This window comes from Clostridium chromiireducens, assembly GCF_003575225.1.
Classification (GTDB): domain Bacteria; phylum Bacillota; class Clostridia; order Clostridiales; family Clostridiaceae; genus Clostridium; species Clostridium chromiireducens.
The window spans coordinates 230,687-692,059 of the sequence record NZ_QXDJ01000002.1 but is presented as its reverse complement, the minus strand read 5'-3'; the positions used below and the strand labels follow the sequence as shown (position 1 = coordinate 692,059).

Here is a 461,373-nt window from a genome sequence, read left to right as displayed (position 1 = left end):
GAAACGTTTCTTTCTCTAACCTATATGAAAATATTGGCGAATTTAAAAACTTCAAAAATTCTTCTGTTAACTCCATAATCTCTTCCTCTGGGACTTTATAAACTTCTCTGAGGATATCGAAGAAACTGCCACCTTGATGCTGCTTTAGCCTTATTTCAGCAGTATATATTACGCTTGATAGTTTATCTCCGCCGAATACCTCTACCTGTTCTTGTATTGATCCATACCCTTTTTTCAACATATCAATATATTCATTTATAATTGCCTCTTTAGAGTTTCCTATATTTTTTCTTGCAATTATATTCTTTAAAACCTCATATGACTTTTCTTCTGATATCCAAAACGCTTGCTCAAGCACATCTGTCATTTTATAAAAGGTTTTCCCTTTTATATTTGCTCTTGCACGATCTTCTATATATTTTAATAATTTCTCTTCAGTAATTGTTAACATTTATCCTCACCTCTACCCCTAAAGCTTAATTATTTCCTTTAGCTTATTAATATCAATATTCTTTTCAAATAACTTTGATAACTTGTCGTATTCATTATCTTTATACTCATTAACTTTTTCAACAATTGTTTCTTCTGATATTTTTATATTACTATTTTCCTTAAGAGAAGCTATAAATGAACTTATAAACTCTTCCGATTCAAAAATCCCATGAAGATATGTTCCTGCAACCATTTTCTCGTTATCACATACCCCCACAATATTTCCATCCAAATCTTTCATAAACGGAAGTGACTTTTTGCCCACCTTACTTATTCCATTATGAATTTCATAACCAGTTATTGTACTGCCTTCTATAGATCTTATTAATTTAAGGTCACATAATATACTGGCTTTTGTCTGCTTTGTAATTTTTGATTCATTGAATCTTGTTTTTATATCTAAAAATCCAAAACCATCTTCCTGAGAAATATTTCCTTCTACACCCAATTTATCAAGAACTAAAGTACCAAGCATCTGGTATCCACCACATATACCGAACACTAGAGTACCCTTTTCTTTCAGTTCTATTATTTTATCAAATAATTTATTTTCCTTTATATATCTTAAATCTTCAATTGTATTTTTAGTACCTGGGATAATTATCAAATTCGGATTTTTTAACTCACTACGTTTTGAAACATATCTAACCGTTACACCTGGAATTCGTTCTAGAACATTAAAATCTGTGAAATTAGACATATGTAATAGTCTAATTACAGCAATATCAAGAGTTCCTTCTTCCTCTTCGTTTCTAATTCTCTCAGTTACACTATCTTCATCTTCTATATCAAATTTTTCATAAGGCATTACTCCAAGAACAGGTATATTTATAATTTCCTCTAACTGCTTTATAGCCGGTTTAAACAAGTCTATATTGCCTCTAAATTTATTTATTATTACACCTTTTATTCTCTCACGCTCTTCTTGCGATAACAATTGAATAGTCCCAACAATTGATGCAAAAACTCCACCTCTATCTATATCTGAGACCAAAATTACAGGCGCATTTGCTAATTCAGCCATAGCCATATTAGAAATATCACTATCTTTTAAATTTATCTCCGCACAACTTCCTGAACCTTCTAATACAATTACATCGTGTCCTTCACTTAATTTAGAGTATGCATCTTTTACTTGTACTTTTAAATTTTCATTTAATTCCCTATATTTATAAGGCTCAATTTTGCAATAAACTTTCCCATTTACTATTACTTGTGTATAATCGCCGCTAGGTTTTAATAATACTGGATTCATTAAAGCTTCTGGCTCTATTTTACATGCCTCTGCTTGTACAACTTGTGCTCTTCCCATCTCCAACCCATCTTTTGTCACATAGGAATTCAATGAAATATTTAATGCCTTAAAAGGAGCTACATCTAAACCCTGATTTTTCAAATATCTACATAGGGCTGTGGCTAAAGTACTTTTTCCAACAGAAGATGCTGTACCTAAAAACATTATACTTTTTTTATCCATTTATTTACCCCTCTCAAATTCATTTATAATACTTAATTGTCAATATTCAAATTTTAGTCTCCAATGTTTACTTGTGAAAATCAAATTCTAAATTATCGAGGCTAATTGTTCTCTAGTCTTTAAATTTTTATTGTTAAATATCCAAAGTCTCCAACTATTTCTTTATTAACTTTATCGAATTTGATACCATGTTTAAATATTGGACCATCAAACACTAATGTGTGATATTCTCCATTTTCTCCACTTGGATCACATCCTAATTTTTTTATTTCATTAACAACTTCTTTAGTTAGCTCTTCCCCAAGAAATTCTATTCCTAAGGCATTTAAATTTACTTTTTTAATCACGGCTTTGAAGCCATAATCTATAAATTCATTTGTTAAATTTTCTCTATTTTCTTGCCATAAAGGAAATACGCCATTTATTTCTGCCGCATTACACCTGTCTAAACACCATTTTTTATGTGCTTCTATATCGATATCTCCAAATACACAAACTTCTGCGCCTTTATCTTTTGAAACTTTTAATGCTTTTTCAAATTCTTCTTCATAATTCTTATTACCACTACAATCTATTACTGTAAGTGGAATTTCTAATTCTTTAGAAGCTTTCTCTAAAATATCCCTAGGTATTTTATGAAAGCAAGAATCATTTTGATTATCAAATGTAACTAATAATTCAATTACTTCATAGCCATTTTTAATCATTCTATATAAAGATAATATACTATCTTTACCACCGCTAAATGATATTACAACTTTCCCTTTATTCATATTACTTACCTCTTTTTTTAATATTATTTAAGTTCAAATTCTCCACCTGATATTAATATTACTCTTTATTTACATACGCTTCAAATATATTCTTTAAATTCTGTATTAGCATTATATTTTCCGCACAATTTCTTACTGCGACTCTATAAAAGTTATTATTCAATCCTTTGTAATTATGACAACTTCTAATTAATATATTATTCTTTAATAATTCATTTTTCAAATCCATATTTCTTAGATTTTTCAATAATATGAAGTTAACACTTGGTTTAAATACTTTTAATTCCTTTATCTGCCTTAATTCATTAAATAAATATTCCTTTTCATTTTTTATGAATTTTATCGATTCTGTAATATAATTATCATCTTTAACTGCAACTTTTGTAGCTATTTCAGCCAAAATATTAATATTCCAAGCAGGAGATATCATTTCGACCTTTTCCTTTAATAAGCTGTTACATATTGCATATCCAATTCTTATTCCGGGAAGCGCAAAGAATTTAGTGAGAGATTTTATTATGACTAAATTTTCATATTTATTTATGTACGAAATCATTGATAAATCTTCTTCCATAAAATCTAAAAAGGATTCATCTATTAATAATATAACATTATTTTCTTGTGCTTTTATTAAGATTTTTTCCAATAAATCTTTTGAAGTTATAACTCCTGTTGGATTATTCGGATTGCATATAAACATTAAATCTATTTTGTCATCTATATACTCTAAAATGTCTTCTTGTATGCAAAAGTTGTTTTCTTCTTTTAATCCATAGTAAATAATATCTCCATTTACCGCTCGTACAGCTTCCTCATATTCAGAAAAAGTTGGAGCAAGAATCAATGATTTTTTTGGATTAATCCCTTTAACTATATTAAATAAAACTTCTGCTGCACCATTTCCTAATATAATATTATCTATATTTATATTTTCATATTCCCCAATAGAGTTTTTAAGTTCAAAATAAGTTATATCAGGATACTTTTCAATTTCATCCAAACCATCAATAATAGCCTTTTTCACACTATTCGGTGCACCTAAAGGATTTATGTTAGCTGAAAAATCTATTATTTTTTCATATTGAAGTTTATTTTCTCTGCTTATTACTTTTGCATTTCCACCATGACCAAAACTTGCCATAAATATCCCCCATTGTTTATTATATAATGTTTATATATACATTAATACTATTGTTCTAACAGATATTGCAATCAAAAATCCTATAACAGCTGATAAGTAAAGAACCTTTGCTGTTTTATTAACATCATTAATTTCTATTTCCTTAAGCTTATCTCCTATTTTAGGCTTTTCTACTAATTTTCCAAAATAATAATTTGCTCCTCCAAGCTCTACTCCTAATGCTCCAGCTATTGCTGCTTCAGGGTGGGCACTATTAGGGCTTGTATGGTTATATCTGTCTCTCTTATATATTTTGAAACTATTTTTATAGTTATATCCTAATATTCCAGCTGAAATTACTATTAATATCCCTGTTATTCTTGCTGGTATATAATTAAAAATATCATCTAATTTGGCTGAAAAAAATCCAAAATCCATATATTTATCGTTCTTATATCCAAACATTGAATCTAATGTATTTACTGCTTTATAAGCAAAAGCTAAAGGCGCTCCAAAAATTGCCGCATAAAATAAAGGTGCAATAATCCCATCTGCCATATTTTCTGCAATGGTTTCAACAACAGCCTTTATTATGCCTTCTTTATTAAGACTAGCTGTATCACGTCCTACAATAAATGATAACTGCTTTCTTGCGCCCTCTATATCATCTTTTAACAAGAATGTAATTACCTTATATCCTTCAACTACCAACCCTTTGGATGCTATACAGAAATATATTAATACGCCCTCTACAATAATTCCAAAATAAAGGTTGATACTTTTACATGCATTTACAATCCCAAAGGTTATAATAAATGTTACAGCAATTGTTAAGATCCAAGTTATTAAGCCTGCTGCTTTTAAATAGTTCTTGAAAAGTCTCCTAAATATTGTTTCAAATCTTTTAGCCAAACATCCTATTCCTCTAACTGGATGATATGGATTATTAGGATCCCCAATTATTAAATCTAAAAGAAATCCTATTGTTAATTCAATCATGGAATCCCCCTTTTTGAATTACTTTATCTATTGTAAATTCATTATTTTCATCTATATTTATTATTAATTCATATCCCACACCATTTTTAGGCTGCCATTCATAAAATTTCTTACTATTATCATATAACATTTCTAGTATCATGCCTATACTTCCGCCATGAATTACTCCAAATGCTGCTTTTATATTTTTACTAACTAAATATTCAATTAAGTTTATGAAAGCTTCTTTAATTCTATTTCTAAATTCCGTTTTACTTTCTCCATTTGGACACTTTATATATCCTTCTTCATCATCTATCCAAGTGGTATATTCCTTTAAATGTTTCAAATCATCATAACCTTTTAATTCGAAATCTCCAAAATTATATTCAAAGAAATTTTCCCAAATATCATATTTAACATTTGGACAAAGAATTTCCAAAGTTTGATTTGCCCTCTTAGCTCCACTTGTGAAATAATAATCACAGCTTCTGTATTCAGTTTTCTTTAAATTTTCTTTTAATTCAACAATTCCATTTTCGCTTAAATCAACATCGCTTTTCCCGCAATATAATTGCTTTTCATTACAGTATGTTTTTCCGTGTCTAATTAAAAATAATGTAATCTCTTTCATATACTATTTTAGTGATGACTCATCACTAATCCTACTTTCCTTCTCATTTATATTCTTTTTTAACTCGTCTGAAAGTCCAAAAAAGACTCTATACACAAAACAAGAATTATTTGCTAAAAATTGTAATGCACGCCCTGTTTCTTCTCTCCATGCTCTATCTAATTTTTCAATCGGTACAATTCCTGATGTTATTTCATCACAAATAATTATCTTGTCCTTTAATGCATTAAGATTGTTCTTTAAAATTTCTAAGGAATCAAGATCCTTTAAAATACATTCCTTTGTAAATACATGCAGACCACATATAACCTTTTTATTATATTCAAGATTATGGCCACTACAAAAATAGATCTCATCATCACTTATATTATATTTGTCTTTCACAAACCTAAGTTTTCCATTATAGGCTCCACCAAAAACTAACTTCATTATGTACCACCTCAAAGATTATAATACTATTCCTAACGTTAATATTCCTATAACTTCACCAACAACTAAAGCAAACCCAGCCACATCTCCTGATATGCCTCCAAATTCTTTTCTACACTTTTCTACTGACCACGTAACCCCAATTATTATTAATCCAGTCATTAATAATCCATAAATATTAAGGACAAAGAATGATATCACAAGCATTATAATCACTGATATAACCATAATAATTCTATCTATTTTATTAGTTCCTTTTTTAAAGTACGTTCCAAGAGTACTTTCTTTTATGGTAACTCTGCTTAAAAGAAAATATGCCACGCTGCTTCTACTAACTATTGGAATTAATATTAATATATAAAATTGTACATTCTTTTCTAAAATAGAGTGCATGCCTCCAAATTGTAAAAAAAATAGCATTACTAATGATATTACAGAAAATGCTCCTGTCCTCGAATCTTTTAAAATTCTAAGTTTTTCTTCCCTATCTCGTCTAGAAAGAATTGCATCACAAACATCCATAAATCCATCTAAATGCAGCATTCCTGTTACAATAAATGGCACCATCATCACAACTATACTTTTTAAAATAATTGAAACATTAGAAATGTCCATTAAGTAATATATAATGCTCCATATAGCTCCAACTATTAGCCCTACTACAGGATAAAACTTCATCATATTTTTTACCCCTTCATCATCCCATTCAACGTACGGTGTTGGAAGTACAGTAAACATACTTAAAGACATGATAAACCCCTTATAAAATTTCCTCATTTTATATAATTTTCTCCTTACACTTATGGTATCTTATATTTCCAAAACTACATTCTATAACATTGTCGCAAAGTCCTGCCAATTCTATATTTATAGTCGCTAACTCCCTTTTAAAATCTTCAGTAATTCCATCATATTCTATTGCATCATTAAATATGTAATCACTAACAATTACAATATTTTTTACTTTACTAATTATTTGATTTAATCCCATTAGAATATTTATTGATGGATTTTTAATAATGTCACTTTCAATAAACATTTCATTTGTCAAAAGAGATGTTATGCTGTCTATCAATACAGTATCATCATCTTTAATTTCATTAATTAATTCATGTAGATTACTTTGCTTTTCTAAAGTAAAAAAATTAAAACCTGCTCTATTTTCTATATGTTTTTTTATTCTTTCTTCATCTTCTTTGTCATAAGGCTTCATAGTGGCAACATAAACAACTTTATTTTTGTTTAAAGATAGGGCTATTTTTTCTCCTACTTCCGATTTACCACTTTTAGAGCCTCCAATTATCAAATAATTCATCTCTAAAATTCCAATCCAACAAATTTTAATTACTATATTTATATAAATATAACCATATAACTTAGTACGTATCTATTTCTCTATTCCAACTCTTGAAGTTATTCCTTTTTCATAGGGGTGCTTTATTGCCTTAATTTCAGAAACATAATCAGCAAGTTCAACCAATTTTTCATTTGGATTTCTTCCTGTTAATACAACCTCCAAGCCTTTGGGTTTATTTTTCAGAAACTCAACTATCTTATCTAGAGATATTAATTCCAAGTTCGTTGAAGCAATTATTTCATCTAGTATTAATAAATCATAATTTTCATCTATAGATTTTTGAGTTACTTTTTTAAACCTTTTTTCATGTTCATTTTTAGTATGAATTTGTTCATCTTCACTCATAAATTTAAAGAACTTTCTTACTGGCTCACCTTTTACAACACAGAAATTCTCTCCAAGTTTCTCTATTGATATTAATTCCCCTGTATCATAATCTTTTAAAAATTGAGTTAATAAAACTTTTTTATCTCTGCCTGCTGCCCTAATACCAAGCCCCATGGCAGCTGTAGTTTTCCCTTTTCCATCTCCGCAATAAATATGAATTAGTCCTATTTCCATAAAATCTCCTCCTTCTGCATCTTTACACAATTGCGAAATCATAAGTGCTATTATTCGAATCACTAAACTGGTTATAAATAACTATGGTATCTATAAATCACCTAGTTACTATTTCTTAAATTTAAAATTCTATAAATTATTTTAGTAAATAAACTAGATATTATTCAGAATTTTAAGTTCATCTAAATAGCTATCATTAATCTCTGCTTCTTCAAATGTTGCCATGTTATTCATAACTGCACATGCCGAATCTACTATTGAAAATGCCAGCGGGCATCCACTTCCCTCGCCAAGACCCATATCTAAATTTAGTAATGGGCTTAATCCTAACTCGTTAATTGCAACCTTAAATCCCACTTCCTTTGAATCATGAGAAGTAAACATGTAGTCCTTTGTTTTTGAATTTAGTCTAAAAGCTATAATGGCTGCAACAGCAGATATAAATCCATCTATAATAACAGGAACTTTATAATAAGCAGCTCCTATAAATACTCCTGCCATAGCAGCAATATCGAAACCTCCAACTTTAGAAACTACATCTATTGGATCAGTTTTATCAGGCTTATTTACCTCAATAGCCTGGATTACAACTTTTTTCTTTTTCTCAAAAGCTTCATCTGTGATGCCAGCTCCTCTTCCTACAACATCTTGAACTTTTGTATCTGTTAATGCTGATAATACTGCACTGCTTGTTGACGTATTGCCTATACCCATTTCTCCTACTCCAAGAATTTCATACCCTAATTCCTTTGCATTCTTAACACATTCAATTCCTATAAGCATAGCTTTTATCGCCTCATCATAACTCATGGCAGATTCTTTGGCTATATTATTAGTAGACTTTCTTATTTTTTTATTAATAACATTTGGATGATTAAAATCACAATTTATTCCCACGTCTACAACCATAAGGTCGGTATTATTTGCCTTTGCAAGAACCGCAACCCCAGTTAGTCCTTTTGTAAAATTTATTGTTTGAGACAAAGTTACTGATTGAGGGGCTGATGCGACACCTTCTTCAACAACCCCATTATCTGAACACATTATAATTACCATTTTTTTATTTATATTATTCTTTATCTTTCCTGTAATCCCAGAAAGCTTTATCGCTATTTCTTCTAGTTTTCCTAGACTCTTTAATGGTTTTGCAAGTGATGTCATCCTCTTATCTGCTTGTATTAATATTTCCTCATTTACATCTCTTATACCATTAATAATATCACTTAATTGCTTAATATTAGTATTCATTTTATATCCCCCACGTAATTCCTATCTATTCTTTGTTAAATATAACATAAATCCCTAAGTAATGCCTATAAAAAATTATTTATTATCCTTAAAGTAACTCATCTCGCACTCATAGTCTAAAAGCTGAAGATTTTGCTCCTGAATTAGGTCTATTAATAACTTTGAATATATTGGCTCACCTTTGTCATTCTCCACAGTACTATATCCTGCTTTTTCTATTGCTTTAGCTTGCTCTAAGTAATGTGTTGTGTTAAAAACTCCACTCTGCTTATACCGTTTATTATTTTTTAGAAATTCTCCATAATCTTTTATTGAATCCTCAGTACTATTATATACTCTAAAATAGTCTTCAATTTTTTTACTATAGTATTCTGAAGTATCCATTTTAATCTTTTTCCCAGTCCATCTATTATCTGCTTTTATTCCAAATAAATTGTTTGCCTTAGTACTTAGCTCAGATTTTCCCCATCCACTTTCTAATATTGCCTGGGAAATAGTTATAGATGGAAGAACTCCATATTTATTATATATTTCAATTGCCTGGGGATACATTCTATTGATAAATTCTACTTTAAAATCATCCTTTAAATTATTCTTTTGGTATCCTGTATATTTTAGGTCATCTATGTAATCATGGACTTTTTCTTTTTGCTCTTTATCAAAAGATAATTCATCCAATACTATATCTAGGTCTACAAGTCTGTAATCACTACTTTTAACCTTGATGCCTGTACTATTTTTTTCTACAAACATATTCGCTAACTCCCTAGCACTATTTTCAGTAACTTGAGAAAAATCATTTTTATATCTAACACCATCAATTGCAGCCATGTACTTCCAATTAATTTGAAGTTTATCTTTACTAACATTATCCGCTTCTTCTATATAGATCTTTGTATCTAAATCTTTTAAGTTAATATTTTTATATTTTTCAATAATGAATAAATTATAAATTTGAAAACCAATAACTCCAATAATAATCAATACTATCATATTCTTAATTTTTTTTCTTAACCCCTTTTTTCTTTTTCTCGTGTTCATCCTAGAACTCCTTCATTTAATATAATTTACGTATAATTAATATCTATATAATAAATTATATAATGTATAACTAAATTTCAAATACATATTTTTATTAAACTTTTATTATTTTTGTGTAATATTTATAACATTATTTACCTCCATTTAAACAAATATCTTCTTCTCAATTCATTTTAGATATTTTAATTATTTAAGGTTAATCACATCATCTTATAGATATCCAAACTACGAATTTGATTTATGCTTTGAAATACTTTCCACATCAGAAAGAGAAAGTACTCTTTTTCGTAGTGTTGCAATGAAAAAAAGGATACCCTTTTACAAAATGATGCACCTAAAATACTATGATAAAATTTCTATTTATTAGAAATCTATCTCCGTATTCTCTAGCAGCATTTGCGACAGAGTGTCCTTTTTTAAATTGCTACAACATATGTATTATTTTTATTATTTTTATTACTTTGCTGGTTCCCACTTACAACGAACTGGTGATACAATTGCACTTTCCTTTTTCAATTCTTTAAATGCATTATCAATTTCTTTACGATCTAAACCAGATAATTTTTCAACTTCTCCTGCACTTACTGGTTTCCCAGCCTCTCTCATAACTTCTAATACTTTCTCTTTAACGCTCATTACTTTTAACTCCCTTCAAAAAGAATTATTTTCTTTATTTCGATTATATTTCATTAATATTATTTAATCAATAATAATTTTCTTATAAAATCAATTATTAATTCTAGATACTTCTTTTCATGAATACAAAATTCTTCTATACTCAAAATAAGCCTTTCATTATGACCTTTCCATTTAACTCTTTTAAGTTATTAAACTAATTTTTTCATGCAAATACTATTATCGTCATTAACATAAGGGCCATAGTTTTCTATTAGTGTATAACCCATTTTCTTATATAAATTTATAGCCGCATTCTGCTTACTTCCTGTTTGTAAAATAAGTGTTTTAATTTTACGTTCAATAGCTAATTTTTCAATTTCTCTTACTACGATTTCTGATAAACCTTTTCCTCTATTATTTTGACATACAAATACTCTTTTCACTTCTGCTAGATCAGTATCAAGAATTTTTAAACACCCACAAGCCACAGGATTATTATCTTCATACACTATTATTGTTTGTAAATCACTTACTGTATTATGCGATGAATAAATATTTTGCATTTCTCCATATATTTGATATAATTCATCGTCAAGTTTTTGTTCCAATATCTTAAAATCACTGCTTCCCGTTGTAGTTCTTTCAATTTTATAACTCATAGAAAGTTGCTTTAATTTATATTCTTTTACTAAATACTGCGATAATTTATCCACATCATTGAATTCAAAATCATATTTAAGTTTTGGTTTTTCTATGACAATCAATTTAATCTTACTCTCACGAACAGCCTTAAGTTTTTCTAAAACTCCACCTTCTTCACCACTGTCCTTTGTTAAAATCCCTTTAATAGAATATTGATTAATAAAAGCTTTTTCTAGTTCATAAGATATTGGTCCTTGAAGCGCTATAATATCCTTAATACTAACTCCTGCTTCAACTATTTTGTTTAACACTTTAGGCATTGGTAAAATTCTATGTATCACTCTATATTTAAAATTTAAATCTAAAAACTTAGAGACATTATTTCCACCAGTCGTATTTAAAATATTTCCCTCTATACTTTTAATTATATCAATAGCTTCATCATAATTTTCAACTCTTATTATCTCTTCACCTTGATTATTTTCTAATGCTCCCTTTCGTTCATATCTTATATACTTAACTTTAAGCTCCTTTGTGCACTCTAAAGCAGTTTTGGTAACTTCCTGTGCATAAGGATGTGAAGCATCAATTAATACATGAATATCGTTTAGTTTCATCCAACTTAACATTTCTTCTCTATTTAAAGGTTTGGTATTCAAAACCTTTATGTTAAATTCCTTAAGAAGCTCTCCACCGTAGCTTGTTGCTGTAGATACAGCAACATCATTAGTATATTTACATATTGATGATAATATTTTTCTTCCTTCAGACGTTCCTAAAATAAATCCAATCATATCTACCTCTTATTTTCATATCCTCTTGGTGTTATAAACTTGCCATCTTTATAAAAGCTCTTTGAATTTCCCACTATTACAATTGACATCATATCAACAATTTCAGCATCAAAATCCCCAATAGTAAATAAATTATAACTTTGCCCTTCCCTAAGAGCATGCCTTACTACTGCTACTGGTGTTGAATCCTTTCTAAACTCTCTTATTATATCAATACATTCTCTTAGGTAATCTGGCCTTCCTTTACTCTTAGGATTATATAGTGATATAACAAAGTCACCTTCTGCCGCAAGCCTTACTCTCTTTTTTATATCTTCATAAGGTGTCATAAGATCACTTAGACTAATATTGCAGTTATCATGCATTAGTGGTGCTCCAACGACAGATCCAGCTGCACTGCTGGCAGTTATACCTGGAATTATTTCAACCTCTTCATCTTTCTTAAGCTCAAGTATCAGTCCAGCCATACCATAAATTCCTGCATCACCAGTACTTATTAATGCAACATTCTTATCTTTACATAAAGCTAATGCTTCTTTACATCTAGCTTCTTCACCTTTCATACCTGTTGAATATAATTCTTTATCTTTAACTAACTCTTTTATCATATCTATATATTTATTGTATCCAACAATAACATCACTATCTTCAATCGCCTTTAAAGCTCTTATACTCATATTTTCAATACTTCCAGGTCCTATACCTATAACTCTTAATTTTCCCATTTTAAATCAACCTCTTTTTCATTTTATTTCTTATCTTTCGAATAGCGCAAAATATTCTTATTAGTATCGTATTCCATGCATGTAATATTCTAAAATTAACATGCTTTTAAAAATATTAGCTTATCTAATTTTATATTATACCATTTCAACATAGTAAAGGTATAGATATCAAAGTTTCCATTCAATGTTTAAGGCACAATCAAAAAAATAATAAATTTATGTATCAAAAGTAAGTCTTACCTATTCGCTAACGAAGTCAAGACCTGTATTTAAAATTATAATGAAATAGGGCTTTGATATTAAATTAATTTTGTATCAAAGCTCTTTAACATGATAATAAATATGTTTATATAACAAATATGTATGATAATACAGTAATTGCTATAGATAACTCAAAAAACAAAGTAATCGCCATCATTTCTGTCGGAAGAACTCCAAATGGCATAACTTATAAAAATTAGAAATGAAAACAAAAAAGATATAGGCACTAATGTACCTATATCTTTTTGTGATTGTGCCTTATATTTAACTAACCTTCCAATTACTAAAATAAGCTTTATTTTTATCTAAATAATTTTTATCAATTGTTATTTTATTGCCATCATCAACTTTGTTCGTATCTGATATAGGCACTGGGTTACATCCACCCTTAGTTTTTCCTACCATATTTGATGCAAATCTATTACCACAGTTTTGGCATACTAATTCATCGCCTTCTTGTACATAATATCCTTTTCCTGAAGCATAACACACCTGACAAGTATTTAATGCAGTTCTTATTGTACCATCTTTAGCCTTTAATGCTAAAACCTCCATTTTAATACCATTTGATTCATATGGATAAAACTTTACTGTATTAGAAATATCTGTTTTGTTAATTTCTATTCCTGGAACTATATCAGCTTTAGTTACTTTAGACTCTTCACTTTTGCTTTCTTTATTACTACTACTTGAGTCACTGCTCTTGCTTGAATTACCACTGCTACTAGCTTCATTATTAGTGTTTGCTGCACTTTCCTTGCTTGAAGATGAACATCCTACCATAGCTAATATACTAATTAAGGCTATTCCTATAATAATTAACTTTTTGTAATTATTAACCAGCCTTTTTCCTGAAGCTTTTTGCTCGTTTACTAGATCACTTTTTCCCATCTAAATTCCTCCTGATATTTGCATTTATTACTATAACTATAAACATAAATTATGTAGATAATATGTAGAAAACTTTTTCTATGATTAACTCCTACAATAATTTCTATCTATAGTCTTAAAATATTATTCATTTTATAATTATTTTGAAAACCCACATCATTATTTGCTAAAATACTGTTCTCTAACTTTTTCTAAATCTATAACGTTTATGTCATCTACTACTTGGATGACCGTCAATACATTAGTTGAATTTACTATTGCAAATTTCCCATTCTTATTGAACTTTACATCCATACTAACTATTCCCTTTGTACCATTCACTGAAGCTATACTTTCCTTAGTATCACTATTTATCACTTCAAATTTTTCATCATAAGTATCAAAAGCCTTCAAATCTAATGATATCTTAGTATTCATCCCTTGATTTGCTACTACAATAAGTGGCTCAAATTCATATCCAATTCCTCTTATATTAACAGTCTGGGTATTATCTGAAACAACAGTCTTTTTAATCAATCTGTCAGTTGAAACTTGATTTAAATCATCACCAAAAATACTGGGAACTCGTTCTTCTTGAGTTGACTGATTCTTTGAGGTGTCCACTGTATCTAAATTATCTGTCACCTTAATTGAACCTTTGATCATTCCCATCCAACAGCTAAAATTTATATCCTTATCATTTGGAGTAAATTCCACTATATTCTCTCCAGATTTTATAGTATACTCCTGACTTAAAGCAGGAATAGCAATAGCATTATTACACGGATTTATTGCATCACCTTTTATTATCCACCTTACTGGCATATCCTTCTTAACATAAAATTGATTTGGAGTGAATCCGCTGCCATCTACCGTCATAGTTATTTCCTGAATTCCATCTTTCAAAATAGCTTTACCCATGTCAGATTCAGATGAAGAACTTGCAACTGAGTTACTCCTAATATTCATAAAATTAGGTACTCCTACTCCTGCTAAAGCAAGCCCTCTATTCCCCATAATAACTCCAAGAATTATTACTAGAAATCCACTCATTTTCAATATCTTTTTAGTATAACCTTTACTTAAAAGTCCTGATAATGCACCTAAAGTAAGCATTAATGGAACTGTCCCGAGTGCGAACAAAAACATTGATAGAGCACCTTTCGTTGCACTACCAGTACCTAGTGCATATAATTGCATTGTTTGAAGAGGTCCGCATGGCATTAATCCATTTAAAAGACCTACTAGGAATGGTGCTTTAAACTTCTTTTTCATTGTACATGTAGACCAAGGTAATCTTAGATTCATCCTTCTAAACATGCTAAACCCAGCCATATTCAATCCTAAAATAATCATAAATACACCTGCAAATATCTGCATAGCTGATTTTGCATCTAATGATAGAGATAGTACTGAACCTAATGCCCCTACTAGTCCCCCTATAACTGTATAAGCGGTTACTCTACCAACATTATATAAAATAGCAGGGCGAACAACTTGAAGTTTACTTGCCTCATTCTTAGACATGCTTTGTGAAAGCATAATTCCTCCGCACATACCAACACAGTGAATCGATGTAAGCATACCTATTATAAACAAAACAATATATGAGGCTCCATTAAGCTTTGCATTCATATCAAATCCACCAGTAGTGCTTCCTAAGAATATAATTGCTACTGCAACAATGGATATTCCAATAAACTTATACTTATCGGAACTCTCAATACTATAACCTGCAGATTTTATACTTTCTTTTATCTTATGAATGTCGCAAAGTTCAATATCATATTCAACTATGACTTGCTCTTTGCTATAGCTAGCTTTAGCGCTAACTACTCCTTCTAACTTCATTAATGTTCTTTCCACTCTATTCTCGCATGAATTACAAGTCATATCATAGACTTTTATTTTTTCTTTATTTATCTTCACTTTTACCTCCTTACCATATTAATTTATTACCCATTAATCTTTCTATATAGTAAATATTTAGTTTAATCCTTGGAAAATAATAATCTTTAAGGTTAAATTATCCTTACATCATCTTCTTATATTACAACTTACTTATGTAGATTTTATGAAGTTTTTCATTCACATTAAATTATTTTTATGTATCGGAAATTTTTTAATTATTCCTATTCTATAAAAGCAAAAATATCGCAATAAATGCGATATTTTTAATATGTGCTATTTATAAGGTATGCATTCTAATCTTACTATTTTACTCTTCTAGCAGTTATATAATCAGTTCTCGTCATTGGTGATATTTTCAATACATCACCAGTTCTTGGTGAATGAATATATGTATTATTACCAATGTATATTCCCATATGAGTTGGGTCTCCACCTTTACCAAAGAACACTAAGTCTCCAGCTTGAAGTTCATCTCTTGAAACTCCATATCCATCATTAATTTGATCATATGTTGTTCTTCCTAGACTAATTCCAAAATGAGCATATACATACTGTGTAAATCCAGAGCAGTCAAATCCTGTAGAAGGACTTGTCCCTCCCCATAAATAAGGGGTTCCCAAGAAATTTGAAGCATATGCTATTACATTATTTCCAGAAGCAGAGGCAGATGTTGTTCCTCTTGAAGCATTAACTCTTGGCGCTTCACTTCTTATTTTATTTACTTGATTCATAGTTGTATTTACTAGTGCTTGAGATTCATCTACCTTCGATGCATATAATCTTTCTTGATCTTTAGCCTCAACTATTAGTTTCTTCTGATCAGCTATATTAGTATTTAAATTTGTTAGCTTATCTTCATTTTCACTCTTTAATGCAAGTAAATCATTAAACTTAACTTCAAGAGATGCTTTTTTACTTTCCACTACTGACTTCTTATCATTCAAGTCGCTTATTATTTTTTTATCAATACCAATTATCTTTCTAACTGCTTCAACTCTTGTTATTAAATCACTAAAGTTTTCTGAATCTAATAAAATTTTGAGATAACTAGATTGTCCATTTATATACATGGCTCTCACTCTTTGGTCTAATACATCTTGCTGATTTTTCACTTCTTCTTCAACTTGAGTAATTTGTTTTTTAGTAGTTTTGATATCGTTTTCTGTAGAATTTATGCTCTTCTTATTTTCTTCGATTTTCATCATATAATCTTCAATTTGATTGTCTAGATTTTCAATGCTCGCTTCAAGTTCTTCTCTTTTATCTTGCACTTCTTTCAATGAATTTTTATTTTGCTCTAATTGGCTTTGTTGTGTTTGATTAGATATTGGTGCAGCAACTACTGATATTTGTGTTACTAACGCTAATGCAACTGCAAACATAACTGTCCTTGATGTTTTTTTCATTTGTTTCGCTCCTTCTCTCTAGAGTAACACTTGTTCCTCTTTTGTAAAGTTACTCCAATAATACACTAAAATTGTGTAGAAATTATGAAGATTCACTAACAGGAATATATTACCAGTTACAATCACACAATTTCTTCATAAAAATAAGTTATAATACTACCAGAATAATTAACTAAATTAACAATGAATATAAATCCATAAAATTTAGTACATGTTAATTGGAGGAGAACTAATGATAAAATTTGTAGATGTTACTAAAGTATATGATGCTAATAAAAATGGTACAACAATTCTTATGGCTACTCATGCTAGAGACATTGTTGATACAATGAAAAAACGAGTAATTGCTGTTGAAAGCGGAACTATAATCAGGGACGAAATTAGGGGGACTTACAATTATGAAAATTAATACTTTTAAATATTATATTATTGATGCATTTAAAAGCTTAAATAGAAATAAAACTATTAGTTTAGCTTCGGTAATTACAGTAACCGCAACTTTATTTTTAATGGGTGTGTTCATCTTATTATCGCAAAATATACAAATTGGAATGAAGAATGTTGAATCGCAATTACAAATACAAGTATTTTTAAAAGACGGAATTAGCATTACAGATCAGGAAAATATAAATCAAAAGTTAAGTAGTATACCTGGTATCAGTGACGTTGAATATGAAGATAAATCTGAAGCTTTAGATAAATTTAATAAAGAAGTGTCTGAAAATGATAATTCCTTATTAAGTAATTATGATTCTTCAAATAACCCGCTACCCAATTCATATATAGTAAAATTAGAAAAACCAGAAGTATCTGAGCAAGTAATAAGTTCAATAGAAAACATGCCCGGGATAGAGTCAATTAATAATGACCAAAAATTTACTAATAAAATAATCTCCATTTCTAACAGTCTTAAATGGATTAGCATTGTTTTATTTATATTAATGATAGCTACTTCAATATTTTTAATTAGTAATACTATTAAACTAACAATCTTTTCAAGACGTAAAGAAATTGGAATAATGAAATATGTTGGTGCAACTGATTGGTTTATACGATGGCCATTTGTCATTGAGGGAGCTGTTATAGGCTTGATTGGTGCAATTGCTTCTACTGTTTTATTATATAGTCTTTATAAGATAGCTTTTATAAAGATAAATGAAAGTTTGCTTTTGATAAACTTATTGTCGCCATCTTATATTACACAAACTCTTCAATGGCAATTTGTATTAACTGGCATTCTTATTGGAGCCATTGGAAGCTCGTGGTCCTTATTCAAATTTTTAAAAGTTTAAATACATAAAAATTAAATATTTAAAGGGTATGCAATTATATACTGCATACCCTTAATATTTTTAGAAATCATATTATTTATATATTAATCATCTTATTCTTTTTATAAAAAACAGTTATTTCAAATTGTTATTCTATTTTATTTTGATTCTCATTTACCTCTTTCTTTCCACTACAGCAGCTTCTATTCTTACTACCTTTAAACATCATCCCCATCATAAGTACCATCATTATAGGGCATATAAAAGGCGCAATTCCAGCTATCGCTGTTTTTAATCCCCCTTGAAGGTTTATAAAAGGGAGTATTGATACAACTATGAATGGTAATCCACAACAAAGTACCATCATTAGCATATGCTTTATTGGATTGTGCTTTTTATTTTCGCTATTCTTATTATTTCCATGACAATTCATAATAAATTCCTCCTCTTATTTTCATTACATTTATTAGGCATCTATGACAAAGCATATTCTTTTCTTTAAAACTTAAATTATTACTTTTCAATTTGATCCCTCCTTATGTATATATTTTAAATAAATAGTATGAAGATTAGATGAAGATATTCTACCTATTTCAAAAAAGGCTGTGACACAATCTTTTAATAATTGTGCCACAGCCTTAAATATCATTATTTAATTTCACTCTCTTTACTCATGCATACAGTAAATATAGTTACTTTACTCTCTTTACTATCTACATCAATAGTTGCTGAATGCAGTGTTAATATTTTCTTTACTAAAGTAAGCCCAATTCCACTACCTTCAATTTTATGCCTGCTTTTATCCCCACGGTACATTCGTTCAAAAACATAAGGTAAATCTTCTTTTTTAATTCCAATTCCATTATCTTTGATTTCGATAATAACCTTATCCGATTCACTACTAATATTAATCCATACAGTTCCATTAATATTAGTAAATTTAATTCCATTTGATATAAGATTTATAAATACTTGTTTTAATTTATCATAATCCCCTAAAACTATGTAATCTCTATCTTCTTCATTCATGATTAGATTTATGTTTTTCTCACTAGCTGCAATGGAAAAATCACTAATTACAGTAGAAAGAAGTTCTCTTATACTAACTCTCCCCAATTTAAGCACAATTTCATTAGATTCAATTTCCTTTAATGCATTTAGATTATTTAAAAGCTTACCAAATCTTATTACTTCGTCATTTAAATTATTAAGTTTTTCGGTTGATATAGGCATTATCCCATCTATCATGGCCTCTAAATTGTTTTGAAGTACATTAAGAGGGGTTCTTATTTCATGAGATATATCTGAAATAAGTCTTTTTCGTAACAAATCTTGACTATTTAACTTATCCCCTAATGAATTTATACTTTCAGTTAAATTTCTAATTTCTTCAATATCACTTTTTATATTTGATTTCGAATCATAATTTCCTCGTGATAGACTCACAGACGTTTTCGAGACTTCTTTTATAGGTTCTGAAAATTGTTTTGATAAAATCAAGCTTATGATAGACACTATCAATAATGTTAATACTCCACTAAATACAATGCTCTTATTAATTTGAGTCTTAAAACTTATATCTTCTTGTGAAAGCATAACAGGTGCGTATTGACCTACTGTAATATAGCCTACAGTCTTATCATTTACATTTATATCAAAAGTGCTTGTAGTATAGACTCCTGTTTCTTCTGAACCATTTATTGTGATATGATTTTTATATTTTATATCTTCATGATTCATTGCCCAAACTACTTTTTTATTTTCATCATAAAGTGTCAGACAATAATTGCTCATATATGCTTCGTGCATCATTTCTTCGCCAGAAGTTGGCTGCCATCCACCATCACTTTTATAAACTTGTTGAAAATATTCTACTAATCTAGTATTCCTTTGAGTTTGTATGTTTTCCATATACTTAGTAAATGTGTTAGTTATAGTTATATTTACTAGTAAAGCGGATAGAAGTACTGCGACTACAGAACAAGATATTATAATTATGCTTAAACGCTTTCTAATACTTTGCTTCATATATCATCACCAAACTTATACCCAATTTTTGTAACAGTAAGTATATACTTTGGTGACCTACTATCTTCCTCAATTTTCTTACGTAAATTTTTTATATGAACATCTATAATCCTATCTGAACCATCAAAATCAATCCCAAAAGTCCTCTCAATAATTGCTTCTCTTGTAAATGCCTTTCCTTTATTTGAAGCTAAGACATACAGTATATCAAATTCGTTTGGAGTTAAACTTATTTCTTCTCCATCTAACTTAACTAACCGCCTATCCATATCAATTGTTAATTTGCCTTTATCAAGTGAAATAATATTTTCTTTATTTCCACCTATCCTTCTAAATAGCGCATTTACACGCGCAGTAAGTTCCCTTGGACTTAAAGGTTTTGTTAAGTATTCATCTGCTCCAATATTTAGACCTTCAATTTTATCACTTAATGCACTCTTAGCCGTAAGCATAAAAATGTATACATCAGATATTCTTCTTAGAACTTTGCATACTTCTTCACCTTCAATATCTGGAAGCATCAAATCTAAAATTACTAAATCTATTTTTTCTTTTCTGAAAACTTCAATTCCATCGAGTCCATTTTCAGTGGAATAAACGCCATACCCTTCTTTTTCTAGATATGCCTTTAATACTTCTGATACACTTTTTTCATCTTCAATTATTAGGATATTATTCATAATATTTACCTCATGCAATTTTATATTAATATAATACTTTCATATTCTAGTATTTTAACATAAATTTATGAATATTATATGTAGATCCATTTATATTATCTCTTTTCTTAATTGCCTCTAGGTTACAATGATGAACTCTATTTTTCTATTTGTATCACTTTTTTAATTGCACTATAGGCATTAATCATCCCATATCCAGATTGTTGATCTTTACCTTTAGACATTATATCCTTAGCAGTACTATCTAATATGCTTTCTATTTGACTTGGTGTTAAATTCGGGTCTTCTGCTTTAATCATCGCTGCAATTCCTGTTACCACTGGTGCTGCCATACTAGTGCCATCCCATGCTTCGTATCCTCCTGGAACTGTACTTAGTATTTGTACCCCTGGAGCAGAGACCCTAATGCAGTTTCCATAATCTGAGAAATAAGCTTTATTATAATTATAATCCATCGCTGCTACAGCAAATGCCCCATCACTAGCCGGACTAACATTATCACTACTTTCCCCATCATTTCCAGCAGCCGCTACAACAAATACCCCTTTACTCTTTGCATAATTTATTGCATCAGCAATTGATTTGCTTTTAGAATTTGTTCCAAGGCTTAGATTAATTACATCTGCCCCCTTATCAGCAGCGTACTTTATTCCCCTAACTATATTATTTGTTTCCCCATTACCACTACTATCAAGTACTTTAATTGGAATTATCTTTACATCTAAAGTTCCTGTAATTCCTGAAATCCCAACATTATTATTAGCGCTTGCTGCAATTATTCCCGATACGTGAGTTCCATGACCATTATCATCCATTATCTCAGCATTATCATCTACAAAATTATATCCGCTATTCTTCAATACTCTATTTTTCAAATCAGGATGTGTATAGTCTACCCCTGTATCTAAAACTGCTACTTTTATTTCTCTCTTTTGTTTTACTAATGCCCAAGCTTTATCTGCTTCTGTATAACTTATATCCCATTCATACTTATAACCTGGATCATTTACAATGAGATTAGTATTTTCCTTTATCGCTCCTAACTGAAAATCCTTCTTTACTGGAGTTTTTTGTATTGGCTTTATTATTTCAATTATTTTCGGCTCTTCAACTACTTTAATATCTTTTATATTATGAATATTGTCTAAAATATATTGTTTCAATTCATTAGGATATATTGTATTGTTCTCTTCATTATTCCTTGGAACAATAATAATACTCTTTAACGTACTTCGAAGGTTATTCAAATCAGCATTTCTTAGCAATTTTACAAAACGGCTTACATTACTTAACTCTCTATCTATAATTCGCTCCCCAGATGAGTGCGTCGAAATAAAATTTAATGTAAATATCATTAAAATTACCGCTGTAATTTTAGTAAAGTTTCTCATCATAAAAACCTCCTTCTTAAATAAACGTTCTATCATTGGTTAGTATTTCCACATCCATACTTTATCAAACTAAGCATAAGATTATGATATAAAAAAATTATGTAGATTTTGTGTCAATCTTCTATTTAATAATATTATATTACCTAAAACACTCTATTTTGTTCTTTATACAACAAAATAAACTTAATAAGCCGTTATCATACTATGTGTAATAACGGCTTTTTATTTATTCGTTAATAAACTTTTTACGAACTTCTTCTAAATTCACATTTTTTAATGAGTCAGTGACTTCAATTCCAGCCAAAATTTGATTATTTTTAATGATCAAATATGTTCCACTGTTTTTTATGCTAAAATCAACATTTACTTTATCCTTTTTACCTTGGAAGTTAGTCACTATATCATCATTATCACCATTTAATATTACATAATTACCATCAGCATCATCATATGAACTAAGATCTATACTTAAGTTTGTCTTTATACCTTTTTCTAAAACTATTACAAGTGGATCAAATTCATACCCTATGCCCTTCATCTTAATACTTTGTGTATCTCCAGATATATTTGCTTTTTTAATTAATCTATCTGTTGAGACTTTTTTAAAATCATCTCCATATATGCTAGGAGCCTTTGGTACAGTGCTTGCTGACCCTCCACCCGTACAACAACTCATTCCACTGCTTGGCGCTGGAATTGATGAATCTGCCTTAGAGGTATCTACAGAGTCAAGATTATCTGTAACTTTGATTACTCCTCTAATCATTCCCATCCAGCAGCTAAAATTTATATCTCCATCTTGTGGAGTAAATTCTATTTCATTTTCACCAGATTTTAAAGTTTTTTGAATATTTAATGATGGCACAACAATTGCATTATTACAAGAATTGATTTGCTTTCCTGAAATTATCCACTTAACAGGTACACCTTTTTGAACATAGAAAGCATTAGGTGTATATCCATTATTATCTGCAGTCATTCTTATTACTTGAACTCCATTTTCCATGGTTGCCTTACCTATATTAGTCTGAGATGCATTGGCTTCAGTTCCTGAAAGACTTTGAGCTAATGTAGTGGCATTTGGAATTCCAACACCTGCAAGTGCCAGCCCTCTATTTCCCATTATTAAGCCAAGTACCACTACTAAAATTCCACTTAATTTTAAAATCTGTTTTGTGTAACCTTTACTTAATAATCCTGATATTGCTCCAAATACCAACATCAATGGAACTGTTCCTAAAGAAAATAGAAACATTGATATGGCTCCGGCTGCCGCACTACCTGTTCCTAATGCATAAAGCTGCATTGTCTGTAATGGTCCACAAGGCATCAATCCATTTAACACACCAACTAAAAAAGGAGCCTTGGGTTTATTTTTTATCTTGCATGATGACCATGGTAGTTTAATATTAAACTTTCTGAATACTGAAAAACCAGCCATATTTAATCCCATTATTATCATAAATATTCCTGCAACTATTTGTAGGCCAGCTTTTACATTAAGTGATAATGATAATACTGAACCTAAAGCTCCAACAATTCCACCAATAATAGTATACGACGTTACTCTTCCAGCATTATATAAAATTGAAGGCATTAAATTCTTAAACTTACTCTGTTTTTCATCTATTATACTGTTTTTAGATAGACTTTGAGTAAGCATTATTCCACCGCACATACCTACACAGTGTATAGATGTAAACACACCAACAATAAATAATACTGCATATGATGCATTATTTAACTTAGCACTCATGTCAAAACCTGCAGTAGAATTTCCAATTAACAATATAGCTGCAGCTATAACAAAAAAGCCTACGTATTTAAAATTATTTGACGTTTCAGTACTATAACCTGCTGCTTTAATTGCACTTTTTAACTGCTCTTTAGTACAAAGTGAGCTATCATATTCCACAACCACTTCCTCTGCACTATAGCTGGCCTTTGCATTAATAACTCCATCAACTTTTTTTAGAGCTCTTTCTACTCTATTTTCACATGAATTGCATGTCATATCATATACTTTTATAATATCCCTTTTAACACTCATAATTTCCTCCTCAAAATCGCTTTTATGATAAAGCCAAACTTTATATCCTTATATAAATTTATTTAGATTCGCTGATAATTTTGCAATTATTAATAAAGAGCATTATGTGACTAACCTCTAAATAAATCTAGCATCAGTACATACATAGTTAAAATTAAGTAAAAATTCAATTACTATTACGTTATCATAATTATAATAAAAAGTTATGAAGATTTTATGATGATTAAATATAAATAATAAGAATACCCTATAAAATAGCTTTTATTATTCTATCTTATAAGGCATTCTTATTATCTATATATATTTTATTAAAATTATTCAACAGTAAAATTTTCGGACTTAAAGTTACTATAAAACCTCCCAGATTGTGCAGTAAATTTTAAAACACAATAATCTGGATCTGTTACTCCTAATGGATAATATAAAGTATCACCATCACGCCAAATCAATTCTTTAGTTTCGCAACTACTATAAATCTGTGTTCGAAACTTTCTATATAGCCTTTCTTTATTAATTCATCTTGCAATTCACAAAGCTCATTAAAGTTTGTTTCAACAGTGAACCCTGGAAATTCCCATTGTATTATTTTAGCAAAATACACCACTGCTCCTATATCATAAAATCTTAGAGATGGATAATATTCATTTTCATAAATTAATTCAAAATCATTTTCCTCAAATTGTTTTGATGTATTCTCTAAAGTAAATTTTTTATATGGTGACTCATATTTTTTAATTAATTTATTGGAAAGCATCTCATTATTTTTTCCACCAACTTGTTGAGTTACAAATACACCATCTGCTCTTAAGATACGCTTTATTTCCTTTATATCAAATGATGCATGACGATTAATTACGATATCAAACGAATTATCTTTAAACGGCATTCTATTATCTTCATAAACTTGCCTTACATCAATTCCTAATGGTTTTAGCCTTTCCATGCATAAATTCACATTTGGTTCATAGGCTTCTGTGACTGAGGTGTTTGCATATGGGTGGCATAAAGTTAATAGAAATTCTCCTCCTCCAGTGCCAATATCAAGCAACTTCAAATGCGGTTTAAGATATTCTTTCACAATATAACTATAATCCCACGGTAACATATCACTTTCCCATCTGTTTTCAAGATAAGAAAAATCCCATCCTTTAAAGCTCATTTGTTCTTCTCTTTGCCATATTCTCTTTAATTTTTTGTAATCCATAACTTTACTCCTTTTCTTTTCATTATTTATAAATAACTCTGAAAAGCGGTACAGTTAACTGATAACAAGTTAATTTATCTTGGTACAATCTGCCATCAGATTATCTTAACTGTACCAAGTATTTAATTCGCTTTAATCTCATAAGAATTCACACCCTTTTAATACTAAAAATTATTTTGATTTTATTTATCCGCTAAGCTATCTTATCAAAATTTCATGTAAAACTACGCAATTGTTAATTTACTTAGTACTATACTGTGGCTTGAAAGCACAAAAATCCATTACTAAATCCTTTTAGTATATTTTCTTCTCTTAAAATATACACAGGATTATCTCCATATACAGGATGAATGTATTTGATTTCTATTTCATTTACCTTTGTTGTGTTACAAAGTTCTTTTAATATAAATAGCCCTTGAACAACTGGATTGTCAGTTAAATGTATTGAATTTGTATCTCCTGTAGTATGACTAAACTCAGCAATCTCTTCCTTTGAAAAACTGCGCCACAAAACTCCTTGTATTTCGGACGTGTCTGATTTCATTGGTTCTTTTGCGCCTATATTCATCATCAAATATACTGTCAATTTTTCTATAATTTCTGTGTCATTATATCCTATACACTCAATTATACAAAGCTTTTTGTTATTCTTTATAATTTCATTTTTAAAGCTCTCACTATTTGTTGTTTCATTAAATCTTTGATATTTTACTTTTGCAATAAATGCTCCTTCATAAAAAAAATCTTCTCCTGTCGCAAAAGCTGTAAATAAACTTATCATATTATCTCTCCTTAAAATCCACAAGATGTTATAATTTATCTGTTCCATAAATTAATTTCTTGTTATTGATCTTTCTTATGATAGTATAACATATTTTCCCATGAACCTAATATAACTATGTCTATCAATACTAATATTTATCTATATAATTAACTTTGTAGCGTAAAATAGTCTTCAACTTCGATGGCTCTACCCTTCTGACATCAGAAATATATATTTCTCTATGTACCTTTGATACTCTTTCAAGATTATTTAAATCACAAAATTCTTCCATCTTTTCAAAGCTCTTTGGTTCATCGTCATAAGAGCCATTATGCAGTATCTGAACACATACCCCGTCCTCTATACTATCAAATATAATACGCTCTAATAGAGGATGTGGCTTTTTCCTTTTAACAATTTCTAATGCTTTCATAGCAATTTCTTCCGTTACAAAATCTGGCTGTCTAATCATAATCGTATAAATCAATTCATTCTTGTCTAAATTGTTTTTTCCTCTTCCTTCTTCACTAATATCCCATATACCTTCCAAAGGAAAAACTGTATAATCAAAATATCCTTCGGGTACAATTCCGCTTTTGGGCATCATCTTCACTGCATAAGAAAGAGAATATAGAACTCCTATCTCTTCAGAAAAACGTTCATTGTTTGGATTTCCTTTTCCTTTAATCATAAAGAATTTAAAATTTGGTATTGTTATTAATTCAACTTTGCTCTTAGGCATGTAATATTCTTTTGCTTGCTTCTTCCACTCATATTTCATTAATATCTCCCTCCAATCATATTCAAAATATATCATATTGAATATGACAACAGTGGGTCATATTAAACCTCTATATTTCACTCTTATCTCTTATTTCTACTTCAGTACCTTCAGGTGCTTTTATCTTAAATAGACAGCTATCTTCAACTTGATAAATAATTTCATTGTTTTTAAGCTTGAAATTATCGTAACCTAAACTTTTAATTCTATTGAATTCTTCATTCACATTATCTACTAAAAAGCACATATGTACTATTCCTTCATTTAACTTATTCCATTTAATCAAAGTATCTTCTTTTTTACTAGTTTGAAGTTCAATCATAAATTCACCAAGCTTTAACCAAGTATTAAAATCTCTTCCATGAAAATCTTTAGTTTCTTGAACAATTTCAAATTCTAAAATTTTCGTATAAAACTCAAGGGATTCTTTATAATTACTAGTTTGAATACAAACATGATGCATACTCTTAATTCCCATTAATTTTCCTCCGTAAAATTCTTACTTATATTCTTCACCATCAACAATTATTTCTACTTATCTATTTAAATGCCACATATTGTCCTTCATATTCAGCAAAGATTGTTTTATCATCCTTTATAGAAACTTTAAGATTCAATCTACTCTTTTTATGCCTATTATATGTTTCTAAAAAATCCTTTCTACTTTCTTCATTAGACAATTCACATTCTGCAATAAAGTCTTCACGTATAGGTGCTAAGTAATTAACACTGCTTTTTTTAATTACTATATGAACCTCTGGATCTATTTCCTTAATATTTATAAATACCATCGCCCAACCACAAATAGTCATTAGAGTATTAATACTTCCTCCAAATGCTGTTCCTTTATGATTTATATTAGGTTCTAATTTAGCTGATACTCGAACCTTTGATGGCGTAAATTCTACAACCTTTAGCCCCATTGCCTTTGTTATTGGTATCTTTTTATTTAAAAATTCCTCAAATTCCTGTTTATTCATTATCGTGTCCTCCCAACTCTACCTTTTTCAAACCCATTAAAATATCAGTTTTTTTATAAATGTACTCTCTATTACTTTATAGAGTATCATCGTTACAATTAGTGTAAATATTCCTACTATAAAAGATTCAAATACAGAATAATAAATACCAACTGATTTAAAAAAATACGATATATCTGTACAAAAGATTGGTTCATGCAATAAAAATATGTAAAAAGAATACTTACCTAAATATTGTAGTATTTTATTTTCTTTTATTCTTATAACAAAAAAATAATATGCCATTACGGATAATGGCCATAATATAAATTTCTTTAAAGGGCCAGCTACGTAATCAATAGTGTTAAATGTTATTGCTAGTGTTATTACTATATATGCAGCTATTATTATGGTATCAAACTTCATAAACTTATTTTTTACATCATACTTACAAAAAATTAATCCCATATGAAAATATAAAAGATAATATACAAAATCAAATGGATGACTAGCTAATAAATCAATGAACCATGATAGAGAGTATTGGGTTATTACTATTCCTAAAATAAACAAACTCCTAATTCTTTCATCTTTAATCATCTTATATAATATTGGATATACAAGCAATATTACAATATATAATGGTATATACCACAATTGATATGCAGCATTATAGCCAATAAATATTCTTAAAAAACTTTTACACAAATTTATTATATTTATGTGCTCAGCATTAGTTATAATATCCTTAGTGAAAAAGGTTATACTAATTACTAAAAATGGTTTTATAACTTTATTTACTCTTCTCTTAATAAATTCCTTATAAGGCTTATTTGAATCATTTAAAGCATATTTATATCCAGCTATAAATATGAACATCGGTACAGCACCATGAATAAGGTTGTCCACTAATCTAGTTGAATAATCTACTTTCTCAAAAGAGTCCATATGTAAAACACTTAAAAGATAGTATGATGTAGCATGTATGAGAACTACAAATATAATAGAAAGTCCACTTAAACTCTGCAATTCAGGAACCCATTTTTTTACTTTATCCATAATTTCCTCAATTCTTTCATTAATATATTATTTTTTTATTGTGCCTTATAGTTTAGTAAAATCCTTAATATTCATTTTCTATCATAAATTATTAAACATAAGATTCATAAAATTACTCACTTCTCTTTTTGCACATAAAGCTCGTACTATCTTTTTCAAACCCAAACTTTTCATATAATTTGTGTGCATCTTCTGTAATTAAAAGCCCTAATAAGGATTTCGAGCTGTTATCATCACAAATTTCCTTTATAAGCTTTTTGCCTACTCCTTTTCTTTGAAACTTCTCATCAATAATAACATCACAAATATAAAAATTCGTAGCATAATCTGTTATAACCCTTGCAAAACCAACTTGTACATCATCATAATATGCACCATAGCAAACTGAATTTTCCATAGATTTCAAGATAGTTTCCTTGTCCCTCTTACTTGCCCAGTAAGTCATTTTTAATAATTCACATATTCTATCTATTTGTAATAGATTTTTATCTTTACTTATTAAGCACTCATTTAAATTCATAGCATGTCCCCCTTAGTTTGAATGTTAGTATTCAATTCTCTACTAAATATCATAATTTTATTGATAAAATGAATGATATTTAATATATTATAGGCCAATTACCATAAGAATACAAATGATAATATCTTTACATATTCGTACAAATTCTTTAAACTGGATATTGTTATTTATTAGGCACAACCAAAAAAATTTCATGTGCCTTAAAACTATCTTAAAGGAGACATCATGAAGAATTTTAAACACTATTTATTTGTATCATTTATTTTATTTTTTTTATCATTTGTAATGTTCCTTATTCATTATTTAATGTTTGGTCAATTAGAAAACACTGAATATTATTCTTTAATGAACCTATGTTTTATTCCAATAAACATACTTGCAGTTACACTTGTATTTGAAAAACTTGTTGAAAGACGTGCGAGGCTTGAGCGTTTAAGTAAGTTAAATATGTTAGTTGGACTATTTTTTAGTGATATTGGTTTTACGCTTTTAGAGATAATTGCTGCTGGTGATGAAAAAATTAAATTGCTAGATTTAGACTTTACTGATCTAAAAACCTCTAATTTGAAATTTAAAAATCATAGTCACGAGATTAATTTCGAAAAAATAGATTATAGTAGGCTTGAAAAACTCGTTGTGGAAAGTAGAGATATTTTATCCAATCTAATAAGTAATGAAAATGTCTTAGAACATGAAACTTTTTCGAATTTACTTATGCCTCTAATGCACTTAAGAGATGAGATTATTTTCTTACAGCATAAAGAATTAACTAGAGATGATATTCTTCATATCAATAATGATATCTGTAGAGTTTATAAGGCTTTAACATCACAATGGATATGTTATCTTTCTCATTTAAAAGAATTTTATCCTTACCAATATAGTGGAGCTATTAAATTCAACCCATTTTCACTTAATAAATAATAATGCATCAAATAGATAAACATACTAAAACTTAGTTTTGTGATAACTTACCGAAATAAGTGACATATTGTGTTTCGGTTTCTAGGCATTTCGATGGATGATTCTACGACTAGAAGTTGTACCCACAATGCTTGCCTCAACGAGAAACGTTGAACAAGCATTGTGGAAATTTTAAAGGAAACTCGACTCACTACGTTCACTGAGTAAGTTCAATTTACCAAATCATAGATTTGGAATTTCACTTAACAATCATTACCATCAAAATTCCAATGAAACACTGCAAACAATATGTCACTTATTTCTATTAACGTTATACAATCAAACTTAATAAGTATGGATAGTTAGTCTAATTCTTAAATTAAAAATCTATCGAATGATTTTATAAAATCATTTTTATCCCTTAATATATTGAAAATCAAATATCTAATCTATATAGTTATGATGGTTTTGCATGCGTGAAATTCTGATTAATTACATCTTCCTATATATAGATGGCCAAAGCATGAATTTGGCTTATACTTTGTAATACTTTCCATATCAGAAAGAGAAGGTGCTCTTTTTCGTAGTGTTGCATTGAAAAAATGACTGTAGGTATTTCTTCAGTAAAAGTTGTTCCAGTTCTGCTTGTCATTAGCTCGCCTAAGGAACAAGCAGGACTGGTGCAACTTTGACTGATAGAAATCCACAGTTATTTTTTTTAGCAACCGAGAAACAGAGCAACTTCTCTTTCGGTTGTTTATTGCATAAGTATAAGTTATAGTTTATTTAGACTATTATATTGATTTCTTCACCACAATTTTCACATTTATTACCTCTTATAAATACTTCTGTAGAATATCCTGTTCTTTTAATAAGCAGCTTATTGCAATTATCACAATAAGTGTTATTGTCTACACCTTGAACATTTCCAACATAAACATGCTTTAGATATTTTTCAGCTTCATTTTGTGCATTAGTTATTTTTTCTACATTGGTAGCGGCATTCTCCATTTTATATCTTGGAAAATATCTACTCAAGTGAAGAGGTATGTTTTCGTTAACGCTAGCGATAAACTCAGCAATTTGTCTGGCCTCTTCTAAAGAATCATTCTCTTCACTAACAAGTAATGTTGTTATTTCTATATGACACTGATTATTACACCTTTTTATAGTTTCCAAAACTGGTTCTAACTTTGCTCCGCAAATATTGCTATAGTACCTATTTGTATACCCTTTTAAATCTATATTCATTGCATCAACATAAGGAAGAAGTTTCTTAAGCGGTTCTTCATTAATGTAACCATTAGTCACAACTACAACACTTGTATCAGGATTGTTTTCTTTTATTTTCTTAGCGGAATCATACATATATTCATACCACATAAAAGGCTCATTATAAGTAAACGCAACTCCAACATTGTTCTCAACTGATGGAATAATTTCAATTAGCTTTTCTATACTTATATATTGAGTTTGCGGTTTTCCTTGAGATATTTCATGATTTTGACAGAAACTGCAAGTCATATTACACCCGAAACTTCCAATAGATAGAATATTCTTTGAAGGCCTAAAATGATATAATGGCTTTTTTTCTATTGGATCAATGCCTATAGATGTAACTTCTCCATAGTTAATAGCTGTAGGTACACTATCTTTTATAGTTCTAACTCTACATATTCCAAATTTATCTTCATCTATTATGCAGTTATGAGGACATATTCTACATCTAATCTTATCTTTATATTCTTCATAAAATGGTATCTTTGCATTCATATTGTTCACCTTCTTTAATTATATAATCTATAGTTTGTTCCTTTACACTAATTAATATTTATAACATACTATGTCATCTTGCATATAATATATCAAGTGAATCTTAGTTGAACTTATACCCCGTCCAGGAGCGTGCAGCCGTTATCTCCCAGTTAAGCAGATAAGTAAAAGTCCAAATCTATGATTTGATGATAGTCGCTTACTCTGTGAGTGCCCCTATGTTTCATATATTTGGAGTGTTACGGATGCTAGCTATCGGATAAAAAGCATAGTATTGCATTCTCAAAAGCAATAAGTTGACTTACTCCCCTCAAATTTCTTTTTTAGAGATTATTCTACTTAAGGCATATTCAAAAAGATAACAAGTCAAATTGCCTGAATTATTTAAGGGGGTGAAAACTATGCAACTAATATATTTATTCGTTATAGCAATTCTTAATAGTATCGACAATATTGGAGTAGGAGTAGCGTATAGTGTAGCTGGTATAAAAGTTAATCTGGCTAAGAATTTGATAATATCATTTCTTGCTTTTTTAGTCTCATTCTTAGCTTCTTTATTTGGTCAATTTATATCCAATTATTTTAATGATACCGAATGTTCTATCATAAGTATGTTACTTTTAGTTGTAATGGGTATAAGAATGATATACACATCGATTCATAGTAAAAAAAGTTTTGATTTAGACAATACTCATGTCAGGGAATTAGGATATAAGGAAGCCTTATCTGTAGGTATTGCCCTTGCATTAGACGATATAAGCAGTTCAGTCAGCTCTGCATTAATTGGATATAATGCATTTATGGTGTCTTTCCCTTATTTTATAATTAGCTTAGCTATATTCTTTTCTGGTAACTTTGCATTAAAATTCATTACAAAATTAAATATAGGGAATAAACCAACTATATTTGCTGGTATATTAATGATTATAATAGGTATATCTCAATTTTTTGATTAAGATTATATTATTTATAAATATTAATTTGGATTTTTTCAATTATGTCCAAAATAGAGGTTTAACTGATTTCAAAAACTAATTTCAGTTAAACCTCATTTTAATTAACATGTACTATCATAAATAAAAAGGAGCATCCTTTTAGATACTCCTTCTTAATCAATTAATATAAAATCTTATCTAACTAATAGTTCTATTTATTTTTATAGAACTATTTAGATTTGGTTTAAATTAAAAGTTTCTTGTGCAAAATTCGGATTAAAAACATGTTCTGCTTTTGGTAATGATATACCTAAAGTCTCTTTAAGAACATCCTCAACTGTCTCTACAGCTAGAATAGTTAACTGATTTTTAACTTCTTCTGGAACATCTTTTAAGTCGATCAAGTTATCCTTAGGAATTAAAACCTTTGTTATTCCAGCTCTTTGTGCTGCTAATAATTTTTCTTTTAATCCTCCAATAGGAAGAACTGCTCCTCTTAAGGTAATCTCTCCTGTCATAGCAAGTTTAGAATCTACTTTTATACCTGTAACAAGCGATGCAAGTGCAGTAAATAATGTTATTCCAGCTGATGGACCGTCTTTTGGAGTTGATCCTGATGGAACATGGATATGAAGATCTTTTTCTTTGAAGTTTACAGCATTCATTGGTAATCTTGATTTTAGTAAACTTAATGAAATCTTCGCTGATTCCTTCATTACATCTCCCAATTGACCAGTTAAAGTAACTTGTCCATTTCCTGGCATATCAGTGGCTTCAATGAAAAGTATTTCTCCGCCTACAGGTGTCCATGCGAGTCCTGTTACAACTCCTGGTGAATTATCTTGTTGTGCTTTATCATGACTAGAAACCTTTCTTCCAAGTATTTCTTCTAAATCATCTGCAGTAACCTTAAATGGTAACTCCACTTTATTTGATACAATTTTTTCAGATGCAACTCTTGCAAGGGTCGCTAATTGCTTTTTAAGCCCTCTCACACCAGCTTCTAGTGTATATTCGCTTATAATTCTTTCTAAAGCTTCATCTTCCACAACTAACTGAGTATTATTTAATCCATGTTCTTCAAGAACGGCTGGAATTAAATGATTCTTTCCAATATGGAACTTCTCATTCATAGTGTAACTAGAAATTTGAATTACTTCCATTCTATCTAATAGAGGTCTAGGAATTGTATCTAAAGAATTCGCTGTTGCTATAAAGAACACATCTGATAAATCATATGGTAAGTCTAAATAGTGATCTGTAAAAGTATTATTTTGCTCTGGATCTAAAACCTCTAATAAAGCGCTAGCTGGATCTCCATTATAACTTGCCATTAACTTGTCTACTTCATCTAAAATCATAACCGGGTTTGTTTCCCCTGCTTTCTTAATTGTTTGAATAATTCTTCCTGGCATTGCTCCAACATAAGTTCTTCTGTGTCCTCTAATTTCTGCTTCATCACGTACACCACCAAGACTTAATCTTATATACTTTCTATCAAGGGCTTCAGCAACACTTCTACCTAAACTTGTTTTTCCTGTTCCCGGAGGTCCAACTAATAATAAAATAGAACCTTTCTTATCTTTTTTAAGCTGCATTACTGCTAAATGTTGAATTATTCTATCTTTTACCTTTTCAAGACCATAGTGCTCATCATTTAAGATACGTCTTGCTTCCTCTAAATCAATAAGTTTCGGTTCACTCTTTTTCCAAGGAAGTTGAACTAATAAATCCAAGTAGTTTCTTATAACATTATATTCTGAACTGTTTGGACTTTGACTTTCTAACTTGTTCAATTCTTCCAAAGCTGCGTCCTTTATCTCATCTGGCATTTGAGCTTCCTGAATTCTATTAAAATAATCCTTGTCCTTTTTAGTCCCTTGGCTTTTTCCTTCATTCAATTCACTCTGGATAGCCTTAAGTTGCTCTCTTAATACTGATTCTCTATAATTCTTATTTGCTTTTTCAGTAAATTTTTGTGCTAATTCAAATTGTAATTTTAATGCTTCTTTTTGTTTTAATAGATAATCCATAAATTTAAGTCCTCTATTTTTTAGAGATTGAGTTTCTATTAATTCATATTTTTCTTCGTTTGAAAGAGGCATAAAATGTGTTAAATATCCCATAAGTTTATTCAAATCTCTTAGGTTTTCTATTGTCTTCATGAAATCTCCTGAACCTTTGAAATTTTCACTAATTTCATTAGTAACTTTCTTAATATATTCTACCATTTCCTCTTGGCTCTTATCTGAAATATCAATAACATCAGGTGCAAACTCGAATTCTACATTGATAGAATCTTCCTCAATATCAAAGGATTTAATTTCAACTCTATCTAAAACTTTAATTTTTATTTGATATCCTCTTTCTGTTTTTTCAATTTCATTTACTTGAAATGAAACTCCAACTTTATGAAAATCATCTTCCTTTAACTTACTTTGACCAAAGCTTTGTTTTAAAGGTAATGCAATATTAACTTGTTCTTCTTCAGCTAAATTTCCAATTTCTTTTTCGCTAAATCTATTTAATTTTAATGTGTGAATCATGCCTGGTAATAGCACTATGTCATAAATTGGAATTACTATCCCTTTATTATTTGTATTAATCATATTAATCATCCTCTCCTTAATCAAATCTTATAAACGAATGCTCATTTAAATATTTGTTCAATATTAGCGAGATACTTTTTGCAATTTTTTGCTTACAAACTTCTCTCGCTTTAATTCTTTTGATTACAGTTTACATTAACAAAGCATTCTGTATAATTTTAATCAATTCTTTAAGTAACTCATCTTTCTCATTTTCTTCAATGCATTGATTAATTGCAATTGATTTTGCTGGATAAAAAAGTAGTGCTCTTAAATTATCGTTTTGAAAGTTTTTGAATACTTTTTTTTCCTTCATTCCATCCAAGAAATCATTAAGATTATTTATTCCTTTTCTTGTTAAACATTGATTAGATAAAGCTGGACAGTTTGAAAATTGATCTACGAAATGAAAAATCTCACTGTGCTCTCTAATATATATATAGTATTCTTTAACAAGCACTTCTATTAATTGTGGTCCATCCATGTAATCACCGAGCTTATTAAGAACATAATTAAAAATTTCTTCACTATACTCCAGGTATATATCCTGTAACATTACCTCTTTATTTTCATAATAAATATAAACTGTTGCTGGAGAAACTCCTGCTTCCTTTGCAATTTTTGAAATGGAAGTACCATGGAAACCTTCTTTAAGTATCAGCTTAATTACGGCTTCTTTTATGCTTTTTTCCTTCCCATCATCTTTCCTTCTCATTTAAACACCTCTATTATATTTCTATAATAAACGAACATTCTTTTATTGTCAAGAGGTGTTTAACTTTTTTTATAAATTAATGTTTAAATATGTCAATATATGATTTTTAAACTTAATCCTCTTTATACCTTACAACCTCAAATCTTTTTATGTTATAGTCATCATCAAAATCTATACCTGCTTTATCACAAGCAATTTGTAACTGTTCCTCTACAGTATCTACACCTTCAAGATCTGGTAATAGTAATCCGCGTCTCACGCCAGAAGACACAATAACTCCATATCTTTTAGGATCTAAATCTTCTTTGCTACATGGCTCTGAATCCATAAGCACATCTACGGATATATCAATCTCATTCATCTCATCTTCTAAAACTTCTGGAAATCTTGGATCATGCATCGCAGCCTCTATAGAATTTCTGATAATTTCTTCTCCAACTGAATCTGTAGTAGGTGATATAGTACCTATACATCCTCTAAGATTACCAAATTTTTTTAAAGATACAAAAACCCCATGTTTTTCATTCAAAAGCTCATCTGGTAAATTTGATGTATCTTCTAAACTTTTTCCATGAGAGAAATAATGATTTAAATTTTCCCTAGCGAGTTTTACATAAGGGTTGTTACCACTTAACTTTCTTTCAAGTTTCTCTTCCTTATGCTTTATCAATTCTTCTAAATAGTTCTTCTTACCTTCTTGCCTTTTTAGTTTCATTACTCCATAACCTACGCCAAATGTTCCTTCATAAGATAATAATTCCCCTTTTATTTCTCTCCCTTCCATAGCACCAAGAAGTATATATACAGAATTTAGTCCACATTGCCCTGCTTCTTCAACCATAGTTTTATTCATATTAAAAGCTTCGAGTACATCGCCTCTTTCAAGATTATATAAAAGCTCACGATCAAACTTTTCTCCATATGGTGAATATGAATAAGGACCTTCATTCTTAAGCTTATGAGATAAATCCCCACTTGCTATTACTATTGCCTTTCTATTTAATTCTTCTGCCACCCTTCTTACTTCCATACCAAATTTATATAAGTTAATATCTCCTATCATTGAATATGTAATATGGACTAATTTATATTCATTATAGTATTTATTTATAAAATACAACGGAACAATCGTGCCATGATCTAATTCATAATCTACATTATACCTTTTTAATAAATCGGTAGTCACAAGAACAGATGGAATTCCTTCTAAATGACAAGCTGTTCCAAGCTTAATATTAAACTCTTTATCTATGGGCATATCCATTTTTATATTAGTACACCTAAACTGACTTAAATCTCCAGAAATTCTTTCTTCATCAGATATAGCTATAGCATCTGAAAACATTGTAGCATGTGGGGTTATAATTATAATTGTATATGGCTTAATATCAGCTATCTCCCGCCCTATTTGATTACAAGCTAAACTTGTATCCTCTATTTTTTTCTCTTCTCCTTTACCTATGTCTGGAATAATTATCGGTGGATGCGGCATTAAATAATAGCCTAATATATTCTCCATTTTCTCACCTCTTAGCCATTTAATTAATCTACTCTATATCTCTAGATTTTTCATGGGCTCTAACCTTTTCTAAATAATCTTTTTGCTCCACTATATTTTCTTCAAAGTTTTCCACTGCATGCTTAGTGAAATTTCCCACTCTCATTATATTACTAAATTTATCTCCATCATTATTTCTACTCACAGTAAATACCTCCTTAATATTAATCAAATTATTAAAATCAATTTAGTTTTAGATAACAATATCTATACATTAGTATTTCAAAAGGATACAATTTTATTAGTTATAAAATTCCTCTTATTTTCTATCTTTTTCAATTCTTTCATTATCTTTTTTTACAACTATTTCTCCAGAATAATGAAAATTCTGAATTGTAGTGGTTAAATCACTGCCCAGGCTACTAATACTCTTCTCTTTATCATATGGTTTATGCTTCATAGTCTTCCTCTCCTTTATATGTTAATTAATTAAGTTTTTTATATCGATTCCTTAAAATAATAAGTGTGCATTTTAGAATTCGTTATATATAGTAGTATGTACTTTTAAAAAAATAAAACTATAAATGAAAACTTTTTCTTCTTAAAACTAGTTTGACTTATTTTTCTCAAAAGTGGTATGATAATTATTGTTTTAAATTTAAGTTTCTATATGTTTTTTAATTAAGTTATATATTACTTTACACCTAAGAAAATAAGTAATAACTATATATAAACTCAGATTATACCTAAATAACTATTATTAATGCAAAGGACGATTATCATGAAATCAACTATGAAAAAGAATGATGTCACAAAACTAACAATAGGAGGTATTTTAGTAACGCTAGGAGTGGTTTACGGAGACATTGGAACTTCACCACTTTATGTAATCAAATCAATTCTCGAGGGTAATGGTGGCTTAGAAAATATATCTGAAAATTTTATACTAGGGTCATTGTCACTGATTTTTTGGACAATAACAATTTTAACAACTATAAAATATGTTCTTATTACTTTAAAAGCAGATAATAAAGGAGAAGGTGGAATCTTTTCTCTTTTCACTTTAGTTCGTAGGCGTGCAAAGTGGCTTATTATACCAGCTATGATTGGTGGTTCTGCGCTTCTTGCTGATGGAATGCTAACGCCAGCAGTAACTGTTACTTCAGCAATTGAAGGATTAAATTTAATTCCAAGCTTTAGCAATACTTTTGGTAGCAATCAAAATGATATTGTTGCAATTGTAATAGTCATCATAAGTGCACTCTTTTTTATTCAACATTTTGGTACTGATTTAATCGGAAAAGTATTCGGTCCAGTTATGCTTGTTTGGTTTTCTTCGTTAGCGATCTTCGGAATTATAAATATTTCTCATGATTGGACATTATTGCGTGCACTATCTCCACATTACGCAATTCAAACTTTATTTAGTGCTGAAAATAAGTCCGGATTTTTTATTCTAGGTAGTATATTTTTAGCAACAACTGGTGCGGAAGCTCTTTATTCAGATCTTGGACATGTTGGCAAATATAACATTTACGGTTCTTGGCCTTTTGTAAAAATATGTTTGTTATTAAATTATTTTGGTCAAGGAGCTTGGATACTAGCATCTAAAAACAATCCAGCTTTTCTTGGGGTTGAAGGTTTAAATCCATTTTATCAAATTATTCCACATAATTTTTTAATTTATGGAATAATTATTTCAACCCTTGCCGCAATAATTGCTTCTCAAGCGTTGATTTCCGGATCATTTACCCTTGTTTCTGAAGCTATTAAATTGAATTTATTTCCTAGATTACATACTATGTATCCATCTAGTTCCAAAGGACAATTGTACTTACCAACAATTAATAAACTTTTATGGGCAGTTTGCATTGGAGTAGTTCTTTATTTTAAAAGTTCTGCTCATATGGAAGCAGCATATGGATTATCAATTACTGTAACCATGTTAATGACAACAATTTTATTATTTAACTATTTATTGAAGAAAAAAACTCCATTTATTGTTGCTGTAATTATACTTATTTTCTTTAGTGCTTTAGAATTTTCATTCTTTATTGCAAACATAGTTAAATTCATGCATGGAGGTTTTATAGCAGCTTTAATAGCATTAGGAATTTTATCTGTAATGTACATTTGGATTAAGGGCTATTATGTTAAAATGCGATTATTAGAAACTGTTTCAATTGAAGATTATAAAGATCAATTAAATCAGTTACGCAAAGATAATGATCGCCCTAAGTATACAACTAACCTTGTATGTTTAACTAGTTATAAAGATCCTAAGAAAATTGAAAGAACAATAATGTATTCTATTCTAGATAAAAGGCCTAAAAAAGCAGATGTTTACTGGTTCGTTAATATTGTTGTTACTGATGAGCCTTATGTAGCAGAATATTCTGTTGATACTTTAGGAACATTATATATTGTAAAAGTACAGATAAAACTTGGATTTAGGGTTGAACAAAAGCTGAATGTTTTTCTTCGTCAAATCTCAACCGAGCTTGTTGAGAATGGTGAAATAAAAATCCAAGCTAGAAATTATACAACTATGCCTGATAGAAAAGTTGGTGATTTCCGTTTCCTATTAATTCAAGAGCAGCTTTCATACGAAACAGAACTAGGTTTTTGGGAAGAATTCATACTTAAATCAAAATTATTTATAAAAAAATATACAGTTTCACCTGCAAAGTGGTTTGGTCTTGAGACAAGTGATGTTGATATCGAAAATGTTCCATTATTTCCTGGTACCCATGCTCATACAATATTAAAAAGAACTCCAAAATAGTTCTATTATTATCTTTTTACTAATAATACTGCCCACAATTTAGTTGGCAGTATTATTAATATAATTTAATATACTATTTTTTATTTATGCTTCCTTCTTGCCATGCTCCATCCGGCCCTAAATAATATGAACCAACATATACATCCTTAACCATTACTCCAGAAGTATTTAAGTAATATAGATTACCATTATACTCAAGCCACCCTGTTATCATTTCCCCAGAGCTATTTAAATAACGCCATCTCCCCTTCTCTTCGATCCATCCTGTTAACATCTTTCCTGTCCTTGGATCTAAATAGTACCATTTTCCCTCACTTTTAATCCAACCTGTTTTTATCATCCCATTATCATCTAAGTAATACCAATTCCCCTTATCTTTGCACCACCCTGTCTGTATTGAAGGTCCGCTATAGTAACGCCAGCTATTATTACTATTCGTCCACCCATTAGTTTCTCCGTAAACTTCTAGTTCATTAAGTACTCCAAAACACCCTATGCTTAAGAATATTAACAAAATAATCATTAAGTTTTTAATAAAAATGTTTTTCATTATCTTTTCATCCTTTCACTTAAGAAAATTTATCCCATGTAATATTCTTATTAACATAATATAAAAAATAGAATCAGAAAATACATACATAAAAAGAACGTAGCATTTGGTTTTGCTACGTCACTTCAATTCATCTTCACTTGGTTTATATCCAGGTCTTTTATACAAGCTTTTTTCATTCTCAATAATATCTTTTTTGTAAACTTCTTTTGCCCAATCATCACGTGAAATCTCCTCAATGGCAACAGAAATACTACTTTCACTCAAATTTAAACTTTCTGAAACTACTGATGTAATTTTTTCTGCAAGATTTATCTTTTGATCCTCACTTCTTCCAGGATAAAGCTTTACAATTACATGTGGCATAATACTCCTCCTCTGTAACATTATATTTAATATTATCATATTTCATAATAACTCAACAATAATTTATTAAATTTTATAAATTATTCTAGCTTATTTTACTTAATTTATATTATTATATTTATAGATTTATTTAATTAATTTATTATAGATATAAGAATTAGAAATTCTGCTTATATTTAGAATAACTATCACTACGCATTAAATTTAAGTGTATCACTATACTAGAAATAAGTAACATATTGTTTGCAGTGTTTCATTGGAATTTTGATGGTAATGATTCCCGACTAGAGGTTGTTCCACAATGCTTGTTCAACGCTTGTCGTTGAGGCAAGCATTGTGGGTACAACTTCTAGTCTCAGAATCATCCATTAAAATTCCTAGAAACCGAAACACAATATGTTACTTATTTCGGCAAGTTACACCTAAACCTAATTTACGTATTGGATATCTATAATTAAAATATTGTTAAGGAGGAGTTTTATGTCGAACTTATTTAAGCATTCTATTGCAATTAATCCTAGGCAGACTCTTATGAAAATAACTTCATATATAAAAGAGGATATTAAAGCGAGTAATGTTCAAGATGGAATCGTAGTTGTTTATTGCCCTCATACAACGGCTGGAATTACTGTGAACGAAAATGCAGATCCAGATGTAGTTCACGATCTAATTTATGGATTTGAAAAAGTCTACCCAACTCATGACTCTAACTACAAACATTTTGAAGGCAACTCACATTCACACCTAAAATCATCTACTGTAGGTGCCTCTCAAACATTTATTTTACACAACGGAAATATAATTCTGGGAAGATGGCAGGACGTATATTTTTGTGAATTCGATGGTCCACGTGATAGAATATTTTATGTGAAAATATTAGAGGGATAATATTTAAAGAGGGCTGTAATTTTTTACACCCCTCTTTAATATAAAATATTATCCCTGCTTAACATTATGTCCTGTATTTTCTATACAACCTCTAATTTCTTGCTCAGTAGCTGGAGAATTATATATAACCTCAACACTTCCACGTGCAAGATCTACGCATACCTGATTTACGCCTTCTATTTTTTCTAGTGCATTTTTAACTTGCGTCTTCATGTTCTCATTTGCTAATCCATCAACAATATAATGTTCTCTTTCCATACACACTATTCTCCTTTGCATTAAATTTACAAGTATAGTATGTTCAAAATCTTCTTATTATATATAATAACTATAAAATAATTCATCTAGATTTTTTTGGAACCTGGTCAGCATCATTTGCACCTGCCACTCTTACATTAAATTTTCTACCTCTCTTTGAATATCTTGCATTCTCATATCAGTTGATGCTATAAGATCTGCACATTCTTTTAAATCTTGAGTAATATGTATTGGCCCTTCTCCGGACGTCTTATAATATAGTTTATGTTCAAGGCTTGCCCAAAAATCCATTGCAATAGTTCTTATCTGCACTTCAACCCTTACTTGCTCCACATGATCCGAAAAAAATATAGGTACTTCTATAACTAAATGAAGACTTCTATATCCGTTTGGTTTTGGCGATTTTATATAATCTTTTTCTTCAATAAGTGTTATATCATCCTGCCTTATAAGCATTTTAGCAATATCATATATATCACCAACAAAGGAACATATTACTCTTATACCTGCAATATCATTTAAATTTTTTTTCGCCGACTCAATGCCCATTTCAAAACCTTTACGCCTAAGCTTATCCATAATACTTCCTGGTGTTTTAACCCTAGACTTCATATATTCTATAGGATTTCTTTTTCTCTTAATTTTAAGTTCATCATCTAATATATCTAACTTTGTCTTTACTTCTTTTATAGCTGAACGATATATAAGCAGTGTTTCATTCATCGCTTCAATTTTTTCTTCGACTAATTCTGGTGACATATTCATATCTGCACTCCCTAAAAATACCTGTTCAATCTCTTTTGCCATATCCATAAGCCTCTTGTCCTCCATCTTCAACAAGACTATTCTGTAAATGTATAATTGACTCGTATTTTCCATATTTATTTCTTTAGTACTAACACCATTTTAATTGAATATAAGGAAAACTTCAAGGTACTATTATTTCATCATGTACACTATGGTTTCTTTTCTTCCAAATTCCTTAACTTGCTCGTGATCCGGTAACCAAACATCCACAATATGTATTCCATTATTTTTAATCACAACAGCACCTCCTCTATCCTCCACATCAAATATCCCATCTTCTTTATAATATTTTAGTTCTGGAATAAAAAGCTTACTCCCTAATGGGATATCTTTAGGCGCAGCAACAATACCTATTCTAGTATGTGTTTGCATCGCCGTTTCCGCACCCCACGCCTCTGAACATATGGCGCAATTACAGTAAGCAGTCAATTCCACTTTAATAGGTATAGGAGTTTTTATAATATTTTCAATTATTGATTTTTTATTATGAATTTCATCGTAAGTCGGATTGGGTGGAGCTTTCTCATATTCTTCAATATATTTATCTTTCACATAACCTACAACATCATTATATTGTATCTTATACCAAGAATTATTTTTCTCTAGGATGCTAAATGTCATCCCATTATATAAATAATTATCTGCAGGACTATTTAAATTAGGTTCCTCTCTAATACACAAATTAGAATCAACATTTACTACCTGTCCATATTTTTTAATTGTTGAGCCAGAGCTCAGTATTTTTTCGCTATTCTTACCTGAATCGTTTGCTTCATCACTTATTACAAATTTATAATAACCAGCTATCCCTCCTAAAACAATTGCCAAACATATATATGTAGCACATACGTACTTTTCTAATCTCGACAATAAATCATTCCTCTCTATATTATCATGCGAAGTTCAAATATCTTACATCTTCTGTAATAACGTAGATTTACAGTATATCCTATTATATTATATCTTTGCATTGTTTAAAAGTTATATCTTAATAAGCTAGTAACTCCCTAAATACCTACCAAAAATAAAACCTTGATGATCATTTAAGAATATCAAGGTTCTATTTTAAAATTTATTTAATTTTTATGTCTGTTATTAATGGATAATGATCTGATGGATATTTCCCATTGATATTATACTTAATTATTTCAGCATTAACTACTTCTATTTCTTTTGATACAAATATATAATCAATATGAACTCCATTTTGCGTCCTTTTAAATTTATCTCTTGTAGATTCTTTATACAATTCTTTGTTTATATCTTGTACAGCTGTAAACTCTTCCTTAGAAAATTTTCCAGACTTAAAGCTTTTTATTAATTTACTATCTGGCGTGTCATTAAAATCACCCATTAATATAATTGGAAGAGCCTCTTTTTCTTGCTCTTTATCAATTACTTCCATAATCCTTTTTAATCCATACTCTCTTGTTTTTTGAAATAGGTTATCTAAATGAGAATTATAAACTCTAATCTTTTTACCCTCTACCGTCTTTATCACTGCGGTAGTAGCGATTCTCGGTACATAAGAATACCATACCTTACTTCCAACTTCATTAGGAGTTTCAGATAGCCAAAAGGTCTTATATTCTTGAATAGTATGTTTTTTAGAAATCAATAAATTGTTTCTTTCTGATGAAATTCTCTTACCTCTAGATTCTCCAACTATTTCGTATTCCTTCATACTCTTTTTCAGGTCATTAAACATATTATCTTTTACTTCTTGTGTTCCAATAATATCACATTTATACTCATCCATAACATGGTAAACCATACTTTTTCGATTATTCCATCTATCTCTGAAATCTCGTGGTGTATCACACCTTAGATTAAATGTCATTATCCTCATTTAATAACCTCTCTTCTATTGACTCAATTAGAACTATCTATCAATATAGAATTTAGTCATTCCAATAATTTTATTATGAAACCTATTTCCCACCATTTGAAGTCATTACATTTGCTGTATTATTATCAGTACTCACGTTTTCTGAAACTATAATTGCTGGAGCATTGAAATCGTATTTTTTATTTTCTACAGTAACAGAATTCGTAACCATTTTACCACTTTCATCAAAGTAGTACCAAAATCCCCCATTAGTCAACCAGCTATTATGCGCCATAGTTCCGTCTGACCATAAGTAATACCAGTTTTCATTATCCTTCAACCAACCTGTTCTCATTATTCCATCTTCTCTAAAATTGTACCATTTTCCATCAATTTGTTTCCATCCCTTTACCTTTACACCATTCTCAATCCACATAAGATTCTTACTTTTATCTTCCTTCCACTTGGCTGAAACAGCAAACGATGATAAACTTCCCATTATTGATGCAACTATTAATAAAGTTACCCCTAATCTTTTTATCATTTTAACACTCCCTTATTTTTTATTTCTTAACTATATATTACAATTAAATCTAATTTTTTTCAAATATAGTTAAATATAAAAAGAGTATAAATACAAATGAAAAAAATTTTTCTTACGTCTCATATAACAAATTTATAACCTTATAACTTCATTTGAATGAGGTAATTTAATAACTCCTCAGTACTCTTCACAATATGATCCGCTCTAGCCTGCGTTAATTCAATTACATCTCCATACCCGTAAAGCACACCTATTGATTTAATATTATTTTCTTTTGCTCCAATAATATCATGCTCTCTATCTCCTACCATGATAACTTTTGATGTATCTGATATTTTTGCTTCATTTAAAGCATATTTTATAACATCACCTTTGTTCACTCTAGTTTCCTCAAAATCTGCTCCAGCAGTAAATGTAAAATAATTATCTACTTTAAAATACTTTAATATTTCCTTTGCATATACTTCTGGTTTTGATGTAGCTAGTATGATCTTTTTATCTCTTTTCATAAGCGCTTCAAAAACTTCTACTATTCCATCATAAAGACTATTCTCATATATACCTTTTTTAGCGTAATATTCTCTATACTTTTTAAGTCCCATTTCAGCTTTTTCATCGTCAAAATTATAAAACCTCTTAAATGAATCTTTTAGCGGCGGTCCTATAAATTTATTTAAATCACTTAAATTATCCTCAATTATACCAAAATGTTTAAGCGCATATTGCACAGATTTAGTTATTCCTTCTCCTGAATCAGTTATTGTTCCATCTAGATCAAACAATATATATTCAAAATTATTATCCACTTTATAACTTCCTCCCTATGTATCTAATTTTCTATATTTCATCACTAGATTATATTATACTTGAAAATTCTGCATATACTCAACTATACATTAATTAAATTCTTATTACTAATAATTTAATTCAAAATGGTAATACTATTTCTTAGGGTTATATTAGACATATCCAAAAATGATAAATGAACTTTAGTATGTAGATTTTACCTCTTCGTAGGGGGTTCCTTATCTGTAATCTTACTAATAATCAATAATTCCTATTTTCATATGCCTTATATCACCTTGAAATATAATAAGTTTTATGGAGGAATTTTAAATGAAGAGATTTATTTGTACTATTTGTGGTTACATCCATGAAGGTAATAATCCACCTGATTTTTGCCCTATTTGTAAAGCAGGTGCAGACAAATTCAAGGAAATGGAAGATTCATTAAATTTTGCTGATGAACATAGAATTGGAGTTGCTAAAGATCTCAGTGATGAATTATTAGATGGATTAAGAGCTAACTTTACTGGTGAATGTACTGAAGTCGGAATGTATCTAGCAATGTCCCGTCAAGCTGATCGAGAAGGCTACCCTGAAGTAGCTGAGGCATACAAAAGAATTGCTTATGAAGAAGCTGATCATGCTGCAAGATTTGCAGAACTATTAGGTGAAGTTGTTGTTCCTGATACTAAATCTAATTTAAGTGCTAGAGTTGAGGCCGAATATGGTGCCTGCGAAGGAAAAAAGAAACTTGCAACTTTAGCTAAAGAACATAACTTAGATGCTATACACGATACTGTGCATGAAATGTGTAAAGATGAAGCTAGACACGGTAAAGCATTCAAAGGCTTGCTCGATAGATATTTTACCAAATAATACCATAATTAAAATTAAATTTATATTAAAGGAGTGTGTTTTTCGTGCAAAAAATTAATTGTGATGTAAATAATTGTTCACATAATAATAGCGGTGTATGTTATTCAAACAGGGTTGATATTGGAGGAATGTCTGCAAGTAGCGAGCGTAGAACTTGCTGTGGTTCATTCTTACATGCTGCTCACTACAGTGATTTAACTAATAACACAAATTCTAACGGACAATGTGATGCTTTAACCTGCAACGCTTATAATTGTACTCATAACTACAATAAACTTTGTAAGCTTGACTCTATAAACGTATCAGGTGATGGTGCACAAATATATGTTGAAACAAAATGTTCTAGTTTTGACTGCAAATAATAATTTTACAATGTAAGCCATTATAAATATCTTGATTAATATGTTGTATATAGGAGATATTAAAACTAACAATTCAATGCAAAAGTATTTTATTTTTAATCAAAACTCAAATTATTCTTTCCAAATAAATTCTAATTTTAACAATACTTATACATAAAAATATTATCATATTGAATTGTTGTTTTTATATCTTCCTATGACTAAAGGCAATTTTCTGTATTCAAGTACCTTTCAACCTATATTCCTATTATAAATATAAGTCTGTTAGAAACTGTATTCCTGCTTTTGTTTTGAAATACTTTTCTTTTATGCTTCTAATTTGAATATCTCTAATTTCATCTTCATAAATGTTAACTAAAAAGTCAGCTTCAATAAGTATTTGATAGTCAATGCCATCAATCTTACTATATGTGTGATGATGACCAATTAAATAACAAACTCTCTCTATAAATTTCTCATCAAAATTTAATTGTGAAAGCATTTCTCTTGCCACTGGAGGTCCCTCAATTTCTTGATAATTGCCAGCAGAAGATTTGTACTTTTCTTCACTCACCTTAATTCCAATATCATGCATCACAGCTGTAACTTCCAGCATATTTTGTGTGTCTTTATCTATACCCTCTAGTTCACCAATAGCTTTTGCAAATGAATATACCTTTAAAAAATGGTTTACTCTTCTTGGATCACCAGAATAATATTTAATCATTTCATTTATTATTATGCTTATACTTCCATTCATAGTACTTTATTGAGGATTATATTAATTTTCCTATCCTCAACCTAATTCACCTTCTTTCATTCTTTTATTCTAATTATAATTCATTATGTCAAAAAAGTAATTACTCTCAAGTCAATACTTACTTAATATACTATAAATTCTTTAATATAACATAAATTAATTCTTTGAAATTATGCATAAATCATATTTTATTCAAATATATATCAGTAGAAATATTTTAGGAGGGATTTTACATTCTATATGAGGATCTTATGATCACTGTTCTTCATTCGATATCCTCAAATATGATAATAGACAGAATAACCTGCCTACTATATTTGCACGTGATAAATCCTTAAATATACCTTCGATTAGAAATAAATATAACTTTAAATTTAACAATTAAATTGGTATATAATATAACTCATTTTGGGTTTACTCTAGAAATTTTATTTGTAAGGGGATGAAGTCGATGAAAAATTTAATAAAAATAAATTGTTCTGATACAACTTATGTTTGTAATTTCCGTCCAAACAGTAGCTTCTATAAAGATGAAAAACTATTTGTCGGTGTTGTTAAAGATAACTGGAAAAACTTGAATTTATATAAGTCTTTGTTTCAATTCTATATTTCTGATTTGCATATCTCTACATCAAAAAATATATATTTATTTTTATATTTAGAGAATATATATCCTACATCATGCAATAATATTAGTGTTTCAATTTCTGGTGATAACAGTGACTTTAATGTTTCAGACGTGAATTGGACAACACTTCCTAAAAAAAATTCTCTAGCCAAAATAAATATAAATATTCCTACTAAATCCGTGAAAAAATATTTAAAAATTGATATTTCCCATATTATAAAATCTCTCGATCCTTTTAGTAATAATTTTAATTTAATAATTGAATCTATGAATCTTAATACAGCTTCTATGCTTCAATTTAGTTCTGATAAATGTTCAAATTCACCTTATTTGGTTCTAGTAAAGAATGATGCCTGCGACAAATATCCTATTGATAATGATAACAATGTAAACGATACTCTTGATGATGAAAATTTAAATATTGAAGAAATTTCTACTGAAATTATAAATGAATTAAATGCACATAATCTAAAACTAGATTCTTTTGAAGAAAACTTAACCAATATCATGACTCATTTTGATGATATTAATTTAACTATTAAAAATACTACAACAGATGCAGAAAATAAGTTTAAGCCAACTTTAAATAAATTTGATCAGCACCTCTCGGATATTAATGATAGTATAAACCTATTAAAAGATTATATCGAAGACTTAGGTGCACGGGGAATTATAGATAACTCTGAATTATCAAGAGAATTTTTAACAGCACTACTTTCTGATTTAAGGGACTTAACTATAAATGAAATTTCTCAACTAAAAAATTCTGTAAATTATGATATTTTAGAATTTAAGAATTCTATTAACGATAGCATTTCAAATATAAACAACTCCATTGAAGGTATAGATGAAACTTTATCCTTTTTATCTGGTAAAATAACAAGGATATCTGAAATTGTGGAAAACTTAAATCCAAATAACTCTATAGATACCCAACTATAAGTTAGACTTATGAAATAATCCACCGAAAGCAGACACATTTTTGTTTCGCAGGACTATGAAAATCTCGCTGAAAGAGCTAAATTGCAGGTTGCGCCATTAATGCTTGCTCCCAATTTCATTGTGACAAGCATTAATGGAACAACCTACAATTAAGCTCTTTTAGCAGCTCATTTTCAAATGCCAGCTGCACAAAAATGTGTCTACTTTCTGGTATGGTATTTATTTCAAAGTATAAATCAAATTCATAGTTTGGATATCTATAAATAAATCTGAGCAGGTAGCTTAGATTTATGCAATAAACTCACCGAAATGAGTAATATACTTTTGTTCCAGTTTCTAATGATTTTTAATTGAGCAATGGATAACCGAATTACTTGCTTAAATATGCTTTTCTTTAAATTTACACTAAACAAAGAAATGGAATATATGTTTTTGCGAAGTGTTCATAAGAAGATTTTGCTGGCTGTGATTCTAGATTATAAGTTGTTCCAAATGTGCTTGTTCAAGGCCTAGTCCTTGAGGCAAGCACTTTGGGTACAACTTATAATCTTAGAATCACCTAGCCAAATCTTCGATGAACCGGAGCAAACACATATATTCCATTTCGTTTATTTGGCTGTAAACTTAAAATCATCTCTTAATGCAAGTATTTTTATATTTCGGTGATACACAATACCTTTATTTACTACTTAATATTATTTAATAAGTTGGCCATTTCTATAGCTGAAACTGCGCATTCATAGCCTTTATTGCCTGCCTTAGTTCCTGCTCTTTCAATAGCTTGCTCTATAGTATTTGTTGTAAGTACTCCAAATATTACTGGTTTCTCACTTTCAAGAGAAACGCTTGCTATTCCTTTTGATACTTCTGAGCAAACATAATCATAATGAGAAGTAGCTCCTTTTATTACAGCTCCCAAACAAATAACCGCATCATACTTAGAGTTTTTTGCCATTTTCTTAGCTACTAGTGGAATTTCAAAAGCACCTGGCACCCATGCAATATCAATGTCCTCTTCTTTTGCACCATGTCTTTTCAATCCATCTAGTGCACCCTCTAAAAGTTTACCTCCGATAAATTCATTAAATCTTCCTATAACTATTCCAAATTTTAATCCTTGTGATACTAAATTTCCTTCAAAAATATTCATTATATTTTCCTCCATTATGTTAAATTATTTTATAATATTGATATCTATTATTTTTTTATATATTTAATAAATGATTCATTCTCTCTTTTTTAGTTTTGAGATAAAGTTCATCATTCTTATTTGCTTCCATTTCTATTGGAACTCTTTCAATTACATTAATATCATTTTTTTCAAGTCCCTCAATTTTTGCTGGATTATTTGTAATTAATCTAATATTGTTTATTCCTAGAATTTTAAGCATATCTGCACTGATTTTATAATCCCTCATATCTTCCCTAAATCCTAAAGCTAGGTTTGCATCTACAGTATCTAATCCCGTGTCCTGAAGTGAATATGCTTTTAATTTATTTAATAATCCTATGCCTCTTCCTTCTTGCCTCATATATAAAAGTATCCCACGTTCCTCTTTCGATATCATTTCCATTGCTGCTGCATATTGCTCACCACAGTCACATTTTCTAGAACCTAATGCATCTCCTGTTAAACATTCAGAATGAACTCTTATAAGTACAGGCTCATCAGTTGTAATATCACCTTTGATTAAGGCTAAATGACACTTTGAAGAATTCTTTTCGCTAAATCCTATAACCTTAAAATCTCCGTATTTTGTTGGTAATTTAGCCTCTACTTCCCTTGTTACACTTAAGTGCTCTTGTTTCCTATACTCAATTAGATCTTCTATAGTTAATATCTTAAGATTATGTTCTTTTGCAAATTTCATTAAGTCATCACGCCTAGCCATAGTTCCATCATCATTTATTATTTCACATATAGCTGCCGCACCTTTAAAACCTGCAAGTTTGGCTAAATCTATTGAAGCCTCTGTATGGCCTATTCTCTCCAAAACTCCACCATTCTTAGCTATCAGTGGAAATACATGTCCTGGTCTTCTAAAATCATATTTTTCATTTGAAGTTGCAAGTTTATTTATTGTTAAAGATCTTTCATATGCAGATATTCCTGTTGTTGTATCTTTATGATCTATAGCAACTGTGAAGGCAGTCTCGTGATTATCGGTATTCTTTTCAACCATTGGATTTAAACCTAATTTAACTGCGATTTCTTCCTCAACCGGCGCACAAACCAAACCTCTTGCATACTTAATCATAAAATTTATATTTTCTGTGGTAGCCATCTCTGCTGGAACAACTAAATCGCCTTCATTTTCGCGTCCCTCATCATCAACAACTATTACCATTTTTCCTTGTTTAATATCTTTTATTCCTTCTTCTATACTATTGAACCTCATATTTATATCTCCTAACTCATTTATTACTCTATACTTAACTTTAATTCAAAGTTGTTATTAATAATTTTTTATTACATAAACTAAAAGCCATTATTCTTTAAAAAATCCATAGTAATAGTACTTGTATCTGTTTCTTTACTTGCATTTCTTCCCCCAACTAATTTTTCTATATATTTTCCCACCAAATCACATTCTAAATTCACAACTGAATTAACTTTTTTATGTGGAAGAATAGTGTTATCCAAAGTATGAGGTATAACTGAAACTTTAAACACTTCATCATCAACATATGCTACAGTTAAACTTATTCCATCTATTCCAATTGAGCCCTTATATATGATGTATTTTAAAACATCTTTAGGTGCAGATATGGTAAACCAAGTTCCATCGCTTTCTTCTTTTACTGAAACAATCTTACCAACACCATCTATATGCCCGCTTACAATGTGTCCACCAAGCCTATCACTAAGTCTTAAGGCTCTTTCAAGATTTAATTTATCCCCGACTTTTAAACTGCCTAAATTGCTCTTAGCTAAAGTTTCCCCCATCACTTCAGCTTTGAATGAATAAGATGTTTTCTCTTTAACTGTTAAACAGACTCCATTTGTAGCAATACTATCACCAATTTTTGTATCATCCAAAATATCATTACACTTGATTACCATAACTCCGAAACCATTACCTATATTAAACTCCTGTAACACTCCAACTTCTTCGATAATTCCAGTAAACATTCTTTCCTCCTTATTTTTAGTTATTTTTTTCTATATAACCTTCTATAACTAAATCTTCTCCAATTTTTCTATAAGTAGTATTCACCAATTTAACTGCTTCATTTATTTTAGAAAAACCTTTTCCAGCTATGCTGCTCTTACTAGTTTCTCCACCTAATATTTTAGGCGCTATATAAAAAATAATTTTATCTACAACACCTTCTTCTAACGCTGAAAAGTTTAACGTACCACCACCTTCAATAAGTATAGAATCTATTTTTTCTTTACCTAGCTCCTTAACAAGTTCCTTTAGATCAACTTTGTTATTTTTCTCTTGGACTTCTATGATTTGAATTCCTAAATCTATCAACATTTGTTTTTTACTTATGTCTGCAAGACGAGTAGTCACAATGATTGTATTTTTATCTTCATTTTTAATTACTTTTGAATCTAATGGTATTCTAAGGGTTGTGTCTACAATAATTCTTTTTAGGATTTTCTCATTATTAATTCTGCACGTAAGCTCTGGATCATCAGCTATAACTGTATTTACACCTACCATGATTGAGTGAACCCTATTTCTTAAATTCTGTGAATCCATTCTTGATTCTTCTGATGTAATCCATTTAGATTCTCCACTATAGGTTGCTATTTTTCCATCAATAGACATCCCACTTTTTAAAATTACAAATGGAGTTTTAGATGTAATATACTTAATAAAGATTTCATTCATTTTTCTGCATTCTTCTTCTTTAACCCCAACTAGCACTTCAATACCATGCTGTTGTAATTTTTCTATACTTTTTCCTGCTACTAATTCATTAGGATCTAACATTCCAATTACAACTTTCTTAAATTTTTTTTCAATGATTAAATCAACACATGGCGGTGTTTTTCCATAATGAGCACACGGTTCTAGAGTGACGTAAATTGTACTTCCTTCTACAGATCTTGTTGCATTTTTAACCGCATTTCTTTCAGCATGAGCCTCCCCATAACGTTCATGATATCCCTCTCCTATTATCTCTCCGTCTTTAACAATAACTGCTCCAACTAAAGGATTAGGATTTACCATTCCTATACCCATTTTAGCTAATTCTAAGGCTCTCTCCATATAACTAACGTCCAAGAATTCTCATCTCCCTTTTCCATATATTCATGCTAAGTGCATTTTAGCTTTTTATAAAAATTAATAATATATCTATATCTTTTAATTATTAATTATTTTTATACACAATAAAAAAACTCTGAAGTTCAAATCTTCAGAGTTTTTGGAATAATCATAATATATATTTTATTTATAATTAAAATTTCATTAGTAAGAATCTTTTATTATTAAATAAATAATAAATACAAGAATGTTTTAATTTTTATTAATTATTCTCAATTTACCTTGTTTAATATAAAAAGCCCTGAATTTACTGCAAATTCAGGGCATATATTCTCAAATAAATAATAACATCTAAAATTTTAATTTTAAATATAATTTATCTTATCACTATCTTCTTTCATCCAGACTTTACTGTCGGCTTCGGAATTTAACCGAATCTGCTAATTAAAGCTCGCGGGCTGTACCGCCGGTAGGGAAATTCACCCAACCCTGAAGACTTTTTATTAAATTTTCTACTTTATGGTACCACATTGCCATCCCAATGTAAAGTACTAGTTAAAATTTATCATATCAAAATCATTTTTCTTTTCTTTAACCCATTGAATCATATTAGAATCATCCCAAACTGCTAGTCCTATGTCAGCATATCTTATAGCTTCTTCTTCACTACCAAATCTAATACTGTGTGGCAGCGAACTTGGAACTCTTTTTTGTTTTAGTATGTATGGTATAACATGAGGGTTTCTCTTATACGCTCTTCTTAATGCATTTTCTGCCGCTTTAATTTCGTTTGTTTTATATAGTAATACTACTTTACTATAGTGTAAAGCCGCTAGATTATCCTTATCATATTTTTCTAGTAGTTCCTTCAATTGTGCATACCTTTTTTCAATCAATAGCCAATTAACTAATAAACTTCTAACCATTAAATTATCTTGCTCATTATATTTTAAAATATCAAAAGCTTGATCTATTGCTGATTCTTTTTCTCCGATTTTCCATAAATGAGTAGCTAAATTATATTTAGCACCAAAAAGTGGTTCAGCAATTTTTAGTTTAAAAAGTTCAGGTTGAGCATCTTCTAGATTATTTATTCTTAGCAGATTTTGTGCCGCTTTAACCGCTTTCTCTAAAAGCTCTTTCCTTTGAGTATCATTTAAACTAGAATCTTTTGATAAAATAATATATGCATCAGCACAATCTTCATATACGTCTAATGCTTCTTTTGCATATTTTGATCTATTTTTGTAATTCTTTTGTTTCCAAGCAAAATCTATAATCCTTTGTGACATTATAAAACTTTTGTGAACAGCAAATTTAAAAGGTTCCTTTTTTTCGTTTTCAGTGCTTTCATCTTTCTGAGCTAAATTACTTGCTGTTGCTGCTGCTTCTCTCTCAGCCTCTAACATACTATTACTTATTATATCTGTACTTTTACCTATTATCCACTGTTTACTTTCATTTGATAAACCCAATAGATTTTTTACTTCCTTTGATTTGCTAGAGCCTGTACTACTACTAACGCCAAACGCCTTATATAAATCAGTAGCTTTAATATATGGTTCTTCTTTTGAATCAAACAAGTTATTTATTGTTCCTATAGCGTGCACTATTCCAGCTGCCCATGAAAAGCTCTTTCCTTTTTTGAGTTGTTCCTCACAATCTTGGAATAATGTTTCTGTAGCTATGACACAAATATTTTTATATTCCTCATTTAAATATTCACCTGAAAAACTCTTGATTTTTTCAATTATTTCTTCATACTTGCTAGCTATTACGTTAGATAATTCTTGCATTTCTTTTTATAGCTCCTTTATAAAAAATCTTTGACAAATTTGATTTTATCCTACAATAAATATAATTTGCAAGTATATTAACCAAATTCATATTACTGATTTAAAATATAATATTTTTTGATAATATTTTTTCAAAAAAAATATCACATATATTCTGAAAAATTCATTCGTATTATATTATAACATATTAATTAGAAATATATCTACTCATTAATTTTTATGACTTTTTTTGTTTTACCTTGTCCCATTCAAATTTCCTATTTTATACACGTATTTTGATATATAAGCATTATTTCTTTCATAAATATATTTATATAATAATTTAAAATTGGGATTATATATGTTATCTAAAAATTTATATTCTTTGTGTTTGTTACTCTCAACACCCTATAATAATTTAGAATCACTTTCCAATAACGTCGTTGCTTTAAATAGCTATTTACAAGAAGAAATATATTTAAAGAAACTATTTGATTTTAGATGGAGAAAAAAATTAAATTCATCTTTTGAAAATTTCCACTTTGATTATTCTTATGACTTAGTAGAAGAATATTCTAACCTTATAAAAGTTAAGCTAAATTTAAAAATTTTTTTTACAATAAAAGATTCTAATGCTCTTATAAATTCTGCTTGTGTTCATGAATATATTATAATTCTAGAAAATCTACACAATAAGTATAAAATACATCTTCTTATCGAGAATGAAGAAAATCCTATTCTATATAATTATATTTTGAGTACTTCCATATCACTAATCGATAATTCTATTTTTACTAAAACTCAGAGTATATATTTTGATAAGAATTCTAAAATGGATTCATTATACGAATCCTTTGTTAGTACTGTTATACAACCTAACCAAAAATATATGCACCGAAATAATTCCATTTTTGACATTGAAAAAGCATGTGCCTATGCAGAAACTTATGCATTAAAACCAAATCCTATATATAAATCTTTCGATGGGATAGGTGGCGACTGCACAAATTTTATGTCACAAATTCTGTATGCAGGTGGATTTAAGGAAAATAGTATATGGAAACCTTATACTAACCCTTGGATCCGAGTTGAGGATCTTTACTCATATTTAACTTCACAAAAGTTAGGTATTAAACTCCCTGATGATAGTTATCTGGATAGGGGATGCTTAATTCAATTTTATACCCCCTCAATAGGTAGATATTTTCACAATGGATTTATTACTTATAAATTGCAAAATAATGACTGTCTTTATTGTTGTCATAGTTACAACAAGCTAAACTATCCCCTTAGCGAAATTTATCCCCATAAGTATCCAAAACTTAGAGCATTAAAATTAAGTTGATATATATAAACAAACTATAGCTTAGACTTATGGATATGACTCACCGAAATAAGTAACATACTTTTGTTCCAGTTTATAGGGAATTTTGATGGGTGATTCTAAGGCTATAAGTTGTGCCCAAAGTGCTAGTCTCAAAAACAAGTGCTCACAGAGAAAGTTCGAAGAACGAAATATAAAATTTCGATTCTCACTTTTTGAACTAGCACATTTGGAACAACTTATGGCCTAAGAATCACATCCATAAAAATTCCCAATTAAACATTCCACAAAAGTATGTTACTTATTTCTAGTTGAGATATTTTTCAAAGTATAAGATTAAAGTCTTATTTGATTTATAGATATCCAGCTCTTAAACTTGATTTATAATTCGAAATATATTCCATACCAGAAAGAGAAGGTACTCTTTTTCGTAGTGTTGCATTGAAAAAAATAACTGTAGGTATTTCTTCAGTAAAAGTTGTTCCAGTCTTGCTTGTCATTAGCTTGCCTAAGGAACAAGCAGGACTGGTGCAACTTTTGCTGGTAAGTGAGAGTCCAAATTTTATATTTGGTTACTCGAACTTACTCAGCGAACAGAGTGAGTCGAGTTTCACTTCCCCACAGTTACTTTTTTCTAGCAACCGAGAAACAGAGTACCTTCTCTTTCGGTTGGTTATAGTATAAATCTAACTTTTATATTGGATATCTATACTACACTGTAATTTCACTTTTAATCTTTAATGCTTCTTCATTATTCTTAATGATTGGATCTACGTATTCATCGATAAATTCAACAACTTGGCTTGGTGCTCTTCCAACAAATTTAGTTGGATCAATAACCGCTAGAATTTCTTCCTTGGATAGACCAAATGATTCATCACTTATTATTCTATCAATTAGATCATTATCTAATCCTTCACCTTTTACTCTTTGGGCTGCAGCCATAGAATGAACTCTAATCTGTTCGTGTAGCTCTTGTCTATCTTTACCCCTTTTTACAGCTTCCATCATTATATTTTCAGTAGCCATGAATGGTAACTCTCTTTGTACATGAGAAGCTATTACTTTATCATATACTACCATATTTTCAGCGATATTTATGTATAAATTTAAAACTCCATCTAATGCTAGGAATCCTTCTGCAACTGATAATCTCTTATTAGCTGAATCATCTAGAGTTCTTTCAAACCATTGAGTCCCTGCTGTTATCGCTGGGTTTAATGCATCTACTATAACATATCTAGCTAATGCACTTATTCTTTCACTTCTCATAGGATTTCTCTTATACGCCATAGCTGATGATCCTATTTGATTTTTCTCAAATGGTTCTTCCATTTCCTTCATATTTTGAAGTAATCTCAAGTCATTACTAAATTTATAAGCACTTTGAGCAATTTCTGATAATGTATTTAAAACTATAGAGTCAAGCTTTCTTGGGTAAGTTTGACCTGTAACTCCATAGCTTTTCTCAAACCCCATTTTTTCTGCTACTATTTTATCTAATGCTTTAACTTTACTTTCATCCCCATCAAAAAGTTCCATAAAACTTGCTTGAGTACCAGTAGTTCCTTTTACACCTCTAAGTTTTAAAGTTGATATCAAGAAATCTATATTTTCTATATCCATTACTAAATCTTGCATCCATAATGTTGCTCTTTTTCCTACAGTAGTCAATTGAGCTGGTTGAAAATGTGTAAATCCTAGTGTTGGCATATCTTTATACTCTAATGCAAAATTTTTCAAATGATTTAAAACTGTAACTATTTTATTCTTTATTAGATTTAGTCCATCTCTCATTATTATGACATCTGTATTATCTCCTACATAACAAGACGTAGCCCCTAAATGGATTATTCCTTTAGCAGCTGGACATTGAAGACCATATGCATAAACATGACTCATTACATCATGTCTGACTTCTTTTTCCTTCTTTGCAGCTTCTTCATAATTTATGTCATTAATATGTTCTTTTAATTCTTTAATTTGTTCTTCAGTTATATTTAACCCTAACTCTCTTTCACCTTCTGCAAGAGCTACCCATAATTTTCTCCATGTTGTAAACTTCATATCATCAGAAAAAATAAAACTCATTTCTTTTGATGCGTATCTCGAATTTAAAGGTGTGCTATATAAATTTCTCATTCAAAAACCTCCACACGAATATATTTTATGCTTTTTCTTTCAACATTCGTATTATATCATACTTTTTTCATATTTGACTATTTAATTTTTAATTTTTAATCATCATGTAATAAATTTATATAAAATTAATTTAACTTTTTGTTATTATTGTCTCTTAAATTCATATAATTATAATAAAATAATATTTAAGATAGGAGTGGGTATTGTGTGTAAACTAAATCTATTTGACAAGCTCTCTTTTCTACTAGTCTTTCTCGGTTCTCTAAATTGGGGAACTATCGGCCTATTTAACCTGAATTTTGTGAATATGATCTTCCTTCATAATTCAATTATCGTAAGAATCAGCTATATTATTATTTTCTTAGCAGCATTAAATATAGTTACCTTATTTTTTAGGTGTAACTTACTTACTGACGATAATTAAACCTTTACTATTTAATATTTCAATAGATAAACTCACTTGTTTAGCTTTAACTATTATTAACTACATTATTATTCGAATAATTTTCCATAGAAAAAAGGTTCCATATTAAAAATATGGAACCCTATTTTGCATAATTAGTCTTCTAAAGTTTCAACTAATTTAACAATTTCTTCAACAGCTAAAGCTTCGTCATCACCTGAAGCTACAACTTTGATTAGAGCATCTTTAGTAACTGCTAAAGATAAAACTCCGATTAAGCTTTTTACATTTGCTTTCTTACCGTTATATTCTATGCTAACGTCTGATTTAAATGATGAAGCTTTCTTAACTAATAATGTTGCTGGTCTAGCATGAAGACCAGATGAATTTTTTACTGAAACCTCTTTTGCTATCATTATATACACCTCTTTACAAAATAATTAATAAATATAGCATTTAACTATTATAGTATAATCGTTTTTATAGATAATTTCAACTTAAAAATCACTTCATAGCATATTAATTTAGAAATAATTTATTATCTAGGTTGTACTATTAACTTTATTGCAGTTCTTTCTTCTCCATCAATTTGTATATCAGTAAACGCTGGTACGCATACAATATCTTTTCCGCTAGGTGCCACAAACCCTCTTGCAATAGCAATTGCCTTGACCGCTTGATTAATTGCACCTGCTCCAACTGCTTGAATTTCAGCAATATTCTTTTCTTTTATTATAGCCGCCAATGCACCTGCCACAGAATTAGGATTTGATTTTGTTGATACTTTTAATACTTCCATTTTTGTTATTCCTCCTAGAATTTATTATACAAATCGTTTACATTAATTATATTCTATAAATTTCTTTAAATTCCTTTTTATTCTTACTAAATTTTAAAAATTTTTTTCATTTTTTTATATTAGTTGCTCAAATATATTTTGTTATATAATAAAATGAAGTATATTTTATTATATAACAAAATATACTTCATTGATTTACTTAGCAAAATCTATTGCTCTAGTTTCTCTAATCACATTAATTTTAATTTGTCCTGGATATTCAAGTTCTTCCTCGACACTCTTAACTAAATTACGTGCCAATTCAATTATTCCAGCATCATCTACTTTATCTGGTTTAACCATAATTCTAATCTCTCTACCAGCTTGAATGGCATATGACTTTTCTACACCTTCATGTGAATTTGCAATTTCCTCTAACTTTTCCAATCTCTTAATGTATGCTTCTAATGTTTCTCTTCTAGCACCTGGTCTAGCTGCCGATATTGCATCTGCTGCTTGAACTAGTACCGCTTCTAAAGATAGCATTTCAACATCTGAATGATGCGCTGCTATTGCATTAATTACTAATGGTGATTCGTGATACTTTTTAGCTAGATCTCCACCAATTAAAGCATGAGGCCCCTCTTGCTCTTGATCAACAGCTTTCCCGATATCATGTAACAATCCAGCTCTTTTAGCTAAAGTAACATCTAAACCTAGCTCTGAAGCCATTAAGCCAGCTAAGTATGAAACTTCTATGGAATGTTTTAAAACATTTTGACCATAACTAGTTCTATACTTTAATCTACCAAGAAGTCTTATAATCTCTGGATGTAGTCCATGTACACTAGTTTCAAGAGCTGCTTGCTCTCCTTCTTCTTTTATACTATTTTCTACGTCCTTATTAGCTCTTTCAACCATCTCTTCGATTCTTGCTGGATGTATTCTGCCATCCACTATTAACTTTTCTAGTGCCATTCTTGCAACTTCTCGCCTTATTGGATCAAAGCTAGAAAGAATGACTGCTTCCGGAGTATCATCTATTATTAAATCAACTCCTGTTAATGTTTCTAAGGTTCTAATGTTTCTTCCTTCTCTACCTATTATTCTACCTTTCATCTCATCATTCGGTAGTGCAACAACGTGTACAGTTGATTCAGACACATGATCGGCAGCACATCTTTGGATCGCAGTCGTTATTATCTCCCTTGATCTCTTATCTGCCTCTTCTTTTGCCTTACTTTCAATATCTTTTATCATTAAAGCAGCATCGTGAGTAATCTCTTTTCTTACTTCATCTAAAAGTATCTCACGTGCGTCTTCACCAGAAAGGGCTGCTACTCTTTCAAGTTCTGCTCTTCTTTCTTCATAAAGCTTCTGTACCTTTGCTTCTACTTGATCTACTTCAAGCATTCTTTGATTGATTGTTTCGTCTTTCTTTTCAAGAAGTTCACTCTTCTTATCTAGAGCTTCTTCCCTTTGAATTACTCTTCTTTCAAGCCTTTGAATCTCATTTCGTCTTTCACGAGATTCCTTATCAAAATCATTTCTCAATTTATGAAGTTCTTCTTTTGCCTCAAGGATTGCCTCTTTTTTAGTTGCTTCTGCATCCTTTTTAGCTCTTGCTAGAATTTCTTCTGCTTCTTTTTCAAGCGATTCAATTTTTGTTTTTGATATGTTTTGAATCGTTTTATAAACCACTATTCCTAATACTAATAAAACTATTATATCTATTAATATCATAAATGCTATTTCCACATAAACACCTCCTAATTTATCATTTTCTCATTATATTATTATTAACAAGAAAGTGTAGTCGGTGTCATATTCTTCTCACTGCATTCGGAATATGATAAACCAGTATTCCTTTTTATTCTATATTAAAAACAAAATTATGTCAAGTTTGCTCATATAATGGTTATATTCTGTTTTGTACTATGAAATATCAAGGAATTTTAAATATAGCTACATTATATGAGTAATCATATATATGTAGCTATATTTTAATTATATCTAATTTTATGGAATAAAATATTATTTATTCATCATTTTTACCTTTATAGTTAAATTTATTCTTTATTATCTTCTGCACTGTCTTCTTTAACCTTAGCCTCTGCATTAGTTGTGTTATTTATCACAGCTGTCTTAGCTAATTCTGCTGCAGGAAGATTATGCTTTTCTCTAATTTGATTTTCTATATCTAATGCTATTTCTGGATTTTCTTTTAAATAAATCTTAGCATTTTCTCTTCCTTGACCTAATCTTACATCGCCATAAGAGAACCAAGCACCACTTTTTTGAACTATTTCTTCCTTAACACCAACATCTATTATGTTACCATTTCTTGAAATTCCCTCATTATACATAATATCAAATTCAGCTTGCCTAAATGGAGGTGCAACTTTATTCTTTGTCACCTTAATTCTTGTTCTGTTACCAATGATAGCATCACCTTGTTTTATAGAATCTATTCTTCTAATATCAAGTCTTACTGAGGCATAGAACTTTAATGCTCTTCCTCCTGTTGTTGTTTCTGGAGAACCAAACATAACTCCAACTTTTTCTCTTAATTGGTTAATAAATATCGCAACACAATTAGTTTTATTAATTGTTCCTGCAAGTTTTCTTAAAGCTTGTGACATAAGTCTAGCTTGAAGACCGATATGAGAATCTCCCATTTCTCCTTCAATTTCTGCTTTAGGTACTAAAGCAGCAACAGAGTCTACTACCAAAACATCAATAGCACCTGAACGTACTAATGCTTCTGCGATTTCAAGCCCTTGCTCTCCTGTGTCTGGTTGAGAAATTATTAAACTATCTACGTCAACGCCAAGTTTTTGAGCATAACTAGGATCTAACGCATGCTCTGCGTCTATATACCCTACAGCTCCTCCTTTTTTTTGTGATTCTGCAGCTATATGAAGTGCAATTGTAGTTTTTCCTGAACTTTCTGGTCCATAAATTTCAATAATTCTTCCTTTTGGTACCCCGCCAATTCCAAGTGCTATATCTAAATCTAAACATCCAGTTGATATAGCATCCATATTAGAAATATTGTGGTCACCTAATTTCATTACTGCCCCCTTACCAAATTGTTTTTCTATATGACTCATAGCACTTTCAATTGCTTTTAATTTTTCTGAATTTATATTTCCCATAATACTAACTTTCTCCCTTCTATCGAACTTATGTTCTGTATTTATTATAAATTAATTCTAAACTATAGTCAATATTTAATTCAAGGCATATGAACGAAAATAATAGTGCCAAAGATGTAAAATTGACAACCATACTGGTATATTATTTCTTTGAATGTGCCTGAAGAAAAGTTCCTTCTTTACCAACTAAAGAAGGAACCATTTAATTTATATCCACTTTTTCTTATTCTTAAACATAATATATATAGAAAATTTATATTTCTATAATATATTTAATTTTTTATTTATCAATAGAGACTGCTTCCTTATTTTTCTTAAAGTAATCATAACCTGAAAGCAGGGTTACTATAACCGCAATCATAAGCATTATCATTGGAGCGAATTTAAAAAATCCTTTCAAATAATAATTGTCTATTACAAAAATTTTTAACAGCCTTGCATCATGAATATTTACTTTTAATAGTAATAAAATTATTGCTATAATTTGTATAACCGTTTTAATTTTTCCCCACCAGCTAGCTGCTATAACTCTTCCTTGTGTTGCAGCTATTGATCTTAAGCCTGAAACAGCAAATTCTCGTGCAATTATAACCACAGCTGCCCATCCTGGTACTACCTGTAATTCAACTAAAGAAATTAACGCCGCAGTAACTAATAATTTATCTGCTAAAGGATCCATAAATTTTCCAAAGTTAGTTATTTGATTTCTAGATCTAGCAATATACCCATCTAACTTATCCGTTAATGAAGCTAAAATAAATATAAATGTAGCAATAAAACTTCCATATGGTATATCTTTAACTGCTATAAATACTAAAAATACAGGAACCAAAAATATTCTAATTAAGGTTAACTTATTTGCAAGATTCATCAACAACAACTCCCACTAAATCATAATCCATATTCTCTACTATTTTTACCTTTACAAATTTGCCATTTACTATATTTCCTGAAAATTCAAATAATACATTTGCATCAATATCAGGAGCCATTTCATAATTTCTTCCATAGTAATACTTTCCATTATATCCTTCAACAAGAATATCATATAATTTCCCAATTTTCAATTTATTTATTTCTTCTGTAATATTTTTTTGTAATAACATTAATTTTTCTTCTCTTTTTTCCTTGATTTCTTCTTCTACTTGACCAACCATTTGTGCTGCCGGGGTATCTTCTTCTTGTGAATAAGTGAATACCCCTACTTTATCAAGTTTATATTCTTTAAGAAAGTCTATGATTTCATTGAATTCTTCTTCTGTTTCATTAGGAAATCCAACTATAAAAGTTGTTCTTATGATGATTCCTGAAACTTTTTCTCTTAACATTTTTATTTTATTTATTATATCTTGTTTGCTAGTCTTTCTTCCCATAAGCTTTAAAATTTTATCACTTATGTGTTGTATAGGTATATCTAAGTATTTTACAACTTTATCATTGCTCGCAATTTCATCTATAAGTTCATCATATATTTCCTCTGGATAACAATAAAGAATCCTAATCCACTTTATCCCTTCAATTTTAGATAATTCATTTACTAATATATGAAGGCTTTTCTTTCCATAGATATCACTACCATATAAAGTGGTATCTTGAGCTATAAGTATGATTTCTTTAACTCCACTTTCACTCAAGTCTCTTGCTTCATTTATAATATTTTCCATCTTCCTACTTCTAAATTTTCCCCTTATTTTAGGAATTATACAATATGTGCAAAAATTGTTACAACCTTCTGCAATTCTAATATATGCGCTTTCTTTTTGTGTTGTAATAATTCTTTTTCCTTCATTAATGTTTTCATCAGAATAATTTAAAAGTTCTAGTGCCCTTTTATTTCCATCTATAAAATCAGTTATTATTTCATTGATTTGATTATAATCATTAACACCCATCATCATATCTATCTCTGGTATTAACTTTCCTAGCTCTTCTCCATATCTTTGGGTCAAGCATCCTGTAGCTATAAGCAATTTACATTTATAATTTACTTTATAGTTAGCCATCTCTAAAATAGTATCAATAGATTCTTGTTTTGCACTTTCTATAAAACCACATGTGTTTACAATGATTATATCTGCATTCTTAGGATTGCTAGTTATTTCATACTCGTTGCTCATCTTGCCTAATATTATCTCTGAGTCAACTCTATTTTTATCACATCCTAAACTTACCATACCAACTTTATATTTTGTTGACACACCGTCATCTTTATATTTTTGATTATTATTTTCCATCTCTATTTTAATTTCACTCAAGTCCTTACATCCTCCTGTGTTTTAATAGTCTTTATTATAACAAATTAAAACTATACTTTACAAGTTTCTATTATTATAATATTACTACCATTATTACATAAAAATCATTTACAATTATATCTTAAATAGTATGAATCTAAAAAATTAACACAATGTTAAATTTTACTTCATAAATAGTTTAAAATTATTAATTAAATGTCTATATTGAAAAATCGTCTAATTATTCTCATCTTGTGTGTTCTCATCTAGAAGTTGTTGTCTTGTAATAAGCACTTGTCTCGGTCTACTTCCATCTTTTTCAGATATAATACCTCTTTCCTCTAATTGATCCATAATTCTAGAAGCTCTATTAAAACCTATTCTAAATTTTCTTTGAATAAATGAGGTTGACGCTTGACCATATTCTACTACAACATTGATTACTTCGCTAAGCAACTCATCTACATCATCACTGCTTTCACCTGACTCCGTAGATTTTGAATCTGACGCATTATTAATATGATCTATTATATCTTCTTCGTAATTAGTATCACCTTGTTCACTCTTAATAAACGAAATAACTTGTTCTACTTCTTCCTCTGATATGAAACACCCTTGAACTCTAAGAGGTTTACTTTCCCCAACAGGGTAATATAACATATCTCCTTTACCAAGAAGTTTTTCTGCACCTGATCCATCCAGTATTGTTCTTGAATCAATCTGAGATGAAACTGCAAAAGATATTCTAGAAGGAATATTTGCCTTAATTACTCCTGTTATTACATCTACTGATGGTCTTTGAGTTGCTATAACCAAATGCATACCAGCTGCTCTTGCCATTTGAGCTAATCTTCCGATATAATCTTCTACATCATTTGGACACACCATCATAAGATCTGCAAGCTCATCAACAATAATTACAATGTATGGGAGCTTTTGTTCTATAATACCTTTATTAAATAACTCATTATAAGATTCCATATTTCTAACTCCAGAATCAGCAAAAAGCTTATATCTGTTTGTCATTTCATTTACTGCCCAATTTAAAGCTGCTGCCGCCTTTTTAGGATCCGTAACAACTGGAATCAGAAGATGTGGTATTCCATTATAAACATTCAATTCAACAACCTTAGGATCAACCATAAGAAGTTTAACTTCATCAGGGTTATACTTATATAACAAACTTATTATAAGAGAGTTTATACATACACTTTTACCAGACCCAGTGGCCCCTGCAATTAATGTATGAGGCATCTTACTTAAATCTCCTACAACGCACTTTCCTGAAATATCTTTCCCTAGAGCGAATGCTAATTTTTTCTTAGAATTAATAAATTCATCATTTTCCAATACTTCTCTTAAAAATACTGGAGTTTGCTTTCCATTTGGAACTTCGATACCAACTGCAGCCTTCCCCGGAATAGGGGCTTCTATTCTTATACCTGAAGCGGCAAGCCCTAAAGCTATATCATCCGCTAAATTTACTATTTTACTTACCTTAACTCCTGGGCTAGGCTGAAGTTCAAATCTTGTAACCGATGGACCTTTAGTTACTTGAGTTACTTTCGCATCAACTCCAAAGTTAGATAAGATCTCTTCAAGTTTATTTGCATTTTCTATTAATTCTTTTTTATCTGTATTATTGAGCTTTGTATTAGCATTTAACTTCAATAATTCTAAGCTTGGATGTTTATATTCTTTTAATTCTTTTTGTTCTAAAATATGTTCCTGTATTTCTTTATTCACAACATCCTTAACATCATTCTCCAAATTTTCTTTCTTACGTGTATGATTTTGTGTACTTTTCTCTAAGAAGCTATCTATTTGAATATCTGATGAAATTTCTGACTGCAAATCTGGTGATACATCATCATCTTCACTTGCATTCTTCATAAAGTCTAAAATCTTTATCTTCTTATCAACTCCAGATAGAAATGCATCCTTTTCTTTTTGATTTCTATCTTCACTTTCATCCTTTTCTACTATATTGATGAAATTTTCACGAACCCGTTGTTCATTTTTTTCCCTTATCTTTTTATTTCTATTATTTCTTATCTTTTCTCCTTTATTATATGCCTTTAATCCTAAATCATATAAAGTAATATCAAAAATCAAAATAAGCGCTATTATTGAAAATGCAAGAAGTAAAATATAAGTCCCAACTACACCTATAATTTTATAAAGTGGATAACATATAAGATATGCTATAATTCCACCATGCATAGTTTTAGTATTATCACTAATTATAAGTTTAAGATTACCAAAAAAATCGCTTTGATTTTCCAAACTTTGAATATTTATAATTCCGAAAGTTAACATGATAACAACTACTAAAATTGTCATCCCAAAAAAATTCTTATTTAATTCTATCTTTCCTCTTGTCTTTATATATTGAAATCCAAAATATATTAGATAAATAGGTAACGCATTTGCACCTATTCCAATTGTTACATAGGATCCCTTTTGTGCCAGGAATGATAATATCCCAGCTAAAGAAGTGTATATTGCTATCCCAAGTATTATTCCTGTTGCAATATACACTATTCCTACTATATCTGGGTTTACTGTCTTCTCATCCTTTTTAGCTTTTGTGGCGCCATTTTTGCCTTTAGTCCTACCCACCTTAATCACCTCATATATTTATTTCTACGTAAGATAACGCTTCTCCTTTAATAAGATAACACTAAAAACAAAAATCGGCTATAGATTTTTTCTATAACCTTAAAAATAGAATGCTATTTTTCTATAAGCTCATTAAGTTTTTCTAAAGCTTCCTTTATTCCTCCAACCTCATCGATAAGTCCACACTCAACGGCCTGTTTTCCAATCAACATGGTTCCAACATCATTTAGCAAATCGTTAGTTTGCAACATGAACTTTTCTAAATTATCTTGTTCTATATTTGATGTTCGAACAATAAATTCATTTATTCTTTCCTGCATTTTCTTAAAATACTCAAATGTTTGCGCTACGCCAATCACAAACCCATTCATTCTTACGGGATGAACAATCATTGTCGCAGATGGAGTTATAAAAGAAAAATCTGCTGATGTTGCAAGTGGAACTCCTATTGAATGTCCTCCACCAATCACTACAGATACAGTAGGCTTAGACATGCTTCGAATCATTTCAGAAATCGCAAGACCAGCCTCTACATCTCCTCCAACTGTATTTAATACTATAAGTAATCCTTTTGCGTCTTCATTTTGTTCAATATCGATTAATTGTGGTATAATATGTTCATATTTCGTAGCTTTAGTTTGTGGAGGTAATACTGAATGTCCCTCAATTTGACCTATTATAGATAGCACCTGTATTTTTTTATTTGGAGTCGCTAGAGCTGTATTTCCAAGCTCTTTCACATTTTCTATTTTATCTTGCGCTTCTGATTTTTCTTTTTCTTCTTTTTCTGTATTATCACTGTTTAAAATATATTTATCCATAAAATAATTCCTCCTATACTAATTTTATTTTGTACATTCGGAATTATTTTATTCATAGTATAAAGTATGAAAATATAAATTAGCCTATAAATCTAATTTATATTTTTAATTTATATTTTTAATTCATATTTTCAATTGCTAAAGCTTAAAAGTTTTATGTAAAACATTAATTGCTTCTTTTTCATCTTTTGAATGAACCAAACACCAAATTGTCATATGTGAATCAGCTGTTTGCAATACTTCAATATTGTTATCACTTAATGCTTTAATAATCTTAGCCATAACACCAGGTATCCCTTTCATTTTTGAGCCAATAACTGCTACTTTGCTACAATTCTCTATTAATATATATTTTAAGTTAGCACTATTTAAGACATTTTCTAAAGTTTCTTTATCGGCCTGATTTACAGTAAAAATCTGTTCACTTGGAAATATGTTTATTAAATCCAAACTTATTTTATTTGCTGCTAGCAAATCTAAGACATTCTTATATTTGCTATTGCCTTGATTTTCAGCTGCAGTAATAGACACTTGAATCCTATTTTTTTGACTTGTAATGCCAGTCATCATTCTATCATTACTCTTATCGCCAAAATTATTAATTAAAGTTCCCTTACAGTCGCTCATTGTATTTTTTATTAATATAGGAATATTTCCTTCCATTGCTACTTCAACTGCTTTTGGATGAATTACAGTGGCGCCTTTTTCAGCTAATTGGAATACTTCATAATAGCTTATAACATCTATTAAATTAGCATTTTCAACTACTCTTGGATCTGCCGTCATAATTCCATCTACATCGGTATATATTTCAATAGCCTCAGCCTTAAGAGCCACTCCTAAAATTGAAGCTGTAGTATCACTCCCACCTCTTCCTAAGGTAGTCAAATATCCATTTTCAGTAACACCCTGGAATCCAGTTACCACTGGGACTCTTCCTTGTGATACTAAGTCAAATATTTTTTTTGGCTTAACGTCAATACAAGTCGCTTCATTAAAATTATTATCAGTTAATATTCCCGCTTGTCCTCCAGTAAGTGGTACAGCATCAATTCCTGCATTATATAAATCATCACTCATCACAACAGAACTAATAATTTCTCCACAACACATAAGCAGATCCTTAGCCAACTTGTTTGTATTTTTGAATTTATCATCTATTAATGATAATAGCGTATCAGTCGCATAAGGCTGGCCTTTCCTTCCCATAGCAGATACCACTAGAACAGGACTATACCCTTCCTTAATGGCATTTTTAACCTTATTAATAACTTGCTGTCTATTTTCTTCAGTTGATACCGAAGTTCCTCCAAACTTTTGTACGACTATTTTCATTACATTTCCTCCTAATTATAGCTTAACCTTTTTAATCACTTCATCATCTGCATCTAATATTATTGTTTTAGCCCCGATTTTCTTTACACATTCCCACGGAATCTCTAAAAAATCTTTACTACTAAAAAGATTAAATTTTCCACCACTGAGATTCACTATTAAATATTTAAAGTTTCCTTCATCATCTATTATCAAATCATTATTTAATAGATAGTCATACTTTTCCCCATCGTTAATGTTTATAAGTTCATATCTTTCTATATCACTTAAGTATTTTATTTTATTTTCCTCACTCATAATAAAAACCTCCTTTTGTACTCATAAAATAATATGAGATAAGGAGGTTTATTATTACACTATTGTTTATAAATTAAGCTTACTATCATTATTTGAATTATCATAAGCCTTTGCATTCTTCAAGATTATAGAATCTAACTTCTTATATTCTACATCTTGACCAACGTATGCTGCATTTAAAACTCCTTTTTTAAAGCACCTATCTAAAACATATTGAATATCATCTTTACTTATATCATCTATCTTTTTTATTACTTCTTCTTGAGTTTTTAATTTATTTCTGAAAAGGTACGCTTTCGCATTTGAAAACATTCTAGAACTAGTACTTTCTAATCCCAAAATGTAATTAGCTTTTATCTTTTCTTTATTGATCTCAAGTTGTTTATCAGTTATACCATTTTTACCAAAAAGAGTGATTTCCTTATCTATAACTTCTAAAGCTTTTTCTCCATAATTTCTATTTAAACCCGCATATATATTTAGAGTACCGACGTCTTGAAACGGTTGCAGATAAGATGCAATAGAATAGCACAATCCCAATTCTTCTCTTACCTTTTGAAAAAGAATTGATGAAGCTCCACCTCCAAATATATTATTAAGAAGTACTAGTGCATAATTCTTTTCATGACCATATGGTAATCCCTCTAAGCCTAAAGAAATATGAAGCTGCTCAATCTCTTTTTTTGCATTTGCTGAGTTAACTTGTATTGATGTTTCTTTATATTCTGGTTTATATTGGTCCTTACTTTCCCATGCCCCAAAATATTTATTAATTAAGTCCTCTAGTTCCTTATCATCAAATTTACCACAGACTGATATTACAGAGTTATACGGTGTATATTTCTCGCTAATAAAATCCAATATTTTTTCTCTTGTAAATGATTTTACCAAGGGGATCGTTCCCAATATCGGAAATCCTAATGCTTCGTCACCAAATGCTGATTTAGAGTGAATATCATCTAACACATCCTCTGGAGAATCCTCACTCATATTAATTTCCTCAATTACTACACCTTTTTCTTTTTCTATTTCGTCTGGATCAAATTTGGCATTCAGCATTATATCTGAAAGCACATCTAATGATAAATCTAAATGCGTATTCAATGCTTTGATATAATAACAAGTAGCTTCTTTACTTGTGAATGCATTGATCTGACCACCTACATTTTCTATTTGTTCCATTACTTCCTTTGAAGTTCTTCTATCTGTTCCTTTAAAAAACATATGCTCAATAAAATGAGATATCCCATTAACTTCTGCATTTTCATTTCTTGAACCATTTTGAACCATAACTCCAACACTTATAGATTTTAAATGTTCTATTTTTTCAGTTACAACTCTTAATCCATTTTTAAGGGTATATGTGTTATACATTTTGTACTTGCCCTCCTTAATAGTTAAAAAAAAGGCAATTAATTGCCCTTTATTTTTCCTCTTTATTTTCTTGTTCTAATAAAGCATCTTTTCTAGAAAGATTTATTCTGCCTTGGTTATCAATTTCTGTAACCTTAACCAAAATTTCATCCCCGATAGATACAACATCCTCAACCTTGTTTACTCTCTCTTTAGCTAGTTTAGAAATATGAACTAATCCTTCTTTGCTAGGTAAGATTTCTACAAATGCTCCAAAAGTTGTTATCTTAGTTACTTTACCTAAATAAACTTCTCCTGATTTAACTTCTTTAGTTAAGCCCTCTATTATTTTTATGGCTTGATTTACGCCATTATGATCAGTTGAGCTAACAAATACTGTTCCATCTTCTTTTATATCAATCTTAACACCTGTATCTTGAATTATCTTGTTAATAACTTTACCACCAGCTCCGATTACATCTCTAATCTTATCTGGGTTTATGCTCATTATTTGAGTTTTTGGTGCATATAATGAGACATCTTCTCTAGGTGAAACCATACATTCATTAATCTTATCGATTATCATAACTCTAGCTTTTCTAGCATCTTTTATTGCATTTTCAACAACGTTAAAGCTAAATCCTTGAAGTTTAGTATCAACTTGAATTGATGTTATTCCTTCTGTTGTTCCAGCCACCTTAAAGTCCATATCTCCAAAGAAATCTTCTATTCCTTGAATATCAGTTATAACTGCTTCTTCTGTTAAATCTTCAGATGTTATTAATCCCATTGCAATACCAGCTGCTGGTCTTTTAATAGGTACACCTGCATCTAATAACGCTAATGTTGAACCGCAAACTGATGCTTGTGATGTTGATCCATTTGAGCTTAGTACTTCTGATACTAATCTAATTGTATAAGGGAATTCTTCTTCTGACGGAATTAATGGCTCAAGCGCTCTTTCAGCTAATGCTCCATGCCCAATTTCACGTCGTCCAGGTCCTCTTAGAGGTTTTACTTCACCAACACTGTATCCTGGGAAGTTATAATGATGCATATATCTTTTTGATTGTGCTTCATCTATTCCATCTAATATTTGAATTTCGCTAATTGATCCAAGTGTTGCTACAGTCATTACTTGAGTTAAACCTCTCGTAAATAGTCCTGTACCATGTGTTCTTGGTAAAATCCCAACTTCACATCCTATTTTTCTCACTTCATCAAAAGCTCTTCCATCAGGTCTTCTTTTATCTTTTAAAAGCATATGTCTTACAACCTTTTTTTGCATGTTGTAAAGAACTTCTTTTATATCACCTGATTTTTCAGCATATTTCTCTTTAAATGCTTCATTAACTTTTTCATATACTACATCTACAGCAGCATTTCTTTCATCTTTATCTGTAATGTACATTGCTTCTTTAACCATATCGTAAGCAAATTCTTTTACATCTTTTTCAATTTCCGAGTCTACAGTATATAATACTGGCTCATCCTTTTTCTTCCCGAACTTAGCCATAGCATCTTCTTGGAAAGAAATAATTTTTTTACATTCATCAAAACCATATTTTATAGCATCGATCATAGTATCTTCTGGTATTTCTCGACCGCCTGCTTCAATCATCATTACTTTTTCTTTTGTAGCGCATACAGTTAAATGAAGGATACTTTTTTCACGTCCTTCTGTGTCTGGATTTGTAATGAATTTACCATCTATAAGACCTACTTGCACTGCAGCAACTGGAATTGTATATGGAATACTTGAAAGGCATAACGCAAGAGACGCTGCATTAATGGCTAAGATTTCTGGTAAGTTATCTTTTTCAACGGATACTACTGTAGTAACTACTTGAACATCATTTCTGTATCCTTTTGGGAATAGAGGCCTTATTGTTCTATCAACAGCTCTACCATTTAATATTGCTTTTTCTGATGGTCTTCCTTCTCTTTTTATGAATCCACCTGGAATTTTACCTACTGCATATAATCTTTCTTCATATTCAACACTTAGTGGAAAGAAATCTATTCCTTCTTTTGGTTGTGGTGACGCATTAACATTCGTCAAAATAACTGTATCACCATAACTTGTAAATGTTGCTGCATTTGATAACATACCTACTTTTCCGAACTCTACTTTTAATTCTCTTCCAGCGATTTCAGTCGTTAGAACATTACTCATAATTCATGACCTCCCTTTAGGTTCATCTCATTATTATAAATTTATTTAGTCATAATCAAAAATAACAAATCCTTGTGCCAGCCTATTTTTCTTCATTCTTCATAAGCGTATTTTCCTAATAGCCCTCTATGAGGCAAATATACTTCTTCGTCTGAAGAAAAATATACATCACATCACGGACTTGTTATTTTTCATTTGCCATATAATTGTATATTTTTAAAATAATAGAGCGGAAAACTCCGCTCTAAAAATTATCTTCTTAAACCTAATTCTTTGATTAAAGTTCTGTATCTTTCGATATCTTGATCGCTTAAATAGTTTAAAAGACCTCTTCTTTGACCAACCATCATTAATAATCCTCTTCTTGAGTGGTGATCTTTTTTGTGAATCTTTAAGTGTTCAGTTAAATATTGAATTCTTTCAGTAAGTAATGCTACTTGAACTTCTGGTGAACCAGTATCTCCTTCACTTCTTCCAAACTTTTTAATAATTTCTAATTTTCTTGCCTTATCCATTATAAGTGCACCTCCGTGTATTATATTAATTATCCCCTAGTTCCAAGTAAAAGATGGCACCTTACAACTTAGAATTAGGTTCCCTGTGTTATTATATCAAAAGTAACTATTATTGTAAACTATATTGTTTAAGTCGACACACAATTCTCATCTCTTGCGAAAGATTTGTCTTTTTCAAGCTGATCCTTTAATTCATCTAGGCTATTGAATTTTATTTCATCTCGGATTTTTTTTATAAATCTTACTTCTATCTGTTCTCCATAAATTTCTTTGCTAAAGTCCAAAATATATGTTTCTATTGTCAATTTTTCACCATTTACTGTTGGATTCTTACCCACTGATGTAATTCCCTTATATATATTATTATTTACCCAAATATTAGTATAATATACACCAATCTTAGGTAAAATGAAATTTTCATCATATTTTAAATTTGCTGTAGGAAAACCTATAGTTCTTCCAATCTTTCTTCCATGAATAACCTCACCGCTTAAGGCATACGGCATACTTAACATTCTACTAGCCTCAAAAACATTTCCATCTTCCAATGACTTTCTTATCCTAGTACTGCTTATAACTTCATTCTTATATGTACATGGCTCCATAACATATAATTCATATCCGTATTTTTTTTGCAATTCTTTTAAAAGTTCAACATTTCCAAGATTTTTATATCCAAATTTATAATTAAATCCTACTACAAAGCCTTTAATATTATATTCTAGTATTAATGATTTAATAAATTCTTCTGGCTTTATTTTCATGAATTCAAGATCAAATTCTTTAAAACAAACAATATCAACATTATTGATTTCTAGAATTTCAGCTTTCTTTTTGTTATCCATTAAAAGTTTAGGTGCATCCTCTTTATTGATAAGAGTCTTGGGATGATTTTTAAATGTAAAAACCATACTTTTTCCATTATTCTTTTTTGCTACTTCTACAACTTTGTATATTAAAGAAAGATGCCCAATATGAAGTCCATCAAAACTTCCAAGAGCTGTATAATTATTAGTATTTCGAATATCTTGTAAATCTTTTTCTATAATAATCATTTCTTTACTCCTAATTTAAGATACATAAAAATAGCCGCCTACTTATATATCCTTAAAGCAACAATTTTTCAATCTTAAAGCCATCATCATCTTGCTTTCCAATTCCAATGAAAGTATTTTCACTATCATAAACTCTATAAAGAATATTTTTTTCTCGCTTCTCGCTAGTCAAACGTTTATCAAAAACTTTAACACCATTTACTAATAATCTTGTAAATGAACTATTTACTATAATTTTAGGATAGAATGAAAGCGCCTGTTCCATTGTAATTATATAATCTTCTATATTTTCTTCTGTTAAGTCATTAATATTGATGCTTTTTTCCTGCTTAAATATCGACGTCTCACTTCTATTTAATTCTGTCATAGTTGCGCCTACTTCAAGCTTTTCACCAATATCATAACATAAACTTCTTATATAAGTTCCTTTTGAGCAAGATACTTTCATATATACATAAGGCAACTCAAATCTTATATTAGATATATCAAATATACTAATTCTTCGAGCTTCCCTCTCTACTTCAATACCTTGTCTTGCTAAATCATAGAGTCTTACTCCGTTTTTCTTAAGAGCAGAATACATTGGTGGAACTTGATCATATTCACCAATAAAAGATGCTATAACTTTTGAAACTTCCTCCTCTGAAAGATGCTGTACTTCATTTCTTTGTACTATTTCACCTTCTAAGTCATAGGTAGTTGTCTTTATTCCAAGTATGAATTTAACCTCATACGTCTTATTGCTATTCATAATATAGTCAATAATTTTTGTAGCCTTACCAAGGCATATTGGAAGGACTCCTGTAGCTTGTGGATCTAAAGTCCCAGTATGTCCTACTTTCTTTTCTTTTGCAATAAATCTTACTTTCCTAACAACATCAAAAGAAGACATTTCTTTATTTTTAAATACATTTAGTACACCATTCACTTTAACTTTCTTCCTATCTTCCTTAGTAAGTGAAGTTTTTATTTCCTCTTTCATACGTGAAACTTCTATTCCTTCCTTCATAAGTTCATTTCTTTTTTAAGCGAATCTAACAAGTTATTTCTTGCTGTTCTAATATCAACGCCTCTTTGCATAACACCAGCAGCTTTTATATGTCCGCCACCGCCGTATATCTCTGCAATTTTTCGTACGTCTACATTATTTTTAGATCTTAAACTACCCTTTACCCCATCTTCAACTTCTTTTAAAAGCATAGAAACTTCTACACCTTTAATACCAAGACCAACCGAAATTATATCTGAAGTATCAGCATTCTGTAAGTTCAATTCCTCTAATAATCCCTTTGGTATCTGAAGAACGGCAACTTTATTATCTAACGCAAGTTCAATATTAGATAATACATTTCCCATTAACTTCACTTTTTCAAAAGGCTTATTATCAAAAAGATTGCTATGAATTTTACTATTATCTAATCCAATCGCTATAAGGTTTGATACTATATCATGAGTTCTACTTGTAACATTCGAGTGTCTAAACGAACCAGTATCTGTTACAATCCCTGTATAAACTGCTTTTCCTATAGCTATTTCAATATCTGTTTTACTTTCAAAATCAATTCCCAATTCTTTTATTAAAAGATATGATAATTCACATGTAGCAGCTGCAGTTATGTCTACATAATTAATAAATCCGTAATTTTCGTTAGAAATATGGTGGTCTATATTAATTATTTTCCCATTATAATTCCTTAAATCTGCAGATATTCTTTCAACATTTCCACAATCTAATATTATTACTAAATCAGTATTATCTCTTGGTTCTGTTATGCTTTTATCAACTTCATTTGCTAAAGGAAGGAACGAGAGGTTATCCGAAATAACATCTCTCGTTATAATATATGCGTCCTTTTTTAAATATCTCAACGCATTAAGCAAAGCTAAAGTACTTCCTATAGCGTCTCCATCTGGAGAAGAGTGGAATGATAACCCTATTCTTTTTGCTGATAAAATCTCTTTTTTTATTTCTTTAAGACTACTCATTATTCTTTACTTATCCTTTGAATTAATTCATCCATACGCATTCCATAATTAATGGAGTCATCTAATTCAATAATAATTTCAGGGGTATGTCTTAGATTTATTCTTTGCCCTACAGCTTTTCTAATGAATCCACTTGCATTTCTTAATGCTTCAAGATTACTTTTCTTTTCATCATCATTTTTAGAGAATATACTTACATAAACCTTAGCATATCTTAAGTCTTTAGTAACCTTAACATCTGTAACTGAAATCATAGCTGTAAGTCTTGGATCTTTAACTTCGTTCTGAATTAAATTACTTATTTCTCTTTTAAATTCTTCGTTAATTCTTCCACCTCTATAATTTGCCATACCTGCAATTCACCTCTTTAAAGTTCTTTTCTCTTGATTGCCTCCATCATGAAGCATTCAATAATGTCACCTTCTTGAATGTTGTTAAACTTCTCAACAGTTAAACCACATTCATATCCAGCATTTACTTCTTTTGCATCGTCTTTAAATCTCTTAAGTGATGATAGTGAAGATTCAAAAATTACTATTCCATCTCTTATAACTCTAGCTTCTGCATTTCTTTGAAGTTTCCCTTTTAATACATAACATCCCGCAATTGTACCAATATTTGAAATCTTATATATTGATCTTATTTCTGCAGTACCTAATATAACTTCTTTATATTCTGGTTCAAGCATTCCTATCATCGCTGCTTTAACATCATCCATAGCCTCATAAATAATTCTATAAGTCTTAATATCTACTCCATCTTTGTCAGCTTGAGCAGCTGCATTGTTATCAGGTCTTACATTAAATCCAATAACTATTGCATTAGATGCAGTTGCAAGTGTTACATCAGTTTCTGTTATAGCACCAACACCGCCATGAATTACTCTTACCTTTACATCATCAGTAGAAAGTTTTTCTAATGATCCCTTAATAGCTTCAACTGATCCTTGAACGTCTGCTTTTACTATAATCGCAAGCTCTTTAACTTTACCTTCTTTAATTTGATTATATAAATCTTCTAATGAAACTCTATGATTTGCAAGTAAAGTTTCTGCTTTTAACTTATCTTTTCTGCTATCAGCCATATTTCTAGCAGTTTTTTCATCTTTAACTTGGTTAAATCTATCTCCTGCCTCTGGAACTTCTGAAAGACCTAAAACCTCTACTGGAATTGATGGACCAGCTGATTTTATTTTCTTACCAGTATCATCAAACATAGCTCTTATTCTACCATATGTAGAACCAACTAAGATTGAATCTCCAACTCTTAATGTTCCGTTTTGAACTAGTAAACTAGCAACCGAACCTCTACCTTTATCAAGTTTAGCTTCAATAACTGTTCCTACTGCTCTTCTATCTTTATTGGCTTTAAGTTCAAGCATTTCAGCTGTAAGAAGAACCATTTCCAATAGCTTATCGATATTCAGATTTTGTTTTGCAGATACTTCTTCACAAATAGTATCTCCGCCCCAATCTTCCGCAAGCAATCCTTGTTCAGCTAATTCTTGTTTAACTCTATCTACATTAGCACCTGGTTTATCGATTTTGTTTATTGCTACTACCATTGGAACTCCTGCTGCTTTACAGTGAGCAATAGCTTCCTTAGTTTGTGGCATAATTCCATCATCTGCTGCAACAACTAATATAACAACATCTGTAATTTGTGCTCCTCTAGCTCTCATAGCTGTGAACGCTTCATGACCCGGAGTATCTAGGAATGTAATTTCTTCTCCGTTCAATTTTATAGTATAAGCACCAATGTGTTGAGTTATACCACCTGCTTCTGTATCAGTAACCTTTGCTTTTCTTATACAATCAAGTAAAGATGTTTTACCATGGTCAACATGACCCATAACAGTTACAATTGGTGGTCTCTTTTGAAGATTTTCTTCATCATCTTCTTCTATTTCTAACACTTCTAATTCTTGAATTTCTTCTTTTCTCTCAACCAAAACTTCATATTCAGCACATACTTTTTCTGCTGTTTCAAAATCTATTTCTGCATTAATTGCTGCCATAACACCAGAAAAAATTAAAGTTCTTATTACATCATTTGAAGGTTTCTTTAGCTTTTCAGCTAATTCCTTAACTGTTATGCTTTCTCCAATTTCTATAACTTGAGATTCTCCCGCATTCTTACTAGCTTCTCTAGCTGCTTCTTCCTGCTCTTCTTTTCTTGTCTTTTTCTTTTTCTTACTTGCTTTATTAAGTTGGTCTGCTAATTCATCTTCGTATACGTCAACGATACTCTTCGAAGTTCCAGTTTTCTCTTCTGATACTGCTGAATCACCTTCCGATCTTCCTGCTAACAATTCCTTGATTAATACAGCATCTTCATCTTCAATTGTACTCATATGATTTTTAACTTCTATATTAAATTCATCCATTAATATAGTTACTAATTCCTTTGACTCTATGTTAAGTTCTTTTGCTAATTCATGTACTCTTATTTTTGACATGCAGTCACCCCCGTATTATTATCTACTCATATATTTTTTTCCTCCTCGTATAACGACAACATTCTTTTTGCTATATCGCTATCTAGAATCCCAAGCAGCATAATTTCTTTACGCCCAATCGGAGCTCCTAGTTGGTCTTTCGAGAAATCTTCAATATATGGTATATTTTTTTCATTACAATGCTTTTTAAATTTATCCTTAGATTTATCTGATAAATCATTAGATATAATAAAAAGATAAATTTTAGTATTATTTCTATAATCATCGCATTTGCTATATCCTTCAAGCAAATTACCCGATTTTTTTGCAATACTTAGAAAATTAAAAAACCTATTCATTATTTACTTCATCCTTTAGCTTATTATAAATTTCTTCACTTATAGGAGTTTCTAAGTTTCTACTAAGTCTTTTTGCTTTAAATGCTTTTTCCAAGCATTCTGTACTCTTGCAAATATATGCGCCTCTTCCTGACTTTTTACCAGTTAAATCAACACATACATCGCCCTCTGGAGTTTTTACTACTCTAATTAATTCTTTCTTTGGTTTCATTTCCATGCAACCAGTGCACATTCTTAAAGGAATTTTCTTAACCTTCATGAAAAGCACCTCTCTATTCTCTTATTTCTTCAATTTCAATTTCATCTGAAATTTCAAATTCATTTAAATCAGTAATTTCTTCATTGTCTATTTCGACATCAGTATTTAAAATTCTTTCGTCTTCTTCATCTTGGGCTTGTTTTTGAGATTTACTTTTAATATCAATTTTCCAATTTGTAAGTTTAGCTGCAAGCCTTACATTTTGGCCTTCTTTTCCTATTGCTAGTGAAAGTTGATTATCGTCAACTACAACTTTTGCTGATTTGCTATCTTCATCAACTACTACACTTAGTACTTTTGCTGGACTTAAAGAATTTGCAATAAATTCCTCTGGATTTTTGCTCCATTTTATTATATCTATTTTTTCGTTTTTAAGTTCATTAACTATACTTTGAACTCTTACTCCTTTCGGCCCAACACAAGCTCCCATTGGATCTACTTCTTCATCATTTGAGTGTACAGCTATCTTACTTCTTGAACCTGCTTCTCTGGAGATGCTTTTTATTTCAACTACTCCTTCAAAGATTTCTGGAACTTCAAGTTCAAATAATCTTTTAACTAATCCTGGATGTGTTCTTGAAACATGTATTTGAGGTCCTTTGCTTCCATTTTTAACTTCAACTATATATAGTTTTAACTTTTCATTGAATTTATATTCCTCATTTGGAATTTGTTCGTTAGGACCTATTATACCTTCCAATTTTCCTAAATTAACAAAAACTATTCCTTTATCTTTTCTTAAAATAGTTCCTGTAATAATATCAAACTCTTTTTCTTTATATTCGTCATATATTATACTTCTTTCTGCTTCCTTAATTCTTTGAGTAACAACTTGTTTTGCTAGTTGAGCTGCAACTCTTCCGAAATTTTTAGGAGTAACTTCGAGATTTATAACATCATCGACTTCACTTTTAGGACTTATTTCTTTTGCTTCTTCTAATGAAATTTCTGTTACATCGTCATATACTTCATCAACTACTGTTTTTTGAGCATATACATGAATTTCTCCAGTTTCTCTATCAATATTAACTTTAACATTTTGTGCGTTTGTATTAGCATTGGCATAATTTTTCTTATATGCTGCAACCATTGCATCTTGAATGGTTGTAAAAAGCAAATCTTCACAAATCCCCTTTTCCTTAACTAATTCTTTAAGAGCACCTACAAACTCTTCATTCATTTTTATACCCTCCTCGTCTATATTTCCCCTTCTAAATTTGCTGCTTTTATTTTATCTTTCGGTATTTTAACTTCTTCTTCTGCTTCAATTATTATGGAGTCTTCGGAAACATCTTTTAATATTCCCTTAATATTTTTCGCTCCATTAATTGCGCTAGTAAGCTTAACCAATACTTCTTTTCCTAGAACTCTTTTAAAGTGTTCCTCGTTATATAATCCTCTGTTTAGCCCTGGCGATGAAACTTCCAGGTAATATGCTTCCTTAATTGGATCCTCTACATCTAGAATCTCACTAACTCTTCTTGAAACAGCTTCGCAGTCATCTAATGATATTCTACCTTCTTCTTTATCTATATATATTCTTAAGTAAAACTCTCCATTTTCCTTTACATATTCCACATAATATAATCGACATGACACTTCTAAAAAAACAGGACTTACTAGGTCTTCAATCTTTTCAATTAATACATCTTTTTTCATTTTCTAACCCTCACTTTCATCTTTTAAAAACACATAGATTATAGTTAGCATGTGCATTTTTAAAATTTGTAATCAAAAACGCAACTATCGTAAGTTAGTTGCGTTACAAACAGAAAGAGCGGGTAATCTTCCCACTCCTTTTTTCTAGCTATTAGAAATAAATCTTCTTATATAATATCACAGATAAATTAATATTACAAGGGATACTGGGAAATTTTAAATATACATAATTATTTGAGTAATATTACTTAATCAAAATAATGTATTATACACTTAAGATCATTAGAACATTTATAAATTCTATTGAAAGTTTATAATTGTGTTCGTGCTTTTTTCATCTGCGAAATGATCCTAATTGCACTTCGTGCTTTTTTAATCTGTGGAATGATCCTAATTGTGCTCCGCACCCTTTTCATCGGTGAGATGATCTCAATTGCACTTCGTGCTTTTTTAATCTGTGTACAACTTTTCTATTTCTTCCATTAGTGCGTCGACAAGCTCTTCTTCTTTTACTTTTTTTACTATTTTACCTTTTTTAAAGATAATTCCTTCACCTTTTCCTCCAGCAATTCCTATATCTGATTCTCTTGCTTCTCCTGGTCCATTAACAACGCATCCCATAACAGCAACTTTAATATCTTTTTTGAAATTTTCCAATCTTTTTTCAACTTCTTCTGCAATTTTTATTAAATTTATTTGGGTTCTGCCACACGTAGGGCATGATACAAATTCAACACCTTTTTTCTTTAACCCTAAAGCTTTTAAGATTTCTGTACCAACTTTAATTTCTTCAATTGGATCTGTAGTCAGAGACACCCTAATAGTATCTCCTATTCCTTCTGCAAGAAGAGTTCCTATACCTATACTTGACTTTATCGTTCCCTTTTGTATAGTTCCAGCCTCAGTTACTCCTAGGTGAAGAGGATAATCACATTTTTCAGCTATTAGTCTATAACACTCTATCATCATTTGTACATTCGATGATTTTATAGATATTACAATATCATGAAAATCTAACTCTTCTAATATCTTAACATGCCTTAATGCACTTTCAACCAATCCCTCTGCAGTTGGCATTCCATACTTCTCTAAAATATCTTTCTCTAAAGATCCAGAATTAACTCCAATTCTTATTGGTATCTGCTTCTCACTGCAAGCTTCCTTAAGCACTCTTATTTTATCCACACTTCCAATATTTCCAGGATTTATTCTAAGAGCTGAAACCCCATTTTCTATTGCCTTTAATGCCAATCTATAATCAAAATGTATATCTGCTACTACTGGAATAGGCGATTTCTTTGTTATTTCTCCTAAACTTTCAGCATCTTCCATATCTAACACTGCACATCTTATAATATCGCATCCTGCATCATATAATCTACCTATTTGCTTTAACGTCTCTTCAACATTTTTAGTTCGAGTTGTAGTCATTGATTGTACTGTAATAGGAGAATCTCCTCCAACATATGTATTTCCAACTTTTACTTTTCTTGATTTTCTTCTTTCCATATAATATATCTCCTCTTGCTAATCCCAATTACTTTAGTATTTTTATTTGTTTATTCTAACACTTAAATTTATCAGCTTATTTATATAAATAGCTTACCCTTCAAAATTTCTTTATCCAAGTAAGCTTTTTTCTAAAATTGCACTGGAAATAATATGTCTTTTATAGTTACTACTATCATCAATCCAATTAGTGCTGCAAATCCAATGTAGTTTAACACTCCAACTACTTTATCAGGAACTTTTCTTCTAGTTATAAATTCAATTAATAAAATTACACACCAGCCACCGTCTAAAGCTGGGAAAGGTAATAAATTAAATACCGCTAAATTCACGCTTAAAAAAGCTGTGAAATAAAGCAATGGCCAAATTCCTGCCTTAGCTGTTTCTGCTGACATTTTAACTATTGTAAGTGGTCCTCCAACATCAGTTTTAAGATTCGCTTTTCCTGTAAATATCATTTTCAACCCTACAAAAGTTTGATTTACTAATGAAGCTGTCTTATTAAAACTTTGTCTAAAACTTGCTATAAAACTTGGCTTCTCTACACTATCAAAAGCTACTCCAATCTTTAATTGCCCGTTTTCATTAGTTTTAGGAATTATTGCTAGCTCCTCTTTTTCACCATTTCTATCAACTAAAAAATTTATCTTCTCGCCTTTTGATAGATATATGTTAGTTATTATATCATCCTCTGAAAAAATCTTAGAATTATTCATTTTTAAGACTTTATCACCTGGCAATAATCCTGCCTCATAAGCTGGTGATGCATCTTCTATCTTATTAATAGTCGTTGTAACGTACCCAAATGTATTTATGAAGAAAGTAAAAATTACTATTGCTAATACATAATTCATAAATACACCGGCAATTATTATACTCATTCTTCTTAATGGAGATTTAGCTGAAAAACTTCTTTCATCCTGAATATTTTCTTCTTCCCCCATCATTTTTACATATCCACCTATAGGAAAAAGGCTTAAAGAATATCTTGTTTCTTTTCCTTGCTTTGATAAAATCTTTGGACCCATCCCAATGGAAAATTCCTCAACTCTCACTCCATTAAGCTTTGCCAACGTAAAATGTCCTAATTCGTGAACAATTATTAAAATACCAAAAGCTAGTATAGCTAAAATTATATACATATTTAAAAATTACCTCCTTAAAGTACTGCTTTTTCTGCAATATATTCTTTTACTCTTCTATCTAAATCAATAATATTTTCTAAATTTAATTCTTTCTCAACTTCATCACTAAATACTTTCATACATTTTTCTATTAATTCAGCAATTTGCAGAAATTTTATTTTCTCATTCAAAAACAATTCTACTGCTGCTTCATTAGCTCCATTTAAAATCGTCGGCATGAGTCCTCCTATTCTACCCGCTCTAAATGATAAATCTAAAGCTTTAAATGTATCTAAATCCGGCTTTTCAAAAGTTAACTGAGATATTTCATAAAAGTCTATTGTATCCGCAATAACCTTTTCTCTTTTCTCATAATTCAACGCATATTGTATCGGTAGCCTCATGTCTGCCGCACCTAGCTGAGCTATTATACTCCCATCAGTATATTCCACCATAGAATGCACTATGCTTTGAGGGTGCACTGTAACTTGTATATTATCATAATCACATCCGAAAAGCCAATGTGCTTCTATTACTTCAAGACCTTTATTCATAAGGGTAGCAGAATCAATAGATATTTTTCTTCCCATATTCCATTTTGGATGTTTTAACGCATCTTCCACTTTTATATTTTTTAGTTCTTCCGTTGTTTTCCCTCTAAAAGGACCACCAGATGCTGTCAGAATTATTTTCCCTAAGGTACTAATATCATTTCCTCTTAAAGATTGAAATATTGCACTATGCTCAGAATCTACAGGAAGTATTCTTACATTATTTTCTTTAGCAGCCTTCATTACAATTTCACCAGCAACAACAAGAGTCTCCTTATTTGCTAACGCAATATCCTTTTTAGCTTCTATAGCTTTCATTGTTGGCTCTAATCCTATCATACCTACTACAGATGTTACTACTATGTCAATTTCATTTAAAGAAGCAATTTTATTAAGTCCTTCTATCCCATAAAAAACTTCAATATTCTTATTGTATTCTTCACAATATTTTTTTATTTCTTCTGCACTGTTATGATCCATCATCCCTACATACGATGGCTCAAATTCTTTTATTATTTCAATAACTTTCTGTACTGAAGTATTTGCAGTTACTCCAATTAATCTTAATTCTCCATCTGATTTTCTAATTACATCTAGAGTTTGAGTTCCAATAGAACCAGTAGCCCCTAGTATAGAAATTTTTCTCATTTTTCGTCCTCCTAAAAGCAAATCCAAATTAGCACAGTTTTATATCTTCTTAAATTTAGATATTTAAAACAATATCTGTATTTGTATAACTACTATGTCACTCTGTGCTATAAATTATTTCTTTTGCTAAAATACTGTACATTGGCCCGACTAATATTCCTAGTATTCCGAAAATATTCACCCCAATATATATAGATACCAATATAACAAGAGGATGGATATCTAATTTTTCTCCTAAGAATTTAGCCTCTAGCACTTCCCTAACTATTTGCACTAATATATATACACATATTAACCCAAATGCAGTAAGAAAATTCTTCATTATAATATTGTATATTATAATCGGAATAAATACAATTATAGTTCCTACATATGGCAAAACATCTAGAACGCCACAAATTATACCAAACATAAAAAAATTAGGAACCTTTAGTACAAAGAAACCTACTATTATCTCTAAAGTTGAAGCTAAAATTAGTATTCCTTCTATCCCTATCATTTGAATAAAATTATTTTTTTGATTCCTAAATCTTAATAACATTTCTTTTGGTAATATCATTGAGATTAGTTCTACCATCTTCATTCTATCTATTAATATAAAAAAAGCACATATATTTCCTATAAAATAAGCTAAAATTCCTTCTCCAGTACTCGCTGCCCCTCTCCTTATATTTTGATCATTTATTATTGAAATCACACTTTTCCCAATCTTAAAATTATTAAAGTCTATGTTTAGAGCAATTGAAATATCCTGAATAAATTTATTTATCCATTCTAGATTTGTAATGTATAGTTTTTTCAGTATAGAAAAAATTTCACTTCCTAAGTATATTCCCACTAACGTTATAATAATATTTACAGCTATAATACTTAGCGCTCCAGCAATCTTATTTGGTATTTTCGCTTTAATCATGATCTTATATATAGGCGAACAAATTATAACCATAATAATCATAGATAAGAACGGTTTAAAATAATACTTTACCAAAACAGTTCCAATTACCACTAATATGAGCGATAATAAAAGTGAGAAAAGTTTCTTATATGCTTTAAAAATAAGCTTCACCCCACTAAACACATAATTATTTCCATTTTTATAATATATGCTCACTATTTTAGCTTAAAAACTTCCGAGAATAATTTACATAAAAAAAATTAAACTTTGTATATTTAGTACAAAGTTCAATTTATATTTTCTATTAAATTTTCACTATAAATGTTAAGTAATAAAAAACTACCGTAGCAGAAAATATTATACTATCGAATCTATCTAATATTCCTCCATGTCCTGGAATCAAACTACTATAATCCTTTATCCCAACATATCTCTTTATTGAAGAAGCAACTAAATCTCCCAATTGTCCAAATAAACCACACATAGTACCTATTAGGAAGTAATTATATACCGGCATTATGTAATGATAATTCTGTACTACAACACCAAATACCCCTGTGAAAACCGTAGCACCTATAAGCCCGCCTATAGAACCCTCAATAGTCTTTTTAGGAGATACTTTAGGCGATAGTTTATGTTTACCAAAAAATTTCCCACTATAAAAAGCAGCTGTATCCGACAGCCAAGACCCTATAAATATAATCCAAATTAAAAATTCACCTAACGGCTTTGCATTAACTAAATATACAAAGCTAAATAAAATTCCACAATAAATAAATCCTAATAATGTTAGTGAAACATCTATAAATGTATATTCTAAATTTATAACTGGAAGTATTAACAATATAAAAGCTGCAACTACAAGAGTATACATCATATATTCAAAGTTATTATTTAAAAGATAATATGTTATTAATAAAATATATCCTGCACTCTTGACTGGTTTAAAACTTTTTTCTTTCAAAGCATTATAAAACTCCCAAAGTGCCATAATGGATAATGCTAATACAAATCCCTTTAGATAAATTCCTCCAAGAAAAACAAATATTATAAATGGAGCAATCATAGCAGCACCTAAATATCTATTATTAGACTTCAAAATCTAACCACTCCTCTATTTAACTCTACCAAAGCGTCTATCTCTATTTTGATAATCCGCTATAGCTCTTCTTAAATCCACTTCCTTAAAATCCGGCCAGTTTATATTTGAATACCAAAATTCTGAATATGCACATTGCCATAGTAAAAAATTACTTAGTCTTTGTTCTCCAGATGGCCTGATAATTAAGTCTGGGTCAGGTATTCCTTTAGTATATAAGTATTTTTCTACTAGTTCCTCGTTAATATCTTCTTCTTTAATTTTACTGCTTTTTATATCAGAACTAATAAGCTTTATAGCTCTAACTATTTCATCTCTTCCACCATAGTTTAGAGCAAAATTCATGTTTATTTTAGTATTATTCTTTGTTGTCTCCAAAGCAGACTCTAAGGCTTGTTGACATTCTTTAGGCAGCTTTGTCATATCTCCTAAAACATTCATTTTTACACCATTTTCATGACATTCTTTTAATTCTTTCTTTAAATAGCTAACCAGAAGCTTCATTAATGTACCAACCTCATCCTTAGGTCTACCCCAGTTCTCAGTTGAAAAAGCATATAAAGTTAAATTTTTCACGCCAAGCCTTGTAGCTTCTTTTAAGATTCTTCTGATAGTTTCCACACCTGCTTTGTGTCCCATGCTTCTAGGCAAATTTTGCTCTTTTGCCCATCTTCCATTACCATCCATTATTATAGCTATATGATTTGGTATGTTATTCATATCCAATTCAAAATTCTCATTATATTCCTTTTTTGATTTAAATATATTTAACATTTTTTCTCCCCCTAGTTAATTAAAAGAAACTCAATAATAGTAACATGCGTTTTTAAGTAAATAGCCAACAATCAATTGTAATTTAGATTTTTATTTTCTCAAATCATTAAGTAAAAAACCTGCTTTTTTAGCAGGTTTTAATTTAGGCACATGAAAGAAAATAACAAGTTCAAAGCTGCCACGAATATTTTTCATTAGACAAGAAGGCAGATATCACTCATAGTGGGCCTATTAGGGTTATCTGCCGCCGCAGAATAATGAAAAAATAGGCTGGTATAGGACTTGTTATTTTCTTGATTGTGCCTTAAACTGACATGACCTCTTTTTCCTTTGCAGCAATTATAGCATCTACTTCTTTTACAACTGCATCAGTCTTCTTTTGAACCTCATCTTCAGCTTTTTTTATTTGGTCTTCTGATAAATCAGCATCTTTCTTTAATGCCTTTATCTTATCATTGGCAGCTTTTCTTATAGATCTTACAGCTACTTTAGCTTCTTCTCCTGTTTTCTTAACATTCTTAACAAGAGTTTTTCTAGTTTCTTCTGTTAATTCTGGTACAACCAATCTGATTATCGAACCATCATTTGAAGGATTTAACCCTAAGTCTGATTTTAGAATAGCTTTTTCTATGTCTTTTAAAAGAGGTTTCTCCCATGGAGTTATCATAAGAACTCTTGGTTCTGGTGCTGAAACATTTGCCACTTGGCTTAGCGGGCACATACTTCCATAATATTCAACTTGAATTCTATCAAGCATTGTTGGATTTGCTCTTCCTGCTTTCATTGTTGATAAATCTGACTTTAATACAGATATTGTTTTGTTCATTTTTTCTTCTGCATTTTTAATGATATCCTTAATCATGATTTTCCTCCTATTTCTTTTTTACTAATGTACCTATACTTTCACCATACATTGCTCTCTTAATATTTCCTGGCTCATCTAATCCAAATACAAGAATTGGGATTTCATTATCCATACATAATGAAGTCGCTGTAGAATCCATTACTTGTAATCCTTGTTCTAATACTTCTATATATGATAGTGTATCATATTTTGTAGCATCTGAATACTTATGTGGATCTTTATCATAAACTCCATCAACCTTTTTAGCTAAAAGAATTACATCAGCTTCAATTTCAGCAGCTCGGAGTGCAGCAGTAGTATCTGTTGAAAAATACGGATTTCCTGTTCCAGCAGCAAAGATTACAACTCTTCCTTTTTCTAAGTGTCTCATCGCTCTTCTTCTAATGAACGGTTCTGCAATTTCCTTCATTTCAATTGCAGTCTGCACTCTTGTCTTAACGCCTACTTGCTCTAATGAATCTTGAAGTGCTAATGCATTTATGCAAGTTGCCATCATTCCCATGTAATCTGCAGTGGTTCTGTCCATACCTTCCCCACTTCTTCCTCTCCAAATGTTTCCGCCGCCTACTACAGCCCCTACTTCAACACCCATATCAATTAATTCTTTAATTTCAAGCGCTATTCTCTTAGCTACATTAAAATCAAGTCCAAATCCACTAACACCCGCTAATGCTTCTCCTGAAAGTTTTAGAATTACTCTCTTGTATTTACACTCTGCCATTTATAATTACCTCCTGAATCTTTTAAGGATTATCTGAAAACCTCTTTCAAGCTATTTACTTTATTTCTTAAAAAAAGAGAACACAAAGTGTTCTCTTTAGGTCTAGACTATTTACCGATTTGTCTTGCAACTTCTTCAGCAAAGTCTACCTTTTCAACTTCGATTCCTTCTCCTCTTTCGTATCTTACGAATTTAGTTACTTTAATTGGAGAACCAACCTCTTTAGATTTCTCTTCTATAAATTTAGTGATTGATTTATCACTATCTTTAACCCATGGTTGTTCTAAAAGACAAACTTCTTTAAAGTATTTTTGAATTCTTCCTATTACCATTTTTTCAACGATATTTTCTGGCTTTCCTTCATTTAAAGCTTGAACTCTGTAAATTTCTTTTTCTTTATCTAAAGATTCTGTATCAACATCATCTTTTGATAAGAATAATGGATTTGCTGCAGCAATTTGCATACAAACTTCTTTAGCAACTTCATCAAGAACTTCTGAATCTTTGTCACAAGTAACTTCTACTAAAACTCCGATTCTTCCGCCACCATGGATATAGCTCTTAACTATTCCGTTTTCAACTGAGAATTTAGTGAATCTTCTTACTGTCATGTTTTCACCAAGTTTAGCTATTAAAGCTTTTAAGCTATCAGAAATTGTAGCTTCTCCATCAAACTTTTCGTTAAGAAGTTCTTCTACTGTTGAAACTGAAGTTTCAACTACCATTTTAGCTGATTTTTCAGCAAATGCAACGAATTCTTCATTTGCAGCAACGAAATCTGTTTCACAGTTAAATTCAAGAACTGCTCCACTTTTCTTATCTTCTGAAATATATGTTTTAACTATACCTTCAGCAGCAACTCTACCTGATTTCTTAGCTGCATCCGCAAGTCCTTTTTCTCTTAGAAATTCAATAGCCTTTTCAATATTTCCGTCTGTTTCAACTAGAGCCTTTTTACAATCCATCATTTTTGCTCCAGTCATTTCTCTTAGTTCTTTAACTAATTGTGCAGTTATATTTGCCATAATTTAAATTCCTCCTCTATTATAAGGTAATCTCTAACATCTAATAAAAGGGTAATTGAAGAGATATCACTTACCCTTTTTATTTAAACTATTCAGCTAATTGTTCACCTTGTCTTGCTTCTATAATAGCATCAGCCATTTTTGCAGTTATTAATTTAACAGCTCTGATAGCATCATCATTACCTGGGATTACATAATCAACTTCTTCTGGATCACAGTTAGTATCTACTATAGCAACTACTGGTATTCCTAAAATCTTAGCTTCTAAGATAGCATTCTTTTCTTTTCTTGGATCAACAATGAACATTGCTCCAACATTTGAAGCATCTAAGTTTCTGATACCACCAAGATTTTTTTGAAGTTTTTCCATATCTCCCTTAAGTTTAATAACTTCTTTCTTAGGAAGAACATCGAAAGTTCCATCTTCTTGCATTTTTTCGATTTGTTCTAATTTTCTTATTCTACCTTTTATAGTTGAGAAGTTTGTTAACATTCCACCTAACCATCTGTTATTTACGAAATGCATGTTACTTCTTATTGCTTCATCTTGAATTGCTTCTTGAGCTTGTTTCTTAGTTCCAACAAAAAGTATATCTTTTCCTTCTTCAGATACTTGCTTAATAAAGTTATAAGCTTCTTCTGCCTTCTTAACTGTTTTTTGAAGATCTATGATATAGATCCCATTTCTTTCTGTGAAGATATAAGGAGCCATCTTAGGGTTCCATCTTCTAGTTTGGTGTCCGAAATGTACACCTGCTTCTAATAATTGTTTCATTGATATTACTGACATTTTGTTACCTCCTTGGTTTTTACCTCCACTATCTTTAGCTTATAGAATTCCCTCAAATTAAGGGCACCTAATCTATAAATTGGATAGTGTGTGTATTTCTTACCTTAAGTAGTATATCATAAGGCATTTAACGTATCAACAAAAATTTTTTATTTTAGACATATAAATGACTTATATGTTCAAAACACAATCGAAATTGTATACCAAGAACAATGCAGTAATACTATAAAATGCCTAGTTACATACTTTATAAACATAAAACATAAGACATTATAATAAATGTATATTAATAAATATCCTTTGTATCAATTCATTTTAAAGTTTTGTCAAAGTAATTAATTTTTATACATTAACTAATAAATTCCTTTTAATAAATTGATTAAAAGAGTACTTTTTGTAAACTAAAATAGCTATAAGTTTGTTCAACTTATAGCTATTTATCAATGATTATTTAATCTTTTTCAATTCTTCTAATAATTTCTCATTTAATATTCTAATATAGGTTCCTTTCATGCCTAGTGATCTAGATTCGATAACACCAGCACTTTCAAACTTTCTTAATGCATTAACAATAACACTTCTTGTTATGCCAACTTTATCTGCAATTTTAGAAGCTACTAACAATCCTTCATTTCCATTTAATTCATCAAATATATGCTCAACAGCTTCTAATTCAGAATACGAAAGAGTTCCTATAGCTAATTGAACTACTGCTTTCTTTCTTGTTTCTTCTGCAATCTCATCCTGCATAGCTCTAAGCATTTCCATTCCAACAATAGTTGCACTGTATTCAACTAATACTAAATCATCATCTGTAAACGGATTTCCAAATCTAGCTAATATTAGTGTGCCGAGTCTCTCCCTGCTTCCTATGATAGGAACTATAGTTGATAATTTATCTACTTTTTTGCATTTCCCTATTTCTTGAAACACACATCTACCTTCATTAGGAAGATTAGATAAAGTATCGTTAACATCTAACAATGTCTTGTTATAATCTTCAGGGAACTTCTTATCTTCAATTACTTTCTTTTTCATAGCTTCACATTCAAAATCTTTACCAAAAGTATATCCTAGCACTTTCCCTTTTTTACTGATTATGTATACATTACATTCAAGAACCTCACTTAATAATGCACATATATCTTGAAATGCTACAGGTTCAGTACCAGACTTCTGTAGAATCTTATTTAACATTCTAGTTTTACTTAATAATGATGACATACTATTATCCTCCTTGGCAACTGAATAACAACATTTATTTGAATTAAACACTTATTATTGTTAGAATATTCTTAATTTATTGAATTTTCTACAAGCTGCGATTAAGACTAGTTTATCATATAAAATTCTTCATTTCAACACTCTTTTGGTTTAATTCGACAAATAGTATTACTATTTTATTTATTCCACGTCAATATATTTGTCTCTATTTATCATCTGTTGAATCTTTTTTTACTTCTTCTTTATAATTACATTCGCTGTTAGAACATTGTATATAATTTCCTTTTGTTTTAGAGTATTTCAAAACCATATACGAATTACAGTTAGGACACTTTTCTTTTACAGGCTCATGCCAACTCACAAATTTACATTCTGGATATCCTACACATCCAAAGAATTTTTTACCTTTTTTACTCTTCTTTGCTACTATAGCTTTACCACATTCCGGACAAGGTACATCTAACTCTTCAACTATTGGCTTAGCATTTTGGCACTCCGGATATCCAGGACAAGCTAAGAATTCACCATACCTACCTCTTTTAATAACCATCATACGGCCACATTTTTCACATTTTACATCACTTACTTTATCTTCGATTACAACTTTTGATATTTCCTTTTCAGCTTTCTCAATAGCGATTCTTAAAGGATCAAAAAACTCTGCAACTATTTTGGTCCACTCTTCTTTTCCTTCTTCTACATCATCGAGTTTTCTTTCCATATCAGCTGTAAAATCAGTGTCTGCTATTTGTTTAAAATATTCGTTTATAATATTATTTACTATCTCACCTAGTTCTGTTGGAATAAAATTTTTCTTTTCTCTTACTACATAATTTCTTCCTAGAAGAGTTGAAATAGTCGGTACGTAGGTACTTGGTCTACCAATACCTTTTTCCTCCATCAACTTAACAAATGATGCTTCAGTATATCGAGGATGCGGTTGAGTGAAATGTTGAGTTCCTTGAAGCGTTTCTGTATTAAGTTCCTCATTTTCCTCTAATTCTGGTAATAGCACTGAGTTTTCATCATCTTCATTAGAATATTCATATATCTTCATAAAACCATCAAAAGAAATTACTGATCCCGATGCTTTAAATTTATAATCTCCATTTATTATATCTATTGAATTTGTATCAAGTTCACATGATGCCATTTGACTCGCTATAAATCTGTTCCATATTAATGAATATAATTTATATTGTTCTGCAGTTAAGTTTTCCTTTGCTACTTCTGGAGTAATTTCTACATACGTAGGTCTTATTGCTTCATGGGCATCTTGAATATTCTTTTTCCCTTTATATATTCTAGGTGAACTTGGTAAATATTCTTTTCCATAAGTATTTTCTATAAATTCTTTAGCATTCCCTTGTGCTTCTTCAGAGATTCTTACAGAATCAGTTCTCATATATGTTATTAACCCAATTGTCCCATGGCCTTTCACTTCTACCCCTTCATAAAGGCCTTGAGCTATAGACATAGTCCTCTTGGTCATAAAATTCAATTTTCTATTTGCATCTTGTTGCAATGTACTTGTTGTAAAAGGTGGAAGCGGATTTCTACTTTTTTTACCTTTTTTTATCGCTTTTACAATAAAGCTGCCGCCTTCCAATTCTTTTATTATCGAGTTTGATGTTTCTTCATTTTCAATTTCAATCTTTTTTCCTTTATAAGCCGAAAGTCTTATAGGAAATTTCTTTTTTTCTTTTCTTAGTACACAATCTATAGACCAATACTCTTTTGGAATGAATTCGTTTATTTCTTTTTCTCTATCACATATTAATTTTAGAGCAGCTGATTGTACTCTACCTGCACTAAGGCCCCATTTCACATTTTTCCATAAAATCGGGCTGATTTCATAACCAACAAGCCTATCCAATACTCTTCTTGCTTGCTGCGCATCAACTAAATCCAAATCAATTTTTCTTGCTTCTTTTATTGATGCTTTAACAGCAGTTTTCGTAACCTCATTAAATACAATTCTGCATGTATCATCTTCGGATATTTTTAAAATATTGGCTAAATGCCACGAAATAGCTTCTCCTTCTCTATCAGGGTCTGTTGCCAAATAAACTTTTTCAGCTTTTTTAGCTGCTTTTCTCAATTTATCAATTAGTTCACCCTTACCTCTGATTGTAATGTACTTAGGAGTATAGTTATTGTCTATATCAACGCCCAATTTACTCTTAGGTAAATCTCTTACATGCCCCATTGATGCTTCTACTATATAATTTTTTCCCAAATATTTGCCGATTGTTTTTGCTTTTGCCGGCGACTCAACAATTACAAGTTTTTGACCCATAGTACAACTTCATAGAATTTATGAAGTATTCACCCCCTACACATTTTTAAATTGTTTTCACATAGTAATTTCCTGGTAAACAAATTATTTCACTTTTTATTTGCATCTCAAACAATAATGCATACAAAGCTCCTCTATCAACAGACGTATTTTTAAAAATATCATCTATGTGAATTGGTGAATCTGTTATTAAATCTAATATTTCACTCTTTTCTGGTGTAAAGTTCATAGGTTTAATATTAACATGTTCCAAACTAAGTAAGACTCTTAAATCTTCTATATCTGTGCAAATACTTGCACCATCTCTAATCAATTTATTCGAACCACTTGCACCATCATATAATATGGAACCCGGTACTACAATAACTGGCTTTTCTTGCTTATGTGCAAGCCTTGCTGTTATTAATGATCCACTCTTTTCAGAAGCTTCTATTACAATTATTCCGTCACTAAGCCCGCTAATTATCCTATTCCTTCTCGGAAAGTTTTCTCTAAACGGCGCTGTACCAAGTAAAAATTCTGAAATTACTACTCCCTTTTCTGATATCTTTGAAAACAAAACACTATTTTCTGGTGGATAAGCTATATCAATTCCACACCCTAACACGGCTATGTTATATCCATCACTTTCTAAAGCCGTTTTATGTGCTATCGAATCAATGCCTCTTGCACCTCCGCTTATAAGCGTTATATTATTAGTAATAAGCTCCTTTGTCAAGAGTTTTGTTACAGTTAGTCCATAATTTGAGCATTTTCTTGCCCCTACTACCCCTATAGATTTTCTATTTATAATATCTATATCTCCCCTATAAAAGAGAAAAAATGGAGATTCTAAAATTCCGCTCAACTTCTCTCTATATAAAGGATTAGCATAAGTAATATAACCTATATTTTTCTTTAATAATATCTTTTCCAGATTCGAAACTTCATAATATAAAGATTCTTTTTCAAAATTTTTTAATTTTTTTGCCACCATCTTATTTTCAATTAGAATCTCTTCAAAATTATTATATACATTTTCTGCTGTTTTATATTTATCAATTAATTTTATTTTTTGAAAATTTGTTATATTAATAAGTATTAACCATAACTCATAATTCATGTATTTTATACCTCTTTCTAAATAATTTCACCGTTAATATTTTTCCTATAACTAAATGCTTCTAGAATATGCCCCTCTGAAATTTCATCTTTATTTTCAATATCTGCTATCGTCCTTGATAATTTTATTACTTTACCATAACCTCTTAATGACACATTAGATGTATTATAATAATGCTTTAAAATTTCCGAACATTTTTCACTGACTCTGCATATCTCAAAAACATCCTTACCTCTTATCTCAGAGTTGTATTTATATGAGGTATTTTTGAATCTTTCTTTTTGGGTTTCTCTTGCTCTTAGTACATTTTCTTTCATTACCTTCGAATCATATGAATCTTTTTCCTTTTTTATTTCATCATAGTTTAATCTAGGCACGTAATTCAGAATATCAATTCTATCTAGTAATGCACTCGAAAATTTTCTTGAATATTTTCTAATCCTAGTATTAAAATAGTATTTATCATCACTTATATCTTTATCATCATTGTTATCAATAGGGTTGAATGCTCCTATCAGCAAAAAATCTGCTGGCATTTTATGATTCCCGCTAAGCCTATTGATATTTATATATTTTTCTTCTAATGGCTCCCTTAACGATTCTAAAACATCCTTCTTAAATTCTAATATTTCATCTAAAAACAACACTCCATTGTGTGCCATTGTTATTTCACCGGGTTTGATTTCTTTACCTCCCCCAATTAAAGCTAATTTTGTAGTTGAATGATGAGGAGCCCTAAAAGGCCTGTTAAATGCTGCTTTTGTTATGAGTCCACATGCACTATAAATCTTAGCAATTTCTATTAGTTCTTCTTGAGATAAAGTTGGTAAAATTGATATTAATGCTTTTGCAAGCATTGTTTTACCGCATCCTGGTTCCCCATAAAGAATAATATTATGTTTCCCCGCTGCTGCTATCTCCAAAGCTCTTTTAGATGAATATTGGCCTATAACATCTCCATAATCAGGTAATTCATAACGCTCATCATCTTTATAGCTATCTTCGTCTTTATAAGGAAGCACATCTTCATATTCTATATAGGAAATCACCTCTTTTAAATTTCTAAAAGGATAATAATCTCCCCCTTTAAAATAGTGGCTTTCCTCCAAATTTTCCTGCGGAAAAATGAATTTAGTAATATCATTTCCTGCACCTTCGATAATAATTGGTATTGTCCCTTTTATTCCTTTGAGTTCACCAAACAGAGATAATTCGCCAAAAACTATGTAACTTTCCATATCCTTCTTGCATATTTGATTTGATTCCATAAGAATCCCAAGTGCAATAGGCAAATCTAAAAGCGAACCTATCTTTCTAACATCTGCAGGAGCTAAATTTATAGTAATCCTACCTAACGGAAATTCAAATCCACAATTTAAAATTGCTGCCCTTACTCTTTCTTTCGCTTCTTTTACTGATACATCTGCAAGCCCTACTATATTAAACATTGGTAAACCCTTAGAAATATCAACCTCAACTTTTATTAAAAATCCTTCTAATCCATTGTGCGTTGCACTAATAATTTTTACTGCCATATATATCACCCATTCAAATTATAGACACACATTTAGATATTAATTCCTAATATAAATATATTTGTTTAAGTTATTTTTAAGTTGTTAATAATCTAATTAAGTTTTATTTATGAATTAGCCACATTATTATGAAAATTTAAAGAAACATTTTATATTGGAGTGATTAAATGAAAAAATCAAATAAAGATATAGGTTATTATTGCGAAAATCTAGCTAAGGAATATCTAATTAAAGACAATTACAATATAGTTGATTGTAATTTCAGAAATTTTCTAGGTGAGATTGATATAATATGTACTAATAATAATTTACTTATTATTGTAGAAGTTAAAGGCAGGTACAACTATAATTATGGACTTCCAAAAGAATCTATTAGTTTTTCAAAACAAAAATCCATAATAAATGTTACTACATCATATATTTCATACAAAAGATTATTTAATTTTAATGTTAGATTTGATGTTATAGAAGTTTATTTAAACACTCAAAATACGTTGGTTAAAATAAATCATATAAGAGATGCCTTTAGATTATAGTAAAAATATGAAATATTGTATATTTTAGTTGATGATATAACTCGCAGAAAGAGAAGGTGCTCTGTTACTCGGTTGCCAGAAAAAATAATTGAGGATTTCTGCCAGTAAAAGTTGTGCCTATCTCTGCTTGCTCCCGAGACAAGCCCGTGACAAGCAATGATGGAACCACTTTTACTGAAGAAATGCCTACAATTATTTTCAATGCAACACTGCGTAAAAGAGCACCTTCTCTTTCTGTGTGGTACAAATAAATAATATATGAATTAGGCTTATTAGATAAATATATTTACAAATTTGCTAAAATGGATGCAACCTACAACTTAGAACTTTCAGCGATATTTTTATAGTTTTTCGGTAAGCTATCGCATGATTCTAAGTTTTAGTTTGGATTTTAGGATATTAAATATTTTATATTTAATATAATATTTAATATTCAAAATCCATGAAAGTACAATTATAATAATTTTGTCAAAAAACTACTTCTATGAATATCACACTTTCCATGAACTTTTAATCCTTCTATATGCTTTGAGGTTCCATATCCTACGTTGTTCTCAAAATCATAGTAAGGATATTTTTTAGCATATTCTTTCATTAAATTATCTCTATATACTTTTGCAACAATTGATGCAGCTGCAATACTTGCACTTTTAGTATCTCCCTTTATAACTGATTTATTTTCTATTTGAATATTCTTAACTAAATATCCATCAGAAAGAACTAAATCAGGCTTAATACTAAGTGAATTACAGCTTTCTAAAAACACTTTATTATTTGAAAAAGCAATTCCTTTTTCATCTATCTCTTCATTTGACGAAACTGCAATATGATAACTTAGAGCCTTTTCTTTTATGATTTCAGCAAGCTCTTCTCGCTTCGACTCTTTTACCTTTTTTGAGTCATTTATATATAAAATTAACTCATTATCTAAAACATTTAAATCTAAGATAACACTACAAGCTACTATCGGCCCAGCGAGAGGCCCTCTTCCTACTTCATCCACTCCAGCAATATATTTATAATCGCCAAAAGACTTATCGAAGTCATACATCGCCTTAACTCTTCCAACCTCATTTAAATACATCTTCAATTGTTTTTCAATCTTATCTTTAAGGGATAACACATTTTTTCTTTTATCTTCTTTTAACCAATTTATAATTTTTATATACTCCCCACTCTTATAAGAATCAATTATTGAAAATTTATGTATTTGTTCTTTTATTTCTGCAAATGATAATGATTTTATATCCTCGTTAAATTTCGTCATTTTCTTCCACTTCTTCTATTGGGCGCTCCAGCGTAATATTGCCCATTTTTCCTCCTCTGAATTCGTCCAATAAAATAACAGCAATTCTGTTATAATCAATCTGGCCTCCTGAAATTAAGGCTCCTCTTTTTTTACCTATCGCATCTAATGTATCTAAAGGATTTTCAAAAACTTCAGTCAATTTATATCTTTCTTTTAATCTAGCTTCATAACTATTCTGCAATTTTTCGACAAGTTTCAGAGCTAATTCCTCTATATCCATTATTTCATCTTTTATTGCTCCTGTAAAAGCTAAATTCAAAGCCGTTTCATCATCTTCAAATCTAGGCCACAATACTCCTGGAGTATCTAACATTTCAATACCCATTCCTGTCTTTATCCATTGTTTACTTTTAGTAACACCTGGCCTATCACCTGTTTTAGCAATATTGTTTCTAGCCATTTTATTTATAAATGTTGATTTTCCTACATTAGGTATCCCAACTACCATTACTCTCATTGTTATGTTAACCATACCTTTTGATTTTAACCTATCGTGTTTTTCCTTTAACAAGGTCAATAATGTAGGTTTTATATTTTTAAGACCATCACCCTTTAAACAATTAACTTCTAGTACTTTAACATCTTCTTTAGTTAAATAATCAATCCACTCTTTTGTAACTTTACTATCAGTTAAATCACTCTTATTTAAAAGTATAACTCTTGGTTTTCCTTCTAATAATTTTTCAATATCAGGATTTGCAGAACTTCTTGGAATCCTAGCATCTCTTATTTCAATTACTGCATCAACTAACTTTAGGTTTTCTTTAATTTCCCTTTGAGTTTTTTTCATATGTCCTGGAAACCAATTAATTGCCATATGAATTCCTCCTTAAATTTATTTTAGGAACACAAAAGTATATTTCCTGTCAGACGTAAAAGTATATTCACTTCATAGTAGACTATTAGGTAAATATGCTTAGAGTATATAGCAGGAAACACGCTAATATGTTGACTTATTATTTTTTTGAATATGCGTAAATATAAAAAAAGGACTGAAACAGTCCCCTTTTTAAATACTATCTAGTTAATAATTCTTTAACTTTAGCAGCCTTACCAACTCTATCTCTTAAGTAGTAAAGTTTAGCTCTTCTAACTTTACCTTTTCTTGAGATTTCAATTTTGTCGATGATTGGTGCATTCATTGGGAATGTTCTTTCAACTCCAGTTCCTAAAGCAACTCTTCTTACAGTGAAAGTTTCTCTTAAACCACCATTTTGTTTTTTGATAACAGTACCTTCGAACATTTGAATTCTTTCTTTGTTACCTTCTTGAATCTTTACGTATACCTTTATAGTATCACCGATTTTGAAGGCAGGTAAGTCAGTTCTAATTTGTTCAGCTTCTATAGCTCTTATTATTTCGTTCATTGTGCATTCCCTCCTTGTATAGATAATTTGACGTTCTTAACATATGTAAGTGACAGAGGAACGCCCGTACTAGCACAAATTTAATAATATCACATCTTTTTTTATATTTCAACAAAAATTATTGATTATTTTATTTCTGTGTATTATTCTTCAATAACTTTATATCTTCTTTAGTCAAAGTTATGTTTTTATATAAATCCAGCCTATTCTTTTTAGTTATTTCAAGAGACTTAAGCCTTCTCCATTTTCGTATATTTTCATGATGTCCAGATAGTAATATTTCAGGTACTTTATCCCCTTCAAATTCTTCTGGCCTAGTATACTGCGGATACTCTAAAAGTCCATTATAGAATGATTCCTCTATAAAGCTTTCTTCTTTTCCAAGAACACCAGGTATAAGCCTCAATATACAATCAATAACTGGAATTGCCGCCATCTCCCCTCCAGTTAACACAAAGTCCCCGAGAGAAATTTCCATATCTATATGTTTATACACTCTCTCGTCTATCCCCTCATAGTGACCACATAAAAATATAAGATTCTCTTCTTTTGAAAGTTCTTTTGCTGCCTCTTGATTAAATGTCTTTCCCCTTGGTCCTAGAAATACAACTTTCCCTTTATTGCTTTCCTTAACCTTCCTTATAGTGTCTACTATAGGCTGAGGTGCCATAACCATTCCAGCTCCTCCACCGTATGGATAGTCATCAACTTTCTTGTGCTTATTTAAAGTGTAATCTCTTATATTTAATACATCTATATCTATTATATTATTATCCCTTGCTCTACCTATAATACTATGATCAAAAATCGAAAACATTTCCGGAAATAATGTTAATATACTAATCTTCATCTTGCCATTCCCCTACAGGCTTTATAATGATTTTTTTTGATTCTATATCAACACTAAGAACTATATCTCTAAGAACTGGTATCAATAGTTCCTTAGGCTGTTTGATCCAATATACATCATTATTTGGAGTGCTTATAACATCAAAAACTCTTCCAAGTTCTTTCTCATTAGTATCAAATACTGTGCACTCTTTAAGGTCTGAAACATAATAAGTATCCGGTGGAAGACCTGGCTCATTATCACGAGGTATTTCAATATACTTCTGTTTGTAAGTTTCAGCGTCATTCATAGAGTCTATACCTTCAATTTTTAATATAACTCTATCTTTTTGAAACTTAACTCCTAGGATTTCTTTTTCTACTCCATCAACCAATACAGTTTTTAGTTGCTTAAATTTATTAACATCTTCTGTTAATGGATAAACTTTAACTTCACCTTTGATTCCATGAGTATTTACAATCTGCCCAATTTTAAATAATATTCCCACTCTCTTCACCTCAATTGTATATATTTAATCTTAAAATAAAAACACATAAGATTAACATGACTCCACTTAAACATAATTTATTAAATATTTATGTATTAGAAATAATAAGCAAATAACATATAAAATATACATGATATCTGACATTATTTATTTTATATATTTTTCTTTCTATATTAAGATATACGAAATCTTTTTCATATATCAATAATCATTTTTATGATTCGCACACTTTATATAAATAAAAGAATTTTGTTGCGCTAAAAAGTTCTTGATTACACTTTGCGCTTTTTTATATGTGAAATGAACTTAATTGTGCTGACGCGCTTTTTCATATGTGCATATTTAAAAAAGAGTTAGGTTACCCTAACTCTAAATTTTTAGATGATTTCTACTATAACTCGTTTATTCTGTTTAACTGCTGCAGCTTTTATAACTGTTCTTATAGCCTTCGCAATTCTTCCTTGCTTACCTATAATCTTACCCATATCTTCTGGCGCAACTTTTAACTCAAGTATAATGGATTGCTCTCCATTAACTTCATTAACAGTAACTGCATCTGGGTTATCAACAAGGGATTTAGCCATAAATTCAACTAATTCCTTCATAAACGTCCACAATTAGTATGTACTAATTGTAGAATTCACCTCCAAAAATTACTTAGTAAGACCTGCATTATTGAAAAGTCTTTTAACTACGTCTGTTGGTTGTGCTCCATTAGATAACCATTCATTAGCTTTTTCTTCGTTGATCTTAACTTCAACTGGTTCAGTTAATGGATTGTAGTATCCAATTTCATCGATGAATTTACCATCTCTTGGTGATCTTGAATCTGCAACAACTATTCTATAGAAAGGAGCTTTATGAGCACCCATTCTTCTTAATCTGATTTTTACTGCCATTATTATTTCACCTCCTTCAAAGGATAATTATATATTTTAACTCTGACGCACATTCAAAAACAATAAGTAAATATACTAGTATATTTTTTATTGAATGTACTAGAAAGGTAACTTTCCAAACAGTCCGCCCTTCTTTGCTTGCTTTTGAAATGACTTCATTTGTTTCATGTTCTTTTTCATCATTTCATAGCCTTTCATGAGTTTATTAACTTCTTGTATGTTGGTCCCTGATCCTCTAGCTATTCTGCCTTTTCTTGACGGAGACTTCAATATAAGGCTCGGATTTCTTCTTTCTTTTGCTGTCATAGATTGAATAATCGCCTTAGTCCTATCAAGTGCTTCTGTCCCTTTATCAAAGTCAACTCCTTGAAGTTCCTTTGAATTTAAGCCAGGTATCATTTCCATTATTTTATTTAAAGGCCCTAACTTTTTCATTTGTTCCATAGCCATTAGATAATCTTCAAAGTTAAATTCTTGATTTAACATTCTTTTACCTAAATCAGCAGCTTCCTTTTCATCAATAGCTTCCTGAGCTTTTTCAATAAGTGATAATACATCACCCATTCCCAAAATTCTTGAAGCCATTCTATCTGGATGGAAAACTTCAAAGTCATTCATTTTTTCACCGACACCAGCATATTTAATTGGTTTATTAATTATACTTTTAATTGAAAGTGCGGCTCCGCCTCTAGTATCACCATCTAATTTTGTTAATATTACACCACTTAAATCTAAGTCGTTATTAAAACTTTCTGCTACATTAACTGCATCTTGACCAGTCATAGAATCAACAACTAATAATATTTCTGATGGTTTTACATTTTCTTTTATCTCTTTTAATTCATGCATTAATTCTTCATCAATATGAAGTCTACCTGCTGTATCTATAATAACTACATTATTTCCATTATCTTTTGCGTGAGCTACTCCATTTTTAGCAATCTCAATTGGACTAACTTTATCTCCCATTGAAAATACTGGAATTTCAATCTGCTTTCCTACAACCTCTAATTGTTTTATAGCTGCTGGTCTATAGATATCACATGCTACCAATAATGGTTTTTTATTATCTTTTCTAAGATTTAATGCAAGTTTACCACACATGGTAGTTTTACCTGCCCCTTGTAATCCAACTAACATTATAACTGTAAGTCCTGAACTACTGTAGTTAAGTTTACTTTCACTTCCACCCATAAGATCAGTAAGTTCTTCATTAACTATTTTTATTACATGTTGACCTGGTGTTAAGCTTTCAAGAACTTCGCTTCCAACACACTTGGTACTAACAGATGAAATAAATGTTTTAACAACTTTATAGTTAACATCAGCTTCTAGTAAGGCAAGCTTTACTTCTCTCATGGCTTCTTTTATATCTTTTTCATTTAACTTTCCTTTACCTTTTAGTTTTCTGAAAGTCTCCTGTAATTTTTCGCCTAATCCTTCAAAAGCCATGGTTATATCCTCCTTATAAATTTTCTAGCTTTTCTTTATATTTTATAATATCCTCACCATCAATGGAATATTTATTCTTCAAGTGTTCTAAAAAATTCATAATTTCTTTTTCCCTATTAATACTCTTCTCAAGTAAGTGAAGCTTACTTTCATAGGATAGAAGCTGTTTATAACATCTTTTAATCAAATCGTGAATGGCTTGGCGACTTGTTTTATTAATTTCTGCTATTTCAGCTAAAGATAAATCATCATCATAATACCATTGCATGATTTCAACTTGTTTTTCTGTTAATAGCGAACCATAAAAATCCATCAACAATGAAATTTCAACTCTATCTTCCATTTTTAATCACCTTACCCACAAAAGAGATTTTAACAGGATTTTTTACAAGTGTCAAGTACTTTTACTTAACACTTGTAAAATTCTTATAAAGAAATTGCAACACTTTAAATCCACGTGTATTTTTTCGATATTTTATCAGTTCATTTTAATTTTCCACATTAATAAATAATACCCTCACCACTGATGTTTACTATTAATATATTTATATATTATTCTTCCCACAAACATTCAGAAATGGTGATATACAAATAAACGAAAAAGAAAAATTCCATCAGGAATTTTTCTATGTTTAAATTTCAACTTGTAGTTCTCAACTAAATCAAAGCTTCAGCAAAGCTTTCTGCATCAAATTCTTGAAGATCTTCTATACCTTCTCCAACACCTATGTATCTAACAGGAATTTTTAGGCTTTGCTTTATAGATAGAACCACCCCGCCTTTTGCCGTTCCATCTAATTTAGTTAATATAATTCCATCTATAGGGCATGCCTCCATGAATTGCTTTGCTTGTATGACAGCATTTTGACCTGTGGTAGCATCTAATACAAGTAATGTTTCTTTTTTGTATCCTACTAATTCCCTATCAATAATTCTGTTTATCTTTTCAAGCTCATTCATTAAATTCTTTTTATTATGAAGCCTTCCAGCTGTATCACATATTAATAAATCAACATTTCTAGCTTTAGATGCTTCTATTGCATCAAAAACTACTGCTGCTGGATCAGAACCTTCTTGATGTTTAACCATATCAACACCTGCTCTAGAACTCCAAACTTCAAGCTGATCTATTGCAGCTGCCCTAAACGTATCAGCTGCCGCCAACAATACTTTTTTACCACTTTCTTTATTTTTAGCAGCAAGCTTTCCAATAGATGTAGTTTTTCCAACCCCATTAACTCCAATTACAAGCATTACTCTTTTATCTTCTTCATTATATTCATAAGAACCTTCAAGTAATAAATCTCTTATTACTTCTTTTAACGCTGGTTTAACTCCTTGAGGATCATTTATCTTTTCTTTACGAATTTTACTTCTTAATCTTTCTATAATATCGACTGTAGTATCCATTCCTATATCTGATACTATAAGTATTTCTTCCAATTCCTCATATAAATCTTCATCAATGGTTATTGCCAAATTCAGCGCTTCATTGATTTTATCAGTTAATCCATCCCTAGTTTTTGTTAACCCGTCTTTTAGTTTATTAAATAAATTTCCAAACAAATTCATTTCCTCCTAATTAAAATTTTATGTTCAAGTGAAACTTGATTTAAGATGAGCCATCTCATCTTAAATCCTAGTTGAACTAATCCAGGAACGTGCAGCCGTCAGCTCACAAAGAGGAGCGTTACGGATGCTAGTTATCGGATAAGTCTACTGATACCACTTTTGATATTCCTTTTTCCTCCATAGTCACTCCATAAATAATATCACTAACTTCCATAGTACCCTTTCTGTGAGTGATAATTATAAATTGAGTATTTTGAGAAAACATCTTTAAAAATTCTGCATACCTATATACATTAGCATCATCTAGTGCCGCTTCTATTTCATCGAGTATACAAAACGGAGTTGGTTTCATTTTTAATATGGCAAAAAGAAGTGCTATTGCTGATAAAACTTTTTCTCCACCGGACATTAAGTTAATATTTTGAAGTCTTTTACCCGGCGGCTCAACATTTATATCTATATTTGCTGTAAGTTCATCACCTTCACCTAAAATAAGCTCTGCACTTCCACCTTTAAATAAATCTTTAAATGTTTCATTAAAGTTATAATTTAAAACCTTAAAATTCTCTTTGAATAAAATTTTCATTTCACTAGTCATTTCTTCAATAACACCAATTAATTCTTTTTTTGCATTTTCTAAGTCTTCTGCTTGAGTAGACATAAATTCATATTTTTCTTTTATCTCTTCATATTCCTCAATAGCAGCTAGATTTACTAATCCAAGTTTTGTTATCTTTCCTTTTGTAATACTAATTTCTTGCCTTAATGCCTCTTCATCAGTTACTGATTCACATATATCTAATGCTTCTGCATATGTTAATTCTAGTTCTTCATTAAGTTTTTTATAGATATGTTCCTTATCAGCTTCTTTTTTTGCTTTTACTATCTCTTTTTTGTTAACTTCCATTTCTTTAACACTAACTTCGTCTAAAATTCCACTTATTAGATTATCTTTATCTTTAAAATCTTGTTTTAATTTTTCTTTTAGTATTTCTTCATCTTTAAAATTTAATTCTAATTTATTAATTATAATAGTATTATCATTTATATTTTTATTTTTAACCTCTATATCTAAATTTAAACCTTCAATACTATTTCTGCTTTCAGCATTTTCCTTATTCAACAATTCATTTTTAACTTTAAAATCATGAATTTCTTTTTCCATTCTTGAAAATTCATTCTTTTTATTCTCAATAGCTTCATCTAACGTTGCCTTATTTATTTTCATTTCTGTAAGATTAGATTCACAATCATTTACTTCTTGTAATTTTGCTTTTATTAAATTTTCCAATTCGGTGCTTTTACTCTTATTAGATGTATTCTCATTTTCTATTGATTTTATTTCATTTTCTTTTATCATAAGCTTTTGTAAATACATCTCTTTTTCATTTACCGTTCTTTTAAGTTCCTCTTTCGCCATCTCAAGATTTCGCTTTAAAGTATCAGTATCGCTTTGTAATCCGTTCATTTCACTTTCTTTTTTAGTTAACTCAATGTTTCTTTCGTGAACTTCATCTCTTTGATTTAATATACTTTCATCTAAATTTTTAATTTCATTTTTAAGAGCTTGTACTGTATTAGCTAGTTCTTCACAATGCTTTTTCTTTTCGCTTATATTTTCTATTAATTCTTCTATTTCTCTTTTTCGGCCTAATACATTAGAATTTTTACCTTTTATGCTACCACCCGTTAAGGCTCCACCTGGATTGATAACTTCTCCTTCAAGGGTAACAATCTTGTAATTATATTTACCGATACGAGCTATATTAAGAGCCGAATCCATATTGCTACAGATTATTGTTCTTCCAAGGGCATAATCTATTATATTGCTATACTCTTTATTGTAAGAAATTATATCACTTGCAATACCTATATAACCATTAGCTGAAGTAATATTTCTATCTAACTCTAATTTTCTACCTTTTATTATGTTTAACGGTAAAAAAGTTGCTCTTCCTAAATTGTTTTTTTTCAAGTAACTAATTAGTACCTTTGCTACTTCCTCATTTTTAGTAATCACATTAGAAATTGCTGCACCTAATGCTATCTCTATAGCTGTTTCATATCTTTTATCAACAGTAAAAATTTCTCCTAAAACTTTAGTATCATCTGCTTCAGCAATTCTTTCCTTGTGAATAGACTCCATTAATGATTTTACGGATCTATTATACCCTTCATAGTGCTTTTCTAAATTTTCAAGCATAGATCTATTTGCATCAAGTTTTGTTAAAACTCTATTTAATTCTCTTAATTCATTTTCTTTCTTTGTCAAATTTGCAGATAAAATACCTAATTTCTTCTTATCATCTATTATTTTTAAATTTAGAAGTTTGATCTTATCCTTCTTACTTTCAATATCATTACTTAAGTCTTTATATGTAGCTAAGTTAATTACTATATTATTCTCTAAAGATGATATAGATGAGTTTAAAGTCTCTTTTTTCTCTTCTCTAAGAGAAATATCCTTATTCAATATGGTTATTTCATTCTTTATATCTGAATTACTTCTTAATAATTCAAATTCACCTTCTCTTAAAGATTTTAGTTGTTCTTCAATCTTTTTAAGTTCCATTGAATTTTGTGTATTATATTCTTCTAGATTTAATATATCTTGGTTTTTTAATTTCTGTTCTTCTAACCTATTAGCTAATTCTTCTTTTAATATTATCTTATTTTCACTTATTTGATTTATTTTTATTGAAATATCATTCAACTCATAATTATTTCTATTAATTTTTTCTTCAAAACTCTTGATTCTCTCATGATAAAGCTGAATGCCTTTTTCATTTTCGCTTATTAATTCTTTTAGGCTATAATATTGTTCTTTGTCTTCTAAATTCTTTTTTTCTAATTTCTCTATTTCATTTTCTAATTCTTTAAGCTTTAATTTATCACTAGATATCTCTTTTCTCTTTTCTTCAATTTCCTTAGTTCTTGATTGTAAATCCTCGTTGAAGTTTTTTAATTCTTCTTCCATCTTGTTTATAGTATGAACTATAATTGATACTTCTTTTTTCTTTAAGTCTTTTGATAATTCATTAAATTCTAATGCTTTTTCTCTTTCAATCCTTAATGGTTCTATTCTATCTTTATAGGTTGATAGTATATCATTTATTCTAACTAAATTATCATCAGTATTACTTAATTTCTTTTCCGCTTCTTCTTTTCTATTTTTATATTTTACAATTCCAGCTGCCTCTTCTAAAAGAGATCTTCTATCTTCCGGTCTCCCACTTAGTATGGCCTCAATTTTACCTTGTCCAATTAATGAATAACCCTCTTTACCAATTCCAGTATCCACAAAAAGATTAGTTACATCTTTAAGTCTGCATTTTGAATTATTTATTAAATACTCAGATTCTCCTGATCTAAATATTCTTCTTGATACTGTTACTTCATTATATTCTGTCGCAAGCTTTTCATCACTATTATCAAGAGTTAATGAGACTTGTGCTAAACCAACAGGTTTTCTAAACTGAGTTCCTGCAAAGATTACGTCTTCCATCTTTCCGCCTCTTAAAACCTTAACACTCTGCTCTCCAAGAACCCATCTTACAGCATCAGAAATATTACTTTTTCCACTCCCATTAGGCCCTACAACAGCAGTAACACCTTTTCTAAATTTTAATTCTGTTTTATCCGCAAAGGATTTAAATCCTCGTATCTCTAGAGATTTTAAAAACATGTGCCCACTCCTTACAAATAAAGTATAGTAGGTATTAATCCTAAAATAAATATTATTATAATAAAAATCGCCATTGCAATTTTCATTTTTTCTCTATTCTTTTTCTTCATTTAAAACACTCCTTATTATATTTTAGTTTATAGTATACATAATTAAATATCAATAATGCATCTGAATAAATATCATATGGATAGACATTAACAACTATCTCAATTGCAGAATATTAAAAGCGAGAGTTTCCTCTCGCTAATATATTATATCTAAATTTCTATCTTTTAGACAGAGTTTTATTCGGCCTCTTTCAATAGTGTCATCTTGCCTCACTATTATAATTTTATTTTCTTCTTTCAACTTATTAAAGTATATTTTTTTATTGGCATAAAGCTTGCTTAAATCCTTAGAATTTATATGAATCTCAGCACCTTTCTCTTCTCTCATGTTTTCTAATATCATATCTACTAGTAAACTTCCCTCAACTAATTCTCTAAAGGATGGATGAAATGGACCTGCCACTATATCTTTTCCCTCGTTTATACTTTCAGTTGGCTGAAGCCCTATTCTTATTACATTAATCCCATTTCTTCTATACATATCATACATAACTTTACTTACGTTTACTGCTTCTTCTAGGGAATATGGGCTGTATTTATTAGAAATGTACATTTTCTCCATTGGCGTATCTTTTATTACAAGCGATGGATATATTCTGCAGATATCAGGCTTAATCTTAATTGATTCTTTAGTCGTGTTGATGTCTTTTTCATACGTATCCCCTGGCAATCCCGGCATTATTTGATGCCCTAAAACGAATCCGTATTCTTTTATCAATCTGGATGCCACCATAACATCATTTACATTATGTCCTCTGCCAGCTTCTTTCAACACTTCTTCATCTAACGATTGAACTCCTAGCTCTATTATATCTACTCCATACTCTTTAAGATAACTTAGTATGTAATCATTAATATAATCTGGTCTTGTAGAAAGTCTTATGTTATTAATAAGTTTTCTATCTTTAAAATCCTTAGCAACCTTTAAAAGTTCTCTCTGTTTCTCTTCTCTTATACCAGTAAATGTTCCACCAAAGAACGAAACTTCAATAGTAGCCTCTTTATTTACTATAGTACTTAAGTAATTATCAATAGTATTTTCTACAGTTTCGGCTGTAACTTCCTCCTCAGCCCCTGTTATCCTATCCTGATTACAAAACACACAATTATGAGGGCATCCTTCATGTGGTACAAATATAGGTATAATATAATAATTTTTACTCATGTACACCTTCCAACATATCTAAAGCTTGCTTAGCAGCATTTTGTTCTGCCTCTTTTTTGCTATATCCAGAACCTTCACCCATAAACTTTTTATCTATAATTACATTAGTAAAAAATTTTCTTCTATGTGGCGGGCCTTCATATCTTGTCAATTCGTATTGAATCGCAACCTCTCCATCTTTTTGAAGCAGCTCTTGAAGCTTAGTCTTAAAATCTAACACTATCTCATTATTTATAGCCTTTTTTATTACTTCTTCAAAATGAAGTAGTATAAAATCCCTTACAAACCCAATTCCTTTATCTAAATAAACTGCAGCAATTACAGCTTCAACCGCATCTGCTTGTATAGAAATTCTTTCTCTTCCTCCAGTTAATTCTTCACCTTTACTCATTCTAATATAATTACCAAGGTTTATTTTTTTAGCTATTTCATAAAGAGAATTTTCACAAACTATTAAACTTCTTATTTTGGTTAACTCCCCTTCACTTTTATGTTTATAGTTATTAAATAAATATTCTGTAATACATAGTTGTAAAACTGAATCACCTAGAAATTCAAGTCTTTCATTATACTCAGCATCCTTGAATTGATTCCCAAACGAACTATGTGTAAGCGCTGTTTTTAGCAAAGTAGGATTATTAAAACAAACTCCTAAGTTTTCTTCTATTTCTTTAAGTGTATATCTATTCATCTATTCCACTCCTCGAAGTTTATTCTTCAACTTGCTAAACACCTAATATAACAAATTCAAGAATAAACTAATTAATATTATGTCATAACCTTATTAGCATCTCATAATATGCTACCCTGAGAACAGTCTAATACTATATATTTTCATTGCAGTATATCATCAAGATATTATTTTAATCAACTTCAGCCGAAATATAAAACATTACTGAAAATGTAATGCCTGCAATTTTTTATCCGATAGCTAGCATCCGTAACACTCCCACGCACTGTGTGAAAGCGACTATGCCAAATATAAAATTTGGAATATCTGCTTTTCTTCAAGTGGGGGATAACGGCTGCACACTCCTGGACTAGGTACCCCTTGAGGGTATAAGTTCAACTAAGATTCACTTGATAAAATATAAAATCCCGCAAAATGCGGGATTATTTTATTCTTCGTGATGAGCTTTTACGTAATTGACAACATCTCCAACTGTTTTAAAGTTTTCAACATCTTCGTCTGGTATTTCAAGATCTAGTTCATCTTCTAGAGCCATTATAAGCTCAACTATATCTAACGAGTCCGCATTTAAATCTTCAATAAATGACGCTTCCATAACAACGCTTCCTACATCGATACTTAATTTATCAGCAATAATTGCTTGGATCTTTTCAAACATTTGTTTCACCTCCCAAGTTCTACATTTAGATAATATTATATATTGTTAAAATCGTCAATATTAGTTTCAATAAATTTTAATTAATTTTCTATAGAAAATTCATTTCTTATATCTTCTAATACATTATTTTCATAAAAAAGTTTAGTTTGTTTAATAGAATTCTTAAAAGCTTTCGCATCTGAACTTCCATGAGCCTTTATACATATTCCATCAACACCTAGGAATGGTGCTCCTCCAACTTCCTTATAATCAAATTTCTTCATTATACTTTTAAGCACAGGTTTTAACAGTAGGATTCCTAATTTAGAAATAACTGATGACTTGAGTATTTCGTCTTTTATTATCCCTAAAATACTTGATGCTGAACCTTCATACATTTTCAAGGCAGTATTCCCTACAAACCCATCACTAACCAAAATATTAGTGTCACCAGTGGGTATATCTCTAGGCTCTATGTTCCCTTTAAAATTAATTGAAACTTCTTCTTTTAAAAGCTTAAAAGCAGCCTTTGTAAGCTCATTTCCCTTTTCTTCTTCCTCACCAATATTTATTAGACCTATACTTGGACTTTCCACATTGAAAACCTTTTGATAATATATCTTCCCCAATTTTGCAAATTGCACTAAAAATGCCGGTTTGCAATCAACATTAGCACCAACATCTACTATCATAAAGTTTCCACGTCTACCTGGCATTATAGGTGCAAGCGCTGGTCTTTCCACCCCTTTTACTCTGCCTATTATCAAAGTACATCCCGCTAAAAACGCTCCCGTGCTGCCTCCAGATATTATTGCATCACAAGTACCTTCTTTAACTAAATTTAAAGCCTTAACTATGCTAGAATCTTTCTTTTTTCTCAATGCCATTACAGGGTGCTCACTTGGTGATATAACTTCTTTAGCGTCAACTACTGTAATTCTATCCTTTGGGTACGTATATTTACCTAACTCCAAGTCTATAATTTCTTTTGGACCTGCAATAAATAATTCAACATCATCATACTCACTCAAAGCCTGAATCGCTCCATCTACTACGGCTGCTGGTGCATTGTCTCCCCCCATGCCGTCTATTGCTATCTTCATCCTAATCCCTCTTTCATCCATGTTATAAAATCGAACTCATAGAGCATTTCCAATTTAATATTATCACCTTAAGCATAATTTTAATAGTATATATTAATTACAAAAAACTAGTTTCTATATAAATATATTATTTTATTCGTCATATTTTATATTATAAAAATATTCTTTTACATATAAATAAAAGAAAGTCCTAAAGACTTTCTTTTTATTTTGCAGAAGCTACAACTTCCTTACCTTTATAAAAACCACAGACTTTACATACTCTATGAGCAAGTTTCATTTCGTGGCATTGTGGACATTCAACTATGCCAGGTAAACTAGCTTTAAAAGTTTGAGATCTTCTTGCTCTTACTTTTGATTTTCCTGATTTTCTTGCTGGACAACCCATTCCTTACACCTCCTTATTATCAAACAAACCTCTTAAGGCTTCAAAACGTATATCTACATCTTCTTTCTGACATGAACATGAATCATAATTTAAATTACATCCACATTCCTGACACAGCCCTTTACAGTCGTTCTTGCAAACTCTTTTGATAGGTAAAGTTGAAATTATACTCGTTTCAACTATTTCCGTGATGTTTAAAACATCATCCATTACAACAATAGCCTCATCATTTTCACTGTTTCTATTTGTTGTAAACCTTTCTTCTATATCAATATCTATTGGATAGATAAAGGTATCTAAGCATCTTGAACATATCATTTCTAAATCAGCTTTAATTTTAGCATTTAATACTAATATATCACTATCAGATGAAATAGCCCCAACAACTTCGCAGAAACCTAAAGATTTAATAGTATCTCCTTCAAAGTCAAATGCAGGTATCTCAAATGTGTAATCAATTTTCTTGCCTCTATCTTTGCCTGAAACAATATCAGAAATTTGTACTTTCATAAAACTCCAGGATTATAATATAACAAATTTATTGTAAATTGTACATTACTCTCCCTTTTCACTCCTTAGCACATATATTTATAAAACAAACACAACTAATTATATAAATTGAGTGAAAAAAAGTCAAGGTATTTATATTAAATTACTTTTTAGATAATGAATAAAGAATAAATTGAGACAAAATTCATTTTGCGCCATACATATGAGCATGTTTTTAATAATGAAATTTATCTAAACATGCCGCTCATAATATGACGCAAAAAATACTGCTAAAATAATAATTCAATTAATTATTTAACTAAATCTAAAGTTTCCTTAGCAATCATTAATTCTTCATTTGTTGGTATTACAAATACTTTTACTTTTGAAGACTCTTTAGAAATTTCCATACCATCTCCAATATTATGACTGCTATTTTTCTCTAAATCTATTTCTATCCCTAAGAACTCCATATTAGTTAAAGCTCTTTCTCTTATTTCTGGAGCATGCTCACCAATTCCAGCAGTAAACACAATTGTATCTACACCGCCCATTACTGCTGCATAAGCACCTATTTGTTTTTTAACTTGATATCCAAATATATCCATAGCTAGTAATGCTCTAGGATTATTATCATTTTCAACAGCACTTCTAATATCTCTAAAGTCTGTTCCTATACCTGATACCCCTAAAACTCCTGATTTTTTATTCAACAAACTATCAACTTCATCTATTGAGTATCCTTTTTCCTTAACTAGGTAAGTAACTATTGCTGGATCAATGCTTCCTGATCTTGATCCCATTATAACACCATCTAAAGGAGTGAATCCCATTGTAGTATCTACAGATTCTCCACCATTAACCGCTGTAATACTTACACCATTACCTATATGACAAGTTATAGTCTTTATATCTTTTACATTTTTATTCACAAATTTTGCAACTTCACCTGATACATACATATGAGATGTTCCGTGGAACCCATATCTTCTTATATGATCTTCTCTATAAAGTTCATATGGAAGTGGATACATGAATGCTTTTTCAGGCATAGTTTGATGGAATGCAGTATCAAATACAGCCACCATAGGAGTTTTTGGCATAAGAGCCTTACATGCATTTATTCCAATTATATTTGGTGGGTTATGAAGTGGTGCTAATTTTGAAAATTCTTCAAGTGCTTTGATTACTTCTTCATCAATTACCACTGAAGTTGCGTATTTTTCTCCACCATGAACGACTCTATGTCCAACTGCTGATATTTCATCCATTGATTTTATAATTCCATGTTTTTCATCAACTAGGCTTTTTAATACAAGCTCAATTGCATCTTGATGATCCTTAAGCGGTGTTTCAACCACATATTTATCTTTTCCTTCAACTTTTTGAGTTAATATTGATCCACTTATTCCAATTCTTTCAACAAGACCTTGAGCTAAAGACTCCTCATTACTCATATCGATAAGTTGGTACTTTAGCGATGAACTTCCGCAATTTATAACTAATACTTTCATAATCTCTTCTCCTTCAATATTTCCAATTTTTTGAACTTAATGTTCATTAATTTTTCAAAACTTCAAAATTCTCTATGACATTTAATTATTTATTATTTGTTTGAGCTTGAACTGCTGTAAGCGCAACAACATTTACAATGTCATCAGAACTGCATCCTCTTGATAAATCGTTGATTGGCTTTGCAAATCCTTGGCAAACAGGACCGATTGCTTCTGCATTTGCAAATCTTTGAACTAATTTATACCCAATATTTCCTGCTTGTAAGTCTGGGAATACTAGAACATTAGCTCTTCCAGCAACTGTACTATCTGGTGCCTTTTGATCTGCTACTTTTTTTACTATAGCAGCATCTAATTGAAGCTCTCCATCTATATATAAATCCGGTCTCATTTCTTTTGCTTTTTGAGTAGCATTTCTTACCTTATCAACCAATTCATTGTCTGCGCTTCCCATTGTAGAAAAGGATAACATAGCAACTCTAGGCTCCATATTACATAGCTTCTTTGCTGTTTCTGCTGTTGCAATTGCAATTGCTGCTAATTCATCTTCATTTGGGTTTGGATTAACTGCACAGTCAGAGAATATAAGTGTTCCTTCTTCCCCGTATGTCGATCCTGGAACTTGCATTATAAAGAAACTCGAAACAACAGATACTCCTGGTGCTGTTTTTATTATCTGCAATCCTGGTCTTAACAAATCTCCAGTTGTGTGCACAGCTCCTGATACCATTCCATCTGCGTCATCTAGCTTAACCATCATCGTACCAAAATATAGAGGATCTCTAACTATTTTATCTGCCTTTTCCATTGTCACGCCTTTTGTTTTTCTTAATTCATAAAAAGCCGAAATGTACTTATTTAGATTTTCTGATTCATCTGGATCTATTATTTGGACTCCTGATAAATTTACATCTAATTCTTTTGCCTTATTATATATTTCATCTTTGTTACCTATTAAAATTGGATATGCTAATCCTAAATTGTGTATTTTTTCTGCTGCCGCAATATTTCGTTCTTCATTTCCTTCCGGAAGAACAATTTTCTTTTTATCCGCTTGTGCTGCAGTCCATATTTTTTTCATAAGGTCCATTTATTTATCTCCTCTCTATATCCTATCTCTAATACTACTATACTCCTTTATTAGTCCTTTTTTCAACACAATTTCGCCATAAAATAGAAGTCTTTAGATTTGAAATAATCCAAATTGTCTGACAATAATATCGTAAAATACTCATATGCTAAAAGTATATTTTTTAACAATTAAAAATAATATAAAATTTCTATAACGATACTTTTGAAATACTAATTAAATATCATTATATATCTTTAAATCTTTTAGAATAAACAATTTATCGGCCATACATTATAATATGAAAATCAATATTTCCTAGTTAAAACTATAGAAAATATCCAATTAAACCTATTTGCTCACTATATCAATTCACTTTTTTGGATATAATATAATTAACCAAAATTTCGTTTTTTTCTTAATTTTCTGATTCTTTTTAAAACGCTTGCTAAGTTCAGTAAAATCAGCAAAGTATTTTTTTTAACAATAAATTATTTATTATCTTAATTATGGTAATCATAAATATATTTTGAATATTTTTCAACTAATAGATAATAATGCCCTATTTTTGATATGTTATACTATCCTTAGATTAGTTACCAAAACTTATTATATTTTACACAGATTTATTGATATACGTCTGTTGTATATAAGAATTGAATTTTTATAAAACAAGGGGATGATTTATATAATTACAGGAATAATTACAGAATATAATCCATTTCATAAAGGGCATGAGTATCATCTTCAAAAAGCAAAATCAGATACAAATGCAGATGGCATAGTTTGCGTGATGAGTGGCAACTTTATGCAAAGGGGAATTCCAGCTATTATAGATAAATGGAAGCGGGCAGAAATGGCTGTTAGAAATGGAGTTGATTTAGTTTTAGAACTCCCTCTAGTTTATTCTATTTCCTCCGCTGAACACTTTGCCTTTGGAGGTGTATCTCTCCTCAACTCTCTAGGTATAGTAGACTGTCTATATTTTGGAAGTGAGACAGGAAATATAAATATTTTAGATGATATTGCTAAAACTCTAGTATCTGAACCTTTAGAATATAAAGCTCTTCTAAAGAACAACTTAGATTTAGGACTACCTTTTCATCTAAGCCGAGCAAACGCACTTAATCTTTATCTCAATTCTCATAATTTATCAGATGTATTATCTAATTCAAATAATATCTTAGGAATTGAATATATAAAAGCATTAATAACCTTAAGAAGCTCAATTATACCCAAGACTCTTAGAAGAGAAGGATCATCTTATAACGATGAAAATTTAAGCACAACCTTTTCTTCAGCTACTTCCATTAGAAAGCACCTTAAAGAAAAGTCATTAAACGAATTAATTAGTGTTCTTCCTAAAGCTAGTTATGATATTTTGCATAGCTTGATATCTTCAGATTATAACTTTGTATTTGGAGAAGATATATTTAAATATATTAAGTATAAGTTACTAACAGACAACAGAGCACTTATAAATTTACCTGACGTTTCAGAAGGATTAGAAAATAAAATATTAAAAGAAGTTATATCTTCTAACTCCTTAGATGAGTTGATATTAAATTCAAAAAGCAAGAGATACACTTATACTAGAATTAATAGAATTCTTCTACAAAGCTTCTTAAATCTTGAGAATTTTAATTTGCTTAACTTATCTAAATCACCTGCTCCTTACGCAAGAGTGCTGGCCTTTAATTCTGTGGGAAGAAGCATGTTAAAAGATATAAAGAATAAAAATAACATTGAAATAATAACAAAGGTTCCTAGAAATAATTTAAGTGATCACATGAAAATTGATATTTTAGGAACTAAAGCCTACTCACTTTTAAATTCTAAAGTGAATCCTATGGACGATTACTTAAAAAGTCCCATTATAATATAGTAATATTTTACATAACCATGAGAATATAAATATTATTGATTGGAGTGATTTCATGATGTATATTATTTTTTTGTGGTTATTAATAATTTGTTTAATCATCGCATTAATAAAACAACTTAATATAAAAAAGAATGTTGTTATAAGTGTATTAATTTCTATATTTATTGTTATTTTTGTTGTAAATATAAATGAATGCATTGCAGCTACTATAGATGGGAGTAAGCTTTGGTATAAATCAATACTACCAACAACTTTCCCATTTGTGGTAATTTGCAATTTATTAATCTATTATGATGGAATAAATCTTTACTCTAAATTTCTAGGTCCTTTAATTTGTAAACCACTAGGACTATCAAAAAATTGTTCTTTCCCTATTGTAGCTAGCATCTTATGTGGCTATCCTTTAGGTGCAAAGTATTGTGTTGATTTATATTCTCTAGGATATATTGATAGAAGTGAGTATGAGAGACTTTTGAATATAGCTTCCAATGTTGGTCCACTTTTTTTAATTGGCTCTGTCGCAGGCACTTTACTTGGCAATACTTCCTTAGGCTACATTTTATTGGCTGGCAGCTATTTACCACTTATATTTATAGGTTATATAACGAAAAAAAAGAGAACTCAAATGAAAGTAAGTTCTCAGCCTTGTCCTAAATCTAACAATATTAATTTTGGTTCTGCAATAAAAGATGCAGTTCAAAATGGAATAAATACCACATTATCTGTTGGTGGGTTTATAATAATTTTTTCAGTTGTAATATCTCTCATCAAAAACAATAATTATGTTAACATCATTTTTAGCCAATTGGAAAAAGTATTAAATTTATCCTCTGGAACATTATATTCTATATTTTTAGGAAGCATTGAAATGACTAATGGTTGTAATATAATTTCAAAATCGTCCCTTTCTCTTCCACTAAAATTAAGTATAATTAGCTTCTTATGTTCTTTCTCAGGATTAGCTGTAATTGCTCAAGTTAGTTCTTTTATAAGTGATACTAAAATTCGCTACAGTAAATACATAATTTTAAAATTCATCCAAGGAATTTTTAGTTTTATTGTAACTTATATATTGATAATGATACTACCTGCAAGCATATATACTTCTAATTTGAAAATAAATTATTCTTTAGATGCATATGCATATTTCTATCCAGCATTAATAATAAGTGTAGTAACTTTACTCTTATTTATCGCTAATAAGTTATTGAAATTATTTTTTCATACTTCTTAATTCTTTGATGTTATCTTTTATAACATCGCATGTACCAGTGAGATTTTTATCTATTTCCTTTGCAACTAGTTCAAAGCTTTCTTGAAGATTTTTTATTAATTTAATTTTATGTTCTTCTAGTTCCTCATCTAGTTGAGTTAGTATTTCATCTGAATAATCTCTAGAACCTAATCTTATAGCCTTAGCATCTCTCTGTGCTGTGGCTATAATTTCTTGAGCTCTTATTTTAGCCTCTTTTACTATATCATGATTTTCAACATTTTGTCGCATCATATTCATAGTTTCTTTTCTTACAGAATCATATTCCTTTTTAGCCTCATTTAATATTCGTTCTCTCTCGTTCATAACCCATTCTGCCTTCTTAAATTGATCCGGCATATAATTTATAATTTGATCAATAACTTCAACGAGTTCTCTTTTATCAACCATAATCTTCCCACTCATTGGTACTTTGGGCGAATTCTCCACTAAATCTTGTAAATACTCTAATAATTCTATAATATTTACATCCATTTTTTCCATAAAAACACTCCTTAGATATTTATTCTAGATATTATATCTGAGACAATTTCATTTGGAACAAGCCCCTCTATATTTCCGCCAAACTTTGCCACTTGCTTAACACACGAAGAACTTATATGTAAATTTTTAGCAGCCGACATCATGCAGACAGTTTCAATATTTTCATCCAGCTCGTTATTCATAAATGCCATTTGTAACTCATATTCAAAATCCAGAGTCGTTCTTAATCCTTTTAAAATTACATTCGAATCACATTCTTTTAGGAAGTTCACCAAAAGTCCATCAAAACTTCTTACCTCAACATTTTGTATATCCTTTGTAACCTTTTTTATTAATTCAACTCTTTCATCACTTCTAAAAAGATATTGCTTATCAACGTTAACTAACACCGCAACAATAACTTTATCAAAAACCTTTGCACCTCTTCTAATAATATCGAGATGTCCATTTGTTATTGGATCAAAACTACCAGGGTATACCGCAATTCTCATTATTTATTTCTCCTCGTACTTATAATAGCAAACTGTTGTATTTCCATACTTCTTACTCTTTGTTAACTTTATATCTACATACCCTTCATAAATTTCCTCAATCGTATCGATCTTAGTAACTATTATTCCATCATTCTTTAACATTTCATTTTCACTAATAATTTTCATAGCTTCTGGAATCATTTCTTTGCAGTAAGGTGGATCAATAAACATTATGTCAAACTTTTTCCCCTTACTTGCTAAATTTTTAAGCCCTGTATAGGCATCAATATTCATTGGAAAACAAAAATCTTGGAATTTAAGATTTTCTACGTTTTGCTTTAACAAAGGAAAAGTTACAGAACTTTTATCAAATAAATATACTTCACTTGCACCTCTGCTAGCCGATTCCAATCCTAAACTTCCTGTCCCTGCAAAAACATCTACAACAACTGCCTCTGGTATATATGATTGAATTGTGCTAAACATAGCTTCCTTAACTCTATCTAAAGTTGGTCTTGTTTCCATTGTAGCTGGAGGTATCAATTTATGTCCTCTTGCTTTTCCTGCTATTATCCTCAAAATTTTCTCCTCCTAAAATAAGCATATCATGATCTTGGTTGCACTTCGTGCTCTTTTCATTTGTGAAATGAACTCAGTTGCACTGCGCGCTTTTTTCATTTGTGAAATGATCTTGGTTGCACTTCGTGCTCTTTTCATCTGTGAAATGATCTTAATTGCACTTCGTGCTCTTTTCATCGGTGAAATGAACTCAGTTGCACTGCGTGCTTTTTTCAAATGTGTATATTTAATATATTAACACATCTATGCATAATATTTCAAATTAATTAAAACAAATATATTTACTGCTCTTTTCGAGATTTTTACTAAGTTCATTTACTATTTCTTTGTTAGCATCATATTCATTCTGTAAAATATTACTTGCTTCTAGCTTTGCACATCGCAAAATTTTTATGTCATCATAAAGATTCGCTAACACAAACCCTTCATCGCCACTTTGTTTTTTACCAAACATTTCACCTGCACCTCTAAGTTCTAAATCTTTCTCTGATATTAAGAACCCATCACTACATTCTGTCATTATCTGCATTCTCTTTTTAGTTACATTACTCTTAGCTTTAGCTATAAGTATGCAATAAGATGAATACTGTCCCCTTCCCACTCTTCCTCTTAATTGATGGAGTTGTGAAAGCCCAAACCTTTCTGCATTTTCTATTATCATTACAGACGCATTTGGAACATTTACGCCCACTTCAATTACGGTTGTTGAAATTAAAACATTAACCTCGTTATTTTTAAACCTTTTAATTATATCATCTTTTTCTATCCCCTTCATTTTTCCATGAAGGATTTCAACTTTTAAATTTCTAAAAATTCCATTTGTAAGATTATTGTATACTGTTTCTACCGATTTTAATTCTTCCTTATCATCTTCTTCAATAAGAGGACAAACAATATATACTTGTCTCCCCTTCTTTATTTCATCATCTGCCAGATCATAAGCTATATCTCTTTTATCCTCTAAATAAAATCTTGTATCTATCTTTTTCCTTCCCGGTGGTAACTCATCAATTATAGATACATCTAAATCCGAATAAAGATATAAAGCTAAAGTTCTTGGAATTGGAGTAGCTGTCATAACCAGGCAATCTGCCCTTTTACCTTTATTTATAAGCTTAGTTCTTTGCTCAACACCAAATCTATGCTGCTCATCAGTAACTATTAAGCCTAACTTACCAAATTCTACATCATCTTGAAAAAGTGCATGAGTACCTATTACCAACATAGGCTCTAGAGTTCTAATCTTCTCCTTAATCCTTTGCTTTTCTTTCGTAGAAGTTGAACCTGTTAATATTTCTACGTCTATATCAAATTCATTAAAAACTTTTTTAGCTTCTTCAAAGTGCTGATTTGCAAGAATTTCTGTTGGAGCCATAAATGCACACTGGTAACCATTTTTAATTACATTAAAAATAGCTATTAATGCTATTATGGTTTTACCACTTCCAACATCCCCTTGAATCAATCTATTCATAGAAAAATCCGATTTTTGATCTCTTAAAATTTCACGTATAACTCTTGTTTGAGCATTAGTTAGCGGGAATGGCAATTTTTCTTTAAACGCCGTGAGTTCATCTACCCATTCAAAAAATATTCCATTCTTATTTTTCTTAATCTTATATTTTAAAAGTAGTAGTTTTAATGAATATGTAAATAATTCTTGAAATTTCAATCTGGTTACGGCTTTATCTAACATTTCACGATTATCAGGAAAATGTATACTTCTTATTGCATCATTTAATGAAATCAAAGAATATTTATCTAATATCTTTTGTGGTAGATTTTCTTTAACATCCATATTTGATAAAATTTCATTTACTAATTTTTCAAGTAATTTACTACTCAAATCACCTTTTAAAGGATATTTAGGTATGATTTCACTAGACAGAGCTTCTTCACAGGTAATCACTGGATTTACTATCTCTAAAGTATTCCCTATTCTTTTGAATTTACCCATCAAATTATATACTTGACCTATTTTAAAAGAGTTCCTTATATATCTCTGATTAAACCATTTTCCAGATACTTTGTATCCACCATAATTAAAGTCTATGGTTGTTAGCAGTTTTCCTGTTCTAGTCTTAATATCACTCCTAAACTTTACAACTTCACACTTTAAAATTTGTTTATCTTCACCTGTTATATTTTCAAATTCTGCATTACTATCTACAAATTCATAATCTCTTGGAAAATACAATAATATATCTAGTACGTTAAAAATTCCACATTTATTTAATTTCTCAGTAGCCTTAGGACCTACCCCCTTTAATGCAGAAATACTACTATATATATCCACTCATCTTCCTCCTTCCAAAATAAAAATCTCATTTAAAACAACTTCAATACTCAATGTAAAGGTATTGTGAAGCATCCGAAATATGAAAATACTTGTATTAAGAGGTTATTTACAGTTTACTTCTAAGCAACCGAAATGGAATATATGTGTTTGCTTCGGTTCTTAGAAGATTTTACTGGGTGATTCTAAGAACATAAGTTGCATCCAAAGTGCTTGCTTCAAAGACTACGCTTTTGAACAAGCACATTTGGAACAACTTATATTCTAAGAATCACTACCAGCAAAATCTCCTTATGAACACTGCGCAAAAACATATATTCCATTTCTTTGTTTAATAGTAAGCTTAAATAGCTATATATTTATACAAGTATTTATATATTTCTCTGATTATAATACCTTTAATGAATGAATATTCAAGACTTTTCATACAGTTTATATATTTATAATACAATACTCATATATTCTTTGATATGTATATGTAAAATACTTAAAGTGATAGCAAAACAAAGAAATAGAAGACATATATGTGAAGCAGGCATTGAAAAATAAGCTGCTGGAATATCTTAATTGAAAGTTGTTCCACTTTTGCTTATCATGCGCTTGCCGCAGGAGCATGCAGAAGTGGTGCAACTTTTAATTTAGATATTCCCAGCGAGATTTTTCATAGTCCTGAGGAACATATATGTCTTCTATTTCGGTTGTTCTCGCTTCACTTTAAGTTCTTCACAATACCTTTACATTATGCATTTATAAATTGTATTGTTACTTAATTTACTCTACCGACATTAAGAAATAATAAAGAGGTTGATTTCCTTTATAGAACTGAATGTCTAACTCTTCATATTTTTCTCCTAATTCATCTTCAAACACTTTAGCTTCTTCATCACTTACTTCTTCACCATAATATACCGTAATTAGTTCACTTTCATCATCTATCATATCATTCAGAACTTTGCCAGCAACATCTTTCTTATCTTCGCCTACTTCTTTTATCTTGCCTTCAACAAGTCCTAACATATTTCCTTCTTTAATAGCTATTCCATCAATTTCAGTATCACGAACTGCATAAGTAACTGAGCCCGTTTTAACTTCTTGAATAGTATTTTTTAAATTATTAAAATTCTCCTGAACTTCAGAGTCACAATTAAACATAGTCGCACATGCTATCCCTTGAGGAATAGTTGTAGTAGGTACAACCAATATATCTTTATCAGATATTTCCGCTGCTTGATTGGCAGCCATAATTATATTCTTATTGTTCGGCATAATAAAAATATGCTTAGAGTTTATTTTATCAATAGCATCTAAAAAATCTTGAGTAGATGGATTCATTGTTTGACCACCTTCAATAACATAATCAATCCCTAAATCTTTGAAAATATTTGATATTCCATCGCCCATTGCAACTGTTATGAACCCATATTTCTTTTCTTCTTCAACATTCTCATATCCATTATCAATACTATTTGCTTCTTTATCTTTTGCATTAATTAAAAGTTCCCTGTGTTCTTCTCTCATATTATCAATTTTAATTTTTGATAATTCTCCTAAAGCTACTGCTTTTGATAGTACTAATCCTGGATCATTTGTATGTATATGAACTTTGATAACATCATCATATCCAACAACAATCATTGAATCACCAAGATTCTCTATTTCACGTTGGAAATCCTTTGCACCTTTAGCATCTCCAAGTATTATAAACTCTGTGCAATATCCAAACTTAATATCTATTTCCTCTGTAGCTTCAGCAAGTGTATTATTTGATGAACCTACTGTTATATCTTTCAATTCTGCTTTTATTCCATTTTTTAAAGCTTCAAACATACCTAGTAGTATAATATAAAGCCCCATTCCACCAGAATCAACAACTTTAGCTTTCTTTAATGCTGGTAATAGCTCAGGAGTTCTATCTAGCATTTCTTTTGCTTTTACTGTTACTTCTTCCATAAATGCCACTATATCTTTTTTATCAGATGATATTGCCGCCTCTGACGCTGCCCTTATAACTGAAAGTATAGTTCCCTCTGTTGGTCTCATTACTGCTTTATATGCCGATTTAGATCCTTCAAAGAAACCAATAGCAAACTCTGTAGCATCTACTTCTTTCTTTCCCTCTAAGCCTTTAGAAATACCTCTAAGTATTTGAGAAAGTATAACACCAGAATTCCCTCTAGCTCCCATCAATGCTCCCTTTGCCAGCTTTTTAGACATTTCACCTATGGAATCAGTCTCCATATTTTCTATTTCTTTTACCGCTGCTTTAAATGTCATAGACATATTAGTACCAGTATCTCCATCAGGAACTGGAAAGACATTAAGTGCATTCACAAAGTCACATTGTTCCAGCAATTTATTGCTGGCATTAACAACCATGTTATAAAAATCACGGCCATTGATTTTTGTATATTCCATTCAGTTTAACCTCCTAAACTCTTACCGCTTGCACATTTACTGTTATAGACGATACCTTAAGGCCGGTATAGTTTTCAACACTATATCGAACTTTTTGAATTATATTATTTGATATAACAGATATCTTTGTTCCATATTCAACCATAACAAATAATTCTATTTGTAACTTATTTTCACCTGTTAATTGTATCTTTACACCTTTACTAAAGTTTTCTATACCTATAAGCTCCCAAAAACCCTCACTAGCATTTTTAGAAACCATCCCCACTACTCCATAGCATTCCATTGTAGATAATCCAACAATCTTAGCTAGAACTTCCTCTGAATAATTTATATCACCAATTTCATTTGAAAATCCAACCATCCATATTCCTCCTAAAATCTTATATCTCATCTTATATTCTATATTAGAACAATATTTTATTCAAGTAAGAACATTTTACATTAAAAAAATACGAAGTACAATTAATAACTTAAATAAAAAAACATATGTTTTTCTTTCTTAAACTCTTAATTAATATTTTTTAACTAATAACTAATAATTTATCTTGCCTATTATATTTTCCTATGATATAATTTACACTGTCCTATTGAAGATGATTATCTTTGGAATATAAGGAGGTGTTTTCTAATGGCAAGAAGATGCGAAATTTGTGATAAAGGTGTTATAGCTGGAGTAAGCTATAGTCATTCACATCGTCAATCAAAGAGAACTTGGGCTCCTAACATAAAGAAAGTAAAAGCTTTAGTTAACGGAACACCAAAAACTGTTCATGTATGTACAAGATGCCTTAGATCTGGAAAGGTTCAAAGAGCAATATAGTTCATAATAAAGAATGCAATTGTTATCCCAATTGCATTTTTTATTTTTAGCTACAAAAAATAATAAACCATTATATTTGCATAAAATATGCGTTATATCTTGGTTTATTATTTTTTTAATTATGACTTAGAGCTATTTAGACATCACAAAAATAGCCGAAGATGTCTTATGTACTCTATTTTTTTCTAAAAAACTTTATTATATTAGATAAAAATTTTGGTAATTTAAAAGCTATTATTTTCATTATATAGTCCTCCCAATCATTAATAAAATAAAACAAATATATTAAAATTAATTTCGCCTTATTATATTAATATTCAGTTACACACTAAAATGTTCCAATTTTTAAACATTTTCAGAAAATAACTTTAATAATGGTACCAATATTAATTTTTATCATATTATATTTAGTCAATAGAATGTAGAATTAACAATTCTCCCTCTTCATAACTAATATCTATTGGAGTATCAACAAACTCGTTGCATATAGCTCTCGGATCTAACAAACTCATAGTATAGCCATTCAAACTATATTTAGCACCACTAATATTAAAGTTAACTACCTTATCACTTAATGCATGAAAAGAAATATTCTCTCCACACTTTCCAAGTAACCTCATATTATTTTCTCCAAGATAAATCCTGTTATTATCATCAATTATTTCTATCGCTACGCCCTTCTTTTTAGCATTTAAAAGAAGACCTATATTCCCTAACGCATGATCCATTCTAGACCCAAGCGCTCCAAATAAGTATATTTTAGTAGCACCTCTCCTAACAGCCTCAATTACAGCTATTTCTGTATCAGTGTAATCTTTCTCTGGGGGAAATTCTAAAACCTCTTTAACCTGCAATCTTATATTATCTAAAATTTCTTTTTTAGCCGAATCAAAATCTCCCAAAAGCAAATCTGGTACAATTTTATAATTATAAAGACATTCACTTCCCTTGTCAGCTGCTATTATCAAATCAATATCCTTTAAATATTCTCTTAATAATTTTTCTGAGGGCGGATTCCCACCACTTACGATTACTACATTCAACTTATTCACCCCTTAAGGCTCTTATATTATCACTAATTTCTCCTCCATTAAATACAGCAGAACCAGCAACAATTACGTTTGCACCAGCTTCTATAACCTCTCTTACATTAGTCTTATCTACTCCTCCATCTACCTCTATCAAAAGTGATGGGTTAACCTTATTACTTAATTCCTTTATTTCTTTAATTTTATCAAGGCAGTATGGTATAAATTTTTGTCCTCCAAATCCTGGATTCACAGACATTATTAAAACCATATCTAAGTTCGGTATTAAATCTTTTAACACACTTGTTGGCGTTCCTGGATTCAATGAAATAGCTGCTTTCTTTCCTTTAGATTTAATATAGTTAATTGTTCTATCTATGTGTCTATCTGCTTCATAATGAACTGTAATTATATCAGCTCCTGCTTCTATAAAATCATCTATGTAATTACCTGGGTTATTTATCATTAAGTGTACATCAAATATTTTATCTGTTCTATTCCTTATTGATTTTATCACTGGAAATCCGAAAGATATATTTGGAACAAAAGATCCATCCATCACATCTATATGAATAAAATCTGCTCCTCCATTATCTATCCTTTCTATATCTTCTCCTAATTTTGAAAAATCCGCCGATAATATCGATGGTGCAATCTTTACCATTTATTTTTTTCCTCCTCCATTATTTCCTCTAAAGTTTTTATATAAAAATCATATCTATATCGATTAATTGTTTCATTCTCCACTGCTTCTTTTACTGCGCAGTTTGGCTCTTTAAAATGTAGACATCCCCTAAATTTACAATTATCATTATACTCTGTAAACTCAGGAAAACAATATTTCAAGGAGTTCTTATCCATTAAATCTTTAATTTCTAGTGTTGAGAATCCAGGTGTATCTACAATATATCCATCTGCTACTTCAATAAGTTCGCTGTGCCTTGTGGTATGCTTACCTCTTCCAATTTTCTCACTAACTTTGCCTGTTTCCATATGCTCTTTGTTAGACAGCTTATTAATTAAGGTTGATTTTCCAGCTCCAGACGGTCCACAGAAAACTGTTGTATTTCCCTTAATCTTTTCTACTAATCTCTCTATTCCAACTCCAGCCTTGGCATTTATATAAAGAACCTCGTAACCTATGTCATTTATTCTCTTCTTAATCTCTTCACGCTCTTCTTCAGATACTAAATCAATTTTATTTAAGCAAACTATAACTTCAATATCATTATACTCGCATAAAATTAAAAACTTATTTAATAAGTCAAAGTTTATATCTGGATTTTTAACAGCAAAAACAATAAACGCAAGGGAAACATTTGCTACTGTTGGTCTAACTAATGTAGACTTTCTCTCGTGTATTTCTTCTATAACTCCTTTTCCATGTTCCATTTGAATTGTAACATTATCTCCCACCATAGGTTTTATATCTTTATGTCTGAACTTCCCTCTAGCCTTACATTCTATCAAACCTTCTTCGGTCTTAATGTAGTAAAATCCCCCTATGCCTTTTATTATCTTTCCATTCATACTTTTCCTCCATAACTTTATAATTTATACTATTATCTATATATAATTAATTCTATCCTAAAAATCCTTAATTAGTAACTAAATATATTATAAAAGGGGAGGTTTTTTTTATCAACCTCCCCTTTTATTTTTTTAACTAATGATTTTGGTTTGACGTTTTATTTGGTGTTGTATTGTTTTGATTGGTAGTTACATCATCCCATGGTCCTGTTGGAGTTGTTCCTGTAGTCGGAGCTGTTCCTCCTGGGCCTGGAGTAGTTCCTGGGGTCTTATCTGGTGTAGTAGTTTCACCTGGCTTAGTATTTCCTGGTGTAGGTGTAGTTGGCTCTTGTTTAGCAACATACTTTCCAATTGTAATTGTAACCGAAGTACCTTGCTCTACCTTACTTCCTTCAATAGATTGAGCTAATACTATGCCATTTTCACTTTCATTTTGAGTCTCTTGTGTAACTATAGCTACTTTTAATTTAGCATCTTCCAATTTACCTTTTGCTGCATCAGTATCTAATCCCTTTACGCTAGGTACTGTTGTAAGCTTAATTTCCGGTCCTTTACTAACAACTACTGTAATCTTATCATCTGTTGTAATTTCAGTATCTTTCTTCGGACTTTGGCTTATTATCTGTCCTTTTGGAACATTATCACTAAATGACTCACTTTGATCACTAATCTTAAGACCTAAAGAATTCAAAATAGTCTTAGCTGCGTCTATATCGTAGTATTGTACATCTGGCATTTTAAGCTTTGTTGCCCCTCCACTTACAATAACTCTGACCTCGCTATTTTCCTTAACCATGCTTCCCGCTTCTTTATTCATCTTAATAACTGTTCCTTGAGGCTCATCGCTAGCTTCTGTTGCGCCTTCAACTAAAACCAACTTCACCGCTTCAAGCTCCTTCTTTGCATCATCTAAACTCTTTCCTACAACGTTAGGCACTTGAACTTCCTTAGTGCTAGGTGCAGAAGAACTAAACATCTTAAATGCTGTTACTCCCATGCCTACTAATATACAAAGCAAAACTGCACCAATTATTATCTTCATTATTCTGCCTTTATTTATTCCGCCTACTTTTTCATCATCGTCTTCATAATAATAATCATCATCTTCGTCATCATATTCATCATCTTTTTTCTGTTTATTAGTCGATTCATCTTGCTTTGGAATATGACTTGTTACAGCTGACATTATTATTGTGTGGTCATTATCCTCTTCTTTATCTATCTTAGCATTCGGATCATCTTTAATTTTCTGAAGATCCGCGATCATTTCTTTAGCACTTTCATATCTTTTAACAGGATCTTTTTGCATTGATTTTAGGATTAACTGATTTAAACTATCAGGTACTTTGGAATTAAGATTTTTAGGTGGCACAACCTCTTCTTGAAGATGTTTTAACGCTATAGTTACAGCGCTATCTGCTTGAAATGGAAGTGTTCCTGTAACCATTTCGTATAACACAACTCCTAAAGAATATAAATCAGTCCTGCAATCAATAAAACTTCCTTTGGCTTGTTCTGGAGAAAGATAATGAGCTGATCCCATTATTGTACTAGTATTAGTAATAGTTTCAGAAGTTGTAGATTTTGCTATTCCAAAATCAGTTACTTTCATTACTCCATCTTCTGTCACTAAAATATTCTGTGGCTTTACATCTCTATGAATTATATTATTTCTATGAGCACAATCTAAAGCTTTAGCTATCTGAATAGCAACTGATATTGCTGTCTCATAATTCATCTTACCAACTTGCTTTATAATATCCTTCAAAGTTTTTCCCTTAACATATTCCATTACAATGTAATTTATGTCATCCTGAGTTCCTACATCAAGAATATTTACTATATTGTTGTCAGATAAAGTTGCTATGGCAGTCGCTTCCCCTTTGAACTTTTCCACAATGTCAGGATTGTTGCAAAATTCTTTTTTAAGTACTTTAACCGCAACAAACCTATTCAATTTGTTACACCTTGCTTTAAATACTTCTGACATACCACCTTCCCCTATTTTTTCTAACAACTCGTATCTGTTTCCAAGTACAATTCCATCCATACTACATATCTCCTCCAAACAACAATACTGTTATATTATCCCTGCCACCTTTTTCTTTTGCCAAATATACTAATCTGTTAGCCATATTTACATAGTTCTCTTCTTCGATGACAACTTGTAGAATTTCTTCCTTAGTTAGTTCATTAGTCAATCCATCTGAACATAATATAAATAAATCACATTCACTATTTTCCATTTCAAATACATCTACACTTACACTATCGCTGGTTCCCAATGCTCTAGTAATGATATTCTTCTTAGGATGATTTTCTGCCTCTTTTTCGCTTATGCTTCCAATATCGACCAATTCCTGTACCAGGGAATGATCCTTAGTTATCTTTCTAATATGATTATTTTTTATTGCAAAACAGCAACTATCACCTACATTCGCAACATGAATGAAATCTTTAGTCATAAAACAAGCTGTAACTGTTGTACCCATCCCACTTAGTTTTTCATTAGTATTAGAAAAATTAAATATATCTCTGTTAACTTTTTCTATAGCTTCTACAATTAATTCGTCAACATTAGTCGAAGAATATTTTTCATCTATATAATTAACAATTCTCTTTGCAGCCATTTCGCTGGCAACTTCTCCTGCGTTATGTCCACCCATTCCATCTGCTACTACATATATTTTAAATTCATCCTTTTCTAAATACGAAGCAAAATCTTCATTTAATGTACGTTTTAATCCCACATCACTAACTAAGCCTACCATTTCATTCTCCCCTCTATTTTTTGGGTCTTTATGTAACTTCTTCTAAGTTGTCCACATGCTGCATTGATGTCACTTCCCATTTCACGTCTTATAGTAACTTCTATCCCATGACTTTTTAATATTTCTGAAAAATCATCAATAGTTTTCTTTGAAGATCTTTTAAATGTATTTTCTTTAATTTCATTAACAGGTATTAAATTCACATGACAAAGCATTCCTTTTAACAATTTTCCAAGTGCCTTTGCATCTTCCCTGCCATCATTTACATCTTTTACTAATGCATATTCAAATGTAATTCTTCTATTTGTCTTACTAATATAATATTTGCAAGACTTCATTATTTCTTCAATGCTGTATTTATTGGCTATAGGCATAATTTCTTTTCTCTTTTCATCACTAAATGCGTGTAATGAAATCGCAAGAGTTATACTTAGCTTTTTATCGGCTAATTCATATATCTTTGGAACAAGCCCGCAAGTAGACAATGTTATGTGTCTCTGTCCTATATTTAAGCCATAATCTGCCGAAACTAACTCTAGAAATTTTATAACATTATCGTAATTATCAAGGGGCTCTCCACTTCCCATAAGCACTATATTTGATATTCTCTCATTAATATAATTTTGCACCACTAAAACCTGTGCCAATATTTCAGCCGTTGTTAAATTTCTAACTCTACCTTCAATAGTTGATGCGCAAAACTTGCAACCCATTGCACATCCTATTTGAGTTGATATGCATATGGAGTTGCCATGTTTATATCTCATAAGTACTGATTCTATTAAATTCCCATCTTCAAACCCTAATAAAAACTTTTCCGTTCCATCAATATCAGACTTATAGACCTCAATTATAGTTGGTAAACTAATTGTAAAATTCTCTTTTAACTTTGATATTAATGGTTTGGGAATATTTTTCATATTATCGAATTCATTAATTCCCTTATAAACCCAAGATAATATTTGTGTACTCCTAAATGCACTCTCATTGTTTTCCTTCATCCAGGTTTTTAGTTCTTCTAAAGTATAATCTAGTAAATTATTCATTTATTCACCTACTATTACTTTTTTTCTAATTTTGCCACAAAAAAGCCATCCATATTTTCATTCGGCAGAATAGTTAAAGAACCATCTCTATTATATACTAAGTTATCTTGCTTACCGATAAAGATTTTTTTCACGCTGCAATCTTTATGTCTACTAACAAACCACTCAATATTCTCTTCATTTTCTTCTTTGTTTAATGTACAAGTTGAATATATCATTATTCCATCTTCCTTTAGATACATCCATGCGCTTTCCATTATATCTCTTTGAACTTTTATAACTTCTCTCAAATCATTTCTTGTTTTATTCCATTTTATTTCTGGTTTCTTTCTTATAATTCCAAGTCCCGAACAAGGAACATCTATTAAAATTCTATCACTAGATGCTATTAAATCTGGATTTAATTTAGTTGCATCACTTGTATTAACTTCAACATTTGTTATGCCTAATCTCTCGCAGTTTTCTTTTATTAATCCAAGCTTAGACTCATGAAGATCATACGCTAATACTTTTCCTGTATTCTGAAGTATTTCAGCTATATGAGTAGTTTTTCCACCTGGCGCACTACACAAATCTAAAACTGTCATTCCTTCTTCTAATTCTAATAAAGGTGCTATAATCATTGCACTTTCATCTTGAACTGTAATCTTTCCTTCTTGGAATAAAGGATTATTTTCTATTGATTTACCACCTTTTATGCAAATCGCTTCCGGACAAATAGAGCCTTCTTCAACTTCATATTCAAGTTCTTCTAACTTTTCAAAAACGTCATCGTAATCTGCTTTGATTTCATTTACTCTAACACTTACCTGTGGAATTGAATTCAATCCTGACATTATCTTCTTTGATAGATTTTCTCCATATTGTTTGATTAGAAGTCTTATCATCCAAGGTTCAAACGAAAATTTATATGCATACTCGTCAATCTTATTCCCTTCAACTTCTATATCATCTGGATTCTTAGTGAAATTTCTTAGTATCCCATTTACTAATTTTGAGTCATTTTCCGAAATTTCTTTCGCCTCTTCTACTGCCTCATTACACGCAGCATAACTTGGTATTTTATCTAAGAAATTCATTTGATATATCGCTACTCTTAATATATTTAAAATATCCTTATTCATTAGTTTAATGTCTTTTACAAAGTTAGAAATTATAATATCAAGAGTCTTTTTTCTTCTTAAAACTCCATATACAATTTCAGTAAGTAGAGCCTTATCTTTATCGCTAAGTTCAACTTCATTTAATTCTTTTGATAGTATTATATTAGAATATGCTCCTTCGTTAAGTACTCTACCTAATATTTTTACTGCTAATTTTCTACAATTCATATGCTACCTCATCTATTCATCTCTACTGTTGCTTATCGCAATCAGCCTTATTAATTGTGATACTGCCATTAATGTTGCTGCTACATAAGTCATAGCCGCCGCATTTAAAACCTTTTGTGCTTTCTTTGTTTCGTCTCCATATAGGATTCCTCTTGATTTTAATATATTTAATGCTCTTGTGGATGCATCAAATTCAACTGGTAATGTTATTAATTGAAAGATCACTACACCCGAAAATAATAATATTCCTAAAGTAGTCAAACCTTTAAATCCTAAAAACATTCCTGCTAAGAATAGTATCCAAGAAAGGCTTGAGCCAACATTTACAACGGGAACTATAGAATTTCTTACAACCAATGGTGTATATTTTTCTTTATGCTGAATTGCATGCCCAACTTCATGAGCTGCTATTCCTGCTGAAGATATTGTTCCACCTGCATATACATCTGGCGATAACCTTAATACCCTGTTTGCTGGGTCATAATGATCACCAAGTTTAGTATTTACAACTTCTATTCTAATATCAAAAAGCCCTGCTTCATCTAACATCATTCTAGCTATTTGCTGTCCCGTATAACCATTCATTGTTCTTACTTCACTATATTTGTTATAGGTACTGCTAATTTTTGTCTGCGCCCAGAATGAGATTATTATAGCTGGAATTAATAATATCATAGTTGGATCAAAAAACGGATAAAAATGCATTAATACATCCCTCCATTACTGTAGAATTATATTGTTCTCTATTTCATGCCCATTTATATATTGTTCTATTGATAAAGGCTTACCATTTGGAAATTGTACTTTCTTAATGAGTAATACTCCATCTTCACATGAAACCTTAACACCATTTTTACTAACTTCTATGATTGTTCCAGGTTCTTTCAAACTCTTTTCTTCTAATGCCTCAGTTTCGTATATCTTCATTCTTTCGCCCTTATAATTAGTATAGGCAATAGGCCAAGGATTTAATCCTCTTACTAAATCATGAATTTCCTTTGAACTTTTATTCCAATCTATACAGGCAATATTTTTATCGAGTGGTTTTGCATAGAAAGTTTTATCCCCCTGTTTTTCAGGAGTTATACTTCCATTTACAAGCCCTTCTATACTTTTAAGCAGCAGATCTGATCCTCTTTCCTTTAATATATCATATAATTCTCCTGCAGTCATATTATCAGTAATTTCAACTTCGTCTTTAAGAAGCATATCTCCTGTATCTATACCTACATCCATAAGCATAGTGGTATTTCCTGAAACTTTTTCGCCATTTATTACTGCCCATTGGATTGGTGCAGCTCCTCTATACATTGGTAATAATGATCCATGAAGATTTATACACCCATATTTAGGTATATCTAATACTTCTTTAGATAATATTTGCCCAAAAGCTATTACAATTATAAAATCTGGTTTTAATTCTTTTAACTTTTGGATTAATTCTGCATCATCTTTAAGCTTTATAGGTTGATATACTTGAATTTCATGCTTTAGCGCTTCTTCTTTAACGGCTGAATATGCCATTTTTTTGCCTCTGCCTTTAGGCTTATCTGGCTGTGTCAGCACTGCAGTGACTTCATACATTTCAATTAGTTTTCTTAAAGATGGAACCGCAAAATCAGGAGTACCCATAAATACTATATTCACTCTGTTCTTCCTCCTGTCAAAATTTATTTTCTTAAGACTTCTTAACTCTATCAATGAATAAAGTACCATTTAAGTGGTCATATTCATGTAGAATAGCTCTTGCAAGCAATTCTTCCCCTTCTATTTCAAATTCCTCTCCTTTTTCATTAAGTGCTCTTGCTCTAACATAGTTAGGTCTCATAACTTCCTTAGTTTCACCAGGTAAGCTTAGACACCCTTCTTCATCAATTTGAGAACCACTTGTTTCTATTATTTCAGGGTTTATAAAAACTAGTGGACCTTCTCCAATATCTATAACAAATAGTCTTTTTAATACTCCAACTTGTGGAGCTGCAAGACCAACACCATCTGCATCATACATTGTTTCTTTCATATCCTCAATTAAAGTCAATACTCTTTCATCTATTTGATCAACTTCTCTGCACTTCTTTCTTAATACGTCATCTCCATATTTTCTAATATTTCTTAATGCCATGTTCTATTCCCCCTATGTCATATTATTTGGATTAATATCTATACTAACCCTTACTTCATTATATACACTCTTATTTAATAGATAAAGTGTATCTTTTACTTTTTCACTAAACTCATCGTCAAAATTACCTTTTATTATTATCTGCCATCTATAATTATCCTTTAATTTTGTAATAATACAAGGAACTGGCCCAAGCATAGTAAAATCTTCTAATACTAATTTTTTCAAATTTCCTTCTAAAGTATACATAAACTTTACTAGTTTTTCTTCATATTTCGAAGAACCTAAGATTAATAATATTTTACCAAAAGGCGGATTGCCCATCAACCTTCTGATATTTATTTCTTCTCTAAACAAAGATTCATAATCTTCTTCCTTTGCATACTTTAAGCTATAGTGATGTGGAGTATAACTTTGAACAATTACTTTCCCTTCATCTTCTCCTCTACCAGCTCGGCCTGCAACTTGCGTTATTATTTGATAGGTTCTTTCTGCAGCCCTGTAATCCGGCATATTTAAAGACATATCCGCCGCCAAAACTCCAACCAATGTAACGTTTTTAAAATCCAATCCTTTTGATACCATTTGAGTTCCTATTAAAATATCAGCTTCTCCACTTTTAAAAGAGTTATATATTGACTCATGAGCATTTTTATGCCGTGTGGTATCCACATCCATTCGTAATACTTTAGCATTTGGAAAGTACTTTTTCACTTCCAATTCAACTCTTTCTGTTCCCGCTCCAAAGAACTTTACATATTTACTATTGCATTCAGGGCATACTTTACTGACCTTCTCAGCTCTTCCACAATAGTGGCAGATTAGATATCCATTTTTATGATACGTCATGGATACGTCGCATTCTGGGCATTTAAATACATATCCGCAGCTTCTGCATGAAATAAAAGTTGAATAACCCCTTCTATTTAAAAATAAAATCACCTGTTTTTTATCTCGCAGAGTATTTTCAAGCTCATTTAAAAGCTGTCTGCTAAACAAAGAGAGATTCTTATTTTTTAATTCTTCTCTCATATCAACTATCTGCATATGGGGCATTTTTTTTCCATTAACTCTTTTATGCATTTCAATTAATGTATATTCATCTTTAAGCCCCTTATAATAGCTTTCTACGCTAGGAGTTGCCGATCCTAATATAAGTTTACATCCTTTTAGCTCGCATATAAATTCACTTACTTCTCTAGTATGATATTTAGGATTATGTTCTGACTTATATGTGTTTTCATGTTCTTCATCAATTATAATAAGACCAAGATTTTGTAACGGCAAGAACAGTGCACTTCGTGCTCCAATAACAAGCTTAGCTTTTCCTTCTTTAATTCTATACCATTCATCAAATCTTTCACCATCACTCAATTTGCTATGAAACAATGCTACATCTTCACCAAAACGTCCCTTAAACCTTTCAATCATTTGAGGAGTTAACGATATTTCTGGTACTAAAACTATAGAACTTTTTCCTTGATTCAGCATTTCTTCAACTAATCTAATATATATTTCTGTTTTTCCTGACCCTGTTACACCTTTTATAAGATACTTTAATTTTGCCTCATTTAAAATAGTATCTAAACATTCTCTTTGTTCATCAGTTAATAACTTATTATAATCATTATCATATCTGCGGGTATTATATCTAAAAACTACTTGTTCCTCAACTTTTAATATTTCTTTTTCTATAAGCTTATTTAAACAATATAAAGAAAATTCTTTGTCATTAACAATTTCTGATTTAGTGTAAATTCCATTATTATTAATTATGAAATTATATAAATTTATGTAACTTTCTTTTTTAAGTTCATCCTCTTTCACTTCTTTGTTAATAACTATAACTTTTTTCTTCTTATTTTTTGATCCTTTCATTATTCCAACTGGGATCATTAAACGAACTGCATCGATGTATTTACAAAGATATTTTCTTCTTAAGAATTGAATAACTTCAATATCTTCTTTAGTTAACATAGCCTCATCATCGCATAACTTTAAAATTTCTTTTACTTTATAATCAAGCTTTATTGAATCCTCCTGCAATAATGAAAATACAAAACCTTCTATGGGTTTATTCCTCTGGCCAAAAGGAACGTTAACCCTAAATCCAACTCCTATATTCTCCATAAGTTCATAAGGTACTTTATATGTAAATAGTCTATCTATTTCTAGCGCTTCACTATTTATAATTATTTCAGCATACATACTTTTCTTTAACCACCTTACGTCCAAATTTAGTTTGTGTCTAGCCACTGTAACACCCAGGATAACAGTGGCACTCCCTAGACTAGGTACCCCTTGAGGTTATAAGTTCAACCAAGATTCAGATTGAGATCAAACTCCACCCGAATCAAGTTTCACTTGATATCAAGAACACTCAAACATGAAATAATAAGTATACCACAATATTAAAACATTTATCTTAAATATATTCATATATCAAATAAAAGAAGCGCAAATTCTAGCGCTTCTCAAGTATAATGTCAAATAAATTGCTTGCAATCTTTTCTTTGCTCATTTTATCTAAATATATTTCCTTACCACTTTTAGACAAAACTATTACTTTATTATCTTCTGAGGCAAACCCAGTATCATTTGCAGTTATATCATTTGCTACAATATAATCCAAGTTTTTTCTTTGTAGCTTAGATATTGCATTTTCTTTTAAATCTTGACTTTCAGCGGCAAAACCAACTAGTATCTGCTTATCCTTTTTTTCTCCAAGTTCCATTAATATATCACTATCTCTTGTAAATTCTATACACAAATCATTGTCACCTTTTTTTATTTTTTGTGTACTATAATTTTTAGGTTTATAATCAGCAACGGCAGCAGATTTAATTACTATATCCGCATGATTATATACTTCCATAATTGCTTTTTTCATTTCTTCATTAGTTGAAACTTTAACAATATTAATATTCTTTGGAACTTCTATAGATGTAGGCCCAGATATTAGTGTTACATTAGCGCCTCTATTTCTTGCTTCTTTTGCAATAGCATAGCCCATTTTCCCAGTTGATCTATTTGTGATAAATCTAACTGGATCTACTGGTGCTATAGTTGGACCAGCAGTTACTACCACATTTTTATTCACTAAATCTTTCTTGTCATTTAACTCCATTAAAACCCTATCTACTATTACTTCAGGACTTTCTAATTTTCCTTTTCCAGTAGTTCCACAGGCAAGCCTGCCTTCTGCTGGCTCTATAAATTCATATCCAAAAGACTTTAGCTTTTTAATATTATCTTGTACTATAGGGTTGTCATACATGTTTGTATTCATAGCTGGAGCAAAAATAACTTTTGCTTTAGTTGCCATTATCGTAGTTGAAAGCATATCATCAGCTATTCCATTTGCAATCTTTCCAATAATGTTTGCGGTAGCAGGTGCTACTAAAAATAAATCTGCTTTTTCTGCTAAGCTGATGTGTTGAATCTCCCAAGCCTTTGGTTCTGCAAACATATCATATGTAACCATATTTTGACTTAATGATTGAAAAGAAAGTGGAGTTACAAATTTAGTAGCTGATTCAGTCATAATAACATCAACATTGATGTCCTTCTTTTTAAGCAGACTTACAATTTCTAATGCTTTATATACTGCAATTCCTCCACTTACACCCAGTACTAAATTCCTTTTCATTTTATCTATTACCTTCTTCTAAAATTTCATATTCAACTGCATTTTGATCTACTTCATTAATTGCAATTGTTAAAGGTTTTTTTGAATTTACATAAATTTGAGGTTCAGAACCTTCAATTATTTGTCTAGCTCTTTTTGATGTTAAAATTACTAAAGAATATCTATCATGCACCTTTTCTAATAAATCTACCACTGATGGATTAATCATAGAGTTGTTCATGTATTATTCCCTCCTTCGAATCTAATATACTATCTTTTATTCTATCTACTCTGCATTTTTCAGCTGCTATTATAGCTTCTAATTTCTCAACAGCTATTTCTACTTTATCATTTACAACAGCATAATTATATTTAGAAACAAAATTTATTTCCTTATATGCTGATTTAAATCTTTTCATTAGAGATTCTTTAGTTTCACTTCCTCTATTTATAATTCTCTGCTTTAATTCTTGCATAGATGGTGGAAGTATAAATATAAAGACTCCCTCTTCTGTATTTTCTTTAACTTTTAATGCTCCTTGTATATCAATTTCTAAAATAACATCCACTCCATTTTCTAACATTTCTTCAACGTTAGATTTTGGAGTTCCATAATAATTATCATAGACTTCTGCATACTCTAGAAAATCATTAGAATTTATCTTTTCCTTAAAGTCTTCTTTTGTCATGAAATAGTAATTAACACCTTCAACTTCTCCTTTTCTCGGATCCCTTGTAGTTGCGGATACTGATAAAGATACCTCTCTATTTCTTTCCAAAAAACTTTTGCATATTGTACCTTTTCCGGCTCCTGATGGTCCTGATATAACTATTAATAGTCCTCTCCCTTTTTTATTCATTATTCATCATCCTCATCAACTGCTGCCACATCGTCTTTTGTTGATAATCTATGTGCAACTGTCTCTGGCTGAACTGCTGACAAAATAACATGATCACTGTCTGTTATTATTACAGCTCTAGTTCTTCTTCCATAAGTTGCATCTATTAGCATTCCTCTATCTCTTGCTTCTTGAATAATTCTTTTAATAGGTGCTGATTCAGGACTAACTATTGCGACTAATCTGTTTGCAGAAACTATGTTCCCAAAACCTATGTTTATTAATTTTATTCCCATTTTTTCCCTCCTAATTATTCAATATTTTGAACTTGTTCCCTGATCTTTTCTATTGTGTTTTTTACATCTATAACTTTATTAGTTATATTTATATCTGTAGATTTAGAGGCAATAGTATTAGCTTCTCTGTTCATTTCTTGAATAATAAAATCCAACTTTCTTCCCACAGGTTCATCTAATTCTAAAGTATTCGTCATTTGACTCAAATGACTTCTAAGTCTAGTTATTTCTTCATCTACAGCTGCCTTATCCGAAAGAATTGCCACCTCTTGAGCTATTCTACTCTCATCGATATCTACACCTGATAATAGTTCACTTAATCTCTCTTCAAGTTTCTTTTTATAACTCTTTGGAATAGCATCTGATAATTTCTCAATTTCTATAACATAACGTTCTATGGCGTTAACTTTTAGAAGAATATCTGATTTTAACTTTTCTCCCTCTACAATTCTCATTTCTTCCATCAAATTAAGAGATGATTTTATCAAAGAAGAAACTTCTTCAAAAATATCGTCTAAATTTTCCTCTGGTTCATCCAGTGTAATCACATCAGGTAATCTTGCTATTTTAGTTACTGATATATCATCTATAACATTTAATTCCTTCTGAATTTGCTTAAATGATTCATAGTAGTCCTTAGCCAACTTCATATTAACCTTAACTTCCCCTACTGTATTTCCATAATTTTTATAATTAATAAAAACATCAACTTTTCCTCTGCTTAGCTTTTTACTAATTATACTACGTATCTTTTCTTCTAAAGCAAGCATTGTTCTTGGCATTCTAATATTTATATCTAAATATCTATGATTTACACTTTTCATTTCTATAGAAAAAGAGAGTTCTTTTCCTTCATCACTTTGTGCTCTTCCAAAGCTAGTCATGCTCTTTATCAATGCTACACCTCCTTTTAATATTATAAAGTTCCCAAATCCAATAAAATAATCATAATAAATATAGTTTCCCATGTCAATGTTTTGTTCACAAATTGTTAACATTTATCAAAGTAGAATATTGTGTATAAAAAATCGTAAATCCAATCTTGAATAATACGATTTTACAATTTGTTATTTTATTGATTCACGATATAAGAAGATTCCGCTCTAAAAAATGCTGGAAAATTCACTTTGAATAATGCAGCATTCTGGACAATTATTCGGTTTGTAATGTATATTCGCCAAATTAAGAAATGGTAAGCTCTATACACAAAATATATGTTAAATATTCCTACAGTGATAATCAGTCATTATATCATCTAAATACCTAAATCTTTCATATATGTTTAAAATCCTTGATTTGCACAATTCATCTATACTGCTTTTTGATATATATCGACTATAATCTATCTCATTATAAATCATACTCAATTTATTAAATGAACCTTGACTATATCTAGAATGGATTTCTTTTAGATTTTTTATATAGTCTATTTGCTCATTAAGTATATTAAAATGTCTATAGCATAAAGGGGTTATTAAATCAATATCATCTAGTTGAAATGCAGGATAGGTGTCAGCTTTATATAATTTTGCCTCCCAATAATATTCTAAGACACATGTCGTTATATTTGTAAAGTATCTTAGCAATTCATTCTTTATTGTTTTAATAGTAATTGCTGTACCTGTATTATCATCTATTAATATAATTTTTGAAGCAACAGGGCACTTAGTACTTAAATGATAAACTTGCTCAGATAAAGATTCTTGACAAAAATGAGAAGTATCATATCTAGAATATCTAACATATTCATAGGATATTTTACTAAAATCTTTTTTTGTATCATTCATATAGTTTAGCATAGAAATATAAAAAGGTGGTATCAAAGCAGCTCCTTGCAATGGAGAGATTATTATATCATTTACTCCTATATAGTCACATAACGCAAAAAAGGCAGTAGTCATAACAAGAATGTTATCCATTTCTGAATATTCCCGGACACTAGCAATATTAAGTTTCTTCATATCTATTAATAAATTATCAATAAAGCCAAAATATAATTTAGGAAAACCATAAAAGTCTTCATCAAAAATAATCTGCACTAAATAGTCAGTAAATCTTGAAAGGTAGCCTTTTAGTAATTCATAATAACTATTTTTCAAAGTATTATAAGAAAATACTATACCAATTAATTTTGCTATACATGAAAGCATATGTTGTGTAAGCGAAAAAATAACAAATTGTTTCTTATTATATAGCATTTCAGAATTTAGAATACTAGGTGCATCTATAAGTATTGCTCTTAATAAATCTATTGTTTCATCTAAATCCTCTGAATAATAAGCATTATTTCTGTTACAATAAAACGGTTTTTTGACGCTGAAATATTTTTTTAATATAGGCAAATACATGTTATACTCTATTTCAAATTCACTTGAATCAATATATGCCTCCCCAGTAAAGCCAAATTTATATTTCTGTAATATAGATTTATTTAGGAATGAATCTACTGTTTTATATAAAGTACTCAACTAAACATCCCCCCAAGTGTAAAAATTGCAATTAGTGCTGTAATATTTTTTGATTCTGCCTTAATTCAAGGATAATTATACCATAGTTTTAGGTAATCTCATTAAATGTTTACTAAAATTTGTCATTTGTAAAAATATACAAATGACGTATTGTATAATTATCAAATAACATTGTTCGTAAATTAAAATTCAATAGGTTAGTATGCATTTAATTACTTTCGTGCACAAAAAAAAATCACCTTACTCTAATTATAAGGTGATAGATAAAACAAATTATTTTTTGGCAGGTCGGCGTATCCTGCATCTCTGTTTACTAAATATTAGCGTATGAGGAGCCTTTTCTCACCTCAAAAAATAAAATTTCTAACTCTATTTCATAATACTTTTTCTTTTAATACTGTTTCTTCAACTTTTATTAATCTTCCCCTATAAATTCGCGCATTCATTTTTGATAGGGTTATAGGGTACATTGTTGCAACATATATATATTGATCCTCTAAATCAACTTCCAATCCCAAAAGTAATATAATGTTGTCAATCTTTTTTACTAATTCGAGAGAGCCGCCAGTTCCTCTCCTATTATCTAGACCAACATACTCAGGTTCTTTTATTACTTTCTCTATTATATCTAATATATTATCCTTCATTTTTTTGGTGAATTGTCTACCATGTCTTTTTTTTATATGGTTTATAACACCCGGAGAGGCATAAACAATCCTTGGCAAATCAAGCTCTAAGAGCTCACTTATAAAAACTTTTAGTTTTCCAACTTTCTTATAAGCCCTATACTCTCTCTTCATAATACCCCTCATTTATATCCTTTCTTTTATTATATCCCAATGCTATGTATTTTTCCACATATATAATGAAAAATCTGATATAAAGAAAGTGTTGATTATAATATATAATACACGGAAATATGTAGTAATTACATTCCAAACTGCCTATTTACAATATATAATCAACACTTTATTAAAATATAATATTTTATACTTAACTAGATTAAAGTATTATGCAGATCAATCCACCATTACCTTCATTAATTATTTTTTGTAATGTTTTTTGAATCTTAACTTGGACATCTTCTGGCATTTTATATAATTTATTTTGTAGACCTTCTCTTACTAATACTTCTAAAGATTTTCCAAACATATTACTTTGCCAAAGAAGAGTTGGATCTGTCTCAAACTGCTCTAATAGTCCTTTTACAAGTTCCTCTGATTCTTTTTCAGACCCCATTATAGGGCTTATTTCAGTTTTGATATCACATTTTATAAAATGTAAGCTTGGGGCACTTGCTTTTAATTTCACTCCATATTTATTACCTTGTTTAACAATTTCAGGTTCTTCAAATTTCATCTCAGCAAGTTGTGGAGCTACTAATCCATACCCACTTTCTCTTACCTCTTCTAAAGCATCTTTTACTTTATCATATTCGCATTTTGCATGGGTTAAATCTTTTATTATTCCTAGCAAATCACTTTCAGAACCAACTTCTAAGTCGCATATTTCACTAAGAACTTTATAAAAAATTCCATCCTTTGGTTTCATTAATATTTTTGCTGTTCCGCTACCTAAATCTACTTCTTTTATTGAGGCATTCCCCATAAATTGTTCATCTTCAAGATTATTTAAACAATATTTTATATCCCTAACCTTAGAGACATCTTGACTCATGTTCATAATTATGTTGAAGAAATCTTTTTTTAACCAATGGCTGCCCTCTAATTTTTCAAGCCATTCAGGCATATCAATATTGACTTCTTTTATTGGGAATTCTTTAAGTACATGTTTAAATATATCTTCTATATCTTGTTCTCCCATATTGGAAACATCCATCACTTGTACTGTTACATTATATTTATCTTCTAATTCTTTTCTCAATGCTTTTGCCTCTTGAGAATTAGGCTTATTTGTATTAAGAACAACAATAAATGGCTTATTTAAAGTTTGTAATTCAGATATGACCCTTTCTTCAGCATCTACATAATCATTCCTGTCTATCCCTGTTATACTTCCATCTGTTGTTATTACAAGACCGATTGTTGAATGATCCTTTATAACCTTTCTCGTTCCAATTTCAGCAGCATCCTCAAAAGGTATTTCATAATCATACCATGGTGTATGAACCATTTTACTTTCTTCTCCATCTAAGTATCCTAGAGCTCCTTTTACTATATATCCTACACAATCAACCATTCTTACCTTGAATTTTATTTCATCTCCTAAATTTATTTCAACTGCTTCATTCGGTACAAACTTAGGTTCTGTTGTATGAATATTTTTTCCCGACCCACTTTGTGGTAATTCATCTTTTGCTCTTTCCTTCTTATAAGTATTATCAATTTTAGGTATTACCATGAGATCCATAAACTTTTTTATGAATGTAGATTTTCCTGTTCTTACCGGCCCTACAACACCCACGTATATGTCCCCTTGAGTTCTTTCTGCTATATCTTTGTATATGTTAAAATTATCCACGTAGTTCCCTCCTATATTCTTTTTACCAATATATATATATTCATCCTAATTTTAAAATATACCCATATAAAAAAAGCAGCTATGCTACAATCAAAAACTTTTAAAAAAAGTAGCTATGCTGCAATTAAAAACTTTTTTACAAACTCCCTCAAAGTAGCTATGCTACAACCAAGAACTTTTTTTATAAACTCCCTCAAAGCAGCTATGCTATAATCAAGAACTTTATATATATATGTGTGTGTGTGTTGCAATAATAACTCTACATATAAAAATTTGCAGAACTTGGTGTCAGTCACTAATTTATATGAATAAATCATTTTTCAATATATATATTACGGAAATTAGCACTCATATCACCATTATAAGGTATTAAAATACTCATATTTATATTATTCTATCTCTCAACAACAAAAAAGTTATCTAGATCCTTTCCTAATCATATATATGATCACTATCTATTTTCTTTACAATTCTTATTGACTTTATTATTTTATCAACTATATTTTCTTTAATATAATTATTTAGAATTCTATACCAAAATATTTATATAAATTTACTTTACCATTTTCTGTGATTTCTACTTCTCTGTTTGTTAGAGATTTTTTAATCCAGCCCAATCCAATTAAACCACTTGTAATAACTTTTCCTAATGTTCCAGCTATATGATAATTCTCCTCACTCCAATCATAGCATTTAATTCCCCGTAAGTTTTCTGTATCTTTAAATCCATGATTTATTATTTCTAATTCAATTAATTTATTTATGCCGAGTTCTGTAATATAAAATATATCATTTTCTAATTGAATATAGCTTAATCTTAAAAGAGCCTCTGTAATCTTTATCCCTAATGTTCCAGCAATATGGTCATAACAAAGTCTTGCATTTCTTAAAGCTTCTGAATGTATAGATTGATTTAATGACTTTATTTTAGGTGATTTTGAAAGTTTCATAAGCAATTCAAGTAATTTTGCAACATCTTCATTAGCTAATTTAAAATAACTATACCTACCATATATAGTTTTTTCAATAATTCCTGCGTTAACCATTTTAGATAAATGAAATGTTGCTGTTTGTGGTTTAATGCAAGCCACTTTTGCTAATTCTCCTGCTGTACGTTGACCGCCTAATAAACTCATAAGCATTATGCTTCTAGACGAATCTGCTATTAATGATGCAATATCATTTACCATAGGGTCTGGTTTCAAAATAAATTCCTCCAAACTTTTATAAATTAAAATATCATTTCTATCTATATCGAAATAATATAGTTTTATAATTATATCATAAGTTAACTTAAAATTTTATTTGATATATGGAAGGAAGGTATTTCTTATGGAAAAATTAAAAGACATTAAACTATGCGTCTTTGATGCATATGGTACATTATTCGATATTAATTCAGTCACTAAACAATATTGTGAAGAGTTAGGGGATATTGCAGAACCTTTTTCAAATCTTTGGAGGTCTAAACAATTAGAATATTCTTGGTTACGTAGTCTTATGAATAGATATGAAGATTTTTGGTGTGTAACTGAAGCATCGCTAGATTATGCTTTAGATTATTTTAATATCAAAAATGAATTTTTTAAAATTAATCTTTTAAAAGCATATGAAAATATTAACTGCTACGAAGAAGTTCCTACTACTTTATCTAAATTAAATGAAAGGGGATTATTAACTGCCATATTATCCAATGCCTCACCTAGCATGTTACATATGGCTATCAAAAATTCTAAGATAGATTGCCATATAGATTCCTGTCTTTCCGTTGATAATCTTAAAATATATAAACCTCATCCTACTGTCTATAGTTTAATTTCAGAAAAATATGACCTTAATAAAAATGAAATATTATTTGTCTCTTCTAATAGTTGGGATGTAGCTGGTGCTAAAAGTTTTGGCTTCAATGTATCTTGGATAAATCGCTTTAATAATAAAAAAGAAGTCTTACCATTTGAATGTGATATTGAATTAAAATCTCTAATGGACTTACCTAATATACTTTAATCATTATTATATACAAATTTTTATATTCACAGGATTTATCATTAACATTCCTTTTTAAACAACAAAAAAAGAAGAACCTCTTCTATTTGGACTTGGTTCTCCTCTATTACTTAGATACATTATTAAATTATCATTTATATTAAGTTCTATTGACTCAAACTCTTTTGCTCCAATCACTATCAAGATGTGTATTTAATAATATTATATTTTTTCTAATGTAAATATTTGGATGCGAGAGTCAAATTTTATTATCTTCTCGCTTACATAGCCAGTACAAAATAACACACCTCTATTTATGCTATTTTTAATTACAGTATACCAAAAGGCTTTAACAGTATCCATTAGATAACTCAGTAGTTTTATAAAACTTACATTCCGCATAGACCACTACATTGCCATCTTCTCTATTTATTTCTTTTCCACCAGCTCTAGTTGCTGGTGTTATCTCTGAACCTACTATAAATGTTTGTACTTACAGTTTTTCTACCGCATAAATCTTGATAACTTGAATTAAAATCATATTCATTTCCTATAATAAAATTTAGTTGCTTTGATCCACTTAAGCATTTAGTTTCCATAAAAGGAAGCAGACAATGGTTGTCTATCTGTAAATCTTTTATAACTATACTTAGGATATCCTACCATTACAGCTCCTGTTATTTTCTTTTTTTCTGGAATATTAAAAATCTTGTTCATTGGTGAATTTTCACTACGAGCACAAATCTCAAATACTCCTGCCCAGCATGATCCAAGTCCAAGAGATGGGGCATATAATTCTAGATAAGATAATGAAATAATTGAATTTTCTCTACCATTATAAAAATCATCATCAGCTAAAGTTAAAATTAGACTAGGCGCACCCCTTAAAATAATCTCATCTATACCTCCTCTGTAGGCATTAATCATACCAGATAGCATCTTACTCCAAGTTGCATCATTTTCAAACCATTTAATACATTCCTCAACTGCTAAATCAATTGTTTTTTTATCATCTATTATTAAGTAAGATATACCTTGTGAATTACTGGCAGTTGGTGCTAAGTGAGCAACATCAACAAGCTCCATTAACTTTTCTCTTTCAACTGGTGTATTTTTATAAGAACGAATAGATCTTCTTGATCTAATAAAATTCTTTGCTTCTTCTGGACTTAATTTTTTAACTTCTCCGATCTCACTTTGCATATCTAATGGTGATTTCTTATTATCTATAGCTTGCTTTGGACATACGGCTACACAATGACCACATTCTAAGCATCCATTAACATTGGCTTCGATCTCTTTAGGACCAGTAGGTTCTAGTTTTAGTACTAGTGCTGGACATTCCTCTACACACAATCCACATTTTATACATTTATCTTCATTTACAGTTATTAAACTCATTTTAATTCACTCCTAATCATATTTTCATTAAAATTTCTACTTCTCATTAATTTCTTATTTTAAAATATGTCAAATATTTTTATATAGGATATGACTATCACCTCCTTAATTTTCTTAATTAACAAGACATACCCATTTTAAATTGATTAATATATTTAATGGTTCTTTATATTATCAATATTACAAGCATAGATAATATAAAAAATCAATTATCTAGTAAATGCTAAGACTTGATTACTGGAACCTTCCCGTAATAGCATCTAAGCGGACCCTTTTCACAACCGATTATACAAAAATTACATTGTATACATTTCGACTGTGTCTGTCTTCCTGTTTTGAATTTATTCACTAAATCTGATTCGATTATAAGTGGCCTTGACATAGAAATTGCATCAAATTTATAATTATCAATTAAGTCTTCTATTTCTTCTAATTTCGTTATTCCTCCTACTAGAATAACTGGAATATTTACAGCTTTCTTAATTGACATGGCTGCTTGCAAATTATATAAGTTTTTTGGCTGAGGTTGTGGTACTGTTTTCTTTGCAACTATACCAACGAAATTTTTCATGAATTCTGGCATTTTATTTAACTTCTCATTTTGAGCTACTATCATTTTCCATGGCACCTGTCCACGCATTGTTGCTAGTCCAGCTTTTAATGTTCCATTGGAAACTTCAATTCCATCACATCCAACCTGCTCTAATAGTTTAGCTATTTTTACAGACTCTTCAATTGTCATACCATTTTTTAAAGTTTCATACCCATTCATTTTTACAATTATCGGAAAACTTCCAACTTCTTTTCTAGCTTCTTCAAAAATCTTTTTAATAATTCTAAATCTGTTTTCTGTACTTCCTCCCCATTCATCTTTTCTAATGTTCATTCTTGGTGATACAAATTCTGAAAGTAAGTATCCGTGTGCCAAATGAATTTGTACACCATCAAAACCTGCTTCTTTTGCATTTTTTATCCCTTCAACAAACATTTCTATTACTTCTAAAATTTCACCTTTAGTCATTTCTCTTGCTTTATAGTCAGATATTTTAGAAGGTGCAACAATGGGCATATGAGCGCTTTCTTCTTTTGACTGACCGCCACAATGATTAAGTTGTGCAATAACTGGCGTTTCCATTTCATGCATTCTCTTCGTTAATTTTTTTAATGTCTCAATATTTTCAGATTTATTAATCATAATCATATTATCTGAAGCCTTACCTTGCTGACCCACTCCAATAAAGCCAGTAATAATTCCACCGACCCCTCCTTTAGCTAATGCTTCATACTTTTTAATTAATTGATCTGTAGGCTTGCCATTTTCATCACCTACTCCTTCAAAAGTTGCTGATCTAATAATTTTGTTGGAAAATGTTATACCTGCCAATTTAAATGGCTCAAACACCTTATTTTCTGGTAATTTTGTTTGATTAAATACTGCTTTCATTAAACTCGCTCCTTCGCATTGTTTTTTTGCTTTTTATTATTAAGTCTTACTGGTATGAATTCTCATTTTGTCTGACATAATCTCAAACCAATTCTGTCCCAAATCCTTTATTGTGTAACAGGATTTTAAAGAAACACGAGAATATTTTTTGAGAACAATCATTCTAATTAATTTAAAAAAAATTATTTATTTAACAAATCCAAAAAATCCGCTATATCATCCATCTTTTCTTTGCACTCTGAGTTTCTTACATTAATGATTTATCTGATGTCTAGCCACTATAACACTCCCACAATATATGTAACTCATATTCCTAAAGTCAGATGAGTAAGTGAGCATAATCAAATCATAGATGCTCACTGAGAAAGTTCTGCTAGCCAAATGCAAGATTTGGAGCATCACTTTTGAGATGTCTGCTTAAGCCGGAGATAACAGTGGTACGACCTAGACAAGACATCCCTTGAAAGTACATTGTGCCCCTTGAGGGTATAAGTTCAACTAAGATTCAGATGGAGGTCCCCCCATCCAAATCAAGTTTCATTTGATATAGAGATTCTACTTTTCTCTATTATGTAAAAGAATTCTAAAAGAACATGAGCACATTTTTGAGAATGAACATTCTATTTTGTATAAAAAAATTATTTATTTAACAAATCCAAGAAAAAATTTGCTATACGATGCAACTTTTCTTTACTTGCTGATGTTCTTAAATGTACACGGATTCCAAGCAAAGTATTTTGCAATATTTCTGCTAAAACTTCAGCATCATAATCACAAGAAAATTCACCTGTTTGTTGTCCTTTTCGAACAAGATCCGCAAGAAATTGTTCTGTTTGCATAAATGCCTCTTCCGTCTTTACTTCTACCTCTTTATCCCTAAGAGCCATCTCAGTTGCTGAGTTTACTATTAAACAACCCCATTGTCTATCCTCGTATCCTTCAATCATAAAATCAAAGATAAATTGTATCGCTTGTTTTGCCGTTTCTGTATGTAAAATTCCAGCTTGTATTTTATCTTTTATTAATTTATCGTAACAATCTATCGTTTTTAAAAATAATGTATGCTTATCACCGAATGTATCGTACAAACTTCTACGATGTATTCCCATATGATCTACTAGATCGCTCAACGATGTCTTTTCGTAGCCTTGTTCCCAAAATAATTCCATTGCTTTCTGGAGAACTACATTTTCATCAAATTCCCTGCTTCGTCCCATTAACTTCCCTCCTTGATAATGTTAATAATATCATTTTGAGAACGAACGGTCAAGAATTATTTACATATTCATGATACCTATATTTTCGTGAATTTCATGATGGAGGCGAAGCGCAGCTAACCTCCAATTCACTATCCAATTCTTGTGAATTTATCATTTATTTATATTTCTAAGTTATACCTTAGAAATATAAATAATGTCTTACACGAGGCTTCTTTAGTTCATTATATAAAAATATTAGTTAATAAGTATATACTAGAAAAAACTTATTCTGTAGTGTCAGACTTCAATAAAGAATATAATATCAAATCAACAACACCTTGACCTTTCCAAACACACCCTTGCCTGATTATTCCCTCTTTAACAAAACTATTTCTTTGTAATACGTTCTGTGATTTAATATTTTCTGGCATAACAAAGGCTTGTATACGGTTAATTCCAATATCATTAAAGAGATAATCAGTCATTGCCTTGACAGTTTTTGTAGCGATTCCTTTACCCCAAAATCTGTCATTGAGTCTGTAACCTATCGTTATCATGTTTACATCATGAGAGTAGTCAAATATTTCAGCTACACCAACAATATTGTTAGGCTCACTATTTAGACAAATTCCAAGAAATATCTCTTTTCTTTTATTAAAATCTCTTTCAAAATGTCCTATCATATTAGCAACTGTATCTTTATTCTTTTTAAGCATTAAAGGAGAGTATTGAAAAAGCTTTTCATTGTTATATATTTCAAAAAGGCTGTCAAGGTCAGAAACTACAATTTTTCTTAATGTTATTTCATCTGCTACAATATGTGGAAATTGTTCATATGGATTTTTACTCAAAACTATCATACTCCTCTCGTACAAAATATATCATTTAAAATCCAGCTATACATTGTCCTGTTTTAATTAGAATACTACTCATATATTTTTCTTACACGGGATGTAAAAATCAAGTATTAAAATCTTTTGTCCATTATTTTTAGGTATACCAAAACGTAAATCAGTATATACTTCACATGAAAAATAGTTCGCCCAATCAACAACATATCCATTTTTACTAATTGCTTCAACGGTTAACTGATGTGCATTGGGATAAATATCGTTTTCTTCACCCTCAATCCATGCCTTTGCAATAGTGCAAGCTGGCACCTCATAAGAAGCGAATCCATCAGGAACAGGAGCATTTGCCTTCATAAAAAAACCTGCAAGGTAAGTGAATGTTCCATCCTTTTCACAGAAATCCCTCGTATACCCTTCATAGCCATCTGGTGTTTCAGATGGACAGTGTTCCTTCATATTCATAAGAGTCTCAAATGTTCCATCAGAAAAGCATTGCTGCCATAATGAAGGTATAGTTTGATACTTAGATTGAAAAACAGGGTTAAAGTTTTCTATCTTTGTTCTAATTTTCTTTCCAATAATCTTAAATGGACCAAACTCAACAAATTCAATTTTTTTTAATATTGCCATTTAATCATTCCTTTCCAAACTCAATTACTAATCAGTTTTTCATCACAATAGGTATCCAAAGCTCATTTTGAGGATTATGTTCTGGTGGATAATAGCATTCAATGACCGGCAAATCAGCAAGCTTATACATTGACATTGGAATTAATTCATTATATAAACGCCTCCAAGCTTTTGATATACTCGTAAGGTTTTCCGCTTCAAATACTATCCATTGGCTCTCCGGGAAATTTAATCTTTCCATATCAATAGGTGTTTCTTTTTCATATAAAACAGACACATAATAAGAAAAATCATCATTATTACCCCAGTTTCCGTCTGCCGAAACACCAAGCACCCCATTAAGTAATTTATCTGAATTCTTATCCATTAAATTAAGTAATTTTTCAGAAATACCATTTTTACTAACTTCCTTCCAAATACTAGGCACTAGGTCAAATGCTCTTTCATTGTTTACACGATACTTAAAACCTACCGCTGAAAAAGGCCCGGTTTTTTCAATTCTATAATCCATTTCTGTCCCTCCCTTAAAGGAAACATGAAAAGACATACGTGAACAAGCTTTTAGTTTTGCACCAGATTTACGTACAGCTATTGGTGATATACCATGAAATTCACTAAAGGCACGAGTAAATGCAGCATGCGATTCATACCCATATTCTAGTGCAATTTCAATGACACTTTTATTGCTTTGCTGCAGCTCAAAAGCAGCAAGTGTTAAACGTCTCCTTCTCACATACTGTGAAATCGGCACCTCTGTTATGAATGCAAACATACGTTGAAAATGATAATTTGGACAACAAGCAATTTTTGCAACCTTCTCATAATCAATATTACCTTTTATGTTATCTTCAATGTAACTTATCGCTTCATTCATTCTCTCTATCCAATCCACTTTCATCCTTCCTTCCCTATAAGTTTAACAGAAATAAATTTATATAACTTTGCAGTTAGTGTATAAAAAATGCAAAGAAAATTTAAACAGTCTATATTTAAGATTAATAAACAACATTCTACTATTATGTAGTAACTCGTATAGTAATTTATGTTAATTATATCATAGCTCATAAAACTCCATTTCATTAGTAGATGTATTAATCAACTATATTTTAATAGTAAACAAAATAAACGAAGGAGAACCTCCATCATCTGGAGATTCTCTCTCGTTTTTATCTATAAAATATTTCTGTACCTTTTCATCAAAGTGAAGCTCTATGCTATCTATATCTTTCTTGTTTTCTATAGCTATCTCACTTATGATTAGCACACTATTATCTTCCTTATGGCCAGTCATATCAACATTTTAAACAAAGTCTACGTTATTTGTGGTACGGTTCACCGTATCATTAGCAAGTGATAACCGTTTTCTCTTTCTCACCTATACAACAAATTCCTTATAATCCTGTATAATTCCCATTATTAAACTAAATTAATCCTACATTGGGTAATAAATAACCATACTCAATAAACAAATCTCTTCACAAACATTTTTATAAGAGTGAATAGAATCTGCCTTAAATCTTATAGAATTACCTGCTGTTACAGTATAATTTTCACCATTTATGCTGACATTAAGCTTGCCAGAAAATACAGTGATAAATTCCTGTGTACCTTGTTGATGAGCTTCTGTCGATAGATAACCTTTAGAATCAAATTCAATTGAATACATTTCAAACCTTCTTATACTCTCAAATGGAAATACAGGAAATATCCTAACCCTATTGTTATCCTCAACAAGTGGCTGCACTTGAGATTTATCTACAATTTCAATATTAGGCTCTGCTTTAATCATAAGTTCTGTAAATGATATTTTAAGACCATTTGCTATCTTCCATACTGTTGATACTGTAGGATTGGCTTCACCTCGTTCAATCTGACCAAGCATACTTTTGCTTACACCAGAAAGTTTTGACACATTGTCAAGACTTAATTTTCTTTCATCACGAAATCGCTTTAAATTTTCAGCAATAATAAAACTAAATTTATCCAAAAGTTTCACTCCAATTCATTGACAATATATCGCACACATGTTAGCATTATATTGCACAGTGCAATATATTGTTCTTTTCGTATATTATATCACACAATAATTAGGAGGTAAATATTTATGACAAATTTTACAGCATTTCTATTTTATGTACTTGTTTCAAACTTATCCCCTGGACCAAATACTATTATATCAATGTCAAATGCTAGTCGATACGGATTTAAAAAGAGTATCAGATTTAATATAGGTATATTCTTTGGCGTTTTTATTATAATGATTCTTTGTAGTATTTTCAGCATAGCTCTTTACAGTATTATGCCATCAATCAAACCAATTATGTCCTGCATTGGTGCCATTTACATACTCTGGCTTGCCCTAAAAACATATAAGAGTACACCTAATAGCAATAATATCATCTCAAATCCTACAAACACATTTTTATATGGGCTACTTTTACAATTTTTTAATCCAAATACTATCATTTATGGCATTATGACAGTTTCTACATTTATAATACCATATTATAAATCTGTACTTATGCTTACTATCTTTTCTGGAATCCTTGCCCTTATTGGTTTTGTGGCAACTTGCTGCTGGTCTTTGTTTGGTTCTTTAGCTCAAAAATTTCTTGTCCAACATAATAAAATTGTTAATATTACTATGTCGCTACTGCTAGTCTATTGTGCAATTTCATTATTCCTTTAATGTTAATAAATTATATATAAATTTTTATATTCACAGGATTTATCATCAACATTCTTCTTGAAACAACAGAAAAAGGAGAACCTCCTCCATCTGGACTTGGTTCTCCTCCATAACTTAGATACATTATTAAATTATCATTTATATTAAGCTCTATTAATTCAATTTCCCTAGTTTTGCTTATTGTTATTTTTTAGATTAGAATGTGCAACAGTTTCTTTTGTTATTTCCTTTTAGAGTAGCTTGATAGCCATAGTATCATTCCTTAATTTTACACACTATCCTTTATTTATGATATGGTTCACCCTTCATTATCCTAAACCATATTTTAAATTCTAATGCTTTGTCTACCATCATAAACAACCATCTATTATATACATAATAACGCACTGCTATATTAAAAACTCTCTTAGAATAAAAAAAGATAGACCATCTCTTTTAAAATAATCTATCTTTATTATACAATATGATTTTTATGTTTTTTCTATACACTACTCATTTTCTTTTGTGATTCAATTAACCACCCACTTAAATGCAGATATTAAAATAATTCACTTTTTTTATCTCTATTCATAAGCTCATCTACTATTGACTTAGCATTTTTGCTTTCAAACAGCCCTTTATAAAGTCCATCAGTTATCGGCATTGATATACCTATCTTTTCTTTTAGTTGATAAAAAGCCCTACATGCTTTTACCCCTTCAACTACCATGCCTATTTCTTTCAATGCTTCTTCAAGGGACATTCCTTTTCCTATTAATAATCCAGCTCTTCTATTCCTTGAATGCATAGATGTACACGTTACTATTAAATCCCCCATACCAGTTAACCCATAAAAGGTTTCTGCTCTTCCTCCGAGGGCTATTCCCACTCTAGAAATTTCCTTCATACCTCTAGTTAGAAGTGCAGCTTTTGTATTATCTCCATAACCAAGTCCATCAATAACTCCTGCCGCTAATGCAATGACATTTTTAACAGCACCGCCAACCTCAACTCCAATAATGTCATCATTAGTATATACTCTAAAGTACGGAGTCATAAATAAGTCTTGAACCGTAGCAGCAAAGTGCATATCTTTAGATGTACTCACAATGGTTGTCGGCAACTTCATAACAACTTCCTCCGCATGGCTTGGTCCTGATAAAATTACAACTGGATTTTCTAACTCCTCTTCAATTACAACAGAAAGTCTCTTATCGCTATCTTCCTCAATTCCTTTTGCAATTGATATTATAGGGATACTCGCAGGTATTTTCCCTTTAAGTGCTATACACATTTTTCTAATAACATGTGATGGCACCGCTAATACTATATAATCAGTACCATCTATTGCTTCCTCAATACTATTAAATGCAGTTACCCCTTTAGGAAATCTTAAATCTTTCATATACTTTTCATTTGTTCTTTTAAGATTTATTTCATTAACAACATTTTCGTCCCTATCGTAAATACTAACAATATGATTTTTTTCTGCAAGTAAAACAGCTAAGGCACTTCCAAAGCTTCCTCCTCCTAAAAAAGTAATCTTACTCATAACTATTCCTTTCTTTGTCTATATTCAATCTGGATACCAGTTCCTTTAAAATCAAAACTATCTCTTAATTGATTTTCCAAATATCTTTCATATGAGAAATGTCTTGCACTTTCATCATTTACGAAGAAAACAAACTTAGGCGGCTTAGTCGCAACTTGAGTCGCATAATAAATTTTCATTCTCTTAATTCCAACAACTGGTGGTTCCTTCATAAGAACAGCTTTACTTATAACATCATTTAATATTCCTGTTGAAATTCTCTTATTGTAGTTATCATAGCAGTACTTAGCAACTTGAAGTACCTTATGAGTTCTTTGGCCTGTTAGGGCTGATATAAATAGATATTCAGCATAACTTAAGAATTTTAGGTTTCCTTGTAATTCTTTTTTAAACTTATCTAATGTTTTACCGTCCTTTTCAACCAAATCCCATTTATTAACGATAACCATAATAGCTTTTCTCAATTCATGAGCATAACCTATTATCTTTTCATCTTGCTCTGTAATACCTTCTGTTGCATCAATCATAAGTATGCATACATCCGCTCTTTCAATAGCAGTATAAGTTCTTATAACACTATATCTTTCAATTTCTTCTTTTACTTTACTCTTTCTTCTAAGTCCAGCAGTATCAACTAAGATAAATTTACCTTCCGCTGTTTCCAAATGACTATCTATTGAATCTCTTGTAGTTCCTGGAATATCAGAAACTATTACTCTTTCTTCTCCAAGCAATTTATTAATTAAAGAAGACTTTCCTACATTAGGTTTACCAATCATAGCTATTCTGATATATTCATCCTCATCAGCATCGTAAACTGATTTATCAAAATATTTAACTACTTCATCAAGCATATCACCAAGACCTAGTCCTTGACCTGCCGATATTGTTACAGGATCACCTATTCCTAAATTATAAAATTCATATGCATTGTTTTCATCTTTTAAATTATCGACTTTATTAACAACTAAAACTACTGGTTTCTTACTCTTTCTAAGCATAGTAGCAACTTCACTGTCTGCGGCAGTTAATCCTTCCTTACCGTCAACTATAAAAATTATTACATCTGCTGTTTCAATTGCAATATTCGCTTGTCTTCTCATTTGTTTTATTATGATATCATTATTTTCTGGTTCAATACCACCTGTATCTATCATAGTAAAATTATAACTTAGCCATTCAGCCTCTGCATACACCCTATCCCTTGTAACTCCTGGTGTATCTTGAACTATTGAAATTCTTTTCCCTGCTAATTTATTAAACAATGTCGATTTCCCAACATTCGGTCTTCCAACTATAGCAACTATTGGTTTACCCATTAAAATTCCTCCTTGTATTTATGCACATTCAAAAAATGACGAGTCAGCATGCTAGTCTATTTTATTTCATATGCCTTATTAAGTTTTTCGATTAGATCTTCACCTGTATAATCAACTACTATTACCTTAACATCTAAAGCTGATTCAATATCTTTAATCTTAGTATCATCTAACATTATTTGTTCTGACGAATCTGCTAGTTCATACCCTTTTCTAAACATATTGTTGGACATAATTAAATACTTAGTATTTATTATTCCCCTCATTTGATTTATTATATCAGTTCCAGTTAAAAGTCCTGCTATAGTAATTGTTTCTCCAAAAAAATTATTTATTATTTTATGTACATCAAGCTGTATATTAGGATTTTTGTTCTTAATTTTATTACTAGCTTCTAATAGCTCATTATACGCCAGCTCTCCTGTAACAATAGAAAAGCTTCCCTTCATACTTGCATCTAAATCATCTAAAGTATTATCTATTGCGTCTCTAAAGCATCTAACCATCCCTATACCGTCTTCTATTTGATGATAGTCATCATAAAACTCTTGATCTGGGATTTCTTTTTCTGCAACTAAATAAAACTCATCAGATAATCTGACGAAGGGCTTCCCTGTCTCTTTAACATATTTTTCTTGAAGTTTCTTAACACTTTCAATTTCTTTTGCTGATTCTTCTTTTGTATAAGTATTAACATGTTTAAGATTATCCCTAAACTTAGTTATACCTATTGGTACTACCGCCAAATCTGAAACACTTGGATATAATGTATATAAATCTGTAATAGTCCTTTTAAGTTCATCTCCATTATTTATTCCTGGAACTGAAACTATTTGTGCATTCATTGTAATGCCTGCAGCCGCAAGTTTTTTCATTCTTTCAAAAACATTACCTGCAAACCTGTTATTAAGCATCTGAACTCTTAGCTCTGGATTTGTTGTATGGACAGATACATTAATAGGACTTATGTGATATTGTATTATTCTATCAATATCTTCATCCTTCATATTAGTTAATGTAACAAAATTCCCTTGAAGAAACGATAATCTTGAATCATCATCCTTAAAATACAGTGTTTCTCTCATTCCCTTTGGAAGCTGATCAATAAAACAAAATATACATTTATTGCTGCATGATTTTGCTTTATCCATTATACCGCCGCCAAATTCTATGCCTAAATCCTCACCATATTCTTTTTCAACTTCAATTTCCCATACTTCACCATTACTTTTTTCTACCTCTAAAATGATTTCTTCATCTGCTGATAAAAATTTGTAATCTATAATATCATTTACTTTCTTATCATTAATAGATAGTAGAACATCATCTACTTCAATGCCGACTTCTTCAGCAATACCATTTGGGATTACTTTTGTTATAATATTTTTCATGTTATCACTCCCAATTATAACATACTTATCCTTGTTATATTACATTAATACCTTAGTTAAGTCAATAAATTCATGCTATAGCAAGTCAGATAAGTAATTAGCCTTGTAATTTAACTTGCATCTATAATTTAAAAACTGAACGGCTCAATGCCTTATTACCATATTTAAAGACGTCTACCTTACATCAATCAAAAGCGAAACTTGTGAGAATGCATTCACCTGGATTTAATTTATATTCTCCTTCACTAAAATTTGATATAAAGTTATCATCTTTTTCTTCAAACAATTCAAAAATATCAGACGAGCTGTCTTTTTTCTTCTTTTTCTTTACACAATTACTTCTATTAACTTCTAAAATAATAGGTTTACTATTTTCCGATCTATTCTTATCCTTGTTAAAACTCATATTATCTTCTGTTTTACATATCTCCATATTAGTAACCTTTAAATCTTCAGTAATTTCATCTTTCTTTTCTACTGCTTCATGATTATTTGTAATTATTAGTTCATTTAATATTTTCCCTTTCGATTCTTCATCTACAATGTTTCTACTAATATCTTTAGTTTCCCCTTTAAAATCTTCTTTTATTTGAGTTTCATTACTTTTTGAGCTACTTTCTTGATTTATAATTTTATCCTTTTCCTTAACCTTAATATTTTGATGCTTTGCAAAATTTTTCACTTTATAAATTTTACCTTCAATAAATTCAAGCATCTCCAATTCCATTAATATATTCAAAGCTAACTTAACTTGATTAATATCTCTATTGAACTCTATAGCTAAGGTTTCTAGCGAGTAAGGAATAGTTTTAGAAAGATATAATTCCCCTTCTAAATTAACTTTTCCAGCTAAAATAACCACCCTATTCCAAATATAATGAAGAAGGTCTCTCTCAGGCTTTGTATCAATAATTTTAAACTTAGTATCATCATACATATCCACTCTAAATTTAACGTATTTTCTTTCTCTCATCTTCATCATCCCCCTTAATATTTATATACTAACAAGTTAATCCACAAATTGTTCTTGTATGCAAAAAAGTTCCATTATTGTAGCATAGCTACTTTTTTTATAAGTGCATAGCTGCTCTTTCTAATGTGTGCATTTTACAATGTCCTCAACTAATTTGTTCTTTCCAAAAATTTATGTCTCATATAGTATATACGGTTTACATAACAATATATAAATACTTTTATCAAAATTATTTTCTATTAGAAAACAACATATTCTTTAAACAACTCCACATTAAAGACAACTTTTTCAAAAAATACATAAACAAAATCCTCTAATGCCGTATAATCTCTACAACATTAGAGGATTTTTAGTATTAGATTAGTTTTAAAACATAATCTCTTTATTTCTAAATTGATAATCAAGATTAATTTTCTTGGAATTCATATAGAAGTTAATAGCAAAGAGAAAAAGCACCCATCCGACAATGATTAGTGCTTTAATCTTTTTATAAATCTATAATTTTTATCCAATAGCCCTAAAACAAAATAAATGTTCTAAGGACTGCTTAGTGTTACCAGCACTAAGCTTTTCTTATTTATATTATATCAAATATTTTAATAAATTAAACATATTTTTATTTAAATTATTAATGCAATATATCTATAGCCCTTAATTAAGTGAATAATTGAAATTTTAAATTTGTAACACATTCACTCCCAACTCTATCCTTTTTAACAGTGTGTCCCCAAAAAATAATTTTAAAATAAATTTCACCAAATGTTTTATATTATATTCAGGCAACTACCTTTTTCTTATAGTAAGTACTATTTTAATTATTAAATCAGATTATTATACCTTCAAAATGATCCATTTCATGCTGAATTATTTGTGCTGTAAATCCAGTGAACACTTGCTTTTGCTTCTTAAAATTTCTATCAAGATACTCCACCTCTATCATTTCATATCTCTTTGTTTTTCTAAAGCCAATTAAAGATAAACAACTCTCTTCTGTTTCATAAAGCTTTTCCTTCTTTAATATAACTGGATTTATCATAGGCACAATAAGGTTGCCTACAGTAAATACCAATATACGCTTTTTCACTCCAATCATATTACCAGCCAATCCAACACAATGCTCTAAGTTTGCTCTTAATGTATCTATTAAATCATCAATTACTACTATATCATCTTTAGTTGCCTCTTCTGATTTTTGTCCTAAAAACAATATATCTTTTACAATTGGTTTTATCATAATTTATACCTCTTTTTCAGTTTTATTTTTTATAAAAAATAAGATATTATTTCAAAATATTTGAATAACACGATAATAATAAAATGCAAAAATATACTTACTTTTACTAAAATTCACTTATTATTCTTTATTTATGATACATTTCTCTGTATCTGCTGCATTTAAACTTTAAACTTATTTACTTCCTCTATCATTTGATTAGTCATACTATTAAGTATTTGAGCTGCTGAAGCTACTTCCTCTGTTGAAGCATTCATTTCCTCTGATGATGCAGAAATCTCTTCCGATGATGCTGACACTTCTATCGAGACAGAAGATAAACCTTCTACTTTAAACAAAATAGAATTCTTATCATTTTCTATATTCTCTGCCGAATTTTTAACTGTTTCAATTTTAGGTATTACTTCATCTACAGCTTCTATAATCTTTTTGAATGATGCTATTGAATTATCAATAACTTTTACTTGATCCATTAATTCATTGTCCATACTCACAGAATTTTCAACTATAACATTAGTATCATTAGATATTCCATTAATTAATTTACTAATATTTTCTGATGAATCCTTTGATTGTTCAGCAAGCTTTCTTATTTCTTCTGCAACTACAGAGAATCCTTTTCCCGCTTCTCCTGCTCTAGCCGCTTCAATAGCAGCATTTAATGCTAATAAATTTGTTTGTTCTGCAACACTATTTATTAAATTTGTAATATCATTTATCTTATTTATATCTTTTCCAAGAGCTATAATTTTACTATAGAACTCTTTAAATGATTCACTTACATTAGCTACTGATTGATTTAACTGATTCATTTCATTGCTGCTCTCATTTGCCATTGTACTTATTTCCCTAGAATTTGAATCTACAACTTGTATCTCTCTAACCATTCCTGATAATTTATCACTAAAGTCATTAAGAGTTTCTGTTATTAGTATTAAGTTTTCCGACTGATTACTTGTCCCTCTTGCAATTTCTGAAATTGCTTCTGTAACATTTTGTGATACACTTGATATTTCTTCTGAAACAGAAGATAAATTATCTGATTGATTGTTAATATTTGTTGAATTCTCTTTTATTTGTCTAATCATTTTCCCAAGTGATTCTTGCATCTTTTTCATTGATTTAGTCATTTCTCCAATTTCATCTGTAGCATTCAAACTTCTAGGTGAAATTTCTTCACAAAGATTTCCCTCTGCTAATAATGCTAAATGCTTTGAAGTATATTTTATTGCTCTAGACAAAGTATTAGCAACTATGTAAACTATGCAAAAACCAATTAATATAAATACTGCAGATGCTATAATAGTGGAAATTTTCAATGTATCTAATTCTGATAAAATCTCACTTTTTACTACTACAACTCCAACAGACCACTCAGTTCCTTGAACTGGAGCATACCCTATGAATTTATCAACTCCACCATAAGTATATTCTCCTAATCCTGTTTCCCCTGCACCCATTTTTTTCTCGATATCTGCTATAGCCTGTAACTTTGTATCCTTTTTTGCTTCTTCAATTGGATTATACATATTAATAACCTTATCTTTATCAGTGCTGGCAATATTAGTACCATCCTTTTTAATCATAAAAGCATAACCCGTTTCTCCTATTTTAAGTTGATTTGTTAATTCACTTAAACAATTACCATCTCTTTTTTCAATTAACACTCCCACGATTTCATTATTATATTTAATTGGAACTGCATAGACAATTATTACATTTCCATCTGCTTTACTTATTATTGGATCTGATGCATTGCTTTTTCCTGATAAAGCATTCTTGAAATATCCTCTATCTTTAATTTCAATATCTGTTCCATCTACATTTTTAGCATGTCCATTTTTGTCAGCAATTCCTAATGACATACTACCAATTCTTTTTGATTCTTCTAAAAGAATTGGCGCCTTAGCTTCCCAAGAAATGTTAGGATTTTTTATATCATCTCTTGCAGCAATAGATTCTAAGGATATCAATTGACCTTCCAACTGCCACTGAATTTTACCTGCAGTTTGTTCTGCAATTTTAGGAAGAGTCTTTCCTAAATTCGACCTTAGTGCCTTTGATGAATTTACAAATGAAATTGCCCCAAAACCAATACATATAACCCCTATTAATAATCCTATAAATACTATAAATTTTGCCTTTATACTTTTCATAATTTTATCCCCCTAGTTTATTACTTTGATATCTACTACGTATATTATATACAATTCTATGAATCACTTTAGTATATCTTCCATTATAACCTGTAATTTCCTCGATGCAATAGATACATCTTTATTCACAGAACTTATATAACTTGAACCATTTATTATTTGTAACATTAGATGTTTAATTTATACTTTGAATATAGCTAATACCAGAAAGAAAGACCAACTATTTTGCGCAGTGTTGCATTGAGAATGGGACTGTTGAATTTCTTTATTAGAAATTCACAGTCCCATTCTCTAGCAACCGAGCAAAAGTAGCTGGTCTTTCTTTCGGGTAGTCACACCCAAAGTATAAGTTTACATGTACTTTATTCGTTTAAATCTACATAAGATCCACTTTTAGAATAAATAGTCCACTCACAAATATTTGTTACATGATCGCCTATTCTTTCTAAATACTTTATTACAAATAAAAGCCTTATTCCCTTATCAATTAAACTTTCATCAAGCTTTATGTCTTCAACAAATGTTGTAAATAAAGATCTATAAATAGAATCCACTTCATCGTCTCTTTCACAAATCTTGTATGCAGTTTCGTCATCATTATTAATATATGACTCTATAGCTAAACCTATCATTGCTCTAACTTTTTTCTCCATTTCCCATAATGGATCCAAATGTTTTTTAAATGAGTTAATAGTTCCACCAATCATCATTGTTATTTTACATATGTCTACTGCGTGATCAGCCATTCTCTCTAAATCCGTTACTATCTTTGATGCAGTCATAACTTTTCTTAAATCTGTGGCTAATGGTTGCTCTGCCGCAATAAACTTAATACATAGTTCTTCTATTATTTTTTGTAATTCATCAACCCTATCGTCACCTTTAATAATATTAGCTGCTGCCTCTATATCGTAATTCTTTAAACTAATCATGCTATCATATATTTGTTTTTCAACTAACTTAGCCATAATTACTAGCTGCCTATTTATATTTTTCACTCTAGTATCTTGTGATCCTCTTGTCATTGTACCATTGCCCCTTTACAATTAAGTTTTATAAGTTATAAATTCTCAAATTCCATAAATTTAAATATTGATAATCCCATTATATGTATCCTTTACTATTACGACATAAAATCCTATTTTTTCTTGCCACTTTATCACAAAAAGTTTATTTCTATTATATTTTTATATTACATTAATATAATAATTGCGTCAAGGAAGGCATGGTTAATTATTTAAAATATTACTTATATAATATTTATTGTCATAAACAAAGGCATCCTAAATTTATAAGGACACCTTTATTAATAATCCTATTATTCATTTAAATCAACATAAACACCGGTCTTAGAGAAAATAGTCCATTCACATATGTTAGTTACGTGATCTCCTATTCTTTCCAAGTATTTTATAACAAAAAGTAACTGAGCTCCTTTTTGAATTAGTTCTTCATCTAATTTAATTGAGTTAATTAAATTTGTAAATAAAGACTTATAAAACGCATCAATCTCATCATCTTTTTCACAAATTTTATAGGCCATTTCATCATCTTCATTAATATAAGCTTCTATAGATGATTTTATCATGGCTCTTACCTTTTTATCCATTTCCCATAATTCATCTGAATAAACTTTAAATGAATTTATATTTCCACCCATTCTTTTTGTTATCTTGCAAATATCTACTGCATGATCAGCCATTCTTTCTAAATCCGTTACTATCTTCGACGCTGTAAACACTCTTCTTAAATCTGTTGCGAGCGGCTGCTCTGTTGCGATAAATTTTATACATTCTTCCTCTATTGTTTTTTGCATTTCATCAACTTTATCATCATCTTTAATAATTTGATCAGCCTTATCTAAATCGTAATTCTTTAAGCAAATTATACTCTCATATATTTGCTTCTCAACTAAACTCGACATATTTAATAGCTCTCTGTTAATAATTTTTACTCTTGCATCTTGCGACCCTCTTGTCATAATACTCAATACCCCTTCCTAGCCAAATCTACCTGTAATATAATCTTCTGTCCTTTTATCTCTTGGATTATAAAATATATCTTCTGTTTTTCCGTATTCTATAACTTCTCCATTTAAAAAGAATGCAGTTTTATCGGCTATTCTTCCTGCTTGTTGCATGTTATGAGTTACTATTACAACTGTGTAATTTTTTTTCAATTCATCCATAAGTTCTTCCATTTTTCCTGTTGATATCGGATCTAGAGCCGATGTTGGTTCATCCATTAAAATTACTTCTGGTGAGACTGCTAAAGTTCTAGCAATACACAATCTTTGCTGTTGTCCACCTGACATTCCAAGTGCACTTGATTTTAACCTATCTTTAGTTTCTTCCCATAGGGCTGCTCCTCTTAAGCTTTTCTCAACAATTTCATCTAACATTTTCTTATTTTTAGTACCATGTATTCTTGGTCCATATGCAATGTTATCGTAAATAGACATCGGAAATGGATTTGGTCTTTGAAACACCATTCCTATTCTTTTTCTTAAAAATATATCATCATAATCTTTATATATATCTTTATCTTCGAATAGAACTTGCCCTGTTATCTTAACAATCTCGATTAAATCATTCATTCTATTTAAAGTTCTTAAGAAAGTCGACTTACCGCAACCAGAAGGCCCAATTAGTGCTGTAACCTCATGCTTGTTTATAGACATATTAATATTTTTTAGAGCTTGATTGTCTCCATAATATAAACATAAATCTTTAGTTTCTATAATATTCATAACTATCTCCTACTTCCCACTATAAGCTTTCATTAATCTATTTCCTAATAATCTTGCACAAACATTAAATAATAGCACCGCTAATATAAGAACAGCTGCTGTTCCGTTTGCTATTTGAGCTGCATCAACTACTGTACCTTCTGAATTTAGCTTCCATATATGAACTGCTAAAGTCTCTGCCGGCCTAAAAAGTGAAAATGCTGAACTTTTTTCTGTTAAACTTATGGTATCAAAATTTATATTTTTCGAACTTAATCCTGCAGTGTATAAAAAAGCTGCTGCTTCTCCAAAGATTCTTCCAGCTGCTAATATTACACCAGTCAATATTTCTGCCATTGCTGTAGGTATAGTTAATTTAGCTAAGGTCTGCCACTTAGTTGCTCCTAGCCCCAAAGAAGCCTCTTTAACCCTTTTACTTGCTGCAACTATTGCATTCTCAGAAATTCTAGTCATAGATGGAATGTTAAGAATACTTACAGATAAAGCACCTGCAAGAATTGAATATCCCCATCCTGCCATATTAACAAAAACTAGTAATCCGAACATACCTATAACAATAGATGGCAGAGACGACATTGTCTCAAGACACATTCTTATAAATTTAAGTATAGGTCCTTCTTTTGCGTATTCAGCTAAATAAATTCCAGCTCCTACTCCTATTGGTATTGTAATAATTAAGGAAACAATCAACATATAGAATGAATTAAACAATTGTGGTCCAATTCCTCCGCCTGCTCCTGATAATTTTGGTTTACCAAATAAGAACGAAGGCTTTAGCATACTGCCTCCCTTATATAAAATATATATTATAAAAGCTCCAAGTAAAAAAACGATAAACATACTTATAATGTAGAATATAATCGTAGCTATCTTATCTATTCTTTTTGCATCCATTATCTTGCACTCCTTTTCTCTATCATTCTAACTATTACAATAAATATGAAAGAAATTACAAGTAAAATTAATGCTAGTGTCCATAATGCATCATTCCATGCAGTTCCACCAACTGTATTAGCCATGTCCATCGTTATAATACTAGTTAGTGTGGCCATTGGCGTAAAAACTCCATCTGGTATCTTTACAGTATTACCAATTACCATTTGAACCGCTAATGCCTCTCCAAAAGCTCTTGCTATTCCAAGTACAACTCCTGTAAGTATCCCACTTTTTGCACCAGGAACTATTACTCTAGAAATCGTCTGCCACCTTGTAGCTCCAAGCCCATATGATGCTTCAATATGATCTCTAGGTATTGTTTTTATTGCATCTATTGATAAAGTTGCTATAGTTGGCAATATCATCAATGAAAGTACCAAAACTCCAGCAATCAAAGAAAATCCCATTCCCCCAAAATTATCTTTGATAAATGGAACTAATACAGAAATACCTACCCAACCATAAACAACCGAAGGTATTCCAACTAATATTTCTAATGAAGGCTTAATTATTCTTACTCCAAATTTACTAGATATTACATTCACAAAAATTGCTAAAGCAATAGCAATAGGTGCACTTAAAAGTACTGCACCTATTGATACTGCGGTTGAACCTAAGATGAAAGCGAGAGCTCCAAAGGAAGGCTCTCCACCTTTGTTCGGCTTCCAATTATTTGTAAACAAGAACTCAGTGAAACTATATCCGTCATTTGTAAATATCCTCAAACCTTTTGAAGCTATGAATACTATAATTGATATTGTTATTAATATTATTAATATTCCACATAGTCCCGCAAAGCCTTGGCCTAAATATTCATTTTTAAGCCTTTCTTTAAAACTTCTTTTTTCCATCTTTTACTCATCCTTTAATTGAATTATTTTACTTTCATTTCACTTCCTGAAATAAAACCTAATGTTTCTAAGTTTTCTTTATTTTCACTGCTCATAACGAAATCAATAAACGCTTTAGATAAATCTTTTGATTCACCCTTAGTATACATATGTCCCCAAGACCAGAATTTATAAGAACCATCTGTTATATGTGCTTTATCTGCTGCTACTCCATCAAGATTGGTTACTTTTAAAACATCTTGTGCTTCTTTTGTATTCATGTATGCAAGACCTAAATAACTAACTGCTCCATCATTTTCTTTCATTGCACTTAAAACCGCACCATTTGAATCTTGAGTTACACCTAAAGCTTCATTTTCTGCTGATTTATCTCCACCAAGTACTGTCTTTTCGAAAGTTGCTCTTGTTCCTGAACCAGCTGTTCTATGGATTAATAAAATCGCTTTATCTGGTCCACCAACTTCTTTCCAGTTTGTAACTTTACCAGAGAATATGTCTTTAATTTGAGCTGAAGTTAAATTATCTATTCCTAATGATTTACTTACTACAATTCCAAATCCTTGTGCTACGACTTTATGGTCAACTAATTCTTTTGCTTTTGCTGCATCTAATTTTTCTTCTGCAAATACATCTGAATTTCCTATATTTACTGTTCCATCTAATACTTGAGTAAGACCTGTACCAGATCCACCTGCTTGAGCTCCAATTTCAGCATCTGGATATTTTTTATTAAATGTTTCTATAGTCTTCTCCATTAACGGTAACAATGCTGATGAACCACTCATAGTTATTGAGCCTGTTACCGCTTCTGATTTTGTCCCCTCTGATTTAGTGTCATTTGCCGGTGCTCCACCAGATGCATTTCCGCATCCTACCATCGCAGTTCCTAACATTGCCATCACTAAGGCAGACACCATTAATTTTATCGATTTTTTCTTCATTAACTATTACCTCCACTAATAAATTCATATTATGTTAGTTTCTAATTTTCTTCTTCTTTCATATTTTATAATATACCCTTTTAGTTAATCTATTATTAGAGTAATGTTAAGTTATATTAGATATTTGTTAAGAAAATTTAACATTGCTTTGTAAATAAAAAAAATAATGCGTAAAATTTCTACACTTTACGCATTATTTCTTACATATATGGAATTTTTACTTCAAAAATTGTTCCTTCACTTAGCTTACTTTTAACATTGATTTCTCCATTAAATATTTTAACAATATGTTTTACAATAGCCAAACCAAGACCTGTTCCGCCTTTTTTTCTCGACTTATCCACTCTATAGAATCTCTCAAAAATTCTTGAGATGTCTTCTTCTGGTATTCCTATGCCATTATCTTTTATTCTTAGGCAATAGTATTCATCTTTGGTATAACTAGTCACTTCTACACAGCCGGAACCATCCTTAGAATATTTTATGGCATTCTCGATTAAATTTAAAACCAATTGATAGAATTTATCTTTATCACCCAAAATATGTTTACTATTATTATTAATAAACTCTAACTTAATATTCTTATTTATTGCAGTTTTTCTCATCATATTAATTACTTCTTCAATTACAAGACTTGGTTCAAATTCTTTCATGTCAATAACCAAATTACTTTCTATATTTGATAATACTAATATATCATTAATAAGTCTTGATAAACGTTCAGCTTCCTTGTCGATAATATCCAAAAACTTTTCCCTTGTCTCATCATCCTTTACAAATTTTAAAGTTTCTGCAAATCCCTTAATGGATGTTAATGGTGTTTTTAATTCATGGGATACATTAGCAACAAATTGACTTCTCATAAGCTCAACTCTATTTATATCAGTTATATCTTGAAATATTATAACCTTTCCTATGTTCTCTACACCATCAAACATATCAGATTTTTTTATCTTATAATCCCGTTCAAATGGATGAAGTAATTTTATTTCCTTATCAGACTCTTCATCCTTCATTAAAAATTTACTTATATCATAATCATTAATATGATCTAGCAAGTATTCACCAACAATATTTTTCCTTATTTCAAGTAACGCCTCAGCACGAGGGTTAATGGAAATTACTCTATTATGATTATCAACAGCAACAACACCATTTTCCATGCTTTTTAATATTGACTCAATTTTATTTTGTTTATCAATTACTTCTCGAATTTTTATTTGCAATTGATCAGCCATATTATTAAAACTATTTCCTAAAATACCTAGCTCATCATGAGTTTCAATATTTGCTCGTATCTTGTAATCGCCATGAGTCATTTTTAGTGTTACACTTTCTAACTCTTTTACTGGATCAATAATTTTCTTAACAAGCCTTAAAGATAGAAATAAAGAAAATGGTAAAACCAGCATTAGTATCCCTAAACTATATTTGATATTTTCTTTTTGCAGCAAAGTTATTGTGTTTATACTGACAGAACTTCTGATTACATAATTATCACTTAATCTAGTTGCATAATAAATTAAATTTCCTTTAATAGTATCACTATATCGCTCTGAATATCCTTCGCCTTTTTCAAAAGCTTCTTTCACTTCAATTCTGTCTTTATGATTTTCGCTGCTTTTTTGTTCATTATCATACAAAACAACTCCGTTACTATCAATAAGTGTGATTCTAACTTCAACATCATTTATTTTTATGTCTTTTATATTTTTTAGATCTTCATAATCATTTCTACTAATATCTGTTACATCATTAAGTTCATAAATTAGATAATTAATATTTTTAAGCTCTTCTTTTGTAATCTTAGTTTGTTCCATATTAATTAACATCATAAAAGAGCAGGCAACAATAGATATTGCAAATATCACAGTTATAATAACCGAAGTTAAAATTTTGTTCCTCATAGCTATTCTGCCGGGTTAAATCTATAACCCACACCCCTTATAGTTTCTATAAATCTAGGATTTTTATCATCTTCCTCTATTTTCTTTCTTAAATATCTTATATGAACATCCACTGTTCTTGTTTCTCCTATATATTCATAGCCCCAAATCTTGTCCAACAAAGTTTCTCTTTTAAGAATTTTCCCTTTATTTTTTATTAATATTTGTAGTAATTCAAATTCCTTAAGTGTTAAATCTACTTTCTTATCGCTAATGTACACTTCATGCCTTTCAAAATCTATCTTTAGGTTTTGTGAGGTGAATACATCTTCTTCCACTTCATTAAATGAATTTGTTCTTCTTAATACTGCTTTTACACGTGCAAGTAATTCTCTAATAGAAAATGGTTTTGTTATATAATCATCTGCTCCAAGCTCTAGACCAAGTATTTTATCTAACTCTTCTCCTTTTGCTGTCAACATTATTATTGATGTGTTTTTCATATCATTGTTTCTTTTAATTTCTTTACAAACGTCAAACCCGTCAATTCCAGGCAACATTAAATCTAGTAATAATAAACTAGGCTTTTCTGCCTTAGCTATTTTTACTGCATCTATCCCATTATTGGCTGTAAAAACATCATATCCAACATTTAATAAATTAAATCTTAGCAATTCAATTATGTGTTCCTCATCATCAACTATTAATATTTTTTCTTTTGCCATATTAAATTTCCCCCTTAACGTAAAATAATAAAAGAAAACATCCTGCCATAAGACCCTTGAGATTTCCTATATGAATGTAATTTTACTTCTTCACTACAGTACGTACATAAATCTATACTATTAATATTTTCATCTTGAATTCCGGCTTTTTTTAAATCATCTAATATGCAGACTTCCAAATTTAGATTTCTTCCACAAAACAAATCTTCTTTTTTAATTTCCGTTTTCTTCTCTATAAATTTAAGCTTTAATTCCTCAGAAACCTCATAACAACACTTTCTAATATGAGGCCCAATATATGCTTTTAAATTTTTAACATTAATACTAAATTCTTTTTTCATTTTTTCTATTGTTTTAAATGTAATGGATTCATAGGTTCCTCTCCATCCGCTATGTATTGCGGCTGCGACCTTTTTTTCATCATCAACTAATATGATTGGTACACAATCAGCTGTAAAAACACCAATAATGATCCCTTTTTCCTTTGTTATTATAGCGTCTGCCTCTTCATCTTTAATACTTTTTCCATTCTCTATATAATTTAATATTTTATCACTATGAATTTGTTTTAGGTATATCACTTCATTGGCTCCAAATTCCTCTTTTAATGAATTGAGCTCTTTTATACCTTCTTCTGTATTTCTGTTAAAACTTCTTTCCTTCTCTGCATTTGTAAATCCAATATTAAATTCTTTACCATTTATTATAAAAAAATCTTCTTGCTTATCTAATACTTTTAAGTCCAATTTATTCACTATATTTAATCCTCCACTAAATTTATCTTATCACTTAAGGTATCCACTTAAATTTTATTTTTCTTCTTTATTATCAACAATATCTATGGATATATTTTTATGATTTATTTAGCATTTTACTTACTTAATCTTAACATTCTATTTAGCATTTATCAGCTTAATTAACTAAATTTTAACTTATATATAACAATATCATAAGATATTTAATTTAAATGGAATCTATATGAATTCCTCATTATTTTTATATATTATATCTAAACAATTATAAAAAGGACATTGAATTTATTCAATATCCTCAATAGTATAATTATGTTACGAGATTTTTTATTTCTTCTAAAAAAGTATTTATATCCTTAAACTGGCGGTATACTGATGCAAATCTTACATATGATATTTCATCCAACTCTTTTAGTCTGGCCATAACCATTTCTCCTATATCTTTTGATGGTATCTCTGTAAGCATACTATTAGATATTGTTTTCTCTATATCATAAGCTATATCTTCAATCTGTTTTCTAGACACAGGTCTTTTTTGGCATGCAATAATTAATCCAGTAATAATTTTCTCTTTATTAAAATTTTCTCTAGTCAGATCTTTTTTGATTACTAAAATAGGAAAATCTTCTATTTTTTCGTATGTAGTATATCGTTTGGCACATTTTAAGCATTCTCTTCTTCTTCGAATTGTTGTATTATCGTCTGTTGATCTTGAATCAACAACTTTACTTTCTTCAAATCCGCAAAATGGACATTTCATACTTTCATTCACCTCTTTGCTTTCGTGTATTAAAATCTTATAATCATTATACATATAATTTTAAAATATGGCTATATATTGTTTTCACTTACTTTTTCATTAGCTTTTACCAATATAACATCAGTGCCTATTTTAACTATATCTTTCCATAAGATTTCTTTTTCATCATCTTTAGCAAACCATGATTTTATTTCTCCAGGTAATATTAAAGCAACAATCTTATTATCTTCACTACTTATTTTAAAGTCTTTGATAAATCCTATTTTTGTTCCTGTTAATATATCTATTACCTCCATATTTCTCATAGCATTCAGTGAATGTAGTTCCAATTCCATAATTATCCCCCACAATTACAATATTATTAATCTCTTCTATACATGCTTCCTCATATGTTTTAAAGCTGTCTTTTCTAATCTTGAGACTTGCGCTTGCGAAATCCCAATTTCATCTGCAACTTCCATCTGAGTTCTACCATTAAAGAACCTTAAATTTAATATTAGTTTTTCTCTATCTGTGAGTTTTTTCATTGCTTCTTTTATGGAAATATTCTCAAGCCAATGTTCATCTGTATTCTTAGCATCACTTATTTGATCCATTACATATATTGCATCTCCTCCATCATGGTAAATTGGTTCAAATAATGATACCGGATCTTGTATCGCATCTAATGCAAACACTACTTCTTCTCTTGGTAATTCAAGTTCCTTTGCGATTTGTGAGATTGTTGGTTCTTTATTATTATCCTTTATAAATTTTTCTCTCATTATTAAAGCTTTATAAGCAATATCTCTTAATGATCTGCTTACCCTAATAGAATTATTATCTCTTAGGTATCTTCTAATTTCTCCAATTATCATCGGAACTGCATAAGTTGAAAATTTAACGTTCTGCGATAAATCAAAGTTATCTATTGATTTCATCAATCCAATACAGCCAACTTGAAATAAATCGTCTATATTTTCTCCTCTATTGTTAAACCTCTGAATAACACTAAGTACTAATCTCAAATTTCCCTTTATAAAAGTTTCTCTTGCACTTTTATCTCCATCTTTCATCTGCAGAAAAAGTTGTTTCTTTTCTTTCTCTTTTAGTATCGGGAGTTTTGAAGTATTAACGCCACATATTTCTACTTTGTTAATTATCACAAGTATTCACCCCTTCGAAAGTAATAATCCATTGCATTAAACATTATCTCCGATAGGCAATACTTTTATACTTGAAGACAAGCTAAATCATTCTACTAATTTCTTTTTTCAATCTCTTAATTATTTTTTTTTCTAGTCTTGATATATATGATTGAGAAATTCCAAGCATATCAGCTACTTCTTTTTGAGTCTTTTCTCTTGTCCCATTCAACCCAAATCTAAGCCTTACAATTTCTTTTTCTCTATCATTCAAACTCTTTAATGCCATAATTAATAATTGTTTATCAACTTCATCTTCAATCAAATTATATACAGTATCGTTTTCAGTTCCTAATATATCCGATAGTAGAAGTTCATTTCCATCCCAATCAATATTTAGCGGTTCATAAAATGAAATTTCAGCCTTTATTTTACTATTTCTTCGTAGATACATTAATATTTCATTTTCTATGCATCTAGATGCATAAGTTGCAAGTTTTATCTTTTTTTCCGGATTAAAAGTATTCACCGCTTTAATTAATCCTATAGTACCTACTGATATCAGGTCTTCTACATTTACTCCTGTATTCTCAAACTTTCTTGCGATATAAACAACTAGTCTTAAATTCCTTTCGATTAAAATACTTCTTATATTCTCATCGCCATCATTTAATTTATTTACTAAATCTTCTTCTTCATCCTTTGATAATGGCGGTGGCAATGCATCGTTGCCTCCAACATAATATAGTTTTTTTCTAAACAACCTAAATTTACAAACCAATTTATTAAACAGCAGAATTAACTTTTCCATAAACATCCCCCTCACACACTACTCCCCTTGATAATAAAGCGTTGAATTCATCTTCTTTACTCAACCGCTCCTTACATGGACATATTATCGCATCGATTTTTTCAAGTAAATAATTTTTATTTTTTATTTTTATATTATTAACTCTGATACCTTTAAGACTACCGCCATACCCTATGGAACTATAAAGTATATTATATGTATTTTTATCGTTAAAGTTCAGATGATTTATTAGATTTCCTTCAATTAGAATACATGGAAGATTTGTGATGGGTTCCCTTAATTCATTTCCAGTATCTAAAAAACTTCTAAATTTACAATGCTGGCCCTGCACTTCAAATTCAATTTCAAAAATATATTCATTTGTAAATATTTTGTCTTTTATATGATCTATAAGTCTACTAAAAATAATATATATTATCATGATTCCTAGCATAATATATTTTACGGAGTACTTTTCTATTTTAAATGTACTTCCAATCAAATATATATTTTGCCTTAAAGAAAACAAAAAACAAATTCCACTTAGCGCACAAGTTATTAATAAAAAAACAAGTAATAATTTAATCATATTAAGGATGCTTGTCTTTCCATACACCATTCTAAGCATTATTATAGCTACTAATAATTCGCAAGGTAACGATGCTATTATATTAAGTTTTGGAATTATCAAGACTAAACTATATACACCACCGATAAAACCTGAAATAACTAAAGAAACCATTTTACATTTATGCCTTATACACTTCATTGTTATACTTAACAAAAAGAAGTTAACTATAAAATTTTCAAAAATAAAAACATCAGCATAAATTTCCATTGTAACTCCTCCAGTCTTTCTGGATTTATTATATACTTAATTAGTTTAAAAATTTGTCACAATCACATTAAATAATTTTGTTTTTTTTATTAAACTTTTTACATATATTTACACTTTATTTTTTTGTTTACATTTTATATTTAAAACCATCCTAATGACTTAAAATATATTCTTCTATATTACATAAATCACCAGAAACTTGAACTAAATATTCATTACGCTCTTTTATTTATTTATTTATTTATTTGTTTATGATTTAGACGCAAAAAAATAGAATGTAACTTTGAATAGTCTAAAAATTTACTTATAGCTTCTGTAATAAACTTAAGTAACATAATTGCACAATAAATACAATCATTTATACTTAAATAATATTTAAGAAACTTTTTTTGCAAATTTCTAGTATCTAAAACAAAATTTCATTCTATTTAAATTTACTATTTTAAGACAATACAATAATATCTATATGTTAATGTCTTTTTTGTCTTCTCAAGAAAACTGGAATATCCAAATCATCAGCTTCATAACTATTAGAGCTTATTTCTGGTTCTTTTACATCAACAGCAACTTCTGGTTCTCTCTTTATTGGTTCTTGTGCTTGAACCTTTTTAGGCTCTTCTATAATTTGATTCATTCCTATTCTATTATTTTCACTTTCAAATCCTGTCGCAATAACTGTAATTCTTATTTCTTCAGTAAGTGTCTCATCAATTACTGCTCCAACAATTATATTTGCATCTGGGTCAACTGCTTCACGAACAACATCTGCAGCATCATATACTTCTAAAGCACCAAGGTCCGCACCACCAGTAAAGTTTATAATAACATCTGTTGCTCCATCTATTGATGTCTCTAAAAGAGGAGAAGATATCGCTTGCTTAACTGCATCTTGAGTTCTGTTATCACCTTTACCAAATCCAACGCCCATATGAGCTAATCCCTTATTAAGCATTACTGCTTTTATATCAGCAAAGTCAGCATTAATTACCCCTGTTATTGTAATTAAGTCAGAAATTGCTTGAACACCTTGTCTTAAAACTTCATCAGCTAGTTTAAACGAGTCCAGCAATGTTGTTTTCTTATCTGCCATGTTTAGTAATCTTTCATTAGGAATAATTACTAATGTATCAACTTTTTCTTTTAATGTTGCTATTCCCATTTCAGCGTGTCTCATTCTTCTTTTTCCCTCAAATGGAAATGGTTTAGTTACTACTCCAACAGTTAGTATATCCATAGATTTAGCTATTTCGGCAACAATTGGAGCCGCACCAGTACCTGTTCCTCCGCCCATTCCAGCAGTAATAAACACCATATTTGCACCTTTAATTGATGCTGTTATTTCCTCTCTACTTTCTTCAGCAGCTTTCTTCCCTATTTCAGGATTTGCTCCAGCTCCTAAACCTTTTGTTAACTTTTCCCCTATTTGAATTTTTTGATTTGCATTAGAAAGCATTAATGCTTGCTTATCTGTATTTATTGCAATAAATTCAACATTTTTTAATCCTTCAACGATCATTCTATTTACGGCATTGCTTCCACCGCCACCACAACCAATTACCTTAATATTGGTTAATTCTTGCATATCTGTCTCAAAATCTAACAAAACAATTCCTCCCCTTAAAAAATCTTACCAAAAAAAACTTTAATTTTTTTTAAAATATGATTTTCAACTTCAATATTGTGTAAACATTCTTTTTCATTAATTTTATCATTACTTTTATTAGTTGGAACTATGATAGCATCCTCTAATAAATTTAATCTATCATATACTTCCTTGGCTATAGCTAGAGAAGTTATATTTTCTGGATTTTTTATTCCTAAATCTTTTTTTCTTACAACTTGGGTTTTTATCTTAAAAATTTTACGAATAATTTCGCCTATATCTTCAAAATAGTTTATACCATCCCCATATAGAATTATACTACAAATTCTATCATAATGACCAGTATTTTTTAATTTCATATTAATATGACTTAATATTTCTTCTATCCTCGCATTTACTACTTCATAAAACAATTTTCTGGATACTTTAATAGTTCCTATTTCAGTTTCATCCGGAAGAGAATCATCTATATACAAAGATTTGTAATTACTCGAATAAATTTTTTTTATATTATCGGCTTCTAAAAAAGAAAATTCTCCACAAATAGCCAGATCATTGGTAATATTATTTCCTCCTACTGGTATACTACTTACACTTTTAGGGATTCCATTATTAAACACTGCTATTTCAGTAATTCCAGCACCAATATCTACTAGCGCAATATACTCCATAGAATTTTTTTCACTTAAAAATATTTGTTTACCAGCTAATATATTTAGCTTAATAGAATCTATATTATATTTGGTATCCTTAAAAATTTCATAGTATTTTTGAATCTCTTTTTTTTCTGCAATTACTAAAGTGAGGTTAATCTCCAGTCTTTTCGCTTTCCAATTAAGTATATCTTTATGTATCACCTTGCCATCTAGTATATAAAAATTTATTAAAATATCTACTATAGATTCATCATTACTTATAGTAATACTATTTTGAGCCTTTTTTAATGCTTTTATTATATCATGGCTCTTTACCTTATCCTCATCTAATTCAACAATAACTGTTGTCTCTGTTATTCTTACTTTATTTGAAGATATTCCAATTGCTATTCCTTTAACGTTCTTACCTGTCTTTATCTCTAATTCACTTAATAAATTTAAAACATGGGCTTTACATTTTTCACTATCTATCAGCATTCCTTTTTCTATACCTATTGATTTACAAGATTTAACTGCTAAAATATCTAAATTTTCTTTTCCTCTCACTGCTATAGTTGCAGAGAATTTCTTACTGCCAAAGTCTATGGATGTAATTATATCTTGCTGCATAATTAAGCCTTTCCCTTCTTTAGTAGAAAGAATCTACTAATTGCAATATATTCAACATATTTACTAAAATTCCTCTTTTATTTATGTAGTTTTTTTGATTTTTTGCTTATTATTCCCTATTTATTTCTTCTATTGCTCTCTCAAGACATAGTATCACTAATACTCTTCCATAAAAACAGGGTGCTATATTAAAAATAGCACCCTTCGTCTAAGTATGTCAATATTTCTTTATATGAATAAAATATTTCTATCTTTATCACTATCACTTCTCAAAAATTACTTTTTTATTATATAAAAAAATTCTTGATATAATGAATGTTTATTAATTTCTTGTAAATAACTCCTTCTTTAATTTTTTCAATGCTTTCTTTTCTATTCTTGATACATACGAACGGGAAATACCTAAATTTACTGCAATTTCACGCTGCGTCTTACACTTTCCATCTATCAGCCCATATCTCATTATCAAAATAGCACTCTCTCTCTTAGTTAATGATTCTATCAATTTTTTATATAAAGCTTTAACTTGTAAATTACTCTCAACCTTTTCTAAAACGCAATCTTTTTCACTGCTTAATATATCCATTAAACAAAATTCATTACCCTCTTTATCAACTCCAATTGGATCTTGAAGATAAATTTCACTTTTTTGCTTTTTATTATTTCTAAAGAGCATTAGAATTTCATTTTCAATACATCTTGATGCATAAGTAGCAAGTCTAGTACCTTTACTAGAATCAAACGAATCGATAGCTTTTATTAACCCAACTGTACCAATGGATATTAGTTCATCTACATCCTTATTAGGAAATGAATATTTTTTTACTATATGAGCAACTAATCTTAGGTTTCTTTCAATAAGGATACTTTTTGCTGCCTTATCTCCTTCTTTAAATTTTTTCAAATACATTTGTTCTTCGCTTTCATCTAATGGTAGAGGGAATGTGTTACTGTTTGTCACATATCCTGTCAATAGAAACGAATTTAGAAACAAATCTATAAAGCTATTTAATATAAACACCTTTTTCCTCCATAGCAGTGCTTGATATTATAATATGTTTATATTTAATAAAAGTTGCTTATACTTCTTTATTTTTTTTCGCATACTTATAAACTCATCATAAAAGTCATTTATATTAAATTATTGCCTATCAATCTCTCATATTTAATTTTTTAACTATATCTTTAAATATTGGTGCCGCTGTATCTCCTCCGCCTAAGTCTTCGTTGTCAGTTCCATTTAAAGATGGTATATCTGGAGTGAATACTACCATTGTATAATTCTTATCACCTACACTAAAGAATCCCGCAAACCAACCATGTGTCTGACCATCGCTGCCAGTTGAAGTACCAGTTTTACCTCCTATATCCAGGTCACCAACATATGCCTTTATACCCGTGCCCTTTATAACCACTTGCCTCATAGCATTTTTAATTAATTTAGCAGTTGTCTGACTATATATTCTTTTCTGATCAGTTTTAAATTCCTTTACAGCGTTATCGTCCTTATCTAATATGCCTTCAACTATATATGGTTTTTCATACACTCCGTTATTAGTTATAGCATTTATTGCTCCCAACATCTGTACTGGCGTTACATTCATACATTGTCCTATAGATATATTGTTTATCCCTAACTCTTCACTAGGTTTTACTCCCTTAGCTTCATTTACTATTCCACTATTTAAATTTAAAACTCTATCATATAAACCTAATGATTTTGAATACTCCATTAGTTTTTCATATCCGACTTTAGATCCTATTTCCGCAAATATATCATTACAGGATTTCTCAAATGCTTCTTCCACTGTTAATTTACCATATACCTTTTTATCTATTTTCCCAGATCCTATAAAAGTATCATTGATATTTATTAACCCCATATCTAAGGCTGATCCAAGAGTTATTATTTTATAAATAGATCCTGGCTCGTATCCTATTTGCTGAATTCCTAGATTTATATTAGCAGCACTTTCATCTTTTTGAACCATAGCTCTGATTCTACCTGTGTCGCTTTCCATTATACTCACACCTATATTCCCCAAATATGAATACTGTTCGTTACCCAAAATTTCTCTTACTTTATTCTCCATATCACTATCTATTGTTAATTTTAAATTTCTATTACTATCGCTTACACTTACTGATTGTTTTGCATATACTGCCCTATTATCCAAATAAAATTCACTTTTAGGTTTTTCATTATCCTTTAAATAACCGTACAATTGACTTTGGAGTGATCCTTCTTCATTACCTTCATCTAATATTTTTGATAACATACTGCTAACACTCCATGCCTTTTTAGTGTCAATTTTATCTGCAATATAAGTATATATTCCTTTTATATTTTTCAAATTATTTATTTTATTATATGTATCTTCAGAAATATTAAAATATATTTTTCCACTTTGCTTCATTATATCCGTATAATTAAAATCAGGATTTTCAGACTTCATAATAAAATTTAAAGCCATTAAGTCTTCTAGTGTTTCTTCATAATTATTCAAACTGAATGGTCTTGTATCAATTACTAGTACATATTTTTTATCATATTTCATCAAATCTTTTCCATTTGTATCTAGAATCATATAATTCATGTCACTTATATTTTCTTCTTGATGGTTCTGATAGGAGCCTAAGACTCTTTCAGACGGATATATTTGTAATAAATACAAACGTGTTGTTAAAATCACTATAATAGTAATAAATAAAGATAAAACTTGCACTAACCTTTTATCTCTATAAAATTTTTCAGTAAAAATATAAAACACCTCCCTACGCTTAAATTCTAGCCTTAAAGGAGGTGTTTTATTCAACTTAGCTTAGCATTATGTTGTAACTTACCGAAATTATAAACATTTTTATTCCGAAAAACTATGAAAATATCGCTGAAGGTTCTAAGTTGCAGGTTGCATCCACTTTAGCATGCTCCAACTTTCAGTTTGACAAGCTAAAGTGGAACAACCTACAACTAAGAACCTTTAACAGCTCATTTTCAAATGTTTTCTCCACAAAAATGTTTATAATTTCTAGTGAAGATATCAACTTAAAGTTTTAGCAAATTTGTAAATATGTTCATCTAATAAATCAAACATCCAATCAGGAAATCTACATATACAAAGTATGAATTTGATTTATGCTTTGAAATATTTTCCATGCCAGAAAGAGAAGGTACTCTTTTTCGCAGTGTTGCATTGAAAAGATAGCTGTAGGTATTTCTTCAGTAAAAGTTGTTCCAGTTCTGCTTGTCATTAGCTCGCCTAAGGAACAAGCAGGACTGGTGCAACTTTTACTGATAAGTGAGAGTCCAAATTTTATATTTGGCTACTCGAACTTACTCAGCGGACAGAGTGAGTCGAGTTTCACTTCCCCACAGTTATGTTTTCTAGCAACCGAGAAACAGAGTACCTTCTCTTTCGGTTGGTTATATGCATAATTCTAAGTTAGGTGCTATTTATCTTTAACTATTAAATCTTTAACCTTTAGAGGAATATCAACTCTAACTTTATACAGCATTTTTGCTCTAGGTGCCGATTCAATTGGAGTTCCATTTTCTTCTGTCATATCGTGGAGAACAATTTCAAAATTATCTCCTTCTGGTCTTAATATTTCTACTGTATCTCCATTTAATACTTTGTTTTTTTGCTCAATAGTCGCAATTTTAGTTTCTTCATCGTATTCTCTTACTATTCCGATTATATCTGCATTTCTAATATAAGCTGAATCTTCATAAACCTGTTCAGCAGTTTGCCCATAGTAAAAACCTGTATGGTATTGCCTATGACTAACTTTGAATAAATTTTCCATCCATTTCGGATCAAATTTATAATTATCAGGATCTTTCATATATGCATCTACTGCCTGCCTATATGATTTTACTACAGCCGCAACATAGTATACGCTTTTCATTCGTCCTTCAATTTTAAGAGAATATACTCCTGCTTTAATCACATCATCTATATGTTCAATCATACATAAATCTTTTGAGTTCATTATGTATGTTCCCTTTTCATCTTCATATACAGGGTAAAACTCATTCGGTCTTTTCTCTTCAACTAAATGATATTTAAACCTACATGCCTGTGCACAAGCACCTCTATTAGCATCTCTTCCAACCATATAATTTGAGATCAAGCATCTTCCTGAGTAACTTATACACATTGAGCCATGAACGAATGCTTCAATTTCACATTCTTCAGGTAAATTGTCTCTCATTGTTTTTATCTCAGTTAAGCTAAGCTCTCTAGCCATTACTATTCTCTTAACACCTTGATCGTACCAAAATTTAGCCGCTCTCCAGTTAACATTATTAGCTTGAGTGCTTAAATGAATTTCTAAATTTGGCGCAACTTCTCTAGCTGTTGCAATTATTGCTGGATCTGATGCTATTATTGCATCAACACCTGTATCATACAATTCTTTTATATAATCTTCAACGCCAGTTAAATCCTCATTGTGAGGAAAAACGTTCATTGTTACATAAACTTTTCTATCTCTATCATGAGCATATTGTACACCTTCTTTTAATTGCTCATTTGTAAAATTATCAGCAAATGCTCTTAAGTTTAATTTGCTTCCTCCAAGGTATACAGCATCAGCCCCAAAATCTATTGCTATTTTTAGTTTGTCTAGATTTCCTGCTGGTGCTAAAATTTCTGGTCTTATCATTTAAATTTACCTCCTCTTAGTAACTGCAATTCCATCTCCCATAGGTATGACAGACGTAATTAAGTTTTCATCTTGAGTAACTAATTCCAAATAAGTCCTCATTCTTTTTACTATTGTTATTTTTCTTCTTTTTACTAATTCTTGAGATGCTACCATCCCTCTAAATAATACATTATCAGCTATTATTATACCATCATTTTTTAATAATCTTAAACAATGAGGTAAAAAATGATTATAATGGCCTTTACCTGCATCCATAAAAATCAAATCAAAAGGTTCCTCTAATCTTTCTAAAACTTCTAGGCAATCTCCCTCTTCAATTTTTATTTTATGACTTAATTCGAACTTTTCCAAATTAGAATTTGCCAATTCTATCATATTCTTATCACGTTCTATTGTAATTATTTCTGGCTCTGTTCCTGAAGATTGATACATCAATATAGAAGAAAATCCTATTGCTGTTCCAAGTTCTAATATTCTTTTAGGCTTTTTCATACTAGTCATAAATTCAAGAAAAACTCCAGTTTCTTTTTGAACAATAGGTACATGGTTTTCTCTTGCAAAATCCTCTATCTCTTTTAAAATACCATTTCTATCAGGGATTAATCCTCTAATATATTCCTCCATATAGTCATATGTAATTTCACTCATAAATTTCCTCCACGATTCTAATATCCTAACTCTTTTTTCTTCTTTAAAAATTCATCATAGTTATTAGTAAAGTAATGTGATCCATCTACCTGCAGTATATAATATAAATAGTCTGTCTTTTCAGGTATTAATGCTGCCTTTATGCATTCTATTCCCGGATTTGATATAGGCCCAATCGGCAGTCCATTATATTTATATATATTATAAGGTGAATCTATTTCTAAATGCTTGTTCAATACAACATCTACATGATATCCCAATGCATAGATTACTGCAGCATCTATTTGAAGTTTCATGTTCTTTTCCAGTCTATTATAAATGACTGATGAAATTAAAGGTCTGTCTTTAGGAATTCTAGCCTCTTTTTCGATTATTGATGCTACTGTCACTATCTTTTCTATATCTTCATTTTTAATATCAATCTTATTTTCATCTTTTACTCGGTTTAAAACATCTTCAAATCTATCAATCATAAGTTTGATTATAGTGTCCGCATCAGAACTTTTTTCAATTAAATATGTATCCGGGTATAAAAATCCTTCAAAATTATATCTTTTTTTCTTATCAGCCTTTATGTAGCTAGGTAATTCATAATTATTAACTGCCTTTAAAAATTCCTCTTTTGTACAAATGCCTTTTTCTTCTACAGTTTTAGCGATATCTTCAACTGAATACCCTTCTGGTATAGTTAGCTTTACCAAATCCATATCTCCGGCTTTATTTTCCAATGAATTTATCAAATTTTCTAATGTTGTATTAGTATCTATTTCGTATATACCTTCCACTAATTCTATATTCCTTTTATCAATAGCTAAATTTAATTTAATAAGAAACTTATTATTTAATTTGTTAGCTTTATCTAGGTCATTTAAAACTTCGTAAAATCCTTCACCTTGATTTATTTCAATAATAATTTTACTTTCATTAGATTTAAGTGGATTTTCTATAACTTTATTATAAAATATTACAAATAGCACCGATATTGAGAATAAAAAAAATATAAACAGTAACATTAGTTTTCTAAAAGGCTTATATTTATTCATAAACTTTCTCCTAGATATAATTAAAAGTAAACAGCCAAATAAAGACCATTTACTTTAATTATATTTATTTTATTCAATATTTAAAGTGTTTTCAGCAAAATTATTTTTTACTTCTGCTAATCATTCTTCTTCTTTCAGCACTATCTAAAATTCTTTTTCTCATTCTTATATTTTTTGGTGTAACTTCTACTAATTCATCAGCATTTATAAATTCTAAACATTGTTCAAGAGACATTTCAACTGGTGGAGTTAATTTTAATGCATCGTCAGCACCTGATGATCTTGTATTAGTAAGCTTCTTCATTTTACATACATTAATTTCAAGATCCTCTGCTCTTGCAGAAACCCCAACAATCATACCACCATATACTGGAACACCAGCACCTATGAATAATTGACCTCTTTCTTGAGCACTATATAATCCATATGCTATTGAATCTCCTGCTTCAAATGAAACTATTGATCCTCTGCTTCTTCCTGGAATTTCACCTTTGAATTTTTCATATGAATGGAATACGTGATTCATAATTCCATTACCCTTTGTATCAGTCATTAATTCACTTCTGAATCCAATAAGACCTCTAGCTGGGATTGTGAATTCTAATCTTGTGTATCCATTTACTGCAGATGTCATATTAACCATTTCAGCTTTTCTAGGTCCTAACTTTTCCATAACTGGTCCCATAAATTCTTCTGGAACGTCAATTGTTAAGTACTCAATTGGTTCTTCCTTGTGGCCATTTACGTCTCTAAATATAACATTTGCTTTTGAAACTTGGAATTCATATCCTTCTCTTCTCATTGTTTCAATAAGAACTGAAAGATGAAGTTCTCCTCTTCCTGAAACTTCAAAACAATCTGGAGTAAGTTCGTTTACTCTTAAACTTACATTTGTTTCAAGTTCTCTCATTAATCTATCTCTTAAATGTCTTGATGTTACAAAATCACCTTCTTGACCTGCAAATGGTGAATCATTAACCATGAAGTTCATGTTTAATGTTGGTTCATCTATTTCTAAAAATGGTAATGCTTCTGGTGATGAAGAATCCGCTATAGTATCACCTATGTTAGCATCAACGACACCACTTACTGCAACTATATCTCCCATTGAAGCTTCTTCTGCTTCTTCTCTTTTTAATCCTTTGTATGTAAATATACTAGTTATTTTGTAATTAGCATTTGATCCATCGTTCTTTAATAAAGTAACAGTTTGATTTCTCTTTACTGTACCTCTATGTATCTTACCAATTGCAATTTTACCAACAAACGCATTTGAATCTAATGTACTTACTAACATTTGAAGTGGTTCATCTATATATCCTTCTGGTGGTGCAACATATTTTAATATCGTATCAAATATAGGAGTCATATCAGAATTTGTATCATCTACATTATATTTTGCAAAGCCTTCTCTAGCTGATGCATAAATAATTTGGAAGTCTAATTGTTCGTCATTAGCTCCAAGTTCTACAAACAGGTCAAATACTTCATCAATAACATCAGTTGGTCTAGCATTTGGTTTATCTATTTTGTTAATTATAACTATTGGTCTAAGTCCTAGTTCTAATGATTTCTTTAAAACGAATTTAGTTTGTGGCATTGGTCCTTCATAAGAATCAACAACAAGTAATACTGAGTCAACCATCTTAAGTACACGTTCAACTTCTCCACCGAAGTCAGCATGTCCTGGTGTATCTACTATGTTTATTTTTATGTCATTGTAAATTACTGCAGTATTCTTTGAAAGAATTGTAATTCCTCTTTCTTTTTCTAAGTCATTAGAATCCATTACTCTTTCTTCTAGTTTTTCATTTGCTCTAAATGTGTGACTTTGTCTAAGAAGTGCATCTACTAGAGTTGTCTTACCATGGTCAACGTGGGCTATTATAGCAATATTTCTTATATCTTCTCTTTTATTTAATTCCATTCTTATTCCTCCAAACAGTAATCAAACTGCATTTTTTTTCTTTTCTATTAGTTTATTTATAGTATTCATTTAACTAGGTCGAAGTTCATATATATATTGTACGTAATTTTTTAATTAACTATTATACAAAATTATATTATTAATAAACAAGTTCATTTAAACTACTTATTGTGTTGATGTAAACCTATAACTGTTTTTTTCCAAAAGAAAATTGGATACTTAAAGTATCCAATTTCCTACACAACTAGTTTAAATTCTACTCTTTTCTTCAAAAAAAGTCAACCCTATTACAAGTAATAATAAACTAATTCATTATAGATCCTGTTAATATAAACAATTTATATCTTAAATCATTTATTTCACAAGCATCCTAAAATTCCATAATTATTGGTAGTATCATAGGTTTTCTCTTAGTTTTTTCATAGAGATATTCTCTTAACTCATCTCTCATTTTTGACTTCAATGTAGCCCAATCAGTAATTTGTCTTTCTTCACAGTTTCTTAATACAGATTTAACTATCACTCTAGCTTCATCCATAAGACCCTCTGATTCTCTTACATATACAAATCCCCTTGAAATTATATCTGGCCCAGATACAACTCTGCCAGTTTGTTTTTCTATTGTCACTACAATTGTTAAAATTCCGTCTTGTGAAAGATGCTTTCTATCTCTTAGAACTATATTTCCAACATCTCCAACTCCAAGACCGTCAACAAATACCTGTCCGGAAACAACAGTACCAGTTTTTTTAATTTGGTTTCTTGCAACTTCAATTACATCTCCATTTTCAGGTATTAATAAATTCTTCTCTGGTAGACCAACTTCCATTGCTAACTCACCGTGTTTCTTCAGATGCCTATATTCACCATGAACTGGTATAAAGAATCTCGGTTTAACTAACGCTTGCATTAGTTTTAATTCTTCTTGACAAGCATGCCCCGATACATGAATCTTTTCTATTGAATCATATATTACTTGAGCACCCTTCTTAAATAATTGATTTATTACCTTTGAAACAAATTTCTCATTCCCTGGAATTGGTGTTGCTGAAATAATAACTGTATCTCCTGGAACAACATTTATTTTTCTATGTTCTGACGCTGCCATTCTTGCAAGTGCAGACATCGGTTCTCCCTGACTACCAGTCGTTATTACCACAATTTTTTCATTAGGATATTTTGAAATCTGATCTACTGGAATAAGTACGTCTTTTCCAACTGTAAGATATCCAAGTTCTATCGCTACTTGAACAATATTCTCCATACTTCTTCCTGATACCGCTACTTTCTTCTCATAAGCTTCTGCAGCTGTAATTATTTGTTGGATTCTATGAACATTAGATGCAAAAGTTGCAACTATTAATCTACCTTTTGCTTTACCAAATAAACGCAAGAAAGCCTCTCCAACAATTTTTTCTGTCATAGTATATCCTGGTCGTTCAACATTAGTTGAATCAGCCATCATTACTAATACACCTTTTCTTCCTAATTCAGCCAATCTTCCAAAATCCATCATCTCCCCATCAATAGGAGTATAATCAATTTTAAAATCCCCCGTATGAAGTACAACTCCAAGTGGAGTATGAATCGCGATTGCAACTGAATCTGCAATTGAGTGGTTTGTTTTTATGAATTCCACAGAAACGCTATCTAGTTTAATTATATCTTTTGGCTTTACTCTTATTAGTTCTGTTGAAGCTAACAGACCGTGTTCTTTCAGTTTTGTTTCAACTATACCAAGAGTAAGTTTTGTACCATATACAGGAACATTCAACTGCCTCAACACATATGGCAATGCCCCTATATGGTCCTCATGTCCATGAGTTAAAAATATTCCTTTGATCTTTTCTGCATTTTTCATGAGATATGAAACATCTGGTATTACTATATCTATTCCAAACATATCATCATCAGGAAATTTTAATCCACAGTCTATTACAATAATATCTTCCTTATATTCAATAGCTGTTATATTTTTCCCAATCTCGTTTATACCACCAAGAGGAATAATCTTTATCTTAGCTCTCTCATTTTTCATGCTTCCCCTCCTTCTTCCTATATTAATATATAAACAAAGGTTCTTTTTCCAAACGTTTAAAAGCATGCAATTTATTTAGTTTCATTTTTAATTAGTATTTCTTATACTCTTACCATATAAAAAAATACTTTTGTTAAATCTAAAACAAATTTTGCATAAATATTTTATTATAATTTGCTCTCAAATACCCAGAAAACTCCTTTTATTCATCATGTTGTTTTTTTTGACATTCATCACATATTCCATAAAATTTTACACTGTGGTCAAGTATTTTAAACTTGTATTGCTTTTCAATTCCCGACTCTAGTTCCTCTAATAAATCATCTTGAACCTCTAAAACCTTATGGCAATTATTACAAATCAGATGGTGATGTCTATGAGTTTCGTTAGAATGCACTATCTCATATCTACTACAACCATCATTTAAATCTAATCTAGATATAACTCCGAGCTCTTCTAACAAAAGAATAGTTCTATATACAGTTGCCAGCCCAATTTCAGGACAACTTATTTTTACTTTATCATATATTTCTTCTGCTGTTAAATGTTGACCTTCATTATCTATAATTGTATCAACTATGGATCTTCTTTGTGGCGTTAATTTATAACCCTTCTTTTTCAAATCTTCTTTCAAGGCATTCATATCAATCAAATTTGATACATCCATTCATAACACCTCACATTTCATATTTCATTACACTAAGAAAATTCACTCTTATTTGTGTAAATTTAAAATTAACAATCTGTTAAATAAGTAGTCTTATTCTTCACTAATTCCATCTTCATCCATGAGAGTTTCATAAGTTTCTAATACCATTTCGAACTCTTCATCTTCATCTTCTAAAGCTATAAATATCTCACTACCATCTTCATCTTTAAATATCTTGAAAGCATATGCTTCATCAGTTTCTTCAAACGCAGGTGTTGCAATGATATATTGTCCTTTTAACTTTTCTATTTCAAAGTATATAATAACCTCGAATTTAACGTCGTTTCCGTCTTGATCTGGTATATATACATATTTTGCATCTTTATCCATAACTATATCCCTTTCTATCTTTAATTTTTTATATTTCTAAGCATAACAAACTCAACCTATACTATTTCATTTTTTTATATTAAGTATAAATTACTCTTAAGCTATTTTATTATGCACAATTGTAATCAAATCAATTGTAGGCTACCTTGAAATCATATCTAAATATCCTTGCAGGATATAAGTTGACGCCACTTTATCTACTATCTTTTTTCTCTTACTTCTTGACAAATCCGCTTCAAGCATTGCTTTATGTGCTGCTACTGTTGTTAAACGCTCATCCCAAAACTTAATTTCTACCTTAAGTTCTTCCTCTATCAATTTACCAAAGGACATAATAATTTCCCCTGATGGCCCTATTGTTCCATTCATATTTTTCGGTAATCCGACTACTATGGTTTTAACATCATAATCATCACAAAACTTTTTTATTTCTTCTATATCTTTGTTTTTATTAGTTCTTCTAATTGTAGTCAATCCTTGAGCCGTGAACCCTAACGGATCACTTACCGCAACTCCTATAGTCTTACTACCTACATCTAATCCAAGTATTCTCAAATTCTAGCACCTCTCACAGTATATTTAAAATATAATAAGTCAGAATTATAGACTTATTATATTATTTCATACACCTAAAATTAAGAGTGCCCGCATAAACGGGCACTCTCTACTTTATCTCTAAATAAGATTTTATAACCTCTTCTAGTATGTCATCTCTTTCGAGTTTTCTTACTAAAGCTCTTGCTCCGTTGTAATTAGTGATGTAAGTAGGGTCTCCAGAAATCAAATATCCAACTAATTGATTTATAGGATTATATCCTTTTTCCTGTAATGAATTATAAACCTCTGTTAAAATTGTCTTTGTAAGAGCTTCTTTATTCTTACTTAAATCAAATTGCATTGTATGTTCAATATTATTACTCATAAAACTGTTGCTTCAAAAAGCAACTCCACCCCCTTAATCATGTTATAAGGAAATTATATCCACATAAATATATACATTTATATTTATTATTAACTTTATATTTAAATTTTATTCATTAATCTATATTTTGATTATAACCTATAATTTATAAAAAGTATACTACTTTGCTAAAGTTTCCACTATTTTATAAGATGCTTCAATTGCTTCTTGTATTTTTTCTGGTTGCTTTCCACCGGCTTGAGCCATATCTGGTCTTCCGCCTCCGCCTCCACCAAGGATAGCAGAAATTTCTTTTATTAATTTTCCACAATGAGCTCCTTTTGCTACTGCATCTTTATCAGCCATTGCACATATAATAACTTTTCCAGCATTTGCACTCATAAGAAGTACTATGCTATTTTCGCTCTTATCTCTTACTTTTTCACATACATCTCTCAATGTATCGCTATCAACATCTTTCAATTCATATGCGATTACATTAATCCCTTTTACACTTCTTGAACATGATATTATGTCATCTATACCCATTGATGCAAATTTAGATTTTAATGCTGTTATTTCTTTTTCTTTTTCCTTTAGTTCCTTAACTTGTTGTTCAAGTTTTGTTAACAATTCTTTTTCTGAACATTTTAGTTTACTTGAAACTTCTTTTAATAAATCTTTTTTCTCATTTACAAACTTATATGCTTCTTTTCCTATTACAGCTTCTATTCTTCTAGTTCCTGCTGCAATACCGCTTTCTGATAATATTTTAAACAACCCTATTTTTCCTGTGTTATCTATATGAGTTCCACCACATAATTCTTTTGAATATTCTCCTGCACCTACAACTCTAACCTTATCAGCATATTTATCGTCAAATATACCTATTGCACCACTATTCTTTGCTTCTTGAAGATCCATAATTTCTGTTACAACTGGTGTTACACTTGTTATTGCTTCGTTAACTAACTCTTCAACTTTTCTAATTTCATCTTCTGTCATTGCTTCAAAGTGAGAGAAGTCAAATCTAAGTCTATCATTAGTTACAAGTGATCCAGCTTGATGAACATGAGAACCAAGAACTTTAACTAGTGCTCTATCTAATAGATGCGTTGCAGTATGATTTTTCTTAATATCTTCACGTCTAGCTTTATCTACTTCTATAGTTACTTTATCTCCTACTTTAAGTTCCCCTGATAAAACTTCAACAAAATGAACTATCTTACCACCAATATTCTTCTTTGTATCAAGAACATTAGCTTTAAAGCTGTCATTGTATATTGTACCTTTATCTCCTATTTGACCACCCATTTCAGCATATAGAGGAGTAACATCTGTAACAATTATAGCGCTATTTCCTTCAGTTATTGTATCAGTAAAGTCTTCACCTTCAATTAAAACTTTAACTTCAGCATCTAATATATCATTATCATATCCATCGAATGTAGTTTCAACATCTGCTGGTATATTATCTAAAGTTCCAACATCAGCTCCCATATAATTAGAAGTTTTTCTTGCACTTCTAGCTCTTTCTCTTTGGATTTTCATTTCTTCATTAAAAGCATCTTCATCTAAAGATAAATCTTCATCTTCTAAAATTTCCTTTGTTAATTCCATAGGGAATCCAAAAGTATCATATAATTTAAATCCATCTGCACCACTAAGTACTTTTTCATTGTTTTCTTTTAATTCGCTTATAAATCCATTTAATATTTCAGTTCCTGAATCTAAAGTTTCTCTAAATTTATCTTCTTCAATTTTGATTACTTTCTTGATGTATTCTTTTTTATCACTTAATTCTGGATATGCTTCACTTGAATCTCTTATAACAGTTTCACATAGGTTACATAAGAAAGCTTCTTTAATCCCTAATGTCTTTCCATGTCTTGCTGCTCTTCTAAGAAGTCTTCTTAATACATATCCTCTTCCTTCATTAGATGGCATAACATCATCTGAAATCATGAAAGTTATAGATCTTATATGGTCAGTTATTAATCTTAAAGAAATATCTGTCTTTTGATTTTCGCCATATTTAACATTTGCTAAACCTGCAACTTCATTTAATATATTTTCTAAAGTATCTATTTCAAATATACTATTTTTCCCTTGCATTATTACTGCAAGTCTCTCAAGTCCCATTCCTGTATCTATATTAGTATTTGCAAGTTTCTCATAGTTACCTTTTCCATCTCCATCAAATTGAGTGAACACAAGATTCCAAAACTCTATAATCTTATCTTCATCAGCTAATTTAACGAATTCATCTGAATTAGTTGGAATTTCATTTGATCTATTAAAATGAATTTCTGTACAAGGTCCGCAAGGTCCAGCTCCATGTTCCCAGAAATTATCTTCTTTACCTAATCTAAAAATATGTGTTTTATCAACATCTGTTAAAGTAGTCCAATATTCATATGCTTCATCATCATCTAAGTATATTGTCACATATAATTTTTCTTTTGGAAGCTCTAAAACTTCTGTGATGAATTCCCATGCCCATGGAATTATTTCTTTCTTAAAATAATCTGCAAAAGAGAAATTTCCTAGCATTTCGAAAAACGTACCATGTCTGCTTGTAATACCTACATTTTCAATATCACCTGTTCTAATACATTTTTGACAAGTTGTGATTCTCTTTTTTGGCGGCTCTTGTAACCCTGTAAAATAAGGCTTCAATGGTGCCATTCCAGCGTTTATTAATAATAAACTCTTATCATTCTTTGGAACCAAAGAAAAACTATCTAATCTCAAATGGTCTTTACTTTCAAAAAATTTCAAATATGCTTCTCTTAAATCATTAGTCTTCGTTATCTTCATTTTTTATTCCTCCACGTATTATTTATGTATTTTAAATTATATTCTATTTTTTACCAAACACAAAAAAGCTCTCCCCTAGAAATAGGGACGAAAGCTTAAATTCCGCGGTACCACCCTAATTGCGTACGAATTTCATACACCACTTAGTAATCAATAAGCTCCTAGGCAGCTTCAAGATATACAGCCATAAAGTTTTCACCAACCACTTTTTCTCTAAAATAGCTATAATAAATCTACTCATCCTATTCATTGCTTAATATTTTATTATTTCACCAAAATTATATTTCATATAGATAATTCTGTCAATATTATCGATTAAAATAGGTAGTAATTAATATCGTCATATAAAACTTTTATTGTAACAGCTATAGGAACTACTAAAACCATTCCTATGAAGCCGCCAAATTTATCACCTATTAATAGCAATATTATTATCATAAAAGGATGCATATTAGTACTATCACCAGTCATCTTGGGAGATAGTATATCCCCTTCCAGCTGTTGAATTATGAACATTCCAAGAGTTACCCAAAGGGCCTTTATAGGTGAATCTAAAAGCGCAACTATTATTGCTGGTATTGCACCGAATATTGGGCCAAAATACGGGATAATATTTAATATTGCATTTAAAATTGAAATCCATAACGGAAACTTGACCTTCAACATTAGTAAGATTACAAACGTCAATGCTCCAATCAATCCTGAAAGCAAAAGTTGACTTGATATATATTTAGTTAATACTCTATCTATATCACTTAAAATTTTTTTTGTTAATCCTCGTTTTTGAGTTGGCAATAATAATAATATTTTGTTGTATATCTTATTTCCATCACATAAAAAATAGTAAACCATAATGGGTATTATTGAAAGTGATAATAAATTATTACCTAAGCTCATTAATCTATCTACAGCATTTTCCGAAAAATTAATCCAAATAGAATTTGCTTCTTCTAATACTTCGTTGTATAACACATTTGTAGTTATATTATTATTTAAGCTGAATTTCCCAAATGCTTCTTTCAAGAAATCGCTCACATTCTCAAAAACATTACTTATGTTAGCAATCTCATTAAATAATGTTGGTACAATTACTATAACACAGGTTGCAACTATTCCTATTATAATTAAAATCACTAATATTGATGCTGATTTTCTGCTCACTTTTAACCTAGTTTCAAATAAGTCTCTTATAGGACTTAACGTATATGCTAAAATAAAAGATAATATAATAATATTTATTGTTGTTCTTATTGGGTCACTGTAAAGGTAAGATAGTATTATAGCGAAAAAACACACTAGTGTTAGTATAAGTATAATCTGATTTTTATGCTTTTTTACGTACATTATAATTCTCCATATTATGAGGTATAGATTTAAACAAAATTCCTTCGTTTCCTGTATATAGGATGTAACTTTCTCCTAGTATACATCTATCTAAAAGTATAATTTGTTTACCTTTTATCATCTTATCTACTAATCCTGAACTTATTACTATAGCTTTTATAGAATAATCCTTAATATCTATAATAATATCTTCCAAAACACCTTTTACATTTCCCCATGTATCAATTACCTCTATATACTTAATTTCCTTAAAGTTTAATCCTTCGCCTTTCCTTATAGAGCTGATAATTACATCTTCCCCTATATCTATAACATCCTCCATATCTACATAATTCTTTTTAGAAAACAAGAGACTATTAGATACTTTAAACCCTACAATTTTACCCATATAAAAATCAATATATAAGTCATCTATTATACCAATCTTTTTACCTTGAACATTATAAACTTTCTTAAAATAAAAATCTCTAGTCTTGAACATAGTTTCCCTCCAAATTCTAAAATAGAAATATCATTACATCTAGAATTCCCGACAAAAAGGAAAATTATTCATAACTACTTAATTCCAAGTAACAACTATAAAGATATTCTTCAATACTTAAATTGAGAGGTTAAACAACCGAAATAGAATACATATATGTTCCTCAGGACTATGAAAAATTTCCCTGGGTATATCTAAACGGGAAGTTGTGCCCATTTCTGCATGCTCCAAAATTTATTTTGGACAAGCAAAAATGGAACAACTTCCCGTTAAGATATACCAGCAGCTCATTTTTCAATGCCTGCTCCACATATATGTATTCTATTTCTTTGTATATCATTCTCTTTAAGTATTGCATAAATATCTGATACATAAAATTCCAAATGTATATTAACAGAGATATTAATGACCGCCGAAATATAAATCCACCTAAATAAATGTACTTATTTTAAATTTACACTAAACAAAGAAATGGAATATATGTTTTTGCGGAGTGTTCATAGGAAGATTTTGCTGTTTGTGATTCTAGATTATAAGTTGTTCCAAATGTGCTTGTTCAAGGCGTAGTCCTTGAAGCAAGCACTTTGGGTACAACTTATAATCTTAGAACACTTAAGCAAAATCTTCCAAGAACCGTAGCAAACACATATATTCCATTTCGGTTTTTTAGAAGTAACTTTAAATTATAGATTCTATTATTCCGCCGCCAACTACTATTTCGTCGTCGTAAAATACAACTGACTGTCCTTTAGTTATTGCTCTTTGCTTTTCTTTAAAAGTAACTTTTACTCTGCCATTTGGTAATGGAGTCAAAGTAGCATCAGCTGGTCTTGCAGAATATCTAATTTTTGCTTTAACTTGCATTTCAGTTTCAAGTTTATCAAAAGAAATAAAATTAACATCAGTAGCAATTAATTCAGTCTTAAATATATCATCTTCAGCTCCTAAAACAACTTCATTTGTTTTAGCATTTATATTTGTTACAAAAACTGGTCTTCCAAGCGATAGTCCAAGACCTTTTCTTTGTCCAATTGTATAGTACACAATACCCTTATGTTGACCAAGAACATTTCCATTCTTATCAACAAAGTTACCTGGTTTAACTCTATCTGGTTTAGCTTCTGATATATATTTACCATGATTATTATCAGAAATAAAGCATATCTCCTCACTATCTTTCTTGTTATGAACAGCGAGTCCTATCTCTTTTGCTATTTCTCTAATTTTAGTCTTTTCATATTCTCCACAAGGCATTAAGGTATGTTCTAATTGATCTTGTGTAAAGTTATATAACGCATATGTTTGATCTTTCCTATCATCATCAGATCTGATTAAAAGATATCTATCATCACGCTTTTCTATTTTAGCATAATGACCTGTCGCTACATAATCTGCACCTATACCCCTAGCTCTTCTTAAAAGTTCATCGAACTTTAAATGTTTATTACATTCAATGCAAGGGTTTGGTGTCTTTCCATCTATGTACTCTTGGACAAATGGATCAATAACTTTTTCCTTGAAATAATCTCTAAAATTTAAAACATAAAAAGGTATATCAAGTTTGTCACACACTCTTCTTGCATCATCAACAGCAGAAAGGGAGCAGCAGCCCCCTTCCCTTTCTTCAAATTCCTCATCGTGCTGCCAGATTTGCATCGTAGCACCGATGACTTCATATCCCTGCTGTTTTAATAAATATGCTGCAACAGAACTATCTACACCACCACTCATACCTACTAAAACTTTTTTCTTCATAATTTCACCTATTACTCTTCTCCATGTACAGCAGCATGTAATTCTTCATCACTATGCTCTTCCATTGGTATTACTTCTAATCCGTTCTTTGCTCTATAGTCATTTATAGCTTTATGAATAGCTTCTTCAGCAAGTACTGAACAGTGCATTTTTACAGGTGGAAGTCCATCTAAAGCTTCTGCAACTGCTTTATTAGTTAATCCCCAAGCTTCATCTACAGTCTTTCCTTTAATTAATTCAGTAGCCATTGATGAAGATGCGATAGCAGATCCACATCCAAAAGTTTTAAATTTAACATCTTTAATAATGTTATCTTCTACTTTTAAGTAGATTTTCATTATATCTCCACACTTAGCGTTTCCAACTTCACCTACACCATTTGCGTCCTCTATTTCTCCAACGTTTCTTGGATTTTGGAAGTGTTCCATTACTTTTTCTGTATATATCATATTAATTATCCCCTTTCTTTAAAAAGTCATCCCATAATGGTGACATATTTCTTAATCTTTCAATAATTGGTGGTACAACTTCAAGAACATAATCTACATCTTCTTCTGTTGAACCTTCACCCATACTAAGTCTTAATGATCCATGAGCTATTTCATGTGGAAGTCCAATCGAAAGCAATACATGTGATGGATCTAAAGATCCTGATGTACACGCACTACCACTTGATGCACAAACACCCTTAAAATCTAAAGATAATAATATCGATTCTCCTTCAATAAATCTAAAACATACATTAACATTTCCAGGTAATCTCTTATCTCCTCTTGGTCCATTTAATCTAGTATATGGAATTTCAAGTAACCCATCAATTAACTTATCTCTTAATACAGTTAATCTTTCCATATGTTCTTCTAAATGATCATTTGCAAGCTCAACAGCTTTACCTAATCCTACTATAGCTGCAATATTTTCTGTTCCAGCTCTTCTATTTCTTTCTTGTCCTCCACCATGAATTAAGTTATCAATCTTAATTCCTTTCTTTATATAGAGAACCCCTATTCCCTTTGGCCCATAAATTTTATGTCCTGCTAGTGACAGCATATCAATATTTAATTCCTTAACATCTACTGGCACATTTCCAACCGCTTGAACTGCATCTGTATGGAAATAAACTTTCTTTTCTCTACAAATTTCTCCAATTTCTTTTATCGGTTGAATTGTTCCTATTTCATTGTTAGCAAACATAATGCTTACTAAAATTGTTTTATCTGTTATAGCATTTTTCAAATCTTCTAAGCTGATGAAACCTTCTTCATTTACATCTAGATATGTAACATCAAACCCATTCTTTTCTAAATATTGACAAGTATGAAGAACTGCATGATGTTCAATCTTAGTTGTTATTATATGATTTCCTTTATTTTTATGAGCTGATGCTATTCCTTTTATTGCCCAGTTATCAGCTTCTGATCCACCGCCAGTAAAATATACTTCCTCAGGTAAGCAGTTTAATGAATTTGCTATCTGCTCCCTTGCCTTATCTATAGCTCTTTTTGTTTCTCTTGATATTCCATAAAAAGAAGATGGATTTCCAAACTTTTCAGTAAAATAAGGAAGCATTTCTTCTAATACTTCAGGCTTAACATATGTTGTAGCCGAATAGTCCATATATACATTTTTCATAATTATTCACTCCTATCTGCTATCTTGATACTGCTTTTCTTATTCTTTATATTTTCGTAATCATCAAGGATATCTTGTAAAGTAATTGAAGTCATAACATCATCAATACTTTTTTTAATCTTCTCCCAAACGGCTTTAGTCGCACAGCAATCTGCGCTGTCACATTCTACTCCATCTATACAGTCTGCGATTTCAATAGGACCTTCTAAGATTGTCATAATATCGCCAACCGTTATATCTTTTGGCGGTTTACATAAAACATATCCACCCTGTGCACCTCTAATACTTCTTATCATATTAGCACGTCTAAGTGGGCTAAATAATTGTTCTAAATAATACTCCGAAAGATTTTCTCTCTTTGATATAGTTTTAATTGAAACTGGGGCACCACCATAATTAGATGCTAAGTCAACCATAGCTCTAACTCCATATCTTCCTTTTGTCGAAAGTTTCATTACATTTCACCCCTTTTCATTGTTTACAATTGATATTTCATAACTTTTTTGATAATATAGAAATATATTAATTTTGTTTATATCTTATCAAAATACTCGGCTTTTGTCAAACGATAATTATTATTTTTTTACTTCTTTCCAGTACTTCTTCAAACTCTCTTCATATCTATTATTTTGTTCTTTATAATAAATCTTCCCACTTAGTTCTTCTGGCAGATACTTTTGTCTCACGTAATTGTTAGGATAATCATGAGGATACTTATATCCACCTACCCCAAGGTTTGCTGCACCAGAGTAATGAGCATCCTTTAAATGCATCGGAACATCTCCAAAATTAATATTTTCCAAGTCACTCATTGCATGCATTATAGCTAAACAAGCACTATTAGACTTAGGCAGTGTTGCTAAATATATAACTATTTCTGAGAGAATTATCTGAGCTTCTGGAAATCCAACTTTTAAAGCAAGCTCTATACCCGAGTTAACAACTGATAACGCATTAGGAAAAGCTAATCCTATATCTTCTGCGGCTATAACGGATATCCTTCTAACAATAGCAGTCAAGTTTCCACCCTTTATTAATCTAGCTAAGTAATGAATTGCTGCATCTGGATCACTTCCACGAATGCTCTTTTGAAGTGCACTTAACAGATTATAGAATTCATCTCCACTTGAATCTGCTCTCATGCTAGACTGTCCTAAGCTTTCTATATATTCACTTGATATTACCCTGACATTTCTAACCTGTGAGTTTATCGCTAATTCTAAGATATTGTAAGCTTTTCTATAATCACCTTGTGATATTTCTCCAATATAAATCAAGGATTCTTCTGAGTACTCTATTTCTATACCTTCAGCTATTAATTTCTCTATAGATTTCTTTAATCCAACAATAATATCATTTGTATTTAGAGGCTTAAATGAAAATATATTACATCTGCTTATTATGGCTTTATGTATAACAAAATACGGATTTTCCGTAGTACTTGCAATTAAAGTTATTCTGCCATCTTCTATAAATTCCAATAATGCTTGTTGTTGTTTCTTATTAAAATGCTGCAGCTCATCTATGTACAAAACTACTCCATTATAATTCAATAGATTATCCATATTATTAGTTATGTCTTGAATATCTTTTACAGACGCAACTGTGGCATTTAATTTATAAAACTTTTTATCAACATAATTAGCCATTATGTTTGCTAAAGTTGTCTTGCCTGTTCCTGGCGGGCCATAAAATATGCAATTACATATATTCCTGCTTTTTATCAAGTTATATAATGGCTTCCCCTCACTTAATATTTGCTGCTGTCCTACAAAATCCTCCAACTTACTAGGCCTCATTAAATCTGCTAATGGTCTCATTATTACACCCCTCTATGCGCCATTATATTATTATAGTCAATTAATGAAAACTCATACATATAAAAACCTATACCTTCTAATACTTTTCTTAATTAAAAGATGTTTTTACAACAAACTATATTATAGCAGATATAATAAAATAAAAAAGCAGAAAGAATTTAATATTCTAACTGCTCCTTCACAACTATTAATAAATAAGTAATATTATTATATTTTTTTATAAACTTCCACGCTTATTTTATGAAATATTACTAATATTTAAATTATTTCTCTAAAAATATGAAATTGATAATTATGCTTGGAACGGTGTTGATGTTGACTCAACATAATATAACTGTCCAGTTTTAGTGTTTAATAACGATATAACTGCTGTTACTGTTCCCTTGCTTCCTTTTTCAACTTTATATTGAGCTAATCCAGTTTGTGTTATTCCAACATCTGTTCCATCATCAAGACTTACAGTTATGTCTTTTTTAACAACATAAGTATCAGTACCTATTGTTACAGTCTTCTCTGGTTGGCCCAATTCTGATTTAAACGCTATTTTAGGCTCTATAGTTGCTGTTCCATCATGGTTATCAACCGGTGTTATTGCTGGAATCTTAGCATCTTGTGCATAAGTCTTATTTATTAGGTTTTCAGTTGTTGGCTTTCCTCCGCCGCCTCCGCCTGATGAAACATGATTCACTACTGGTGTTTCTTCAGTATCTGTAGGTATTTCTACTGAAACTCCTGAAGATTTAAACGCAAGTTTTGGAGTTGGTATTTTATCACCTATTGCTTCCCCAGATAAAGCGAAAGTATAAACTTTTCCATCAATTGTAACAGTTCCTTTTTGCATTGCTCCATTTGATGCCAAATAATATACCTTTCCATCAACTTGAATTACTCCAGTTTGCATAGCTCCTGATGCTGAGGCAAAATACCATACACCATTATCATTTATCCAACCTGTCTTCATTGCTCCTGATCCTTCTAAAAAGTACCATGTACCTCCATCATTTACCCAACCTGTTTTCATTGCTCCTGATGGTTGTAGATAGTACCATGTACTTCCATCTTTAACCCAGCCTGTCTTCATATATCCATCTGAACCAAAATAGTACCAAATGTTTTCTACATTTCTCCAACCAATAGAATATGAATTACCTTCAGTATTCCACCATCCATTTGAATCTTGTCTCCATTCTGCTGATGCTGCTACTGGAGATAAAGTCGCTATTGTTACTGCTGCTACTGTAGCTGCAACTATTTTTCTTAATTTTAAACTTTTCATTATTATATTACCCTCCTTAATACTACTGCTTTTATTATCTTAAAATTTAAATCTTGATATTATATAAAAACAATATCAATTCCTTTGTCTATTTAACGCTTCACAACCTTAGGCAGAAACATAAATAATCCTAAAACAAATACTATAGATCCATACATTATTAGGATCTGTAAAAAATAATTTATTGTATAAGAAATTGTATTAATTAAGTAAGCTTGGCCAATATTAATTCTTTCAGAAATCTTTAGCGTATATGCAGCCAAAGGCACCGCTACTAATATTAGTCCTGATAATAAGAATGCATTTCTTATGTATCTAAAACTTGAGTCATCTGCTTTACCGTTTATCTTTATTAATGTAACCATAAGAATAATAGGTAAGGTCATAAATACCCAAAATAGCTTATATACTTCTGATGTCACCTTTGCTATTACTCCAATTTTACTTGATTCTAATATCTTATCTACATTAAATTTTTCAACTTCTTTATCAATATTTGTTTCTGCTTCATTCTGTAATTTTTTTTCTATATTACTTAACTGATTCTTAGCACTTTTAGTTACTGGCGTCTTATTATCAGCACTTCTTGTTTTATCATCATGAGATTCTCCCTCAGGATTTTGGATAGAATTATTATCACTTGCTGATGATGAATCATTGCTGTTATTACTATCGCTTTCTGATGCCGCTCCGTTTTCTTCAGAGTCGTCATCAATGGTTATGCCATATCCTGCCAGTATATTTAGGGCCTGTTCTTCAGTTATACCTTTTTTTCTTGCCTTTTCTATGGCTTGTTCTTCAGTTAAACCCTTCTGTTTTAAGATTTCCCTTACTTTAGCCTCTGCCTCTTCTTTAGACATTAGCTTTTCTACATTTAATGAGCCTTTTCCAGCAACTTGTGATTGTTCTTTTTTAACCACCATATTATTAGATATAAAATTATATCCTTCATATGCAACATTCTCGACTCTATAATTATCATTATAGGACACTGAATTCTTGTCTGCCTTTAAATTGCCAAATATAGATTGTAAGATGTCAGAAACTCTTTGTTTATATAACTCTGTATTTAAGGGTTTAATATTGTTTTCCCCTGTTTTCAAATAATCAATTAAGCCAGAAATCATAGTATCAGCTTCTTCTCTTATATCATCTTCTGTTATTATCGATTCCTTGATGTCATAATTAATATTTTTAGCACTTAGTACAGCATCTATTTTTTCATAAATTGATTCTTTTACTTGATCATAAGTATTATTTTTATTAAGTATAGTTATATAAGTATCCTTATTTAATGCAGTATATCTAAGAAATATAGATAGTACTGCAAGTATAATACTGCATATTAATAATATCTCCATGATAATACTGATACTTTTTTTAGTTTTATTCATGCTAGTATATTAATTCCTTCCTGAAACTGAAATTCACTTGAATAATAATTTAGTCAAATATTCTAATAAAGATTTTTATATGCCTCTATTTGCTTCCAAGTTATACTGTTCACTTTATCTATAACCTTTTGAACATCTTCATAATTAAGTTGGATTATAGTTTTTGTAAATCTCTTTATTGTTGCTGTAGTTCTTCCCTCAGCATCTTTACCAAAAGTTACAGATAGATTGCTATCATAAGCCTTAACTGTATTAATAACTTTCATTTCAGAAGTTTTTCTTGCTTCACCTGTTAATGCATCCATAGCTTGTACTTTTGTAGCTATTTCAATAAAATCTTTTTTATATTTATTGAAAGTAACTTCATCTTTAGTAGCTTTTTGTAAAATTTGAGCTATAGTAAATTCTTTATCTTTATCAAATTTTGTTAATGCTTTATCAACTACATTATAATTACCAAACTCATCTTTAACATCTCCAAGGAAATCCGCAGTTACAACTGTACCAATTTTTGTATCTTTATTAATTCCTGCGAATAATCCTGTTTGATTAGTTCCGTTAATGTATTGATTTACAACCATACTGATTAGTAAGTCTGATTTACTAATTGTTTGTGTTTCAGCTGCTAAAGCTCCAATAGATGTAGAACAAGCTACTACTAAGCTAAGAGCACCCATTGATAATAATTTTCTAATTTTCATTTTTATTTTATCCCCTTTCAATATCTTAATTATCATTATACTTATAATTATATTATACATATTCTATAATATAGTATTTACTCCTTAATTTCAATATAATTTCCACCTTATTCTATTATAACAATAGTTTTCAATCCAAATTTATTACATTTTCAACCTATAATTTACCCTTTATATCATAATTTACTGCCATCATTTATAAAAATTTGAAATTTAATAATTAAAATGGTAAATTATATATATACCTATTTAAAATTTCACACTAATATACATAAACAAAAAAATTAATTTTTTATTGTGAATTTTTAGGACAACTATATGAGTATTATAAGGAGTGTAAATAATGAAGAAACTTAAATTAAAAAACTTACTATTCTTAGCAGCAGTAACACTTATGGCTTCTACTGCTATAGCACTGCCAACAAAAGCATCAGCGGCATGGAGACAATCTGATAGCGGTAGTTGGAGCTATGCTGATGGAAATAATTTAATATCAGGCTGGAAATCAATCGATGGAAAATGGTATTTATTTGATACTAATGGCACTATGAAAACTGGATGGGTTAATGATAACGGTACTTGGTACTATCTTGCTTCATCTGGAGAAATGAAAACTGGATGGATTAACGATAACGGTACTTGGTATTTTACAACTCCATCAGGAAGCCTTAAGACAGGATGGCTACTTGATAATGGTGCTTGGTACTATTTAAGTACATCAGGTTCTATGAAAACCGGACTAGTTGATATAAATAATAAAACTTATTATTTAAGTGAATCTGGGGCAATGAAAACTGGAAACATAACAATTAACGGTGTAAATTATACATTTGCCGCAAGCGGAGAAAAGACTGCTTCACCTGCTGCGACTCAAACAACTACCGATGCTACTGCTACTGATGCAAATACAGTTTCATCAGGCGGCTCTGGAGGTTCAGGTGGTGGTTCTGGTTCAGGTGATTATTCAAGTTTATATGGAACTTGGACTACTGGTGATGTTATTGTGAAAGGTAAACTTAATGACGATCAGCTATCTTCAATCTCCGGCCAAGAATTTACTATTGCAAAAGACAGTGTCAGCGCTACAGTCCCTGGCCTTGGATTAGTAACAGTACCTACTTCTAATGCTAAAGAAGATACAATGAAAGCTTCTGCATTTAAGTCAAAATGGGGTATAGATGTTGATGGTACTACTGTTAAAGTTGTAAGCTTATCTTATAGCAAATATTCCGGAAGTATATATGTCACTGAAGATGGTACTAAATACGTTGCATACCCATCAAAAGGTGCTCTTGTTGAATTAAAATAATAAACAATTTTTAAGGACAAGCATCTCCTATGATGATTTGACCTATATACACTATGAAAGGGAGCAGATTCTGTATGAACGAATCTACTCCCTTTTTATGCTTTAATTTATTCTCTTCTAAGTGATTCTACCGGATCTAACCTAGCTGCCTTATTTGCTGGCAGCAATCCAGCCAAAGTTCCAATCACTATACTTAGTGATATTCCGAATAATCTATAAGAATTCTTTATCAATACTATATCAATACCAAATGCTTTATTTGACATAAGATTTATTCCTCTCCCTAAGGAGTATGATAATATGATACCAATAATCCCGCTAAAAAATCCTATTAAAAACGCCTCACAAACAAAAATTCTTCTTATATCCTTTTTTCGTGCTCCAATTGCCTTAAGTATCCCTATTTCTTTCGTTCTTTCCACAACGCTAATATACATAATTATTATTATCATAATTGTTGATACTAATAAAGCCACTCCTGAAATCCCTGATAATACATAAGTTAAAATACTTATCATTGAATCAAACATATCAACCATCTGTTCTTGTGAAGACCCTGAATATCCAAGTTCTTTAACCTTTTCTTTAATACTATCTGTAAATTTACTACTTGCGCTATTAAGATACAGTACATTAGGCTTTAATTGGTATTTGTTATCTGAATATAGTTCCTCTAAATCTGAATAGTTTAAAAAAACAGATTTCATAATTGAAGTTAAATCCCCACCTGTTGTGGTATAAACTCCACTTACAACAAATTCCTTATTAATCATCTTTTGATTAACCAAAATTCGTAGAACAGCCTTTTTCCCAATAATATCTTCACCAAACCTATCCAAAATGGATTTATTAATTAATATTTCACCTTTTTTAGGCAAGGCCCCTTCCTGTACATTTGATTCAGTTATATTCGAGGATATTGTTGAAACCCTCATAACATTACTTCCTTTGCCATCATAACTTAAAGAATTTGCTCCCATAGAAATGTCAGAATATCCTTTCTCTATAGAAGATACATTTTCTATTTGTGATAGCTTTTGTATATCCTCATCCTTGAATGGATTTTGTTTATTGATATTAGGCTTTTCCATGGTAACAATATCTAAGTTAACTGTTTCTGACTCATCACTTGGCATATTGACTTCTATTACGAGAGGATTAACATAACTGTTCATTGTTTTACTAAAATAAGCTTTAACACCATTGCCAAAAGACAGCATTAAAATGAGACTCATAATACCAATACTTGCACCTATAGAAATAGCTACATTACGTATTAGTTTTTCTTTCATATTAGTTAGGGCCAGCTTTGCTGCACTAAAAATGCTTAAGCCATTTCTTTTTTTCTTTATATTAAAATTTACCTTTTCCTCTTCCTCGTTAAATCTATCTAATTTGAAGGATTCTTCATCTTCAGTTATTCTGCCATCTGCTATTTTAATTACTCTGCTGCAGCAAGCTGCCACTTTCTCAGAATGAGTAACCATAATTACAAGTTTTCCTCTTTTAGCTATATCCATCATTATTTCTAAGATTTGATCTGATGTATTAGAATCCAAGCTTCCTGTTGGTTCATCAGCAATAATTATTTCAGGATTATTTATTAAAGCCCTAGCAATAGCCACTCTCTGTTTTTGCCCTCCTGATAATTGGTTTGGTTTCTTACTCATGTGATCTTTTAAACCAAGCTTAATTAACATTTCTTTAGCACGTTCAATTCGCTCTTTATTTTTAATATTAGATAAAGTCATAGCTATTACAACATTATTCAAAACAGATAAATGAGGTATCAAATTAAAACTTTGAAATATAAAACCAACTTTGTTTTTTCTATATTCATCAAGTTCTCTCATCTTAAGCTTTTTAATATTTCTTCCATTTACAAGTAATTGTCCATTATACTTTGAATCCAATCCACCTATGAGATTCATTAGTGTAGATTTTCCACTTCCAGATTCCCCTACAATGGCTACTAATTCATGTTTATTAAAAGATAAATTAATATCTTTTAATACATAAGTCTTTTCATTACCTTTTAGATTATAATGCTTGCTAACATTTTTTAAACTTAATAAACACATATTCATTCCTCATTTGATTATCTTAGTTTACTGATTATACTTAGATAATAATATTCTTTAAATAATTCGTAAATTTACCCATTCATGAGTTTCTTCTACGTAACTTATAATAAAATAAATAAAAGACTATCAATCCTATTAAAGCCCCACAAAAGTCGACTAATACATCACTAATTAAGGAAGTTCTCCCTGGTACAAAAGCTTGGTGAAACTCATCGGTTACAGCATAAAACAAGCAAATAAATAGGATATAAACTATCGCATCTTTTCCTTTTTTATTAAAAGTAAACAATGTACTGCTCACTATTAATGCTAATACCATATACATAAATCCGTGGGCATTTTTTCTAATTATGTGATCTAACGAATCTAATTTTACTTGTTTAACATTTGCTTTCCCATCATTATTATTTGCCTTTGATTGATTGTTACTTGCTGCTTTACTTTCACTATTTGTCTTAAGTTTTGATTCAGTCTTTTCAATTATATTAACAACTCTATTACTTTGCTCATGTGATATAGCACCGTTATTACTTGACATATAAAATATAAATCCCATCCAAAGGAAACATAAAAGTATAACTATTTTCTTCACTTAGCCGCCTCTTCTCTCAATTTATATATTAGATTTTCCTTACTTATCTTACTTAATTTAATACAAAAACCTTGAATAATATAAATAATTATAACAAATATAGGATTAATATATCTACATTTGCTATTATTCTTAAGAATATAATAATAATTGTATAGATAATCAAAACTTATACTTATGAGATAACTTACCGAAATTATAAACATTTTTATTCTGAAAAACTATGAAAATGAGTTGAACTTATTTTAAATAATTGGAATTTTATTCTGTTTGCATTAATAAAAATAAGTAAAACAAATATATAGATTATTTGGTGACTATTTTTTAAAAGGTGGGTATAAAAATGTTAAGAAACTCAATGAGCTTAGAAGAAAAGAAAGGATTTATAGTTGAACAAAAACCAAAATCGCACTCATCAGAAGCTTACAAAATTTTGCGGACTAATATTCAATACTCTTCATATAATAAAGAACTAAAAACCATTTTAATTACCAGTTCAGTGGCCTCTGAAGGAAAATCTACTATATCGGGAAATTTGGCATTATCATTTGCTCAAGATAATAAAAAAGTACTATTAATAGATTGCGATTTAAGAAGACCATCAATTCATAAAAAATTTAATATTTCTAATTTAATTGGGCTCTCTGAAATTCTAATAGGTGAAACAGATTTAAAAGAAGCAATAATACGTCATAATGATAATCTTGATATTTTGACATCTGGTAAGTTACCACCGAACCCTGCTGAAATGCTATCCTCAAATTCAATGAGTAATTTAATAACTACCTTAAAAGAAATTTATGATTTGATAATACTAGACTGCTGCCCCCTTCTCGGAATTACAGATGCACAAATTTTATCAACAAATGTTGACGGAACAATTCTCGTTGTACAATCAGAAAAAACAAAAAAAGATGAGGTAATCGAATCAAAAAAACTCTTACTTAAAGTAGGTGCTAACATTATAGGAGTTATACTAAATAGAATTCCACGTTGTAGACATAAATATTATCATTATTAGGAATTCATCTTTTTAATAATAAAAACAGGTAAGATTTTATCGAACTAATCAATCTTACCTGTTTTCTTTATTTCTATATTATTTAAACTTATACCCGATAATTTCACAAGATCCGGCCTCCTTTACAAGAATGTCTCGAGCTTGCTAGTAAGTTCTACTTTTTCCATGAATACCTTACTTCTAAATATTCTCCCTGCTTATCATAGCCACGCATGTCATACCCTTTTTTATTATATCCATCCTTATCGAATCCCGCACTGTTATAACCATCCTTATCAAAACCGTGCTTATCATACCCTTCCATGTTATACCCTTCATCATTAAAATACGAACCATTTTTGTGAACACCATTTTTATCAAATCCATTATCATTATATCTTGTACCATTTTTGTGAAATCCTTTAGAATTAAACCCAAATTCATCATACTTTTTAAAGACATCAAAGATCGCCACAGATATTCTCCCCTCTTCTTTATTGCAAGTAATTATTTTAATAATTATTATATTTACATCAGCCTAAAAACTCACTTACTTACATTATATACAATTTATGGAATTAGTAAATAATATTTCGTTTCTATTTATATATAATTAATTACAAAAAAATATGAGAATGATCAACATTAGACAAGTCAAACTCTTCGCATTCCACCTAATAATAATCATCACTATAAAGGCATAGCAGAAGTCTATCTTAATTATGCCTTTATAGTGCATTCTAATAAATAATTAACTATTAGTTTGTCCAACTCCTGGCTAACTCTCAAAATTTCTTTTTTGTCCATATTTTCTTCTATCTTCTTATGTAATATTTCTCTCGCTATTTCAATTTTTCTAGCAAATTCTTTTATCCTATCTTTTTTCTCCTTCATGATTTTCTCCCCCTAATTTTTTCTTCATAATAATCTTTTAAAACAAAAAACCAATCTAAACTAATTGATTTATCAATTAATTTAAATTGGTCGGTTGCACCACAAACTCAAAATTCTCCAGGCGCCCAAATAAAGAGAATTTTTCACAGTCCCCAATATCTTTTAACTTTAATATTTAACGATTGAGTTATATGTATTTTTATACATATAATTCCATTATCCGAAACATATCACTAATTTTATCATCAATGTACAAAGATTTCAATACAAAATTTATATAAAATAATCCAATTTTTTGCATACTTATTAATATAAAATTACAAAGAGAACGAATATTTTCTTTACTTCTTCTGGACGATAATTCAAAAATATAGTACTCAATTAACAGAAAGAAATATAACTAAAATTCAGATAGCCTAAAATTAAAAAGGCTCGTTACTTAACAGTAACGAGTCCTTTATACTAAAAAAGCCAGCACTAAACATTTAATTTATTTACTTAATTTAAACTTATTCTAAATCAAGGCCTTTTAAGTATTTTATAAAATCATCTTTAATTTCAGGTTTTCTTAATGCATATTCAACTGTTGCTTCTAAAAATCCAAGCTTATCTCCAACATCATATCTTTTTCCTTCAAAGTTATAAGCATACATAGCTTCACTTTTAGCAAGCTCTTTCAATGCATCTGTAAGTTGAATTTCATTTCCTTTGCCAGGCTTTGTATTTTCTAGAATTTCAAATATAGCAGAAGTAATTATATATCTGCCAAGTATTGCAGTATTTGATGGTGCATCTTCTATACTTGGTTTTTCTACTAATCCTTTAACTTTACATACTCTATCTTCAATTATTATTCCATTAACTATACCATACTTGCATACATCTTCAGGATTAACACTTTGCACACCTAAAATACTTGTTTTATATTCACCATAGCAATCAATAAGTTGCTTTAGGCAAGGTTTTCCTTCATTATATACTATATCATCACCAAGAAGAATTGCAAAAGGCTCATTACCTACAAAACTCTTAGCACATAAAATAGCATGTCCTAGTCCTCTAGGTTCTTTTTGCCTTATGTAATGAATATCAACCATATCTGAAATATTTTTAACCAAATCTAATAATTCATCCTTATGATTTTTTTCAAGCTCTACTTCAAGTTCAATAGATTTATCAAAGTGATCCTCAATGCATTTCTTATTTCTGCCAGTAATAATGAGTATCTCTTCAATACCAGAAGCAATAGCTTCTTCTATAATATATTGAATTGTTGGCTTATCAACTATAGGAAGCATTTCCTTTGGTTGAGCCTTGGTTGCAGGTAAAAATCTTGTTCCTAGCCCTGCTGCTGGAATTATTGCTTTTCTTATTTTCTTCGACATTACTTCCTCCATGAATTGTTAACAAATTTTTTTATAAATTATCATAATACTTTTAAATACTTATGACTCGTCTTCTTTACAAATAAGCTTGATCTAGATTAACGAAATACTGCACGAAATTCATCTTTCGTGCAGTATTTATGACTTGTTAATTTATAGCAAGTTAGAAAACCATTACAAATGAAATATACGGGAATTTGATAGTATAATCTGTGCATTTCTATCTGATCTTTTAGAAATTTTGCATAAAGCTAATACAAATAGTACTGTTATAGCCACTATTGAAACACATAAAACTTTAATCATTATTTTTCCCCACCTTTCATTGTGAAAAAGGAAAATAAGGACAATTAGATCTCAACAGAGTCTAAAGACTATAAATAGTCATCCTCGTGGTAACCGGCTACCTTCCATGAATAAAACAATTATGGTTCAGGTCCTTGGCTTTGCGTCTCATAGTTTCCTATGATTTGCCTTTTTCACTATAATTAATGATATCATATTTTCCATAATTAGGCAACAACATTTTTAAACCCTTGAGGATTTTTAATGTGTATATCCTTTATTTTTTTATCACATGGCAATATTGAATTTATAAACGAAATAAGAATATCTTCATTCTTCTCAATTCTAAAAGCTTCTTAAAATACAAATTTAGATTATTGTAAAAATAATTTGAATATTTGGTTATTTAATGGTAATATGAATTTATATGTAATTTATTACATAATATATTATAAATTGTATTAATTTATAATAAAATTACATTTACTATATTCAGTTGATTCTATTAAATTATTGTGGAAGGATATCATAGTTTTGCGCATCATTTCTTTTTCTTTTAAACTATACTCTATTTTACTTTATCTTCGTATATTACTCACTGGGGGGATTAGATGGATTCAGAAACAATATCTATTGAAGAAATTTTTCAAATACTTAAAAAGAAATGGAAATTAGTAATTATTTTGCCACTTATAACAACAGCGATATCTATCTTATATAGTTTTTATATAGTTAAACCTCAATATGAAGCTTCTACTAAAGTCTTTGTAGGCAAGGAAACTGGAATCGAAGAGAAATATAATAATAATGATGTAGAAATGTATCAAAAATTATTAAAAACCTATTCGGAATTAATAAAAACTAACACTTTAGTTTCAAGAGCACTAAATAGATACGACCTAGACTCACAATCATCAGCTGTACTTAGTTCTCTTACAACGGTTCCAATGGCAAATACTCAAATACTAGAAATAAAATATAAAAATCTAAATAAGTCCTTAGCGAAAGATACAGTTTCTGCGATAACTAATGAATTCATTAAAGAAACACAGGAACTCATCCCTAATGGCATAGTAAAAGTGATAGAAGATGTTGTAGTCTCTGAAACTTTAACTAGTTCGCAGAAAAAAATGTATGTTGCCATTGGATTTATGCTCGGCCTTATGATAAGCATTGGAATTATTTTTTTAATAGAACTTCTTGATTATACATTTAAAAACAAAGAGAAATTAGAAAGAATTGTCCAGCTGCCGACTTTTGGCCTAATCCCCGATGACACTAAGATACGAAAAACAAAAACTCATATAACGCTTATAGTAGAGCAAAAGCCAAAATCTATCGTGGCAGAAGCTTATAGGACGCTAATAACTAATATCCTATATTCTGAATCAGAAAAAAATATTAAAACCATATTAATTACAAGTTCCAAATTGCAAGAAGGAAAATCAACAGTAGCCGGAAACTTAGCTTTATCTTTTGCAGAAAACGATAACAAGGTAATAATAGTAGACTGTGATCTTAGAAAACCTTCTCTGCATCAAAAATTTAATATACCTAATACCTCTGGTTTATCTGATGTTATACTCAAAAAAGAATCTTTAGATAAGGTAATTCAAAAGCATAACGAAAACCTTTACTTAATGTCTTCTGGAAAATTTACCGGAAAACCAGCAAGTATGTTAGCATCTCAAGAAATGGATAATATACTAACTGAATTAAAGAAAAACTTCGATATAATCCTGCTAGACAGCCCACCTGTCCAAGCAGTTACTGATGCCCAAATTTTATCAACAAAAGTAGACTGCACTTTAGTTGTAATACGCTCCGGCGTAACAAATGCTAAATCAGTATTAGAAACCAAAAGCTTATTAACAAAAATCAACGGCTTAGTAATTGGAACTGTGTTACATAGAACTGAGTATAATAAGGATACATATTATTATAGCAGTCATAGTTCTAGCAGTAATACTATCAAAAGTCTGCTAGGTTAAATGGAATTGGATATATGATATAAAGTCAGTCGCGATCTTGCGACTGACTTTCTATTCTTCCTCTATTAGTTCGACTTCTGATAAATCTATTTCTAAATTTTCAAATCTTATGGCTTTAAATTTCTCATTTAATGTACAACTATGCTTTAATTCATATTTATTATTTATCAATGAATATATCCATATTTTTTTACTCATTGGCGATACAATCCAATATTCAGGCACTCCATATTCCTCATATAGATCTTTTTTAGAAATAAGATCATCATCCGGATTCGATGGACTTAAAACTTCTATAACTAATTGTGGAATTCCTATATAACCCCTATAAAAAATTTGATTTTTATCACAATAAACTGCAACATCTGGAGCCACCTCAGCTTTTTTTGATTTTATCAAATTATCAACGCTATTTTTATCAGATTTAATAATAGTCGGATCTTCTTTAGTTAAAAATAAAGCTGCTTCAATTGAAACATTACATGATTTTTTGAAATAACTTTTTAATTGTAAATATAATTCTCCTTGTAACTCTATATGATTATATCTAGGCCTTGGCGACATATATTTTATATTGTTAATCCACTCTTCTTTTAACAATGATTTTTCTAATTTATTGGATTCCATACTATCATCTCCTCGTATATACAATAATCATATCATAAAATCATTTAATAATTTAATTATAACCTACATTTAATCTTCTTAAAACAAAAAACAGATAAGATTTCATTGATTTAATCAATCTTACCTGTTATCTTCAAAAAACATTGTACTTGTAAATTTTGAGAACTCAGGAGCTTGCTACTGACTTGCTTTTGCAGCTATCCCACTACAGTCAAATTTATATCCATAAATAGTACAATCATGAATCATTTCACCATTTGAATATAAGCAATAATCCTTTCCTGCATCCTTTATCCATCCCGTTTCCATAGCTCCGTTATTATCTAAATGATACCATTTATAATCTACTTTAATCCATCCTGTCTGCATTATACCCTCTTCATTAAAATAGTACCATTTCCCGTCTATAAATTCCCATGCGCCCTTAGTGCATGTTCCATCCTTATGTTTATACCACCATTTATTTTTATCATTTATCCATGTTTCTAAATAGGAATTGTTTTTAAGCAAAATGCCTTCATTAAATGAATTCACATCTACTTTCCCATCTATTCCTACTATATTTCCGGTTTCAGTAAATTGATGTCCTACTTTATTATTAAAGAAATTCGAAGGCAGGTTCCAAGGAACATTATTATAATTTGCTTCCCAGAAAGGATAATCTTTTATGGTATTTTGTATGCTCTCTATATTACTTATAAATCCTGTGTAAGAATAAATGCCTAGCTGCAAAGGACATAATTTTTTAAAGGCATCTATAAATCTTACTACATAATCACATAATCCATAGAATTCTCTCTCGATATCCAATATAGGTATTAGATCCCACTCATACTCTTTAATCTTCCTATAAAAGTTTTCTGCCTGTGCTTCAGGATAGCTTGATCCAACCAGGAAATGGTACGCACCAACCTTTAGACCATTGCTTTTGCAAGAATTATAAAAGCTTTCCATCATGCTATCTTGAAAAGTTTTACCTTCACTTGCCTTCATATAAACGAACTCTACATTATCCGTTGCAACTTTCTTAAAATCAATCTCTCCATTATTATTTGATATATCTATACCTTTAATATATTCCATTTCCCAATCCCCCCTATTTAGGCACATTCATCAAAATTTCAAGTCAATATTCACCTCAATTATCTTATGTCCATCCTAGAAGCTTCTTCTCTAAGTCATCATAATCATATTTTCTTGCCTCAAAGTTAATAAATCTAAGTCTTGGTTTTTCCCTTCTAGCATATGAATTACCAGTACTGCAATTATTAAATTCCATCTCCTCATAAGTTTTAGGATACCCTTCCCTAAGCCAATTCTTAAGAATGCCATTAATATAATTTATATCAAGCTTATCTCTTTCTATAGCTTCTTCCATAGCCATTTTTATATATTCTTCATCATGAGTACCCAAAGCCTTTGTTACCCAGCTTAAATTCATTCCCCTTATGGTGATTTTATTTTCTTCTAGAGTTTTTATAATCTTGAGGCTATTCATTTTCACTTCATCATGAGACGAAGAGAGAGCTTCTTCCTTTGCAAGCATATCATCTGAGCTTGTATCATTTTCTTTAATGCAGATAACATCATTTAGTCTTTCTTCTCTAATCTCTTTATTATCTATATTCTTTTTCTTAGTTCTTTTATCTTCTTCTCTCTTCTCTTTCTGCAGCGTTACATTTGCGTTACACTTTTTATTTTTATTTGTTTTTTCACTGCTACTACTTTCATCAACTGGATCATTACAAGCTTCATCACTACTTGTTCCTTCCTTCAAAATCTCATTTTCTTTTTTCTTTCTTTCTCTAAAATTTTTAACTCTACTTCGACTTCCTTCTCTTACTTTTTTCATTCCCTCAATATTTTGATGTTTCTCCCAATTACGTATTTTTATCACATTATTTTCATATATCTCAATAAGTTTAAAAGATTCTAGAATTTCTAGAACCTTTTCTATAATTTCTAATGGTCTATTAAATAATATAGACAGCATCTCCTTAGTATACGGCACACCTTTTTTTAAATATATTAACCCATTATCATTAACTTTGCCTGCTTGTAAAAGCAATCTTATCCATACATAATTGGCAACGTCTCTATAACGTTCCATAGAATCAATTAATCTCATAGTTTCATCTTCACACATAGCAGTTTTTAATTTAATCCACTCTATCCCCTTCATAAATACATCCCCTCATTTATTTTTAGTTAAATGCACATAAGTCTAGCTATAACATTGCTATTACACTGGGGAAATTTCTTTTTTGAGGTGATTGTATATTTATACCTAATATAATACAAATTTCATTCCCATAAATGCATTTCAAATCTCTTTCAACCATATTCCCTTCTCCAATGCAAATTAATTTATTTTCACAAATTAGTTATCGTTTACAAATAGATTATGTCTAAAAATATTCACTTATTTTGATGTTAAATAGACCTTGTATGCTGCTTAAAAATTTTCAGCAGCAAATTTATAATAGCTTTCTTCTAATTTTATCATAATCCTATCCCCCTAAAATTTTAGCAACAACATTTGCGCATCACCATTGATTTAATTATACCTTTACTTCCCCTCATGTCAACAAATTTTTTGGTAATTTTTTGAAATTAATTTCTTGCATTAAATATTTTATGATGTATACTTTCTCCAAGACATTTTTTAGATTACAGGGGCGAAATATGAGCACAACATATCCAAAAAAATTGAAATATATTCAAATTTTCTAAGAAAATTTTTTTCCAGGTGTTTATAAAAATGTTTTTTACTGTATATTCCTTATGACAAGTAAATTTTGGGAGGGATCATATGTGAATTATGATTATATTGAGGAATTAGTTGCTAAAACTAAATATGGTGATTTAATATCAAAAGAGAATTTAATTAAAGAATTTACTCCATTTATAAATTCTTTGTCTAAAAAGACATTTATTCATGGTTATGAAAAGTCTGATATCCAAAATGAATGTTTCTTAACTCTGATTAACTGCATATCTCAATATAAACTAGATAGCCATCGTTTTGTCGGCTATGCTACAAATTCTATAAAAAATCGTTTATGTACTTTACTGAATATCGATGATAAGCGAAAAGATATCGATGGACTCTTCTCTCTAAGTGATGACATTGAATGTAATGCATCGTTATGTCATGACATGGAAAATGACAGCATTATACTTGAATATCAACATCTTAAATTATTGTCTGCAATAAAAAATGATTTAAGCGATTCTGAAAAGCATTTAATAAACTTTGTATTTTTTAATAAAAATACTCTTACTAATTATGCACATCATGAAAATATATCTTATGTCACTGCTTCAAAGAGAAAGAAAAAAGTCTTAAAGAAATTAAAAACTTATATTATTGGAGGTAATGAATTATGGGGATTAACGATATGATGAGTCTAATTACTAATGCAGGATTTCCTATAGCGGTCTGTGCTTATTTACTTTTTCGTCTAGAAAAACAACTCTCTAGCCTTTCATCTTCCATACAAAAATTAAATACCATAATTTCTACAAAATTAGGTGTAGTTATAGATACTACTTCTGACAAGATAAACAACTTATAACTTAGACTTATTTGATAATTTCTAGTTAAGATATCAACTTAAAGTTCTAAGAAATTTGTAAGTATGTTTATCGCATAATTCAAATACGTGATTTGAATATCTAAATCCTATTGATAATAAAAAAGTTTAAAAATACCCCTTTATAAAAGTTAATTTTTCTGTATATAAAATATGAGAATAAAATTTAGGAGGTAAGAAATATGGCTGTAATAAAACAAATTGCAACTACATCTTTAAGCATCGAGGTTCAAAGTGGAGTAGATCTTGCGGGAGACCCAAAATTTAGTAAGAAGAATTTTTCTAATGTACGAACTGATGTGGCGCCTGAAAATGCATATGCAGTGGCTCAGGCTATAAAAAGTGTTTTATCTGCTGCTACTGGATCTATTTTATTAAATGAATCATCAAATCTTGATCAAATGTAAGATATTCTAAAAACAAATAATAAAAATTTAATTTTAGGAGGTTTTAAATTATGGAATATATTTTAGCAATGACTTTTATAACTGAAGGTGGCTTAAAAAGTAATTTCAGCATCAACGGAGTTAAACCTGATCTTACACCTACTGAGGTAAATTCCTTAATGGATACAATAATTCAGAAGAATATCTTCTTTGCTGCTTCTGGGGCTTTAATAAAAAAATCCGGAGCTCAAATAACAGAGAGAAATATTACTAAAATTGATGTAGCTTAAATTCTAAAAACCTCGTTGCTTAATAGTAACGAGGTTTTTTTGATGTTGCTGCTGAGTACAAAACTGACTAGAACTCAAATATATCCTTTAATTCAATTCTTAATTCTGGAAAAACTGAACTAACATAAATATCTTTATGATCTAATACTTTAGGTGTCCTATATGACCCATCTATTAATGAATATTGTGTAATCATTCCGTTTTGTTCAACTATATTATATTCAAGAACCACAAACCTTTGATATATATTAGCTTTTATAAAGTAATCGTGGTCTGAATACTCCGGGGACACAACTTCAAATATTATTATATCCTAAATACTATTCGCTTAAAGCAAAAAATGCACTAAACTTTCATTTAGTGCAGTGCTTGTACTTGGTAATTTTTATTTCCCCTAGGGTGCTTCCGAAGTCCGAAGGGCTGAAGTTGCTACTCATCTACATCTGGAGAATTTTCATATATCTCAAACGGATCAATATCTAAACATGTATTTTCATTATAATTACCATCCAAATCCCAAGCCAGTGTTCCATTTAATACAGTACAAGTTTCTTTAAAAACATCTATATCTTTTATTTTAATAAATATACCTTTATTTATTAACTCATTAGCATCATATAATTTAACTGAACCATCATCAAAGTAAACATAAACCTTAAAATCATTTGTTGGTCTTACTTGAATAACTTCTGGCATATACTCCATTTAAACATCCTCCTAACTTAATGGTGCTATTCTATATAATGCTTGATGACTTCTAGCCAATTCCCAGTTTTGCATCAATTCATCCTTGTGAATTTCAGCCCAAGCTAAAACCAATTTCAATTGTCTCTTAGGCAAATATCCTTTCATAACTCTACCATTAATAATATCGACCAATGCTTTTTCACCATTATATTCAGCGTGAAAATGTGGTGGCACATGATCACTATAATTTATAGTAATTCTTATTCCAAAAAATAGGCTTATTTCTGGCAATTCACTCACCTCTTTATTTCTATTTATTAGTTATATTATATCCTAAAAACTATTCGCTTAAAACAAAAAATGCACTAAACTTTCATTCAGTGCAATGCTTGTACTTGGTAAATTCTCACAAGGGTCTGCCCCCTTTGTGATGGAAGTATGACCGAACTTGCGACTGACTTGCTAAAGCTTTCCTAAATTTTCAACTAATTCTCCTATTGCCTTAACGTACTCACTTACTATCCTACTCGCAATTTCATTTGCTAAGTTTTCACTATATATATGGGATGTGGAATTTCTATCTTCTAATAAACTAATCCAAACTTTATCATCTGATATTAGGTTATTTACGTAGGCTTTTTTATATATTGTACGCGGAAATGAATTTTCGAGGGTTACACCTAAATATTTCATAAATTCTCTAAGGGTTTTATGAGTAAGTTCATATGTGAATTCAAATCTCTGAATTAAACTGTCCCGTATTATATCATTCTTTCCATCATATAAATTACTTACTTCAACAAGTCTATCGTAAGCTTTCTTTAAATTCATATATTTAAAATCAATGCCTCTCATAAATAATTACTCCCTCTTTCTTTACTTGTTCTAAAAATAATTCATCATGTATATCTTTCATAGCTGAAAAATCAAATTCTAATAAAGTACTAGTATTCATTTCAATATCTTCAATAAATTCTGTTATTGAACTGTCACTATATACTGCTAAATCAATATCACTTTTAGCTGAATTATCCCCCCGTGCTCTAGATCCAAAGAGAATGACTTTGCTAATATGCTTGTACTTATGACATATATCTGCTATTTCATCAACTATCTTTTCTTCTATATTCAAACTAATTCACTCCCTTGGTTTACTCCACTTAATATATTATATCCCATAAACTATTTACTTAAAACCAAAAATTGCACTAAATTTTTATTTAGTGCAATGATTGTACTTGGTAAATTCTCACAAGGGTCTGACCCCTTTGTGAGGGAAGTATGACCGAACTTGCTAAATTTTTGACCTCAAGGGTATTAGTCATGATCTTGCGACTGACTTGCTATAACCAAGCTTGTTGTTATAACAGCTTATTTATGGCATAAATGTAATCACTAAAATCTTTTAAATGATTCTCAATAATGGCTTGCACCACTTTCATATTTAATGCTTTATAATCATGAACTGCTATATTTCTAAATCCAACCATTGACTTCATTCTTCCATTTAGTTTGTCATCTATTATATTATTAGAATTGAGCACTTCAAAAGAATCTCTGCTATTTTGGGGTATACCTAAATTTTTCTCTGATATAATATGCATTGCTAAGTCTATAGCTGCTTCACATGCTCTTTGTATATTTAAAATAATAGAATCCTGCTTTGTATAATCATTTAAATTATCTAGGTTATTGTTATATACTTCTTTAATTCTATTTATACATCTTTCGATAGTTTCAATTTTATTGAAGATAACATCATTTCCCATATACAGTTCCTCTTTCCTTAATCTTTTTTAAAATAACTTCACGCTCTTCATTTAGCATCGCATAAGACTTTAAAACTCTCATTTCGAAATACATACGCTTAGTCTCATCCGTGCAATATATTCTTTTCCCTGTACCTACTACTTGAGCTTTAAATACAGTTGAAGATGTATTTAAATTTATCAAATCTACTTCTCTATTAAAAATATCAGCTAATTCCTGTGCTTTCATAAAGCATTCATAAGAATCTACATCATTATCAGTTAAAAAAGCAATATCAATATCACTATCTTCCCTAAGCCTATTCTTAGCAGCCGAACCGAATAAATATATTACTATTGGATTAAATTCTTTCCTTAATATTTCAATAGCTTTATTTAATTGACTCTCCAAATTTAACCCTCCTACAAAATATTCCAATCTCTTTTCTCATCTTGCTTATATTATATCCCATAACATACTTTTGTTAAACAAAAAAGCATTGCACTAAACTATTATTTAGTACAACGCTTGTACTTGGTAAATTCTCACAAGGGTCTGACCCCTTTGTGAGGGAAGTATTACCGAACTTGCTAAAGATCCATAAACTTCATCTATTGATACATGAAGGAATATGACTCCTTTACTTATCTAACTTACTAATAAATGATTTTATTGCATCTTTCCAATCTCTCATTTCATCGCCAACAGTACATCTTAGCATCATATTATCTAGAGATGAATATTCTGGTCTTTTTGCTGGAGTTTTATACTCTTCTGATGTGCAGGCTAAAACTTCGCATTTTTCTCTTGATAATTCAATTATCATTTTAGCAAATTCATACCATGTACATTCTCCTTTACCTGTACAATGATATACTCCATATTCTTCTGTTTGTATTAATTTTAATATATGATAAGCTAAATCATTAGCATGAGTAGGATTACCCCTTTGATCATTAACAACAGTAATTACTTCTTTTTCTTTCCCAAGTTTTCTCATAGTATAAACAAAATTATGACCTACATATCCATAAAGCCAAGCAGTTCTTACTATAAAATACTTTGAAGAAAATTCTCTAACATAGTTTTCTCCGAGTAGTTTAGTTTTACCATAAGCACTATAAGGAGCTGTTAAATCATATTCAGTTAATGGTTTATTTCCAGCTCCACTAAATACATAATCCGTTGATACCTGAACTAACTTAGCGCCTATTTCCGAACTTGCTATAGCTAAATTTCTAGGACCAATTGAATTGACTTTAAATGCAAAATCTTCATTACTTTCACATCCATCAACATCCGTTGCTGCTGCGCAGTTAATTACTACATCAGGTTTTAAATCATTTATCTTATTTTTAACTTGTTTTAGATTAGTTATATCTAATTCATCCACATCTAATGCTATAACTTCACATTGTTTTATAGCTTCCGAAACTTCCCCTATTTCAGCTTTTCCACTTTTTATTATATCTAGAAGCTCATTTCCTAGTTGACCTTTTGAGCCAGTTATTAATATTTTCATAAACCCGTACTCCTTGAAATTCTACAATCTGAAATCTTCATAATCACTTAAATCCAGCTCTTTAAGATTTGAATATTATTTTTCTTCGTCAAATAATATTATCTTTACTATCTAAATGCCATCTAACATTTATATCTGAATAATCCATCATATTCTGGAGCATGAAGATCTGTACGTTTTGTAAAAAACTAAATAGTCGCGCTTAGCATATAAATTCCTCTTTTTTATTCTATATATACTTTAAGTTCCATTTACTTTTTTCTCTACCTAGGATATTCGCATTATTAACTTTCTTTTATTTTTCTAAAACAAAAAAACTACGCTTTTACGTAGTTTAATCTCACATCATTAATTTAGAACAATACCTGTACTTGGTAATTTTTGTTTCCCTTAGGGGCGCTTCCGAGATCCGAAGGGCTGAGGTTGCTAATAACATGGAGAATAATAGCATTATGCTTGAATATCAACATCTTAAATTTTTATCTGCAATAAAAAATGATTTAAGTGATTCTGAAAAGCATTTAATAGACTTTGTATTTTTCAAGAAAAATACTCTTACCAATTATGCATATCATGAAAATATATCTTATGTCACTGCTTCAAAGAGAAAGAAAAAGGTCTTAAATAAACTAAAAACTTATATTATTGGAGGTAATGAATTATGGGGATTAACGATGTCATGAGTCTTATTACTAATGCAGGATTTCCTATAGCAGTCTGTGCTTATTTACTTTTTCGTCTAGAAAAACAACTCTCTAACCCTTCATCTTCCATACATAAATTAAATACCATAATTTCTACAAAATTAGGTGTAGTTATCAATACTTCTTCTGACAAGATAAACAACGTATAACTTAGACTTATGTGATAACTTACCGAAATTATAAACATTTTTATTCCGAAAAACTAGAAAACATCGCTGAAGGTTCTAAGTTGCAGGTTGTATCCACTTTAGCATGCTCCAACTTTCAGTTTGACAAGCTAAAGTGGAACAACCTACAATTAAGAATCTTTAGCAGCTCATTTTCAAATGTTTTCTCCATATTATGCCCCTGGTGGGTACAAAAATGTTTATAATTCCTAGTAAAAATATCAACTTAAAGTTTTAAGAAATTTGTAAATATGTTTATAGCATAAATCAAATACTTGATTTGAATATTTAAATCCTATTGATAATAAAGAAATTTAAAATACCCCTTTATATAAATCAATTTTTCTGTATATAAAATATGAGAATAAAATTTAGGAAGTTAGATTCCTATCATTTAACATATCAATCCAAGCTTCACCATCTTCAATAATTCCAATTTTAAAACCTTCTCTAAATGTACTTTTAGGGCTTTTTGCTTCTTGGATTCCTTCATTTTCTAAATAATATTTTATTAATTTCGAACACATTTCATAACAAAATTCAAATCTTTGTATTACTCCATCTTTTAGAGTTGATGATTTAGAATTATCTTTACTTTCATCTATAGCTTCACTTAATCTTAATAAAGCCTTTCCAAAGTCATTTAACTTTTCACTCAATCTTTTATCCATCATTAATCCTCCACTCTACCAATATCATATAATATTATATCCTATATAATATTTTCTTAAAATAAACAATTACACTAAATATTCATTTAGTGTAATGCTTGTACTTGTAAAATTTTAGATCTCCGGGTGCTTCTGACGGAGCTTGCGAGTGAAGTTGCTTTTCATAATGCACTTCATTTGTTAAACTTAAACTTGTTCAAAATGTTCTTTAATCCCCTGAATTCCTCTATCTTTAATAATATACCTCCACACACATAAATCACACATCCTAACATTGAAATAATTCCAATTTTAATCAATTCTAATGATACATTACTAGAATTGATATTTATAATATATTCTTTTGAATACATTATAAATAAAATAAGCGGTATACATGAAATAAATAACTTAATTACACTTACAACTGTATTTTTAGATATACAATTTTTAACTTTTTTGTTAATATTAAAATATAGTGCAATAACAGATACTATGCTTCCTATTGTTGAAGCCAATGCTATTCCTCCAACACCTAGTATATCTTTTAATATAAAACCTGTTGATATATTGACCAATATAGCTAAAAATGTATTTATCATTGGTGTTTTAGTATCCCCTAAAGAATAACATACCCTTGAAAGAATATTATTAATTGCTATAGCAAATAATCCTAAGGAATAATAATAAAAAGCTTTTGCTGTCAACATAGTACTTTCACTATTAAATGCGCCCCTTTGAAATAAAAACTTTACAATATATTGACTATACATAGCTGCTATAATTACTATTGGAATTAATACAATAAACATCGTTATTATACCTCTATTTGTTTCTTTATACAACGTCTTGCCTTCACTGTTAAATATAACTTTAGTTAAATTTTGATATATAATAGTCGTTATAGATACTATTATTATATCTACTATTAAGGCATTTAACTTTAGCGCATAATTTATAGCCGCTACACTTCCGCTATCTAATGATGATGCATATATTCCATTAAATACTCCATTTATTTGAGTCATTCCTGTTCCTATGCATATAGGCATTAATAATGTTAATATTTTTTTGAAATTTTTATCTTTAAAATTTAAATAAAATTTGTATTTAAATTTTATTTTTTTTAATCCATATGTTAATATACATATTTGAATAATTAAAGCTATAGATACCACTGCAGAAATCCCTGTTACTCCAAATTTATCGATGTAAAATATCAGATATATTATTAAAACAATATTATACGGAATACCTATACTTGCTGGGAGCGAAAAATTATTTTCACATTGTAATATAGCTGTAAAAGTATAAATTAATGTATTCAGAATTATTACACTAGCTAAAATTCTGGTTAGAAGTACTGTTAAAGTATATTTATATCCACTAAAACCCGGTGCCATTATTTTTACTAATTGAGGAGCAAATAATTCACAAAAAATGGTTAAAATTAAACTTACTATGAATAATATTGTAATCATATTAGAAGTAAACTTTTCTAACTCCTCATTTTCTGCCTTACATTTTATTTCATTATAAACAGGAATGATTATAGTCATAATAGATGTACCTATTATGACAAATAAAACATTAGGTATATTGGATGCCATCAAATATGCATCAGCTTCTCGTGTAGTACCAAACTTAACTGCAGTAAAATAATCTCTCAAAAATCCTAACACTTTAGAAAATAAATTAAACATTATCATTAATGAGGCTGTTTTTAATATACTATTTCTCATTACTTTATCCTACCCTAATTTGTTTAATAGTTTCGCTGGCACACCACCCAAAACTGAACTAGCTTCAAATGATTTATTAACAGCAGCATTTGCCGCAACCACGCAATGTTTCCCCAAACTTACTCCTGGTAAAATAACTACTCCTGCGGCAATCCAACAGTCATTGTCTATAACAATTGGTTTAGCTATTGCACCTTGTTCTTTAATCTTCAAATTGATATTAGAATAATTCTTATTTGTATCAATAATCGTAACATTATGAGCAATAGAAGTGTCCGATCCAATAGAAACTTTACTATTGCTACTTATTATTGTATTTATTGATACATATACTCTTTCATCTATTATGAGTTCTGAGTTATCGTGTACAATAAGCCTAACACTATCAGAAATATAACTATTATTACATATTATTAACTTTGAATTCTTTCCCATAATAATTTTTGCCTTGGTTGATATAAAGACATTATCTCCTACTTCAAAATAAGATTTTTTATATTTTAATTTAATTTTCAACCTAAGTAAAGTATTTTTTATTTTATTTTTTAATTTCCTCATGAAATCTCCCCGCTTAATACTAAAAATCAACCTCTTTTTTTACTATAATAAATATAATTTTTCTCATTAATATAGTTATATAATCAGTGCATTCACTTTTTATAACAAAAAATTTATTTATATTTAAAATATGCTATTGAATAAAATCTAACGTGACCCCATCAATAACAACAAATGTTAAAATTTAAAATTTTCAACACCACTCTATCAATACAATATATTGATACTGCTTCCATCATTGCTATTAATATACATTTGTTTTTAACAAAAATAAATCTGTAGTTGCAAAACTTGCACGATACGTCCATCATATTTTTTAATTAATGAAAATTTTAAATTTTATTATCTTAATATAAAACCATAGTATATGAAATACATACACAAACTCAACAATAATGTTTAAGACCTGATTTATATCTATACCTACGATTGAAATAACAAAACACTTCATGATACCTCTTCTCTTAGATTACTTTCGATTTATCATTCATGCTATTTCCACCTTGCAAATCCTCACACAATATAGCATAAATGCTAAATAACAACACAGGTATTGAAAAATGTACTGTGCCTGATAACATACTTGGAATAATAACTAACTGTAATTTATTCAAACTCATAATTTTTTTATTTTTTATAGACTTAATCAATAGATACATTATGTATATAATTACTACTATCATTAAATATATCCCAAATCTTGCTCCAATTTCAATAAACATATTATCAGAGAAGGTTAATTCGCTGTAGGATTCAGACATTCCTGACATATTATCACTAAACGGTGTTCCAATTGCAATATATGTTAACATGTATTGCAAACCAATAACCCATTTTTCTCCCCTTGAACTAGTTAATAAATAATTCAAATTAAAAAAGTAAATATTATATTTATCAACAACTATATAAACAGTTATTAATGTTATGATTATAAACATCAACAACTTATATTTATTCAAAATATTACTTATTCCTTTATTTTTCTTACCTTTGAATGTGATTTTATTTCTAATATATAAATATATAATAAGACAAATAATACTAGTTCTTGAGAAGGTAAGTAGATTACATATAACTAATAAGACATTATTTATACATATGAATTTTTTACCTTCTTTTATTCTAAAATAATCCAATATACATAACATAATAATGAAATATAATCCCGCATGGTTTGGATTTCCAAAAATAGACATCATTCTCAGCTTATCAGTTCCAACCCATGCATAAGCTAACATATTTTCATTACTTACCATCCCTATGTAATTATTAGTCATATATAATATAAATGATATTGTAATTATTATATAATTATATATTTTTAAAACTTTAAATAATTTATTTATGTCTATTTCATCTCTTAACTGAGAAAAAATAATAAAATATATGTAACAAAAATAAAAATTAATATTATTATTTTTCAATAACCAATTAATATAATCATTTATATTACTTTCAATAAACAACTTCATTAACACTATAAAGAAATACATCCAAAATATCATATGAACCATCTTAAAAGCATTATTAAATTTCCTTTTGACGACTATTATATAAACTATAAATACAGTGGAAAACGCTATCTTAAATATATTCATTAATGTATCTACACCTGGTATCACCGCTCTAATTAATATTTCAAATAATAATAAAAAAATGAAAATACTTATATTATAATTAATAAATTTATTATCAGTCTTAACTTTTTCCGAATAACTTAAATTCATATTTCATCTCCTTATTTAATTATATATGTTCGCATACATACTACAAATCTTATTTACAGAGTAATTCTTAGAATATTCTTTTTGATTTTTTGATATTTCTTTCAACTTAATTTTATCTTCTAAAATGTCTTCCATTTTATCTTTTAAACACTCTGTTGTTCTTTCAGATAAAACAAATCCCAAAACACCATTTTGAATTACTTCACTTGGTCCATCACATGGAGTAGATATAACAAGACACCCTGCAGCAAATGCTTCTATAACTACCATTCCAAAGGATTCATTAATTGATGGAATTATTAATGCATCAATACCACTTAATATATTTCCAATATCTCTTCTTACACCTAAGAAGAAAAAAAATTCTTCCAGTTTATACTCCTTAATCATATTTAGACATTCTTTCTTATATTTATTATCTTTTTCACTATCAAAAATAGAATCCCCAACAAAAAGTATTTTGAATTTTTTTCCTAACTCCTTCAATTCCTTAGCTGCTTCTATAACTAACTTTTGACCCTTTATCTCTTGGAATCTTCCTATTGTGGCAAACACCTTTTCATTATTTTCCATCTGCAATTCCTGTCTTATTTTTTTCGCGTCACAATTATTAAATTTATTAATATCAATTCCTAATGGAATTCTAACTATTTTTTTAGGATTTATACCGTTGCTAATTAGATTCTCCTTAACTACATTTGAAACTGAAATTATTTTATCTATAAATAAATTAACCATATTTTTTTTTATAAAATTAAATTGGTACCATTGACCATGGCATACCCAAATCACCTTACATTTTAAAAAACATGATTTATTTATTAAACTTAATATGAATGATGTTTTCCATTCATTTGTTTGAATAACATTTATTTTATTTAGTTTTATAATGGCCCTAATTTTTCTAATGCAATTTATAATTTTAACTTTTTTAATATCATTTTTATAATCATAAATTATGGTTTTTATCCCTGCTGCTCTACTTTCTTCTGTAAGCTTTCCTTCTTTAAGGCACAATAAAACTGGATTCATTTCATTAAAATTATTATTAAACTCTATAATTAAATTTAATAAGCTGGTTTCTCCACCACCTAAATTGGATAGCTCTGAGACAAACAACACATTCATAGCACACCTCTTCTTAATTAGTAATGAACTCTTGCATTATATCTAAATTTTTATTTTCGAACTTATTGTTTAAAATGTTTTTTAATCGTCTCTTTTCTAATTCCTTATTATTTAATAAATTAACAGTATCTATAATCATCTTTCCTGAATTAATATTAGAATTAATCCAATTTTCACCATCACCTATTGATTGTGCCACAGATTCTAATCCAAAGTCCTTAACACAGCTATCCACCTTACTATGATATACAATGGGTAATACCGGAACATTAAGTAATATTGACGTAACAACAGAGTGAAATCTCATTCCAACTACTAAATCGTATTTTTTCATTTCATCCAAGATTCTCCACATATTGTTATTACCATCTTCATAAATAACAATACCAGATTCTTTTTGTATTTCTTTAAGAAAGTTTATGTCGTACTCATATTGGAAAGGAATTAGTTTAATATCAAAATTATATTTCTTTAATCCTTTAATATATTTAATCATTTCCTTCTTATACTCCATTCTTTTATCATACGAATTTAAAAGTAAAGGAGCTATAACTATAGCTATTTTATCTTTTCTATTTTCTATTTCACTTTCTCTAAAAAAGCTGTCTTTTAAATCATAAACAACATCATTAGTCAGATGAATATTATTAAGTCCAATTTCCTCTAATAACTCATAAGATTGCTTATCTCTTAAACAAATACAATCAACTTGTTCTAACACTTTTTTAAACTTAAGCTTTGATTCTTCAGCTATTATCGGCCCTGCACCAGCTCCTAACATTATTACAGTTTTCTTTAGAAATTTTTTAAAGAAATTTATCATAAAGAATAAAGTTATTGTTGAGTCCGGATTCCAGTCTGACAATGCGCCACCACTACCTATAATAATATAGTCATTACTAAACAGATTTTTTATCACCTTAAAAGGATTATACTTAAATATTCTTAATATAGACTTAAATCTTAAATCTATGGTAGTAGAAACAGTATTTAATCCTTCATGATATTTTTCGATATTCGTAGGCTTTCCACCCATCACATTAATTATATTATTAGGATCGTTCTTTCTAATAATTTCAATTATACTTTTTAAAATTAATTCATCTCCTAGATTTTCGTAACCAAACCATCCATAAATTAAAAATCTCTTCTTCATAAAGCACTTCCTACTTGTTAAAAACTTTTACATATGCATTTTCCCAACTATAATTAGTCAATATTATTTTTCTACACTGATTTCCGAAGCTATCATTTATGGTATTATCATTTAAAACCTTAACTACATAATAAACCCATTCATCTTCTGTAGTCGGTATATAAATATTTTTATTATGCTCTAACTGACTTATTCCTTCTACACTTGTCTCAGATGCTACTATAGCCCTTTTACAGCTCATAGCTTCTAATACTTTATTTTTCATTCCAGTCCCGAATCTTAATGGCGATACATAAACACGTGCACTTGCTATGCTTTCAACTATATCATCAACAAATCCAGTAACCTTTATATTATTGCTTATTAAGTTGCAAATATCTTTATCCGAATTTTTTCCTACTATAATAAATTTAACTTCATTATCTTTTTCGATTATTTTAGGAAATATCTTTGTTGCAAAGAATATTGCAGCATCCTTATTAGGGGGGTAATCCATTATTCCTGTAAATATTATATTCTTAGAGCTTGAATTAGAGTATCTGCTTGAATCAAATTTATTATAATCTACACCTAAGGTAATATTATCTATTTTAGAAACAAACTCTGCATACATTTCTTTTTCATAAGATGCATCATTTTCGGATACAAAAAAAACTTTATTAAATTTACTATAAAGTTTTTTTTGTATCTTTTTATAATATTTACTTTGCATTTTATTATAAATCTTTTCTATAAACGTAGTACTGTCTATCTTTGATTTCCTGCCAAAATACAAACTCATGCTATCATACGCCATTAAAATAGATTCCTTTGTATTTATATTACTAATTAGATTCATGCTTAATGGCTGATCAAATATTATCTTATCATAACCATTTTTTATATATAATCGACTTTCATCATATTGATATATTCCATAAGGAATTCCTTTTAGCATGCTCATAATTCTTAAACTCTTACCTTTTTTTCTTAAATCCAAATAATATACGTTATCTATGTACTTTTTAACTTCCATTTCGGCATATTCATCTTTTTCATCATAGTATAGTAAATCTATTCTATTATTAAATTTTTTATTTTCCTTCAGCATATTAAACAGTGCATGTATTCCTCCTGATTTATGAGGTGGAAATGGGCAATAGGGAGTTACAATTAAAACTTTCTTCACTGCTATTCCTCCATATATATTTTTTCCAATTTAGCTATCATTTTTTCTAGTGAATATTCTTCTTCTACTAATTTTCTAGCATTTATGACTATATTCCTATTTTTTTCTCTGTTATAATATATATCTTTAATTACATTTACAAAATCTTTAACAGAATGATTCTCTATTAAATACCCTGTTTCATTATTTTTCACACTATCGCTTATCCCCCCCACATTGACAGCTGCCACCAAAACTCCTGCGCTAAAAGCTTCTATTATACTCATAGGAAAGACTTCTCTATGAGACACTAATAAAGATACGTCAATTTCTTCAAGGAACTTAGGAACATCAGATACATTACCTATCATATTAACATTTAAATTTCTTATAGCTATTTCCTTAGCAATAATTTCTCTTAAATGACCATCTCCTGCTATATAAGCATTAAATTCTATACCTGTTTCCTTCAATTCCTCCATTATGTCCAAAAATAATATATGATTTTTAACTTCATCTAGTCTAGCCAATATTCCTATATTTAATGGGCCAGTACTATTTTTTAAATACTTAGAATTAAAATTGAATTGTTTCGTATCAGTACTGTTAGAGACAACCATAATTTTATCTTCTTTTACTCCCTTATCCACCATTCTTTTCTTATCCAACTCACAAACTGTAAGTAATTTAGTGATAAAAGAATTAACATACCAAGCAAAAACCTTGTCTTCTATTCTCTCTAATAATGTCAAATTATGTTTTGTATACAGTAATTTTATCTTTTTTCCGTATATAACTTTAGCTAACAACGACATCATACTTAACCTTAAAGAATTTGCATGTATAACGTCTACTTTTTCTTTCCTAACTATATTAATAATTTTAAATACATTAATTACAGGATTCTTACTTAAATAAACAAAGGAACTCATATTCTTTAGTTTATTCCTATATTCACCATCCTCGGCAGCAGTAATTAAGGCAATATTGTTCGACAACATATTATTTTCTATTTTAAAAAAATAAGTCTCTGCACCTCCAACTCTTAGTTGATCTGTTAATAATAAAACTTTTTTCTTCATACATTGCCACCTTTTAAATAATATCACTAAACTTATCTATTATGGTATTCCATCTATAATTATTGCGAATAAGTTCTTGTGCTCTATTTGATACTTTAATTATTAGATTTTCATCATTTAATAATTCTATTATCTTATCAGAAAATTCTTTGCTATCATTTGAAATAAATATATCTCTATTATTTATCGCATATATTCCTTCTGCTCCAATATCATTAGTTATTACCGGAACACCCATAGCCATCGTTTCCAAAATTTTAGTTTTTATTCCAGAGCCGTATGTTAATGGTGCAACTGCAACACTGCATTCTTGAACATAAGGTCTTATGTCTTCAACTTCACCTGTAATCTCAACATTATTATAATTTAAAAGTTCTTTTCTAAACTGATCTGGGCATCTCCCAACAATCCTGAATTTAACATTTGGAATTTTATTAATTATTTTCGGAAAGGTATTGTTTAAAAATGTTCTTACTGCATCCTTATTATGTGCTACATACATATTTCCTAGAAATACTATGTGTTTCTTCTTTTTAGTTTTATATACCTTTTTTGAAAAATAATCATAATCTACTCCTATTGTAATATCTAATGATTTATTTTCTGAAATAACTTTATTAAAATTTTCTGCTTCTATCTTTGATACAAATATTATACTTCTATAATATTTAGCAATACTAATTTCATATTTAGAAAGAAGGCTACCCTCCTTTTTTATTATAAACTTCATTACATATTTATTATCTATAAGATTATTTATGAATTCAGGTAATCTTTTAGAATATGCACCAACTGCATCCTTACTCAATGTACCACTATTAAGTTGTCTATCGTATCTTTTCGATAAAAGATCATCCATATCCAAAATTTTATTATATTTAGCTTCATCTAAATCCTTTAAGTATTCAGCGGTTCTAGCCATATCACATATAACTATATCTGGCTTATACTCCTCAATAACTTTATCTAATTTTCTTTTTGCTCTTTTAGAATAATATAATGAAACTTGTAAAGGCCAGCTATTCAAAATAATTGATTGAAATACTAAATTTTTAATCTTTTCAAATTTACTAGGAAGGTTACCATAGTAAACTTTCGAAATAAAATCTGGTTGTCCTATGTTTTTTTCATCTTCATCTATTAAAGAAAATAATCTTACTTCACAGTTATGTTGCTTAACTAATCCCTTACAATAATTATACAACACTACCTTTCTGCCATCATTAATCGGGTATATTAATCTGGTAGTAACAAATAATATCTTTTTCAACACTTATCTCCAATCTAATTTAAAATATCAGTTTAAATTATGTTCTGATAATCCCTGAGCTTCTCCATATAATCTTTATTAACTATATAAATGCTATCATCGGTTTCTAAAGTCATAACATCATCTATACCTATCATTACTATTCTCTTTCCATTATTAATAGCTATATTAGATTTAGATTCAATTACTCTTGCATTTCCATAAAGGATATTATCATTAATATCCTTTTCTTTATATCTCTCTACAGCTTTCCAAGTTCCAATATCATCCCATCCAATTTCACTCGGAATAACATAGATGTTTTTTGATTTTTCCAACACAGCATAATCTATCGATATAGATTCTGTTTCATGATATTGATCCTGTATAAAATTTTGTAGATTTTCTTCTTTTATATTTTCTATTTCATGGATAGCTTCATATGTACGTGGGGAGTATTTTTTTATTTCTTTTATTATAGTTTGAATTTTCCATAAAAATATTCCACCATTCCAAAGATAATAACCATCCTGTAAATATTCCTTAGCCTTAGCTTTATTGGGCTTTTCAACAAATTTATCAACCTTAAGTACTTCAAACATATAACTTTCTGCAATTTTACTATGATACTTTATGTATCCATACCCTGTCTCCAATCTACTCGGCTTCATTCCTAATGTTATTATTGCTTCTTCATTATTTTCTATAAAGTTATTTGCTTTATTTATTATGCTTCTAAATTTTTCTTCATCTTTTATCAAATGATCTGAAGGAAGTACAATCATGGTTGAATCTTTAAAATATCTTCCTATTACTAATGCGGATAATGTTATACATGGTGCTGTATTCCGTCCTTCTGGTTCAATTATTATGTTTCTTTGTGGTAGTTCCGGTAATTGTTCTTTTACCAAATCAACATAACTTTCTCCAGTACAAACAAATATTTTTTCTATTGGTATAATAGGTTTAATTCTATTTACAGTCATTTGTATCATACTTTCTTTACCTATTAAGTTAAGGAACTGTTTTGGTTTTTTTTCCGTAGATAATGGCCAAAATCTTGTTCCTTTTCCACCGGCCATTATTAAAGCACATATCATTATCTTCCCCCCTAAAAATCTATCCCATTTATTATATAAATTTTATTTTCTTCAATTTCTTTGTTTAAAATATACAACTTCTTATAGTACTCTATAGTTTCTCTAATTCCATTTTCAAAATCGTATTCAGGATTCCATCCTAAAAACTCCCTAGCTAATGTATTATCTAAATAACTATGCAAAATATCCCCTTGTCTTGACTGCTTATGAATAACTTCAACATCACTCTCAAAAATGTCTTTCATAGTTTGGAACAATCTATTCACTGTAACTGGAACATTAGTGCTAATATTAACTATTTTGTTATCGCCCTTACTCAATGCAAGTAAGTTTGCCTTAGCAATATCCTTAACATAAATAAAATCCCTAGTCTGTTCCCCGCTTCCATATATGACAGGTAACTTATTATTCAAAAATTTATCAATAAATATAGAAACAACTCCACCTTCTCCTTTAGGATCTTGTCTCATGCCATAAACATTAGAATATCTAAAAATTGTGTATCTAATATCACATAAATTACAAAATGTTTTAATGTAATGCTCAGGGGTATGCTTGGAAATTCCATAAAATGATATTGGCTCAACAGGATGCTTCTCATCAACTGGCAAATATTCTGGATTGCCATAAACTGCTGCTGAAGATGGGTAAACTATTTTTTTTACTTCATATTTTCTACAGCATTCTAATACATTTATAGTACCTATAATATTAATATTAGCGTCAAACCCAGGTTTTATTAATGAAGTTTGTACATCTATTTGAGCCGCAAAATGATATACAACTTCTGGCTCTTCAATTTGAAATACTAGCTTTAAAGCATCTATATTAGTGATATCGCACTTATAAAATCTGGCTTTATCATTTAAATTTTCTATCCTACCAGTGGACAAATTATCAATCACACAAACTTCATAGTTATTATTTACCAACTCATCTACTATATTGGAACCTATAAATCCTGCTCCACCTATTACTACTACTTTCATATCATTTCCCCTATCTTGCATGTTCATCACCAAATAACACTCCAACCGTCTTAAATACCAACATTACATCAACAAAAGTATTTCTTTCCTCAACGTACTTAACATCTAATTTCATCCAATCCTCAAAGCCGATATCATTTCTCCCAGATACCTGCCAGTAACAAGTAAGTCCAGGTTTTACCTCTAATCTTTTCATCATCCAATCTTCAAATTTCATTACTTCTTTCGGAAGTGATGGCCTTGGACCTACTAGACTCATTTCACCTTTAAATACATTGATTAATTGTGGCAATTCATCAATACTCGTTTTTCTAATAAACTTTCCGATTCTAGTTATCCTAGGATCGTCTTTCATTTTAAACATGGGACCAGTCATTTCATTTTTAGAAGTTAGCTTGTCCTTTAATTCTTCTGCATTAACTACCATTGATCGGAATTTATACATTTTGAATCTCTTACCATTCTTCCCCACTCTCTCTTGATCAAAAATAGCATTGCCTTCTGATTCCACTCTTATCAAAATAGCTACAACTAAAAATATTGGGCTTAAAATTATAAGTCCAACCAACGAACATATTACATCCATAGTTCTCTTTAAAAAACAATACCCTAATCTACCGCTTTCTTCTTCAGCAACTTGTTCTTTAAACAAAACTTCTTCCCTATTGAATTCTAATTGCTCCATTTCATTCACCCCTAATTTTTTTCTCATACTAAATTAGCAACAGCTTTTAAGATTCTATGCTTTTTATCAGAACTTATTCCTCTATAGTTATTTTCCCAATAAAAAGCAACCAACCAAAAACTGTTCAGGCCGGTTGCACTATTAACTCACCATATATAAAGTGCCCATATAAAATATACAGTTCACAGTTTCCTTATAAAGATTATACCATATATTACACCATTTGTTAACTTTAAACCCAGTATCCATCCTATTATTCGTGCTACATAATTAGACATGCCATGGTAAAATTACCTTTTAAAAAAGGAAAATATTGTTTTCTTTTCCCTAATTTTTTCACCAACAAATTCTATTCTGTCATTATCTAGCAATTTTTCAGAACTATCTTTAAGGATATCTTTTCTTACACTTTCATTTATTAACCCCAAAGCATTGTTAATGCCTGTATTTCTCTTATTAATATTATGTGCATCTGAACCTATAAAGTTATAAATGTTATTATTTAATAGCATATTGGCTGTTTTCTTAACATTTTCGCCAAATTTCCCTTCTATACTTCCGGCATTTAGTTGAAATAAATATCCTTCATTAATAAATCCATTAATAAGACTAGGCTTTTCTATAATAGGCTTATACCTTTCAGGATGAGCTATTATTGGAACAATGTTTCTAACTTGAAGTTCATAAAGAATATCAAATATATTTTTGTCAAATTTATGCATCGGAAATTCAATAAGCATATATCTTGAATCGTTTATTGTTCCTATCTTTCCTTGTATGTAATAATCTATTATATTTTCATTAAAGTATACTTCCTGTCCGCTATATACTTTAACATCTATTTTTTCCTGTTCTAGTATCGTATTAATTTCTTGTACGTAATTCTTTATCTCATCAATTGTCGCCTCTCCATATTCAAGTAAATAGTGAGGTGTAGCTACAATTTCTTTAGTTCCATCTTTCTCTGCATTTCTAAGCATATCTAAAGTCATTTCCATACTCTTAGATCCGTCATCAATTCCTGGTATTATATGTGAATGAATATCTATTATCATATTTACTCCTATTTCGCTTCTTTACTTTCATCACTACTTCCATAATAATAATAGTATTTACCTCTAGTATTCTCCACTGCATGTAACACAGTTCCTAATATATTAGCTCCAACCTTAGTTAATAAATTTTTCGCTTCAATTACTGACTCCCTGCTAGTTCTTTGGGCTCTTATTACAAGTATAGTCCCGTCTGCTTTTGTCGAAAGAATTTGAGCATCTGTAACTGCTTGAAGTGGTGCACTATCAAGAATTACTATATCGTATTTTTCTCTTAATTTTTCTATTAAATTAGTCATAGATACTGATGACAGCATTTCTGAAGGATTAGGTGGAATTTTACCTGATGTTAATATATCAAGATTTCCATTACGGTTTTGTATTACATCTTCTATATTTTCTTTTCCTATAAGTACTTCTGATAAACCACTTAAATTAGATATTTTAAAGTTCTTATGTACAGAAGGCTTTCTCAAATCGCAATCTACTATTATAACTTTTTTATCATTCTGAGCAAAAGATAAGGCTAGATTTCCTGATACTGTAGACTTTCCTTCTGCTGCTTCAGCACTAGTAATTACTATTGTTTTTATAGCTTTATCAAATGATGAATATTGTACATTTGTTCTTAAGGTCCTATAAGCTTCAGATACTATAGACTTTGGTTTTTTTTCCACTACAAACCCTTTGTAATCTTGATTAGCTACAGCCTTATGCAGTCTTTTCGTTTTAAACATCTCTCATCCCCCTATTCCAAGTCATCAGGAATTGCACCAATAACAGGTATTCCTAATATTTGTTCTACTTGATCCTTATTCTTAAAAGTATTATCTATAAATTCTAATAAAAACGATAACCCAACACTAATCATAAGTCCAACTAAAAATGCAATAGCTATATTCATTTTATTGTTAGGACTAGCTGGACTTTCTGGTAATTTTGCCGGCTCGATTACTTTAACATTTCCATTTGGTATAAGATCTGTAGATGTTTTAATAAATTCACTAGTAATAGCATCTAATACATCTTTACTCAATTCCCTATCTTTACTTATATATTTTATTTCTAAAATTTGCGTATTCGCTGTCGGTGTAACAGTAAGATTACTTAAAATTTCTTCTGAAGTTGTATTTAAATTTGATGCATTAATAGCTTTTTCAACTAAAGCATTTGTCTTTATAACTTCTGCATATGTCTTTAATAACTGTTGATACATTTGAATATCACTATTATTATAATTCTGATCTTTACTATCTGTTCTCTCTTTTCCAATGAAAACTTTTGTGTTAGCTTCATATTTAGGTGCAATTACAAAAATACTAATAATTCCTACCATTAAAGTTGTAAGCAATGTTATGGAAAGTATCATTTTCCATCTTTTTAATAAAATATCTGCTATTTCTTCAATTCTTATAAATTCTTCACTTCTTATATTTTCTTCATTCATCTGCTAAACTCCCTATTTCACTATTTTCACAATACTTGTCCTAAAGATTATTAATAACTAAGCTACTTAACTTTAATAAACTTCTAGTCCAAAATTGCACATACCATTAATTTTATAAAGTCTCTCAAAAAATATTCCCCCTAAATAGTTAATTATTATTTCTATATCCACCTTTAACATTATAGCATAAATTTTACTTATGTTACACCTATGATTCCATTTATATTGGAATTTTAATATTTAGTCCTTTATTTTCCAAAAAATTTACCAATAATTACATTTTTATTAAAATTTTCTTACAAAATTTTAATTTCAGCAAAAGTTATTCCATTCCTACTTGTCATTAGCTTGCCTAAGAAACAAGCAGGAATGGTGCTACTTTTGCTGATAGAAATCCAAAGCTATTCTCTCGATTCACATATTAGATAAATCCAAATTATGTATGCGGATTATAATAATATCAAGTTACTTATTTTATCTATATCACCAGAAAGAACTGGTAGTCTTTTACACAGTGTTGCATTGAGAATATCGCTACAGGCATTTCTTCAGTAAAAGTTGTTTCACTTAAACTTGTCCAAATTTTATATTTGGAACAAGTTTAAGTGAGTACAACTTTTACTGGTAGAAATCCGCAGCCATATTCTCTAGCAACCGAGTAACAGACTACCAGTTCTTTCGGTTTTTATATCACAAATTAAGTTATCCAAATAAAGTTCTATCACTTAATGCTTCTGATCCATTTGCTTTTTCGAATAGTCCTAGAAGTTTATTGTTATCTAGTTTTTCTTTATCTTCACCTTTAACATCGACTAAGATTTGACCTCTATGCATCATAAAAAGTCTATTTCCATGTTCAAGAGCATGTTTAAGATTATGTGTAACCATAAGAGTTGTTATTCCACTATCTTTAACGATGTTTCTTGTTATTTCCATGATTTTTTCTGACGTCTTAGGATCTAATGCTGCCGTATGTTCATCTAACAATAATAGTTTAGGTTTCGACATTACGGACATCAATAGAGTTAATGCTTGTCTTTGTCCTCCAGATAAAAGTGTTACTTTATTATAAAGCTTATCTTCTAGCCCTAGATTAAGCTCCCTTACCATTTCTTTATAATAATCTATTCTCTTTTTGTTGATTCCAAAGCTAAGACCAAAAGTCTTACCTTTATTATCTGCAAGAGCAATATTTTCTAAAATCGTCATATTAGGTGCTACTCCCTTTGACGGATCTTGAAATACTCTTCCAATAGATTTAGATCTTGCATACTCTGGTTTATTAATAACTTCATTACCATCTAATAATATAGATCCCGAATCCGCTTGAAGGGTTCCTGATATCATATTTAAAAGTGTTGATTTACCAGCTCCATTTGAACCAATAATACTTATAAAATCACCTTGTTTAACGTCTAGAGATAATCTATCAAAGACTCTGTTTTCATTTATAGTATTTGGATTAAACACTTTGGATAGTTGTTTCACTTTTAACATTTTGTGCACCACCTTCCACAATAGTCTTTTTCTTTTTGAATTTAAAAATTCCATTATTAGAACATAGTGCTATAACCACAATTATTGCTGTCATTAATTTTAAATCATTAGCAGTTATTCCTACTACCGATCCATATTTTAATACAAGGGCAATGGCACATTTATAAATAATTGCACCAAATATTGATAATGTAGTTGCTTTTATAAAAGAAATCTTTTCAAATAAAGAACTTCCTATAATTACAGCTGCAAGACCCATTACTACTGTACCAGTCCCCATACCAACATCACTGAAACCTTGGTATTGAGCCATCAATGCCCCTGCAAGTGCAGCTAATGCATTACTTATAACAAGTCCTAGTATTTTAACTAAGTCTTTATTTACTCCAATTGAAGAAACTACCTGCTCATTATCACCTACTGCTATAAGCAAAAATCCTGATTTTGTCTTAAGATATACATCTAGCAATAATTTTACTACTAAAAGTATTATTAAAATTATTACTATAGCGGGTATCCCTGATTTAAATATATTTCCTACATTAAACAAAGGGACATTTGCTTTCCCCATTATTCTTAAGTTTATTGAATATAATCCTATCATCATAAGTATTCCAGCCATTAAATTATCAATCTTAAGCTTAACATGTAAAAAACCTGTTATAGCTCCAGCTATTGCTCCTCCAAAGGCTGCTGCTGTAATACTAATCCATGGATTAACTCCATTAACTAGAAGAGTTGCCGAAATGGCAGCTCCCATTGGGAATGTACCGTCAACAGACATATCCGGAAAATCTAAGATTTTATACGTTATATATACTGCAATGGCAACAATTGAGAATAGTAGTCCCTGTTCTAAAATGTTAATTAAAACATCCACTACTCAACGCCTCCAGTTACCTTTTTACAACTTGATTCTATATCTGATGGAATTGTAATATTTAATTTCTTTGCAACATCAGTGTTTATAGTAAATGACATTTTACTTAATGTACTTATTTCAACTTCTGATGGCTTCTTTCCACCTAATACTTCTGCAGCCTTATATCCTGCTTCTTTTCCTAATTGGTAGTAATCTATACCTATAGATGCAAGACCGCCTTTAGTAACTACCGCTTCTTCTGCACCTATAATAGGAATATTCTTATCTAAACAAAGTTTACCTACTAAAGCATATCCTGAAGCTACTGTGTTATCAGTTGGTGTATATAATACATCCATTTCACCTAATGCACTTGCTAAATTTTGATTTATTTCATTTACATTAGTAACTCCAACTTCTTTTACAGCTAATCCTTGTTTTTGAGCTGCTGCTTTAAGTTCATCAACTTGAATTACTGAATTTGTTTCTGAAGTATTATAAATAACACCTACAGTCTTAGCATTTGGTAATAATTGCTTAAGTAATTCTATTTGCTTATCAACTGGAACCTTATCTGATGTACCAGTAACATTTGTACCTGAACTCTTCCAATCCTTTGCTACTTCTGCTTTTACTGGATCTGTTACAGCTGTGAATATTATCGGAATATCCTTAGTTGAATTATACGCTGCTTGAACTGCTGGTGTAGCAATTGCAAAAATCAAATCCTTTTTAGCATCTGCAAATTGTTTAGAAATTGTTTGAGCATTAGCTTGTTCACCTTGAGCATTTTGTTGTTCAATCTTAATATTTTTTCCGTCCTCAAATCCTTTTTCCTTCAGACCATCAACAAAACCTTTGTTAGATGCATCAAGCGCATCATGTTGCACTAATTGAACAACACCAATATTTTTTACTGCTGATGCAGAACTTCCATTGTTAGAATCTGTTGCACTTTTTCCGCATCCTGCAAGGATTCCTCCAACTAAAACTGTGCTTAATAGCATAGCTAACTTTCTTTTTCCTACCATGTTTCCATCCTCCTACTAATTTTCCTTATTATCAATTTCCTACTATACTCCAGAACCTTAAACGTCACTAACAAATATAATCATAAATATATATCTATATTTATGATAAATACTCAAATAAATTGATAATAATTTATAAATCTTTTAAATTATAATATCATAATTTAATTTTTTTGTAAAGTTACCCCGCAATACTTCGAGGCTTTTTAAGTATTTTATTATAAAAATTATAACTATATGGGAAGTGACCTATGACCTATTCCTATAACCACTTCATCTAGATGTAATAATCCTATGTTTAAGAATATACATACCGATATATGTTCTCCACCTCTTGCTATTCCTATTTTTCCTCCGACATTTAAACCACTTGCCCTATTACCTATTTGAATAATAGCATCTCTTGCTGCACCAATAAGAGCACCTTCGTGTAAATGTTCTTCCCTTATCAGCCCATTCCTCTTCGCTGCAACTAACGCACTCTCAAGTATCTTTGTAATCGACGAATTAATATTCCCACCTACATTTACAGCAGTAACCTTTATTCCCTTTTCATCATAAACTTTCTTAAGACGCTCCTCCTCATGTCTATCACATATAGCCATCTTAGTAGCAATTTTAGCAACCTTTGTACTATTACTTTCCATTTTTTCACTCTCCAATCAATCGAAACCTATAACATTACTCTTTATTAACCTAAACATATACCTGAAAAATATCTTTTCCTTTAATATTAACTCTTTCTTCTTTAAACTCTTTGTTTTTATTAAAGTCAAAAACTAATAAATATCCCTCATTTAAATCATGTATATTCAAATAATCACAAAGCTGCTCAATTCCCTTTTCATGATATTTTGAACCTCTCCAAATTTTCATTTCAATTATATATTTAAAATTATTGTATGTTATGACTACATCTAATCTTTTTTCTTCTGAAACTTGAACTTCCTTAAAATCAAACCCTGTACCGTTGATTATAGGTTTAATAAATGCTAAAAATAGTAATCTTCCGTGATGTTCTATAAATTCGCTATCTTTATGAGAATATTGTTCTTTCATAAATTGCTGAAACCTTCTAAGGATTTTTTCTATATCTAGTTCACCGTCTTTTTTAACGAACTGCTCCTTAAAGTTATATTTATCTATTTTATTATAGTCATTTTCCAATTTAGATATCATGTAATTATATATTCTTTCACTGAATATTCGGTTCGATATATTAACTTTTCCATCTTTATTTTCAAAATATCCATAAAGGGAACCTAATTCTATAAGTGGATTATCATTATTAAAACTCTTAACGTTTCCTCTTACTATTATGTCTTCAATATAATCATAAAGTTCTTTATTATTTTCTAAGTTCTTGATCAGACTATCGAATAAGGTATTTTTTTCTTCTAAAATTATCTTGACTGCCTTATGAATGTCTTTAATAGTCCAAGGCTTTTTATCAAATTCATAAATTTTCTCATCTACTATTTGGCATAATCTGCTAACCAAAAATGGATACCCACTTGTAAAAAAATGAAGTTCTTCACTTAATTTATCTATATCCATTAACAGAGAATTTTCTATAGCATATTCATTTAGCATAGTAATTATTTCTTTAGGTGAAAAACTCATGTCTATATTGAAATCCACTGCAATATTCCACGGAGAATTATATTTTGCCTCGTTCTCGTTTCTAATCTTTATTTTCAAACTTTTTACATCATGAACTCCCGCCAGAATAACGCTTTTAAACGTGAAATCCTTCCCAACTTCTCTTGATAAATACTTGTTTCTAAGCATTCCAATAAAACTTAAAAATAATTGATTATTTGAACTTTTATCTACTTCGTCTACTATTAAAACAACATCCTTTTCAGCACCCTCAACAAATCTTGTTATTACTTCTGATAATTCTTCAATATCATTAATTTCTAGGTTTAGTTTTTCTAATCTCTCTTTTTCTTCTTTATCTACAAATGATAATTCTTTAATAATTAATTTCAAAAATTTATTGCAGAACTTTTTTTCGTCTTCAAATACAATATCGCCAATTCCTTCAAAGCTTATATTTATAACTAAATATAATTCCTTTAACTTATTATTTATTTCATTTAAAGTCGTTGTCTTTCCATACTGCCTGGGCCTATTTATTGTAAAATAGAATTCGTTATCTATAAGTTTTTTTATCTGCTCAATTTTATTACTTATATCAACCATGTAATGCTTTTGTGAAACGCAAACCCCTGTACTATTAAATCTTTTTCCCATAAATATAAAACACACCACCTTAAATTTTCAATTAAAATCTGCTTTACTTTAACATATGAAATTAATACCAATTTAAAAATCATATAAATATTTTTCTTATCTTTATAACATTATACCATAACTGCTAATTAATCAAAGGGGCTCATATACCTCAAAATAAAAGCAAAAAATCCCCTATCGGGGATTATTAACTTAATCTGTTCATACTATATAAAGTCCGCTTATGGGAAAACCCATTGGAATTATATAATATTTTTCAATAAATTCTTTTGTTTTATTAATAGAAATTTCCTATTTGTCTAAATTTATTATATCTCTCGTTAAGTAATGACTCTAAATCTTTTCCTCTTAATTCAGCTAAAGCATCTATAATACTTTTTTTAACACTTTCAACTGTTTTAGCTGGATTTTTATGTGCTCCACCTCTAGGTTCTTTTATTATATCGTCAACTATGTTAAAATCCTTTAAGTTTTTAGCTGTGATTTTCATAACAGCAGCTGCTTCTTTTGCACGGCTTGCATCTTTCCATAAAATCGATGCAAATCCTTCTGGAGAAAGAATTGAATATATGGAATGCTCCATCATGAAAATTCTATCTGCAACTGTTAGCGCTAGAGCTCCACCGCTTCCACCTTCACCTGTAACAATAGATACTATTGGCGTTTTTAATCTGCTTAATTCAAAAAGGTTATTTGCTATAGCCTGACCTTGACCTCTTTCCTCTGCTCCTACTCCACAAAATGCACCTGGAGTATCTACAAAACAAATAACTGGTCTTTTAAATTTTTCTGCTTGTTTCATTAGTCTTAAGGCTTTTCTATATCCTTCTGGATTTGGCATACCAAAGTTTCTTTGTATATTTTCAGTGGTATTTGAACCCTTTGTTATAGCAATTACAGTGACGCTTATATCATTGATTGATGCAATTCCTCCAATAATGGATTTATCATCTCCAAAATTCCTATCACCATGAAATTCTATAAAATCTTTAAATATAGTTTCTATATAAAATTTCCCTGTTGGTCTGTCTTTATGCCTTGCTATCTCAACACTTTCCCATGGTGTTACATTAGTCTTTATAAATTCTTTATCCATTATTTCTCACCCCATGTAAAATAAGAATTTTATATATGCATGCTCTTATGTTTTTTCTTTCAACAATGCTATCTACAAATCCTTTTTGCATTAAGAATTCGGCCTTTTGAAAATCATCTGGAAGACTTTCTTTTATTGTATTTTCTATTACTCTTCTTCCTGCAAAACCTATTAAGGCATCTGGTTCACTTAATATAATGTCACCTTCCATAGCAAAACTTGCTGTTACTCCACCTGTAGTTGGATCTGTTAATACTGAAATGTATAAAAGACCTGCTTCATCATGTTTTGCAAGGGCTGCACTTATTTTAGCCATTTGCATAAGCGAAAAAATTCCTTCCTGCATTCTGGCACCACCGGATGCAGTAAAAATAATAACTGGAAGTTTATTCTCAGTAGCATATTCTACAATTCTTGTGATTTTTTCACCAACAACTGTACCCATACTTCCCATCATAAAAAAACTATCCATAATAGCGCAAGCCACATTTATTCCATTTAACTGACCTACACCTGTTACAACTGCTTCTTTACTATCAGTTTTTCCACTTTTAAGTTTCTCTTCATAGCCTTTAAAGTCTAATGGATTTGTAGTCTTCAAATCTCTCCAAAACTCTTTAAAAGTATCCTTATCAAAAAGAATTTTTATTCTTTCTTTTGCGTTTACTCTAAAATGATAGCCACAAACCGTGCAAACATGTTTAGTATTTTCTAAATCTTCACCATATATCATTGCATTACATTTGTCACATTTTACCCACATTCCTGATGGAATAGTTGGTTTTTCCTGCGGCTTACTATTTCTAACAACTGAAGGTCTGACTGTTGCATATTGTTGTTTTTTTATAAATAGGTCCTTAAGAGACATCCTTATTCACCATCTTTTCTGCTAAAAATGAGGTATCATAATCACCTTCTAAGAATTCTTTAGTTTCAAGTATAGATAACTCAAAATTAATATTTGTTTTTACTCCACCTACCGCAAATTCTGATAATGCTCTATTCATCTTTACAATAGCTTCATTTCTATCATTTCCAAAAGTGATTAATTTAGCTATCATTGAATCATAGCAATGAGGGATTTTATATCCACAGAATATTGCTGAATCCACTCTTACTCCCATTCCACCTGGAACGCAAAGTTCTTCAATTGTTCCTGGGCATGGTCTAAAATCATGTTCTGGATCTTCTGCATTTACTCTGCATTCTATAGCATGACCTTTAATCTTTATATCATCTTGTGTAAAGCTAAGTTTTTCACCTGATGCTATTTTTAACTGTTCTTTTACTAAATCTATTCCTGTAATCATTTCAGTAATTGGGTGCTCTACTTGTATTCTTGTGTTCATTTCCATAAAGTAAAAATTATTCTCTTTATCGAATAAAAACTCAATAGTTCCAGCATTTTTATAATCTACTGCACTTGCTGCTCTTTTAGCGATTTCACCCATTTTATGTCTTAACTCTGGCGTTAATACATTAGATGGAGCTTCTTCAAGAACCTTTTGATTCTTTCTTTGCATTGAGCACTCTCTTTCACCTAAATGAACTACAGTACCATGTTCATCAGCTAAAATTTGAAATTCAATATGCTTTGGCTTTTGGATATATCTTTCTATATATAATGAATCATCTCCAAAACAGGCTTTCGCTTCTGATTTTGCAGTTTTAAATCCCATTAAGAATTCTTCATCATTTTTTGCAATTCTTATACCTTTACCGCCGCCACCAGCTGATGCTTTTATCATTATTGGATATCCAATTTCTTTTGCTATTTCTAGAGCATGATTTTCATCTCTTATTTCGCCTTCATATCCTGGAACTACAGGAACTCCAGACTCTTTCATTATTTCTCTAGCTCTAGCCTTATTTCCCATCTTTTCAATAGTTTCATAATCAGGTCCTATAAATTTAATGTTACACTGTTTACACATCTTTGCGAATTTTGGATTTTCTGATAAGAATCCAAATCCTGGATGTATAGCATCAGCACCGGTTAGAACACATGCACTTAAGATATTAGTTATATTTAAGTAGCTATCTTTTGGCATTGCAGGTCCAATACATACAGCTTCATCTGCTAACTGCGTATGAAGTGCTTCTCTATCAATTTCTGAATAAACGGCAACTGTACTTATTCCCATTTCCCTACAAGCTCTAATTATTCTAACTGCGATTTCTCCTCTATTGGCAATTAGCACTTTCTTTAACATATTTATCACCTATCCTACTGCAATGCAAAAAGTATTTCTGCTTCGCAAACTGTTTTTCCATCAACTGAAGCTATTCCTTTGCCTATTCCTATAGGTCCTTTTATTTTTATAATTTCACAATATAAATCTAACCTGTCACCAGGTACAACTTTTCCCTTAAATCTAACTTTATTAGTTCCTGCAAATAAAGGAGTCTTTCCTTTATATTTTTCCATTGAAAGAATAGCAACTGCTCCTGCTTGAGCTAATGCCTCAATTTGTAATACCCCTGGCATAATTGGCTCTTGTGGATAATGTCCCTGAAAATAAGCTTCATTAGCAGAAACATTTTTATATCCTTTTACAAACAATTTTTCTTCTATATCCATTTCAATAACTCTGTCTATTAACAGCATAGGATATCTATGAGGTATTATTTCTTTAATTTCATTTACGTTAAGCAATCCCTATTCCCCCTTAACCTTAAATAATGGCTGGCCATATTCAACCATATCACCATCATTAGCTAGACGTTCAACAATTACACCATTATATTCACTTTCTATTTCATTCATAAGTTTCATAGCCTCAATTATGCATATAACTTTGCCTTTTGAAACTGTACCACCTACTTCTACAAAAGACGAACTTTCTGGTGATGCTGAAGAATAGAACGTTCCTACCATTGGAGCTGTTATGATGCTTACATCTTTGTCATCTATAACTGCTTCTTTTACAGAATTTATAGCTTCTTCTTTTGCTGCTACAGAGCTAGCTGCACTTTCATTTGAGACAGTTGAATTTATAGCAGCATTAGCATTAACAGGAACACTAACAGCAGCCCCACTATTATCAGCTAACCCTCTGCTTAAAGATTTATCCATTTTTATATGATCATTATTACTTTTAAGCTCAAAAAATGCTAGGCTTGAAGAATCAACCAATTTAATAAGCTCCTTTATTTTTTCAAAGTCCATAAATATATCCTCCCTTAAATGGATGAATAATTAAACTTAATGATTAATGATGAATAACTGAGGACGAAACTACTTCGGAGTTTCTTTTATTTCATAGAAATCCCGCCTGGAATTCCCCCCTCAATCATTCATTATTCATCATTCATCATTCATCGTAATAAAAAAAATTATTTCCATTTCTTTAATAATAAAGTTGCATTGTGTCCGCCAAATCCTAATGAATTTGTAAGTGCATATTCTAATTCTTGCGCTCTTCCTACATTAGGTACGTAATCTAAATCTAATCCTTCATCCTTTGTTTCATATCCAATTGTTGGTGGAACAAATCCTTCTTGCAGTGCTTTTGCACAAATTATTGCTTCAATTGCTCCTGCTGCACCTAAAAGGTGTCCTGTCATCGACTTACTTGATGATATTGGAATCTTATAAGCAGCTTCTCCAAAAGCATTTTTAATAGCTAATGTTTCAAACTTATCATTTAATTCTGTTGAAGTTCCATGAGCGTTAATATAAGATACATCTTCTGGCGTTATTCCAGCTTCTTGAATCGCATCTTTCATAGCTCTTGCAGCACCAGTACCTTCTGGATCTGGTGAAGTAATATGATATGCATCACAAGTTGAACCATATCCTACTATTTCAGCTATTATATTAGCACCTCTAGCTTCTGCATGCTCTAAAGATTCAAGAATTACAACTCCTGCACCTTCGCCCATAACAAATCCGCCTCTATCCTTATCAAAAGGAATAGATGCTCTACTTGGATTATTTCCTGAATTTAAAGCTTTCATGCTATGGAATCCAGTAACTCCAAGTCTAGTTATAGGTGCTTCTGCTCCGCCTGCAAGCATTACATCTGCATATCCATGTTTTATAGTTCTAAATGCATCTCCTATATTGTTTGTTCCTGTTGCACATGCAGTTACTGCTGATGTACATGGTCCTTTTAATCCATGCTTAATTGCTACATTTCCTGCTCCTAAATTTACTATTGTCATAGGAACGAAGAATGGTGAAACTCTCTTAGATTTTCCAGTAGCAATTTTTGTACATTCATCTTCAATAGTTTGGAATCCACCTATTCCTGATCCAAGCATTACTCCGAATCTTTCTAGGTTTTCTTTTTCTAAATCTATACCAGAATCTTTTATTGCTTCATCTGATGCTACTAATGCAAATTGTGAGAATCTATCTAATCTCTTTGCTTCTTTTCTACCTATTAATGTATCTGGATCAAAATCTTTAACTTCTGCTGCAATTTTTACATCTATTAAATCTTGATCTATTAATGTTATAAAATCTATTCCTAATTTTCCTGCTTTAGCATTATTCCAAAATGTATCTACATCATTTCCTATTGGAGTTAATGCTCCCATCCCCGTAATAACAACTCTTCTTTCCATAACTCAACTCTTCCTCCATTACATTAGCATTCCGCCATCAACTTGGATAACTTGACCAGTAACATAGTTTGAACTTTCACTTGCAAGGAAAGCTACAACTTCTGCTACATCATTTGCAGTCCCAAGTCTCTTAAGCGGTATATTATTTTTCATTTCTTCTTTATATTTTTCGCTTAACGCTTCTGTCATATCTGTTTCAATATATCCTGGCGCCACTGCATTTACATTGATTCCTCTTGAACCAACTTCTTTTGCAAGTGACTTAGTCATTCCAATTACTCCAGCCTTAGATGCTGAATAATTTACTTGACCAGCATTCCCTGATATTCCAACAACTGAAGAAAGATTTATTATCTTTCCATATTTTTGTTTTACCATAATTGGAGTAATAGCTTTTAAGCAATTAAATACTCCTTTTAAGTTAACATCAATAACACTATCGAAATCTTCTTCTTTCATTCTAAGTATTAATGTATCTTTTGTAATACCAGCATTATTTACCATGATATCAATGCTTCCGAATTTTTCTTTTGCAGATGCAATAAGTTTCTCAACTTCTTCTGCCTTAGAGATGTCTCCTTTTACGCATAGAGTTTCTACACCCATATCTTTTATTTGACTTTCAACTTCTAAAGCTTCTTTTTCATTGCTTCTATAATTTATAACTATATTTGCCCCAAGAGAAGCAAGCTTTAAAGCAATCGCTTTTCCAATTCCTCTTGATGCTCCAGTAACAATTGCACATTTTCCTTTTAGCATATACTATTTCCTCCTATATTTCAACTCATAACACAACCACAATTAATATTAGATTTCCATATTAATTGTGGATAATTATTAACTATTCAATTTTTCAATGGTACTATTTAATGAAGCCATATCTTCAACATTTAAAAGATTAGCGCTTTTATTTATCTTCTTAACAAATCCCCTAAGAGCTTTTCCTGGTCCAACTTCAACAAAAGTATCAACACCACTGTCAATCATATGATTTATAGTCTTTTCAAAAAGTACAGATGATCTTATATGTTTCTTAAGTAACTCTTTAACATCATCTTCTTTATCATAAGGAAGTCCTTTAACATTTGAATATACTGTTTTATTAACATCTTTAATCTCTACAGTTTTTATTGTGTTAAAGAATTCTTCACTTGCTGGCTCAAGAAGAGAGCTATGGAATGGTCCACTTACTTTTAAAGGAATTCCAAGGCCGCCTAATTCTTTTGCAATTTTTACTGCTTCATCAATTGCGTTATTTTCACCTGAAATAACTACTTGACCTGGACAGTTAAAGTTAGCACCTTCTACTATTCCAAATTCACCTGCTCTAGTTAATAATTCTTCTATTTTCTCATCACTTAATTTTAGCACAGCAGCCATTTTACCAAGTCCTTCTGGTAGAGCGCTGCCCATAATTCTTCCTCTTTCTTTAATAAGTAGTAATCCTTCTTCTAAAGAAAGTGCTCCCCCGTATATTAATGCTGCATATTCCCCTAAACTAAGTCCTGCTGCATAATCTGCCTCAATATTATTAATTTCTAATGCTTTTAGAGCTATTAAAGACGCAACAAGAATTGTAGGTTGCGCATTTTCAGTAGCTGTAAGAAGATCTTCAGGCCCTTCAAACATCATCTTCTTAATAGGCATTTGTAAAATCTCTTCACTACGATCTAAAAGTTCTTTACATTCTGGTATATTATCACAAAGTTCTTTTGCCATCCCAATAGTTTGAACCCCTTGACCTGGGAAAAGAAATGCGGTTTTACTACTATTCATGTCTGCCTCCAAAACGCTTAAATATTTCATCTGCTTCTGTAAATAATTCTTCAATCATTTCTTTACATGTTTGTTCCTTACAAATAAGTCCAGCTATTTGACCTGACATAAGAGATCCATTATCAACGTCACCATCTACAACAGCCTTTTTAAGCGCACCTATCCCAAGCTTTTCTAGCTCTTCAACAGATGCTCCTTCTTTCTCTAATTTCAAGTAATTTCTTGCAAGCTTATTTCTTAAAACTCTTACTGGATGACCTGTTGGTCTACCTGTTACTTCTGTATCTATATCATTAGCCTTTAATATCTTTTCCTTATAATTTTGATGTACTGTACACTCTTTAGCTACTAAGAATCTTGTTCCAACTTGAACGCCTTCAGCACCTAACATAAATGATGCAGCCACACCTCTTCCGTCACCTATACCACCTGCTGCTATAACTGGAATATTAACAGCATCTACAACTTGTGGCACTAATGTCATAGTTGTTAATTGTCCTACATGACCGCCTGATTCAGTTCCTTCTGCAATAATTGCATCAGCTCCCGCTTTTTCCATTCTTTTTGCTAAAGCTACTGAAGCTACAACTGGTATAACTTTGATTCCATGAGCTTTCCATTTTTCCATGTACTTTCCTGGGCTTCCTGCACCAGTTGTAACAACGGATACGCCTTCTTCGCATACCAAATCAGCTATTTCATCAGCATTTTCTGCTCTTAGCATTATATTAACTCCGAATGGTTTACTCGTCATTTCCTTGGCCTTTTTTATTTGTTCTCTTACCCATTCAGTTGGCGCCGCACCTGTTATTATTCCAATCCCACCAGCTTCACTTACACCTGAAGCCAAAGAAGCATCTGCAATTCTTGCCATACCACCTTGAAATATAGGATATTTTATTTTTAATAGTTCACACACTCTATTTTTTTCCATAATAAACTCCTCCTACCATTATCAAACTACAAATTACTATCTATACTACCTTGTTACTAATACAATAATGGATCAACTATTTGTCTTTATCGTATTTAAGAGCTATCTAGATAAAATAACCTATTATATGATAAGTAATTTTACTATATATAAGATGTAATTATCAATTGCATCCCTAAAAAATTAAAAATAAGTTCATATTCTCCAATAAAATCTTTATTGACATTTTATAATTTTACCATTCTACTAATGTAGCTGCATAGGTTAATCCCCCACCAAATGCAACTAAAATAAATTTATCCCCTTTATTAATTAAGTTCTTTTCATACATTTCATTTAACACTATTGGAACTGATCCTGCTGATGTATTACCAAACCTATCTAAATTCAAGTACCATCTATTTTCATCAATTCCAAGTTTATTAGCAGCTGACTTTATAATTCTATAATTTGCTTGATGTGGAACTATATATTTAATTTCGTCTAGAGAAACTCCTGTGTCTTTTAATATTTCATTAACTGACTCCACTATTGCATTAGTGGCAAATTTGAATACTTCTCTACCGTTCATTTTAATTATTCTATCTTTTAATTGTGGTTCCTTAGTAAATGGAGTATTAAAATCAGCAGCTCCTATAGTTAAAGCTTCTCCTTTTGCTCCATCTGATCTTAAATATGATTTTATAATTCCTTTTGAGTCACTTGGTTCATTTTTAAGTACGGCTGCACCACCACCGTCACCAAAAAGAATGCAGGTTCCTCTGTCTGACCAATCCATTACTTTTGAAAGTACTTCTGCGCCTACTACTAAAGCATTTTTATAATTCATTGATTTCATCATACTATTTGCTATTTCAAGTCCATATAAGAACCCTGAACAAGCAACGCTTATATCAAAACAAGCGGCTTTGCCTGCATTTAATTTACTTTGCATTATACAAGCAACAGATGGTATGAACATATCTGGCGAAATTGTAGCAACGATTATTAAATCTAAATCTTCTGCTTTAACACCTGCTCTCTCAAGGGCAATTTTTGCTGCTTCTATTGAAATGTCAGATGTATTTTCACCTTCTGAAATTCTTCTTTCTGTAATGCCTGTCCTTTCAACTATCCAATCATTATTTGTGTCAACAAATTCACTTATCTTTTCGTTTGTAACCACTAAAGATGGTACATACGCGCCAATCCCCGCAATTGTAACATTATTCATAGTGCTCTCCTTTTTTATTCTAATTTATATTTTTCTTTAAAAAAGTCATTTATTTTATTTAAAGAGGAGATTAGAATTTCTTCCTCATCTAAACTTAAGCCTTCTATTGCATTATTTATCATTTCTCTATGAAATCTTTGATGCAGCCTAAAGGCTAACTTTCCTCTTTTAGTTAACTTTACTAAAACTACTCTTCTGTCCTCTTCTATTCTTTCTCTTTCAACATAACCTTTTTTTATTAATCTGTTAATCGCAGTTGTTAATGTACCTACAGTAATCTTTAATTTTTGAGCTATCTCTGACATTGTTCGTTCATTATACATGCCTATAACTTCTATTGTGTGTATTTCTGTTATTGAAATATCTGAAAGCACACCACTTTTTAAAGTCTGTTCTTCAATCTGTAAGACGTCATTAAATAACTGCACCAAGAGTTCATTAATCAATGTTGTTGATTTACTCATTCATCTGCACTCTCCACTTTAGCACCTAAAAATCATTTGATAATACATTTATATTTTAATGCCTTAAAATATAAAATTTCGTAACATGACACTATTTTTAGCAACTAAACTTTTAAAATGTCATACGAAACAAGTAGAATACACATTATTTATTTTTAGAAATACTTTAATTTTTATTAATACGCAAACACTAGTAATGATTTTTTCATCCTTAAAATAATATGATGTGAAAATTTTTAATATCAAATAGTTTGATAATCAAAATATACTATACTAAAAATCTGTTGTCAAATCTTTTTCAATTTTTTCCATTTTAAGCATACTTTTAATTTCCAATTTCATATGGTATAATTAATTAATAATACATAACATAATAATTAATACCTAATAATAGGAGGTGTACATATCATGACAAGAAAATTGTTTTTGGCTACAGTTTTGATGTTAGGAATTACTTTAGTTTCCTGTAATACAAAGCCTAATGATACATCTAAATCTAATGACAGCACCAATACTACTGTAGAACAAAATAATGACAGCAAAAGCTCTTCTGAAGCAAAGGACAATAAAACCAATGAAGATGCAAAGGCAAATAAGGTAAAACTTTCTATATATAATATAGATGAAAATTCTTTGGAACCTAATGAGTCAGGTACTATTGAACTTGATGCAAAATTAAGTATTGAAGATAAATTAAAAGCCTTATCAAAGGCAGTATCTGAGAAAAAATTCGACAAACTACCTATTGAAATAAAATCAATTGATACTGTTAATGGCAAGAAAGTTGCTACTATAAACTTAACTGATTCAAGCAGCAGCAAATGGGTGCCAAAATTCCAAGGATCAACTGGTGGTTCTGTTACATCTAATACACTAATCGAAAACTTCCTTCAATCTAATAACAAATCAAAGGGAGAATGGATTGATGGTGTAAAGTTCCTTTATAATAACCAACCAATAGAATACGAACATGCTTCAGATTTATCAACTGTTCAATATAGAAATTAACCGAAAGGGAGTAGACTCTGTTATTTCGGTTGCTATAGAATAGGGCTGTGGATTTCTAACATCAGAAGTTGCACCACATCCGCATGTTCCCAAGGAAACCTTGGGACAAGCAGATATGGAACAACTTCTAATGAAGAAATCCTACAGCCCTATTCTAAATGCAACACTGCATAAAAGAGTCTACTCCCTTTCTGGTATTGCATATATTTATAGTGATAGACCCCCTATAACTCAGACTCATGCGGAACAACTTTTACTCAAGAAATCCTATAGCCGTTTTTCTAATACAACACTGCGCAAAAGAATAACTTTTCTTTCTGGTGTAGAATTTATTTCAAAGTATAAACACAATATGTAGATATATCTATCAACGCATGATTTAAATTCATGTTAAATCAACAGAAATTAGGTATATTTAGATAAATAACATTTAAGCCATAAAAAACACCTATAGCAGGTGTTATAAACATTGAATATTTAATTTTATATTTCACATAATAGTTATTTTTCTTTCCAACTATTGAACTTTTCTTGGTTCTATAAAAACTTCTGTTTTACCAAGTACTACAAGTTTATATTGAGGTTCTAAAGGTATTAAATTAAAACTTCTTATAACTGGTGATAATCGTAGAGATTGCATTATAACATAATCTTCATTAAAAATAATTATATATGCATCTTCTGTTGATGAAACATTTGTGATGTTATAAAGATTGTCTGGAGAAACCCGGAGATCAGCTAATGTATAAACTCCTTCTTTTATAACATTAGTAGTATTTACAGCAAAAGTTATAACTCCAAAAAAGTTAAATGATAGACCTAAAAAAATTAAGAATAATACAATAAATTTCTTCATTACACACCTCTCCTTTAGATATATCTTGTGTAATAAATATTGTAATATTCAAGTAAGTCACATCATAAATCTAAATTACTGCTCTTTATCCATAATTAATTCTTTATATTCTTTTAGTTGTCTTATGGGATCTAGTTCATTATCTTCTTTCATGTAATCTAGGAAAAACTCATTTAGTTCTATGCTCTTAACTATATCCTGAAACGCTTTTAGATTTTCTTCTATGTTAACGTAGAAACATCCTCTATTATAGTATAAAAAGCCTTCGTCACTATTTTCTCTTATTCCTTCACTGATTATTTCTATAGCTTTATTAAAATTCCCCTCTTCTCTATATATAACAGCTAAATTTAAAAAGCTATAGGGATACTCAGGATTTTCTTCTATTGACCTATTATAGTACTCTATACTTTCTGTAACTCTATCTAGCTTATTTAATATTACTGCCTTATTAAATAGCGCCTTATAATTCTTGTTATCTACTTTTAGTGCCTTATCTATGTAATGCAAGGCCTTTTCATTTCTATCGATTTCTTCAAGAATACAGGACACATTAACATAAGCCCAAAAGTCATTTGGATTTATTTCAATTGCTTTTTTATAATAAAGTATTGCTTTATCCTTTTCCCCAAATTCATCATATATATTTGCTAGGAAGAAATACGCCTTATCATAATTAGGATTTTTGTCTATTGCTTTCTCATAATAACTTTTAGCTTTTTCTAATTCACCATTTTCATCATATATTATAGCTAAACCATAATATGCTATTGCCTCATCTTCATCTAGCTCAATTACTTCTAAATATATCTTTTCTGCTTCATCTGATAATCCAATTTCATCATATAATAAGGCCATGTCCATAAGCAAATCAGTATCTTGTTTTCCCATACTTAGCGCATAAGCTTTTTTATAAAACGTCAGCGCTTTTAATTTATTATTTTCGGTTCTTAAATTTCTCGCCATATTTAAATAATTATTGTATAAATAATTCTTATTTTTCATCTTGTCTCTTCATCCATTCATTTTAATCGTACTGTAAAACTTGTTTTTTATCTCTATCCTTAAGCCTTTTTTCTAACATCACTTACCTTGGGTAATTTTTATTTCCTTACCTTTAAAAACAATCGCAAGTTTTATGATATTTTTTATTTCTTTAGCTAAAATCTCTGCAGAATATTTCTTCTCTTCAATCTGCTTTAAAGCTTCTAAGGTTCCTTGTTCTACCGTTTCCTTGGATAAGTTATTTATTTTTTTAAACTCAATTATAATTCCGGGTTTTGAAATATCTTTAGGAATTATCATTACATCATATCTTCCATAGCCGCTTTCTTTATTTGATTTTACTTCATGAGTATTAGAAATTGATATAAGCATACCAAGTACAAAAGCATGGTATATTTTCTCTGGCTCTTTTCCTGACACATCAAAATAACTTATATTATTAATTACGAATTCTTCAAATGCATAACTAAAATTTTCTATATCTCCAGTTATTAAATTAGCAAGCATTTCTTCATATTTTTGATTACTCATAGTCTCTTGGAACCATTTTATTATTAGGTTTTCATAAAATATCTGCACTTCTTCATTTGGAATCTTAAGTTCACAATTCAATCTACCTCGTAAAAGTTCCGTCTTTACAGCCTTCAAATATCCACTCATTAATAGAAAGCTCCAAATATTCTGATTAGAATCTTCAACCTCTGCCATTACTATAGTATCATCTATTTCCTTATTTATAGATTTACCCTCTATAAGCTCTTCCAACTCAAGTTTTATTTCTTTATCACCTTTAATTAATAATCTTTTAATTAAGTCATTACTGCTGCTATTAATCCAATATGGCATAAATCCTTCTCTTGGATTCTTTAAATAATTCAAAACTGACCACGGATTATATATTATTTCTCCACCAAAAACATATCCGTTATACCATTGTTTTATAATTTCAATATTTTCTTCCTCATTATAGTAATTAACTAAATCTTCAATTTCACTTTCTGTAAAACCAAATTTATCATTAAAGCTATACCTTACAATCGTATTTACTTCTGCATTATTAAGTCCTGAAAAAATACTTTCTTTCGCGACCCTAAGTATTCCTGTAATAAGAGATTTTTCAACATATGAATTATCTTTAAGGGCTGCTGTTAATAAATTTCTTATTAATACAATCATACTATTATAATATCCACGCATATACCCTTCTTGAATCGGCACATCATACTCATCTATGAATAACATGACTTTTCTTCCGTAATGCTTATTCATATATCCCATAAGATTACTTATTCCTTCTGATAAAAGTCCTATGGATGGATTTCTTAAAATAACCTCTTTAAAGTCGTTTTTATCAAATTCTGATAACTTAGGACTATGTAATAAATATTCATGCTCCCTATATAAATTAGACAATAGCATCTTAATTCCATCTTCGAAATTATCATATGACAAATGCTTTTGATTTTTAAAGGTAATAAAAATAACTGGATATTCCCCTTGAAGCTTCATTATATCTTTTTCATTTTCTATCTTCAAACCTTTAAATAAATCCTTTGTCTCTTCCTTTGTTCTTATATCAAAAAAGTATCTAAGCATACTTAAGTTTAAAGTTTTACCGAATCTTCTTGGTCTAGGTGTCAAAATTATATCTGCACTATTTTCTAAGAATTCTTTAATTAACAGGCTTTTATCTACAAAGTAATTGTTCCCTTCTATTAACTTTTTAAAATCAGATGTTCCTATTTGTATATTCTTTTTCATAACAGCACCTTCTTTCTTCTTTTAATTTACTCTCTCCATATACTATCTCTATTATATCCAACTTTATATACTATTAAAAGAAGCCTACTTTCTATAATCAATACTATAATCCGTAAATTAATATCTAAAATAACAATAAGGAAGCATATCCCCCCCTAAAACTCCAAACGATAGGTGTTAACACACTTCCTTATATAATATAAAATATACAGATAAACAAACCACGAACTAGATTAATACTTTGAAATATTCCACACATTCTCTTTCGTGAATTATCACATAAGTATGATTTTCAATTTGTTTATCTATAAAACTTATTTTTTCTCTCTATATTTTAATATAACACTATCTTTACTTTCCTCTAAAAATAATTCAAAGTATGCTAACTTTTCCAAACAAAACTTTTCTATTTCAGCTTCACTTGTTTCCCTAACATAATAATCATGAGTATACCTATTTCTAAGCTTTATTACCATTGACAGATATTTTTTTAAGGTATCATCAAAAAATCCTGTTTCACAAGCTTCTTCAATGAGCTTTAATCCCGAAATCGAACTATTTATTTTTCCATTATTGATAATTATATAACTCTCGCACATATCAATTATATATTCCGAAAAATCTTGAAAATAGGCGATCATAGCTCTTTTTATAATTTTACTATTAGTTTTCTTATATTCATTTATAGCTTCTTTTAAATTCTCTAAATTATCATAAGCTGCTTTATATTTTTCTGTAAATTTTTCTTTCTTATATCTAAAGTAAGGACTCATCTATAATTCCTCCGAAATAAGTATATTGTTCATCTATCTTTAACATTTTCTCAAAATCCGCATTATTTCTCGCATATTTTAGTACATAATGTTGAAAATCATACCATAGATTTTCATCAATAATATATTTATTATCGCTATCGACTGCAAATCTTGCATATTTACTTGGAAAATCTTTAAATAATATAAAAGTCAAATGTATATTGTCATAGTTGTAATATAGCTTTGATAATTCTAGAATTTCCTCCTCAATCTCCAATGTATCCATGAATGAAACTTCTGGTTTAACCACAACAGCTAAGTCTATATCACTTCTATCCTTATCCCAATACTCGGTTCTGTAACTTCCAAATTCAGAAATACAAATAATGCTGTTAATCTTTTTTATTTCATTTAAAAATTCTGATTTTTCCAAAACTACCATCCCTTCAGTATCACATATAAATACTCTTTATAACTATCTAGCGACGGGCACTTATCAAAAATTATGCTTAATCTATAATTTCCACTAATTTCGCCTTAACAGTAAACTTCTAATATATACATTAGTTTGTTGAAGCTTCTATTAATGAACTCATGTAGTTATATATTCTTTGCTCATATATTCTATTATGGATCTTTACCTTACCATTATAATTATTAAATATACCATACATTATTGCCATGTTTATAATAAAGTTATCTTGATTATAGGTAATTTCATAGTATTATCTAATTTATTTGATGTATCAACCATATAATGCATATTCGGTATGCATGTTCCCGTTACATTAAATTCTTTTTCCATCCCTAAAATCACTTCCTTACTCCATCACTATAATTATTCTATCATATTTAACTTTATTTAAACATAAACAACAAATCCAAGGTCTCAATAAATACAAAATACTTATCGTCTGGGTTATGTTTTAAGTGAATTATTTGTTGGTTGTAATATAAATACCTAATGAAGAAATAAATATATCTTTAGAACTAAAATTCTAAAATGGTTTCAGGACAAAGTAAAAGACTTGAGTAAAATGTATACTGCAATAATATAATGAGATAACCCAAACAAGAATTTGATTTATGCTTTGAAATGCTTTCTATACCAGAAAGAGAAAGTACTCTTTTTCTAGCAATCGAGAAACAGAGTACCTTCTCTTTCGGTTGGTTATCGTATAAGTCTAAGTTTTGCATTGTATATCTATAGATATCCAATTGTGAATAATACTATCCTATAAATACATCTATAACATTCTCAGTCTTATAATGACCATAATACCAACTATTTGTGTAAGCTGTGGATCCAAAACTTAAGGAATCAGCAATTTTAGTTTCTGCTCCATCCTTTGTCTTCCACAAGCTATATGAATCTCCGTCTTTTCTTACAAATAATATTTCATCGTCTGATAAATATTTAGGCATAAAGTCAAATGATTTACTATTTGTGATTTGAGTTACTTTTTTCGTATCCGCATTTACTTGATAAATATAGTGGGGCTCACTTTCCCAATCTTTCAGACTTTGTGATATATCATCTTTTACGCTATTAGTCCCTGAATACACTATGTTTTTTCCATCACCAGAGTAGTCCGGCATCATTGAAACTTGATCCTCTGGAATTAGATTTGTGAAATTGTTAGCCTGAATATTAAAAATCCCCAAAGTTTTATTAGAATACATATCTCTGTATTCACCTTTATTGACTGCAACAAGGTTACTATCTATTGGATTTTGCGAAATATTATCATCATATGCTAGTGCTATCATATTATTATTTTCTATAAACTTATTGTTTAAAAGATCAAATACTGCAAATTCTGTCATATCTGCAGATATTGAAGCTGAACGAGCTTTATTCCATATATATAAATATCTATCATCACTTGAGATTTTTGAGATGTTAGGTATTGATCCAATGGATTCAAGTAATTCAGAAAATGTAGCTTTCTCACCAATGTCTTTCCCATTGCCTTCTTTACTTTCCAAAAGAACTTTCTCTTCCTTACTATCTAGATCATAACTAACTATACCAATTGATTTAATATATCGATCATTTCCTTCAGAATATTCTAGCTGTTTATTTGCATATATCTTATTTTTACTATCACAGTTAATATTAAAATAATTATTTTCATTACTTATAATCTCCTCTAACTTTTTAGTATTAGTATTATACATGGACATACCTGAATTTTTAGTAGAATAAATTAAGTTCCCTGACTTGTTCCAGTCATATGACTCTACATTTTTAGATACCTCTGTCACCTCACGAGTCTCTATATTGCAAATATATAAATCATCTTCTTTAGTATAAGCAACATATAATCCATCTTTAGATATTTTCGGCAATTTAATTTTTTCGTTTCTATCAAGAATAATTGGGTTATTTTCTTTTAATTTAGACATATATAACCCATCATTTAATACAAACACTGCAAATTCTGCTCCTTTAGCACTTTTTGAAATATCGCTATTACTAGCAAATACAGTTTTTGAAGCAAGCAAACTGGTAGATGTAAAAATTATAGTTACCATAAGTGAAATGCAAACAATTATTTTCTTTGACTTTTTAAAAAACACTATATTCTTCAAACGTGTCTCAATCTCCTTTCTACTTTTACAAACTGATGCCCCTAAACTTAGGGATTTACTCTGAGAATATTCTATTAACTCTAATATAATTTCTCCATAATATTTTCTTTTTGATTTATCCATATTTTTTATGAGTTGTTCATCTAAAGACAGCTCACAAATTATATTTATCCTATTTCTAATAATATAAACAATAGGATTAAACCAATTGATTATATTTGCTAAAAGTGCAACTCCCTTCACCCACAAATCTTTACGCTTAAAATGAATCAATTCATGATCAAGTATTATTTCAAGCTTATCTAAATTATGATTCATCTTAGGAATTGTGATAGTAGGTGCTAATATTCCAGTAATCATTGGACTTTTAATGCCACCACATTCTTTTAGAATTATCTTCCTATATATATTTAATTTTTTCTTACATGTTTCAAAAACATCAAGTATCGATTCATCCTCAATGACATTACTTACACTTTTAAGTTTCTTATAAAAAGAAATATATACGTAAGTTTCCTTAATTGCTAGTATGAGCACACCTAATATCCATACATAAAGCAGCATATCTCTATTCATTATTTTTTCCATTATACTTGTTTGTTTTAAATCTACTTGGCTTTGGCTTACTGGTTTAAGAGTACCATCTCCTTGCGAAATATTTATCTCATCACTTTTATCGTTTATCTTCAGCATCTTTTCATAATTTTGCGCTGCTACCGTATTTGTATCCTGCATTGATAAATAATTCTTATGTTCCACCATCTGAGGTAATTTAACAAAACTGCCAATAGGTATAATAAAAATTAAAAGTGTTATAAACAACATATAATAATTCCAAGTAGCACTAAAAGTTTTCTTGATAAATGGCTTAAATAAACAAAGTATTAAAAACATGAAGCTGCCTGCCAGCGACATTTGCAGAATCGAATTTAGAATCCCCATATGTCTACACCTCTTTAAGCCATTCTTTCAACTCTGCTATATCTTTATTACTTATTTTCTTATTATTAAACAATGTTGCCATAAAGTTTCTAACTGATCCTTTATGCATATCCTCTAAGAAATTATCAGTTTGAATAGCTCTGTATTCTTCTTCTGTAATTTTAGGAAAATAATTATTTAACTTTCCTACTTTAGTCACGCTCAAAATCCCCTTTTCAGTTAATCTTGATATTAACGTCATTATTGTTGTTACCTTCCACGAATTTTCTTTTGGAAGCTCTTCTAAAATCTCGGCCGTAGTAATTTGGTCATTCTTTTTCCATATTATTTTCATTATTTCCATTTCCGCATCTGAAATCTTCCCTAATTTCATATATAATCATCCCCATAATTAAATTCTACAAGATGTAGTATATTTATATACTACATCTTGTAGAATCCACTGTCAATATATTCCTTAAAAACTATTTTAATATTTAGTTATCCAGCTTTAAAGCTATGATTATAATCATCTTTTTTTGTGTTTTAAGTACATCGTAAAGTCTAATTATAAGGAAGCATGCTTCCCTAACTATAGATAACCCAAACAATAATTTGATATATACTTTGAAATATATTCCTCACCAGAAAGAAAGGGTATTCTTTTGCGCAGCGTTGCATTGAGAAACCTGCTATAGTATTTCTTCAGTAAAAGTTGTTCCATCCTTGCTTGTCACGAGCTTGCCTCGGGAACAGGCTGGGATGGGTACAACTTTTACTGTTAGAAATCCATAGCAGGTTTCTCTCGCAACCGAGCAACAGAATACCCTTTCTTTCGGCGAGTTACATTTATAATTCTAAGTTACACATTGTTTATCTATATCTACTTTATTTATGTGTTCCAATATCTTTTCTACAATATGCACCTTCAAAAGTAACATATTTAATATTTTCGTAAGCATCGCTTCTAGCTTCTTCTAAAGTTTTTCCAACACCAACAACAGATAATACTCTTCCGCCATTTGTCTTTAAAACTCCATCTTCAGCCTTAGCTCCTGCTAAAAACACCTTATCTTTTACTTTTTCATCTATAGTTATTTCATATCCTTTTGTAAATTCCCCTGGATAGCCTTTTGACGCCAATACAACATTTATACAAACTCCATCATTCCATTTGATGGTAGTCTTATATAATTCTTCTCTTAATGCAGCTTCAATAACTTCAACTAAATCACTTTCCATTAAATAAAGAACAGATTGAGTTTCTGGATCTCCCATTCTAACGTTATATTCTAGAAGGTAAGTCCCTTTATTAGTGATCATAATTCCAAAGAAGATTATCCCCTTATAGTCAAAGCCTTCTTCTCTAATACCAGTTAATGTATTAGCCATTATATTGTCTTCAAAGTCTTTCATTACTTCTTCAGTAACATAAGGATTTGGAGCTAATACTCCCATTCCGCCAGTATTTGGGCCCTTACCGCCATCAAATATCTGCTTATGGTCTTTTCCTGACATAAATGGAATAATTGTCTTTCCATCAGTTATAGAAAGAATTGACGCTTCAACTCCTTCAAGGAATTCTTCAATAACTATTTTTTGACCTGCTCCATCAAATATATCATCTAACATATATGACTTTACAGCATCTATTGCTTCTTCCTTATTTGCACATATAGCAACACCTTTACCAGCAGCAAGTCCATCAGCTTTTATAACAGTTGGATATGGACATGTTTCTAAATACTTTAGAGCTTCATCCGCCTTAGTGAAGGTTTCATATTCTGCAGTTTTAACGCCATACTTTTTCATGAATTCCTTTGAAAAACTTTTGCTTCCCTCAAGCATTGCTCCATTTTCAGCTGGTCCAAATATCTTTAAACCTTCTTTTTTGAACTTATTAACAATACCTTTTGTTAAAGGATCTTCAGGCCCAACTATTGTAAGGTCTATAATTTCTTTTCTTGCAAAGTTAACTAATTCATCAAAATCTGTTATATTAATATTTTCACATTTATTTTCAAATGCAGTACCACCATTACCTGGTGCAACAAAAATTTTCTCAACCTTTTCACTTTTAGCTAATTTCCAAGCTAAAGCATGTTCTCTACCGCCTGAACCGATTAAAAGAAGTTTCATATAATATACCTCCAAAACAATTTTCAATTTTAATGCTTAAAGTGTCTGTATCCTGTTAATACCATTGCTATTCCGTGTTCATTACAAGCATCTATTGATTGTTGATCATTCATAGATCCACCTGGTTGAATTATAGCTTTTATACCAGCTTTTGCAGCTTGATCTACTACATCTCTAAATGGGAAGAACGCATCTGATGCAAGGATTGTAGCGCCTTGACCTCTCTTTAAAGCATCTTCAGTTGGCCAGATTCTATTAACTTGACCACCGCCAATTCCAAGTGCTATTCCGTCATGAGCGACAACTATCGCATTAGATTTAACATATTTAACTACTTTCATTCCAAATAATAAATCTTTCATTTCTTCGTCAGTTGGTTTCTTTTCAGTTACAACTTTAATTTCTTCAATTAGCTTATTATCTTCTTCTTGAACAAGCATAGCTCCATCAACTGTAACCATATATTTATCAGCTTTTGGTGTATTGTTGAATTTAAGAACTCTTAAGTTCTTTTTAGATTTTAACACTTCTAAAGCATCTTCATCATATTCTGGTGCTGCAATTACTTCTAGGAATATTTTAACCATTTCTTCTGCAGTCTTCTTATCTACTTTTCTATTAAATCCAATGATTCCACCAAATATTGAAGTTGGATCTACTTCATAAGCTTTCATATAAGCTTCATATGAGTCTTTTCCAACTGCAACGCCACAAGGTGTATTATGTTTTAATGCACAACAAGCTGGTTCATCAAATTCATTAGCACATTTCCATGCTATATCAACATCTTTAAAATTATTGTAAGATAATTCTTTACCATTTAGCATTTCAAAAGTATTCATAGCCCCATCAAGCATAGTAGATGAATAAACTGCTGCACTTTGATGTGAGTTTTCACCATATCTTAAACCTTGCATCTTTTTGTATGATACAGAAAGATATTCTGGATACTCTTCTTCATCTGCAAGTAAAAAGTTTGAGATTGCTCCATCATAAGCACTCATTAAGTTAAACACTTTTCCTGCTAATTTCTTCTTTGTCTTTAATGAAGTTTCGCCACTAGCTTCAATTTCATCCATTACAACTTTATAGTCATTCTTATCAGAAATAACTACAACATCTTGGAAGTTTTTAGCTGCAGCTCTAAGCATTGTAGGACCACCAATATCTATAAATTCAACTTTTTCTTCAAATTCTAAATCTTCTTTAACTTTTTCGAAGAAAGGGTATAAATTTACAACAACATAATCTATTGTATGAATGTCTCTTCCTTTTAATGTATTCATATGTTCTTCGTTATCTCTTATTGCGAGTATTCCTGCATGGACTAATGGATGAAGAGTCTTAACTCTGCCATCTAACATTTCAGGAAAATTAGTAACTTCATTAACTTCGATTACATTTACTCCATTTTCCTTTAAGTATTTATAAGTTCCACCAGTTGATATAATTTCAACATCTTTAGATACTAAAAATTTAGCAAAATCTAAAACTCCATCTTTATCAAAAACACTTATTAATGCTCTTTTTTTCATAAAAACCCCCAGAAATTAGTCATCAGCTAGAAGTAAGCACAGTTAAACATTAAAATAAAACTCCCCCTACAGAGTTTCATTTTAATTATTAACTATATACTGCCGCCGTAACTAGATTTATTTTTGTTTTATAAATTATAATTATTTATTTTCTAATATTTTAGCTTTTCCATCAACAAATTCTACTTTACCTTCACTTAATAATTTAATAGCCTCCGGTAATATTACATGTTCTTTTTCCAAAATTCTTTTTTGAAGAGTCTCAGCAGCATCTTCAAAATAAACTGGAACAGCTTCCTGAAGTAATATTGCTCCTCCATCAACCTCTGAATTTACAAAGTGAACTGTACATCCTGAATATTTAACACCGCTCTTAATTACTGCCTCATGAACCTTTAATCCGTACATTCCTGGACCGCAAAAAGAAGGAATCAGAGATGGATGAATATTTATGATTTTATTATCAAACTCTTTTAATATTTCTCCATCTAGAATTGATAAAAATCCAGCAAGTACTATTAAATCAACTTTACCCTTTGTTAATTCTAATATCTTATCTGAAGATTTATCTCCATACTCGCGTCTTGTTACAACAAATGTTTCTATATTATGTTTTTCCGCTCTCTCTAAAGCATAAATATTATCTTTGCTACCTATAACCATTTCTATTTTAACATCTAAATATTTATTTTCCACTGCATCTATTATAGATTGAAGGTCTGTTCCTCCCCCCGAAACCAAGACCGCTATTTTAAACAAATACCGTCACCTCCAGATGTTACATATCCTATTTCATAAGCTTTTTCTCCCATTTCTTCTAACGCCTCAATAATAGGTTTAACATCTTCGTCTTTAACAGCAAGCACAAATCCAATTCCCATGTTAAATGTATTGTACATATGCTCTTTATCTACACCTTTTTCAATAATTCTTTTAAATATATCTGGAAGTGGATATGAATCCTTATTAATTACAGCAGTAAATTCTCCTCCATTGAACATTCTTGGAACGTTCTCAATAAATCCACCACCTGTAACGTGTGACATTCCCTTAATTTCATAGCTTTCTAATAATTTAAGGATAGGTTTTACATAAATTTTAGTTGGAGTAATTAATGTCTTCCAAACTTCTTCACCATTAAATTCTTCATTTAAATCTGGAAATACTTTTCTGATTAATGAATAACCATTAGAATGAACTCCTGATGAAGCAATTCCTATTAGCTTATCGCCTTCTTTAATATTACTTCCATTTATAATTTTATCTTTATCAGCAATACCAACCGCGAATCCTGCCATGTCATATTCACCTTCTGCATAAAAACCTGGCATTTCTGCTGTTTCTCCACCAATTAGAGCACAGTCAGAATCAACACATCCATCTGATATTCCTTTAACTAAATCTGCTGCAACTTCAGCTTCAAGCTTTCCACAAGCTATATAATCTAAGAAAAATAATGGCTTTGCTCCATGACATAAAATATCATTTACACACATAGCTACACAGTCGATTCCTACTGTATCATATTTTTTATTCTTAAATGCAATTTCAAGCTTTGTACCTACACCGTCAGTTCCAGATACTAAGACTGGTTTCTCGTAACCTGATGGTAATTCAACCATTCCTGCAAAGCTTCCAAGCCCATTTAAGACATACTGACTCATAGTTCTTGCCGCATATTCCTTTATAAGTTTAACTGATTTATATCCTTCTTCTATGTTAACTCCTGCTTCTTTATAAGTAATCATTTATTAATCCTACCTTTCAAGATCTTCTACTGGTGCTGCAACTGGATAAACTCCATTAAAGCATCCCATACAAAATTCTTCTCTATCATCGCAACTCTTATAAACGCCTTCTTCACTTAAGTACCCTAAATAATCTGCTCCAATCATATCTCTGATTTCTTCTACAGTATTATTAGCAGCAACAAGTTCACTTCTATAAGGTGTATCTATTCCAAAATAACATGGATATTTAACACTTGGAGATGCAATTAAGAAACTAACTTCTTTTACTCCTGCACGTCTAAGTGATTCAACTAAATGTTTTGAAGTAGTACCTCTTACTATTGAATCATCAATAAGTATTACTCTTTTTCCGTCTAAATTGACTTTTAAAGGGTTTAATTTTACCGCAACAGCTCTTTCTCTTATTTCCTGAGATGGTGAGATAAACGTTCTTCCAACATATCTATTTTTAATAAATCCAGTATCATATGGTATTCCAGATGCTTTAGCATATCCTATAGCTGCTGGTATTCCTGAATCCGGAACAGCAATAACTAAATCTGCATCTAGTGGATGTTCTTTAAATAGTTGTTCTCCTGCTTTTACTCTTGTTGTATGAACTTCAAGTCCATCAATTTTCGAGTCTGGTCTAGCAAAATATATATATTCAAAAGCACATGTTTGACATTTAGTGTTTTCAGAATATCTATATGAATTTATTCCTTCTTTATCTATTATAACTATTTCCCCTGGTTCTATGTCTCTTACGTGCTCAGCACCTACTGCATCTAAAGCGCAACTTTCTGAAGTTAATATATACCCTTCATTAATTTTCCCCAAACAAAGCGGTCTTATTCCATGTGGATCTCTAGCCCCAATTAATTTATCTTTTGACATAATAGTTAATGCAAACGACCCTCTTATAGCTGACATAGCATCAACAACAGCCTTTGCAAAACCTTTTTTTGCACTTCTTGCTATTAGGCAGGCAATTACTTCCGAATCAGTTGTAGTATGAAAAATTTGTCCTGCATCTTCAAGCAATTCTTTTATTACATCAGCATTTACTAAAGTTCCGTTGTGAGCCATAGCTATTGGACCCATTTTTGACGTAGCTAGTATAGGTTGAGCATTTTCAATACCCTTACCGCCAGCAGTCGAATACCTTACGTGACCTACAGCTATATGTCCTTTTAACTTATCTAAATCATCTTGCTTAAATGCTTCTGTAATTAAACCTAAACCTTTGTGTATATCTATTTTTTCTCCGTCTGCAACTGCTATTCCTGCACTTTCTTGACCTCTGTGTTGAAGTGCATACAGTCCATAATAAGTCATCGATGCAACATCTATTGGCTCATTAGCATAAACCCCAAAAACTCCGCACTCATCCTTAAACTTATCATTACTTGGATCCATTATTAATTCAAAATTTGGATTACTCATTTACACAATCCTCTCATTATCATTTTTGATTAAAAATGAATAATGAATAGTGAACAATTATGGATAAAATCTCCTTTGGAGATTTCCTCCTTAATCATTCATTATTAATTATTCATCATTCATTACTTAGAGATTCTCTTTAATATTTCAACGTAAGCGTCTTTAACGTTACCTAAATCTCTTCTAAATCTGTCTTTATCTAATTTTTCACCTGTAGTTGCATCCCAGAATCTGCAAGTATCTGGTGAAATTTCATCAGCTAAGACTATAGTTCCATCAGCTAATCTACCAAACTCAATCTTAAAGTCAATTAAGTTGATGTTTTGTTCTTTAAATACTGCTTTTAATACATCATTTATTTTAGCTGTCATATCATACATTACTTTTAATTCTTCAAAAGTTGTTGCTCCGATTCCAACTGCATGATAATCATTTATTAATGGATCTCCTAATGAATCATCTTTATATGATAATTCAAATACTGTAGTCTTAAGTGCAAATCCTTCTTCAAGACCTAATCTCTTAGCCATGCTTCCTGCTGCAACATTTCTTACGATTACTTCAAGTGGTACAATTTCAACCTTCTTACATAATTGTTCTCTATCATTTAGTTTTTCTATAAAATGAGTTTTAACTCCTGCTTTTTCTAATAATTCAAATATAACTGAAGTTATAGCATTATTCATAACACCTTTGTCTTCGATTTGACCTTTCTTTTCTCCGTTAAAAGCTGTCGCATCATCTTTGTAATATACAATTACTTCGTCTGCCTTATCTGTTGCATATATTTTCTTTGCTTTACCTTCATACATCATTTCTAATTTTTCCATTATAGTTCTACCCCTTCCGCATTTTCCTCAATGAATTTTTTCTTCATATCTGCTCTGAATTCTTTTAATTTATTTTTTAATTCATTATTATTAACTGATAACATTTGAACTGCTAACATTCCTGCATTATAGCTGTTATTAATTCCAACAGTTGCAACTGGAATTGATTTTGGCATTTGCACTATAGAATATAACGCATCTAGACCTTCAATAGCGGCCTTAACTGGAACTCCTATTACTGGAAGTATTGTCTTTGAAGCTATTACCCCTGGTAAGTGAGCTGCAAGACCTGCTCCTGCTATAATAACTTGGCAGCCTTGTTCTTGAATTTCTTCTAATGTTTCTTCTAATTTTTCTGGCACTCTATGAGCTGAAAGAATAAACGCCTTGTATTCTATTCCGAATTCCTTTAAAGCATTTGCAGCTCCTCTCATCACTTCTGTATCAGATTTACTTCCAAAAAATATTGCTACTTGCATTTTAAGCCTCCTATTTTTTATATGTTAAACTATTTTTATTCTTATATTTCTTTGCTATATAGATTGAACTCCTTCTAAAGGAAACCTGACTCACACTAAATCATAGATTGCACTGTGTGAAAGTTCGAAGAACGAAATGTAAAATTTCGATTCTCACTTTTGGTTCGCTACTTAAAATAATTTACCCCTGCTTTGAATATCTTTTGATCAAAGTCTCCTGGAATATTTCTATATAAATCTGTTCCTATTCTTTCGCTATGAGCCATCTTACCTAGAACTCTTCCATCTGGACTTGTTATACCTTCAATTCCGTACATTGATCCATTTGGATTGAATGGCATATTTAAAGATACATTTCCGTCAAAATCAACATATTGAGTTGCTACTTGACCGTTAGCTATTAATTCTTGAATTAAGCTTTCTGGCGCAACAAATCTTCCTTCACCATGTGAAATTGCAACTGAATGTATATCTCCTAAATTAACTTCGCTGAACCAAGGTGATTTATTTGATACTACCTTTGTACTGATAATTGAAGACATATGTCTATTTATATTGTTATAAGTTAATGTTGCCATATCTTCTTTTATATCTACGATTTCTCCGTATGGTACTAAACCTAACTTGATTAAAGCTTGGAAGCCGTTACAAATACCAATAGCTAATCCATCTCTATTCTTAAGTAATTCCATTACACTATTGCTTATCTTTTCATTTCTAAGAGCATTAGCAATAAATTTACCTGAACCATCTGGTTCATCCCCTGCTGAGAATCCTCCTGGGATCATAAGAATTTGAGCAGTACTTATTTCTTTTGCAAGTCTTTCAATTGATTCATTAAGTGCTTCCTTAGTAATATTTCTAAATACTACTTGAGTTACTTCTGCTCCTTCTTTTTCAAATGCTCTAGCACAATCATACTCACAGTTGTTTCCTGGGAATACAGGGATTACAACCTTTGGTTTAGCTATTTTAATAGCAGGTGAAAGAATTGATTTATTATCATATAAAACAGTTTCAACTTTTTCGTGAGCATCTTTTGTTTTAATTTTAAATACTGATTTTAATTTTTCTTCGTATGTTTTTTCTAAAGCTTCTATATCTAAGTTCAAATCATATTCCTTAGAAATTATAACTGCTGAACTTATTGTCTTACCAACTTCTTTATATAAACATTCTTTGAATTCTTCTTCTACATTAACACCATTTTTAACTTCTAATACTATAGTTCCATAGTTAAATGCAAATAATTCATCTTTTGTTAAGTTTTCAATTTCTGCACCAATTCTATTTCCTAGTGTCATCTTAGTGATAGCTTCAGAAACTCCACCGTATTTAACTGCTGATGCTGAAATTACTTTTCCATCTTGAATTAAGTTGTATAATACTTCTAAATTCTTCTTAAGCGTTTCGATATTTATTGTTCCATCTTCTACTTTTTCAGTTTGAAGTAAAACTAAACTTGATCCTGCTTCTTTAAATTCTGGTGATATTATATGTCTTGCCTTTTCTACTCCTACAGCAAATGATACTAATGTTGGAGGTACATCTAAATCTCCAAAGCTTCCTGACATAGAATCTTTACCGCCAATTGCCGCAGTTTCAAATGCCATTTGAGCTTCGTATGCACCAAGTAATGCTGCAAATGGTTTACCCCATCTTGAGCTTTCGCTGCCTAATCTTTCAAAATATTCTTGGAAAGTTAATCTAGCTTTTCTGTAATCTCCACCCATAGCTGCAAGTTTTGATATACTTTCAATAACTGCATAATATGCCATGTGATATGGGCTCCAAGTACCAAGTTCAGGATTAAATCCAAATGTCATTAATGTAGCATCTGAGCTTTCTCCATCAAGAACAGGAATCTTAGCTGCCATTCCTTCTGCTGGAGTCTTTGCATATTTACCACCAAATGGCATAAGTACTGTTCCATGTCCTATCGTTGCATCAAATCTTTCTGATAATCCTTGTTGCGATGATACATTTAATTTTCTTAAGTTATTTACCCATTCTTCTTTAACATTAATATCTGCTACTATATATGGATAATCAGCTGGTGCTTTAACTGTAACATTCGTTTTTTGAGTAGCTCCGTTTGTATCTAAGAAAGTTCTCTTTAAATCAACTATGTTTTTACCTCTCCAGAATAATCTTAGTCTATCTGTATCAGTAACATGTGCAACTAAAGTAGCCTCTAAATTTTCTTCATTTGAAAGTCTGATAAATTCATCTGCATCTTCTTTTGTTACAACAACTGCCATTCTTTCTTGTGATTCTGAAACCGCAAGTTCTGTTCCATCTAAACCTTCATATTTCTTTGGAACTTTATCTAAATCTATATCTAATCCTCTGCAAAGTTCTCCTATTGCAACTGAAACCCCACCTGCACCAAAGTCGTTACATCTCTTGATCATTTTAGCCACTGTTGCATTTCTAAATAATCTTTGAAGCTTTCTTTCAGTAGGTGCATTACCTTTTTGAACTTCAGCTCCACATTCATTAATTGAATCTACTGTATGTTCCTTTGATGAACCTGTAGCTCCACCAACACCGTCTCTTCCTGTTCTTCCACCAAGTAATATAATAACATCGCCTAGCTTAGGCTCTTCTCTTACTACATTTTCTTTAGGTGCTGCTGCAATAACTGCTCCAACTTCCATTCTCTTAGCTGCATAGTTTGCATGATACACTTCTTCAACTTGACCTGTTGCAAGACCAATTTGATTTCCATATGAACTGTATCCATGAGCTGCTCCAAGTGTTATTTTTCTTTGAGGAAGTTTTCCTTCTAATGTATCTTCAACTGGTACTGTTGGATCTGCTGCCCCTGTAACTCTCATTGCTTGATATACATATGTTCTTCCTGAAAGTGGATCTCTTATAGCACCACCAAGACATGTTGCTGCCCCACCAAAAGGTTCAATTTCTGTTGGGTGATTATGTGTTTCATTCTTAAACATTACTAAGTAATCTTCCATGCCTTTTTCTGTTTCAATTCTTACATTAATTGAACATGCATTTATTTCCTCAGAAATATCTAAATCCTCAAGCTTACCTCTTTTTCTAAGTTCCTTCATAGCAATTACTGCCATATCCATAAGAGTTTTGCTCTTTTCTTTATCCCCATAAACATAGTCTCTTGATTTCAAATATCCTTCATAACTCGCTTTTATTGGAGCTGTGAATTTATTATCTTCAATTTGAACATCTTCCAAAATCGTTGAGAATGTTGTATGTCTACAGTGATCTGACCAATATGTATCTATAACTTTAATTTCAGTTATACTTGGATCTCTTTGTTCTCCTTTAAAGTAATCTTGAATCATAAGAAGATCATCAATGCTCATAGCCAAGCCTTGTTCGCTATGGAATTCTTTTAATTGATCTAACGACTTGTTGATAAATCCATCTAATATTTGGACATCTTTAGGTATGTTTGAAGGTACTGATAATTCTTTGCTATCAATTGTAACTTCTCTCGAATCGACTGGATTGATATAATATTTTTTAATTCTATTTACATCATCTTTTGAAAGGTTTCCTTTTAATATTACTACCTTAGCTGATTTAATTTCGACCTTGTCTTCAGCTGTTAAAAGAGCTAAACATTCAGAAGCTGAATCTGCTCTCTGATCGTATTGACCTGGTAAGTATTCTACGGCAAAGGCTTCTTCCCCTTTATTAATTGGTAATTCTGCTTCATACACTATATCTACTGTTGCTTCAGAAAAAATTGTATGTAATGCTCTCTTATAATATTCTTCAGATATATCTGAAATAATATACTTATTTACAAGTCTTACATCTTCCAATGCAAATATCCCTAAGTTTTCTTTAAAATCATTTAATAAACTTTGGGCTTCTACATTAAATCCTTTTTTCTTTTCAACGAATACGCTTCTAATATCTAACATCTTAATTCCTCCAAAAATATTATAAGATTTAGCCTAATCACTACTTCTTTGTAATGGCGAATGTTTTTAATCAACGCTCCACTAACTTTCGTATCGATACTTTAAGATTATCATCTAACACGTATGATGTCAACTCATATTGTGTAAAATTTTATTTATTTTTGCTTTTTTACGAATTTTAATTCTTTTTTTCTTTTTTATAGTTCGTATTTGGTTGTGTATACGTTATATTCAATTACAAGTAAAACATTTCTTACATTTGCTTACGTAAATTGTTTTGTAATATATAATACACAAAAAAAGACTGTCTCAAAATAAAAAATTATTTCGAGACAGTTCATATTTTATCCAATATTTTTTAGATTTATGTTAATAATTCATTAAATGAAATATTAATCTTCTTATTTGTTTTATCCAATGTACATTAATACAAGACTGAAAATTTACTAAACTCTAACAAAAATAAAGAGTCATAAGATTAATCTTATGACTCAATAGTTACTATCTGTCGAAGTTTCTGTTGTTTCTTTGTTGCTTTCTAGCTCTTCTACAATCTGGACATCTAACTGGATCGTTATCAAATCCTTTTTCTTTGTAGAATTCTTGTTCTCCAACTGTGAAAGTGAATTCCTTTCCACAATCTTTACATACTAAAGTTCTATCTTCCATTATAAAAATCCTCCCTTTTTCCAAAGATTATAACCCGATACTTGACCCAATCTCTGAAACAGAGGCTAATGTGCAGTATTGATTAAATCTTGAATTATCTTACTCTTTAAGAATACCACACTTTATCTTATAATTCAACAGAAATTATTACAATCAAATTGATAATTTTAAACCTTATCAGTTTATAATATAATAAAATTATTCAATTTTATTATATTATTTATCAAAGCATTTACATAAATGTATATCAATCTATTATTTAGTATTCTTATTAATTCTCAAAGATTAATCCCTCTTGAAGTTTTCCTGAATCCATTGATACAATTCTATCTGCTACGTTTTTAGCAAAGTCCATATCATGAGTTATAATCATCATGCTCATACCTTTGGTACTTAAGCTCTTTATCAATGTTGCAACTTCTCCTGTAAGCCCTGGATCTAACGCAGATGTTGGTTCATCAAAGCACATAATGTTTGGTTCTAACACCAATGCCCTTCCAATTGCAACTCTTTGTTTCTGTCCGCCTGATAATTCAAATGGGTAATTATCTTTTTTTTCTAGCAAATTTAAAAACCCAAGTGTTTCTTCTGCTTTCTTAATCGCTTCATCTTTTGTCCATCCCAGTACTTTTTGAGGCGCTTCTATTAAATTTTCTAAAACAGTCATATGTGGAAATAGGTTAAAGTTCTGAAATACTAATCCTATATCTTTTCTTATTTCTCTAAGCTCTTTTTTGTCCACATACTTTCCATCTTTACATAAGAACTTCCCGTTAATTTCGATATTTCCTTCATCACAAAGTTCTAATGCATTTACACATCTAAGTAACGTAGTTTTTCCGCCACCAGAATGACCTACAACAACTAATATTTCACCTTTTTTTATTTCAAGGTTAACCCCTTTTAAAACTTCTGTATTCCCAAATTTCTTTTTTACATTACTAACTTTAAGCATAACTTTTCCTCCAGATTACTTATAGTAGTCATATTTCTCTTCGATTTTCTTTAACACTTGGCTCAAAATTGCTATTACTAGCAAATACACAACTCCAACTATTAAAAGCGGCATTAAAGATACATCTCTATTTGCAGCCATTTTACCTATCTTTAGCATCTCATCTAATCCTAATACGTATACTAAAGAAGTATCTTTTACTAAGGTAGTTACTTCATTTGCAACTGGAGGAATAACTCTTTTAAATGCTTGTGGAAGTATGATTCTGAAAAATATATCTTTTGAACTCAAGCCTAAAACTTGAGCTCCTTCTACTTGTCCATTATCAACAGACATTATTCCTGCTCTAAATATTTCACCAAAGTAAGCACCATAATTTAAAGTAAATGCCAGAATTGCAGCCGGAAACCTATCGAATGTAATTCCTATTATAGGTAATCCAAAGAAGATTACAATAATTTGCAATAATAGAGGAGTACCTCTCATTATAAGAACATATGCCCCGCTCACTTTGCTTAATATTAGAGATTTAGATGTTCTCATTACGGCTATTACTATTCCAAGCGGAATAGATAACAGTAATGTCATTGCAAATATTTCTAATGTGACTTTAAGCCCCTCTAATACTTGAGGCATTATTTCTAAAATATAACCCAAGGTTATTTCCTCCCCTTTATTGTTTCCATTATTTAAGTATACTATTTAACAAGTATATCTTGTTCAAACCATTTTTTTGATATTTCACCAGCAGTTCCATCTGCTATCACTTCACCTAAAGCTTTATTAAAAGCTTCAACAAACTTAGTGTCACCTTTTCTAATTCCAACACCATATTGCTCGCTTCCAAAGTTTTCAGTTAAAACTTTATACTTTTCTACGCCTCTAGCTTTCATGTAATATCTAGCTAAAATTTCATCTACAACAATAGCATCTAATCTTTTTGCTTCTAAATCCATTAATGCAGCGTTATTATCATCAAACGTAACTAATTTTCCACCATCAAAACTCTTTAGTACATTTGCCTCAGCTTCTACTGCGTCAACTGCTGTTGATCCATTTTGAGCACCAACTTTTTTCCCTGCTAAATCTGCTTTAGTCTTTACATTAGAATCTGCTAAAGTAACTATTACTTGAGTATTATTTAAATAAGCTTTTGAAAATTCAACTTTTCCTTTTCTTTCATCTGTAATTGAATATCCATTCCATATTAAATCTATATTTCCATTATTAAGTTCAGTTTCTTTCATACTCCAATCAATCGACTGGAACTTAACCTTTTTATTAAGTTTTTTAGCAACAGCATTTGCTAAATCCACATCAAAACCAACTATTTCTCCACTTTCGTTTTTGAATCCCATTGGAACAAAAGTATCATCTAAACCTATTACTAATTCATCTTTATCTAATGTGCTGCCTGCAGACTTAGTTTCAGATGATTTATTTGCAGCACTATTCCCACTACATGCTACAAGACTTGTACCTAAAGTTGTTATAATCGCAGCTACTGCTATTTTTTTAATTAATTTATTAATCTTCATTATTATTTCCTCCCCAAATTGTTTTTCTCTATTTATCACTTTATCATACTAAAGCAAAACATTCAAGCACTTTTTTTATTTTATAGTTTTTTTCATAAAATATTAAATAAGCTTATTAACACTCAACCAGAATTGAATATATACCTTTGCTCCAGTTCTTTAAATAGGTATTGGTAAAGTCTATTGCGAAGAACTCGAAATATAAAACTACTTGCAGTTTATGATATTTTAAGTTTACTGTTAAATAACCGAAAGGGAATATATGTATTATAGAATATTTACAATCTTTAATAAAATATACGAATAATTTTTAGACGGGTATATGTGAAATACTTAAAGTTATAGCAATACAAAGAAATAGAATACATATATGTGGAGTCAGGCATTGAAAAATAAGCTGCTGGAGTATCTTAATGGGAAGTTGTTCCACTTCCGCTTGTCCTGTGCTTGTCACAGGAACATGCAGAAGTGGTGCAACTTTCCATTTAGATATTCCCAACGAAATTTTTCACAATCCTGCGGAACATATATGTATTCTATTTCGGTTGGTCATTGCTTCACTTTAAGTTCTTCTTAATTACTTTGTTGAGGATGCTCTATCTAAGGCTCTTTGTAAATTATCCATATGTGTTGTGAATTCATCCACAGTATTTGTGACTTGTTTTTCATCAATTGGATTTTCATATGTATCTACCCTATTTTTTGCGTCATCAACATTATCTTTAATTTCATCTAATTTATCATTTATATCATTAAACTTATTTATAATATCTTCACTTTTACCTTGAAAATCAGCACTATTTAATGCATCTGTCAATTCATCTGCTTTGTCACTTAATTCTCTCATAGTTCTTACTGTATCACTATCAACTTCATCTGACTTATCTGAAACTTCCTTAGGAGTAGTTTTTAATTTATCCATTAAATCTTTCATTTTTTCAGAGTCAAATACTTCATTAACTTTATCTCCAGATGGTATTTCATCTGTGTCTTCTTTAGTTTGAAGTATATAGTCATCTTTTAGACTGCATCCAATAAAAGAAAAAGAGAGTATTATAGAAAGTATTAAACTCATAATGTTCTTCATTTTCATTTTTTCACCTCAACTCACTTTTTGTACTGCTTAGTATATATTAATATTTTTTTATTATTATTTCAATTATTATTATCAAATTTACTAAGCATATTTATGGTTAAGGCCTTACTACAATTTTGATAACAATCTTTTCTTGTACTTTATACTAGCCACTTCACTTATATCACTTACAAGTCTAAAGTTTGATAATCCTCCGTATACACCTACTATAGGAATTCCTTGAATAACTTTTGAAAATATTATATTTTCCGATAAATTCCTTGAGGTTTCTTTTATCATATTATTTATATCAACATTGCTATATATTTCATTATCAATGTTATATCCAATTCTATCTGCTTCGTTAGAATATAAAATCTTCTCAGATGTTTTATTTGCACTTGCACAAATTACGTTCAAAATAAAAGCTTTTTCCTCATCTGAGTCATAATTAAATCCATAATTCAAACATATTTCATAAACTGTTCTTAGTATCACACTTAAGAATACTGGTATATCAGGCAGTCCTATTCCAAAAACTCCAAGTACAGTGCCTTCAGCCGTGGTAATACCTTTATTTATAATAACTCCTCTTTTAACTTTCTTATCGATCCGATTTAAATTTTTATTATTAACTCTTTTGGATAAAATGTATTCATTTATATCAGCTTCATTTTTTAATCTCTCAGAGTTATAACTTTTTTCTATTAAGCTAGTACCCTTTTCAAATACAAAATAAAATCCTTTTTCGAAAGCTTTTTCAAATGTCTCTAACATTTTATCTGGGATTCTTTCTTCTATTTTCTCTTTTATAGGTAATATTTTATTTTTTATATACTCATTTTCTTTTTTATAAAAAAACTTTTCTTCTCTTTTTATTAATTTCTTCCGTTGAGAATTTATAATTTTTTCTTTCTTAAAATCTTTCTCCGTTATACTCACCTATTACTACCTCCATTTCTAACACCTTCTTGTTTGTACCATTGTATCTTATATAATATATTAATTCCATAAAAATGCTCCCTTTAATCAATAACTTTTTATTTTATCTAATGTCCAGCCACTGAACGCTCCCAATTGAATCGAGTTTTACTTTATAAAAAAAAGACAAGTCATCCTTGTCTCTTTTTATTATTGTATTATTCTCTACTTCCTTTAAGCAATTCTCCAATTGCTGCTATGCTTCCAAGGGATGATAATGTTTCATTTGGTAATATAAGCTTATTAGCAGGATTATTAGCCATCTCTTTAAGAGCTTCAACCTGTTTTAAAGCTATTACAACTTCATTAGTTCCTGAATCAATGATTGCTTGATTTACTTTTCTTATAGCTTCTGCTTCCGCTACTGCAATTTCTTCTATTGCCTTTGCTTTACCTTCTGCTTCTAATAATTGAGATTCCTTTAGTCCTTCAGCCCTTCTTATATTAGCTTGCTTCTCAGCTTCTGCTGATAATATTTTAGCTTGCTTTTCTCCTTCTGCTTTTTCGATTTGCGATTGTCTTAAACCTTCTGCTTGAAGAATCATAGCTCTTTTATCTCTTTCAGCCTTCATTTGTTTTTCCATAGCTTGTTGAATCTCAGCTGGTGGAACTATATTTTTTATTTCTACTGACAATATCTTTATACCATATGCATCTGTAACTTCATCAATAATACTTAGAAGATCTTGATTTATAGAATCTCTTCCCGATAGAATTTCATCTAGTGACATATTACCTAATATATTTCTCATATTAGTTGTAGCAGAATATATTATACCTGATTGAAAACTTTCTATATTATAAACTGCATCTCTTGCGTTTATTACTTTATAAAATATAACATTATCCACTAATATTTTAACATTATCTTTTGTTATTACTGATTGTGGCTCTACATCAATAATTTGCTGTTTTGTAGAAATTCTTCTTCTTACAAAATCCACAAATGGAAGCGTAAAATGCAAGCCTGGCTCTAGCACCTTATGAAATTGTCCAAATCTTTCAACTACATATAAGTATCCTGTATTTACAACCTTAATTGATGCTAAAACCACTATAAGTGCAATTAATAAAATTATTCCTAAAACAATAATAGTACCCATACCCTAATCCTCCTGAACCTTTTTAATTTTTAATTTTATTCCTTCTATTCCTGTAATAATAAACTTTTCACCTTGATTAATTGTATCTCCTTCATTTATTACAGTCCAATATTCACCATTCACTTTAATTTGCCCTTTATCTTCAATGTCTTTTTCACATTTCATAACTCTTCCTATATAAGTTTCTTCCATGAGAGGTGCACTCTTAACTTTCACGTTAAATTTTTTCTTAAGCCACGGGTAACCAATAGCAAGCGCTGCTATATTAACTACTGCAAAAATTAACACTTGAATCATTAATGGCACACCCAGCGTTCCACATACTGCTGCGACAATTGCGCCTATTGCAAATAACATAAAACAAAAATTACTAGTTAATACATCAATAGCTACTGCACAAACAGCAATAATTAACCAAAAGATTACCATTCCCATCATACTTCCCCCCCTAAATATTAAATAATTTTATTACATGTAATAAAATTATTATACATCTTCTAAAACATTTTTTCAAGTTATTTATTATCTTAAAATAAGTTTTTAAATACCTTTTATTGCTTTTGATTTTACTCTCCTGTTAGTATATAATTATGAGGATATATTTCTATTATTTAGCTAAAATATAACAATGAAACTTTTAATATAAAAATTATATATTTCTATATTAAAAATTTGCCAAATACTATAATTGTAAGGAGCGATTTTATGGATTTCATTAAAGTTGCAGCTGCCTGCCCTAAAACTAGGGTCGCTGATATTAATTATAATGTTGAAAATATTTTAATATGCATAGATGATGCAGTGAAGAAAGAAAGTAAATTTATAATTTTTCCAGAACTATGTATTACGTCTTATACTTGTGGAGATTTATTTTTACATGAATACCTAATAACAAAATCTCTAGATGGAATTAATCAAATATTAGAAGCCACTAAAAATTATGATATGTTAATTGCTGTTGGTGCTCCACTTCTTTGTAATAGTGCCTTATATAATTGTGCATTTCTACTATTTAAAGGAAGTGTTCTAGGGATAGTTCCAAAGTCATATCTTCCAAACTATAGCGAATTCTATGAAAAAAGATGGTTTACAGAAGGGCTTTCTATTGAAAACGAAAAAATAGATTTACCTTTCCAAAAAGACGTCCCTTTTGGTACAAATTTAATTTTTTCATCTGGAGTAGCAAACTTTGCCGTTGAAATTTGTGAAGATTTATGGGTGCCAATCCCTCCTAGTTCATATCTTTCTCTTATGGGAGCTCATATAATAGGGAACCTTTCTGCGTCAAATGAACTTGTAAGTAAGATGGATTATAGGAAAAGTCTTATATCGAATCAAAGCGCTAGAACAATTTCTAGCTATATATATTCATCTTCTGGCGTCCACGAGTCCACTACAGACGTATTATTTAGTGGTCATTTATTAATTAGCGAAAACGGATCACTTTTAAAAGAAAATAATAGGTTTCAAAGAGATAATGAAATAATATACTCTTTTGTTGATGTATTTAAATTAAAAGCTGAAAGAATGAAGAACTTAAGCTTTAAAGATTCGTCTAAATATTGTAACAAGAAACCTAATATAATCAGATTTGAATTTGAAAATGTCTCATTTAAAGGCTTCGATAGATATATTGATAAACATCCTTTTGTGCCTTCATACGAAAAGGAAAGAGAAATTCGTTGCAAGGAAATTTTTAGCATCCAAGCTGCTAGTTTAGCAAAAAGACTTGAACATACAAAATCCCAAAAAGCAGTAATAGGAATTTCAGGCGGATTAGATTCAACCCTTGCACTTCTTGTAATTGTTAAAACCTTTGAACTACTTAACTTAGACAAAAAAAATATTGTAACTATCACTATGCCTGGATTTGGCACAACTGATAGAACTTATAATAATGCAATTTGCTTATGTAAGGAGCTAGGTACAGATCTTAGAGAAATAAACATAGTTAAAGCATCACTTCAACATTTTGAAGATATTGGCCACGATAAAGATATACACGATGTAACTTACGAGAATGTTCAAGCAAGAGAAAGAACTCAAATATTAATGGATCTTGCAAATAAGGAAAGAGGACTATTAATAGGTACAGGAGACTTATCAGAGCTCGCACTTGGCTGGTGTACTTATAATGGAGATCACATGTCAATGTATTCTGTAAATCCTTCTATCCCTAAAACGCTGGTTAGATACTTAGTAGAATATGTAGCTCAAAACGAATCAACTGAAGTTGTATGTGACACCCTTATGGATATATTAGATACTCCAGTCAGTCCTGAGTTACTACCTAAAGATAAAAATGGTAATATAGCGCAAAAAACCGAAGACATTGTTGGTCCTTATGAACTTCATGATTTCTTCTTATACCATTTTATTAAACATGGTTCTACAAAAGACAGAATATTTTTCTTGGCAAAAAATGCATTCAAAGCTGATTACTCAGAGGAAGAAATCAATAAATGGTTAGACAAATTTATGTTTAGATTCTTTACTCAACAATTCAAAAGGAGTGCCCTTCCTGATGGACCTAAAGTAGGAAGTATTTCTTTAAGCCCACGTGGTGATTGGCGTATGCCGTCAGATGCTGAGCCTTGGCTTTAAATGAAAGATTAATAATTATTCATTATTCATCATTCACCATTAATTTAGCCTGAATTGTGGAAATTCTTTTCAAGTAGTGCTACAATAGATGTTAAAATAAACAATGGCAATAAGCCTATATAGATGTGGAGGAATATAAAATGGGGAAAAAAGCTGATATAGACTGGGGTAAATTAGGATTTGAATATATAAAAACAGATCTTCGTTATATTTCAGTTTGGAAAGATGGAAAATGGGATGAAGGAAAGCTTGTTGAAGATAATATGGTTACTGTAAGCGAGGCTTCTACTGTTATTCATTATGGTCAAAGTTGTTTTGAAGGACTTAAGGCATATACAACAAAAGAAGGTAAAATTCAATTATTTAGACCTGATTTAAATGCAGAGCGTATGAATGAAAGTTGTGACAAACTTCTTATGCCGCATGTTCCTGTTGAAAAATTTATTGATGCTGTTAAGCAAGTTGTAAAAGCAAATGAAAAATATGTTCCACCATATGGAAGTGGTGCAACTTTATATATCAGACCATATTTAATGGGTGTTGGAAACAACATAGGTGTTAAACCAGCTCCAGAATATATCTTTGGTGTATTTTGTATACCTGTTGGTCCATATTTTAAAGATGGAGTATCTCCTTGTAACTACATAGTTTTAGATGAATTCGACAGAGCGGCTCCTCATGGTACTGGTGGTAATAAAGTTGGTGGTAATTATGCTGCGTCATTACAAGCTCATGCTGTTGCTGTAGAAAAGGGATTTGCTGATTGTATTTACTTAGATCCAGCTACCCATACTAAAATTGAAGAAATAGGCGCTGCAAACTTCTTTGGAATAACTAAGAATAATGAATTTGTTACTCCTGTATCTCCATCTATTTTACCTAGTATAACTAAGCGTTCTTTACTTTATATAGCAGAACATTATTTAAAAATGCCGGTTTATGAAAGAGAAGTATTTATTGATAAAATAGATGAATTTAAAGAAGCTGGCGCTTGTGGTACAGCTGCTGTAATCACTCCAATTGGAGGAATACAATATAAAGATGAATTACATGTATTCCATAGTGAAACTGAAGTAGGTCCTGTAACTCAAAAATTATATGATCTTCTTGTAGGTATACAACTTGGTGATGTTGAAGCTCCAGAAGGATGGATATACGAAGTAGAACTATAATACTTCTACAAAACTTGAATTTATGCGATAATCAACCGAAAGAGAAGGTACTCTGTTTCTCGGTTGCTATAAAAAAATAGCTGTGGATTTCTATCAGTAAAAGTTGCACCAGTGCTGCTTGTTCCTTAGGCAAGCTAATGACAAGCAGCACCGGAACAACTTTTACTGAAGAAATACCTACAGCTATTTTTTCGATGCAACACTACGAAAAAGAGTACCTTCTCTTTCTGGTATAGAAAGTATTTCAAAGCATAAATCAAATTCATAGTTTGTATCGATAAATAATATTTAACTTGGATTTATGAGATAAACATATTTACAAATTTGTTAAAACTTTAAATTGATATCTTCACTAGAAATTATAAACATTTTTGCACCCTCAAGGGGCATAATATGGAGAAAACATTTGAAAATGAGCTGTTTAAGGTTCTTAGTTGTAGGTTGTTCCACTTTAGCTTGTCAAACTGAAAGTTGGAGCATGCTAAAGTGGATGCAACCTGCAACTTAGAGCCTTCAGCGATATATTCATAGTTTTTCGGAATAAAAATGTTTATAATTTCGGTAAGCTATCGCATAATTCTAAGTTTTAGTTCAGATATCTATATAAATGTTTTTTACTAAAAATTAATGGAATATATTCAAAAATAGTCATCTTTTATTAAGTATGTCCGAATATAATAGTATAAGATATAAATTCTTAAGTTTAGTTAAATTTATGGTTATAAAAAGGAGGATTATATATGTCTGATAACAGAATAATTTCTAGAAGTGAATATGTTGTAACAAGTGTTTCTAACGCTGCTATTGATAATAGGATAATTAAGAGGCCTTATAGTGACTCAAAAAATCCTCCAAGGAAGAAACGCGAAAATTCTAAGTCCTTTAATAATTCATTAAATGCGGCTGCTAAGCATCTATCATCAAATGATAATTCAACAACTTTTTATAATGAACTAGAGAATATGGAAAGATTAAAAAGTGCGGAAAACGCTAGAATAGTACAGGCTCGATTTAATAAGAATAATTTTAATTCACATGTTTCTAATAATGCCGCTGAAACAGAAATTCACAACAAGTTAAGCCAAGCTATGGATGTTGAAATAGATGTATCTACTTTATATAAAAAAGTACAACTATTAAGTTCGTTAAATGATGAATCTGAAAATTAATACGAGGCTGTCAAAAATATTTAATTATTTTTGGCAACCTCTTTTTTTCACAAAACTTATACTGCTGCTAATCTATGTAAGTTACTATATTCTCCTTGCTTTTCCATTAACTCTTCATGGGTTCCTGCTTCTATTATTCCTGTCTTTCCAAGAACAATGATTTCATCAGCATTTTTAATGGTAGACAATCTATGTGCAACTACTATGGTTGTCCTTCCAGCACATAACTTTTCTAATGATTCCTGAATTATGCGCTCAGTTATATTATCTAATGCTGATGTTGCCTCATCCAAAATTAGTATTGGTGGATTTTTAAGAAAAACTCTTGCAATAGAAATACGCTGCTTTTGTCCACCAGACAATTTAACTCCTCTTTCTCCTATATAAGTGTCGTATCCTTCTGGAAGAGTATTTATAAATTCATGAATATTAGCCATTTTAGCAGCTCTTATTAATTCCTCTTCAGTCGCATCTGACTTTCCAAACAGTATATTATCTCTTATACTTCCTGTAAATAAGAAAACTTCCTGCTGCACAATTCCAATATTTTCTCTAAGGGAATCTAACTTAACATCATATATGCTTTTATTATCAATTAATATATCTCCATTTTCTACTTCATAAAATCTTGGGATTAGATTACAAAAAGTTGTTTTACCTCCGCCAGATGCTCCTACTAATGCAAGCATCTTTCCTTTGTTTATCTTCATAGAAATATCTTTTAAAACTTCTTTACCTTCATAGCTAAAGCTGACATTTTTAAATTCTATTTCCCCTTGAACATTTTCAAGTTCAACTGCGTCTTTTTTGTCTTTTTCTCTATCATTGTTCATTATTTCTATATACCTTTGAAAACCTGTAATTCCATTTTGAAATTGTTCCATAAAATCAATAAGTTTTTTTATTGGTGTAATAAATATCTTTATAAACAACATGTATGCCATAAAATCTCCAATATTTATAAAACCAATAAGCGTGAATACTCCTCCACCTACTAAACCTACATAGCTTAGCACATCCATCCCAAATCCTGCACCTGAAGAATATTCTGCCATTACCTTATAGGCTCTTTCTCTCGCCTTAATGAATTTTTTATTCCCTTTTTCAAATTTTTCTTCTTCAGATCTATGACTTACGAATGCTTTCGATATTTTTATTCCCGAAATACTATTTTCAAGATTTGCATTAACTGCCCCTGTTTCTACTTTTGTTTCAAGAAAGGCTTTATTCATTTTCTTTCTCTCATACAAAGTAAACCACACTATAAATGGTATAAAAGCGAATATCAATAATGTAAGTGGAATATTAATTGTACACAATATTATGAATGATCCTATAAGCATAACTATTGATATAAACAAATCTTCTGGCCCATGATGTGCAAGCTCAGATATATCCATCAAATCATTAATAATTCTAGACATTATATCCCCTGTCTTATTATTATCAAAAAAACTATTAGGTAATTTTTGAAGATGCTTAAATATGTGCCTTCTCATATCCCCCTGCATTCTAACACCTACAACGTGTCCCCAATATTGCATAAAATACCCACAGGCAGCCTTAATTGCAAAAATTATAAGTAATACTACTGCAAATACAATAATTGTTCTTAAATCTCTATTAGGAATTGATTCATTGACAAGATCCCTTGTCATGACTGGATACACTAAATCACACAAAGATGCTATAAGTGCTACTACTAAATCTAAAATAAATAATAATTTATATGGTTTATAAAATGAAATAAACTTCTTTATCATTTTAATTCTCCTTTCTTCTTAGGTATCAACCTATTAATTTCTATATATTTAAGGAATAAATTTCAAACAGCTTGTATATAATTAAAACAAGATACATAATTTTACAATTGTTAGGCGGTGAATAAATATGTCAAAAAAGCTTTTTTATATTATCAGTTTAATCTTAGGCACGCTATTGCCTTTGTTCTCTCTGAATATTATAGTAAGTAAATATGATCCAAATGATTTTTTTCCACTAATTTTTATTTGCCTAGGCTTATGTGACACATTACTTGGAATAAATCTGCTTAATGCAAACAAAAAAATTCTAAGTGTATCAAGTTTCATCCTTGCCGGCTTTTTGTTCATTTTAGTTGGAAGTAAGGTCTATATCTATAGTTAAATTCAGATAGTCTATCATAAGTTAATATTCAGGCATAATAGGTACAACCTCATACTGGATTAAAAATAAGTAAGTAACCACCATCAGATTAGATATCAAACTCTTAAATTTGATTTATAACTTGAAATATATTCCACACCAGAAAGAATGGGTACTCTTTTGTGCAGTGTTTCGTAGATAATTTGTCTGTAGGATTTCTTCAGCAGAAGTTGTTCCATTTGAGCTTGTCATTTGCTTTCCAAAGGAGCATGCTCAAATGGGCACAACTTCTGCTGGTGAGTGAGAGTCCAAATTTTACATTTGGGAACTCGAACTTACTCAGAGAGCGAATGCGAGTCGAGTTTCATATTCATCCACAGATAAATTCTCTAGAAACCGAAACAATAGAGTACCCATTCTTTCGGTGAAATATATGTTTCTACATTATTTTTAATACTTCGTTCTTGCATTCCTCTAACTTATTATTGAACACTCCTGCTATTTCAACTGGTTTATCACGAAATACTATTATATTTCCTCGGAAATATATAGCTTCGTCCAAATCATGAGTGACTAATATAACCATCCTTTTTTCACGATTTAATAAATTCTTGAATTCATCTATTATCGTATATTTTAATTTATAATCTAATGATTTAAATGGCTCATCCATCAAAATTAATTTTGATGGCTTCCCAAAAGCTCGTGCTATATTAATCCTTTGTCTCATTCCTCCACTTAATTTATTAGGATATTTATCTTTTATATCATAAATTCCTACTAATTTTAAAACTTCATTAACTTTATTAGTAAGAGTTGAGTTATCAAAATATCGCTTTAGTGCAAGCTCCAAATTTTCTCTGACAGTTAGCCATTCAATTAACCTATCTTCCTGAAATATATAACTAATGTCATTCATTGATACACCACTTATTTCTCCACTTTGAGCTTCTATAAGTCCTGCTATAATATTCAAAAGAGTACTCTTACCGCATCCTGATTTTCCTACTATACAATTTATCTGTTCATCTGAAAAATCAATATTAAAATCTTTAAAAACTATTTCATTTCCATAGGATTTATTTAAGTTTTTAATTTTTATATTCATTTTGCCCACCTATATATTTTTTGTCTTAACGCTTTATTCAATATCTCTAATAATAAAGATATAATAACAATAATTACAATCCAAGCGAAAATTCCAGATGTATTAAAATTCACTTTTTCTATCTGTATCTGAGAACCTATGCCAAATTTAGGTTGTCCATATACTTCTCCTGCTATTACAACTTTAAAAGTCAGAGAAAATGTTGATACGAATATGCTCATAAAATAAAATTTAATTACCGGAATATAAATTTTCCTAATTTTATCAATTAAGCTGACTTCGTATATTTTAGTCATATCAATTATTTTTTTATCTATATTAATGAGATTATTTCTTATCCCTTCATACAGAATAGGAAAAATGATTGCAAATCCAACAACAAAAGGAGTTTTATCTTTGTCAAACCAAACCAATGAGAGAACCACTAAAACCATAGTCGGTATAGTTTTACTAAATGAATTTATTGGTTCCATTAAATATTTGAAAAAGGGATACACCATTCCGAGTACCCCTAAAACAATTGAAAAAACTAAGGCTAAAACATAGCTGAGAGTCGTTCTATAAAAACTGCTGATAATAACCCTAAATGAACCTGGTTCATTAAAAATTCCCTTAATTGTTTCTATAACCTGCTCTATTCTTGGAATATATATATCATTATTGATTATTATAGCGGCAGCTTGCCATAATCCTATGAAAAATATGCATGATAAGAAAGTATATATTTTACTTTTCCATGAATATTTCATCATCTGGTATACTTCCTCCAATTGTTTTCGGATCAAATTCATTTAATCTCTCAAAATAAGTTTTATATTCTTTATTGCTGTCTTTTATATCCACAAATTTTATATTCGACTTATCAATCGCTTTTACTACTATTGGTTTCTTCGCTGAAACACCTATTTCTTCACAATATGATCCAACAGTTTCTTTATTAGTATATATCCATTGTGTTGCATCCTTGACCTGTTTTAAAAATTCTCCTATGAATTCCTTATCTTTATCTAGCAATTCCTTTTTAATTATTATTGTTGATTGTGGATATCCATACTCTGAATTATTTATTTTTTTCCATTCTTCATTTAGATCTAACATAACATTAAATTTATCATTTTTGCTTTGAACAGTTGATAATGCTGGTTCCGGTATTACTGCATATTGTGCTTTACCTGCTAAAATCACTGGTGCAAGCTCATTAACTGAATTTACATAACTAAAATTAATATCTTTGTCTACATCAATACCTTTAGCTTTTAGTATTGTCTTTGTAATTATATCAGGAGTCAACCCTTTTCCTATATTATAAACTTCTTTCCCCTTCAAGTCGTTAAGAGTTTGATTCTCATTAGTTGTCCCTATATAAAACGAACCAAAACCTATTGTTCCTGCTATTTTGTATTCTTTATTTTTATTATATACAGTTGCGGCCACATTCGAAGGCACTATTGCAATATCTGGCTCACTTTTCATAACACTTGTAACCAAACTATCAGAATTTTGTTCGATTGTATAGTTGACATTGTATCCAGGTCTTATTTCTGGTTTTTCTTTAATAAGCTTAGATACAGCTATTGCCGTAAGCCCATCTGGTGTTACAAATTTTATATCCTTAGTTTGTGTACTTTGCTCTTTAGCTTCATTTTGAGCTGCACTATTATTTCCACAGCCTATCAACGTTAACATCGATAATACTATAACTAATAATAATGATAATTTCTTTTTCATTTTTATTCCCCTTTACAAATACGATTATCCTATTCTTGAATATATTATTTTCCCAACACGCTCTATATGCTCTTTTAACTCTTTATGATTTATATGTGTCACATCTACTACATCAAAAAAATAAGGCATAGGCCCCTTTTCTTCAAGGTTTGAATGAAGTTTAGAAACTATGTCAAAATTTATTTTTTCTCCATAGATAGCTATATCTATATCCGATCCCGGTTTATAATTTCCTTTTGCTCTTGATCCAAAGATTATTGCTTTTTCTATTTCAGGAAATTTTTCCATTGTTTTAATAATATACTCTAAATCAATTCTTTTTAATCCAAACTCCATATTTAATTCTCCAATTTATTCAGTAATTCTTTAATTATACCATAATACTTTTGTTTTATTAGTTGCTCCGCTTCCTTTGCTACGCCTTCATCATACGTATGTGCCATCAAATTTCTTTTTTCAAGTGCATCAATCCATGTATGACCATCTGTGACTAATTGTGTCTGAAATGCTGTTTGTATAGTTTGTCTAGGACTTTTAACCTCAAACCCCTCATTTTCCAAATAATCTTTCATGGTTTTCCATGCTAATTCAAATGTATATTCAAAGCACTGAATTAGTCCCTGAATTTCAAATTTATTAAGTTCGTCTTTTTCTATAAATTCTTCTAACTGCATTGCTGCTTTTTTATAATTACTAAATCTTTGTTTCCAACGGATATCCTCATTCATGATCTAAATCTCCTTCCTTTAATCCTGTAATTCTTCATTATTTCTTTACTCTTTATTGTACTACAATAATTGCTATTTAACCATTATATATGAGCACATAAACACGGCTAACGCAAGAAAAGGTTTACGTCATTACCTGTCCATGCAATAAAAGCTTTTACAAATTAAACTGAATCTATACTAAATAGCCGTTGAATTTTATTAGTAATATTCAACGGCTAATTTAAAAAATAAATGGTCTTTTTCATTGGTCTCCACATAACTAAGTCTTATGCAATAATTTACCGAAAGTAGACACGTTTTTGCACCTAAATACATATAAAAAAGACATGTATTAAAACTAACTTTAAAACATGTCTTCATCGACTTATTATTAAATTAACTACCCTAAGTTTTATAAATATTTTCATAACTTTATGCCTCTTCACTTCACTATATTCTTATAAAGTTCTTCTGTCATTTCTTTAATTAAGCCCCCTAATTCAACCTTATAAATCCATTCTTCTGGTATCGCTTGTACCCCTAATTTTGCTCCCATTATATTCCCACAAATAGCTCCTGTGCTATCACTATCTCCACTGTGATTTACTGCTAATTTTAATGCTTCTTTGAAATCTTCTGGATACGAAAGTGCACAATAAACAGCAATTGATAGTGCCTCCTCACCAATCCAACCTTCACCAAGCTTCGAAAGTTTATCTGAACTCGGATTTCCTTCCTTAGCTAAGAGTAAAGCTTTATTTAACGCATCTATAGTTTCTTCACTATATCCCATAGTTTTTAATATTTTTATTGCATTTATAATAGCCTGATCTATTGGTACATCTAAGCATAAATCTGAAATTATACTTGAGAGAGCTCCTGCTGTTAAATATCCTGTTGGATGTCCATGGGTGATTGCTGCTAATTCACAACCAAGAATAAAAGCATCTTTCTTTCTATGTACATAATATAATCCTGCTGGTGCTGCCCTCATTACACCTCCACACCCCTTACTACCATTTATACGATTTTCAATTGTTCCAAATTTATCATTTTTGGACTTTTGCAGAGCTGTAAGACAGCTATTTCCTGGAAATCTTTGATCATATAACTCATTATACTTTAATAACCTTGAATCATTTTCATTCATCAAATAATTATACTCTTTTGAAATAGTACATCCTTGGGTATATAACCATCTCACATATGCATGAAATATACTCTTCTGAATATTCTTCTCCTTTGCAAATCTACTTGTATATTCGTAATCCAATATACCGTCAATAGTAAATAGAGTCATTTGAGTATCATCGGAAATAAGCGCTTTCTTTGAGATTATATTTACATCTAAGTCTTCTATTCCACTTTTTCCATACTTATGATATATTTCATCTAACTTATAAAATTCTATTGGGTAACCTAGCGCATCACCCAGGGCGCCCCCAATTATACATCCAATGAATCGTTCTTTCATATTCATCATAATAATCTCCTTTTTAATACAATTATATCACTTATTACGTAATTATTATTAGATATATTTGACACATATAGAAAAAAAATTATATAATTATGATAACGAATACATTATTTATGATTCTAATCATATATTAAAATATATATCTTCGATTTAAAAAAAAAGGAGTTGATCATATATGTGCACTGCAGATGAAAAATTAATTTATGATTCTTATGTGGAAGGTGACTTTGCTACTGATAAATTAATTGAATTAGCTGAAAAGCATTCGCAAATATTAGAATGTGAAATTTATAGAGGAATATTTTTACCAAATATTTTATTAAAAATCGGCAGCAACATAAACAAATATTATTCCACAAAAATTATGTCTTTTTCAAAAAGTTTAGATATAGCAAAAAAATTCTCACAAAGATTATATATTGAAGACCATATTTTTAATCGCTTAAAAAAAGATGGATATGACGTAGCGTATCATTATGCACCTAATGACAACTCTTTCTTCTCAAAAGTTATCATTAGACTTAAAAATCATAAATCTTTTGATTTATATGCTAATTACGAAAATAAAGTATATGAACGTGAGAAAGAAGTTCTAGTACTTACAGAACCACTTTATATTAAATCAATCACTCAAGAAGGTGATATTACCTTTATCGATTGTGTTAATGAGGCCGAATTCTCTAGAAATTATATGCTTAATTCACTTAATCAACTTGAACAAAATGTAATCGGATGATCCTTGGTATTTTCATAATACTTTACAGACTTTTCTTGTACTCTATGAATTAAGTGTTACTTAATTTAGACTTATGTGGTATTAACCGAAAGCGAAGGTACTCTATTACTCGGTTGCAAGAAAAAATAACTATGGATTTCTACCAGTAAAAGTTGCACCAGTCGTGCTTGCTCCTTAGACAAGCTAATGACAAGCACAACTGGAACAACTTATACTGAAGAAATACCTATAGCTACTTTTTTCAATGCAACACTGCGTAAAAGAGTACCTTCGCTTTCTGGTATAGAAAATAAATCAAATTCACCATTTGGATATCTATCTATAGATAAACATATCTACAAATTTGTTAAAACTTTAAGTTGATATCTTCACTAGAAATTATAAACATTTTTATGGAGAAAACATTTAAAAATGAGCTGTTAAAGGTTCTTAGTTGTAGGTTGTTCCACTTTAGCTTGTCAAACTGAAAGTTGGAGCATGCTAAAGTGGATACAACCTGCAACTTAGAACCTTCAGCGATATTTTTATAGTTTTTCGGAATAAAAATGTTTATAATTTCGGTAAGTTATCACATAAATTTAAATTATATATTGTTTATCTATATATATCAACAATCATTCCTTGTATTTCATCTATTGTTGATGCAATATTTATGTTCAGTTTTTCTTCTGAAAGAAGTGAGTTTGTTAATTCTTCTAGCTTCGCATCAATAGTGTCAATAGTTATAAAATATTGAGTTTGCCAAAAGCTAATGTCTTTCTTAGTTTCATACATAAACTTTAATATTGATTCTAAATATTCTTTTATCATCTTTTTATACATAACCACATCAACATAAGTCTTTGTAGTTACTAATCTATTTCCTCTTTTTTTAATATCATCTATCATTTTATTGAGTTGTTCTTCTGATTTTTTGCGTCTTTCTTGGTTAAAACTTCCAGAAAAATCTTTCTTTTCAGAAACAATTTTTCTTTCAGAGGTTACAGTCCCTCTTCTTACTCTCCCAATCTCCATGCCAAACTCAATCCTTTCTTAACTCAAATACAAAAATGTATTATAAGTGCCTGCATTTCCTATTATCTCATATGTAATTAATCATTTATATACTTAATCAATTATATCAAAGTTATGTCTTTTTCTCCACTTATATTTTAATCCTAAACGTAATGTGTATTCAGAATTTAAAATCCAATATTTAATAATATCTTCTTTAATACCGAACTTCATTTTTTCCACGTATATAATCTGGATAAAACTCTAATATATATATTGTACATACTAAATATTTGAATGGAGTGATAATATAAATGTGGCTTAATATGATCTCACAAGAAGTCTTAAAAGAATTAAACGTTGATCCAAATACAGGTCTCTCAGAATTAGAGGCCAAAAGCCGTCTTGAAAAGTATGGTGAGAACAAATTAACTTCTCAAAAGAAAAAGAGCATTTGGCAGCTTTTTTTATCTCAAATAAATGATGTTATGATTTATATACTTTTGGGAGCTGCCATTATTTCAACTTTTATGCATGAATATAGTGATGCTGTTGTAATATTACTTGTAATTTTAATAAACGCACTTATAGGCGTAGTCCAAGAATCAAAGGCAGAAAAATCCCTAGAAGCCTTGAAAAAATTATCTACTCCAAAGGCTATTGTGAAAAGAGATGGGATTATCAAAGAAATCCCTTCAGAGGAAGTAGTTGTGGGTGATATCATTATCCTAGACGCTGGTAGATACTTACCTGCAGATTTAAGATTAATTGAAAGTGCTAACTTAAAGATAGACGAATCTGCTTTTACTGGTGAATCTGTTCCCGCCGAGAAAGATAGCAATATTACTATTTCAAATGAAAATGTCCCTATTGGAGATATGTTTAATATGGCTTTTATGTCTACTTTAGTTACCTATGGCCGTGGAACTGGTGTTGTTGTAAATACAGGCATGAAGACTGAGATAGGCAAGATAGCCGATTTATTAAGTAAAGAAGAGGATAATACAACACCTCTTCAACGAAGGCTAGCATCTCTTGGAAAATTCTTAGGTTTTGGTGCTGTCGGGATTTGTGTACTAATATTTATCATTTCTATGTTTCAAGGAAGAGACTGGTTTGAAATGCTATTGACTGCCATAAGTTTAGCTGTTGCAGCAATTCCAGAGGGGCTTCCAGCTATAGTAGCAATAGTTTTAGCAATGGGTGTTCAAAGGATGATAAAACAAAATTCCATCGTTAAGAAGCTTCCTGCAGTTGAAACCCTAGGTTCAGTTAATATAATATGTTCGGACAAAACTGGAACTCTAACCTTAAATATTATGACAATAAAAAAGTGCTGTATAAATAATAATCTTATTTCCATTGATGACTGTAAATTAGATGATGATGATACTAAATTACTGTTTGAAGGAATGATATTATGTAATGATGCTACTTCAAAAAACGGTACTAAAACAGGAGATCCTACTGAAATAGCTCTATTGGATGCTGGGATTAAATATGATTTATACAAAGAAGATTTGATTTCAAACCATTCAAGAATTGACGAGATTCCTTTTGATTCAGATAGAAAGTTAATGACTACAGTAAATAAATATGATTCGCATTTTAAAGTATTCACGAAAGGAGCAATTGATAATTTACTTAAAATTTCAACTAAGATACTATTAAATGGGAAAATAATTGATTTCACTCAAGAGAAAAAGGATGAAATACTTAACTTTTCAAATTTGATGTCTGATGAAGCTTTAAGAGTCCTTGGCTTAAGTTATAAAGACATACAAGATGAAAGTATAAGCATAAATGCCCTTGAAAAAGATCTGATTTTTGTAGGATTAATGGGTATGATAGACCCGCCAAGACAAGAAGTTAAACCATCAATTGCTCTATGCAAACAGGCTGGTATAACTCCGATAATGATAACGGGAGACCACAAAAATACTGCCTTTGCAATTGCTAGTGAACTTGGAATTGCTAATAACATAAATCAGTGTATGACCGGCGCTGAAATTGATACCTATAGCGATAATGAATTTAATGATTTAGTTAGTAATTATAAAGTTTTTGCCCGAGTTTCACCTGAAAACAAAGTTAAAATTGTAAAAGCATTTAAGTCTCATGGAAACATTGTCTCAATGACTGGTGATGGTGTTAATGATGCGCCATCATTAAAAGCTGCCGATATAGGTGTTGCTATGGGTATTACAGGTACTGATGTAGCAAAGGGTGCTGCTGATATGATTTTAACGGATGATAACTTTACTACCATAGTAGCAGCTGTAGAAGAAGGTCGAAATATTTACACAAATATCAGAAAATCTATAATATTTTTATTATCTTGTAACTTAGGTGAAATAGTTACTTTATTTATAGCAATTTTATTTAATTTAGCTCCACCATTATTACCAATCCATATTTTATGGGTAAATTTAATAACAGACAGTTTTCCTGCGCTTTCTCTTGGAGTAGACCCAAAGGATTCAAGTGTCATGAAATATCCACCTAGAGACCCAAAAGAATCTCTTTTTGCTGAGCATATGGGATTATTCCTTGGAATAAATGGTATATTAATTGGTGGTGTAACTCTAGCTGCTTTTCTCCTTGGTGAAAGATTATATCCTGGTTCTTTAGTTCATGCTCAAACTTTAGCATTTGTAGTTTTAAGTTTCTCTCAATTATTCTTCTCACTTTCTATGAGAAATAGAGAAAGAACTCTTTTTAATATTGGAGTTTTCAAGAACAAATATTTATTACTTTCAATACTACTAGGTATCTGCATTCAATTATTAATTATCATTATTCCTTTCTTTGCTAATGTATTTAATGTATTTATTTTAAGCGCCAGAGACTGGGGATTAGTTATTTGTATATCATTCTTGCCGTTTATCCTTAATGAATTATTTAAAGTTATAAAATACCACTAATAATTCTTAAGTAATTCTTATGATATCATACTATTTTTCTCGCTATTTTTTATGAATTATATAAAAGTTTTTTTAAATGCTAAATTTTGTTGAAAACGAATAGCATTTATAGTAAAATTTAATTTATAAAAGGGATGTAGGAGGTAATAAACATGATAGTAAGATGTATAGATGCTAATTTGTGTTCGACATTAAGTTTAAATAAGGAGTATGTTGTTATAGAAGAGGCTTCTGAATATTATGTAATTCTTGATGACCAAAACGAAGAAACAACTTGTAGAAAATCAAGATTCGAAGTTGTTGAAGATGGCGGCTTAACTAAGAAAGCAAAAGCTACAATAACAGAATTAAGTTATCAATTAGAAAATAACTTCAAAGATATCAAACAATTCACAATTAGAAAGAATTCAAAAGGCGAAATCAAAGAAATATCTGTAAAATTCAAATATAATTAAGAACTTAGATTTATAACATAACCAACCGAAAGGGAGAGTACTCTGTTGTTTCGGTTACTAAGAGAATATGTTGCGGATTTCTATCAGTAGAAGTTGCACCATGTACGCATGCTCCCAATATTCATTGTGACAAGCGCACATGGAACAACTTCTACTGAAGAAATGCCTGCAACATATTCTCTAATGTAACACTGCACAAAAGAGTACTCTCCCTTTCTAGAGTGGTATATATTTCCTTATATAAGTTGATTCTCTAAGCTCTTTATTATTGAATGGTACCCTAGACAGCCCATTCCTAAATTAGGTTCAGAAAATACTTGCTAAGAGTTTAGCTCTCACCGAAGAGTCCTATATAAACTAATCACTAGTTCAATTTTTACTTTGAAATATATACTACATCAGAAAGAGAAGGTGCTCTTTTACGCAGTGTTTCATTGAGAATTTGGCTGTAGAAACCGAGTAACAGAGCACCTTCTCTTTCTGTTAGTTATTGCATAATTCTAAATTTCAGTCTGTTTATCTATATATACTAAACTAATATATTTACGTTGTATTCTTCTAGCCAGATATTTACTTGCACTAAATAAGCTAGTAACTGAGGTCCTGTCATTAGTTGACCATACCATGGAGCTTTATATGAATCTCCCTTTGTATCAATAACTTCCCTAACAACTTTTTCATCGATAATATCATGGATCGGAGAAGATTTTTTATCTAATATATCAGTTATCATTTTACATACTATATCTGTATAGACTGGATTATGGGTCTTAGGATATGGGCTCTTTTTTCTATAAATAATATCATTTGGTAACATTCCTTCAAACGCTGCTCTTAATAATCCCTTTTCTCTTCCCTTATATAATTTTATATCTGCTGGCAAATTAAAAGCATAATCTACTAATCTGATATCAGCAAATGGAACTCTTGCTTCTAGACCATTATACATACTAACCCTGTCTTTCCTAGTAAGAAGCTGTACCATAAACCATTTTAAGTTTAGATAAGATACTTCCCTCATTCTATAATCCCTCTTACTTTCACCATCTATATGAGGGACTTTACTTAATGATTTTTGATATTGAGCTTTAACCAATTCCTCTAATGGCATATTCTTCAGACTCTTATTAACTATAGCCTTTCTATCATTAACAAATCTTGACCATGGAAAAGTATCTAAATAAAACATTTCATCTCTTGTGAACCAAGGATATCCACCAAAAATTTCGTCAGCACACTCTCCAGTTAGTCCAACTACAAAATCCTTACGTATTTCTTTGCAAAATAAAAGCATAGACGAATCTATATCTGCCATGCCAGGTAGATCTCTTGAAATAACCGCATCTTTCAAAGCTAATGCTAAATCTGTATGATTTAAAACTACGTTTCTGTGATTACTATCAATAAATTTTGACATTTCTTGAGCCCAATATTCATCTGATGTAGGTTGGAATAATGAAGGCTTAAAATACTTTTCATTATCTTCATAATTAATAGAATAAGTGGTAAGTTTCTTGCCTTTCTTTCTAAATTCCTCTGCTGCTATTACAGAAATAATTGACGAGTCTAATCCACCAGATAAAAATGTACAAAGTGGTACATCTCCAACCAATTGCCTTTTTACTGCATCTATTAACAATTCTCTTGCATGAACAATCGCTTCCTCTGGAGTTTCTTTGCATTCCCTCGCCTCAACTGTCCAGTATTCCCATGTTTTAATTTCTCCATCACCTGAAATCAGTAGACAATTTGCTGGTGCAACTTCTTTTATATTTTTAAACACTCCACTTCCTGGTATTGTAGCTGGTCCAAGTCCAAAAATTTCTGTTAAGCCTTCTATATTAACTTCTCTTTTAATTCTTGGATTCGCAAAAATAGTTTTTATTTCTGAACCAAATACTAAAGTATTGTTATGCACAGTATAGAATAAAGGTTTAACCCCCATTTGATCTCTTGCTAAAAATACTTCTCTTTTATCTTCATCAAAAACTCCAAAAGCAAAAATCCCTATTAATTTGTTAACACAATCTTTCCCCCAATAGATATATGATGTAAGTAATACCTCAGTATCTGAATAAGAATCAAATGTAAATCCTTGACTTTTTAATTCTTTTCTTAAATCCTCAGTATTATATAATTCTCCATTATATACCAATGTATATTTTTTTCCCTGAAATACTTTTGTCATTGGTTGCAATCCACCTTTAGGATCTACTACAATTAATCTTCTATGCCCCAGTAGAACATTAGGAGAAATATAATATCCTTTAGCATCTGGACCTCTCTTTTCTAATGTCTTTATCATATTATTTAATATATCTTTATCTTGTACTATATTCTCTTTAAAATTAACTAATCCAGCAATACCGCACATTCATTTCACCTTCTAATAGTTTTTATATTACTAAAATATGCACATATTGAAAAAGTGCGTCAGCACAATTGAGAACTTTTCACATATTAAAAAAGTGCGATAGCACAATTAAGAACTTTTCACATATTGAAAAAGTACGCACCTATGAAAAGAGCGCGAAGCGCAATTAAATTCATTCCACCTATGAAAAGAGCGCGAAGCGCAATTAAGTTCATTTTGACTTCAAAATAGACGCTAGCACAATTAGGAAATTATTAATCTCAACAAGAAACTTCTCACATATTAAAAAGCACTACACTTAATTTTTTTAATATTCTAGCCTATAATTCCTTTTTTATAATACATCATTTACATAAATTATATGATTTCCCCTCTAACTATATCTTCCATAGTTAAAAGAATAAACTATGAATACTATTTTATATATATCACATACTAGATATGTAATATTTCATTATAGAGAGAAGGTAAGATAATTTGAATGTCACAAACAACTTACAACAAAATATTGATTTAATTCATGCTAATTTATCAATAGATAAAACTTACGATATTACCGAAAGAAGATTAAAAATAGGCGGACGAGATGCTGTATTATATTTCGTGAATGGTTTCGTCAAAGATCAGATTATGGAGGATATATTAAAATCATTCTTTAAAGTTTCCCCTGAAACTATGAATTCTTATCCTACAATTGAAGATTTTATGAATAATGAAATTCACCACATATCTGTTGAAAAACAGAATGATTTAAACAAAGTTATAGACACATTATTAACTGGCCAAACAATACTTTATTTAAGCGGTTATGATGCTTTTATACTTTTAGATTTACGTACTTACCCTGGAAAAGATACATCAGATCCTGAAAAGGAAAAAACTTTAAGGGGTGGAAGAGAAGCATTTGCCGAGAAATTGGTATTTAATACGGCTTTAGTTAGAAGAAGAATTAGAGATCCAAAATTAGTTTTTGAAATGCATTCAGTTGGCAGTGTATCTAAAACAAACGTCTGCTTAGCTTATATTGATGGTGTTGCAGACGAGAAATTACACAAGCAAATAGTTGATAGTTTATCAAACATAAACATAAAAGCCTTAACTCTTGCCGATCAAAGTCTAGTTGATGTTATAAGCAAGAAAAATTGGCTTAATCCATTTCCAAAAGTAAGATTTACAGAGAGACCTGATGTAGCTGCTGCTCACATAGTTGAAGGTAAAATTATTGTGTTTGTAGATAATTCTCCAAATATAATAATGCTTCCAACTGGAATCTTTGATTTTTTACAAGACGTAAATGATTATTATTTTCCTCTGTTTACTGGAAACTATTTAAGGTTCGTTAGAAATTTAGTACTACTAGCAACAATATTGATGACACCTATTTATTTGCTTATTGTAAACGGAAATATTCCTATACCAAGTTATTTTGATTTTATAAAGCCTCAGGATGAATTTGCTTTACCCCTATTGCTGCAATTTATTCTTTTGGAATTTGCTGTAGACGTTCTAAAACTAGCTGGTTTAAATACACCCAGCCCACTTGGAAGTGCAATGTCTTTAATCGGAGGTTTAATTCTTGGTGAATATGCAATAAAAACTGGTTGGTTTATTCCTCAATCTATTTTATACATGTCCATAGTAACCATTGGAGATTTTACTCAGCCAAGCATTGAAATGAATTTTGCTCTGAAATTTGCAAGAATGCTTTTATTGTTGCTTGCAGGTATCTTTAAGTTCTGGGGATTTGTATTTGGAATTATATTTATTGTCGCAGTTATGGCAAGCACTAAAACAATAGCTGGTGAAAAATACTTCTATCCTTTAATACCGTTCAATTGGAAAAAACTTAAGAACTTATTATTTAGAACAAGGATATCAAACGACGTTCAATAAAATATATAATACAGTAATTCTATATGAAAACTTATTTTTTTTGGAATTATATTGACAATTATCAATTAAGATAATATTATATTTATTAATATGAAGACGTCTTTAAAATTAAATAAAATTTAGTTGACTAGAAAACTGGAGGCTAAGTACCTATTTTAAAAAATAAGTACTTAGCCTTTCTTATTTTTTAAAGGAGGACAATAATGAATAAAAAAAATACACGGAACTTTATTATTTCTTTTATATTTTTTATATTAGCCACATCAATAATTCTACTCGGAGGATATTATAAAACTTCTTTAACAAAAGAAACTTCTAATTTCACTTTAGATTTGAATGATAAAAAGGACAAGACTATAATTTATGATGTTGCAAATCAGGGGATTCCAAAGAGAATAGTACAACCAGGTAAAATAACTATATCTAGTGGAAGCGGTATAATAAATAATACTGAAAAAGTAGTTTCATTGAAAGTAAAAGCCGAAGATTTCCCTTATGATATCGATATAAATTCAACAGACAAGTCTTTTGATAATGACAGTAAAATATTTACCAAACCAATAGAAGCTGGAAAGGGAGTAAACCTTCAACTTACTTTTAATATTCCCATAAAAGATATTAATAAAGAAGTAATCTCCAGCGGGACGCTTGTTTTTTCTGATATTAATACAGGAGATTTAATTAATGAACTTCCAATTGAAATAATTAATTCTGGTTCAAAATAAAATAACAGGAGATTTAAAAATATGAAAGAATCAAAAAAATATTTAATAAAAAGATCTTTAGGTTACCTATTGGGATTTGCATTATTTTACTCTCCATTTACCTTAATTCAAAGAATACTTATAGGTGTATTTCATCTAAGTGGAAGTGAAAATATACATGGTGCATGCTTTAGAATGGGAGTACAAGGCTTGTTTACCGGAAAAGGTATTAGCCTATTAACTACAACAGGTATTATTATTCTATTTTTAATAGTATCAGCATTTTTAATTGGACCATTTTTTTGCGGACGGCTATGCGTTGCTGGTGCAATTTCCGAATATTTGAGTAGACTTATCCCTGAAAGATTCCAAATCAATTGGCAAAAAAATATAAACCCAACACCTATTCGTTATGGTATTTTATCAGGATTTGTAGTATCTCCTTTCTTAGGAATTTCAGTAATATGCGCCTATTGTAATTACACATTGCTGGAAAAACTAATTTCTGGACTGACTACATGGGATTTAGCTGTATTGGGCTCTACTAATATTATAACTGGTTTTATTTGGCTTATACTTCTAGGAGCATTCGCAAAAGGTGGAAGAGGTTATTGCAGTTACTTTTGTCCTGTTGGTGCAACTCAGAATCTGATTCATTTTGTTGGAGCTAAATTACCCTTTACCTATAAATTAAAATACTCAAAGGAAAATTGTGTTTCTTGTAAATTATGCGTTAAGGATTGCCCTATGGGAGCACTGCAAAATTCTGATAACACATTAACTTATAATATTCATAATTGTATAACATGCCATCAATGTGAACATTCATGTCCAAAAAAAGCCTTAACTTTCGGAACAGGTGAATCTAATTGGAACAAACAGGAGAATAGAACCGTGTTCGGTGTCGAGGTTGGAGGCGATAAAATATGAAAAAACTAAAACCCTTGCTAATTGGATTAAGTGCAGCCTCAATTAATATTATTCCTACAGCCACCCAAATTATTAAACCAGAAAGATGTACAGGCTCTTGTGGTACTTGCGGATTTTATTGTGTAGGCTCAGTAGTTAGTATCACTTTAATAGGATTTATTATTTTAGGTTATAAAAAACTTAGAACAAAATTCAATTCAAGTATTTCTGCAATTCGAAGGAAAAATTGAACTTAATTTTAATTTAAGTATGTATTTTGATAAAACAGATATTAAAATAGGCTGGGTAATACATACCCAGCCTATTTTAATATTTATTATTATTTTAGTTTCTAAAATAACATATGACACTATCAATATTTCAATTTATTATTATAGATTTATAAAAGTCTAGTTCCTTCTTTATCTTGTGTAATTAGTTTTTCTTTCATCAATCCACCCAATGTCATCTTGAAGTAATTTTTACTTGTATTAAATTCTTTCTTTATATCTTCTGGAGCAGATTTATCATTATATGGCATAAATCCTCCATTTTCTTTCAAATATTTAAGTATTGTTTCGCTCAATTCACTTCTTGCTTCTAATCTTCTCTTTCTTGTTGTTATCCCAATAGTTCCATCTTCATAAATTCTCTTAACTCTTGCTTTTATTTGTTGTCCTGGATAGATAAAATCAAAATGCTCAGTTGCTAGAATTAGTCCTCTATATTCCCCATCTACTGCTACATTTAAAGTCCCATTTTCATTAGTTTCATAAACTATTACATCCACTTCATCTGAAACTTTATATTTTCCTTCCTCAGCTAAATCTAAATATGGATGTATTCTAGTCGTTGCTGCTAATCTATCAGTCTTATCTACATACATGTAAAACAAGTATTTCTTACCTTCTTTAAGTTTATAACCTTGTTCCTTTAATGGTACAAACAAATCCCTCTCAAGGCCAAAATTTACGAATGCTCCAATATTATTTTGACTTACAACCTCTAAATAACCTATTTGTCCCACTGTTAATAATGGCTTTTTTAAAGTTGAAATTAATCTGTCTTTTGAATCTCTATAAATAAATACTTCTAAATTATCGCCTTCTTTTATTTCATGACCTTTTGCTGCACTATTTGGCAGTAAAACTTCATCTCCAAAATTATCCTCAAGATAATATCCAAAATCTACTTTCTTACTTACTTTTAGTTTATTGTATTCTCCAATTGTTATCATATAGTTATTCCTCCATCAATTTTAACGAATTTCATTTAAATTCCTTACTTATCTCTACATAATGTAAGGCTGATTCTCTAATTTTTTCTATTTCTTCCTCTGATAATTTTCTTATTACTTTTGCAGGATTACCAAGAATTAAAACTCCATCTTCAAATTCCTTATTTTGAGTAACTAAACTCCCTGCACCTATAATAGTATTATTACCAATTTTAGCGCCATTTAAAATTATTGCTCCCATTCCAACTAGCACATTATTTTTAAGACTGCATCCATGTATTATTGCACCATGACCTATAGTGCACCCATCCCCAATAACTACATTATTTCCATGATCAACATGTACTACACTGTTTTCTTGAATATTTGTATTTTCTCCTATAGTTATAGGTTCATCATCACCTCTAAGGACTGCACCAAACCATATATTAGTATTCCTTTTAAGAGTTACATCTCCAATAACTACTGCTGTTTCCGCAATATATAACTCATTATCCAAGTTCGGCTTTTTACTCTTAAAATTTTTAATCATTAATTCTCACCTCACTAAATCTAAAGTTATTTTATCATTAGTTTCAGGTTATTGTCATTATTTTAATTGCTTATCTAATAATATATATTATAAATAATTTTTAGAGGTAATGATATTGGGTAAAAGAAAGTCACCTAAAAACAACTTTAATATAGATGATCTCCATTTCTACTATGGTATCCCTCATGCTCACAGTGGCTTTTCAACTGGACGTGGCACACCTATTGAGGCATTTGATTACGCAAGGCATAATGGGCTTGATTTTTTAATTTTAACTGATCATAATAATTATTTGACAAAAACTATTCATATAAAAAACACCGAATTAAGCAAATGGGATACAGCCAAATATATAGCTGCACGCTATAATAAAAAACACGAAAATTTTTTAGCGTTAATAGGCTTTGAAAGTAAAACCGAGCCTTACGGAGATATAAACATAATAAACTCAAACAGATTTTTTACAGGTTCAGTAAACAATCTGCAATTATTAGTTCTCTGGATGCTTAATAATCCCAATGCATTTATTTCAATTAATCACCCACATAAATCTATAGAATATCTTGAGTATAATCCAATTTTAAATAAATTAATTACATCAATAGAAGTTGGAAATGGTTCCTCTCCTAATAAGTATCAAAGATATGAAAAATATTATTACTACCTACTCGATAAGAAATGGAAATTAGGCGCTATAAATGGTCAAGATAATCATAGATTAAATTTCGGTGATGATGAAAACTTAACCTGCATAATTACCGATGAACTCACAAATACTTCACTAATAGATGCGTTTAGAAATCGCCGCACATTCTCTACGGAATCTAGGACCCTAACCATGTACTTTACGATAAATAATGATTTCATGGGCGATGTTCTATCTTTAAATGATACTAATCTACAGTTTTCAATTTTTGCTCATGACCCATCTCATAAAATATCTGAAATTGATATTTTATCTTCTGGTGGAGTTGTAGTAAAAAAAATAACCGACTTAAATCTTAATAAAGTTAAATATTTATATAATCATGAAGCTCCTGAAAATGAATTATGGTATGTAGTCAAAATTGTATTAGATAATGGTAAAATCGCAATAAGTTCCCCTATCTTTAGAAACTAGACTATGTTGATATCTAATACGAAACTTAGACCTATGAATATAACTCGCCGAAATAAGTAACATACTTTTGTTCCAGTTTCTAGGGAATTTTGATGGGTGATTCTAAGGCTATAAGTAGTGCCCAAAGTGCTAGCCTCAAAAAACAAGTTTTGAACTAGCACATTTGGAACAACTTATAGCCTAAGAATCACATCCATCAAAATTCCCAATGAAACATTCCACAAAAGTATGTCACTTATTTCTAGATGAGATATTTTTCAAAGTATAAGTTTAAGCCTTAATTGGCTTATCTATATGGTTTCTCATCGATAATTAAACTTATGCTATGATATATTTCCTAACTAGAAATTAATTATATTCTTTTGTGTAGTTTTTCTAATAAAGTTATACACTCAAGATTAACAGGTATGGATAGTTATTTGAATATATACTACACCAGAAAGATAAGGTGCTCTTTTACGCAGTGTTGCACTTAGAAAATAGTTGTAGGCATTTCTTCAGTAAAAGTTGTTCCATCCTTGCTTGTCACGAGCTTGCCTCGGGAACATGCAAGGATGGATACAACTTTTACTGTTAGAAGTCCATAATCATTTTTTCTAGCAACCTAGTAACAGAGCACCATCTCTTTCGGTGCGTGATCACATAACTCTAAGTCACATATTTGTTATCTATACTTTGCATAACTTTGAGATTATTTATTTTTCTTTACTCTATTTGGCTTCGCCTTTGGTTTTATAACTATTTGTTTACCTTTGTTCTTAGGTCCTCTTGTTTGCGTAATATGCATAAACCATAAGAAAAATAGTACTGTGACAATTGATAATCCGCTTGTAAGATATATATTGGTCTTGTCTACAAACATCTGAATTATAAATAATGCTATTGCTATTGATAATGGAATCCACTTATTTATATGTACTCTACTAAATATATATTTTCTACATATTAAAAAAGCTGCTCCTATAATAAGTAACGTTACTAAAAATATTAAAATCGTCATCAAAATGTTCATCTACTTAAATCTCCTCCTCCAAAAAAGTCTATATAGTTAATGATAATTTATCTACAAATTATTATCAAGCATTCCTTTTATATCATTTTAAATTTAAAATTTTTTATTTCCATGAGATAGTAGCAAATTTTACGAAAATATTAATAAAATAAAAGTATTTTATTAATTTTATAGTTTTTTCTTTAAATTTGCGTATAAATTTGATAAAATAAAAAAAGTACATTAATGAATATTATGAGGTGATAACATGACTTTAATTTCTAATACCCATTTAGATGAATTAGATTTACAAATACTTGACTTACTAATTAAAGATTGCAGGACCCCTTACTTAGAAATTGCTAGAATATGTCACGTTAGTGGAGGAACTATCCATGTAAGAATGAAAAAGATGGAAGACATGGGAATAATAAAAGGATCTAGAATAATATTAGATCTTCCTAAGCTAGGATATGATGTATGCTGTTTTGTTGGAATATATGTTGATAAAACTTCTTCTTTTAGTGCTGTATTTGATAAAATGTCAACTATAAAAGAAGTTGTAGAATTACACTTAACTACTGGTAACTACTCGATGTTTGCTAAGATTGTGTGTACTAATATTACAGACTTACAAGATGTATTGCTTAATAAAATAAATAATATTGATGGTATTCAAAGAACTGATACTTTTGTATCCTTATCTCAACCTATAGATAGAAATATATCTTTATAAAGTGAAACTTTTCAGGTGGAGTTTATACTCCACCTGAATTTAGTTGAACTTATACCCTCAAGAGTTACCTCGTCCTGGAGCTAGAATCCATAACACTCCCACTTTAAAAAGAGGGAGTATTATGGATTCTAGCTATCGAATAAAATTTTCTTAAATATAGCATAAAAACACATTTTCTAATACATACTATGTTTATATTATAATAAGGAGTGTGTTTTTATGAAAACATTAAATACAATTTCACTTATACTAGTAATTATTGGTGGTATAAATTGGGGCTTAGTTGGTCTCTTTGATTTTAACTTAGTTAGTGCTCTATTTGGAACATTTTCAGCAATGACCAGAGTTATTTACTGTTTAATTGGAATTGCTAGTCTATTCTCTATTTCTCTTTTACTTAGAGATAGATCTACTTCAACTAGATAAAATATCTTTATAAATATTTAGAATATTTATATTTAAAATATTCTCTGACAAAATAAGAGAATATTTTTTATTTTGTATAATAAATTATCTAAAGATTATTATTAGCATGAATTTTGGATTAAAAATGTGTATTAGTTTGTAACAAAATTTACAATTAATTCTTTAAGATCTAGTAAGAAATTTTTAATGTAAAATTAATATTCTCTGACTACCTTTTGATATATAATAAAATAAACTTTGTTACTCAAATATTTAATAGGAGGTTGGTTTTTATTTGCGCACGATATTAAATCTAAATTTATATAATTTAATATATTTCTTTACACTCTATTCTCTCGCTGGATGGTGCCTTGAGGTTGTATATTATTTTAAAAATGAACGTAGATTTGTTAATAGAGGCTTTCTACATGGTCCATTTTGCCCGATATACGGCTTTGGCGTCTTATTTCTTGTAATATTCCTTGACAGCTATAAAAATAATGTATTTATACTATTCTTACTAGCTTCTTTTTTCACATCAGTTTTAGAATATATTACGGGATTTATATTAGAAAAGACCTTTAAAACCAAATGGTGGGACTATACCGATGATCCATTTAATTTACATGGTAGAATCTGCTTACTTTACTCGTTGCTTTGGGGCGTAGGCGAAGTTGCAATAATTAAAGTAGTTCATCCACTCGTTAATGATTTAATTGTAAATATACCAAAAACATTAGGTGAAATATTTATTTCTGCTATTATAATTTATTTTATAATCGATTTTTGTTTAACTATAATTTCACTTATACAATTTGATAAAATGTCCTATGCATTTCAGTTTGTACCTGTTAATTTTTTGACTGATAAACCTAGCATGTTATTTAGTTTTACAAAGGAAAAGGCTGCTGACAAATTTAGAACCTTTGAATCCTTATTGGGGAAGTTTAAATTCACCATTAATAAAAATAATTCTAGGTATAGCATCTCAAATCGTTCATATAAACAATTAAATAGTATATTTAAATCCATAAAAGATAAATTTAAAAAGGATTAAGGTGCAAAACCACCTTAATCCTTTTTTATATTATTTAATATTAAGTACTTATTTATTAATTTTTCTTATTTCATCAAATAATTCAATAGCAGCATTTCTTGGGCCTTCTTTTTCTTGTCCTTTTACACCTAAACATGTTCTAATTTGTCCAACCTTAACTTGTCCACTTTCAAACATTTTATCAAAATACTTTTCTATAAGAATATTAGTTTCTTCCTGCTTTTGAGCTGGTCCAAATGGATTAGCAAAGAAGGATTCTACTAGTCCTTTTTCAGTAGTTGTTCCTTTAGCCATTCTAGCGCCTGCCTTAAATACCTTTATAGCATCCTCAGGCGTTTCAAAGTAATTTAAATACTTTTCACCATCTTTCACACTATCATAATTATTAGCATAGAAGAAGAAATCTACAGCATGCCCTTTCATTATTTCTTTATATGATGCAACAGGCACAACAAGTCTCGCATTAACTTTATCAGGGTTCATAAATATGCTTCTATCCATTTCTTTAAATGCATATCCTTGATCCAAATCATCTAGTCTGACAAATGCGCCTATTTCAGTTCCATATCCTATAATTTTATCATCCTCCATTTTAAACGTACCCATATCATCAAAGATAATAGTCATGTCTGAGATATAGTCCTCACTTAATCCTCTAAAGGCTTCTAAACTTTCAGATTTTCCTGCACCACTATCTCCCATAATAACAACATTTGCTTCATCGCCACTTTTTAATACGATGTTTACCATCGATCCATGTATTGGTAGGAATCCTCTCTTTATCATGAGTAAATTATACAAAGTTAACGTCATCTTCTTTATATAGCCAAAATAATCAATCTTTTCAGAATGATTTACATAACCAAGCATTATATCATTTTCAGCATCATCGAAAAATACGGTTTTTAGTTCTTCATCATCATCTTTTGCGCCAAATACATAGATTATATCTGGTTTTCTGCCTCTAGTTTCTTCACTTCTTGCCATTTCAAACAAATTACATAAAGTTATTCCATGTTCCATAAAATCTCTATGGAAGTATATAAACGTTAGTAATCCTCCTATCTTAGCTGGATAACAGAACCAGTGTTCTTTATTTATTTGAGCGTATTTTAGAGGATTGTATTTAATTTCACTAAACATTCCATCTCTTGTGTTCTTTTTAGGATAAGTAATAAAAGGTGTTTCTAGAAGAATATGATCTATAAATGGAACTTCTTCTAATAACTCATAGCCATTTGGTCTTACCCATTCCATTTCATGAATCATTATACAAGCATTTCCCCCTGCCGGTATTTGTCTATAAACTTTTGGTTGATATCCTACAACGTGAATTTCAATTTTTCTATACAATTTTAAAATAAGCGTAGAAAAATTAGCATTTGCTTCAGTAAAACTCACCGCTGCAAGACCTTCTTGAACTTTATATCTATGAACTATAGTATATCTTTCAAGTCTTCTCCAAAATAGATAAAGGTCTTCTATAAATGCTATAAACTTATCTCTATCTTCTAACAATTTAGCATAAGAAGTACTTATTTCTACTATTTCTTCTACAGTCATAAGAGTTAAATATTTAATTATCTGAGTTAAATCTCTTCTTATATCAATTAGACTATCTGTATCTAATGTATTATTAAAATACCTATACGATAATGAATTTTTCTTTTTTGACCTTCTTAAATAAACTTCTAAAATTCGTCTAAATCCATCACTTTCTAGTACTGATTCAAAAGTATTACAATACTTCGCCGTGAAGTTTATCATTACTTTGTCATTACTCATTGAAAATTCTTTTTTCATTTTTCTCCCCCTTTTGAATGCTTGCTAGTTTGAATATTGCATTTTTCTTTTAAAATTCCGCACATTAAAATAATTATACCATACTTTTTGCAATATTCAATTATAGTATTTTTCATTTTACACACATTTAAAACTTCATGGATATATTTTTTCATAAGAATTTATATGCAATTTTCCTTTAAACCCCAAAATACATTTTAATCCTTATTATACTAATATAAGCAAGCAGCTTATATTTTATGAATTTTATATTAATCTATAGAGTATTCGTTCGTACTTTTGTTTTTTTTATCATAAAATATTTTATTTCCATTTAATTCAAATAGTGATAAAATATTATATAAAAAATTCATTAAGAGGTAGCAGTTAATTTTATGAATAAGATATTTATTGTCAAGAAAAAATATATATCCATATTTTTATTTATGATAATCATTTCACTTTACTTAATAAGTTGCAGTTCTTTATATAAAAATTCTAATTACATTAAGCCTGATCCAAATCAAATGATTGTGCACTTCATTGATGTTGGCCAAGGAGATTCAATTCTTATTCAGGTTAACAATAAAAATATGTTAATCGATGCAGGTCCTAAATCTGATAAAAATGAACTTTTAAATTATTTGTCTAAACTAAATATAGAGAAGTTAGATTATGTAATTGCAACTCATCCCCATGAAGACCATATTGGAAACATGTCCGACATCATAGATAGCTATAACGTTCTAAAATTTTATGCTCCAAAAGTTCAAAGCACAACAAAGACATTCGAAAAAATGATTGACTCTTTAAAACGTAAAGGTCTAAAAATCAACGTAATTAGAAAGGATACTGATTCTATTGACTTAGGTAAAAATACTAATGTAAGAGTATTTTCTCCTATAGATGATTCTTATGAAAATCTAAATAATTACTCATCAGTTATTAAAATTCAATATGGCAGTACCTCCTTTTTATTCACTGGAGACGCCGAAAAAGATGTGGAAGAAAAGATACTCGATAACAACGAAAATATTAGTTCTGATGTATTAAAGGTTGGTCATCATGGATCATCTACATCAACTTCAAAAGCTTTTTTAAATAAGATTAATCCATCAATAGGGGTTATTTCCGTGGGTAAAGATAATACGTATAATCATCCAAATAATGAAACAATTAAGAGCTTAAAAGAGAATAAGGTAACTATATATAGAACCGATAAAGACGGAACAGTAATATTATCTTCTGACGGAACTAAAATAAGCAAAAAATAAAAATAAACCTATCTTTTCTCAATAATTTGAAATGATAGGTTTATTTTATTAATTTAAAATCTATATTAAGTTTTCTTCTTTTAATCCTCATCCGATTCTTCTTCACTTATATTATACTCATCTAATTCTTCCAAATCATCTAAATTATCAACATTTTCTTCTAAAATATTATCTTCGGTAATATTTTCAAAAATATATTTCTTCCAATTTACATATATATAATATAAATTTATAACATCTTGCTCATTATATAGAAGAATCTTTTCTATCTTCTCCTCTGGCATCCTTTTAAAATAACTTCTATCTTTCATAACTTTGTGAAAGGTCTTGGCTAAGTTTGAACCACTAATAACCTCTCCCTCTCTTACTATATCAAAAACCTTTTCTAATTTTTTTAACCCTATTGATAATTTTTTATATTTTTCATACTCTTTTTGAATATCAACGGAATCAAATTCCTCTTCGAAATTGTAGTATATACCATTCTCTTTAAAAAGATAATTAATAACAGTAAAATCATTATTACCTGAAAAAGTGATTATTGCCTTTTTTCCCTTTTGTTTCATTCTCATAAAATAGTCTTTTGCAAGATATAGAATATTTGTTGCCTCATCTCGATCTTCAATCATATATTGAGTTACTAGGATGTTGTTATTCTTTTTATCATATTCACACGCTCCAAATACCCCAATACATTTTGGTTTTTTATAAACATAGTGTTCAAGATCGAAGAAAATAATATCTTCAGGATTATATTCCTTATCTTGAGACTTCAGCATAAATTCATCTATATATTCTTCTACCTTCATCTTGTTTTCACGAATAATCACAGTACCACTCTTTCCTATAAGAATTGTATATCCTCAATGTCTAAATTATATATTACATCCTTTCTTTCAACAACAACATTAATATTTTTAATTAGCTCCCTGTCCTTTAATACTTTTTGCAAAAGTTCTTTTGTTGGATTCATACAATAAGGATGTTTTACATTTTTAAACATAGTATAATCTCCTGCTGTATCACCATAAGCATAACTTTCATTCAAATCTATATCATATTTTTTAACAAAATCATTTATAGCCTTTGCTTTGCTCTTACTATCCCACATTGGTATTACTTCACCTGTATACATATTATTACTATCTGTAATATATTGTGCACCAATAAAATCTGTAAAGCCATATTTCTTAGCCATTTCACCAACTAATTCTGAAGGCGATCCAGATATTATAATCAAAGTATGATTGTTAGCTAAGTGCCACTTTATTCTATCTCTCGTAAAAGTATATACCCTATCGCCTTTTTGTTCTACAACTTTTTTAGCTATATACTTCATTTGGTATTTTTCTAGTCCTTTAATAGATTCAATATATATATCTATCATCTTTAAAAGATAACTATCATAGTCACCTTGCCTCTTATCCCATTTCATAAAATGAGGTCTTAGATCATTATACCATCTATCTGAGCCTATAATCTCATACTTTACCATTTTCTTAAATACTTCTGTTATTAGTCCTTCTCTATATAAAGTACCATCTAAATCGAAAAAAGCACCTATTGTTGACACTATCCCACATCCTTTTTACTTATTTTAATTATACTTTATTTTTTTAATTCAGAAAAGCATAGATAAGCTATAAAAGCAATTTTATAAACTTACAGAAATATATTACAACATCTTCTTAAATTATTAAAACACTATCAAAAATACTTACTTATTGATAGTGTTTTTAAAATCCTTTAGGCTTATTCTATAAAAGTTGAAATTTCATCTATGCTCTTTCTTACTTTTTTTCTTATATCATCATTTTCCGGATATCCTATTGCCACTACTAACCGTATTCTTTTTAATTTACTAATATTTAAAAGCTTTTTGAGTTCTTTTTCATTGAACCATCCTAAAATACACGTTCCAAGATTCTGTTCTGTTGCTGCTAAGCAAATATGCTCGGTTGCTATTCCAAGATCAACCGACCTATAATCCTGCTGTTTCATTAACGCACCTGCTCTAGATGTTAAATTTCCACTTTCCTCTATTACAATAATAAACGCCGGACATTCACTAGTAAATTTATTCATTATTTTATCCTGTAAGCATTCGGCAACTTTGGGAGCTAACTCACTATTATTCACAACAACAAAGTGCCATGGCTGGCTATTACATGCTGAAGGTGCCATTCTCGCAGCATCAATACATTTAATTAATTTTTCTTTCTCAACTAGCTTACTTAAATATTTTCTACAACTTTGACGTTTATTTATTAACTCCAAAAATTCTTCCATAGTATTATTCCTCAACTTCCCCTTAAATTATGTTATATTTTAATCAGTAAAAATATCTAAATCTTCTTTATTGACTAAACTTGGATTGTTCTCTTTAAATTTATTATATATTTTTTCATAATATATTTTAATCGTAGCCATTGTTGGAGATCCTAAAAGCATTCCTATAGGTCCCAAAATACCTCCACATATTGTTACACCTAATATAATTCCAAGAGGGCTTATCCCAACCTTTTTGCCTACAAGTCTAGGCTCAAGATACCATGCGTCAAACTGTTGAATAGAAAGCAAAAGTATAAAAACAATTATCGCTTTTGTTGGCGATACAAAAACCGCAACTATTACACTGATAATATCTCCTACAAGCGGTCCAAAGTAAGGAATCATGTTCGTTACACCTACCATTAGTGCAATCAGTGGTGCATAAGGTTCTCCAACTGTGACCAATCCTATTAATGCTAAGATTCCAATTATGGAAGAGTCTATTGCCTTTATGCCAATATATGTACCTATCATTTTATTGTAGGTTCTAATAAATTCTATTAGATTAGTTCCTTTCTCTTCCTTTAAAATCATATAAGTAATGATTCTCAAACTTTTAATAAACTTTTCTTTATCCGCAATGATGTATATTGATATGACAAAGCCTAAAACGACACTAACTAAATTCGAAGTAAAGGAAAGTAGATACATGACTAGATTTTGTAGTAAATCTATAGACATGTTACCTGCTTTATTTGATATTTGCTGCAAATTATCTAAAAGACCTGCTTGCGTAATTAATACTTTTATTCTTTCATTTTCAAGAATTGTATTAACCCATTTCTGTATAATTTCAACATACGTTGGTATCTCTATTGTAATATTTACAATACTATCAATTAAGCTCGGTATAGAAAAAAATAATACAATAAAAACTAATGCTACAATTATAAAATATGTAATTGCAATTGATATTTTTCTTTTTATTTTGAACCTTTTTTCCACAAAACTTACCACCGGATTTAATATATACGCACAAATCATTGCATAAATAAATGGCGAAATAATCGATAAGGCTTTCTTTCCTATATTAAAAAAATAATCATAATTATCTATTAATTTATATCCAATCAAACCCATTAATGCAAATATTAATATATCTCTATATTTAATATTTTTATTTATAAACAATCCACCTCAAATCCCTTCAAAAAAACTCACCTAAATAGTGACTTAATTATATCATATATCCATTTTTAACATCACGTATTCTTTATTATGTACTAAAAATATAATTATAGACAAATAATATAAATTAAACTTATGCTATAACTTAAGGTTTTAACAAATTCGTAAATATGTTTATCTATACACCAAAGACATAAAGCTAGAGAAAGGGAGTAAAATCTGTTATGACCGCTGCAATAGAATGCTAATGCAACACTGCATAAAAAAGTTTACTCCCTTTATAGTGTCATATATTATTTAGAAGTTGAAATACTCCATAGTTTTTTTATATCTATATATACTTTTATAATCTACATTTTTTCCACTACATCTATTCCAATTAACTCTAATCCATTCTTTATTACTTGCAGACTTGCTTTAACCAAGTTTAATCTTGTAGCTTTTAAATCTTCGTCTTCTAAGTTTAATACTGAGTGGGCATTATAGAATTTATTAAATCCTTTAGCAACTTCTATAACGTATCTTGTTAATATTGATGGTTCTAATTTATCTAACGCTAAAGTTATCATATTATTAAAGTTAGCTATGCTCTTAACTAATTCAAATTCCTCTTTTGATGATAATTTACTATAATCAACAGTTCCAGTACATTCATTTCCTCTGTTTAATATACTATTTCCTCTAGCATATGAATATTGAACATATGGCCCTGTTTCTCCGTCAAATGATAATATTTCTTTCCAATCAAAGACAATATCTTTTTCTCTTGAATTTTTAAGATAAGTAAAGATTACAGCTCCAACACCAATCTTCTTTGCTACTTCTTCTTTATTTTCAAGTCCAGGATTTTTCTCGTTAATAACTTCCATAGTTTTATCTACCGCTTCACGTAATAGATCATCTAGTAAAACAATTGAACCATTTCTTGTTGAAAGCTTTCTATCTGCAAACTTAACTAATCCAAATCCTACATGCACGCAGTCTTTTGCCCATTCATTGCCTGCAAGTTCTAAAACCTTAAATACTTGCTTAAAGTGCAATGCTTGTGGAGTTCCAACTACATAAACACATTTGTAAAAATCATAAGTTTTCTTTCTGTACATAGCCGCTGCTAAATCTCTTGTAGCATATATTGATGCTCCATCTCCCTTAAGTACTATACAAGGAGGCATATTATACTCTTCAAGCATAACAACTTGAGCTCCATTACTTTCAACAAGAAGACCTTTTTCCTTTAGTTCATTAACAACAACATCCATCTTATCATTATAGAATGCTTCACCTGCCAACGAATCAAATTTTACTCCTAAAATATTATAAACTCTTTCGAATTCCTTCAAGCTCAATTCTCTAAATTTTGTCCAAAGCGCTGTGGCCTTTTCATCACCAGTTTCTAATGCTTTGAAATTAGCTCTTGCTTCGTCTTCTAAAGAAGGATCTTTTTCTGCTTCTTCATGGAATTTAACATATATTCTAAGCAGTTCATCTATTGGAGCCTTTTCTAAAGCTGCTTCATCTACCCATCTATCATAAGCTGATATAAGCTTACCAAATTGAGTACCCCAGTCTCCTAAATGGTTTAAACCAACTGTATCATAACCTTCTTTTTTAAACATTTTATATAAGGCATTTCCTATAGCTGTAGTAAATAAGTGCCCTACATGGAAAGGCTTAGCTATATTAGGTGAAGAATACTCAACACAAACTGTTTTACCTTCTCCACTATTTGATGCACCATAATTATCTCCATCTTCTAAAACTTTCTTGATTGTATTTTCTGCAAATACACCTTTATCAACAAAAAAGTTAAGATAAGGTCCTAAGCTTTCTATTTTTTCAAATCCTTCAGTAGACATATTGTTTTTTAATTCTTCCGCTATCATATTTGGTGCTTTTCTCATAACTTTTGATAGCTGAAAACATGGGAATGCATAGTCTCCCATTTCTGGCTTTGGTGGTATTTCAATTAATTTTTCTATTGTTTCAATATCTAATTCCACATGAGCTTTTATTAGTTCTGCAACTTTATTTTTGTAATCCATAAATATCCTCCTTAAATATGCTTAAACATTATTATTTAAACTTAAACAGGCATTAACCTGTAAGACTATAACTAATTATTTTATTCTAGTACTAATTACTATTTTTTACTTCTTTTCGTAAAAGTATTTACATAATTTATAACAAATATGTTAGCATGCAAATAAAAAAAGCTCCTCTCTTAAACAAAGAGACGAACTATCCGCGGTACCACTCTAATTGTATTTTATATAAATAAAATACCCCTTAACTTTTAACGCAAGTTTTTTTGCGACCAACCCTACTAAACATTCAAAAATAATAACTCATATATAAGATATATTAAATTATTATATTTTAACTACTGATTTCAGGTGATTTCTCCAAGGCTCTCTTCATTATAATCTATCCATAGGGCTTACACCGTTCCCCCACTCGCTTAAGGAATCAATTAAACTACTTTCCTCTTCTCAGAATTTTCAATATTAATGATAATATATTATACAAATTATCTATATATTTGTCAACTTGGTATTATATATATCACAAATATATTAATTTAGACTTATGTGATAACCAACCGAAAGAGAAGGTACTCTGTTTCTCGGTTGCTAGAAAAAATAACTTTGGATTTCTACCAGCAAAAGTTGCACCAGTCCTGCTTGCTCCTTAGGCAAGCTAATGACAAGCAAGACTGGAACAACTTTTACTGAAGAAATACCTACAGTTATTTTTACAATGCAACACTACGAAAAAGAGTACCTTTTCTTTCTGGTATGGAAAGTATTTCAAATCATGAATCAAATTCATAGTTTGGATATCTATTTATAACAAGTATATTAATTTAGACTTATTCGGTAACTTGCCTAAATAAGTGACATATATAATTTTAATATCTATACTATAAAAAGTTAAGTATTAAATTACCCAAACTATATAACATATTTATTATAATTCTTCCAGGAATCTGAATTATTCTTCCTCCAACAAATATAAGTACCATCATTATTATCATCTGATATTGATAATACATATTTTCATATTTGTAAAAAACTTTTGGGTATAAATCTCTTAGAATACTAAAGCCATCTAACGGTGGAACTGGTATTAAATTAAATAACCCTAAAAACACGTTAAGTGTAAGAATAGAATATATCATAGATTCTAATACTCTATACAATGCCATTGGAATTCCATGTCCAAACCTTACAAAAAGCACAAGTACTATTGTAGCAACTATAGAAACTAAAAAGTTTGCAGCCGGTCCAGCTAAGCTTACCTTTAAATCATCTTTATAATAGTTTTTATATGCTGACGGATTAGTTTGTACCGGCTTTGCCCATCCAAATCCAAAAAGTAAAACTAAAATGAATCCTACTGGATCTATATGCGTAATTGGGTTTAAATTCAATCTTCCTTGAAATCTTGGTGTCTTATCTCCCAGCTTATCAGCGACAAATGCATGTGCATATTCATGGAATGTAAAAGCAATTAGTATTGCTGGGATTAATATAATCTTATCATATATTGTTTGCTGTATATTAAATAATGAATTCATATTTTCCTCCTTATTAGTTGTACATGTTTTGTATTATACCATATTTTACGCCTGTTCATGCACTATTTTCAAAAGATTAACATTCATTTTTCATTGCATTATTTATCATCTCTATCATTTCATCCAAATCTTTTCGACATCGAAGTTTTACATAAAAAGGAGTATCTAATTTAATATTTAGATACCCCTTTCATAATATTACTTTTTATCTAAATTCTTATAAGTCAACTTTCCTTTGTTATCCATAGTTGCTATAAAATCATCTTTGATTTGAATAAGTTTTCCTTCATATTCAATTTCTTTTCCAGTCATCAAGTTTTTAACACTGCCTTTAAGATTATCATTAAGCAAAATTTCACCTTGATTACTAAAATATAAATCATTACAATTTACAACCGAATCTAAAGTTACCTTTTTCCAAGAAGAAGTATCTTCACTAATTTTTCCATAAGTAATTGTTGTAACTTTATCACCGTTTAATTCACCCATGTAAATTACATCTTTTCTATCAATACCTAAAAGTGTTAACTTTTTATTTGAATTAAACTTTAGCTGCTTATTTGGATTTGTAACAAAAAATTTACCATCTACTTTATCTTCATAAATTAACCTATCTTCATGAGGTATTATCTGCATATTCCCTAAAATGTTAGTTTGAAGTTGAACTTTAGTTAAAGTACCATTTATATCAATTCTATAAACTATACTCTTCAATCCGCCTTTATAGAGGTCAATATAATAAACACCTGTAATGGTTGATTCACTTACCTTTCTAACTTCCATGCCTTCCTGATAAGTACAGATATCTTCATTATTTTCAGTTGCAGCAGTCTCAGATGAATCCTTTGGATTATAGGTTACAAGCTGAATTTTCTTTTCACCATCTTTTTCTACTTTTTTAGCCATTATAAGTCTGTCTCTATCAGATAGCCATTTATAATAAAGAATTTCTCCATTATTCTCTGTTTTCACTTGAGTATTAGTACCTGTTTTTGTATCTTGTATGTATAGATTATTATCTTGACTATACGTTAAATACTTTCCATCATATGATACATTTACATCTTTAGCACCAGAAGGAATAGTGGCTTTAATGTCTTTAGTCTTATCTTTGCTTAACTCTATCTTTTCACTCTTAAAATCTGACGAATGTTTGAATACAAAGTTATCTAATATGTATAATCCGCCAATTTGTAGTATTATAGATAATATTGCCCACGCAATTATCTTCTTAAATACTTTCATAACTTACCCTCACCTTCTGTTTATTTAACAATAATTGCAGTTGGGATAGATCTTTCCCCCATACTATATGATGGTGTGTTAACAATATCTCCATCATAATACATTGTGGTAGATTTTCCTCCATCTAAATTCATTGCATTAACCGCTCCCAGTTTATATATAACTTCTTGAGCTTCTTTTAATGTAGCGCCTAAACTGCTTGCACCTCTACCATCAATAACCAGAAGAATAATTGCACTATCTTTTCTCTGCCCTATAACTGTTCTTGGAGCTATTCCCCAGCCTCCATCTCCACTCATAGGGGTCATTTTACCATTAATCACTAATGATGGTCCAAAACTTAGAGCCTCTTGAACTCCTAGCTCTTGAAGTTTTTCAGCTGAATACTTACCAACAAGCATTATGCCTTGTTTATCTATTGCAAGTAAGTCAGCTTCTTGATCCTTTCCTAAATCATTATAGATAACCTTACCACTACTCATAATAAGTCCTATTGGAAGACCGCCATTTCCTGTCCACTTTTGATTTGAGGATTGATCTGTGAATCCTCCACCATTAACAGCTGCAATAGCATCATTATTTTCTGCTATTTGAGATGTAGTTTCACCCTCTACTTGTAATTTAGAAGTATATCCTATTTTGACTCTAGTCGAATCTTTTATTACAAGATAATGACCTGTATATTTTTCGTTCTCGATTTTATAGTATTCTATTGTATCATCTTTAACTTTTGGAATTTCAATTTCTGATGTATTTGTTGTTTCACTTGTTCCTTCAGTTGAGTTCTGTCCTAAGATTTTTGCTATCTTTTCATCTGATAAAAACCAAGTAGCCAGATATTGATGGCTCATTGAAGTCATAGCAGCCCCTACATATGTAGCTTTTGCATTTTCAAACGGTCCATATAAAAGCGTAAGCGGAGCCGTACACAATGTAAAAATCATTTCAAACGCAAAAAATGCTATCAATGTTTTAACTGAAATTCTTTTTGTATTTTTCTTAACTTTTTTAGGTTTCACTCTAGATTTTTGATCTATATTTTTATTACCTTTATTCGTATTCATTTTATTATCCTCTCTAAAAGTTCCTCATCGACATATAATTATTTTAAATTACACCAAAATTTATTATATATTATTTTTATTTATATTACAATAATTTGATTTTTCCATCATTTTTTTCAAATTCCAATTATACTTTTTTCTTTAAATTCTGTTATGTTATAATGGATTTTAGGAGGTATACGTTTTATGGAAGAGAAAGTTTTAAATGAATTAAAAAAATTTGAAGATTATGTTTCTGGCGAGCACCTTAGTTCGACTTTAAATGTTTCAAGAACCGCTATATGGAAGCATATAAAAAATTTAAAATCAAAAGGATATGTAATAGAAGGAATTTCAAATAAAGGATATAAGTTAATATCGTCTCCAGACATTTTAAGTAAAAGCGAACTTTTACCTATGATAAAAACATCTAAAATTGGCCGTAATATAATTTATTTTAATGATATAGATTCAACAAATATAAAAGCGAAAGACCTTGCACAAAAAGGTGCTGAAGATGGTACTATTGTTATAGCTGAAAAGCAAACTCTTGGTAGTGGTCGTTTCAATAGAAAATGGGTTTCTCCAAGCGGCGGACTTTGGTTTACTCTAATACTAAGACCAAATATTCCTCCAACCGAAGCCCCTAAGATAACGCAAATTGCTGCTGCTTCTATCTATAAAACCCTAGAAAAATATGATATACACTCAACAATAAAATGGCCAAATGATATTCTGTTAAACGATAAAAAACTTTGTGGTATATTAGCTGAAATGAAATGTGATATGGATGCTGTTCATTATTTAGTATTAGGGATTGGCATGAATATAAATATAAATAAAAGTGATTTTGATGACAACACCGAATCTACTGCCACTTCATTAAAGATTGAGCATAATAAAGAATTTAAAAGAAGTGAGATACTTGCTGAGTTACTTCTAAATTTTGAAATCCTATATAATAAATTTACTGATAATTTAGATCTAACCGAAACAATTTCTATTTGCAGAAACCATTCAAGCATTTTTGGAAAAAAAGCAAAATTAATAACCTATAATAATGAAGAAATCGTAACTTGCGTTTCTTTATCCGATACAGGAGATCTTATCATTAGAGATAGCTCTGGCACCGAAAAAGCAGTACTTACAGGAGAAATTAGCTTTAAGGGAATAGATTAAATATAAAAATACTTGCACTAAGATGTTATTTAGAGTTTACTTCTAAGCAACCGAAATGGAATATATGTGTTTACTTCGGTTCTTAGAAGATTTTACTGGGTGATTCTAAGAACATAAGTTGCATCCAAAGTGCTTGCTTCAAAGACTACGCTTTTGAACAAGCACATTTGGAACAACTTATATTCTAAGAATCACGACCAGCAAAATCTCCTTATGAACACTGCGCAAAAACATATATTCCATTTCTTTGTTCAATAGTAAGCTTAAATAGCTATATATTTATACAAGTATTTATATTTCTCTTATTACAATATATTTAATGACTGAATATTTAAGACTTTTCATACAGTTCTTATATTTATAATACAATACTCATACAGTCTTTTGTATGTATATGTGAAATACTTAAAGTGATAGCAAGACAAAGAAATAGAAGACATATATGTGGAGCAGGCATTGAAAAATAAGCTGCTGGAATATCTTAATTGAAAGTTGTTCCACTTTTGCTTGTCCTGTGCATATCACAGGAACATGCAGAAGTGGTGCAACTTTTAATTTAGATATTCCCAGCGAGATTTTTCATAGTCCTGAGGAACATATATGTCTTCTATTTCGGTTGTTCTCGCTTCACATTAAGTTCTTCTCAATACTATCAAAATATTTACTTCTTGTTTAATACCTTTTGAATGTGATCTTTTAAGACATTTGCTGATTCTTTTAATTTTTTTAGCTCTTCTGCATCTTTTATTTCAGGATTTACTATATTTACTGCTCCTGTACTGTTGACTATAGCAGGTACTGCTAGATAAACATCTTCTATTCCATATTCCCCTTGTAATAAACAAGATACAGTTAAAATAGTATTTTCATCTCTTAATATTGCTTCTACTATTCTGTTTACAGCTAATGCTACTGCAAAATAAGTTGCATTTTTTCTACTTATTATTTCATAGGCTGCATTCTTTACATCACTTTCAATTACTGCTTTTACTGCATCATCCCATTCCAAATTGAATTTTTGTGCATATTCCTCAAAGCTTCCACCTGCTATACTTGCAGTGCTCCAGCTTATAACTTCACTATCACCATGTTCACCTAAAACATATGCATGGATATTATTATTATTAACATTGAAATACTTACCAATAACATACTTTAATCTTGAAGTATCAAGAACTGTACCTGATGCAATTACTCTTTCCTTAGGGAACCCTGATAATTTATAAGTTATATACGCTAATACATCGCAAGGATTTGATACAACTAATAAAATTGCATTTGGACTCGCTGCTGCAATTTGTGGCACGAATCCTTTAAATATATTATAATTTTTCTCAATTAAATCTAATCTAGTTTCCCCTTCTTTTTGAGCCGCACCAGCAGTAATTATAACTATATCTGAATCTTTTGTTTCTTCAATACTTCCCGCATAAATACTAACTGGTTTAACAAAAGATGTGCCATGAACTAAATCCATTACTTCACCCATTGCTTTATCCATATTTATATCAAACAAACAGATTTCTGTAGCCACTCCGCTATTCATTAAAGCATATGCTGTTGTCGCACCTACAAACCCTGCACCAATCACCGATATCTTACGTTTTCTCTCTATCATTATAAATTCCTCCTCTTTATGGACTATTCTTTCCTAATAAAGAAATTATTATTTATTTGTTAATTTTTTGTCATATAACTATATATAATCCCTTACATTATTAATTAATAATAATTCTTACTATTAATTATAACTTATTTGAATTTTCTCGTAAATACTATATAATTAAATTTAACAACTTATTCGTAATTTTTTTATTTAGGCATTTTTTAATTTTGTTTCAAATGCCTGATATTCAATATGGAGGTACACTTTAATGAAATTATTATTTTTTGATACAGAAACAACCAGTATAAAACCAGGCAGTATATGCCAATTAAGTTATATTACTGTAGATGCTAGCGTAAAACCACAAGTAACTACGGGAAAGAACTTTTTTTTCACTGTTGAAGATATGGATCCATCGGCTGAAGAAATTCATGGTTTCTCTTTGGAAAAACTTTATGATTTATCAAATGGTCAATACTTTGAGGACTTAGTTCCTGAATTTCTTGATGACTTTATTAATGCAGATTTCCTTATCGGACATAATGTAAATTTTGATGTCAGATTTTTAAAACACGAATTACAATCTTTAGGAGAAGATTTTGTTCCTAAAAATGTTTTCTGCACAATGGCTTATTACAGGGATATATGCAGAATTCCTAAGGCCAATGGTGAAATAAAAAATCCAAAGCTATCTGAAGTGATTGAATGGCTTAATATACCTAGCCGCCAAATTACTGAGACATCAGAAAAATTATTTGAAGGAAGCGGAAACTACCATGATGCTAGATTCGATACAGCTGCAACTTATTTAACTGTTATTGAAGGTTTAAAAAAAGGTCATTTCCCTAAAGGATATTTTTCAAATCGTTTAAACTCAAGATCTTAGTATACAAATTTTTTTTATCATTAACACCTTAACAATATAATCATATAATATATTATATGATAATTTGCAACATTAACTATTTATTATTCTTTAATACTTTTATATATGTTATAAGTGCTTATTGATTAGTTATAGTATTTCAATCTTGTTTAAATTATAAATGAGGTGATAAAATGGAGAAATATGTTTGTGAAGTGTGTGGATATATTTATGATCCTGAATTAGGGGATCCAGATGGCGGAATACCACCTAATGTTGATTTTGACGATTTGCCTGATTATTGGGTATGCCCTATCTGTTCCTTTAACAAAGATAATTTTTCTATTCAAGAGTAATTACAATCTATGAAAGTAATATAATATACTAGGTTATAATTAATACACTTAAGTAAATCTAATTGTATCAATAATACTATTGTACTTAGACTTTATTTCAAGAAAAAAGACTATAAAAACAAGTACTTGTTTTTATAGTCTTTTAATTATGGATTAAATTGTTATTTTATTTTTATATATTTTTATGGAAAGTTCTGCTTATAACTTCTAACTGTTGTTCTTTTGATAATCTACTGAAGTTAACTGCATATCCTGAAACTCTAATTGTAAGTGTTGGGTACTTATCTGGATTTTCCATAGCATCAATTAATGTTTGTCTGTTAAGAACATTAACATTTAAGTGATGAGCACCTTGAGTGAAGTATCCATCCAGTATTGCCACTAAGTTGTTAACTTTTTGATTTTCGTCTTTTCCAAGTGCATCTGGAACTATTGAGAATGTATTAGATACACCATCTTGGCAGATTTCATTGTATGGAATCTTAGCTACAGAGTTAAGTGATGCCAATGCTCCATTTATATCTCTTCCATGCATTGGATTTGCTCCTGGTGCTAAAGGTTCACCCTTCTTTCTACCATCTGGAGTTGTACCTGTTTTCTTACCATACATTACATTTGATGTTATTGTAAGTGCTGATAATGTATGCTTCGCATCTCTATATAATGGGTGTTTCTTAAGCTCATTTGAGAACTTAGTAACTAATGCTACACCTAAATCATCTGCTCTATCATCATCATTTCCGTATTTAGGGAAATCTCCTTCAACTTCAAAATCTATTGCTATACCTGCTTCATTTCTTATAGGTTTAACTTTTGCATATTTAATTGCTGATAATGAATCTATAGCTACTGAAAGTCCTGCAATACCAAATGCCATTAATCTTTCAACTGCTGTATCATGAAGTGCCATTTGACTTGCTTCATAAGCGTATTTATCATGCATAAAGTGAATTATATTCATTGTATCTACGTAAACTTTAGCTACATATTCCATTACCTTATCATAATTTGCTTTAACTTTATCAAAATCAAGAACTTCTTCATCTGTAAGTTTTGGAATTCCTGGCACTACCTTAATGCCTTTTAATTCATCTACTCCACCATTTATAGCATATAAAAGTGATTTAGCTATATTTGCTCTAGCTCCAAAGAATTGCATTTGCTTACCAACTTTCATTGCTGATACACAGCAAGCTATTGCATAATCATCACCATATACTGGTCTCATAACTTCATCATTTTCATATTGAATAGAATCTGTTTTTATTGAGATTTCTGCACAATATTTCTTAAAGTTCTCTGGAAGTTTATCTGACCATAAAACTGTAAGGTTCGGTTCAGCTGATGTTCCTAAGTTTATTAAAGTATGAAGATATCTAAATGAGTTCTTAGTAACAAGTGACTTACCGTTTATGCCCATACCTCCAATTGATTCTGTTACCCAAGTTGGATCCCCACCGAATAACTCATTATATTCTGGAGTTCTCAAGTGTCTAACTAATCTTAATTTTATAATTAATTGATCTACTATTTCTTGAGCTTCTTTTTCTGTAATTAATCCTGCTTCTAAATCTCTTTCGATATAAACATCTAAGAAAGTAGAAGTTCTTCCAAATGAAGTTGCAGCACCATTGTTTTCTTTAATACCCGCTAAGTATCCAAAGTATAAATGCTGAGCAGCTTCTTTTGCATTTTCTGCTGGCTTAGATATATCAATTCCATATTTAGCTGCCATTGATTTCACTTCACCTAAAGCTCTAATCTGCGTAGAAACTTCTTCTCTTTTTCTTATTAATTCGTCAAGCATATCACCATTTAGGTTATCAAGATCCTTTTTCTTTTCTTCAATTAAGTAGTCTATACCATAAAGGGCCACTCTTCTATAGTCACCTATTATTCTTCCTCTACCATAAGCATCTGGAAGACCAGTTAATAATCCTGCACTTCTTGCAGCTCTTATTTCCCTTGTATATCCATCAAATACACCCTCATTGTGAGTTTTTCTGTATTTTGGAAAATACTCTTCGATATTCTTATCTAGTTCATATCCATATTCTTTTAGAGAGCTTTGAACCATTCTCATTCCACCAAATGGATTCACAATTCTTTTAAGAGGTGCATCTGTTTGAAGTCCAACTATAACTTCGTTATCTCTATCTATATATCCAGCATCATAATTATCAATTCCTGATACTCTATCTGTTGCAACACCTATGATTCCTTTTTTAACTTCCTCAACAATTAGCTCATATGCTTTTGTCCATACTTTATTTGTTTTCTCAGTTTTATCTTCTAGAAAGCTTGAATCACCTTCAAATAACTTATAATTTTTTTGTATAAAGTTTCTTACGTCAATCCCCTCTTGCCAAGTTCCACCTTTGAAGCCTTCCCATTGTTTAAACATAATTTTTTCCTCCTTAAAAACAAATTTAATCACATAATTTTTTCCATATAAAAAAGCCGACAATCCAGGCTTTTTTGCCCAGACGGTCGGCTCTTTGGCATATAATATAATATATTATGCCTTAGTCATACTTCATGTGGTAACTCCACTTCCGTCAGTCATATGACCAAATCTTAATATAAGAATAATACGAACCTATTTAGTTTGTCAACATGAATTAATATCCAAATATCTCTTTTTGATATTTTTTTATTAATTCTTTATCTGCCGCTTCTACATTTTCAAGTGGATATTTAAGCCCTAACACTTCATACTTATTTGCACCTAATAAATGATATGGAAGCAACTCTACTTTCTCAACATTAGGTATCTTATCTATATATTTCTTAAGTTCCTTTAAATGCTCTATATCGTCTGTTAATCCTGGTACTACAACGTGCCTTATCCACATTTTTGTATTATTCCTCTTCATTGCTTCTAAGAATTTCAATGATTCATCTATATTCATTAAAGTCACATTTTTATATCCTTCTGAAGTAAAATGTTTTATATCAAATAAGACTAAATCAGTATATTTTAATATTTCATCATAATTTCCAAATCCGTAGCCTGCTGTATCAATACAAGTATTTATTCCTTTGCTCTTGCATAATTTAAGAGTTTCTAAAAGAAATTCCGGTTGCCTTAAAGGCTCTCCTCCTGAAAATGTAACTCCTCCACCACTGCTTGCGAAATAAGTTTTGAATCTTTCTATCTTCTTTACTAACTCCTCTGGAGTATATTCTTCTCCACCACTAGCTGACCAAGTATCAGGATTGTGGCAATACTTGCATCTTAATGCACAACCTTGTAAAAATACTACAACTCTAATTCCAGGCCCATCTACAAGACCCATGCTCTCTATTGAATGAACGTTACCTTTCAACATTTATTACACCCCCTATATTTATTATACTTTAAAACTGTATTTAAATTTATTATTTCCTTGAATTAAGGTTATTAACATTTAATAACTTGTATATATGAAAAATACATACTTTATTACTTAATATTAATGAATTCTATACTTATTCATCTTAAAGCAAAAGAAGGGAAAGTCAACCTCCCCTTCTTCCAATAATTTATTTTATTTTTTATAATTTATATCGCTATAACTGCAATTAGATGCTTTGGTGGAAAGTTCTGCTTATAACTTCTAATTGTTGTTCTTTTGATAATCTACTGAAGTTAACCGCATATCCTGAAACTCTAATTGTAAGTGTTGGGTACTTATCTGGATTTTCCATAGCATCAATTAATGTTTGTCTGTTAAGAACATTAACATTTAAGTGATGAGCACCTTGAGTGAAGTATCCATCAAGTATTGCCACTAAGTTGTTAACTTTTTGGTGTTCATCTTTTCCAAGTGCATCTGGAACTATTGAGAATGTATTAGATACACCATCTTGGCAGATTTCATTGTATGGAATCTTAGCTACAGAATTAAGTGATGCCAATGCTCCATTTATATCTCTTCCATGCATTGGATTTGCTCCTGGTGCTAAAGGTTCACCCTTCTTTCTACCATCTGGAGTTGTACCTGTTTTCTTACCATACATTACATTTGATGTTATTGTAAGTGCTGATAATGTATGCTTCGCATCTCTATATAATGGGTGTTTCTTAAGCTCATTTGAGAACTTAGTAACTAATGCTACACCTAAATCATCTGCTCTATCATCATCATTTCCGTATTTAGGGAAATCTCCTTCAACTTCAAAATCTATTGCTATACCTGCTTCATTTCTTATAGGTTTAACTTTTGCATATTTAATTGCTGATAATGAATCTATAGCTACTGAAAGTCCTGCAATACCAAATGCCATTAATCTTTCAACTGCTGTATCATGAAGTGCCATTTGACTTGCTTCATAAGCGTATTTATCATGCATAAAGTGAATTATATTCATTGTATCTACGTAAACTTTAGCTACATATTCCATTACCTTATCATAATTTGCTTTAACTTTATCAAAATCAAGAACTTCTTCATCTGTAAGTTTTGGAATTCCTGGCACTACCTTAATGCCTTTTAATTCATCTACTCCACCATTTATAGCATATAAAAGTGATTTAGCTATATTTGCTCTAGCTCCAAAGAATTGCATTTGCTTACCAACTTTCATTGCTGATACACAGCAAGCTATTGCATAATCATCACCATATACTGGTCTCATAACTTCATCATTTTCATATTGAATAGAATCTGTTTTTATTGAGATTTCTGCACAATATTTCTTAAAGTTCTCTGGAAGTTTATCTGACCATAAAACTGTAAGGTTCGGTTCAGCTGATGTTCCTAAGTTTATTAAAGTATGAAGATATCTAAATGAGTTCTTAGTAACAAGTGACTTACCGTTTATGCCCATACCTCCAATTGATTCTGTTACCCAAGTTGGATCCCCACCGAATAACTCATTATATTCTGGAGTTCTCAAGTGTCTAACTAATCTTAATTTTATAATTAATTGATCTACTATTTCTTGAGCTTCTTTTTCTGTAATTAATCCTGCTTCTAAATCTCTTTCGATATAAACATCTAAGAAAGTAGAAGTTCTTCCAAATGAAGTTGCAGCACCATTGTTTTCTTTAATACCCGCTAAGTATCCAAAGTATAAATGCTGAGCAGCTTCTTTTGCATTTTCTGCTGGCTTAGATATATCAATTCCATATTTAGCTGCCATTGATTTCACTTCACCTAAAGCTCTAATCTGCGTAGAAACTTCTTCTCTTTTTCTTATTAATTCGTCAAGCATATCACCATTTAGGTTATCAAGATCCTTTTTCTTTTCTTCAATTAAGTAGTCTATACCATAAAGGGCCACTCTTCTATAGTCACCTATTATTCTTCCTCTACCATAAGCATCTGGAAGACCAGTTAATAATCCTGCACTTCTTGCAGCTCTTATTTCCCTTGTATATCCATCAAATACACCCTCATTGTGAGTTTTTCTGTATTTTGGAAAATACTCTTCGATATTCTTATCTAGCTCATATCCATATTCTTTTAGAGAGCTTTGAACCATTCTCAATCCACCAAATGGATTTACAATTCTCTTAAGTGGAGCATCTGTTTGAAGTCCAACTATAACTTCGTTATCTCTATCTATATATCCAGCATCATAATTATCAATTCCTGATACTCTATCTGTTGCAACATCTATAATTCCTTTTTTAACTTCTTCCACTATTAAATCATAAGCTTTTGCCCATACTTTACTTGTTTTTTCAGTTTTATCTTCAAGGAAACTTGCATCTCCTTCATATGATTTGTAATTCTTTTGTATAAAGTTTCTTACATCTATACCTTCTTGCCAAGTTCCACCTTTGAAACCTTCCCATTGTTTAAACATTTGTTTTCCTCCTTTATACTTTGCATTAAAACTTTGTTAAATTTTAATCAATTAATCTATATATTTATTTTATATCCAATTTTAACTTTTGTCAATGATATCTTTTATCAATTAGTATTAATTTTCATTTTTTCTTTTTTATATAGTTTTAACCAAAAATCTTTTTTCGAGCCTCTATACAATATATAGTATATACATTGTATAGAATATTACAATATGTTGTTATTAAATTATGTTTTAATATGTAAAATAATTCTCTGTATACTGGATACTCTAACCTTATTTATTATAATATTCTATTTTTTTAGATCATATTGGTAGTACTGGTAAATATATTATGGCATTACAAGATTTAATTTATACATTCTAATATCTATTAAAGTTTGTTTATTTTATAACACACTTTCAATTAGCATATCTTCGTATTTGCATTTAATAAATATTATTATATTTTTATTGTCAACCCTTTCTTAAAAATATAACATAGTTTTAACATTTTCAAAGCACAATTGACACATAAAAGTGGTATAATTTTCTTACATAAACCATTTATACATAATTAAAAGGAGAGAAAAAAACATATGCAACGAAATAGAAAAACCTTTATATTTTCTTTTTTAGGACTATTTTTATTTATGAGTATCACTTATGAGATTCTTTCTTATTTTAATTTCTTCAAAAAAAATGTTACGATCATTAATAAAACCTTATACTCAAACTTGCTTCCAGAACCAAACTTTAAAAGTATCTATACGTCAAAACTAAACTTTACAGATAGAGCCGTGACAAAGGTTTCAGGTATTAAGTTGGATATATTAAGCGAAACTAACATCTCCAATGTTCCTATGCTTCTTAAAGCTCAAAGATATTATATACCGCTTAGTTTCATTTGCACTAAACTTAACTATACTTTGGATAGCTCAAATGATTCTATCTCAATAACTAATAAAGAGAATAATATTTCATTAACCGAAACTTCTTATGAAAAAAATTCTAAGACAGGTTCTCTTCGAGGTAATTTAATAAATAGTAACGGAAGCTACTATATTTCAATTTCGGATATAGAAGAAATATTTGATTTATTTGCCGTATTTGACTTTCAAAACAAAAAGGTAAGTCTACTTCCAAACAATGTTAAACCTCCAGAGGAATCTTCAATTCTATATTCAGATAAAGTTGCATTAATTAGATTAGAGGATTTCGGCTGCGGATATTCAAATATTGTAGATAAAAATCAAACAAAGATAAAACTTATAACAAATTTTCTTTACTCAAATGGCATGAAGTTTCATGTTTCATGGATGCCAAGATTTGTGGTTCCTTCAGCTAATTTCGATAACGATTTACTGGTGACTAACAATATAACAAATGTGGGCTTTGTAGATGTACTAGATTATATGATTAACAAAGGCGGAGCAATTGGGTTACATGGATATACCCATCAATCAGGAAATGATGCAAGCGGAACTGGTGAAGAAATGTCTAAGGACGTAAATAGTACAGAATCTGAAACCAGAGCTGTAATTGAGAAAGGTATAGACACTGCAAGTGCTTTGAATATTCCTATTTCATATTATGAAAGTCCTCATTATCGAGATACAGATCAACAGAAGAAAATAATTAGCGAGTATTTTCAATTTATATATGAACCTTACGATTATTCAAAGAAGAATATTTATAAACCAGACAATTATCATTTATACGTTCCAACACCGTTAGGTCGTATATCAGACCCTTCAACTGATACTACCCGTATAATAGACAAGCTTAACGAAGATGATCCTGACATACTTAATAGTTTTTACTATCATCCATCTATAGAAATAGATTATATAAACTTTAGCATAAATGGTACTAAAATAAATGTAAATTATGATGAAAATTCACCATTGCAAAAGATAGTTAAAGATCTAAAAGATAATGAATATACTACTGTTCACATTAACGAACTTATAGATAAATAGCCATAATTTAGACTTATGCGATAACTCGCCGAAAGAGAAGGTGCTCTGTTACTCGGTTTCTAGAGAATTTGGCTGTGGAAAGATGAAACTCGACTCACATTCGTTCGCTGAGTAAGTTCGAGTAACCAAATACAAGATTTGGATTCTCACTTAGCAGTAGAAGTTGTACCCAGTTATGCATGCTCCTTTGACAAGCAAAGGACAAGCACATCTGGAACAACTTCTACTGAAGAAATCCTACAGCCAAATTCTCAATGAAACACTGCGTAAAAGAGCACCTTCTCTTTCTGGTATGATATAAATTTCAAATCATAAATCAAACTTACAATTTGGTTGCCTGCATAAATACTTAATTCGAATATTAGGTTCGATTGGGTAAATTATAGAAGCTTATTTCTGGTATCAACGGTTGAAGCAACGTGTTATACATAAAGTATAAAATATTCATATGAATATAGTTTTATATAAAAATATATTTATACAAAAATAGTTTTAAAGAAAGATATATTTAAAGGTACATATCTTTAAATATATCTTTCTTTAAATTTATATAGGTTCCTATAAAAATATTTTTATAGATAAATATGAAAATATATAAATATTTATAGGAAACATCAGGGATGAAGGCTATTTGTTTATAATGTTATATGGGTTTCCCAAACTAAAATTTCCTTATTATAGATATCCCAACTAAGAGTTTGATTTATACTTTGAAATACTTTCCATATCAGAAAGAGACGGTACTCTTTTTCGTAGTGTTGCATTGAGAAACCTGCTAATGAAAGTCAATACTTTTTATAGCAGGTTTTTTAATTATTTTTTATATTTTATTGCATACTAATTAGACCAGCTATTTTTCTGGTCCAAGCTTCCGATTATTAAATTAGATTCTATTTATATACTTCTTTTATTCTAGCATAATATATTCTTAAAAATTTATTTAATCCAGCAATTTTTGCTACTTTTGAAGCTTTTCCTTCCGCCTCTTTTTTTAGTATAAATAAATATACTGAATTACTCTCAGGTTTATTAATTTTTAAATATTTCATTATTTCAAATCCAGTTTTTCTTAATGTAGCAGAACCTCTCTTAGATATTCTCCTTCGCGTTCCGTTAAATTGCCCTGATTGATATGGTGGCGCATCAATGCCTGCATATGCTATTAAAGCTTTTCCGCTATGAAATCTTCTGATATCGCCTATTTCTGCTATTAGTCTTGGTGCAATAATGTCACCTACTCCACCCATTTCACGAACAACAGCATACTCCTTTAGAGACTTTGCTAATTCTTGCATTTGTGATAAAATCAATGCAAGAGTTTTATCTACTTCACGAAGAACTCTAACAGCTTCCAATACTAACATTTTGGTCGATGGGGCATTGGAAGATAGAGTAGGGATTCCTTGTTGAGCCAAGTCATATATCTTTATGGCTTTCGCTTCGCTTTGTTGGTATCCCTTCTTTTTTGCCCAATTTTTATAACTATTAATAAACTGTTCCTTACTTTTTACTGCAATGTTATCATAGTGCCAGTATTCTTCAACGAAATCATTTAATTTATCTTTTTCGGGTTTATCAGATCGATTTTGTAGCATTTTTTTAATTCCTGGCATTGTATGGTCAAGCATTGAAGTTAATGATAATTTACTTTCTACCCTGAGTTTTATGTAGTGACTGTATTGTCTTCCAAGAAGACGTAGTTCATTATAAACATCTTCACTTGATTCATAGTTAACTAAATGAAACCAGTTATCTATTCCATAGCTAGCAATCTTTATAGCATCTAACTTATCTGTTTTTCCTTTTCTAAGAACTATACTTGCATATTTTTTCATTACTAGTGGATTAATAATAGTTACAAAAATACCATGCTCTTTAAGAAAACTAAGTACTGGCAAATGATAAGTTCCTGTCGCTTCCATTACGACTCTTACTTCTTCATTAAAACATTTTATCAATGATGTTAATTCCAATAGATGATTTTCTGTATGAGTAACCTCATATGGAGATTTAACAATCTCGCCGCATGGTTTCAATATACATACTGTACTTTTTTCTTTTGATACATCAATTCCTACACTTATCATAAGTGACCTCCAGATATATTTTTTTCGTAATTGTACCCATCTACACTTATTAGAATTCATTTTGGTTAGTTACACGAAAGCCTCTAAGGTTTCAACCTGCTTAATCGAATTTTTATAATAAAGGATGGCTGACAGTTTCTCAAACGGATGTTATTAATCCAAAATAGCTGTCGTCAGACCAATTACTCCCTTAATTATAAATAAAATAAGTGCAAATACTAACCTTATTTCTTGGGTAGTATTTACACTATATACAGTACCAAAATAACTGTAGGTATTTCTTCAGTAAAAGTTGTTCCATTCCTGCTTGTCATTAGCTTGCCTAAGGAGCAAGCAGGAATGGTGCAACTTTTGCTGGTAGAAATCCACAGTTACTTTTTTCTAGCAACCGAGAAACAGAGTACCTTCTCTTTCGGTTAGTTATATGCATAAGTCTAAGTTATAGTTGAGTTATCTATATTTCAAAAATTCCTTTTACCTTTTCTAATATATCAAAGTTTGTGAAATCAAAATGAAGTGGCGTTAGAGTAACGTAGCCTTTTGATAAATAGTATAAGTCCGTTTCATCTTTTTCTATATCATTTCTTGTTCCTTTTGTTGTATATAAATCGCCTTCTTCATTACTTTCTAAAAGGATATATTCCGTCTTATAAGTGGATTTTCCAATCTTGCAAATTTTAATTCCCTTTATATCTCTTTCATCTAAATTCGGAATATTAAGATTTAGAACTACATCACTTTCCATGTATTTTTCCTTCGCTATATTTAAAACCTTTATAGCCCATTTTACAGCCTTTGAATAATTCTCATCATCTTTTTCATAATCAACATCCATTGAGACTGCAATTGATGAAACTCCGTATATAGCACCTTCTATAGCAGCTGAAACCGTGCCAGAATATAAAATATCAGTCCCAACATTAGGCCCTTTATTTATACCTGATATCACAACATCTATATTTTCCTTTAAAAATGACAATCCAACTTGAGTGCAATCAGCAGGAGTTCCTACTACACTATAGGCCTTGCAATCTAAACCTTCAATAAATTCTTCCTTTATTTTAATAGGACTGTGTATTGAAATAGAATGGCTGGAAGCACTCTTCTGTTCCCTTGGTGCAACAATTATTACCTTATGCTCTTTAGAAATCTCCTTAGCCAAAGCAATTATTCCTGGAGCATTTATTCCATCGTCATTAGTAATTAAAATATTCATAAGCCCTCCTTCTAACTGTATTTGATCACAACTTAAAGCGAAGCAATGAACAACCGAAATTAAATACATATATGTTCCGCAGGACTGTAAAAAATTTCGCTGGGAATATCTAAATGGAAAGTTGCACCACTTCTGCGTGTTCCTGTGACAAGCACAGGACAAGCGGAAGTGGAACAACTTCCCATTAAGATACTCCAGCAGCTTATTTTTCAATGCCTGACTCCACATATATGTATTCTATTTCTTTGTATTGATATAACTATAAGTATTTCACATATACCTTTTTTCAATTTCATATGTTTCGTATATTAAAAGTATATAAATTTTTTTAAAGACTGTAAACACCCTTCATTAAAGATACCCCTAGCGGGAAAAATATAAAAATACTTGCTTAAATATAATTTATTTTAAATTTACACTAAACAAAGAAATGGAATAGATGTTTTTGCGCAGCGTTCATTAGAAGATTTTGCTGGCTGTGATTCTAGATTATAAGTTGTTCCAAAGATGCTTGTTCAAGGCGTAGCCCTTGAAGCAAGCACTTTGGGTACAACTTATAATCTTAGAATCATCCAGTAAAATCTTCAAAGAACCGAAGCAAACACATCTATTCCATTTCGTTTTTTTGGCAGTAATCTTAAAGTACCATCACACTGCAAGTATTTTTATTTTGCGCCATATTGTTTGTAATATTCGTCTATTCTTGCTTTTACTTCATCTGTTATAAGTATAGTTCCGTTAATTTCTTTGTTGTATAAGTATTCTATAACTTCAGCCATTGTTACTATAGCACAAGTTTTAAATCCGAATTTTTCTCTTATTTCAACTAGTGCTGATTGTTCTCCTTGACCTCTTTCCATTCTATCTACTGATATTATAAGACCTTTAACATTAACATCTGCTTGGCTTTTTAATATTGGCATAGTTTCATAAATTGAAGTTCCTGCTGTTGTAACATCTTCAACTATTAATACTTTATCTCCATCATTTAATTTACTTCCTAAAAGAATTCCTGTATCTCCATGATCTTTTACTTCTTTTCTGTTTGAGCAATATCTCACATCAATATCAAATGAGCTAGACAGTGCAATAGATGTTGTGACACCTAGCGGAATCCCTTTGTATGCTGGTCCGAATAATACATCATAATCGTCTCCAAAGTTTTCTTTTATAGCTTCTGCATAAAATTCTCCAAGTCTTTTTAATTGGCTTCCTGTTTGATAGTTGCCTGTATTAACAAAGAATGGAGTCTTTCTTCCACTCTTAGTAACAAAATCTCCAAATGTTAATACTCCACATTCTATCATAAAATCTATAAACTCTTTTTTATATGCTTTCATTAATAATTCCTCCAATATATGTTGATATACTTAAACTCTGTATTATTATGTTTCTATATTATTCCTACAATCTCGTTAATATCCCTAATACCTTGTTCTTTTAAAAAACTTTCCATTTCTTCAATTATTTCTTTTCCAGCCATAGGATTCACAAAGTTAATTGTTCCTATTTGCACCGCACTTGCTCCCGCCATCATGAATTCTATAGCATCTCTTCCATTAGATATCCCTCCAAGGCCTATAACTGGAATATCAACTGCTTTAGCTACTTCATACACCATTCTAAGTGCAATTGGTTTTACTGCTGGTCCCGAAAGACCTGCCGTTACATTATTAAATACTGGCTTTCTTTTATATACATCTATAGCCATTCCCTTTAATGTATTTATTAATGAAATAGAATCTGCTCCTGCTTCTTGGCACTTTAAGGCCATATCTACTATATCTTCTGCATTAGGTGATAACTTAACCATTAGCGGCTTATTAGTCATGGCTTTAATTTCTTTAACAACATCATATGCAACTTTTGATTTAATTCCAAAAGCCATTCCCCCATGCTTTACATTTGGACAAGAAATGTTAAGTTCAATCATATCAACATCGCTGTTATTAATTTTACTTACAGCTGCTTCATAATCTTCTAAACAGCCACCACCAATATTAGCTATAACATTAGTTCCGTACTTCTTCATTTTAGGAAGTTCCTTTTCTATAAATGCATCTATTCCTGGATTTTGTAATCCAACTGAATTCATCATTCCTGATGGAGTCTCATATACTCTTATTCCTTCGTTCCCTTGCTTAGGGTTTATTGTAAGTCCCTTAGAAGATATTCCTCCAAGAATTCCAACATCATAAAAATCATTAAATTCTTCACCAAAACCAAAGGTTCCTGATGCAGCTATTACAGGATTTTTAAATTCTACATTATTAATAATTACTTTCATCATATTATTTTCCTCCTTTGGTTATTATAATTCAACATGGTATCCATCAAAAATCGGACCATCTTTACAAGTTCTCTTGTGACCATCTTTTGTCTTACACGTGCAGACTAAACACGCACCAACTCCACATGCCATATGTTTTTCCATAGACACATATACAGCAACATTCTTTTCTTTACACATATCTATAACTTTTTTCATCATGATTTCTGGTCCACAACATAAAACTGTATCATAATCTTCTGGTTTTAAAATATCTGTAACAAATCCTTTATTACCATGTTTTCCTGTATTTGTTGATATATAAACTTCATTTACATATTCTTTTAACTCATCAATTAAGTAAACATCATCTCTAAAACCTACATATATGTCTATTTTTTGATCTGGATTTCTCTTTCTTAGTTTTTTCGCGAGTTCCAGCATTGGTGCCGTTCCTATTCCGCCTGAAACTAATGCTACCTTGTTATACTCTTTTTCTAAATCAAACCCATTTCCAAGAGGCCCTGTTAAGCTTATTTGATCATCTTCTTTTAGCTTTGTAAATTCTTTAGTTCCGTTTCCTACAACAGCATATAAAAATGTTAGTTTGTTCTCAGATTTTTCACATATACTTATTGGTCTTGGCAGAAATGTTGCACCATTTAGTTTTAACATATAAAATTGACCTGCCTTTATTTCTGCATCATCTTCAACTACCAATTTATATATATCTTTTGAGATCTCTTTGTTTGAAACCACTTTTGCATTTCTGTAAGTTATAGCCATAACTACGCCTCCTTAAGTTATCTTTAATGTAATATTTATATACTCTTTACTGCTTCCCTTATTGCATCTCTCATCTTTATAGCTTCTTCTCTAGCGCATAAAGCAAACTCTTCTGCCCTATTATCTTTTTTATAAGCAAGAAGTATTCCTCTTGAAGAATTTACAACTCCACCATTTCCATTATTTAAGTATAGTGCAACATCTTCAGCTTTCCCACCTTGCGCACCATATCCTGGTATTAAGAAAAACATATTGCTATAGTTTGATCTTATTTTCTTTCCTTCTTCCACATGTGTACATCCAATAACACCGCCAATTGCAGTGTATCCGCAATTTCCAGTATAGTTTTTCCCCATTTCAGTTATCTTATCTGCTACAACTTCATAAACTTTTTTACTTTCAGTAGTATCTAAGTATTCAATATCTTCTGCACCTGGATTTGATGTTCTAACTAAGCTAAACACACCTTTGTTGCCTTTTTCTAAATAAGGCAAGTATGGTTCAATACTGTCCATTCCCATATATGGACTTAGCGTTATAAAATCTGCCTCAAAGTCCCCTTCAAAATGAGCCTTTGCGTACATAGTTGCTGTTGCTGCTATATCGCCTCTTTTAATATCAGCTATTATAATTTCATCTTTCTCTCTTAAATAATCTAAAGTCTTTTTATATGCAATTAATCCTTCTAATCCTAATGCTTCATAGTAAGCAATCTGCACCTTAAAGCATGCTGATACATCCCACGTCGCATCTATTATTTGTTTATTGAATTCAAAGATAGCTTCACTGTCAGTTCTACCTTCTTTTATATGATCTGGAACATAGCTTAATGCAGTATCTAATCCTACACAAACTACTCCTCTTTCTTCAACTCTATTGTATAACTTATCAATTATGTAACTTGTCATTTAAATCACCCTTCTTTAAATGAATGATTAATGATGAATAATTAAGGTTGAAGCTCACAGAGAAAGTTCGAAGAGCGAAATATAAAATTTCGATTCTCACTTTTTACTTCGTAATTTCTTAATTTAATTTTATTTATAGAAATTCCTTTGGAATCTCTCCCTTTATCATTCATTATTCATTATTCACTTTTAATAAATTTAATCTCTCCACCTTTTATTGTCATGAAAACTTCTCCATAGAATTCCATTCCAGTAAATGGTGTATTTTTTCCTTTTGATGCAAATTCTTCTGGATTTACAGTTAGGCTTTTATTAGTATCTACTAGAACCAGATCTCCTTCTACTCCAACGCTGATTTTTCCTTTATTCATTCCTAAAAGCTTTGCTGGATTATAAGACATTAGCTCACTTAATTTATTTAAAGATATATTATTCTGTTTAACTAATTTTGTATAGCAGATTGAAAATGCTGTTTCAATTCCAACCATTCCAGGGGAGCCTTTCATCTTTTCTTCAGCTGTATGTGGAGCATGATCAGTTCCTATTGTATCAACCATACCTAGTTTTATAGCATTTATTATTGCATCTACGTCCTCTTTTTCTCTTATTGGAGGATTTACTCTATAATCATTTATATCTCTTGTTAGTGCAATATGATGGGGTGTAACTTCTAATGTTATATTTGCACCACTCATTTTTCCATCAATTATACATTTTATTGCTTCTTTTGTACTCACATGACACATATGAAGCCTAGCCTTGCTTAATTTAGCCAGTTCTACATCTCTTATTGTCATCATATTCTCAGCTATTCTCATATCTACTTTTGAGAATTCAGGACTTTCAGCATGAGACATTATAACCCAGTTATTTTTCTTAGCGATTTCCATGGCTTCAAGCATTGCATTAGAGTTAGATACCCCTACTCCATCATCTGAAATTGCTTTAATTTCCTTATCATTTGAAAGTTCCTCTAGATGGCTTAATGTAACTCCATCAAAATTCTTTGTAACTGATAAACATTGATGAATATCTACTAAGTTAACTTCTTTAGATTTATTTCTTACATATTCTAAGGTTTCTCTTGATGAACATATAGGATTTGTATTTGCCATAAGGCAAACCCCTGTATACCCACCTTTTAGTGCCGCTCTAGAACCTGTTTCGATATCTTCTTTCCATGTTAGTCCTGGATCTCTAAAATGTGCATGAGTATCTATAAATGCAGGCATTAAAATCTTCCCCTGGCAATCAAGAGTTTCTACATCTTCTTTGAAGATTTTTTGTCCTATTTCCTCAATTAATCCGTCCTTAATATAAATGTCTCCGGTAAAATCTTGAGTTACATCTACTATTCTCGCATTTTTAATTAACAGTTCCATATAACACCTCTTAAATTTTTCTACATTTCTGAAAGTTTTGTTATTTCATCACAATATTCGCATCTATATCTTCCATTCTCTTTATCTACTAGAACAAAAGAATGAGGTACGTATTCTTCCTGACTCGTTATACAACTTGGATTTTTGCACTTTATTATATTTTCCACCTTATTCGGTAATGTTGGTGTAACTTTGTTGATGATATTTTCATCTTTTACTTCACAAATTGTTATTGTAGGTGAGAGTAGGCCTAAGACAGTATAATCAAGTTCAAAACAGTTTTCTATCTTAATTATGTCCTTCTTTCCAAGCTTCTTACTATCTGCATTAATTATTAGGGCAACACTACAATCATTAGTGCCTAATTCTAAATAATTAAATATCTTAACTCCCATTCCTGCTTGTATATGGTCAATAACTATTCCATTCTTAATACTCGTAATTTCAAGCATTTTACATCACCCCCAAAAGCTTAATCATTAATGCCATTCTCACATACATTCCATATTCAGCTTGCTTAAAGTATGAAGCTCTACTATCTTCGTCTACTTCACTTGCGATTTCATTTACTCTTGGCAGTGGATGCATTACTATCATATCATCTTTAGCAAATTTCATTTTTGCATTATCTAATATGTAGCTATCCCTTAATCTTAAATATTCTTCCTCATTAAAGAATCTCTCTTTTTGAACTCTTGTCATGTATAGAATATCTAACTTATCAATCACATCTTCTAATTTTTCTACTTCTATATATTCAATATTATTCTTCTCTAATATTTCTTCTCTTATATATTGTGGTATTGTTAATTCTTTTGGCGATATTAACACAAATTTGTTATTTTTGTATCTAGACATTGCTTTTATAAGCGAATGTACTGTCCTTCCAAATTTTAAATCTCCGCAAATTCCAACAACATGATTATTTAAACCATCTTTTAAACTTGTAATGGTAAGTAAATCTGCTAAAGTTTGAGTTGGGTGTTGATGTCCACCATCACCAGCATTTATTATTGGAACATTTGAATAGATACTAGCAACTTTTGCTGCACCTTCTTTTGGATGTCTCATAGTTATTATATCCGAATAAATAGACACCATTTTGATTGTATCAGCTAAAGTCTCACCTTTTGAAATTGATGTTGAATTTGGTTCTGAAAACCCAAGAATTTTACCACCAAGTCTCATCATTGCAGCTTCAAAGCTCAATCTCGTTCTTGTACTTGGCTCATAGAATAATGTAGCTAGAATTTTCCCGTCACAAATATGCGAAAATTCTTTTGGATGTGCTATTATTTGATGTGCTAAATTGAATATTTCATCTAATTCCTCTACTGTAAAGTCCATAGGCTCTATTAGATGTTTAATATTTTTTGTCATTTTTATCATCACTCCTTGTTAACCTCTCTGTGTTAATTTAAAGGGAGGAAATTATATAAAGGGATATTCAAAAAAACCTTCCTTTTATACAAAGGAAGGCATAATAATCCTAGACTATTGGCATTATATAACTTCCTTATTGATCTCTCTGAATCAAATTAAAGGTTATTCTTTGTGTAAGAATAACATTTCTTAGAGGCTCTGTCAATATAAATAATTTACTCTATAGATTTCCCCAATAATAACTAGACTTATGTGTAACTTACCGAAATAAGTAACAATTAAAATAACTCCTAGTGTTCCATGAGCTGTTAGATTAGTATTTAGGCATATTAAAAAAATAACAAGTCAATATAGACTTGTTATTCCATATACCTAAAAATTATTCATTATACTATCCCACATCATCTTACCGCATTTAGCAAGAGTTACTGTTCCATATACGCTATTTGGTATTCCCATTGAAAGAACAGTGAATGTGAATGATCCTTTTTGAGTATGAATTAGCGCTGTATCGTTTTCAACGCTAGATTTATCTCCTGTTTTACTTGAAATTTCAAACTTTAAGTCATCAGGTATATATAAAGCTAATTTATTTTTCATTTGCTGTCTTTGCAATATATCTATAAGCATTGTGCTATTTTTCTCGTTTAAGTAACTTGAATTATATAAGTGTTTCCATATTCTTGCCAGGTCTAAAGCACTAGTTATATTTTCAATACCACTACCTGTTGCTCTTTCGTCTGATGTCTTTCTATTTAATTTAGTGTTCTTTAATCCTTGAGCGATTATATCTTCATTTATGTTATCAATACCAACTATTTCAATAAGTTTATTAGCTGCTGTATTGTCACTTTGTATTAACATTGCAACTAATAATTCAAATATAGTATACTCTCTATTGTCAAATTCATGGAGTATTCCTGTTCCATAAACCTTATCTTCTTCTTCAATCTTAACTCTATCTAAAAACGAACCCTTCTCATCTTGAATATATTTTATTACAGATACGGCTATTGGTAATTTCATGCACCCTGCGCTTGTCATCTGTACATTTTCATTGTATCCATAACTAAATCCACTCTCTAAATCCTCAAAGAAAAATGAATATGTTCCTATTCTAGATTCTAAATATCTTTTAATTTCTTTCATAATACCCACCGCTTTCTAAAAATACTCTTAATGTCATTAGGTATCCTATGAGTACTAATTTATTACTAAATTAGCACTCTTCATAAGTTAATTAATCAGCAAATGATATTCCTATCTTCTTTGCTACACTTACCAATTCTCCGTCCGGGTCTACTTGTTTGTTATTTCCTATAACATTCTCAAGACTATCATAAGTAATTTCATTACCTTTTAAACATACCATGCTTCCAAACTTACCTTTATCTATAAGCTCTACTGCACCAACACCATATCTTGTAGATAATATTCTATCAAAAGTATTTGTCATTCCACCTCTTTGAATATGACCAAGAACTGTGCATCTAACTTCTCTATCTTTAACTAAATCTTCTAAATCATTAGCTAATTTATTTCCAATACCACCAAGTCTAATTGGATCTGGACTATCTTTAACTATTTTAGCAACCATAACTTCACCATTTTTAGGTTTTGCGCCTTCGGCAACTACTATAATGGTAAATAATTTTCCGTGTTTTTTTCTATCCTCGATTTTCTCAACAATTTTATTAATATCATATGGGATTTCAGGTAATAAAATAACATCCGCTGATCCAGCAATTCCCGATTCTAATGCTATAAACCCTGCATTTCTTCCCATAACTTCTAATATCATAATTCTATGGTGTGATTCTGCTGTTGTATGCAATCTATCTAGAGCTTCTGTCGCTATAGCAATTGAAGTATTAAACCCAAAAGTTATATCTGTTGATCCTAAGTCATTATCAATTGTCTTTGGAACACCTATAACATTTACTCCTTTACGCGCGAAATCTCTAGCTGATGTTAATGTACCATCTCCACCAATAACAATTAAAACGTCTACACCTTCTTTTTTGAGATTCTCAACCGCTACATCCGAAACATCCTTTTTGACAAATTTCCCTTCTTCTTCTACTGAATAGTCAAATAAATTATCTTTGTTTGAACTATAAAGTATTGTTCCTCCTCGCGATATAAGACCTGATACGGTTGATAAATCTAACGGAATAAAATCATTGTTATATAGACCTCTATATCCGAATTTATATCCAATAACTTCGTATCCATAGTTTAATATTGCTGTTTTTGTTACAGAACTTATTACCGCATTTAATCCTGGGCAGTCTCCTCCTCCGGTTAATAATGCTATTTTTTTAACATCTTTGGACATCTTAAAATCCCCCTATACCATAATCTTCTTTTGAAATTATTGATAAAAGTAAATTATCATTATTTTCTGACTATTTACTTAATAATATCATAAACTTTAATTTCTGAAAAGTATTAATTTACAATATATTCATTCTTTAAATAAGAATTCAAATTCTTGTTTTATTATCTATTATATTTTTTCTTTATTTACTCATATTCATACTATGAAATTTAATTTATAAATATTAATTTTTTGAAATATAATAACTATATTTCATAGTTTATATGATTAGCTTACCCAAAAAAGCATAATAGATAAGTAAGTAGCAAATATTTTAATTTGTGCTGTAAATATATATGTAAGATCAAATGAAAAAAAGAATTGAGCTATCATATAATGATCTCAATTCTTTTCATAAAAACTTACATTTTTAAAAATCCAAAAAACATTAGTATACCAAATACTATACCAGCGCCAATTCTATAAACTGCAAATACTCTCATTGGTCTTTTCTTTAAATATGCTACGAATTTATCCATTACAATTATTGATACTATAAAAGCCACAATAAATCCTACTATTAAAGAAATCCATAATGTTGCATTCATGATAGAATAATCAAATTCCAAGAGATCCTTTGCTGATGATCCTACCATTGCAGGAATCGCTAAGAAAAATGAAAACTCTGCAGCTATTGGTGTTGATAATCCTGCGATCCAACCACCCATGATAGTTGATGCACTTCTTGACATTCCTGGCCATACTGCAAGTACTTGAAATACACCTACTTTTAAAGCTTGAATTGGCGTTATATTATCTAAATTTTTTGTAGCATGCTTTTTATTTTTTCTAAACCTGTTTTCAATTATTATTAATAAAATACCACCTACAATGAATCCAACTACTACAGCCTCAGGTGCAAATAAACTTTTTATCTTTTTATAAAACAACAAACCAACTATTAACATTGGAATACATCCTATTATAACATTTATTCCAAAATTAAAACCGGTCCTTCCTTCTTTGCCTTTTGAAAATATATACGTAACAAATTCAATAACACTGTCTTTTATCTTTTTCCAATATAATACTACAACCGCAAGTATTGCTCCAAGTTGAATTACAACCTCAAACATATCTACAAATGGGCCTTTAAAATTCATAATGCTTGATGCTAATATCATGTGCCCTGTAGATGAAACTGGAATAAATTCTGTTAATCCTTCAACTATTGCTATAATAATAGCTTTAATTATAAATATAATATCTACTAATCCCACTTAAATATCACTCTCTTTCTATTATTTAATTGCTTAAAATATAAGCAATTTTATATTAACTCTATTAATATATTGTAACCCCTATTTACTCTTTATCATACAGAAATTTCCTTGAACTTCATTATACTTTCGGAAAACATATCTATATAATTTTATTTTCCTAGTTCATAATCTATTTTATTTAAAACTATGCTACAAAAGCAGCTTGTCTATTGTATAATGTTCATTACCAAAATTAAGGAGTAACTGTATAGTCCTCCTTTAATTTTTTACTTTTATTTTTCTATTATATCTAAGAGTTTCTTTTCCTCAGCTTTTACGTTTGGCACATAGCTCTTCAGTAGCGTAAAATCACCTACTAATTCATACTCTCCAAGAGTTGCAGGAATGAAAATACTGTCTCCCATAAGTATTTTCTCTTCGCCACCACTATATTTTATAGCGCCATCACCATCAACGCATGTAAATAGGAAAAATCTTTCCTCATCACTTTTTTCTTTTACAGATGTATTAATTTCATATTTTTGTATTGTGAAATACTCATCTAAACAAAGGTACGTCTTATCATATCCCTCTTTTGGTATTGTAATTCCCTTTGAATTTTCCCCCTTAAGCGAAAAATCAATTACTTCTAATGCTTTCTCTACATGAATTTCTCTTCCTCTATTATAGTCATAAACTCTATATGTAGTATCACTATTTTGTTGAATTTCAGCAATTAATACACCTTCACATATAGCATGAACCAATCCACTTTGAACAAAGAAAAAATCGCCCTTTTTAACAGGAATTTTATTTAAATACTTATCTAAATCTCCATCTTCAATTGCCTTTTTAAATTTCTCTTTATCGCAATCTTTTGTTCCAACTATTAATGAAGCATTTTCTTCTGCATCAACTACATACCATGCTTCTGTTTTTCCTGAATCTTTTTCAACTCTATTAGCATATTCATCATCTGGATGAACTTGAACTGATAATTTATCTTCTGCAGTTATAAGCTTAATTAAAAGAGGAAATTCTTTAATATCAATTTCTGTTCCTAAAAGTTTTTCTCCATACACTTCTATTATTTCGTTAAAAGACTTACCTTTTAATTCTCCATTTTCAACTTTACCAGTACCATTTTTATGACAAGCAATATCCCAGCTTTCACCTATTACACCTTCTGGTATATTATTTCTAAATTTCTCAAGGTGCTTTCCACCCCATATTCTTTCATAATACAAATTTTCGAATTTAATTGGATACATCTAATTACTTCCCCCCTAGCACTATATATTACATTTCATGTAAATCAGATCTTTTTCAACCAAAAGTAATTTTAATTAATAAAATAATTTAAGGTCGGGAACCTTTAATGTTGCCCCATTTCTTTTATTATATGCGTCTGATAGATTTCTTATCCTATTATAATTTTCAGTTATTGTCTCTTTATCTTCTTCACTAGTTTTTTCATTTATTCCATCATATGCTGCTTTCAAATTAACCATACCTCTAGTTAGATCACCATCAACTGCGATATAATAACACCCTGCATTATTTAATGTTAAAATATCATTTTTATCAATAGCATAAGCGCTTCTTATTTCTTTAAGAGATTGTTCATTACTCTCTTTATTTAAATATACAGTTCCAAGAGCTCTATGGTACTTAGGCAATTTATCATTTATTGAAATACTCTTTTTTAGCAATGGTATTGCATCATCTTGTCTTTGGTTATTAATTTGTATTAATGCCATATTATAATATACTTCTGCATCATTTGGATTAATTTTTGAAGCCAGCTCATAGTAACGCATTGCCTTAGCAGTATCTTTGGTCGCATTTCCATAATATTCTGCTGTTTTAATTATAATATTGTAGTTTAAAGGTTCCTTATGTAAAGCAGTTCTAAAATAAGGCTCTATTCCATCAATTTTATCTTGCTTCTCCATTATCTCAGGTATCAAAAATCCATAATTATCTGGATAATCTCTGTTGGCTACTATACTTTTTTCGGAATCCTTAAATGCCTCATCATAATTTTCATTATTATAAGCCTGCCATGCTGACGCATGATAACCTATAAATGAATTAGGATACTTCTTTATCAATTCATCTAAAACTGTCTTAGCTTCTTCTGTTTCACCCAAGTTTTGATACATATTAGCTTTAATAAGCATCAAATTCTCGTTTCCAACATCATCACTCTCTATTTTTCCAATTAATTCATCCGCTTTTTTTGCTGACTCCTTGCTCATTGAATAAATTTTCGCTGTCCACATTTTATATGCAAGTTCATCAGGGGCTTTTTTCTCTAATTTTGAAATTTTATCCAAGATATCATTTTCATTATAATCTGCAATTTGAGCGATAACGTCAAATACTTTTATTTCATCTTTATCTTTATACCAAGCATCTTTTAATAATGTAAAACCTTCGTCATAATTATCTATCAGCATGTTCATTCTAGCTAAAATAGCTAAATCTACTGCACCTTCATCAGTTCTAGGATAACTAGCTACTATATCTTTTGCTTTATTTTTATCTCCATTTACTAAATAAGCAGTAAACATTGTTTGTAATAGATTTTTATTGTCAGGATAATCATGTAGAAATACTTCCCCATATTCTACAGCTTTTTTATATTCACCATTCATAACTGTCGTGAATACTATGTAATTTGCCAATTCTATGTCTTTATCTTTAAGCTTATCTTTCTTTTCTTTATTACTGTCTATGAACTTATTCCTTGCTTCATATGCTTTTCGCAAGATTTCATTTGATTTTATAAATTCACCTTTAACAGAATATATATCTGCAATTTTAACATCCCATATTGGCCATTCGTCCTTTTCTTGCAGCTTATTATATTCTGCGATAGCTTCATCATATTTCTTGTTATAAAAGTCTTCCTCTGCAACATTAGTTGCAATAGACGTTTTATACTTGTTTGCTTCAGTTGTAGATTTTATTGTTACAAACATTACTATAGCTACAACTAAACATATACTTACAGTTAAACTCGCAATAAAATACTTGCTTTTTCTGAATATATTCAGCTTTTCTTTGGTTAGAGTTACAGCTTGAGCAAAATACTTATTTTCTTTTAAAGCACTTATGTACTCTTTAACTCGTTTTTCCATGAATAAATCACACCTTACTTTTGTAATTAGTCATACTTGTTCTCTATTTTAACAAACTTTAATACAAAAATCTACAATTTGCATTATATTCATTGGATTGTAAGTATTTATTAATAATTTATTTACTGTTTTTCATCAGATAAACTTCTTTAACCTTACATATTAATTGACTTCTATAATTCACTTTTAAGCATTAATTAATATTAAGAAAACAAAAAGAGTGAAATTTAACTCCCACTCTTCTTGAATATACTAAGATGTACTTTTATACATTAAATCTAAAGTTAACTACATCTCCATCTTCCATTACATATTCTTTTCCTTCAAGTCTGAACTTTCCTTTTTCTTTAGCTGCTGCTTCTGAACCACATTCAACTAAATCATTGTAAGAAACTACCTCAGCCCTAATAAATCCTCTTTCAATATCTGAGTGAATTTTTCCTGCTGCTTGAGGTGCTTTTGTTCCTCTTTTGATTGTCCAAGCTCTAACTTCTTGAACCCCTGCTGTTAAGTAACTCATAAGTCCAAGTAATCTGTAACTAGTTTCCACCATCTTATCTAATCCTGATTCATCTAGACCATATTCTGATAACATTTCAGCTTTCTCTTCATCTTCAAGTCCTGATAATTCTTCTTCAATTTTAGCACTTATTACCATTACTTCAGAATTTTCAGCTGATGCATATTCTTTTACTTTCTTAACATAATCATTATCAAAGTTACCTTCCATAACATCATCTTCTGAAATGTTACATGCATATAAAACTGGTTTTGAAGTAATTAAAAATAAACCTTTTATAAAATCATTCTCTTCTTCAGTAACTTCTAGAGTTCTAACAGGCTTATTTGCTTCTAACTGTTCCTTAACTCTTTCCATAACTCCATATTCAAATTTTGCAGTCTTATCTCCTGATCTTACAAGCTTTAATGATTTTTCCATTCTTCTTTCTAGAACTTCTAAATCTGAAAATATTAACTCTAAATTTATAGTTTCAATATCTCTTATTGGATCAACAGAACCTTCAACGTGAACTACATTTCCATCATCAAAACATCTAACAACATGAACTATTGCTGCAACTTCTCTAATATGTGATAGGAACTTATTTCCTAATCCTTCACCTTTTGAAGCTCCTTTAACTAATCCTGCTATATCATAAAACTCTATTGCTGTATATACTTTTTTCTTTGTGTTATACATTTTCTCTAAAACGTCTAATCTCTTATCTGGAACACTTACAACCCCAACGTTTGGCTCAATTGTACAGAATGGATAATTAGCTGATTCAGCTCCAGCCTTTGTTATCGCATTAAACAACGTACTTTTACCTACATTCGGTAAACCTACCATACCTAATTTCATCTATGTACATTCCTTTCTTATATCGAACTTTTACTTACGGATATTCAAAATATACCCTAACTTTTAATATACCTTTAAAAATTATACTCTAGAACACTTTTTATTTCAACTTTATATTCCTATAGATAAACAACATACCTAAACTTTATGTAATACCTTACCGAAATCAAATTTTTCAGAATTATTAGTAACCATTTTATAAAGTTTGTACTAAAAATTCCTTTAGGTTTAAATGCATATAGAAATTACCATGACTATTCTTTGAGTAAATTCGAATACTATGAATGATTAGACGCTATTATGCAATATATTTTTTTAATTTATTTTAATTTTGGAGGTGAAACTAATGAAAAAAAATATAAAAGCTATTATTGCACTTTCTTTGGTATTAAACTTAGTTGCAATGTCTCCTCCTAGGTGCGTAAAAGCTACGGAAGAAAATGTTGATGCAAATGAGTGCTTTGAAGAGGGTGGAGTTTTTGGAGATATTTCAGATCTTGACAATATAAGGGATATCTTTTCCTCATTTAGTGATGAGGATGAACTTAACTGGTACTATGTTGGTAAAGGAAAGGATCAGGTTGCCGAGGGTCCTAAAGAATCTGCTAGCTTCCTTAAAGAAAGTGGCGGCTATTTCTTAGGTGATACATCGAATAAAGTCTTGTATCTCACCTTTGATGAAGGCTATGAGAATGGTAATACTGGAAAGATTTTAGATATATTAAAAGCATGTAATGTTCCAGCTGCTTTTTTTGTAGTAAAACCTTACATAGCTACAGAACCTGAATTAGTTAAACGTATGGTTGACGAAGGACATTTAGTTTGTAATCATACAGTTCATCATCCATCCATTGCTCAAATACGTGATAAAGAAAAATTTACTGCAGAATTTACCGGAGTAGAAGACGCCTTTAAAGAACTTACTGGCCAAGATATGCCTAAGTTTTTCAGACCTCCAATGGGTAAGTATTCAAAAAAATCTTTAGAAATGACAAAGGATTTAGGTTATAAAACTATATTCTGGAGCTTTGCTTATAAAGATTGGTTAGTAAAGAGCCAGCCATCTGAATCATATGCAGTAGAAAAGATACGTAAAGGAGCTCATCCAGGATCTATAATGCTTCTACACGCAGTTTCAGATACAAACACTAAAGTACTAGAATCCATCATTAAAACCCTTCAAGCAGATGGATATGAATTTAAATCACTGAACGATTTGCCTGAACAATAATCATTTCAGGTATAAATAAATCTACTATAGATTATGTTCTGAATATCAGTAAAATTAATTTGAATGATTTAGAAATAATAGTAACTGAAGAGATAAGTTTTCTAAAAATTAAAGTATTTTAGTGTGTTTTCAAGTAAAACTTAGTTACATGCTAAAATGCTTTAACTTTTAATTTTAAAATTCATACAATTTTATCTAATTGGTTTATCATACTTATTGTTACAATATCATCTGGGTAAATTTGGCATGAGATAAACTTATACTTTAGAAGTATACCTCAACTAGAAATACGAATCATTCTTTTATGGAATGTTTCGTTAGGAATTTTTATGGTCGTGATTCTTAGGGTAGAGGTTGTTCCAAAATGCTAGTTCAAAGCGTAGTCTTTGAGGCTAGCATTTTGGATGCAACTTCTATCCTTAGAATTACCCATAAGAATTCCTTAGAAACTGGAATAAAAGAATGATTCGTATTTCGATGAGTTATTTCTAAAGTATTATTTTATGAATTTCTCTACATTTTCACCTATTTTTACTGTAGAATTTTTTGATGTAATAATATTTTTTATTGTATTAAAATCCTGTGAAGAATATCCCATTGGATTAATTAAGTATGTATCTTCTGCAGAATTTTTATTTTTTTTCTTATCATCTTTATAAAAACTAATTGCAACAAAATCTTTCTTCTTATTTTTAGGCTCATTTCCTTTACCGATAAAAATAGATTTTACATTACTATACTTAACCGATCTTATTAAATCATTGCCTTTATAAAATTCTATTTTATCTTCCTTAATTATTATATCCTGATTATATTCTACTAAAACTGAAAGTGCCGTAACAATTCCTGTAAAAAAGAGCACCCACATAGGAATACTTTTTACTCCTCCTCCTAATGACCCAAAGATTATCCCTACCGCTATCTCAGTTGCTACTACGCCTATCATCATACCGTTTTTCTTCTTTATAACGATAGGAAATTTTGTGTTTTCCAATACTAATTCCTCCTTAGAATTACTCGGTAATTATTCAAAAATATTTTACATACTTTTTATTTTTAAAATATATATCTTATTCTAAGAAATATTATACAGTATACATGCAATCTTTTTCAATACTTGTTAATATTATTACTCAAACCTTTTTTAATCCCTAAATCACCAAAAAATTAGATGTATCAAAACTTCATATAAACACAAAATAATAAAAAAGGAGGTGAAATGTATGCCACTTAAAGAAGGACCACATAAACCTGGATCATGTAATCCACTACAAAAGGGTATAAGAAGACAGAAACTTCATGATGGGCAAAATGATGTTGGGAATCCTAAAAACAAACCTCAATATAAGAATTTTGATGGAGCACCAGTAGAATAATAGCAATCCGAAAGAAATGATATTCTGTTGCTCGGTTGCTAAAGAAAATAGCTATGTATTTCTAACAGCAAAAGTTGTACCCATTCCTGCATGCTCCTAAGCTAAAGCTTATGACAAGCAAGAATGGAACAACTTTTGCTAAAGAAATACTATAGCTATTCTCTATATGCAACACTGCGCAAAAGAATATCATTTCTTTCTGGTGTTGTATAATATTCCAAATGACAAAGTAAAATTATTATTGGTGTATACCTATACTAAAAATAAGTAACATATTGTTTGCAGTGTTTCATTGGAATTTTGATGGTAATGACTCTTGACTAAAAGTTGTTCCACAACGCTTGTTCATCGCCTGTCGTTGAGGCAAGCATTGTGGGTACAACTTCTATTCGTAGAATCATCCATCAAAATTCCTAGAAACCGAAACACAATATGTTACTTATTTCGGTAAGTTATCACATAACTCTAAGTTACGAATTTGGATATATTACGTTATTTACAATTTCAGTTATAGAATTTTTTTCTTCTTGTGATTTTTTCGAGATGCAGTTTAATTCATTGTCGATCTTTTCGAAAAACTCTTCATTTCTAAGTCCATTTAAGTTTACTTTAACATTTACTATTGAGCTTTCTATTGCACTATGTAAAAGAATAGCTGATATAGCTAGGTCTGATAATAACATTTTATTTCCGTACTTAGCCATAATATTTAAATTATCATAAAACTCTAAGCACTCTCTTGCTAATACTAAAGGTACTTCCATGGATTTAATTGTATTTTCCTTTATTGCTAAATTTCTTTTTTCCTTTTCTTCATCATTATCTTTAGATAATTTATAAGAATCCATTAACTTTAAAAAGTTTTCTCTATCTTCTTCCATAAGCTCTAAACTTCTTGCAGTAAATTCTTTGGATTCTTTTTCAAAGTTAGCTATAAGTTCTTTTTCACTACCACTTAGACCCATGTAACTTTTTTTACCTATTGTTAGTGAATATACCATGGAGTTTAATGCAGCAGATACTGCTGCAATAAGTCCAGCTACACTACCGCCTCCTGGTGCAGGTAGATCTGATCCTAACTCTTCTAAAAATTGATTAATACTTTCATCACAAAATTTCATCATTATGCCCCTATCATATTAATTTTTCTTTCTCTTCACCTATAGATAAACAACGTGATAATTGATATTTAATATATAACTCACCGAAATGAGTAGCATACTTTTGTTCCAGTTTCTAAGGAATATTGGTGGGTGATTCTAAGACAAAAGTTGTGCCCAAAATGCTAGCCTCAAAGGCAAACTTTGAACTAGCATATTTGGAACAACTTTTCTCTAAGAATCACATCCACCACAATTCCTAACGAAACATTCCACAAAAGTATGCTACTCATTTCTAGTCAGAATATATATATAAGTACAAATGTAATTTATAGCAGGTTTATCTATAGATGAGTAAACTATAAATTCATTTATCTCTTGAAATAAATACCACATAAGAAAGTAGAAATAACAATATTTCAACTCTCGGCTAGTTGCTATATATTATAACTCGGATAACTACTCAATGTTTTTGTTATCAAGAATTGAAACTAGATATCCTAAGTATATCCAAAATATCATGGAAATAAAGCTTACTGAGTAAATTAATGCGCTTTCAAATAAGTTAACTGCAAGAATACCTACTATTAATGAAGTTATTGTTGTCATTTGTAACTTCTCTTTCCTGTGTAACTTATCTAAATGTTCAATAATAAATGCTAAAATCATCAATATAAAGGTTAGGAAGAATACTAGTTGTACAAGTCCATTCACTGTCGCTGTCTGAACATACATATTATGCAGACCACCAGTTTCTAATCCTGGTAAATCATCAGTTTCACGAGCACTTTTAACTGCTTCTACAAGATTGCTATTCCCAACTCCAGTGAAAGGATGTTCATCAATTACTATAGATGCAGACGTCCAAAGACTACTTCTTCCACTTGTAAAATCTCTTATGTTACTTTTATCTAGTTCAAAAAATACTCCACATGCAATCACAGGTATTATTAAAAGTATTGCCCTAAAGTATTTATTTTTGTTAGATATAAATATGAAAGCATATATTACAGCTACAACTATTAGGTAAGCACTTCTACCATGAGATCCTACCATCGTTACTGCCTGCATGACTATATTAGCTAACCAAAACATCTTAAGTCTATGAATTTTAGCTATATTATTAAGATATATACATATAACAATAGCCAATGCAGCTGCTATTGATAGGGCATTTTCATTTTCAAATACACCTTTTGTAGTTCCAAATACAACTTGCCCTACTTCTATAGTCTTTCCCGAAAATCTGAGGATTAATGAAAATATTGATGCTAAAAACATAAAACCAACATAAAAATAGCTAATACAATTTAATTCTTTAATTAATTGTTTTTTATCTCTAAATACATCAACTGAAAACACAACTGTAAATAAGATTAGATTTACAGCCCATAGTGTAAGATTATGTGAACTTCTATAAACAATAATGTTCAAAAATAACGTTACTATAATGAATATTGCAAGAGGAATATCAAATTTATAGACCTTTCTTCTCTTGTATCCATCGATTATCATAAATAGAATCAATAGTGCTCCCCATGCAAACGCTGCATAATTTAAGATTGTAATTTTGGGGATATCTTTTAATATTGTTACGAATGTTAGGCTTACAAATAGATATAACAGCTTAAAATATAGTTTGTTGCCTAAAAAATCATAGATATTTTTAATTATTTCTTTCATATACTTTTTTATACACTCCTTTTAGCCTTTCCACTAATACATTTTCTGAATAGCTAAAAACTGCTTCTTGTTTTATTTTATTCTTATCATAAGACTCATAATTTTCTTTTATTTTTATTAATGCTCTGGCTAAATCATCAACATCTTTCTTTTTAGCTATAATTCCATTATCTTCTCTTATTATATCTTCTGCTCCTCCATTATCAGCACCAATAACTGGTTTACCACAGGCAAGTGCTTCAATATACACAACGCCAAAGGTTTCATGTTCAGATGGCAGTGCAAAAGCATCACACGCTCTCATTTCCTTAGATACCTCTTCTCTTGATAGAGCACCCAATAGTTTAATCTGTTTCTCCATTTTCAGCTGTTCAACTAATTTCTCTAATTCCGGCTTAATAGTACCATTTCCGCCTATTCTTAAACTTACCTCTTCATTTCTAAAGGTTTGTGCAAAAGCTTTTATTAAGCATTCCATACCTTTTCCTTCTTCAAGGAAAGCACAAGAAAAAAATTTGAAACCTTTGTCTTTACTTACATCATTTATCACATTATTATCCACACTAAATAATTTCAAATCAACCATATTGTGGATAACATCTACTGACTTGTTAACATATCCCTGGATTTCCTTTTTTAACCCACTACCAACTGCAATTAAGTAATCTGCCTTCTCATACGCATCAAAAATATGTTTCTTATAATTTTCCTTAACATATTTTGCATATTTAAGTGATGAATGTTCAGTAAGAACTAATGGGATATTATATTTTTTACTTATATAAGCAGCTGCTATTCCTCCCCAAAAGGCTGAATGGGCGTGAATTATATCAACCTTGCCTTCATTCCTAACTATTTCTTTATACAATCTATCCATTCTCTTATTGAAACTTTTAAACATTAATGGCGTTTTAGGCAAATAATTATAATCTTTATATCTATAAGTCCTAAGGTTATCTTCTAAATTAAAATTTATTCCTCTTTTTTCATGTATCTTACCCAACATTGTTATTGGCCAAATTTCATTATAGGCAACAGTAACTTTCTGACCACTATCTGCAAGAGCTTTAAATTGTTCCTTAAAAAAACTACCGTGAACTTTATTCCTAGCTGAAGAATACCAAGATGGAATAACCATTATATGCATTTAATCACTTCCCTCTAATATATTGTTCAGTCTCTCTACTATGGAATTCCACTCATAATTTTCGTCTGGTGCGCAGTGAATTGTATCGTTCTTATACATTTTTATTAATTCATAAATTTTATTCTTTATTTTTTGAGTACTATTATCTGTCACAACACATTTCTTATTATTTTCCACTACTCTTTTAATAGGATCATTCTCATCACCATAGATCACTAATATCCTGCCTTTTGCTCCAAAATAATCATAAATCTTTGCAGGTATCTGTTTGGAATTCTTATTTCCAAACAATAACAATACATCTCCATTAAGCATATATTTAAGCGCTTCATCAAAAGGTATTCTTGGGGATACGTTAGCCACCTCTAAGCTTTGTAATTTCTTTCTTGCTTCTATATCATCTATATTTCCAAAAAATAAAACATTCAATAAATTATAAGATTCTAAATCTTCATTCATAATTTCTTCGATCGCCTTTATAAATGGATTTATATCTCTAAGCTTTGAAAATATTTCTCCAGTATAAATTATGTTAACCTTATCTTTTCTTATAAGCTTTGGTGCTTCTTCATGAGATAATCTTTCATATAATTTTGCATCAAAACCTCGGTTTAAGATAAAAGTTTTCTTATTATCATTTAATGTCTTATAATCTTTTAAATATTCATTTTTATTTGCTTCTGTAACAAAGATGAACTTATCAGCAAAATTAACAATATTCTTTTCCATATTCTTTTCAAGCATCTTCTTGACAATAAAAGATTTTTCTCTAGTAGAATCTTTAAGCCATGGGTCACTCCAATAAGTAATCCATGGAACATTTTTATATTGCTTCTTTATATAATAAGCGCATAAATGAGATGATGGAGGTTCATGCATTGAAAATATAACATCAAATCTTTCTTTTTCCATTAAATCAATCCCATATACAGCCGCTTTCCTGGCCCATCCATAATACATATCAGGTATAACCATGGCATTCTTTATTCTTCTAAGAACCTTAGTACTATTTCCATTCTTAGGCTTAACAGATGCATTATTAGAACTATTAGTTTTTCTAGGCATTAATTTTTTAAAGACAATTCCACCATCAACCACGTGGACTTTTATTTTACCATCCATCATAGTTCTTAATGCCTCATCATAATATATTGAATCTTTTGGAAAATTCACTGTCAAAAGATGTACTTCATTATTGTTGATTTCACTTAATTTATTTAAATATTGAAGCGTTTCAATAGCTGCTGAATTATTTATCAACGGGGAATAGCAGGCAATAAATAATATTTTCATACACCCTCCTATCTTTTAATCCTCTTTAAAATTAAACTTTTTATTTCGATGATTTCTTCGATCTTAAAAATATGGCATAAAGTAAAATATACTACAACTCCAATTATTCCTCCAAATAAAACTAGAGGTATTGATCCTAACGTATTTCTTAGATTAATTACCACGATAATAATTACCAATCCCATGATCAAAGAACTTATTGTTATTAATACTATTTTTTTTATGATATCATTTATAATAAAATCTTTTTCTAGTTTTATAACACTTCTAAATAACAGAATTGCAGTTACTGCCATAGCTATAACAGATGCTAAAGCTATGCCCATTATCCCAAAATATCTAGATAAAATTATGCAGAATGTTATATTAATGATAACTCCAACAACTCCATTTACAGTAGTAACCTTCGTTTTTCCCATGGAAAATAATGTTGAATTTAAAATATCCCTTAATCCAGTGAAAAATATTCCAAATCCATAGCCTAATAAAGCAAAACTTGTAATTTGAACTGCATTTTTATCAAACGCTCCTCTTGCATATACAATTTTTACTATGTCTTCACTAAATATTATAACTCCAAAAGTAATAGGAATTAATAATATTGCTAAATATAAAATTGATTTTTTTAGAATTTCTAAAAATCCATGAATATCTTCATTACTCCTCATATTTGCCATAAGTGGATATGCAACACTTGTTACTGAAGCTGCAATAATAGTATTTATAAAAATAATCAACTTTTGAGCATAATCTAATGCTGAAACTGATCCACTTGGAAACTTTAAAGCAATATATTTATCAACAACCATATTTAATGAATTTGCTCCTGCTCCAATAATTACTGGAATTATTAAAACAACAATTGCTTTTAGTCTTTCGTCCTTTATATCTATTATAAATTTATACTTATATTCATGATTTAATAAAGATGGTACTTGCACCGCAACTCTAAAGAAATTTCCTATAACATTTGCAATTGTTAACCCTAAAATATCATAGTTATTAAAGAATAATAAATATAATATCATAGGTAAATTAAAAAACAACCCCAATATGGATGGAATCACAAAATCTTCATTTACTTGTAATAATGCTGTAAAACATGCATTTATAGATAAAAATAACAGATTTAATAATGTTATCCTTAATAATTTTATTGCAATTAATGCTGTTTCTTCCGAAGGTCCAAATATATATACTATTTCTTTTGAAAAAATGCTTGTTACAACAAATAGAAATAAAGAGATAACAAATAATATATTTATCACATTATTTGCAAACTCGTACATTCGTTTTTGACCTTTTTGAGCTTTAATTTTACTAAGCATCGGTAAAAATGCTGTAGATATTGCAAGTCCTACCAAAGTAAATATTGTTTCCGGTACAGATACTGCAAGATTATATGCATCGGTATACATTCCTGCACCAAAATTATTTGCAATAAGCATATCACGGACAAATCCCAAAAATCTACTTATCAGTGACACAATCATTATTATAAATGTAGATTTAACCAAACTACTTCTTTGTTTCATTTTATCACCTATTTATTTCTATCTGTTATTTTGTAATTTACGCTAATGTTAATATTACTTTTTCTTATGTCTTAGTACAAGTAGTAAAAATTTAGGTATAGCAATTAATCTTTTTATTCTGAATGGCTCTTTTATAACTCTATATAGCCATTCAAGACCTAAAGATATCATCCATTTTGGTGCTCTTTTAAGCTCACCGGCAAGTATGTCAAATACTCCGCCTACCCCCATGAATATATGTATATTTGAACTCTTAATAATCTTTTCAATAAATATTTCCTGTCTCGGCGATCCCATTGCTACAAAGATTGCCCATGGATCAGATTTATTTATATCATCTACTATCTCATCACAATTATTTAAATCAAAAAATCCATTATGAAATCCTGAAATTATTAAATTAGGAAATTCAGTTTTTATATTATCCACACATTTATTAAGAACTTCTTCTTTTGCTCCTAATAAATAAATAGATCTTCTCTCTAAATTTGCTTTAATTAAAACTTCTCTAACAACATCTATTCCCGCGATTTTTTCTTTCACTGGATTTTTTAGTAATTTTGATGCGAGTACTGTTCCAACTCCATCTGGTATTATAATGGAATTTTTATCATTAAAATTCTCTTTAAGAATAGGATTGTGCAATCCATTAAATAATACCTCTGGATTTCCTGATATTATATTTACTTTTTCAAAATTATCTGCATAATTCATTAAAGCACTTTTGTCCTTATTAAAAACCTCAAAATCAAGTATCTTCGTAAACATATTATCTCCTAATTATTTTACTGTTCTATTTAACATTTGATCTATTTCAATTACTATTTCATCTTCAGGAGCTAGCTTTTTAGCAATCTCTAGGTGAAGCTTTGCTTGCTCTTTATCTCCTAAGTTTATATAACACATTACTATATTTGTACAGATTTCCACATCTTTAGATGCTTCAAAGGCTTTTCTAAAATATTTTATTGCTTCCTCATACTCTCCAACACATGCATGGCTCATTCCAAGCTCATTAACAGTCTCAAGGCTTCCAGATTCAATGGCAAGGCTTTTACCTAAATAATATATAGCCTTATTATAACTTTCAATTCTTCTATAACCTACGCCTAAGTAATAATAAACTAATGGATTTTCTTTAAATTCTTCACTTAAGGGCAATAACAAATCTATGGCTTTCTTAGGTTCATCTTTTAAACACTCAACTGCCTTTTCAAAATGACTTACATTAGTAATATCACTTACTATTTCCTCTATTTCAGAAGTTTTCTTTCCACCCTTATTTATGTATTCATTTATTTCTACTTCCGCACCTTTGTGATCCCCTTGTTCTTTAAGAATTAAGGCATTATAAAGATAAGGTTCTGGAGATTTATCAAAGTTTTTCTTACACTCATCAATATCCTCTACTAGAATTTCTGCAAAACTTGAATCTTTTTCTCTTATTGTCTCACCTACAGCTAATAGCTTTGTTAGAATTTCCTCTTCCTTTGTATATCTATAATACCCTTTTAATAAAATATAGGCGTCTTCTAATTTATCTTTTTTTATTCTATTTGCTATAAGGCTTTTTACACATTCTTCAGCATCTGGAATGTAAGATAAAATCGTTCCATAATCATCAACATATCTAACATTTTTATCTGCACCAAAAGTAATAAACATACCCTCAACAAAATAATATATAGGTAAGTTGCTTAATTTTATTTCATCATTAACATTATTTACAACATAGTCAGAACTTATAGGCATATATAACTCATCATTTTTAAATTCAACATGCTCCGGTATATTGAGACTTCTTTTAAATCCTTCTTTATTCATTTCTAGAAATAATAATTTACTTAGTTTATCTTTATACATTGTCTTATAATTACTCATTCTACACCTCTTGCTTAATTGTCAATATCAATACTTAATCTAAATTCTTTATTAAGCATTCATTAATAACAACTGTTTATTTTTGGTTCCCTACTTAATAAAATTGCTACCACCTAGTAAGATGATAGCAATTGACATGAAAATTAGTTTAACTTAGCGTTAATTATTTCCATTACTTTTTCTTTAAATGTCGCAATATCTTTATCAGCATTTTCTAAACTGCTGCTCTTTACTGCTAAATAAACTTTCATCTTAGGCTCTGTTCCTGATGGTCTTACTACGAAATATGAACCATCCTCTAAGATGTACTTTAATACATTAGACTTAGGTAAGTCAATAGTTGTCTTAGTATTATTTACAGTATTTTCTTCAATGCTTAATTTATAATCTAATCTTGTAACTATTTTAACAGCATCTACACTGCTTATTGGATCATTTCTTAATGCCTCTATACAGTTAGCAATCTTTTCTTGACCTTCTTTTCCTTTTAACTCTAAAGATACAAGAGTTTCTTTGAAATATCCATATTTTTCATATAGATCAATTAATGCATCATAAAGGCTCTTTCCTTGTTCCTTATAGTAAAGACACATTTCACATACTAACATTGAAGCTATAACAGCATCTTTATCACGAACAAAGTTTCCTGCAAGGTATCCATAACTTTCTTCAAATCCAAAAAGATAAGTCTTATTTCCTGCATCTTCGAATTCTCTTATTTTTTCGCCTATATATTTAAATCCTGTTAATACATCCATAAGTTCGATATCAAAGTCTTCTGCAATACTTCTAGCACCTTCTGTTGTAACAATTGTCTTAATTACAACACCATTTTGAGGTAGTTTATTAGTTTCCTTTAATGAGCTTAATACATAATGAGTTAAAAGTAAACCAGTTTGGTTACCAGTTAATACTTTAAATTCACCAGCATTATCTTTAACAACAAGACCTATTCTATCACAATCTGGGTCTGTTCCAAAGATTATATCTGCTCCTTCTGTTTGCGCCATTTTCATAGCTAATTCAAATACATCTGGATTTTCTGGGTTAGGATAAGATGCTGTTGGGAAATTTCCATCTGGAGCTTCTTGTTCCTTAACTACTTTAACATTGCTATATCCTAATTGTTCTAATACTGCTCTTACTGGAACATTTCCTGATCCATGTATTGGAGTAAATATAACATTTAAATTGCTAGCTTTTTCTTTAACTAAATCAGTTCTTATTGTTAATCCTTTAACTTTTTCATAATAAAGCTTATCTATATCTTCTCCAATATAAACTAATAAACCTTTTTCTAAAGCAAGACTTTCATCTATATCTTTAATTTTTGAAAAATCATCTACAGCATTAACTCTGTCGATAATTATATTTGCTTTCTCATCTGTTACTTGCCCACCAAATTCATCATAAACTTTATAACCATTGTATATTTTAGGGTTGTGAGACGCAGTAACAACTATACCACCGCTGCATTTTAATTCTCTAACTGTGTAAGATAATACTGGCGTTGGTCTTAAACTTTCATATAAATATACTTTTACATTATTTGCACATAAGTTAAGTGCAGCTGCCTTTGCAAATTCCTTTGACATATTTCTAGAATCATATGCAATTGCAACTGAAGGATCTTTAAAATTCTCATTAAGATAGTTTGCAAATCCTTGTGTAGCTTTTGCAACAGTATATATGTTCATTCTATTGCTTCCAGCACCTATTACTCCTCTTAATCCACCAGTACCAAAATCTAAGTCTTGGTAAAATCTATCTTCAATCTCCTTTTCGTCAGATATTGCTCTCAATTCGTTTTTTGTTTCCTCATTGATAATGTCGGAATTAATCCAAGTGTTATACTTTTCTTTGTAGTTCATTTTTTAATCCCCTTTCCAAACTGTTCTCTTTTTCATTATACAATATTTACCTGTAATTAAAAACATTTTTATATTATCATAATAGACGAAATTTAAATCTAAACTAAAATTTCTTCATCTTTATTTTATTATAATATTATCTATATATACATACCCAAAAATACTTTTATCTATTAATTGTCATATAATCCAAGATTATCGCTTCTTTACGACATAGTTTTTGGATGAAATTCCTATGAAATTTTTTTAGTTTCTTTCAATTTTCACTTTACTTCCACCCATTCCACATTCTGCCGGAGTAATCATAAGTTTTACTGGTACTCTGCTCTTTATGGATTCTACATGGCTGATAATTCCTACCTTCATCTTTTCATTATGAATTCTTTCTAAAGAACTCATAACTACTTCTAGAAGTTCATCATCTAAGGTTCCAAATCCTTCATCTAAGAAGAATAGTTCAAGCGGTGCTGTTCCTTTTAATTGAATCTGTGCAGATAGCGCTAAAGCTAATGACAATGAGGCTAGGAAAGTCTCTCCACCTGATAATGTTGTCGCATCTCTTCTTGCTCCACCATTTTTATAATCTCTTATTATGAATCTACCATCTTCATCTACTTCTAAACCATAATTTCCATGAGTAATTTCCTTTAGTCTTTTAGAAGCTTCAATGGATATATACTTTAATTTATTTACTGCAACAAACTCTACAAATTTCTTTCCTTTAAATAGTTTCTCTAAATCACTAAGTAAGGCCAATTTATGTTCTAGTTTGGCTTTCTTTTCTAATAGTTCCTTTTGTTCTTCTAACTTTGTCTTTATATTTCTTAATTCTTCTTCAATTTTAATTTTATTTTCATTAGCTTCGTTTACTTCTTTTTCTTTTTGCTCTTTTAGTAATTTTATTTGAAGGTATTCTTCTTCACTTAATTCTTTTCCATTAATTTTATTCTGTAGACTTTCAATTGCACCTTTAACCTTCGACATATTATCTCTGTAAGTTTCTATCCTTGATTTGTACTTACTTATTTCATCTCTTTCGATAAGGTTATTCTTAACATCTTCTAATGATTTAAACCCTTCGCTATCAATCGCCACTTCCAATTGTGCTTCTTCATCATTTTTTCGTTTACTTAATTCTTTATATTTGCTGATTGTACCTATAAGCTTTTCATTGCTTTCTGTAAATTCTTTTTCAATTCTATTCTTTCCATTTTCAAGCTTTTCGAATTCTTCATTTATAATGTGTATATTTTTTTGTACCTGATTAAGAAGCAACCTTAAATCAGCTTCATCATTAACTTTATTTCTTATTGATTGTAATTTTTCTTCTTTATTTTTCTCATTACTTTCTAAGTCTGCCTTATCTTTAGTAAGATTTTCTTTTGCCAAAGTAAGTTCATTACTTAGTATTTCTTTTTGCTTTTCTAAATTTTCTACTAGCTCTCTATTTACTTTAACTGCCCCAGCTAATCTTTCTCTTTCTTTTTCAACTTGCTTAATTTCTTCATTTTTTTGGCTAAAGCTATCAACTAAAGTTTCTGCTTTCAATGTATTTACTCTATTTTTTATATTATCAAACTCTATTGTATTATCATTAATGCTCTTTGTTAATTCTTCCAGCTGTCTTTGATTTGTTCTTACTACAGCTCTTAGTTCATTTATTTCACCATTTTTAATATTAATTTCATTTTTTAATTTATTGATGTATTTTTCTAGATTTTCTTTATCTTTCGCATAATTTTCTAAAACTTTTTCTAAATTTATAAATTCTTCTTGTAATTTATCTAAAGACTTTGCATTCTTATCTATTCCTAAAGTACGAATTTCTTCTTCATTAGCATTAATTTTATCTTTATAATTCTTTATCTTGGTTTCATTCTCAATTATTTTACTACTACTGAGCTTAATCAATTTTTCTTTAACCTTAATTTCATTTTCAACAGGTTTAATATCTATTATGCCTGAACCATCTATATTTTCTTTTGTATGATGGGTAGAACCGCATACTGGACATTCTTCTCCTTCTTTAAGTTCAATCCTAAGGGCATGAGCTAAATTTTCTCTCATAATTTCCTTATGCTTAATCTTAATATCTTCTAGCTCTTCTTCCAGATTCTTTTCCTCGTCTTTTTTACTAAGAAGCTCAGAATTTAATTTTTCTATTTCTTTATTAGATGAATCAATTTCTTTAGTTAATCTATCCAGTGTCTTAAATTTTTGTTCACTTTCAACAATTACTTGCTTTAAGTTAACTAAATCTTTTTGGTCACCTGGTGGATTTTTGATTAAAAGATCATATTGTGATTCTTTCTCTTCTAATTCCTTGGTTCCATTATCTAATACATCTCTTAATGCTTTTCCTTTTGATATAGTTTCAGCATTTTCTTTTTCTAGAAAAATCTTTTTTTCTTTTTCCCTGGAAATAATCGAGTCTAAATTAAGAAGCTTTTCTTCTAAAATAATTCCTTCTTGAACTTTTTCCTTAAGAGCTTCATCAATTTTTAACTCATTATATACTTTTTCATCTTCTTTAATTTGATTATTTCTAGACTTAATTTCTACATCTATTTTTAGAAGCTGACTTTGACTTTCCTCGCATTTCTTAAGTGCAATTTCAATTTGAGACTTTAATTTATCTATGTTGCTTTTAATAATATCTAACAGCTTTTCCTCTTCAATAGCATCTTTAACTTTTTGTTCTTGAAGAATTAACTGCGGAAGTTTGTTATCTTTATTACTCTTAGCTACACTCCATAATCTCTCGATATTTTCTTTTTGTTCTTTTATCTTTTCAATTGCAGCTTTTAGCTTTTCTAATTCAAGTTCATTTTCCCTAAACTCTTTTATAGTATTCTCAAAGGCATTTATATACGGTACGACTTTCGCCCCCGCTTCCCCTAAGTTTACTCTATCTATATATTTTTTTATTTCTTCTTCTTTTTCTTTTAAATCTTTTTCTTTATTTTTATACTCAATTAAATCAATTTGTAAATTCCATATTTCTTGGTTTTCTTTATAACTCTTTTCTACTATTTCCAAATCATTTTTTAAAGTCACTAAATCATTCTTTAAGGTTTCTAAGACTTCTTCTTTTTCTTTTAGCTTTTCTTCGCTTACGTCGTTATATCCACTTAACTGCCCAAGCAAAACACTATTATCAGTTTTTTCTTTATTTATCTTAGCATTAAGTCTTCTAGATAAATTATCCCCGAACTGCTGAAGATTAAATAATCTTTCAAGCATATCTCTTCTGTCTTTCCCCTCTAGTTTAAGAAATTCACTAAACTTACCTTGAGGCAAAACAACAGTTCTTGAAAAGTCATCTAAATTAAGCCCTAATATTTCTTCAACTTTTTTATTTATAGTCTTAACTCCATCAGCTAAAACTTCCTCTTGCATATCGGTTATCTCAACTATTTTGCACTTTCCAGAGCTTATTCCACCATCTTTTTTTCTTCGAAATTCTCTATCAATAGTATATCGTCTATTCTCAGTTCCTGATATTTGAAATTCAAAACTCACATTAAGTCTTTCACAATTAGTATTTATATAATTTGAACTCTTTCTAGCTACATTTCCATATAGTGCTAAGGTTATTCCATCTAATATAGTTGATTTACCACTTCCAGTTGGTCCAAATATACCAAAGAATCCTCTATCTGTTAACTTATCAAAGTCGATAGTCTGCTCATCTATAAAGCTGTTTAGCCCTTTAATCCTCAACTTGATTGGTCTCATCTTCTCCACCTTCTTCATCTATAATTGATAAAAGTAATTCAACAACCTCGTCCTCTGGAGATGTTCCTCTTTCTTTCATATAAAAGTCTTTAAAAATTTCCCCGAAAGATTTCTCAGTGAAATTATGATCAACCTCTTCATCTATGCCTTTAACCTTAGGCATTATTTCCAAGATATCTTTCTTTAAATCTTTCATTTGCTTTATTTCATCTTCTCTTATATATCTATCTGTGCTTATTTCAAGGTAAACCCAACAATCTTTATCTTTATTTTCTTCACATTTTGAAATAGCATCTTCAATACTTGAACACTTCCAAATTTCAATTGGCTTATATACTTTTAAGTCCACTTCTTCTATAATGCATTCTTCACTCGCTTTAACATCAACTATAAAACATTTCTTAGTAAAGCTTATTTCTTTCTTATTATAGTGAATTGGTGAACCGCAATATCTGGCTTTTCTTTCTGTACCCGGTACTATCTGTGGTTTATGTACATGTCCTAATGCCACATACTGTGCCTCTTTTGGAAAGCAGCTTCCATCTACTATGTAAGTTCCTCCAAGCTGAATACTTCTTTCAGAACCACTTTCTTCACTTCCCATAGCAAAGAGATGCGATACTGCTAAATTAATAGTATCTTCTCTATAATGCTCTTTTAGTGAATTGAACAAGGAAAATATTCTATCACTATAGGATTTAGCTTTTTCCTCCTCTTCATCCATTCCATTATAGATTACTTCATTTAGTCTTTTCTCACTTGGATAGGGTACAGTTAAAACAACCGCCTTTTCATTGTTCATTTCAATTTCAACAAAACCTTCTCCTGAAGCTAGTACCTTATGTCTCCCATATTCTCCACATTGAACCATGGTCTTTGGAGTACCCACCATAATAATTCCATGATCACGCGCTAAAGGTCCTGCTGCGACTAGTCTATCTGGATTATCATGGTTTCCTGATATAACTAGAGTAAGCCTTTCCCCGTTTTTTGATAATTTCTTCAAAGTATCATAAAACATTTTTTCAGCTCTTGCCGGAGGGTTTGAATTATCATAAACATCCCCTGCAATCATAACTAAATCTATATTATTATCTTCTACAATTCTAACAAAATCATCTAAGAATTCTTCCTGCTCATCCATTCTGCTTACGCCCTCTAAATTCTTACCTAAATGCCAATCTCCAGTATGTAATATCCTCAAAACCTAAACTCCTCCCCTTAAGTATATTTATATTCATAATCTATACTGCTTTTATTATAGCCTACTTAAACATATTTTTTCCAATACTATTTTGTGTTTCATTCAATTTCAAATTGTACCCGTACATTTGATAAATCAGAATAATATTAATATAATAATAACATTATTTGCAATAATTTTATTTATTTAAATCATGCTATGTTAAAAACAAAACATTCATCTATATTGGCTAATTAATAATAATCTAAAAAAGGTGGGAAATATTTTATGGAAAAAAGTAAAAATTTAAATACCAATGAAATGGTATTAATGGGGCTAATGATTGCTTTAACTTATTTAGCAGGTAGTATAATTAAGATTCCATCCGTTGGTGGCTTCGTTCAAATAGGTGACTGTATGGTATTCTTATCAGTAATTGTTCTAGGTAAGAAAAAAGGGGCAGTTTCAAGCGGCTTGGGGATGTTTCTTGTTGATGTGCTAGGAGGATATTATTTCTGGGCACCATTTACATTAGTAATTAAATGGGGAATGGCTTACATTGCCGGGTCAATTTTAGAAAGAATGTCCGAAAATAAGGCCGCAACCAAATACACAATTGCATTTTTAGCTGGCGGCATATTTATGGTAATTGCTTATTTTGGTGCTGGAATAATAATATCTGGTTTTCTAACAGAAAAGATAGGTCTAATACAAGGAATTGCATTTGCTGCTAAAGATATAGTTGGTAATATTATTCAAGTATCTACTGGAATAGTTATAGCATTACCATTAAGTGCCGTGATAATAAAAGCCAAACAAGCTGTATTTGCAAATTAAAGGTATGTGAAAAACTTAAAGTGATGAGGTAACAACCGAAATAGAATACATATATGTTCCTCAGGACTATGAAAAATCTCGCTAGGAATATCTAAATGGGAAGTTGCACCACCTCTGCATGTTCCTGTGACAAGCACTGGACAAGCAAAAGTGGAACAACTTCCCATCAAGATATTCCAGCAGCTTATTTTTCAATGCCTGCTTCACATATATGTATTCTATTTCTTTGTTTTGCTATCACTTTGGATTTATTACCAATACCTAGTTTAGAAAATTGGAATATATATTGCATCAAAGGCCACAACTATAACTACTTAAAGATATTGTCACCACAGAAATATAAAAATACTTGCATTAATATAGCCTTATTTTAAACTTACTACTAAACTAGAACGGGAATATATGTTTTTGCGGAGTGTTCATAAGAAGATTTTGCTGGCCGTTATTCTAGATTATAAGTTGTTCCAAATGTGCTTGTTCAAAAGCGTAGTCTTTGAAGCAAGCACTTTGGATGCAACTTATAATCTTAGAATAACCCAGCAAAATCTTCTAGGAACCGGAGTAAACACATATATTCCTGTTCGGTTGTTTAGATGTAAACTTAAATTATTCTCATGCTGCAAGTATTTTTATATTTTAGATGATCTCAATATATTTAATTAACTAATCCATGCTCCATTTGGACCTACTTTATATCCATTAATTATTGTATTAGCTGCCATTGAACCATCTGCATTGCAGTAATACCAAGTAGCCCCATCTTTTACCCATCCTGTTGCCATATATCCATTATTTTTTAGGTAGTACCAGCTGTTTCCGTCTTTTGCCCAACCTGTTTGCATAGCTCCAGTAGTTTGCGACATGTAAGTCCAGCCTGCACTATCTTTTTGCCATCCTGTTAATGGATCTCCTTTTGCATTAACCATGTACCAGTTATCACCTGATTGTACCCATCCTTGTTTTATTGTCTCTGTTGTAGATAGTGCCACTGGTGATGCTACATACGTTGCATTTGCTTGTACAGGCAATGTAATTGCTTCTGCTGTTATAACTGCATCCTGCACTTGGATATATTTTTCTAATAAAGGTACATATTTATAAACAGCTGTAACTTGCTCTGAATTTTTATCAATTGGAATGATTGCTTGTATGCTGGCAGCTTGTGCTGTTATAACAGCCCCTGTACTCTTACCCTCTTTAGCAATTGGAGTTACAGATAATTTGTTTCCGTCTGGTGCCGATATCTCTTTAGTTTGTCCTACTGACACACCTTCTCCAATAATGGTACTAATTTTACTTACAACTTTAGCCTCAACTGCTTTTACTGCCTCTTTTGACATGTTTGCCAATGATACTGGTTTAGTTATCTCTGTTGCAGTGTTTGTTGATGTTCCTGCAGTAGATGTATTAGTGGTAGAGGTTGATGAATTGCTCGAGGAACTGCTGCCACCTGAACTATGACTCGAAGAACCTGAACCACTTCCATTACTGCTTAATTTAGGTATAATTAGTGTGGTTTTAATTTCATCATCCTTAACAGTCTTACCATTTTCATTATATGAATTCTCTGAAACCCATACTGTTACTACTACAGATCCAGCTTTTGATATAGTTGCAGGTGTAAAGCTATAATCTTTAATACATCCACCTATACCCCATTTTTGAATTTTTCCAGCTATAGCTCTTTCTATATCTGATATAGTACTACTATTTGATACCAACAAGCTATTTAATGATTTAGCTACTGCATCTTTGTACTCTTCAAATGTTTGATTCGAGTTAATACTACGTGGTTCATTAGTACTTTGTTGAGAATATATAATATTAGTTAGTCCATTTCTTGTATCAGTTAATTTAACTTTGTATGCTAATTCACCAAATGTTGTATTTGTTTTTGGAATATCTACATAGTCTGAAACTACACCTTTTACTGATGTTCCTGCTAATAATTTATTAATAGTGTTTTGGATAGTTTCGAAGTCACGATTATTCTCATATAGATAGCTAAGTGAAATTGAAATACAATCTCCTATATCATCTATTGATTTATTAGGATCGATTTTCTTGTAAAAGTAACCATTTAAGTCAATAGTTGAATCTATAGTCCTATCATCATTATAAATATATCCGCTAACCATATATGATCCTAAAGCGGAATTATTCTCGCAATGGGCATCTGCATAGACATCTATATTTAATCCGTTATAATCTTTTAAACCGTCAGCCACTGCATCTTTTACTGTAGTGCCTGTAAACTCTCCGCTCTTATCCATTGCCTCTATTATGTTAGTAATCTTAGATATAATCTCATCCTCTTCTATTGTATTTTTACGCTTAGTAAGCATAGTAAAATCAAACTTAGTTTCAACATTATTATTGCCTGCATCTATAATTGTAGCAGATACTTCTATCTTTCCTTCTGATGACGATGTTGCTTCAGTAATGTTAAAACTATCAATTTTTATTGATAAGTTTTTATTTTCAATGTGTTCTTCCATTCTAGATAGTGTTTTATCAGCAGTTAGTGTTGTATTTGAATACTGTTTATCAAAATCCTTTTTTATAACATATTCCAAATCATTTGCTGTTTGCATGAAAGGAATACCTTCAAAAGTTAAAGTATCTAGTAATGTAACTGCCGATGGTGTTGTGACATCATTAATCTTAACATTAACAGTTGCTTTCCCTGGCGTATTTTCAAATATAGAAACTTCTGTATCCATATCTGTATTTTCCATAGTATCAGCATATAGTTCCTTTATATCATCTGATGATGTATAAAAACCAATAACCTTTAACCCATTTATAGAATTAGTTATTGCAGCTTTTACATCGTCCAATGTCTCTGCTGATGCTGGAATTGATGTTGTGCCAAGTGATGTCACTGCTGCTACTGCAACAATGCTTATTAAGTGTTTATTCATTTGTTTTTACCCCTTTTCCTCCGATTACTTTGATCGTGAATTGATATTTTAACCCCTAAATAATATCTATTAATTTTCCGCAATAGACACCATTAGTACTTAATGTGTAATATAACCATTTTATATAATAATTTATATATTTTCATTAAAATGTTCATTTTATCTTTTTTTACACATACAGATAAATATTCGTAGTAGTTTCATCTGTCTTTAGTTAAATTTTATAAAAAAAATAAATCATCTCATTTTACATTTTTTTCAATACTATTTAAATCATATAATTAATAATCTTCTACTATACGAGTGTAATTAAATGATTAAATCAAAAACAACTGATATTTTCTTATTTAGAAGATATCAGTTATTCTTTATAGATTATTATAAATTTTAAACTTGTTCCATTAATAAAATTAATTATACTTCTGTTCTATTCGGCATCAGCATTGACAAGATTAATGAAATAATTGATATCCCTACAAGTATTATAAACAATACATGAAAAGAACTATTTAAAGCGAACCTTATATTCTCACTTGTGACAGCAGCATTGTATGTAGATGATTTATATAAATTACTTGGGTCTACCCCGCTGATTCCTATATTAGCAAAGTATTTTACTATGTATAAGTTGAATATATATCCAAAAACACTTACGGCTATTGTTTGTCCTAACGTCCTAATCAATGAGTTAGTAGCCATTGCTACACCTCTTTTGTTATATTCTACAGACTCTTGAACAATTATTGTCAAAGTAGTAAAAGCTCCACCAAACCCAAGACCTATAATAAAAACATAAACTAGTACTAATAATAATGAAGAATTTACACCTAAAGTAGTCAATAATAACGTACTGATAAGTAAAATACTATTAGATATCAAAATTACTACTTTGCCACCATATTTAACTATCTTTTTCCCTAAAACTACCGATGCTATAAGCCAAGAGATCGACATAGGAGCTAGGGCTAATCCTGATAATTTTGCACTATATCCTAATACATTCTGCATATATATTGTTAAATAAACATCTGCACAGATCAATATAGCTGAAGCCAAAAAACTTATTAAGTTTATAAGTATACTCTCTCTTGTAAATATATCAAAAGGAATAACTGGTTCCTGTGCTTTTATTTCTATTTTATAAAATACTATTAGCAATATAATTGTTACGGCTAATGAAATTCCTATGAATGCATTCTTATTAAAACTTATACTATCAGCTGACATAAAAATATTTAAAAATATAACCATTGCAGCCGATAAAGTAATAGTACCTGCAAAATCTATAGTATGACTTTTCTTCTCAAAGTCTTCGACTAGATTTCTTTGAATAAGTATGACTGACAATATTCCAAAAGGTAGGTTTATAAAAAATATCCAATGCCAAGATAGCACATCTATTAAAATTCCTCCTAAGAATGGACCTCCAAGACTTGCAATCCCCCATATTGAGCTTATAATTCCTTGGATTTTAGGTCTTTCCTCAATAGTAAACACATCTCCAATTACTGTGTATGTAACAGTGAATATTGCACCTGCACCTATTCCTTGTATTGCACGTGCTCCAATCAACATGTACATACTCATTGATAATCCACATAAAAAACTTCCAATTAAGAATATAATTATTCCAATAGAAAGCATATTTTTTCTCCCATATAAATCAGACAGCTTACCATATATAGGCGTAGAAATTGCAGATGTTAATAAATACACTGAAAAAACCGAACTAATAATTTCAAATCCCTGCAAATCTTTTACTATTGTTGGAATAGCCGTAGTTACAACTGTTCCCTCAACAGCCCCTAAAAACATTGCTACCATTAATGCTATGAATATATTTCTCTTTTTCGAATTCATTATTTAAAATCACTTCCTTATAAAATTCCTATGTAACATTTATTAGTCGAACTTTATAATTATATCTATAGTATTATATTTATACAACTTAATAATATCTTCAGAATTTCTTTAGGATAATTTAACTTGATGTAATTTTGATTTATGATATAGTATTATGGTGGTATATATAAACACAAATTTTACAGTTTCAAAAGGAGTAATTATATGAAAGAATCGTCCATATCACTTTCTTCATTTTTTAAAAATCGTTTTGTTCAAGTAATTATGGTTTCTTCTATTTTTTTACAAATAGGTATATGGGTTCGTAACTTTGCTATATTATTATTTGTAATGGATAAAACAAATAATGACCCAGTTGCAGTTTCTTTAATTTCAGTTGCTGAATTTGCCCCAATATTTATATTCTCATTTATAGGAGGAACTTTTGCAGATAGATGGCGTCCAAAACGTACTATGGTTTGGTGTGACTTATTAAGTGCTATTTCAGTTTTTGTAGTTCTGCTTACGATAATATTTGCTACATGGGAAGCTGTATTTTTTGTAACCTTTATTTCATCTATTTTATCGCAGTTTTCTCAGCCTTCTGGAATGAAATTATTTAAGGTTCATGTTCCCGAGGAATTTATGCAAACAGGAATGGCTATTTTTCAAACACTTATGGCTATTTTTATGATTATAGGGCCAGCGTTAGGTACTATTGTTTTTCAAAAGTTTGGAATAGATATTTCTATATCGGTAATGGGAGTCGCTTTCTTACTTTCAGCTGCAGTATTAACTCTATTACCAGCTGACAAAATAGTTGAAAAGAAAGAAGTCACAACTCATTTCTTAGAAGAATTAAAAGAAGGTTTTATTTATGTTTGGGAGCAAAGAGCTCTAACAATACTAGGATCTGTTTTTGCAGCAGCAGGCCTTGCTGTTGGTATTATACAACCGCTTGGAGTTTTCTTAATAGTTGAAAGATTAGGTCTTCCTAAAGAAAACCTTCAAATATTACTTATGGTAAATGGAGCAGCCATGTTTATTGGCGGAGGCTTAGTTATGACAATATCAAAGAAAGTAGCGCCTCAAAAACTCCTTGCACTAGGACTTATAGTTAATGCTATCTCAATGGTTGGAATGGGATTATCCTCAAGCTGGATTGTTATTCTTTTATTCCAATTCTTTAATGGATTTTTTATGCCTTGCATTCAGATTGGTATAAATACATTAATTCTACAGCTTACAAAAACAGAGTTTGTAGGAAGAGTAAATGGAGTATTAAATCCTATGTTTATGGGATTCATGGTCATTACTATGTCCATTACAGGTTGGCTTAAAAGTCAATTTTCATTGACTATTCTTTACATTTCAGCTGGATTGCTATTTCTGATAGGAGCTATGCTTACTTCATTGATATTTAATGCTTCGACGCAGCGTGAAGTAGATTCAGCACAATAATAAAATAGGAAAGTACCTCTAAATACTATATTTAGAGGTACTTTCCTATAAGTAATAAATCATGTAATTATTATGATTCCACTGGAGCTTTCGGCCCATCTAAATCTAATTGATAAAAAACTAAGTCAAGCCATTTCCCAAATTTATATCCTGCCTTTGTTATTGTACCGGAATACTTAAATCCAAACTTCTCATGAATTTTAATGCTTCCTTCATTTAAGCTATCAATACATGCCACCACAGTCATATACTCATCTTTATTAGCGATGTCTATTAATTCTTTTAATAATAATTTTCCTATTCCTAGATTTCTATAATCTTTATGAACATATATTGAGTGCTCTATTGAATATTTAAAAGCGGGATAAACTCTAAATGATCCATATGTAGCAAATCCAACAACTCTCTCATCTTTCTCAAATACTAACAACGGACTTCCATCTTGTTTCTTTTTCTCATACCACTGTTTTCTTTCCTCAAGAGAATGTTCAGTATAATCATATATTGCTGTTGTATTTAAAATAGCATCATTGTAAATTTCCAAAATATCAAGTAAATCTTTTTCTGTAGCTTGTCTTATCATCTTTTTTATTCCTTTCGTGTTAAACTTATCTTTCTATATTTTAACACCTTATATATAAGAGGTAAAATTTTTTTATGCATTTGACTGCCCCCTTAATATTCTCCTTTGCATTACTTTGCAGATCTATGCTTTCTGATATTAAATAAAAAATTAAGTTTGATATCTATATTTTGTCTGTTTTTAATTTTTTATAAAATGTTTCTCTTAATGGTAATTGAGTACGAAATTTACCATCTAATCGATAATAAGCAAGAGAACAAGCCGGAGCTGTTGGAATTAAACATAATTCTCCACATCCCTTTGCTCCATAAGTTTCAGGTATTTTCCCTTTTCCCTGCACAAGAATTATTTCAAGTTCTGGAACATCTTTTGCTCTCATAAGCCCTAGAGTGCCTAACTTAGTCTTAGGGTAACCTCCTTCAACTCTAAATTCTTCAGTTAAAGCATATCCTAATCCCATGACAATTCCACCTTCAATTTGACCCTCAACTGATTGAATATTAACAGGTGTACCAACATCATATGCTGCTACCACTTTTTCTACTTTTCCTTTTTCGTTAAGAATAACAACTTGAGCTCCATAACTATAACTTACATGGCTAATTGGATTTTCTTTTATTGCTCCCATTGAATCAGTCTTTGCAGAATATTCTCCATGAAATTCTCTTCCTTCTAAATCTTTAAGTGTTAATCCTTTTTCTAATTCTATTTTCAATTTTTCCGATACTCTTCTTACAGCTTCACCAGTTACAACAGTTTGTCTAGAAGCTGTACTTGTCCCTGAATTAGGAGTACGAACAGTATCTGCTTTTTCGTGTACTACTAAGGCTGGATTTAGACCAGTGGTCTCACATAGTACAGTCGCACACATTGTTCCAATGCCTTGTCCCATACATGCTGCTGAAGTTCGAATATGAACTTTACCATCCTCAATAGACAAAATGCATCGACCAATATCCTTCTTTCCTACACCTGTCCCACTATTTTTAAATGCTATGGCAATACCTGCATATGGATTTGATTCATATATATCCTTAACAGCTTCTAAACATTCTGCCATAGCAACGCTTTCATCTGCTATTTGACCATTTGGTAATACTTGACCTGGACGTATTGCATTACGATAGCGAATCTCCCAAGGTGATATCCCTACCATTTCTGCTAATAGATTTATATTATTTTCAGTAGCAAAACAACTTTGAGTTACACCAAATCCTCTAAATGCTCCAGAAACAACATTGTTTGTATAAACTGACATTCCAAAAATATCAATATTTTGATAGTTATATGGCCCTGCCGCATGTGTGCATGCTCTATGCAGAACGGGCCCTCCAAGAGATGCATATGCACCTGTATCTGCGATAATAACAGCCTTCATAGCAGTTAAATCACCATTTTCATCACATGCCGTTGTAAATTCCATTTCCATTGGATGGCGTTTAGTATGATAATCTAAACTCTCCTGTCTAGAAAATTTCACTTTAACTGCTTTTTTAGTGTGCCATGCCATAAGTGCTGCATGATGCTGAACACTCATATCTTCTTTTCCACCAAATCCACCTCCAACAAGCTGTGTCCTACAATGTACTTTTTCTATTGGAATTTGAAGCATCATAGATATTTCTCGTTGTTCATCATATACTGATTGCCCTCCAGAATACAGTAAAATACCTTCTTCTCCTTCTGGCATGGCAATTGCACATTCTGGTTCCATAAACCCATGCTCTTGAAATGGTGTCTTATACTTTCTTGTTACCACATACTTAGAATTTTTAATTGCTTCATCTGCATTACCACGTTGCAAAGCCGCTCTACTCATAATATTCCCATCAGCATGAATTAAAGGTGCATCGGCCTTTAACGCATCTGTAGGAGAAGTAATTGGTTGTAGTTCTGTATAGTCAACCTCTACTAATTTACATACTTCATCAAGTTTATCTTTATGATAAGTTGCTACTAATGCCAGAGAATCTCCTACATATCTTGTGATATCACCTTCCGAAATAAGTACATCCCAATCTTGCTTCGCATGTCCAATAATATTATTTGGAACATCTTTTGCTAGTAAAACTTTAACACAATCTGGATGTGCTTCTGCCTTACTTATATCAATTTTATTTACAATAGCTCTTGGATATTTTGAGCGAACAGCTTTAGCATATATCATTCCTGATAATTCAATATCATCAACAAAAATACCTGTTCCATTTACCTTATCTGTTACATCGATACGTTTAAATTTCTGCGCCATTTTAAGTTCCTCAGGAGAAGTTGGAATCTTAAGATTATCTCTAAAGTATTCTGCTGCCATTAAAATAGCTTCTTCAATTTTCTTATATCCAGTACAACGACATATATTTCCATGTATTGCTCTCTTAACATCTGCTGCTGTTGGATTTAAATTAACATCTAATAGTGCTTTTGCGCAAATTATCATTCCTGGAATACAAAAGCCACATTGAACCGCACCAGCTTCCCCAAAGCAATATTCATAGACTTCTTTTTCCCTTTCACTCAAACCTTCAACAGTTAAAATGTGTTTCCCTACTAATTTTGCTGTTTTTTGTATGCAAGCTTTTACAGCTTTACCTTCTACTAAAACAGTACATGTCCCACAGGCTCCTTCACTACATCCATCTTTAGCTGAAGTGATCCCTAGATCATCCCTCAAGAAAGATAATAAATTTTTATCACTCTGTGCAACTACCTCTTTTCCATTTACATTAAGAATAAACATAAATAAGCCCCCTATCCTATAGTAATTTAACATTGTAATTATTATAGAATGGGGGCTATTTTTCATCAAATTCTTTGTCAAAAGAACTTGCTTTGCAAAAATCACAAAATCCTAAAATAACCTATTAAATTCTTCTTTTGCATACTTTCTCACATTCTCTTCAAACTGCTCATACTTATTTAAAAATTCCAATCCTTCTTTGGTTAATGAAGTTTTTCCTCCTCTGCTCCCTCCATGCTTTCTTTCAACTACTGCATATCCTAGTTCTTTTTCTAGTTTATTTAACATATCCCACGCTTTACTATAAGATAATGCAATGTGCCTACATGCACTTCGAACGGAATGTGTATCTTGAATCAAAAGTAAAAGTAACTTTGTCCTTGAATTAAAAAGTAGTGTTTCCTTTTCAATGCTAACTTTAACGAAAGGATGCAGCATATGCTCATTATGCTTTTTTAAAAGTTCATTCAATTGATTAATATTATCAGTATCATGAATGATACCTTTATCTTCTACATTTATCAATTTTCTTTCTATGCCAATACTCTTAATAGCACCTTCCATTCCCATATTTCCATCATACTCTAAAATTCGAGGAATTAATTCTGAGGCTATCAAAAGAGGATGACCAGCTTTTCCATGATAAGATGGTGAAATTATTTTTTCATCTATTTTTATCATCTCGCGAATAGTATCTGGTGTAAACATAGGAATATTCACAGGGGTAAATATTACCTGCTCGCATTTATTCATCAAAAATTCTAATCCAAGTTTTGCTGAATCAAACATCTGTGAGTTTTCATACTGATCATTTCTCAGAAAAATGACCCCATAGTGAGCTAGATGATGCTCTATTTCTTCTGATTCATGTCCAGTAATTATCACAATTGGTGAAATACCAACACTTTGAAAGGTTAAAATAATTCTTTTTATTACAGTTATAGAACCAATTTGAGAGAGTGGGTTTAATTCATTTCTTTTTGAAATCTTTCCCGCCGCAACTATTAATCCACCTGTTGTTTTTTTCTTATCTGTCTTCATATCTGTATTAGTTACTCTATGAGCACTACTGAATTTCACATCCTTTCATATTTTGTAAAATAATTAATTTTCAATATGCTTTTAATAATAAACATTATAAATTGAATTTTATATAATTTTATCATAAGGTCAATAGATTTCAATCTTCTTATTCGCTTCTTATGCCAATGAAATGCGCTCGTTGTAAATAAAAACAGACTTTCAAGTGAGAAAGTCTATCCCTATTAGAATCATAATTACGTATCCAGAAGTTGGATTCACCTTTAAGCTTTTTAATTATTAAAAATCTTTACATAAACCTTGAATATATTATTTTTGCACTCTGCCCAAATTTCACCGTCATGCAGTTCTATTATACTTTTTGAAATAGCCAATCCAAGCCCTGAACCACTTGCCTTTGAATTCCTAGACTTATCTCCTCTATAGAATCTATCAAAAAGCATTAATGTATCTTCAGAAATTTCTTCTGTTATTTCATTTTCAAATGTAATAGTCACATATTCATCATTTTTTTTCAAATTTACATATACCTCTGTACCTTCTACTCCATATTTCACTGCATTGGATAATAGATTTTCAAAAACTCTTCCTAATTTGCTTGAATCAACACTTAGAATCACTTTATTATTCTCAAATTCTTTTTTAAAATTCATATTTCTTTTTTGAGCTTCTATAAATAATTCGCCTATACTCTGCTCTAATATCTCTATTACATTTGCCTCATTCTTTTCTAACGCAATTCCATCACATTCTAACTTTGAATATTCAAACAAATCATCTATAAGCTGTTTTAACTTATATGCTTTTTCAATAGATATACTAATGTATTTCTTTCTATTATCTTCCGTTGTTTTTTCGTTTTCTACAAGTTGTAGGTACGCTATTAATGAAGTCAGTGGAGTTCTTAAATCGTGAGAAACGTTAGTTATAAGCTCTGTTTTAAATTTTTCTTGTGCTCTTTCCTTTTCAATATTCTCTTTAAGTCTTTCTGCCATATTATTCATGCTCTCAGCTAAAAAACCTAGTTCGTCCATCCCCTTCTTATTAATTTTGTAATCTAAATTTCCACTTGAAAATTCACCGGCACCTTTAGCTATTGTTTTAATGTATTTCACCTTTTTATTTATTAAGAAGAATGTTAAAATCATTGAAATAATTACTGGTATCATTAAAATACACAACATAGTATTTTCATTAAATCTAATTGGCTGCCTGTTCCATATTACAAACTTTTCTGTTTGATTATCTATTGTTATATCATACCACTGATAGAAATTCCCATCTTCATATTCTCTGTGAAAATATTTAACTAAATTATCAACATTAAGTTCATCCTTTTTTACATCCTCAGATTTCAGTAATATTTTTCCATTTTTATCTATAATTGCAATATTAACATCATGTAGCTCTGCTACTTTTTCTAAATAGTCCTCACATGACCTATCATTTCTATTTACATACTCCTGTGCTTTAACGAAAGCGCTATTAAAATTATTAATTTTTTCCGCAACGGTATTTTCATTAAAGAAAGACATAATTCCATATATTCCGGATACTATTATGACAACGCTCAAAGCATTCATTAATATAAATTTTATGTTCAAACTGCTTATATTTCTTATTATTTTATTATTCAACTATTCCACCTCCTACTTATCAATCTTGTATCCAACACCCCACACTAATTTTATATATTTAGGCTCTTTAGGATTAATCTCTATCTTCTCTCTAATATTTCTTATGTGAACTGCTACAGTGTTATCTGAATTAAAGAAATGTTCGTCCCATACTCTTTCATATATCTGTTCAGTACTTAATACTCTACCGATGTTTGATGCTAAAACTTTTATTATATCAAATTCTCTTGGCGTTAATCTAACAAAGTTATCATCAACAAATACTTCTCTAGTTGCTGTATTTATTACAAGTCCATCTATACATATCTCATCATTATTTTCTTCTTTTGGTTCATTAAAACTTGTAGTTCTTCTTATTTGAGATTTTACTCTAGCAACAAGTTCTAAAGGATTAAATGGCTTCACCACATAATCATCAGCTCCTATATTTAATCCTAAAATTTTATCACTATCTTCACTTTTGGCTGATAGCATTATTATAGGCATCTTTTTCTCCTCTCTTATTTTTAGACATGTCCTAATACCATCTAATTTAGGCATCATTATATCTAAAACTATTAAGTCTACAGCTTCATCCTTTAATTTTTCTAAAGCTTCTAATCCATCACAAGCTGTAATAACATCAAATCCTTCGTTCATTAAGTAAATTTCAATAACCTCTCTTATATCTTTTTCATCATCTACCACTAATACTGATTTTTTCTTTTCCATTTATTATCCCTGCCTTTTCCTTGTCATTGAATCTTTGTATTTGCATATTCTACAGTAAACATAATCACTTGAAAAAATAATCATTAATGGCATAAGAGGATATGAATATCTACTGTATGTGTAATACGGCAAGTAAACCGCATTCATGACTATTATTGCTAGTGCAATTATTTGCTTTTTTAAATTCCATTTTCCTTCTTTAGTAGTATTAATAATCCCCAAAATTGCTGTTACTAAAATAAGATAGTGTTCTACAAATGCCCAATCATAGTTTATTCCTAAGATTTTATCCCAATAAAATGGTTCATACCAAAAATAAAAAGTCTTTCCTAGAGTATACCAATATGCAAATTTAAGAGGTTCTTCTTTTCCATATATCTTTAATCTTTCTATTCCTGCTTCTACCTCATATTCATTGCTTTGTATGTTGTCCTCACTGCTCTTATATTCAACGCCCCATCCTTTATCTTGGTTATAATTAATAAAAGTGCCTTGTAAAAATGGATTTCCACTAGACTTTGTAAATGGTATAAACGTATTAAAATTATTGTAATTTCTTATCCACCAAGGTGACATTACAATACAAAAAATACTTACTACTATACTAGCATATTTAACCATTTCTTTCAGCTTATACCTACTTTTAATCCAAGCTATAAGTATTACTAATGGGTATACTGCTATTGTAGGTTTAAATAAACAACCTAGACTCCAAACAATGCCTGCCAATACATAATACTTTGTTTTCTTAGTTTCTAATGCTTCAATACTTAAATATATAAGCAGTAAAATCAGAAACTTAAATGTAACTTCCATGAGTATAAGATTTGCAGCATATATTTCAACGATATAAATTGAATCAACAATACAAACTATTAGAGCTGTCTTCTTATTAAAAACTTTTTTTCCTATTAGGAATAATAAATTTAAGCTGCATATCTGCAAAACAACTTGAAATATTCTAAATGCCATAATAGCTTGAAATTTCCCAAATATTATTACAAAGAAAGAAAGTATAAATGTTAATCCTGGCATTATATAAACTGTCGGCTTGCTTATATCTTCATACGAAAACGTTCCATTCTCCACCAAGTTCCAGGCACTTCTTATATATTTAACATCATCATTATCAAAATTCTCCAAGCTTCCAAGCAATGTAGAATTGCCATACTTGAAAATTGAAATAATAGCCACTATTATAAATGATATCTTCAAAAGAATAAGCCCAAGCTTTATTCTTTTATCCTCCTCACAAACAATAACCATGATTTTCACCTCTACCTTGTAATAATAAATGTTCCAATTATTATAAATACTGCTCCCAAACCTTTACTAAGTGTAAGGCACTCCTTGAATATTAAAACTCCAGCAAATATTCCTAATACATAACATAGACTTTGTAGTGGATATACTCTACTTAGCTCTTCCTTCGATAATATATAAACCCAAATTATTGTAGCAAACACATATATAATTCCTCCGCCTAATATATAAGGATTAAAAAATATATTAGTAATTCCTTGAATTGAGAAGTTAAAACTACTTTTTCCTACTCCGATCTTCCATAATACTTGACCTGAAACTAGCATTATTATGTTTATAAATAATAATAAATACATCATCTATTCTCTTGCTCCTTTATAAATTGCCAAATCACAGCGTTTTCTTGAATTAATCTAACTAATCTTCTCTTGATCTCATATATTTGTCTCACCCAATATACTATTGTAAAAATTAATATTATAAACAAAATCAATATTCCATTCATTCTCTAATCCCCTTATCTTTTAATAATTCTGTTTCTGAGCTACTATTAATGTTGATAATGTTACTTTAACCATGTAATATATTGATTTCATTGGTGTTATAGACGACTTCCCTTCATACCTCTGCCTCATATTTACACCAATCTCCTTAACCTTCAAACCACTTTTATATGCATATACTATGGTCTCTACTTCTGGGTAATCCTTTGGGTAGTATTTTTCAAAAAGTTCTATTGCTTTTTTATTTACTAATCTATAGCCAGAAGTAGTATCATAATAATTACTTCCACATAGGAACGAAACTAATTTAGAAAAATATCTTATCCCCACTGCTCTAAATATACTTGGTATATACTTTGTCTTTTCTACAAACCTTGAACCTATAATCATATCAAAATTGCCTTTTTTCATTTGTTTAATTAAATTCTCCAAGTCCTTTGGATCATGCTGACCATCACCATCTATTTGAACTGCCACATCATATCCCTTATTCAATGCGTAAATGTAACCTGTTTGAACAGCTCCTCCTATACCCAAGTTCTCACCTAAATTTATAACTTCTGCACCCGCTCTCTTAGCCTCAAAATACGTATTATCCTTAGAACCATCATTGATAACAATAACATCTGAAAATGTATTATTATCTTTTATTGAAGTTACAACATTGTATATATTTTTCTCCTCATTATAAGCTGGTACTATAATCAAGCATTTCATTAACCTCACTCCTTTTTCCTTCATTTGGTATATTTTAATTTTAGTTATCAAAATTAAAGAACTATTTACTAAATTTATGAAGAAATTATGAAGTTCACATTTTTATTAATCTTAGCCACACGAAAATAAAAAACACGACTGTCTACAAGAAGCTCTGCCAGCCTCATATATACAATCGCGTTTTTTAAACATCTTTTTTTATTTTTATTGTTAAACTATACTAGATTTCTCTTTAAAACTTCTCTACTTTTCGCTTTTGATTTAAGCATTTTATATATCACTGCAAGCATTATAAACCATATAGGTGTTACAAATAAAGCTACACGAGTTTCATTATTAAATGCTAATGTAATTATAACAAAAGCTAAAAATGCTAGAATTATATAGTTCATAATTGGGTAAAGCGGCATTTTAAATTTGTTCTTCGCAGCAAGTTCAGGATTAGTTTTGCGATATTTCAAATGGCAAATAACTATAATTGCCCAAATGAAGATAAAACAAAATGTTGATATACTTGTGATTAAAACAAATACTCCTTCTGGCATAATATAATTCAAAATGACTGAAATCAAGATAACAATCGCTGAGAACATTGTAGCATTAGCAGGTATTTGATTAGAAGTTAATTTATTCATTGACTCAGGTGCATTTCCTTCTTTTGCAAGAGAGTAAACCATACGACTTGTACTAAATATGCCACTGTTACATGCAGAAGCCGCTGATGTTAATACAACAAAATTTACAATACTTGCTGCTGCTGCAATTCCTACTGCCGAAAACACTTGTACAAATGGACTTTTATCTGGATTAATTGAAGTCCATGGGTATATGCTCATGATAATAAAAAGAGCTCCTACATAGAAAATAATGATTCTAATTGGAATATTATTAATAGCCTTTGGAATAACACGTTCTGGATCTTCAGTTTCACCAGCTGTAAGTCCTACTAATTCGATTCCAGTAAAAGCAAATACAACCATTTGGAATGAAAGAATAAATCCAGTTGCACCTTTTGGGAACATTCCACCATGACTCCAAAGATTTGTAAAGCTAGCTGCACCAGCATCTGTAGAAAATCCTTTAATAACCATAAATGTACCGATTATAATTAGTGCTAAAATTGCAACAACTTTAATTAAGGCAAACCAGAACTCCATTTCACCAAATAACTTTACTGCAGTAAGGTTCATAATCAATAAAATTACAAGGATTATAAGACTCGGAACCCAATTAGCTATATTCGGGAACCAGTATTGTATGTAAAGTCCCGCAGCCGTCACATCCGCCATCGCAAGTGAGATCCAGCAGAACCAGTAGGTCCATCCAGTAATAAACGCTGCTCTTTCTCCTAAATAATCATATACAAAGTCTACAAATGAGTGATAGTTTAAATTAGAAAGTAATAATTCCCCAAGGGCACGCATAATAAAAAAACAAATTATTCCTGTTATCATATACGCAAATAATATAGATGGTCCTGCCAAGTGAATAGATCTTCCCGAACCAAGGAATAATCCAGTACCGATTGCGCCTCCAATTGCGAGTAATTGGACATGACGATTTTTTAGTCCTCTTGATAAATTTTGATTTTCTGATTTTAAATGATCCATTTTATCCCTCCATCTTAGTAAAAAGGCTTGTACTTAAAATCGCCTTTTTCTATATAAGTATTTTTTGATCGGAGATACAAATGGGAATAGATAAGATCTAAATGAAGTAATCGACACTGCATTACCAATAAAGTAATTTACAATGTATTACTTTTGTAAGATATGTTATCTGTCCCCTGTCCTTTTACCTGAGAGTTTCGCTATGCAACTTTCGCATAACTTTCTCCTTCGGTGCTCTATTTCGAGTCTCTCCAAGGGTTCATCCAATAACGGTCATCTCTACTTAGGACATAAAAGAAAATAATATGCAAACATGCTGGTATATTATTTTCTTGAATGTACCTTAAAATAGGTACCTGAAAGATTTACTTCTTCGGTGAACGACCATAGTCGTTTCTCTCCCGCTATCTTCATCTGAACTTTTAAATTTTATATATAAATTATTAAAATTTACCGTTTTATCTTAATACATTTTTAATAAAATTGCAATATTTTTTTCATTCTAATCAAAAATAGATAATAATCTTATCATAATCAGCAAATTTTTATATAAGAAATGAACATTATGTTCTTCTAAAATTCCTAATAAAAACCCACGACACTTGTCGTGGGTTTTATGGTGAAATCCACCAATTTGGATTAAATTATTTCTCTAAACTGTGATAAATGAGCAATTACAAATTCTGCTCCTCCCATGCCCATAGCAAAGAACACTAAAATGATAACTAATATTATCGCACTAAAATCATATTGCATTTTTTCTTCACTATTTATCATGTAGGCTACGATAATTTCTATTCCTACACTTACCAGAATAATAGGCCACAGTGATGCGATGAAAAGAACATTAATATTATTAGTAATCATTCTAAGTAAAAACATTATCCCAAAAATAATCAAAACAATTCCTGATGTTAATGTGCCTACTCTACGTCCTTTACGCATCAATTTCACTCTCCATTTTCTTCCCTTTGATAAGCCTTATACCAATTGCAATAATTGCTATTCCTATAATCAATTGAGGAGATTGCCTCATAATATTATGAATGATATTATAAAATTCATGTGGAATTAAAGGTCGTAAAAAATCCATTATGTTTTCCGATAACAAATATATTCCTAGAAACAATAGTACTACTCCTGATATTAGTCTGTGTTTTGCGAATATATCTTTATCTAGTATTACTAACTTATCAATAGAAAATAAATATCTATCTTCTAAAAGTAATAGCTTATCGTCATCTAGACCCATTCTATTTGTACAATCAAAAAACGAGTAAAACCAAATAAGTGGCGCTATAAACAATAATGGCCCTGTATCAAGCCAAGAAGAAAGAAATATCAGAAAGAAAAATACGGACATGAAAGATACACCTGTCTTCATAAATCCCATATACATATGTCCTGCACCAGGCAGCATTGAAAGAACAAAGGTTAAAAATTTACTTTTTTTCTTTATCATTAATAAAAACCTCCAATTTGATTATTTTTTCTGAAAAGTTATTGAGATTTGCATTAACTGAATTCAAAACACTTAAATCTGGCGGTTTCACATAATTCACTTTTGAATTAGCCAGAGAGTTTAATCCATTTGAAAATACCATCATTAATGCTATACTAGCTGCAACTGCAACTTTAACACAGTAAAAATTAAACTGAATATTACGTCGCTTCTTATCTTTTATTCTAATCTGTACTTTTTCTTGAAATCCTGAAGGAGCTTCTGTAAGTTCATTATCTTTAAAACTATCTGCAAATGCGCCGGCACACTCTTCACACGCACTAATATGCTCCAATATGAAAATCAATTCTTCATCCCTTAATCTATCAAACTTAAGTACCTTTAATGCTTCTTCTGTCAAATGGCCTTCTTTATTAAACAATGTATTATTCACATAAACTCCTCCTTCCATAAATCCTTTAATAATTTTTTTGATCTATAAAGCTGCGTTTCTAAAGTTTTAATATTCTGACCCGTTTCCTTTGCTAGATGTGAAAGTTTTATGTCTTTGCAAAAATAGCTTACTGCTACAGTCCTATAAGGTTCTTTTAACCTATTACATAAACTTAATATTCTTTCCATAGTATTTTTCTTCACTACTGTTTCCTCTGGTGATTCTCCCCTATCTTCTAAACCTTCATACTCCTCTTCTGATAGACTAATTGTTGTTCTTGCTTTACTCTTAACATAGTCTCTGCATTTATTGGCAGCAATTGTAGTAAGCCAAGCCTTAATATTATTTCCATCAAAACTTTCCCATTTTTGATATGCAGATAAAAAGGTTTGTTGCGCCAAATCTTCAGCATCAAAGTAATTTTTTGTAAAGGATAGACAAATAGTGATAATTAATCGCTCGTATTCTTTTATGCAACTTACAAATTGTTCTTTTTCAATAGCTATCACCACCTTAATTAATCCTTACAATTAATATAACGATTAAGAAATAAAAAACACTTCAATATTTATCAATTTTTTCTAATAATAACCTAATTAATATTTAGATCATAAATAAGTCAAATCATAAATTAAATAATCCACGACATTTGCCGTGGATTCTATGGTTTAAATAAATCATAATCCTTGCCTATGCTAAATTCTAATGATCACGATTAACAATATAATTCAATAAATGTCTTAGAAAAATTATATTACGTGGCATGTCCTTCAGCTCTTCCACGGCAAGACAGTAATGTTCCCAAAGCTCTTTTCTCGCACCTTCCTCACCTAATATTAACACATAAGTGGAACTGCGATTTTCAACATCTCTGCCAATGGATTTTCCAAGCATTATAGGATTACCTTCAACATCAAGTAAGTCATCCTTAATCTGAAAAGCAATACCAGCATGATAAGCAAATCCTTTCAAAGCCTTAAGTTCTAACTCCTTTGCACGGCCGAGAATTGCAGGCATTATAAGAGAAGCTTCGAATGCCAGCCCAGTTTTATAAAAACACATTAAGTTCAATTGCTCAAGTGTCAATTTTTTCTCTTTTGAACCTAAATCCATTGCTTGTCCCCTGCACATTTTCTCTGTCGTTCCAGTTGAGTATCGTATTAATTCAAGGACAGTATCTGAATCAAATTGTTCAAGAGACGTCTGCTCCTCAATGGCCTTCTGTGTTAAGAAAAGGCCTGTTAATTCAGCTGTGGCAACATCATATACTTGATGTAGTGTTGGATAGCCCCTCCGTGTAGGTGCATTATCTTGGGATGGTAAGTCATCAAATATCAAAGATGCAGTGTGCATATATTCCAAAGATTTCAGAAGCGGCAGGATTGCTGACTCATTCAAATTATATTCTTTAGTGCCTATCATCCAGGCCACTATTGGTCTAAGTCTCTTTCCATCACCTTTTAGGCTATAATTTGCAGCATCAATTATATATTCATTTTCCAGAGAGATATTTCCTGTCTTTTTAATATTTAAGATATTGTTGATTTGATTACGTACAGTTTTGATAGTATCTAAGAATTCTTCCTGTTCTTTTCGTTCATTCTTTAAGATAGTAATCATATGATCCCGAAGCAGCTTATCAAAAAAATCCACATCATCTGCTTTTTGAACCATGCTCTGAACAAGATAATTAAATTCTGGATTTTTAGGAGCAAATATCCCCATAACTTCGTTATATTTTTCAATTCCCATTCGCGTCTTAAACCGTTTTAAACCATTTATTGCACGATCTAAAATAACCTCACATGTCTTTCTATCTGAGTTATACACATTTTCAATTAAATTTGAGATAACAGTCCAATATAATTCAAATGGATTTATAAGATCCGCGCGTGTATCATGATATTTCATATAATATGTATATGGTGTTACCGCTCCATCTTCCATATCATCAAACATATCTACAAAATCATCTGCCAGTTGGTTATATATGCCATAAAAGAAAGTTCTATTGTCAAATCCATCATCCTCAGTTGTACTGATTACTGAACGGGCAATCAATCTAGACGAAGCTGATTTTAAAATGACTGGTATATAAAGTTCTTCATTAGTGTAATTCGCATTCGATAGAGTCTTTACACGATCTACTTCCTGTGAATAAAAAAACACATAGGCTTCCTCTAAAAATGATTTCATTTTCTCTGGTTTCTGATGAATCTTAATGTACTCAAAAGCCTCTTTAAGTTCAGAATGAATATACTTAATTAACTCTGCATTCTCTCCAGTCCATTCGCCTAATTCTGGTACAACTCCTGTGATAATCGTGGTACGTATTAAATTAGAATACCGTTCCGTCTCTTTTGCACTTAGAACTTTTGCATCCAAGATATCATCAATAAACGGATAAGTCAGCCCATATGAATAACCTAACCGAATAGCTCCATCAAGTTTTCGAGTACGCTCTTCAGTAGATAGCCCGTCATCCATCTCTTCAATTTGATGCATCATTACTCCTGCAATGATTTTAATGAGTTTTCTTAGCGCATTCTCAGCATCCATCCCCTTTGGAATATTAGCAGATACATTCTTTAGTTTGTTTATCAGCCATATCACTGTAGATTCAATGCCTTCCTTCTGAGCTTTCCTATATAGCACCGCCATACTAACCGTGTCAGTCTCTTTTCTTTTTGAGCTCATGTATGCCGCAAGATGTTCTTTTAAACTATCAATTGCACGCCGGATTTTCATCTGTGTATCAGGTGAGTCTAACGCTTTACCCAAATCTCTCATAAAAATATATGAAATACTTCGATCTAGATAATTATCAAGTTTACCTGTATAATTCAGCCATTGTATATAACCACGATAATCCTGCCTATCAGGTGCTTTCTTTATACGATAAAAAAGGGATAAAAAAGAGCTCTTTTGAATATGACTACGCTTCCACCAATGTATATTCTTTGTTAATATAGGAACATAAGCCCTTTCCGCGACCTGCATGTAAAGTGATTTAAAATAACCAGCAGCCTTCTGCTCAGCTAGCTGATAGGATGCATCAGCATTTTTTGTTAACTCGTCATTCATATAAATATTACCTCTACTTACATTATATAATTATAGAAACAATTTAACCTGCTACTTTAATCATTCTAATAACTTAATCCCTATCAAATAACTGAATTAAATCATCCTTTGACAGGCTGCTAAGTAAACTGCTATTTTGAAGTTCTCCAGTAAGAATATCGTTAATGAGTTCTTTTTTATCTTCTTGAAGTAAAATAATCTTTTCTTCAATGGTTCCTTTCGCAATTAACCTAACTACCTCCACTATATCCTCTTGACCAATTCTGTGAGCTCTATCTGTAGCTTGATCCTCAACTGCTGGATTCCACCATGGATCAAAGTGAATGACTAAATTTGCTGAAGTTAAATTAAGCCCAGTGCCTCCAGCTTTTAGTGAGATTAAAAATACTTTTACAGAATCACTGCTATTAAACTCCTTTACAAGTTTAATTCTATCCTTAGGTCTCGTCTTTCCCTGCAAATGAAAGTACTTTATTTCCTCTTTATTTAAGCGTTCTCCGATTTTATCTAAGGCTGAAGTAAATTGTGAAAACAAAAGAACTTTATTACCAGAATCAATATGCTCTTTAATAAGCTCCACTGCTACTTCTAGTTTCCCGCTTCCACCATTGTAATCTTCAATTATAAGTGAAGGGTCTAAGCATATTTGTCTAAGCTTAGTTAAATATGAAAGTATCTCAATTTTTCCATCTTTGTTATTCTTCATTGTTGTTCGTACCTTTTTTATATAGTTACTGTATATAGCCTTTTGAGAAACTGTCATTTCAACTAATAACTTCTTTTCTACTTTATCTGGCAATTCCTTCATTACCTCTTTTTTAGTCCTTCTTAAAATAAAAGGCTTTATTAACATCTTAAGACTTTCTAAATTATCTTCTCCTCTTGAAATGAATTTCTCTTGGAATGTTTCTTTAGAGTATAAATACCCTGGCATTACAAAATCAAATATAGACCAAAGTTCTGTCAAATTGTTTTCAATAGGGGTTCCCGTTAAGGCAAACCTTCTCTTGGCTTTGATTTCTTTTATAACTTTAGTGTTTTGAGCTAAAGAATTCTTTATGTTTTGTCCTTCATCAATGATACAGTAATCAAAGATAATATCTTCATAGTAATCTATGTCAAGTCTCAAGGTCCCATAAGTAGTTATAGCTACATCACAATCACTAATACTATTTATTGACTCAAGTCTTTGTGGTCCATGTACAATTAATACTTTTAAACTTGGCGCGAACTTTTCAAATTCTTCTTTCCAGTTATAAATTAATGAAGTTGGACAGACAATAAAAGCCTTTTTATTATTTTCAGAAAGCAAAAATGCAATAGTTTGAATTGTCTTACCCAGTCCCATTTCATCTGCCAATATTCCACCAAATCCTAATTCACTTAGTGTCTTAAACCACTTAAAGCCTTTCATTTGGTATTCTCTAAGCTCTCCATTAAACGTATCTGGCAGAGCTATTTCACTACTATTTATATTAGCTAACTTATTTTCTATTTCCTCTAATTCATCAGAGCCTTTAATAACTCCTAACCCTTTATTCATTATATTTTCATATAAATATAATGCTTTACCTTTTTCTACTTTAACTCTTCCGTCTACTAAATTCTCACTAATATTTAATACTTCAAAAAGATTAAAAAAATTCCTTAAATTATCATCTTCAAAATCTAAAAAGTCATTATTTTTAGTTTTGTAGAATCTGCTTTTGTTCCTGTAAGCTTCAAATGCACTATTTAGCTCATTTATTTCTATGTTCCCTATACTATAAGAAAAATCGTAATTTTCCCCCACATCATATAAGTCTGCATTTATAGATTCTGAATTATATATTTTTTTATTGTTAAGTCCCTTACCTAAAGTGATTTTTCCTAAGGCTTGAATGCTATCATCTATACCTTTTAATATATTAAATAACTCTTCATCTCCCCCTATAAACATGAATCTATTCTTCATCTTTATAAAGTTTCTTTTTTCCATTTCCAAAAGAAGCTTTTCTTCTTTTCTATAATCTCTTATAAACTTATCTTCTCTACTATTATCATTAAGTATATTAACTTTTCTGCTTCCATAGATTAAGATTACATCACAATAAATTTTTCCATCTTCTTTAAACACTAGAAATTCAGGTTTCAAAAAGTTAGATGCAAAATTTCTTAAGCCCTCTGAAATATTAATATTCTCTGTTATGCTGCTTAGAATTGAAATTAACTTTGTATAAATATTTATTTCTTTTCTATAAACAATTTCTCTATGGATCTTTAATTTTTCATGAAAAGTCATGTAAGCATCACTCTGAATTTTTGAAGGAAGGTAAAGTTCATTTTTAAAATGATAAACATCATTATTTGAATTTAACCGCATCGGAAGCTGCTTGTGAGTTGATAAAATCATTTGATTATTATCTTCTTTTAAGTTAAAAGTTATAGGCATATCCTTATATAAAATTGGTACTGTAAACTCTATATGCTCAAACTTAAATTTGATTTTTCTATTCTCAACTACTTCTAAAAATACTCTTAAGTCATTTGGCTGAAGTATTAGCTTTTCACTTCTTGAAGCTGTCATCACTTCATAATATTCAGAGTCTTTTTCTGTTTTTCGAATAAGCCGAGTAGTTTCAGTATTTCCCCATATTTTATATTTCTCTATAGTGTTTTTTTCTGAATCTTCTCTTGCCTCATCCTTATCCTTTGATAGTAAACTAAAGAATTTATATGCAGTGGCAGTTATGTGACTGCACATTAGGGTGTATCCACTTGCAGCGAATTCTTTAAACTCATCACAAGAACAATTTGCTCCCTCAAGTTTTTTCTTCTGAATATCAATTTTAATGTGGGTATTAAACTCTTTGAGTTTGCTTTTATCCTTTACTCTCCCGTAAACATGATATATATTTTCAATTTTTTTACCTTTAAAATAGGTGACCAATCCCTTATTAAAAGAATCTTCCCCTTCTCTCTTCATGTGATTAGATACAGATTTAAATACTATTGATTTTAATTCATTTAGTTTCAAGAAATCACCCCTTTCAATTGTGTACCTCTGGTTAATCATTTTAAATTCATTTAGCAATTTAAGCCTTCTTATATTAATAACGTTTCTTTCATAGATTATATTATAGCATAGTGATTTCTATAACTTTGGTTAAATAAATAAACTACGAAGACCGCTCACCAACTACTCCTTCTCTCTTGCCTAAAGTTCTTTCACCACCTTCAATTAATTCAATAGTATAAAATCTACTTTAAGTTAAATAATAACCTTATATTATTAAGATGAGGAGGTAAAAAAATTGAATGAAGGCTTAGTCGTTTTAGTGCGTTCTATTATTGCATTCTTTTCTTTACTTATTTTCGCTAAGATACTAGGAAAACAACAAATTAGTCAATTAACATTCTTTGATTATGCTCTTGGAATAACAATTGGATCAATTGCCGCGACTCTTACTACGGACTTATCCAGCAGAGCATGGCCCCATTTTGTTGGACTTCTCACTTGGTGTTTACTTGGGTATTTAATGGAATATGTTACTGAAAAATGGAGATATGCCGCAAAATATATTGAAGGCGAACCTACAATTGTGATTATGAATGGCAAAATAATGGAAAATGCATTAAAAAAAATGAAATATACAGCCGCAGATCTTATGGGATTATTGAGAGTTAAGGATGTTTTTGATCTGTCCCAAGTAGATTTTGCGATTATTGAACCAAATGGCCAATTATCAGTTCTAAGGAAACCAGAATATGAACCTTTAACCCCTAAGGATATGAGTATTCTAAAAGCACCAAGCGGTATAAGTACCGAACTTATTTATGATGGAATTCTTATAAATGAAAATCTGAAACAACTTAATAAAACTGAAAAATGGCTAATGGCTCAACTGAAAATGCATGAGATTAAGGATGTTTCAGAAGTATTTATTGCAACCTTGACTCCTTCTGGCTCCTTATATATAGACAAGTATGATGATCATATGCTAAAAGTGACCGATATTGGTGATTATAAAGGACCATATTAAAGGAGGAAAATAATCGTGAGAAAATTATTAATAATATCTATACCTATAGTTGCACTAATTTCTTTTGTATTAATTATGCTCAGTGGCAGCTTTTTAAAAAAGTTCTCCGTAAAAAATGACAGCATCCCTGAATCGATACAATTAATTACTCAAGATATAGAATTAGAAAATTGGGAGAACGCTAATGAAAAAATAGAGAACTTATCAACTACATGGAAGACCTTCATTAAAAGAATTCAATTTAGTTCAGAGAGAGACGAAATAAATTCTTTAGATACAAGTATAGCTCGTCTTCGTGGCGCTATAGCTGCAAAGGATAAATCTGCCTCATTGATAGAATTAAGTGAGGCTTATGAGCATTGGGAAGGATTAGGCAAATAGATATTACACATAACTACATAATAAGAATTCAAGTAAATAAATATACTCTCATACCTATAAAATATAAATTTAATTAGGAATGGAAGTATATTTATTTATTTTTTGTTATCTATTATTTATTATACTGTGGTTCTTCTTGTTTTACAAAGTCAAGTCTTGATTGTATTGTTTGTGCTACATTATCCATTGTACTTGAAAGCTGATTAAACATTTGCTTTGCCTCTTGGTTATCTGTATCCAAAGAAAATGTCTTCATATCTGCTGCTAATCCTTTAGCACTGGCTAGTGCTGTTTCAAGTTTTGTTCCTGTTGGCATATAAAATTCCTCCTTTATATTTTTTAATCGACTACTATATTTTGTTCATAATCAATCTAAATATTCGATTTATTTAGATTAAAATTATTCCTAAACTTCTTAATTTTTTATAATATAAGAATTAAAATCAAGCTTATTGGATAAAGTAAATTAGTAAAATTTCAATAAATATTAAAGGAGACTTTTATATGACAGCGATATCTAAAGTAAAACAAACGTTAGCTACCTTAAAAGGGGCTGAAGCTACTTTAAGAATGTATTCATTGCAAGAACGTGATAAAGAAGCTAAGGATGCATTTAATACAGCATTTGAAGAAATAAGTAAAATTAAAACAGATTTAGAAAAAAGAGTAGGAACCATGGAGTTTGAGGAGCCCCAATATAAAGGTAATTAAGTGAGGTGGAATATGAATACTTGGTCTATACTATTATTTAATTCAATAGTTTTATTTTTTTTAACATTAGTTATATCTAAATATATGAAGAAAAAGACCTTAGCTAGGGCTACTCCCTTCGACTTAATTTCTTATGCTGTCATCGCTATTATTATTACTTTAATTTCTTTAAATCTTATTAATAATATTTATTTTGGATTAACTACACTGGCTGTTTGGGCTCTGATGCCTCTTATCTTAGATTATGCTTCTATGAGAAGTAAGTGGGTATACAATGTGTTACATGGTAAAGAAAGAGTCTTAATTAAAAACGGTAAAGTAATGGAAGATAACTTATCAAAAGAAAGAATTACAGGACAAGAATTTTTGCAGGAACTGCGTTCTAAAAAAGCATTTAATTTAGCTGATGTAGAATTTGCTGTAATGGAAACTACCGGAGATATAAACATAAACTTAAAAGCTGATAAGAAACCTGTTACTGCTTTTGATTTAGGAAAGCAGGTTGGATCAAAGACTGAACCACAAACAGTTATTTTAGATGGCAATATATTAAATGAAGGCCTTACTAATGCCGGGTTAAATCAAGGGTGGCTTACAACTCAATTAGAAATTAAAGGGGTCACCCTTGAGAATGTTTTTCTTGGTCAAGTTGATTCTTCTGGAGACCTATATATCGATCTTTTTGATGATTTAATACAAGTTCCTAAAACAGAAGTTAAAGAAATGTTATATGCCAGCATCGAAAAAATCCAAGCAGATCTTATGTCATTTTCTTTAGATAGTGACAATCAAGCTGCAAAAACTATGTATTCACAAAATGCTGAAAAACTAGAAAAAATCATAAAAAAATTAGAACCACATTTATTACGTTAGAAGGTGAAACGAATGTCAAACATGAAAAAGAAAAAAATGACCACCGCTCAGCAACAATATGATGCTTTGATAAGCAGTATTGAACCAAAAAGACCAATACTTAAGAATTGTATTAGGGCTTTTCTCGTAGGCGGAGCAATATGTTCAATTGGTCAAATATTACAATGGTTTTTTATTAACTATTATAATTTTGACGAAAAGACATCAGTAGGTCCTACTTCCCTAATTTTAATCTTTTTGGCCGCCTTATTTACCGGCCTCGGAATTTATGATCATCTCAGCCAGTGGGCTGGTTCGGGAACTGCTGTCCCTATTACAGGATTTGCAAACTCCATAGCTTCTGCTTCAATCGAACATAAAAGTGAAGGTTTTGTGCTTGGAGTAGCGGGAAATATGTTCCAACTTGCTGGAGCAATTATTGTTTATGGAGTTTTTGCTGCTGTTGTAGTTGCTGCCATAAAAATGTCAATAATCTGGTTGGGGGCGATGTAAATGCTTAAGGGGCATCAATCCTGGATTTTTAATTCTAAACCTACAATATTAGCTTCAGCCGCTGTTGGTGGTCCTTTTGAGGGTAATGGAGCTTTAGCAAATGACTTTGATATAATCTGTGAAGATTTATGGTTAGGGCAAGATAGCTATGAAAAAGCAGAAAAAGCTCTACTTGAGCATGCTTGTGAGAGGGCTATACAAAAATCAAATATACAAAAAGAAGATATTAATTTTTTCTTTAGTGGAGACTTAATGAATCAAATCATTTCCAGCAGCTTTGCTGCAAGAACTTTAGGAATACCTTATTTAGGAATCTTTGGTGCTTGTTCTAGCTCCATGGAAAGTCTATCCTTAGCCGCTCAATTAATTGACAGCAAAGCCGCTAAATACGTTGTAGCAGCAGCCTGCAGTCATAATGCAGCTGCTGAAAAAACCTTTAGATATCCTACTGATTATGGGGTACAAAGACCTCCTACTGCACAGTGGACAGTAACTGGATCTGGGGCTGCAGTTCTCGCACAAAATGGAGATGGACCAAAAGTAACTTCTGCTACTATAGGAAGAGTAATAGACATGGGAGTTTCAGATCCCTATAATGTTGGAGCCGCTATGGCACCAGCTGCTGTAGATACAATTGAAGCTCATTTTAGAGATTTAAACATTGATGCAACTCATTATGATCTTATCGCTACTGGTGATTTAGGCAAAGTTGGTCACGAGCTTGCTAATGCTTTATTGGAAAAACACAGAATAAACATGCCAAGAGATATATTTACAGACTGCGGACTTTTAATCTACAAAGATGATCAACCAGCATTTTCTGGCGGCAGTGGTTGTGGTTGCTCTGCCAGCGTAACTTATGGGCATCTACTTAATCGTATGCGAAGAGGAGAATTAAAGAAAATATTAATTGTCGCAACAGGTGCTTTAATGTCTCCTATATCCTTTCAACAAAAGGAAAGCATACCTTGTATTGCTCATGCTGTTTCTATAGAAATGTAAAAAGGAAGGTGAAAATCAAATTATGGAAAAATTAATTTTTGCATTTATCATAGGTGGTTTAATTTGCGTTATCGGTCAACTTATAACTGATATTTTAAAGGTTACGCCTGCCCACACAACTTGCACACTAGTTGTAATTGGTGCAATACTAGGTGGATTAGGTCTATATGATCCTTTAGTAAAATTCGCAGGTGCAGGCGCATTTGTACCTATAAGCAGCTTTGGAAATACCCTAGTTACAGCTGCTATAACTGATGCTGAACAAACCGGTTTTATAGGAATATTTACTGGTGTATTAAAGACCGTAAGTGTAGGAGTTTCTGCCGCAATAGTCTTTGGTTTTATTTCTGCCCTTGTGTTCAAACCAAAAGGTTGAGGTGCAGAATTCTAAAAAATAAGTTTCTAGGAATCATCAACAAGAAAAGCTTAGTGCGGGAACACTAAGCTTTTCCTATAACGTTTTAGTTGTTAGAGTTAATTATATTCCAATAAAATCTCTTCCTTAGCGTTCATACTCATACCAGTTCTAAAACTCACAATCTTATGATTGTTAGGTTCTGAAATTACCAGCATAGTAATATCATCTAGGCCTTTTTCTTTAATAAAGTTTCTGTCAAAGCTTAAAAGAAGATCACCTTTTTTTACTGCTTTTCCTTCTTCACAATGCAATTCAAAACCTTCTCCGTTTAAAGCTACAGTATCGATTCCTACATGAATTAAAAATTCCACTCCATCTTTCGTTCTAATACCAACAGCATGCTTACTTTCTTTCATAACTGCTGCTATAGTTCCATCACAAGGTGAATATATTTTTCCTTCACTTGGTTTAATAGCGATTCCTTCCCCCATCATTTTTTGTGAGAACATTTCATCATTAACCTTACTTAAGTCAATACTTACACCATCAGCAAAAGCATAAAATACTTTATTCTTATTTTTATTAAATAAATTTTTAAACATACATACCTCTACTTTAATTCCGGCCAATAGCCTTTATTAGCTTCAATAAGATCATCTAGTAATAATTTAGCGACTTTAGCACTTGGTATAGTCTTAGATAAAGTAAGTGCCTGCCATAATTTCAAATAACTATTTTCAATCCATGCTTCAACAACTAATTTTTCTACTGATACTTGTTGCTCCATTAATCCCTTTTGGAATTGTGGAATTTCTCCTTGTGCTAAAGGTTCTGGTCCATCACTTCCAACAATACATGGAACTTCTACCATAGCTGTAGGATCAAAATTAGATATTGCACCTTTATTTTCTACTATACATAACATTCTTTCGTGAGTATTATAAGCAATTGCTCTAGCTAAATCTACTATGAAAGTTGCATGAGCATCAATGTGGAATTCTCCACATTTTGCTGTTCCTGCCTTTGTAATAGCACGTGCTGCATTAAATACATCTTTTTCTCTTCCATCCATTACTTCATTTGCTCTAGAGTATTCTGCATTAGAATGTTCTACAACATAATCAGGATATAGATAGTATTTTAAATAAGTATTAGGTAAAAATCTTGGATCCACTGCTAATAAATCTTTTGCTTTTTTATGAGTTTCCTGCCAGCTTGGATCTGTGTGTTGTGTCTCTACTTCTTTTACTGTTAAGTAGCCATTTTCTGCAACATAGGCTTTAATCCTGTCTGTTAAATCATTGCCTTGTTTATCCTTAACGCTAGTCCACCATCCAAAGTGGTTTAATCCAAAATATTTAACTTCTAAATCACTTGGTTCTAAATCTACAATACCAGCCATACGACGAAGTGTTCCAACCGGCATATCACAAATATTTAATACCTTTGAATTTGGTTTTAATCTGCGGCAAGCCTCAGCTACAATTGATGCCGGGTTAGAGTAATTTAACATCCAACAGTCTGGCGAATACTTTTCCATTAAATCTATTAATTCTAACATGCCTCCTATACTTCTCATTCCATAGGCAATTCCTCCTGGTCCACAGGTTTCTTGACCAAGTACTCCATATTTTAAAGGAATCTTTTCATCCTTTTCACGCATTTCATATTTTCCAACACGTATATGAGCCATACAGAAGTCAACATCTGTAAATGCTTCTTTTGGATCTGTAGTATAAGAAAATTCAATATCTGGTGCATTTTCTTTTAATACAATATCTAAAGCCTCACCAATAACACTTTGACGATCACCGTCATTATCATATAATTTTAATTTTCTAATTGGAAAACGGTGTAGATTATCTAATAGCATCATAACTATTCCTGGAGTGAATGTGCTTCCGCCTCCTGCAATAACAATAGAATGTTTTTTCATATATATTACCTCTTTCCTTTAATTTATATTATTCTTCAAATATTTCTACAATTTATATTATTATTCTCCTACAATTCCTAGTGCTTCATCTACTATAGATCTTATTCTAGTTACATGTAATCCATAAATTACTTGAACATTTTCTCCTTTTTTAACTACCCCTGTAGCCCCTGTTCCCTTTAATGTGGCTTCATCAACTTTTGATGTATCATCAAGGATTAATCTTAATCTTGTAAAACAATTATCTACTTTTTTAATATTTTCTCTTCCGCCTAGGGCTTCTATTATTACAAGTGCTTCATTTCCTGCTCCAGCTTTGTTTGAATCACCTTGTTCCCCTGATACCTTTTCCTTGTAGTCCTGTTTAGTATAAAGTTTAACTTCCTCACTGCTGTCTTCTCTTCCAGTAGTCTTTAAGTTAAGTTTAACTATTAGGAATCTGAATACTACATAGTAAACTACAAATTGTGCAATACCTACTAAAATAAACATTGGCCAGCCTGTTTTTTCTATGCCCAATGGTAAGTTATAAAGTAAGAAATCTATAAATCCGTTAGGGCCTATCGCTCTTACATTTAATATATTTAAAGCCACCATTCCAAGTCCGCTTAATACTGCGTGCACTCCAAATAATATTGGTGCTGTGAATAAGAATGAAAATTCAATTGGTTCTGTAACACCTGCAATTAATGATGTTACTGCTGCTGGTATAAGTATTGCTTTAGCTTTCTTTTTCTTGTCAGCATCAGCTGTATGATAAAGTGCTAAGCATGCTCCTATTAAACCAAACATTTTTGATAATCCTCTAGCATCCCATATAACTGTGCTTGATAAAACTTTAACTGAAGGGTCTGCTATTTGTGCAAAATAAATATTTCTTGATCCTTCTAAAACTTTACCTGCTACAGTTTCTACTCCTCCAAGTGGACTATATAAGAATGGAGTATAAACTAAGTGATGTAATCCTGTTGGAATTAGAAGTCTTTCTAACATTCCATACATAAATATTCCGAAGTTACCTGACTTTTGTATATAATATCCTAAACTTGATATTGCCCATTGTACCGATGGCCAAACATAAGAAAGTATTACTGCGAGTATAACTACTACTGGGATAAGTATTAAAAATACTAATCTTGAACCACCATATATTTGGAAAGCTCCATTAAATTCCGTTTTGCAATATTTGTTATGAAAATAAGCCACAACTATACCTAATATTATTCCTAGAAAAACTCCCATGTCTAAAACTTGAGTTCCAAGTACAACTGCTTGCCCCGAACCTCTTAACTGATCCGCTGGAACTAATCTCCCTGATAAGTTAAGGAAAATGTTCATAGCATTATTGAATATGAAATAAACTAAAACTGATGTAAAACCTGATTCTGCTTTTTTCTCTTTTGCAAGCCCTACAGCCAATCCTACACAGAATATAATTCCAAGATTTGATAAGATAGGGACTAAAGAACCTGAAAGTATTTTACCAAATCCAAATATTACGGCATTTTTTAGAAACGGTGCATATTCTGCCAATTTGGCATTTGTTAAGATATTTCCAAAGGCTATTAATATACCTACAATTGGAAGTATTAATACTGGAATGAACATAGCCTTAGAAAATCTCTGCATGCCATTCATAATTTTATCCTTCATAATTTCCACCTCTTATTAATAATTTATTATGTCTTTGTCATAGGCTCATTATATATACGTTTTCATTTAATTGAAATAGATTTCAAGCATTAAGAAACCTGTTAGCATAAAAGATAACAGGTTTCTCAAATTAACTATTTATTCTCTTTTTTTGTTTCTTCATAATATCTATAAATTAAGTATTCCATAAACATAAGCATATTTGCAAAAAACGAATTAGGCAATACATTGCTGTCGTCCAATTTATGCATATCAACTATCTTAAAGGAAATGTTTGAAAGAGCTGAAATACTGTTTTCCACTTCCTTCGTAAATGAAACTATCACTGTATTTTTCTTCTTTGCTACTTGAACCTTATCTAATACTTCTTTAGTCTCTCCAGATTTTGATATTACTATTAGTGTTTCCATATCTTCTAGATTATTTTCAAAACTGCCCTTAGAATCTATCAATATGCTCTTTACCCCTATACCCAGCAGTTTTTTATTAAAGTATTCTCCAGCAATTTCAGAATAGCCTCTTGCATAAATAAAAATATACTTACGTGTCCCACTTGCTAGTATCTCTATAAATCTTTTAACATGTTCCTCCTCTATATATTTACATAAAAAATTAATATCCGTGCCTATTAATGCTTCTGATTTTTCTATAATTCCTGTATTACCAGCATCAATTAGAGGCGTTATATTATATATCATATCAATGAATCCTGTGAAACCTAATTTCTTCGAAAGTCTCATAATTGTTGATGTAGATGTATAGTTTGCTGCAGCAACTCCTCTGACTCCAATATCCATAACAATATTAATATTATTAATTATATATTCCAGTACCTGTTCTTCTATAGGTGTAATTTTCTTATTATTGACTATCTTACTTAAATCAACTTTCATCCTCTAATCATCCTCTAATCATATATGGATTTCTATAAATAATTTACTAATAGTATTGTAATATATAACTATAGTATTAATCAACTTGCCCATTAAATGCTCCAAAGTCAATTTTACGGACACAATGTCCTCTCCTAGCTTAATATTGGTATATTATATCTTCTATTGATTCCTTACATATTGAGACCGCTTTATCCATTTCTTCTTCATTGATAATCAGCGGCGGATTAAAATCTATAATAAAAACTTCAGATTTAATTACTAAATCTTTAAAGATCCTGTAACTCTATCTGAAGCAATATTGTATTCTAATTACTTACTGGTTTCCCCTTTTGCATTTTGACCTGCCGCCTGTCTAACAGTAATCTTTGAAATAGTTTCTTTATCTTTATCCGAATATGTTATTAAAAGTGTATCTCCAACTTTAATATCACTAACTGTAAGTGTTTTAGCATCTGAGTTTTGTTTTCCTCTGCTCATTGCAGTTATTTCTATTCCGTCGCCAACTGTAATATCTTTAGTTTCACCTGTATACTCTACTTGCCTGTTACCTTGTTTCATAGGTGGCTGTCCGTCTTTATTGTTATCTTGTGATGGAGCTTTTTGATCTCCACTTTGTTTTGAATTTCCTGTATTTCCTCCTTGAGGCATTTCAGGTGCCTTAATAAGCTTTAAGGTTATCTTATTACCATCTATACTTGAAACTTCGCCTTGTAAATCTGCTGCCTGAAAATTCTTTTGAGGTGCTTTTCCATTATCAGTGGACGCATTTTGAGTACTTTCAGTTGTTTGAATTGTTTGAGCAGCTCCAGCACTAGTTTTACTGCATCCAACCATTAAAGTAGCTGTAATGACTATTCCAGTTAGTGCACAAATTATTTTTTTCATTCTAATTCCTCCATCGAAATATATTATGTTAGCTTGTTGTTATTTAAATATTACAATGGTAATTTAACAGTTTTATCACAACTTTATTACAAATATATGAATATAAATGAAGCTGCTTCATTAAAGGATATTTAATATAGATAATTCTCCTTTTTACTAAAAGCATACAAGAGTAATTAATGACGAATTTATTATTGCAATTAAGAAGTTACTTTTTAATTTTAGAAATTTATTTTAAAATATCTTTTTAAATTTCCTTTAAAAACATATTGACTTAGAGTTAACTTTAACGCTTATACTTATATTAACAAAACAATGTAACGCTTTAAGGAGGCACTATCATGAATTTTAATTATTTTATACCAACAAAAATACTTTTTGGCGCAGGAAAATTAGCTGAATTGCATAAACATCCTCTTCCTGGAAAAAAAGCATTAATTGTAACTACTGCTGGTACTTCAGTAAAAAAATTTGGTTACTTAGATCGTTTGAATGAACAACTTGATTTAGCAGGTATTTCATATATTCTTTTTGATAAAATCCTTCCAAATCCTATTAAAGATCATGTAATGGAAGGCGCAGCCCTTGCTAAGGAAAACAATATCGATTTTGTTATTGGCCTTGGTGGCGGAAGCAGCATAGATTCTGCAAAGGCCATTGCTGTTATGGCTTCTAACGAAGGAGACTACTGGGATTATATTTCAGGAGGTACTGGAAAAGGACTACCTGTTCCAAATGATCCACTTCCTATAGTAGCTATTACAACAACTTCTGGTACTGGTACAGAAGCAGATCCATGGACAGTTACAACTAAGACAGAAACTAATGAGAAGATTGGCTTTGGTTATGATAAAACATTCCCAGTTCTATCTGTAGTTGATCCAGAATTAATGGTTTCAGTTCCAAAAAACCTAACGGCTTATCAAGGTTTTGATGCTCTTTTCCATAGTACTGAAGGTTATCTAAATACTACTTCATATGTAATGAGCGACATGTTTGCCATAAAATCAATAGAACTTATTGGAAAGAGTTTAGCTGAAGCAGTACAGAATGGAAGCAACCTAGATGCTCGTGGTGATATTGCTTTAGCAAATACTTTAGCTGGTATGGTAGAATCTACATCTGGATGTATTTCAGAGCATAGTCTTGCACATGCAATTAGTGCTTTCCATCCAAAATTTGAGCATGGTGCAGCATTAATATCCATTAGCGCAGCTTATTATGCCCATTTTGCTAAAAGTGGTACTTGTGATGAACGGATGATTCAGATGGCTAAGGCATTAGGTAAAGAAGATGCCTCTTCCCCTATGGATTTTGTTACTACATTAGTAGAACTTCAAAAAGCTTGCGATGTAGATCAAATCAAAATGAGTGATTATGGAATGAAATATGATGAATTACACAAATATGTTGAAAATTCAAGAAACAATATGGGTGCTTTATTCCAATTTGATCCAGATGCTTTAACTGATGAAGATGTATTAAAGATATTCCAAGATTCATTTAGATAAAATTAGAGGCCACAAATTTGTGGTCTCTAATTTTATTGTAATTGAATTAAATTTTTTTGAGGCAAATGGCACAATAACCATGACTGATGGAATAAATTAATTGTTACTCTATACCCATTTTATATCAATAGTTTAGATATAATTCAACATATCAGTAGCAAGTGTTAATTTTGATATAATGAAACTATAAATACATATGTACATGGAGATTATAATTATGAGAATTCTTTTTATAGCACCTTATTTAGGTTTAAAAGAACTAGCCCAGTCAATTTTAGATGAATATTCTGATATACATATAGATGTATATCAAGGAAATTATGAACAAGGACCAAAACTATTAAAAAAACTTAATGCTGATGAAAAATACGATGCAATTATAACAAGAGGTGGAACTGTTGAAACATGCAGGAAGGTTACAACAACGCCTATTATTGAAATTTATATAAATGCTTTTGATATACTTAGAATTTTAAAATTATCTGAAGGTTATGATGGCAAGAAAATATTTTTAGCTTATCCAAGCATTGTTAATTCATTTAAGCAGTTAAGTGAACTTATGGGATATTATATAGAATCACAATGTTATTTTGAACATAAAAATATAAGTAGTATAATTGAAAATCTAAAAGAAGAAAACTATGAACTTATAATTGGAGATAACATGGTATATGAGACGGCACAAAAACTAGGAATTAACAGCATATTGCTTACCAGCGGAATAGAAAGTTTAAGAAGTGCTATTGATGAAGCTATTAGATTATGCAATGCTCTTTCTAGAGATAAAAAACAAATTATTGAATCTAATCTTTATATAGAAGATCAGAAAATAAATGAAGACAATATAGATAAGTTTGTGAGAATTTTCAATGCTAATGAAATATCTCCAAGCTTTATAGATACAGTATTTCCAAAGACAATTTCATCTCAAATATCAGCGCTTAGTGATACATCTCTTCCGACCATTATAACTGGCGAAGATGGAATGTGTAAAAGTGATGTTGGCTATTTATGCTGCTGCTATGGTCCTCAAAAAAGAAAAAGTTTAGTTTGTATTAGCTGCTTCTCAGTTCCTGAAAACTATAACTATGATTTATTAGAGAATACTATAATAAAGCATCTCTGGAATGAAGGCGGAACTTTATTTTTAGAAGATATAGACCAATTATGTATAGAGGGGCAAAAGCAAATAATTAATATCTTAAAAAAATTAACTAAAAACTGTAATGTTAAAATAATTGCCTCTTCTGAATTGCCTGTAGAAATCTGTGTAAGTAGCGGAAAACTTCTAAGGCAGCTTCGCTCAATTTTAGACGAAGTAAGAATAGAACTAATGCCACTTAAGTATTATACAAATGAAATTAATAATATGATAAGCATGTATCTTGCAAAATTGGATGTAAGATGTGCAAGTCAGGTTGTTGGAATCAACAAAGGTGGAATAAATTTATTATCTGATTATGATTGGCCAGAAAATATTCGACAATTCATGAGAGTAATAAATCAATTAGCACTAACATGTAATGGTTCATATATTGCCCAAACTGGAGTTAAAGTTGCTCTAAAAAAAGAACATGATAATCATAAATACGCTATCTTAGTACCTATTGATCTAAGTGGAAGCTTAAAAGAAATTGAGACTCGTATTATAAAACATATAATGGCAGAAGAAGGAATGAATCAAGTAAAAGTAGAAAAGAGATTAGAAATTGGACATAGCACATTATGGAGAAAATTAAAATGATTTCATAATGAAACGAATTTGATATTTCACTTATTGATGATGCACTAATCGCTTTAGTATAATAACTGAGGAAAGAATACTAAGGAAGTGAAATATATGATTAAAGATATGACAAAAGGAAACATACCAAAGCATCTGATTGGTTTTTCTATACCTTTAGTGGTAGGAAATCTGCTTCAATTAACTTATAATGCAGTAGATTCTATAGTTGTAGGAAGATTTTCAGGAACAGATGCATTAGCAGCAGTTGGAGCAGCTAACCCTGTAATGAATATTGCAATTTTAGGAATAACAGGCATATGCATTGGTGCATCAGTGCTCATGAGTGAATTTTTTGGTGCCGGAAAGCATGAAGAATTAAAAAAAGAAATATCAACCACTTTAATATTTGGATGTTTTTTTTCTTTATTAATCGTAGTGCTTGGTTTAATTTTTTCAAAAGGAATACTAAGACTTCTTGGAGTGCCAAATGAAATTCTTGATTCTTCAGCCCTTTATCTTAGAATTATCTTTGTTGCAATGCCTTTTACATATTTGTATAACGCGGTATCAGCAGCTATGAGAAGTGTTGGTGATTCCAAAACTCCAATAAGATTTTTAGCAATTGCATCTATTTTAAATGGCTGCCTTGACTTTATCTTTATAGGTGGTTTTAATATGGGGGTGCTTGGAGCTGGGCTTGCAACAGCTATTGCAGAAGCATGTTCTGCAGTTTTCTGCATAATTTATATATATATAAAGGTTCCATTGTTAAGATTGACTAGAAGTGATATTAGAATTGACATGAATCTTTTAAAGAAGACACTTCAACATGGTTCTATAACAGCCTTGCAGCAGTCTTGTCAGCCAATCGGAAAATTATTAATACAAAGTTTTATTAATCCACTAGGTATTGCAGCTATTGCCGCATTTAATGCTGTAAACAGAGTTGATGACTTTGCATTTACACCTCAACAAAGTATATCCAGCGGAATAATGACATTTGTTGCTCAAAATCGCGGTGCTAATAATAAAAGACGTATTAAGGATGGATTTAGAATTGGATTATTTGTAGAGTTCTGCTATTGGATATTAATTTGTATAGTTATTTTATTTTTAAAAGAACCTATTATGAAATTGTTTGTTTCTTCTGAAGATACAAGTATGATTAATTTAGGAGTCCATTATTTAGGACTTATGGCTTTCTTCTATATACTTCCATCCTTCACAAATGGAATACAAGGCTTCTTTAGAGGTATGGGAAATATGAAAATCACATTAATTTCTACATTGATTCAAATATCATTTAGAACATTATTTGTATATTTATTGGTTCATCGTATAGGAATGGTCAGTGTTGCTTACGCAAGTCTTATAGGCTGGATCCTTATGTTAGCTTATGAAGTACCGTATTATTTCGCCTACAAAAGAAAAAATGATATATTAAAAGATTCAAATAAGTTTGAGGCAAAAATGCAATTGCAAGAATAAGACATCACTTGACGCTGAAACTAATAAAGCGGTTGTATCAGATTGAGTTTTGATACAACCCCTAAAACTTCATATTATAGTCTTTCTCTAAATTCTGTAATCCATTTATTAAACATGCCTGTTCCCAAATTGTATGCGTCCATTGTTTCATAATTCCTATATTTATACTCCAATGAGCAAATAATTAATCCTATTAACCTAGATTAGCATAAACTCGTTTAAAATACTCTTCTAACGCCTCTTTTCCTAATTTTGGATTGAAATTCAAATCTTTTTTTGAGGTAGTAATATCATAATATCTATTTATTCCACCATAATATAATTCTACCTGACTTCTAAGAATTAGTGGCTGAGTATTATTTTGTTTAGCTTCTAGTTCAAGTTTTTCAGCTAATAACAATAGCTGCTCTTTAGCATATTTTTGTGGTATCTCCAGATCAGGAACAAACTTCTTTGCAATTTTAATAATATCATCTGAAGTTACAGGTTCTTCATTAGCTAAAATATATCTTGTCCCTCTTACTCCTTTTTCAGCTGCGACAATCATACCTTCTATAACATCAATTACATCTATCGGAGTCATTTCTGTTACATAATTAATTTTCATCTTACCTGAAAGAATACTATCAAAACCAAGCATTGTTGGAGTTTTCTTTAAAAATTCTCCACCAATCATTGCACCTGGTAGGACACTGACCATATCTAAATCATATTTTTTTGCTAGTTCCCAAGCCCTTTTTTCTGAACGTGCTTTTGAATCAAAGTAGGCATTACCATGGCTATCTTTAAGCCACGTAGTTTCATCAATTTTACCTTTTGAATTCACCTTATTAAGAGACAATGCAGCTACAGAACTTACATATATAATTTTCCTTACCTTTGCCTCCTTGGCTGCTTCCATTATATTTTCAGTTCCCAAAATATTAGGAACAATTATATCTTTTTCGGTATCCTTGGCCCAATGTTTAAATACAGCTGCAACTTGATATAATGTATCAACTCCATCAAGTGCCCTAATTAATGATTCTTTATCCATTAAATCAGCATAAACTACTTCGCAGTCAAGACCTTCAAATGGCTTTTTATCATTCAAATCACGTACGCTGGCTCTAACCTTTTCATCTCTTTTTAATAATTCTCTTACCAAATTGTTACCTAGATGTCCATTTGCACCTGTTACTAAAGAAATTTTCTTCATAATTAAATCCTCCTAAATAGATTAATATAGAAACTATCTTAATACTAATTTGAAAATTACTAATTGTAATTGACATATGTTAATTGCAATAAAAAACAAGCACTAACTTCAATCTTTTATAATATTGATAGCCACATTAATAACATAAAAAAAAACACCAAATAATTTTATTTGATGTTTAATAAATACATTTATTCTATTTTCATACCTCTCTTAATTCTACTAAGAGAACTTGCTCTAACTCCAATATAAGAAGCAATATATGCTTGATTTATCCTACTTTCTAAAGAAGAATGCTCTTTTGTAAATTCTATATATCTGTCTAATGCATTTTTGATAAGTAACGCCTTTTCTCGGTTTAGAGTATTAACAAGAATTTTCTTGATATAATTATCGAATATAACCTTCATTTGATTGCTTTTTTTCATTCCTTGTTTTATTGAATCATAAGGAATAATGACGCAAATGCAGTCTTCTAAACTTTCTATACTAAAGCTAGATTCTCCACTCCTTAATAATCCTTCAGCGCAGGCAAATTCTGTTTCACAAGCAAAGCATTTTGTTACATCGTTACCTGCATCATCTATATAATATCCCCTCACAATTCCTTTATGAATATAATACAGTGAGGTTGGCATTTCCCCTTGTCGAAGAATAATTGTGCCTTTTGGTACCATCTTTATAATTGCTGTAGAATTAAATATTTTTTTTAAACCTTCTTCTAATTCTAACTTAAATCCAACATCAATATAATCACTAGGCTTAGAAAGCATAATGCATTCCCCCTCTAAACTTAAAAGGTATATAACCAATCCATAATTTAGAATTATACCATAAAAAGTAAGATTATACTAAAGAATACAAAAAATTTTACCCACTACAAATAATTACCTAAACAAAGTTTTATATTTAGGTAGTTTAAGTATATAACTCTCATTTTAGATGCCTGTAATATTATTTCCCATGAATAAATAAAATGTTTTATACTTAGAAACCTTATTTGTCGTAAAGTTCGCAGCATCAATCGTGGACATATTACTAAAGCATTATTTTAAGTTTATTTGCATATTGAATTGCCTCAGGATAAAAACATTTAAAGTCATTTTGAAGTCCTTCATAATTATTAATTAGTTCATCTATAGGATTTACTAAGGGGTGCCTGGTATTAGAAAATCTTTTAGAAATCCTATCCACTGCTACCTGTATTCCACTTATATCTCTATAGGAAAGAAGCCAGTTTTCTTCTATCATAAAAGGCATTCTTCTCGTCAGTTTATCTGGCAAGCAATAAGAATACTTTTTGAGTATCTTATAAAAATTATCAGCATATTCTTCTAAGGATACTGAAGAATAATCACTCCAATTCTTAGCTAAAAAATGATCATAAAATATATCAATTAGTACCCCTGCAAGGCGTCTATTAGCGCTAGAAATTCTTTCTCTACTATTTGCGAAATTTGGATGGGAATCCGTAAAAGTATCAAGCTTCTTATGCATTAGAATCCCCTGCTTTATGGAATATTCAAATTCATCTTCTAAAGATTTACTCACAAAATCCCCTAGAAAATTTCCTAACATATTTTCTTCGCTATTATCTGAAAGATGTATATGAGCTAAATAATTCATTGTTTCTCCTTTCAAATCCTACTATAATGAGCAAACCTCTATATGTTAACTCACTATTCTTCTTCATGTACATTTTTATGATCTACCAAGCCTTAGTCAATGATCATAATATCGATACACTTTGTTTATTATTATTTTATCCCTATTATACCATTAGTTTATTATATGATTCACCACAACACCGCTATTAGAGCTTTTTATTTTCTCATAAGCTTCATTAACTCATTAACATAACATAAGTGTATTTCCTTTTAGAAAATATAAATTGCATAAGGCCGGTACCTTGGGCGAAGACTATTAGCATTAGATAATTCTTTTAAGTCAAAAAAGTAAATACAAATTCCCATAAATAAATTAATGAGAAATAGAAAGATAGGAGGCGAGAAATAATGTTTTTAAAAGTAGAAAATTTGAAGAAAAGTTATAACACAGGTGATGTAACCACAACCGTTTTAAAGGGCGCAGGTATAAGTTTAGAAAAGAGAGAAATAGGGGTAATACTTGGACCTTCTGGTTCTGGGAAATCAACACTTCTTAACATTATTGGAGGAATTGACAGATGCGACTCAGGTATAGTTTTAGTTGGTGATATGGATATCACTAAACTAAATGACAATAAGCTTACTGATTACAGACGAGAAAATATCGGCTTCATATTTCAGTTTTACAATCTAATCCCTAATCTTACAGTAGGTGAAAATATAGAAGTTGTTTCAAATATAAGTAAATCACCACTTAACATTGATGAGGTACTAAAAGCCGTAAATATGTTTGATAAAAAGCATAGATTTCCAAGGGAACTAAGTGGTGGTGAGCAGCAAAGAGTGTCTATTGCACGAGCTATAGTCAAAAATCCAACTCTTTTGTTATGCGACGAACCAACTGGTGCTCTTGATTTCTCAACTTCAAGGGAAATTTTAAAGCTTCTTCAAAAAGTAAACGAAGAATTTGGCACAACCATACTTATGATAACCCATAACACTGCAATTAGTGCTATGGCTAATAAATTTTATAGGGTTAGAAGTGGTGAAATTGTAGAGAGCATAGTTAATAGTATAACCGTACCTGCAGAAAGGATTGAGTGGTAATGATTATTAATAAAAAAATCAAGCGAACCATGCTGGAAAACAGATCACAATATATTGGTTCATTAGTACTTATTATTTTTAGCTGTCTACTTTTCACAATGTTTAACTTGGTTTCAAAGAATCTTACACAATTATCTTCTTCCTTTGAAAAAGACTATAAGCAAGAAGATGTAAACTTCACGACTACTCCAAGAATAAGTAATATTGAAACCTTGGAAGCAAAATTTAATATGAATATAGAGGAAACAAAGTCATTTGACTACTTGATTTCAGAAGATAAGACCCTAAGGATATTCAGTGAAAATAAAAAGGTTAATATACCAGCAATAATTAAAGGAAATGATCTAAGCAGAGGTGGCATCCTCATAGATCCCTCCTATGGAAAAGCTAACAAATTAAATATTGGAGATAACATTAAAATTGATGGTGAGAACTTTATATTATCCGGCTTTATGTCTCTTCCTAACTATATCTATCCACTAAAAAGTGAATCAGATATAATGAATGATCCAAACAGTTTTGGAATAGCTGTTATAAGTAAAGAGGATTTTAATAGTCTAAATATAGGCAATGTTTCTTATTCCATAAGATTTAATGGTGACAGAAGTAATATAGATAATAAGATATCAGAATTTAAGGATTATCTAAAAAGTGAGAATATTACTCTTCTCAGCTGGATGAATATAAGTGACAACCCAAGAGTTACGTATTTTACAGCAAAACTTTCTGGCATTGATAAAATGAGTTCTTCTATGCCTATAGCTGTACTTCTTTTAACCTGCATATTAACTGGAATAGTTATGTATCGAATGTTAAAGAGAGAAGCTGTTATTATAGGAACTCTTTATGCACTAGGCTATAGAAAAAAAGAGATTATGAAGCACTATCTTCTATATGCCATTGTTATTTCACTTGTAGGCGGTATTCTAGGAACTATGCTTGGATTATTAACCTTAAGACCTATGATGAACTATTATGTATCATACTTCAATATCCCTGTAGGTTCTTTAAGCTATGATATAAGCTATATTATAATAAGTATTTTATTGCCAATATTCTTCTTAGTAATCTGCAGCTATTTTGTAGTCAATAAATCCCTCAAAAGCTCACCAATGCATCTAATGAGAGGCGGCACCGAGAAGAATAAAGTTGGTTTCATAGAAAGAAAAGTAAATCTTGAAAGATTCAATTTTAATACCAAATTTAAAATGCGTGAGCTCCTAAGAAGCATACCTAGAAGCATATTCCTGTTACTTGGTATAGTTATGTCAACAATGCTGCTGCTCATGGGCTTTGCCTCTAAGAGCTCAATGGATTCCTTACTTAAAGAATCTTTTAATGAATCCTTTAAGTATAATTATCATTATGTATTTAACGCTCTCCAAAATGGTAAACCTGAAAAAGGAGAACCCTTCTTGGAAATACCATTTTCAATGAAATACGATGATAATATTACTTTTACAGTGTACGGTGTAAATCCAGACTCTAAATATATTTCCTTTAAGGATAAATCCGGTAATATACTAAAACCTAGTAGCATCATAATTACAAGATCTTTAGCTGATAAATTAAATATAACGCCAAAAGATACTCTAAAAGTTATCAATAGATTAGATTCAAAAGAATACAGCATAACAGTTGACAGCATTGCAGAAACATTTGTAGGTCAGTATGTTTATATGCCTCTAGATACCCTAAATGATATGCTTGGTTTCCATTCTGGAAGCTATATTGGATTATGGAGTACAGAAAAAATAGCCATTCCAGAAAATAAGCTATTAACAGTTGTAACAGTTGATGATATGAAAAAAGCCTTTGATACAATGACAAAACCGCTTCAAGCAATAATAGGAAGTATAGCTTTCATGTCATTTATAATTGGGCTTATTGTAATATATGTTGTTACTTCCCTAACTATAGAGGAGAATAAAGATAATATTTCTCTTTTAAAGGTTCTAGGTTATAGAAATAAAGAGATTTACTCACTAATTTTAAATAGTTCCAGATTTATAGTAGTGCTTGGCTACATATTAGGAGTACCTCTCCTACTCGGTTCCTTAACTGCACTTTTTAAATCAATGACAAAAGAAATGAGTATATCTTTCCCTGTAACTATTGATTATATCTATGTTTTAATTGGTTTTATCATAATATACTTAACATTTGAATTATCAAAACTATTGAGCAGAAAAAAGATAAACAGAATTTCAATGGCTGAAGCATTAAAGTCTAGAGTAGAATAAAAAAATGTTATTTAATAATATAAAGAAATTCCAATTTAAATTCAAAATAATCTCACAAATTATTTAAGGCAATATCTCTTAAGATTGGATTTTTACCCTACACAACACATTTATATATGCAACACACTCAACTCCAGATAATATAAATAAATTTATTGATCTTTCCATATTCTAAATAATCTAATAAAAAAGATGCCTAAGAACAAATTGTTCCTAGACATCTTTTTTGAAATTTTAATAATTATGTGAGCCTCTGGCATTCTTTAATTGAATGTAGAGGATTAGTTAAGGCCTTTCCATTTCCAATTAGCAATCTCTGGCATCTCAACACCATTTTCATGAACAAATTTAGTATGCGTATCTAATTTTTCGTTCATTTCTTGGATAATATATGCACCCTTATTCCCTAATTGTGGTAAGTGATAGATTGCATCTTTAACAAGATTGAAACGATCTAACTCGTTTAATACACGCATATCAAATCCAGTTGTGATTTCACCCTTATCTCTGTAACCATGAACAGAAACATTATGGTTAGCACGTTTAAAGAATAATGTATCTATCAAGTTTTCATAACCATGGAAACCAAAGATAATTGGTTTATCTGTAGTGAAAATCATATTAAACTCTGCATCAGATATACCATGTTCATATACTTGTGGAGATTGTAATTTTAATAAATCAACTATATTAACAAATCTAATCTTTAATTCTGGTAAGTAATCATGTAATAATTGTACAGCCGCTAAACCTTCAAGTGTTGGAGTATCACCAGCTGTTGCAAATATAATATCTGGTTCTGCACCTTTATCTGTACTTGCCCATTCTACGATACCTAAACCATTGTTAACTAAATATTCAGCTTCATCAATAGTGAACCATTGTTGTCTTGGATGTTTTGATGCTGTTAAAAGATTTACTTGATTACGGCTTCTTAAACATTTATCAAATGTTACAAGTAAAGTATTTGCATCTGCTGGTAAGTATTCATGGATTAAACCAGAATTTTTATCAGCTAAATGTCCAAGCATTCCTGGATCTTGGTGAGTATAGCCATTGTGGTCTTGTTGCCAAATATGAGAAGTCATAATTAAGTTTAATGATGAAATTTCTTCTCTCCAGGCAATTTCTTCACATTGATTTAACCATTTGAAGTGTTGTGTAACCATTGAATCTACAACACGTAAAAATGCTTCATAGCTGTGTATAAATCCATGACGACCAGTTAATAGATAAGCTTCTAAAGCACCTTCTGCAACATGCTCACTAAGCATTGAATCAAATACTCTTCCGTCTGGTGCTAAGAATTCATCATAAGGCTCATTGATTTCACCAACCCATTGACGGCTTGTTTCTTCAAACATTGCATATAAACGGTTTGATGCAGCTTCATCTGGGCTAAATACACGGAAATTACGTTCTTTTCTATTTAATTTCATAACGTCACGTACATATTTACCTAGAACAAGCATATCTTGTGCAACTTCTTTACCTTTTTCTTGGTTACCAAGAGCATATTCACGGTAATCTGGTAAACGTAAATCTTTCATGATTTTACCACCATTTGTTGCAGGGTTACATGACATACGTTTATCGCCTTTAGGAATTATTTCTGCAATTTCATCTACTAACTTACCTTCTTCAGTAAATAATTCTTCTGGACGATAGCTCATCATCCATTTTGCAAAGTCGTCTGCATATTCCATATGCTTACTATCAAAAGGAATTGGAACTTGGTGTGCACGGAATGAACCTTCAACTGGAGCTCCATTTGATTCTTTTGGACCTGTCCATCCTTTAGGTGTTCTATTAAGGATAATTGGCCATTTAGGCCTAGACATATCATCATTTTCAATCGCATTCTTTTTGATAGCTAGAATTTTTTCGATAGCTTCATCCATCTTTTTAGCCATCAATGGATGCATTACTTCTGGTTCATCTCCTGAAACAAATATAGGATCCCATCCTAAGCCTTCAAAATATTTTTGCAATTCTTCATCAGTCATACGAGCCATAATAGTTGGGTTACTGATCTTGAATCCATTTAAGTATAGTATTGGTAGAACAACACCATCTGTAACAGGGTTTATAAATTTATTTACTTGCCAAGAACCTGCTAATGGTCCAGTTTCAGCTTCACCATCTCCAACTACAACTGCTGCAATTAAATTAGGGTTATCTAAAATAGCACCAAAACCATGCATTACAGAATAACCTAATTCACCACCTTCATGTATTGAACCAGGAGCTTCAGGAGTTGCATGAGAACCTACTCCACCTGAAGATGAGAATTCCTTATATAATTTTGATAAGCCTGCTATATCTTGAGTAATTTCAGGGTAAGTATCACTATAACTTCCATCAAAATAAGAGTTAGAAACCATAACTTGTCCACCATGACCTGGACCAGAAATATATAGCATATTTAAATCGTATTTATTAATAACACGGTTTAAGTGAGCATAAATAAAAGTTTGTCCAGCAATTGTTCCCCAGTGACCAAATACTGCATTTTTCACATGTTCCGGTTTTAATGGTTCCTTTAATAATGGATTTCCCTTAAGATACAATTGTCCAACTGAGATAAAATTAACAGCTCTCCAGTATGCATCTACTTTTTTTAAATAACTTTCGGATGAATAATCAATATTTATCATTTTATAGAATCCCCTTTTCTATGTATTTTTTCATAACAAATAAAATTAACTTTTACTAAGTGAACTTATAAATAAGTTAAAATAATAAAACAATTTACGCCTAATATGTACGTACAAGTTTAAACACAATAAATAATAACAACAGTAGTTTTCACAGTAATATTCCACTTGCAGTAAGATGAATATATGATATATACCGCATTCAACAAGCAATCTAGAAACAATTCGGATTTTTCTTTAATGTTAGAATCACAACAAATTAATCACAACAAGTTTGCTATCTATATAATCTATCTTAAATTTATTCCAACACAAAAAGAAAATGTTTGTTTATTATTTAACAATTTTATAATACGCCTTTTCTTGGAATAATTCAAGATATTTTGTCAAAAAAAATTATCATTTGTAAAAAAGTTAAAAATAATCGTATTAAAAAAGTCTGAAAACTGTTGAATTTTTTAAAAAATCTCACATAAATAGTAGGTTAAAAGACGTTTCTACACGTAATAATTTTTAAGCATTATTAAAAATAAATTAATAAAAATAGTAAAGAGAATTTCAAGAAATATTTTAGCATTAGACATCACAAATATATCGTTATCTATTTAACAAAAATCGAATTAGCAACACCGTACATGTTTCTATACAAGTTATAACTATGTATTTATTTAGTTAATGACATGCTTGGTTTCCCTTCTGGAAGTTATATTGGATTATGGATCACGGAAAAAATAGACATTCCAGAAAATAAGCTATTAATAGTTGTAACAGTTGATGATATGAAAAAAGCCTTTGATACAATGACAAAACCGCTTCAAGCAATAATCGGAAGTATAGCTTTTGTATCTTTTATAATTGGGCTTATTGTAATATATGTTGTTACTTCTCTAACTATAGAGGAGAATAAAGATAAACAGAATTTCAATGGCTGAAGCATTAAAATCCAGAATTGAATAAAACGTGTATAAGTACTTGGTACTGAGTAACAATTCTTAAAGTAGCTAATATACTATTAATGATTAGGCTTAAAACTGTATCAATATAAAGGAGTATTATATGTATAATAACCAATTTCCTTGTTGGCCTCACTACAGGCATCAATCTACTTATCCCCACTTCAATGCAACGTGGAAAAATGCAGAGCCAACATTTGCTGCCTTTAGCGGTACCGTCACAAGGATTGAAGATTTTTACCCAGTTCAAGATGATGCATCAGTAGGCTGCTATAAATTAATGTCACTCGAAGATATAAACAGGGGACCGGTAAATTTTGTGATATCCCCTGGAACCTATTTTGTAGATCATGAAGTGGTAGAGGTAGGAGACGAGGTAACTGGATTCTACGATGCAAACGCACCTGCCCTTCTTATATATCCTCCACAATATCCTGCGATTGTTATGGCAAAAGACACAGGAGATCAAAATGTTACTGTAGACTATTTTAACAATCAACTTATAAGCAGCGATGGAAATTTAAAACTAAATATCTCACCATCTACTAAGGTAATTTTAAGAAATGATCAACCTTTTAACAGATACCCTAGAAATAAAAACCTAATTGTTGTCTATGGACCTACAACCAAGAGCATACCTGCTCAAACTACTCCCTATGAGATCGTTGTTCTTTGCTAAATGAAGATATGTTATATTAATGCATACAATCTTCTTACAGCATACTTTATCTATAAACATAAGGTGGAAGCCTATGCTAAAAAAGCTTAGCATAGGCTTCCCCTTTTTTCCTTATACGCCCATTAATATCAATTATCTTCATGTTTATTATCCCATTTCCTATCTATAAAATTTAATCATGCAATATTACCTACCTCATTTTAGATTAATTTTTCTTCTTGCTGATTTAAAATTTTTCTGTCTATAAAAGTTCTAGACACATAAGCATAAACACTTTAAAATAGATAAAAGAAGAATAAATGTTTAATAATGTAAAAGAAGAATTACAGACAACTCTATGATATTTTACATATAAATTTTGACTTCCCAAGAATAGTAATTATTTGTAGAACAACTATATTTTTATATAATGTATTGTTTAGATTATAGGAGTATAAACATGAAGGTTAATATAAATATTATCTCTTCTCAATTTGAAGAAGAAGTTAATTTTAATGTCCATAACGTTGATAAGAAAATTACCGAAGCAATAGAGTTATTGACATCGTCAAATCAAGTTATTCAATATTTACTCGGAAGAAAAGAAGAGAAACATTATAAAGTAAATGTAGATGGGATTTTCTATATAGAATCTATAGATAGAAAGATATTTATTTATACTAAAGCTGAAACTTACGAAATCTCTGAAAAATTGTACCTACTTGAAGAACAGCTAGCTTCTGTTGATTTTATTAGAGTTTCTAAATCCATGTTACTAAATATTAATAAGATACATTCTTTCTATCCAAAGTTAAGTGGCAACCTGGAAGCTCTTTTAATTAATAATGAAAAAGTTATAATTTCAAGAAGATATGTTGCGAATTTGAAAAACAAATTAGGAATGAGGGATAACTAATGATTTTTAAATATTCTAGAAAAGTATTACAATTAACCTCAGTAATTTTTACAGTAATAATATTATTCCAGCTCTTAACAGAACAACATTTAGATAATACCCGAATCTATGAATTACTAGCTTTATCTTTGGTCCTGTCGTTAGTAAAAATCATTATTAATAAATATGTTATTTCTGTAGACTCAATATTTAATCCATTAATTTATATAATTATAATTTGGTTAATGGTACTTGCTTCAAATTATCTTTTTAATTGGAATATGTCTTTAATATCAATATTTTCAACATTGGCTGAAGTCATATTAATTTATCTATGTGTACGACTTATTAACTTTCAATATGAGAAAATAGAAGTAAAAAAAATGAATGAGATATTAGATAGAAACAGAAAAAATAAACAATAACGCTAAGTTGTTGTTTATTTTTTTATTAATCTTTATATAATATTATCTGCCTTTTTATACCGCTTATGTATCCAAATAAACCGCTTACGCCAATCTATATTGTTCTTACTTAATTTATATTGTACTCTTACAACATGATGTGAATTAAGAAAGAAGGTTATTATTATGATGATTATTAATATTATTTCAAGAATTGTAAGCGGAACTCCTTTTTATGTTTGGGTTATATTTATTTTTCTTTTAAAGCGCGGAATTAAAGCGAGTAAAGATGGTGAATTATCTCTATCTAAAATGTTTATTATGCCATCCATATTTATTATTTGGGGCTTAGAAAAATTGCTCATAGGTTTTAGTTATTTAGGAATCTCTATGATTTTTTACGCTATCTTTATGTGTTTAGGAACATTGATATCTTATTTTTTATATTCTCGATATAGAAAACTATATTTAAAAGATGGTTCCCTATACAGAACCGGATCATATTTGACTTTGGCTATTATTATGACTAATTTTTTTGTAAAGTATCTATTAAATATTGCTTTAAGCATTAATCCATTATTATATAATACACTTTCCTTTAGCATTTTATATGCATTATTATGTGGCTTTTCTGTTGGTTTATTTATTGGAGGTATCTTTCAAGCATACAATGCATATTCACGCTTAAAAGCAGCTGCATAACTATTCTGGTATAAAGTACGTGATGATTAAAACACTCTACCCCTCTCAATTAGTAAAAACCACGAAAACTCTAAAATTTCGTGGTCTTTTTGAAGTTTATGGTAAGACTTAGTCATCTTCTTGTAAATACTCGATTAAGTCTGATAAAGCTCCATATGCCAATACTTTCATTGTTATAACTTCTTAATATAAATGAAAGTTCAAGTATTTGAATAGATAAAGCTAATACTAAACTTGTGCTATAATAAATTTAATATGGAAGTTTAAATTATAGTAAAAAATGGAAAGGAGGAATGATTTTGAATTATATAAAATGTGAGCGTAGAATATATAGTTTTAAAAGTGATACCCATACTCATGAATATGGACAACTAATCTTGCCACTTCAAGGTATTCTTTCTATAGAAACTGATTATAAGAAATTAGAGTTAAAAGATGATTCATTATTCTTTCTTCCTCCAGATTGTAAGCATACCTTTAATGCTAGCAATACCAATGAATTCTTAGTTTTAGATATACCTGATAAAATGCTCAACAAGTATGATATGGAAAAAATGTGTGGTGGAAGAGATATTTTATTTGATGAAAAATGGAAAGCAATAAGATATTTGTTGTTAAATGAAGCTGAGATCAACCAAAATTCTAGTTCTATAAATAATTTATTCCTCTACTTTTATAATTTTATCACTACTGAAAATTTGCCTAATTCAGTAAAATTCATTAATGAACATTTTACTGAAGATATTGATTTAAAGAAATTAGCAGATATAGAGCACTACAACGTTAGTTATTATAGTGAATGGTTTAAAAATAATATGAACGTTTCTCCTACTGAATACATCCAAAATTTAAGAGTAAGGAGAGCAAAGGAACTCCTTTTAAATACAAACTTAACAGTTTTACAAATTTCTCAGATGGTTGGCTATGAACACAATTCATCATTTACCAAGGTATTTAAACACTTAGAAAAAATATCACCTGCAGAATTTAGAAGAAACATCAAGAAATAGACTAAAAACTAACTATATTTCAGCAAAGACTTATCTAACTGAAGATATATAATAGTATATATCGAGATAACCAGACTACAACTTAGACTTATGTGATAACTTACCGAAATGCATATAACATTAAATACACTGTTGTAATATATCGTCTTTTTTCTTTGACTATTTAAAATGAAAAATATTAGTAGAAGATAATTATTAAAAGAAATATAACAAACTCATGTAAAGAAGGGATGTGCTTTAGCATGAAAGAAAGAGTTACTAAAATGATACGAAACTTTGTTAAGGAATACGAGAAGCAAGATAATATTTCAACTAAATGGGGTGAGCCTTTAGTTGGCTTTGCTGATGCTAATGATCCTTATATTTTAAATTTTAAGGAACTTATTACACCTACTCATGGTTTACCTAGTGACGTAATTTCTGATGCATCAATTGTTATAGCTTATTTTGTTCCATTCACTAAAGAATTGGCTAAAACAAATGGAACTCCTGGAGAAATTGCTTCTCCTGAATGGGCACTAGCTTATGAGGAAACCAATGCAATGTTCGTTAAGCTAAATGACTATATGGTATCAGAACTACAAAAACTTGGATACAATGCAGGTGTTTCACCTGAAGCTTCTACATTTGATCAAAAGATATTGAAAAGCAATTGGTCTCATAGACATTTTGCAAAAGTTGCTGGCCTCGGAACCTTTGGTATCAATAATATGCTTATAACTAAGGCTGGATGCTGTGGAAGATATAGCACCATTGTAACCAACCTAGATGTTAAACTAGATTCGCCTTTAGAAGAAGAACTTTGCTTATATAAAAAGAATGGAAGCTGCGGTATATGTGTAAAACACTGCCCATCAGGTGCATTGACTTTAGATGGGTATGATAGGCATAAATGCTATGTGGTATTAATGAAAAATGCAGAATTATATACAGAGTTCGGAAGCTCTTATACTGACGAATCTGGTGATAAACCAAATAGTGTAGGTAGTGATGTATGTGGAAAGTGTGTAGTAAATACACCATGTACATTTTTCTTTAAAAAGCCTTAATTACGTTGTTAATCAATCTATAAATATATAAAATTAACCCATGAATCTAATCATGAGTTAATCTTTATACTTTCTCTTAAATTATTTCATTGATTCCAGTATACTATCGACAATAGAATCTATTGAATCCTCGTCACTTTCTTTCATGCTAGAATTAATTGACATATCGCAATCTAGAATAGTCATGTCCTTCATTTGCTCTATTAGTTCACGCATTAATTTGCCTGACTGAGGAGCCCATGAACCATTTTCTATAAGAGCAAAAGTACGTTTTTGAAGATTTAATGCTTTCATATCTAATATATAATCATGGATTGGCGGATATATATTTAAATTGTAAGTTACAGATGCAAGAACAATATGGCTGTATTTGAATGAATCAGAAATTAAATATGAAACATGAGTTTTTGAAACATCATACATGTTCACATTAGTCATTCCCTTTTTAACTAACCTTGTTGCTAAATCATTAGCTGCTGCTTCTGTATTTCCATACATTGAGCCATAGACGATTAATACTCCTTTTTCTTCAGGTTCGTAACTGCTCCATTTATCATATTTATCAAGCAGGTAACCAAAATCATTACGCCATACAGGTCCATGAAGCGGACAGATAATTTTAATATCTATGGTTCCTGCTTTCTTTAATAGAGCTTGGACATGAGGTCCGTATTTTCCTACTATGTTTGTATAATATCTTCTAGCATCATCAATCCAGTCACGATCAAAATTCACTTCATCATTAAACAGCTTTCCATCCAAAGCTCCAAAAGAACCAAATGCATCAGCTGAGAAAAGTACTCCATTAGTAGTATCAAAGGTCACCATTGCTTCTGGCCAGTGTACCATTGGTGCAGCAACAAATACTACATTATGCTTTCCAAAGGACATAGTATCTCCTTCTTTGACCTCTGTTATTTTACCATCTATATCAAAACCAAACTGACGCATGAACAAAGAAGCTTTTTCAGTACATATAATTTGTACCTCTGGATAGCGAATAACAATTTCTTCAATACAAGCTGCATGATCAGGCTCCATATGATTAATTACCATATAGTCTAAAGTTTTGTCCCCTAGAACCCCTTTAATATTTTCAAGGAATTGTCGGCAGATTGACCAATCTACAGTATCAAATAGCACTGTTTTCTCATCTAAAAGTAAATATGAATTATATGAAACACCCCTTTGAATAGGATGAACATTTTCAAAAAGAGCAAGACGACGATCATTGCCTCCAACCCAATAAAGATCTTCAGTTATTTCTCTAACGCAATACATGGATAATCCTCCTTTATTTTTTATTGTATGTCTTATACTTCTATAAACATATCCTTTTCTTCACCACAAGCAGGGCAAGTCCACTCTTCAGGTAAGTTTTCAAAAAGTGTACCTGGACTTACTTCTCCTTCTAAATCTCCCACTCCAGGATCATATTCATAGCCACATCCATTACATACATAATGCTTCCAAGTTGGAATAACTTTCTTCACTGAAGCTCTCTTAATCTTTTTCATAGGTGGTGCCTCTTTCTTTTCCTCACCATTATCTAAAGCCTCAGTTAGTAGTGGCAATACTTCCTTCAAGTCACCAACTATTCCATAATCAGCATTCTTAAAGATTTTTGCATTTGGATTAATATTTATAGCAACTATTGTAGATGCGTCTTTTATTCCTTTCAAATGTTGACCTGCTCCCGAAATACCGCAGGCAATATAAAGATTTCCTTTAAACTTTTGACCTGACATACCTACATATCGGTCTATTGGCACATATTTTAATGTTTCAGCTACAGGACGTGAAGAACCTATTGCTGCACCAGCTTGTACTGCTAAGTCTTTTATAAGATGCATATTTTCCTTTTCTCCTATACCTTGACCTACGCTGACTACTCTTTCTGCTTTACTTATTGGCGTATCCATAGGAATTCCTACAGTGAAATCATATCCGTCTTTCTTAAGAGCTTCTACAAGAGTATTCACTCTTTCTTCTAGAGTTCCATCTTTAAAAATTACTTTTTTACGATATCCTGTAGCAGGTTCCCTTGACGTTTTTGCTACTTGCTCTGTCTTTGGCATTTTACCTATAATATTAGCTGCAATAACAACTCGTTGAATTTCATTAGTTCCTTCGTATATTGTGCAAATTTTAGCATCTCTGTAGGCACGTTCAACTTCCATTCCTTTAAGGTATCCGCTTCCACCAAATATTTGAAGAGCATCATTGACAATCTCAAGACAAACATCTGAAGTATATTGTTTAGCCATAGCAGCTTCCATACTGTAATGTTCATGATTTCCCTTAAGCTCTGCGGCACTATAAACAAGAAATCTAGCAGCTCTAAGCTTTGTAGCCATATCAGCTAGTTTAAAAGCGATTATTTGCTGCTGGCAAATAGGTTTACCAAATTGAACTCTTTCTTTTGAATACTCTAAGGCATTCTCATAGGCACCTTGCGCTATCCCAAGGGCTTGGGCGGCAATACCAATACGACCACCATCTAAAGTAGACATAGCAATCTTGAAGCCATCGCCTTCTTTACCTAATAAATTTTCCTTAGGCACTTTTACATCATTAAAAATTAACTCTGCAGTAGCTGAAGAACGAATTCCCATTTTGTCATAATGTTTACCAAAACTGAAACCTTCCCAGCCTTTCTCAACTATAAATGCACTAATGCCGCGTGTACCAATGTCTGGTGTAGTTACAGCGAAAACAATATTAATATCTGCCTCACCACCATTGGTGATGAATATTTTTTCGCCATTTAAAATATAATAGTCTCCTTCCAATACGGCGGTTGTTTCTGTTCCACCTGCATCACTACCTGCGTTTTCTTCAGTTAGACCGAAGGCACCAAGTTTCTCTCCTTTTGCGAGTGGCACTAAGTATTTTTGTTTCTGCTCCTCAGTTCCAAATGCCGCAATTGGATATGTTCCAAGTGATGTATGAGCAGACAGAATTACTCCTGTTCCCCCATCAACTCTTGATAATTCCTCTACAGCAATTGCATAACTGATCACATCTAAACCTGCTCCTCCATATTCTTTAGGATATGGAATTCCCATCACGTCCATATCAGCTAGCTTTTGAACTACTTCTGACGGAAATTTATTTTCCTGATCCAACATAAATGCAATAGGTTTAACTTCCTCTTCTGCAAACACTCTGATCTTTTCCCTCAAGTTTTCATGCTGTTCTGTAGTCTTAAAAAACATAAATACACCTCCAATAAATTATACGGTTTCACCAACGTCATTCTATGAAATCTGCAAAACCACATTACTCGATACCATAAGTAAAATACTCCAAATTTAATTAATCTTTGTATTCCTTTTCATTGTTGAAAATTGTACAGTTAATGTATCTTACTTACTAAACCATTTTCTCAACACATTCCTTAAATGTATACCTAAACCGTATACTTTAATTGTATACCTCATAGGTATACTTTTCAAATGTCCCTTTATCCATTTATAACCATAATAGCCAATAACAGCTTGTATTTTGTTATCTTTTGAACTTATAACCATTTTTTCTCCTATTAGCTTACAAAAGCAACGTTTTTCATTTTATTGAAACATTATTTGAGTCTGTCCTCCTTGTCTAACTTAAGCTGTATTTAACATTTTCACATTGTATACCAACACTTATAATTATGCTATTTCTAATACTATTATTAATTTAATTTGGTTTTAAATAAAATTATATTTTAAACCCTTATATTATTAAGGTAAATGCAGAATAGACTAAAAGTAATGCCATTATTATGTTAACTGCAACCCTATATCTCTCAAAAAACCTCTGAAATACTGCACCAAAAACTGCCCAAGCGAAAACTCCAGAACATCCAAAGACTGTGATTAGTAATGTAAAAGCTCCAATTGAAATAAAAGAACTATAGAACGGGATAATAAAAGTAGAAATGGCTGTTATACCATATAATATAATTTTTACATTTACAAATTGTAGAATAAAACCTGTGATAAAGCTGTCTGCATTTTCTATATTCTCATCATTGGACCGTGATTTGCTTTTAACAACATGCCACGCCAGCCACAAAATATATCCTACTCCGATATAAGTCATAACAGGTTTAATCATTGGAATGATGTTTACAAGAATCACACTAAAAAAGCTACATAATACCATTACTGATAAAAAACCAGCGGAAATTCCTTGAATCAATTTAATACTCTTTTTCAATCCAAACTTACTTGTATTAGACATGGCTAATATGTTATTTGGGCCTGGTGTAAATGCTGTTAAAAGAGTAAAAGTTAAAAATGCTGTTAAATTCATGATATAATTCTCCTTCTAAAAATATTGTTCAAAATACTTGTCCTAGGTTTAATTTTTCAATATCCCCTTTCGTTAATTAATCCTATCAAATCACCATGTATTTGTAAAATTGATATTTTCAAATTGACAATTCATTTTTTTCAATATATCATGAACACTATACAGATTGGAGTGATATATGTGGATATAAGGCACTTTAAAACATTTAAATGTATTGTTGAAGAAGGCAGTTTTTCAAATGCAGCATTAAAGATTGGATACACTCAATCTACTGTTACATCACAAATTCAACAGCTAGAACAGGAACTTTCAATAAAATTATTCGAAAAGATAGGCCGCAATATGGTATTAACTCCACTTGGAAAAGAATTAATAACACATACAGATGAATTACTTGAAACAGTAAAAAAAATTGAAAGTATCGGAAAAAACGATGATATGCCTAAAGGGGAATTAAAAATTGCAATAGCTGACTCATTAATGTCATACAAATTACAAAATGTGCTTAGTTTATTTAGACAAAAAGCTCCTGATGTGAGCCTTTCTATAGTTTCATTAAATTGCTATGTGATTAATGACATGTTGGTTAAAGGTGAAGTAGACATTGGTTTACTTTATGATGTAGGAACTCATAAAGAAAGTTTAACGTCCGTTCAACTAACTGAATTTCCTGTAGTTCTAGTATGTTCACCTTTATTTGAACACGAAAAAGCTGACTTTAGCACGCCAGATCAAGCAATAAATACAAGCCTTGTTATCAATGAACCTAATTGTATCTATAGAAGAATATTTGAAAATTATCTTCGTAGTAATAATATAACCTTAAATAACACCATAGAACTTTGGAGTATTGAAGCAATCAAAAACTGTGTTTCAAGCAATTTAGGAATATCTTTCTTACCTCGTTTTGTAGTTGAAGATGAGCTTAAAAATAAAAAATTAAAAGAAATTCATGCAAACTGCTCTGATAGTAAAATCACGGCTATGTACTCTTATCACAAAAACAAGTGGATTAGTCCTGCAATGTCATTGTTTATGCAATTGGTTAGGGAAAATTTCGAAAGTAAATAGCAGAGATAGCAGCAATTTTCTTAAAGCAAAATGCATAGGAGAACCTCATTCATCTGAACTTGGTTCTCCTTATTTATTTAAATATTAAATTATATGTCAAACTTACCAGTTCACACTTTATAAATAAAGTTATCTATTGAATTTATATGCTATGTTTCTTGGAACTAGTACTCCAATTTATTAATCCGATAATAAATCCAGCAACGGCTGGCAATAGCCATCCAAATCCATAATCAAAGCCTGGTAAATATAAGTGAGCGAAATTGATAAGCTGTGTTATTGCTGCATTTTGTTGTAAGAATCCTGGTAGTGCTTTGCATAAATCAAAAAATGCTGCGATAACTGTTAATCCTGTTGTCCATTTGTATACATGACTTTGCTTCTTAATAACGGGTGCCAAAAGAGACAGTAATATTAAAGTAATTACTAATGGATATAAGAACATAAGCACTGGAATGGATAGCTGAATTATATTGCTTAATCCAAAATTAGCAATTACAAAAGAGAAAACTGTAAATATAACAGCATACTTTTTGTAAGAAATAGAGTTTGGGAACATTTCACTGAACATCTCAGAACATGAAGTAATTAAACCAATGGCTGTTTTTACACAGGCAATTCCAACGATGCCCGCTAGCAGCACTTTACCAATGAATCCAAAGTAATGATTACTTACCATAGATAAAATAATACCACCATTATCAGCCGATTCAACGCTTCCTAGGCTTGTAGCTCCCATGTAAGCTAATGAACTATAAATAATAGACATTCCAATAACACTTACCAAACCAGATTTACATGTTTCGATAACAATAAAGCGTGGCTCTTTAACCCCTAATTTTTGTATGTTTGAAATTATAATAATAGCAAAAGCAACTGAAGCCAAAGCATCCATAGTATTATATCCATCTAGTAGACCAGTAAATAGTGGCTGATCAGCGTAGTTTCCTTGAGCCGGGTAGCTACTCACTTGTCCCATTGGGCTTACAAAAACAACAATTAATAAAACTGATAATAATACCAAAAAAATAGGCGTAAGATATTTACCAACCCAATCTAAAATTTGTCCTGGTCTTAATGAAAAATAAATGGTAAAAATAAAAAATATTAATGAGAAAATGATTAATCCTAATTTCAAATGCTGATCTGGAATAAAAGGATGAATCCCAACCTCAAATGCAACCGTAGCTGTACGCGGAATTGCAAACAATGGACCAATTGTCAAATATAAAAGACACGTAAAAATACGAGCATACTTTGAGCTAACAGGTCTAGCCATATCAAATAAACTTTCACTTCTTGAAATTGCTGATGCCATAATTCCAAACATCGGAAGTCCCACACCTGTAATTAAAAATCCAATAGTCGCCATAAAAGTATGATTACCGGCTTTTTGTCCCATTTGCACTGGAAAAATTAAGTTACCTGCACCAAAAAATAGTCCAAATAACAATGAGCCAATCAGCAGATTCTGCTGAAAACTTAACTTCTGTTTCATGAAATAATCCTCCTGAATATTTTGATGTTTGTAGAAACCTTTATTGTCTTATATAGTAATTCTCAATTATCCAATTTCTATAACACCTTAATTTACATCTGTATATTATAATATATAGGTGCAAATTAGTAAAATTTATCTTTATACACTGTAATAAACATTTGGATTTCAACTATTCATTAGAAGTACGATAAAATCGCACCTCCACCTTAAATAAAACATTATATTTTAAATACTGAAATTTCCCTCTTTAAGGTTTCAGCTGTTTCTTTAGTTTTTATCACGAACTTTAAAACATCATCGGATTGCATGCTTATATTTGAAATTCTACTTGCAATATCGGTTGTTCCTTCTGCGCTATCACTTGTTGTCTGATTCTTCTAGTTCATTTTGCATCGATATACTTATTTTAGTCATAGAATCTTTAATCTCTATTTTTAATTCATCAAGCTGTCCGTCAATTTCTTTTGCATCTTCTACATTATAAGAAGAAGAGTTTAAAAGAGGAATTAACTTATTCTCATATGTGTCCACATATTTATGAAAAGCATCATTTGCAGTTGAAGCTAATGCCTTTTCCTCATCTGTGTCTGAATTTTCAATAACTTCTTGAATTAGCTTCTCTTTATCTATTTTCATTTTTGACCATTCTTTATTTGTCTCTTCCATGTTATGATTAATAATAGAATCTGCAATAATAGAGTATAGTTCATCTCCAATTTTAGAAGCCTCCACTGCTGTAACAGCAACTTGGCTTTTTAAATACTGATCATCTTGCAAGGCACCTAATTTACTCATACTACTAACAGTTATTAACATTACCGCTGAACTAATTTCTCTTTAGTTTTACTTCAACATTTTTTCCATTGTAATCTTTAATTACAAACCTCAAATCCTTAGGATTGTCAAAAGTTGTTATCGGAAAGGTTACTGTATAAATAAAATTATTATTTTCATCACTCATAGAACCTACACTTCCTGTAACATTTTTACTTACTCCCTTATCATCTATAAGATAAACATTTTTAAATACATCTTTATAATTTACATTCTTAGGAGAAGTAAATTTTAGTACTGTACCTGTTTGAGTGGTTTCTACAGAATTTACCTTAATCTCATTATTAGTATTGTCTCCTGTAAAAAATATACTTTTATTATTATTAAATTCACTATTTACATCTACTCTAAATTGCCATTTTCCTGATATCTCATCTAGATTATCATTTTGGCTATCAATCAAATTAAAGGAAATTGTTCTTATATTTATATCTATCTTATTTAGAACTGGAATGTTTTTATCATCGGAATCCAGTATAAGGTTATATCTTGCTTCTCCTGTGTCTTTATTTAAAATTTGAAAGTTGTCAGAGCTTGAACTAATAACTCCCAATACATTTTTATCAGAAAGGTCTTGGTCACAGTATCCATTAATTATTCTCCCTTTCTCATCTTTGATTTCCAAATCCATATCTAACCATTGTAACTTCTTTAAAATTTCTGGATTATCAAATTTTAAATCAAAGGACAAAGCAAATTTCGCTTTATCTATCACAATGTTGGTTACTTGAATTCCTACTCCATTATCATTAACAATACCTCCATTTACTTCTTGTACATAATTATGCTTCACTGCCTGTTCAATTGCTTTATTGTCTCCAAATATCTCTGTATTTATGGTTGCAATTACTGATTTACCTGCTAACGCTATTGAACATACTAAGATAAAAGATGCAGCTATTGAAAAACTCCTTCTCTTTGAACTCTTTTCTTTAACTTTATTAAGTACTTTACAATGTAACTTTCTTTTTTCCGTATCATTAAACTCAAAAGAGCTTAACTCATCATCTGTAATAGTAACATCATTTAATAGAACTAAAATTTCATCTTCATTAAAATTTGATTTCATTTCACTGCCTCCTCTTTATACGAAACATTTAGTTTTTCTGTAAGAGAATTTCTTGTTCTCCATAACCTGTTGTAAACTGCACCTTTTGATAACTTTAACTTCTTACTTATACTATTTACATCCTCATCAAAAATATATTTTCTTATGAATATTTCTCTATCTGTTTTACTTTCATTATTTAATAGCTCAAGTAATTGCTTTTTATTTTCCTTTAGAATATATTCATTTTCAACATTATTGGAAGAAAATAAAGACTCTTCTTCAATTTGTACATTATTTGTTTGCTTTAAGCTTCTCTTATAGTCTATAGCCTTATACTTGCTGACAGCTAAGAGCCAATTCTTAAAGGAAGCCTTCTGTGGATTATAAAGCTGATGCTTATTCCATACTAGGAGGTATATATCATTAAGACATTCCTTAGCGCTTTCATAATTATCGTTTCCTAAAACATTTATAACTACCTTAAAAGCGAAATTTGAATAAGTATTTATTATATATTCTAAAGCTTTAGGATTTCTTTTTCTAAGTTCTAATAAAACATTATCTTCATTGATAGTCATTTCTTAACTCCTTTCTTATTCTATATCTTTCATATATAGATACGGAACATTAACAAGATACTTCACAACAAATATTAAAATTATTGCTTTTTATGAATAAAAATACAGGATATTGCCCTTATATTGGGCCATTATCCTGTATTTATAATACTATATTTATTATTTGCAATGCTATTTTAAGCTGTTTCAATTTATATACTATCCTGTATATATCTATTTGTATCGCAATTAAACAAAATTTATCATACTACTTTTTATATGGTAAGTTATTTCTAGTAGCTTTTTATCTAATTTTAGTAAATCTACCACTCACTTACGATATGGTTCGCCGTATCATAAATAAATGATAACAGTTTTTCTTTCTTGCTTATTTAATAAATCACTGATTATTCCCTCATCACATTCATCCCAATTTTTATAACCATACTTCTTGGAATAAATCTGACAGATTGGGCGATAAGTTCATTAACGATACCTGTAATTACTACTGATTTACCTTTCATTAAAGCTTTGTACCCAATTTCAGCCACCTTACTTGGTTCCAGTAATTTCCCTCTAAAAAGCTTTATGTTTTCAATATTTGCTCGTTTTGCAAAATTTGTTCTTGTAGCCCCTGGGCAAAGGGTTGTAATTGTTACTCCCGTCCCCTTTAATTCTTCTCCTATTGCCTCAGACATATGTAATACAAAAGCCTTTGATGCACAATAAACCGCATTTAGTGGACATGGTTGAAAAGCACCTGTAGACGCAAGATTAAGTATTTTACCATGACCTCTTTTTATCATTCCATCAACAAATAACCTTGTTAGCTTTGTCATCGCAAACATGTTTATATTCATTAAATTTAATATATCCTCTATCTTTGTATCATGAAAATTGCCATACACCTGTATACCTGCATTATTAACTAAAATATCTATCTGTATAGAATTTTTCAAAGTATATTCCAATATTTCGTGTGGAGCAGAAGTTTTTGACAAATCCTTTGCAATCGCATAAATTGTTATTTCAGTATTCTCCTTACGAATTATGTTTATTGTCTTTTTAAGGTTTTCTTCATTTTGAGAAACCAAAACTAAATTATAATTATTTCTAGCAAATATTTTTGAAATCTCTAATCCTATTCCACTTGATGCACCTGTTATTAATACAGTTTTATTCATGTAATCCCATCTCCCTTACATTTATGTTAATATATTTATATAATATTTATCTGGCATTACAAATGATGGTTTACGCAAAACAATTGACAATTAGCGCAAATAAAATTATATTTTGAATAAATAAATTATAGGTGGTAAATATATGCATCTTACTAAATCTATTTCAGCAACAAAAATTTCGTCATTTTTAAGTAATCTTAATTGTTATGGAATTAGTACAAAAGACGTTATAAAAAATGCTAATGTAAATCCTTTAATTTTATCATCACCAGATAATAGATTATCAGGCCTTGAAGCTCAAAAAATAATAAACTCTGCTGTAAGGCTAACTAAAGACAATAACCTAGGCCTTCATCAAGGAGAGCATTTATCAAAGGGATTTTCTAATATTTTAGGCTATGTACTAATGAATTGTTCTACATTAAATGAATGTTGGACAAAATATTGCATATATGAAAAAATCATTGATAGCACAAGTATCTCTGATTTTAAAATTATGGATAATTACGCAGTATTAAGTAATGTAACTATAGATAACGAATTAGAAGATAACAGACATTTCTCAGAATTCAAAATTTCTGGAATGCTTTCATATATTAAATTATTGTCTAACGAAACTCTTAAATTGCACGAAGTTCATTTTTCCCATTCCAGGCCAAACAACACTTCTGAATATGAAAGAATTTTTCAGTGCGAAGTGCTTTTTGAAAAATCAACAAATGCTTTAATCTTTGACAGTGAGCAATTAAACATTTCTGTCATTGAACCAAATAAAAAATTATTACTTTTATTCGAAAAAAATGTCCAAGAAATTCTTGAAGGCTTTGATAATAATAATAATAATAATACATATTCTAATATGGTTACTGAAATACTTTTTGAAGAATTAAGAAAAGGTAATCTGCCTTCAATTGAAAATGTTGCAAAAAAACTACTACTGAGTATAAGAAGCTTACAATTATATTTACAAAAGGAAGATACCTCATATATTAAGTTGCTGAAAGAAACACGTAAAAGTATGGCTAAAAAATATCTAAGTGACATAAATATCTCCTTAGATGAGATTACATATATCCTCGGATTTTCTGAGACGAGTGCTTTTCACAGAGCATTCAAAAGTTGGACTGGTATAACACCTGCACAGTTCAGAAAATCTGTGCTAAATCATTAAACTTTCAAATTAATTTCACTTACCCAAAAGTACTATTAGTGTCACTTACCGCTTTAGAAGTAAGATAAGAAATGATAAGGGAGTGTCGCAAAATGATTAAATTTTTAATCAGGAACGATGCTCCTTTTCGGTTTAAAAAATGAAATCTACAAATATCTGAAATATCACATCAGTTATTTGAAGATTTTTGAATTTTAAACGCACTTAAATAGGCTTACTTACTTCACTCCATAATTAGGAAAAATATTTTAATTCATGTTAATATTTCCGACAATGGAAATAACATTATCAAACATTTTGCTTTCATTTTTATAAATAACTTTCTTCCAAACAAAAGTATAACGATTCGCATTCGCCTCTATTTTAGTACCATAATGTAATCTAATCCCTCCAATACATGGCTTAGCAAGCGGACAGAATCATCTTCTGGTATTAAGTTTTCTAAATTTAATGATAATATAAGTTGAAAATTATCATTATAATTTTTAATGTATAATTAAAAAAATGAGCCGCTGCAAAACTAACTGTGTTAGTTTTGCAACAGCTCCCTTTTGGCGCTTACTTTTCAATAATAGCAGAACCGTGGTAAGCTTCATACTTAAAAGTATATCCACTTTTATAAATCACAATTATAAGGCTCCCATATCCCTAGCAGCATAAATAGAAGAATATTTTGGCTTAAAATTTAGTTCCTCTTTAATGCGAGTCGGATCTGCAGTTAATTCCCATAGGTTAGACATAAGCCATCCATCTTCAGTAGGTGTTTGCTCTGGCCCTTCATATAATTTATATAATTCACCTATAGCAATAGGATTATCATCTGCAACGTTATATATGCGGCCACCAATACCATATGTACTGGCAGCAAGTAATAATGCTTGGTTGACATCTTCATGATGAATCATAGATTGCTTTTTTAAAGGATTCCAGTTAATCATGTAAGGTAATACTTCTTCAATATGCGGATCTCCATCTCCATAAACAAACGCTAACCTCATAATACGGATATCTAGACCTTTATCACGATGTAATTTTAGTAAAGCTTCTTCAGCAGCACGTTTTGTTTTTGGATACATTAAATTAGAGGGTATAAGAATATCATCTTCTTTACATAGTCTGTTTACATTCAGATCTCGATATACGTTACTTGTGCTTGTAAAAACGAATCTTGTGACACCTGCATCTATTGCTGCTTTAGCTAATTCAATAGTTGAATCTAGATTCACCGCTGTAGCTATTTCTTCACTAATGCCACCTCTAAATTGTGCTGCTGTATGTACTACGGCATCAACACCTTTTATATCGTCAGCGAGATTTTCATTATTTAAAAGATCACCTATGACTACTTCAGCTCCTTGTTCTTTCAATGTGATGGCTTGTTCAGCAGTCCTTACAAGAACACGAACAGCATGCCCTTGTTTAAGTAGATATGGTACAAGACGGCTTCCAACTTTGCCTGTTGCCCCAGTTAAAAATATTTTCATATTAATTCACTCCAATCTAAACGGTTTTGTCTATAAATTATTTTTATGTTATATTACTAATATATCAGGCTTATAATGGTCCAACCACATTGTGGTTATCGTATGATTGAGAGTGGTAGGATAAAAGGAGGAAAATAAATGAAAGAGATTACAGTACAGCAGTCGCTAGGTGAATTTTTACGTGCAACCAGGGAACGTCTTACACCAGAACAGGCTGGATTGCCATCATATGGACGCCGACGCACACCGGGACTTCGTCGTGAAGAGGTCGCTCAGCTCGCTAATATCGGTGTTTCTTGGTATACATCCATAGAACAAGGAAAAGACGTACATCCTTCTCATCAAGTCTTGGAAAGTCTGGCTAATGCATTAAAACTATCTGATGATGAACGCCGATATCTTTTTTTACTATCCAAATCAGCTGAAATGGAAGAAGGAGAAATATATAAGGAAGTTAGTAAAGGATTAGAGAGGACTGTATTTGCATTGGAACCTAATCCAGCATACATAATGAATAAATACTGGGATGTACTGTTATGGAACCGAGCAGCAGAATTTGTATTTCAATTTCCTGTATATTCTTCCAAATTAGCTTCAAAACCAAACATATTACAACAATTTCTAATTGATTCATTCAAAGAAGAGATTGATGCAGAGTGGGAGGAACGGGCTAAAATTACTATTGCAAGATTTAGAGCTGATTGCGCTAGATATCCTCAAGATGCAAGATTAAACGAAATGATTGAGAATTTTAAACAAGAAAGTGAATTTTTCAGGTTATGGTGGCCTCGACATGAAGTTAAAAATGTCACTGATTGTCATAAATTGTGGAATCATCCTCAAATTGGAGAATTGGAGTTTGAACATGTGAATTTGCAGTTATCAAACTACCCTGATTTGAAAGTAATGATTTATACAGCATCTCCTTCTACAGAAGAAAAGCTTAAACAAGAAATATACTGATGCTCAACCAATGAATAAATTGTCAATAATTCAAATAATAATTAAATTTCTTTGTAGTTTATAAGCGCATATAACTTATAATGATATGTGAACTATTATATGATTGTGACTTTAACTTTTTCAGACTTAAAAACTGATCAAGAGGATTTAGCACCATCATGATCAGTTTATTTTCATTCAACTCAGCTTCACACTTTGGTAATTATATCCAAACTTCAGTTGCAAATTACTCTATTTTATTTGTCAATTAGGACTTAAAATATACAGTGTAAGGCAATGTTTTCCCCATTATAGTATTTCTATATACCCTTCTGTCCCATTTACGCGAATTCTTTGCCCATATTTTATTAATTTGGTGGCATTTTCCACCCCTACAACTGCTGGTAAGCCATATTCACGTGCGATAACTGCTCCATGGGTCATTAGCCCACCGATTTCAGTTACTAATCCTTTTATGGATACAAACAGTGGTGTCCAGCTAGGGTCAGTAAAGGAGGTAACCAATATATCTCCAGCTTCTAGCACAGCTTCTTCCATGTTTAAGATGACACGTGCTCTTCCCTCGATTACTCCAGAAGAAACAGCTAAACCTGCAATAGCGCCCGCTGGAAGATTTTCTCGTTTGTATTTACCTGTAATGATTTCACCATCAGAGGTCATAACACGTGGAGGTGTCAGTTTTTCATTTAATTTGTGCTCTTCTTTTCGCTTCCCTATAATCTCATAATCAAGTTTATTGGTGCTTACTACTTCGCGAAGTTCTTCAAAAGTAAGGTAGTAAATATCTTCTTTTTCATGAATAACGCCATCTTGTACGAGCCGTTCCGCTTCTTTCATTAAAGCCTGCTTATAAACAAAATATCGGTTAATCATACCATATTTTGGGTATTCACGGTAACCTATAAAATTCCTGATCAAGTCAATATTTCGTTTTGTTTCTTTGGCTTTTTCTTCACCATCCGGTAACTCTCTCAAGCGACTTAGTAACTCTTGTTCTTTATTCAAAGCTTCCTGTCGCCCTTGCCCAAATTTCTTTTTGCCAGCATTAGGCTCAAAGTTCTTGATGTTGCTTAGAATCATAGGGACAAGTGTAACTGGTTTTTCGCTGAAGCGGGTTCTAGTAATATCTATTTCTCCGCTGCAGCGCATTCCAAATTTACTAAGATAACACAAGATTGCATTCTGGGCTTCCTTTCCACCATGAAACTTAATCACTTCCTCCAGGAAGTTATCATCTTTTACATGTTGTAAAAAATTAACTATTTCTGGATAAGGTCGTATCACATCTGCCACATCCATTAATTCTAGACCCATTTCCGAAGTAATATTGCTTGGTACAGATTGTGAAAGGATATCGGCTGCATTTTTTTCACCTAACCAATCATTCATCTTTTCGTTGATCCAAAGTGAAGCATTTATAGCTGCCATAAATACAGCTGTACTTTGCGGGTCAAATAAAATCCTCTTTAACTCATTTATATCTTCCAGAATAAAATCAATTAAATCTACCCCTGATCTCGTTTGGATTTTTTGTTTTAACTCCTCTATGGATGATTGACTCTTCTTAATCAGCTCAGAAACGATTTTCGGATCCAATTCCTTTTGTGGCTCTGAACCTGAAGCTGAGACACTTTTATTGCTTTTAAGGTCATTTTTATCATTTGGTAAACATTTTATGAAATCTCGCTCTATTATGGTCATAACTGCATCTTCTGTAAGAGGTTCGAGTTGTCTCATATTATTTAATAAGGTTTTTCTGCCATCTGGTGAAGCCAGCATTGGTGCCACATCAACAAACAACCTTCCACCAGCTTTAAACCATCGGCCAAAAGATATTAACTCCTTGAAAGACATTCCGGCACTAGGATCCCTGTAAGCCTTGATAGTTCTCCTAAGTTGGCCCCTTTCCCCCCGACTATAGAAATCTTTGTTTTATCAATTTCCTGAAAGCTAAGCACATATGAATTCATACTTGTTCCCCTTCCTCTTTTCTAAATATCGGCAAAGTGATTCTCTATGAAATAATTCATGCTCCTATAATACCCGCAATAAGCATAGATTATAAGTCTGTTATTTAAATATTTCATATGATATAATATAAATGGGAGAGGGAGTTTATTTTTTATAAAAATTAAAAAGAAGTACCTCTTAGATACTTCTCCTCATTCTACTTTTAACTGTTACACCATATAAGAATATGATCCATCAGTATGCTTACACTAAACTTAATTTCTCAATAGCCTTCTTTTCATCTGATAAGAAAAATATATCTTTTCCATTATTACTCTCATAGATAAAATCTTTTAAACTCTTACTTGTATATGTAGAAAAATCTCCAACAATGGCTATTTTCATGTGATAATTGATAAATTTCTGTAATATTTCCCCTGCAAGCTTCGTCCTTAAGTCAAAAAAATCTTCACATATTTCTGACTTATTTAAAACTATACGGTCACAGCCCGTATCATACCATATGGTTGCCATAAAATCCAATGCTGACTGAACATCTGTTATCAATATCTCATTATTATTTATAACAGCAATTTCAATATTATTCTCTTTAATAATGTCTATTTTCATAATATTCCTCATTTCAATATATACTTTTGTTATACAATAAAATACGCTTGTTCGTTAAATTTGAAACAGTATATTTAACTCTTGCTAATGACAAACCATTAAGAGTTTTTATTTACATATCATTACTTTGGGTTAGTATAGAAATAAGATCCAACATTTCTTTAGTGAATTCCGCATCTCCCCATAACATTACCTTCAGATTTCTTTCCTTTGGATAATATTTCATATTAATAGTTGAATTGCTCATTTTAGAATCTTTACTATTCATTATCGCTATAAGCGTATTTGATATTCTCATATATTCTTCTATAGCTACCTCATTAATATCTATAACAGTAGATACATTTATCTTGTTAATTCTACTTTTAATATCTACCTCACCAGTGCTAAATTCCATTTTTTCATTTTCAACTTCATTTTTATTACTAACGTTAACATTATTGTTTTCCATAAAAAGGCTTAAATCATGTCCTGATATTCTCCATTGCTTTCCAACTTTATTTGCCCTAAGCTTTCCTTCTGTTATAAATTTTCTTATGGTTTTATGGTGCATACCTAGTTTTTCTGCAATTTGATCTATTGTATAAAATTTTTCTTCCATTTTAAATAAATCCTTTCATCTTTGATTTATGTACTCATTATATTGCACTTTTTGTGTATTGTAAATATACTTTGTTATACTTTATTGCTATTTATTTAACTTTATCGCTTTTTTCTTTTCCAACTGAGCCATAGCATTATATTCATTTACTAAACAACGAATAAAAAAAATATGTATCGACTTTTACATCAATACATATTTTTCTGCCATCTATTATAATTTTAACCATATGAATTATCTATAGTGGTCGAGCAATTGATAAACTTTTTAGTGAAAATAAGAATCACCAAATAAAAGCCTCTCATTATTCTACTTTTAGCTGTTTAATAACATAAAATTTCACGTGTTACAATAAACAAATATAATTATATCCATTTTGTAACTTCATCAAGTGATTTTCGTGGTCGTGGGTATGGTGATTGGTTTGGATATCCAATTGCTACTGCGGCTACAAGTTCCTCTTTGCAATTTAACCATGAACATATTTCTTTGTTACAATGAAATATATCACAAATCCAAAGAGTTCCTAATTTAAAATCCTGCGCTGCTAAAATTAGTGTTTGTATAGCAGCGCCAATTGATTGAGTATCAGTAAGCCATCTATAATGATTATAATCTTCTTCAAAATTAGAAAATGCATTAAACACTAAGACTACTGCCGATGCTTCATTAATTGAATTTATGCTTAGCTCAAAACTGCCAGTAGGCTTATTCCGTTCATTATGTTGATTTAAAGCATCCTTCATAATGCTTACTAGCTCATCTTTTTTATTATTTTGAAGAACAATAAATCTCCACGGTTGGCGGTTTTTTCCTGAAGGTGCTTTAATTGCTGATTCTAAAATTTTTTCTATTATATCTTTAGGTACTGTTTTATCTTGAAACTTTCTTATACTTCTACGCTCTTCTATTGCGCGTATTACATCCATATTACCCCTCCTTAAATTAGTACATTTACTTGACAATGATTTACAACATCTAAAAAATATACTTTTGATGCTGTAACCTTCAAAGCCGCATTATTCAAGCATATTCTTCAGAATATATATTCTAGTATTCTGAAGAATAAATATTGTAAAGAATATATATTTCTCGCAAAAATAAAATATGATTATGTATTGGTTCGCTGTAGATTATGCTTAATTTATAAGTTCCTTTTGTGTAGGGTATCTTCTTAAATATACACTAAAGTTATTCATAATCTCAATTTCACCAAGAATAATAAATATAGTAAAATTGGCAATCCCATTGCAGATAGTATTGTGATTGCAACACGTACTTTTTTCACATCTCGTAATATAAACAATAAAAATTTATACCCTAAAACACCAGTTAATCCACCCAAACAATTTAAAATCACATCATCAATGTCTGCTGCTCCAATGCCTAAAAGGCCCTGAATTATTTCTACAAATAAACTTACTGTAAATATAAATAGCAGATTGATTTTTACTCTCTTATTGTTTTTGAATAATGACAAATATGTACCAAGAGGAATAAATATAACTATATTGCCAATCACATTACTAAAAGCGAATCTTTTTATGATATCAGAGTTGCTAAATATATATTCCTTTATACTATAAAAAGGAATGAGATTAATTGACCTATTTAAAGTCCTTTGACTGCTAAACAGATCCAAAGGTGAAACTCTTGATAAAAACAATAACTTAATTAAAAAAAGTATGTAACAAATAAAAACTCCGTATAAAAAGACTACTTCAATTCTCTCTCGTTTATTCATAATGCCTCCATTTTTTCATTCTCTTTACTCCTCTTCTAAGAACATAATTTAATTGTAGCAGATTAACTTTACAAAATTTATAAGAATTTCTTACAAAATCTTAAGTTATTGATTCCTAATTTTAATTATAAAAATGGTGCTGCCGCACAAGAAGAAAAAACTACGATATATTGTAATAATTTTTCAAATTTTAACACAACATATTGAGATTATACTTCTTAGTGCGGCAGCCCCATAAAGCTTTTATTTAATTATTGAAAATTATGATTTTACTTTAATTGTTAGAGCTTAGTTTATTCTTGCTCCATCAAGGCCTATTCTATATCCATCAATTATAGTATTTGTAAGCATGGCACCTTTAAATCCATTTGATATTGGATTTAAATAATACCATTTTCCGCTATATGGACTTTTTAGCCATCCTGTTTTCATAATTCCACCGTCATCCATATAATACCATCTTCCATCTATTTTCTGCCAGCCTGTTTGCTTAGATCCATCCGGTCCAACGAAATACCAATCTCCACTTATTAGCTGCCATCCTTCTTTTAATGCAGTACCATTATTAGTGTTTGTCCCACCAGAAGTATTAGCTGCTTCTCTAGTAATATTTAAAGTATAATCTCTTGTATTACTATCATCATCTTTAATCTTAACTGTAATAGTATTTTTACCTTCTGATAATGACACTTTCTTTTCCCAATCGCTGCTGCTAGTTACTGAGCTGCCATTAATTTTAACAGAATAATCGTCATCTTCTGGCTCCGCACATACTTTAACATAGCTTGTTTTATTTTTTACATTTATATTGTATGTTGAAGTATCTTTGTCAAAATTAAAATTAATATCATCATTATCATATGTTAATGATAAATCATCTAAATACACATCGTCATTCGACTTGTTACTACTAGAACTCTCCTTTTTTATTTCAAGCGTATAGGTTTCTTTAAGGGTTGTTCCACTGTATGCTTTTATTTTAAGTGTTAGACTGCTTGAAATCTTAACTTCTTCATTTGAAGCTATTTCTGTACTTCCTTTATAAATTTTAATATTATCACAATCCGTGCCAAAATCAACATCTGAAACTTTTACTTTACTTACATTACTTGCAACCTGAGCGTATAATTTTGTTGGAGCTTTTCCACTTATTTTGCTCAGCTTATACTTACTGCTATAACTGCTTTTAGTATATACATTTACTGTTTTATCCTTATTTGTTTTTAGTGATATATCAGTAATATATCCTGAAGTACTTGCTGCATAGACAACATTTGTTCCTAAAGTTCCTAAATTTAAAACATTTGGCATTAGCGTAGTTGCTGAACTTAACACTAGCGTAATTGCCATTGTCTTTATCAAATTTCTATTCATAATTCATCTCCTCTATCAAATTAATGTTATTATTTACACTATTTACTTAAGTATTTCACGCTAACATTAAAATTAGATTAAAATTCAATATATTAAGATAATCTTAATATATAAATTAAATGTTAATAAATTAATGAATTATCCTTGTTATTTTAAAAGCTATATATAATTTAAAGTAACAACTATTTTGGTACCTTTTCCCTCTTCACTTTCTATATCTATAGATCCTTTATGCAAATCAATTATATATTTTGCAATAGGTAATCCAAGCCCTGTTCCAGCTTTTTCTTTAGATCTGGATTTATCAATGATATAAAATCTATCAAATATATTTTCAATTTCACCTTCAGGTATACCAATTCCATTATCACTCACAGTTAACTTTAAAAATTTATCCTGTGCTTCTGAACTTATATCTATTTTATCTTGCTCATCTGAAAATTTAATACTGTTATCAACAAATATTCTTAGCATTTGTTTTAGCATTTTATAGTCTGCTGCAATAATTATTTCAGCCTTTTTATTACAGGTTATTATGCGATTTGGATTTATTAACCTGCTGTCACTGACTACTTCTTCAACAAGCTCATTTAGATAGAATTCCTTTTTTTCCATTATTTGAACCCCTCTATCCCCTCGTGCAAGAAATAGTAACTTTTCAACTAAATCACCCATATTCGCAGCCTCGAGTTTAATAGCATAAATTGATTTTTCTAATGCTTCTCTATCATCTTTCCCCCATCTGTCTAAAAGATTAGCATAACCTTGAATAACTGCAATTGGAGTTCTAAGTTCGTGAGATGCATGTGATACAAACAGAGCTTGTTTAGTAAACGATTCTTGAAGTCTGTCTATCATATTATTAAACGTATTTGCCAGTTTATTAAGTTCATCACCAGAATCATTTACGTTTATCCTTTCTTTTAGATTATTAATGCTTATATTTTCAGCAGTATTATTTATATATTGAATAGGTTTAAGCATTTTCTTACTTACCATATAACCTAATATGAGAGAAATAATAATTCCTATAAAATCTGCTATAGACATAATCCAAAACAAAATACGTAAAAATTCCTCTTCATTATCCATGTTTTTCACTATTTGAAGATAAGCTATAACATGTCCTCTCTTTTTAATTTTTACATTTTTCATAGCTAAATGTTCTTCATCATCTTCACCATCTTCAGCATAGTCATCTTTAGTATCTTCTACCTCTAAATATTCTATTGTATCATAAGGTTCTTCTACTTTAATGTCATAATCAAATTCATTTGATATATTTAGCATTTTCCCATCTTCTTGAAGTATTCTTATAGATACATTTTCTTCAGATGGCACATCAGAAATAAGTTCTTTATCAGATAAATCCACCTTATCCCTTTGAGATTTAACCTTTTTTAATATTCTTACTTTAACATCTTCAATTTGTTTATTTGCATCTTTGTATAAATAATATTTAACTCCAAATAAAATAGAGGTATTTAATATCAATAATGCTACTGAGAACATAAGCGCATATACTATTGTAAGCTTTATCGATATTTTGGGATTCCTTATAGTCTTTTTTAAATAATTAATTAGTCTTGATAACATATCCTACACCTCTTACTGTAGTTATAAGCTTATCCTCGATTCCATCATCAATCTTACTTCGTAAATATCTTATAAATACATCTACTACATTTGTATCCCCTGTATAGTCATATCCCCATATGCTTTCAATTAATTTTTCTCTTGTAAGTACAATATTTTTATTAATTAAGAGAATTTCCAAAAGTGCATATTCTTTTTTTGTAAGTTCTATTTCTTTACCATTTCTCCACACTTCATGCGTTTTATTGTTCATAACAATATCTTTTACTCTTATTACATCGAAGTCATTTTTTAATTCTTTATCTCTTATATGCACACGTATTCTTGCTAATAATTCCTCTATTGCAAAAGGTTTTGTCAAATAATCATTTGCTCCAACATCTAGGCCTAAAACTTTATCTGCTACATCACTTTTAGCAGTTAGCATTATAATATGTACATTAGAGAATACTCTAATTCTTCTGCAAATTTCAATTCCATCTAAGCCTGGTACCATAATATCAAGAAGAATTAAATCATATTCATTATTGTGAACTTTCTTTAATCCTTCTATTCCATCATATGCTGTATCAACATTATATCCCTCGTGAACAAGCTCCATCTCTATAAACATTGACATTTGTTTTTCATCTTCTATTATTAATATTTTATAATTATCCATATGGTCACCTCTGAAATTTTATAAATAAAATCATCATTTTGTCTGATTATATAATACTATAGATATCCAACTTTATAAATCAACTTGCAATTGAGAATATATGGATACTGACTTAATTTAAAAATATATGTCACAATCAATATGCTTTCGTTCCATATTTAACTTATTAGAAGCAATTATTAGAATATTTCCTGAATATCAAAAAAGTTCTTGGAAACACCAAAAAAAATCGGCATTTTCAAGAACTTTAAATCAATTTTCATTTCTTATATCTTTTAACAATCCTTCAAACCACTCTACATTTACTAAATGATGCGAATGTGAATTTTCCATCATTTTCCTAAAATACATAGAAATAGTTTCATCATGCTCAAGAGATTGTTCTAATAAAGAAATTTTATTTTTAGTTTGTTCAATTTGTATTTCTATTAGTTTTATTATATCCTCACTTTTATATTCATTAGCAAAGAGCATTGCAGCATAAAAAGATAAATTTATATACTCTGTCTTAGAGCCGTACTTATACATCAATTTTTCAAATTCCCTATCTCCCAGTTCAGTGATGATGTAATTATTCGTCTCTCTAATATTGTCTGATTGGTTAATTTTTTTTATATATTGTTTTTCTTCTAATTGCTGAAGATTGTAGTAGAATGACCCTTTAGTGAAGCTTACTATATATTTATAGTGTCTCTCTTCCATTAAGGCCAATAATTCGTATCCATAAGAACCTGGGTTTTGTTTTAATAAACCTAAAATTAGTAATGGTATCAAAAAAACACCTCCTTTATGTTCTTCATCAAAGTTATATTAACGGTTATTTCATAATTATAAGATTTAATCATTGTTGGTTTGAATGAATTGAGAAACAAATTCCTCATATGCTATTTTTCCTAATGCAAACTCCATACTTTTTATATATATCTTTTCATTTTTAGTATGTGTTCTAGCATTACTTAAATTTAGCAGCTCATCTTCATTAACTAATGGCTCCAATACATGTTGCTTATTAGAAAAAGCTTCAAAATATCGTAACCCAAATTTTCTTTGAGAAATTGCATCAATATGAATACCATCAGGATTAGAAGTTAAACCTGAGGCTGTGACAAAGTAACAATTATCTTGTTCAAAAGCAAACTTTTGTAACTCTTCATTAATGAATTCATATTCAGTGCAACTTTTTCCAAATCCTTCTTTACCTAAAAAATCCCCTAATCCACCAATGATAATTGGAATATCTGGAGCATTCAACTCTTTTCTAAAAGCCTCAATAATTAAAAGTAATTTATTATAATATACTTTATAGTTACCATTAACACTATCACTTTCTCCTTGATGCCATAGAATTCCTGTGAGCTCACTACTTTCCATAGCAAATTTAGCTTCAGTTACAGCATGTCTAAAAAGCACTCCGTCTACAGCCCACTCATCCAGTGTGCTTCCACCTTCAGCACAAGGAATTAAACCAATAGTGTCCTCTTGATTTTTACTACACCATGCGTCTGAAAACGAACCTGCAAGACTTATTCCTGAAACAGGCCTATCATAATTGATTGGCTCCGTCATCATCTGCCATCTACCATTACGAAGCATTTGTATTCTTTCATTATAAATTGGGGGTACCTCATGAATAAAACCACGTCCAGCCATATTTGACTGTCCTATCATTAAAAACGATTTAATCATTTTTTTCATCCTCTCTTTTGTTTAATCTTTACTAAGAAATGTTCTTATCTAGCCATAAATATTAAGTATTTACATATTTACTACTACCAATAATACATTTGTATTTATCATTAGTCTAATTAGACTAACATCACTTACATATTATAGTCTAATTAGACTAATTGTCAACTATAATTTTCTTCTTAGCATTTATACTAGCTCTTGTTTAACTTAATTCTACTTGCATTTAGAACCTAAAAGAGGATTAATTCATGCATAAATCTGATTTTTGTTTAATTTTAGTATTTATTTTATAAATTATTTTCTATTAAAATCCTTCCCTATAGAAAAGGCTTTTCCGAGCTTATCACCTAATCCATAATAACTATAGTCATTGCCCACAAATGAAATAGGTTTTAGTTTTGCAATATCACTATTCCCTTTTTCATCAATCATTTCTTCATTAACCTTAACCTCCACTATCTCACCTATAAATTGAATATGAGAACCTAATTCGATGGGTTTTATTAATTTACATTCTATATTAACTGGAAATTCCTCAACATATGGCGCATCCACAAAGGTTCCCTTGGTTGCTGTTAAACCTGTATCTAAAAATTTAGCATTATTCTTTCCAGTTACTATTCCAAAATAATCCATTTCCTTTATATAATTTTCACTAGGAATACTAACTGTAAAAACCTCGTTTCTAATAATATTCTCATAAGTAAGAGTAGCTTTTCTTATAGAAATCCCTAAAGTCGGAGGAGCTGCTGAAACTATTCCTCCAAACGAAGCAGTCATTACATTTGGTTCCATATCTGCATTATAAGTTCCTATTACAAGAGTAGGTAATGGCGAAAATGCTAATTTCGCTCCTATACTTTTTTTCATATTTCATCCACCTTCCGTAAATTTTATTTAAATTATACTTTTACCATCACATTAAATAATGCTGCATTATAGATGAATATACGCAATCCATAATAAACTCTTTAATAGATTCGTAATCTCTTTTTATGCTTCATAAATACATACTCACCTCCGCATTGAAACTCATATATTTATGTGATATGCTTATTGTAGTACGTTAAAGTAACTTGAAGTCAAGTAATAATTTAAGGAGGTTTTATGGAAAATTTTAAGCGCGGAGACAAACCATTATATACAATTAATCAAGTTTCTCAAATTACAAATTTATCCAAGCCCACTATTAGATATTATGAAGATATTGGTTTACTTTCAGATATAAAACGAGATAAAAATAATATTCGCCTGTTCACTGACAATAATGTTAGTAAATTAACAATTATTCAATGTCTGAGGAATACAGGATTTGGAATTGAAAAAATTCGTAATTATTTTGAACTTTCAATTGAAAATACTCTAGAACTCAAAGAGCGATATTTAATGCTTTTAGAACACGAAGAATTACTTTTACAAAAAAAAGATGAACTTGAAAAACAACTTAATATTATTCAAAATATAAAACTTAAATATGAAGAAGAGTTAAGAAATAAGTAAAACCCTCGACTTTGCCGTCAAGGGTTTAAGTAGATTAATTCCTTACAGGCTGATAGCAAAGCTGAACAACCCCTGAAGAAAATTTATTGGTATTAATAAGCTTGAGACTTAATCTCTGCTTTATATCAATAAACATAGGTTTGCCATCTCCTAAAATCACTGGATGAATAGATAATCTAAATTCATCAATAAGATCTAGATTTAAAAAAGTTGTTATAAGACTTGCTCCTCCATAAAGCCAAATATCTTTACCTTGCTCATTCTTTATTTTCTTTATTTCTTCTATTATATTACGGCTTACTAGATTCGCCCCTGGATACTCATTGGTAGGATTTTTTGAAAACACATATTTCTTTTTACTATGAACTAACTTCCAAATTTCTTTTTCAGTATTTGACGCTTCATTTTCTGGAGCGTATTGTCCCCATAATTCATAGCTTTTGCGCCCATATAAAATTGTATCAATATCATTTAAGAAATCAATAAACCCCATATCAGGATCCATAATACACCAATCTACCTCACCATTTGGTCCCTCGATAAATCCATCTAATGTTACAGCTAAATCTAAAATTATTCTTCTATTACTTTCAGCATTCAACATGACATTCACCCTCCCTAAAAAAATATTTTTATCTTATTTGGCTTTATCATATTATTCTTCTACAGTTGGAAGATAATATTTGCCACCGCTTGTATACCCTGAAAAATATATAAAGAGTAATCATTTTCTCAAAATTTTATCCATCGCTTTTCCCTTCGCTAATTCATCAATTAGCTTATCTAAATATCGAATTTCCTGCATAGTTGGTTCTTCAATGTCTTCCACTCTGACACCGCAGATAACCCCTTTAATCAAAGTCCGTAAAGGATTCATTTTAGGAGCTTCTGCAAAGAAAGTCTCAAAATCTGTCTGTTTTTCAAGTTGCACTTCCATCTCTTCCTGACTATATCCTGTCAACCAACGGATGATTTCATCAACTTCTGTTTTCGTACGTCCTTTTTTCTCCGCCTTCTTAACATAAAGGGGATAGACACTTGCTACGCTCATTGTATAGATTTTATGTTTATCCATGATACACCCTCACTTAATTTATTATAATAAGTTATTCTCACGTTTTTCATCTTGGACCATTCTTCTTTCTTCACTAATAATTTCGAAGGCGTTAACAGATCCATACTTTTCTATCTTCCAACGAACATGGTCAAGATTTTTATTAAGATCATTTATTTGGCTTATGATTGCTTCTTGATGCTCCAAAAGTAATTTTTTTCGTAAATCTATAGTACCAGCACCTTCCATACATAAATCAATGTACTTTTTAATATCTTTAATTTGCATTCCCGTATCTTTTAGACAACAAATTGTCCTAAATAAACCTACATCTGATTCAGTAAATACTCTGTTTCCTGCTTTATTTCTTAAAACGAATGGCAGAAGTCCCTCTTTGTCATAGAATCGAATTGTATATATAGAAACATTAAACATTTCTGATATATCTTTTATAGAATAAATCAATTTTAAAATCTCCTTTCGACTTTATTTTTATTTTCAAAAAAACCTTGACCTCGATGTAACTCTAGGTATTAAGATGAGTATAAATCTTAAATTATTAATTTTCAAGTGAATCTTAGTTGAATTTATTTATTGTCTTGCCACTATTATCCTCCACTTAAAGAAGTTGGAGTGTTATGGTATCTAGATATCAAACAAATATTTTATGGAGGTATAAGATATGACAAAAACTGTTTTAGTAACAGGTGGCACAGGCTTTGTCGGTGCACATATAATTTTTCAATTATTACAGGGAGGTTACAACGTAAGAACCACACTTCGCTCCTTAAGCAGTAAAAGCAAAGTAATTGATACATTAAAATCTAACGGTATAAATACCTTTGAAAGTCTTGCATTTGTTGAAGCAGATTTATCAAAAGATGACAATTGGGATGTTGCCATGAAAGGTTGTGACTACGTATTAAGCGTGGCATCACCGGTGTTTTTTACGATTCCAAAAGATGAAAATGAAGTAATACGTCCTGCTGTTGAAGGCATAGTTCGCGTGCTAAAAGCTGCTCAAAATGCAGGTGTAAAACGCGTTATAATGACTTCTAATTTTGGTGCAATTGGATTTAGCAATAATAACCCCAATATTGCTACAACAGAAAAAGATTGGACAAACCCAAATGAAAAAGGTCTATCGGCTTATGAAAAATCAAAATTACTTGCAGAACTTGCCGCTTGGGACTTCATTAAAAAAGAAGGCTGTAATTTAGAATTTGCTACCATCAACCCCGTTGCTATTCTTGGGCCATCGTTAAGCGCGCACATCTCAGGTAGTTTTGGACTTATAGAACATCTATTAAATGGATCGATGAAATCAATTCCAAATATTTCATTGAATATTGTTGATGTTCGAGACGTAGCTGATTTGCATATCCGTGCAATGACAAACCCTAACGCAAATGGACAACGTTTTATAGCATCGGCAGATGGTCAAATATCTTTGCCTGAAATTGCGACACTCTTAAAAGATAAAGCCCCCGATATTACGAAAAAAGTTTCTACAAAAACAGTCCCTAATTGGGTTATTTATTTAGCTGCCTTATTTAATAAGCAAGCAAAAGAAGCAGCTCTATTATTAAGGATGAGCCGCAATGTGAGTAATAAAAAGGCTAAAAAAATTTTGGACTGGAATCCAATTGCGAATAAGGAAGAAGCTATTCTTGCTTCGTTAAATAGCATGATTAAATATGAAATCATAAAATAACAGCAACCATAAACAGATTTGCATCTTTAATAAAAATATATCTATACTTAATTAACAAATTATATCTTTATGGTAAAAAACAGAAAAAGAAGGATATCCGACTTCATCGGAGAATTCTCCTTCTTTTTATATATGAAATATTTCTTTAACTTTTATTGACTCTTAGTTTATTTTCTAAACCCGCTAAGAATATAATACCCTATATGAAATTAGATAATTATTTTGAAATAATTTCTATTCCATCTTCTGTCACAAGAACTGTATGTTCCCATTGTGCTGAAAGTGAACCATCAGCAGTTAGTACCGTCCATCCATCATTTTCATCTATAAATATTTCATGACTTCCTGCATTTATCATTGGTTCAATTGTAAATACCATTCCTGGTGCTAAAACCATATCTGTTCCTCTTTTTCCAAAATGGAAGACAAATGGTTCTTCATGAATATCTAATCCAATTCCATGTCCTCCAAAGTCTCTAACAACTGAATACCCATTACTTTTTGCATGTTCCTCTATCGCAGCTCCAATATCACCTAAAAACCCCCAAGGCTTAGCTGCTTCCAAGCCTTTATTTAGACATTCTTTAGCTACTTGAACTAATTTCTTAGCTTCATCATTTACTTCACCAATCATAAACATTCTTGATGCATCTGAATAATATCCATTTAATATGGTTGTTACATCTACATTTACAATATCCCCTTTTTTAAGAATAACATCTTTACTTGGTATTCCATGACATACTTCATCGTTTATTGATACACAAAGACTTTTAGGGTATCCATCATAATTAAGAGTTGCAGGAATCCCACCCTTAGATATTGTATAATCATATGCTAATTTATCTATTTCTTCTGTTGTCATTCCTTCTTTAATGTTCTTGCTAATTAAATCTAAAATGCCATTATTAACCTGAGCACTCTTTTTTATTCCTTCAATCTGCTCTTGTGTTTTTATTAGCTTTCTTGTTGGCACTATATGCCCTTTTCTTTTTAAATTATCTAATCTTTCATCAAATTCCAAATGACATTTCTTATATTTCAAGCCACTTTTGCACCAACATAAATCATTTCTATTTAAGTTCATAGTATTATTTCTCCATTCAAATATTAATTTTTACTATTTAATTGCACCACCATGAAAAAAACACTCAAAAACCTTTATATCTTCAAAATAAATTTCCTCATGTCCTTGGAACCAATTAAACTCCCCATTAATAATACAATGATATTTATATTGCCCATTTTGATATATAACAGGACCACGATAAGGATTTTCTTTACTTACTAAACTCAAAACTTCCTTCAAAAAACTTCCTGAGAATCTTTCATCTAAGACTCTTCCAATATAATTCATTGACCAAACTGGAATCTCATCTTTCCATAAGGCTTCCTCACCAGAAAATTTTTCTCCTCCTAAATATGAGTCAATATACTTTAAATTTCCCTCTACATATTCTAAATCATGAGAATTTGGCCTTGATGGTTTACCTTCTGGTCCTTTTCCAGCATATGTGGATTTTTTCGCCCTACATAAAAAATCA

At 30.2% G+C, this 461,373-nt stretch carries 433 protein-coding genes, 7 pseudogenes, 7 riboswitches and 2 other annotated features (2 of these 449 only partly in view); of the genes and pseudogenes, 75 read left to right on the top strand and 365 right to left on the bottom strand.

Going from position 1 to position 461,373, the window contains the following annotated elements:
- The 16 genes and pseudogenes from D2A34_RS08500 to cobJ form a co-directional block, all read right to left on the bottom strand.
- Positions 1-451, bottom strand: the 5' portion of a protein-coding gene (locus D2A34_RS08500; RefSeq protein WP_119366325.1) for a hypothetical protein. It extends 65 nt beyond the left edge of the window; only the first 451 of its 516 coding nucleotides appear in the window; its start codon is at positions 449-451; its stop codon lies off the left edge, out of view.
- An 18-nt stretch (positions 452-469) separates the two neighbouring features.
- Positions 470-1,969: a cobyric acid synthase gene (locus D2A34_RS08495; RefSeq protein ID WP_119366324.1), complete on the bottom strand. Its 1,500-nt coding sequence runs from the start codon at positions 1,967-1,969 to the stop codon at positions 470-472.
- 119 nt (positions 1,970-2,088) lie between these two features.
- A complete protein-coding gene (locus tag D2A34_RS08490) occupies positions 2,089-2,742 on the bottom strand; it encodes a Dph6-related ATP pyrophosphatase (RefSeq protein WP_119366323.1) in 654 nt (217 codons plus the stop codon).
- Positions 2,743-2,800: 58 nt separating this feature from the next.
- Positions 2,801-3,883 (bottom strand): threonine-phosphate decarboxylase CobD, encoded by a 1,083-nt coding sequence (gene cobD, locus D2A34_RS08485; protein WP_119366322.1) that lies wholly within the window; start codon positions 3,881-3,883, stop codon positions 2,801-2,803.
- Positions 3,884-3,913: 30 nt separating this feature from the next.
- Positions 3,914-4,861: an adenosylcobinamide-phosphate synthase CbiB gene (gene cbiB, locus D2A34_RS08480; RefSeq protein WP_119366321.1), complete on the bottom strand. Its 948-nt coding sequence runs from the start codon at positions 4,859-4,861 to the stop codon at positions 3,914-3,916.
- Positions 4,854-5,474, bottom strand: a complete 621-nt coding sequence (locus D2A34_RS08475; protein ID WP_119366320.1) for a histidine phosphatase family protein — start codon at positions 5,472-5,474, stop codon at positions 4,854-4,856. The genes cbiB and D2A34_RS08475 overlap by 8 nt, the downstream gene beginning before the upstream one ends.
- A 3-nt stretch (positions 5,475-5,477) precedes the next feature.
- Positions 5,478-5,903 (bottom strand): bifunctional adenosylcobinamide kinase/adenosylcobinamide-phosphate guanylyltransferase, encoded by a 426-nt coding sequence (locus tag D2A34_RS08470; protein ID WP_119366319.1) that lies wholly within the window; start codon positions 5,901-5,903, stop codon positions 5,478-5,480.
- An 18-nt stretch (positions 5,904-5,921) separates the two neighbouring features.
- Positions 5,922-6,680: an adenosylcobinamide-GDP ribazoletransferase gene (locus D2A34_RS08465; protein WP_079442344.1), complete on the bottom strand. Its 759-nt coding sequence runs from the start codon at positions 6,678-6,680 to the stop codon at positions 5,922-5,924.
- Position 6,681: 1 nt separating this feature from the next.
- A complete protein-coding gene (locus D2A34_RS08460; protein WP_119366318.1) occupies positions 6,682-7,218 on the bottom strand; it encodes a bifunctional adenosylcobinamide kinase/adenosylcobinamide-phosphate guanylyltransferase in 537 nt (178 codons plus the stop codon).
- 72 nt (positions 7,219-7,290) lie between these two features.
- Positions 7,291-7,821 (bottom strand): cob(I)yrinic acid a,c-diamide adenosyltransferase, encoded by a 531-nt coding sequence (locus D2A34_RS08455; RefSeq protein ID WP_119366317.1) that lies wholly within the window; start codon positions 7,819-7,821, stop codon positions 7,291-7,293.
- Between the two features lie 153 nt (positions 7,822-7,974).
- On the bottom strand, positions 7,975-9,069 hold the full coding sequence (gene cobT, locus D2A34_RS08450) for a nicotinate-nucleotide--dimethylbenzimidazole phosphoribosyltransferase (RefSeq protein WP_079442347.1): 1,095 nt from the start codon (positions 9,067-9,069) through the stop codon (positions 7,975-7,977).
- A 75-nt stretch (positions 9,070-9,144) separates the two neighbouring features.
- Positions 9,145-10,110: a glycoside hydrolase family 73 protein gene (locus tag D2A34_RS08445; protein WP_119366316.1), complete on the bottom strand. Its 966-nt coding sequence runs from the start codon at positions 10,108-10,110 to the stop codon at positions 9,145-9,147.
- Positions 10,111-10,566: 456 nt separating this feature from the next.
- Positions 10,567-10,746, bottom strand: a complete 180-nt coding sequence (locus tag D2A34_RS08440) for a transcriptional regulator (RefSeq protein WP_119366315.1) — start codon at positions 10,744-10,746, stop codon at positions 10,567-10,569.
- Between the two features lie 191 nt (positions 10,747-10,937).
- Complete coding sequence (locus D2A34_RS27170; RefSeq protein WP_242966151.1) at positions 10,938-11,291, bottom strand: GNAT family N-acetyltransferase; 354 nt, start codon at positions 11,289-11,291, stop codon at positions 10,938-10,940.
- A gap of 111 nt (positions 11,292-11,402) precedes the next feature.
- Positions 11,403-12,164, bottom strand: a pseudogene (locus D2A34_RS27165) (cobalt-precorrin-6A reductase); the annotation flags it as partial.
- Positions 12,165-12,166: 2 nt separating this feature from the next.
- Positions 12,167-12,889 (bottom strand): precorrin-3B C(17)-methyltransferase, encoded by a 723-nt coding sequence (gene cobJ / locus D2A34_RS08430; RefSeq protein ID WP_119366313.1) that lies wholly within the window; start codon positions 12,887-12,889, stop codon positions 12,167-12,169.
- A 344-nt stretch (positions 12,890-13,233) separates the two neighbouring features.
- Between cobJ and D2A34_RS08425 the strand changes: the two are divergent.
- Positions 13,234-13,350 (top strand): annotated as a pseudogene (locus tag D2A34_RS08425) (YVTN family beta-propeller repeat-containing protein); the annotation flags it as partial.
- Between the two features lie 64 nt (positions 13,351-13,414).
- On the opposite strand, the gene D2A34_RS08420 reads toward D2A34_RS08425, so the two are convergent.
- The 3 genes from D2A34_RS08420 to D2A34_RS08410 form a co-directional block, all read right to left on the bottom strand.
- Positions 13,415-14,041 (bottom strand): DUF2318 domain-containing protein, encoded by a 627-nt coding sequence (locus D2A34_RS08420; RefSeq protein WP_243128277.1) that lies wholly within the window; start codon positions 14,039-14,041, stop codon positions 13,415-13,417.
- Positions 14,042-14,200: 159 nt separating this feature from the next.
- Positions 14,201-15,949, bottom strand: coding sequence for an urease accessory protein UreH domain-containing protein (locus D2A34_RS08415; protein ID WP_119366312.1), 1,749 nt, complete (start codon positions 15,947-15,949; stop codon positions 14,201-14,203).
- Between the two features lie 284 nt (positions 15,950-16,233).
- The gene (locus D2A34_RS08410; RefSeq protein ID WP_119366311.1) at positions 16,234-17,337 is read right to left on the bottom strand and encodes a C40 family peptidase; all 1,104 of its coding nucleotides are present in this window, start codon (positions 17,335-17,337) and stop codon (positions 16,234-16,236) included.
- Between the two features lie 265 nt (positions 17,338-17,602).
- Here D2A34_RS08410 and D2A34_RS08405 point away from each other — a divergent pair.
- A pseudogene (locus D2A34_RS08405) lies at positions 17,603-17,746 on the top strand (cell division ATP-binding protein FtsE); the annotation flags it as partial.
- Positions 17,736-18,629, top strand: coding sequence for a permease-like cell division protein FtsX (gene ftsX / locus D2A34_RS08400; RefSeq protein WP_119366310.1), 894 nt, complete (start codon positions 17,736-17,738; stop codon positions 18,627-18,629). The pseudogene D2A34_RS08405 and the gene ftsX, both read left to right, overlap by 11 nt.
- Positions 18,630-18,756: 127 nt before the next feature.
- Here ftsX and D2A34_RS08395 read toward each other — a convergent pair whose 3' ends face one another.
- The 13 genes and pseudogenes from D2A34_RS08395 to D2A34_RS08335 all read right to left on the bottom strand — a co-directional run bounded on the left by D2A34_RS08395 (position 18,757) and on the right by D2A34_RS08335 (position 30,043).
- Positions 18,757-19,041 carry a hypothetical protein gene (locus tag D2A34_RS08395; protein WP_119366309.1) on the bottom strand — a complete coding sequence of 95 codons (285 nt, stop codon included), beginning with the start codon at positions 19,039-19,041 and terminating at the stop codon, positions 18,757-18,759.
- Between the two features lie 215 nt (positions 19,042-19,256).
- Positions 19,257-20,636 (bottom strand): sensor histidine kinase, encoded by a 1,380-nt coding sequence (locus D2A34_RS08390; protein WP_119366308.1) that lies wholly within the window; start codon positions 20,634-20,636, stop codon positions 19,257-19,259.
- Positions 20,633-21,316: a response regulator transcription factor gene (locus D2A34_RS08385; RefSeq protein WP_079441395.1), complete on the bottom strand. Its 684-nt coding sequence runs from the start codon at positions 21,314-21,316 to the stop codon at positions 20,633-20,635. Before D2A34_RS08385 ends, D2A34_RS08390 begins: the two co-directional genes overlap by 4 nt.
- Before the next feature lie 137 nt (positions 21,317-21,453).
- Complete coding sequence (locus D2A34_RS08380; RefSeq protein ID WP_119366307.1) at positions 21,454-22,710, bottom strand: S8 family peptidase; 1,257 nt, start codon at positions 22,708-22,710, stop codon at positions 21,454-21,456.
- 223 nt (positions 22,711-22,933) lie between these two features.
- Positions 22,934-24,757, bottom strand: coding sequence for an urease accessory protein UreH domain-containing protein (locus D2A34_RS08375; RefSeq protein ID WP_119366306.1), 1,824 nt, complete (start codon positions 24,755-24,757; stop codon positions 22,934-22,936).
- 314 nt (positions 24,758-25,071) lie between these two features.
- A pseudogene (locus tag D2A34_RS27160) lies at positions 25,072-25,212 on the bottom strand (pyridoxamine 5'-phosphate oxidase family protein); the annotation flags it as partial.
- Positions 25,203-25,961 carry a class I SAM-dependent methyltransferase gene (locus D2A34_RS08365; protein WP_119366305.1) on the bottom strand — a complete coding sequence of 253 codons (759 nt, stop codon included), beginning with the start codon at positions 25,959-25,961 and terminating at the stop codon, positions 25,203-25,205. The pseudogene D2A34_RS27160 and the gene D2A34_RS08365, both read right to left, overlap by 10 nt.
- A 250-nt stretch (positions 25,962-26,211) precedes the next feature.
- Positions 26,212-26,742 (bottom strand): hotdog family protein, encoded by a 531-nt coding sequence (locus D2A34_RS08360; RefSeq protein ID WP_119366304.1) that lies wholly within the window; start codon positions 26,740-26,742, stop codon positions 26,212-26,214.
- Between the two features lie 130 nt (positions 26,743-26,872).
- On the bottom strand, positions 26,873-27,505 hold the full coding sequence (locus tag D2A34_RS08355; RefSeq protein ID WP_079441399.1) for a GyrI-like domain-containing protein: 633 nt from the start codon (positions 27,503-27,505) through the stop codon (positions 26,873-26,875).
- 70 nt (positions 27,506-27,575) lie between these two features.
- On the bottom strand, positions 27,576-27,983 hold the full coding sequence (locus D2A34_RS08350; RefSeq protein ID WP_119366303.1) for a VOC family protein: 408 nt from the start codon (positions 27,981-27,983) through the stop codon (positions 27,576-27,578).
- Positions 27,984-28,044: 61 nt separating this feature from the next.
- Positions 28,045-28,485 (bottom strand): YiiD C-terminal domain-containing protein, encoded by a 441-nt coding sequence (locus D2A34_RS08345; RefSeq protein WP_119366302.1) that lies wholly within the window; start codon positions 28,483-28,485, stop codon positions 28,045-28,047.
- Positions 28,486-28,521: 36 nt separating this feature from the next.
- Positions 28,522-29,523 (bottom strand): acyltransferase family protein, encoded by a 1,002-nt coding sequence (locus D2A34_RS08340; RefSeq protein ID WP_119366301.1) that lies wholly within the window; start codon positions 29,521-29,523, stop codon positions 28,522-28,524.
- 112 nt (positions 29,524-29,635) lie between these two features.
- Positions 29,636-30,043, bottom strand: a complete 408-nt coding sequence (locus D2A34_RS08335; RefSeq protein ID WP_119366300.1) for a GNAT family N-acetyltransferase — start codon at positions 30,041-30,043, stop codon at positions 29,636-29,638.
- 225 nt (positions 30,044-30,268) lie between these two features.
- On the opposite strand from D2A34_RS08335, the gene D2A34_RS08330 reads away from it, so the two are divergent.
- Positions 30,269-30,967, top strand: coding sequence for a hypothetical protein (locus tag D2A34_RS08330; RefSeq protein ID WP_119366299.1), 699 nt, complete (start codon positions 30,269-30,271; stop codon positions 30,965-30,967).
- A gap of 765 nt (positions 30,968-31,732) precedes the next feature.
- On the opposite strand, the gene amrS is transcribed toward D2A34_RS08330, so the two are convergent.
- Entirely contained in the window at positions 31,733-32,719 is a 987-nt protein-coding gene (amrS, locus tag D2A34_RS08325; protein ID WP_119366298.1) for an AmmeMemoRadiSam system radical SAM enzyme, read from the bottom strand.
- 401 nt (positions 32,720-33,120) lie between these two features.
- On the opposite strand from amrS, the gene D2A34_RS08320 reads away from it, so the two are divergent.
- Complete coding sequence (locus tag D2A34_RS08320; RefSeq protein WP_079441406.1) at positions 33,121-33,675, top strand: manganese efflux pump; 555 nt, start codon at positions 33,121-33,123, stop codon at positions 33,673-33,675.
- A gap of 212 nt (positions 33,676-33,887) precedes the next feature.
- Here the strand turns inward: D2A34_RS08320 and lon are convergent, their stop codons facing one another.
- From lon to D2A34_RS26615, 5 genes are all read right to left on the bottom strand, one after another.
- Complete coding sequence (gene lon, locus D2A34_RS08315) at positions 33,888-36,263, bottom strand: endopeptidase La (protein ID WP_423243113.1); 2,376 nt, start codon at positions 36,261-36,263, stop codon at positions 33,888-33,890.
- Positions 36,264-36,393: 130 nt separating this feature from the next.
- Positions 36,394-36,957 carry a TetR/AcrR family transcriptional regulator gene (locus D2A34_RS08310; protein ID WP_119366296.1) on the bottom strand — a complete coding sequence of 188 codons (564 nt, stop codon included), beginning with the start codon at positions 36,955-36,957 and terminating at the stop codon, positions 36,394-36,396.
- 112 nt (positions 36,958-37,069) lie between these two features.
- A complete protein-coding gene (amrA, locus tag D2A34_RS08305) occupies positions 37,070-38,476 on the bottom strand; it encodes an AmmeMemoRadiSam system protein A (protein ID WP_119366295.1) in 1,407 nt (468 codons plus the stop codon).
- A gap of 28 nt (positions 38,477-38,504) precedes the next feature.
- Entirely contained in the window at positions 38,505-38,660 is a 156-nt protein-coding gene (locus tag D2A34_RS26620) for a hypothetical protein (RefSeq protein WP_182629325.1), read from the bottom strand.
- Between the two features lie 114 nt (positions 38,661-38,774).
- A complete protein-coding gene (locus tag D2A34_RS26615) occupies positions 38,775-38,915 on the bottom strand; it encodes a hypothetical protein (RefSeq protein ID WP_182629324.1) in 141 nt (46 codons plus the stop codon).
- Positions 38,916-39,236: 321 nt separating this feature from the next.
- On the opposite strand from D2A34_RS26615, the gene D2A34_RS08300 reads away from it, so the two are divergent.
- Positions 39,237-41,240, top strand: a complete 2,004-nt coding sequence (locus tag D2A34_RS08300) for a KUP/HAK/KT family potassium transporter (protein WP_119366294.1) — start codon at positions 39,237-39,239, stop codon at positions 41,238-41,240.
- Between the two features lie 73 nt (positions 41,241-41,313).
- Here D2A34_RS08300 and D2A34_RS08295 read toward each other — a convergent pair whose 3' ends face one another.
- Both D2A34_RS08295 and D2A34_RS27405 read right to left on the bottom strand, forming a co-directional pair.
- Positions 41,314-41,790: an N-acetylmuramoyl-L-alanine amidase family protein gene (locus D2A34_RS08295; RefSeq protein WP_119366293.1), complete on the bottom strand. Its 477-nt coding sequence runs from the start codon at positions 41,788-41,790 to the stop codon at positions 41,314-41,316.
- A 120-nt stretch (positions 41,791-41,910) separates the two neighbouring features.
- Positions 41,911-42,156: a tautomerase family protein gene (locus tag D2A34_RS27405; protein WP_119366292.1), complete on the bottom strand. Its 246-nt coding sequence runs from the start codon at positions 42,154-42,156 to the stop codon at positions 41,911-41,913.
- A gap of 480 nt (positions 42,157-42,636) precedes the next feature.
- Here D2A34_RS27405 and D2A34_RS08285 point away from each other — a divergent pair, with 480 nt between their 5' ends.
- A complete protein-coding gene (locus D2A34_RS08285) occupies positions 42,637-43,044 on the top strand; it encodes a secondary thiamine-phosphate synthase enzyme YjbQ (RefSeq protein WP_119366291.1) in 408 nt (135 codons plus the stop codon).
- A 48-nt stretch (positions 43,045-43,092) separates the two neighbouring features.
- Here D2A34_RS08285 and D2A34_RS08280 read toward each other — a convergent pair whose 3' ends face one another.
- From D2A34_RS08280 to D2A34_RS08255, 6 genes are all read right to left on the bottom strand, one after another.
- Positions 43,093-43,302 carry a heavy-metal-associated domain-containing protein gene (locus D2A34_RS08280; protein ID WP_079441986.1) on the bottom strand — a complete coding sequence of 70 codons (210 nt, stop codon included), beginning with the start codon at positions 43,300-43,302 and terminating at the stop codon, positions 43,093-43,095.
- A gap of 132 nt (positions 43,303-43,434) precedes the next feature.
- Entirely contained in the window at positions 43,435-44,115 is a 681-nt protein-coding gene (locus D2A34_RS08275) for a GTP pyrophosphokinase (RefSeq protein ID WP_079441987.1), read from the bottom strand.
- 126 nt (positions 44,116-44,241) lie between these two features.
- Positions 44,242-44,979, bottom strand: coding sequence for an SH3 domain-containing protein (locus D2A34_RS08270; protein ID WP_119366290.1), 738 nt, complete (start codon positions 44,977-44,979; stop codon positions 44,242-44,244).
- A 202-nt stretch (positions 44,980-45,181) separates the two neighbouring features.
- Positions 45,182-45,958, bottom strand: coding sequence for an endonuclease/exonuclease/phosphatase family protein (locus D2A34_RS08265; protein ID WP_119366289.1), 777 nt, complete (start codon positions 45,956-45,958; stop codon positions 45,182-45,184).
- Positions 45,959-46,040: 82 nt separating this feature from the next.
- Positions 46,041-46,481, bottom strand: coding sequence for a phage tail protein (locus D2A34_RS08260; RefSeq protein ID WP_119366288.1), 441 nt, complete (start codon positions 46,479-46,481; stop codon positions 46,041-46,043).
- 140 nt (positions 46,482-46,621) lie between these two features.
- Positions 46,622-47,287 carry an HAD-IA family hydrolase gene (locus tag D2A34_RS08255; RefSeq protein WP_119366287.1) on the bottom strand — a complete coding sequence of 222 codons (666 nt, stop codon included), beginning with the start codon at positions 47,285-47,287 and terminating at the stop codon, positions 46,622-46,624.
- A gap of 310 nt (positions 47,288-47,597) precedes the next feature.
- Between D2A34_RS08255 and D2A34_RS08250 the strand changes: the two genes are divergently transcribed.
- Both D2A34_RS08250 and D2A34_RS08245 read left to right on the top strand, forming a co-directional pair.
- Positions 47,598-48,143 (top strand): NADH peroxidase, encoded by a 546-nt coding sequence (locus D2A34_RS08250; protein WP_079441991.1) that lies wholly within the window; start codon positions 47,598-47,600, stop codon positions 48,141-48,143.
- Between the two features lie 44 nt (positions 48,144-48,187).
- Positions 48,188-48,505 (top strand): DUF1540 domain-containing protein, encoded by a 318-nt coding sequence (locus D2A34_RS08245; RefSeq protein WP_079441992.1) that lies wholly within the window; start codon positions 48,188-48,190, stop codon positions 48,503-48,505.
- Positions 48,506-48,752: 247 nt separating this feature from the next.
- Here the strand turns inward: D2A34_RS08245 and D2A34_RS08240 are convergent, their stop codons facing one another.
- On the bottom strand, positions 48,753-49,244 hold the full coding sequence (locus tag D2A34_RS08240; RefSeq protein WP_119366286.1) for an HD domain-containing protein: 492 nt from the start codon (positions 49,242-49,244) through the stop codon (positions 48,753-48,755).
- Positions 49,245-49,695: 451 nt separating this feature from the next.
- Between D2A34_RS08240 and D2A34_RS08235 the strand changes: the two genes are divergently transcribed.
- Complete coding sequence (locus tag D2A34_RS08235) at positions 49,696-50,814, top strand: DNRLRE domain-containing protein (RefSeq protein ID WP_182629323.1); 1,119 nt, start codon at positions 49,696-49,698, stop codon at positions 50,812-50,814.
- 685 nt (positions 50,815-51,499) lie between these two features.
- Here D2A34_RS08235 and ribH read toward each other — a convergent pair.
- From ribH to D2A34_RS08210, 5 genes are all read right to left on the bottom strand, one after another.
- Positions 51,500-51,964, bottom strand: coding sequence for a 6,7-dimethyl-8-ribityllumazine synthase (ribH, locus tag D2A34_RS08230; protein ID WP_079441995.1), 465 nt, complete (start codon positions 51,962-51,964; stop codon positions 51,500-51,502).
- 55 nt (positions 51,965-52,019) lie between these two features.
- On the bottom strand, positions 52,020-53,213 hold the full coding sequence (locus tag D2A34_RS08225) for a bifunctional 3,4-dihydroxy-2-butanone-4-phosphate synthase/GTP cyclohydrolase II (protein WP_079441996.1): 1,194 nt from the start codon (positions 53,211-53,213) through the stop codon (positions 52,020-52,022).
- A gap of 80 nt (positions 53,214-53,293) precedes the next feature.
- Positions 53,294-53,947, bottom strand: coding sequence for a riboflavin synthase (locus D2A34_RS08220; protein WP_119366284.1), 654 nt, complete (start codon positions 53,945-53,947; stop codon positions 53,294-53,296).
- Positions 53,948-53,963: 16 nt separating this feature from the next.
- On the bottom strand, positions 53,964-55,055 hold the full coding sequence (ribD, locus tag D2A34_RS08215) for a bifunctional diaminohydroxyphosphoribosylaminopyrimidine deaminase/5-amino-6-(5-phosphoribosylamino)uracil reductase RibD (protein ID WP_079441998.1): 1,092 nt from the start codon (positions 55,053-55,055) through the stop codon (positions 53,964-53,966).
- 367 nt (positions 55,056-55,422) lie between these two features.
- Positions 55,423-55,538: riboswitch (FMN riboswitch) on the bottom strand.
- 50 nt (positions 55,539-55,588) lie between these two features.
- On the bottom strand, positions 55,589-56,833 hold the full coding sequence (locus D2A34_RS08210; RefSeq protein ID WP_119366283.1) for a DUF6398 domain-containing protein: 1,245 nt from the start codon (positions 56,831-56,833) through the stop codon (positions 55,589-55,591).
- 340 nt (positions 56,834-57,173) lie between these two features.
- Here D2A34_RS08210 and D2A34_RS08205 point away from each other — a divergent pair, with 340 nt between their 5' ends.
- The gene (locus D2A34_RS08205) at positions 57,174-58,157 is read left to right on the top strand and encodes an amidase domain-containing protein (protein ID WP_119366282.1); all 984 of its coding nucleotides are present in this window, start codon (positions 57,174-57,176) and stop codon (positions 58,155-58,157) included.
- Between the two features lie 332 nt (positions 58,158-58,489).
- Here D2A34_RS08205 and D2A34_RS26610 read toward each other — a convergent pair whose 3' ends face one another.
- Both D2A34_RS26610 and purB read right to left on the bottom strand, forming a co-directional pair.
- Positions 58,490-58,636 carry a hypothetical protein gene (locus D2A34_RS26610; protein ID WP_182629322.1) on the bottom strand — a complete coding sequence of 49 codons (147 nt, stop codon included), beginning with the start codon at positions 58,634-58,636 and terminating at the stop codon, positions 58,490-58,492.
- Positions 58,637-58,847: 211 nt separating this feature from the next.
- Positions 58,848-60,278 carry an adenylosuccinate lyase gene (gene purB, locus D2A34_RS08200; RefSeq protein ID WP_079438253.1) on the bottom strand — a complete coding sequence of 477 codons (1,431 nt, stop codon included), beginning with the start codon at positions 60,276-60,278 and terminating at the stop codon, positions 58,848-58,850.
- A 196-nt stretch (positions 60,279-60,474) separates the two neighbouring features.
- On the opposite strand from purB, the gene D2A34_RS08195 reads away from it, so the two are divergent.
- Complete coding sequence (locus D2A34_RS08195; RefSeq protein ID WP_312291956.1) at positions 60,475-60,702, top strand: DUF378 domain-containing protein; 228 nt, start codon at positions 60,475-60,477, stop codon at positions 60,700-60,702.
- A gap of 134 nt (positions 60,703-60,836) precedes the next feature.
- On the opposite strand, the gene D2A34_RS08190 is transcribed toward D2A34_RS08195, so the two are convergent.
- The 36 genes from D2A34_RS08190 to D2A34_RS08015 form a co-directional block, all read right to left on the bottom strand.
- A complete protein-coding gene (locus tag D2A34_RS08190) occupies positions 60,837-61,097 on the bottom strand; it encodes an HPr family phosphocarrier protein (protein ID WP_079438255.1) in 261 nt (86 codons plus the stop codon).
- Between the two features lie 122 nt (positions 61,098-61,219).
- The gene (locus D2A34_RS08185; RefSeq protein ID WP_009169189.1) at positions 61,220-61,480 is read right to left on the bottom strand and encodes a stage V sporulation protein S; all 261 of its coding nucleotides are present in this window, start codon (positions 61,478-61,480) and stop codon (positions 61,220-61,222) included.
- Between the two features lie 195 nt (positions 61,481-61,675).
- Complete coding sequence (gene rny / locus D2A34_RS08180; RefSeq protein WP_079438256.1) at positions 61,676-63,217, bottom strand: ribonuclease Y; 1,542 nt, start codon at positions 63,215-63,217, stop codon at positions 61,676-61,678.
- 311 nt (positions 63,218-63,528) lie between these two features.
- On the bottom strand, positions 63,529-64,617 hold the full coding sequence (gene recA / locus D2A34_RS08175; RefSeq protein WP_079438257.1) for a recombinase RecA: 1,089 nt from the start codon (positions 64,615-64,617) through the stop codon (positions 63,529-63,531).
- A gap of 280 nt (positions 64,618-64,897) precedes the next feature.
- The gene (pgsA, locus tag D2A34_RS08170; RefSeq protein ID WP_119366281.1) at positions 64,898-65,488 is read right to left on the bottom strand and encodes a CDP-diacylglycerol--glycerol-3-phosphate 3-phosphatidyltransferase; all 591 of its coding nucleotides are present in this window, start codon (positions 65,486-65,488) and stop codon (positions 64,898-64,900) included.
- On the bottom strand, positions 65,472-66,851 hold the full coding sequence (gene rimO / locus D2A34_RS08165) for a 30S ribosomal protein S12 methylthiotransferase RimO (protein ID WP_182629359.1): 1,380 nt from the start codon (positions 66,849-66,851) through the stop codon (positions 65,472-65,474). Before rimO ends, pgsA begins: the two co-directional genes overlap by 17 nt.
- A gap of 237 nt (positions 66,852-67,088) precedes the next feature.
- On the bottom strand, positions 67,089-69,473 hold the full coding sequence (locus tag D2A34_RS08160; RefSeq protein WP_119366279.1) for an FtsK/SpoIIIE family DNA translocase: 2,385 nt from the start codon (positions 69,471-69,473) through the stop codon (positions 67,089-67,091).
- A 113-nt stretch (positions 69,474-69,586) separates the two neighbouring features.
- Positions 69,587-70,294 (bottom strand): ClpP family protease, encoded by a 708-nt coding sequence (locus D2A34_RS08155; protein WP_079438261.1) that lies wholly within the window; start codon positions 70,292-70,294, stop codon positions 69,587-69,589.
- A 138-nt stretch (positions 70,295-70,432) separates the two neighbouring features.
- Positions 70,433-71,629 carry an aspartate kinase gene (gene dapG / locus D2A34_RS08150; protein ID WP_079438262.1) on the bottom strand — a complete coding sequence of 399 codons (1,197 nt, stop codon included), beginning with the start codon at positions 71,627-71,629 and terminating at the stop codon, positions 70,433-70,435.
- 15 nt (positions 71,630-71,644) lie between these two features.
- A complete protein-coding gene (locus tag D2A34_RS08145) occupies positions 71,645-71,926 on the bottom strand; it encodes a YlmC/YmxH family sporulation protein (RefSeq protein WP_079438263.1) in 282 nt (93 codons plus the stop codon).
- 66 nt (positions 71,927-71,992) lie between these two features.
- The gene (locus D2A34_RS08140; protein WP_079438264.1) at positions 71,993-73,300 is read right to left on the bottom strand and encodes a M16 family metallopeptidase; all 1,308 of its coding nucleotides are present in this window, start codon (positions 73,298-73,300) and stop codon (positions 71,993-71,995) included.
- A gap of 49 nt (positions 73,301-73,349) precedes the next feature.
- The gene (locus D2A34_RS08135) at positions 73,350-75,455 is read right to left on the bottom strand and encodes a polyribonucleotide nucleotidyltransferase (protein WP_079438265.1); all 2,106 of its coding nucleotides are present in this window, start codon (positions 75,453-75,455) and stop codon (positions 73,350-73,352) included.
- A 251-nt stretch (positions 75,456-75,706) separates the two neighbouring features.
- Positions 75,707-75,970, bottom strand: a complete 264-nt coding sequence (gene rpsO, locus D2A34_RS08130) for a 30S ribosomal protein S15 (RefSeq protein ID WP_119366278.1) — start codon at positions 75,968-75,970, stop codon at positions 75,707-75,709.
- A gap of 128 nt (positions 75,971-76,098) precedes the next feature.
- A complete protein-coding gene (locus D2A34_RS08125; RefSeq protein ID WP_079438267.1) occupies positions 76,099-77,025 on the bottom strand; it encodes a bifunctional riboflavin kinase/FAD synthetase in 927 nt (308 codons plus the stop codon).
- A gap of 52 nt (positions 77,026-77,077) precedes the next feature.
- On the bottom strand, positions 77,078-77,953 hold the full coding sequence (gene truB, locus D2A34_RS08120; protein ID WP_079438353.1) for a tRNA pseudouridine(55) synthase TruB: 876 nt from the start codon (positions 77,951-77,953) through the stop codon (positions 77,078-77,080).
- Between the two features lie 77 nt (positions 77,954-78,030).
- The gene (locus D2A34_RS08115) at positions 78,031-79,011 is read right to left on the bottom strand and encodes a DHH family phosphoesterase (RefSeq protein WP_079438268.1); all 981 of its coding nucleotides are present in this window, start codon (positions 79,009-79,011) and stop codon (positions 78,031-78,033) included.
- Positions 79,011-79,361 carry a 30S ribosome-binding factor RbfA gene (gene rbfA, locus D2A34_RS08110; protein ID WP_079438269.1) on the bottom strand — a complete coding sequence of 117 codons (351 nt, stop codon included), beginning with the start codon at positions 79,359-79,361 and terminating at the stop codon, positions 79,011-79,013. Before rbfA ends, D2A34_RS08115 begins: the two co-directional genes overlap by 1 nt.
- A gap of 17 nt (positions 79,362-79,378) precedes the next feature.
- The gene (gene infB, locus D2A34_RS08105; protein ID WP_079438270.1) at positions 79,379-81,469 is read right to left on the bottom strand and encodes a translation initiation factor IF-2; all 2,091 of its coding nucleotides are present in this window, start codon (positions 81,467-81,469) and stop codon (positions 79,379-79,381) included.
- Between the two features lie 26 nt (positions 81,470-81,495).
- Positions 81,496-81,807, bottom strand: coding sequence for a ribosomal L7Ae/L30e/S12e/Gadd45 family protein (locus D2A34_RS08100; protein WP_079438271.1), 312 nt, complete (start codon positions 81,805-81,807; stop codon positions 81,496-81,498).
- Positions 81,800-82,066: an RNase P modulator RnpM gene (gene rnpM, locus D2A34_RS08095; protein ID WP_079438272.1), complete on the bottom strand. Its 267-nt coding sequence runs from the start codon at positions 82,064-82,066 to the stop codon at positions 81,800-81,802. Before rnpM ends, D2A34_RS08100 begins: the two co-directional genes overlap by 8 nt.
- A 13-nt stretch (positions 82,067-82,079) precedes the next feature.
- Positions 82,080-83,246 carry a transcription termination factor NusA gene (nusA, locus tag D2A34_RS08090; RefSeq protein WP_079438273.1) on the bottom strand — a complete coding sequence of 389 codons (1,167 nt, stop codon included), beginning with the start codon at positions 83,244-83,246 and terminating at the stop codon, positions 82,080-82,082.
- Positions 83,247-83,263: 17 nt separating this feature from the next.
- Positions 83,264-83,725, bottom strand: coding sequence for a ribosome maturation factor RimP (rimP, locus tag D2A34_RS08085; RefSeq protein WP_079438274.1), 462 nt, complete (start codon positions 83,723-83,725; stop codon positions 83,264-83,266).
- 450 nt (positions 83,726-84,175) lie between these two features.
- A complete protein-coding gene (gene ispG / locus D2A34_RS08080; protein ID WP_119366277.1) occupies positions 84,176-85,234 on the bottom strand; it encodes a flavodoxin-dependent (E)-4-hydroxy-3-methylbut-2-enyl-diphosphate synthase in 1,059 nt (352 codons plus the stop codon).
- 131 nt (positions 85,235-85,365) lie between these two features.
- Positions 85,366-86,376 carry a M50 family metallopeptidase gene (locus D2A34_RS08075; RefSeq protein ID WP_079438276.1) on the bottom strand — a complete coding sequence of 337 codons (1,011 nt, stop codon included), beginning with the start codon at positions 86,374-86,376 and terminating at the stop codon, positions 85,366-85,368.
- A 17-nt stretch (positions 86,377-86,393) separates the two neighbouring features.
- Positions 86,394-87,557 (bottom strand): 1-deoxy-D-xylulose-5-phosphate reductoisomerase, encoded by a 1,164-nt coding sequence (gene dxr, locus D2A34_RS08070; protein ID WP_119366276.1) that lies wholly within the window; start codon positions 87,555-87,557, stop codon positions 86,394-86,396.
- A 97-nt stretch (positions 87,558-87,654) separates the two neighbouring features.
- Complete coding sequence (locus tag D2A34_RS08065; protein WP_119366659.1) at positions 87,655-88,623, bottom strand: AI-2E family transporter; 969 nt, start codon at positions 88,621-88,623, stop codon at positions 87,655-87,657.
- Positions 88,624-88,756: 133 nt separating this feature from the next.
- Positions 88,757-89,551 carry a phosphatidate cytidylyltransferase gene (locus tag D2A34_RS08060; protein WP_079438278.1) on the bottom strand — a complete coding sequence of 265 codons (795 nt, stop codon included), beginning with the start codon at positions 89,549-89,551 and terminating at the stop codon, positions 88,757-88,759.
- Between the two features lie 15 nt (positions 89,552-89,566).
- The gene (locus tag D2A34_RS08055; RefSeq protein WP_079438279.1) at positions 89,567-90,325 is read right to left on the bottom strand and encodes an isoprenyl transferase; all 759 of its coding nucleotides are present in this window, start codon (positions 90,323-90,325) and stop codon (positions 89,567-89,569) included.
- A 304-nt stretch (positions 90,326-90,629) separates the two neighbouring features.
- A complete protein-coding gene (frr, locus tag D2A34_RS08050; protein WP_079438280.1) occupies positions 90,630-91,187 on the bottom strand; it encodes a ribosome recycling factor in 558 nt (185 codons plus the stop codon).
- A 10-nt stretch (positions 91,188-91,197) separates the two neighbouring features.
- A complete protein-coding gene (pyrH, locus tag D2A34_RS08045; protein ID WP_079438281.1) occupies positions 91,198-91,911 on the bottom strand; it encodes a UMP kinase in 714 nt (237 codons plus the stop codon).
- Positions 91,912-92,018: 107 nt separating this feature from the next.
- Positions 92,019-92,936: a translation elongation factor Ts gene (gene tsf / locus D2A34_RS08040; protein ID WP_079438282.1), complete on the bottom strand. Its 918-nt coding sequence runs from the start codon at positions 92,934-92,936 to the stop codon at positions 92,019-92,021.
- A gap of 88 nt (positions 92,937-93,024) precedes the next feature.
- Complete coding sequence (gene rpsB, locus D2A34_RS08035) at positions 93,025-93,726, bottom strand: 30S ribosomal protein S2 (protein WP_079438283.1); 702 nt, start codon at positions 93,724-93,726, stop codon at positions 93,025-93,027.
- A 447-nt stretch (positions 93,727-94,173) separates the two neighbouring features.
- The gene (codY, locus tag D2A34_RS08030; RefSeq protein WP_119366275.1) at positions 94,174-94,950 is read right to left on the bottom strand and encodes a GTP-sensing pleiotropic transcriptional regulator CodY; all 777 of its coding nucleotides are present in this window, start codon (positions 94,948-94,950) and stop codon (positions 94,174-94,176) included.
- 205 nt (positions 94,951-95,155) lie between these two features.
- On the bottom strand, positions 95,156-97,249 hold the full coding sequence (gene topA, locus D2A34_RS08025; protein WP_119366274.1) for a type I DNA topoisomerase: 2,094 nt from the start codon (positions 97,247-97,249) through the stop codon (positions 95,156-95,158).
- A gap of 46 nt (positions 97,250-97,295) precedes the next feature.
- Positions 97,296-98,351 carry a DNA-processing protein DprA gene (gene dprA / locus D2A34_RS08020; RefSeq protein ID WP_079438286.1) on the bottom strand — a complete coding sequence of 352 codons (1,056 nt, stop codon included), beginning with the start codon at positions 98,349-98,351 and terminating at the stop codon, positions 97,296-97,298.
- 17 nt (positions 98,352-98,368) lie between these two features.
- The gene (locus D2A34_RS08015; RefSeq protein ID WP_119366273.1) at positions 98,369-99,886 is read right to left on the bottom strand and encodes a YifB family Mg chelatase-like AAA ATPase; all 1,518 of its coding nucleotides are present in this window, start codon (positions 99,884-99,886) and stop codon (positions 98,369-98,371) included.
- Positions 99,887-100,053: 167 nt separating this feature from the next.
- Here D2A34_RS08015 and D2A34_RS08010 point away from each other — a divergent pair, with 167 nt between their 5' ends.
- Positions 100,054-100,422, top strand: coding sequence for a YraN family protein (locus D2A34_RS08010; protein WP_079438302.1), 369 nt, complete (start codon positions 100,054-100,056; stop codon positions 100,420-100,422).
- A 454-nt stretch (positions 100,423-100,876) separates the two neighbouring features.
- Here the strand turns inward: D2A34_RS08010 and D2A34_RS08005 are convergent, their stop codons facing one another.
- The 20 genes from D2A34_RS08005 to pta form a co-directional block, all read right to left on the bottom strand.
- Complete coding sequence (locus D2A34_RS08005) at positions 100,877-101,689, bottom strand: ribonuclease HII (RefSeq protein ID WP_119366272.1); 813 nt, start codon at positions 101,687-101,689, stop codon at positions 100,877-100,879.
- Positions 101,676-102,548, bottom strand: coding sequence for a ribosome biogenesis GTPase YlqF (gene ylqF / locus D2A34_RS08000; protein ID WP_079438304.1), 873 nt, complete (start codon positions 102,546-102,548; stop codon positions 101,676-101,678). The genes D2A34_RS08005 and ylqF overlap by 14 nt, the downstream gene beginning before the upstream one ends.
- Positions 102,549-102,747: 199 nt before the next feature.
- Positions 102,748-103,098, bottom strand: coding sequence for a 50S ribosomal protein L19 (rplS, locus tag D2A34_RS07995; RefSeq protein ID WP_119366271.1), 351 nt, complete (start codon positions 103,096-103,098; stop codon positions 102,748-102,750).
- 130 nt (positions 103,099-103,228) lie between these two features.
- A complete protein-coding gene (gene trmD, locus D2A34_RS07990; protein ID WP_079438306.1) occupies positions 103,229-103,948 on the bottom strand; it encodes a tRNA (guanosine(37)-N1)-methyltransferase TrmD in 720 nt (239 codons plus the stop codon).
- Entirely contained in the window at positions 103,938-104,435 is a 498-nt protein-coding gene (gene rimM / locus D2A34_RS07985; protein WP_119366270.1) for a ribosome maturation factor RimM, read from the bottom strand. Before rimM ends, trmD begins: the two co-directional genes overlap by 11 nt.
- 377 nt (positions 104,436-104,812) lie before the next feature.
- The gene (locus D2A34_RS07980; RefSeq protein WP_008424797.1) at positions 104,813-105,040 is read right to left on the bottom strand and encodes a KH domain-containing protein; all 228 of its coding nucleotides are present in this window, start codon (positions 105,038-105,040) and stop codon (positions 104,813-104,815) included.
- 48 nt (positions 105,041-105,088) lie between these two features.
- Positions 105,089-105,334, bottom strand: coding sequence for a 30S ribosomal protein S16 (rpsP, locus tag D2A34_RS07975; protein WP_079438308.1), 246 nt, complete (start codon positions 105,332-105,334; stop codon positions 105,089-105,091).
- Between the two features lie 99 nt (positions 105,335-105,433).
- Complete coding sequence (gene ffh, locus D2A34_RS07970; RefSeq protein ID WP_079438309.1) at positions 105,434-106,786, bottom strand: signal recognition particle protein; 1,353 nt, start codon at positions 106,784-106,786, stop codon at positions 105,434-105,436.
- Between the two features lie 13 nt (positions 106,787-106,799).
- Entirely contained in the window at positions 106,800-107,129 is a 330-nt protein-coding gene (locus D2A34_RS07965; protein WP_119366269.1) for a putative DNA-binding protein, read from the bottom strand.
- Positions 107,130-107,443: 314 nt separating this feature from the next.
- A complete protein-coding gene (ftsY, locus tag D2A34_RS07960; RefSeq protein ID WP_119366268.1) occupies positions 107,444-108,352 on the bottom strand; it encodes a signal recognition particle-docking protein FtsY in 909 nt (302 codons plus the stop codon).
- 133 nt (positions 108,353-108,485) lie between these two features.
- Positions 108,486-112,043: a chromosome segregation protein SMC gene (smc, locus tag D2A34_RS07955; protein WP_119366267.1), complete on the bottom strand. Its 3,558-nt coding sequence runs from the start codon at positions 112,041-112,043 to the stop codon at positions 108,486-108,488.
- Positions 112,044-112,054: 11 nt separating this feature from the next.
- Positions 112,055-112,153 (bottom strand): DUF4044 domain-containing protein, encoded by a 99-nt coding sequence (locus D2A34_RS27015; protein WP_207652301.1) that lies wholly within the window; start codon positions 112,151-112,153, stop codon positions 112,055-112,057.
- A 136-nt stretch (positions 112,154-112,289) separates the two neighbouring features.
- Positions 112,290-113,318, bottom strand: coding sequence for an elongator complex protein 3 (locus D2A34_RS07950; protein ID WP_119366266.1), 1,029 nt, complete (start codon positions 113,316-113,318; stop codon positions 112,290-112,292).
- Positions 113,311-114,009 (bottom strand): ribonuclease III, encoded by a 699-nt coding sequence (gene rnc / locus D2A34_RS07945; protein ID WP_079438314.1) that lies wholly within the window; start codon positions 114,007-114,009, stop codon positions 113,311-113,313. Before rnc ends, D2A34_RS07950 begins: the two co-directional genes overlap by 8 nt.
- Positions 114,010-114,436: 427 nt before the next feature.
- Positions 114,437-114,667 (bottom strand): acyl carrier protein, encoded by a 231-nt coding sequence (gene acpP / locus D2A34_RS07940; RefSeq protein ID WP_079438315.1) that lies wholly within the window; start codon positions 114,665-114,667, stop codon positions 114,437-114,439.
- Positions 114,668-114,747: 80 nt separating this feature from the next.
- The gene (plsX, locus tag D2A34_RS07935) at positions 114,748-115,749 is read right to left on the bottom strand and encodes a phosphate acyltransferase PlsX (RefSeq protein ID WP_119366265.1); all 1,002 of its coding nucleotides are present in this window, start codon (positions 115,747-115,749) and stop codon (positions 114,748-114,750) included.
- A 205-nt stretch (positions 115,750-115,954) separates the two neighbouring features.
- A complete protein-coding gene (gene rpmF, locus D2A34_RS07930) occupies positions 115,955-116,137 on the bottom strand; it encodes a 50S ribosomal protein L32 (RefSeq protein ID WP_079438317.1) in 183 nt (60 codons plus the stop codon).
- Positions 116,138-116,140: 3 nt separating this feature from the next.
- Entirely contained in the window at positions 116,141-116,647 is a 507-nt protein-coding gene (locus D2A34_RS07925; RefSeq protein WP_079438318.1) for a YceD family protein, read from the bottom strand.
- A 290-nt stretch (positions 116,648-116,937) separates the two neighbouring features.
- Positions 116,938-118,140, bottom strand: coding sequence for an acetate kinase (locus tag D2A34_RS07920; RefSeq protein ID WP_079438319.1), 1,203 nt, complete (start codon positions 118,138-118,140; stop codon positions 116,938-116,940).
- Between the two features lie 85 nt (positions 118,141-118,225).
- Positions 118,226-119,230, bottom strand: a complete 1,005-nt coding sequence (pta, locus tag D2A34_RS07915; RefSeq protein ID WP_079438320.1) for a phosphate acetyltransferase — start codon at positions 119,228-119,230, stop codon at positions 118,226-118,228.
- Between the two features lie 658 nt (positions 119,231-119,888).
- On the opposite strand from pta, the gene D2A34_RS07910 reads away from it, so the two are divergent.
- Together D2A34_RS07910 and ylbJ are read left to right on the top strand one after the other, a co-directional pair.
- A complete protein-coding gene (locus tag D2A34_RS07910) occupies positions 119,889-121,094 on the top strand; it encodes a nucleotidyltransferase (RefSeq protein ID WP_119366264.1) in 1,206 nt (401 codons plus the stop codon).
- Positions 121,095-121,146: 52 nt separating this feature from the next.
- The gene (gene ylbJ, locus D2A34_RS07905; protein ID WP_119366263.1) at positions 121,147-122,328 is read left to right on the top strand and encodes a sporulation integral membrane protein YlbJ; all 1,182 of its coding nucleotides are present in this window, start codon (positions 121,147-121,149) and stop codon (positions 122,326-122,328) included.
- Here ylbJ and D2A34_RS07900 read toward each other — a convergent pair.
- The 6 genes from D2A34_RS07900 to D2A34_RS07875 form a co-directional block, all read right to left on the bottom strand.
- On the bottom strand, positions 122,308-122,850 hold the full coding sequence (locus D2A34_RS07900; protein ID WP_079438323.1) for an ATPase: 543 nt from the start codon (positions 122,848-122,850) through the stop codon (positions 122,308-122,310). The two genes, ylbJ and D2A34_RS07900, sit on opposite strands and share 21 nt — an antisense overlap.
- Positions 122,851-122,861: 11 nt before the next feature.
- Complete coding sequence (gene coaD / locus D2A34_RS07895) at positions 122,862-123,341, bottom strand: pantetheine-phosphate adenylyltransferase (protein WP_079438324.1); 480 nt, start codon at positions 123,339-123,341, stop codon at positions 122,862-122,864.
- Between the two features lie 3 nt (positions 123,342-123,344).
- Positions 123,345-123,902 carry a 16S rRNA (guanine(966)-N(2))-methyltransferase RsmD gene (gene rsmD, locus D2A34_RS07890; RefSeq protein ID WP_119366262.1) on the bottom strand — a complete coding sequence of 186 codons (558 nt, stop codon included), beginning with the start codon at positions 123,900-123,902 and terminating at the stop codon, positions 123,345-123,347.
- A 262-nt stretch (positions 123,903-124,164) separates the two neighbouring features.
- Positions 124,165-126,198, bottom strand: coding sequence for an ATP-dependent DNA helicase RecG (gene recG, locus D2A34_RS07885; RefSeq protein WP_119366261.1), 2,034 nt, complete (start codon positions 126,196-126,198; stop codon positions 124,165-124,167).
- 771 nt (positions 126,199-126,969) lie between these two features.
- Positions 126,970-128,613 carry a DAK2 domain-containing protein gene (locus D2A34_RS07880; RefSeq protein ID WP_119366260.1) on the bottom strand — a complete coding sequence of 548 codons (1,644 nt, stop codon included), beginning with the start codon at positions 128,611-128,613 and terminating at the stop codon, positions 126,970-126,972.
- 13 nt (positions 128,614-128,626) lie between these two features.
- The gene (locus D2A34_RS07875; RefSeq protein WP_079438328.1) at positions 128,627-128,977 is read right to left on the bottom strand and encodes an Asp23/Gls24 family envelope stress response protein; all 351 of its coding nucleotides are present in this window, start codon (positions 128,975-128,977) and stop codon (positions 128,627-128,629) included.
- Between the two features lie 267 nt (positions 128,978-129,244).
- Here D2A34_RS07875 and rpmB point away from each other — a divergent pair, with 267 nt between their 5' ends.
- Positions 129,245-129,436 (top strand): 50S ribosomal protein L28, encoded by a 192-nt coding sequence (gene rpmB / locus D2A34_RS07870; RefSeq protein WP_079438329.1) that lies wholly within the window; start codon positions 129,245-129,247, stop codon positions 129,434-129,436.
- 407 nt (positions 129,437-129,843) lie between these two features.
- Here rpmB and D2A34_RS07865 read toward each other — a convergent pair whose 3' ends face one another.
- The 20 genes from D2A34_RS07865 to D2A34_RS07770 form a co-directional block, all read right to left on the bottom strand.
- Positions 129,844-130,479 (bottom strand): thiamine diphosphokinase, encoded by a 636-nt coding sequence (locus D2A34_RS07865; protein WP_119366259.1) that lies wholly within the window; start codon positions 130,477-130,479, stop codon positions 129,844-129,846.
- 1 nt (position 130,480) lies between these two features.
- The gene (gene rpe / locus D2A34_RS07860; RefSeq protein ID WP_119366258.1) at positions 130,481-131,128 is read right to left on the bottom strand and encodes a ribulose-phosphate 3-epimerase; all 648 of its coding nucleotides are present in this window, start codon (positions 131,126-131,128) and stop codon (positions 130,481-130,483) included.
- Entirely contained in the window at positions 131,122-131,994 is an 873-nt protein-coding gene (gene rsgA, locus D2A34_RS07855; protein ID WP_079438332.1) for a ribosome small subunit-dependent GTPase A, read from the bottom strand. Before rsgA ends, rpe begins: the two co-directional genes overlap by 7 nt.
- Before the next feature lie 136 nt (positions 131,995-132,130).
- Positions 132,131-134,044, bottom strand: a complete 1,914-nt coding sequence (pknB, locus tag D2A34_RS07850; RefSeq protein WP_119366257.1) for a Stk1 family PASTA domain-containing Ser/Thr kinase — start codon at positions 134,042-134,044, stop codon at positions 132,131-132,133.
- 1 nt (position 134,045) lies between these two features.
- Positions 134,046-134,765 (bottom strand): Stp1/IreP family PP2C-type Ser/Thr phosphatase, encoded by a 720-nt coding sequence (locus D2A34_RS07845; RefSeq protein WP_119366256.1) that lies wholly within the window; start codon positions 134,763-134,765, stop codon positions 134,046-134,048.
- On the bottom strand, positions 134,759-135,811 hold the full coding sequence (rlmN, locus tag D2A34_RS07840) for a dual-specificity RNA methyltransferase RlmN (protein WP_079438335.1): 1,053 nt from the start codon (positions 135,809-135,811) through the stop codon (positions 134,759-134,761). Before rlmN ends, D2A34_RS07845 begins: the two co-directional genes overlap by 7 nt.
- A 14-nt stretch (positions 135,812-135,825) precedes the next feature.
- On the bottom strand, positions 135,826-137,142 hold the full coding sequence (rsmB, locus tag D2A34_RS07835; protein ID WP_079438336.1) for a 16S rRNA (cytosine(967)-C(5))-methyltransferase RsmB: 1,317 nt from the start codon (positions 137,140-137,142) through the stop codon (positions 135,826-135,828).
- A 12-nt stretch (positions 137,143-137,154) separates the two neighbouring features.
- On the bottom strand, positions 137,155-137,847 hold the full coding sequence (locus D2A34_RS07830; RefSeq protein WP_079438337.1) for a zinc metallopeptidase: 693 nt from the start codon (positions 137,845-137,847) through the stop codon (positions 137,155-137,157).
- A gap of 15 nt (positions 137,848-137,862) precedes the next feature.
- Positions 137,863-138,789, bottom strand: coding sequence for a methionyl-tRNA formyltransferase (fmt, locus tag D2A34_RS07825; protein WP_119366255.1), 927 nt, complete (start codon positions 138,787-138,789; stop codon positions 137,863-137,865).
- Between the two features lie 31 nt (positions 138,790-138,820).
- Complete coding sequence (gene def / locus D2A34_RS07820) at positions 138,821-139,264, bottom strand: peptide deformylase (protein WP_119366254.1); 444 nt, start codon at positions 139,262-139,264, stop codon at positions 138,821-138,823.
- Between the two features lie 12 nt (positions 139,265-139,276).
- A complete protein-coding gene (priA, locus tag D2A34_RS07815; protein ID WP_119366253.1) occupies positions 139,277-141,472 on the bottom strand; it encodes a primosomal protein N' in 2,196 nt (731 codons plus the stop codon).
- 256 nt (positions 141,473-141,728) lie between these two features.
- Positions 141,729-142,913, bottom strand: a complete 1,185-nt coding sequence (gene coaBC, locus D2A34_RS07810; RefSeq protein ID WP_119366252.1) for a bifunctional phosphopantothenoylcysteine decarboxylase/phosphopantothenate--cysteine ligase CoaBC — start codon at positions 142,911-142,913, stop codon at positions 141,729-141,731.
- 1 nt (position 142,914) lies between these two features.
- On the bottom strand, positions 142,915-143,133 hold the full coding sequence (gene rpoZ, locus D2A34_RS07805) for a DNA-directed RNA polymerase subunit omega (RefSeq protein WP_119366251.1): 219 nt from the start codon (positions 143,131-143,133) through the stop codon (positions 142,915-142,917).
- Positions 143,114-143,752 carry a guanylate kinase gene (gene gmk, locus D2A34_RS07800; protein WP_079438343.1) on the bottom strand — a complete coding sequence of 213 codons (639 nt, stop codon included), beginning with the start codon at positions 143,750-143,752 and terminating at the stop codon, positions 143,114-143,116. The genes rpoZ and gmk overlap by 20 nt, the downstream gene beginning before the upstream one ends.
- Entirely contained in the window at positions 143,752-144,027 is a 276-nt protein-coding gene (gene remA, locus D2A34_RS07795) for an extracellular matrix/biofilm regulator RemA (RefSeq protein ID WP_079438344.1), read from the bottom strand. Before remA ends, gmk begins: the two co-directional genes overlap by 1 nt.
- A 14-nt stretch (positions 144,028-144,041) precedes the next feature.
- On the bottom strand, positions 144,042-144,923 hold the full coding sequence (locus tag D2A34_RS07790; protein WP_119366250.1) for a YicC/YloC family endoribonuclease: 882 nt from the start codon (positions 144,921-144,923) through the stop codon (positions 144,042-144,044).
- Between the two features lie 321 nt (positions 144,924-145,244).
- A complete protein-coding gene (locus tag D2A34_RS07785) occupies positions 145,245-146,495 on the bottom strand; it encodes a hypothetical protein (protein ID WP_119366249.1) in 1,251 nt (416 codons plus the stop codon).
- A 374-nt stretch (positions 146,496-146,869) separates the two neighbouring features.
- Entirely contained in the window at positions 146,870-147,295 is a 426-nt protein-coding gene (locus D2A34_RS07780) for a PBECR3 domain-containing polyvalent protein (protein ID WP_079438346.1), read from the bottom strand.
- A 202-nt stretch (positions 147,296-147,497) separates the two neighbouring features.
- A complete protein-coding gene (spoIVA, locus tag D2A34_RS07775; protein ID WP_119366248.1) occupies positions 147,498-148,976 on the bottom strand; it encodes a stage IV sporulation protein A in 1,479 nt (492 codons plus the stop codon).
- Between the two features lie 521 nt (positions 148,977-149,497).
- A complete protein-coding gene (locus D2A34_RS07770; protein WP_119366247.1) occupies positions 149,498-150,181 on the bottom strand; it encodes an ArsR/SmtB family transcription factor in 684 nt (227 codons plus the stop codon).
- Positions 150,182-150,308: 127 nt separating this feature from the next.
- Here D2A34_RS07770 and D2A34_RS07765 point away from each other — a divergent pair, with 127 nt between their 5' ends.
- A complete protein-coding gene (locus tag D2A34_RS07765) occupies positions 150,309-150,983 on the top strand; it encodes a haloacid dehalogenase type II (RefSeq protein ID WP_119366246.1) in 675 nt (224 codons plus the stop codon).
- Positions 150,984-151,037: 54 nt separating this feature from the next.
- Here the strand turns inward: D2A34_RS07765 and D2A34_RS27400 are convergent, their stop codons facing one another.
- The 9 genes from D2A34_RS27400 to D2A34_RS07725 all read right to left on the bottom strand — a co-directional run bounded on the left by D2A34_RS27400 (position 151,038) and on the right by D2A34_RS07725 (position 158,483).
- Entirely contained in the window at positions 151,038-151,160 is a 123-nt protein-coding gene (locus D2A34_RS27400; protein ID WP_279221609.1) for a hypothetical protein, read from the bottom strand.
- Positions 151,161-151,550: 390 nt separating this feature from the next.
- Entirely contained in the window at positions 151,551-152,363 is an 813-nt protein-coding gene (locus tag D2A34_RS07755; protein WP_119366245.1) for a nitroreductase family protein, read from the bottom strand.
- Between the two features lie 223 nt (positions 152,364-152,586).
- A complete protein-coding gene (locus D2A34_RS07750) occupies positions 152,587-153,807 on the bottom strand; it encodes an NADH:flavin oxidoreductase (protein WP_119366244.1) in 1,221 nt (406 codons plus the stop codon).
- 638 nt (positions 153,808-154,445) lie between these two features.
- The gene (locus D2A34_RS07745; RefSeq protein WP_119366243.1) at positions 154,446-155,024 is read right to left on the bottom strand and encodes a TetR/AcrR family transcriptional regulator; all 579 of its coding nucleotides are present in this window, start codon (positions 155,022-155,024) and stop codon (positions 154,446-154,448) included.
- A 266-nt stretch (positions 155,025-155,290) separates the two neighbouring features.
- Complete coding sequence (locus D2A34_RS07740; protein WP_243128275.1) at positions 155,291-155,866, bottom strand: GNAT family N-acetyltransferase; 576 nt, start codon at positions 155,864-155,866, stop codon at positions 155,291-155,293.
- 69 nt (positions 155,867-155,935) lie between these two features.
- Complete coding sequence (locus tag D2A34_RS07735) at positions 155,936-156,487, bottom strand: GyrI-like domain-containing protein (protein WP_119366241.1); 552 nt, start codon at positions 156,485-156,487, stop codon at positions 155,936-155,938.
- A 31-nt stretch (positions 156,488-156,518) separates the two neighbouring features.
- On the bottom strand, positions 156,519-157,385 hold the full coding sequence (locus D2A34_RS07730; RefSeq protein ID WP_119366240.1) for an AraC family transcriptional regulator: 867 nt from the start codon (positions 157,383-157,385) through the stop codon (positions 156,519-156,521).
- Between the two features lie 201 nt (positions 157,386-157,586).
- Complete coding sequence (locus D2A34_RS26470) at positions 157,587-157,751, bottom strand: hypothetical protein (RefSeq protein WP_182629362.1); 165 nt, start codon at positions 157,749-157,751, stop codon at positions 157,587-157,589.
- A gap of 168 nt (positions 157,752-157,919) precedes the next feature.
- Positions 157,920-158,483: a helix-turn-helix domain-containing protein gene (locus D2A34_RS07725; protein ID WP_423243112.1), complete on the bottom strand. Its 564-nt coding sequence runs from the start codon at positions 158,481-158,483 to the stop codon at positions 157,920-157,922.
- Positions 158,484-158,591: 108 nt separating this feature from the next.
- On the opposite strand from D2A34_RS07725, the gene D2A34_RS07720 reads away from it, so the two are divergent.
- A complete protein-coding gene (locus D2A34_RS07720; protein WP_119366238.1) occupies positions 158,592-159,176 on the top strand; it encodes a LysE family transporter in 585 nt (194 codons plus the stop codon).
- 538 nt (positions 159,177-159,714) lie between these two features.
- On the opposite strand, the gene D2A34_RS07715 is transcribed toward D2A34_RS07720, so the two are convergent.
- The 44 genes from D2A34_RS07715 to D2A34_RS07500 form a co-directional block, all read right to left on the bottom strand.
- On the bottom strand, positions 159,715-160,707 hold the full coding sequence (locus tag D2A34_RS07715) for an NAD(P)H-dependent glycerol-3-phosphate dehydrogenase (protein ID WP_119366237.1): 993 nt from the start codon (positions 160,705-160,707) through the stop codon (positions 159,715-159,717).
- A 2-nt stretch (positions 160,708-160,709) separates the two neighbouring features.
- On the bottom strand, positions 160,710-162,026 hold the full coding sequence (gene der, locus D2A34_RS07710; protein WP_079438349.1) for a ribosome biogenesis GTPase Der: 1,317 nt from the start codon (positions 162,024-162,026) through the stop codon (positions 160,710-160,712).
- Between the two features lie 56 nt (positions 162,027-162,082).
- A complete protein-coding gene (locus D2A34_RS07705; protein WP_119366236.1) occupies positions 162,083-163,417 on the bottom strand; it encodes a DUF512 domain-containing protein in 1,335 nt (444 codons plus the stop codon).
- 184 nt (positions 163,418-163,601) lie between these two features.
- The gene (locus D2A34_RS07700) at positions 163,602-164,390 is read right to left on the bottom strand and encodes a phage replisome organizer N-terminal domain-containing protein (RefSeq protein ID WP_243128274.1); all 789 of its coding nucleotides are present in this window, start codon (positions 164,388-164,390) and stop codon (positions 163,602-163,604) included.
- A gap of 823 nt (positions 164,391-165,213) precedes the next feature.
- Complete coding sequence (locus D2A34_RS07695) at positions 165,214-165,624, bottom strand: peptide deformylase (protein WP_119366234.1); 411 nt, start codon at positions 165,622-165,624, stop codon at positions 165,214-165,216.
- Between the two features lie 161 nt (positions 165,625-165,785).
- On the bottom strand, positions 165,786-167,780 hold the full coding sequence (locus D2A34_RS07690) for a methyl-accepting chemotaxis protein (protein WP_119366233.1): 1,995 nt from the start codon (positions 167,778-167,780) through the stop codon (positions 165,786-165,788).
- 362 nt (positions 167,781-168,142) lie between these two features.
- Complete coding sequence (phoU, locus tag D2A34_RS07685; protein ID WP_079439870.1) at positions 168,143-168,805, bottom strand: phosphate signaling complex protein PhoU; 663 nt, start codon at positions 168,803-168,805, stop codon at positions 168,143-168,145.
- A 293-nt stretch (positions 168,806-169,098) separates the two neighbouring features.
- Complete coding sequence (phoU, locus tag D2A34_RS07680; RefSeq protein ID WP_079439871.1) at positions 169,099-169,761, bottom strand: phosphate signaling complex protein PhoU; 663 nt, start codon at positions 169,759-169,761, stop codon at positions 169,099-169,101.
- 18 nt (positions 169,762-169,779) lie between these two features.
- On the bottom strand, positions 169,780-170,529 hold the full coding sequence (gene pstB, locus D2A34_RS07675; protein WP_079439872.1) for a phosphate ABC transporter ATP-binding protein PstB: 750 nt from the start codon (positions 170,527-170,529) through the stop codon (positions 169,780-169,782).
- A gap of 9 nt (positions 170,530-170,538) precedes the next feature.
- Positions 170,539-171,423 carry a phosphate ABC transporter permease PstA gene (gene pstA / locus D2A34_RS07670; protein WP_119366232.1) on the bottom strand — a complete coding sequence of 295 codons (885 nt, stop codon included), beginning with the start codon at positions 171,421-171,423 and terminating at the stop codon, positions 170,539-170,541.
- The gene (gene pstC, locus D2A34_RS07665) at positions 171,423-172,316 is read right to left on the bottom strand and encodes a phosphate ABC transporter permease subunit PstC (protein ID WP_079439874.1); all 894 of its coding nucleotides are present in this window, start codon (positions 172,314-172,316) and stop codon (positions 171,423-171,425) included. Before pstC ends, pstA begins: the two co-directional genes overlap by 1 nt.
- 23 nt (positions 172,317-172,339) lie before the next feature.
- Complete coding sequence (locus D2A34_RS07660) at positions 172,340-173,257, bottom strand: phosphate ABC transporter substrate-binding protein (protein ID WP_079439875.1); 918 nt, start codon at positions 173,255-173,257, stop codon at positions 172,340-172,342.
- A 200-nt stretch (positions 173,258-173,457) separates the two neighbouring features.
- On the bottom strand, positions 173,458-175,164 hold the full coding sequence (locus tag D2A34_RS07655) for a sensor histidine kinase (protein ID WP_119366231.1): 1,707 nt from the start codon (positions 175,162-175,164) through the stop codon (positions 173,458-173,460).
- 2 nt (positions 175,165-175,166) lie between these two features.
- Positions 175,167-175,868: a winged helix-turn-helix domain-containing protein gene (locus D2A34_RS07650; protein WP_079439877.1), complete on the bottom strand. Its 702-nt coding sequence runs from the start codon at positions 175,866-175,868 to the stop codon at positions 175,167-175,169.
- 14 nt (positions 175,869-175,882) lie between these two features.
- The gene (pgeF, locus tag D2A34_RS07645; RefSeq protein WP_119366230.1) at positions 175,883-176,623 is read right to left on the bottom strand and encodes a peptidoglycan editing factor PgeF; all 741 of its coding nucleotides are present in this window, start codon (positions 176,621-176,623) and stop codon (positions 175,883-175,885) included.
- Between the two features lie 307 nt (positions 176,624-176,930).
- Entirely contained in the window at positions 176,931-177,380 is a 450-nt protein-coding gene (gene nrdR, locus D2A34_RS07640) for a transcriptional regulator NrdR (RefSeq protein ID WP_079439879.1), read from the bottom strand.
- 71 nt (positions 177,381-177,451) lie between these two features.
- Positions 177,452-177,715, bottom strand: a complete 264-nt coding sequence (locus D2A34_RS07635) for a YlmC/YmxH family sporulation protein (protein ID WP_079439880.1) — start codon at positions 177,713-177,715, stop codon at positions 177,452-177,454.
- 36 nt (positions 177,716-177,751) lie between these two features.
- Positions 177,752-178,525: an RNA polymerase sporulation sigma factor SigG gene (gene sigG, locus D2A34_RS07630; protein ID WP_079439881.1), complete on the bottom strand. Its 774-nt coding sequence runs from the start codon at positions 178,523-178,525 to the stop codon at positions 177,752-177,754.
- Positions 178,526-178,607: 82 nt separating this feature from the next.
- Complete coding sequence (gene sigE, locus D2A34_RS07625) at positions 178,608-179,315, bottom strand: RNA polymerase sporulation sigma factor SigE (RefSeq protein ID WP_079439882.1); 708 nt, start codon at positions 179,313-179,315, stop codon at positions 178,608-178,610.
- Entirely contained in the window at positions 179,290-180,132 is an 843-nt protein-coding gene (locus D2A34_RS07620) for a sigma-E processing peptidase SpoIIGA (RefSeq protein WP_119366229.1), read from the bottom strand. The genes sigE and D2A34_RS07620 overlap by 26 nt, the downstream gene beginning before the upstream one ends.
- A gap of 469 nt (positions 180,133-180,601) precedes the next feature.
- Complete coding sequence (ftsZ, locus tag D2A34_RS07615) at positions 180,602-181,735, bottom strand: cell division protein FtsZ (RefSeq protein ID WP_119366228.1); 1,134 nt, start codon at positions 181,733-181,735, stop codon at positions 180,602-180,604.
- A gap of 14 nt (positions 181,736-181,749) precedes the next feature.
- Positions 181,750-183,000 (bottom strand): cell division FtsA domain-containing protein, encoded by a 1,251-nt coding sequence (locus D2A34_RS07610; protein ID WP_119366227.1) that lies wholly within the window; start codon positions 182,998-183,000, stop codon positions 181,750-181,752.
- 322 nt (positions 183,001-183,322) lie between these two features.
- On the bottom strand, positions 183,323-184,021 hold the full coding sequence (sigK, locus tag D2A34_RS07605; protein WP_079439886.1) for an RNA polymerase sporulation sigma factor SigK: 699 nt from the start codon (positions 184,019-184,021) through the stop codon (positions 183,323-183,325).
- 130 nt (positions 184,022-184,151) lie between these two features.
- The gene (locus tag D2A34_RS07600) at positions 184,152-185,771 is read right to left on the bottom strand and encodes a penicillin-binding transpeptidase domain-containing protein (RefSeq protein WP_119366226.1); all 1,620 of its coding nucleotides are present in this window, start codon (positions 185,769-185,771) and stop codon (positions 184,152-184,154) included.
- 679 nt (positions 185,772-186,450) lie between these two features.
- Positions 186,451-187,668 (bottom strand): peptidase U32 family protein, encoded by a 1,218-nt coding sequence (locus D2A34_RS07595; protein ID WP_119366225.1) that lies wholly within the window; start codon positions 187,666-187,668, stop codon positions 186,451-186,453.
- 6 nt (positions 187,669-187,674) lie between these two features.
- Entirely contained in the window at positions 187,675-188,319 is a 645-nt protein-coding gene (locus D2A34_RS07590) for an O-methyltransferase (protein ID WP_079439888.1), read from the bottom strand.
- A gap of 17 nt (positions 188,320-188,336) precedes the next feature.
- Positions 188,337-189,362, bottom strand: coding sequence for an endolytic transglycosylase MltG (mltG, locus tag D2A34_RS07585; RefSeq protein ID WP_119366224.1), 1,026 nt, complete (start codon positions 189,360-189,362; stop codon positions 188,337-188,339).
- 100 nt (positions 189,363-189,462) lie between these two features.
- Positions 189,463-191,289, bottom strand: coding sequence for a translational GTPase TypA (typA, locus tag D2A34_RS07580; RefSeq protein WP_079439890.1), 1,827 nt, complete (start codon positions 191,287-191,289; stop codon positions 189,463-189,465).
- A 370-nt stretch (positions 191,290-191,659) separates the two neighbouring features.
- Complete coding sequence (locus tag D2A34_RS07575; RefSeq protein WP_079439891.1) at positions 191,660-193,327, bottom strand: ribonuclease J; 1,668 nt, start codon at positions 193,325-193,327, stop codon at positions 191,660-191,662.
- A gap of 202 nt (positions 193,328-193,529) precedes the next feature.
- Positions 193,530-193,994, bottom strand: a complete 465-nt coding sequence (locus tag D2A34_RS07570; protein WP_079439892.1) for a Fur family transcriptional regulator — start codon at positions 193,992-193,994, stop codon at positions 193,530-193,532.
- A gap of 93 nt (positions 193,995-194,087) precedes the next feature.
- Positions 194,088-194,366 carry a DUF1292 domain-containing protein gene (locus D2A34_RS07565; protein WP_079439893.1) on the bottom strand — a complete coding sequence of 93 codons (279 nt, stop codon included), beginning with the start codon at positions 194,364-194,366 and terminating at the stop codon, positions 194,088-194,090.
- A 141-nt stretch (positions 194,367-194,507) separates the two neighbouring features.
- Entirely contained in the window at positions 194,508-194,921 is a 414-nt protein-coding gene (gene ruvX / locus D2A34_RS07560; protein ID WP_079439894.1) for a Holliday junction resolvase RuvX, read from the bottom strand.
- Between the two features lie 109 nt (positions 194,922-195,030).
- Positions 195,031-195,288, bottom strand: a complete 258-nt coding sequence (locus D2A34_RS07555; protein ID WP_008424959.1) for an IreB family regulatory phosphoprotein — start codon at positions 195,286-195,288, stop codon at positions 195,031-195,033.
- Positions 195,289-195,447: 159 nt separating this feature from the next.
- Positions 195,448-198,087 carry an alanine--tRNA ligase gene (gene alaS, locus D2A34_RS07550; RefSeq protein WP_119366223.1) on the bottom strand — a complete coding sequence of 880 codons (2,640 nt, stop codon included), beginning with the start codon at positions 198,085-198,087 and terminating at the stop codon, positions 195,448-195,450.
- Positions 198,088-198,167: 80 nt separating this feature from the next.
- Positions 198,168-198,346, bottom strand: a binding site (T-box leader).
- Positions 198,347-198,402: 56 nt separating this feature from the next.
- Positions 198,403-199,431, bottom strand: a complete 1,029-nt coding sequence (locus tag D2A34_RS07545) for an AI-2E family transporter (RefSeq protein ID WP_119366222.1) — start codon at positions 199,429-199,431, stop codon at positions 198,403-198,405.
- Positions 199,412-199,912: a PRC-barrel domain-containing protein gene (locus D2A34_RS07540; RefSeq protein ID WP_079439897.1), complete on the bottom strand. Its 501-nt coding sequence runs from the start codon at positions 199,910-199,912 to the stop codon at positions 199,412-199,414. The genes D2A34_RS07545 and D2A34_RS07540 overlap by 20 nt, the downstream gene beginning before the upstream one ends.
- Positions 199,913-200,590: 678 nt before the next feature.
- Positions 200,591-201,667, bottom strand: coding sequence for a tRNA 2-thiouridine(34) synthase MnmA (mnmA, locus tag D2A34_RS07535; RefSeq protein WP_119366221.1), 1,077 nt, complete (start codon positions 201,665-201,667; stop codon positions 200,591-200,593).
- A gap of 11 nt (positions 201,668-201,678) precedes the next feature.
- Positions 201,679-202,116: a Fe-S cluster assembly scaffold protein NifU gene (nifU, locus tag D2A34_RS07530; RefSeq protein WP_119366220.1), complete on the bottom strand. Its 438-nt coding sequence runs from the start codon at positions 202,114-202,116 to the stop codon at positions 201,679-201,681.
- Between the two features lies 1 nt (position 202,117).
- Entirely contained in the window at positions 202,118-203,299 is a 1,182-nt protein-coding gene (gene nifS, locus D2A34_RS07525) for a cysteine desulfurase NifS (protein WP_119366219.1), read from the bottom strand.
- A 2-nt stretch (positions 203,300-203,301) separates the two neighbouring features.
- Positions 203,302-203,754 (bottom strand): RrF2 family transcriptional regulator, encoded by a 453-nt coding sequence (locus tag D2A34_RS07520; RefSeq protein WP_119366218.1) that lies wholly within the window; start codon positions 203,752-203,754, stop codon positions 203,302-203,304.
- 120 nt (positions 203,755-203,874) lie between these two features.
- Complete coding sequence (locus D2A34_RS07515) at positions 203,875-205,119, bottom strand: replication-associated recombination protein A (RefSeq protein WP_119366217.1); 1,245 nt, start codon at positions 205,117-205,119, stop codon at positions 203,875-203,877.
- A 292-nt stretch (positions 205,120-205,411) separates the two neighbouring features.
- Positions 205,412-206,395 carry an N-acetylmuramoyl-L-alanine amidase family protein gene (locus D2A34_RS07510; protein WP_119366216.1) on the bottom strand — a complete coding sequence of 328 codons (984 nt, stop codon included), beginning with the start codon at positions 206,393-206,395 and terminating at the stop codon, positions 205,412-205,414.
- A 92-nt stretch (positions 206,396-206,487) separates the two neighbouring features.
- A complete protein-coding gene (locus D2A34_RS07505; RefSeq protein WP_119366215.1) occupies positions 206,488-207,789 on the bottom strand; it encodes a hypothetical protein in 1,302 nt (433 codons plus the stop codon).
- A 62-nt stretch (positions 207,790-207,851) separates the two neighbouring features.
- Positions 207,852-208,490, bottom strand: a complete 639-nt coding sequence (locus D2A34_RS07500) for a hypothetical protein (protein ID WP_119366214.1) — start codon at positions 208,488-208,490, stop codon at positions 207,852-207,854.
- Between the two features lie 343 nt (positions 208,491-208,833).
- Between D2A34_RS07500 and D2A34_RS07495 the strand changes: the two genes are divergently transcribed.
- The gene (locus D2A34_RS07495) at positions 208,834-209,799 is read left to right on the top strand and encodes an N-acetylmuramoyl-L-alanine amidase family protein (RefSeq protein WP_119366213.1); all 966 of its coding nucleotides are present in this window, start codon (positions 208,834-208,836) and stop codon (positions 209,797-209,799) included.
- A gap of 107 nt (positions 209,800-209,906) precedes the next feature.
- Here D2A34_RS07495 and D2A34_RS07490 read toward each other — a convergent pair whose 3' ends face one another.
- Both D2A34_RS07490 and D2A34_RS07485 read right to left on the bottom strand, forming a co-directional pair.
- Positions 209,907-211,880, bottom strand: a complete 1,974-nt coding sequence (locus D2A34_RS07490) for an ABC transporter ATP-binding protein/permease (protein ID WP_119366212.1) — start codon at positions 211,878-211,880, stop codon at positions 209,907-209,909.
- 82 nt (positions 211,881-211,962) lie between these two features.
- On the bottom strand, positions 211,963-212,475 hold the full coding sequence (locus D2A34_RS07485) for a VanZ family protein (RefSeq protein ID WP_119366211.1): 513 nt from the start codon (positions 212,473-212,475) through the stop codon (positions 211,963-211,965).
- 343 nt (positions 212,476-212,818) lie between these two features.
- On the opposite strand from D2A34_RS07485, the gene D2A34_RS07480 reads away from it, so the two are divergent.
- Positions 212,819-213,496 carry a CpsD/CapB family tyrosine-protein kinase gene (locus D2A34_RS07480; RefSeq protein WP_119366210.1) on the top strand — a complete coding sequence of 226 codons (678 nt, stop codon included), beginning with the start codon at positions 212,819-212,821 and terminating at the stop codon, positions 213,494-213,496.
- A 154-nt stretch (positions 213,497-213,650) separates the two neighbouring features.
- Here D2A34_RS07480 and D2A34_RS07475 read toward each other — a convergent pair whose 3' ends face one another.
- From D2A34_RS07475 to D2A34_RS27395, 4 genes are all read right to left on the bottom strand, one after another.
- Positions 213,651-213,950: a hypothetical protein gene (locus D2A34_RS07475; protein ID WP_119366209.1), complete on the bottom strand. Its 300-nt coding sequence runs from the start codon at positions 213,948-213,950 to the stop codon at positions 213,651-213,653.
- 245 nt (positions 213,951-214,195) lie between these two features.
- Positions 214,196-214,369, bottom strand: coding sequence for an aspartyl-phosphate phosphatase Spo0E family protein (locus D2A34_RS07470; protein ID WP_243128272.1), 174 nt, complete (start codon positions 214,367-214,369; stop codon positions 214,196-214,198).
- 79 nt (positions 214,370-214,448) lie between these two features.
- A riboswitch (cyclic di-GMP riboswitch) is annotated at positions 214,449-214,532 on the bottom strand.
- A gap of 346 nt (positions 214,533-214,878) precedes the next feature.
- The gene (galU, locus tag D2A34_RS07465; RefSeq protein WP_119366208.1) at positions 214,879-215,754 is read right to left on the bottom strand and encodes a UTP--glucose-1-phosphate uridylyltransferase GalU; all 876 of its coding nucleotides are present in this window, start codon (positions 215,752-215,754) and stop codon (positions 214,879-214,881) included.
- Positions 215,755-215,928: 174 nt separating this feature from the next.
- Positions 215,929-216,060: a hypothetical protein gene (locus tag D2A34_RS27395; protein ID WP_279221608.1), complete on the bottom strand. Its 132-nt coding sequence runs from the start codon at positions 216,058-216,060 to the stop codon at positions 215,929-215,931.
- An 85-nt stretch (positions 216,061-216,145) separates the two neighbouring features.
- Positions 216,146-216,239: riboswitch (cyclic di-GMP riboswitch) on the bottom strand.
- Positions 216,240-216,650: 411 nt separating this feature from the next.
- Between D2A34_RS27395 and D2A34_RS27150 the strand changes: the two genes are divergently transcribed.
- Entirely contained in the window at positions 216,651-218,030 is a 1,380-nt protein-coding gene (locus D2A34_RS27150; protein WP_243128270.1) for a tyrosine-protein kinase domain-containing protein, read from the top strand.
- A gap of 51 nt (positions 218,031-218,081) precedes the next feature.
- Here D2A34_RS27150 and D2A34_RS07450 read toward each other — a convergent pair whose 3' ends face one another.
- The 3 genes from D2A34_RS07450 to D2A34_RS07440 all read right to left on the bottom strand — a co-directional run bounded on the left by D2A34_RS07450 (position 218,082) and on the right by D2A34_RS07440 (position 220,839).
- Entirely contained in the window at positions 218,082-218,657 is a 576-nt protein-coding gene (locus D2A34_RS07450; RefSeq protein WP_119366207.1) for a Uma2 family endonuclease, read from the bottom strand.
- 177 nt (positions 218,658-218,834) lie between these two features.
- Positions 218,835-219,740, bottom strand: coding sequence for a GH25 family lysozyme (locus D2A34_RS07445; protein WP_119366206.1), 906 nt, complete (start codon positions 219,738-219,740; stop codon positions 218,835-218,837).
- Between the two features lie 64 nt (positions 219,741-219,804).
- Positions 219,805-220,839, bottom strand: a complete 1,035-nt coding sequence (locus D2A34_RS07440) for a phage replisome organizer N-terminal domain-containing protein (protein ID WP_119366205.1) — start codon at positions 220,837-220,839, stop codon at positions 219,805-219,807.
- 632 nt (positions 220,840-221,471) lie between these two features.
- Here D2A34_RS07440 and D2A34_RS07435 point away from each other — a divergent pair.
- The 4 genes from D2A34_RS07435 to D2A34_RS07420 all read left to right on the top strand — a co-directional run bounded on the left by D2A34_RS07435 (position 221,472) and on the right by D2A34_RS07420 (position 222,929).
- Complete coding sequence (locus tag D2A34_RS07435) at positions 221,472-222,062, top strand: sigma-70 family RNA polymerase sigma factor (protein ID WP_169896787.1); 591 nt, start codon at positions 221,472-221,474, stop codon at positions 222,060-222,062.
- Positions 222,044-222,235: a YvrJ family protein gene (locus D2A34_RS07430; RefSeq protein ID WP_119366204.1), complete on the top strand. Its 192-nt coding sequence runs from the start codon at positions 222,044-222,046 to the stop codon at positions 222,233-222,235. Before D2A34_RS07435 ends, D2A34_RS07430 begins: the two co-directional genes overlap by 19 nt.
- Positions 222,236-222,435: 200 nt before the next feature.
- Entirely contained in the window at positions 222,436-222,660 is a 225-nt protein-coding gene (locus D2A34_RS07425) for a DUF1659 domain-containing protein (protein ID WP_119366203.1), read from the top strand.
- Positions 222,661-222,710: 50 nt separating this feature from the next.
- Complete coding sequence (locus D2A34_RS07420) at positions 222,711-222,929, top strand: DUF2922 domain-containing protein (protein ID WP_119366202.1); 219 nt, start codon at positions 222,711-222,713, stop codon at positions 222,927-222,929.
- Between the two features lie 67 nt (positions 222,930-222,996).
- Here the strand turns inward: D2A34_RS07420 and D2A34_RS07415 are convergent, their stop codons facing one another.
- The 8 genes from D2A34_RS07415 to rfbD form a co-directional block, all read right to left on the bottom strand.
- Positions 222,997-223,233, bottom strand: a complete 237-nt coding sequence (locus D2A34_RS07415) for a Uma2 family endonuclease (protein WP_279221617.1) — start codon at positions 223,231-223,233, stop codon at positions 222,997-222,999.
- Positions 223,234-223,358: 125 nt separating this feature from the next.
- Positions 223,359-223,634, bottom strand: a complete 276-nt coding sequence (locus D2A34_RS07410) for a DUF2442 domain-containing protein (protein WP_119366200.1) — start codon at positions 223,632-223,634, stop codon at positions 223,359-223,361.
- Positions 223,635-223,646: 12 nt separating this feature from the next.
- Positions 223,647-223,907, bottom strand: a complete 261-nt coding sequence (locus D2A34_RS07405) for a DUF4160 domain-containing protein (RefSeq protein WP_119366199.1) — start codon at positions 223,905-223,907, stop codon at positions 223,647-223,649.
- Positions 223,908-224,078: 171 nt separating this feature from the next.
- Positions 224,079-224,471 carry an HI0074 family nucleotidyltransferase substrate-binding subunit gene (locus D2A34_RS07400; RefSeq protein ID WP_119366198.1) on the bottom strand — a complete coding sequence of 131 codons (393 nt, stop codon included), beginning with the start codon at positions 224,469-224,471 and terminating at the stop codon, positions 224,079-224,081.
- Positions 224,458-224,748, bottom strand: coding sequence for a nucleotidyltransferase domain-containing protein (locus D2A34_RS07395; protein ID WP_119366197.1), 291 nt, complete (start codon positions 224,746-224,748; stop codon positions 224,458-224,460). Before D2A34_RS07395 ends, D2A34_RS07400 begins: the two co-directional genes overlap by 14 nt.
- A 229-nt stretch (positions 224,749-224,977) precedes the next feature.
- Entirely contained in the window at positions 224,978-225,385 is a 408-nt protein-coding gene (gene hepT / locus D2A34_RS07390) for a type VII toxin-antitoxin system HepT family RNase toxin (protein ID WP_119366196.1), read from the bottom strand.
- Positions 225,375-225,776, bottom strand: coding sequence for a type VII toxin-antitoxin system MntA family adenylyltransferase antitoxin (gene mntA / locus D2A34_RS07385; protein WP_079439925.1), 402 nt, complete (start codon positions 225,774-225,776; stop codon positions 225,375-225,377). The genes hepT and mntA overlap by 11 nt, the downstream gene beginning before the upstream one ends.
- A 229-nt stretch (positions 225,777-226,005) precedes the next feature.
- Complete coding sequence (gene rfbD / locus D2A34_RS07380) at positions 226,006-226,887, bottom strand: dTDP-4-dehydrorhamnose reductase (RefSeq protein WP_119366195.1); 882 nt, start codon at positions 226,885-226,887, stop codon at positions 226,006-226,008.
- 434 nt (positions 226,888-227,321) lie between these two features.
- Here rfbD and D2A34_RS07375 point away from each other — a divergent pair, with 434 nt between their 5' ends.
- Both D2A34_RS07375 and D2A34_RS07370 read left to right on the top strand, forming a co-directional pair.
- Positions 227,322-227,570, top strand: a complete 249-nt coding sequence (locus D2A34_RS07375; RefSeq protein WP_119366194.1) for a hypothetical protein — start codon at positions 227,322-227,324, stop codon at positions 227,568-227,570.
- Positions 227,549-227,740, top strand: a complete 192-nt coding sequence (locus tag D2A34_RS07370; protein WP_119366193.1) for a YvrJ family protein — start codon at positions 227,549-227,551, stop codon at positions 227,738-227,740. Before D2A34_RS07375 ends, D2A34_RS07370 begins: the two co-directional genes overlap by 22 nt.
- Positions 227,741-228,129: 389 nt before the next feature.
- Here the strand turns inward: D2A34_RS07370 and D2A34_RS07365 are convergent, their stop codons facing one another.
- The 31 genes from D2A34_RS07365 to D2A34_RS07215 all read right to left on the bottom strand — a co-directional run bounded on the left by D2A34_RS07365 (position 228,130) and on the right by D2A34_RS07215 (position 259,174).
- Positions 228,130-228,429 carry an HI0074 family nucleotidyltransferase substrate-binding subunit gene (locus tag D2A34_RS07365; RefSeq protein WP_182629321.1) on the bottom strand — a complete coding sequence of 100 codons (300 nt, stop codon included), beginning with the start codon at positions 228,427-228,429 and terminating at the stop codon, positions 228,130-228,132.
- A 173-nt stretch (positions 228,430-228,602) separates the two neighbouring features.
- Complete coding sequence (gene murJ, locus D2A34_RS07360) at positions 228,603-230,150, bottom strand: murein biosynthesis integral membrane protein MurJ (RefSeq protein WP_119366191.1); 1,548 nt, start codon at positions 230,148-230,150, stop codon at positions 228,603-228,605.
- Positions 230,151-230,159: 9 nt separating this feature from the next.
- Positions 230,160-230,708, bottom strand: coding sequence for an acyltransferase (locus D2A34_RS07355; RefSeq protein WP_119366190.1), 549 nt, complete (start codon positions 230,706-230,708; stop codon positions 230,160-230,162).
- 464 nt (positions 230,709-231,172) lie between these two features.
- A complete protein-coding gene (locus D2A34_RS07350; protein WP_119366189.1) occupies positions 231,173-232,435 on the bottom strand; it encodes a hypothetical protein in 1,263 nt (420 codons plus the stop codon).
- Positions 232,436-232,450: 15 nt separating this feature from the next.
- Positions 232,451-233,563 (bottom strand): glycosyltransferase family 4 protein, encoded by a 1,113-nt coding sequence (locus D2A34_RS07345; RefSeq protein WP_119366188.1) that lies wholly within the window; start codon positions 233,561-233,563, stop codon positions 232,451-232,453.
- Between the two features lie 13 nt (positions 233,564-233,576).
- A complete protein-coding gene (locus tag D2A34_RS07340; protein WP_119366187.1) occupies positions 233,577-234,719 on the bottom strand; it encodes a polysaccharide pyruvyl transferase family protein in 1,143 nt (380 codons plus the stop codon).
- A 10-nt stretch (positions 234,720-234,729) separates the two neighbouring features.
- The gene (locus D2A34_RS07335) at positions 234,730-235,887 is read right to left on the bottom strand and encodes a glycosyltransferase (RefSeq protein ID WP_243128266.1); all 1,158 of its coding nucleotides are present in this window, start codon (positions 235,885-235,887) and stop codon (positions 234,730-234,732) included.
- Between the two features lie 2 nt (positions 235,888-235,889).
- A complete protein-coding gene (locus D2A34_RS07330; protein ID WP_119366186.1) occupies positions 235,890-236,948 on the bottom strand; it encodes a glycosyltransferase family 4 protein in 1,059 nt (352 codons plus the stop codon).
- Positions 236,949-236,961: 13 nt separating this feature from the next.
- Positions 236,962-238,218, bottom strand: coding sequence for a glycosyltransferase (locus D2A34_RS07325; protein WP_119366185.1), 1,257 nt, complete (start codon positions 238,216-238,218; stop codon positions 236,962-236,964).
- Positions 238,219-238,250: 32 nt separating this feature from the next.
- Complete coding sequence (locus D2A34_RS07320) at positions 238,251-239,297, bottom strand: mannose-1-phosphate guanylyltransferase (RefSeq protein ID WP_119366184.1); 1,047 nt, start codon at positions 239,295-239,297, stop codon at positions 238,251-238,253.
- Between the two features lie 11 nt (positions 239,298-239,308).
- On the bottom strand, positions 239,309-240,286 hold the full coding sequence (locus D2A34_RS07315) for an NAD-dependent epimerase/dehydratase family protein (RefSeq protein ID WP_119366655.1): 978 nt from the start codon (positions 240,284-240,286) through the stop codon (positions 239,309-239,311).
- A 10-nt stretch (positions 240,287-240,296) separates the two neighbouring features.
- Positions 240,297-240,971 carry a sugar transferase gene (locus tag D2A34_RS07310; protein WP_119366183.1) on the bottom strand — a complete coding sequence of 225 codons (675 nt, stop codon included), beginning with the start codon at positions 240,969-240,971 and terminating at the stop codon, positions 240,297-240,299.
- A 118-nt stretch (positions 240,972-241,089) separates the two neighbouring features.
- Positions 241,090-241,173: riboswitch (cyclic di-GMP riboswitch) on the bottom strand.
- Positions 241,174-241,261: 88 nt separating this feature from the next.
- Positions 241,262-242,023: a tyrosine-protein phosphatase gene (locus tag D2A34_RS07305; RefSeq protein WP_182629358.1), complete on the bottom strand. Its 762-nt coding sequence runs from the start codon at positions 242,021-242,023 to the stop codon at positions 241,262-241,264.
- An 11-nt stretch (positions 242,024-242,034) separates the two neighbouring features.
- Entirely contained in the window at positions 242,035-242,760 is a 726-nt protein-coding gene (locus D2A34_RS07300; RefSeq protein ID WP_119366181.1) for a CpsD/CapB family tyrosine-protein kinase, read from the bottom strand.
- Between the two features lie 11 nt (positions 242,761-242,771).
- Positions 242,772-243,470, bottom strand: coding sequence for a YveK family protein (locus D2A34_RS07295; RefSeq protein WP_119366180.1), 699 nt, complete (start codon positions 243,468-243,470; stop codon positions 242,772-242,774).
- 702 nt (positions 243,471-244,172) lie between these two features.
- Positions 244,173-244,967 carry an ABC transporter ATP-binding protein gene (locus D2A34_RS07290; protein ID WP_079438523.1) on the bottom strand — a complete coding sequence of 265 codons (795 nt, stop codon included), beginning with the start codon at positions 244,965-244,967 and terminating at the stop codon, positions 244,173-244,175.
- A complete protein-coding gene (locus D2A34_RS07285) occupies positions 244,933-245,847 on the bottom strand; it encodes an ABC transporter permease (RefSeq protein ID WP_119366179.1) in 915 nt (304 codons plus the stop codon). Before D2A34_RS07285 ends, D2A34_RS07290 begins: the two co-directional genes overlap by 35 nt.
- Entirely contained in the window at positions 245,847-246,860 is a 1,014-nt protein-coding gene (locus D2A34_RS07280) for an ABC transporter substrate-binding protein (RefSeq protein ID WP_119366178.1), read from the bottom strand. The genes D2A34_RS07285 and D2A34_RS07280 overlap by 1 nt, the downstream gene beginning before the upstream one ends.
- 233 nt (positions 246,861-247,093) lie before the next feature.
- Positions 247,094-247,507 carry a HutP family protein gene (locus D2A34_RS07275; RefSeq protein ID WP_079438520.1) on the bottom strand — a complete coding sequence of 138 codons (414 nt, stop codon included), beginning with the start codon at positions 247,505-247,507 and terminating at the stop codon, positions 247,094-247,096.
- 49 nt (positions 247,508-247,556) lie between these two features.
- Positions 247,557-249,119 (bottom strand): P-loop NTPase family protein, encoded by a 1,563-nt coding sequence (locus D2A34_RS07270; protein ID WP_119366177.1) that lies wholly within the window; start codon positions 249,117-249,119, stop codon positions 247,557-247,559.
- Between the two features lie 277 nt (positions 249,120-249,396).
- Complete coding sequence (locus tag D2A34_RS07265) at positions 249,397-250,215, bottom strand: acetyl-CoA carboxylase carboxyltransferase subunit alpha (protein WP_079438519.1); 819 nt, start codon at positions 250,213-250,215, stop codon at positions 249,397-249,399.
- Positions 250,208-251,083: an acetyl-CoA carboxylase, carboxyltransferase subunit beta gene (gene accD, locus D2A34_RS07260; RefSeq protein ID WP_079438518.1), complete on the bottom strand. Its 876-nt coding sequence runs from the start codon at positions 251,081-251,083 to the stop codon at positions 250,208-250,210. The genes D2A34_RS07265 and accD overlap by 8 nt, the downstream gene beginning before the upstream one ends.
- Positions 251,073-252,428, bottom strand: a complete 1,356-nt coding sequence (locus D2A34_RS07255) for an acetyl-CoA carboxylase biotin carboxylase subunit (RefSeq protein WP_079438517.1) — start codon at positions 252,426-252,428, stop codon at positions 251,073-251,075. Before D2A34_RS07255 ends, accD begins: the two co-directional genes overlap by 11 nt.
- 14 nt (positions 252,429-252,442) lie before the next feature.
- Positions 252,443-252,871 (bottom strand): 3-hydroxyacyl-ACP dehydratase FabZ, encoded by a 429-nt coding sequence (fabZ, locus tag D2A34_RS07250; RefSeq protein ID WP_079438516.1) that lies wholly within the window; start codon positions 252,869-252,871, stop codon positions 252,443-252,445.
- 3 nt (positions 252,872-252,874) lie between these two features.
- Positions 252,875-253,384 (bottom strand): acetyl-CoA carboxylase biotin carboxyl carrier protein, encoded by a 510-nt coding sequence (gene accB, locus D2A34_RS07245; RefSeq protein ID WP_119366176.1) that lies wholly within the window; start codon positions 253,382-253,384, stop codon positions 252,875-252,877.
- Positions 253,385-253,551: 167 nt separating this feature from the next.
- Entirely contained in the window at positions 253,552-254,787 is a 1,236-nt protein-coding gene (gene fabF / locus D2A34_RS07240) for a beta-ketoacyl-ACP synthase II (protein ID WP_079438514.1), read from the bottom strand.
- Between the two features lie 18 nt (positions 254,788-254,805).
- The gene (gene fabG / locus D2A34_RS07235; RefSeq protein WP_119366175.1) at positions 254,806-255,546 is read right to left on the bottom strand and encodes a 3-oxoacyl-[acyl-carrier-protein] reductase; all 741 of its coding nucleotides are present in this window, start codon (positions 255,544-255,546) and stop codon (positions 254,806-254,808) included.
- A gap of 78 nt (positions 255,547-255,624) precedes the next feature.
- Positions 255,625-256,563, bottom strand: a complete 939-nt coding sequence (gene fabD / locus D2A34_RS07230) for an ACP S-malonyltransferase (RefSeq protein WP_119366174.1) — start codon at positions 256,561-256,563, stop codon at positions 255,625-255,627.
- Positions 256,556-257,497 carry an enoyl-[acyl-carrier-protein] reductase FabK gene (gene fabK / locus D2A34_RS07225; RefSeq protein ID WP_079438511.1) on the bottom strand — a complete coding sequence of 314 codons (942 nt, stop codon included), beginning with the start codon at positions 257,495-257,497 and terminating at the stop codon, positions 256,556-256,558. Before fabK ends, fabD begins: the two co-directional genes overlap by 8 nt.
- Before the next feature lie 235 nt (positions 257,498-257,732).
- The gene (locus tag D2A34_RS07220) at positions 257,733-258,710 is read right to left on the bottom strand and encodes a beta-ketoacyl-ACP synthase III (protein ID WP_119366173.1); all 978 of its coding nucleotides are present in this window, start codon (positions 258,708-258,710) and stop codon (positions 257,733-257,735) included.
- A 14-nt stretch (positions 258,711-258,724) separates the two neighbouring features.
- Positions 258,725-259,174: a MarR family winged helix-turn-helix transcriptional regulator gene (locus tag D2A34_RS07215; protein ID WP_079438509.1), complete on the bottom strand. Its 450-nt coding sequence runs from the start codon at positions 259,172-259,174 to the stop codon at positions 258,725-258,727.
- A gap of 408 nt (positions 259,175-259,582) precedes the next feature.
- On the opposite strand from D2A34_RS07215, the gene D2A34_RS07210 reads away from it, so the two are divergent.
- Positions 259,583-260,182, top strand: a complete 600-nt coding sequence (locus tag D2A34_RS07210) for a hypothetical protein (protein WP_079438508.1) — start codon at positions 259,583-259,585, stop codon at positions 260,180-260,182.
- A gap of 517 nt (positions 260,183-260,699) precedes the next feature.
- On the opposite strand, the gene D2A34_RS07205 is transcribed toward D2A34_RS07210, so the two are convergent.
- The 23 genes from D2A34_RS07205 to D2A34_RS07090 all read right to left on the bottom strand — a co-directional run bounded on the left by D2A34_RS07205 (position 260,700) and on the right by D2A34_RS07090 (position 286,904).
- Positions 260,700-261,038 (bottom strand): hypothetical protein, encoded by a 339-nt coding sequence (locus D2A34_RS07205; RefSeq protein WP_119366172.1) that lies wholly within the window; start codon positions 261,036-261,038, stop codon positions 260,700-260,702.
- A gap of 75 nt (positions 261,039-261,113) precedes the next feature.
- Positions 261,114-262,043: a tetratricopeptide repeat protein gene (locus D2A34_RS07200; protein ID WP_119366171.1), complete on the bottom strand. Its 930-nt coding sequence runs from the start codon at positions 262,041-262,043 to the stop codon at positions 261,114-261,116.
- Between the two features lie 78 nt (positions 262,044-262,121).
- The gene (locus tag D2A34_RS07195; RefSeq protein WP_119366170.1) at positions 262,122-263,804 is read right to left on the bottom strand and encodes an AAA family ATPase; all 1,683 of its coding nucleotides are present in this window, start codon (positions 263,802-263,804) and stop codon (positions 262,122-262,124) included.
- A gap of 314 nt (positions 263,805-264,118) precedes the next feature.
- Positions 264,119-264,577, bottom strand: coding sequence for a HepT-like ribonuclease domain-containing protein (locus D2A34_RS07190; RefSeq protein ID WP_119366169.1), 459 nt, complete (start codon positions 264,575-264,577; stop codon positions 264,119-264,121).
- On the bottom strand, positions 264,561-265,001 hold the full coding sequence (locus tag D2A34_RS07185) for a nucleotidyltransferase domain-containing protein (RefSeq protein WP_243128263.1): 441 nt from the start codon (positions 264,999-265,001) through the stop codon (positions 264,561-264,563). The genes D2A34_RS07190 and D2A34_RS07185 overlap by 17 nt, the downstream gene beginning before the upstream one ends.
- A gap of 788 nt (positions 265,002-265,789) precedes the next feature.
- A complete protein-coding gene (locus D2A34_RS07175; protein ID WP_119366167.1) occupies positions 265,790-268,096 on the bottom strand; it encodes a M56 family metallopeptidase in 2,307 nt (768 codons plus the stop codon).
- A 4-nt stretch (positions 268,097-268,100) separates the two neighbouring features.
- Positions 268,101-268,469 carry a BlaI/MecI/CopY family transcriptional regulator gene (locus tag D2A34_RS07170; protein ID WP_119366166.1) on the bottom strand — a complete coding sequence of 123 codons (369 nt, stop codon included), beginning with the start codon at positions 268,467-268,469 and terminating at the stop codon, positions 268,101-268,103.
- Between the two features lie 494 nt (positions 268,470-268,963).
- A complete protein-coding gene (gene purD, locus D2A34_RS07165) occupies positions 268,964-270,214 on the bottom strand; it encodes a phosphoribosylamine--glycine ligase (protein WP_119366165.1) in 1,251 nt (416 codons plus the stop codon).
- Positions 270,215-270,243: 29 nt separating this feature from the next.
- Positions 270,244-271,749 (bottom strand): bifunctional phosphoribosylaminoimidazolecarboxamide formyltransferase/IMP cyclohydrolase, encoded by a 1,506-nt coding sequence (gene purH / locus D2A34_RS07160; protein ID WP_079438499.1) that lies wholly within the window; start codon positions 271,747-271,749, stop codon positions 270,244-270,246.
- Between the two features lie 141 nt (positions 271,750-271,890).
- Positions 271,891-272,508: a phosphoribosylglycinamide formyltransferase gene (gene purN, locus D2A34_RS07155; protein ID WP_079438498.1), complete on the bottom strand. Its 618-nt coding sequence runs from the start codon at positions 272,506-272,508 to the stop codon at positions 271,891-271,893.
- Complete coding sequence (gene purM / locus D2A34_RS07150) at positions 272,496-273,497, bottom strand: phosphoribosylformylglycinamidine cyclo-ligase (protein ID WP_079438497.1); 1,002 nt, start codon at positions 273,495-273,497, stop codon at positions 272,496-272,498. The genes purN and purM overlap by 13 nt, the downstream gene beginning before the upstream one ends.
- Before the next feature lie 9 nt (positions 273,498-273,506).
- Complete coding sequence (purF, locus tag D2A34_RS07145) at positions 273,507-274,925, bottom strand: amidophosphoribosyltransferase (protein WP_079438496.1); 1,419 nt, start codon at positions 274,923-274,925, stop codon at positions 273,507-273,509.
- Positions 274,926-275,047: 122 nt separating this feature from the next.
- A complete protein-coding gene (gene purC, locus D2A34_RS07140) occupies positions 275,048-275,755 on the bottom strand; it encodes a phosphoribosylaminoimidazolesuccinocarboxamide synthase (RefSeq protein ID WP_079438495.1) in 708 nt (235 codons plus the stop codon).
- On the bottom strand, positions 275,755-276,234 hold the full coding sequence (gene purE / locus D2A34_RS07135) for a 5-(carboxyamino)imidazole ribonucleotide mutase (RefSeq protein ID WP_079438494.1): 480 nt from the start codon (positions 276,232-276,234) through the stop codon (positions 275,755-275,757). Before purE ends, purC begins: the two co-directional genes overlap by 1 nt.
- Before the next feature lie 167 nt (positions 276,235-276,401).
- Positions 276,402-280,148, bottom strand: coding sequence for a phosphoribosylformylglycinamidine synthase (locus D2A34_RS07130; RefSeq protein ID WP_119366164.1), 3,747 nt, complete (start codon positions 280,146-280,148; stop codon positions 276,402-276,404).
- 501 nt (positions 280,149-280,649) lie between these two features.
- Positions 280,650-280,817: a zinc-ribbon domain-containing protein gene (locus tag D2A34_RS07125; protein WP_079438492.1), complete on the bottom strand. Its 168-nt coding sequence runs from the start codon at positions 280,815-280,817 to the stop codon at positions 280,650-280,652.
- 271 nt (positions 280,818-281,088) lie between these two features.
- On the bottom strand, positions 281,089-281,772 hold the full coding sequence (locus tag D2A34_RS07120; RefSeq protein ID WP_079438491.1) for an amino acid ABC transporter ATP-binding protein: 684 nt from the start codon (positions 281,770-281,772) through the stop codon (positions 281,089-281,091).
- Between the two features lie 15 nt (positions 281,773-281,787).
- The gene (locus tag D2A34_RS07115) at positions 281,788-282,429 is read right to left on the bottom strand and encodes an amino acid ABC transporter permease (protein ID WP_079438490.1); all 642 of its coding nucleotides are present in this window, start codon (positions 282,427-282,429) and stop codon (positions 281,788-281,790) included.
- 41 nt (positions 282,430-282,470) lie between these two features.
- Positions 282,471-283,310, bottom strand: coding sequence for an amino acid ABC transporter substrate-binding protein (locus D2A34_RS07110; RefSeq protein ID WP_079438489.1), 840 nt, complete (start codon positions 283,308-283,310; stop codon positions 282,471-282,473).
- 577 nt (positions 283,311-283,887) lie between these two features.
- Positions 283,888-284,403 carry a hypothetical protein gene (locus D2A34_RS07105; RefSeq protein WP_079438488.1) on the bottom strand — a complete coding sequence of 172 codons (516 nt, stop codon included), beginning with the start codon at positions 284,401-284,403 and terminating at the stop codon, positions 283,888-283,890.
- Between the two features lie 111 nt (positions 284,404-284,514).
- Complete coding sequence (locus tag D2A34_RS07100; protein ID WP_423243111.1) at positions 284,515-285,327, bottom strand: EcsC family protein; 813 nt, start codon at positions 285,325-285,327, stop codon at positions 284,515-284,517.
- 197 nt (positions 285,328-285,524) lie between these two features.
- Positions 285,525-286,469: an SPFH domain-containing protein gene (locus D2A34_RS07095; protein ID WP_119366163.1), complete on the bottom strand. Its 945-nt coding sequence runs from the start codon at positions 286,467-286,469 to the stop codon at positions 285,525-285,527.
- 3 nt (positions 286,470-286,472) lie between these two features.
- Positions 286,473-286,904 carry an NfeD family protein gene (locus D2A34_RS07090; protein WP_182629357.1) on the bottom strand — a complete coding sequence of 144 codons (432 nt, stop codon included), beginning with the start codon at positions 286,902-286,904 and terminating at the stop codon, positions 286,473-286,475.
- Positions 286,905-287,174: 270 nt separating this feature from the next.
- Here D2A34_RS07090 and D2A34_RS07085 point away from each other — a divergent pair, with 270 nt between their 5' ends.
- The 3 genes from D2A34_RS07085 to D2A34_RS07075 all read left to right on the top strand — a co-directional run bounded on the left by D2A34_RS07085 (position 287,175) and on the right by D2A34_RS07075 (position 291,414).
- On the top strand, positions 287,175-289,073 hold the full coding sequence (locus D2A34_RS07085; protein ID WP_119366161.1) for an NAD(+) synthase: 1,899 nt from the start codon (positions 287,175-287,177) through the stop codon (positions 289,071-289,073).
- A 140-nt stretch (positions 289,074-289,213) separates the two neighbouring features.
- Positions 289,214-290,245, top strand: a complete 1,032-nt coding sequence (locus D2A34_RS07080; protein ID WP_119366160.1) for a branched-chain amino acid aminotransferase — start codon at positions 289,214-289,216, stop codon at positions 290,243-290,245.
- 740 nt (positions 290,246-290,985) lie between these two features.
- On the top strand, positions 290,986-291,414 hold the full coding sequence (locus D2A34_RS07075) for a hypothetical protein (RefSeq protein ID WP_119366159.1): 429 nt from the start codon (positions 290,986-290,988) through the stop codon (positions 291,412-291,414).
- A 56-nt stretch (positions 291,415-291,470) separates the two neighbouring features.
- On the opposite strand, the gene D2A34_RS07070 is transcribed toward D2A34_RS07075, so the two are convergent.
- The 7 genes from D2A34_RS07070 to D2A34_RS07035 all read right to left on the bottom strand — a co-directional run bounded on the left by D2A34_RS07070 (position 291,471) and on the right by D2A34_RS07035 (position 298,567).
- Positions 291,471-293,177, bottom strand: coding sequence for an ABC transporter ATP-binding protein (locus tag D2A34_RS07070; protein ID WP_119366158.1), 1,707 nt, complete (start codon positions 293,175-293,177; stop codon positions 291,471-291,473).
- An 800-nt stretch (positions 293,178-293,977) separates the two neighbouring features.
- Entirely contained in the window at positions 293,978-294,646 is a 669-nt protein-coding gene (locus tag D2A34_RS07060; protein ID WP_079438479.1) for an ABC transporter ATP-binding protein, read from the bottom strand.
- On the bottom strand, positions 294,643-295,398 hold the full coding sequence (locus tag D2A34_RS07055) for an ABC transporter permease (RefSeq protein ID WP_119366156.1): 756 nt from the start codon (positions 295,396-295,398) through the stop codon (positions 294,643-294,645). The genes D2A34_RS07060 and D2A34_RS07055 overlap by 4 nt, the downstream gene beginning before the upstream one ends.
- Entirely contained in the window at positions 295,373-296,374 is a 1,002-nt protein-coding gene (locus tag D2A34_RS07050; protein ID WP_079438477.1) for an ABC transporter substrate-binding protein, read from the bottom strand. The genes D2A34_RS07055 and D2A34_RS07050 overlap by 26 nt, the downstream gene beginning before the upstream one ends.
- Before the next feature lie 24 nt (positions 296,375-296,398).
- Entirely contained in the window at positions 296,399-296,710 is a 312-nt protein-coding gene (locus D2A34_RS07045; protein WP_119366155.1) for a nucleotidyltransferase domain-containing protein, read from the bottom strand.
- Between the two features lie 2 nt (positions 296,711-296,712).
- Positions 296,713-297,102, bottom strand: a complete 390-nt coding sequence (locus D2A34_RS07040) for a nucleotidyltransferase substrate binding protein (protein ID WP_119366154.1) — start codon at positions 297,100-297,102, stop codon at positions 296,713-296,715.
- A 424-nt stretch (positions 297,103-297,526) separates the two neighbouring features.
- Entirely contained in the window at positions 297,527-298,567 is a 1,041-nt protein-coding gene (locus D2A34_RS07035; protein WP_242965987.1) for an ADP-ribosylglycohydrolase family protein, read from the bottom strand.
- A 172-nt stretch (positions 298,568-298,739) separates the two neighbouring features.
- Between D2A34_RS07035 and D2A34_RS26605 the strand changes: the two genes are divergently transcribed.
- Together D2A34_RS26605 and D2A34_RS26600 are read left to right on the top strand one after the other, a co-directional pair.
- Positions 298,740-299,300: a hypothetical protein gene (locus tag D2A34_RS26605; RefSeq protein ID WP_182629320.1), complete on the top strand. Its 561-nt coding sequence runs from the start codon at positions 298,740-298,742 to the stop codon at positions 299,298-299,300.
- Positions 299,301-299,486: 186 nt separating this feature from the next.
- Positions 299,487-299,663: a hypothetical protein gene (locus D2A34_RS26600; RefSeq protein ID WP_169896761.1), complete on the top strand. Its 177-nt coding sequence runs from the start codon at positions 299,487-299,489 to the stop codon at positions 299,661-299,663.
- Between the two features lie 231 nt (positions 299,664-299,894).
- Here the strand turns inward: D2A34_RS26600 and D2A34_RS07025 are convergent, their stop codons facing one another.
- On the bottom strand, positions 299,895-300,314 hold the full coding sequence (locus D2A34_RS07025; RefSeq protein ID WP_079438473.1) for a YaaR family protein: 420 nt from the start codon (positions 300,312-300,314) through the stop codon (positions 299,895-299,897).
- Positions 300,315-300,607: 293 nt separating this feature from the next.
- Here D2A34_RS07025 and D2A34_RS07020 point away from each other — a divergent pair, with 293 nt between their 5' ends.
- Together D2A34_RS07020 and D2A34_RS07015 are read left to right on the top strand one after the other, a co-directional pair.
- Positions 300,608-303,217, top strand: a complete 2,610-nt coding sequence (locus D2A34_RS07020; RefSeq protein ID WP_119366153.1) for a calcium-translocating P-type ATPase, PMCA-type — start codon at positions 300,608-300,610, stop codon at positions 303,215-303,217.
- 152 nt (positions 303,218-303,369) lie between these two features.
- Entirely contained in the window at positions 303,370-303,672 is a 303-nt protein-coding gene (locus D2A34_RS07015; protein ID WP_119366152.1) for a hypothetical protein, read from the top strand.
- A 529-nt stretch (positions 303,673-304,201) separates the two neighbouring features.
- Here D2A34_RS07015 and asnB read toward each other — a convergent pair.
- On the bottom strand, positions 304,202-306,046 hold the full coding sequence (gene asnB / locus D2A34_RS07010; protein WP_119366151.1) for an asparagine synthase (glutamine-hydrolyzing): 1,845 nt from the start codon (positions 306,044-306,046) through the stop codon (positions 304,202-304,204).
- 477 nt (positions 306,047-306,523) lie between these two features.
- On the opposite strand from asnB, the gene D2A34_RS07005 reads away from it, so the two are divergent.
- The 4 genes from D2A34_RS07005 (at position 306,524) to D2A34_RS06990 (ending at position 309,803) form a co-directional block, all read left to right on the top strand.
- A complete protein-coding gene (locus tag D2A34_RS07005; RefSeq protein ID WP_119366150.1) occupies positions 306,524-307,939 on the top strand; it encodes a spore germination protein in 1,416 nt (471 codons plus the stop codon).
- A gap of 203 nt (positions 307,940-308,142) precedes the next feature.
- Complete coding sequence (locus D2A34_RS07000; RefSeq protein WP_119366149.1) at positions 308,143-308,664, top strand: hypothetical protein; 522 nt, start codon at positions 308,143-308,145, stop codon at positions 308,662-308,664.
- Between the two features lie 21 nt (positions 308,665-308,685).
- On the top strand, positions 308,686-309,573 hold the full coding sequence (locus D2A34_RS06995; protein ID WP_119366148.1) for a 4Fe-4S binding protein: 888 nt from the start codon (positions 308,686-308,688) through the stop codon (positions 309,571-309,573).
- A complete protein-coding gene (locus D2A34_RS06990; RefSeq protein WP_119366147.1) occupies positions 309,570-309,803 on the top strand; it encodes a hypothetical protein in 234 nt (77 codons plus the stop codon). The genes D2A34_RS06995 and D2A34_RS06990 overlap by 4 nt, the downstream gene beginning before the upstream one ends.
- Positions 309,804-309,952: 149 nt before the next feature.
- Here D2A34_RS06990 and D2A34_RS06985 read toward each other — a convergent pair whose 3' ends face one another.
- Positions 309,953-310,789, bottom strand: a complete 837-nt coding sequence (locus D2A34_RS06985) for a CvfB family protein (RefSeq protein ID WP_119366146.1) — start codon at positions 310,787-310,789, stop codon at positions 309,953-309,955.
- Between the two features lie 31 nt (positions 310,790-310,820).
- Complete coding sequence (locus D2A34_RS06980; RefSeq protein ID WP_119366145.1) at positions 310,821-311,321, bottom strand: gamma carbonic anhydrase family protein; 501 nt, start codon at positions 311,319-311,321, stop codon at positions 310,821-310,823.
- A 115-nt stretch (positions 311,322-311,436) separates the two neighbouring features.
- Between D2A34_RS06980 and D2A34_RS06975 the strand changes: the two genes are divergently transcribed.
- Positions 311,437-312,441, top strand: a complete 1,005-nt coding sequence (locus D2A34_RS06975; RefSeq protein ID WP_079438466.1) for a CehA/McbA family metallohydrolase — start codon at positions 311,437-311,439, stop codon at positions 312,439-312,441.
- Positions 312,442-313,132: 691 nt separating this feature from the next.
- Here D2A34_RS06975 and D2A34_RS06970 read toward each other — a convergent pair.
- A complete protein-coding gene (locus D2A34_RS06970) occupies positions 313,133-313,453 on the bottom strand; it encodes a hypothetical protein (RefSeq protein ID WP_079438465.1) in 321 nt (106 codons plus the stop codon).
- Between the two features lie 247 nt (positions 313,454-313,700).
- Between D2A34_RS06970 and D2A34_RS06965 the strand changes: the two genes are divergently transcribed.
- The 3 genes from D2A34_RS06965 to D2A34_RS06955 all read left to right on the top strand — a co-directional run bounded on the left by D2A34_RS06965 (position 313,701) and on the right by D2A34_RS06955 (position 315,630).
- Positions 313,701-314,168, top strand: coding sequence for an Lrp/AsnC ligand binding domain-containing protein (locus D2A34_RS06965; protein WP_079438464.1), 468 nt, complete (start codon positions 313,701-313,703; stop codon positions 314,166-314,168).
- 219 nt (positions 314,169-314,387) lie between these two features.
- On the top strand, positions 314,388-314,594 hold the full coding sequence (locus D2A34_RS06960; protein ID WP_119366144.1) for a DUF378 domain-containing protein: 207 nt from the start codon (positions 314,388-314,390) through the stop codon (positions 314,592-314,594).
- 274 nt (positions 314,595-314,868) lie between these two features.
- Positions 314,869-315,630: a putative ABC transporter permease gene (locus D2A34_RS06955; protein ID WP_079438462.1), complete on the top strand. Its 762-nt coding sequence runs from the start codon at positions 314,869-314,871 to the stop codon at positions 315,628-315,630.
- A gap of 48 nt (positions 315,631-315,678) precedes the next feature.
- On the opposite strand, the gene D2A34_RS06950 is transcribed toward D2A34_RS06955, so the two are convergent.
- Positions 315,679-317,433 (bottom strand): phosphoenolpyruvate carboxykinase (ATP), encoded by a 1,755-nt coding sequence (locus D2A34_RS06950; protein ID WP_079438461.1) that lies wholly within the window; start codon positions 317,431-317,433, stop codon positions 315,679-315,681.
- Positions 317,434-317,807: 374 nt separating this feature from the next.
- Here D2A34_RS06950 and D2A34_RS06945 point away from each other — a divergent pair, with 374 nt between their 5' ends.
- A complete protein-coding gene (locus D2A34_RS06945) occupies positions 317,808-318,686 on the top strand; it encodes a ComEC/Rec2 family competence protein (protein ID WP_119366143.1) in 879 nt (292 codons plus the stop codon).
- An 80-nt stretch (positions 318,687-318,766) separates the two neighbouring features.
- On the opposite strand, the gene D2A34_RS06940 is transcribed toward D2A34_RS06945, so the two are convergent.
- The 8 genes from D2A34_RS06940 to D2A34_RS06905 form a co-directional block, all read right to left on the bottom strand.
- The gene (locus tag D2A34_RS06940; protein WP_119366142.1) at positions 318,767-319,516 is read right to left on the bottom strand and encodes a ribonuclease H-like domain-containing protein; all 750 of its coding nucleotides are present in this window, start codon (positions 319,514-319,516) and stop codon (positions 318,767-318,769) included.
- A gap of 14 nt (positions 319,517-319,530) precedes the next feature.
- The gene (locus D2A34_RS06935) at positions 319,531-320,259 is read right to left on the bottom strand and encodes an HAD-IB family hydrolase (RefSeq protein WP_079438458.1); all 729 of its coding nucleotides are present in this window, start codon (positions 320,257-320,259) and stop codon (positions 319,531-319,533) included.
- A 179-nt stretch (positions 320,260-320,438) separates the two neighbouring features.
- The gene (locus tag D2A34_RS06930) at positions 320,439-320,975 is read right to left on the bottom strand and encodes a nitroreductase family protein (RefSeq protein ID WP_119366141.1); all 537 of its coding nucleotides are present in this window, start codon (positions 320,973-320,975) and stop codon (positions 320,439-320,441) included.
- Positions 320,976-321,014: 39 nt separating this feature from the next.
- Positions 321,015-322,148 carry an AI-2E family transporter gene (locus D2A34_RS06925; protein WP_119366140.1) on the bottom strand — a complete coding sequence of 378 codons (1,134 nt, stop codon included), beginning with the start codon at positions 322,146-322,148 and terminating at the stop codon, positions 321,015-321,017.
- A gap of 347 nt (positions 322,149-322,495) precedes the next feature.
- Positions 322,496-324,187 (bottom strand): arginine--tRNA ligase, encoded by a 1,692-nt coding sequence (argS, locus tag D2A34_RS06920; RefSeq protein ID WP_119366139.1) that lies wholly within the window; start codon positions 324,185-324,187, stop codon positions 322,496-322,498.
- 184 nt (positions 324,188-324,371) lie between these two features.
- Positions 324,372-324,645 (bottom strand) — a binding site (T-box leader).
- Between the two features lie 420 nt (positions 324,646-325,065).
- A complete protein-coding gene (locus D2A34_RS06915) occupies positions 325,066-325,722 on the bottom strand; it encodes a site-2 protease family protein (protein WP_119366138.1) in 657 nt (218 codons plus the stop codon).
- A 198-nt stretch (positions 325,723-325,920) separates the two neighbouring features.
- Complete coding sequence (locus D2A34_RS06910; protein ID WP_119366137.1) at positions 325,921-326,967, bottom strand: dipeptidyl-peptidase IV; 1,047 nt, start codon at positions 326,965-326,967, stop codon at positions 325,921-325,923.
- A 20-nt stretch (positions 326,968-326,987) separates the two neighbouring features.
- The gene (locus D2A34_RS06905; RefSeq protein ID WP_079438452.1) at positions 326,988-328,031 is read right to left on the bottom strand and encodes a phosphodiester glycosidase family protein; all 1,044 of its coding nucleotides are present in this window, start codon (positions 328,029-328,031) and stop codon (positions 326,988-326,990) included.
- Between the two features lie 186 nt (positions 328,032-328,217).
- On the opposite strand from D2A34_RS06905, the gene D2A34_RS06900 reads away from it, so the two are divergent.
- Entirely contained in the window at positions 328,218-329,189 is a 972-nt protein-coding gene (locus D2A34_RS06900; RefSeq protein ID WP_079438451.1) for a biotin--[acetyl-CoA-carboxylase] ligase, read from the top strand.
- Positions 329,190-329,850: 661 nt separating this feature from the next.
- On the opposite strand, the gene D2A34_RS06895 is transcribed toward D2A34_RS06900, so the two are convergent.
- Positions 329,851-330,807 carry an L-lactate dehydrogenase gene (locus D2A34_RS06895; protein ID WP_119366136.1) on the bottom strand — a complete coding sequence of 319 codons (957 nt, stop codon included), beginning with the start codon at positions 330,805-330,807 and terminating at the stop codon, positions 329,851-329,853.
- Positions 330,808-331,063: 256 nt separating this feature from the next.
- On the opposite strand from D2A34_RS06895, the gene D2A34_RS06890 reads away from it, so the two are divergent.
- Both D2A34_RS06890 and D2A34_RS06885 read left to right on the top strand, forming a co-directional pair.
- Positions 331,064-331,681, top strand: coding sequence for a 3'-5' exonuclease (locus D2A34_RS06890; protein ID WP_119366135.1), 618 nt, complete (start codon positions 331,064-331,066; stop codon positions 331,679-331,681).
- Between the two features lie 173 nt (positions 331,682-331,854).
- Positions 331,855-332,016, top strand: coding sequence for a rubredoxin (locus tag D2A34_RS06885; protein ID WP_079438448.1), 162 nt, complete (start codon positions 331,855-331,857; stop codon positions 332,014-332,016).
- 172 nt (positions 332,017-332,188) lie between these two features.
- Here D2A34_RS06885 and pflB (D2A34_RS06880) read toward each other — a convergent pair whose 3' ends face one another.
- The 3 genes from pflB (D2A34_RS06880) to pflB (D2A34_RS06870) form a co-directional block, all read right to left on the bottom strand.
- Positions 332,189-334,420, bottom strand: a complete 2,232-nt coding sequence (pflB, locus tag D2A34_RS06880) for a formate C-acetyltransferase (RefSeq protein WP_119366134.1) — start codon at positions 334,418-334,420, stop codon at positions 332,189-332,191.
- 69 nt (positions 334,421-334,489) lie between these two features.
- A riboswitch (ZMP/ZTP riboswitch) is annotated at positions 334,490-334,592 on the bottom strand.
- A 45-nt stretch (positions 334,593-334,637) separates the two neighbouring features.
- A complete protein-coding gene (gene pflA, locus D2A34_RS06875) occupies positions 334,638-335,348 on the bottom strand; it encodes a pyruvate formate-lyase-activating protein (protein WP_119366133.1) in 711 nt (236 codons plus the stop codon).
- A 232-nt stretch (positions 335,349-335,580) separates the two neighbouring features.
- Complete coding sequence (gene pflB, locus D2A34_RS06870) at positions 335,581-337,812, bottom strand: formate C-acetyltransferase (protein ID WP_119366132.1); 2,232 nt, start codon at positions 337,810-337,812, stop codon at positions 335,581-335,583.
- A gap of 581 nt (positions 337,813-338,393) precedes the next feature.
- On the opposite strand from pflB (D2A34_RS06870), the gene D2A34_RS06865 reads away from it, so the two are divergent.
- Positions 338,394-339,776: a DUF2334 domain-containing protein gene (locus tag D2A34_RS06865; RefSeq protein ID WP_119366131.1), complete on the top strand. Its 1,383-nt coding sequence runs from the start codon at positions 338,394-338,396 to the stop codon at positions 339,774-339,776.
- 890 nt (positions 339,777-340,666) lie between these two features.
- Here the strand turns inward: D2A34_RS06865 and D2A34_RS06860 are convergent.
- From D2A34_RS06860 to ychF, 15 genes are all read right to left on the bottom strand, one after another.
- On the bottom strand, positions 340,667-341,863 hold the full coding sequence (locus tag D2A34_RS06860; protein WP_119365626.1) for an IS110 family RNA-guided transposase: 1,197 nt from the start codon (positions 341,861-341,863) through the stop codon (positions 340,667-340,669).
- A 454-nt stretch (positions 341,864-342,317) separates the two neighbouring features.
- Positions 342,318-343,079 carry a 5'/3'-nucleotidase SurE gene (surE, locus tag D2A34_RS06855; protein WP_119366130.1) on the bottom strand — a complete coding sequence of 254 codons (762 nt, stop codon included), beginning with the start codon at positions 343,077-343,079 and terminating at the stop codon, positions 342,318-342,320.
- Between the two features lie 665 nt (positions 343,080-343,744).
- Positions 343,745-344,419: an orotate phosphoribosyltransferase gene (gene pyrE, locus D2A34_RS06850; RefSeq protein ID WP_119366129.1), complete on the bottom strand. Its 675-nt coding sequence runs from the start codon at positions 344,417-344,419 to the stop codon at positions 343,745-343,747.
- A gap of 53 nt (positions 344,420-344,472) precedes the next feature.
- On the bottom strand, positions 344,473-345,369 hold the full coding sequence (locus tag D2A34_RS06845; protein WP_119366128.1) for a dihydroorotate dehydrogenase: 897 nt from the start codon (positions 345,367-345,369) through the stop codon (positions 344,473-344,475).
- 21 nt (positions 345,370-345,390) lie between these two features.
- Entirely contained in the window at positions 345,391-346,134 is a 744-nt protein-coding gene (locus D2A34_RS06840; protein ID WP_119366127.1) for a dihydroorotate dehydrogenase electron transfer subunit, read from the bottom strand.
- A 35-nt stretch (positions 346,135-346,169) separates the two neighbouring features.
- Complete coding sequence (pyrF, locus tag D2A34_RS06835) at positions 346,170-347,042, bottom strand: orotidine-5'-phosphate decarboxylase (protein ID WP_119366126.1); 873 nt, start codon at positions 347,040-347,042, stop codon at positions 346,170-346,172.
- A 179-nt stretch (positions 347,043-347,221) separates the two neighbouring features.
- Positions 347,222-348,424: a dihydroorotase gene (locus D2A34_RS06830; RefSeq protein ID WP_119366125.1), complete on the bottom strand. Its 1,203-nt coding sequence runs from the start codon at positions 348,422-348,424 to the stop codon at positions 347,222-347,224.
- Between the two features lie 20 nt (positions 348,425-348,444).
- Entirely contained in the window at positions 348,445-348,876 is a 432-nt protein-coding gene (locus D2A34_RS06825) for an aspartate carbamoyltransferase regulatory subunit (RefSeq protein ID WP_079442095.1), read from the bottom strand.
- Between the two features lies 1 nt (position 348,877).
- On the bottom strand, positions 348,878-349,804 hold the full coding sequence (gene pyrB, locus D2A34_RS06820; protein WP_119366124.1) for an aspartate carbamoyltransferase: 927 nt from the start codon (positions 349,802-349,804) through the stop codon (positions 348,878-348,880).
- 375 nt (positions 349,805-350,179) lie between these two features.
- Positions 350,180-350,956: a serine hydrolase gene (locus D2A34_RS06815; protein WP_119366123.1), complete on the bottom strand. Its 777-nt coding sequence runs from the start codon at positions 350,954-350,956 to the stop codon at positions 350,180-350,182.
- A 91-nt stretch (positions 350,957-351,047) separates the two neighbouring features.
- Complete coding sequence (locus D2A34_RS06810) at positions 351,048-352,145, bottom strand: 6-phosphofructokinase (RefSeq protein ID WP_119366122.1); 1,098 nt, start codon at positions 352,143-352,145, stop codon at positions 351,048-351,050.
- Positions 352,146-352,549: 404 nt separating this feature from the next.
- Positions 352,550-353,407 (bottom strand): undecaprenyl-diphosphate phosphatase, encoded by an 858-nt coding sequence (locus D2A34_RS06805; protein ID WP_119366121.1) that lies wholly within the window; start codon positions 353,405-353,407, stop codon positions 352,550-352,552.
- Positions 353,408-353,682: 275 nt separating this feature from the next.
- Positions 353,683-354,660: a type I phosphomannose isomerase catalytic subunit gene (locus D2A34_RS06800; RefSeq protein ID WP_079438152.1), complete on the bottom strand. Its 978-nt coding sequence runs from the start codon at positions 354,658-354,660 to the stop codon at positions 353,683-353,685.
- Positions 354,661-354,735: 75 nt separating this feature from the next.
- Positions 354,736-356,535: a tetratricopeptide repeat protein gene (locus D2A34_RS06795; protein ID WP_119366120.1), complete on the bottom strand. Its 1,800-nt coding sequence runs from the start codon at positions 356,533-356,535 to the stop codon at positions 354,736-354,738.
- A 265-nt stretch (positions 356,536-356,800) separates the two neighbouring features.
- On the bottom strand, positions 356,801-357,898 hold the full coding sequence (gene ychF, locus D2A34_RS06790) for a redox-regulated ATPase YchF (RefSeq protein WP_079438154.1): 1,098 nt from the start codon (positions 357,896-357,898) through the stop codon (positions 356,801-356,803).
- A gap of 346 nt (positions 357,899-358,244) precedes the next feature.
- Between ychF and pdaA the strand changes: the two genes are divergently transcribed.
- Positions 358,245-359,129, top strand: a complete 885-nt coding sequence (gene pdaA / locus D2A34_RS06785) for a delta-lactam-biosynthetic de-N-acetylase (RefSeq protein ID WP_119366119.1) — start codon at positions 358,245-358,247, stop codon at positions 359,127-359,129.
- Between the two features lie 496 nt (positions 359,130-359,625).
- Here the strand turns inward: pdaA and D2A34_RS06780 are convergent, their stop codons facing one another.
- Positions 359,626-360,123 carry a hypothetical protein gene (locus D2A34_RS06780; RefSeq protein WP_079438156.1) on the bottom strand — a complete coding sequence of 166 codons (498 nt, stop codon included), beginning with the start codon at positions 360,121-360,123 and terminating at the stop codon, positions 359,626-359,628.
- Between the two features lie 229 nt (positions 360,124-360,352).
- Here D2A34_RS06780 and D2A34_RS26590 point away from each other — a divergent pair, with 229 nt between their 5' ends.
- Entirely contained in the window at positions 360,353-360,505 is a 153-nt protein-coding gene (locus tag D2A34_RS26590) for a clostri-philic family protein (protein ID WP_169896751.1), read from the top strand.
- A 470-nt stretch (positions 360,506-360,975) separates the two neighbouring features.
- On the opposite strand, the gene D2A34_RS06775 is transcribed toward D2A34_RS26590, so the two are convergent.
- From D2A34_RS06775 to D2A34_RS06730, 10 genes are all read right to left on the bottom strand, one after another.
- Positions 360,976-361,626: a cyclodeaminase/cyclohydrolase family protein gene (locus tag D2A34_RS06775; RefSeq protein WP_119366118.1), complete on the bottom strand. Its 651-nt coding sequence runs from the start codon at positions 361,624-361,626 to the stop codon at positions 360,976-360,978.
- A gap of 438 nt (positions 361,627-362,064) precedes the next feature.
- Complete coding sequence (locus D2A34_RS06770) at positions 362,065-363,288, bottom strand: O-antigen ligase family protein (RefSeq protein ID WP_119366117.1); 1,224 nt, start codon at positions 363,286-363,288, stop codon at positions 362,065-362,067.
- Entirely contained in the window at positions 363,272-364,435 is a 1,164-nt protein-coding gene (locus tag D2A34_RS06765; protein WP_119366116.1) for a glycosyltransferase, read from the bottom strand. Before D2A34_RS06765 ends, D2A34_RS06770 begins: the two co-directional genes overlap by 17 nt.
- Positions 364,436-365,728 carry a glycosyltransferase family protein gene (locus D2A34_RS06760; RefSeq protein WP_119366115.1) on the bottom strand — a complete coding sequence of 431 codons (1,293 nt, stop codon included), beginning with the start codon at positions 365,726-365,728 and terminating at the stop codon, positions 364,436-364,438.
- Between the two features lie 8 nt (positions 365,729-365,736).
- Positions 365,737-367,263: a murein biosynthesis integral membrane protein MurJ gene (gene murJ, locus D2A34_RS06755; protein ID WP_079438161.1), complete on the bottom strand. Its 1,527-nt coding sequence runs from the start codon at positions 367,261-367,263 to the stop codon at positions 365,737-365,739.
- 54 nt (positions 367,264-367,317) lie between these two features.
- Positions 367,318-368,031, bottom strand: a complete 714-nt coding sequence (locus tag D2A34_RS06750) for a WecB/TagA/CpsF family glycosyltransferase (protein WP_079438162.1) — start codon at positions 368,029-368,031, stop codon at positions 367,318-367,320.
- A gap of 12 nt (positions 368,032-368,043) precedes the next feature.
- Positions 368,044-369,144, bottom strand: coding sequence for a tetratricopeptide repeat protein (locus D2A34_RS06745; protein WP_119366114.1), 1,101 nt, complete (start codon positions 369,142-369,144; stop codon positions 368,044-368,046).
- Between the two features lie 143 nt (positions 369,145-369,287).
- Complete coding sequence (locus tag D2A34_RS06740) at positions 369,288-371,015, bottom strand: phospho-sugar mutase (RefSeq protein ID WP_119366113.1); 1,728 nt, start codon at positions 371,013-371,015, stop codon at positions 369,288-369,290.
- Between the two features lie 246 nt (positions 371,016-371,261).
- Positions 371,262-374,753, bottom strand: coding sequence for an SbcC/MukB-like Walker B domain-containing protein (locus D2A34_RS06735; protein WP_119366112.1), 3,492 nt, complete (start codon positions 374,751-374,753; stop codon positions 371,262-371,264).
- A complete protein-coding gene (locus D2A34_RS06730; protein WP_119366111.1) occupies positions 374,728-375,957 on the bottom strand; it encodes an exonuclease SbcCD subunit D in 1,230 nt (409 codons plus the stop codon). The genes D2A34_RS06735 and D2A34_RS06730 overlap by 26 nt, the downstream gene beginning before the upstream one ends.
- A gap of 267 nt (positions 375,958-376,224) precedes the next feature.
- On the opposite strand from D2A34_RS06730, the gene D2A34_RS06725 reads away from it, so the two are divergent.
- Positions 376,225-376,773, top strand: coding sequence for an ECF transporter S component (locus D2A34_RS06725; RefSeq protein ID WP_119366110.1), 549 nt, complete (start codon positions 376,225-376,227; stop codon positions 376,771-376,773).
- Between the two features lie 659 nt (positions 376,774-377,432).
- Here D2A34_RS06725 and D2A34_RS06720 read toward each other — a convergent pair.
- Positions 377,433-379,697, bottom strand: a complete 2,265-nt coding sequence (locus D2A34_RS06720; RefSeq protein WP_243128261.1) for a hypothetical protein — start codon at positions 379,695-379,697, stop codon at positions 377,433-377,435.
- Positions 379,698-380,111: 414 nt separating this feature from the next.
- Positions 380,112-381,557 (bottom strand): MDR family MFS transporter, encoded by a 1,446-nt coding sequence (locus D2A34_RS06715; protein WP_119366109.1) that lies wholly within the window; start codon positions 381,555-381,557, stop codon positions 380,112-380,114.
- 207 nt (positions 381,558-381,764) lie between these two features.
- Here D2A34_RS06715 and D2A34_RS06710 point away from each other — a divergent pair, with 207 nt between their 5' ends.
- Entirely contained in the window at positions 381,765-383,000 is a 1,236-nt protein-coding gene (locus D2A34_RS06710) for an MFS transporter (RefSeq protein ID WP_079438169.1), read from the top strand.
- A 70-nt stretch (positions 383,001-383,070) separates the two neighbouring features.
- Here the strand turns inward: D2A34_RS06710 and D2A34_RS06705 are convergent, their stop codons facing one another.
- From D2A34_RS06705 to D2A34_RS06635, 15 genes are all read right to left on the bottom strand, one after another.
- Positions 383,071-383,583, bottom strand: coding sequence for a GNAT family N-acetyltransferase (locus D2A34_RS06705; protein WP_079438170.1), 513 nt, complete (start codon positions 383,581-383,583; stop codon positions 383,071-383,073).
- Positions 383,584-383,746: 163 nt separating this feature from the next.
- Positions 383,747-386,320 (bottom strand): selenium-dependent xanthine dehydrogenase, encoded by a 2,574-nt coding sequence (gene xdh / locus D2A34_RS06700; RefSeq protein WP_119366108.1) that lies wholly within the window; start codon positions 386,318-386,320, stop codon positions 383,747-383,749.
- Between the two features lie 111 nt (positions 386,321-386,431).
- Positions 386,432-387,361 carry an NTP transferase domain-containing protein gene (locus tag D2A34_RS06695; protein ID WP_079438172.1) on the bottom strand — a complete coding sequence of 310 codons (930 nt, stop codon included), beginning with the start codon at positions 387,359-387,361 and terminating at the stop codon, positions 386,432-386,434.
- A gap of 272 nt (positions 387,362-387,633) precedes the next feature.
- On the bottom strand, positions 387,634-388,998 hold the full coding sequence (locus D2A34_RS06690) for a HAMP domain-containing sensor histidine kinase (RefSeq protein WP_119366107.1): 1,365 nt from the start codon (positions 388,996-388,998) through the stop codon (positions 387,634-387,636).
- Between the two features lie 12 nt (positions 388,999-389,010).
- Positions 389,011-389,709, bottom strand: coding sequence for a response regulator transcription factor (locus tag D2A34_RS06685; RefSeq protein WP_119366106.1), 699 nt, complete (start codon positions 389,707-389,709; stop codon positions 389,011-389,013).
- 3 nt (positions 389,710-389,712) lie between these two features.
- Complete coding sequence (locus tag D2A34_RS06680; protein WP_119366105.1) at positions 389,713-390,975, bottom strand: glycosyltransferase family 39 protein; 1,263 nt, start codon at positions 390,973-390,975, stop codon at positions 389,713-389,715.
- A gap of 11 nt (positions 390,976-390,986) precedes the next feature.
- Positions 390,987-391,331 (bottom strand): EamA family transporter, encoded by a 345-nt coding sequence (locus D2A34_RS06675; RefSeq protein ID WP_119366104.1) that lies wholly within the window; start codon positions 391,329-391,331, stop codon positions 390,987-390,989.
- 165 nt (positions 391,332-391,496) lie between these two features.
- Entirely contained in the window at positions 391,497-392,192 is a 696-nt protein-coding gene (locus D2A34_RS06670) for a glycosyltransferase family 2 protein (protein ID WP_119366103.1), read from the bottom strand.
- 215 nt (positions 392,193-392,407) lie between these two features.
- Positions 392,408-393,802, bottom strand: coding sequence for an amino acid permease (locus tag D2A34_RS06665; protein ID WP_119366102.1), 1,395 nt, complete (start codon positions 393,800-393,802; stop codon positions 392,408-392,410).
- A gap of 166 nt (positions 393,803-393,968) precedes the next feature.
- Positions 393,969-394,067, bottom strand: a riboswitch (glycine riboswitch).
- A gap of 77 nt (positions 394,068-394,144) precedes the next feature.
- A riboswitch (glycine riboswitch) is annotated at positions 394,145-394,216 on the bottom strand.
- A 225-nt stretch (positions 394,217-394,441) separates the two neighbouring features.
- Complete coding sequence (locus tag D2A34_RS06660; protein ID WP_119366101.1) at positions 394,442-394,747, bottom strand: LiaI-LiaF-like domain-containing protein; 306 nt, start codon at positions 394,745-394,747, stop codon at positions 394,442-394,444.
- Positions 394,740-395,264, bottom strand: a complete 525-nt coding sequence (locus D2A34_RS06655) for a hypothetical protein (protein WP_119366100.1) — start codon at positions 395,262-395,264, stop codon at positions 394,740-394,742. The genes D2A34_RS06660 and D2A34_RS06655 overlap by 8 nt, the downstream gene beginning before the upstream one ends.
- Entirely contained in the window at positions 395,245-395,697 is a 453-nt protein-coding gene (locus D2A34_RS06650) for a hypothetical protein (RefSeq protein WP_119366099.1), read from the bottom strand. The genes D2A34_RS06655 and D2A34_RS06650 overlap by 20 nt, the downstream gene beginning before the upstream one ends.
- Entirely contained in the window at positions 395,694-396,206 is a 513-nt protein-coding gene (locus D2A34_RS06645) for an RNA polymerase sigma factor (protein WP_119366652.1), read from the bottom strand. Before D2A34_RS06645 ends, D2A34_RS06650 begins: the two co-directional genes overlap by 4 nt.
- A gap of 193 nt (positions 396,207-396,399) precedes the next feature.
- The gene (locus tag D2A34_RS06640) at positions 396,400-398,697 is read right to left on the bottom strand and encodes a polyprenyl synthetase family protein (RefSeq protein ID WP_242965984.1); all 2,298 of its coding nucleotides are present in this window, start codon (positions 398,695-398,697) and stop codon (positions 396,400-396,402) included.
- 157 nt (positions 398,698-398,854) lie between these two features.
- The gene (locus D2A34_RS06635) at positions 398,855-401,797 is read right to left on the bottom strand and encodes a DEAD/DEAH box helicase (RefSeq protein ID WP_119366098.1); all 2,943 of its coding nucleotides are present in this window, start codon (positions 401,795-401,797) and stop codon (positions 398,855-398,857) included.
- Positions 401,798-402,074: 277 nt separating this feature from the next.
- On the opposite strand from D2A34_RS06635, the gene D2A34_RS06630 reads away from it, so the two are divergent.
- Positions 402,075-402,803 (top strand): DUF421 domain-containing protein, encoded by a 729-nt coding sequence (locus D2A34_RS06630; RefSeq protein ID WP_119366097.1) that lies wholly within the window; start codon positions 402,075-402,077, stop codon positions 402,801-402,803.
- A 15-nt stretch (positions 402,804-402,818) separates the two neighbouring features.
- On the top strand, positions 402,819-403,184 hold the full coding sequence (locus tag D2A34_RS06625; RefSeq protein WP_079438186.1) for a DUF4363 family protein: 366 nt from the start codon (positions 402,819-402,821) through the stop codon (positions 403,182-403,184).
- 112 nt (positions 403,185-403,296) lie between these two features.
- Here D2A34_RS06625 and D2A34_RS06620 read toward each other — a convergent pair whose 3' ends face one another.
- Positions 403,297-403,500 carry a DUF1657 domain-containing protein gene (locus D2A34_RS06620; RefSeq protein ID WP_079438187.1) on the bottom strand — a complete coding sequence of 68 codons (204 nt, stop codon included), beginning with the start codon at positions 403,498-403,500 and terminating at the stop codon, positions 403,297-403,299.
- 188 nt (positions 403,501-403,688) lie between these two features.
- Here D2A34_RS06620 and D2A34_RS06615 point away from each other — a divergent pair, with 188 nt between their 5' ends.
- Genes D2A34_RS06615 through spoVAE form a run of 5 tightly spaced genes read left to right on the top strand, consistent with a single transcriptional unit; the run spans position 403,689 to position 406,638 of the window.
- Positions 403,689-403,895, top strand: coding sequence for a DUF1657 domain-containing protein (locus tag D2A34_RS06615; RefSeq protein ID WP_079438188.1), 207 nt, complete (start codon positions 403,689-403,691; stop codon positions 403,893-403,895).
- 12 nt (positions 403,896-403,907) lie between these two features.
- Positions 403,908-404,768: a DUF421 domain-containing protein gene (locus D2A34_RS06610; protein ID WP_119366096.1), complete on the top strand. Its 861-nt coding sequence runs from the start codon at positions 403,908-403,910 to the stop codon at positions 404,766-404,768.
- A gap of 12 nt (positions 404,769-404,780) precedes the next feature.
- Entirely contained in the window at positions 404,781-405,260 is a 480-nt protein-coding gene (gene spoVAC, locus D2A34_RS06605) for a stage V sporulation protein AC (RefSeq protein ID WP_119366095.1), read from the top strand.
- Positions 405,261-406,262, top strand: a complete 1,002-nt coding sequence (gene spoVAD / locus D2A34_RS06600; protein WP_079438191.1) for a stage V sporulation protein AD — start codon at positions 405,261-405,263, stop codon at positions 406,260-406,262.
- A gap of 22 nt (positions 406,263-406,284) precedes the next feature.
- Positions 406,285-406,638 (top strand): stage V sporulation protein AE, encoded by a 354-nt coding sequence (gene spoVAE / locus D2A34_RS06595; protein ID WP_079438192.1) that lies wholly within the window; start codon positions 406,285-406,287, stop codon positions 406,636-406,638.
- A 98-nt stretch (positions 406,639-406,736) separates the two neighbouring features.
- Here the strand turns inward: spoVAE and D2A34_RS06590 are convergent, their stop codons facing one another.
- The 5 genes from D2A34_RS06590 to D2A34_RS06570 all read right to left on the bottom strand — a co-directional run bounded on the left by D2A34_RS06590 (position 406,737) and on the right by D2A34_RS06570 (position 411,990).
- Positions 406,737-407,222, bottom strand: a complete 486-nt coding sequence (locus D2A34_RS06590) for a PTS sugar transporter subunit IIA (protein WP_079438193.1) — start codon at positions 407,220-407,222, stop codon at positions 406,737-406,739.
- Positions 407,223-407,230: 8 nt separating this feature from the next.
- On the bottom strand, positions 407,231-408,556 hold the full coding sequence (locus tag D2A34_RS06585) for a 6-phospho-alpha-glucosidase (protein ID WP_119366094.1): 1,326 nt from the start codon (positions 408,554-408,556) through the stop codon (positions 407,231-407,233).
- A 60-nt stretch (positions 408,557-408,616) separates the two neighbouring features.
- The gene (locus D2A34_RS06580; RefSeq protein WP_119366093.1) at positions 408,617-410,209 is read right to left on the bottom strand and encodes a PTS transporter subunit EIIC; all 1,593 of its coding nucleotides are present in this window, start codon (positions 410,207-410,209) and stop codon (positions 408,617-408,619) included.
- Between the two features lie 134 nt (positions 410,210-410,343).
- Positions 410,344-411,102, bottom strand: coding sequence for a MurR/RpiR family transcriptional regulator (locus D2A34_RS06575; RefSeq protein WP_079438196.1), 759 nt, complete (start codon positions 411,100-411,102; stop codon positions 410,344-410,346).
- A gap of 312 nt (positions 411,103-411,414) precedes the next feature.
- Entirely contained in the window at positions 411,415-411,990 is a 576-nt protein-coding gene (locus D2A34_RS06570; RefSeq protein WP_119366092.1) for a hypothetical protein, read from the bottom strand.
- A 341-nt stretch (positions 411,991-412,331) separates the two neighbouring features.
- On the opposite strand from D2A34_RS06570, the gene D2A34_RS06565 reads away from it, so the two are divergent.
- The 3 genes from D2A34_RS06565 (at position 412,332) to D2A34_RS06555 (ending at position 416,715) form a co-directional block, all read left to right on the top strand.
- Positions 412,332-413,501 (top strand): iron-containing alcohol dehydrogenase, encoded by a 1,170-nt coding sequence (locus D2A34_RS06565; protein ID WP_119366091.1) that lies wholly within the window; start codon positions 412,332-412,334, stop codon positions 413,499-413,501.
- Positions 413,502-413,718: 217 nt separating this feature from the next.
- Positions 413,719-415,245 (top strand): sigma-54-dependent transcriptional regulator, encoded by a 1,527-nt coding sequence (locus D2A34_RS06560; RefSeq protein WP_243128259.1) that lies wholly within the window; start codon positions 413,719-413,721, stop codon positions 415,243-415,245.
- Between the two features lie 96 nt (positions 415,246-415,341).
- Entirely contained in the window at positions 415,342-416,715 is a 1,374-nt protein-coding gene (locus D2A34_RS06555) for an MATE family efflux transporter (RefSeq protein ID WP_079438203.1), read from the top strand.
- Between the two features lie 193 nt (positions 416,716-416,908).
- Here D2A34_RS06555 and D2A34_RS06550 read toward each other — a convergent pair whose 3' ends face one another.
- The 3 genes from D2A34_RS06550 to D2A34_RS06540 all read right to left on the bottom strand — a co-directional run bounded on the left by D2A34_RS06550 (position 416,909) and on the right by D2A34_RS06540 (position 419,539).
- Complete coding sequence (locus tag D2A34_RS06550; RefSeq protein ID WP_079438204.1) at positions 416,909-417,913, bottom strand: NAD-dependent epimerase/dehydratase family protein; 1,005 nt, start codon at positions 417,911-417,913, stop codon at positions 416,909-416,911.
- A gap of 191 nt (positions 417,914-418,104) precedes the next feature.
- The gene (locus D2A34_RS06545; RefSeq protein ID WP_119366090.1) at positions 418,105-418,686 is read right to left on the bottom strand and encodes a Crp/Fnr family transcriptional regulator; all 582 of its coding nucleotides are present in this window, start codon (positions 418,684-418,686) and stop codon (positions 418,105-418,107) included.
- Positions 418,687-418,951: 265 nt separating this feature from the next.
- Positions 418,952-419,539 carry an acyl carrier protein phosphodiesterase gene (locus D2A34_RS06540; protein ID WP_079438206.1) on the bottom strand — a complete coding sequence of 196 codons (588 nt, stop codon included), beginning with the start codon at positions 419,537-419,539 and terminating at the stop codon, positions 418,952-418,954.
- Positions 419,540-419,928: 389 nt separating this feature from the next.
- On the opposite strand from D2A34_RS06540, the gene D2A34_RS06535 reads away from it, so the two are divergent.
- Entirely contained in the window at positions 419,929-420,627 is a 699-nt protein-coding gene (locus D2A34_RS06535; protein ID WP_119366089.1) for an ABC transporter ATP-binding protein, read from the top strand.
- Positions 420,627-422,870, top strand: coding sequence for an FtsX-like permease family protein (locus D2A34_RS06530; RefSeq protein WP_119366088.1), 2,244 nt, complete (start codon positions 420,627-420,629; stop codon positions 422,868-422,870). The genes D2A34_RS06535 and D2A34_RS06530 overlap by 1 nt, the downstream gene beginning before the upstream one ends.
- 281 nt (positions 422,871-423,151) lie before the next feature.
- Here the strand turns inward: D2A34_RS06530 and D2A34_RS06525 are convergent, their stop codons facing one another.
- Entirely contained in the window at positions 423,152-425,527 is a 2,376-nt protein-coding gene (locus tag D2A34_RS06525) for a phosphoketolase family protein (protein WP_079438209.1), read from the bottom strand.
- Positions 425,528-426,198: 671 nt separating this feature from the next.
- On the opposite strand from D2A34_RS06525, the pseudogene D2A34_RS06520 reads away from it, so the two are divergent.
- The 6 genes and pseudogenes from D2A34_RS06520 to D2A34_RS06490 form a co-directional block, all read left to right on the top strand.
- A pseudogene (locus D2A34_RS06520) lies at positions 426,199-426,438 on the top strand (ABC transporter permease); the annotation flags it as partial.
- A gap of 145 nt (positions 426,439-426,583) precedes the next feature.
- Positions 426,584-427,159, top strand: a complete 576-nt coding sequence (locus D2A34_RS06515; RefSeq protein ID WP_119366087.1) for a hypothetical protein — start codon at positions 426,584-426,586, stop codon at positions 427,157-427,159.
- 439 nt (positions 427,160-427,598) lie between these two features.
- Positions 427,599-428,054, top strand: coding sequence for a LytTR family DNA-binding domain-containing protein (locus D2A34_RS06510; RefSeq protein WP_119366086.1), 456 nt, complete (start codon positions 427,599-427,601; stop codon positions 428,052-428,054).
- 569 nt (positions 428,055-428,623) lie between these two features.
- Positions 428,624-429,139: a DUF6622 family protein gene (locus D2A34_RS06500; protein ID WP_119366084.1), complete on the top strand. Its 516-nt coding sequence runs from the start codon at positions 428,624-428,626 to the stop codon at positions 429,137-429,139.
- Between the two features lie 299 nt (positions 429,140-429,438).
- Positions 429,439-430,149, top strand: coding sequence for an AraC family transcriptional regulator (locus tag D2A34_RS06495; RefSeq protein ID WP_119366083.1), 711 nt, complete (start codon positions 429,439-429,441; stop codon positions 430,147-430,149).
- Between the two features lie 242 nt (positions 430,150-430,391).
- The gene (locus D2A34_RS06490) at positions 430,392-431,198 is read left to right on the top strand and encodes an epoxyqueuosine reductase (RefSeq protein WP_119366082.1); all 807 of its coding nucleotides are present in this window, start codon (positions 430,392-430,394) and stop codon (positions 431,196-431,198) included.
- Between the two features lie 81 nt (positions 431,199-431,279).
- Here the strand turns inward: D2A34_RS06490 and D2A34_RS06485 are convergent, their stop codons facing one another.
- The 4 genes from D2A34_RS06485 to D2A34_RS06475 all read right to left on the bottom strand — a co-directional run bounded on the left by D2A34_RS06485 (position 431,280) and on the right by D2A34_RS06475 (position 435,500).
- Positions 431,280-432,479, bottom strand: coding sequence for an FprA family A-type flavoprotein (locus D2A34_RS06485; RefSeq protein ID WP_079438217.1), 1,200 nt, complete (start codon positions 432,477-432,479; stop codon positions 431,280-431,282).
- Positions 432,480-432,511: 32 nt separating this feature from the next.
- On the bottom strand, positions 432,512-434,416 hold the full coding sequence (locus D2A34_RS06480) for an acyl-CoA dehydrogenase family protein (protein ID WP_079438218.1): 1,905 nt from the start codon (positions 434,414-434,416) through the stop codon (positions 432,512-432,514).
- A 150-nt stretch (positions 434,417-434,566) separates the two neighbouring features.
- Complete coding sequence (locus tag D2A34_RS26585) at positions 434,567-434,731, bottom strand: hypothetical protein (protein ID WP_182629319.1); 165 nt, start codon at positions 434,729-434,731, stop codon at positions 434,567-434,569.
- Positions 434,732-434,918: 187 nt separating this feature from the next.
- The gene (locus D2A34_RS06475) at positions 434,919-435,500 is read right to left on the bottom strand and encodes a LysE family transporter (RefSeq protein WP_119366081.1); all 582 of its coding nucleotides are present in this window, start codon (positions 435,498-435,500) and stop codon (positions 434,919-434,921) included.
- A gap of 180 nt (positions 435,501-435,680) precedes the next feature.
- On the opposite strand from D2A34_RS06475, the gene D2A34_RS06470 reads away from it, so the two are divergent.
- On the top strand, positions 435,681-436,571 hold the full coding sequence (locus D2A34_RS06470) for a LysR family transcriptional regulator (RefSeq protein ID WP_119366080.1): 891 nt from the start codon (positions 435,681-435,683) through the stop codon (positions 436,569-436,571).
- Between the two features lie 142 nt (positions 436,572-436,713).
- Here D2A34_RS06470 and brnQ read toward each other — a convergent pair whose 3' ends face one another.
- The 5 genes from brnQ to D2A34_RS06445 all read right to left on the bottom strand — a co-directional run bounded on the left by brnQ (position 436,714) and on the right by D2A34_RS06445 (position 441,698).
- A complete protein-coding gene (brnQ, locus tag D2A34_RS06465) occupies positions 436,714-438,069 on the bottom strand; it encodes a branched-chain amino acid transport system II carrier protein (RefSeq protein ID WP_119366079.1) in 1,356 nt (451 codons plus the stop codon).
- A 360-nt stretch (positions 438,070-438,429) separates the two neighbouring features.
- Positions 438,430-438,867, bottom strand: a complete 438-nt coding sequence (locus D2A34_RS06460; RefSeq protein WP_147357736.1) for a hypothetical protein — start codon at positions 438,865-438,867, stop codon at positions 438,430-438,432.
- A 31-nt stretch (positions 438,868-438,898) separates the two neighbouring features.
- Positions 438,899-439,975: a DUF4179 domain-containing protein gene (locus D2A34_RS06455; protein WP_119366077.1), complete on the bottom strand. Its 1,077-nt coding sequence runs from the start codon at positions 439,973-439,975 to the stop codon at positions 438,899-438,901.
- Positions 439,972-440,535 carry a sigma-70 family RNA polymerase sigma factor gene (locus D2A34_RS06450; protein ID WP_119366076.1) on the bottom strand — a complete coding sequence of 188 codons (564 nt, stop codon included), beginning with the start codon at positions 440,533-440,535 and terminating at the stop codon, positions 439,972-439,974. Before D2A34_RS06450 ends, D2A34_RS06455 begins: the two co-directional genes overlap by 4 nt.
- 386 nt (positions 440,536-440,921) lie before the next feature.
- On the bottom strand, positions 440,922-441,698 hold the full coding sequence (locus D2A34_RS06445) for an SDR family NAD(P)-dependent oxidoreductase (RefSeq protein WP_119366075.1): 777 nt from the start codon (positions 441,696-441,698) through the stop codon (positions 440,922-440,924).
- Between the two features lie 142 nt (positions 441,699-441,840).
- Between D2A34_RS06445 and D2A34_RS06440 the strand changes: the two genes are divergently transcribed.
- Positions 441,841-442,869, top strand: coding sequence for an AraC family transcriptional regulator (locus tag D2A34_RS06440; RefSeq protein WP_119366074.1), 1,029 nt, complete (start codon positions 441,841-441,843; stop codon positions 442,867-442,869).
- A gap of 284 nt (positions 442,870-443,153) precedes the next feature.
- Here the strand turns inward: D2A34_RS06440 and D2A34_RS06435 are convergent.
- Together D2A34_RS06435 and D2A34_RS06430 are read right to left on the bottom strand one after the other, a co-directional pair.
- Positions 443,154-443,359, bottom strand: a pseudogene (locus D2A34_RS06435) (hypothetical protein); the annotation flags it as partial.
- 139 nt (positions 443,360-443,498) lie between these two features.
- Positions 443,499-444,353, bottom strand: a complete 855-nt coding sequence (locus D2A34_RS06430) for an NAD-dependent epimerase/dehydratase family protein (protein ID WP_119366073.1) — start codon at positions 444,351-444,353, stop codon at positions 443,499-443,501.
- 138 nt (positions 444,354-444,491) lie between these two features.
- Here D2A34_RS06430 and D2A34_RS06425 point away from each other — a divergent pair, with 138 nt between their 5' ends.
- Positions 444,492-445,316 carry a helix-turn-helix transcriptional regulator gene (locus D2A34_RS06425; protein WP_119366072.1) on the top strand — a complete coding sequence of 275 codons (825 nt, stop codon included), beginning with the start codon at positions 444,492-444,494 and terminating at the stop codon, positions 445,314-445,316.
- Between the two features lie 288 nt (positions 445,317-445,604).
- Here D2A34_RS06425 and ppsA read toward each other — a convergent pair.
- The 11 genes and pseudogenes from ppsA to D2A34_RS06370 form a co-directional block, all read right to left on the bottom strand.
- Positions 445,605-447,173, bottom strand: a pseudogene (gene ppsA / locus D2A34_RS06420) (phosphoenolpyruvate synthase); the annotation flags it as partial.
- Between the two features lie 357 nt (positions 447,174-447,530).
- Positions 447,531-447,896: a DUF4180 domain-containing protein gene (locus D2A34_RS06415; protein WP_119366071.1), complete on the bottom strand. Its 366-nt coding sequence runs from the start codon at positions 447,894-447,896 to the stop codon at positions 447,531-447,533.
- Between the two features lie 112 nt (positions 447,897-448,008).
- The gene (locus tag D2A34_RS06410; protein ID WP_119366070.1) at positions 448,009-448,497 is read right to left on the bottom strand and encodes a helix-turn-helix domain-containing protein; all 489 of its coding nucleotides are present in this window, start codon (positions 448,495-448,497) and stop codon (positions 448,009-448,011) included.
- Positions 448,498-448,862: 365 nt separating this feature from the next.
- The gene (locus D2A34_RS06405; RefSeq protein ID WP_079438228.1) at positions 448,863-449,426 is read right to left on the bottom strand and encodes a nitroreductase family protein; all 564 of its coding nucleotides are present in this window, start codon (positions 449,424-449,426) and stop codon (positions 448,863-448,865) included.
- A gap of 266 nt (positions 449,427-449,692) precedes the next feature.
- Positions 449,693-450,241, bottom strand: a complete 549-nt coding sequence (locus tag D2A34_RS06400) for a VanZ family protein (protein ID WP_079438229.1) — start codon at positions 450,239-450,241, stop codon at positions 449,693-449,695.
- Positions 450,242-450,529: 288 nt separating this feature from the next.
- On the bottom strand, positions 450,530-451,615 hold the full coding sequence (locus D2A34_RS06395) for an N-acetylmuramoyl-L-alanine amidase family protein (protein WP_079438230.1): 1,086 nt from the start codon (positions 451,613-451,615) through the stop codon (positions 450,530-450,532).
- A gap of 159 nt (positions 451,616-451,774) precedes the next feature.
- Positions 451,775-453,211, bottom strand: a complete 1,437-nt coding sequence (locus D2A34_RS06390; RefSeq protein WP_119366069.1) for a sensor histidine kinase — start codon at positions 453,209-453,211, stop codon at positions 451,775-451,777.
- Complete coding sequence (locus D2A34_RS06385; protein ID WP_079438232.1) at positions 453,192-453,872, bottom strand: response regulator transcription factor; 681 nt, start codon at positions 453,870-453,872, stop codon at positions 453,192-453,194. The genes D2A34_RS06390 and D2A34_RS06385 overlap by 20 nt, the downstream gene beginning before the upstream one ends.
- 252 nt (positions 453,873-454,124) lie before the next feature.
- Complete coding sequence (locus D2A34_RS06380) at positions 454,125-454,646, bottom strand: PadR family transcriptional regulator (RefSeq protein ID WP_079438233.1); 522 nt, start codon at positions 454,644-454,646, stop codon at positions 454,125-454,127.
- A gap of 63 nt (positions 454,647-454,709) precedes the next feature.
- On the bottom strand, positions 454,710-455,558 hold the full coding sequence (locus D2A34_RS06375) for a sialate O-acetylesterase (protein WP_119366068.1): 849 nt from the start codon (positions 455,556-455,558) through the stop codon (positions 454,710-454,712).
- A 297-nt stretch (positions 455,559-455,855) separates the two neighbouring features.
- A complete protein-coding gene (locus D2A34_RS06370) occupies positions 455,856-456,431 on the bottom strand; it encodes a flavin reductase family protein (protein WP_079438235.1) in 576 nt (191 codons plus the stop codon).
- A 237-nt stretch (positions 456,432-456,668) separates the two neighbouring features.
- Between D2A34_RS06370 and D2A34_RS06365 the strand changes: the two genes are divergently transcribed.
- Positions 456,669-457,061, top strand: coding sequence for a MerR family transcriptional regulator (locus tag D2A34_RS06365; protein ID WP_079438236.1), 393 nt, complete (start codon positions 456,669-456,671; stop codon positions 457,059-457,061).
- Positions 457,062-457,095: 34 nt separating this feature from the next.
- Here the strand turns inward: D2A34_RS06365 and D2A34_RS06360 are convergent, their stop codons facing one another.
- From D2A34_RS06360 to D2A34_RS06350, 3 genes are all read right to left on the bottom strand, one after another.
- Positions 457,096-457,665, bottom strand: a complete 570-nt coding sequence (locus D2A34_RS06360) for a dihydrofolate reductase family protein (protein WP_079438237.1) — start codon at positions 457,663-457,665, stop codon at positions 457,096-457,098.
- Positions 457,666-457,785: 120 nt separating this feature from the next.
- A complete protein-coding gene (locus D2A34_RS06355; RefSeq protein ID WP_079438238.1) occupies positions 457,786-458,136 on the bottom strand; it encodes a DUF2200 domain-containing protein in 351 nt (116 codons plus the stop codon).
- A gap of 21 nt (positions 458,137-458,157) precedes the next feature.
- A complete protein-coding gene (locus D2A34_RS06350) occupies positions 458,158-458,580 on the bottom strand; it encodes a MerR family transcriptional regulator (RefSeq protein ID WP_079438239.1) in 423 nt (140 codons plus the stop codon).
- 217 nt (positions 458,581-458,797) lie between these two features.
- Between D2A34_RS06350 and D2A34_RS06345 the strand changes: the two genes are divergently transcribed.
- Positions 458,798-459,829 (top strand): SDR family oxidoreductase, encoded by a 1,032-nt coding sequence (locus D2A34_RS06345; RefSeq protein ID WP_079438240.1) that lies wholly within the window; start codon positions 458,798-458,800, stop codon positions 459,827-459,829.
- A 217-nt stretch (positions 459,830-460,046) separates the two neighbouring features.
- Here the strand turns inward: D2A34_RS06345 and D2A34_RS06340 are convergent, their stop codons facing one another.
- Together D2A34_RS06340 and D2A34_RS06335 are read right to left on the bottom strand one after the other, a co-directional pair.
- Positions 460,047-460,916, bottom strand: a complete 870-nt coding sequence (locus D2A34_RS06340; protein ID WP_119366067.1) for a methionyl aminopeptidase — start codon at positions 460,914-460,916, stop codon at positions 460,047-460,049.
- Positions 460,917-460,949: 33 nt separating this feature from the next.
- On the bottom strand, positions 460,950-461,373 hold the 3' portion of the coding sequence (locus tag D2A34_RS06335; RefSeq protein WP_079438242.1) for a DUF5680 domain-containing protein. 257 nt of this gene lie beyond the right edge of the window; 424 of the gene's 681 nt are visible here — the last part of the coding sequence; the start codon falls outside the window, past its right edge — the gene reads right to left on this strand; it ends in the stop codon at positions 460,950-460,952.

Excerpts from the sequence above, each read along its gene's own strand:
- D2A34_RS08475 (WP_119366320.1), bottom strand. The coding sequence starts at position 5,474 with ATGAAAGAGATTACATTATTTTTAATTAGACACGGAAAAACATACTGT.
- def (WP_119366254.1), bottom strand. The coding sequence starts at position 139,264 with ATGGCATTAAGAAATATTAGAAAATATGGAGATGACGTATTAAGAAAG.
- D2A34_RS08355 (WP_079441399.1), bottom strand. The coding sequence starts at position 27,505 with ATGAAATATGAGTGGAAGAAGCAAGCAAAAGAATATTACATGCCTAAG.
- D2A34_RS08375 (WP_119366306.1), bottom strand. The coding sequence starts at position 24,757 with ATGAGTGTTAAAAGGGATATTATAAAAGTATATGATATGACATGCAAT.
- D2A34_RS26600 (WP_169896761.1), top strand. The coding sequence starts at position 299,487 with ATGACAAGCACAACTGGAACAACTTATACTGAAGAAATACCTATAGCT.
- D2A34_RS08075 (WP_079438276.1), bottom strand. The coding sequence starts at position 86,376 with ATGTATATAATTTTAGCTATACTAGCTTTTGGTATTTTAATAATTGTT.
- D2A34_RS07490 (WP_119366212.1), bottom strand. The coding sequence starts at position 211,880 with ATGTGTTTATTAAGTTTAAAAAATGTTAGCAAGCATTATAATCTAAAA.
- pflA (WP_119366133.1), bottom strand. The coding sequence starts at position 335,348 with ATGTTGAAAGGTAACGTTCATTCAATAGAGAGCATGGGTCTTGTAGAT.
- D2A34_RS07265 (WP_079438519.1), bottom strand. The coding sequence starts at position 250,215 with ATGGATAAAGAATTTATAAAGACTAATGTAACACCATGGGAAAGTGTT.
- D2A34_RS06510 (WP_119366086.1), top strand. The coding sequence starts at position 427,599 with ATGAAGGTTAATATAAATATTATCTCTTCTCAATTTGAAGAAGAAGTT.
- rpsB (WP_079438283.1), bottom strand. The coding sequence starts at position 93,726 with ATGTCAGTAATATCAATGAAACAATTATTAGAAGCAGGTGTACATTTC.
- D2A34_RS06675 (WP_119366104.1), bottom strand. The coding sequence starts at position 391,331 with ATGATGTATTTATTATTATTTATAAACATAATAATGCTAGTTTCAGGT.
- D2A34_RS07520 (WP_119366218.1), bottom strand. The coding sequence starts at position 203,754 with ATGAAACTTTCGACAAAAGGAAGATATGGAGTTAGAGCTATGGTTGAC.
- D2A34_RS07320 (WP_119366184.1), bottom strand. The coding sequence starts at position 239,297 with ATGATATGTGCTTTAATAATGGCCGGTGGAAAAGGAACAAGATTTTGG.
- D2A34_RS06725 (WP_119366110.1), top strand. The coding sequence starts at position 376,225 with ATGGAAAAAAGTAAAAATTTAAATACCAATGAAATGGTATTAATGGGG.
- D2A34_RS06830 (WP_119366125.1), bottom strand. The coding sequence starts at position 348,424 with ATGGAACTGTTAATTAAAAATGCGAGAATAGTAGATGTAACTCAAGAT.
- D2A34_RS26610 (WP_182629322.1), bottom strand. The coding sequence starts at position 58,636 with ATGACAAGCAAGACTGGAACAACTTTTACTGAAGAAATACCTACAGTT.
- D2A34_RS07340 (WP_119366187.1), bottom strand. The coding sequence starts at position 234,719 with ATGAAGAAGAGATTTTTAATTTATGGATGGTTTGGTTACGAAAATCTA.
- coaBC (WP_119366252.1), bottom strand. The coding sequence starts at position 142,913 with ATGAAAAGGAATTTAGTACTGGGTGTAAGTGGAGGAATTGCAGTATAT.
- D2A34_RS06845 (WP_119366128.1), bottom strand. The coding sequence starts at position 345,369 with ATGATGAAAGTAATTATTAATAATGTAGAATTTAAAAATCCTGTAATA.
- D2A34_RS08385 (WP_079441395.1), bottom strand. The coding sequence starts at position 21,316 with ATGAATAATATCCTAATAATTGAAGATGAAAAAAGTGTATCAGAAGTA.
- D2A34_RS06370 (WP_079438235.1), bottom strand. The coding sequence starts at position 456,431 with ATGAAAAAAAGTATAGGAGCGAAATTAGCATTTTCGCCATTACCTACT.
- D2A34_RS07595 (WP_119366225.1), bottom strand. The coding sequence starts at position 187,668 with ATGATAAGACCAGAAATTTTAGCACCAGCAGGAAATCTAGACAAACTA.
- D2A34_RS06480 (WP_079438218.1), bottom strand. The coding sequence starts at position 434,416 with ATGTTTTTTAAGACTACAGAACAGCATGAAAACTTGAGGGAAAAGATC.
- D2A34_RS08310 (WP_119366296.1), bottom strand. The coding sequence starts at position 36,957 with ATGAGAAGGAAAGATGATGGGAAGGAAAAAAGCATAAAAGAAGCCGTA.
- pknB (WP_119366257.1), bottom strand. The coding sequence starts at position 134,044 with ATGGATGGAATTGTACTTGGAAACAGATACGAGTTGTTAGAAAAAATA.
- dprA (WP_079438286.1), bottom strand. The coding sequence starts at position 98,351 with ATGAATTATGAGTTATGGTTAATACTTATTAATATAACAAATTTTCAA.
- D2A34_RS06840 (WP_119366127.1), bottom strand. The coding sequence starts at position 346,134 with ATGGCTATAACTTACAGAAATGCAAAAGTGGTTTCAAACAAAGAGATC.
- D2A34_RS08420 (WP_243128277.1), bottom strand. The coding sequence starts at position 14,041 with ATGGGAAAAAGTGATCTAGTAAACGAGCAAAAAGCTTCAGGAAAAAGG.
- infB (WP_079438270.1), bottom strand. The coding sequence starts at position 81,469 with ATGTCAAAAATAAGAGTACATGAATTAGCAAAAGAACTTAACATAGAG.
- D2A34_RS06425 (WP_119366072.1), top strand. The coding sequence starts at position 444,492 with ATGAAAGAGATTACAGTACAGCAGTCGCTAGGTGAATTTTTACGTGCA.
- D2A34_RS08365 (WP_119366305.1), bottom strand. The coding sequence starts at position 25,961 with ATGGATTACAAAAAATTAAAGAGAATATGGCAAAGAGAAGAACAAATG.
- D2A34_RS06390 (WP_119366069.1), bottom strand. The coding sequence starts at position 453,211 with ATGTTATCAAGACTAATTAATTATTTAAAAAAGACTATAAGGAATCCC.
- pstA (WP_119366232.1), bottom strand. The coding sequence starts at position 171,423 with ATGGATGCAAAAAGAATAGATAAGATAGCTACGATTATATTCTACATT.
- D2A34_RS26605 (WP_182629320.1), top strand. The coding sequence starts at position 298,740 with ATGTGCACTGCAGATGAAAAATTAATTTATGATTCTTATGTGGAAGGT.
- purH (WP_079438499.1), bottom strand. The coding sequence starts at position 271,749 with ATGAAAAAAAGAGCATTAATAAGTGTTTTTGATAAAGATGGAGTTTTA.
- D2A34_RS06450 (WP_119366076.1), bottom strand. The coding sequence starts at position 440,535 with ATGACTATCAATGAAGATAATGTTTTATTAGAACTTAGAAAAAGAAAT.
- priA (WP_119366253.1), bottom strand. The coding sequence starts at position 141,472 with ATGTATGCTGAAATAATTATAAATAGTGAAGCGCTAGAAATAGATAGA.
- purD (WP_119366165.1), bottom strand. The coding sequence starts at position 270,214 with ATGAAACTTCTTTTAATCGGTTCAGGCGGTAGAGAACATGCTTTAGCT.
- D2A34_RS06535 (WP_119366089.1), top strand. The coding sequence starts at position 419,929 with ATGTTTTTAAAAGTAGAAAATTTGAAGAAAAGTTATAACACAGGTGAT.
- pyrF (WP_119366126.1), bottom strand. The coding sequence starts at position 347,042 with ATGACAAGTTACATAATTGATAAGTTATACAATAGAGTTGAAGAAAGA.
- D2A34_RS08265 (WP_119366289.1), bottom strand. The coding sequence starts at position 45,958 with ATGAGGATAATGACATTTAATCTAAGGTGTGATACACCACGAGATTTC.
- D2A34_RS07375 (WP_119366194.1), top strand. The coding sequence starts at position 227,322 with ATGGAGAATAATAGCATTATGCTTGAATATCAACATCTTAAATTTTTA.
- pyrH (WP_079438281.1), bottom strand. The coding sequence starts at position 91,911 with ATGGCAGAGTGTAAATACAAGAGAGTAATTCTAAAACTTTCAGGAGAA.
- D2A34_RS08260 (WP_119366288.1), bottom strand. The coding sequence starts at position 46,481 with ATGATAAAAAGATTAGGGGTAACTTTATTAATAGTTGCATCAATAATG.
- D2A34_RS07105 (WP_079438488.1), bottom strand. The coding sequence starts at position 284,403 with ATGAAAATGAAGAACATTATGAGTTTAATACTTTCTATAATACTCTCT.
- D2A34_RS07655 (WP_119366231.1), bottom strand. The coding sequence starts at position 175,164 with ATGAGGAACAAAATTTTAACTTCGGTTATTATAACTGTGATATTTGCA.
- D2A34_RS08390 (WP_119366308.1), bottom strand. The coding sequence starts at position 20,636 with ATGAAGCAAAGTATTAGAAAGCGTTTAAGCATAATTATAATATCTTGT.
- D2A34_RS06375 (WP_119366068.1), bottom strand. The coding sequence starts at position 455,558 with ATGATTAAATCGTTTTTAATGATAGGACAGTCAAATATGGCTGGACGT.
- remA (WP_079438344.1), bottom strand. The coding sequence starts at position 144,027 with ATGGGAATAAAATTAATAAACATAGGTTTTGGGAACATAGTTTCTGCA.
- frr (WP_079438280.1), bottom strand. The coding sequence starts at position 91,187 with ATGATTAAGGATATCATTAAAAATGCAGAAGAAAAAATGAACAAAACA.
- D2A34_RS08460 (WP_119366318.1), bottom strand. The coding sequence starts at position 7,218 with ATGAATTATTTGATAATTGGAGGCTCTAAAAGTGGTAAATCGGAAGTA.
- D2A34_RS08005 (WP_119366272.1), bottom strand. The coding sequence starts at position 101,689 with ATGACGAAATTTAACGAGGATATAAAATCATTATCATTTGCAGAAATA.
- alaS (WP_119366223.1), bottom strand. The coding sequence starts at position 198,087 with ATGAAGATAACGAAGACTAATGATTTAAGAGAAGCATATTTGAAATTT.
- nrdR (WP_079439879.1), bottom strand. The coding sequence starts at position 177,380 with ATGAAATGTCCATTTTGCGGATTTGAAGAAAGTAAAGTTGTTGATTCA.
- D2A34_RS07075 (WP_119366159.1), top strand. The coding sequence starts at position 290,986 with ATGTCTGATAACAGAATAATTTCTAGAAGTGAATATGTTGTAACAAGT.
- rbfA (WP_079438269.1), bottom strand. The coding sequence starts at position 79,361 with ATGGCAAATTATAGAGGTGGAAGAATTAACGAAGAATTTAAAAGAGAA.
- fabG (WP_119366175.1), bottom strand. The coding sequence starts at position 255,546 with ATGCTAAAAGGAAAATGTGCAATTGTTACTGGAGCATCAAGAGGAATT.
- D2A34_RS06705 (WP_079438170.1), bottom strand. The coding sequence starts at position 383,583 with ATGATAAGACAAGCTACAGAAAAAGATTTACTTGATATTTTGGAAATT.
- D2A34_RS06695 (WP_079438172.1), bottom strand. The coding sequence starts at position 387,361 with ATGAAGACAGATAAGAAAAAAACAACAGGTGGATTAATAGTTGCGGCG.
- rnpM (WP_079438272.1), bottom strand. The coding sequence starts at position 82,066 with ATGAAGGTTAAGAAAATTCCTTTAAGAATGTGCACTGGTTGCATGGAA.
- ftsX (WP_119366310.1), top strand. The coding sequence starts at position 17,736 with ATGAAAATTAATACTTTTAAATATTATATTATTGATGCATTTAAAAGC.
- coaD (WP_079438324.1), bottom strand. The coding sequence starts at position 123,341 with ATGAGAATTGCGGTATACCCTGGTAGTTTTGATCCAATAACAAATGGA.
- D2A34_RS08155 (WP_079438261.1), bottom strand. The coding sequence starts at position 70,294 with ATGGATAAATATATTTTAAACAGTGATAATACAGAAAAAGAAGAAAAA.
- D2A34_RS07110 (WP_079438489.1), bottom strand. The coding sequence starts at position 283,310 with ATGAAGATTAATAAATTAATTAAAAAAATAGCAGTAGCTGCGATTATA.
- D2A34_RS07745 (WP_119366243.1), bottom strand. The coding sequence starts at position 155,024 with ATGGGACGAAGCAGGGAATTTGATGAAAATGTAGTTCTCCAGAAAGCA.
- D2A34_RS07055 (WP_119366156.1), bottom strand. The coding sequence starts at position 295,398 with ATGATGAAATATTCATGGAAAAGTAAAATATATACTTTCTTATCATGC.
- D2A34_RS08015 (WP_119366273.1), bottom strand. The coding sequence starts at position 99,886 with ATGGCAGTAAAAATTATTAGTGCAACGCACAATGGATTAGAAGGATTT.
- D2A34_RS07845 (WP_119366256.1), bottom strand. The coding sequence starts at position 134,765 with ATGGTAGGCTTAGTTAGTGATGTGGGATTAAAACGTACATTAAATGAA.
- D2A34_RS06555 (WP_079438203.1), top strand. The coding sequence starts at position 415,342 with ATGATTAAAGATATGACAAAAGGAAACATACCAAAGCATCTGATTGGT.
- D2A34_RS08100 (WP_079438271.1), bottom strand. The coding sequence starts at position 81,807 with ATGAATAGGTTTTTTAATTTTCTAAGTATTGCAAAAAAATCGGGTAAT.
- ribH (WP_079441995.1), bottom strand. The coding sequence starts at position 51,964 with ATGAATATTTTTGAAGGAAATTTAGTATCACAAGGATTAAAATTTGGA.
- rplS (WP_119366271.1), bottom strand. The coding sequence starts at position 103,098 with ATGAACGAAATAATAAGAGCTATAGAAGCTGAACAAATTAGAACTGAC.
- D2A34_RS07540 (WP_079439897.1), bottom strand. The coding sequence starts at position 199,912 with ATGTTCAAGACTAGAGATTTTTATTTTAAGAAAGTTTATAATGTTCAA.
- D2A34_RS08440 (WP_119366315.1), bottom strand. The coding sequence starts at position 10,746 with ATGAGCGTTAAAGAGAAAGTATTAGAAGTTATGAGAGAGGCTGGGAAA.
- D2A34_RS06965 (WP_079438464.1), top strand. The coding sequence starts at position 313,701 with ATGACTTTAATTTCTAATACCCATTTAGATGAATTAGATTTACAAATA.
- D2A34_RS08010 (WP_079438302.1), top strand. The coding sequence starts at position 100,054 with ATGAAAAAATCAAATAAAGATATAGGTTATTATTGCGAAAATCTAGCT.
- D2A34_RS08330 (WP_119366299.1), top strand. The coding sequence starts at position 30,269 with ATGAAGAATTTTAAACACTATTTATTTGTATCATTTATTTTATTTTTT.
- D2A34_RS07190 (WP_119366169.1), bottom strand. The coding sequence starts at position 264,577 with ATGAGTCCTTACTTTAGATATAAGAAAGAAAAATTTACAGAAAAATAT.
- D2A34_RS08445 (WP_119366316.1), bottom strand. The coding sequence starts at position 10,110 with ATGAACACGAGAAAAAGAAAAAAGGGGTTAAGAAAAAAAATTAAGAAT.
- D2A34_RS07450 (WP_119366207.1), bottom strand. The coding sequence starts at position 218,657 with ATGGAATCCAATAAATTAGAAAAATCATTGTTAAAAGAAGAGTGGATT.
- rimO (WP_182629359.1), bottom strand. The coding sequence starts at position 66,851 with ATGGAAAATAATAATCAAAAATATAAAGATGACGGTGTGTCAACAAAA.
- D2A34_RS08490 (WP_119366323.1), bottom strand. The coding sequence starts at position 2,742 with ATGAATAAAGGGAAAGTTGTAATATCATTTAGCGGTGGTAAAGATAGT.
- D2A34_RS06800 (WP_079438152.1), bottom strand. The coding sequence starts at position 354,660 with ATGTATCCAATTAAATTCGAAAATTTGTATTATGAAAGAATATGGGGT.
- D2A34_RS07045 (WP_119366155.1), bottom strand. The coding sequence starts at position 296,710 with ATGGAGTTTGGATTAAAAAGAATTGATTTAGAGTATATTATTAAAACA.
- D2A34_RS06885 (WP_079438448.1), top strand. The coding sequence starts at position 331,855 with ATGGAGAAATATGTTTGTGAAGTGTGTGGATATATTTATGATCCTGAA.
- D2A34_RS07050 (WP_079438477.1), bottom strand. The coding sequence starts at position 296,374 with ATGAAAAAGAAATTATCATTATTATTAGTTATAGTATTATCGATGTTA.
- D2A34_RS08220 (WP_119366284.1), bottom strand. The coding sequence starts at position 53,947 with ATGTTTACTGGAATTATCGAAGAAGTTGGAGTGTTACAGGAGTTTAAT.
- D2A34_RS06740 (WP_119366113.1), bottom strand. The coding sequence starts at position 371,015 with ATGAACTACAAAGAAAAGTATAACACTTGGATTAATTCCGACATTATC.
- D2A34_RS07080 (WP_119366160.1), top strand. The coding sequence starts at position 289,214 with ATGGGGAAAAAAGCTGATATAGACTGGGGTAAATTAGGATTTGAATAT.
- D2A34_RS07200 (WP_119366171.1), bottom strand. The coding sequence starts at position 262,043 with ATGAAAAATAAGAATTATTTATACAATAATTATTTAAATATGGCGAGA.
- D2A34_RS26585 (WP_182629319.1), bottom strand. The coding sequence starts at position 434,731 with ATGGTTATAAGTTCAAAAGATAACAAAATACAAGCTGTTATTGGCTAT.
- recA (WP_079438257.1), bottom strand. The coding sequence starts at position 64,617 with ATGGGAAATATAAATTCAGAAAAATTAAAAGCAATTGAAAGTGCTATG.
- D2A34_RS07440 (WP_119366205.1), bottom strand. The coding sequence starts at position 220,839 with ATGAAGGGGATAGAGTGGATTAAATTAAAAACTGCTATGTGTGAAGAT.
- D2A34_RS07015 (WP_119366152.1), top strand. The coding sequence starts at position 303,370 with ATGATAGTAAGATGTATAGATGCTAATTTGTGTTCGACATTAAGTTTA.
- D2A34_RS07755 (WP_119366245.1), bottom strand. The coding sequence starts at position 152,363 with ATGAGTTTAATAACTGTAAATGAAGATAAATGTATAAAATGTGGATTG.
- asnB (WP_119366151.1), bottom strand. The coding sequence starts at position 306,046 with ATGTGCGGTATTGCTGGATTAGTTAATTTTAAAGAGAATATAGTACAA.
- D2A34_RS07290 (WP_079438523.1), bottom strand. The coding sequence starts at position 244,967 with ATGTTAAAAGTGAAACAACTATCCAAAGTGTTTAATCCAAATACTATA.
- D2A34_RS06685 (WP_119366106.1), bottom strand. The coding sequence starts at position 389,709 with ATGGAAAAGAAAAAATCAGTATTAGTGGTAGATGATGAAAAAGATATA.
- rnc (WP_079438314.1), bottom strand. The coding sequence starts at position 114,009 with ATGAATAGATATACACTTAAAGAAATAGAAGAAAACTTAGGAGTTTGT.
- D2A34_RS06525 (WP_079438209.1), bottom strand. The coding sequence starts at position 425,527 with ATGATAAATATTGATTATTCATCCGAAAGTTATTTAAAAAAAGTAGAT.
- D2A34_RS07310 (WP_119366183.1), bottom strand. The coding sequence starts at position 240,971 with ATGGAGCAATTAGAATTCAATAGGGAAGAAGTTTTGTTTAAAGAACAA.
- D2A34_RS06960 (WP_119366144.1), top strand. The coding sequence starts at position 314,388 with ATGAAAACATTAAATACAATTTCACTTATACTAGTAATTATTGGTGGT.
- D2A34_RS06680 (WP_119366105.1), bottom strand. The coding sequence starts at position 390,975 with ATGGTTATTGTTTGTGAGGAGGATAAAAGAATAAAGCTTGGGCTTATT.
- tsf (WP_079438282.1), bottom strand. The coding sequence starts at position 92,936 with ATGGCAAATATAACTGCACAATTAGTTAAAGAACTAAGAGAAATGACT.
- D2A34_RS07660 (WP_079439875.1), bottom strand. The coding sequence starts at position 173,257 with ATGAAGAAAAAATCGATAAAATTAATGGTGTCTGCCTTAGTGATGGCA.
- D2A34_RS07610 (WP_119366227.1), bottom strand. The coding sequence starts at position 183,000 with ATGCAGCAAGATATAATTACATCCATAGACTTTGGCAGTAAGAAATTC.
- topA (WP_119366274.1), bottom strand. The coding sequence starts at position 97,249 with ATGGGTCAAAAACTTGTAATTGTTGAGTCGCCGGCAAAAGCAAAAACA.
- D2A34_RS07420 (WP_119366202.1), top strand. The coding sequence starts at position 222,711 with ATGGAATATATTTTAGCAATGACTTTTATAACTGAAGGTGGCTTAAAA.
- D2A34_RS06615 (WP_079438188.1), top strand. The coding sequence starts at position 403,689 with ATGACAGCGATATCTAAAGTAAAACAAACGTTAGCTACCTTAAAAGGG.
- D2A34_RS07125 (WP_079438492.1), bottom strand. The coding sequence starts at position 280,817 with ATGGAAGATAGAACTTTAGTATGTAAAGATTGTGGAAAGGAATTCACT.
- D2A34_RS06460 (WP_147357736.1), bottom strand. The coding sequence starts at position 438,867 with ATGAGTAAATTAGGTGCCTTGCAAGATGATCAGTATTTAAAAAGCCAA.
- D2A34_RS06770 (WP_119366117.1), bottom strand. The coding sequence starts at position 363,288 with ATGAAAGAAATAATTAAAAATATCTATGATTTTTTAGGCAACAAACTA.
- der (WP_079438349.1), bottom strand. The coding sequence starts at position 162,026 with ATGGGTAAACCAATAGTTGCTATAGTTGGAAGACCGAATGTTGGGAAA.
- D2A34_RS26590 (WP_169896751.1), top strand. The coding sequence starts at position 360,353 with ATGCCACTTAAAGAAGGACCACATAAACCTGGATCATGTAATCCACTA.
- D2A34_RS07255 (WP_079438517.1), bottom strand. The coding sequence starts at position 252,428 with ATGTTAAAGAAAGTGCTAATTGCCAATAGAGGAGAAATCGCAGTTAGA.
- D2A34_RS07950 (WP_119366266.1), bottom strand. The coding sequence starts at position 113,318 with ATGAGTAAAAATTATTATATTATACCTATATTTGTACCACATGAAGGA.
- brnQ (WP_119366079.1), bottom strand. The coding sequence starts at position 438,069 with ATGAAACAGAAGTTAAGTTTTCAGCAGAATCTGCTGATTGGCTCATTG.
- D2A34_RS07220 (WP_119366173.1), bottom strand. The coding sequence starts at position 258,710 with ATGAATAATGTTACAATTGCGGGGATTGGCGCGTATGTACCATCTTTA.
- D2A34_RS07295 (WP_119366180.1), bottom strand. The coding sequence starts at position 243,470 with ATGAATGAAGAAAATATAAGAAGTGAAGAATTTATAAGAATTGAAGAA.
- gmk (WP_079438343.1), bottom strand. The coding sequence starts at position 143,752 with ATGAATAAAAAAGGGAGAGGACTATTAATAGTTATATCAGGACCATCA.
- D2A34_RS07060 (WP_079438479.1), bottom strand. The coding sequence starts at position 294,646 with ATGAATATAAAAATTAAAAACTTAAATAAATCCTATGGAAATGAAATA.
- D2A34_RS08320 (WP_079441406.1), top strand. The coding sequence starts at position 33,121 with ATGCAACTAATATATTTATTCGTTATAGCAATTCTTAATAGTATCGAC.
- D2A34_RS27405 (WP_119366292.1), bottom strand. The coding sequence starts at position 42,156 with ATGCCACATGTAATTGTAAAGCTTTATCCTGGAAGAAGTGAGGATCAA.
- hepT (WP_119366196.1), bottom strand. The coding sequence starts at position 225,385 with ATGGGAAATGATGTTATCTTCAATAAAATTGAAACTATCGAAAGATGT.
- acpP (WP_079438315.1), bottom strand. The coding sequence starts at position 114,667 with ATGTTTGAAAAGATCCAAGCAATTATTGCTGATAAATTAAGTATCGAT.
- D2A34_RS08135 (WP_079438265.1), bottom strand. The coding sequence starts at position 75,455 with ATGAGTAATGTTCTAACGACTGAAATCGCTGGAAGAGAATTAAAAGTA.
- D2A34_RS06915 (WP_119366138.1), bottom strand. The coding sequence starts at position 325,722 with ATGAATTCATTATTTAATATACAGCAAACAATATATGATAAGATTATA.
- D2A34_RS07175 (WP_119366167.1), bottom strand. The coding sequence starts at position 268,096 with ATGGGGATTCTAAATTCGATTCTGCAAATGTCGCTGGCAGGCAGCTTC.
- D2A34_RS07705 (WP_119366236.1), bottom strand. The coding sequence starts at position 163,417 with ATGAAAAATATTATAACAAAAGTAATCCCAAATGGTATTGCTGAAGAA.
- D2A34_RS07425 (WP_119366203.1), top strand. The coding sequence starts at position 222,436 with ATGGCTGTAATAAAACAAATTGCAACTACATCTTTAAGCATCGAGGTT.
- D2A34_RS07730 (WP_119366240.1), bottom strand. The coding sequence starts at position 157,385 with ATGAAAGTGGATTGGATAGAGAGAATGAATGAAGCGATAAGTTACATT.
- D2A34_RS07000 (WP_119366149.1), top strand. The coding sequence starts at position 308,143 with ATGAATAAAAAAAATACACGGAACTTTATTATTTCTTTTATATTTTTT.
- D2A34_RS06585 (WP_119366094.1), bottom strand. The coding sequence starts at position 408,556 with ATGAAAAAACATTCTATTGTTATTGCAGGAGGCGGAAGCACATTCACT.
- D2A34_RS07275 (WP_079438520.1), bottom strand. The coding sequence starts at position 247,507 with ATGGAAAGTAATAGTACAAAGGTTGCTAAAATTGCTACTAAGATGGCT.
- D2A34_RS07430 (WP_119366204.1), top strand. The coding sequence starts at position 222,044 with ATGGGGATTAACGATATGATGAGTCTAATTACTAATGCAGGATTTCCT.
- D2A34_RS26615 (WP_182629324.1), bottom strand. The coding sequence starts at position 38,915 with ATGAAGCATAAACCATATGATAAAGAGAAGAGTATTAGTAGCCTGGGC.
- D2A34_RS06610 (WP_119366096.1), top strand. The coding sequence starts at position 403,908 with ATGAATACTTGGTCTATACTATTATTTAATTCAATAGTTTTATTTTTT.
- D2A34_RS06990 (WP_119366147.1), top strand. The coding sequence starts at position 309,570 with ATGAAAAAACTAAAACCCTTGCTAATTGGATTAAGTGCAGCCTCAATT.
- D2A34_RS06715 (WP_119366109.1), bottom strand. The coding sequence starts at position 381,557 with ATGAATTCGAAAAAGAGAAATATATTCATAGCATTAATGGTAGCAATG.
- D2A34_RS06540 (WP_079438206.1), bottom strand. The coding sequence starts at position 419,539 with ATGAATTATTTAGCTCATATACATCTTTCAGATAATAGCGAAGAAAAT.
- D2A34_RS07920 (WP_079438319.1), bottom strand. The coding sequence starts at position 118,140 with ATGAAAGTATTAGTTATAAATTGCGGAAGTTCATCGCTAAAGTACCAA.
- D2A34_RS06440 (WP_119366074.1), top strand. The coding sequence starts at position 441,841 with ATGCATCTTACTAAATCTATTTCAGCAACAAAAATTTCGTCATTTTTA.
- D2A34_RS07315 (WP_119366655.1), bottom strand. The coding sequence starts at position 240,286 with ATGAAAGTAGTAGTAATAGGTGGAGCAGGATTTATAGGTTCCAATATA.
- D2A34_RS06415 (WP_119366071.1), bottom strand. The coding sequence starts at position 447,896 with ATGAAAATAGACATTATTAAAGAGAATAATATTGAAATTGCTGTTATA.
- D2A34_RS07035 (WP_242965987.1), bottom strand. The coding sequence starts at position 298,567 with ATGATGAATATGAAAGAACGATTCATTGGATGTATAATTGGGGGCGCC.
- D2A34_RS07090 (WP_182629357.1), bottom strand. The coding sequence starts at position 286,904 with ATGGGAATGGTAATCTTTTGGTTAATTATTGCTGTTTGTGCAGTAGCT.
- surE (WP_119366130.1), bottom strand. The coding sequence starts at position 343,079 with ATGAATATTTTAATTACTAATGACGATGGAATAAATGCTCCAGGAATA.
- D2A34_RS06970 (WP_079438465.1), bottom strand. The coding sequence starts at position 313,453 with ATGAACATTTTGATGACGATTTTAATATTTTTAGTAACGTTACTTATT.
- rpmB (WP_079438329.1), top strand. The coding sequence starts at position 129,245 with ATGGCAAGAAGATGCGAAATTTGTGATAAAGGTGTTATAGCTGGAGTA.
- D2A34_RS06345 (WP_079438240.1), top strand. The coding sequence starts at position 458,798 with ATGACAAAAACTGTTTTAGTAACAGGTGGCACAGGCTTTGTCGGTGCA.
- spoVAC (WP_119366095.1), top strand. The coding sequence starts at position 404,781 with ATGTCAAACATGAAAAAGAAAAAAATGACCACCGCTCAGCAACAATAT.
- D2A34_RS06860 (WP_119365626.1), bottom strand. The coding sequence starts at position 341,863 with ATGATAAGTGTAGGAATTGATGTATCAAAAGAAAAAAGTACAGTATGT.
- D2A34_RS06545 (WP_119366090.1), bottom strand. The coding sequence starts at position 418,686 with ATGCTTTCTAAGCCTAGTGATTATATTGATGTTGGATTTAAGTTAGAA.
- D2A34_RS07690 (WP_119366233.1), bottom strand. The coding sequence starts at position 167,780 with ATGAAAAGTATAAAGGCAAAATTTATAGTATTTATAGGATTATTAATA.
- D2A34_RS06720 (WP_243128261.1), bottom strand. The coding sequence starts at position 379,697 with ATGAATAAACACTTAATAAGCATTGTTGCAGTAGCAGCAGTGACATCA.
- D2A34_RS07570 (WP_079439892.1), bottom strand. The coding sequence starts at position 193,994 with ATGGATGTATCAAATTTGATTGATATGAATGCCTTGAAAGAAGATTTG.
- accD (WP_079438518.1), bottom strand. The coding sequence starts at position 251,083 with ATGTCTCTTAAGGACCTATTTATAAAAAAACAACAATATGCAACAGTC.
- D2A34_RS06485 (WP_079438217.1), bottom strand. The coding sequence starts at position 432,479 with ATGTATTGCGTTAGAGAAATAACTGAAGATCTTTATTGGGTTGGAGGC.
- D2A34_RS07740 (WP_243128275.1), bottom strand. The coding sequence starts at position 155,866 with ATGATAGTTTTGAGTAAAAATCCATATGAACAATTTCCACATATTGTA.
- rsmB (WP_079438336.1), bottom strand. The coding sequence starts at position 137,142 with ATGAATTGTAGAAAATTAGCAGTAAAAATATTAGGTAGAGTACTTAAC.
- D2A34_RS06905 (WP_079438452.1), bottom strand. The coding sequence starts at position 328,031 with ATGAATACGAATAAAGGTAATAAAAATATAGATCAAAAATCTAGAGTG.
- pyrE (WP_119366129.1), bottom strand. The coding sequence starts at position 344,419 with ATGAAAGCATATAAAAAAGAGTTTATAGATTTTATGATAGAATGTGGA.
- D2A34_RS07205 (WP_119366172.1), bottom strand. The coding sequence starts at position 261,038 with ATGAAGAAATTTATTGTATTATTCTTAATTTTTTTAGGTCTATCATTT.
- D2A34_RS07365 (WP_182629321.1), bottom strand. The coding sequence starts at position 228,429 with ATGGATAAAAGATTGAGTGAAAAGTTAAATGACTTTGGAAAGGCTTTA.
- cobT (WP_079442347.1), bottom strand. The coding sequence starts at position 9,069 with ATGAATACTAATATTAAGCAATTAAGTGATATTATTAATGGTATAAGA.
- D2A34_RS07910 (WP_119366264.1), top strand. The coding sequence starts at position 119,889 with ATGATTTATATAATTACAGGAATAATTACAGAATATAATCCATTTCAT.
- D2A34_RS06640 (WP_242965984.1), bottom strand. The coding sequence starts at position 398,697 with ATGCAGGTCGCGGAAAGGGCTTATGTTCCTATATTAACAAAGAATATA.
- D2A34_RS08115 (WP_079438268.1), bottom strand. The coding sequence starts at position 79,011 with ATGAGTAGTCTTAAAGAAATAAAAAAAGAGATTTTATCAGCAAAAAGA.
- ylqF (WP_079438304.1), bottom strand. The coding sequence starts at position 102,548 with ATGGCAATTAATTGGTTTCCAGGACATATGAAAAAAACTCAAAGGGAA.
- D2A34_RS07515 (WP_119366217.1), bottom strand. The coding sequence starts at position 205,119 with ATGAGACCATTAGCAGATTTAATGAGGCCTAGTAAGTTGGAGGATTTT.
- D2A34_RS06360 (WP_079438237.1), bottom strand. The coding sequence starts at position 457,665 with ATGTTGAATGCTGAAAGTAATAGAAGAATAATTTTAGATTTAGCTGTA.
- D2A34_RS07130 (WP_119366164.1), bottom strand. The coding sequence starts at position 280,148 with ATGTTAGATATTAGAAGCGTATTCGTTGAAAAGAAAAAAGGATTTAAT.
- galU (WP_119366208.1), bottom strand. The coding sequence starts at position 215,754 with ATGTCGAAGAAAATAAGAAAAGCAATAATTCCAGCAGCAGGGCTAGGA.
- pdaA (WP_119366119.1), top strand. The coding sequence starts at position 358,245 with ATGAAAAAAAATATAAAAGCTATTATTGCACTTTCTTTGGTATTAAAC.
- D2A34_RS07925 (WP_079438318.1), bottom strand. The coding sequence starts at position 116,647 with ATGAAAGTACAAATTTCTGATATTGTTTCAGGCAAAGATAGAGGCAAG.
- D2A34_RS08225 (WP_079441996.1), bottom strand. The coding sequence starts at position 53,213 with ATGAGGTTCAATAGTATAGAAGAAGGAATAAAAGATATTAAACAAGGA.
- D2A34_RS27015 (WP_207652301.1), bottom strand. The coding sequence starts at position 112,153 with ATGAAGAAAAAGAATAGAGAAAAAATGAAAATTGCAATGGCGATTTTT.
- D2A34_RS08465 (WP_079442344.1), bottom strand. The coding sequence starts at position 6,680 with ATGAGGAAATTTTATAAGGGGTTTATCATGTCTTTAAGTATGTTTACT.
- D2A34_RS06385 (WP_079438232.1), bottom strand. The coding sequence starts at position 453,872 with ATGGATAATTATAAAATATTAATAATAGAAGATGAAAAACAAATGTCA.
- D2A34_RS07765 (WP_119366246.1), top strand. The coding sequence starts at position 150,309 with ATGGAAAAATTAAAAGACATTAAACTATGCGTCTTTGATGCATATGGT.
- D2A34_RS08285 (WP_119366291.1), top strand. The coding sequence starts at position 42,637 with ATGTCGAACTTATTTAAGCATTCTATTGCAATTAATCCTAGGCAGACT.
- accB (WP_119366176.1), bottom strand. The coding sequence starts at position 253,384 with ATGGACTTTGAAAAAATAAAGGAGCTTATTAAATTGGTTGATTCTTCA.
- D2A34_RS06560 (WP_243128259.1), top strand. The coding sequence starts at position 413,719 with ATGAGAATTCTTTTTATAGCACCTTATTTAGGTTTAAAAGAACTAGCC.
- amrA (WP_119366295.1), bottom strand. The coding sequence starts at position 38,476 with ATGGAGAATATATTAGGCTATTATTTAATGCCGCATCCACCGATAATT.
- D2A34_RS06580 (WP_119366093.1), bottom strand. The coding sequence starts at position 410,209 with ATGAAGGATAAAATTATGAATGGCATGCAGAGATTTTCTAAGGCTATG.
- cobJ (WP_119366313.1), bottom strand. The coding sequence starts at position 12,889 with ATGGGAAAATTAAGAGTTATAGGTATAGGACCTGGAAGTATTGAAAAT.
- D2A34_RS08250 (WP_079441991.1), top strand. The coding sequence starts at position 47,598 with ATGAAGAGATTTATTTGTACTATTTGTGGTTACATCCATGAAGGTAAT.
- D2A34_RS07590 (WP_079439888.1), bottom strand. The coding sequence starts at position 188,319 with ATGAGTGAAATTACATATGACTATATGGAGGAATATATTAGAGGATTA.
- purF (WP_079438496.1), bottom strand. The coding sequence starts at position 274,925 with ATGAGTAATCCAAATTTTGAATTAATAATGGATCCAAGTAATGATAAG.
- spoVAD (WP_079438191.1), top strand. The coding sequence starts at position 405,261 with ATGCTTAAGGGGCATCAATCCTGGATTTTTAATTCTAAACCTACAATA.
- pflB (WP_119366132.1), bottom strand. The coding sequence starts at position 337,812 with ATGTTTAAACAATGGGAAGGTTTCAAAGGTGGAACTTGGCAAGAAGGT.
- D2A34_RS06565 (WP_119366091.1), top strand. The coding sequence starts at position 412,332 with ATGAATTTTAATTATTTTATACCAACAAAAATACTTTTTGGCGCAGGA.
- D2A34_RS07565 (WP_079439893.1), bottom strand. The coding sequence starts at position 194,366 with ATGGATAAAGATGCAAAATATGTATATATACCAGATCAAGACGGAAAC.
- D2A34_RS08145 (WP_079438263.1), bottom strand. The coding sequence starts at position 71,926 with ATGAGTGAGGAAAATAAAATAAAATACTTAAGTGATATAGAAAGATAT.
- D2A34_RS06365 (WP_079438236.1), top strand. The coding sequence starts at position 456,669 with ATGGAAAATTTTAAGCGCGGAGACAAACCATTATATACAATTAATCAA.
- D2A34_RS07750 (WP_119366244.1), bottom strand. The coding sequence starts at position 153,807 with ATGAAAGCAGTATTTAATCAAACAAAATTACCAGAAAATAAGGTGTTT.
- rfbD (WP_119366195.1), bottom strand. The coding sequence starts at position 226,887 with ATGAAAATATTAATAACTGGCTCAAAAGGTCAACTAGGAAATGAGCTT.
- D2A34_RS06735 (WP_119366112.1), bottom strand. The coding sequence starts at position 374,753 with ATGAGACCAATCAAGTTGAGGATTAAAGGGCTAAACAGCTTTATAGAT.
- D2A34_RS07650 (WP_079439877.1), bottom strand. The coding sequence starts at position 175,868 with ATGGCAAAAGAAAAAATATTAATAGTTGATGATGAGGAACACATAATT.
- D2A34_RS07300 (WP_119366181.1), bottom strand. The coding sequence starts at position 242,760 with ATGTTTAAAACGAAAAGACTGCATAAGGCTGTAGCTAATCAAGATTAC.
- purE (WP_079438494.1), bottom strand. The coding sequence starts at position 276,234 with ATGCAAGTAGCAATATTTTTTGGAAGTAAATCTGATACAGAAGTGATG.
- D2A34_RS06825 (WP_079442095.1), bottom strand. The coding sequence starts at position 348,876 with ATGCTTGAAATTACGAGTATTAAGAATGGAATAGTTATTGACCATATA.
- D2A34_RS07370 (WP_119366193.1), top strand. The coding sequence starts at position 227,549 with ATGGGGATTAACGATGTCATGAGTCTTATTACTAATGCAGGATTTCCT.
- ispG (WP_119366277.1), bottom strand. The coding sequence starts at position 85,234 with ATGGAAAGAAGAAAATCAAGAAAAGTAAAAGTTGGAAATACATATGTT.
- purC (WP_079438495.1), bottom strand. The coding sequence starts at position 275,755 with ATGGAAAAATTAGAAATGATGTATGAAGGTAAAGCAAAGAAAATATAT.
- D2A34_RS07025 (WP_079438473.1), bottom strand. The coding sequence starts at position 300,314 with ATGGAGATTGGGAGAGTAAGAAGAGGGACTGTAACCTCTGAAAGAAAA.
- D2A34_RS07980 (WP_008424797.1), bottom strand. The coding sequence starts at position 105,040 with ATGAAGGAATTAGTTGAATTTATGGCTAAATCCCTTGTTGATAACCCA.
- D2A34_RS06945 (WP_119366143.1), top strand. The coding sequence starts at position 317,808 with ATGAATAAGATATTTATTGTCAAGAAAAAATATATATCCATATTTTTA.
- D2A34_RS06490 (WP_119366082.1), top strand. The coding sequence starts at position 430,392 with ATGAAAGAAAGAGTTACTAAAATGATACGAAACTTTGTTAAGGAATAC.
- D2A34_RS08340 (WP_119366301.1), bottom strand. The coding sequence starts at position 29,523 with ATGGATAAAGTAAAAAAATGGGTTCCTGAATTGCAGAGTTTAAGTGGA.
- mnmA (WP_119366221.1), bottom strand. The coding sequence starts at position 201,667 with ATGAAGAAAAAAGTTTTAGTAGGTATGAGTGGTGGTGTAGATAGTTCT.
- D2A34_RS07170 (WP_119366166.1), bottom strand. The coding sequence starts at position 268,469 with ATGAAATTAGGGAAGATTTCAGATGCGGAAATGGAAATAATGAAAATA.
- D2A34_RS08380 (WP_119366307.1), bottom strand. The coding sequence starts at position 22,710 with ATGATGAGAAACTTTACTAAAATTACAGCGGTAATTTTAATGATATTT.
- D2A34_RS06660 (WP_119366101.1), bottom strand. The coding sequence starts at position 394,747 with ATGCGTAAAGGACGTAGAGTAGGCACATTAACATCAGGAATTGTTTTG.
- pstB (WP_079439872.1), bottom strand. The coding sequence starts at position 170,529 with ATGAATATTATAGAAACTAAAGATTTATGTTTATATTATGGAGACAAT.
- D2A34_RS07400 (WP_119366198.1), bottom strand. The coding sequence starts at position 224,471 with ATGAGAGGCATTGATTTTAAATATATGAATTTAAAGAAAGCTTACGAT.
- amrS (WP_119366298.1), bottom strand. The coding sequence starts at position 32,719 with ATGAATGCAAAGATACCATTTTATGAAGAATATAAAGATAAGATTAGA.
- D2A34_RS07880 (WP_119366260.1), bottom strand. The coding sequence starts at position 128,613 with ATGGAATATACAAAAATCAATGGCCGTGATTTTTATAACATGGTTGTT.
- D2A34_RS07735 (WP_119366241.1), bottom strand. The coding sequence starts at position 156,487 with ATGGCAATATTAAAAAAAATTGAATTTGTTGAGTTTGGTCCATTTAAG.
- D2A34_RS07120 (WP_079438491.1), bottom strand. The coding sequence starts at position 281,772 with ATGCTTAAAGTTAGTAATGTAAAAAAGAAATTTGGGAATACAGAAGTT.
- D2A34_RS06895 (WP_119366136.1), bottom strand. The coding sequence starts at position 330,807 with ATGATAGAGAGAAAACGTAAGATATCGGTGATTGGTGCAGGGTTTGTA.
- D2A34_RS06950 (WP_079438461.1), bottom strand. The coding sequence starts at position 317,433 with ATGAAAAAAGAATTTTCAATGAGTAATGACAAAGTAATGATAAACTTC.
- D2A34_RS07500 (WP_119366214.1), bottom strand. The coding sequence starts at position 208,490 with ATGAAAATTAGAAAATTATTATCAATGGGTGCTCTTAGCTTAGTAGTA.
- D2A34_RS06655 (WP_119366100.1), bottom strand. The coding sequence starts at position 395,264 with ATGATAAAGAAAAAAAGTAAATTTTTAACCTTTGTTCTTTCAATGCTG.
- pstC (WP_079439874.1), bottom strand. The coding sequence starts at position 172,316 with ATGGAAAAAAGAAGTTTTAAAGAAAGGCTTAAAAATGAATATTTAGGC.
- D2A34_RS07720 (WP_119366238.1), top strand. The coding sequence starts at position 158,592 with ATGACAAATTTTACAGCATTTCTATTTTATGTACTTGTTTCAAACTTA.
- D2A34_RS06765 (WP_119366116.1), bottom strand. The coding sequence starts at position 364,435 with ATGCATATAATGGTTATTCCATCTTGGTATTCTTCAGCTAGGAATAAA.
- murJ (WP_079438161.1), bottom strand. The coding sequence starts at position 367,263 with ATGAAACAAAGAAGTAGTTTGGTTAAATCTACATTTATAATAATGATT.
- purB (WP_079438253.1), bottom strand. The coding sequence starts at position 60,278 with ATGAGAAATTTATATAGCACACCTTTAAATTCGAGATACGCATCAAAA.
- D2A34_RS07215 (WP_079438509.1), bottom strand. The coding sequence starts at position 259,174 with ATGAGTAAATCAACAACATTGATTAATGAACTCTTGGTGCAGTTATTT.
- D2A34_RS08335 (WP_119366300.1), bottom strand. The coding sequence starts at position 30,043 with ATGAATTTAAATGAGTGCTTAATAAGTAAAGATAAAAATCTATTACAA.
- D2A34_RS07965 (WP_119366269.1), bottom strand. The coding sequence starts at position 107,129 with ATGGAAGATAGAGTTGAAATTTCATTGTTGATGGATTTTTATGGTTCG.
- D2A34_RS07575 (WP_079439891.1), bottom strand. The coding sequence starts at position 193,327 with ATGAAAAATGAGAGAGCTAAGATAAAGATTATTCCTCTTGGTGGTATA.
- D2A34_RS06620 (WP_079438187.1), bottom strand. The coding sequence starts at position 403,500 with ATGCCAACAGGAACAAAACTTGAAACAGCACTAGCCAGTGCTAAAGGA.
- D2A34_RS07085 (WP_119366161.1), top strand. The coding sequence starts at position 287,175 with ATGGATTTCATTAAAGTTGCAGCTGCCTGCCCTAAAACTAGGGTCGCT.
- D2A34_RS07495 (WP_119366213.1), top strand. The coding sequence starts at position 208,834 with ATGAAGAAACTTAAATTAAAAAACTTACTATTCTTAGCAGCAGTAACA.
- D2A34_RS08300 (WP_119366294.1), top strand. The coding sequence starts at position 39,237 with ATGAAATCAACTATGAAAAAGAATGATGTCACAAAACTAACAATAGGA.
- D2A34_RS07780 (WP_079438346.1), bottom strand. The coding sequence starts at position 147,295 with ATGAAGAGAGAGTATAGGGCTTATAAGAAAGTTGGAAAACTAAAAGTT.
- codY (WP_119366275.1), bottom strand. The coding sequence starts at position 94,950 with ATGTCATCATTATTAAGTAAAACTAGAATGTTAAATAAGATTCTACAG.
- D2A34_RS06670 (WP_119366103.1), bottom strand. The coding sequence starts at position 392,192 with ATGAAATGCTTGATTATAGTACCAGCTTATAATGAGGAGAAAAATATA.
- D2A34_RS08125 (WP_079438267.1), bottom strand. The coding sequence starts at position 77,025 with ATGATTATTATAGAAAAAGATTTACAAGATATTCGAAATACTAATAAT.
- D2A34_RS06980 (WP_119366145.1), bottom strand. The coding sequence starts at position 311,321 with ATGATTAAAAATTTTAAGAGTAAAAAGCCGAACTTGGATAATGAGTTA.
- D2A34_RS08275 (WP_079441987.1), bottom strand. The coding sequence starts at position 44,115 with ATGGATATGGCAAAAGAGATTGAACAGGTATTTTTAGGGAGTGCAGAT.
- D2A34_RS07635 (WP_079439880.1), bottom strand. The coding sequence starts at position 177,715 with ATGGAATTGGAACTACATTCACTGAATGCTATGAGAAATATGGAGGTA.
- D2A34_RS07070 (WP_119366158.1), bottom strand. The coding sequence starts at position 293,177 with ATGATAAAGAAGTTTATTTCATTTTATAAACCATATAAATTATTATTT.
- cobD (WP_119366322.1), bottom strand. The coding sequence starts at position 3,883 with ATGGCAAGTTTTGGTCATGGTGGAAATGCAAAAGTAATAAGCAGAGAA.
- D2A34_RS06665 (WP_119366102.1), bottom strand. The coding sequence starts at position 393,802 with ATGGATCATTTAAAATCAGAAAATCAAAATTTATCAAGAGGACTAAAA.
- typA (WP_079439890.1), bottom strand. The coding sequence starts at position 191,289 with ATGGAATTAAATAAAAGAGAAGATATAAGAAATATTGCTATAATAGCC.
- D2A34_RS06515 (WP_119366087.1), top strand. The coding sequence starts at position 426,584 with ATGTATAATAACCAATTTCCTTGTTGGCCTCACTACAGGCATCAATCT.
- D2A34_RS07555 (WP_008424959.1), bottom strand. The coding sequence starts at position 195,288 with ATGAGTAATAATATTGAACATACAATGCAATTTGATTTAAGTAAGAAT.
- D2A34_RS06930 (WP_119366141.1), bottom strand. The coding sequence starts at position 320,975 with ATGGAAGAATTTTTGGAGTTAATAAATAAACGTCAAAGTTGTAGAAAA.
- plsX (WP_119366265.1), bottom strand. The coding sequence starts at position 115,749 with ATGAAGATAGCAATAGACGGCATGGGGGGAGACAATGCACCAGCAGCC.
- cbiB (WP_119366321.1), bottom strand. The coding sequence starts at position 4,861 with ATGATTGAATTAACAATAGGATTTCTTTTAGATTTAATAATTGGGGAT.
- D2A34_RS07330 (WP_119366186.1), bottom strand. The coding sequence starts at position 236,948 with ATGAAGAAAAAAGTTTTATTATTAACAGATCAACTAAGAGTTGGAGGT.
- D2A34_RS08350 (WP_119366303.1), bottom strand. The coding sequence starts at position 27,983 with ATGGGAATTAAGAGTATGCATCATGTTTGTATTCAAACTAGTAATTAT.
- rlmN (WP_079438335.1), bottom strand. The coding sequence starts at position 135,811 with ATGAATAATTTACTAGATTATACTTTAGAAGAACTAAAAACCTGGATG.
- D2A34_RS07715 (WP_119366237.1), bottom strand. The coding sequence starts at position 160,707 with ATGAGTAAGATTACTTTTTTAGGAGGAGGAAGCTTTGGAAGTGCCTTA.
- ychF (WP_079438154.1), bottom strand. The coding sequence starts at position 357,898 with ATGAAATTAGGTATGGTAGGTTTACCGAATGTAGGTAAAAGTACGTTG.
- D2A34_RS27170 (WP_242966151.1), bottom strand. The coding sequence starts at position 11,291 with ATGCAAAATATTTATTCATCGCATAATACAGTAAGTGATTTACAAACA.
- D2A34_RS06810 (WP_119366122.1), bottom strand. The coding sequence starts at position 352,145 with ATGTCCAAAGATGTTAAAAAAATAGCATTATTAACCGGAGGAGGAGAC.
- D2A34_RS27395 (WP_279221608.1), bottom strand. The coding sequence starts at position 216,060 with ATGATTAAAGTTTTATGTGTTTCAATAGTGGCTATAACAGTACTATTT.
- D2A34_RS07210 (WP_079438508.1), top strand. The coding sequence starts at position 259,583 with ATGACAAGAAAATTGTTTTTGGCTACAGTTTTGATGTTAGGAATTACT.
- D2A34_RS06395 (WP_079438230.1), bottom strand. The coding sequence starts at position 451,615 with ATGAATAGAAATTTGATAAAGACAATGGCAATTACGCTAGTGTTAAGT.
- fabK (WP_079438511.1), bottom strand. The coding sequence starts at position 257,497 with ATGGAAAAAAATAGAGTGTGTGAACTATTAAAAATAAAATATCCTATA.
- D2A34_RS07355 (WP_119366190.1), bottom strand. The coding sequence starts at position 230,708 with ATGAGGAAATTAAAAAATAAAATAAAAAATACTTTACTTAGGTTGAAA.
- nusA (WP_079438273.1), bottom strand. The coding sequence starts at position 83,246 with ATGAATGAAGAGTTTGTAGGTGCTCTTAAAGAATTAGTTAAGGAAAAG.
- ffh (WP_079438309.1), bottom strand. The coding sequence starts at position 106,786 with ATGGCTTTTGAAGGATTAGGCGAAAAATTACAGGAGACTTTCAGAAAA.
- D2A34_RS07270 (WP_119366177.1), bottom strand. The coding sequence starts at position 249,119 with ATGGGAAAAAGATTTAATAGTACAGGGGTTTGCGTTTCACAAAAGCAT.
- D2A34_RS06570 (WP_119366092.1), bottom strand. The coding sequence starts at position 411,990 with ATGAAAAAAATAATTTGTGCACTAACTGGAATAGTCATTACAGCTACT.
- dapG (WP_079438262.1), bottom strand. The coding sequence starts at position 71,629 with ATGAAAATAGTCGTACAAAAGTTTGGAGGAACTTCGGTATCAACTGAA.
- D2A34_RS07545 (WP_119366222.1), bottom strand. The coding sequence starts at position 199,431 with ATGTACGTAAAAAAGCATAAAAATCAGATTATACTTATACTAACACTA.
- D2A34_RS06405 (WP_079438228.1), bottom strand. The coding sequence starts at position 449,426 with ATGGATGTAATACGCGCAATAGAAGAGCGTAGAAGTATAAGAAAGTTT.
- D2A34_RS08455 (WP_119366317.1), bottom strand. The coding sequence starts at position 7,821 with ATGGAAATAGGACTAATTCATATTTATTGCGGAGATGGAAAAGGGAAA.
- nifU (WP_119366220.1), bottom strand. The coding sequence starts at position 202,116 with ATGATATATACAGAAAAAGTAATGGAACACTTCCAAAATCCAAGAAAC.
- D2A34_RS06410 (WP_119366070.1), bottom strand. The coding sequence starts at position 448,497 with ATGGAAGAAAAATTTTATACAATAGATCAAATTGCAGAAAAACTAGGT.
- rsgA (WP_079438332.1), bottom strand. The coding sequence starts at position 131,994 with ATGAATGGAAAGATAATAAAAGGCATAGGGGGATTTTACTACATTAAG.
- pyrB (WP_119366124.1), bottom strand. The coding sequence starts at position 349,804 with ATGACAAAAAATATTAAACATCTAATAGAGCCTATGGACTTTACAGTA.
- D2A34_RS07445 (WP_119366206.1), bottom strand. The coding sequence starts at position 219,740 with ATGGAATATATTAAAGGTATAGATATATCAAATAATAATGGAGAGATT.
- D2A34_RS07350 (WP_119366189.1), bottom strand. The coding sequence starts at position 232,435 with ATGAATTTAAGTTATTCGGAAAAAGTTAAGACTGATAATAAATTTATT.
- D2A34_RS06430 (WP_119366073.1), bottom strand. The coding sequence starts at position 444,353 with ATGAAAATATTTTTAACTGGGGCAACAGGCAAAGTTGGAAGCCGTCTT.
- D2A34_RS07700 (WP_243128274.1), bottom strand. The coding sequence starts at position 164,390 with ATGAGAGAAAGAAAATACGTTAAATTTAGAGTGGATATGTATGATGAT.
- D2A34_RS07900 (WP_079438323.1), bottom strand. The coding sequence starts at position 122,850 with ATGGAAAAAATGGATGTAAATATTATAGAATTATTAGAGTATTTACAA.
- D2A34_RS08240 (WP_119366286.1), bottom strand. The coding sequence starts at position 49,244 with ATGAATGGAAGTATAAGCATAATAATAAATGAAATGATTAAATATTAT.
- rpsO (WP_119366278.1), bottom strand. The coding sequence starts at position 75,970 with ATGGATAAGGCAAGAAAATTAGAAATTATTAAAAAGTTTGGAAGAAGT.
- D2A34_RS08295 (WP_119366293.1), bottom strand. The coding sequence starts at position 41,790 with ATGAAAAACATTTTTATTAAAAACTTAATGATTATTTTGTTAATATTC.
- pgsA (WP_119366281.1), bottom strand. The coding sequence starts at position 65,488 with ATGAATCTTGCAAATAAGTTAACCTTAATTAGAATATTTTTGGTTCCT.
- fabF (WP_079438514.1), bottom strand. The coding sequence starts at position 254,787 with ATGGAAAGAAGAGTTGTTATTACGGGGATGGGAGCATTAACTCCAATA.
- D2A34_RS07620 (WP_119366229.1), bottom strand. The coding sequence starts at position 180,132 with ATGGAAATTTATGCTGATGTTTTTATTTTTGAAAATTTTATAGTTAAC.
- smc (WP_119366267.1), bottom strand. The coding sequence starts at position 112,043 with ATGTTTTTAAAATCTCTAGAGATACGAGGATTTAAATCCTTTGCGGAT.
- D2A34_RS08185 (WP_009169189.1), bottom strand. The coding sequence starts at position 61,480 with ATGGAAGTATTAAAAGTATCAACAAAATCAAATCCTAATTCTGTGGCA.
- D2A34_RS08140 (WP_079438264.1), bottom strand. The coding sequence starts at position 73,300 with ATGTATAACACATATACCCTTAAAAATGGATTAAGAGTTGTAACTGAA.
- nifS (WP_119366219.1), bottom strand. The coding sequence starts at position 203,299 with ATGAAAAATGTATATATGGACTATTCGGCTACAACATATGTTAAGCCT.
- rpe (WP_119366258.1), bottom strand. The coding sequence starts at position 131,128 with ATGGTAAAGATTGCACCATCGATATTATCGGCGGATTTTTCAAAATTA.
- D2A34_RS08470 (WP_119366319.1), bottom strand. The coding sequence starts at position 5,903 with ATGAAGTTAGTTTTTGGTGGAGCCTATAATGGAAAACTTAGGTTTGTG.
- D2A34_RS06550 (WP_079438204.1), bottom strand. The coding sequence starts at position 417,913 with ATGAAGAAAATTTCTTTAGTAACAGGTGCAAATGGACATCTAGGTAAC.
- D2A34_RS06900 (WP_079438451.1), top strand. The coding sequence starts at position 328,218 with ATGGAAGAGAAAGTTTTAAATGAATTAAAAAAATTTGAAGATTATGTT.
- D2A34_RS06400 (WP_079438229.1), bottom strand. The coding sequence starts at position 450,241 with ATGAATAAACGAGAGAGAATTGAAGTAGTCTTTTTATACGGAGTTTTT.
- mltG (WP_119366224.1), bottom strand. The coding sequence starts at position 189,362 with ATGAATAAATATAAGCCTTTTAGAAAACTAATGTTACTGTTTATATTT.
- D2A34_RS07195 (WP_119366170.1), bottom strand. The coding sequence starts at position 263,804 with ATGAAAAAGAATATACAAATAGGAACATCTGATTTTAAAAAGTTAATA.
- D2A34_RS08410 (WP_119366311.1), bottom strand. The coding sequence starts at position 17,337 with ATGAAAAAAACATCAAGGACAGTTATGTTTGCAGTTGCATTAGCGTTA.
- argS (WP_119366139.1), bottom strand. The coding sequence starts at position 324,187 with ATGGATTACAAAAATAAAGTTGCAGAACTAATAAAAGCTCATGTGGAA.
- D2A34_RS06530 (WP_119366088.1), top strand. The coding sequence starts at position 420,627 with ATGATTATTAATAAAAAAATCAAGCGAACCATGCTGGAAAACAGATCA.
- D2A34_RS07875 (WP_079438328.1), bottom strand. The coding sequence starts at position 128,977 with ATGGTTGGATTTTCAAATGAAATTGGTGATATAAATTATTCAGAGGAA.
- D2A34_RS07695 (WP_119366234.1), bottom strand. The coding sequence starts at position 165,624 with ATGATAAAACCAATTGTAAAAGATATATTGTTTTTAGGACAAAAATCA.
- D2A34_RS08235 (WP_182629323.1), top strand. The coding sequence starts at position 49,696 with ATGAAAAATTTAATAAAAATAAATTGTTCTGATACAACTTATGTTTGT.
- rimP (WP_079438274.1), bottom strand. The coding sequence starts at position 83,725 with ATGAAAAAAGATGTATTAATTGAAAAGATTGAAGACCTAGTAAGTCCT.
- purM (WP_079438497.1), bottom strand. The coding sequence starts at position 273,497 with ATGATTACTTATAAAGAAGCAGGAGTTAACATAGAAGAAGGATATAAA.
- phoU (WP_079439870.1), bottom strand. The coding sequence starts at position 168,805 with ATGACAAGAGGATCACAAGATACTAGAGTGAAAAATATAAATAGGCAG.
- D2A34_RS08395 (WP_119366309.1), bottom strand. The coding sequence starts at position 19,041 with ATGAATTGTCATGGAAATAATAAGAATAGCGAAAATAAAAAGCACAAT.
- D2A34_RS07020 (WP_119366153.1), top strand. The coding sequence starts at position 300,608 with ATGTGGCTTAATATGATCTCACAAGAAGTCTTAAAAGAATTAAACGTT.
- phoU (WP_079439871.1), bottom strand. The coding sequence starts at position 169,761 with ATGACAAGAGGGTCGCAAGATGCAAGAGTAAAAATTATTAACAGAGAG.
- D2A34_RS07505 (WP_119366215.1), bottom strand. The coding sequence starts at position 207,789 with ATGAATAAAACTAAAAAAAGTATCAGTATTATCATGGAGATATTATTA.
- D2A34_RS08055 (WP_079438279.1), bottom strand. The coding sequence starts at position 90,325 with ATGTTAAATATATTTAAATCAAAAAAGGAATATAATGAGAATTTTGAA.
- D2A34_RS07185 (WP_243128263.1), bottom strand. The coding sequence starts at position 265,001 with ATGGTAGTTTTGGAAAAATCAGAATTTTTAAATGAAATAAAAAAGATT.
- D2A34_RS06475 (WP_119366081.1), bottom strand. The coding sequence starts at position 435,500 with ATGAATTTAACAGCATTTTTAACTTTTACTCTTTTAACAGCATTTACA.
- spoVAE (WP_079438192.1), top strand. The coding sequence starts at position 406,285 with ATGGAAAAATTAATTTTTGCATTTATCATAGGTGGTTTAATTTGCGTT.
- D2A34_RS06590 (WP_079438193.1), bottom strand. The coding sequence starts at position 407,222 with ATGTTTAAAAATTTATTTAATAAAAATAAGAATAAAGTATTTTATGCT.
- D2A34_RS06775 (WP_119366118.1), bottom strand. The coding sequence starts at position 361,626 with ATGAAATTTTGTGATGAAAGTATTAATCAATTTTTAGAAGAGTTAGGA.
- D2A34_RS06760 (WP_119366115.1), bottom strand. The coding sequence starts at position 365,728 with ATGAAAATATTATTTATTGCCTGCTATTCCCCGTTGATAAATAATTCA.
- D2A34_RS06865 (WP_119366131.1), top strand. The coding sequence starts at position 338,394 with ATGCAACGAAATAGAAAAACCTTTATATTTTCTTTTTTAGGACTATTT.
- D2A34_RS07040 (WP_119366154.1), bottom strand. The coding sequence starts at position 297,102 with ATGAATGAGGATATCCGTTGGAAACAAAGATTTAGTAATTATAAAAAA.
- D2A34_RS06455 (WP_119366077.1), bottom strand. The coding sequence starts at position 439,975 with ATGAAATCAAATTTTAATGAAGATGAAATTTTAGTTCTATTAAATGAT.
- D2A34_RS06750 (WP_079438162.1), bottom strand. The coding sequence starts at position 368,031 with ATGTTTACGAAGATACTTGATTTTGAGGTTTTTAATAAGGACAAAAGT.
- D2A34_RS06995 (WP_119366148.1), top strand. The coding sequence starts at position 308,686 with ATGAAAGAATCAAAAAAATATTTAATAAAAAGATCTTTAGGTTACCTA.
- D2A34_RS08280 (WP_079441986.1), bottom strand. The coding sequence starts at position 43,302 with ATGGAAAGAGAACATTATATTGTTGATGGATTAGCAAATGAGAACATG.
- D2A34_RS07345 (WP_119366188.1), bottom strand. The coding sequence starts at position 233,563 with ATGAATGTGTTGTTTGTCTCAGAGCTATCCAATTTAGGTGGTGGAGAA.
- D2A34_RS27150 (WP_243128270.1), top strand. The coding sequence starts at position 216,651 with ATGGATTCAGAAACAATATCTATTGAAGAAATTTTTCAAATACTTAAA.
- D2A34_RS07095 (WP_119366163.1), bottom strand. The coding sequence starts at position 286,469 with ATGGGTACTATTATTGTTTTAGGAATAATTTTATTAATTGCACTTATA.
- lon (WP_423243113.1), bottom strand. The coding sequence starts at position 36,263 with ATGATTAATACAAATAATAAAGGGATAGTAATTCCAATTTATGACATA.
- D2A34_RS08345 (WP_119366302.1), bottom strand. The coding sequence starts at position 28,485 with ATGAATAAACAGGAATTTGAGGAATTTTTAAATAAAAAGATACCAATA.
- trmD (WP_079438306.1), bottom strand. The coding sequence starts at position 103,948 with ATGAAGATTAGTATATTAACATTATTTCCGGAAATGTTTTCGATTTTT.
- D2A34_RS08495 (WP_119366324.1), bottom strand. The coding sequence starts at position 1,969 with ATGGATAAAAAAAGTATAATGTTTTTAGGTACAGCATCTTCTGTTGGA.
- D2A34_RS06795 (WP_119366120.1), bottom strand. The coding sequence starts at position 356,535 with ATGGAAAAACGAGTTAAAGAGTACATAAGTGCTTTAAAAGAAAATAAG.
- D2A34_RS08190 (WP_079438255.1), bottom strand. The coding sequence starts at position 61,097 with ATGATAGCAAAAGAGGTTTCAGTAAAAAATTCATCTGGTCTTCATGCT.
- D2A34_RS06445 (WP_119366075.1), bottom strand. The coding sequence starts at position 441,698 with ATGAATAAAACTGTATTAATAACAGGTGCATCAAGTGGAATAGGATTA.
- D2A34_RS06910 (WP_119366137.1), bottom strand. The coding sequence starts at position 326,967 with ATGAAAGTATTTAAGAAGATAATTGCGTGGGCAATATTATCTATAATA.
- rpsP (WP_079438308.1), bottom strand. The coding sequence starts at position 105,334 with ATGGCAGTAAAAATCAGATTAAGAAGAATGGGTGCTCATAAAGCTCCT.
- D2A34_RS06890 (WP_119366135.1), top strand. The coding sequence starts at position 331,064 with ATGAAATTATTATTTTTTGATACAGAAACAACCAGTATAAAACCAGGC.
- rpmF (WP_079438317.1), bottom strand. The coding sequence starts at position 116,137 with ATGGGTTGTCCAGCAAGAAAATCAGGAAAATCAAAAGTAAGAGCAAGA.
- D2A34_RS06745 (WP_119366114.1), bottom strand. The coding sequence starts at position 369,144 with ATGAGTAATTATAAGACAATGTATAAAGATAAACTAAGTAAATTATTA.
- pta (WP_079438320.1), bottom strand. The coding sequence starts at position 119,230 with ATGGACCTTATGAAAAAAATATGGACTGCAGCACAAGCGGATAAAAAG.
- D2A34_RS06815 (WP_119366123.1), bottom strand. The coding sequence starts at position 350,956 with ATGAAAGAAATTAAAAGATATTTAGAATCTAGAATAGGAACATATTCA.
- ylbJ (WP_119366263.1), top strand. The coding sequence starts at position 121,147 with ATGATGTATATTATTTTTTTGTGGTTATTAATAATTTGTTTAATCATC.
- D2A34_RS06575 (WP_079438196.1), bottom strand. The coding sequence starts at position 411,102 with ATGAAAGTTGATTTAAGTAAGATAGTCAATAATAAGAAAATTACACCT.
- pflB (WP_119366134.1), bottom strand. The coding sequence starts at position 334,420 with ATGTTTAAACAATGGGAAGGCTTCAAAGGTGGAACTTGGCAAGAGGGG.
- D2A34_RS07280 (WP_119366178.1), bottom strand. The coding sequence starts at position 246,860 with ATGGTAGGAAAAAGAAAGTTAGCTATGCTATTAAGCACAGTTTTAGTT.
- fabD (WP_119366174.1), bottom strand. The coding sequence starts at position 256,563 with ATGAATAGTAGTAAAACCGCATTTCTTTTCCCAGGTCAAGGGGTTCAA.
- xdh (WP_119366108.1), bottom strand. The coding sequence starts at position 386,320 with ATGTTTATTCTTAATGTAAATGGAAAAGAGGTAGTTGCACAGAGTGAT.
- sigE (WP_079439882.1), bottom strand. The coding sequence starts at position 179,315 with ATGGAAAAGTTAATTCTGCTGTTTAATAAATTGGTTTGTAAATTTAGG.
- dxr (WP_119366276.1), bottom strand. The coding sequence starts at position 87,557 with ATGAGAAAAATTTCTATACTAGGGGCTACTGGTTCTATTGGAACTCAA.
- murJ (WP_119366191.1), bottom strand. The coding sequence starts at position 230,150 with ATGAGAAATAGTATATTAAAAACAGCCTCATTAATGATAATGTTTAAT.
- D2A34_RS07830 (WP_079438337.1), bottom strand. The coding sequence starts at position 137,847 with ATGCATTTTTATCCGTTTTTTGATCCAACTATGATATTATTAATTCCA.
- D2A34_RS07410 (WP_119366200.1), bottom strand. The coding sequence starts at position 223,634 with ATGGAGTATATGCCAGAAGTTATTCAAGTAAGACCAACAAATGATTTT.
- D2A34_RS07510 (WP_119366216.1), bottom strand. The coding sequence starts at position 206,395 with ATGAAAAGTTTAAAATTAAGAAAAATAGTTGCAGCTACAGTAGCAGCA.
- D2A34_RS06500 (WP_119366084.1), top strand. The coding sequence starts at position 428,624 with ATGATGATTATTAATATTATTTCAAGAATTGTAAGCGGAACTCCTTTT.
- D2A34_RS08210 (WP_119366283.1), bottom strand. The coding sequence starts at position 56,833 with ATGCAAGAATTATCTAACGTAATAGCTAGCAAGTATGAAGAAATAATT.
- D2A34_RS06340 (WP_119366067.1), bottom strand. The coding sequence starts at position 460,916 with ATGAACTTAAATAGAAATGATTTATGTTGGTGCAAAAGTGGCTTGAAA.
- D2A34_RS06985 (WP_119366146.1), bottom strand. The coding sequence starts at position 310,789 with ATGATAACAATTGGAGAATACAATAAACTAAAAGTAAGTAAGAAAGTA.
- D2A34_RS07480 (WP_119366210.1), top strand. The coding sequence starts at position 212,819 with ATGTTAAGAAACTCAATGAGCTTAGAAGAAAAGAAAGGATTTATAGTT.
- D2A34_RS07470 (WP_243128272.1), bottom strand. The coding sequence starts at position 214,369 with ATGAAGGAGAAAAAAGATAGGATAAAAGAATTTGCTAGAAAAATTGAA.
- D2A34_RS08205 (WP_119366282.1), top strand. The coding sequence starts at position 57,174 with ATGTTATCTAAAAATTTATATTCTTTGTGTTTGTTACTCTCAACACCC.
- D2A34_RS06355 (WP_079438238.1), bottom strand. The coding sequence starts at position 458,136 with ATGGATAAACATAAAATCTATACAATGAGCGTAGCAAGTGTCTATCCC.
- D2A34_RS06710 (WP_079438169.1), top strand. The coding sequence starts at position 381,765 with ATGAAAGAATCGTCCATATCACTTTCTTCATTTTTTAAAAATCGTTTT.
- rpoZ (WP_119366251.1), bottom strand. The coding sequence starts at position 143,133 with ATGAACAACTCTATGATTAATCCATCAGTGGTAGATTTATTAGAAAAG.
- D2A34_RS08360 (WP_119366304.1), bottom strand. The coding sequence starts at position 26,742 with ATGATAAGTTTATTTACAGCTTTTGCGACAGGAGAAGATTTTTTTTAT.